Raw genomic sequence first — 437157 nt, 5'->3', positions numbered from 1 at the left:
TTTCGCTACTCATACCGGCATTCTCACTTCTAAGCGCTCCAGCAGTCCTCACGATCTGCCTTCAACGCCCTTAGAACGCTCTCCTACCAATACACCTAAAGGTGTACTCCACAGCTTCGGTAATATGTTTAGCCCCGGTACATTTTCGGCGCAGGGTCACTCGACTAGTGAGCTATTACGCACTCTTTAAATGGTGGCTGCTTCTAAGCCAACATCCTAGTTGTCTGTGCAACCCCACATCCTTTTCCACTTAACATATATTTTGGGACCTTAGCTGGTGGTCTGGGCTGTTTCCCTTTCGACTATGGATCTTATCACTCACAGTCTGACTCCCGGATATGAATGAATGGCATTCGGAGTTTATCTGAATTCGGTAACCCGAGATGGGCCCCTAGTCCAAACAGTGCTCTACCTCCATCATTCTCAATTCCGAGGCTAGCCCTAAAGCTATTTCGGAGAGAACCAGCTATCTCCAAGTTCGTTTGGAATTTCTCCGCTACCCACACCTCATCCCCGCACTTTTCAACGTACGTGGGTTCGGTCCTCCAGTGCGTTTTACCGCACCTTCAACCTGGACATGGGTAGATCACATGGTTTCGGGTCTACGACTACATACTCAAACGCCCTATTCAGACTCGCTTTCGCTGCGGCTCCGTCTCTTCAACTTAACCTCGCATGCAATCGTAACTCGCCGGTTCATTCTACAAAAGGCACGCCATCACCCATTAACGGGCTTTGACTTGTTGTAGGCACACGGTTTCAGGTTCTATTTCACTCCCCTTCCGGGGTGCTTTTCACCTTTCCCTCACGGTACTGGTTCACTATCGGTCACTAGGGAGTATTTAGCCTTGGGAGATGGTCCTCCCGGATTCCGACGGAATTCCTCGTGTTCCGCCGTACTCAGGATCCTCCTAGGTGCCTTCCAAATTTCATCTACGGGGTTTTTACCCTCTTTGACTGACTTTTCCAAGTCATTCGACTATCTGAAAGAACTACCATATTGGAGTCCTACAACCCCAATGAGCAAGCTCATTGGTTTGGGCTTTTCCCGTTTCGCTCGCCGCTACTCAGGGAATCGAATTTTCTTTCTCTTCCTGCAGGTACTTAGATGTTTCAGTTCTCTGCGTCTACCTCGAATGCGCTATGTATTCACGCAAACGTAACATCCTATAAAAGATGCTGGGTTCCCCCATTCGGAAATCTCTGGATCATAGCTTACGTACAGCTCCCCAAAGCATATCGGTGTTAGTCCCGTCCTTCATCGGCTCCTAGTGCCAAGGCATCCACCGTGCGCCCTTATTCACTTAACCTTATCAACCTTGCGGTTGGGTTTTGATCTTTCTTCTAGCGATAGAAGTCCGATCAAGAAAATAAGCAATTGAACTTATTAAAAAACTCATTCAACGCGGTGTTCTCGGTTTGTATTACTAATTTACTTCAAATATCCAGTTTTCAATGAACAAAATGTTTTAACAACTAATGTTGTTAATGGAGCCTAGCGGGATCGAACCGCTGACCTCCTGCGTGCAAAGCAGGCGCTCTCCCAGCTGAGCTAAGGCCCCGATTTATTTTTGAGAGTAGACCTCTCAAAACTGAACAAAGTATAAAACAAACAGTGTAGTCTCCGTAATATTCCTTAGAAAGGAGGTGATCCAGCCGCACCTTCCGATACGGCTACCTTGTTACGACTTCACCCCAATCATCTATCCCACCTTAGGCGGCTGGCTCCAAAAGGTTACCTCACCGACTTCGGGTGTTACAAACTCTCGTGGTGTGACGGGCGGTGTGTACAAGGCCCGGGAACGTATTCACCGCGGCGTGCTGATCCGCGATTACTAGCGATTCCGGCTTCATGTAGGCGAGTTGCAGCCTACAATCCGAACTGAGAGAAGCTTTAAGAGATTAGCTTAGCCTCGCGACTTTGCGACTCGTTGTACTTCCCATTGTAGCACGTGTGTAGCCCAGGTCATAAGGGGCATGATGATTTGACGTCATCCCCACCTTCCTCCGGTTTGTCACCGGCAGTCTTGCTAGAGTGCCCAACTAAATGATGGCAACTAACAATAAGGGTTGCGCTCGTTGCGGGACTTAACCCAACATCTCACGACACGAGCTGACGACAACCATGCACCACCTGTCACTTTGCCCCCGAAGGGGAAACTCTATCTCTAGAGTGGTCAAAGGATGTCAAGACCTGGTAAGGTTCTTCGCGTTGCTTCGAATTAAACCACATGCTCCACCGCTTGTGCGGGCCCCCGTCAATTCCTTTGAGTTTCAACCTTGCGGTCGTACTCCCCAGGCGGAGTGCTTAATGCGTTAGCTGCAGCACTGAAGGGCGGAAACCCTCCAACACTTAGCACTCATCGTTTACGGCGTGGACTACCAGGGTATCTAATCCTGTTTGCTCCCCACGCTTTCGAGCCTCAGCGTCAGTTACAGACCAGAGAGCCGCCTTCGCCACTGGTGTTCCTCCATATATCTACGCATTTCACCGCTACACATGGAATTCCACTCTCCTCTTCTGCACTCAAGTCTCCCAGTTTCCAATGACCCTCCCCGGTTGAGCCGGGGGCTTTCACATCAGACTTAAGAAACCGCCTGCGCTCGCTTTACGCCCAATAAATCCGGACAACGCTTGCCACCTACGTATTACCGCGGCTGCTGGCACGTAGTTAGCCGTGGCTTTCTGGTTAGATACCGTCAAGGGATGAACAGTTACTCTCATCCTTGTTCTTCTCTAACAACAGAGTTTTACGATCCGAAAACCTTCTTCACTCACGCGGCGTTGCTCGGTCAGACTTTCGTCCATTGCCGAAGATTCCCTACTGCTGCCTCCCGTAGGAGTTTGGGCCGTGTCTCAGTCCCAATGTGGCCGATCACCCTCTCAGGTCGGCTATGCATCGTCGCCTTGGTGAGCCGTTACCTCACCAACTAGCTAATGCACCGCGGGTCCATCCATCAGCGACACCCGAAAGCGCCTTTCAAATCAAAACCATGCGGTTTCGATTGTTATACGGTATTAGCACCTGTTTCCAAGTGTTATCCCCTTCTGATGGGCAGGTTACCCACGTGTTACTCACCCGTTCGCCACTCCTCTTTTTCCGGTGGAGCAAGCTCCGGTGGAAAAAGAAGCGTTCGACTTGCATGTATTAGGCACGCCGCCAGCGTTCGTCCTGAGCCAGGATCAAACTCTCATAAAAAGTTCGAACAATCTTACGATTGTTAAGCTCAATTGTTTGCTAGCATATTGCTTGCTTGTTAAAAATGTTTGTTGTCTTGAATCAATCAAGACGCCCTACACATTTGGTTTGTCTTTGCTTTGTTCAGTTTTCAAAGGTCTACATTTTTCTTTCAACAACTCTTATATCTTAACGTTTTCTTAAGGTTTTGTCAACAACTTTTTTCAAGTTTTTTTGACTGAGTTGTTTGCCGTGTTCTTAACGACTTGATTATCATATCATTTAAATTGTTATTTGTCAACAACTTTTTTCATTGATATTTCAATCTTTTCGTCACTTCTTAATCAAGCGACTTCGTTATTATAACATGGTGATTTTTCATCGTCAATATGTTTTTTCAACAAATTTTAAAGTGAAATTCATCACGCTTTATCAGAACAAATAATAATATATCAAGGACTGTCGAAAAATGCAATAGAAAAAAACATATTTTTCACTATAATTTTTAAAAGCGAATATTCCTCTCGATAATTAGTATTTTGACGTTTTTTTATAGTTTTTTCAGCGCGTTTAACACCAATTCAGATACAAAAGTTCGGTTCCGCGTATTTACGTTTTTTATAAATTCGAGCACTTCCCTATATTGTTTGTTTTTTGAATAAAAAAAACAAGTAAAGTTAACCCCCTTTACTTGTTTTCTTCTTTTACAATCGGAATAAAGATCCTAAAAATGGTACCCTGCCCAACGACACTTTCTGCATTGATTCTCCCTTTATAATTTTCAACCAATTGCTTAGCGATGGATAAGCCTAACCCATTACCACCTTTTGTTCGTGCTCTGGCTTTGTCGACACGATAAAAGCGATTGAAAATCTTATTAAGGTCTTCTTGTGGTATGCCTTCTCCAAAGTCTTGAATCGCAATTTCAAATTCGCTCAATGTAGAAGAAATCGAAATATGCACTTCTTTTCGATTGGTTGAATACTTCACTGCATTATCCAAAATAATAATGATTAGCTGTTCAAAGTGGTTACGATAAATTTGCAGAGTCACTTCTTTTGCTAAATCGTCATCTAAAGTAATGACATAATCTGGATATAGTATTTTGAAGTTATTGTAAACCTGGTAAGTGACTTCTTTCGCTAATGTCGTTTCATTCGCATAATGCATATCCACTTGTTCTGCTCTGGAAAGATCAAGCATTTCCTGAACCAAACTCTTCATTCGGCTAATTTCCTGCATGCTTGCAGCTAGTGATTCTTCTAAGATTTCAGGATCATCTTTCCCCCAACGATTCAATAAACTCAAGTGTCCCTCAATGATTGCTACTGGAGTTCTTAATTCATGAGAAACGTCTTCCACAAATTGTTCTTGCTGTTCAATATAAAGACGCATGCGATCAAGCATCTCATTGAAGATTTCAGCAAGATCAGCTAGTTCATCATTCGTATCGATTTCCGGCATATGAATATCTGATTGTGGGTCTTTACGAATCGTATCCATCGTGTCTCGTAAGACCTTTAATGGTTTTAAGAAATAAGAGGATAAGAAAAACCCGAGTATACTACTTAAAATCAAGGAAACAACTTCTAATACGATGAGTGTCAATAATAACTTGTTCCGAATATCATAAAAAGATGAAAGTTCATAAAAACTTTGAGCATAACCAATCTTTTCTCTCGTTTCTTTAGAATAGATCGGCTGGACAGAAAGAAAACCAGTTTTGCCATCTAACGTGACGATCGTTGGCACTTTTCTAGTTGTTTGGATCAATGAACGATCTTTTTCATGCGTTTTAAAAATTAATTTTTCATCTAAGTTATAGACATATAGATCCATTGAAGATTGTCCTAATTGGGAAATGAACGAATCGATTTTCATCAAATTCCCTTCAATGATTGATGTGTCACTGATGCTCGTATTATTTTCTGCATTTGTTAAGTTGCGGTAGGTGTTGACTAATGTCAGCTCTTCATTTGCATTGGCTAATCGTGAAGCGACTTCTGAGATCGTTCGTTCGTCATTGTTTCGCTCTTTTGCCACGATTAGATTGATTGAAGACTTATACGTAATGACCGCAAAAATGGTAAAAACAACGAATATAAAGAAAGAACTTGCAAAGGCCCACTTGATTGTCAAGGAGGGACCTTTAAGTTCTCTTTTTTCAGAATTTTTCGGTTTTATCACGAGCGCATCACATAGCCTGTTCCACGGACAGTTTGGATATAACTTTCTTCTCCTGGAACATCAATTTTATTACGAAGATAACGAATATAGACATCCACAACATTCGTTTCGACTTCTGTTTCGTATCCCCATACTTTGTTTAGTAAAACATCACGGGCTAATACAACATTTACATTTTCCATCAAAGTAAGTAACAATTCATATTCACGTTTTGTTAACTCAATGACTTCACTGCCGCGTCGTACGACACGATTTTCTTTTTCAATCGTTAGGTCACGATAGGTGATCGTTGTTTGTTTCGCTACATTCTTGTCTCCTTCAATGTCGATACGACGTAATAAGGCACGTAAACGAGCTAATAATTCTTCAATCGCAAAAGGTTTAACGATATAGTCATCTGCACCATGATCTAATCCTGAGACACGATCGATTACTGAGTCTCTAGCAGTCATCATAATGATTGGTGTATTTTTAACTTGACGGACACGACGGCATACTTCTAGTCCATTTAATTCTGGTAACATCAAGTCTAATAAAATAGCATCCCATTCATTGTTTAACGCTGCATCTAATCCTGTACGGCCATTGTAATGTACTTCTGCATTGTAGCCTTCATGCTTTAATTCTAACTCGACAAACCGAGCTAAGTTTTTCTCATCTTCAATGATTAGAATATTACTCATCAATTTTTTTCCTTTCTATTCTACGGGCTTTTCAAAACTCTATTATTATACCGATAATCTACTTAAAAATCTATAACCATTTTATCATGGATAACAATTTTTAAAAAGAGCTGAAGTCTTCTCTTTTCAGTTGACTCCAGCTCTCATGTCATCTTTTATTTTTCTTCATCTTCAAGAAGCGAAAAGATTACTCTTCATGATACCATGAATAATGGAAGATTCCTTCTTTATCTACCCGTTCATAGGTGTGCGCACCAAAATAATCACGTTGCGCTTGGATAATATTTGCCGGTAAGCGTTCTGCTCTATAAGAATCGAAATAAGCAATCGCAGAAGAAAAAGTTGGTACTGGAACGCCTGCTTGGACAGCTAGTGCGACTACATCTCTTACTGCTTGTTGGTATTTATTGGTGATGTCGACAAAATAATCATCTAATAAAAGATTTTCGATATCAGAATCCTTGTCATACGCATCAGTGATTTTTTGTAAGAAACGAGCACGAATGATACACCCAGCGCGCCAGATCTTAGCAATTTCACCAAATGGCAGATCCCAACCATATTCTTTAGAAGCAACACGTAATTGAGCAAAACCTTGTGCATAACTCATAATTTTGCTGAAGTACAATGCTTCACGGATTTTTTCGATTAACTCTTTTTTATCTCCAGTAAATGAAAACTCATTCGTGCGGGTTAGCACTTTGCTTGCTCGGACACGTTCATCTTTGTATGCTGAAATGTAGCGGGCAAAAACTGATTCTGTGATCAATGGTAAAGGAACACCTAGGTCTAACGCACTTTGGCTCGTCCATTTCCCTGTTCCTTTGTTACCAGCAGCGTCCATGATGACATCAACGATTGGTTTACCAGTTCCTTCATCATCTTTTCTTGTTAGAATATCTGCAGTGATCTCAATCAAGTAACTATCTAACTCACCTTGATTCCATTCTTTAAAGATGTCAGCCATCTCTTCAACTGATAAGCCTAAAATGTTTTTCATCAAGTCATAAGATTCTGCAATCAATTGCATATCGCCATATTCGATGCCGTTATGAACCATTTTGACATAATGACCAGCACCATTAGGACCGATGTAAGTCACACAAGGGGCCCCGTCTTCTGCTTTAGCAGAGATTTGCTCTAAGATTGGTGCAACCAATTCATAGGCTTCTTTTTGCCCTCCAGGCATGATTGAAGGTCCTTTTAAGGCTCCTTCTTCCCCACCTGATACACCTGTGCCGATAAAGTTGATACCAGAGTTAGCTAGTTCTTCATTCCGACGAATCGTGTCTTTGAAGAAAGTATTTCCTCCATCGATTAAAATATCTCCTTTATCTAAATGCGGAAGTAATTCTTGGATGGTTGCATCCGTTGCCGGACCAGCCTTTACCATTAGAAGGATTCGACGTGGTTTTTCGATCGAATCGACAAATTCTTCGATTGAATAAGTTGCTTTAAATTTTTTGTCTGGGTGTTCTTCCACCACAGCAGTTGTCTTTGATCCAGTACGGTTAAAGAGGGCAACTGAATACCCACGACTTTCAATATTAAGGGCTAAGTTTTTACCCATTACGGCCATACCGACAACGCCGATTTGTTGTTTTGACATATGAACTCCTCCTACATATGGGATGTTCTCCCTAATCTCTATCATTATAGCTTAACATGGCGCTATTGCAAACCAAAGAAGCATATATTTTTATGACGTTGTTTCAATATTAATGGACGAGCTAGGAAAGTTTTAAAGTATCACAAAAAAATAAACCTCAAGGCTCCATGGTTAGCCTTGAGGTTTTTACATTTTCTAATTAAAATGTATTAAGCTTCTTTAGACATTACGTCCTTACCATCGTAGTAACCACAATTTGCACATACGTGATGGCTTTTTTTCATTTCACCACAGTTTGCACATTCGTTTAAACCTTTGATTGTCAATTTGTAGTGTGTACGACGTTTTGCTTTTTTAGCTTTTGATGTTCTTCTAGCTGGTACTGCCATTTTGCTACACCTCCTTGTAAAGTCTTGCACCTTAATTGATGCAATATATTCCAATCTTACGCTTTATCATCTTCATTTGATGGTTCATCAAAAAGTTCCGATAATTTTGCAAGACGAGGATCTACTTTTGTCTTGGCATCTTCTGATTTTCTACGCTCATATTCTTCTTCGGAAACGACTTCCCAATCTGTTCCTTTCGGTAGGTCAGTTGCGAGTTCTTCTTCCTCAGTTAATACGCGCATCGGAATTGCCAATAAAATGTTGTCTTCAATTGATTCTGTCAGGTCAAGTTTTGCATCTTCGATTAACAAAATCTCTTCTGCAGACAATTGGTCATCTCTGAGTTGATATTGTTCTTTTGTCATAAACAATTCGTCAACAGCAAAGTCCATCGGTAATTCAACCGGTTCTAAAGAACGCGTAGATGGAACAGTCAGAGTCGTCTGCACAGTGTAATGAACCAGATAGCCTTTTTTATCAACTGAGACTAACCCTTGGACTGCAACAGGCGCAACATCTAGTATTAAATTGTCTCGCTCCATGAGTTCCGCTTTAAGATCAAGGGTCTCATGAAATGTTAACGGTGTCTCTTGGTATTTTCTCAATTCGAGTAAGGACCATTTCATTTTTCATCACTCCTAAGCAACAAAAGCAATTATACAGGGCAAAAAGGTCCTTGTCAATGAAATTTTCTTGACACCTTACACTTCATTAAAAAACATTTTTTATTTATTCGTTATGTTGTCTTATTTTTATTTACGAACAAATTTCCATGGCAACTCGCAACAAATAGAGAATCCATTTTTTAAACTAAACTTTTTCTCTATTACGTGAAAGACTCTCTGTAAATTTTGACTTTTTCTCCTTATTGTTTCGTAAACTATATGTTTACCCCAAAAATTAACTGATGATTTTTAGAATAACATTCGATCATTCCTACAGAAGAACGATTTTTACTAACCAAGAATGATAACTAACGATATAAAAACAGCAGTTTTGATCGTTTATCCGGCTAAATTCTTCTACAAGTTGTTCTGTGGCGTACATACTTGATGGTTTCTATTTGCTCAAGTATTCAAGATGAACTACAATAAACAATATTTATAAGAAAAAGGAGCAGACGCTTGTTATGAACACACGAGATATCGAATATTATGTTCAAATCGTCAAGCAAAAGAATTTTACCAAGGTAGCCAAGTACTTTCAAGTTAGTCAACCGACGATCACTTATGCACTTAAGCGCCTGGAAAAAGAACTTGACGCAGTTCTTATCACGAGAGATCGTTCACACCACGAATTAGTGATTACCCCTGCTGGCAAACAGTTATTTATCCATGCACAATCTATCTTGCAAGAGATCAAGATGGCAAAAGCAGAGATTACGCAATTACAGAAAAAGAAATTACGATTTGGAATGCCACCAATCATTGGCAATGAATATTTTCCGAAATTATCCAGTTATTTTATTAAATCTCAGCTAATGGACCAAATTGAGATTACAGATGGTGGCTCGAGAGATTTGTATGGCATGATCCACCAAGGAAGAATCGATTTAGCGATCCTAGGCTCCACCCAACCAATTATCGATCAAAAATTAGAGATCGAATTACTTTTAGACAAGCGATTCATGATTGTCGTTGCTCCTACTCATCCTTTCGCTGACCGACAAACGATTTCTTTTAGCGACCTAACAGCTGAACAATTCGTTTTATTGAACGAGCATTATGTTCATCCTGCAGCTTTTAAAAAGTTAGCTAAACAGGCACATATTGAACCTAAAGTTGTTTACCAAAGCAATGACTTAGCCATATTGAAAAGCATGATTCGAGAAAATATCGGGATTGGTTTTTTAACTGAAATTGCTATTCACCCTGAAGATCATCTCGTATCGATCCCACTTTCCGATCAGCTTCAGCCGCACTTTCTGATTTCACTCGCTAAGCGTACTCAGCAAATCCCGACTCCTTTACAAGAAAATGTGGTTGAGGTCATCCAACAATTTATGAAAACTCAAAAGAAGAACAAATCTTAATTGAATGGCTATTAATAGAAATGAATAATAATTAACACTTTTGAATAAACAACAAATAATGGTTGTACGGTAGTCTGCTCGTTCCCCTCTAATTGACACTTTAAGTAACATTAGAAAAAGGTCGTTTTAAAAACGTAGCTTAAACACCCCGACGATCATTCTGTTAAAATGAAGGTTGACGCATGATTCATCTAAAAAACAACGAAAAAAAAGGATAAGACCTAGTCTTATCCTTTTTTGATGATCAGCGGAGTCAATTAGATTGCTGTTGTTTCGCCACGGTATACAATACCACGACGTGAGTCTACAGTTACTAACTCGCCATCAGTGATTGTTGAAGTTGCATCTTGTGCACCAACGATTACAGGAATGTCTTGTGCAATTCCTACAACTGCTGCGTGTGAAGTCAATCCGCCTTCTTCAACGATAACTGCTGCTGCTTTTTCAATTGCAGGCATATATTCTTTATCAGTTGTTGGAACAACTAAAACCATGCCGTCTTTTGCTTTTTTGATTGCTTCTTCAGCTGATGAAGCAACAACTGCATTTGCAACGACTGATTTTTGACCAACGCCTTGAGCTTCTAATAATTTTGAACCAATCATTTGAATTTTCATTACGTTAGTTGTTCCACGTTCACCAACTGGTACACCAGCAGTGATCAAGATCAAATCGCCTTCTGAAGCAAAGCCTAAGTCAACTGCTTTTTGAGCAGCTAATTCAAACATTTCGTCAGTTGTTGTTGGTTTTTCAGCAACTGTTGGGTAAACACCCCAGTTAAGCATCAAACCACGTTTTGTACGTTCGTCAAAAGTAACAGCCAAGATGTCAGCATCTGGACGGTATTTTGAGATCATTTTAGCTGTATAACCAGATTCAGTTGCAGCTACGATTGTTTTAACGCCTAAGTTTTTAGCAGCGCGTGCTACAGATAGACCGATTGTTTCAGTCACATCAGTTTTATCAAATTCGTTTAATTGGAAAGTACCTAATTCTGATAATGCATTTTCAGCTTGTTGGTCAATACGAGCCATTGTTGCAACAGCTTCTACAGGGTAGTCACCGTTTGCTGATTCTCCTGATAACATTGTTGCATCAGTTCCGTCAAATACGGCATTGGCAACGTCAGAAGCTTCTGCACGTGTTGGACGTGGGTTTTCTTGCATTGATTCCAACATTTGTGTTGCTGTGATTACTGGGATACCAGCTGCATTACATTTTTTGATAATACGTTTTTGAACCATTGGAACTAATTCGGCAGGAATTTCAACACCCATGTCACCACGAGCGATCATTACACCATCAGAAACTTTGATGATTTCGTCGATGTTGTCGATTCCTTCTTGTGATTCGATTTTAGGGAAGATTTGAACGTGTGTCATATCTTTTTCTTCTAAAATTTCACGAATATCTAAAACGTCTTGCGCTTTACGTACAAAACTTGCAGCGATAAAGTCGATATCGTTATCTAGACCAAAACGAATATCATCTGCATCTTTAGGAGTAATCCCTGGTAAGCTGATTGAAACGCCTGGTGCATTAACCCCTTTACGAGATCCTAGCATTCCAGCATTTTTCACTTCTACAACTAATTCACGAGTTGCTTCGTCTTTTTCAATGATTTCCATATCGATCAAGCCATCATCGAATAAAATGTGTCCACCTACATGAACGTCTTCAAATAGTCCAGGGTAAGTAACAGCGATTTTTTCTTTTGAACCTACATGTTCAGGATCCATTGAGATACGAGTTTTATCTCCTACTTCAAATTTGATGTATCCTGCACGACCAAAATCAGCTTCAGTTGTGCCTTGAACAGTTGTACGAATTTCAGCACCTTTTGTATCTAAAAGGATACCTACATCTTTACCTGTTTTTTTAACTGCTTCACGGACCATTGTCATACGTGATAATTGTTCTTCATGATCACCATGTGAAAAGTTAAAGCGGAAGACATTTGCCCCAGATTCAATCAATTTAGAAATAGTTTCTACTGAATTACTTGCTGGTCCTAATGTACTAACGATTTTGGTTTTTTTCATTTTACAAAACTCTCCCATTCAATTTTGTTTATTTAAAGCTGGTTAAAGCCTAAATACAAAGATAACAAGCTATACCTATTTTTAACTATAGCTTAAATTTCAAATAACAGGCTTTCAATCTTAGAATGAAAGTGAGTTATTTAAGTCATAAAGTGATAAGTCTGGTTTGTGTTTGTTGCTTTCTAGTGTTTCGATGATATCTGCAGCGACCATTTCATTGTCGCGGATACCCACACATAGACCACCTTTACCTGCACGAAGCAAGTCAACAGCATAAGCACCAAATTTGCTTGCTAACACACGGTCACGTGCGCTAGGTGAGCCACCACGTACTACGTGTCCTAAGATGGATACACGTGTATGGTAATCACCATATTCAGAAAGTTTTTCGGCAAATTCATTTCCGCCCATTACGCCTTCTGCTAAGATGATCAAGCAATGTTTTTTACCACGATCGCGGCCTTCTTGGATTTTTTTAGCCACAGATGCCATATCAAAATCATGTTCAGGAATGATAATTTCATCTGCGCCACCGGCAACACCTGACCATAATGCGATATCGCCAGCGTTACGTCCCATTACTTCAATAACAAACGTACGAACGTGTGAAGTTGCTGTATCACGAATACGGTCGATTGATTCTAAAACTGTGTTGATTGCTGTATCAAAACCGATTGTGAAATCAGTTCCTGGAATATCGTTGTCAATCGTTCCTGGAACACCAACAGCTGGAAATCCACGTCTTGTCAATGCCATTGCTCCATGGTAAGAGCCATCTCCACCGATAACAACTAAACCTTCGATACCGAATTTTTTCAATTGTTCGATCCCTTTTAATTGACCTTCTTCAGTCGCAAATTCAGGGTAACGTGCAGAGTACAAGAATGTCCCACCACGTTGGATTTTATCACCCACATCTGCAACATCTAGACGACGAATATCTCCTGCAACTAATCCAGCAAATCCATAGTTGATTCCATATACTTCGAGCCCTTCATAAATCCCTTTACGAACAACGGCACGAATAGCAGCATTCATTCCAGGTGCGTCTCCGCCACTGGTCAAAATTCCAATGCGTTTCATAATAATCATTCACCTCATTAAAATACTTTATCCTAAGCAATGCTTAGGTTAATAACCTTCTTTGCGTTAACCACGACTAACATTCTAACATTATTTTTAGCAATTGTCTTGATTTACTGATAAAAAAATGAAAAAAATGAAAGCAAATAGTATATTTTACCGTAAGTTATTTGAAAACAACATTTTCTGGTTGGAGCAAGTAAGCTAATTGACTCTTCAAGCTCTTACTTCCATCGACCCAATAAGCTTCTGCCAGCACTACTTTCCGTTGATTCTTTTCATGGTACATCACGACTGGAATGTACCCAGAATGTTTCTGAAAAATAGTTTGCAATTGTTTCATCGTTTGCGGATCGTCAAATTCTTCTTTGATTCGTAAGTAGCAAGTCTGATCTTGATATTGTTCTTCTAATTCTACGGGATCAGCAAAATTTTCGCCAATCAATTGCAACTCTTGGTTGTATTTACTCGTTTCTGTTCGTCCTTGAACAAAGATCACTTTATTCAACTCAAACAATGAACGAAATTGTCGATAGGATTTGGGGAATACAGTGATCGTGATTTCTCCACTGATATCTGTTCCTTCAACAAAAGCCATCAATTCCCCTTTTTTAGTTCTGATTTCACGGATATTTTTAATCATCACTAATACACTGACTGTTTGTTTCGGAATAACTTCAGTAATTAACCGGATTTTTTTAGCTAATTTCAAGCGTTCATAGCCTTCTGTTGGGTGCCCCGAAAGATAAACACCTAAATATTCCTCTTCTAATTGCAGCTTTTCTTCTAAAGAATAGTCAGCCACTTCTTCTTCTTTTAAAGCCATGATCCCTAGGAGATCTAAGCTTCCACCACTATAAATGATGTTTTGTATTTTTCCTTCTAAATCGAGCATCAATTGTTTTCGATTCGGTGCCAATTCATCAAATACGCCCACTGCTACTAATGACTGAATCAACTCTAATTTTAGCCAGCGTTTATCTAAACGAATCAAGAATTGATCCACTGATTGATAAGCGCCATTTTCTTTTCGATCTTTTAAGATATCCTCAATGAAGTCTTTTCGGACACCTTTGATCGCAGTTAGACCAAAACGAATCTCTTCTGGATTAATCAGCTCAAAGCCATAATAGCTCTGATTAATGGAAGGTGCTGCTAGTTTTAATTTTTTCTTTCTTGCCTCAGCGATGTATTCTTTTAATTTGGTCGTATTGTGTCGAACCGAATTTAGTAAACTAACAAAAAATGCGCCTGGATGGTGGGCTTTGAGGTACGCCATTTGGAACCCAACAAATGAGTAAGCAAACGCATGCGAGCGATTGAAACCATAATTGGCAAAACGTTCGATATAGTCATAGACTTCGACCGCTTTTTCTTTCGAATAGCCCTGACTTACTGCCCCACTGACAAAGTGTTCCCGCTCTTTGTCAATCACTTCTTTTTTCTTTTTACTGATTGCTCGACGCAAAATATCCGATTGGCCCAAAGAAAAACCAGCCATCTTTGCAGCGATTTGCATAATCTGTTCCTGATACACGATGACACCATATGTGTTTTTTAAAATAGGCATTAAGGAGTCATCAGGATAATGGATCGTTTCTTTTCCTTTTTTGCGGGAAATAAACGTATCGATATTTTGCATTGGTCCTGGACGATATAACGCATTGACTGCCGCAATATCTTCAATTGTTTCTGGTCCTAATCGGCGTAAAACATTGCGAATACCTGCAGATTCAAATTGGAAAACCCCTGTAGTATCTCCTTGTTGAAAGAGAAAAAGTGTCTTAGGATCATTTAAAGGAATTTGTTTCAATCGAATTTCTTTCTTTTCTACTTTTTTAATAGCTTTCAATGCGTAATCAATGATCGAAAGATTTCGCAATCCTAAAAAATCCATTTTGAGTAGTCCGATCGCTTCCACGTCATTCATCGTATATTGAGTTAAAAATGCTTCATCTGATCCTTTTTGTAATGGAACCAGATCTAATAGATTCTTATCACTGATCACAACACCCGCTGCGTGAGTCGAGACATGTCGAGGCAATCCTTCTAAAATCGAAGCTGTTTTAAATAGTAATTGATTTTTTTCACTTAACTGAACTAACTCCACTAAGGGTTTCGATGTCCGATATGCTTCGGGTAAGGTAATTTTCAACTGATTAGGGATCGCCTTGGACCATCGATTGGCTTCGCTTTGTGATAAACCAAAGACACGAGCCACGTCCCTTAACACCATCTTAGCCGCCATCGTCCCAAACGTTGCAATTTGCGCCATATGGTATTGTCCATATTTTTCTCTGACATAATTCAAGACTTCTTCTCTACGATTATCAGGGATATCCAAATCGATATCTGGCATCGTATAACGTTCTGGGTTTAAGAAACGCTCAAAAAGCAAATCATATTGCAACGGATCGACATCGGTGATCTCCAAGATATATGCAACTAATGAACCAGCCGCTGATCCTCGTCCAGCGCCAGTCACGATTTTTTCTCGATGAGCAAACGCCATGACGTCCCACACGATCAAGAAATAATCATCAAAGCCCATTTGATGGATAATCGACAACTCATATGCTAGACGCTCTTGATATTCAGGAGTAATTTCTTCGACTCGCTCTGCTAATTTTGCGTGGCACAATTCATCAAGGTACTGACCAGCACTTTTCTGATCTGGTACTGGGTAATGAGGTAGCAGCTTTTGATGAAATTGAAATTCAAAGGAAACCGATTGAGCTAAACGTTGCGCACCCTCTAGCGCATCAACCAACTGTGCTTCATTAAACCGTTGGATCATTTCATTTTCAGCAAGTAAAAAACCTGTTTTCGTTTCTATCTTTTGTTGGTTGATTGCTTCCATAGAAAGTTGGCTCCCAGCTCGAAGATGTTTCATCGTCTCAAGCGCAAACAGTTCTTCTTGTCTTAAGCTGGCAATAGGTTGTAATGCACATAAGGAATAATTGTTTTCTGCTAGGAACGTTACCCAACCACTTGGTAGTTCTGAGAAACTTTCAGTGATTCCAACATAAAAATCTTGTCGACCTACTTTTTCTTTGAGTGCTTGCCAATGGGCAGTAAAGGTCTCTGTTTGATTAAATTCAGCCACCACAGAATGTTGGGGAGGAACGACGAAAATCAAATGATCTGATTCCGTAAATTCTGATAATGCGAGACTTTCTTGAATCATTTTTTTACTCGACAGCTTCATCAATTGCTGGTAGCCAACGCCATCTTTCGCATATACCAATAAATCAAAAGTTTGGGACTCATAAGTATAAGTAAGGAGCATACCGACAATTGGCTTTATTCCTTCTTTGATACATGTTTGATAAAACTCGGGTATCCCATACAGTACATCTTGATCAGTTATTCCTAGGACTGTATAACCTAGTGCTTTTGCCTTTTGGACATAATCTTGGATCCTGATCGTGCTTTGCAACAGCGAATAGGAGGTTTTTGTATATAATTGTGGGAAAAACATGGTCATTCCACCTTTTGTATAGTTAGACAATTAATCAATGCGTTCATTTATCTACTATGAATATAGGATAAACGACAACGCATTTGTAATCATTCTCTTTGATTTGCATTTTTATTATTTTATCACATGGACTGGTTAAATCATAAAACTTGTTTTTTTACAACTAGCTTTCTTTACATTCAGCAAAATTCTGGTAAACTAAGCTTAGAAAAGAGGTGTTCTTTATGCGATATATCGTCACATTATTTTGGTCATTTGTCTTAGGTCAAGTCGTAGGTTACATTGGTGGGGCTCTTACAAGCGGTGGCTATGATTTTACTTTAACAACGATTATTTCATTGGTTGCAGGCGTTGTTGTCATTTTACTTGGTGCATTGGCAACTCCTAGAAAAGAAGCCTCATCACATTCATAAAAGCCAAATGAGGGTGGGACGCAGTCTCATCCTTTTTATGTATTTTGATAAAATCATTTCGCTTTCCATTAACTTTTTGGAGTGGAAAAGTTAAGCCTGGGACAAAAGGTCGTCCCGGGCTCTTTATCATGCGCAAAAATGAATAATTTTTGTTCCTTGAAATAAGCCTGAATTTCTCAAAACATGAGCGGTTATTTCAACAAATTCTTCCCTAGTGTCATCGGAGTTGCGAGGTTTTAACGAAAGCGACACACGATCTTTTCATCCTCTGATCAGAAGCGTTGTCGAAGAACTTTTCTGAAGTTAAATAAAGATAATAAGATATTAGATAAAACAAAGAGACTTGTAGCAATGAACACTGCGCGATAGTTAAAGGCATGCGCAACCGTCGAGCCCACCATCGGTCCAAAGACTTGTCCAAAATTACTACACATTTGATTGTAACTATAGATTCGACTCACTCCTTCTGGCGGCGTGATCTTACTGATGAGTGTATTGATGGATGGCATTAACGCTCCCGTTGAAAAACCAAGAATAAACCGTAAGATCCCCAACTGTAAAGGGGTCGCTACAATAGCCATGGGCAAGTAGCAACAAAAAGATAAGGTTAGCCCTGCAAGCAGTACTTTTTGGTTCCCTATTTTATCCCCTAATTTCCCTAGTTTAGGAGAGGAAAAAACTGCAGACACACCTGAAATCGAAACGATTAACCCACTAACAAATAAAATATTTCCTGAATTCCCGCTTAGCTCACGAATATATAGGGTCAAAATAGGACTAATAGTTGTGATACCAATTTGAAGAATCAAAGTGGTCACAAATAATCCGATTAGAATGGATAAATGATCCATTTTGGCAAAAATTTCTTTTGTACTGATCATATCATTTTTTTCTACTGGTTGAAAATCTTCTTTTACCAAGAAAATGGTTAAAAGTGTTGTCACAAGTAATAATACCCCAGTAATCAAGAAAACATTCTCCATACCAAACCACTGCGCCAACGCACCTCCCATTGATGGTCCGATCAAACTGCCGGCAATTGCTCCAGTCGATAAAGTTCCTAATGCCCAACCGCTTTTTTCTTTTGGCGCTTGTGAAGCAATCATCGCAGTCGCGTTAGGAATATAACCTGATAAAATGCCATTTAAAAAACGCATGACCAGTAACCAATACGCATTGGGAACAAAGGCCAACGATCCCATCGTTACCGTCATCCCTGCGGCAGCTCGGATCATCATGAGCTTTCGTCCTTTACGATCTGCCAAATTACCCCATATTGGCGCTACGATAGCTGAAGCAAAGGCAGTAACAGATATCGCTAGACCGGAAAACAACTCAACTTGATCACTTGGTGTACCCAATTGTTCTACATATACAGGAATAAATGGCATAACTAAACTAAAACTAGCCCCTGTAAAAAAGCAGCCGATCCAAGCCACGAATAAATTTTTCTTCCATTGTATCTTCATTGATCATCCTCATTTCTTTATGTTTCTTTGCAAAAAATTTCTTTTTGAAACAGCATAAATTATGTATTGTTACTATATAGACGAAAGGTTTTGTTCCGAGCAGTACTATCTTCTACTTATTTACTATCTTAACAGTGAAAATCTTATGTTACAAAAAAACACTCTTAACAACTATATAAAATCGTTAAGAGTGCAAATACTACTTTTTTCGAATCATTCAAATGGTGATGGCAAAAAGCGTTTTTTCTTATTAAATTTGTGCTACTTTTTATTGTAAACTTACTCATGTTGCTGTTTCCTGACTTTTTAGCTGGTTCTTTAAGAAAATAGTTCAGCTACCAGTTAGGCTGGTTTACATCGTTGCTAAAATAATAAAGTTAAGGATAAACAAGACCACAACGATCCATAATGGGATTGAAATTTCTTTGAATTTCCCTTTGATTACTTTGACGATCGTGTAAAAAATGAAGCCGACAGCAATCCCATAAGAGATGCTATAGCATAATCCCATAAAGATTGAAGCAAAGAATGCTGGTAGTGCTTCTTCCAGGTCAAGCCAATTGATATCTGTGAATGAAGCCATCATCATCACACCAACTAAAATCAATGCAGGTGCAGTTGCTTGAGTTGGAACGATAGAAATCAATGGTGAAAAGAAACTACTTAATGCAAATAAGACTGCAACCACTACTGAGGTCAAACCTGTTCGTCCACCAGCACCGATACCTGCAGCAGATTCTACATAAGTCGTCGTATTTGATGTCCCAAAGATTGCTCCTACAGATGTTGCAATGGCATCGGCAAAGAGCGCTTTATCCATTTTTGTCTTGAAACCTTTGCCATCTTCTAATGCTTCTTCATCTTCTTTTGAGAAGATCCCCGTACGGCGACCTGTTCCAATGAACGTCCCAATCGTATCAAATGTATCCGATAAACTAAACGCAATGATCGTCATGATTACTTGTGGAATCTTTGAAGAATCACTAAATAATGATTGCATCCCCTCAGGTCCAAAAGCAGCACCAAAAGTCGTGCCTAATTCTTTGAATGAACTTCCTAATGAATTGGCTTGCCAATCAATCGTACTTAAATCAACAACCCCCATCATAATCCCTAAGATAGTGGTTGCCACGATCCCGATCAACATCGCACCACGAACATTTTTTACCACCAGGATCGCTGTTAAAATCAAACCGATCACAGCTAATAAAATCGGTGCATTATTGAAGTTGGCTAAAGCTGGAACGATCCCACCATTGATTGTGACATTCGTTGCCTTGCCTCCGTCAACCACCGAACTAGTGATTGCTGCCTGATCAGCTGAAAAAGAGAGAAATCCTGCATTTTTGATCCCAACATAAGCGACAAAGATCCCGATCCCGCCTCCAATCGCATGTTGTAGACTTTCAGGAATGGAATGAATGATCAATTTTCGTATTTTGGTCACAGTAATAAAAATGTTGACCATCCCACAAATAAAGACCATCGCTAAAGCTTGTTGCCAAGAATAACCTAATCCAAAAACTACTGTAAAAGTAAAAAAGGCATTTAATCCCATTCCAGGTGCTTGCGCATACGGTACATTTGCAAACAACCCCATTACCAAAGTACCAATGATCGAAGCGATGATTGTTGCTAAGAACACTGCCTGAAAAGGCATCCCTGATGCTGACAAAATGGTTGGATTTACAAATAAGATATAACTCATTGCAAAGAATGTCGTAACCCCAGCCATGATTTCTGTTGGTACATTTGTCTTATTTTTCTTTAATTGGAAAAACTTTTCCATAAAAAATTTCCACTCCCTGAATTTTTTTGACGTAAAATCAAATAATAAAATAAAATAAGTCAACTATTCCGTATACGTCGAACAATTATTTATTATAATTATAATTCGTTCGCTTTTCAATAAAATCATTAAAAAAAGCAATAAAAAAATGCTTAATGTTCGTGTTTTACCTTATAAATGGTTATTGAACAAAATGTATCCGTTCTCTTTAATTTAAAAAAGACTTCTTTTTCCCTTACATTTGCACCTTGTTAAAAAAAATATATGTGCTAGACTGAAACACATACTAGCATTGAAAGGAATGACATTTTTGAATAGAAAGCTCATTGCCATTGATTTAGACGGAACAACTTTAAATCCGGATTCAATCATTACTTCAAAAACTGAAGAAACATTAAAAAAAGCGATTAACGCTGGTCACCATGTCAGTATTGCTACTGGGCGCCCCTTCCGAATGAGTTATCATTATTATCAGCAATTAGGATTGTCTACACCGATGGTCAACTTTAACGGTGCTTTAGTACATATCCCTAATCAATATTGGGCTCATGAAAAAGAAACCTCGATCGATAAACGCATCGTATTCGAGATTTTAGCTCAAAAACGCCAATTGAATTTAGATTTCATTGCTGCAGAAAATCGTGAAACTTATTTTATTGACAGCTTTGATTTTTTTGATGAAAAAATTTTTGCTGCATCAAATCCTAGCCCTCAAAATTTATTATCGCCTAAAAATCTGACAACTGATCCAACCTCTTTACTGGTTCGAACAGAAAAATGCTATGCTGAACAAGTTTCAGCTGAATTAACCCGTCAATTCGGTAATTTTGTTGATGTTCGTACTTGGGGAGGACCAATGGCTATTTTAGAAATCGTTTCTAAAGGAATTGAAAAAGCCAAAGGCGTTCATCGCATTGCCAATTACCTTGATATCGATCAAAAAGATGTCATTGCTTTTGGTGACGAACATAACGATTTGGAACTATTAGAATATGCTGGCTGGGGAGTTGCAATGAAAAATGGTACCGATCAATTAAAAGGCGTTGCTAACGATGTCACTGAACACACCAACCAAGAAGATGGCTTAGCTACGTATTTAGAAGACTTATTAGCCCTTTAAAATCAAAAAAGACCGTTCCAGAGAAAACAAATTGTATTTCTCTGGAATGGTCTTTTTAGTTGTTGATCTTTTTATTTTGCCATGAACATATCGTAGTAAGTGTCCATGATTTCTTTTGCAATGACTAGATTCATATGATCTTTTTCATCTAATAAGTTCGGTAGAACGACACTAATTGCAATTTGTGGGTTATCACTCGGACCATAGGCCACGATATTACTATTTACTGTGGTAATATCTGGATGACCTTCAGCTACAGTTTCGGCTGTACCAGTCTTAGCAGACAAATCCATTTTTGCACTAGCTAAAGGTTTAGCTGTCGTATACGCATCTGTTCCATGAACAACTTGATGGAATCCTTCACGAAGGATCGACATATCAGCTGGAGAAATATCAACGGTATCTTCGACTTTTGTTTCCAGCTCTTTTTTCACCGGACCAAGGTTCCCATTTTCATCATTTCCATAAATCCCCTTGACTAAACGAGGTTGAATTCTCTTACCGCCATTGGCTACAGTTGAAGCATATTGCGCTAATTGGATCGGTGTATAGGTATCAAACTGACCAAAAGCTAAGTCAGTAAAGTTACCTGGTGTGTACCATTGAGCACCATTATCTGCATTAAATTTCTTCATAAAATCAACAGAACGAGAAATCCCTGGTGATTCATTTGGTAGATCAATCCCAGTTTTTGTTCCTAAACCAAACTGTTTGAACGCTTTACGTAATTCTTCATAGGCTTTTGACTCTTCATTTAGTGAAGGAAGTCCCATATTTGGTGTATATTCCAATCCCAGCATTTTCAACGCAACTTTGATCATATACGTATTCGATGATAGTTCAAGTGCTTTGACTGCATTGATTGCAATACGCCCGCTTCGATTAAAGACCGAACTCTTTTCAGAAGAGCCTTGTAATTTGATTGGCTCATCGACTAACACTTGGTTACCTGAGATCACATTCGTTTGCCAACCAGCAGTTAACGTACCTGCTTTGACTACTGACCCTGGTGTAAAGGCGCTAGTAATATTCCCCAAAGCATTTTCTGTCAACTCTTTGGACCCTTCTTGGTGGCTAAATCCTGTCATAGCCAATATCTCACCGGTTTGTGGATTCATCGCTACTGCATACGCCCCTGGCGAATATGTTGCTTTTCCACTATCCACTAATTTTTGGTAGTTTGTCTTTAAGATATTTTCGACTTTGGCTTGGAAATCAGCGTTAAGAGACAACATGAGGTTGGACCCTTTTTCACCAGCAAAGATTTCTTTTTGATTCGTTACATTCCCATTACTATCGAGGGTTACTTCATATTGGGTTTTTGTTCCTTGTAAAACATCTTCATATTGCTTTTCAAGGTAACTTTGTCCCACACGATCATTACGAGAATAGCCTTTAGCTAAGTATTCATCTACTTCATCAGCTGGTAAACCTTGTTTTTCTGTTGTCACACTACCTAAAATACTTTTGATTGAGTCAGCAGCCGTGTATTGACGTGTCCAGTCGGTTCCTGTGGATACTCCAGGTAGTTCTGAAGCATGTTCGGAAACAACCGCTAATTCTTGATCAGTCACACCTGAATTTTTGATAAATACCGTGTTCAATTCATACGCACTATTCATGCGTTTAAAAATCGTCGCGATTTTTAATTGTTCTTCATTGAAGTCGATTTCACTATCAGTTACTTTGTCAACTAACGCTTTGTATTGATCGCTGGAATCAAGTTGTTTTTCCTTTGCTGTTAAGCGTTCCGTTGCTTCTTTCAAATGCTTAAGATCAGCTAACCAAAAGTCTTTTTTATCTCGTTCAGTTAAATTTTCATCAACTGGCACATTGATTAATTGATTTAGTCTTGTCGCTACTTTAAGCAGATCCTCTGACGTCATTTTTGTTCCTCTGGTGAAAGTAATTGCTTGATTCGCTTGGTTCGTCACCAATGGTTTACCTGTCGAATCGTAAATCATCCCCCTCGGAGAACTGGTTTGGATCGTTAGTGTCGATGATGATTTCACTTTGGCTTCCATTGCTTCGCCATTAACGATTTGTAGATAACCTAATCGTGCAATCAATGCGACGAATAATGTAAATATGATGAAAAAAAGAAAATTCAACCGAAAAGGGACATGGGAACGTCGAAATGTTTTGTTTTTCGGCTCTTGTGCACCTTTTTTCAATTTATCCATCCATGAATTGTTTAATAGTTTTTTCATAAACTCTCTCATCATTCCTATCTTTTTCCTACTTACTGTTATGTTTCATTGTACCTAAATTTCTTGAAATAAAAAAGAAGAAACGAAAATCACTAATAAATTCTTTAACTTATTTCAAGTTGATATTCTTTTTTTGTTTCACAGGATAAAATCGTGTCAAGTTTTCAAACAATTCAAACCTTTAAAAAATAAAGTTTTTTATTTAATTTATCATTTTCTTATCGTGAAACACAACAAATGATATTTTTACTGTGGAAAACTTTTTATAATGTTCTTACCGTTTTGAACCAAAGTATCCTTTAATTACTTGTCTGGTTTCACGAACTTTTTCCTTCAACTGTTCATTCTTTGTCATATATAAATAAAAAATAATATCGATAGTAACAAACTGAGCCAGCAAAGAATTTGTAGCAGCGCTTCGATTGGTAATTTCCTTTGGACGTGAGGTTTGTACAACAACATCCGCCAACTTACTTAAAGGATTATTTCCAAATTGCGTTAAAGCAATTACCTCAATGCCTAAATCTTTTGCGATTTCCCCAACTGCTACGACATCCGCGCTACTACCAGAATTGGAGACTAACCATAATACTTTTTTGGTTTCATTGCTTACTAATTGAGGAAGTAAAACATGGATATCTTTTTCAAAAATAATGGGTTTGCCTACTCTAGACCATTTTTGCAAAATGTCTTCCACCACTAAAGATGAAGCGCCCACGCCATATAGAAAGACTGTTTCAGCACTTTCCAGGGTCTCAACCACTTCTTGAATTTTTTCTTCATTTAAAATGTCCACCGTTTCTTTGATTGCCACTTGCGCATTATTTCCCAAAATGTGTTTGATCGAATAAAATGATTCGTTTGGATGAATATCACTGAAGCCTTCAACGATACCGGTTTGTAACTCTGTCGAAATATTTATTTTGAAGTCAGTCAAACTTTGAAACCCAATTTTTTTAGAAAATCGGACAACTGTGGGCGCACTTAACCCAGCAGCTTCTGCTAACTCGTTCGCAGTCATCGTGGGAATTTTTTCTACATTTTTGATGATATAATCAGCGAGCTTTTTTTCAGTTGAAGAATACTCCTCCATCATGCTCTCAATACGGCTAATAACGCTCATTTGTCTCACTTCCTTTTTCTCTTCCAGTCTAGCTAAGTATACCATATCCCACTAATAAGATCGTGACGTCTGACAAGAAAATTTTGTCATCATCTGTAAATAAATGTTTGAGAAAAAGTATGAGGCTAAAAAATAATTGATTAGGTTCGGCTACAGCAATAGAGCCCAAGGCAAGCCTTGGACTCTTAGATTTTTCAAGAAGAATGGACGATTGCAGCTCCTGGTTATCCTATCATTCATATGATAGTTGCACCCTTTATCATGAAAATTTTGTTGTCTCACGTTGAATACTTTTGATAGAAGTCACGAGTATTTAACTCCAATTTATAAATGATGTCATGATAGAACTTTTAGAGTTGGTGTTCCGCATGTGCTGCTCCTAATTGATTCCTAGAAGTTGAGAAGTTCATAGCATGTTGGATTTTCTCACTTATTTGTGCTAGTCTTTCTTCCTTAGTATTCTCGAATGGTTGTATTGATCGACTGAAAAGTTGTTCTGGCATATTATTTCTATTTGACGATCTTGCTAATATTTGTTCCATTGTTAACAACACTTGTTTTTCTTCATATTTTTCTTGCTGTATTTTTTCTACTACTATTTTGTTTAGGTCTTGATTCCTCATTTTTTGGCTATTGGAATATAACAGTCGGTTGAAAAACTGCTTAAACAAATTTTTTCTGAGACCAAGTTTTGTCTGCTCTTCATTCCTTTGTTTCATTTTGATTTTCGTTATAGGTAAAATATTCTCCATTTCAGTCTTAGCACGAGGAGCTATTTCGATTTGATTCGTAAAATTACTTTTATGAGGAATCAAAGTTGTTTTGAACGCACGAATTTTTGTTGCCATTCTTTTCCGATCGTTTCTTATGTAACTGATCATTTTTATTCTGAAAGAGCGGTCAAATTTTTGGATTTCCTGGTAGGTATTATTTAGTACTTTCTCAAGCATAGAAAAATCTCGCCTAATCAATTCCAACATTCGTTTAGCGGGACCAACGGACTTCGAATTTTTTTGATTCGTGGATTTATGTTGACTCCTTTGTTTAATCGCATGTTCAATTTTTGCGATTAAATTTACTGCTAAGTTCTTTTTTTTACGATTGGCTTGTTTTGACTGCATTTCGTTTGTTTGCTCGCTTAACTCATTTTGAGCTACGTTATTTCCTTTTTTATTTAGCCTTTTATTTGTAAAAAAAGTTCCCATTTCCAGCCCTCCTTTTTCCTTTTCAACCTAATAATAGCATAAGATGAAAGGCTTGCTTATTCATCTTTTCGTAATTTCAGAAAAAAAGATTCTCATTATCGCTTTGTTGTTTCAAATTGCACGATTTAGCTTTAACTCTTAAAAAGATATGGGAGAAGCGTAACAATCCGCTTAGTAAAAAACCGATGGTATCAAAAATCGTTTTCGATTTTCGATACCATCGGTTTGATCTTACATTCTAGGGTAGTCAGGTCACTTTTTCGACTATTGAAATTAACCTTGTCTACTATAATTTTGGACTTCAGCAACCATCGCATCAACGAACATGTTGAGATCTTCTACTGAAGTTTCTTTGCTACCATATCGGCGAATATTGACCGTTGCATCAGCCACTTCTTTATCACCAACGACTAGTTGATATGGTATTTTTTGTGTTTGTGATGCACGAATCTTATAACCCATTTTTTCATTGCGGTCATCTACTTCGACACGTAGACCTTTCATTTGTAGACGTTCCTTGATTTCATAAGCATAGTCACTATGCGCTTCAACTGAAACAGGAATGATCGTTGCTTGGATCGGTGCTAACCAAGTTGGGAAAGCTCCTTTGTAAACTTCAGTTAAATAAGCAACAAAACGTTCCATCGTTGAAACGATCCCACGGTGGATAACTACTGGACGATGTGTATTTTCACCATCTTCACCAACATAAGTTAAATCAAAGCGTTCTGGAAGCAAGAAGTCTAATTGGATCGTTGATAATGTTTCTTCTGTTCCTAAAGCTGTTTTGACCTGAACATCCAATTTTGGACCATAGAAAGCAGCTTCTCCTTCTGCTTCGAAGTAATCCAATTCCAATTCATCCATTGCGGCTTTTAACATCACTTGCGCTTTTTCCCACATAGCATCATCATCAAAATATTTATCCGTGTTATTCGGATCGCGATAGCTCAAACGGAAACGATAGTCTGTAATATTGAAGTCAGCGTAAACTGCGACCATCAATTCCAACGTACGTTTGAACTCATCCTTGATTTGATCAGGACGTACAAAGGTATGCCCATCGTTCAATGTCATTTCACGAACACGCTGTAAACCTGATAGCGCACCTGATTTTTCGTAACGGTGCATCATGCCTAGTTCAGCGATACGGATTGGTAATTCGCGGTAGGAATGGATCGCATTTTTATAGACCATCATATGATGCGGACAGTTCATCGGACGAAGAACTAACATTTCACCATCACCCATATCCATTGGTGGGAACATGTCTTCTTGGTAATGATCCCAGTGACCTGATGTTTTATACAATTCTACATCTCCCATGATTGGTGTGTAGACATGTTGGTAACCTAAGCTGATTTCTTTATCAACGATATAACGTTCAATTGTTCGACGAATCGTTGCACCTTTAGGTAACCAGAATGGTAAGCCTGAACCAACTTGTGGTGATACCATAAATAGATCTAGTTCTTTTCCTAATTTACGGTGGTCTCTTTCTTTTGCTTCTTCACGTAGACGAATAAATTCTTTTAAGTCTTTTTTATCAAAGAATGCTGTCCCATAGACACGTTGCATCATTTGATTGTTTGAATTTCCACGCCAGTAAGCTCCAGCTACAGATAATAGTTTGAAGACTTGGATACGACCGGTTGATGGGACATGTGGTCCACGGCATAAATCAATAAATTCTCCTTGTTGATAAGCAGTGATTACTTCCTCATCTGGTAATTCACTGATCAATTCTACTTTATAAGGATCACTTGCAAAGATTTCCAGAGCTTCTTCTTTAGAAAGAACTTTACGTTCGATCGGTAAGTTTTCTTTCACGATTTTCATCATTTCTGCTTCGATTGCTGGAAGATCTTCGGCACTGATTTGGTTTTCCCCGTTGTCTGTGTCATAGTAAAATCCTGAATCGATTGCTGGTCCGACACCGAAATGGATATTTGGGTACAAGCGTCTCATAGCTTGTGCCATCAAGTGTGCGGTTGAGTGACGTACCAATGCTAATGCATCTTCGTGGTCAGGTGTAACGATCTCGATTGATGCATCTTCTTCGATGCCACGATTCAAGTCAATCAATTGACCGTTCACTTTACCGGCTAATGCTTTTTTAGCTAAACTTTTAGAAATACCTGCAGCAATCTCAGCAGTCGTGATTCCCGCATCAAACTCTTTCACTGCGCCATCTGGAAAAGTAATTTTTATCATTAAAATAGCCTCCTTTGATTTTTTGATTGAATGAGTTGACACCAATAAAAAAGTCCCAGCACCTCATAAAAGAGATACTAGGACGAAAGATTCGTGGTTCCACCTAATTTCGAACGTTTACACGTTCCTTGAGCGTTATAACGGTACGACCGCCTTTGTTTCAACAAAGGTTTCGAAAGTGGTCATCCTTTGGTTTTCTTCTGGAAAAGTTTCAGCCTGGCTTTTCCTCTCTTATCGAAGACTCTCAAATTCAGTTGTCTTTCTCATCAATCAACTATGTGTTTATTTAACCACTAATAAAAAGAAAAATCAAGTGTGGGTGTGACTTATTTTTTCCATTCACCATTTACACCATAAGTGCCTTTTTTCATTTCATTGATAATCACATGGATATGTTCTTTTGGTGCTTGGGTATTTTTATGAACAGCTTCTGTAATATCTTTCATCATATTTTCTAATTGTTCTGGACTACGTCCTTCAACTAGTTCTACGTGTACAAATGGCATTGTCTCGTCTCCTTTTAATGATTGCTATCTTAAATGTAAGTGGTCTTTTCAAACCTTCTTCTATGCTATGATCATACCGCAAAAAAAGCAAAGAGAAAAGGTCTTTTCTGATGTTACGTGTGGGATCGCTCATTTTTAGCCCGCAATGCACTTAAAATCGAAACAGTGTCTACCACTTCTTGGAGAACCGCTCCAAACAAAGCGGGGATTACACCCGTACTAGCAACCAGCATTAAAAAAACACAAATAAAAATACCGATTAAAACAGATTGTTTCGCTACTTTCATCGTATCTCTGGAAATCGTTATAGCAGTAGCAACTTTTGTCAAATCATCTTTTAGTATCACCGCATCAGCACTTTCGCTAGCTGCCGTTGATCCGTGTGCGCCCATGGCTATTCCAACATCTGCGATCGTCAAAGCTGGAGCATCGTTGACCCCATCGCCCACCATCGTTACGGGACGTTCACTTTCGGGAATACTCTCAAGGATATTCAATTTGTCCTGCGGCAAACAACGAGCATGAACAGCCGTGAGCCCAACCTCCTTTGCAATTGATTCAGCGATAGCCGGTCCATCCCCTGTGATCATCATCAAATCCGCTACACCCATTGTTTTCAATTGTTCAATCGTTGCTTGTGCTTCTGGACGCAGCACGTCTGAAAATAAGATCGTACCCGAAAAATGGTCATCAATTGCAACATAGATAGCTGTTTTAGTAGATTGGCTTTCTTTGGCACCGACAAATGAAGCTCTGCCAACTTTAACGAAATGTCCATCTACTCTAGCTTGTATTCCTTGCCCCGTGATCTCTTTTAATTCATTCACTGGCAATAACTTTTCGTTATCGACTTCATGGACTAGTGATCGGGCTAAGATATGACTTGATTCTTGTTCGGCACTTGCCGCATAGGCCAAGAGCGTTTCTGATGTTACACCAGCTTCTGGATGAATACTTGCTACTTCGAGGACCCCTTTAGTGATGGTACCCGTTTTATCAAATGCAACTGTCTTGGTTCGTGCTAATTTTTCCAAGGCAGTTCCTGTTTTGATGACGATTCCGTTTTTACTTGAACGACTCATTCCTGCCACTAAAGCAATCGGTGCAGCTAAAATCAAAGGACAAGGTGAAGCAACAACGAGAACTTCTGCGAAACGAACAGGATTCTTCGTGACCCACCAGGAAATACCTCCAATCAAATAAGCTATCAATGTAAAAGGCACCGCATAACGATCCGCTAAGCGTACAAAATGAGCTGGTTTTTCTTTTGATTCTTCGACCAATTTAATAATTTGTTGGTATTGGCTATCAGCTGCTCTTCTTTCAACGATCATTTGAACGGAACCGTCCCCATTGACTGAGCCAGACATCAGTTCATCGCCTGCTTTTTTTAATACAAGTTTGGCTTCACCCGTTAATGAAGATTCATCAAATTGCGACTCACCTTTCACTACTTTTCCGTCAACAGGCACTAATTCTCCTGGTTTCACCACTAACAAATCATTGATCTCAACAGCTTCTACTGGAATATCTTTCAATTGGTCATTCATCAATTGATGCGCTGTGCGTGGTGTATTGTCCAATAACGTTTGCAATTCTCGACTAGCTTTTTTATTGGCATAGTCTTCCAAACTGTCTCCGCCAGTCAACATGATCAGGATCATCAAACTAGCCCAGTACTCTCCTACCACTAATGTCGCAACAATCGCTGTGATAGCAAGAATGTCCACACCATATTTACCTGAACGTAATGTTTTAATCATCTCAATAAACATAAAGAAAGCCAAAATGCCACCCGTGATCGCGATAATCAGAAATGCAAGTGTGGGGCGTTTAAAAAGAAATTCGCAAATAAGTGCCGTCATTCCTATCAAAACGGTGATTGAAAATTTTTTAAAATGTGTCATATTGTTCACTCCCTACAATTTTAGGATACTGACTTAGAACTAGAATGAAAACTATTTACACTTAACTGAAAACAACTCTCACTCTCATTGATTTCTTCTTTCACTTTCTTTCAAACAAATAGTCAAAGATACCTTTTTCTCACTTTTTGTGCTATACTTTTAATTCGTTATTTACGGCGGAAGGAGTAATATACGCAATGAATGAAAGACAACTAGAACAACAACACGTGGATGAAACCATTCAGTTGATCCAGCTTGAACAAAAGCTATTAAACACTAAACAACAATCTCTTACCCAAGAGATGCAAGATTCTACGAAAGACACCGCCAGCCATAAAATCAGAGGTGGGTCTAATGAATCCTTTTATGAATCAGCTGTCGAATACCGCCAACATGAGCAAGAATTGCTTTTAAAATACCATACGCTTGAATCGCAGCAAAAAAGGCTCCAAACGTTAACAGTTATGGAAGACAACCCTTACTTTGCCCGAATCGATTTTAAAGAAGAAACAGATGCAGAGACACTTTATCTAGGAATCGCTTCTTTAAGAGATCTCTCTGAAGAAACAATCGTAATCGACTGGCGTGCCCCAATTGCTAACCTTTATTACGAAGGGGAAATTGGACCAGCCTTCTATGAAACAGATACTGAAAAAATCAATGTTGAATTACTGCTGAAACGTCAGTTTAAAATCTTAGACGGAAAAATTATTTCGATGGTGGATACTTCTGAAGTGATCAACGATGATTTCTTACTAGAGATCCTAGACGATGCCTCAAGTGCGCATATGAAAAATATCGTCTCTACGATCCAAAAAGCCCAAAATGCCATTATTCGTGATACAACAAGTCAAGTGATGTTGATCGAAGGAATCGCTGGTAGTGGAAAAACATCCGCTTTATTACAACGGATCGCCTTTTTACTTTATCACAATCGAAAATGGTTAGATGCCGAGAACGTTTTACTTTTTTCTCCTAATCATCTTTTCTCTGACTATATTTCGACTGTTTTGCCTTCTTTAGGTGAAAGTGGTGTACCTACGCAAACCTTCAAGTCTTATTTGGAACAGTTATTACCTGAATTTTCATTGTTAGAAGAAGAGCAACAAGAAGTTGGTTTTTTATCTGGAGACAAGGACCCGATCCAAACCTTCAAAAGCGGTCTTCAACTAATCCATCAGATTGATCGTTATATCGATCATATTACTGGTTTTGGTCCCTTGTTTAGAGATATGAAAATTAACGGTCGGACGATTTTAGCAAAAGAATCGATCCGCAAATGGTATCAAGAAACCAATGAACTCTTACCGTTACATCAGCGTCTCTCCTTGTTGCAAACAAAATTATTAAAAAAATTGGGTGGACTCCAAAAAGATGAGATGCGTCAAAAATGGGTCAAAGAATTAGCAGAAGAACAATTGCAAGACTTATATGCGAATGATCCGAACCTTGAATATACGGAGCAAAAAGAACAGTCTTTACGGGAAAAACTAGCGAATCAAATCGTGAAGAAAAGATTCCGTCGAATCTACCGCGGAATCAATCAGTTTCAATTTGTCAATTTGACCAAACAATACCTTCACTTTTTACAAACCGTACCTCAGGCGCTGTTGGCTAAAAATGACATTAGCGCAACGATGTGGAACGATCATTCAGCCTTATTAAAAGAGAAGCTTCGTCAACGAGAACTACGACAAGAAGATGCAGTATTATTCTTCTTGCTGATGCGCCGCATCCATCCAGTGTCTGTGATGCAAAAAGCTCGCTATATCTTTATCGATGAAATGCAAGATTTCGCTCCCGCTCAGGTAGCTCTTTTACAAGCGATCTATCCAAAAGCTAATCTCACTTTTTGTGGCGATCTAAATCAAAATGTTTTCGGCAATGAAACGATTACTGGCTCTTTGGATCAACTATTTAAAGACCAAGAAATCACACACTTCCAGTTAACGACCAGCTATCGTTCAACAAAAGAGATCACGGATTTTGCGAATCATTTTCTTACTGAGGAAAATCAAGTAGAAACGACGGCTCGCAAAGGTACGCTTCCTTCTATCGTGAAAGGTTCCTCCTTAGAAGAACGATTAAATTGGTTAAAAACTACGCTTGAAACGACTCAAGAAAATACCCATTACTGGCGTACCGCAATCATTGGTAAAACACAGACTGAGTGTGAACAACTCTATGAACAGTTGCCCGAATACTTAAAAGATCGTATCCAATTGATCTCTGATGAAACAGATTTTATGAAACGACAAATCGTCCTACTACCAGCATTCTTGGCAAAAGGGCTCGAGTTTGATCGCGTTTTCTTATGGGGCATCGATGACACAAACTTTGCCACTGACCAAGATCAATTAGTTCTTTACACCATGTGTACAAGAGCCATGCACGAACTCGTTTTAGTTACTTCTGAATCTGAAAGTCCTTTGATCGAATCCATGGACCCAGCGTTATATACCACTATCAATATATAAAAATAAAGGGTTGTGACAAAATTTTTGTCACAGCCCTTTATTCTTAATAAACGGTGTTAAAGAAGTAGCTTCAAGAATAAGAAGCTAACCACTTAGTCACAACCTCGCCTTTTAAACAAATGATTCAGTATCTGGATACTTTAATTTAACTAATGAAATAATCATTCGCAATTCTTCTACATTTTCAGGATACTCAGGATCAAAGACTTTACTATGACGCCCAATCCCCCCGTTATCTATCAGCCGATAAATTCGATTCCAATCAATAAACTGTTCGATTGATCGGAAGTTACTGATCGGATAGCCTCCACTATCAAGGATTTCTGATAAACGAAAAGCTAGATAAGCACTGTCGATCACTTTTACTTTTTTAGAATCATATTTTTCATTTTTTTCAATTAAGATTTTTGTTGGTTGATGTTTTAAGCTCCATTCTAACAAACGAAAGAAAGCTTCCATACGATAATTTTCTTCAAATAATCGAAAGGTTGAATCTGAACGTCTAAAAAGTAAAGGGATTAAATAATTTCTTTTGTAAATCAACATGGGGACGCGATCAACCATACATTCCAAATAGCGATTAAGGTAACCAGTACCTACGTAATTTCCTAAACGATAACCTTCTACACCATAATGGGCATATTTTTTTGCTAATTTTGAACAGTCTGTGATATTCACAGCTAACTCTTCGATCTTTTGGTAACCGCTTAAAATACGTTCAAAAGGCTCTAAACTAATTTTTGCTTCCATAAAATTTCCCCGCCTACATCCACATTCCTATGTATCATTTTTCCAATAATACGTCTATATCAATAATAACACAGGACGAAACAGAATAAAAAATAAAACATACGAAAAAAAGATAAAATCATTGATTCGTCATAAACTACTGTTTTTTCAGAACGAATGATCTTCTTTTAAGCGTAAAAAAATAGTCTGAGAGACGAATCGTCCCAGACTATTTAGCAGGTGTAAAAACGAAAAACGGATAAATCGCAAGTCGAAAGCTATCCGATGCTTTCACAACCTTCATTCATTTTTATCGTTTAGTCTTCCAATGCTACATTATGGAAAACATGTTGAACATCTTCCAACTCTTCCAACGCATCAATCATTTTTTCAAATGTTTCTTGGTCTTCTGGTGAAAGTGTCACTTCATTTTGAGGAATCATTTGGATCTCAGCAATTGAAAAATCAGTGATTCCTTTTTCTTTCAATGCTTCTTGGATACTGTGGAAGTCAGCAACTTCACCATAAACGATGATTTGTCCATCTTCTTCCATGACATCACGTACATCAATCTCTTTATCCATCAAATATTCAAGGATCTCATCTGCATCATCGCCGGCAAAACCAAAAATCGCTGTATTGTCGAACATGTAAGAAACAGCTCCAGAAACACCCATATTTCCGCCGTTTTTACCAAAAGCAGCACGTACATCAGCAGCTGTACGGTTCACGTTGTTTGTTAAGGTATCAACGATGACCATTGAGCCATTTGGTCCGAATCCCTCATAACGTAATTCAGAATAAGTTTCATCTCCCGCACCTTTTGCTTTTTCAATTGCACGGTCAATAATATGTTTAGGTACATTATAAGTTTTCGCGCGTTCAATGACGAAACGTAGTTTTTGGTTAGCGTGTGGGTCTGGATCACCTGATTTTGCTGCTGCATAGATTTCAATCCCGAATTTTGCATAAACTCGGCTATTATTTGCATCTTTTGCGGTTTTTTTCGCTACGATGTTTGCCCATTTACGTCCCATATTCTCACTTCGCTTTCTAATTTTGATCGTTCATTTCTGATAGTGGTTAAGCACAAAAACGTCCTGTTCCATTATACTTGTGAATCTGGATTCTGTGAAGTATTTTTTCTAAATCCAGTCATTTTTTAGGGAGGTGTTTCCTTGTATGATCGATTATAGTCGTCTCTTGGAATAGCTACTCAACAAGCTAGACAAAGAATTTTTTACAAAGCGACATATTCAAAATATTGAACTAAACTTTCACTCAGATTAGTCATTTCACTTTGTTCCCACCAACCAGGTTTATTTCGAAACATAAGGTCTTCTTCCAAAATTTTGTTCAGGTATCGCCCCACCGAGTTGATAGATTTGATCACTCCGAACCAAAAGGTATGCCAATTCTGCTTCTTTTTTGCCGATTTTTGAGATCAAGGGTATCTCTTTCTTTTCTTTTAAAAACTGTTGTCCTGCCTTGGTGAATCCTAAAATATTCAAGTAACATTTGGCTTGTTGGTCATGGATTTCCTCATGATGGATGTTCAATAATACGTAACAAGCTAAACGTTGGATTCTAGTCCAAGTATATCTTTTCGTCTTGACTAAAGTGACAAATTCCTCGAAAGAAGTGGCTTTCTTCGCAGCCGATTGCATTCTCACTTCAAGTCCTTCCGTCATCTGATAGATAGTTTTCAAATTGGCTAGCTCCGTAGAAAGCAAACGATAACGTAACAAGGGCCAGTAATTCGCCCATGTTTGTTGCGAACCTGCTTCGATCATCGCTGCGGTGGCAGCAGGTATAAAATTCGTTACGGAGCGTTGTTCACTGAGCGCTTTGCGAATAGCGGTCGCACTTGCGATGGAGGAACTGCTCCATTCTTCATCGTGATAACCAGCACTTTTTCTGGTAATCGGTACTAATTTCATTGGTTGGGCATACTGTGCATTTTCTTTCGCATAGCTTAACCCTAAAATGTGATTAGGAGAAGAAAAATCGAGAGCGATTTCTGGATAAAGTGTGTTGAACACTGCTGTCATCTTCTGCGGATAGCTCATTCCTTGATCAGATAAACGTTGAAATTCACGGTCAATCCTTAATTGATTTTGCTGTACAAATTTCCCAAAAGCTTCGTAATTAAATGTTGACTCTTCTTCTGTCCCAAAACAAAGATGTGTACAGCCGAGCATCTGTAATGATCGAACAGCACCTTTAGCAAAGTAATCAGCCGATTGCACAGACCATTCTACCGGTAGTTCGATAACCAAATCCACTCCATTTTGGAGGGCAGCAGTTGCTCTGGACCATTTGTCAATAATTGCAGGCTCACCACGCTGTAAAAAATTTCCACTCATCACTGCTATCACGATATCTGCGCCCGTTTGTTCACGAGCCATTTCCGCATGGTAGCGATGACCATTATGGAAAGGATTATATTCAACAATAATGCCACAAATTTTCATCGCATTTCCTCCGTTTCTTAATAGGAATAAAACAAACAGTTCATTCTTTCGGTCAATCCCAAAATGATCAATTCGGTTTTTAACTGTAAAAAAATAAACAGGAGAAATCGAAAAATCGTTTCTCCTGCTTTTCAAATGACGCTTCAGCTTATTTTTCATCAAGATATTTCTAAAGTATTTTTTTCGTTTTTTAGCAGAAAAACGTCACTATTTGGCGCAGACTTTGTTGATGATTTACTCGTCTTGGCCATTATTCGTTACTTTTATACTATTATAATACTATCTGAAACAACGCGATGCACGACAGTTTTTTTGCGATTACACCTCGCGATAAGGTAATGTTTCGTATTCAACAAAAGACTTTTTTCGTGTCCTATTCCTTATATGCCACAAAAAAGAGACGTTTTGTATCTTCCTTTGGTTGTTCGTCGGTGAAATCACCAAATGCTTCTACCTTAGAAAAACCACTATTTTCTAACATTCTTAAATAATTATCCAAAGAATAAGTTTGCTCTTGATGCAGTTCGTCTTCTCGAATAAACTTACCTGCTTCTTCGGGATCTTCCACAAAGAAAGTCAAGAAATGTTCAATACTGTGCTTTTCCTTGCCTGGGTAGCTATCCCATAAAAAGGCAAACTGATCATTTTGATAATGGTAACTATATTCAGGAAAAACCGTGTCGATTTGATAGATAGAATGAACATCGAATATAAATCGTCCATTTTCTTCCAGCGCTTGATACACTTCGTCAAATACTTGCTGCACTTCTTGTTCATTCTTCATATAGCACAAAGAATCTGAGAAACATGTGATTGCTTGGTATTGACCAATTTCTGACAGATCAAGCATGTTTCCTTCAACAAATTGGATTGGTGTTTCCTCTTCAAACGCACGTTGGCTAGCAATCATCAACATCTCTTCTGAAAGATCTAACCCTGTGACATGGTACCCAGCTTTAGCAAAGGCAACAGCTAGAGCACCTGTTCCGCAAGCTAATTCTAAAATATTACATGTTTCACTTGGTAAGTGTCGTTTTGAGAAATCTAACCATTGTTGATATAAGGTTTCATCCATTACCTCATCATAAACGAAAGCAAATGTTTCGTAAGCCATATTAATCGATCCATTCATTTAGGTCAACAAGTGGTGCATCTGACCATAATTTTTCTAAATTATAGAAACTTCTTTCTGGCGCATGGAAAACATGGATGATCAGATCTCCTAAGTCGATCAGGATCCATTTTCCGCCTTCTTTTCCTTCGATACGTTTTACTTCGTAATTGTTTTCTTCTTCTTTTTCAATGATTTCTTCTGTAATTGCATTTAGTTGTCGTTCACTGTTTGCCGAACAAATCATGAAGTAATCTGCTAGTAAAGATACTTCTCTCACATCTAAAGCAACGATATCTTCTGCACGTTTTGAATCGGCAGCTTGCACTGCAATTTGTAGTTGTTCTTTGCTATTTATAGTAATTTCCTCCTAATGGGTAGAGATTATTTTTTAGCTACCCAATGATTATATGTTTCAATTGTTTTTGGATAAATCTGTTGTTCTTGTTCAATCAAGTGAGCTAATGTGTGCTTTGTCTCAAAAGCTACCGCTTCGTCTAAATCAAGCAACGCTATTTCACGCGCATCTTGGACTCCAGGAAACGAGCGACCAGGTTCAATATAATCTGCTACATAGATGATTTTATCTAATAAAGACATTTCAGCCGCACCAGTGGTATGAACCCGAATGGCATGAAGGATCTCTTCATCTGTGATACCAAGCTCTCTTTCAACAAAAGAGGCGCCAACTAAACCATGCCAAATCGCATTTCCATAATGAAGAAGCGCTGGGTCATAGCCATCTCGCTTGATAACTAAAATAAATTCATCATCAGGCCGTTCTTTCGCATAATCATGTGTCAAAGCAGCAATACTAGCTTTTTCTAATGAACAGCCGTATTTGCCGGCAAGGGCAATCGCCGTCTCTTCCACCCCAAGAACATGCTTGAAACGTCGTTCACTCATTCGCATTTGGACTTTTTGCATCAACTCTTCTCTTGAGTAAGTTGTGTATTTATTACTATAGTCCATCTTGATATAGCCCTTCTTTCTCGATATACTCAATGACCTTATCAGGTACTAGATAACGAACGGGACAACCTTGCTGGATCTTCTGCCGTATTTTAGTTGAGCTGATATCAATGGTTGGCACATCGACCCAAATCACTGGGTAAGGCGTTTCGGTTGAGTAACCTGCTCGACGAATACCAACAAAATTGACCATTGTCACTAGTTCATCGATTTTATACCATTTTGGTAGATATTCTACCATGTCGCCACCGATAATAAAATAGTAATCGGTATTAGGGTTGTTTTGTGTCAGAGCTTTCATCGTATCATAAGTATAGCTTTTGCCTTTTCGAGATAACTCGATCGGTTCAATAGCTAAAAAAGGATTATCTGCTATCGCAAGTTCAAGCATGTTTAAGCGATGATTGGCAGCGATTGTCGTTTTTTCATCCACATGTGGTGGTTGATAAGAAGGCATTAAATAGACCTTATCCAACCCTAAATTTTTTCCTGCCTGTTCTGCCATAACCAAGTGTGCCAGGTGAACTGGATTAAAAGTACCACCTAAAATCCCCACCTGTTTGCGTTTTTCAAAAATTTGAGGCATCTCTTGAGGAAATACTTGAGATTCGACAAAAGCTTCCGCTTGCGATTTCATATTAACCACTCCTTAAATTGCGTTTACTTCTTTAGAGATACGTTGATATTTTTCCTTTGAAGAGGGTTTATATAATACAAGAACTCGTCCAATGATTTGAACAACTTGACATCTGACTGTTTCTTCTAAAATACCAGCTACCTCTTCAGGAATCTCATCGGTATTTTGTAATAACGTTACTTTGATTAACTCACGTTTTTCCAGCGCTTCTTCAATCTGAACCATCATGGCAGAATTGATTCCACCTTTACCAATTTGAAAAATCGGTTGTAAGTGGTGTGCCTGGCTTCGTAAAAATCTTTTTTGTTTTCCTCTTAAAGTCATATTCTTCCTTCTTCCTTAAATCAAGGCCTTTCGTTTCATCACATTCACACCTTTTGGCGCCCAACCTGCTACGACTGCCGGTTGTGTCACTGTGATCCATCCTAAGCCAGCAAATACGATATCTGTTTTTTCTTTTACCGAAAATTCAAAACGAACCAATTCGGGAAATTCATTTACTTCATCGGGACGAGGTGGTTGTAATAATCCACCGACGTGTTTCACATAAAATTCATCGGCTTTTGCTAATTTCGTTCGATGAATAGTGACATCATTTGAAACATAAGCAATAAATGAACCGCGTTGCCCACTGATAAAATCAAACCTTGCTAAACCGCCGAGAAAGAGTGTCTGTCCTTCATTCAATTGGTATCCTTTAGGCTTGATTTCTTTCGTTGGTGCAATGATCCTTAAATCTTTTTTTCCAAGATAATGCGCCATTTGATGTCGATGGATAATCCCAGGAGTATCAATCAAGAAGTGACCATCATCTAAAGGAATCTCGATCTTATCTAAAGTTGTCCCTGGAAATTGAGAAGTCGTAATCACATCTTTGACACCTGCTGTGTTCTTGATGATTTGATTGATCAATGTCGATTTACCGACATTTGTCACACCAACGATATAGACGTCACGGCCTTCACGATACTCTTCGATCTTTTTGAGTAGATTCTCCATTTCATTCGCTTTTTTTGCGCTTGTCAATAATACTTCAACTGGACGCAATCCAGCTTCATGTGCGCGCTCTTTCATCCATTGGATCATTTTGGGTTTCTTCAGCGACTTAGGTAAAATATCCACTTTATTTCCGACTAAAAGCACCGGATTATTACCTACAAATCGGTGTAGTCCTGGAATCAAAGAACCATTAAAATCAAAGATATCGACAACATTGACGATCAAGGCATCTTCTTGTCCTAGTTCATTCAGCAGGCGCAAAAAATCATCATCTGTCAGTGAAACATCTTGGATCTCATTATAATGTCTTAACCGAAAACAACGTTGGCAATAGACCTCACCTGATTCTAGTCCTTTTTCTAATGCTGCTTTTGGTGTATACCCTAATTCATTAGGATGGTCGGTTTGGATCGTTGCTCCACACCCAATACACTGTAGTTCTTCGTTCATTCAATTCCACCTCGCCAGCCCATATCAGGATTGTGTGCTAATAAATAGGCCATGATTTTGCGTTCCCAAAAACGATTGAATCGTGTTTTCCAACTATCCGTTTCAATAATTGGTTTAACCAAGATACTTCTGATACCCGAACGATTAGCTGCTCGGATATCTGTCATGATTTGGTCACCAATCATCACAATTTCATCATCTGAAAGATTCAACATTTTTTTTGCTCGATTCATTCCTACGGCTAAAGGTTTTAATGCCCGAGCAACATACGTCAATTCAAATTTATCGATCGCTCGTGCTACTCGTTCAGAGCTATTGTTTGAAACAACCACTACTGGAATACCAGCATTTCTCATTTCTAAGATCCAGTCGAGTAATTCCTCTGTTCCATCAGGATTGTTCCAAGCGATCAACGTATTGTCCAAGTCAGTCAAAACTGCTTTAATCCCTAAGTTTTTTAATTGTGCAGGGGTTATCTTGTAGATGGCATCGACCATCCATGTTGGTTTATATTTTGAAAACATTTTGTCTCCTCATCTGCAAAAAATGAAGGAGCACGAAATGTACTCCTCAGCCCTATATTATACTTCATTCTTTCCAAAAAAACTACCTCTACACCTGAATCCTTCTGAATAAACAACTATTAACCTGAAATGATGAACAGACCGAAGTTACCAAACACTTTTAAAAGAGAAGAAATCATCCGTTTGACTACACTGATAAAATAAAAACTCTCCAAACACGAGAAACTGTTTCGAGAGTTTTCATTCGATTTTTTATTCTTTGGATGTTACTGACTTTTATAATATTTTGGATAAAAATGCGACTGTTCGTGGATGACTGGTTTGTTCAAAAATAGCCGTCGGTGTACCTTCTTCAAGAATGGTTCCTCCATCCATAAATAGAACTCGATCACTGACTTCTTTTGCAAAGCCTATTTCGTGAGTCACAATGATCATAGTCATCCCTTCACGAGCTAATTGCAACATGATTTCTAACACTTCTCCGACCATCTCCGGATCAAGAGCTGAAGTCGGCTCATCAAATAGCATGACGTCGGGTTGCATGGCTAAAGCTCTCGCAATGGCGACCCGTTGTTGTTGCCCCCCAGATAAAGACTGAGGATAAGTATCGGCTTTTTCTAGCAGTCCTACTTTCTTTAGCAGATCTCTAGCAATCTTTGTTGCTTCTTCTTTTGATTGCTTTTTGACTTTGATTGGTGACAAAGTGATGTTTTCTAAAACCGTCATATTAGGGAATAGATTAAACTGTTGGAAAACCATTCCCATTTTTTCTCTTGTTTTAAAAATATCATTTTGCTTGTCGGTAATTGTCATTCCTTCAAACTTGATTTCACCAGAAGTTGGTATCTCTAATAAGTTGATGCATCTTAGTAAAGTGCTTTTTCCCGAGCCTGATGGTCCTAAAAGTACCACGACTTCTCCTGGATAAATTTCAGCGGAAACGTCTTTCAGTACTTCCTGTTCACCGAATTTTTTATTTAAATGTGTAATTTTGATCAATGATTTGGCCATTTATTTTCACCCTTCATCCTTGGTATCCTTTACCTAATTTTTTCTCCCAGCGATTTAGTAACCGAGAAGTAGCAAACGTCATGATGAAATAAACGGCTGCTGCTATAAAATAAGGCTCTAATGGAACATACGAATTGGATATGACGATTTGCGCCGCTCCCATCAGTTCATTGATTCCGATCGCAGTCAACAGGGAAGAATCTTTGATCAACGTAATAAATTCATTGCCTAAAGGAGGCAAAATATTTCTTAATGCTTGTGGTAAAATCACGTAACGCATCGTTTGAGCTGGACGCAACCCTAATGAATAGGAGGCTTCTGTTTGACCGTTGTTCACTGCCAGGATCCCCCCACGGATGATCTCTGCCACATAGGCACCGGAATTTAAAGATAACACGATCATTCCTGGAAGCAGGCGGCCAAGATCAACAGTTAAAACACCTACTTCTAGATCTTTTGAAGGAAAAAATCCTTGAAGCAATAAAAAGCCGATCATGATTTGTAGAAGCATCGGTGTTCCTCGTAACACTTCGATATAGACATTAGCTAAAACATTCAACGGTTTCTTTTTGGACAATTTTAGTAACGCCATCAGTAAACCGATACCCGTTCCCAAGATCACTGTGACGATCGAAATCATGATTGTTATTCCTGTACCTGATAAAAAATAAGGGAAATATTTATCTAAAAAAGAAAAATCCACTCTGCCTGACCTCTATTCTGCCGCTGTTTTTTCAGCTAATTCGTTATTTTGTTGAATAAATTCCTCAATTTTTCCTTCATCATTCAACTTTTTGATGATTTGGTTTAATTCTTTTTGTAGTTGATTGCTTTCTTTAGGTAACGCAATAGCAAAGGCTTCATCAGGAGCTGGCTCAAGTGAAATATCAGCGATCATCAGATCAGGATTTTGGGCGATATATGATTCGGCGATCGTTTTTTCAACGACTGTCGCAGCTAATGAGCCTTGGTTAACTTCAACGATCATGTTGGGAACTTTGTCGATTGTCACAAGCTTCGCACCTTTCAGTTGCGTCTTAACTAATTCCTCTTGAATTGATCCCTTTTGAGCACCCACATTTTTATCTTTTAGGTCATTCGCATTGCGATAGATTTCTTTATTTTTTTTGTTGATGATCACAACTTGTGGTGGGTTGTAATAATTGTCTGTGAAGTCAAATTGTTGTTTTCTTTCATCTGTGGCAGAAATCGCAGAGATAGCGAGATCTGCTTTCCCTTCTTTTAAGGAAGCTAAAACGGTATTGAAATTCATATCTGATACTTCAGCTTTTACTCCTAGTTCTTTCGCGATTGCTTTAGCTAAGTCAATATCAGATCCTACGATTTTATCTTTCCCGTCAACCATCGTATGAAACTCAAACGGCGCGTAATCAGCCGACGTAGCTACTTTTAGTACCCCGCTTTTTTTAATCGCTGCTAACTGATCCTTTTCCTGACCTTGAGCAGTCGTATTGCTGCTGCCACATGCACCTAAAGTCGCTAGTGCAAACAGTACCGTTAACATCCCAAAGAATTTTTTCATGTCATTTTCCTCCTACGTTAAAACTTTTGTATTAAGTGAAGTAATTATAGCATGAAACTTTCAAAAAAAAAGCATTTTTTGTATATTTATTTAAAAAAATGTATTTTAAGGCGAATATATTGTATATAAAACAAATAAAAGAATAATTATTTTAGAATAGTTTTCAATAAAATGAAAAAGAGCTAAGAACGAAAAAGTCATCTTAGCTCTTTTACAGGTGTAACCACAGATAAGGTTAGTTAATCTCCCGCAAGAAGATAAAAGTCATCAAACATTCAAGAAGGAAATTTTGGAAATTCTACTTCTTGATGCGAAACACTCTTTATGTGCAAATAATATTTATCAGAGTTCAATTAGATCTGGGAATCAAATTCCATGTCTGATTACTAGTATTTTTCATTGTTCTACTGATAATAGGATTAAAATCAGTTAGATTATTGTCTTCTAGATCCTATCTACACTCACATTAGAATCCTTATTTTGATAACAAAAACAGCGGGAATCTAGTCCGTTTTAACCGCCGTTCACTCTGAGTGTATTCTAGTCTGCAGTTGGATTGTTTGCGCAAAATTCATTCACACTATAGGAATGCTAGTAGAACCTTGCACTTATCCAAAGAAAAGAAACGGAGACAAAAGTAGCATCTTCGGAAAATTAGTCGGAATTACTTGATACTAAACATGTTTGTTTCAACCCCTTCTGTGCTCAACTAAGTTTCCTATTCTAAGTAATTCTCAATCAGCTTGTTTGACCAACTAATTATGCAACTGATTAATTCTAAATAATCTTAGAATCATCGTATGGTCTCTAAACAGATCTTATTTTACTAAATATAAACCTCTGTACACATTCCGGTATTCCTCATTTAGCTCAACCTGTTTGAATTTTGAGCGTATCTTAAATCAAGAAAACTGAGACATTGATCAGATTTTTTCTAATCAATGCCCCAGTTTTTAGACTTACATGAATTTGTTTTTTCCTTAATTAACAGAAACTGTTTGGTTTTCAGCCAATAAGTTGCCACTGCCATCATAGAAATTCATTGTTACTTGATCATCAGCTTTGATTAGGTCTGGCTTCACATAATAACTGATTGCCCCATCCTTAAAGCTCCCACCTTTACTGATCAGTTTACCATTGACAAACAAGTGTCCTTGGTGGACTTGGGTATCAGAACCATAGGCTCCTTTGATCGTTTGTGTGCCAAGTTTATAAGTCAATTCGTTGATTTCAGCTGTTGGTGTTTGAATAGTGACCCCAATCTCTGATCCTGGAATTTGTTGCCCTCGATTGTTGGCACCCATCAAGACTACTTGATCATCTTCTGACACTTTAAGGTTTCCTACATAATAACTGAACTTGCCATCTTTGAAGCTACCGCCTTGACTAACTTTTTCGCCATTGACCAACAAGATTCCTTGGTAAACATCGCCTGTGTAGTTTCCTTCGATCACTGTACTGATTCCCACACGATGGGCTTCTGTTAATTGACCCAGTTGTTCTCCTATAGTCACTGATTGTGGGTCCCCTAGTGGTGTATCAAATTTATCATAGCCTTGAATCGTTGCTTGATCCCCTGCTTTGATGATTTGAGAGTTCACATAATAGCTAAACTTGCCATCTTTATAGGTTCCGCCCCAACTAACGACTTCTCCATTCACTACTAGTTTTCCTTTATGGATATCCCCCGTATAAGTTCCAGTAATGGTTGAATCACCTAGCTTATAAGTGTCCGCCTGATCAATTGATCCTGAAGATTCGGAAATCACTTCAATCTCTTTGGAATCTATCAGTTCCTTCTCTTTGTTGTAGCCATCTAATACGACTTTGTCGCCGACTTTTAATTTGCCAGCACCGACATAATAGCTGAATTGACCATCTTTGAAGCTACCGCCCCAGCTAACAACTTTGCCATTAACGGTTAATCGTCCGAGAGACATATCCCCTGTGTAGGTTCCAGTAATATTGACATCTCCTACATGATATTCTTGTGGTTTCAACTCACTTTTCACTAGTTCTGCCACATAAGTTCCTGCCGTTAAATCACCAGTGCCGTAATTTGTCATAAAGTCAGCAGGTGAATAGCCTTTGGACTGACCATCTTCACGAATCCAATTTCCTGTCAGCTGATCCCCTTCGTTCAGTGCTTTCGGTGCTGATAAACCAGTGTCTCCAACCGCTTTAAAGTGATCGCCTAGTGTTAATTTATTAAGCGGAACTATAAGAAACATATCACTCATATCTGTTACTTTGCTGGTATCAAACCCACTTAAATCTAAACTTGTTACGCTACTCATACCTTCAAACATATAACTCATATCTGTTACTTTGCTGGTGTCAAAGTTGCTTAAATCTAGACTTGTTAAGTTACTCATATCGTAAAACATAGCATACATATCTGTTACATTACTGGTATCAAACCCACTTAAATCTAAACTTGTTACGCTCCTTAGTCCTCCGCCAAACATCCACTTCATATTTGTCACGTTACTGGTATCAAACCCACTTAAATCTAAACTTGTTATGCTGTTCATACCACGAAACATTTCACGCATATCTGTTACGTTACTGGTATCCAGCTGACTAAGCCCATCGATTTCAGTTACATTTTTAAGGTACGAATAAGAAAATAGGTTGCTAGAATCTTCTGGCGCCACTACTTTTCCAGCCAAGACAATTTTCTTGATGGCTTCACTATCTACTTTGTCGCTGTTCCAAGGTGATTCTTCATAGCCACTTAATTCACCTGCTTCGATCGTCAATACCCCTGTATTTTCATCAAACATATACGGACTAGTGCCCCACGTGCCTGTTTCAACGGAAACATACGTGCCAGCAGTCAGATCACCGGTGCCATAGTTTTTCATGAAATCTTCTGCTGTATAAACCTTCCCTGTGCCATCTTCTCGCTTCCAGGCAGAAGTAAGTTTTGCATTTTCGGAGCCTGATTCTACAAATTTAAAGGTATCTCCTAGAATTAATTTCTTAAGTGGAGTATCAACAAACATATCACGCATATCTGTCACTTTGTGGGTGTCAAAGTTGCTTAAATCTAGACTTGTTACGCGACTTAAACCTTGAAACATCGTATATATACCTGTTACATTACTGGTATCAAACCCACTTACATCTAGGCTTGTTATGCTACTCATATTTTTAAACATATAATTCATAGATGTTACGTTACTAGTATCAAACCCACTTACATCTAGATTTATTACGCTACGCATATCGGAAAACATACAACGCATATCTGTTACGTTACTGGTATCTAGTTGACTCAACCCTTCGATTTCAGTTACATTCTTAAGTTGCTTACCAGTGTAAGTTGAACTAAACAAATAGCCAGAATATTTTGGAGCCACTACTTTCCCAGACAAGACAATTTTTTTGATTGCTTCATAATCCACTGTTCCGCTGTTCCATGGTGATTTTTCATAGCCACTTAACTCACCTGCTTCGATCGTCAATGTCCCTGTGTTTTCATCAAAATTATACGGACTGGTACCCCACCATCCTGTAGCAGAAACGTACGTGCCAGCAGTCAAGTCACCGGTGCCATAGTTATTCATGAAATCTGCTGCTGTATAAACCTTCCCTTTACCATCTGCTCGCTTCCAGGCAGAAGTAAGTTTTGCATTTTCGGAGCCTGATTCTACAAATTTAAAGGTATCTCCTAGAATTAATTTCTTAAGTGGAGTATCAGCAAACATAGCACCCATATCTGTCACTTTGCTAGTGTCAAAGTTGCTTAAATCTAGACTAGTTAAACTGCTCATACGGCGAAACATATCACCCATATATGCTACGTTACTGGTATCAAAGCCACTTATATCTAGACTGGTTAAACTTTGCATACCGAAAAACATAGAATCCATAACTGTTACTTTACTGGTATCAAAGCTATTTAAATCTAGACTTGTTAATCTACTCATACTGTCAAACATAAACGCCATTTCTGTTACTTTACTGGTATCGAAGCCACTTACATCTAGACTTGTTACGTTGCTCATACTGTAAAACATAGCATCCATATTTGTTACGTTACTGGTATCAAAACCACTTACATCTAGACTTGTTACGCTGCGCATACCGTGAAACATATACTCCATATTTGTTACGTTACTGGTATCCAGTTGACTCAATCCTTCGATTTCAGTTACATTTGTAAGGTACGAATAAGAAAATAGGCGTCTAGAATCTTCCGGAGCAACTACTTTTCCAGACAAGACAATTTTCTTGATGGATTTAGCATCTACTTTTTTGCTGTTCCATGGTGATTCTTTATAGCCACTTAACTCACCTGCTCCGATCGTCAATACCCCTGTATTTTCATCAAAAGTATACGGACTGGTACCCCACGTACCTGTTATCTCGGAGGCAGCTGCTACGTTCGCTTTTTGCGCTACTTTTGGCGCTTCAGCTGTTGGATTAGTTGCATCCCCTTCACTGTCGGCAGTCGCTGCTGTTGCTTGTTCTTGTTCTGTTGCTTGGTCTTGGGTGTCATCCGTTGTTTCATCCGTTGCTTCATCAGTTGTTGCTAATGAATCACTAGTTGTAGTAGTTGAATCCGTTGGGTTTACTAACGGATCTGTGACGTTTTGTATCGTTTGATCGATGACTTCTTTTGCTTCATTCGCCTGTGTTTGTTCAGTAGCAGTTTCAGCTGTTGGTGTCAAAGTATCCGCTAATGCCATCGTTGGTGCGATCCCGGTATTTCCCATCACACCAGCCACCGCAAACATCGTTAATAGCTGTTTTTTACGTTTTGCTGTTAATTTTTTCTTACTCATATTTACTCCTTTTTTGCTCTTATTTTTGATCATTACTTTCTCGTCAATACCACTTCATCAGCTTTAGGTGTTTCCCCTGTTTTCAATTGATGTCTCTTTCCAATGTCCATTTTGTTACCGAAGCTGACAAAATCGTATGGATCATCTCCCCTGTAGCTTTTATTTTACTTGTTCTAATCAAGAGTAAACGCTCAATATAACTAATTAATATTCTTGAATCTTGATCGTTTACCATAACTGTTTTGTTGTATATATTTTTTTCATTGATTGAGGAAATCAATCAATCTTTCTACTACTTATCATCTGAAAAAATTTTTCATCTACATGTTACGATTTATGTAAAGGTTCATACGTGGCAGAATAACCTGCAACCTTTTAGACAGGAGAAAGATTTAAATACATCAAACAAGGAAGTGGAGACAAAAGTAGTTAGCATCAAGAAATAAGAAGAGATTCCCAAAAATTGACAAGAAACACAAAAACTAGTTTTTTGCTGTTGATTGTTACCTACTTGGTGCTTCTCAAATTTTTGGTAAATTTCGGCAAATTTTCCGAAGACGCCGCTTTTGTCTCATGTTTATTCGTTTTTAGAGATATTAGAAGCGACTGAGACAAGTTCTGTCCCAGTCTCCTTAAAAAATTATAGAGCCTATATTCATGCCAACTAAATGGTAGACACATGATTATATTCAACAGAGCGATTATCGCATTCCCATTTATAAAATCTCTGATGAATGATAGAGGATAATCTCCAATCCTTGTATTCCAATGTTTTTTAAAAAAGCAGACAGGTTAATAAAAAAACTATCACCGTGAAATAACAAAAAAATCTGAGACAGAATGAGATTCATTCTGACCCAGATTTGATTTTACACCATTCATCAGTCCTTATTGACAAAGAGCCGAAAAATTCAAAAAGCAATCGACCTCCAAAGCTACTCCTGTCATCTAACAGGAAACGGTGGGTAGGTCGATTGCTTTATTCATTCAATTTGGTGCATAACTGTTTGTCTTACTCTTTATAACTGTTTAAAATTTACGGAATCTTTGATAACGTCGTTCAAGCAACTCTTCAGTGGAAGTTTGACATAGTTCGGTCAATTTTTCAATCAATGATTTTTGTAACATTCGACTGACTTTTTCTTTACTTAAAGCTTGCCCATTTACTGTTTCCGGTATCACACGATCGATGACATCTAATTCTAATAATTCAGCTGCCGCAACTTTCATTAATTCAGCCGCTTCAGCTGCTCGACTACCATCTTTCCACAAAATCGACGCAAAACCTTCAGGAGATAAGACAGCATAAATCGTCTGTTCAAGCATCCAAACTTCATCAGCTAAGCCAAGAGCCAATGCTCCTCCGCTTCCACCTTCACCAATGATGATTGCAATGATCGGTACTTTTAGATCAGACATCTCTAATAGGTTTCTGGCAATCGCTTCTCCTTCACCACGTTCTTCCGCACCGACACCACAATAGGCACCAGCAGTATTAATCAGTGTGATAATAGGACGATGGAATTTTTCTGCCTGTTTCATCAGACGAAGTGCTTTACGATATCCTTCTGGATGAGGCGAACCAAAATTTCTGCGAATATTTTCTTGAAGGTCTCGTCCTTTTTGGATCCCAATAACTGTGACAGGTTTTCCATCTAATTTGGCAACCCCACCAACGACTGCTTCGTCGTCTCCAAATAAACGATCGCCATGAAATTCTTGAAACCCCTCAAAGATATCTTCAAAAAAATCAAGACTCGTCCAACGATCCTTTTCACGCGCCAGTTGAACGATCTCATGTGCTGTTTTATCCATGATTTATCCAACCTTTCTGCGTATGCATTTCCAACAAATGATGGATCGTTTCTTTTAGTTCTTTTCTAGGAACGATTTGATCAACAAATCCATGGGTAAGTAGAAATTCTGCTTTTTGGAAATCTTCCGGTAATTCTTGTTTGATCGTTTGTTCGATCACTCGTCTACCGGCAAAACCAATCAAGCTTTGGGGTTCAGCCAAGATCACATCGCCTTCCATTGCAAAACTCGCTGTTACGCCGCCTGTAGTTGGATCGGTCAATACTGTGAGATAAAACAAACCGGCATTGCTATGACGTTTGACAGCTGCTGAGATTTTTGCCATCTGCATCAAAGAAAAAATGCCTTCTTGCATTCTAGCTCCTCCAGAAGCAGTGAACAAGACAACGGGTAAGCCAGCTTTTTCAGCCCGTTCAAACAAACGGGTGATTTTCTCACCTACAACGGTTCCCATACTGCCCATGATGAAATTAGAATCCATGACACCAATCGCAAATGGCAGACCGTGAATCGTTGCTTTTCCTGTCAATACCGCTTCATGCAATCCTGTTTTTTCTTGCATAGTTTGGATCTTTTCTTGATAATCAGGGAAGTTCAAGGGATCTTTTGTTACTAAATCCGTGTCCCATTCTTCTAAACTTTTTTCATCGATGATCAATGCTAATCGTTGCCAAGCACCAATACGAAAGTTATAACTACAATGAGGGCAAACCTTCTCATCACCAATATCTTTTGTATAAATAATGTGTTTACAATTAGGGCATTTAGCCCACATATTATCTGGAATAGACGGCGCATTCGTTGGTTGTTCTGCTCGATTAGGATTAATTCGAATGTATTTTTTCTTTTTGAATAAAGCCATCTACTCTTCTCCTATCTCTGTTTCAGGTGTCCAGTTCGGTAAAAAATCTTCTTGTAAAAAGGCGGTACTATAGTCCCCTGCGATGACTGCTGGATGACTGATTAAATCCATTTGGAACTCCGCGTTCGTGATCACTCCATCGGTAACCACTTCGCTTAACGCTCGTTGCATTTTCATCAACGCCTCAAAGCGAGTGTCTGCATGAACGATCACCTTAGCGATCATTGAATCATAATAAGGTGGAATCGTATAGCCGGAATAAACGGCACTATCAACTCGAACGCCCATGCCTCCTGCTGGTAACAAAAGGTTTTTGATTGTTCCAGGTGATGGTGCAAAATGAAAAGCCGGATTTTCTGCATTGAGTCGACACTCAATGGCGTGACCAGAGAATCGCACATCTTCTTGTTTGATTTCCAACGGTTGTCCCGCAGCAATTTCAATTTGTTTTTTTACCAAGTCAATGTTTGTAACCATCTCAGTTACCGGATGTTCGACTTGGATCCGCGTATTCATTTCCATGAAATAAAATTCTCCCGCTTCATCCATTAAAAATTCAATCGTTCCAGCATTTTCATAATTAACCGCTTTGGCTGCACGAACTGCCGCAGCTCCTAATTCATCTCTTTTATTCTGAGAGATGACCACTGAAGGGGATTCTTCTAATACTTTTTGATTATTTCGTTGAAGAGAACAATCTCGTTCGCCTAAATGAAGGACATGCCCATAATGATCACCAAGGATCTGTACTTCAATATGTCTTGCTGGATAAATGATTTTTTCTAAATACATTTCATCATTTCCAAAAGCCGCTGCTGCTTCTTGCTGCGCAGAAGAAAAATGTTGCGGTAATTCTTCTTTTGATAAAACTTTACGAATCCCTTTTCCGCCACCGCCAGCGGCAGCTTTAAGCATGACCGGATAACCAATCTTATCCGCTACTGTTAGTGCTTCTTCAACTGTTGATAATACGCCATCACTTCCTGGAATAACAGGTACATTGGCTTCTTGCATCAAGCGACGTGCATTGATTTTATTCCCCATCGCATCGATCGTTCGACTTTTTGGACCAATAAAAGCAATATTACATTCTTCACACATAGAAGCAAAACGGCTATTTTCAGATAAGAACCCAAAACCTGGGTGAATCGCTTCTGCTTTGGTCACGATGGCTGCACTCAAAACTGCTTGGACATTCAAATAAGAGTCCGTCGCTTTTGCAGGACCAATACAAATTGCTTCATCTGCCAATTGAGTATGCAATGCGTCAGCATCTGCTTGTGAGTAAACAGCAACAGTCTGAATACCAAGCTCACGACAAGCGCGAATAATTCGTACGGCGATTTCGCCACGATTAGCTATCAAAACTTTTGAAAACATAACTCACCTATCCAATCATAAAAGTTAATTCAGCTTCAGCAACTTTTTTGCCATCCACTTTTGCAATTCCTTTACCAATACCAGCAGAAGATTTGATTTTCGTAATTTCTACTTCAAGATACAGTGTATCCCCTGGAGTGACTTTTCGACGGAATTTTGCTTTGTCTAAACCACCAAAATAAGCAGTCTTTCCTTTAAATTGTTCCAAGGATAATAACGCAACTGCTCCTGCTTGTGCCATCGCTTCAACGATCAAAACACCTGGCATCACAGGTTCTTCTGGAAAGTGACCTTGGAAAAATGGTTCGTTGATCGTCACATTTTTCTTTGCAATGATTCGTTCGCCTTCCACCATTTCTTCGACACGATCAATCAGCAATAGCGGATAACGATGTGGTATGATTTCTTTAATTTCTTGAATGTTCATATTGCTCCTCTTTCCTCTTTTGCTTAATTTGGTTGAATTCTAAATAGTGGTTGATCGTATTCAACAACCGCTTCATTTTCAACAAGAATCTCAACGATTTTCCCATCGACTTCGCTTGTGATTTCATTCATCAATTTCATTGCTTCAATGATACAAATCACTTCACCTTTTTTGACACTATCTCCCACTGACTTAAATTGTGGTTTATCAGGGGCAGGTTGTAAGTAGACGATTCCAACAATCGGTGATTTTACCTCGACACCTTCGAAACTTTCTTGTGATGCTTCGACAGATGCTTGAGGTGCTTCACTAACTGGCGTTTGTTGGATTGGTGTTTGAGGTACTACCGTATCTCTAGGCGCTTCTGTAGCTACTGGCATTGGAGCCATCGTTCCCATTCCACGACTAGATTCATTTTTATTCATATATAATTCAAATTGACCTTCTCTTAAATCAAATTCAGTTAAAGTAGATTGATCGAATTGACTGACTAATTCCTTGATCTCATTGATATTCAAGATTATTCCTCCCAGCGTTTCATACACAAGACCGCATTGTGACCACCAAAGCCTAACGAATTGCTCATTGCATAAGTCAATTGCGCTGGTTTGCTTTCATTGATGACAACGTTCAAGTCAATTTCCGGATCTTGTTTTTGGACATTGATGTTTGGTGGAATAAATTGATGTTCCAGCGCCATTAAAGTAGCTAACGCTTCAATCCCTCCAGCTGCACCTAATAAGTGTCCAGTCATGGATTTCGTACTGCTGACATATGTTTCTTTGAATGAATCACCTAATGCCAGTTGGATTGCTTTTGCTTCTGCTTGATCATTAGCGGGTGTACTTGTCCCATGGGCATTGATATAGCCAACATCTTCTGGCTTAATACCCGCTTCATCCATGGCTAATTTCATTGCTTTGGCAGCGCCTGAACCATCTGGTGTAGGAGCAGTCATATGGAACGCATCACAATTAGCGCCGTAACCAACGATTTCTCCATAGATTTTTGCACCACGAGCTTGAGCATGTTCTAAAGATTCGATCACTAAGATACCCGCTCCTTCGCCCATCACAAAACCGTTACGTTCTTCATCAAAAGGAATCGAACCACGAGTAGGGTCTTCAGCATTCGATAGAGCTGTTAGTGCAGCAAAGCCAGCAATTCCCATTTCACAAATTGTTGCTTCTGCCCCACCAGCTAGAATGACATCTGAATAACCATGTTTGATATTGCGGTAAGCTTCACCAATAGCATTCGTTCCACTCGCACAAGCAGTAACGATTGCTGTACAAATCCCTTTAGCACCTACACGTAGTGCAATGTTGCCGGCAGCCATATTTGCAATAGCCATTGGAACAAACATTGGTGAGACACGTTGCGCGCCTTTTTCGTGTAACCGAATCACTTGGTTTTCGATCGTTGGCAGTCCGCCGATACCGGAACCAACAATGACACCAAAACGATCTTGATCGATTTTCTCTTTATCCAGACCGCTCATCCCTAATGCTTCTAGTGCTGCATAGATCCCATAAATCGAGAACATGTCCATTCGTTTACTGTCTTTTTTCACAAAATATTTGTCGTATGGAAAATCTTTGACTTCACCTGCTAGTGTGATTCCAGTTTCTGTGGCGTCAAATTTAGTAATGGGAGCAATCCCATTCGTTCCTTTTTGCAAACTATCTAAAAAGCTTTCAGCATCATTACCGATTGGTGAAGTGACACCATAGCCTGTAATTACTACTCGATTCATTATTGTTTTCCTCCTTTTTATCCGTGCATCACGAGACCGCCATCAACATTGATGACCTGTCCTGTGATATAAGGACTCTCTGCTAAGAAAATCGCAGCATTCGCAACATCTTCCACGCTGCCAAAACGTTGCATTGGAATTTGTTTTACTACTTGCTCTTTGACTTTATCAGATAAAACTTCGGTCATATCCGTAGCGATAAAACCAGGAGCAATGGCATTACATGTAACACCGCGTGCAGCCGCCTCACGAGCAACAGATTTTGTAAAACCAACGACACCTGCTTTGCTTGCTGCGTAATTTGCTTGTCCGACATTACCAATCAAGCCTGAAACACTTGACAAGTTGATAATTGCACCTTCACGTTTTTTCATCATTTTCTTTAAAACGTGTTGTGTCATATTGAATGTTCCTGTTAGGTTGATATCTAAACAAGCTTTAAAATCTTCTGATGACATGCGCATCAATAATTTATCGTTCGTAATCCCTGCATTATTGATTAGAATATCGATTGATCCTAATTGTTTTTCTGCTTCTTCTACCATCAAGCCAGCTTTTTCATAATCTGAGATATCGCCAGAAACACCGATGCAGTTCACACCTTGAGCTTTGATCTCATTGATTTTTTCTTCTGGAATTGCTTTTCGTCCATTTAAAACGATGTTTGCGCCTGCTTTTGCAAAAGCTAGCGCCACAGCGGCACCAATTCCTCTTGTGCTACCTGTTATAAATACATTTTTTCCTGTTAGCTCCATAACATGCCTCCGATACTTGTCATTGTTTCTTCTAAAGTTTGTTGATTTTCTACTCTTAAAACCGGAATCGTTTTATCGATTTTCTTCATAAAGCCACTTAATACTTTACCTGGTCCAACTTCAATCACTCGTTCCACACCAAGTTCTTTTAATTGATGGATGCTTTCATAAAAATGTACCGGCTTCATCACTTGTTGTTCAAGCAGAGTCGGTATCCGATCTTTGTTCATGATTTCAGTTGTCGTATTACTGATGACAGGAATTGCTGGCTCATTAAAAGTGATCGTTTTTAGCTCAACGGCTAATTTTTTTGCTGCTGGCGCTAAGATTGCTGTATGAAACGGACCACTCACATTTAGTGGAATCATTCGTTTGATGCCTTTTTCTTGCATGATTCTTACTGCTTCATCCACTGCTTGTTCTTCACCGCCAATTACGATTTGTTGGGGTGTATTATAATTTGCAGGCGAAACAATTCCTAATCGTTGAGCTTCCAAACAGCTTTCTTCAATCACTTCTACAGGTGCATTCATAACAGCTACCATTTTCCCACTACCAAGTGGTGCAGCCTCAGTCATATAAGCCCCTCGTTTTGCTACTAAAGCGACTGCTTCACTAAATGACAAAGCTCCACTAGCTACTAAAGCGGAATATTCGCCTAAACTTAATCCTAGAGCAGCTTGAGGTGTAATCCCTCTTTCTTTCAACAAACGATAAAAAGCAATGCTGACCGTTAAGATTGCTGGTTGCGTATAAGCGGTTTGATTGAGTCGTTCATTTTCTGAAAAACACAATTCCGCCATATCATAGCCTAGAATATCACTTGCTTCATTAAACGTTTCTTTGACGATAGTTTCTTGATAGAGATCTTGTCCCATGCCTGGATACTGAGCGCCTTGTCCGCTAAATAAAAATGCTGTCTTCATGTATTTTCTCCAATATTTTTAGGATATATGCTCATGTCTTGATTTATTAAAAAGGACCAAGACACTCCTATTTAAGGAAAATGTCCCAGCCCCCAACCTAATCTTAATGATTATGCAGTTTGTTTTTCAACATAAGTTACTAAATCTTGAACTGTTTTGATGCCGTCTTCTGTTTCGATTTTCACGTCAAATTCGTCTTCGATTTCATTAATGATTTGGAATAAATCCAAGCTATCAGCTTCTAAGTCTTCTTGGATGTTTGTTGTTAATTTGATTTCTTCTGTTTCTTTTCCTAACTCTTCTGCAATAATTTCTTGAACTTTTTCGAATACCATAATATATATTCCTCCGATATTGTTTACAATTTTATGTTTTATCAGCTTACAGTTCCATGAGGATACTTCCCCATGTTAAACCTCCACCGTAACCTGTAAATACTACTTTTTGTTTTTTTCCTAAAGTGATTTGCCCACTAGCTACCGCTTCATCTAATAGGATTGGAATACTTGCAGCAGAGGTATTTCCGTATTTATCCATATTGGTTAAGAATTTTTCTTGCGGTATTTTTACCTTGCGTGCAATTTTCTCAATGATTCTAAGATTTGCTTGATGTAAAAGCAGATAATCAACTGACACATTTTGAGTGATGTCTTTAATGTTTTTTGCAACGTCTCTTACAGCAAAATCAAAGATATCTCTTCCTATCATTGATAAATAAAAAGAGCCTTTTGCATCCTTTACATACACCGGTGATCCGTTCGAATGATAGCCAGCTGTGAGTGACGATCCTCGAGTGCCATCTGCTTCCAGATGTTCTGCAATTATTTTCTGCTCTGTACCAGCTTCAAGTAACACACCACCAGCACCATCACCAAACAGGACAGCCGTTGAACGATCAGACCAATCGATTAATTTGGATAATGTCTCGCCACCAATCACTAATCCTTTATTTGAACCGCACCGAATCATTTTCTCTGCCATGCTTAAAGCATAAACAAAGCCTGAACATGCTGCACTAAGATCAAATGCAATTGCATTTGTTGCACCAAGTTTACCTTGAACTTGGACAGCCACAGAGGGTGTCGTAAAATCAGGAGACATGGTTGCTACAAGAATGAAGTCAAGTTCTGTCGGATCGATGTTCTTTTTTTTGATGAGCTTTTCTGCTACTAAATAGCAAAGATCAGAAGTTTCTTTATCTGTGACGCAACGCCTTTGTTTGATACCTGTTCGCGATGAAATCCATTCATCCGAAGTGTCCATCATTTTGGAAAGATCATCATTGGTAATGATTTTTTCGGGAAGGACACTAGCTGTTGCTGTGATCGTTCCAAATTGTTCCATTAAAAATCCTCACTTGTAATCTCGCAAAAAATCATGCAAGTTTTTCAATGCAGCCAGTAAAGCTTGCTGTTCGTCGGTAGCCATGCCATCCAAGATATTTTTGACCATTTCACGATGAAAGTGCTGATGGACACGATATAAAAGTTTGCCTTTTTTTGTCAGTCCTAATTTCACCACTCGTCGATCATCTTCACTTCGAATGCGTTCAACATAGTCTTTCTTTACTAACTTATTGATAGCAGTGGTCAAGGTCCCAACAGTAATCGACAGTTCTTTGGCTACTTCTGAAGTCGTTTTTTTCTTGTACATACCAATTGCCTCGATCGTATGCATCTCTGTAATTGACAAATCTTTGAACTGAGATTTTTTTAATTCAGATTCTTCGATTGTCAAAATATCATTGAAGACACTAACAAGATAATCATTTACTGTTTTCAAATCTGATTCCATGTTCCACCATCCACTAATTAGTTTGATTATCAAATCATTTGATGTTCAAACTATATCTTAACTTTTTTCAAAATGCAACCTAAAAAGCTCATTTTTTTCGATTATGAACTTTTTCTAAGAAAAAATTCATTTTAAAATCCTATTAAATCAACAATCACCCATTTAAACATTAAAAATATTTCTCAAATAAATATTTTGATTATCAAACTATTTCTACTTAAGACTCAGCAAACGAAAAGGTTGTTCCTTTGCCGTAAATTTGATATAGTATTTTTTGATAAAAAAGGAGAAAGAACGTTGAAAGAAAAAGTAAAAAAACTCCCCTTGCTTCCTGGGGTATACTTGATGAAAGATCATACCGGAACTGTGATTTACGTTGGAAAAGCGAAACAATTAAAAAATCGTGTAAGTAGTTATTTTCGTCATAGTAAACAACATTCAAAAAAAGTTCGCCGATTGATTCATCATATCGCTGACTTTGATTTTGTCGTCGTGGATACTGAATTAGATGCACTATTGTTAGAATGTCAATTAATCCAGTACTACCGCCCTTTTTACAACCGTCAAATGAACTATTTTAGTAACTATAATTATTTACATATTACAAATAATGGTTTTTCCCTTTCAGATATGCCACTTGCCCGTACTTACGGTCCCTTTCGACTTTACAAAAAAATGCCGGCTATTTTACGCATCATTGAAGAAACCTATCAGATGCCGTGGCTATCTGAAATCAGCCTTTTAGCTTTAAATACACAATTACCGGAAATGAATCAGTTGTCATTTGAACAAAAGAAAAAAGAGATTCAAAACCTGCTGCAAGGGCGCAATAAAAAACTAATCACCTACTTGAAGAAAAGGCAAAATCATTTTATCGAACAATTGAATTTTGAAAAAGCTGCCCAAATCCAACAAGATATTGAGTTATCGACAGCTTTCATTAAAAGAATACAAGCGCAGAAACTATTTCTAAGGACGCCTAAAATCACTTTCCATTTACCTCTGGCAGCGGACGAAACGAAACAAAAACATTATTTGATTTGTTACGGTCAACTGGCTGAAACGGCCATTACGTCTAATGATGAATCTCCCTATTTTTATTATGAAAATGCAAAAGCTGGTTTGTCCTTGAAGCGACAGTTGCAAAAAGAAGAAATTGACCCCGTCCTTATACTAATGAGTTACCATAAGAAAATTCTCGCCCAAAATGAATTGTAAAATAAAAAGAAACCTTGAACTACCAAACATTGGTCTACAGTTCACGGTTTCTTTTCGTTGTTTTATCCATTTAACCAATTATTCCCCTAATCTCCTCACTAGCCGAAAAAAATCTAAGGAAAAATAGGCGCCACACTTTTTCTTCTGTTCATCGGAGCAATCTCTTGCTGATACGAACGCTTGTGGATAGAACACGCCCATCCTGGTTACTTCAAGAAGACTTCTTACGAACGAAGCCTGATCCATTAAGCCATAAAAAAAGCAGCTCTGAGCAACCAAGAGAAGATTTTTTAGAAAATCTTCTCTTAGTGCTTTAGAGCTGAACGCTTCTTTCATGATCTTTTATTGGATCAAGTCATAAATTTCCATTGCAACGATATCGATATTGTCAAATTCATATTGTTGATGTGAATCTGTTTCAGTTAATTCAAATGTTTCAGTTGCTTTGTCATAAGTAACTGTACATTTTTCAACGCCCTCTTTTTCAAAACGACGGACTTGCAGTTCATTATCTGCTGATTCGACCATTGCCTCCAGTCGTTTAATGATTGCAACTAATTGTGAATGTGCCATCGGAGGTCCTCCTTTTCTTATTTCTGTTATATTGTAACAAAAGCACAGACGACTTGCATTGATTTTCTCCAAAAAAAGCGAGTTTTTTAAGATTTTTTTTCTGGGTTCTTTCCTTCAGGCCACCAAAGCTTAATCAATGCTTGAGTACCGTCATTTTCAAATCCCTGATCTGCTAATTGTTCATATAATTTTAAAGCTTGCGTTGTCGCTGGTAACTTCAATGCCATTTTATCTGCTTCATCTAACGCAATTTTCAAATCTTTAATAAAATGTTTAACAAAAAATCCTGGCGTATAATCCTCTTTTAAAATACGAGGAGCATAATTACTTAATGACCAGTTTGCGGCACTGCCTCCTGAGACTGTTTCAATGACTTTTTCAAAGTCAAGTCCTGCTTTTGAAGCATATGCAAGTAACTCGGTCATACCTGTCATAGTCCCTGCGATCATGATTTGATTTGCCATTTTCGCATGTTGGCCTTTTCCTGCTGTCCCATGTAAAGTAAAAGTGGATCCCATCACTTGAAACAAAGGTAAAACTTTTTCATAGACACTTTTTTCACCACCAACCATGATTGTCAAAGTGGCATTCTTCGCACCCAGATCTCCACCTGAAACTGGTGCATCTAAAGCAGCTGCACCTTTTTCTGTGGCTGTTTTTGCAATTTTTTCTGCAAGCGTTGGGGTACTAGTTGTTAGATCAACCAAAATTCGATCTTGGACATCCGTTGCAAAAATCCCATTTTCGCCATAGTAAATTTCTTCTACATCTTGGGGATAACCAACCATCGAAAAGATGATCTCACTATTTTTAGTGACATCTTTAGGTGTTTCAGCCCAAATGGCTCCCTTTTTGACTAGCTCATCCGTTTTTGCTTTTGTTCGATTATAGACAGTTACTTCATGTCCTGCGTTCATAAGATGCTCAGTGATTGCGCGTCCCATGACTCCTGTCCCGATAAAACCTAATTTCATATTCGTGACCTCCTAAAAATCAAAAAATCTTTGTCTCTATGCTAAGTATACGCCAGAAACAAAGATTTTTTTAGGATAAATACCTAAATTTATCGTTTAAATGAATTTAATTTGATTTTTATTCTTTCGATGGATGCCTCTTCTTCTTTTCGTTGCATTTCTTTTTCATGATAGATAATCATATCTTCATAAAATTCAATCATCGCTTCGCCAAAGTGCGTAGAGGAAATATCATATAATTTTGATTCCAATACTTTTTGGTCACGAGGGACTTCACTTTTTATATAATCAATAAGTGCTGATGCGAAATTCTCATCGGTTTCAAATGTTTTCCCAAGGGAGGGATGATCAAACAAACGATTAAGATAAGCATTTCCCTCAATTACACAAGGTGTCCCTGAAGCCATTGCTTCCGTATAAGTTAAACCTTGTGTTTCTGAAGTTGAAGCACTAACAAAGTAATCAGCTGCTTTATAATACAATGCCACATCTTCGTTATCGACTTCTCCAGTAAATTGGACAAATTCATCCAATGCTAGTTCGTTGATTAGCTCTTGCAACTCTTCTAGGTAAGGCCCTTTGCCAACGATCACCATTCGTGCATTGGGATACGCTTTTAGAACTTGGGGGAACCCCTGGACCAATGCTTGAATATTTTTTTCATAAGAGATACGACTTAAAGATAAGATCATTAACTCATCATCTTTGATATTCAGCGATCCTCTGATTTCTTTGATAGCTTTTTGCGTGATTCCTTCCCTTTTAAATTTCTCAATATCGATCCCTGTAGGAATCACTCGAAGTGGTGCGACAACACCATAACTTCTTAATGTATCAATTACTCGTTCACTGGGACAGACAACTCCTGTTGTATGGTTAACAAATAAGCGGGAGAGATATCTGACATGAGATTGACGTATCACTTTGCCTTTAGCAATATAGTGTAGATAATCTTCATACATCGTATGATACGTATGGATCAATGGTATTTTCAGCTTTTTAGCAACCATTTTACCTAAAATCCCTGCACCAAATTCTGTATGAGTATGAATCAGTTCTAATTCAAGTTCCTTCGCTACTAAATAAGCGTACCACATACCTCGTACCACTATTCGTCGATCTTTAAAGGAAACGAATGGAACACTCGGCATACGAATGACGTCTTTTTCTATTTTATCAGCATTTGGATCGGTTGTCGTAAAAATATAGACTTCATGTCCATGTTTTTCTAGTTCATTTTTTAAGGTTTTGATCGATGTAGCAACTCCGCTTACCTGCGGAAAATAGGTATCGGTAAAAAAGCCAATTTTCATGATTTTTTGCCTCCAAACTACCCTTTATTATTTTGTCTTTCATTTATGGAAGAATCTACTTCTTCTAACACTTGTGTATACACCAGTTTCAGTTGCTCACCAATTTTCTCAATACTTCGTGCTTGGGCAGTCTGATATCCAGCTGCCACTAGACTAGGAACTTCTTCTTCCACGATCTTTTTGATCAATACGGTAAATTCTTCATTAGAGCGACCCATGTAACAATTTTTTTTATCTTCTAACCAGCCATCATAGACTGGAATGTCTCGTACAAGAACATTTTGCTTACTTGCTAGTGCCTCTAATACTACAATTCCTTCTGTTTCTTCATAAGACGGGAAGAAAAAAAGGTCAGCGCCTGAGTATGCACCCTCAATAATTTCTCCCCGAATATATCCTGGAAAGATCACATTATCTGGGTGTTCTTCTTTCACAATCTGTCGGATATTTTTTGGGATCGAATACATAGGTACATGTCCAAACCAAATAAATGTATATTCTGGGAGTTTTTTTGCAATTTCTACAAAATCAATGATCCCTTTACGAGCAAAAAAAAGGCCAACACAGATAATCACTTTCTGATCTGGTGATAATTTGAAATAGTCGCGAAATTTTTGTTCTTTGATTGGATCTGGTTGATATTTTTTTAGATCAATCCCATTTGATATCGATTGGATCGGTAAATCTATGCCGTAACTTTCCAGTAATCTTTTAGAATATGGCGTAGGTGTGATGAGATAATCCGCCTTTTGATATAATCCCACTAAATATTTTTTTACTAATGGCGATAATTGATTAGAGCCAATAAATGAGTTACGAAAATCTTCCTCTGTTGAGTGAGCATGATAAACGATCTTCTTGCCGTCTTTTCTTGCTTTATTGACCATATTGTGACTATTGATACCATATGTATTGATGTGTAAGATATCATAGTCATCTTTACTATCTAGCGTGTAGGGAATCCCCATTTCTTTTAGAGCACGTTTTTGGTGGTCAAGCGCTCGTCCAATACCAGATTTCGCAAGTATTTTTTCACTTTCAAAATATAATAATACCTTCACCTTACGTCCTCCTTCATTTATATAGTATAACATAGCGCTGAACCTGTCACTCAAACTTAAGCCCTATTTTAAAATAACTCTATTTTTCATTCCTTATTTTTACCTATATGTAAAAATCCCATTGTAAAAAGCTGATACAGCTACTATCGCTGTACCAGCTTTTACTCGTAATATTATTTTACGTATTCATTTACAAGTTCAACGACTTCTTCCATCGTGTCACATTCTTTCAAAGCACGATCAGCAAGTTCAGCCATCTTCGTTGTATCTAAACGTTTCATTAAACTACGTGTTTTCAAGATTGATGTTGCACTCATTGAGAATTCATCTAATCCCATACCTACAAGTAGCGGAACTGCGGTTTGATCCCCAGCCATTTCGCCACACATACCAGCCCATTTACCTTCAGCATGCGCTGCATCGATCACGTTTTTAATCAAACGTAAGATTGATGGGTTGTAAGGTTGATACAAGTATGAAACACGTTCGTTCATACGGTCAGCTGCCATAGTGTATTGGATCAAGTCATTCGTTCCTACTGAGAAGAAGTCAACTTCCTTAGCAAACTTGTCAGCTAAGACAGCTGCTGCTGGAATTTCGATCATGATGCCGACTTGGATCGTATCAGATACTTCCACGCCTTCATTCAATAATTTTTGTTTTTCGTCTTCAAAGATTGCTTTTGCAGCACGGAATTCTTTAAGAGTCGCTACCATTGGGAACATGATACGTAAGTTTCCATGAACAGATGCACGTAATAATGCGCGCATTTGCGTACGGAACATTTCGTCACCTTGTTCTGACAAGCTGATTCGTAATGCACGATAGCCTAAGAATGGGTTCATTTCATGAGGCAATTGTAAGTAAGGTAATTCTTTATCGCCACCGATATCCATCGTACGCACGACAACCGGTTTACCTTCCATACCTTCAAGAACTGCTTTATATGCTTCATATTGGTCATCTTCAGTTGGGAAATCAGGAGAATCCATGTACAAGAATTCTGTACGGTAAAGACCAACCGCTTCCCCACCGTTATTATGAACACCAACTAAATCTTTTGGTGTACCAATATTTGCTGCTAATTCAAAATGTTTGCCATCAGCAGTAACAGTTTCAGCATTTTTTAATTTTTCCCATTCTGCTTTTTGAGCAGCGTATTCAGCACCGATTTTTTCAAATTCAGCTTTTTGTTCAGCTGTAGGATCAACGATTACATCGCCTTCAATCCCGTTAACAGCTAACATGTCGCCTTCTTTGACTTTAGCAGTGATTTCTTTTGTACCTACGATCGCTGGGATTTCTAAAGAACGTGCCATGATCGCTGAGTGTGAAGTACGTCCGCCGATGTCAGTTACAAACGCTTTAACAAAATTGCGATCTAATTGAGCAGTATCACTTGGTGTCAAATCATGAGCAACAACAACTACTTCTTCGTTAATCATTGATGGATTTGGTAATGTCACACCTAGTAAATGCGCTAAAATACGTTTCGCAACGTCGCGGATATCAGCCGCACGTTCTTGCATATAAGCGTTGTCTTCCATAGCTTCGAACATACTGATATACATATCAGTTACTTCTTTTAATGCTGATTCAGCGTTTACGCTGTTATCATTAATGTTTTGTTTAATTTGACCAACCATTTCTGGATCAGACAGAACCATCAAGTGTGCGTCAAATACTTGCGCTTCTGCTTCACCTAAGCTTTGCGCTGCTTTTTCACGAATTTGTTGCAATTCTTCAGTAGATTTTGCTAAAGCATCATCTAAACGAGATGCTTCAGCTGCTGTATCTTCTACTGTTGTCTTACTGAATGTTAAATCCGGTTGAACTAGCAGGTAAGCTTTTGCAACGGCAACGCCGTCACTAGCGGCAATCCCTTTTAGCATTTCAACCATTATTCAGATAATCCTTCTTTCTTCATTGTATCAACGATAGCTGCCATTGCGTCTGCTTCGTCAGCACCTTCAGCTGTGATTGTAACGTCAGAACCTTGACCCACACCTAAAGACATAACGCCCATGATAGATTTCAAGTTTACTGATTTACCTTTATACTCTAAGTTTACATCAGAGTTAAATTTGCTTGCTGTTTGTACTAATAATGTAGCTGGACGTGCGTGGATTCCAGTTTCTGCTACTACGTGAAATTCTTTCTTTTCCATATTAATCGGTCTCCTTTAAGTGAGTGTTGTTTTTATGTGAGGGTTTTCTTTTTTAGCAGTTTACTAAGAACACTAATAAGTAGTACCCTTTCATTTGTAAAGATTACCATTTTTTCCCGATAGATACAACAGTTTTCATTTAAATTCAACTAAAAGTGTGGAAAATAATTAGCACTACTTTTAAAAATATGAATACATAGGATAACAACCGTATTCATTCTATCTCACTTCTTTTTTTAGTAGCTTTGATTCTCTTTACTGATCCCTCAGTAAACAAGCAAACAAAAATAGACTCTGCCAAGTGAAATATCTCCTTCTATTTATCATTTTTATCGAAGAACGACTTATTCATTTCTTCGTTTATTTTGAAAAACTAAATACTTGCACGCGCCCTAAAATTTAGTATAATTATAGCCAAAGGTCAATAATGGTCAATAACATTTTTTACCTTTTCAACTTTTGAGTAAATGAGGGTTATTCTTTTACCTTCGTAGTCACGCGTTGTAAAATAGAATGGAAACATGTGAATCATGTGAAAGGACGTGAATCATTTATGCTTTGTCAAAATTGTGGGAAAAATGAAGCAACGATCCACTTATATGCAACAGTAAACGGACAGAGAACGCAACTTGATTACTGTCAAAGTTGCTATCAAAAAATTAAAAATCAACAAAATGGAGGTCTGACTAGTATGGCTCAAAATGATCCTTTTGGTTTTGGCAGCTTGGACGACTTATTCCGCTCCATGTCCCGCCAAATGCAACAGCAAGGAAACTATGAACAAACTCCTCCAACCCAATTCGGTGGTAACAACAACTTTAACGGCGGTCAACCACCGCAACAAGGAAATTCCGAAGGTCTTTTAGGAGAATACGGAATCAACATCACCGAACAAGCTCGTCAAGGTGACATTGATCCTGTGATCGGCCGTGATGATGAAATCAAACGTGTGATCGAGATTTTAAACCGTCGAACAAAAAACAATCCGGTATTAATCGGTGAGCCTGGTGTTGGTAAAACTGCCGTAGTTGAAGGACTTGCACAAAAAATCGTAGATGGCGATGTGCCGCAAAAATTAATGGATAAAGAAGTGATTCGTTTAGATGTGGTTTCTTTGGTTCAAGGAACTGGTATCCGTGGACAATTTGAAGAACGGATGCAAAAATTGATCGAAGAAATTAAGCAGGCTGAAAATGTCATATTATTCATTGATGAAGTCCATGAAATTGTCGGTGCTGGTTCTGCCGGTGATGGGAACATGGATGCGGGAAATATTTTAAAACCAGCTCTAGCTCGTGGCGAACTACAAATGGTTGGTGCCACTACATTAAATGAATACCGCATCATCGAGAAAGATGCAGCTTTAGAAAGACGGATGCAACCGGTTCGGGTCGTTGAACCTTCTGTTGAGGAAACAATCAGTATCTTAAAAGGATTGCAAAAACGCTACGAAGACTACCATCACGTCAAATATACCGATGAAGCAATCGAAGCTGCAGCTATTCTCTCAAATCGTTATGTTCAAGATCGTTTCTTACCAGATAAAGCGATTGACTTGCTTGATGAAACTGGCTCAAAGAAAAACTTAACGATTCAAATCGTTGATCCTAAAACCATTGATAAAAAACTTGAAGAAGCACAGGAACAAAAAATCCAAGCTTCTAAAGAAGAAGACTTTGAGAAAGCCGCTTATTATCGTGACCAAATCAGTAAATTAGAAAAGATGAAAGAACGTCAATTAACGGATGAAGAAACGCCTGTTATCACAGAAAAAGATATGGAAAAAATTGTGGAAGAACGTACGGGCATCCCTGTTGGCGATCTAAAAGAAAAAGAGCAAACACAATTGAAGAATCTTGCGGCTGATCTAAAAGCACATGTGATTGGACAAGATGATGCTGTAGATCGTGTGGCAAAAGCTATTCGTCGTAATCGGGTTGGCTTGAGCAAGAAAAACCGCCCTATCGGATCATTTTTATTCGTAGGTCCAACTGGTGTCGGTAAAACTGAATTAGCCAAGCAACTGGCATTTGAATTATTCGGTTCCGAAGATTCAATGATTCGTTTTGATATGTCTGAATATATGGAAAAACACAGTGTATCTAAATTGATTGGTTCTCCTCCTGGTTATGTGGGCTATGAAGAGGCAGGTCAACTTACTGAAAAAGTACGTCGTAATCCTTATAGCTTGATTTTATTGGATGAAGTGGAAAAAGCACATCCTGATGTGTTACACATGTTCCTCCAAATTTTGGATGATGGCCGTTTGACTGACGCACAAGGTCGGACAGTAAGCTTTAAAGATACGATCATCATTATGACAAGTAATGCTGGTACAGGTAAAGTCGAAGCAAATGTCGGTTTTGGAGCAGCTCGTGAAGGTGTTACTCGTTCTGTTTTAAACCAACTAAACAATTACTTCACACCTGAATTCTTGAACCGTTTCGATGGAATCATCGAATTTAGTGCGCTATCAAAAGAAAACTTAATGACCATCGTTACCTTGATGCTAGATGAAGTCAATGAAATGTTAGCAGCACAACAACTGCATATCGAAGTGCCGACAAATGTCAAAGAAAAACTTGTTGACTTAGGCTATGACCCAGCAATGGGCGCACGCCCTCTTCGTCGAACGATCCAAGAACAAATCGAAGATGGAATTGCTGAATTTTATTTAGACCATCCTTCAATCCATGAACTAAAAGCAAAATTGGATAAAGAAGAAAAAATTGTGATCACTTCTAAACCAGAACGTTTAGTCAAAGAAACGACAAACGAGCCAACAAACTAAACATCTGACAAAAACTTCGCTTTGCGACTGATAAAAAATGAAGCACCCATGAAAAAGCGACAGCTTTTCTCACGGGTGCTTCATTGCTCAAAGCGGATTTTTGATTGTTTTTTGACAAAAAGCAAAATACTGTTCTTTTTATTAGAAAAAAATTATAATGAAATTAAGTTGTATCTAAAATCTACATAAAAGAGGTGAGCGACATGAAATTTGTCAATGTAACGAATAGTCATTCACGTTTGGTTTTAAACCAATTGGAAAATACAGATGCTCATATGGTGAAGGTTTACACTGCAGGCAATACAATGATTGTTTACACTGAAGCACCGGAACATAACGAGATTTTACTGATTAATGAAAAACGAAAAATACAACCCAAAGAAATTGAAGAAGTCAAAACGTACTTCCTCAATAAAATCCATGACGCCCTATATCAAGAAAACGAAATCCAAGTAATTGAATTAGATGACTTAGTTGAAATCTCGATTCCGAAACATCATCCCCACACTGAGGTTGCAATGTGATGATTACAAATAAACAAAAAAAAGAAACCTTTTTTAGAAGGATAGAAGGATAATGTTTGATTTTATCCTTGATCCAGCTCATTTATAGAGCTGGATCTTCTAAGATTGATTGGTTTCTTTTTTTGGTGTTTTTCCTAGTCGAACGATTGCCCTTACTTCGTTAACGATCGATTCATTATGCTCCCAACCTTCAACATCTAACAGCCTGCATAAACGCTGCATTTCTAACTTTTTTCTTGCTTTACGTTGTTTTCGTTGCTCCAGTGTTTCCATCCAACTCCCCCTTTTTTCTTTTTATATGTACACATCTTTATTTTAATTCATTTTATTTCAAAGAATTTACCAATTTTTTCTTTAAAATAAAAAAAACTTTCCACCAAAATTGTTGGAAAGTTTTTTTTGCTTTTTTGGTAACCTGTAATCAATGAAATGAGGCTGCGATAGCCTCTAAGATTCGTTGACTTGCGTAACCATCTCCATAAGGATTTTTGGCTTGTGCCATCTTTTCATAAGCCTTTACATCAGTTAACAATTGTTTTGTCTCGTCATAAACTGTCTCTTCGTCTGTACCAACGAGTTTTAAAGTTCCGGCTTTTACACCTTCCGGTCGTTCAGTGGTATCACGTAAGACAAGAACCGGAACACCTAAAGAAGGCGCCTCTTCTTGAACTCCGCCTGAATCAGTTAATATAAGATAACTTTTGGCTGCACAATTGTGAAAATCAATGACATCTAATGGTTCGATCAGCTGAACATTCTCATATTGTCCTAAAATAGTATCAGCTAATTCTCGTACTTGAGGATTTTTATGCATCGGAAAAATAATGGATACATCAGAAAATTCTTCAGCAATCCTTCCTAATGCTTGAAAAACGTTCGCCATTGGCTCGCCTAGGTTCTCTCGTCGATGCATTGTTACTAATAATTGTTTAGTGGAGCTGCTCGAAAGATGATCGCTTTTTTGATCCGCCACGATCGTGTACCTCATCGCATCGATCGCCGTATTGCCAGTAACGAAGATGTTTGCTTCATCGTGGTGCTCTCTTCTAAGATTATCAGCACTTTCACTGGTTGGCGCAAAGTAGAGATCCGCTAAAACGTCTGTGGCTTGCCGATTGATTTCTTCAGGAAACGGTGACCATTTGTTCCAAGTTCGTAATCCTGCTTCGACATGTCCGACTTTAATTTGTTGATAAAATGCTGCGGTCGCTGCAGCAAATGTTGTGGTCGTATCTCCATGAACTAAGACGATATCAGGCTGTTCTGCTTGTAAGATTGGTTCTAATGATAAAAGAACTTTCGTTGTAATAGCGGTGAGTGTTTGATTGACACTCATCACATCTAGATCGTGATCAGGAGTAATTTCAAACACTTCTAACACTTGGTCTAACATTTCACGGTGCTGGCCTGTAACCGTCACGATTGATTCAAAGCGCTCATCTTTTTCTAGTGCTTTGATCAAGGGTGCCATTTTTATTGCTTCTGGGCGTGTTCCAAAGATCGACATTACTTTAATCATCATTACATTCCTCCGAATTACTTAATTATTCTCTCCACTGTACTTCATAATCTCCCTAAAGCACCATCTTGTTGACGAGTACTTTACATTAAACTTTTTAATTTGACATCTGGATACTTGTCAGCAAACCAGCGTTCAGCAAACTGGTTCTCGAACAAGAATAATGGCTGATCAAAACGATCACGTGCCAAGATATTACGACTAGAACTCATCTTCTCATCTAAATCTTCTGGTTCGATCCAACGGGCAATCTTATGACCCATAGGTGACATGATCACTTCTGCATTGTATTCATTTAGCATCCGGTATTGGAATACTTCAAATTGAAGTTGTCCAACTGCGCCAATGATATATTCTTCCGTCAAATAAGTTTTATAAAGTTGGATCGCACCTTCTTGGACTAACTGATAGATACCTTTATGGAATGATTTTTGTTTCATTACATTTTTAGCAGTAACTTTCATAAATAATTCAGGAGTAAAGGAAGGCAATTCTTCATACGCCACCTTTAATTTCCCTTCATAAAGGGTATCACCAATTTGATAATTTCCCGTATCATAGACCCCGATGATATCCCCTGCCACAGCATTCTCGACATTTTCTCTTGAGTCAGCCATAAACTGAGTCACATTACTTAATTTCAATTTTTTACCTGTTCGTTCTAATTGAACATCCATTCCACGTTCAAAAGTTCCAGAACAGATTCGCACAAAAGCAATCCGATCTCGGTGAGCTGGATTCATATTGGCTTGGATCTTAAAGACAAAACCTGAAAATTCTTCTTCATAAGGACTAACTTCTTGTCCTGATTGTGTTTGATGTCCGTAAGGTGAAGGGGCTAATTCCACGAAGGTTTCTAAAAATGTTTGCACACCAAAATTTGTTAACGCTGAACCAAAGAAGACCGGTGTCTGATCTCCCCGAGCAATTTTTTCTTCATTAAAAGAATCTCCTGCTTCTTTCAACAATTCTACTTCTTCAAGAACTTGTTCATACAATGAATTTTCCGTCAAAGGATGGCCTTCTGGCAACAATCCTTCTTCATCCAAGGCAACAAGGCGCTCATCATTATAGTTTTCTGGACGATAAAACTCAATACGATTATGGTGGATATCATAGAGTCCTTCTAAGCCTTTCCCCATACCAATCGGCCAATTCATTGGATAAGACTCGATATCGAGCAACTCTTCCAATTCTTCTAAAAGTTCTAATGGTTCGCGACCATCTCGATCTAACTTATTGATAAAGGTAAAAATAGGGATTCCTCTTTTTTTAACGACTTGGAATAATTTTTTTGTTTGAGCTTCAATCCCTTTGGCACTATCGATGACCATAACCGCACTATCGACAGCCATCAATGTCCGATACGTATCTTCAGAAAAATCTTCATGCCCTGGGGTATCTAAGATATTGACTCTTTTACCATGATAATCAAACTGCATCACAGAACTGGTAACTGAGATTCCACGTTGCTTCTCAATTTCCATCCAGTCAGATTTTGCAAAGTTACCAGTCTTTTTCCCTTTGACAGTTCCTGCCTGACGTATTGCGCCACCAAATAAAAGCAATTGTTCAGTAATCGTTGTTTTACCAGCATCCGGATGGGAAATAATCGCAAACGTGCGTCGGTTATCTACTTGTTGTTTTAAGTTAGGGTTATTCATGTTTTACTCCATTTCTGTTACATCATTATCATCTTATTCGTCATCCTGTTCGAGGAATGATCGAACTAGCTATCTCAACTTACCAAGTATATCATGGAAACTATCAAAAAATAAACACTTGTTATGAGTCTTCTCTCTTTCTCTGTTGAATATCATATAAACGACTTTTTCAATAGGAGAAAATAAAGCTTTTCCTGCTACTACAACAACTGAAAACAGATTAAACGAAAAAAGTTGAACTTGGAACAGGCTTCTGTTCCAAGTTCAACTGTCTATTACGATAATCAGAGGCAACAACTCGACAATCGTTCATTCTTTTTACAACCTGATTTTTGATCATTTCTGTACTCAAATTAGTAAAAACAATCTTTATCTTCTCGGCTCATTTTCATCAAAATCTTTATAAAATAAACGACGTTCCTCATCTGGTTCCACAATTTCTTCTTTAGGATCATGGAACACCACGCGAATTTTTAAAATTCTAGAACCTTCCATTTCTTCAGAAGTCAAGGTAATGTTGTCTACATCAAACGATAATTTTTCTCCCTCATCAGGGATCATGCCCAAAGCAGTGATTAAATAGCCTGCCATCGTATCGACATCGCTCATGTGCAAGTTACTGTCAAATACTTCGTTGAACTCATCGATCAACATTCGTCCTTGGATCACGTATTCATGTTCAGCAACCTTTTCATATAATTTTTCGACTTCATCTGATTCATCATCAATTTCACCGACGATTTCTTCTAGTAAATCTTCTAAAGTCGCTAAACCAACGACTCCACCATATTCATCCAGTAAAATAGCCATCTGGTTTTGAGTTTTTTTCATTTCGTACAAGAGATCATCAATGAATATTGTCTCTGGTACAAATAAAGGTTCTTGCATGATTTTTTGAATATTTAAATGTTCAAAGCCAAATTTATGAGCAGCTTTCAATAAGTTTTTCGTATGAAGAATCCCAACAACTTTGTCTTTGTCTTCATTATAGACCGGAATCCTTGAATAATTTTCTGATAAAACTTCATTGACATTCTCTTCAACGGAGTCATTGATATCGATCATAAAAGCATCTGTTCGAGGAACCATTACTTCCCTAGCTACTTTGGTATCTAAAGAAAAAACACCTTGCAGCATTTCTAACTCTTCATTATCAAGTACACCTTCAGTTTCCAACATATACCGCATTTCATCTCTCGTCATTTTTGAATCTTCATCATCAAAAGTCATTGGTGTGACACGAGCTAGTAAACTAGTCGATGCAGATAACAACCAGACGAAAGGTTTGGCAACCACACCGATCAGACGGATGATCCCTGAAGTAAAGTTGGCTACTTCTTCTGATTTGTTCAAGGCGATTCGTTTAGGATACAATTCACCAAAAACAATCGATACGTAGGTCAAAATAGCTAAAACAATAATATTGGCAATATTTCTTGCTGCTACACTACCACCTAATAATGGTGCTAATTTTTCTGATAATGTATTGGCTAACGAAGCACCGGATAGGATATTGACTAACGTGATTCCTACCTGGATCGTTGACAGAAAGTTATTTGGGTTCTGCAATATTTTTAAAAGCTTTTGAGATTTAACATCTCCTTCTTCCGCTTTTTGCTCGACTCGATTTTTGTTGATCGAAACAACAGCAATCTCGGAAGCAGCTAAAAAAGCATTGATCAAAGTTAAAATGATCAGTAATAAAATTTGCGCTAACAGCGACTGACTCTCAGGGTCAGCATTCATAATCGCATTCTCTCCTTATATTTTTTAATTTTTTTGTTTACGATAGAAAAAAAGCGTGACTATAAAGATAGCCACGCTAAAATGTTATCACAAAGAATTTTTCTTTGCAATAAAAACAACTATGAAGCAATTAGTCGGAATTGCTGATACGTTATTCCAATGTCGTTGCAATTTTTTTCTTTTTTTCATTTTGCTGGTCTTCTTTAACAATTTTGATGACATAAGAAATAATCGTCTTACAAATGGCATAAAACGGTACACCTAAGAAAATCCCGATTAACCCAGCAATGTTTCCTGCTACTAATAACACAATGATGATCGTTAGCGGATGGATTTTTAATGATTTTCCGATGACATTTGGATAAATCACATTTCCATCCAATTGTTGAACGATCAAGACAACGACACAACAAAGTAATGCTTTAACAGGATCATTGAATACGGTCACTAAAAATGCTGGAGCTAAGCCTAGGTAAGGACCTAGATAAGGAATCAAATTAGTCAAACCAGCGATAACGCCAAATAAAAAGGCATAATTGACCCCTAGAATCAGATACCCCAAAAAAGTAAATGTTCCGACAAAAAGACATTCAATCGCTTGACCACTAATGTAGTTAGCTAATGTTTTGTTCAATTGACCAAGTAATTCAACAATTTGATCTCTTCTCTTTTCAGGAAAGAATTTCTTGACTGTCGGAACCATTTTTTCTCCATCTTTCAACATATAAAACAAAATAAATGGAGCTGTGATGATCACGATTGTAGCTGAAGCGATCGTACCGACAAGCGATCCTAAGCTGTTTGAAATCCCGCTGAGGAACTGTTGGATAATCTTAGCATAAGAAATATCTAATTGATTCAAATAATGATTGATATCTACTTCTTTAAAGATCGGTAGTTGGGCCATATTATTTAACCAAGTCTCTACACGACTAATAAAGTCAGGAATATTCGATGCGATGGATGAAATTTGTTGGATCAAGCTAGGAATCACGCTGAGCAAAATCCAGATGATCGCTGCGACAAGCAAAAGTAATACGATTGCTACCGCCCAAATGCGTTTGATTTTGATTTTCATCAATAGTTTGACAATAGGATTCAACAAATAATACAAAAATCCAGCAATCAAGACTGGTGCGAATAATGTTGAGAAAAACGTTCCAATTGGTTGAAAGATAAAATTGATTTTTGAAGAAACCAAGATCAACGTGGCGATAATGAGTAATTCGCAAGACCAAAACATCAATTTTGATTGTTTCAATTTTTCAAACAATATACTTCCTCCTTTCGTCTTTTTTACTAGTATATATTATTTGTGTGAAAATTTCTTTTATTCTTACTGATATTTGTTTTTTTATCCACTTTTCATTTTATTTTCTTTACAGTATACTAAACGAATGAAAGGTGGGTTTCGGATGAAAGTCGTTCAAACAAAAGATACATTAAGTGATATTTACCTTGATGCCGTTCGTATTAGAAACCAAGTTTTTGTCAAAGAACAAGGCGTTCCTATAACTAGAGAAATTGATCAAAATGAAGCACATTGCATCCACTTTGTTCTTTATTCAGACCAAAATCTACCTTGTGGGACCGTTCGGCTATTACCATTAGAAAATGGAAAAATGAAGTTACAACGAATGGCGATTCTTGCAGATTATCGTCATCAAGGATTAGGTCAAATTTTAGTAGCTGAAGCTGAAGCTTTCGCCAAAAGTCAAGGATATAATACGATTTTGCTAGGCGCCCAAGCAACAGCTGAGAATTTCTATAAAAAATTAGGATTCACTGCTTATGGAGAACCATTTGAAGATGCTGGTATTGCTCATATCGCAATGAAAAAAGGCTTTTAATTATTGACAGGCTATCAAAGAAAGGATCATCCCTTGTCCTTTTTCTTCCATCATCAGTGTCTATGTTGAAGAACCCATAGCAAAAAAGCAGTAAGCGCAAAACTTTTGCGCTTACTGCTTTTTTTTGTTTACTTGCGCGACAATTGCTTGTAACGGTTATACCAAATATCAATATAGCCTTCGGAGAAAGGGCCCTCACCATTATTGATCCAGTCAACCAAGATCTTCACGTTTTCTTTTAGGATGAAGTCGATATCATTCGGATAATTCATCATTTGGCTATGCATCTCATATTCATCGACATCTAGTAATCGTTTCTCTCCATCAGGAAAAACTTTGATATCTAAATCATAATCAATATACTTCAATGCCTCATCGTCCAGCAAAAAAGGTGAAGCTAGATTACAATAATAGGAAACCCCCTTTTCTCGAATCATTGCTATTACATTGAACCAGTATTTTTTGTGAAAATACACAATTGCTGGTTCTCGAGTCACCCAACGACGTCCATCAGACTCTGTAACTAGAGTATGATCATTGACACCGATCATCGAATGCTCACTTGTTTTTAATACCATGGTATCACGCCACGTTCGATGCAATTTGCCGTCATGTTTGTAACTTTGGATCGTTACAAACTCACCTTCTTTTGGGACTCCCATAGCAACCCTTCCTTACGCAGCATCTCATGCTTTGTGTTTGGGTGTTCATTACACCGACATCGTAATTATTATATCAATAAAAAAGAGCTTTGCCTAGAAAGGATTACTATTGTTTCGATTTTTCTCTAATTGTTCGTTTAATTTTACCTGTACTTTTGGAAAAGCCACGTTATCGAAGTCTTCTGGTAATAACCATTGTGTTATTTCAGTTTTAGGAAATTTGTCATTTGATTGAGAAGGTATTCGACCGTAAAATAGTAATACGTGCCATTTCAAATGGCTAAAGATATGCGTTACCTCTCCCAAATGCCGCTTTTGCCAAATCAATTGTTCTTTAAAATGAAAGGGTAGCTCCGTTTCTTCTTCTGCAACTTTGTCTTGATCGAATAAGCTTGGTTCATGAGATTGAGCCCATTCAGCTTGCAACCATTCGTATTTCTCTTTTGTGACTTCGACCATCGGGAACGTCCACATGTTTGCTAATAACCTTTGCGTATGTCGTTCCTCAAAATAATAGGCTCCCGCCTCATTTTGAATCGCTGCACACACATAATAGACATCTTTCGGTTTGGCTTTCTTTGTTTTTACTGGAAACGAGGTTTGCTCATTTTTTTTGTAAGCTAAGCAAAATGATCGGATCGGACATGATTCACAATTAGGTGAAGTAGGTGTACAAATGGCCGATCCTAGGTCCATCATTGCTTGGTTAAACTCACCAGGATGCTTTTCATCAATGATCTTACGCATCGCCTCATCAAAAATTTTCCGACTAGAAGCTTTGGCGATGTCAGCTTCAATACAAAATAAGCGACTCACGACTCTCATGACATTCCCGTCGATTGCTGGTTCTGGCAAACCAAAAGCAATACTTGAAATAGCGCCTGTAGTATAAGGGCCAATCCCTTTCAATGAACTGATTTCTTCTGGTGTTTGCGGCATACGTCCATCAAATTCTGTCATGATCTGTTGGGCCGCAGCTTGGATATTTCGAACGCGAGAATAATACCCTAATCCTTCCCAAGCCTTTAAAAGTTTTTCTTCTGGTGCCGCAGCTAACGCTTCAATCGTCGGAAACCATTCCATAAAGCGATAAAAATAAGCAATTACCGTATCTACACGGGTTTGTTGAAGCATGATTTCAGAAATCCAGATACGATAAGGATCACGATCATAGCGCCAAGGTAGATTGCGTTTTTCTTTTTCGTACCAGCCAACAAATTGCGTTTGAAACTGTGCGATTTCCTCTTCCGTCCATTTTTCCCATTCTTTATTCACTTGCTTCTTCCTTTTCTACGATAAATCGTTGGATCATTTCTAAATCAAATCCTTTTTGATATAAGCTTTGTTTGATTTTTAAATTACGTTTTTTCGGTTCAAATCTCTCGTTTTTACGCCATAACTTGTCCCCTTGTGAAACTAATGCTTCATATTCAGCGTCTTCATCCGTTTCTTGTGGTAAATGGGCGATGGCTTGTTGGATCGCCTCTTGGGTGAATCCCTTGGTCATCAAGTTTTGTTGAATTTTTCTAAAAAGTTCTTTATGACTTTTCCCATGATTTTTATTGAATAATTTTTCTGCCGTCTGCGCTGCTATCGCTATTTGTTCTTCTTCTGGATATTGCAACAGTGCCTGCTCGACAATTTCCGGTTTCAAACCTTTTTGTTGTAATTGCTGAGCTATTTTTTTTGGTCCTTTGTCACTTAGTCTTACATTTGTCCGTACGTAGCTTTCACCATAGACGAGGTCATTGATCAAATCTAATTCCTTTAAACGATCCACGATCTTATTACGGTCAGCTAGTTCAATCTCTTTTTCTTTCAAATAAGTTCTAATTTCTTTTTCTGAACGCAATTGATAGCTTAGGTAATTGAGCGCTTGTTGGAGACCAAAGTCAAACCCACTGCTTTTCTTGATTTCCTCAATTGTTTCTTCTGTTAATTCTTGTCCCTTTAACAAGCGGTAACGCACCAAGATATCTTCTGAAACCTTCAAAGAATCTCCTTCAGATAATTCGACTTGATAAAATGGACCTTTGCCTTTACTGATCCTAGTAACTGTTATCATTGAGTTACCTCCTCGAACGTATATTCTTATCATAACATAGAAAATCCCCATCGCTATTAATAATATGTTAGAATAAAACCACACTATTAGAAAAAAGGAAGATACTTATGACAGAAACCATTGTCAAAAACGGCCAAACCATCCCTTTAAAAATCAAACGACTGGGTATCAACGGTGAAGGGATCGGTTATTTCAAACGTTTGATCATCTTTGTCCCTTATGCACTGCCCAAAGAAGAAGTTCTTGTCAAGATCACGAAAGCAACACCTCGCTATGCGGAAGCTCAGTTAATCAAAGTCAAAAAGCAAAGCAAGGATCGAGTGGTGGCGCCTTGTCCAGTGTATTATGAATGTGGTGGCTGTCAGCTTCAACATTTAGCATATCAGGCGCAACTTGATTTCAAAAAAGATTTGCTTATGCAAGCGCTAGAAAAATTCAAACCGGCCGGCTTTCGTTCTTACGAATTACGTCCAACGATTGGCATGGAAGAACCATGGCATTACCGAAACAAAGCACAATTCCAATTAAGAAAAAATAAGAAAACACAACAAATCGAAGCTGGGCTATATCAAGCAAATTCCCATGAACTTGTGCCATTAATCGATTGCTTAGTTCAAGAACCACAGACACAAAAAGTGATGAATACGGTCGTCGAGTTATTGAATAAGTATGACCTTCCTATCTATGATGAACGGAGCAACAGTGGCATTTTTCGGACGATCATGGTACGTGTTGGAATAAAAACGGGTGAATTACAAGTTGTATTTATTACTCGCAGTCAAAAATTTCCACAAAAAAATGCAATCATCCGTGACATTAACCAACAATTGCCAGAGGTTGTTTCAATCATGCAAAATGTTCAACCTGCTAAAACTTCCCTTGTAATGGGCGATGAAACAATCCACCTTTGGGGAAAAGATGCTATTGAAGAACATCTCAATGAAGTTACTTTTGATCTCTCACCACGAGCTTTTTTCCAGTTGAATCCGCAACAAACAGAAGTCCTTTATAATGAAGGAATCAAAGCACTCGCGATCCAACCAAATGAAACGATCGTAGATGCTTACTGTGGTGTGGGAACGATTGGTTTAAGTGTAGCAAAACAAGCGAAAGAAATCCGTGGAATGGATGTGATTCCTCAGGCTATTGATGATGCACGTAAAAACGCTCAACGTTTAGGGTATACTAATACCCATTATGAAGTTGGAACTGCTGAAGATTTATTACCAAAATGGCTTGAAGAAGGATTTGAACCAGATGGGATCATTGTCGATCCCCCTCGTACAGGGCTTGATTCTCAGTTGATTCAATCGATCCTCAACTATCCGCCAACGAAATTAGTATATATTTCCTGCAACGTCTCAACCTTAGCACGAGATCTGGGACAATTAAGTAAGAAATTCAAAGTGGAATATTTGCAGTCAGTGGATATGTTTCCCCAAACGGCTCGATGTGAAGTCGTTGTAAAATTGACTAGAAGATCAAGTGTTACCAGCAAAAATTAGTTGAACTTTTTTCGGTACTTTTTCTGCTCGTCTGACTTAACCCAACCTAAGTAAATAAAAAACATCCAAAACACAGCTCTGTGTTTTGGATGTTTTTGTTATGCAATAGTTCATGATTGTCCACTTTTTTAATTCTTACTAATTCAATTTATCCACTAAATATTTACTTTTTGATACTTTTTAATGCACGAAACAATGTCTGGGATTGTCCTTTGAATGACATGACTTGTTCAAATATATCTTCCCCATCATTCAGCATCTTTACGGTGGTCCACCCTAGTGATTCGGTGATGGCACTTGCAACAGTGGCATTGATCGCTGCCCCTGTAACAGTTCCAACTGCTGGTACAAATTTGACAATATTTCCGACAGTACTTCTTCCTAAACTGACTACTACAAGTTCTTTAGAAACACTTTTCCCTAAACTTTCTGACCAAGGTTGTCCAAAAAGTTTATGTAGCCGAGCCATCATAGTCAATTGAACTGGAACTAATAAAAACGCATCTGAAAAAGGGATCGGAGAGCAACCGATGATTGCAGCTGTTAACGAAGCCGCGTGAATGATCCTATGACTTTTTTTGCGTGTCGTTTCATCGACTCCTTTTAAAAAATCTTTAAATACATGATCAAATTTTGCTTGATTTTTTGCAAGGATTTTTTCTGCTACGATTTTCGATTGGTCATAAGCATTAAGGATCACTCTAGCTGATTTTTGTGGCATTTTTTTTAACACTTCAGCAAAGAAAGAGTCGAACTCTTGCTGGTCAAGTGTTTCTTTAGCAAGTGGTGCAACATGATTAGTTTCATCGCTTGTATCTTGCGTATTCTTCTTAAAAAATCTCATCATACTTTTCCCCCTACTAAAAACTACCAATACTCCATTTAATGAAGCATTGTTGTAGCTCTATCATACATTAAACCTTTCCTTAACCAAAATCATTCACTCATGAACAAAAGAAGGTTGAAACAACAATGTTTAGCATCAATAATTTAGAACGAATTTCCGAAAACTGCTTCTCAAATTTAAAGATGAAAATCTCGAAACAGCCCCCCATGTTTTGAGATTTTTTGACTTATCGCCGAAGGTCAGCTCTTTGAACGCCGTGAATCAGAGGTCGTGAAAGAAGCGATCAGCTCCGAGCGAATAAGAGAGGATTTTTTAAAATAGCTCCTCATATTTTAGAAAATCATCGCTTATTGTTGAGGAGTTGCTTCTTGAACACCGTGAATCAGAGGTCGTGAAAACATCGGGTAGCTCTGATGACAATAAGAAAGAATTTTTTGAAACAGCTTCTCATGTTTTGAAAAATTCAGGCTTATTTCGAGGAGCTGATGATTGAACACCATTTACACATTTTTAGAAATAAAGAGACTGAAGCAAGTTTTGCCTCAGTCTCCTACACTTGTCTTTGAATAATTGGTATTTCTAGCACAGATTCGCTGAAATTGAACCCAAAAGATTCTTATGCTTTATTATTGAATATTCGCATCAATTACTTGATAAAAGGCATTGGTTGTATCACTAATATTCCATACAGCCAAGATCACGTGATAGCCTTTACGATCTTTTGGAATATTGATTGTTTGTTTGACAGTTTGTGGCGGTCTTGCACCTTTGTCATCAATTTTTGATATCAATTCAAAATCACTGATTTTCAATGGTGCATTAGGATTCCAACCAGTTTTAGTGATATAGTAATCCCAAGTACTTGTACTATGCTGCGCAGTTAAAAACCAAGTAATATTCAATTTGCCAGTATTGATGATATTTTTATGCCATCTAGTTGCTGTTTGCTCATCTAGTGGCTCAAATCCAGTAACCCCAGCACTTGCTATTTTCCCATCGATAAAGGTATTTTTTGGTGCTTCAATACTTTGTGGCTCCCACTCTGCTCGTCCAACATTTTGGTTCAAATTACCAGCTGCTGCAGTTCCGAAATAAGCACGACTTCCAGGTGAGGTAATATAGCCATGAGCATAGCCAGATGCACCAAATCCAAACAAACCTAACATAACAACGCCAACAAACATTAAAATATTAACCTTTTTCATGATGAACCTCCCATTCATTGATAGGTTCATTGTAAGCGCTTTAATAAAAGAATCAAACATTATGCTTTTATAACTTTTAATAAATTCTTACCCATAAAGCTTCTGTAATATCTGGTTCCCATCCCTCAGTAGCTGGATGTGGTTGAATACAACGATAACGATGTCCCTTATAGGTAACGATATCGCCTATTTTATATGATTTTCCGATAACCCAAGTATCACCTTGCGTACTTTCATTTGTGGTTTTCACTGAGATTGCTTGGCTAAAGTCAGATGTCCCTGCAGCGTTAACTGCTTTAACTTTATAGCTGTAGGTTGTATTTGCTTGTAAATTTTGATCTTTAAATGTATTCGTTGCACTTGTAGCGATGCGAATATTGTTTCGATAAACTTCATAATGAGTGACTTTTTCTTTTGAAGCATTATTAGTCCAGTTTAAAGTCACTGAATTTTGCGTAACATTACTACTAGTTAAATTTACCGGAATTGATGGTTTAGTTAGCGTTTCTACTGGGTCATTTTCTCCACCAGTCGTTCCATCAGTGAATTGTTGGGCAACAGTTAAGAACTCATATTGATTTTTGACTTGACCTTGACCACCATCGACCATGGCATCACGGTTCATTGACCAATAAGAAACCATCCCGAGTTTTCTTGATTTTGCATGTTGGACGATTTTATTGAACATATCAGTTGTAAAGTATGGATGTGTGTCTCCTTCAAATCCAACGGAAGGGGTTGTTCCTAATTTAGCATAAGCTTGAGCATCAGTTAACGTTTTGTTCGCATAACGTTTGTAGTAATCTTGTAATTGTTTTTTCGTATTGTCCACTGCATCTAGTGAACCTTGCGCATAATCGGGAACAACGCTACCGTAACACATCGTCATGATATTAACGGTAGTTAGATCAACACCTGCCTCAAGATAGGCTTGCAAGACAGATAAACCTGTAGATACCAATCCAAAGTCCATCACTGGTAATGTAAGGGTCACACTAACACCTGTTTCATCTTGGACTTTTTTAATCGCTTTAGCATTAGCTAAATTATGCGCATAATTCATTGCCCCAGCTTCTACGTCGAAATCAACACGAGTTAATCCATAACCATCAATAATTTCTTTATAAGCATTTGCTAAAATGGTTGAATCTTGTGTTGTTTCCCAAAATGCGCCAGAATTTAGACCACCAAATGATACAGCAACATCGCCACCAACTTCTCTTAATTCGCGAATGGATTTTTTGATTCCTTCATATTGCCATTGATCGCTATCACTTTCGCTTAAGCCTCCAAATCCACCCCAGGCCCAGTCGATCTTACCATTTTTAATACCTCTTGATTGCATGAATCCTAAATTGAAGAATTTTTGTCCAGTGCTTTTTGCCACTGCAGCTAAATTAAGCGCTCCGTTATTTGATAGATTGCTGCCTGAAACATATGCCGTCATATCGACAAATGGTGCTACTACTTGATCCGCCCATTTGATCCCTTGACCAACGCCAAAACCAGCTTGCTTGTTCGTACTTTGTTCTGTCGCAAATGCCTCTTCCATATTCAATAATAATGGCGCAATCATCAGACTACAAAGAGCTGCTCCCGCTAACATTTTTTTGATTCTTTTATTTCCCATATCTTCTTCTCCTCTCGTGATCAGTGCTATTATCATCTATTTTGTAATCGATTACATATATTATCTCATCAGATAAATAACATCAAAAATAACAATAAATTTGACAATTAACGTTATTTAATCTAATTGACTATTTTCTTTAATAATGTTCGGAGTTACAACATTACAACGACAATGCTTTTCTTTATTCAATAAGAGATAGGGGTTAATATTCTAATATAATAACTGATTTAAAATAACTAAGCCAAAAGTATAACCTTCCAAATCAAATTCAAGTATGTTTAAAACGTTCATGGTAAACTAGAATTATAGAAAGGAGTTAAAACAATATGGCTATACTGAAAGATTATCGTTTTTGGGTTTGTACTGTTGGCATAGTGATTTTAGGTTTCTTATCGGGGATACTAAGTGGTAATCCAGGTAGTTATTATTATTCACTTGAGCTACCTCCTTTTGCACCACCTAGTTGGATCTTTGGTCCTATGTGGACAGTGCTATATATTTTAATGGGAATTTCGTTATATTTACTATTGGTAATGAAAAACAAAAGGGTCAAACAAAAATTAATTACATTATTTGTTATTCAATTTGTATGTAATTTTATCTGGTCTGCTTTGTTTTTCAACTTGCAAAACACCTTAATTGCTGCACTAGATATTACTTTATTAGTGATCCTTCTCTCCATACTGCTTTATCAACTATGGAACCACTATCGCTTAGTGATGTGGTTACTGGTACCATATTATCTCTGGGTATTATTTGCTACGCTTCTCAACTATTCTATTTTATTTTTAAACTAGTAAAAAAAAGCATCCGCACAGTCGGTTATGACTGTTGCGAATGCTTTTTTTACTTAATACCCATTTCCATAATTATATCCTTGTTCATTGTTTTCTTGTTGGTAAGTTTGTTCATTGTTTTGGTTGTAATTCTGATTGTAGTTCTGATTGCCGTACTGATCATAATTTTGATCGGCGCTTTGATTGTATTCTTGATTATACTCGTTGTACTGATTTGTTGTTTGCGTATTTCCTGAATAAGTTGAATTATTCTCACTTGTCGCAGTCTCGTTCGAATCTTCAGCGGATTGCGAGTCATTGTAGAACATGATAGAAGCATTGTCATTTTTTAAATTAGGTAATGTCTTACTTGGTTTGATGTTTAATTGTTTTTTCAATTCGTTTTGGATACTTAATAAATCATTTTCACCTAAAATTTGATAGTAAATACTATCAATGGTTGCATCTTTACCTTGCAATTGATCTTGTTTGATCGTTTCAAATGCTGGTGTGTAATTAGTTGCTACATCTAGCATATCATCCCAATCTAGGTCAGTTGTGACATTTTTTTCGACCGCTTTTAAAATTTTCCGATAATTGCTGACACCATCTAAACTCAATACTTTATTAACAATTTTAGTAACGACTTCACGCTGTCGTGCTTGACGTCCGATATCCCCTTTAGGATCTTCGTGACGCATCCGTGAATAAGCAAGGCCTTTCTTACCATCTAATACTTGTTTACCTACAGGAACATGAACACCATCTAATGTAAAATCAATTTTATTATTGACTTCCACACCTCCGACAGCATTGATCAAATCTTCCATTCCATCTAAATTAATGGTTACATAATGGTCAATGGGGATATCGAGTAACTGTTCGATTGAGTCCATGGCCATTTCAACGCCTCCAAAAGCATATGCGTGATTCAACTTATCAACAGTACCATGACCAACGATATTGGTATAAATATCACGGTCTAAGCTGACGATCGTTGATTTTTTTTGTTGGGGATTCACCGTTACCACCATCATTGTATCCGATCTTCCTTGTTCGGTTCTACCTAATCCGCCAGTATCCAGTCCTAACAAAAGGACAGAAAAAGGTTCTTTGTCGTCAATACTCACTTTATCTTTACGCTTTGTTGACTGACGATTCGATCCCTTGGATATTTGATTGACTGTTTGGTTTGCTTCACCCATGAGTTTAATTCCATAAGCTGAGACTCCGCCAATAAAAACAACGAGAATTCCCAGTAAACCTATTACGACTTTTTGCCACCGCTTCATAATGCACCTCTATCTCACATTTTCTTAAAATATTTTCTCATACAACTAATAAATCAGCAAACTACCTATTTAATCATAATAAAACTTTAAAAAAATAGTCGTGAATAAAAAACTAATTAATATGTAATTTTTTGAATTCTTAATTATCATACCATAGCATCATTACAGAGAAAAGCTTGAATCTAAGTATTTCAAAACGCTTTTATTTTGAAGCACTGAAATGCCTCTTACTCGTTCTCTTTCTTAATTACAATGGTCATCTTGGATCTGTCGTTTTATTTGCAAAAAAAGAAACGATGCCATTCAGCAGACATTGTCTCTTTTTTACAAATTGATACCACCTATTTTATACAGCTTTTAACTGTTTTTTATTAGCGATTTTACGGATGTAACGATCTATATCATGAAAATCACTCCCTGTTACAGACCCCTTCGCTAAAATTAGACTGTCTTCGATTAGTAATTCCTCTAGATAATCACTTAACTCTTGTAAAGTAGCGAACCATTTGAATCGTTGATCTTGTATTTGTTCTTCCTCAAAAATCTTTTTAAAATGCTCACCATAACCTAAGATATGATCTGCTCCACAATGTTCCATCGAATCTTTCAGTGATTCATGGATCACTTGTGCAGTACTTCCTAAGTCAGCAATCTGTCCAAGTACCAAAATACTTTTTCCTTGATAAAAGGTTCGAACTTCATCAAAATAATCGATAGCATTTTTCATCGCAGGCAAAGAAGCATTATGGGTGTCGTCAATAAATGTGAAATTCGTTCCATTCAAGGAAGCATAATTCGTTTTATCGAGAATCTTAGACAATGGCTTAAATGTAGTAAATGCTGGCAGATACGATCGAATGTTGCCTTTTATTTTCCAGACTGTCAATAAAGCAGCAAAAGCATTAGAAATCATACCTGCAGAAGCAACTGACAAGTTCATCGAAAATTCTTGTCCTAAAAAAGAAAATAAAATTTCACAATACTCTCTTTCTTGTCTCGTTTCAATTAAGAAGACATCCTTTGTTTGATCATACAAAGAGTACGTGAGAATCTCTGCTGTTCTTTTTTTGGCTGCTGTCATTAGAATCGCTAGTTCTTCCTCACCAATATCTGTATTGATGATTGCAGTGCCATCTTGCTTCAGTCCTTCAAAAATTTTTGCCTTATGTCGTGCCACTCCGATAGTATCTTTTAATGAACTAAGGTGTGCTTCTCCAATTGAGGTTACAATCGCAATCTCTGGTTGCACTAAATTAGACATTGATCCAGTGTCATAAGAGTTCAGCGCATTGACAGAGACTTCTAAGTTCAACATATCTGGCTCACTTACTAGCTTGCTTAGGTATAGAGGAATCGCAAAACGAACATTGTGGTTCCCACGATTTTCTAACACTTTTTCATTTTGGAATAAATGTGAGATCATCATTCGTGTGGATGTTTTTCCTGCCGAACCAGTGATTGCTACAATTGGTTGTACATAATTGCTTCGGATTTTCTCTGAAATTTGTAGTAAAAATTCCCAACTATTTTTAACAATAAATTGAGGCGTTCTAACAGCTGGGTCATCAATGGGGATTTCAGTAATGATTAAACCAAACTCATTTTCCCTTCCTTTGATTTGCACGTTCCCATCTCGCCAAGCCACTGTCTTTCGATTGATGTAACTTCTTCTTTCTGGTGTCAAACAAACAAATGCTGTGGTATTATAATTGGTTCTTTTGTTTAAATGTCCAGAAAAGTACTCAAATTTGTCAATTATTTGATCAAGATGGTCGTACTTTTGTAAATACGCACCATCGATATCAGCCAATAATTCTTGGATCTTCCACATTCTTTTACACCTACTTTGTTCTAGATTCTCTCTACCATTTTCCTCGTCTTGGTCTTGCTTGATTCACATACCTTGTTGCTGTTTTTTCAATTCTCTGTGGCGAGTCATCTTGGTCTTCTTCCCAAGGATACAACCCCTCTTCATTTTTTTGATACTGACTCCAATCATTTTCTAAAGTTTCTGATTGATGGTCTTTTTTCTTTTTCAGCCGAAACCCTAAATAGGAAAGACCAATCAATGCTAAAGCAGCAAATCGAATATAACCAACCATTATTTTCACTCCTCTTCTCTTTTTAAAGGCATAAGTAATTGATCAAACCAGATAGAAAATGCTCTGCATCATCTATTCTCATACGGAAACGATCATGACGCGCAAAAAAACCATATTTGATCACTTGCGGTTGTTTGAAAAACTGTGCAAACTCTGGAAACATGACTCCTGTTGGGATTTCATGTAACACTCTTTTTTTTCATTACCGTATTGATTCGTGCTTTCGTTTCAAAAAATTCTTTTTCTATCGGAAAAAGCTTATCTTTTAAAGGACTTCTTTCTAATTTGCTGATCATTTTTGAGGCTGCTACTAGTAACTCAAGCATGGTTGGATAAGCTGTATCTCGTTGATCGATAAAGTTGATGTTGACCATTGCATTCTTAATACCAAATTCATAGTAAGTATCTTTTTCTTGATATTTAAGCATCTCATTCGTTGCATAACTTAACCAGTGGTCATGGTATTTTTGATAATTATTTGCGACAAATTGTTCCATCAATCCTTCACAAATCTCAAAAATCTCAATTTGTTTTAAAATCGCATGTGCTCTTAAGAGGGAAAACAGAATTTCACCATCATAATAAATAATTCTAAAACGCTCTTTTGTCATTAATTCGGCATTCAACACATGGATCGTCTGATCATCTGGAGTGATAAATTTTTCTGAAACAGTCGTGATTAAACGACTAAGGGAACTATGAAAGATGGTCTCTTTAGTCACTTCTGAATATTTTGCTAAAGCCAAGATTGCTGTCGCCTGGGCTCCTAACTTATACTCTACTTCTTTATTCAAGTAATCTTTAATCAACAGCTGACCATTGACTTCAGAAGTTAGATTTTCCAATCCCCATAGTAATCCTTCTTTGACTCGTTGCATCAATTCCTGGTCGGATAAATATTCTGCCGATTCAGCTAATGCGTACAAAGATGAAAAATGGCGAACCGAATTATAACCTTTTAGTAACTGATCATAGCAAGGATAATAGCCATAAATGAATTTACCAGTAGGAGTCAACTGTTTGGTTAAATAATTCGTTCCTTGTTCAATCACTAGTTCCGTAATATCATCAAGATTTTCTGTAGTCACTTCTCTGACTTGATTGCCATTGCCATAATCTTTCAAAGGGAATACTTCACCATTTTCAAAATAGAAGGAGGCTGTTTCAAAAAAATAACACTTTGAACGCTCTAAGTAGCTTAAATCACTTTCTTTACGTCCATATTTACGCTTAACATAGCCACGGTAATTTTGGGAATCAATGTGTAACTCAGGATGATTTTTTCCAACTATATGTGCTTTACTTGGTTTAATGATTGCATTTGCTACTAATTCTTCTTTTAAAAAACTTCTTTTTCTGATTCCATCTATTCGCAAATTAAAATCGATGTAATTATTCCTTTTTATTTTGTTTAACCGTTCTTTGACTTGTTGAAAATCAACTTGCTCTTCTTTCGTCACTACATCCAACCTCAGATACGTTTCTGTCTCAAAATGATAGGTTCGATAAGCTGTTAGAAAATTATTCCAAATTGTTTTTAGATTGTTTCCGTAAAATTCATAAGTCTTACCACGCTTACTAAAATCTCCTACGGATACGATTAATAATTTTTTCTCCGTATGAATGTCTACTTTTTCAAGTACTTCTTGGATGGTTGCTAAATCATTTTTATCTGTTTGAACTGGCATAGACTCACCCCTATCAAGAATAAAGAGGTTATAACTACATCCATTATGATTTTTAAATCTATTTCTATAGTTATAACCTCTCCGTTAATTATTAGTTATTCTTTTTATTTCTTTTCATTTTCCAAATACCCATTCCCGAAATCAACGATACTAAGCCACCTAACCAAGAAACAGATGAACTTACCGTATCAGAGGTTTTAGGATACATTTTTAGTGTTGAGCCGTCATGGTAATTCAATGGTTTTGTATGACTTGTCCCACCATAGTGCAAAGGTAATTGTGGTGGATTTGAACCTGATCCACCAGAAGTGTTGATCGGCACCATTCCTGGGTCGCCGTTCTGATCCGTATCTGTACCATTTCCTGCACTTCCCATTCCGGCATCCGCATCGGCATCCGCATCGGCGTCAGCATCAGCATCAGCGTCGGCATCTGCATCGGCATCGGCGTCAGCATCAGCATCGGCATCAGCATCGGCATCAGCATCGGCATCGGCATCGGCGTCAGCATCGGCATCGGCATCGGCGTCAGCATCCGCGTCGGCATCGGCATCGGCGTCAGCATCAGCATCGGCATCAGCATCGGCATCGGCATCGGCGTCAGCATCCGCGTCGGCATCGGCATCCGCATCCGCATCCGCATCAGCGTTGGCATCAGCATCGGCGTCAGCATCGGCATCAGCGTCGGCATCAGCGTCAGCATCAGCGTCGGCATCGGCGTCAGCATCGGCGTCAGCATCAGCATCGGCATCCGCATCGGCATCAGCGTCAGCATCGGCATCCGCATCGGCGTCAGCATCAGCATCAGCATCGGCGTCGGCATCGGCGTCAGCATCGGCATCGGCATCGGTGTCAGCATCGGCATCTGCATCAGCGTCGGCATCGGCGTCAGCATCGGCATCGGCATCGGTGTCAGCATCGGCATCTGCATCAGCGTCGGCGTCGGCGTCAGCATCCGCATCGGCGTCGGCTTCTTCATCGTCTGGGATCACAGCAGCAGCTGGTAAACTTGGATTGTCATTTTCATCATACGCGATTAATTGGATGTCTTCTAAAGGTGACACATCTGTGGCTGCAATTGGAATCGTAAAGTTTCCATTTTCATCAGCCTGTCCTTCTGCAATCAAATTATTCTCTTGATCATAAATACGAACTGTTGCATTAGGATCTGCCATCCCAGTTACTTCATAACCATCAGTTGAGTTCCCTGTAACAACAACATTATATGGTGGTGTTACTTCAGCAGCTTGATAAAAAACTGGCGAATAGCCATCAGAGCTAGAGGCGATATCGATAGATAAAACATCTGCTTTTACAATATTTCCAACGAAGCCAGCTTCATAAGGAACAGACATATCTACTCCGGCTGCCGCTAAATCACTATAATTAGGATCCTGAATTAATGTCGGAATCGTAACCGTCGTTTCACCTAATACGCTCGCATCAGCTAATGTTCCAATCAATGATGACCCCACACCAACTAAACCTGTTGCAGTAGCAAAAGTAAGATTAAATGCTGGTTTAATCGTTGCGGACAACGCTGTATTGATCGTACCTGCTGCTATCGTACCAAGAGCACCGCTTCCTGCATTCGGTGTCGCTTGGATTGCTTGGACAGCATCATTGATTCCATCTAAAATTTCAGTCAGCCCTTCTCGAATAACTGTTTCTAATGAGCCATCTAATTCACCATAGATATATTCGTCCCCTTGCATTTGAAGATTCAATGCTACTTCAGCTGACGTCAATGTACTAAGGTTCTCTAATAATGCTAGTTGAGCATACACTTCATCTAAATTGACTGATGCCAACGGGTTAAGGTTAACAATGTTTTCAACAGCAGACACTAGGGTAGTTACCGCCCCATCTACAATCGACAATAGTGGTTGTAGTTCTTCTCCTGGTAACAAAATATCTGTTTGGAAAGTACCCGTCCCATTTGGATTAACTAAACCTTGCATTTCAGTTGGGATTGCTAAAACTGCTCGTCTCGAGCCATTTAGAACACTTAGATCAATCCCATTATTAGCTGAAATAACAAAATCAACATTACGAGTCGTTCCAGCCAATGGAAAAGGTGCACTTGCTGTTGTTCCACTGGTATTAGACGTCGTTAGATTATTGAACAACTGTCCACTAATCAAGTCAGCATATACTTGTTGTGAACCCACAGTAAACAACGGTGTAGCAATTGAAATAGGTGCTGTCCCCAACAGCATCCCTGCAGCAATAGACGTTCCTACTAATAAGTATTTTTTGGATCGACGTTTAGCTCTAGCTTCTTGATCCATACTTTTTTTATAATCCTTTTTCATTTTTTTCCCCCTTAGATGCTTCCATTATTTACTTATGCTTTATCCCCCACTTAATCAATCACTAACAACAATTATTTCCGCTAGGAACTGGCCTTCTTTCTTTTTGTCAAAAAGATATCTTTCTGAAAAAACTTCAGTTAACTTAAGTTACAAAGATTTTAGCAATCGTTAAATTAAAAATCTATTATTAAGTTTTAATCTTCTTAAAATAACTTTATTATTTTAAAAATAAAAAGAAACTGTAGCAATTATGTAAAAATATTGCATAACATTTCGTTTTTGTGCTTGGATAAATTATAATGTCATTAAGGAATTTCTCTATATGTCCATTCATGAAAAAAACTAACAGCCCAAATTAAAATAACGTATTTTTCACTTATTTTTTTGGCTAATTTTTATAAAAAATGATTATAATAAATTTTTTTCTCATTTTTCGTAAAAAAAAATGACAAAATTTAATAATTTGTCATTCGGAAAATTTCGAGTATAAAAATATAGGAGGGAAAAATAAATGAATTTCTCTGTCATGTTAGAAAGGAATATCCAAGTCCAATTAACGATCTTGGACAACTTATATCGCTCACAAGTTACTTGTACGTTAGAGGAATTATCGAAAACAGCTCATTGTGACAAACGTTCTGTGCTTCATCAATGTGACTATCTTAAGGTTTTATCTGACGATCACATCACAAAAGTACAAAAGGCTTCACTTTTTCTGGAACGATCAGTGAGTATCAACTATTACTACTAAAAATCTTGGAACATTCCGCCATCTTTCAATTGTTAAAAGACCTTTGTCTTCAACCTAGAGTTGATCTGGTTTCCTTTGCCACAGAGCAAAAGATTAGTATTCCCTCCTTAAGAAGACATCTTACTCGAATCAATCAGTTGCTTACTACCTATCAATTACAATTAAAGACTTCAAAAGGCTTCGTATATCTCAAAGGTAGTGAACCACAAGTCCGTTATCTTATTTATTTATTTTTGTGGCAATACTATCAAGGGGTCGTTTGGCCCTTTCCAACCGTTGATTTTCATGAAACCTTTGCAGGGATTGAGTATGCTTTTCAGCTGACAAAACAAAAACCAAATAAACTGAAAATGATTGAATGGTGCTTTATTATTGCTATCACTTTCGTCCGATCAGCACAAGGAAATCAGATGAATCAGAGAGAACTTCCTGATTTTACAGAAGAGATTTGGGATAGCTTTGAAGAGATTACCCATTTCCTTAAACGAATGAGCGTGAAAGCCAAGCTCGATCTTTTGGAAGTCCAATTTTTATTTCTTTGGTTACAAGCACGCCCAGCTTTTTATTTAAAAGACGATCACTTAGAACGAGCCATGAAATTCCATCTAAAAAAAGCCACAGCGATCAAACAATTTCAAAATAGTTTCTATAGCTATATTTATGAAATTGGGTTTAAATCTACACAAATCAACGTAAAGAAAAAATTACTAAATAGTACGATCTTTGCCAACGGGATGAGCGGGCTGTTGTTCCACCGATTTTCCACCATTAAATATGACTTATCAGTCTTTGTAGAAGAAAATTACCCAGCATTCAATCGAGAAATCAATCAATTAGCTTCCCAATTCCAAAAACAGCAACAAGAGCTGTATTGGGTACAATCCTGTCATTTGATCGAAGCATTTATGATCATTACTTCTCCAACATACTTTGATAAAGAAATAAAGATAAAGTACGAAAGTGACTTGCCATTAAGTATTGAACTGAGTTATATGAGTATGTTACAAGAACAATTACGAGTTTACTTAAATGTGGTTTTTACAAATGATCTTTTGTTTGAGCCAGACTTAATCATTCGAACAACCGATATGCCGTTAAAGATCCTGACCTATGAAGAAACAATCCCGTGTTTAGTCGCTCCGACTGATATGTCTAGTGAGCAGATTTATCTATTAAGCCAAAAAAACAAGAAACTAGTCAACGAATAACTAACTTGGGTTTTTATAAAATAAAAAAAAGATGGCAGACGCCATCTTCTTTTTATTATTTGAATAGACCGCTAAGCGGGCTTTTCTTCAACAAGTTATTATAATTTAGTCACTTCAGCAGCTTGAGGGCCACGTGCGCCTTCAACAATTGCAAATTCAACTTCTTGACCTTCTTCTAAGCTCTTGAAGCCGTCTCCTTGAATTGCTGAAAAATGTACGAACACATCGTCTCCGCCGTCTACTGTAATAAACCCAAATCCTTTTTCATTGTTGAACCATTTAACTGTTCCATGTTCCATAAATGTATAGCCTCCAAAAAAGTTCTTGCAAGAAACCTTGCATAAATATTATACCGAATTTAGAAAACGCTCGCAAGACTTACTCAATTTATTTTTCATTCTTTTTTTTAGGCTTGAAAATGATTATTTGGCAGTTGATAATCGATTGTTTACTTCTTCCCAGTTCACAAGGTTCCAGAAAGCTTCAATGTAATCAGGTCGTACATTCTTATATTTCAAATAATACGCATGTTCCCAAACATCTAAACCTAAAATAGGTGTTTTGCCTTCCATTAATGGTGAATCTTGATTGGCTGTTGAAGTGATCGCTAATTTACCATTTTCCATCACTAACCAAGCCCAACCTGAACCAAAACGGCCAGCTGCAGCTTTTTTAAATTCTTCCTTAAATGTTGCAAAATCACCAAAGGCTTCATCAATCGCTTCTTTAATTGCACCAGTTGGTTCGCCACCAGCATTTGGTGCCATGATTTTCCAGAAGAAGGAATGGTTTGCATGTCCGCCACCATTATTACGTACAGCAGTCTTGATATCTGTAGGGACAGCATCCATATCAGAAAGTAGTTCTTCGATTGTTTTTTCACCTAGTTCTGGATGTTTTTCAATCGCTGCATTTAAATTTGTTACATAAGTATTATGGTGTTTGTCATGATGCAAATGCATCGTTTCTTCATCGATATAAGGTTCTAACGCATCGAATGCATATGGTAAATCTGGTAATGTGTAAGTCATAAAAAATTCCTCCTCAATGTGTTTGTTCATAGTGTCTACACTACAAAGAGTAACAAAGAGCAAGGAATTCTTCAAAAATTATGCCTACTGTGGATTTTACTTCTCTTTTTCAGGAAGTTCTTCCTCAATAATGGTTGTCCCTTTAAAAATAAACAATTTACTAAAGACATAATTGGCGACTACCACGATGACTTGGGTAATAATCTTAGCCACATAATCATTTGTGTGCATCACCTGAATCAGCAGCAACATGGAACCCATATCCATACCATAAGAAAGAATCCGATAGAACAAAAATTTACTAAATTCAATAACTAAATGAAAAAAATTAGGTGACTTGGAATGAAATACCCATAATTTGTTCGTTACAAAAGCAAATAAAACAGAACAAATCCAAGAAATAGTATTTGCTATCGGCATACTTAGATGGAGCATCTGTAATGCAATTGCAAAAGTAACGATATTCACGACTGTTGCTAAACCACCAAAAAATAGGTAAATAAATATTTCCCAGTAACCTTTTTCTTCTAAAAATTGTCTCACTCGATAATAAAAATTCATCGTTCATCCTACCTTACTAATCAATTCTTATTCATCATACCTTATTTGTCGCTGGTTTTCATCTTTATTCCTTAAATTCATCTTTGTAACTAGTAAATTTTAACATTATCGTTATTTTTTATAAAAGCAGGTTCTCACATGAACCTTAAAGGAAGATTGCCAATTGGTATTTCCCCTTGTATTTCTTCTAAGACTTCGCTAGAATTGCTAATGATGACATTATGTATAGAAGGAGTAACTATGACAACAAAACAATTAATTATCAGCTCATTCACGCAATTTAAAGAGCTCAAAAATGCTAGAAAAACCCCGTTTGCTAAATCGGTTCTTTATCTTTTGGTCCTTAGCATCATCATGGCTTTGCCTATTTCCTATCAAGTGTTTCAAGTGCTAGAAAACATCAAACAAGATGGTCAGAAAATTGCCACCAAGATTCCAGATTTTTCCATAAAAAACGGGAAAATTGATGCAGCAGATCATGAAGGTTTCATCTATCAAACAAATTCTATCATCTTTACTTTTGATCCGGAAGGCAAACGATCTGAAAAAGATATTACTTCTGACTTAGTCGGAAATTTTCTTAGTGTTGGACTACTAAAAAATAAACTCGTCGTAGCTTTGCCTAATACCGGTACTACTTTTCTAAACAATAACTCACTTGAACTTGACTATAAAAATGATGCCTTAAAAAATCTAACAGGAAAACAATTGCGTACAACCTTAAGTGAAGCAACAATTCCATTTTGGATCAAGATTGTGACTTTCTTAATTTCTATTTATCCAAGCTTTTTGAATTTGATCGTTACTTTACTTTTAGCTAATTTTGCAGCTTATATTTATGCGCGCTTACGTTTGACTGGCGCTTCTTTTCTTGATTGTTTAAAAACGATGATCTATTCAATCACCCTACCAACAGTCTTAGCCACGATCTTAATGATTTTCTTACCGGCTTTTGACACAAGTGCTTTTATCGCAATAGCAGGACTTTTTATTTTTGCACAGGCGGTAAAAGGCTGGCCAAAAAGCCAAATGATGTAGTTCACCAATGTCAAACGTAGGAAACGACTTTCTTCGATTAGGCGACAACGCTAGTCAAAGAAAGTCGTTTTTTTTTGTCAACTATTTTTCTAAGTAAGGATCAATATCCTTTTTGTAATGCCACTTCATTTATCTTAAGCTCTTGATTTGTGACATAGCTTTTAAGATTGGCTAGAAAGATTGTCATTAACTTATTTTGAAAATCTGAGGTTAAGCCAGCGATATGCGGCGTAATCAATACTTGATCCATTTCCCACAATGGGCTTTTTTCAGGTAATGGTTCTTCTTCAAAAACATCCAATGCTGCAAAGGCGAGTTGTTCTTCATTTAATGCCTGAACTAAATCAGCTGTTTTTAAAGAAGCCCCACGTCCAACGTTGATGAATAACGCATGGGAAGCGAATTTTTTGAATAATTCATAATTAAAGAAGCCCTTAGTCTGCTCTGTCAGAGGCAAAATATTTACAATGATATCCATATCAGCTACTACTTTTTCCACTTCGTTTAAGGAATACGTTTGACTGAATCCTTCTACTGGATGCCCGGTAGTATTTATCCCATAACTGACCATAGAAAAGCTGTCTGCTTTATCAGCAACCATCTTGCCGATTTGCCCCGTTCCGATGATCAATAATTTTTGTTTTTCTAATGGCTGATAATGGACATGAGTTCCTAACCATTCTTTCTTTGCTTGTGCTTTTTGTGCTTGGAACAGCCCTCGAGAATAGCCTAAAATCACTCCCATGATGTGTTCAGCTATTGATTCACTATGAATACCACTACCATTTGAAAGTAAGATCCCTTTTTCAGAAAATGCCGTTAGTGGTAAAGTGTCTACCCCTGCTGAGATCGAATGTACCCATTTTAACCCTGGAGATGATAATAGCTCTTTTTCGTATTGGCGATTCCACCCTAAACTAATTTCAACATTCATCAAATCTGTAGGTTCAAGCTCAGTTTTTATGACATAATTAGGCGCTAATTCAGTCATTTTATCAATAAATTGTTGTCTAAATCCTCGATCTAAATAAATAATTTTTTCTGCCATCTTAGTTACGCATCCCTTCTATTACTAATTGTAATCAAGTGTTTCGTGACTCAGTCTTATGAAAAAAGAGGTAAATATAAAAAAGGAGTTTTCCAAGCTAATGGTAGCTAAAGAAACGCTCCTTTGTTTTATTGTTCTTTGAAATGATAAGTTGGCTCATTTAAAGATGCATCATAATCAACAACAAGATCATACCCCTTGAAAAACCAGTCATCTGCTTCTTCAATAAAAAACAGCATCCCGTCAATGGTTTCTTCTTTGATTGGTCGTTCAGGCTGTTCGACAGACATTCCGATAGAAAAACCATCATGTACTTCTGTCTTGCCGTAGACTTTCCCAAAAAAACGAATCCCATAATTTTCAGGGATGGTTACTTCCTCTTCGAACCATTTACGTGCATTATCTGTTACTGATAATTTCATTCCTGCATCTCCTTATTGATTCATTTTATCGTCTAATATATCTACATCTTCGGTTTCCCCAATTACTAATAAATTATCATTTTCTCTGACATATTCATCTGCTGAAGGTGAAACAACGACCGAACGATCAAAACGTCGAATTGCTACAACTGTTAGATCATAACGTTGCCTAAAATTCAGCTCCGCTAATGTTTTATTAAAAAATTTGGGATTAGAAACTCGAATTTCTGCAAGAGAAAATTGATCCGATAGTTCTAAGTAATCCAATATATTTTTTGAAACAAGATTATGAGCAATACGAATCCCCATATCTCTTTCCGGGTGAACCACACGATCTGCTCCGATTTTTTCTAACACTCTTGCATGATATTCATTTTGAGCTTTAGCTAAGATGTTGGGAACTCCCATCTCTTTGACCATTAATGTAACGAGGATACTTGCTTGGATATCTTCACCGATTGCAATGATCACATGATCAAAATTTCTGATTCCTAGTGAACGCAACGTCATTTCATCTTGTGCATTTGCTACAACTGCATGAGTAGCGATATTCATATATTCATTGACTCGATCTTCATTGCTATCAATAGCTAATACTTCTTGTCCTGCTTCAACTAAGGTTCGGCAAATACTGCCACCAAATCGTCCAAGCCCGACAATTGCAAAATTTTGTTTCACTTGCTTCCTCCCTTACCTATTTTATTTAAGTATAGCAAAGGCTTTCTAAAAACGAAAGTAAGCTTTCTTTTGTAGAATAAACAATTTTATTTAACTAATCCATGTTTGAAAGCATAAATAGCTGCTTGCGTTCGATCTTCTACTTCTAATTTTGCTAATATATTTGAGACATGGGTTTTGACTGTTTTTAAAGTAATAAATAATTCATCTGCGATCTCTTGATTGCTTTTTCCTTCTGCTATCAGCATCAGAATTTCATTTTCACGTTTTGTCAATTCTTCATGAAGAATTGGCTCGTTTCTCTTACTTATTTTTTCCATCATTTTTGTTGTTACTTCAGGTTCTAGCACTCGTTCCCCTCTTTGAGTTGCTCTGATCGCATCTGCAATTTCATGAGCGGTAGAAGTTTTTAATAGATATCCCGCTGCACCAGCTTCAATGGCTGGATAAACTTTTTCATCATCGATAAAGCTGGTCACAATAATTATTTTTGCTTCAGGCCAGTCTTTTAAAATAGCTTTAGTTGATTCAATCCCATCCATTTCTTCCATAACAAGATCCATCAAAATCACATCAGGTCGTAATTCCATTGCTTTTTCATAGCCTTCTCGACCATTTTCTGCTTCACCGATCACTTGAATGTCTTCTTGAATCGATAAATAAGAGGATACTCCTAAGCGAACCATTTCATGATCATCTACGAGTAATACTTGTATCATTTTCAATTATGCCTCCTTGATCAAAGGAACTTTGATCTCAATACTGGTGCCTTGTCCTTTAAAACTAATAATTTTAACTGTTCCACCAATACCTGCTACTCGTTCCCTAATATTATTTAATCCATAACTACCTGTTTTCGTTTCGTTCATATTAAACCCGGTACCATCATCAATCACTCGTAACAATAAGTTATTATTGATTTTGTGTAAATAAACTTCTAATTCATTTGCTTTAGCGTGACGTAAGGTATTGGATAATAATTCTTGCACGATACGAAAAAGATGATCTTCAATCGAATTGGACAATTTTACGTCTTCGATCTCCCATTTCAATGAAATTTGAATTTTATTTTGTAGTTCTTTTAATAATTGCTCAATTCCTTGTTTCAAACTCTTCTCCTCCAGATTCACTGGGCGAAGATGAAGTAGGAGCGCACGCATTTCAGATTGAGAAGCATTGATGATATCAGCAACCATACGTAATTGTTTGCGAAATATTTCTGAACTATCTGTTTTTTCGGCTTGTTCTGTTAAAGCAGACATCATCATCATCGCTGCAAATAATTGTTGTGAGACAGAATCATGGAGTTCCCGGGCTAAACGATGCCTTTCTAGTTCTAAGATTTCCTCTCTTGTCTGTCCATCCACATACTGGGGTCTGCTAGTGATAATTTGTAGTTCACTAGAAACTTCAATCATTTTTTCTTTTATTTTGGTTATTTCTTTATCAATATCTTGTACATAAATATCATCATTTGCACTGGGAATGGGTTCATTCAAATGACTAGACTCATAATTACCAGAAGATAATGCTCTTAATTTTTCTTCAATTTTACCATACTTTGCTTTTTGGATAAGTGATACTATCAAAAAAACCACTAATCCGACACCTAAGGCAATAGCAAACAAATGAAAAATCAGCGGCACATACAATAGTCTTGCACTTAAAATGGCACGCCACCAATTCGTTTGGTTACTTGCATAAAAATAAGTGAACAACGAAAACAAGATGATTAAAAAAGAAGCCGCTGAGGCATAGATTGCCATCATTAATTTTGATAATCTGCTCATCATACACGTATCACCTCAACGTCACCAAGTAATGTATTCGTGATGATTTTTAACCGTCTTGGGTTTTCATCATAATCGTTACTATAAATTTTGATGGATTCATTTTTTAATGAAAATTGTTCCTCTTCAAATAAAACATTTCCAACAAGTGTCGCATGCTCTAAACTGATGGCAATCCCTAAAGGTACCAAAATTCTCGTTCTACCAATTCCTTTTCGCACAATAACGATATTATCATCCTTTGGTAACAATGTATTGCCAAGATCAATGATCGTATCCCCTGAAATTAAAGCAATATTGATGTCATCCCATTCATAAACATCATTACCAATACGTTGATTTCCAAATAATTGTTGTTTTTTTCGTTCATTATTATGTGTTTTTAATTGATCGGTTTGTACCATGATCATCTGTTTCTTTCGCCAAAAGGTATTTTTTGTTAGATCAATCCCAGAAATTTCCACCCCTTTTAGTCCGATAAACAAGATCGCAAATACTGCCATCAACCATAGTGCAGGGCTATTGACTAAACTAAAGAAAACGATCAAACTCCCTATAATCAATTGAAAATTTCGAAATCCAGATCGTGGATATTTTCTTAATGCTAAATATATGTTCAATGCACCAAACAATACGAGAAGAAGTAATTCTACGTTGTTCACAATTTGCCAAACTGCAAATAGTAATAATAAAGCCTCGACTACGATAAAAAAACGCCAAGAACTATTCATCTTTATTCTCCTTTCATGCACATTCTCATTCTATCATAGCTATTTTTTTAGAAATATACTATAGGACTTGAGATGTAAAGTTTGTCCTAAGTCAAATGGTTCTGGACACTCATTCCTTAGAAAAATAAATAAGCCGAAGAATCCCAAAAATCGGAGAAACGATTTTCTGATTCTTCGGCTTATTGCTCAAAGTTGTAGATGTCACAACTTCATTTTTGTTCAAGTATTTCTTATGCTTGCTCTACTTTAACGATTTTAACTAACATATCGCCACCAGGGGTAGCAATCGTTACTTCATCATTGACTAATTTACCAATCAAAGCTTGAGCAATTGGTGAATCATTAGAAATTTTACCAGAAAATGGATCAGCTTCTGCACTTCCTACGATTGTGTATTCTTCTTCTTCACCATCCGGTAATTCAATAAATGTTACTGTCTTACCAATTGATACTTCATCTGCATCAACACCGTCATTGTCAATGATTTGAGCAAAACGAATCATATTTTCGATTGTTGTGATTCGACCTTCAACAAACGCTTGTTCATCTTTAGCAGATTCATACTCTGAGTTTTCAGATAGATCACCAAATCCACGAGCGATTTTAATGCGTTCAATGATTTCTCCGCGTTTAACTGTTTTTAATTGTTCTAATTCTTCTTCTAGTTTGGCTTTGCCTTCTAGAGTCATCGGGTAAACTTTCTCAACCATGTATAACGTCTCCTTCTTGATCTATGGAATACCGCAAAAAGTAATCTTTTGAGGAATATAATCCAAAAAAGATTACCACGCTTTTCCTAAAATGTAAATGTTTTTCTATTTTAAATAAATAGTCGATGATACAAATACTATTCTACGAATTATTGACATATTTATCAACTAATTCCAAATGTTCTTCGTAAGTTTTTGCAAAATAAACATCGCCTTTTTTGATATCTGCCACAAAATAGTAGTAATCATTTTGAGTCGGCTCTAATACGGCTTCGATAGCTGCTTCACTAGGGTTATCAAATGGTCCAGGACCATAACCTGTGTTCGTATATAGATTATATGGAGAGTCAACAGCCGTATCTTTATAAGATACCGTTTCTTTGTGTTCTCCCAAGGCATATAAAACAGAGATATCTGATTGTAAAGGCATATCTGCCTTAATACGGTTGAAAAATACTTGGGCGATGTTTTTACGATCGTTTTCTTTAATCCCTTCTTTTTCAACTAATGAGGCCAACGTCAGGACTTCTTGAACCGTCATATTTTTTTGTTTGATGGTTGTAAAATAAGGCTGTAACACGCTATTTGTCTTGTTTACCATCTGAACGACTAAATCTTTCAACGACATTTTTTTGTAGTAATCATAAGTAGCCGGGAACAAATAACCTTCTAAGCGATATTTGACATTTTGAGCTTTGCTCGCACTGTCCAATAAATCTGGGAATTTTTTATAAAGCTCATTGAAAAACGTTTCATCTTTCATCAAATCTAAAAATTCTTGTTTATCTTTTCCAGTGACTTTCGCTACTCTAGCAGCGATTTGTTCAATGTCGTATCCTTCCGGTATCACGACTTTGCCATCTGCTACTTTAGTTGGCTCTGAGGTGCCACCTTCTTGCAATTGTTTTCCGATCTCATCCAAAGTCATATTTGGTGCCATTTGATAATATCCAGCTTGAAAGCCAGTCATATTTTTAAATTTAGTATAGTAATTGAACACGATGCCGCTTTTAATCACTTGATCTTGTTCGAGTATCTCACCTATTTGTTTATTTGATGAACCGCTAGGTATTTCGATTTGAACAAGTTGATCATTTTTAGGATCCAATGGTTTCAACCCGCTATCCACATAGCGGTAAATGGTGAATCCAAGGACGCCTCCAATGATTAGCAACGTCAAAACGATCACTAAAATGATTTTACCAACGATTTTTTCTTCTTTTTTTCGCAAATTTTTTCTCTGATTAATGACTGCATTCTTTTCAGCAGATTGGTCTGATCTGTTTTTTTTCTCTTCTGGACGTTGTTTGTTTTCTGACAAAACAACTCCTCCTTACTATCAACTTCGTAACTTCATCTATTATACATGATATTTTGATTGACGTGAATTAATTTATTTAAATATTCTATCAAAATTGTAAGTAGTAAATCAAATGAAAACAGATTAAAATTAATATCAATGAATACAATAGTTATTTTAACTATTAGCGAAAATGAAAGGACCTTATGACACAATGATAAAAAAAGGCAAACATGCAAAAAAAAGAGCATTTCCTTTTTTCTCTATCATTCTAGTATTGCTCAGTATCAGCGTACTTTCCACCGGTATGATTATAGGATGGAGTATTTATACGAAAGAACAAGCTAGAAATGATTCCGATTCACTAAAACCTAAACAGACATTATCGCTTACACCTGAAGAAAAAAAATTATCAGAAAAAATCAACCACCTGTTAATTAAACATGATTACATTGGCTCAATTTATGTAAAGAAAAATAATCATGTGATTTTTGAGCGTGGCTATGGTTATGCGAACAAAGAAAATGATCAGTTAAACCGCCCTTATCTTTACTATCAAATTGGCTCGATTCAAAAAGCGATGACAGCTCTGTTAATTCTCAAACAAGTAGAATTAGGACACCTTTCTTTGAATACGAAATTGGCTAAGTTTTATCCTCAAATTCCGGATAGTCAAAAGATTTCCATTGAAGATCTACTTTATATGAGATCTGGGTTGAAACCTACAGCTAAACCTACTACCCCATTATCAGATACAGAAGTCGTTCAATTTGCGGTTCAACATCTAAAATTAGTTGACTACCATACTTATCGTTATGAACCATTAAACTTTACAATTTTAGCGGGTATTTTAATCAACTTAACTCACCAACCTTATGAAAAATTAGTAGAGAATGAGATTATCAAACCTTTGGATTTGAAACAGACCGCTTTTTATGATCAAGTCAAAAACTCTCCGCATCATGCCCTTTCCTATCAGATGTCTGCTAGTGATGATTACTGGAAGCCATTAACTGAATCGCAAACAGCGATCCATAATGAATTAGGGACTGGAAATATCAGTATGTCGGTGCTTGATTTAAATACGTTTTTCACTAAAGTTTTATCAGGTAAAATAATCCCACAGAAATTACTTTTTACATTATGGAAACCCAGTCCTACTGGCCACCCATATCGTGGTGGTGTCTATTGTGGTAATGATTATGTTTTGGCACAAGGAAACATCAATCGTTTCCATTCAGTCGCTGTTTTCAAACGTGATTTGAAAGATGCGGTTGTCATGGAAAGCAACGACCAATCAGATAAAAAAATAAAATTAACTGCTCTAGACTTGCGAAATCGAATTTATAATTTAATTGAAGGGTCCAAGATATTAGAAGAAAATTAATCCTGAAAACGAAAAAGATTATCGTCCCAAAAATTAAGTACGTCATAGTTCAAAAATTTTTTTATTAAAAAAATCGCCATGTAAAAGTTAGAATGTTATCTGACTTTTGCATGGCGACTGTATTTAGCCGACTATCATAGTTCTATTTCTCAAAGTTTAAGATTTCGTTCCATCCACTTTTCAAGTGTACGAATAAGAACTGTCGACTCTTATTATTCACTATATTTCAGTTTTTAAATAGCTTTTCATACCACTTAATACATCATAATTTGGTAGATAACCAATAGACTGAATCTTAGAAATATCTGCTAATGAATCGTGAATATCTCCTGAACGTTCTGGCTGATATTCTAAAGCTAATTCCGTCTCTAAAATTTGATCAATCGTCTGGATCAATGTTAATAATGTAGTTGCTTTTCCCGTTCCGACATTAAATTGTTCGCCTAAAGCCGCTTCTTTGTTAGCTACCAGAAGTAAAGCTTGGATCACATCATCAATATAGACAAAGTCTCTTGATTGGCTACCGTCTCCATATAAAGTAAATGACGTTTTTTCTCCCGCTAATTGTTTTTTATAACGATCAACTAAGATTGAAATCACACCACTGTAAGGTGAATTTGGGTTTTGGTTTGGTCCGTAAACATTGAAGAAACGAACTGCACTTCCTGGAACATCATATAAATGACAGTAATCCAAAACATATTGTTCAGCTGCAAACTTATCGATTGCATAAGGGGTTAATGGACGAATAATGGATTCCTCTTTTTTTGGTAAAGTTGGTTCATCCCCATAAACTGCTGCTGAAGAACTAAATACGATTCGTTTTAAGTTTGGTTGATATTTCCGGACCAATTCTAACAGCATCAGCACACTTTCAAAATTAACTCGATGTGTTTCTACTGGCCGGGCAACCGAATCTGCCACACTAGCAACTGCCGCTAAATGGAAAATGTAGTCAAATTGATTGGCACGGATGATTTCTTCCATCAATACTGAATCCGCTACATCACCTTCGATGAACGTGATGTTTCTATCCATCTCAAGATTTTCTACTTTTCCCATTGATAAATCATCAACAACAATCACTACATTTTCTTTACCTAAGTGATTGGCTAAGGTAGAACCGATAAAACCAGCCCCACCGGTAATCAATATTTTTTCCACTATTTTCACTCCAATTAGTTGGTTTACAATCTAAGATATAATGATAAAATTACCACTGTCATAGATTGGACAAACAAAAACTATGTTCATTCAGCGTTGTGTCTTATAACATCTTTCTAAACCAACCTTCAAACATATACTTATTCATAATTTTTTCAGGTTGTTTTCTATAGGGAGTTTGCAGGAACATTTCTAATTTTTCTAGATTGTCTTCTCCCCATATAAAATAGTTGTCTTTATTGTAAAAATCTTGTTTCATAATTTCTTTATTATTGCTTATGAGCTTTTTCTCAAGATAAATAGATTCAATAGGACGTAATGAAATCCCTTCTTGACCCTCTTGTACTACATCAAGGATAATATCAGAGTAATATTCATAATTAATGACTTCAGAATATTTTAAAGGGGATTTATACTCAAATGTAGAGGAGGAATTATATCGATCATCATTTACGTAAAATTTAGAATCAACTAGATATAAAAGCGTACTTTTTCCAAATTTTTCTAACTGCTCTGCCATTTCATTTAGCGTATTTAAACGTCCTTTATCTAATCCTATAAAACAAGCATCATTTTTATATTTTTCTTCCAGATCTGTTGAAGCGCTCATTCGTCTCTTATCAATAAATTGAGTATTATATTTTAAAGAATACTTTTGGCAATCATCTTTATCGAATGACCAAATCTCACAATTTAAATCTTCAAAAAAGGTAATTGGTGTATCTGTGGCAACAGGATTATTATACCAAATCAATATACGGATATGTGGATATTTTTTGTTTAAAAACTTCACTATAGATCGAGTATAGTAGTTCGAATATAGTAAAACTAACTCTATATTGTCTAGATCATTACGCCAGTCATTCCAATACCATTTACTAAAAGACGTATCAAATTTTTGATCGACTTTATTCGCTGCCTTTGTAAAAAAATTTCTTTTTGTAAAACAATTTTTTACAGTCATACCTAATTCTATTGCATCCAATGAATATAATTGTGCTGTTTCACCAGGTGCAATAATTAAACACTTTCGATAATCCATTTACCTTTTTCTACTCGAAACAATGTCTTAATTGTTCGCCTATTATTAAATATAGATAAGTGAAAAATAAACAATTATACACTTATAATTGTTTATTATTCAGCATTAATCGTTTTCCTTCAATAAACAAGAATAGGTATACTTCACTGAGAAAACATACCTATTCATTTCTTAAACTTTGAACTTCGCTCCTCATTATTAGCCTTCAAGATCTTTTTTTATTTGTGTAGTTGAGATTTCTGGTGTTCTTGGAAGATAGACAACCTTAGCAGAGGTTTCTTTTTCAATAAAATCAAATTTTCCTGCCCAATCATCTCCCATAACAAATTTATCAACTTTATATTCTTTAATATCACTTACTTTTTGTTTCCATGTTTCTTCTGGGATAACTAAATCAACGTAACGGATAGCTTCAAGAAGCTGTTTTCTCTTTTCAAATTCAAAATAACATTTTTTTTGTTTTTCATTCCAATTAAATTCATCAGTAGAAAGAGCGACGATGAGATAATCTCCTTGTTCTTTTGCTCTTCTTAACAAATTAATATGTCCATAATGTAACAAATCAAAGGTTCCGTATGTGATTACTTTTTTCATTTTTTATCTCCTTTAATAACTTTATTTTTGACTAATAAAAGATCACTTAAAATTCTTGTCTTAAATAGGGCCAAACAGCCTACAAATACGATTAGCAAAATCAGTCCATTTAAACAAATATCTATAAATGCATTTATATTCGTAACAACTAAAAAGTTGCCAACAAATAAAGTAATCATGGTAGCTATTATAAATTTTGTTTGTCCTTTAAAAATAACTTTTAAATCGACCTGTTTCCTAATCAGAAAAATACGTAAAATACAAACAATACTTTCCGTTATAATTAAACTAGCCGTCCCACCATTGGCTTTAAACAATGGAACCAAACTTAGATTCAATACAATATTTAGAACGGCTCCAACAACATAAGGGATAGAATATTCTTTATACATCCCCTTTGCTAAAGTAAACTGGTTGGCGAACACACCGCCAACAGCAATTGGTATAATGATAATACTAACATATTTCATGTTAGGGATCATTGAAGAAAAATTCTCACCAAAGAAAAAAGGAACAAATATATTCGCAATCGAAAATAAGAATGAAGCAAAAAATAAAGAAATAATCAATGTATAATCATAGGATACCTTTAAAATCTGATTTAATCTTTTTTCGCCCTCTTCACTACCATCAATCTTTGCCATCGCAGGCATCAACACTACACTTATTGATGTAACGATTGAAAGAACAATACGTGCAATCTTTTGTGATTGATCATAGTAAGAAAGCTGAGTTGAACCAGCAATCCAACCAACGACTGTTTTATCTAAACTCGTATAAACTTGCACGGCAATTTGTGGCACGAGCAATGTTAATGATTGTAATAATAAAATCTTAGCGTTTTTACTAGGCATTAAAGAGAAGTGTTGTACTTTTTGCTCAGAGCTACTAATATATTTTCTCAAGGAAATCCAAAAAAATAGATTAGCTAATAAGGAACCTACACTATTAATCAGCATATATAAACCTAGATCTTCCCGATTCTTTACTAAAGAAAAAATCAAAATCAACATAGCAATTTTTACTGCTGTATTTCTAGTGATCACTGTCTTGATTTCGCCAATCCCTATAAAAAACCAAGAGATATCTAAAATATACGACAATAAAACTGGTATCTGCAACCAGTAATATAATTTTTCTTCTACAAACAGCAAAGTTCCGATACAAAACAATCCAGTAACTAGTAACCCGGAAATCAATTGTAACTTCCATAAGTTGAAAAAGTTTTCTCTAAGTTCTAAAGTTTCTGATTTAGAAATAATTCTGACGCCCAATTGTCCAAGCCCCATTAAGATTACAACACCTAAAAAGGTATTGATTGAAAGCAAAAATGAATTAATCCCTAATTGTTGTGCACCTAAAATCCTTGATACATACGGAACAGTTAAGATAGGGATAATAATAACAAATATTTGATAGGTAGCATTGTAAAATATATTACTTATAATTTTTTTCATAATTCACTCAACTTCTTTATTGACTTTTCTTATCTTCCTTTATTAATTGCAGATAAGTACATATAGATCTTGCATTTTTTCCCTGTGTATCGCGTTCTTGAAAAATGGTGATTAACTCATCATAATTCAACTCGTGCCTTTTTTCTTCAATAAGGAATTGAACAAAATCCTCTTTTGATTTTATTTGTGAACCAATCATTTTTTGTTCGATTTTCTTGATTACACCTCGTGTTTTTTTGTATTCTTCCACATCTGTTTGTACTAGGCCAATCGGTTTCTTTGTCAACAAGAAATCAAAATACACAGAAGAATAATCCGTAATCAAACCTTCAACCTCAGATAAGATTTTATACAAGTCAAAATGTTGTTTTTCAAATTGATTAGTAGTTAAAATTCTAATTTGTTTAAACGAACCGTCTAACTCCTTCTCTCGGTTTAAAATATCTAATGGATGTAGTTTCACTAGGAGATTTTTTTTCGATTGCATTAGTTGTTGGTCTAATTCTTTTAATTCATCAAAATCAAAAAAAGCTAATTTATTGTTTTCAAATGAACCATCATTATAATCTCCCGATATGTGCTTTCTAAATGTTGGTAGCCATGCTATAACTGGATAGTCATTTTGAAAGAATAATTGACTTATATTGTATGAGTTTTTGATAAAAAGTTTGTCATTTCTAGGAAGTCCGGAATAAATCAATTCGTGATTAGTTATACCGAATGCTTTACTTAACACTTCATCAAAAATAGGGGAAGTAGAAATTGTTTTATCGAAAAAAATAGTATTTTTTTCATGATAATTACCGATTTGCTTTAATGGCATTCCATGCCACAATTCAATTTTTTTGGGAGAAAATACTTTAGGTACATTATTAAATATTCCGTGATCTGAAAAAGAAAATGTAGCGGTAAGATAATGATACATTCCTATAAACGAATTTTTTTGAATAAATTTCACTTTTTTTTCTTTATATTTATCAAAAAAAGGATCCCTTGTCTGTTCACTATCATTGAATAACCAAATGTATTCACCTTCAATTGGATACTCTACCATAAATTCAAACATTGCTCGCGCATTATCTGAAAAATCAGGCACACTACAAAAAACAAATTTCTTTCTCATGCTATCTACTCCTAATCTATTGGCATTTCTACAAAGTCATTAATTTTTTTTATATAATTCAATTGATCTTTTTCAATCTCATCTAATGCTTTTTGTTTATTTTTATTAAACAATTCTTCATCAACAGAAAAATAATAAGCTAATAATTTTTCTTCTAATTGTGGATCTTTCGGATCGATAACTACACCCAATTTTCGTTTTTCTACTTCTTTTTGTTTATAAGAATCGTTTTCAACTAATTGTGGGATTCCATAAATCAATCCATCATAGTATTTATTTGAGATTGCATGTTTCACTTTTTGATGGTTAGCCAATTTATAGGAGTTCAATAAAATGTCTGCGTTTGCTAAAAGTTTGCTTTTATCTTTATTAACGTATTTTCCTGTAAACGTCACATTATCGATATTATTTACCTTTATATATTCTAAGAGGCGATTGTAGTCTTCACCAATCCCATGATAGATCAGATTGATCTTAGAAGAATTTTTTAAATGATTGATAATATCAATTTGTTGTTCATAATACCTTACAGCACCGATCCATACTAAATTTAAAGTTCCATGCTTTTTTTTTCTGAAATTTGATTGGTTTTTTAATTCTTCTAATTGCATGTTGTGTGCCAACACATAAGATCTTTCCGGTAAAAACTCCTTAAAACCTGGAGAGGAAATACAAGTAAAATAGGAACCATCAATGACTTTATTTTCTAGAGATTTAAATAAAGAAAAATTTTCGTAAGTATAATCTCTAATATCATAGATATATTTACCCTTATATAAAGTTAACAATTCTTTGTGTAATAGTAGCCCAGGAACTGTTGTTAAAATTATTAATTTATCATATTTATTCTTTTTAATTGTTTTTTTCAGCCATTTTTGATACTGATAAAAATCAGTGATTTTCAATAGTTTATTTTTGTTCAATCTTGACTGATGTTCAAAAAACAAATAATTTTTTGGAAATGTCTCCTTCTCGTCATTTCTCTTCCAAAAAAGGACATCATAATCTTCAGCATGCTCATCTAAAATATCCGTATATAATTTCATAAATGGGCTAAAAATGACGTCTCCTACAAAGACTATACCCGTTTTCATCGACTTTCACCTCAAATAGATTTTTTCCATTTGTTTCACTGTATTACTTACATCAAACTCAGCTAGTTTGCTCGTTCGTTTATTATCATAAGGCTTTTCTAATATGATTTCTGCCCATTTTGTTACAGGATCATTCAAACTTACAAAATGAGTATTAGGCGTTAGATCAATATCTCTAGAGATCGTATCGGAAAAAACCATTTTTTTTCCACTGACTTGAGCTTCAATCCCTACCATTGGAAGACCTTCATATAAAGAAGGTAATAAAAAGACATCCATGATTGACAGCAGAGCAGGGATATCATCACGTTCCCCTAAATAAAACACATGATCCTTTAATTCTAATTGCTCTATTTTATTTAAAATTTGATCCTTTAGACTGCCATTTCCAATCAAAATAAGTTTTGCATGAAGATCTTTTTGATGGACAGCATTAAATATATCTAACAAAAATAGTTGGTTTTTTTGTTCTTCCATTCGACCGATATTACCGATAATTACATCATCATTGTTCAAACCTAATTCATTTTTCTTATCCGTAATCTCTTCATCCGAAAAATTATATTTTGAAAAATCCACACCATTATTTACAATTATATATTTTTGATTACCAAATAAACTTTCTCCAGCTTCTTTGCTCACTGCTATAAAATCAGTTGCATTTTTTATTAATAAATGATGCAAATATTTACGAAGGAGGCGTAATGCAGAAGAATTTCCTTTCCCATCTTCTGTGGCGTGACTATGGGCGATCCTAGTATTTATTTTATTTCTCTTTGCAAGCCATAGATTGATGCCCCCTCCAAAGTAAACTTCATTGTGAGCAATATCAAACTTTTCTTGCTTCAATAGTTTGTCCACTTCATACATGTACTTTAGTATATTTTTTTTAGGGTTTGTTACAACAAAAATCCTGCCACCAAGTTTCCCTATTTCTTCATGATAATCTTGAACATCTTCATAATCATCATAGATTAAAAAATCAAACTGAACTTTTTCACGATCAATATTTCTATACATATTCATCATGAAAGATTCAGCTCCTCCCTTACCCATTCTACCTTGAAAATGTAATACACGCTTCGTCACGAATATCAACCATCCTTTATATCAAAATTGTGTTAAATAGGGAATATATGAATTATAGGCACCAGAAATAATAAAAATTAATACAAAGATGCAAAAACAAAAGACATAAAATAAACTTACAGATAAGATTTTGTGTTTAAATAGTCTTGAAAATAGGTATGGTACCACCAGAATTTCACTCGTAGCAAAAATCGTACTGATTCTTCCGCCAACTGTTGCTAATGGTCCAAATAAAATGAGCAAACAAGTTGATATCAGGTACCATTGTAAAATAGTATTCATGATTTTTTTGTACTTCTCTTGTTCTTTTTGAAATAAGATAACTGATGCGACTAAAATCATGAATTGCATAATAAAAACTGGATTGAATATCCATTTTCCGTTTACATATGCTCCTACAAAATAACCAGCATAACGTGCAGGAATCAACCATAAAAACAATTGCGGTCTAAAGAAAATCATCCCCACTACTGCTGAAACAGAAACTGTAGCAAGAACCTTTTTTAAATTCAGCTCACCGATCAAAATACTGAATAGATATGCTGGAATTAAAAATAGACCAACGATATGGAACAGACTTGCAAATATGGAAATCATAAAGACTTTAGAGAATTCTCTTTTTTGCATGTAAGGTAGTGCATATAAACAAATAATTGCAACAAATGCAGATCTTATTTGTCCCATGTCTCTTACTAAAAAGAAACGAGAATAATAATACAACAAAACAAAAGATGGAAATTGTGAAAAACGAATGGTAAAGTTTGCCAACAAAAGCATGCTAATTATTGAGAAAAAAAGTATAAATGTCCCAAAGTCAAACCCTAAACTCTTAAAAAGATAATTTAGAAATAAAAAACCTGGCTCTGCTGGAATTGTTTTTGAAAAGATTGAGCCTATCGAAGTCACAGAATCATAGATACGTGAATAGGAGTCAAAATCGTAACCTGTTCTATATCTAAGCCCTGCAAATAAGATCATACAAATGACTGATACCCAAAAAAATAAGGGCTTCTTACGGATAAGCTCAAACAACGAACTAGCAAGTAATAGCAAAAAAAATAACAAATATATCTCCATAGTTTCACAGCCTAACTAAATTAATATAATATCTATATCATCTGAATAAATTTTTGATAGTTCCATCTGTAATTGATACCATTCTTTTGTTGTTTCTCCTTTTTCACAGATCAGTAATATCTTACGAGCTTCAAAAGATGGTAAAAATGCATTCCCTAAGTCATCCGTGATAATAATATTATTATTGTCAGTTCTAAGATTTAAATTTTGCAATTGTGTCAGTATAATTGTTGGAGTGACTATATTCATCAAAGTATTTTCGATACATACTTGTTTATCGATATTGGAAAAATGACTTATGTTTACTACTTGGTCGTTTGTTAAAAAAGAAAAGTCATCATTGATCACAGTATTTTTTCGACTAAAAACTGCTGCTAGAATAGTTCCTAAAATAGCAAATAGAATGCCTCCTCCAACAAGATAAATCACTATTTTTTTGATTGAAAGTGATTGTGTTTCCTGTACTGGTGCAAAAATATCTTTTGTATTTTCACTCAGTTCAACAATCGTTTTATCTTTAAAAAATGGAATCTCTCCTTGTTTCAAATAAGAAAGTAGTTTGTCTTTAACAAATGTATTTTCTTTATCTGTATAGTTATCTACTGTTACAATAAAAAAATTACTAGCATCTCTAGTGACTGTTAGATTTTTATTTAATTCTGCTTTAATTTTTTTGGAGACAGTACGATCATCATTTAATTGTAATAATAAAATTTTTCGTATATCTTCCGAATTTTGATAAGGGTTACCTTCTTTATTCTCTAAAAGAAACGTAATTTCTTCACCAGTAGTGTCTACATTCGTACGACTAATCTTCCAGTTATAGCCAACTAACAAGGCACAGACCAATAGCGCAATAAAACCTGATAAAAAATATACTTTTTTATGATTTTTGATAAATTCTTTAAATGAACCTAATTTGATTTGTGTATACATTATTATTCACACCCAGACTATTTTTCATATTTTTTACGTTTATTCATTCTAATACTTTATTTTTTTCTTTAACTATCTATACTCTATACAATATTTAAGGAAACAATTGTTTCATCCTTCACTTCCATTAACTTTTAATTCTTTCTTTTGGAAATGCAATTTCTGAAAGTGAATCGATATTTTCTTCTTCTAATCCTTGAGAAGACATTTTATCAAAAAGAATTTTTATGGTTTGCAGTAGTATTTTTAAATCCAGCATCAAGGAATATTTCTTGATGTAAAGTAAATCAAACCGTAATTTACTATTATAATCTGAGACATACTTCCCGTAGACTTGGGCATATCCAGTAATACCTGCTCGCACATTATGCCTCAAGTAATAATAAGGATTTTCCGCATTGAATTGATCCACAAAAAATGGTCGTTCCGGTCGGGGACCTACAATTGACATATCCCCTTTTAACACATTGAATAGTTGGGGTAACTCATCAAAACGAATAGCACGGATGAACTTTCCAACAGGAGTGACACGGGCGTCGTTACTTTTAGCCAAAACAGGACCTGATTTAGCTTCTGCTGTAGCGGTCATAGAACGAAATTTATAGATTGAAAACTCTTGTTGATTTTTTGTGATTCGTATTTGCTGGTAAATCACTGGCCCAGGCGAGGTTACTTTCACTAAAATAGCAGTAAGTATCATAAATGGGGCGGCGACGATTAATAATAGCAATGAAATCAGGATATCGAATAAGCGTTTGAACAATTCGTATTCTGCGGGAATCCTAAACCCAGAAGACTCAATGATACTTTCATCTTCAAAATTCATGATATTTGGGTTGATCATGGTCAAATTTTCAAATGTCGTATTCAAAAAGAGTTTCTTTTCTTTTTTAGTAACCAATTGATAGATCTTTACTTTCTCTTTTTCTTCAATATGAGAAGCTAAATAGACGATATCGATCTGGTCGATTATTTTTTCCACATTTTCATAATAATGATCAATCACAACTGCTTCTACTTTGTGTTTATTATTTTTTTTCGAACTGAAATTTTGGATCGCTAGCGCAACATCTTTTTCTAAACCAACAATGATTACTTTTTTGTTTTGGCTGACGTTTAAATACAATTTATAAATCAAGATCCGATAAACACTCAACAAGATTGTTCCTAGAACAAAGGAAAACAAAATAACTGCTCTTGGAAAAGCAAACCATCGTCCCGCAAAGGTAACTACCATGATCCCCAATGTCATCAAGACTTGACCAATAACCGTGACAAAAACGATATCACTAATCGTTCGATTATAAAAAACATACACACCCAATAAAATATTCAAGGTAATAAATATAACAGAAATAAAGGTTGCTGACTGTTGAAACGTTTCAAAATTCCGTGTAGGGATTTCCCCTTGAAACTTTAGTAAGAAACTGCTATATATGACTATATTATAGACAAGAACATCCATTAAAATAATGAAGATGCGCCGTGCAACATTCCATTCCCCATTTTTACTCATATATACACTCCTAATCACAAAATAATGCATCTATTATCTTACCATAGCAGGGTTTAAAAACCTAGTGTATAACTAAATTGTAATGGAATTTAAATAAATGAAAGCTTTATTTCCAAGGATTTGAAGTCTTTATATAGCTATGCTTTTTTAGTTAAATAACTAATTTATCCACAACTAGTTCCCCGTAACTCAATAATATCAATTTTCTTTTTTGCTGTTTAGAAAAACTACTTTTTTTATATAAATATGAGATCATCATTTGTTTTTCTTAGTATCCTCAAAGAAAAACAGATGTTCCAATTATACTGCCATGCTTATCAAGCAAAGAAAAGCAGTATACTGGAACATTCGTTTTATAATTATTTTATTTTTTCTACATACCATTTATTAGCCGTAATGTATCCACCAGCTATTTTTAGTCTAGGAACTCCATTTAAAGTATATTCAATCCCTTCTACTTCAAGGATAGATCCACTTTTAATCGCATTTCCTCTTTGCTTAAAGTCTATGTCTTTATAATAGAAGTCATTCGTAAGAAATTTCACTTTTTGAGGACTAGTTACAAAATAATTATTATTGACATTCCCCGCTGCTGTTATATAACTTTTATTTGCTGTCAAGTAACCATCTTTTGTTTTAAATCTTGGAACACCATCTAATGAATACTCAATATCCATCACATCAACGGACATACCTTTTGTAATAGGCTTTCCAGGATAGAGGAATTCCAAATCTGAATAATATCTATCTTCTACTAACATCGTAATTTTATGAGGATTTTCAATAAAATATTTTTCAATAGCTTTGGTCACTTGAACAACATAATTTTTATTGGCTGTCACATAGCCTTTTGCTGTTTTTAAACGTGGGAAACCATCTTCTGAAAATGTAATACCTAGAACATCAATTATTGTATTTTTAGAAACTTCTTCACTTTTTTGTTTAAAATCGACATCTTTATAAAAATAGTCATTCATTTTCATAGCTATCTTTGATGGATTACTATAGTAATAATTATCAATCAGCGAAGTAACTTGTTGCGTATAAGAACGATTAGCGGTAAGATAGCCTTTTGCTGTTTTTAAGCGAGGAATCCCTTCATTCGTATATTCAACTTTTTCAACATCAACTACTTTGTCTTTAGCCAAAGGTTCATTTCTTTGAGTGAAATTTAAATCCTTATAGTAATAATCATCTGTTTTCAAGATCACTTTCAACGGATTTTTAGTGTAATAATTAGCAATCGACGAGATAGTACCAACGACATAATTTTTATTGGCTGTTACATAACCTTCACTTGTTTTAAGTCTTGGAACACCGTTTGTTGCTTCCTCGATCCCGATGACTTTTAATACCGTCCCAACAGGAATCAATCCAATTGGTATGTTGAATTCAACATCTTTATAAAAGCGATCGTTTACTTTAACAATGACTTGTTTTGGATTTACTGTATAATATTGTTGTGAGTAATCTTGATATTCCTCCACCAAGCTTTTATTAGCAGTCAAATATCCATATTTTGTTCTTAAACGAAAAACCCCAGAATCTGTATAAGCTAAATCTTCCACGTCCACAATAGTTCCTTTTGACACTTTATCTAGACGTTGAGTAAATGCTGTATCAGCGTAGAAATAGTCATCTGACTTCAAACGAACTTTTTTAGGATTGGTTGTAAAATAAGAGTCAATATTGCTTTGGGCCGCTACAACATATGATTTATTTGCTGTTAGATAACCATAATCTGTAAACAAACGGGGAATCCCACTAGCTGTTGTTTGGATACTCTTTACAGTAACTAAAGTATTTTTCTTGATATTCATTCCAGGACTGGTAAAATTCACATCATTGTAAAAACGATCATCATGCTTGAGGATTACTCTTCCGGGATTCGTCGTATAGTAATTACTTAGATCAGGACCAGTTCCTGTATTTGGTGTTCCAAAAAAAGAACTGTAAATCATCGACATGTCAAAGGGACGTGATTGATAATTAGCCAAACCTGGGAAATACATTTTGGACGACCACTGCCAAGCGCCATAATCATTGTTCCACTGCATCGATTGTGTTGGAGTATAAGGATATTGTGCGACCCATATACGTTCTTTATTAAAGGGAGCAGGATTGATGTACCCACTATCTAGCCAACCTCTACTAAGATATAGTGCAGCATTAGAATACCCAAGATTTTTTAATTGTTGATTAAAAGCCAAAGCATTTTTTTGCGTATCGCGTCCGTTGGAAATCAAGTTTGGGTCTTCTGCGTCATCGAACATGATCGCATTTTTAGGCAAACCGAATTTTGACGCTGCTTGTGCAAAATATTTTGCCTCTGCTTGAGCCGTCTGGACAGATGTATACAAGCTATAATGATAAGCGGACACGCTTAGTCCTGCAGCTTTAGCATTGTTGATTTGGCTTTGCGCATACGGATTAGTATAAGATGTTCCTTCAGTGAGCTTGACGGTTACTCCCGTAACCCCGTAACTTTTAATTTTTTGATACTCAGCAACAGAGATTGTTCCATTCCAACTAGCGACATCAATGAAGTCTTTTCTTGGTAAATTAGGATTATCGGCATATACATTGTCAGGTTCCCTCATTCTCGTCATAATCCCATACTGACTTCCAGACGTTTGCATGGCATAAGTACCTTTTTTATGGTTTGTCCCTCTTTTCCCGAGTTCAGCATCTTCTTTTGAATCACCTTGACTAGCATCTGGTTGGACCTCGGTAGAATCACTCGTAGAATTGGCGGTCTCAGAGTCCGCAGTGCTTGAACTTTCTTGAGGGGGAATTGTTGAGCTGCTGGTCATACTGGATTCTGTCGAAGAAGTCTCAGCCGTGGTTGATTCCGTAGTTGTCGAACTATCCGATTGTTTTGTAGCGTTAGTTGTGGTAAGTGTTGCTGAATCAGACGAGTCGTTCGTTTGCTTTTCTTCAGTTTTCACTTCATTCATAGCCTTTTGTTCTTGACTAGATTGAGAAGTTTTAACTATATTTTCAATTGCATAAGTATTAGAAATGGTGCTATTTAATAATAATGTACATAAGAGCACACCAGAAAAAATCCGTTTCATCTCTTTTCTCCTTCATACTGTATCGTTTACTTTGTAAGCTTTTTTAGTATCAACAAGAACAGCTTCATGATGAGGCTGTTGTTCTTCTTCAGGGGGCAATTGCATGTAGTCACCAAAGACCTGTTTCAAATAGCGGTCATACCCAACAGGGATTGGCATTTTTGTCTCTTCAAAGGGAACAACAATCGCTGATTTAAAATCTTCCAAATGGTAAATATTTCCCATATATTTAGGTCCGACACATAATTCTGTGACATAAGGTGTCGATTCGAATGAGTACTTACTCATTTGTTTTTCTGCAAAACGTCAAATCTTATAGCTGATTTTGGGCGAAGAGAACGTACTTAAAAGCACCTTGCTACCTGTTGCCATCATTCCCCCATGTTTTTCGGGCACAACCTGAGAACAAAACAATGCATAAACGAGCGCCCACATTTTTTGGATTTTCCGTTGCGCACTTTTTTCAGGCGCACCGTCCAAAGGAAAAATATCAATCGGTATACCATGAGGAATAGCCATTCCTTCTTGATACGTTTTGACAAATGTGGTATTTGCATCTCGAATGGTCATAAATGAATTGTGATCATTGTAATTCTCAGAAGCAACCAATAGCGGATAGCGTTCAACATCAGCATATTTTGGCCATAGTTCTTTTATTTTTTCATAATCTTGTCTAGGCATAAAAAAATCCAAGTCATCATCCCAAGGAATAAAACCTTGATGACGGATAGAGCCAATACAGCCACCGCCACAAAAATAACAAAGTAGGTCGTGTTTATTACAAAAATCGACAAAATATTGAGCGATTTCTAACACTACCTGCTGGACATTTCTTAATTCAGGATCATTACTATACATACTTACAGCTCCCTCTATTTTTATTTTATCATAACTATTTTTTTATCCGAAATAGAATCTGTCTAAATTTGCAAAAAAAGAGTGTGGGTCAAAAGGAAAACCTAAAGACCCAAACTCGAATAAAAAGTGTGTTAGAAGAAACTTTTATCCTAACACTTTTATAAATGTGAGAATAAAGCCATGACAGCTGTCACTGCTTTTTTATTTCGATTGAAAAGCAAATGATATCACCCTGCTATTCCGGTCGCTTATTTAATACACTCGTTTTAGTGTTGCCATCAATCCTGGCATCTTTATTTCAACAAAACATCCGATGCGTACAGCAGTTAAAAAGAATGAACAAGGCAGGTTATACAATTGCTTCGTTACTTTTTTTACTGTAGAGTCGGTGCAAGCAATTTTTTTCGCCTCAACAATAGTTGGATCCGTTAATATTTGCTTTGCTTCAGCTTTTTTTTCTTTTGCTGTCCGTGTCGAAGTGCCATAGATAGAAAAGATGACCGACGTCGTTCCTTTTAAATGGAGAGCTGCCATTCCTGGCTTATCGACTTCATTCGTCACTTCATTTGCTAATTGGTAGAACTCTTTGAAGGTACTAAATTTATTGGGACGGTACTGATTCGTGATTCCTTTGCCACCTTCAAATTCATAGATATAAGAAATTTTCGGGTTCATCAGGACATTTTGACAATATTTATAATAATGCAAATTAAAAATACGGTCTTCACAGCTATTGTATCCTTTAAAAAGAAGCTGATTCTGTTTTAAAATATCCCTTCGATAACATTTATTCCAAACTACATACATCAACTGATCGTTCATTAATCGATACATGTCTTTTATAAAACTATCATGACTTTGATAATAATGCTCCGTCACTAAATTTTCTTTTTCTGAAATAATCTGTTCTCCGTCCATCGTTCGAAAGATAAACGAACTAACGATCAAATCGGTGTCTGGATGTTTAGCTAAAAGCTTGTCATAATCAGATAAAACTTCTTTTTTCGGCGTATCATCCGCATCAAAAAATAGGATGTAAGTTCCTTGGGCTTGCATAATCCCTTCATTTCTTGCTAAACCAGGCCCTTGATTAGCCGTTGTGATCAGTCGAAATTTAGGGTCGTTCTCAATAAGTCTCGTAATGATTGCTTCCGTTTGATCTGTCGAACCATCATTGATTAACAAAACTTCATAATCAGTAAAATCAAATTCTTTTAAAGATGCGATCGTACGAGCAATCGTGCTTTCAGCATTATAAATGGGTATGACGATACTAAATTTTGGGTTACTCATTTTTCACTACCTCTCAACTAGCGAAAGATTTTCTCTTTTGGAAAAGCAATCTCTGCCAATGAATGAACATTCTCATCTTCTTCCAAGCCTTGAGAAGACATCTTATCAAAAAGAATTTTAATGGTTTGTAATAATATTTTTAAATCGAGCAATAAAGAATATTTCTTGATGTAAAGTAAATCAAACCGTAATTTACTGTTGTAATCTGATACGTATTTCCCATAAACTTGCGCATAACCCGTTATCCCAGCACGTACATTGTGTCTCAAATAGTAATAAGGATTTTCCGCATTGAATTGATCAACAAAGAAAGGACGTTCTGGTCGAGGACCAACGATCGACATGTCTCCCTTTAATACATTAAAGATTTGTGGTAATTCATCAAAACGAACTGCTCGGATAAATTTACCCACTGGAGTGACACGAGCATCGTTGCTCTTAGCCAAAACAGGTCCTGATTTGGCTTCTGCAGTCGCAGTCATCGAGCGAAATTTATAGATTGAAAATTCTTTTTGATTTTTAGTGATCCGAATTTGTTTATAAATAACCGGACCCGGTGAAGTAACTTTTACTAAAATAGCAGTTAATAACATGAAAGGTGAGGCTATGATCAGTAAAATCAACGAAACGATAATATCAAACAACCGCTTGAATAATTCATATTCTGGTGGAATTCTGAATCCTGAAGCTTCAATAATACTTTCATCTTCAAAGTTCATGATGTTTGGATTGATCATCGTTAAGTTTTCAAATGTCGTATTGAGAAATAATTTCTTCTCATTTTTTGTCACTAGTTGATAGATTTTTACTTTTTCTGCTTCTTCAATATGTGAAGCCAGATAGACGATATCCATTTGATCAATCATTTTTTTCACATTTTCATAGTAGTGATCGATGACAACCGCTTCTACTTTATGCTTATTATTTTTTTTAGAACTGAAATTTTGTATGGCCGGTGCCACATCTTTTTCTGATCCAACGATCACGACTTTCTTATCACGACTGACTTTCAAGTACAACTTATAGATTAATATTCTGTAAAGACTCAATAAAATGGTCGCTAGCACAAATGACAGTAAAATTACGCCTCGTGGGAAAGCAAACCAGCGTCCAGCAAAGGTGACGACCATGATCCCCAATGTCATTAAGACTTGACCAATAACCGTGACATACACGATATCGCTGACCGTTCGATTATAAAAAACATATACGCCCAATAAGATATTCAAGGCAATAAATATAACAGAAATAAAGATTGCTGAATGTTGAAAAGTTTCAAAATTCCGCATGGGTATTTCCCCATGAAATTTCAGTAAGAAACTGCTATATATGGCTACATTGTACATCAAAACATCCATTAAAATAATGAATATTCGTCTTGCAGCACTCCATTCCCCATTTTTATTCATATATACACTCCTAATCACAAAATAATGCACCTATTATCTTACCATAGCAGGGTTTAAAAGCCTAGTGAATAAACAAATTGTAACAGAATTACAAAAAACTACTGCTCTACAATTATAACGCTTGCTTTTAATATCTCATTTTACGAAAAAAAAACTACCATGCTTTCTTAACTGATTGCATGATAGTTTCTATTTTCATTTCTTAATTAATCTGGTCTTAATGAAAAATCTCCAATTCCTTCTTTTGTCAGATTATCGTTATAAAAAGGATCATGGTTGATATATCCTGGCCATTTCACTTGCATTTTCTTTATCTCACCTGCAAAACGTTTTTGCTTCTCAGGCGTATCTTCATAGCCTCTTGATTTTGATTCAAAATGATAAAGTTCAGCTTGATGGGCATAAACGTTATATCGACCTAGCTCATAAATTTTCAGGCATAAATCCACATCATTGAAAGCGACTGCTAATGTTTCATCAAAGCCATGGACCGCATGAAAATCACTGGCTTTGACCATCATACAAGCAGCTGTTACCGCTAAGTAATTGACATCGATGACTAACCGACCAAAGTAACCACAGTGTGTTTGGTCATAGTTGTTCAACGCATGACCAGCAACGCCACCAATACCAACTAACACACCAGCATGTTGTGTCGTATCATCTGGGTAGTAAAGTTTGGCACCGACACAGCCAATTCGATCAAATTGCGCATAGGCAACCATATTGGTCATCCACTCAGGCTCAATAACTTCCGTATCATTGTTTAAGAACAATAAATATTTGCCACTTGCTTTTTCTGCCGCTAGATTGTTGATCCTAGAATAATTGAAAGGTATATCGATCAATTCCACTATAAAACGTTCGTTTAGTCGTTGCTGGTATTCCTTAAATAGTTCCTGCATCTTAGGATCGGTACTACCGTTATCAGCAACAATGATCTCATAGTTGGAATAGGTTGTTTTGTCAATAATTGAGTCGATACATAGTTTTAAGTCATCATATCCGTTTTTAGTGGGAATAATGACACTAACTAAGTCTTCTTGCAGCACTTCATAATTGACCTCGTAGAAACCAGAAATTCGTCCAGGACGAACTTTTCCTTTAATTCCTCTACGATCGAGTGCATCAGTCAATGCCTTGACTCCAGAATCATAAATATAGCTCTTCGCTTCACCATTGCTGGCAGTAGATCCCGGAATCGTGCGCCAGTGATACAGTACTTTATCAATGTGATAAATGTGATCTGCTGGGATCTGCTCAGTGATTCGTAGTACCAAGTCATAATCTTGAGAACCTTCATATCCTTTTCTAAATCCACCGATTTCTTTAACTAAGCTGGTACGATAAACCCCTAAATGTGAAATATAATTATTGCCCATTAAAGTATCTGGTGACCAATCCGCTTTAAAATGAGGATCAAAACGCTGACCTTCTGCATCGATCTTATCTTCATCGCTATAAATGACATCAAGTTCAGGACGCTGATTCAAGACGCTTGCGACTTCAAACAACGCATAGGGCGATAGTTCATCATCATTATCTAACAACGCCACGAACTCCCCAGTTGCCATTTCCAAAGCAGAGTTGGTCGCTAGACTGATATGCCCATTTTTTTCTCTAAAAACGACTTTGATTCGTTGATCTTTAGCTTGATACTTTTCTAAACATTTTCTGATTTTAGGATCAGTTGATGCATCATCACTGATACATAGTTCCCAGTGATCATACGTTTGTTTTAAAACAGAATCAATACATTTTTCCAGCCATTTGATTTCGACATTGTAGACTGGCATAAGGACTGAGATTAAGGGACGATATTCAAATCCTTTAGCATCTTGACGTTGCTTTTGGAGATCAAACTGTTCATGACGTTTGATCCATTCGGTGTAATCAACAGAAGCGGGTTTCATTTCAAATTTGACACGTCGGATCGCTTTTTTCACTCCGTGTGTCCGTGCATAATTGAATCCTTTTTGAAGCAATCTTTTTTTCTTTTCCCAGTTTGTTTCAAGGCCATCGTCATACGGATAACGACCATTCAATTTCACCGCAATCCCATTTTGATGGGATTTTGTTTGGAAATCTAAAATCGCTTTACCTTTCATTCTTCCAGATAATCGAATGTTGAAACCACTCGGTGTTTTCACATCCAGATTGTATAAATGATTGATATCCAAACGAACAACATTGGTGACTTCGGCAGATACTTTGTCCTTATCGACTTTAATGATCGGAATTTCTTTCGTCACCTCATCGACCGCCCAGCCAACAATCAATAAATCCCCAGTTGCTCTTTCACGAGTAATTCGGTCTATAAATACAGCAATCTCTTTTTTTTGCACGAGCTTTTGTTCTCCTTTATTAAAAATAAGTTCGTTCTTATATCTCGATAAACCAGGATTCGCCATTTTCAGCAACAGCTTCAATTAAAAAAGATTTTTCTCGTTCACATCTTATTTGCAATTCAAAACCAGCTTTTGTTCCCGCTGGCAATTGTTCCGCCTCATTTACTTCTGGCCGTTCAAACTGCAAGGCTTGAAAAAATGGTGCTTGGTTCACAGATAACTTATAGGATAACGGCTGACGTTGTGCGTTAGAAATTCCCCAACCATTGATTGTCAAAATTTTCGTTTCTGGATCCCAATGCTTGCTATCCACGCATAGAGAAATCGCCTTTGCTTGAATTTTCTTTGCTGTTTCTTTCGATCGAAGCTTGCGGTTTCTTGGTTTAATCGCGAATTCTTCCTCAGTTATCAGTTTACAATAACGGTCAGTCGTCATCTGTAATTCGTTAGCTAATTTTTCATTTGTCAATCGCACTTGTTCATTTTCTTTTTTCAGCGAAGTGATTTGTGCCATTAGACGTTGCTCGATCTGCGCTAAAGGTTTGACTGCCTCAAGTAGTTCTTTCATGGTTTGTGTCAATTCCCCGATAAACCGATAATGACAATGGATCGTCAATTCTTGACCTGCGACATCAAATAGAGTAAATTGTGGCGTTACTTCACCATCAAATAAATAGCAATCATTTTGTGTTTTGATTACTGCATTAGATTGGATGAAAGCAATTTTGTTCCCCGCCAACTCCCCGCTAAATTCGATAAAACTTGGTTGATCAGCAAATTTAAAAATGACCGATTCGACATCCCCGGCAATTGGAAAAGTCAATGTTTGGTTTTCTCCCGTATAATTGTTGAAAGGATATTTTTGGGAGACTTCTTTGTTTGCAGTCTTTTGGATCACTTCCACCATTCGAACATAATTCGAATTTTGTGGTTGTGAGATGTGACTATTCTCAGTGTGTTTTTTCAAAGAAAAGAAGTATTGATAAACTTCTCCGAAAGGTCGCATTTTGAACTCATAGCGAACTGCTTCGGGTAATTCTTCATAAGTTGAATTTAATTCTGTGTCTCCGACAGCTAAGTAAAGGTAATCCTCAATATTAATAGATAAACCAGCTTTTTCAAACACTTTTTTAAAACCTTCGTGTGTGTAAAAAGAATTATGTGTTTCATCTAATAAGCCATAAGAAGCCCATGGCAACTCATTGTTGAATAAATGGATCAGCACAGAATTATGGACTAAATTCGGAAATGTGATTAAAATTTCTCCATCTTCATTGAGAAATTCTCTCACTTTTTTTAATGTTTCAGCTGGGTTCACTAAATGTTCTAAAACATCGGCAAAAAGGATATAATCAAAGGTTTGCCCTGCATAATAGTTTGCCCACTCAAAACTTTCAATATCTCCATAAAAACCATCTTGTGAAAATTCACTGACAAAATCGAATAATTCTTTATCTAATTCGACGATACTTACTTGACAATTTTTGGCTCCGATTAAATGTTTGGTCAATCGGCCGTTTCCCGGTCCAAATTCCAAGACTTTGCTGCCTGGTTTAATTTGGGCAGCAATTTTCCCTACACTACTTTGTTCATCTAAGTCCATTTCAAAATCATACTTCATCGGCTAGATAACCTTCTTCCCATTTATGGTCTAAGACCACGATTCCTTCCCCAATATATGAGCCATTAACAAATAAGTTCATATATTTTGTTTTGTAAACTAAAGGTACGGTGGCATTTTCTTCAAAAATTGCCACATCAAAATAATATTCACCAGCTAGCAGGCCTAGTTTTTCATATTCTAAATAGAAAACATTTTTGCCTTTTTTCCAAGGGATTTTGATGCCGTCCAACAGTGTATTTAAACCACAAACGTAAAAATTATCGACGGTCCGTAAGGCAATCCCTAAAACAGGATTCTTGATCGAATCATCTTTTACTTCATAGGTTACTTTGACATACAGTGTTTCGCCTTGATCAAGCACGTCAACAGGATTTTTTTCTTTATCCAATAATTCCGCACTCAGTACATCAACGATGTCAGGCGCTGCAAAACGTTCCATTTGATTTTTATTTCGATCAACTGTTTTGACTGATTTTTTCTTTAAAAAGTTTTCATAGTTCGTTGTGACATCCATGGTATCCCCATATTCAACCACTTCACCATTTTTTAGCCAATAGGATCGATCACAAAAACGGCGGATCGAACTGATGTCATGGGAAACGAATAAGATCGTTTTACCTGAGTTCTTGATTTCAGTAAATTTCTCCATACATTTCAACTGGAACTCAAGGTCCCCTACAGCTAAAGCCTCATCGACAATCAAGATATCTGGATTGACATTGATAGCTACCGCAAAGGCTAAACGAACAAACATCCCACTGGAATATGTTTTTACTGGTTGGTAAATATGTTCGCCGATATCAGCAAATTCAATGATGTCTCCGACCATTCCATCGATTTCTTCACGAGAAAAACCTAACACCATGCCATTCAAATAAATATTGTCATAGCCAGAATATTCGGGGTTGAACCCAGAACCTAGTTCTAATAGTGCAGATATTTTCCCTTCAATCTCCATTGTTCCAGATGTGGGCGTCAAAACGCCAGTAATGATTTTGAGCATGGTGGATTTTCCTGAACCATTTTCTCCGACAAAACCGATCATTTCCCCTTTTTTAATTTCCACATTGATATTTTTCAACGCATAAAAAACGTCATGGTAAGATTTTTTGAAGGGATTCAAAGCTTCACGAAAACGGTCAGATGGTTTTGCGTACATATTATAAGATTTTGTAATGTTTTTTAATTTAATCGCATATTCAGTCATATTCATACTCCTTACAGCACATCTGAAAAATGTGGTTTCAATCTACGGAACACAGCAGATCCAATAACGAAGATAGCTAGCGTAAATACCCAGAAATAGAGAGTATACATTCCGTGTTCCCAGAACCAAGCTTGTCCTAAGAAAGACTCACGATATCCTTGCACGACATAATAAAGTGGGTTTAGTTTTAAGATTTGAACGATCACTGGATTGAACTGACTCGGACTCCAAAGGATTGGCAATGTCCACATAACCAACTGTAGGACAATCGTGATCAATTGCATGATGTCTGGTAGAAATGGTTGAATTGATGCTGTCAACCATGTTAAGCCGGTTAAAAAAGCACACATACAGAATAAATAATAAATCAGTTGGAGCGTCATCCAAGTTGGATAGATTCCATGTCCAATAACCACCACTAAACCAACGAAAATAAAGAAAAGATGGGCATATAGATTCGATAAAATTTTCGTAGTTGGTAAAATGCGGATATTAAATACAACTTTTTTTACTAAATAAGTGTATTCTCTGAAAACTAACGTCGTTGATGTAAACGCGTCAGAAAAAAAGAACCATGGGATCATTCCCGTAATCAAATAAACAATAAAAGGATATTTTCCATCTGTCATCGCTGCCTTTAATCCAAAACCAAAGACCAGCCAATAAATCAATACGGTAAAGACAGGATTAATGAATGCCCATAAAATTCCCAAAAAAGAGCCCGCATAGCGAGACTTAAAGTCATTCACTGAAAACTGAAGCAAGAGCTTTCTATTCTGGTAGATATCCTTCATAAATAAAAACAGATCTTTAAACATTTGTGTTCCTCCAAGCAAATTCTGTTAATTACAGTCATGTGCCATTTTACCACACTTTTACTCACGGACTGTGATATTCTTAGTTTCTTAATTTTCTATTAAGCAACTTTACGCTAACATTTTTATTTTACATAAGAAATAATTTAATTGCAATGAAGCAAAAAGCTAGCTGACCCAAGAATAACTTGTTTCAACTAGCTCTTATCTAAATATTTAATGTCGGCGTGCCACTCTTGATAGAGAGCCGTCTGTCGTTTCCCTCGTTTGTTGATTTGCTATTTTCCGCTTGTTTGCAACGTTTTTTAAATCATCATAGCGATGACTTGCCATTCCCAATAACAGATAGATGATAGGTACCCACGGAAAAGAAGTTAAAGTGTCTTCCATAAAGGATTGAATCATCACTGCAAAGAATGCCCATAAAAAGGTTACTTGTCCATTCGATAAATCTGCTTTTAAGGTCAATCGACCTACATAGATTAAGACTAGTACCCCTGCGATGATGACACCCAGCAATCCATATAGATTTAAAAATGAATTATAACTATTGTGATTTCCTAAAAATTGATTTCCACGTTGAAAAATGAACGGTTTCATTCCGACCCAGACTTGTTCGCTTTTTTCTGAAATAGTCTCATAGAATTTCAACCAAATTTCTTCACGACCAGTAAAGAGATTTAGATGCTCGGAATGAGCTGCTAAGTAAGAAACTGGCAACGCAAAAATCGTGACAATCATGTAGGCTAAAAATGGCGCTCGTATTATTTTGAACAATTGTTTTGGCCAAATATCCAGTAAAACAAATACGATCATCGCAACTAAAGCACCTTTTGATTGACAGACCCAGATACCAATAATCCCAGCAATCACACTCGGAAATCCAACGAATACCCGAACATACCAGCGCTCAAATGAACTGGCAAACCCACTGATCAGTAAGGAGAGGGTCATTAAAGTACTACCAATCGTATTCGTGTTGATCCAAATATCGGAAACTTTATTATCAGGCAACCAAATACTTTCACCATCAGGAATTTTTATTTCAGTAAAAATGCGGTATAACGTAATGCCAAGAAAGACATAACATACTAAAATAAAAATCGAACGATCTAACTTATCAAACTGAATCCATTTAACCGTCAAACAAAAGACTATGATTAGCGGGATCAAAAGATCTACATTCATAGAACTTGCTCTTACTTCACGGAAATGATCAAACAAAAAATAAATAAGCATTGCCGCTGCTAAAAAAATAAAGTCAGATCTTCGTCCTTTATATACGTTTAAAATAAATAAAATGACAATGCCAAACGTAACAAATTGCGCACTGTTGTCATATAAAAAAAGCGCTTGAGCATTGCCTAGGCCTGCTGTCCATACAAAATAAATAGCAGAAAGAAATAGAATCAGTAATCCAACACTCATTTTATTTATTAATTTTCCAATAACCGTCTGAATAATCTCCATCCTCCTTTCATACTGTTTTATTATACTGTTTTTTAAAAACAAACGGCAATGCTATTTTTAGATTAATTGATAAAAAACTCACTTTTAGTGCTTCATCCAGTCTTTTTAAAAGAAAAAACATGGAACCTAAAAATAGGTACTGAGCAATTTCAGAAGAAGCAGTAAAGAAATTTACTTCCTTACACTCCCATATCAATTACTCAATACCTAATAATTACTTTCTCAACCGCCTGTATACGACCATTCATCTACTTGGTTATCCGTATTATTCACAGCATTATTGGCTGTAGATGGATCGTTTTCAGGATAGGTTACTTCAAAAATCATATAACCATCTTTATCAGGACCGTATAGTTGAGTGAATTGTGCTTGGTACAATTGATTATAATCAGTTAACGGGCGTTTGCTGACCACGTATTTGATTCCAAGCTTTTCAGCATCTTTAAAGTTGAGGGTCACAGAAAACATATCTGGACGATCTAAAACAAATGAAGTTTTTTCTTTAGCAATAAAGGCACGTGTGTGGGCATATCGATTATAATATTTTTCATATTTTTTATCTGGATCAATTTTAGCCCATGCCTTCATGTCTGGATAAAAGCGTACCGAATTAAAAGCTTTTACGCCTAATGTTGGTGTAAAGTTATACAGCTCATCTTCTGTTAACCATACTTGTTGTGGATCTGCCTGATCAATTGCTTTTATCTCTTTTGCCAGAGTCTTTTCAAAGATCGCACCAGTTCCTTCTACAACTGGGTTCACAAAGAAACCTGAAGCTACAATCAAAGCGATAAACGAAAGATAGAACAATCGACAACGTCGGAACAGAATAAATGCCAGGATTAACGTACCAACAATCACGATCATGGTGATCTCTAATTCGGTAAAGTATTTTGTCATTTTGGAATTGACCAAAGCATACGTAAAGATTCCCGCGTTCGCCAACAATAGGAAAAATTTATACCATGTTGGGATCACATCTTCTTGCCAAATATAGGCAATAAACCATATGGTTAAGAGGCAAGCTGCAAAACTAAAGGTTAAGATTGCTCTAAAAGGTGGCACGTAAGATAATAAAGTGAGTTCAGCGAGCCATTTTGGTAATCCTAAAGTAATCCAATAAATTGAAAACAGACAAAAGAGCATTAAAATCCGTCCAAACAGTTTTTGTTCACTATTTTTTTTACCAAATAAAACAAATGGGCTTGCTAAAAAGACAGTCGGGAAGAAATGATAAAACAGAGCAACTTCAGAATTATTAGAAAAATTGATATCTTTAAACGAAATTTTCCAGTTTGTCAGAAAATAAAAGAACTCTCCTAAATGCCATTTTCCTCCTGTACTTACTCGTTTTCCTGGATATAAGGTATTTAAAGAAGCCAGTAACGCATCTTTAGAGGTTAACCAAAAGTGGATCAGTACGCCACCTATAAATAATATTGCCCCAATGATCAGTACTGCATCAAACCAATCCCAAGTGATTCGCTTCCCATAATAGAGCAATAACCCAACAAAATAAAAGACAAGAAAATAAGCAAGCATAACTTGATGGGCTGGATAAATCACCAGGATAAAACCTAGACCAAATATGACGATCAAACTCATCATCATTGCTCGTACCCATTTTTTTTGATGTTGGTAAAAATAATGATAAAAAGCAACCATTAGTCCTAATGTGAAGAAAATCAAATCTCCCACGTGTTGCATGAACCACCACTGGACTGCTGGTGAGAAAGTTAAGGCAAAGGCGCCTACGAGTGATAAAGCTTTTTTTCTTTTTGTCAAAATCATTAAAACTTCATATCCCAATAAAACCATGACCACTAATTTCATTGCCCAATAAAACGAAAGCCCACGATCTCTTCCCAAGAAAAAGAATCCCCAATTGAATGGTTTACCAATAACTGTGATATTTTTAACAGGAGAATTATAAGCAATGATCATATTTTGTCCATTTAAGGAATAATCGGGATTTACTAAATGATAGTCATTTTCAGCTTGTGAAAGATAAAAAGGTGTTTGCACGAGCCATTCATCTGAACGAACTTCCCTATTTTGCCCGAAGATGACATCAGTTTTCTTTCCGTCATCTCGTTGCGATACATATTTATCCCATACACCCAATGAACTACCATTCAAATTAAACGTTACAATAACTACAATGACTAGCAATCCGATGAGGTAACGAAGTTTTAGAAAGACATCAAGAACAGAATGATCTGTGCGCTCAAGCTTCACGGCTGTTCGTTGCGCGCGTCTTGTTTGTTTTTCCATGCGATTCTCCAATTTCTAGTTTGTTCTTTTTTTACGGAAAAACAAGTTTGCTATTTCAAACTTTCAGCTGCTTCCAACATTTTTGCTAATGCTTCTTGCCATGTCGGAATGACAAAGCCTAGATCTTCTGCTTTCTTTAGACTCATCACAGAATATTGTGGGCGAACTGCTTTTTGTGGATACTCTGCTGAAGTGACTGGTGCTACTTCGACATCCGTATCTTTTAAGATTTCTTTGGCAAATTCATACCATGAACAGCTATTATCATTGGATAACTGATATACGCCATAAGGTGCTTGTTTTTCAATCACATATACCATAAATTCAGCAAGTGTTCGAGTCCAAGTTGGGCGACCATATTGATCATTAACAATAGTTAAACGATCATGCGTTTCGGCTAAACGTTGCATTGTAAAGACAAAATTATGTCCATAAACACCAAATACCCATGAAGTACGGATAATATAATAGTCTTCTAAGATTTCTTGAACTGCTTGTTCCCCTAGTAATTTTGTGCGACCATACTCATTCAATGGGTTAGTTGGATCGTCTTCGCGGTATTCTTGGTCTTTCTTTTTGCCATCAAAGACATAATCCGTACTGATATATACTAATTTAGCATTCACTGCTTTTGCAGCCAATGCCACATTTTTAGTTCCATCAACGTTAATCTTCTCATCTAATTCTTTGCCTTCTTCTTCTGCTTTATCAACGGCTGTATACGCTGCACAATGAAAAATAATTTCTGGCTTTAAGTTTGTAATATACTCCATTGTTTTTTCTGCATCAGTAATATCCAGCTCAGCAGCATCAGTTGACACATAAGCCATTCCTTTTTCATCTAATAAATGGCGTAATTCCGTTCCAAGTTGACCATTTCCTCCGGTTAATAAGAACATTCTGATCTCTCCTCTTTTTTGTTTTAAAAAGGGGTCTGCAACATCTGTCACAGCTCCCCTTACAATTGCCAATAAACAATTCCTATTTTTATACTAATTTTTTTCTGCACGTTTTACAACTTCATGCGTGTCTTTTTTACCCGAATTTTTTGAGAGTTCATTAAATCCGGCTTATCATCATTTATTGACCATTTTTGGCGTAGGCTGCTTCCACAGCTTCTTTTTCTTTCTTCCACCAATCTTGGTGTTCTTCATACCATTTGATTGTATCAGCTAAACCATCACGGAAGTTGGTAAATTCAGGTTGCCAACCTAGCTCCTCACGTAACCTTGTCGAATCAATTGCATAACGTAAATCATGTCCTGCACGATCGTTGACATGGTCGTAAGCATCTTTGGGTTGTCCCATAAGTTCCAAAATCAATTCCATGACTGTTTTGTTATCTTCTTCCCCATCGGCACCGATCAAATAAGTTTCACCGATTTTTCCTTTAGTCAAAATCAACCAAACCGCAGATGAATGATCATTCGTATGGATCCAATCGCGAACGTTTTTTCCTTCACCATATAGTTTTGGACGTATACCACTTAAGATATTAGTAACTTGACGAGGAATAAATTTTTCAATATGTTGATACGGTCCATAGTTGTTTGAACAATTTGAGATCGTTGCTTGCAACCCAAATGAACGAACCCAAGCTTTCACTAATAAATCAGAGCCCGCTTTAGTTGAAGAATATGGACTTGATGGATTATAAGGTGTTTCAGCTGTAAATTTTTCCCCTTCGCCTTCTCCATGACCTGGTAAATCTTCACGTAAAGGTAAATCCCCATACACTTCATCGGTGGATACATGATGGTAACGAACATTGTATTTACGACAAGCTTCTAACAGGGTGTACGTACCAATAATATTGGTTTGGACAAAAGGAAATGGATCTTTTAGCGAATTATCGTTATGCGATTCTGCTGCATAGTGGACTACGGCGTCTGCTTCTTTGACTAAACGATCCACTAATTCTGCATCAGCAACATCACCAACGACCAATTCTACACGGTCACTAGGTAGCCCTGCTAAGTTCTCTTTATTCCCAGCATAAGTCAATTTATCTAACACCGTAACATGAACCTCTGGATGATGATTGACCACATAGTGGACGAAATTTGAGCCGATAAATCCGGCACCACCAGTAACAATGATATTTTTCATATAAAAATTCTCCTTGCAATCCTAAATTTCACCATAAACAAATGGATTTTCTGCTTCAAACTCTTTTAAAGTTGGATGATGCTGATCCTTTTCAGACATAATCGCTTTGGAAAGATCGATAGGCCAATCAATCGCTAAGTCTGGATCATCAAAGGCAATCCCACCATCAGCTTGTGCATTGTAGTAATTATCACATTTGTAAAGAAAATTGACATTTGGTGTCAATGTCACAAATCCATGAGCATAACCTTTAGGCACCAAAAGTTGTCGATGGTTGTGTTCAGATAAGATAAAGCCTTCCCATTTACCATAGGTTGGACTTCCTTTACGAATATCGACAATCACATCTAAAACAGCACCAGAAGTTACCCGAATCAATTTCGTTTGTGCTGCTTCTCCTTTTTGGAAATGCAGTCCGCGGATAACACCAGCTTCTGCCGATAATGAATGATTATCTTGAACAAAATCAAAATCTAAACCATGTTCAACAAATTTTGCTTTGGAATAACTTTCGGTAAAAAAGCCACGATGATCACCAAAAACATCCATTTCAATGATCTTCACATCTGTTAAATTAGTATCAGTTACTTTCATTACTTCAGACTCCCTTAATTGTTGGCCAACTGTAAAAGATATTGACCATATTGATTTTTTTTCAACGGTTGAGCTAATGCAAGTAATTGCTCTTTAGTGATATATCCCATTCGGTAGGCGATTTCTTCTAAGCAAGCTACCTTGAGATTTTGACGTTTTTCAATCGTTTCAATAAATGTGGATGCCTCTAGAAGAGATTCATGCGTGCCAGTGTCTAACCAAGCAAAACCTCTACCCATCAATTCAACAGATAGTTTTCCTTTTTCTAGATAGACTTTGTTTACATCAGTGATCTCTAATTCACCACGTTCAGAAGGTTTGATGTTTTTCGCAATCGAAATAACATCATTATCATAAAAATATAACCCTGTTACTGCATAATTTGATTTTGGTAGCGCAGGTTTTTCTTCGATTGACAGAGCCCGCATCTTTTCATCAAATTCTACAACACCAAAACGTTCTGGATCATTAACGTGGTAACCAAACACTGTTGCTCCAGTATCTTTAGAAGCAGCGCGTTGAAGCATTTTAGATAAGCCACCACCGTAATAGATGTTATCTCCTAAAACTAAGCACACACTATCATCACCGATAAATTCTTCACCGATAATAAAAGCCTGTGCTAGCCCATCTGGACTTTCTTGCACTGCATACTCAATTTGTAATCCTAACTCTGCCCCATTACCAAACAGTTCTTTAAATCTTGGTGTATCTTGAGGAGTAGAGATAATCAGGATTTCTTTGATACCCGCTAGCATTAGTGTAGACATTGGATAGTAGATCATTGGTTTATCGTAGACTGGCATCAACTGTTTTGAAGTTGCCTTAGTTAGAGGGTATAAGCGTGTACCACTTCCCCCAGCAAGAATGATTCCCTTCATGAGTATAAATTCTCCTTTTCAATTTAAAATTCACCTTGTTATTATCTCATCAAACTTGTTATTTGTCATGGAATTATTAACGATTTAACTATCTTTTATTAATTCCAAACCATTTTCTCTTCACAAGCGCCTTGATCAGATTCAACCGCCAGGTAATTTTTTGGGTTAGTTTAGTGTTTGTTTTGATTTCACTCACATTAAAATCATGTCTACGATAAAGTGTCAATGTTTCTCTAATAAACCCAACACGAGTTCCACCTAACATTCCAATCCACATATCATGCATTGGTACTTCAGAAGGAATCGGTACTATTTCTTTCTTTAATGAAGATCGAAAAGCCATACCGGCACCGATATAATTACTCCGAATCAAATTATTGAGCCAGCCTGTTCGGGAATGCCGATAGGAAAAATACGACGCGTGTATCTCATTGAGTTGACCATCCACAATCACTAGATCACTCACTACTACTAATTGTTGCGGATTTCCTTCAAAATATGCGGTAATCTTAGCCACCTTATTAGGTAGCCATACATCATCTTGGTCTGCTAAAAAAATGATGTCACCTTTAGATTGTTGAATGGCATGGTTGAAGTTGGCAATGACACCTTTCCTTGGTCCTTCAACAAATTTGATTCGATTGTCTAGTTGCGTGTATTCCTTTATAATTTGACAAGTTTCATCTGTCGATCCATCATCTGAAATAATCAATTCATCCTCAAGTGTCAGTTGGTTTAAAATACTATCCAATTGTTCTCTTAAATATCTGCCACCATTAAAGGTAGCCATACAAACTGATCGCACAAATTCACACCCTTCAGTTTTCAGTAAATGATTGTAATGTCAAACGCCATATTTTACGATTTCTGACTGTTAAAAATTGTTTTACTGTACGTAACAATAATTGTTTTCGATGACGCGGTAACATTTCTTTATCATAATTTTGATAAAAAGTTTTTTCAGCTTTCAGTATCGACTGATACCTTGTAACAGAAACTTTCTGATAATCAAGAACTGAAAGATCATGTTCCATTTTTTCAGGTAAGATAAAAACCGTCTTTTTGAACTGATAGATCGTCCAAAAAAGCCAATGATCCAAGAAATCAAGGGGAAAATCTAAATTAAAACCGCCAATTTCCTTTAAAAATTTGATAGAAAAAACAGCGCCCGAATTAATCGCCATGATTCGTCTTTGACTGAGCTGTGATCGATCAACCTTTTCAACTTGACGATTGATATAGCGATCCGCAAAAACAGGCGATATTTGGTTGCTTCCAGCATAAACCAACGGAACTGCTGCAACCAATTCATCTGTCCAATCAATCGTTAATAGCGTATCAAAATACGTTGCAGTCAATTGACTATCATGATCAAGTGTAACGAAATAGCGAATATTCTGCTGTGCATGATTCAACGCATAATTATAAGCCGTAGCCAGACCAGGATTTGATGGATCATGATAGTAGCTTATATCTTCGTTTTGTTCTAATAATGGCTCCAATTGCATAACGGGACTATTATCATAAACAACCAGTTGGATCTTCTTCTCTTTGACAGCTTTCATGAGCAGATCAAAAGAAGGCGATTGACTAAAACGCTGCTGGTATAATACGATAACGACTACTATTTTGGGTATGGTCAAAAGAAAGTCCACCCCCACTTATTGAAAAATTTCACCATTGACTGTAAAAAGATACGAAAAAGTTTAAAATTGCGATGAGCGCCTTTTCCATATAAATGAACAATCGTATATAACGGCGTATAAAGGAGTTTTTCTCCTGCTTTTTCAAAAGTTAAGCAAAGATCATTATCTTCAAAATACATAAAATAGCGATTGTCAAACCCGTTGACTTTTTTAAATTTATTGACATCAACGACCATAAAACTACCAGAGATCATACGCACGTAGCTATTGGTTGTTTCTGACAAATCATGGCATTCGAATTTTGCTAAACGTTGAGCAAACAACTGCTTGACAAAACGAGCCGGAATAAACCGCAATACATAATCGAACACATCTAATTTTTGGCGAATCAAATGTTGTGTCGTTCCATCTTCATTCAATATTTTAGGTGCTAACATGGCACATTCTGGATGTTCCTGCAAAAGTTTGACCAAGTCAACGACTGTCTGCTGATCCACCAGAATATCTGGGTTAAAGATCACAGCATAAGAAAAGTCACTCGTTAATAAATTATGGTTATGTCCATAACCAAATCCTTTATTTTCCTGATTAAAATAGATTTTGACAAACGGATACTTTAGATATTCTTTCAATCGTTCTTGGTAGTCAATCGACGAAGCATTATCGAAAATCAAGATCTCAACCATGGCTTGGTCATTTATGCTGGCTAGAAGCGTATCTAACGTTTGAAAAATCTTTTGACTATTAGCCGTTACGATGCTAATTAAAATCGGTTGTTTTTGATTTATTTTCATTAGTGTCTAGTCCATTTCCTTTTATATTTCTGTATGACTTGTGTTCGATATTCTTTATTGCCTAAAAAACGTAAAGTTTTAAGAATGTACTGATGCTTCTCGTTGATTAATCCAATCAACTCAAACAATAAAATAGCCGCAAATAGCATCGAAACGATCAAAACAATCGAACCGAGACGCCCAGTATAGTTCATGATCATGGCAGTAAATGAAAACATCAATGCCATAGCATAAATGGTCAAAACTGCTCCTTTATGCGTAAAACCTAGACTCAATAATCGATGATGTAGGTGTTTTTTATCTGCTGTAGAAAAAGAGACACGGTTCGCTTTTCTGCGAATAATCGCAAAAAATGTATCTGTTACTGGAACGCCCATCACAATCAATAATGAGATAGAAGAAACAAATGTTACATTCTTCAGACCTTGTAGAGAAAGAACAGCCATCATAAATCCTAAGAACAATGCCCCAGTGTCTCCTAAGTAAATTTTGGCAGGATAAAAATTATAAGGAAAAAAGCCAATAATGCTTGCCACTAAACAGAATATGACGATTGGTATGTATACTGTAGAAGCATGTAGGAAAAAATATCCGATAATACCAATTGTAATCAACCCGATCAACGAGATTCCGGTTGCCAAGCCGTCTAATCCATCAATCAAATTAATTGCATTAGTGATACCGAAAATCCAAAAAATGGTCACAGGAAAACTCAGCCAACCCAATTCGATATAACCAAAAAAGGGCAATGTTACTGAATCAATGTGAATATCTGCCACAAAATAGACGATCAACGCTGCTAATAAGATCCCGACGGACTTTTGTTTAGGCGTCAACTCGTATTTATCATCCAGTACTCCCGTTAGAATGATCACTAAGGAAGCTAGTAAAATAGGAATGATATAAAATTTGGGAATGATGTCACGAAAAAACAATAAGGTGGATACGACAAATGAAATAAAAATGGGTAGTCCCCCAGCTGAAGGCATAGGTATTTCATTAATACGTCGCGCATTCGGTTTATCCACCATTCCGGTTTGGACAGAAATAATTTTAAATATGGGCGTTAGTACTAAAGATAACAAGATTGTTAAAAAAAATTTGACAACCATACTAAATGAAACAAGCATATTGGCACCTACTTTAATTAAGAGTCTAGAATTATTATAAAACACTCAAGCAATAAAAACTCGCAGTTCTATTTTTTTTTATGAGAAAATTTATTTTTGAAACGAATCCACCATTTATTTGTAGAAACTCGTCTTTTCTTGATTTCGTTACCTGTTATGTATTCTTGCACAACAGCATTGATGATTCCGCCAAATATAATGATTGTAGCAGCAAAATTGAGCCATAGCATCAAGACGATGAAACTCCCGATGATTTGGTATCCACTGACTCTTGTTGCAAAGTATTTTGCGTAGATTCCAAACACCTGAGATAGCAACATCCAGCCGACAGTAGCAAAAATCGTTCCCGGAATCACTGCTTTTAGTTTTAATTGCGCATTCGGTACTATCACATAAATCAAAAACATGATGATAAATAAGACAACTAAGGTAATCGGCCATTTCAAAGTTTGGAACTGGATGATCACATTGCCAGAAAAATTAAAAATCGGTTGGAGCGCTTCAAGTATCATTTGACCCAGTCCTAAAAAAATCGTTACTCCACTAATCGCAATCATGAAAAGCAAAATCACTACTAATGAAAAGAAACGGACGATCAAAAAATTCTTTCTATTTTCTACACCATAAGCCTTATTCATGGCAATTTGTAAAGCGTTGATACTTTGACTGGCAGACCACAAAGCAGCTAAAGCAGATAACGACAACAAGCCACCGGAACTTTGCGTTAACAAATTTCGAATTGCAGGACCGATAAACTGATAGACCGTCTCAGGGATGATTTGCCGCACATAAGTCAATACTGTCTCTTGATCGATTTTTAGAAATGGCAAAATATTACCAAACGCAATAATTAGGGGAAATAAAGACAATAATAAATAATACGCCACAACAACTGACGTGGTACCCATTTCTGAATCAGTGATCCGTTTTTTTGTTGTTGCAATAAAACGCATTAAATTCTCATTTTGCTTTATTTTCCCTAATAATTTCATCAAATTCTCCTTATTGATCTAGCTTCTCAATACGTACCTTCTTCACCTTGAGAAGTTAAGATTCTTGGTCCATCTTTCGTAATTGCCAGTGTATGTTCATATTGGCAAGACAAGCCACCATCTCTTGTATAAGCAGTCCAGCCATTTGGATCCATTTTCATTTTCCAAGTTCCAGTATTAACCATTGGCTCAATGGTAATAACCATCCCTTCTTTTAACCGTAGACCTTTTCCTGCTTCACCATAATGAGGGACAGCAGGTTCTTCATGGATCGTTGGACCCACACCATGACCAATAAAGTCACGGACAACCGCTAAGTTTTCACTTTCAACATAAGTTTGGATAGCATGACCAATGTCGCCAATTCGGTTCCCAACTTGCGCTTGTTCGATTCCCAGATACAAAGCTTTTTTTGTCACTTCCATCAAGCGGTCAATTTCCGGTGTTGACTCTCCCACTACATAAGCCCAACAAGAATCAGAAATGCCGCCTTTTAAATCGATACACATATCCACTTTCACTAAATCGCCATTTTTCAGCGGTTTTTTACGTGGAAATCCATGACAAATTTCGTCATTGATGCTAATACAAGTCGCATACTCATAGCCTTCAAATCCAATTTGAGCCGCAATCCCACCATGGCTTTCAATATAGTTACGAACAAAAACTTCAATATCCCAACTCGTCACGCCTGGTTTGATAAAATCTCGCAGATTTTTATGTACATCCGCTAACAACGCGCCAGACTCAGCCATTGTTTCAATTTCTCGTGCTGATTTCAATGTAATCATATTTTCGTCTCCTTTTTACAAATCTTCCTCATTTTACCATAGTGTCCGGTCGTTCGCCAAATCAGATTCTCTTCACATGACTTGTTTTCTTTTAGTAAAGGTTTTGGTATAATCTGTAAATGTTAGAGGATCATATATCAATAAGTAGGAGGCAACCCATGGCTTTAGCAAAAATCGTTTACGCAAGTATGACTGGCAATACAGAAGAAATTGCTGATATCGTAGCAGAAGCTTTTGAAAATTTAGATATTGATGTTGAAATCAATGAGTGTACTCAAGTGGATGCAGATGAATTTGAGGATGCAGATATTTGTGTCGTCGCAACTTATACATACGATGATGGTGACTTACCAGATGAGATCGTAGACTTATATGAAGATTTACAAGAACTTGACTTGTCTGGAAAAATCTATGGCGTTTGTGGTTCTGGAGACACTTTTTATGATGAATTTTGTAAGTCCGTAGATGACTTCGATGCTGCCTTTGCGAAAACAGGAGCAGTCAAAGGAACAGAAAATGTTAAAGTTGATTTAAACGCTGAAGAAGAAGACATCGAAAAACTCGAAGCATTTGCTAAGGCGCTTGTTTCAAAATTATAGGCCAAAGCAGTCAGCTCACAGCTAAGAACTTTTGGCAAAACTTCAATTATTTGATAAAAAGAACGTGTGATGCTGGAGAGAGTTAGCGTCACACGTTCTTTTTATCATGTTTTTAGAAGCTTTTTTTATTTCAAAAAATCAATGTGTATGTTTGAGAAAGACTTTCGAGAAATACTTCAAGTAGTTTTTTTAATTCACTTGGATCGTTTCTTTCGTATTTAGCGTCGCATTGATGCTATCTTGGATCATTTTTTCAATTTGTTCCTTGGTCGGATGAATGATACTTGAAGACATCAGTGCCGCTAATCCTGTAGCGATGATCCAAATTGTGTTATGCAAAGACTCAATTTGTTCCGCAGATAGATCAGCATACTCTGGATCTTTCTTGACCGTCTCGACAAAATAATTATAAGAGAAGTTTTGCATCTCCCTTCCCCCACCATATTCTTCTAAGTACAGAGAACTGTATAATTTTTTCTCTCGATTGGCAAAATCAATATAGTTTACAGCTAAATCGATAATGGTATTTCCTGTATGTACAACTGGGAACACTTCATGCTTCAAGTACTCGTAAATCTGAGCAAATAAGGCTTGCTTCAGATCATCCATGTTTTTGAACTCAAGATAAATCGGTTGAGTCGAACAATTCATTTTATTTGCAATATTCCTTGCCGTAAATTTTGAAAATCCTTCTGTGGTAGCCACTTCAAAAGCGGCTGCCAAAATCTGATCTTTTGTGATCGTCTTTTTTCTTGCCATAATTTTTTAATCTCCTTGAAATTATTTATAACGCTTCCACCATTGATTAATTTAATTGTAACATGATTATTTTGTTATGCACAACTTGTTTTTTTATTTTTAAAAAATTACTTTAAAAACAATCAATTTTATAAATTCTAGACATCATTTAGAAGAACATCCATTTTTTTATTTTACGATTCTGGCAGATTGTCTCTAAAAGAATTAAATGTTATCATACAAATAGCTATTGGATGAAACATTAGGAGGAAATGGATTATGTTAGAAAATTTTAATGAGAACCTCGAAAAATATGCACGATTAATTGTTGAAACCGGCGTAAACGTCGAAAAAGACCATACAGTTGTTTTACAAATCAACGTCGATCAAGCCCCATTAGCTCGCTTGATCACCAAAGAAGCCTATCGTTTAGGTGCAGCTGAAGTGATCGTACAATGGACGGACGACGTGATCCAAAAAGAATTTCTTTCTTACGCTGCACAAGACCGTCTTGAAACTGTTCCACAATATAAAATTGATCAGACTGATGATTGGATCGCTAAAGGTGCTAGCCGAATCAGTGTTGTATCTGCCGATCCAGATGCTTTTGGTGGCGTAGATGGAAAACGAATCGCTACGTATCAAACTGCCGCTGGCAAAGCAATGATGAATCTAAGAAAAGCGACCCAAGCAAATAAAGTAAGCTGGACTGTAGTCGCTGCGGCTGGTAAACAATGGGCAGCTAAAGTTTTCCCAGATTTACCAGAAGAAGAACAACTGGATGCGTTATGGGATCAAATTTTTAAAACAACTCGTATTTACGAAGAAGATCCTGTACAGGCTTGGAAAGAACATGATGAAAAATTAGCAAAAAAAGCCGATGAATTAAATCAAGAACAGTTTACTGCCCTGCACTATACTGCCCCTGGCACAGATATCGTCATTGGCCTACCAAAAAATCATCTTTGGGAAGGCGCAGGAAGTTACAACTCCCGTGGAGAAAAATTCATGGCAAATATGCCTACTGAAGAAGTGTTTACTGCACCTGATTACCGACGGATCGATGGTTATATCTCTAGTACAAAACCATTGAGCTATGCAGGTACGATCATCTCAGGGATGAAGTTTACTTTTGAAGCTGGAAAAGTCATTGATTTTTCTGCTGAACAAGGTCAAGAAGTATTGGAAACCTTGCTCAACACTGATGAAGGCGCACGCTCATTAGGAGAAGTAGCACTCGTTCCCGATCCTTCGCCAATTTCTCAATCGGGTATTATCTTTTACAATACGTTATTTGACGAAAACGCGTCGAATCACTTAGCTCTAGGATCTGCATATGCCTTTAGTGTCGAAGGTGGTACTGAAATGACCGATGAAGAACTTGTGCAAGCTGGTCTTAACCGTAGTCAAACCCATGTTGATTTTATGGTTGGTTCTGGCCAAATGAATATTGACGGTATCCGTGAAGACGGTTCTACTGTTCCAGTATTTAGAAATGGTGACTGGGCTTAATCTGATAAAACGATACAAAAAAAGAGGAGAAATCTTAAACGACCTCCAAAAGTTAGATTTTTGGTCTAACTTTTTGGGGTACTACAGACTTCTTCTCTTTTTTGTGATGATTATTTCTATTACAGACAACACTTTTCCCTGCTGCTCACTGAAAGATGGTCGAATAAGCGATTTTTTGATCCTGTTGTTCAAGTTTTTTATAAAAATTATTTATACTATTTATCACGAAATTCTATTAATACATTTTCTATTTTTTGATAAGATTGACAAAAACAACATTTATTATTAAAAATTAGAAAAAATGATGGAGAGATAGTATACCTTTTATTGTTTATTTTTTTGTCTTACTATTAACGCTTTATATCCCTCTGCCAACTGCGTTATTGTTTTTTCATCGTTTAGCTAATCAACATGACCTGCTCACAACAATCCACAAATTCATTTTGCTATTTTTGGTTTGTTTAGATTATCGGTTCAGTTTCTACTGTATTTATCAATGTAAAATAAAGAAACAATACTACTTGTACCTTATCTTGATTAATATTATCGAATTAGGCATCCATTTTTATTTACTGGTCAAATACCAAACAGTTTGCTTAACTATCATCACTTTGAGCCAGTTATTATTGCTTATTTGTATGTTTACCTTTCCTTTATCAAAAAAATTTAGAAAAGCTGTCTTTCACTCACCAGAAAAATCGAATGTAGCGTAGAAAACTATCTTGGTCCCACATAAACAAAAAAACCTGAACCACAACGGTTACAGGTTTTTAACGTTCCTGACTGGAATTGAACCAGCGACCTATCGCTTAGGAGGCGATTGCTCTATCCTACTGAGCTACAGGAACAAGTTCTCAATAGTATTATTTTAGCTTGTTTAGGAATCACATGCAAGCTTCTCTTAGAAAAATCATTTTTCTTCCTAAGCAAAACGTTTCCACTAGCTTTTGACGAGTGATAAAATAGAATTATCCAACAAGTGATGAGGGAGGTTTTATTTATGAATGACAAACCAAAAGAAGAAATATACGCTGAACGCTTTGATGCTTCTAAAAAAGAACGAGAACAACTGTCAAAAGAAGCCATAAAACAGCATGAAGATGAAAAACCTCAGAAAAAAGAAAGTCGCAAATTCAAGTTTACTAAAAAAGAAGATTTGCTGTAGAGAAATGAGATAAATCAGTGGCAAAAAAGCAATCTGATTTTCAGAATGATATCGAAAAAATTTCAAAATAGCTTTTTATACGATAACGCCCTCCAAGAATTCGTCGAAAACCTTGGAGGGCGTTATCTGCGTTGAGCAACAAACATTTTACGTTCATTTTAAAAATAATCATTTAGAATAGGTTGCTGACTTGGAAAGCATGGCGCCATTTCTAATAGAGCTTCAGTTGACAATTGGATGTGATTGTAAAAAACAAGTTCTTCCATCTGACGATACCCCATTAATAATTGAGTCATGCGTTGAATGGTTCCACTGATGGTTGGTAATTTTGTTTCTGTTACTTTTTCAATTTTCACCTCTGCATTTGATACAGTGATCTCAAAGATCCCTTCATTCCACTGTGCGTAAGGATCTTCTGTTACTTCTAAAGCAAAAGTGAGCGCTTGTTTTTTGAAAGGATAGTCTTTCAAAAACAACTCAAGATCAACAATTCTGCCCATCATATATGGCGTGATCGTCATTTGTGCAAAAGGATTTTTAAGCAAATAATTTTGATCACTACCTGAATAACCACAAGCATAGTCAAAAGAAGCAAACGCCCCACTATGGGAACTAACAAACCTCACTAATCCTTGAAAGGCTTCATGACTCAAATAGCCCCATTCCACTACTACAAATGTTGGTGCCGTTAACTGGTAAACCACATATCCCGCTGCTTGACCAGATTCATCGTAATACAGCGCATAATGATTATCTGTCTTTTGCTTAAACTTATAAGTATACCACCAGTCTTCTCTACTTAATCCACCACGTTGATTCACTGGCATTTGTTTATAAATCATTTCTATGACTTCTTTTGCTTGTTCAAAAGTCACTCGTTTCAATTTGCCAGCCGTCTTTTTCACGTTCGGTACATCTCGACTATCCAATTGATAATTGATTTTATCAAACAATTGCTCATAACCGTAGCGACGATAAAATGGGTAAGAAAATGGAGCAAGATAAGAAAGACTTACTTTTCTTTCACGGCAATCTTTTAAGATTTTTTCCATGATTTGATTGATCCCGCCTTGTCCCCTAGCTTCAGGATAAGATGCTACATAACCGATTCCTGCCATTAAATACTGCTGCCCATAAAATTCAACAGAAAAAGGCGTCGCCATTACTTGGCTAGTGAGTTGCTCTTCCTCGTCAAAAAAACCATAATTCCATGAATTTTCAACGATCAGTTTGAATCGTTCACGTCTTGCAGGTGTATCCTGCGCATTAAATGCATAGGTTGCTAGTTCAAACATCGCTTCTTGATAAGCAACACCAAGTTCTTTTACTTCATTTGCCATTTTTGTTACCCCTTCCATCAAAAACAATAAAAAATTGTGTCAAGTTCAGTGATCCAACCATAGTCACTTTATCAAAATAAAAATGTTATTTCAATAAATCACTATTTAGCTGAATCAACTGCTTCTTGCCACAATTAGTTTTTTACTAGTAAGTTTCTTCGATCATTACTAACATTTTTTTGAAGCGACGTTTTTTAAAATACATCAACATCGTTCCTAAAATCATATCATTCAATTTTTGTAGCATCCCATATGATTGCATTTGTTCCGTATAACGTACTTCACAGGTTTTATCATCTAACGCTTTGATTTGATAATGGACGACATAATCATTTTTTGTGGTAGATGTTCGAAATTTATACGACTGATTTTCAATAACTTCCTCGATTTTGATGCGAGCGCGGCTATTTTGTGAGAATTGTTTGACGTATTCAAGGTTTTTAAGTTGTTTACGAGTAACCGATTTTCCAGTCGCTTTACGTACATCAAAAAGGACAGAGTCCATCACTTTATCATAGAAAAAGGATGCTGGAATATTTAAAGTTTTAACGATTTCCATTAGCTATTTTTCCCCTTTGCTTCTTCTCTTTTTTTCCCTTTTAAAAAGAAATGTATACCTAAACCTCCCAGAAATAGTCCTGTAGCCATACTATACAAATCATAGTTTTGCGAACTAGGATTTAAACAATACAATACGATCAGTGAACCAATACTACATAAAAATAAGCCGTTTTTCATCATTTTGAACCCTTCCTATCTTACAACCAGTTAAACTGCTGTTGCTTGAAAATATAAAACAGTGCCCCATGGTTGTGCTTTGATTAATGCTTTTGCTTTTTGTGCTGCTGCTTCTTTATCTTGTGCGCTCGTCTCAAAAAACAATTTGATTCCTTGTTTTTCTTTAAATGTATATGAAAAGCCATCTTCATTGTAACCTTCTAATAACTCTTTGATAGCATCTTGTTGCATGGCACTTGCGATTGAAATCATTTTAGTTCCTCCTAGATTATTGTTTAGAGAGCAGAAGCAAAAAATGCTTCTGCTCATTGATTTTTATTGTTCGCCTGCTGCTGGATCCATCTTATTCGCTGAGATAACGAACGGTGCCCAGATCAAGAAAGTAACAACCATACATACTAATGTCACGATTGGCGCACGCCAGTCTGCTCCGGTAGCTAGGAACGAGAGTAAGAATGGTGGAACAACCCATGTGACTTGTTGCGATACTGGGGCGACCAAACCAAAGTAAGTTGCTCCCCAACCTATAGCTGTTGCAACAACAGGTGCTAATAAGAATGGGATGAACATGATAGCGTTCAATACAATCGGCAAACCAAACATAACTGGTTCATTGATGTTGAAAATACCAGGTCCGATCGACAATTTAGCAACTGTTAAATAATCAGCACGTTTAGAAAGGAGTAAAATAGCAATCAATAGAACGATCGTACCACCAGAACCCCCGAACCAAGCGAAGGCATCAAAGGATCCACGAACCCACATATAAGCCTTACCATCTTCAATTGCATCTAAGACTGCAGGTGTTCCTGTTTTTCCATTGTAACCTTTTTGGAAAATATCGATATTGATCAATTGTGCTTGACCCCAAATTCCTTCTAAAACTGGAGCTAATACGTTTGGTCCATGAATACCAAAGAACCAGAAGATCTGAACAAAGACCGTAACGATCAAAACAGCACCGATCCCTTGAGATAATCCCAAGAAAGGTTCAGCGATATATTTTTGAACTAAATCAATGATCAATTGTCCGTCAGCGATACGACTAACGATATAATTAATAATAGCAATGACATATAAAGCGATCGTTGCTGGCAGAATTGCGGCAAAAGCCTTCGATACTGCTGGTGGTACAGAATCTGGCATTTTGATCGTAATGTTGGCTAACATTAATTTACAGAAAATAATGACAGAAATAGCACCCATGATCATGACTGTGAAATAAGAGTTTCCATTTAAATGATCAAGTTTTAGCCAACCCCAAAGACCAACAGATAAATTTCCATCCGCGATCGTTGCCCCTAATTCTGTTCCATTGATGGCATCAACGATATTTTGCGGAACATTCACGTTCAAAGCGGCTGACAATGAAGGACCAAAAGAAATTCCTTGGATCAAAGTTGCCAGACCAACGATCCCTCCGGCTAGGTCATTGACCCCATAAGCTCTCGCAAGATTGTATCCCCAAGAAAAGGCAAAAATCAAGCCGGCAATTGCTAAAGTTCCATTCCATACAAATCCATTAATTCCAATAATAACATTTAATACTGCAAAAATTCCTTTGTCCGCTGCTAAACTATCTGCATACGTACTATTAAATTGCTGTGGTAAATCTCGAATAATTGCATTGATCATTACAGCGACTGATCCCGCCATTGTTGCAGGTAAAGTACCGATAAAAGCGTCACGCAAAGCAACTAAATGTTTCTGCGCGCCAATTTTTGCGGCAACCGGAAGGATGTATTTCTCCATCCAACTTGTTAATCCGTTCATTTTTATATCCTCCTATAAGTTGTTTATATAAAGAATTGCTTCCTCATACCAAATTAAAAAATCCGTTCAAAATTTTTTCTTCTTCCGTTCAAAAAAGAAGGTTCTATTTTCGTTCATCTGTCTTTATTCGACATTGATTCTTTGGTAAAGTTCAATAAGTTCTTCTGCTAAATCAGTAAAAGCAATCGACGTCATTAAATGGTCTTGACTGTGTACGGTCAATAACGTGACCTGAACATGGTTTCCTTGTGCTTCTTGTGTCAACATTTGCGTCTGTGAATGATGGGCTTGGACTAATGATTCCTTTGCATCCATTATTTTTTGATCCGCTAACTCGAAATTACCTTTTTTAGCCGCAGAATCGCTTCCATTGCATCGCTCTTGGCATTACCACCAAACATGATGAGTCCCATGATGGCTTCGAGATTTTGTTGATCTTCCACATTTTTTCCTCCATTTCCTATAGATTTATTGCATCAAATTTTCGGCTTGTTCTAGTACTTTTGCACCATTCATCATGCCGTAATCTTGCATATTGATTACATCTAGCGGAATCCCTTTCGGTGCTAATTTTTGCTCAAATTGAGCTTTCATAAACCGGACTTGAGGTCCTAAAAGTAAGACATCGACATTTTTTGCTTCAAGATTATTATCAGCATCTGAAGCTGAAACAGCAAAAATATCTGCCTCCATTCCCTTTTCTTCTGCAGCTTTTTGCATTTTCGTAACTAGCAAACTTGTACTCATCCCCGCAGAGCATACTAACATAATCGTTTTTTTCGCCATTTTCTCCACTCCTTTTAATTTGTTTTACACATTTTTATAATGCAAGAAGCATGCCAAACAAAAAAAGAACCAAAATAGCGTTTTCATAGCCTTTGGTCCTTCTTTTCTGTGCGCACACTGATAATATCTGTGTAAAAAAATAGATTAGTGTGTTTTATTTTTTAATTTTATTTTCAATAAACATTTGCGTTAAGAAGGCAATCTCATTTTCTGGGATATTCACCTGATATTTCCGTTCCAATCCAATAAGATTCGTTCGAACGATGTCCATTTCTAAACGATAAATTTTTGAGAAAGTAGACAGATTCTCAAATTCTCGGGTCTTCTCATGCTTGATCAGTCCATCCAGTAAAAAGGCTAAATGAATCACGATCCCAATATCTACTCCTGGCTCTACTATAATTGAGAGATCCGTTTGGATTTGCTGGATGTTTTTTTGTAAAGAATGGATCAAAAGCTCTACCGAAGAAATCGAATTTAAAGAATCTTTTAATGAATCAACGATTTTGGCAGTTGGAACTTCATCATCAGCGATCCGCTTGAGCATATTCAATTTCTCATCGTTGAAGACATCATACGCTGAGAAAAACGGAATATTTTGGTAATCCACATCTACCGTGCCCGCAATGGCTTTGATCTCATATTCTTCTAATAATGCATCAATGTGTCGCTTAAATGATTCTCGTTCTAAAAACTGCATTTGGATCACTTCGACCTTTTTCTGGTCGATTACAGGAACAATCCGCTGGTATAATTTAGCTGCTACACCTTCCCCAGTAAAACAAGTAACGATCACCGCTTTTTTACGTTCATAGGTCTCAGTTTGTTCTTCTTTGAATTGGTCCTTGACGATCGTTTCAAAGGAAATCTGGATACTTTGATAGATATCTTCCAAGCTCCGCCCAACATTCGCCATCCGTAATGCCTCAATCACGATCATCGTACTACTCATTGTAATTGCTTTCGTTTTGATTCCAGTCTCTTCAAAGATCAAGTCACCAAAGGTATTTAAAGAACCCATATCCGTCAGTAAGATCAATCCATTCGTCAGACTTGCCTGACGATTTTGAACATAAGCCAGCACTTCTTCATACATTGTTTGGACTTCCATGGCTAACGGCATATTAAATGCTGTACCTAATTTCGTTCCTAATAATTCTTGCGCCATTTCCAACATACTTGAGGCGGTTTGTCTGCCGTGCATCAAAACTAAGACCTCAACTTTATTTTCTTTTACTGGTTCACTTTCGCCAAGATTAATGGAAAGAAACATACTGATAAAACCAATTTCGTCAAACGGAATTTCAATTTGTTGTTCTTCTTCAATGATCGTAGATAAATCAATGGCTACTTGAAATTCCTTTTTAAAATTTTTGCGTACGTTGTTGAGATCAGGATGAACAATCATGTGTCCTTCTTTGACCCGATCCAATGTACTTTGCAAATGAAGGGCAAAGGCAAATCGAGCTTTTTCATTGTAGATTCGATCCAACCTAGCTTCTGCAACATCGTATAACTCGTTGGTTAACCGCCAAATATCATCTGGCAACAGATCTTTTGGAATCGTACTCTTTGTCAACTCTTTGACATAAGTTTGGAAATAAGCATCCACATCTTTCGAGATCAAAGTTTCTAAATCAATACTTTCGACACCCGTTTCTGATAAAGAAAGCATTTTTTCTTCGATATCATTATAGACCTGCATGTTTCGTTCTGGATCTTGTGACCAAACAACATCAGCAAAACCAGGCTCAAAAGTCAGGTATTGACTCTTACTATCCATAAAGCGATCCAAACGTTCAGGTACTTCTTTGATTTTCAACAACCCTTTTTGTACTTGGAGAGACAGTTCTTCTTTACGAATGATCAGTTTTTCTTCATTATGTGTCCGATAATGTAAAAATGACTTCGCACATACTAATTTCAAATCACGCTTGACTTGTCCGATATTTCCTTCTGCATCATAAAGCATAAATGCCAAAATGGCTTCTTTTTCGATATCTATACGTTGATTCAAACGATTGGCTTCTTGTTTGATAAATAAAGAAATGATTTCATAACGTTCATCTAATGAACGAGAAGCCAGATTTGGTAATGTGATTGCCATAGGAATTCGGCGATTAAAGGTTGTCAAAAAACTTTCGGATGACTCGGTGGTTGCTCCAATGATCTGAACAGATGCTTCATGGACGTGGGCGCTTTCTCCCAACGGACGATAGACCCCTTTATCAATAAAAGTAAACAACATTTCTTGTCCTTCTGGTGTTAAACGATGAATTTCATCAAGAAACAAGATCCCACCATTCGCTTTCGCAATCAACCCTTGACTATCTTGCGATGCCCCAGTATAAGCTCCTTTTTTGATTCCAAAAATATGTCCAAACAGTAACTGTGGATTCTGCGCATAATCCGCACAGTTAAATGAAACAAAAGGTGCATCTTCTGAGAGCATTTCAGAATCAATCGCAAAATGATACATACATTCTGCAAACATCGATTTACCCGTTCCTGTCTCACCAAAAATGATTGTATGCAATCCTCGAGGAGGATATAATATGGCTGCCTTAGCTTGCTGGATGCTTACTTTCAAAGAATCATTTTCACCAACTAGTGTATCAAACGTCACTTGGGTCGATGCATCAACGTGAACTTTGTCAGAGGCTGTTTTTTGCGGAGGCAATGAATAGACGACTGGTCTGCCGGAACTTTTGATAATATAGCGGTTTTTATAGAGATCGCTGAGATATCGACTTGCATTACTTCGATCGATTTTTAGATGTTTTGCCACATCACTTGCCGTCAATCCTTGCTGTTTCTCATGCAATAGATCCAATATTTCTTCTTGTCTTTCGTTCATACAATCCCCCACTATCCTCAAATAACGCTGATTGCGTTTTCAATATAATAACACAAAAAGGCGCTTATTTGCGCCTTGCTCCTTTATTTTTCTGCTTTTTTTGTTTGTTTTTAAGCTTTTTCTTTGGCGTACTATTTTTTTCAACTTGTTCTTTTTTCGAAGGACCAAATGGAGCAGTTTTTTTTGTGTTTTTGTCATTGACTTCTTCTTTTTGTGAGAGTTCTTTTTGTGGCAATTCTTTGACTAATTGTCCACCATGAAGAAAAATCTCTTCCATATCAATCGCCATATGACGTGTTAATTTTTTCAACTCTTTAACTGTATGATCTTGCACAAACGTGATCACGGTTCCGTCTTTCCCCATCCGTCCGGTTCGCCCTGAACGATGCAGATAAGCTTCTTCCGTTAAGGGAATTTCGGCATTCACAACATAAGGTAATTGTTCGATATCTAATCCTCTGGCTGCTACGTCAGTCGTGAACAACATCGTGATTTTTTTATTCTTGAATTGATCAAGTGCTGCTTTACGTAACAATTTATTTTGATCGGAAGCTAAGCTGCCAACTGAAACACCACGAAATTGTAATTTTTCTTCCATTGTCCCTAATTCATTGAGTTGGTTGAAAAAGACTAGTCCATGAAAATCTGTGACATAAGCAAGCCGTCTCAAATACTCTTCTTTTTTACGAGGTGGTATCCTTAAATAGTAATGTTGCTGACCTTTTCTAGAGTCATCGTCTTTTGTGACATCAACAACTGGGATGGAAGCCTTTGTGATTTCTTCAATTTTACTGATTGAGCGATCAGCTGTTGCTGAGAAGAATACTAATTGATAGTCCACAGGGGCTTGTCGCAAAATTTGTTCCACTAATGAACGATTCCCTTCATCAAACAATTGATCTGCTTCATCAAAAACAATCGTTTGCAACTGATGAGCTTTTAATTTTTTGGTCTTCATCAATTCCAGCACCCGTCCAGGAGTCCCTACTAAGACTTCTGGTCGTTTTTTCAAACCTTCAATCTGCCTTTTGACGTTAGCTCCGCCCACAAGTGATTGGACTTTTAATGCCAATCCTTTTGACCACTCACGAGCCACTTCTGCGACTTGAATTGCTAATTCTTGTGAAGAAACAAGGATTAGTAAAGTACTTCCCCCCTCTTTAGGGACATTCAGCAGCAAAGGTAAAAGATAAGCTAATGTTTTGCCTGAGCCGGTTGGTGAAATACCAATAATTGATTCTTTTTCTTTAAGCGGTTGAAAAGCAGCCTGTTGGATCAGAGAGGGTGTTTGAAATCCCTTTTCCTGCCATTTTTTTTGCCAAGCTTGTGGAAAGTTTTTTACAAATTCATTCATTTTAAAAATCGTCCTCATTATCGGCATCAAATTTGATGCCCCCATTTATTCTAAGATCGTAAACTACTTGGTTCACATTGCGAGCAAGTTCGATCCATTCTTCATATCGTAATCCCCAAGCTGGATCGTTTGGATGATTGATTACATTGGCAAAATCAGCTGCCTCTTCTGCCATGGGATTTTCGGCTACGGTAATTGCTAATGCATCAATTTCCTGATGTTCTCGATCATGGAACTCTGCTTTTTCAATCGCATTGACCCCGTTCATGACTAATGTTCCTGAATTAAAGTAGATTTCTGAAGGTAAGTAAGAATCACCGATTTTACCAGGTTGAATCGTGACATCAAATGTCTCATAACGCAAGATCCCCCAACCCAGTCCATCAACACCAGTTGAGATTTTCCGTGGAAAATAATGAACTTCTGAAGGCATCCCAAACCATCCTATCGTAGCATAAACGAGATAAACGCCCAGATCCATCAGCGCACCACCAGAAAAACGGGTAGAGAAAATATTTGGTACTTCTCCTGCTAGTACTTGATCGTAACGAGAAGAATATTTCATATAACTAAAGTTGGCACCGAGGATCTCATCTTTCAATGGAAGATAGTCAGCAATTTTTTTGAATCCTGCTTCATGGATGTTTCGTGCAGCTTCAAAAAAATAAACATTTTTCTCATTCGCTAGATGAATGATTTCGTCCATTTCTTTAGGCGTACTAAATGCCGGTTTTTCAACAATGACATTTTTCCCTGCTAAAATGCCTTGTTTTGCTTGTTGAAAATGCAGGCTGTTAGGCGAAGCAATGTATACCGTATCAAGATGTTCCAGACCAAAAAAAGTTTCTAAATCTGTCGCATAGGCAATATCTCCCTCATACTTGGCGCCAAATTCTTGTGCTTTTTCTAAATGTCTCGAATAAACTGCTGTTAATTCATATTGTTTCGTGCTTAATGCTGCTTGCACAAATTGATGGGTGATCCAGTTGGTACCAATAATTCCTAAATTGATCATTTCATTTACCTTCTTTCTATTTATTCGGGTCTTCAAACGATGCCTCTACATCAAATGGTATGGCTTGTTTCAAATTGACACAATCCGCTGTTACCTGACAATTATAGGCTAAAACATTCACGCCGTTTAACTGTCCGTAGCGTATGATATTGGCTAACTCCGGTTGCATTGCTTCGTTGATTGTTGCCAGATGAAGGTGTTCAAACTGTGCGATAAACAACACGTAAGTTTCATAGCCTTCCTGTCGCGCTTCCACTAATTCTTTCACATGTTTTAAACCTCGTAACGTTGGCGCATCAGGAAACGCCCCAATTCCTTTATTTTCTAAAGTCATTCCCTTTACTTCGACGAACACTTTTTGTCCTGAATCTGTTTCTAAATAAATATCAAATATGGACTGTCGATAGCGGACTTCACGCTTGAACTTAACGATTTTTCCGATCAACGATGGCAACTGGATTGTTCCAGATAAAATTCCTTCTAATGCCAAACGGTTGGGAAGTTGACTATCGATATTGAACCAGTTATCCCCTTTTTTCACAGCAATTAAATCATAATCTGTTTTCCGTTTTAAACTAGGTGTATATGCAACCGCTACTTTCGCTCCTGGGAGCAGGACTTCTTTACCTCTTCCAGTGTTTTTCACATGGGCTACAATCACTTCTCCTTGTTGGTTCAAGCAATGAGCGATGAAACGATTCGGTCGTTCAATAAAAAAAGCGATTTCTACTTGCTGGTACTTCAAAAACGGTCACCTTTCTTCCTACTATGTATCCTACCATAATTTCACAAAAAACTCTTGAAAAACCAGTCGAAAGTCCTAGAGAAATCTTTATTTTTTTTAGGTACAATGAAACTGACAGAAAATGATCGTTGGAATTAAAAGAGGTTAGGAGTGACAATCGTATGATACGTAAAAAAACACTTTATGGAATCCTAGCATTTTTTGCTATTTTATTTGGAAAATTCTTTCTGAAAAAGAAACAGCCAACCACCAAAGACTTTGATCCAACGCAATATCATGGAACCTGGACCTTTATAGATAAAAATCAACAAAAACAACAACTACTGGTCACAGAAACGTTTGATTTATCTATCAACGGTCACTCCTTAGTAACGGAATTGGTCGAACTAACTCCACAGCAACTCGTCTTGCGAGATCAATATGGTTTTTATTTGATTCTATCATACAGTGATACGACCTTTTATGATGAATCATCCGATACTTCTTATACGTTGACAAAACAAAATAGTTCCTCAAAAGAGGGTGTGACAAGAGCGGCTAACTCTGAGAAATAAGTCGAAGAATTTCCAAAAATCTCCTCCTGTTTTTGGAATTCTTCGACTTATTTTTGATAGAGCCACTTCTTGAACGACTTTTAGAGCAAGTCCTATATCCCAAACTCTTTTCATTCCCTTCATCATTGATTTACCTTTCTGTATTTCTTCGTTTATTTTACGTTTTTTGTCTAGAAAAATAGTCATTTGATGTTTTTTTTGATAAACTTACTAATGATGGTTTCATACCATGAAAGGATGATTAAACATGACACCAAATCGAGAAGATTACTTGAAAATCATTTTGGAATTAGGCGGAGACACGACAAAAGTAAATAATAAACAAATCGTTTCCAGTCTTGCTGTGTCTCCAGCTTCTGTTAGCGAAATGATTTCCAAACTTGTGAAAGAACAACTCGTTGAGCATTCTCCTTATCAAGGAGTTCAACTTACGGAGACTGGCTTACAAAAGGCAAGTAGTTTGATTCGCAAACATCGTTTATGGGAAGTTTTTTTAGTCGAACATTTAGATTATAGCTGGAACGAAGTCCATGATGATGCTGAAGTGTTGGAACATGTGACTTCAGAACAACTTGCTGACCATTTAGAAGACTATTTGAATCATCCTATGCACTGTCCACATGGTGGAATTATTCCTAAAAAAGAACAAGTGGTTCATGAAGAACGTAGACAAACATTAGAGTCTTATCCAGTTGGTTCTAAAGTTCGCATCGCTCGAGTGTTGGATGAAAAAGAACTATTGGACTATCTTGTGACGATTGACTTAAACATTGATGAAGAATACGAGATTGTAGATGTTGCCGCTTATGAAGGACCGATCACAATCCAAAATCAACAAAAGAAAATCCCTGTCAGCTTTAAAGCAGCCAGTACGATTTTTGTCGACAAATTATAAAGGAGTACACCCATATGGCTAATGAAAAAAATGTCTTATTTACAATCTTTGGTGGTACAGGTGATTTAGCACAACGCAAATTGTATCCTTCCTTGTTCCGCCTTTATAAAAAAGGAAATCTAGGAAAACATTTTGCAGTAATCGGTACTGCTCGTAGACCTTGGAGCGATGAACATTATCGTGAAGTGGTCGCTTCGACGATCCAGTCCTTGAATCCGACTGAAGAAGAAGCAAAAGAATTTGCTAGTCATTTCTACTATCAATCACATGATGTAAATGATTCTACCCACTACAATACTTTAAAAGACCTAGCTGACCGCTTAGATGAAACCTACCAATTAGCTGGCAATCGCATCTATTATTTAGCCATGTCTCCAGAATTTTTCGGTACGATCGTTTCTCATCTTAAATCGCAACATATCGTTACTGAAAATGGTTATAATCGCTTGATCATCGAAAAACCATTTGGTTCAGATTATCAATCTGCATTCGAGCTGAATGAAAAGATCCGTCAAGTCTTTCCTGAACAAGATATCTTTAGGATTGATCATTATTTAGGTAAAGAAATGATCCAAAATATCTCAGCAATTCGTTTTGCTAATAACATTTTTGAATCACAATGGAACAATCGCTATATCGATAATATTCAGATTACATTTGGTGAAGCTTTAGGTGTTGAAGATCGTGGTGGCTACTATGATCACAGTGGTGCTTTAAAAGATATGGTCCAAAACCACATTCTACAAGTACTAGCACTTTTAGCGATGGAACCTCCTGTCGCCTTTTCTGAAAAAGAAATTCGTGCAGAAAAAATCAAGGCACTGAAAGCTGTGCGAATCTATGAAAAATCTGAAGCATTAAAAAACTTTATCCGTGGGCAATATGCACCTGGTGAGTTAGATGGTAATACATTTAAAGGCTATCGTGAAGAAGATAAAGTAGATCCTGAATCTACTACCGAAACTTTTGTAGCTGGGAAGTTTGTCATTGACAATTTCCGCTGGTCAGGTGTTCCCTTTTATGTGCGCACTGGGAAACGTTTGACAGAAAAAGGAACTCGGATCAATATCGTCTTTAAACAAGTCCCAGTCAATGTTTTTAAAACTTCGGTCGAAGATGAACCTTGTGAAGATAGAACATTACCACCAAATGTTTTAACGATTTATATCCAACCAACGGAAGGTTTCTCTTTAACATTAAATGGAAAAGAGGTTGGACAAGGGTTTAACACTGAATTTAGAAGATTAGAGTACCGCAATAGCGCTGAAATGGTTGAAAACAGTCCTGAAGCTTATGAGAAGCTACTTTTAGATGCTTTAAAAGGTGATGGTACAAACTTTTCACATTGGGAAGAAGTTGCTCAATCTTGGCATATCGTCGATGTCATTCGTAAAGCTTGGGATCAAGTGGAACCTGACTTCCCTAATTATAAAGCTGGAACAATGGGACCAGAAGCTGCATTTGAATTGCTGGAAAAAGATGGGTTTGAATGGATCTGGCAACCAGATGGCTGGTACCGTGATCGTGGAAAGCTAGAAGACTAGCTGTGTGTAACGTTTAAAAGTAAAAATTTACTAACATTAAGAGTCTGGGATATTAATCAGTTATGTTCTGATTAATATCCCAGACTTTTTGGCTCCTCTCGGCTCTATATGGATAATGAAATCACTCTATTAAAACAAAAAACATCAAAGCTAGTAACTCTTACTAACTTTGATGTTTTTTAGATAACTTTCCTTTAGTCACCAAACATGACCAAATTTTTATTCAAATCCTTCTGCCACTGCTTCTGGATAGTTTTCTTCAACGATGTGCGCACAGCGTCCACATAAGTGTGGTAATTTTTCATCAACGCCTACGTCTTTGCGGATTTGACGACAACGATCGCATGTTTGTCCGTCAGCTTTTTCTACTAAAATGGCTACGTCATCAAATTTCACCGCAGCTTCTGGTACTTCTGAGTTAGCTGACATCACTTCATAGTAATCTGGTGACACGATCAACAATTGTGGAATATCCGCATCCACAGCTGTCAGCAATCCACGAACTTGTTCATTTGGATAGATCGTCAACTTCGCTTCCAAAGATTTACCGATCAATTTATTGTTTCGTGCTTCTTCTAAAGCTTTTAACACTTTATCACGGAAGTCCATAAATGCTGCCCAAGTATCCATCAATTCTTCTTGATTTGGATACTCTTGGTAACCTGGAAGTTCACTTAATTGAACAAACTCTTCTTCTTCTTTTAAGAAAGACCAAATTTCTTCTGCAGTATGTGGAATAATCGGTGTTAATAATTTTGTTAAAGCTACTGCTGTTTGATAAAACACAGTTTGCATGCAACGGCGTTGGTAATCATTTTCTGATTCGATATAAACAACATCTTTAGCAAAATCCAGATAGAACGCAGATAGATCTACTGTTAAAAAGTTCATTACGGTACGATAGATGTGCATGAAGTTATATTTCTCATATCCTTCTTCACGAATTTCTTTAATCACTTCGTTCAATCGGATAGTCATATATTTATCTACAGAACGTAATTCTTCAAATGAAATCGTATCTTTTTGTGGATCGAAGTCTTCAGTATTTGCAATCAAGAAGCGCATCGTATTTCTGATTTTGCGGTAAACTTCTGCTACTTGACTTAAAATGTCCATGGATACACGTACATCTGCTTCATAATCTACACTTGCTACCCACAAACGTAAGATATCCGCACCAAATTGTTTGATCACTTTGTCTGGTAAGATCGTGTTACCTAGCGACTTACTCATCTTACGCCCTTCACCATCTAAAGTGAACCCTTGAGAAAGGACAGATTTATACGGTGCAACCCCATTGATTGCCACACTTGTGGTAATACTTGAATTGAACCAGCCTCGGTATTGATCAGAACCTTCTAGATACATATCAGCTGGGAAAGATAGTTCTGGACGTTGACGTAAGACTGCTTCGTGAGAAGAACCTGAATCAAACCAAACATCCATGATGTCTGTTTCTTTCGTAAACTCTCCATTCGGTGATCCTGGATGCGTAAAGCCTTCTGGAAGAAGATCTTTCGCTTCTTTCTCAAACCAAATGATTGAGCCATGTTCAGCAAATAGTTGTGCTACGTGTTCAATCGTTTCAGGCGTAATGATTGCTTCTCCATTTTCAGCATAAAAGATTGGTAATGGCACACCCCATGCTCGTTGACGTGAAATAACCCAGTCGCCACGATCACGGATCATATTGTAAAGACGTGTTTTGCCCCAAGGAATGATCCAATCTACTTTCTCTACTTCCTCTAAAATATTTTGTCGGAAATCGTCGATTGAGGCAAACCATTGTGGTGTAGCACGATAAATCACAGGTTTTTTCGTACGCCAGTCATGAGGATAACTATGTGTAAAGAAGTCAAGTTTTAATAAAGCACCTTTTTCTTCTAACAAATCAGTAATCATTGGATTCGCTTTGTCGTAAAAGACCCCTTCAAATCCTGGTGCTTCTTCTGTATAAACCCCTTTTGAATCTACTGGAGAAACTACTGGCAATTTATATCTGTTTCCTGCAATATAGTCATCTTCCCCGTGACCTGGTGCTGTATGAACTAATCCAGTACCAGCGTCTAAAGTTACATGGTCACCTAAGATGACTAATGATTCCCGCTCATAAAACGGATGCCAAGCAGTCATGTATTCCATTTCCTGACCAGCAATCTCTTTCAACACCTGAACATCAGACCAACCGATTTCAGTTTGAACTTTTTCTAATAAATCTTTTGCAACGACAAATTTACGTCCATCTGCTTCGATTAAAACGTACGTATAAGTTGGATTTACTGCAATCCCTTGGTTTGCTGGTAATGTCCATGGCGTAGTTGTCCAAATAACGAAAGCTGTATCTTCATCTAACAACCCTTTGCCATCTTTCACATTGAAAGCCACAAAGATAGAAGGAGACTTCACATCTTTATATTCGATTTCTGCTTCAGCAAGTGAAGATTCACTTGACGGAGACCAATAGATTGGTTTCAATCCTTTATAGATATAGCCTTTTTCAGCCATTTTACCGAAAACACGGATTTGTGCCGCTTCGTAAGAAGGATCCAAAGTGACATATGGATGCTCCCAATCGCCTGCCACTCCTAGTCGTTTGAAATCTTCTCGTTGTTTGTCGACTTGTGAAAGGGCATATTCACGACATTTTTCTAAGTACTCTGACATTGTCATTTCTTTTCGTTTGATCCCTTTATTAGCTAATACTTGTTCAATCGGTAAACCGTGAGTATCCCAACCTGGAACATAAGGTGCACGAAATCCTGACATTGATTTTGAACGGATAATGATATCTTTACTGATTTTATTTAATGAATGTCCTAAATGGATATTTCCATTTGCATAAGGAGGTCCATCATGTAAGATGAAACTTGGCTTTCCTTCATTTAATTCTTGTCTTTTTTGATAAATTTTATTTTCTTCCCATTCTTTTTGCCAATCCGCTTCACGATTAGGCAAATTACCACGCATTGGGAATTTTGTTTTACCTAGTTGTAAGGTTTCTTTCATTTTCATAAACCAGTTACGCTCCTTCTTTCATCATTTTAAAGAACACAAAAAAGCATGTTCATCCAAAGGGACGAACATGCCGTGGTACCACCCAAATTCAGTTACATGATCATGTAACTCTTAAAAACCAATAACGAGGTCAACCGTTGTTTCTTACTCCTATTTCAGAAACAATTTTCGTAGAGGATCTTTCACTTTGCAGGGTCTTGCCGAACTTCCACTATCATCGGCTCGCTGAAAAGAATGACAAAATGCTTTTCTGTTCTACTCTTCGTCATCACCAGGAATGATCGAAATATCGATCGCCTGTGTATCAAATGCAGTCATTGGTGCTTCCATGATGCCTGTGTCTGAGTTTACATCAGTTTGATTTTCATTGTCAAGTTGTTTTGCTAAAACTTCTTTGATCACTTCATGACTATCTGACACATAGCTTGAGAAAGGTTGTAAAATTTCATCCCATTCTGGACTTTTTACTTGTTCTAATTGAGATTCTAACATCAAGCTGATTCGTTGGTGGAAAACTCGTGTTTTTTTCTTTAAGTCTTCTGTTTCAACTGCTAGCTGTTTTGCTTTTTCAGTTGCATCTGTTAGGATTTGTCTTGCTTTTTCTTCCGCATCTGTCGTTAATTGGTGCGCACGTTTTTCAGCCGTAGCCACTAATTCATCCGCTTTGTTTTGAGCAGATGTCACGATTACTTCGGACTCTTTACTTGCACTTGTTTTAACTTTATCCGCTGTGTCTTGAGCAACGATGATTGACTGATTCAATGCATCTTTTAGTTCATTGAAATATTCTAATTTTTCTTCTGAATGTTTCACTGCTTTTTCAAGTTCACGGTTTCGTTGCGTGATTTCTTCATAGTCACGAACAACTAAATCTAAGAAATCATCTACTTCGTCTTGATTGTATCCCCGCATTTTTGTGGGGAATGTTTTGTTTTGGATATCTAATGGAGTTAAAGCCATGTGTAAACCACCTTTTTGTTTTATTTACGTAATACACCAAATAATACCCTGTATTTTTCTTTTTTGGTTTTTCCTTCAAGTTCTTGAATTTGGATTCGACCAAATCCTCTGATCGAAACGATATCTAATAACTCAAGTAAAAAATCAGGGCGTGTATTTTCTGTCCAATTTACTTTTACTTTTCCAGACTCAATCAGCTGCTTCGAACGCTGTCTGGAAATATTATAAATCTCCGAGATCACGCTGTCTAGTCTCAATGAAGTCACTGTACCTCTTTCTTGTGTCCAACCATCTTTTGGCACAAGTAATTCCGTATACTTGATTGGCTCCATCCGAACAGAGACTTTGCCGATTTTTGTTACTTGCGTTGCTACAAACTGTTCAACTTCTCTTGCAATGAACACTTGCCAGCGATCACCATCAGAAATGATATCACCAAAGTAAGCTCGTTTGATACCTGTACCAACCAATGTACCTAATACTTTTCCATGAGTCAAACTAGCAAACTTACTCGGATAATGGATTTCATAAAGTGACACCTCAAAATCTTCGTCAGTAGGCTCATAATAGTCAGGAAAAATCAAACATCGCTTCCGTTCTGCTTGCTCATAACCGCCATAAAATGAAAAGTGTAATTCACTATCTTGACGGATCAGCGTCTCTAGTATATAGGATTGTCTTGGATCAAGAAAGTCAGTAAGATAAGGTGCATATTGCCCTTGTACCTGTTCGATCCAATCACCTACTGAATCGATGAAAGAACGTTCATCTGCACGGAAATGCTGATAAACATTAGCATCCATATTTTCCCCTCCTATCAGCTACTCCTTTGATCGTTTTAATAAATTGCCATGACTATCCATAAAACGATATGTTGAAGACCTTGTACTGCTAAGTTTAAAATCAAGATCGCAGCTAGAATCGTAAAATCAATTCCACCAAATCGAAGTGGAAGCCGATCAAATAACTGGATATACGGTTCACAGATTTTTGCTAAAAAGCGACCAATCCCTGATTGATATCCTCCTGGAAACCAGGATAAAAGTGCATAAACCATTAACAAAAGACTGTAAAAGTAGGCTGCTCGTCCCAGCAGATTAAGTAATATAAAAATAATATAAATTGTCGTTCCTCCTCTTATAGGTCAAATAGGTTCACGTCTGCAAAAGATTGTGCTGTTGAACTATCGATTTCCATTCCAGTTGGCGTGCATAGAAAAATCTCGTCACCTACTCGCTTAATGTCACCATCTAATGCATAAACAGTGCCAGTTAAAAAATCAACGATTCTTCTCGCTTGTTTTTCTTCTACTAAATGGAAATTTACTAATGTTGCTTCACCAGCAATGATTCGTTTGGCAATAGCCATTGCTTCAGAATAAGCTCGTGGTTCCATGACCGTAATTTTTCCAGCTAAATTTGTTTTAGGTGTAAAAGAAGTTTTTGCTGTTTCTTCTTTACGTGTTTTTTTAGCTGGTGTTTGATGTAATTCAATCACTTTTTTTGTTTCATTTGCCGCTACACTTTCACGAGCAACAGGACGTGTTGTTTGTTGCGCACGTGGCTTTGAGACAGCTCTTGGCTGGCTCATTTGAGATTGTGTTGGCTGTATTGGTTTCTTTTTTGTTGTAGGCTGTGCTACAGCCGGCTTAGATGTTTCAGGATACTCCTCGTACTCTTCCTCATCAGCTAATCCGAAAAAATTAGCAATCGCACCTCTATTTAAAAGTGGCATTATTGTTCCTCCTCGTCTTTGAATAGCGCTGTTCCTACACGGATGAATGTGGCACCTTCTTCGATTGCCAGTTGAAAGTCCTGACTCATTCCCATGCTTAATTCCGTACATGGTGCATGCGAAAAACCTTTCGAATGAACAAGATCACGCAATTCTTTCAGCGTTCCAAATACTTTGCGAATTTGTTTAGCAGAAGCCTCTTTAGGTGCCATCGTCATTAAACCAACAACCTTTATTTTAGACAAAGCAACTAAAGATTCGATAAAAGGAACCAGCTCTTCTGGCGAAAAACCATGTTTGGATGCTTCACCAGATACATTCACTTCCACAAAACAATCGAGGGGTTTTGTTGCCCTTTTTTGTATTTCTTCTGCTAATTTCAAACTGTCTAATGCGTGAAAGCAATCAATTTCATTTATAATCAATTTTACCTTTCTACGCTGCAAATTACCAATTAAATGCCACTTTACATCAGGATAATTAACTAAATCTTGTTTTTTTTGTAACAATTTATCTACGCGGTTTTCTGCGCAGTTTTTTACACCCTGTTCAATCAATTTTTCTGCCGTAGCAGAATCCACTGATTTGGTGACAGCGACTAGTGTGACTTCTTTCGGATCACGATGAACAAGAGCACACGAGTCCTGAATCTCTTGCTCGATTTTTAGCAAGTTGTCAGCAATCATGTGCTCTTCCTCCTTTATTTTTTACGACGGAAAAATGGTGGTGTACTTAATTCATCGTCACCTTTTGCTTTTGTTTCTTCACGATTGAATGTATCAAATTCTTTTTTTTCGATAGGTTCAAAATTCGTTTCTTCAACTCTAGGACGGACATTTTGTTCACGTCTGATGTCCCAGTCACCAAAACTGCTATTTTCTTCTTCAGCAGAGATTGGTTTTGCTTGATCCATATCTAAAACTGTTTTTTGAGTAGATGATTGCATTTGTGCTTGTCTAGCCGGACGACTAGACTTGCGTTCCTTTTTTGATTCGTCGATACCCGTTGCAATAACCGTTACACGGATTTCATCGCCCATTTCTTCATTGATTGATGTACCTAGAATGATGTTAACATCGCCTGTAGCAGCATTTGCTACGATATCTGAAGCATCTTGAGCTTCAAATAAAGTCATGTCTAATCCACCAGTGATGTTAAGCAAGACTTGCTCAGCTCCATCGATTGATGTTTCAAGAAGTGGAGAAGAAATAGCTTTCTTCGTTGCTTCGATCACACGTTCTTCACCGCTTGCTACACCGATACCCATTAACGCTGTTCCTTGGTTTTCCATAACAGTTTTCACATCAGCAAAGTCAAGGTTAACGTAACCTGGGGCTGTAATCAAATCTGAGATCCCTTGAACCCCTTGACGTAATACATTATCAGCTTCACGGAAAGCTTCTAACATTGGTGTTTTCTTGTCAACTACTTCAAGAAGACGGTTGTTTGAGATAATCAATAATGTATCGACATTTTCTTTCAAACGTGCGATACCTTCAGCAGCAAATCTGCCACGTTTTGGTCCTTCAAAAGTGAATGGTCGAGTTACGACACCGACAGTTAAAGCACCAAGTTCTTTAGCAATTCCTGCTACGATTGGAGCAGCACCTGTACCAGTTCCGCCTCCCATACCTGCAGTAATGAAAATCATGTCAGCGCCATCTAAGGCTTCGCGTAAAGCTTGTTCACTTTCTTCGGCAGCTTTTTGTCCAACTTCTGGTTGAGAGCCTGCACCTAGTCCGCGTGTATATTTAGGTCCTAATTGGATAACTGTTTCAGCTTTTGAATTTTTCAATGCTTGGACATCTGTGTTGGCAGTGATGAACTCAACACCTTTTACATTTTCTTCAATCATACGGTTAACAGCATTTCCACCGCCGCCACCGACACCGATGACTTTGATTACTGCGCCGTCATTGATATTATTATCAATTGAGAATTCCATATTTTATTCCTCCCAGGATGAATTAATCAAAAATTTTTGAAAAGAAACCTTTAATTTTAGTTGTTACATCTTCGTCTGATTTCTTTTGTTCAGGTTCGTCGTAGACCGTTTCTTCTGGTACATCATAGCTATCATTATCATATGATGTCACTTCTTGTTCTACAGTTGTGTGATGCGCGACCACTGTTTCACCTGTCACAGCAATTTTAGCCAATTGATAGACTTCACTCAAGTTAGCTGAGTAATCCACGATGCTGATTACATTAGTAAAGACTGGATTACGAAGTCCCATTTGGTTAGGTACATATAGCTTAACATTCACACCAAAAATCTCTTGTGCCAGATCAACAACACCTGGAAGGCTTGCAGCACCACCAGTTAGTACGATACCACCAGGTAACTCTAGTGCTTCGATTTGGTCTAACGCTTCTTTGGCTTTATTGAAAATCTGTTCCATACGGGCTGAAATCACTTCTGATAAATAGCGTTCATCCACTTTGACAGGTTCAGATTGACCGATCACATCTACTGGAAACTCTTCATTTGCAGAAGTACGTTCTGGATAAGCATCCCCATAATTGATTTTTAACGCTTCAGCATTATTGAATGACGTATTCAACACAATCGAGATATCTTTTGTGACGAACTCGCCACCTTCTTGATCTAGACTAGTGAACTTCAATTGTTTGTCATGCATAACAGCTGTTGTTGTTTGTCCACCGCCCATATCAATCACGATCGTTCCAAAATCTTTTTCTCCATCTGAAAGGATTGTTTCTGTTAAAGCTAATGGTGTAATGACTAATTCATTGACAACCAATCCTGCATTTTCTACACATTTACGGATATTATGAACAATCGTCTTTGGCCCAGTAAATAACAAGCCATACATTTCTAATCTGACACCGATCATTCCACGAGGATCTTTGATTCCTTCGAATCCATCAACGGTAAAGTCTTGTGGCAAAATTGATACGATTTGACGTTCAGGAGGAATTGAACGAACAAGGGCAGCTGAAGCCACGTTTCTGACATCTTCATCGGTGATTTCTTTCGAATCCCCGTTTACTGCAATCATTCCTTGGCAATTTTCCACTTCAAGCAAGTTTGCTGGTAGACCAACACTAACCCCTTTGATCTGTATCCCTGCTTTTTCTTCTGCTTGTCTTACTGCTCGTTGTATCGCTTGGACCGTTTTATCGATATCAACGATAATGCCGCGGTTAATCCCTTCTGATTTTGCGTTTCCTACTCCAATAATATTCATTTGGCTGTCGATATATTCAGCCACGACAACTTTGACAGATGTCGTTCCAATATCAAGGCCTACATACATTCCTGTTTTTGCCATGAACGGGATTCCCTCCTACTTACTATTCCATATACAAGCGAACAACTAACGTCCGTTTTTAAATATACTTTAATAGATATATTCACTGCCTTCAATTCTACCATAAATTACCGGTTTTTAGAAAGTAGATTATCACTTTTTAAAGCTGTTTTATTAATTTTCGGTTAAATCTGAAGACGATGAACTTGAATTGTCATCGATTTGGCTAGATTCACTTGTATTCTCTGACTGACCTGCTTGATTTGACTCAACTGATTCCGAAGATTGGTCTGACTGATCACTTGATGCTCCCGATTGTCCTGTGAGATTTTCGGTAGAACTTGTCTGCACAGATGGATCTGTTGCTTCGCCATTCTCCTTCTTGCTTTCACTGTAAGGATAAGAGAAAATCCCTACCTCCATATCAATGACGCCCTTTTCTTTCATCTCTTTAGCGACTTGTGGATAATATTTCATTTGACTGGCTAGATTTTGAATATTGACGATCACTTGGTTCCCATCATTCATATTTAGTTGGATCAAATTTTTATTGCTCTCTTTTGGTGTATATTTGATTTCTGAAATTGCTTTTTGTAATTCTGAAGTTAATTGATTATATTCTTTAACCAATTGACTAATTTTGGCGTTATCTGTGAAATTCTCTAGAATTGGTAAATTCTTAGTCGGATTTGCTACTTTTTCCTTTAAGACTTTCCCATTTTCGATTACAGGAAAATATTCGCCGTCCTTCATCACTAAAGCAATCTCTTTGTATTCTTTGATAGCCAACTCAAAAGTATTGATTGACTTAAAATGCAATTGTGCGCTCTCTACTCTTGGTTGTTCTTTTTTCAATGTATCAAGATATTGGTTTTTATGGAAATACTGACTCCAAACATTTCCATCAATTGCCAAATGAGAGTCGGCAATGACTGTTTGACTCGTAATCATTTGGTTCCCTGAAACTGTTATCCCTTGCAGTCGACTATAAGGGGAAACATAATAAATCAAAAAAATCAGTGGGATCGTTAGGATTGAAATAATAAAAGTCAGTCTTCGATAAAGAACTTTATTTCGTTGATTTTTCAGATTCGGTAGCCGATTTAAAAAAGAGCCATTATAAGGACTACCAATTTTTGGTTGTTCAATTTTTTCAAATGGCTCAGAGTCTCCTTTTTTCATTGGATCAGAAGCGGTTGCTTCTTGCTTCTCACCTTCCGCTGAGTCTGCTTCTTTAGTAGCGGAAGTGGATGCTGCCGGCTCATTTGTATTTTCATTTTTTTCTTCTTTTTGCTCTTCTTTTTGTTCTTCCTTTTTTTCGTGTTCTGCCAAATATTTCCGGTTGGCCTTTTGCCAAGGAGTTAGATTTTGTTCACCCTCAGATTCATTTGGCAGCTTGTCTGGCTTTTTTTTCTTACTCACTAAGACCACACCACCTTTATTTTTGAATTAATGATTTTACTAGCTCGTACATTCTTTCTGATGCGTCTGGGATTCCTTGCTGTTTAGAAGCTAAAGACATTTGTTTTTGTAATTGATCATTAGTCATGATCTCTTCAATCGCTTGTTTTAGGGAACGTCCATCTAATTCGTCATCTTTGATCATCTTCGCTGCATTGTTTTTGACTAAGCTCATTGCATTTTTTGTCTGATGGTCATTCGTCACATAAGGACTTGGAATTAGAATAGCTGGCAAACCTAAAGCTGTTAATTCAGCAATCGAAGTCGCACCTGCTCTACCAACCAATAGATCGCTTGATGCCATTACTTCTGCCATTTTATTGATATAAGGCTGTATGCTGACATTGGCACAAGCAGGAACTTTCGTTTGGATATCTTTATAATAGCGTTCGCCTGAGGCATAGAGAACCTGGTATTCCTGATCGAACGACATTAAAAATTCTGTCACTGCCTGATTGATTTTTAAAGCCCCTTGACTACCACCAAAAATCAAGACTGTTTTTTTCTCTGGATCAAGACCATAAGTGGCTATAATTTTCGATTTATCCATATCCGCAACTTCTTGCGCCCGAGGATTACCGATCAAAGACGATTTTTCTGCAGGAAAAAATGGAGCAGCATCTTCAAAAGAAAGTGCGATTCGATCCACATAGCGACTTAAAAATTTATTGGTGATGCCAGGCACACTATTTTGTTCATGGATGATCGTAGGAATCGCTAACTTAGATGCCGCATAGACTACTGCACCCGACACGTAGCCTCCAGTCCCAATCACCACATCTGGTTTAAATTCTTTTAAAATTTTTTTTGCTTCTCGAATACTTTTTAAAAAAAGTTGGATAGTCTTCAGATTATATAGCGAAAGTTTTCGCTGAAATCCTTGTATTTCTAGCGTACGAAAAGGCATTCCGGTCTCAGGAACAATCTTATTTTCTAAGCCTCTTTGCGCTCCAACGTACATAAACTCAGTATTCGGCTCTTTTGTTTTTACATAATTGACGAAGGCTAGTGCTGGATAAATATGCCCGCCAGTTCCGCCACCAGTAACCAAAATTTTCATTCATTCTCGCTCGTTTCTACTTTTGTATAGTTAGTTTATTGACAGCTTCCATAAACCGTTCGCCTCTAATTTCAAAATTAGGGTATTGATCCCAACTTGCATTTGCTGGTGACAATAAGATCGAATCACCCTCTTCACTCAATTCAAGGGCGATCGGTACAGCGGCTTCTGCATTTTCAGCTGCCTTGATCACAGGGATATCTGCTTTCTTACCCGCCTCTGCTAATCTATTTTGAGTTTCCCCAAAAGTGATCAACGCTTTGATGCCTTTTAAAGCTGGTATCAACTCATCAAATGAATTTCCCCGATCCAGACCTCCAGCGATTAATACTAATTGATCTAACTGAAAACCACTTAATGCCATTTTAGTAGCTAAAATATTAGTGGCTTTTGAATCGTTATAAAACTTCCTTCCTTGAAATTCCCCCACATACTGTGTACGATGCGGTACTCCATGGAAATGGTGTAAAGCATTTTTGATCGCTTCATTTGAGATACCATATAATTTAGCAACTGAGATGGCAGCTAGTGCATTCTCAACATTGTGTGAACCAGGAACACCCAATTCTGTAATATCCATGATTTTTTCTTGGTTATAGTAGATACTGCCATCTAAAGAATAGGCACCTTTAGGTAGTTTTTGTTCTGTGGCAAAAGGTAACACCGTTGCTTTAGTCTTTTTACTGAGTTCTCTTAGCTCTTCTTGATTCCAATTCAAGATCAAATAATCTTTCTCTGTCATATTCTGTTGTAAATGCCATTTTGCTTTTACATATTCTTTTCTCGTTTTGTGGTAATCGATATGAGCCTCATAAATATTGGTTACTACTGCTACATGGGGACGAAAATCAGTGATTCCCATCAATTGGAAACTAGATAGTTCCATAACGATTTTATCGTCAGCTGTTGCTTCTTGCGCCACACTACTAGCTGGATAACCGATATTCCCGGCTAGGCGAGCTGTTCCTGGCAAATCACCAGCGTTCAATAACAAGCCTGTCATAGTTGTTGTTGTTGTTTTACCATTTGTTCCTGTAATCCCAATAATCGGACATTCCGCTACCTCGTAAGCTAATTCCACTTCCGTAATTACCGGAATACCCAGTTCTTGTGCTTTTTGAACAAATGGATGACTATACGGAATCCCCGGATTTTTCACCATCAAAGAAAATTCTTCATCCAATAATTCAATCGGATGGCTTCCAGCAATCACTTTGACTCCCAGTGATAGCAACTCTTGTGCTTCTGGATTTTCATCAAACGGCTTTCCGTCATTAACAGTGACAAGTGCGCCCAACTCATGTAACAGTTTGGCCGCACTAAATCCACTTTTCGCTAATCCAAGAACAAGGACTTTTTTGTTTTCATATGTTGAAATTTTTTTCATTTCCTGTCATCTCCTACCAAATGAACCATAGTGTTATTAAAGAAGTTACAATACTTACTAACCAAAAAATGATGTCGATCTTCCATTCCGACCAACCACACATTTCAAAATGATGATGGATAGGAGACATTTTGAAGATACGTTTTCCTGTTAATTTGAAAGAAGTAACTTGAAGCATCACACTTGCTGTCTCCATAACATAAATCAAACCAACTAATAACAATGTCCACTCTTGGTTTAGCATAATAGAAATTGCTGCCAATAATCCACCTAATGCCAGAGAACCAACATCGCCCATGAATATTTTGGCTGGTTTACGATTATAAGCAAAAAAGCCAAGTAACCCACCAAGCACACTTAAACAAATAACTAAGACATCATATTGTTGTTGATGCCAAGCAATGATCCCGTACGTTGCAAAAGAGATCGTTCCTAGTCCAGCAACTAATCCGTCAATCCCATCTGTCAGATTAACCGCGTTTGAAAAACCAACAAGCCAGAAAATAGCAAATACCCCATAGAATAGTCCAAGTGGCAACTCTATTCCAAAGAAATTTAACGTACCAGGATAGCCTTCTGAACGATAGACAAGATAAAAAATGATCCCGCCAATGATCTGCCCTAGCAGTTTTTGTTTAGAGTTTAGCCCCATGTTTCGTTTTTTAAAGATTTTAATGAAATCATCTAAAAATCCGATCACACCATATAAAGCTAAAACAAATAGTAGGATGAAAAGAGTAGGCGTCAACTGATTTTGCCAAGCGCCAACCCAAATTCCGGTTAATATTGCTGCAACTAAAAACACCAATCCACCCATCGTTGGAGTTCCGGCTTTTACATTATGCCATTTTGGTCCTTCTTCACGAATCGCCTGCCCTTGTTTTTTCATTTGAAAATACCCAATAAATAGTGGCATTGCTGCAATAGTCATTGCACAACTACTAACGATAGGAATCAATGCTTGTGTCCACTCCATACTCTTTTTCTCTCCCAATTCTATTCTTATTCTTCTAATGTAAAACTTAATTTTTTATCAGTGATTTTTTCATAGGGTGCTAAACTTTGCTCCTTACAGTAACCATCGCCATGGAAGGTGACTTCAACCCCTAAGATTTTCCCTAACTTCATAATATCTGCTTTGGACCAATCGGTGACATCAGGCATTAGCTTTTCTCCGCCTGTATACAAGATCAGTTTTTCGCCAGAAATCAATTGATCACCATTTGCAGTAGATTGTTTCTTCACTTTTTTCCCATCACCAACAACGATAGGTTGCAATCCACTTTTCTGTGCATCTGCTGCGGCAACGTCAGCACTTAGATTACGGTAATCTGCTACAGTGATTTTTTCTGTTTTTGCTTCTGGTGAATTTTCTTCTTCACTTTCTTGGAAGTCCATCGCACGTTTCATCAATGGATTAGCGATTTTAGCTAAAGCCATTCGATCGTAAGTCTTAGGATGTTTCATCGTAATGTATAAAACATACTCAGGATCTTCAGATGGAACCATTTCGACGATGGAATATAAGTATGCTGTATCGCCAGTTTGGTACCCACCTTTATCAGAAGCAATCTGTGCCGTACCAGTTTTAGCTGAAACATTATAACCCGGCACACTATATACCCCATATGCACTACCATAATTTTCGCTTTCAACTACGTCACGCATATATTCTCGTACTTTTTCGGTCGTTTCTTTTGAAAATGGTTGCCCCAATACTTCCGTTTGCGTTGTACGCTCTTCATTCGTTGCAGGATCTACAACTTTACTGATGTAGCGTGGTTGGATCATCGTTCCATTATTTGCGACGGAAGTGAAAGCTTTCATCATTTGGAAATTTGTAACACCAATCGCTTGCCCATAAGAACTCATTGCGCGGTCAACGATATTTTCTGTTGGCAAAGCACCATTTACTTCATCATCTAGACCTGAATGAGTACTTTGACCAAAGCCTAATTTTTGTAGGTAGTTGTACCAAGTACCGCCCATTCGTTGTTCCAGCATTACCATCCCAACATTACTTGACCAAGATAACGCTTGTCGCATCGTAAGAACTCCTTTTGCTCCAAAATCGTGGTCGTTGATCGTCGCGTCAGCAACTTTTATTTTCCCAGATTGGTACGTTTCATTCTCATTGAATTTCCCTTCTTGGATCGCTGCTGCAGTCGTGAAGACTTTCATAGTTGAACCAGGCTCATAGCTATCTTGCACTAAGAAATTACGCCAAACAGCATCCTTGCCGGTTAAGCCTTCCATCGTTTCAGGATTAAAAGTAGGTCGTTGACCCATTGCTAGAATTTCTCCAGTTTTAGCTTTCATCAACATGGCTGTTAATTCTTCTGGTTGGTATTCTTCATTCACTTGATCCATAAGCGTTTCAAGGTAACTTTGTAAACGACTATCCAACGTCGTATAGATATCTTGTCCGTCAACTGCTTTCACTTCTTCTGCCACTGTTCCTGGTAGAGGATTTTGGTAGTTGTCTTTTTGGTAAACGATCTTCCCATTTTTACCACTTAAAATATCATTATAAGCAGCTTCTAGTCCGAGCTTTCCAACTAAGCCATTTTCATTTTTATCTGGAACAGCATAGCCGATAAAGTGGGAAGCAAATTCACCGTTAGGATACATCCGTGCGGGATGATCTTCAAAATACAGACCGACTACTCCTGCTTTCTTCATATCGTCTTCTATATTCTGTTTGGTCTCTTGACTGATATTTTTTCCATAAGAACCAAATTCAACTTGATATAGATTATTTTTGGCGCCATCTTTTAAGATTTGTAAGGCATCGTTCTTTTCTATAGAGAGATTTTTATTTAGTATCTCGGCGATTTTGTCAAAGTTCTTTTCTTCGGCATACAATTTTTTGTCACCAGAAGTATAAGTTTTTGAAAGGATTGCTTTGATTGAGTAAGAAGTGGCATCTTCTGCCAAAGCGACCCCATTCCGATCATAGATCGTTCCTCGTTTTGCTTTTACGACCTCGCTCCCTTTGTAAAGTTGTTCGGTCTTTTCTGCCAAAGAGGTTCCTGCCACGTGACCACCGATCACGATATAAGAAAAACGAACGGCAAATAAAAAGAACAATCCAATACTCGTAGCAAATAAAATGATACCTACTTTTTTGCGATTGTTCGTCGGATTTAGATTTTTCTTTTCCATAAACCGCCGGAATTTATTTTTAAGACTCATTTACTTCACTTTCCTTAAATTGTCGTCATTGATTGACAACCCTTTTTCTTCTGCGATTTTTTTGATTCGTTCAGTACGTGATAATTCATTTTTTTCCTGTACTAAACTAGTTTTTTCTTGGTTTTTTTGAGTGATCTCTGTTTGAATCGTTGTGATTGCTTTTTCGACACCACTAATATTTGTTCGTAACATGACTGTTAAGACACATAGTGCGATCACTGAAAAAATAATACTTACTACTGCTAATTTTTCTAAAACAGAAATATGTTTTAGGCGTTTAGCCGGTGATTGAGGGCGTATGATTTCTTGATTTGAATCTGGCAATTGTTGTTCTGGTTGATCAACCACTTCTGGTAAATCATATGGATATTCTTGGACTTTTTTTAATTCTGCCATTACGCTACTCCTCTTTCACTCGTATTTTTTCAGCAATCCGTAATTTTGCACTACGTGATCGATTATTTTCACTTAGTTCTTCTTCTGATGGAAGAATCGGTTTTCGATTAACCAACTTCAGCTCTGGCTGAAATTCTTCAGGAACAACCGGTAATCCGGGTGGTAAATCTTGAACGGTACTGTATTCTTTGAACATACTTTTGACAATCCGATCTTCTAATGAATGGAAGGTGATCACACTGATTCTTCCATTGATTTTTAATAGCCGAATCGCCTGTTCTAATGAAGCTTCTTCTGCACCTAATTCATCATTTACTGCAATTCTTATTGCTTGGAAAATTCGTTTAGCTGGGTGTCCACCTTTTCTTCTTGCTGGTGCAGGAATCACATCTTTAATGATTTCTACTAATTCACCAGTTGTTTGGATCGGATGGATTTTTCTTACTCGTTCAATTTCTCGAGCAATTTGTTTAGAAAATTTTTCTTCGCCATAACGAAAGAAGATTTTTACTAATTCATTATAGGAATACTCATTAACAACGTCATACGCTGACAGAGGTGCTGATTGATCCATACGCATATCCAAAGGAGCATCCTGATGATAACTAAAACCTCTTTCAGCTTCATCTAATTGTGGAGAAGATACGCCTAAATCATACAAAATACCATCGACTTGAGGAACATGCTCTTTTATCTTTGCTTCTAATTCACGAAAATTCGCTTTGATAAAAGTAACCATACCTTTTTCAATGTATGGGGCTAACCGTACTTTTGCATGATCAATGGCTTTTTGATCCTGATCGAATGCATAAAGGTGCCCGTTTGTATTTAATTGGCTCAAAAGATATTCACTATGTCCGGCACCGCCTAGTGTACAGTCTACATAAATGCCATCTGGTTTGATGTTCAAGCCATCTACCGTTTCTTTCAACATGACTGTATAGTGTTGAAATGTCTCAGTCATTAGTCAGCCTCTTCCTATTCTTATAGTCCAAAATCAATCATATTTTCAGCAATTTCATCAAAGTTTTCTGCTGCCACTTCAGAAAATTCTTGCCATCGTGCCTCATCCCAAATCTCGATTCGATTGGATACACCAATGACAACACATTCTTTCGTTAAAGCAGCGTAGTTTCTTAATGTACTGGGAATGTTGATCCGTCCTTGTTTATCTAATTCACATTCAGTGGCCGCCGAGTAAAAAAAACGCACAAAAGTTCGAGCATCTTTTTTCGCTAAAGGCATGTCGTTCAGTTTTGTTTCTAAATTCGCCCACTCTTTCATTGGATAGCCAAAAAGACAGCCATCTAATCCACGCGTGAGAACGAATTGTTCACCTAACTCTTCACGAAGTTTTGAAGGTACGATCATACGACCTTTTGTATCAATATTATGCCGAAATTCGCCCATGAACATTGAAACTACCCCCATCTCTCCACTAACTAAAATTAGTCTACCACAATCCCCCACTTTCTACCACCTTTTATGGGAAATCAGAGAATAACTTTTTTATTAGTAAAAAAAATTTTAAGAATCAAGCTGTAAAAAGTCTTTAAAAAGTCTTTTTACAGCTTGATTGGCTTTTTATCAAAGATACGAGAGAAGATTTAAGACGATTAAAACGACATAAAAACCACTTGTTAACAAGAAAGCTAAACGCCAAGTCATTTTAAAATAACGTGAATAGATAATTTCATCATAGTAATACGCCTGGAATACAGCGATACAAATCGCCATCAACAAAAGTGAAATCATAAAGAAAGGCAGGAAGGAAACTGTCGCAGAATTGCGTGACAACGCATGCATCCCTCCCCATAAAAAAGGAACGGCAAGATCAGGCGCTTTGATTTTAAAACGACGATCTAATGAAAAAATTTTCACTAAAAAATTACAGCCAAACAACACGATGGCTGGAAAGATATACCAAAATAAAACAAGTGGCGTAAAAGTGCCCATCTAACAAAACTCCCTTTCATAGTTGGTTCAAGTATACCTGATGTATTTTACACAACTATTTCATTTATTTTAAATTTATAAAGTTTTCTACTATTTTTACTTCTTAGATAAAGATCTAATCCAAATTGTATGAGTCCACTCCTTTAATACTACCTTTTTCCTGTTCCTAGCCAATCCCATTTTCCAAGCTCTTTCACTGTGTTCTATTCTGATATTCGTTATAATAGATGAAAGAGCGTATTAGGAGGTTCAAAAATGATCAAGTATTTTTCTATCGAGGATCGACAATTGGTCAATACTCAAAAAGAAACAGCAGATACGATTTGGTATTGCGTCGAACGTCCAAGTGAAGATGAAATCCAGCAAATCACACACCAATTTCAAATTCCGTCTGATTACATTACTTCTATTTTAGACGATGCTGAAAATTCACGAGAAGAAGAATTTAATCAGACCAAATTAACAAAACCAGCGTTATTATTATTGCAATACCCGTTTCCAAAAACAAGCCCAAGTGGCTATTTTCAAGTAGATACTTACCCTTTTTCTATTATTGTGACACCTAAAAAAAAGCTTATCACAATTACGAATCATGAACCACTCTTTTTGAAAAAAGTATTTAGTCAAGCTTTTGCTGAAAATGATTTACCAGCCAACTTAAATATCTTCATGCAATTATTGTGGCAAATTACTTTTTCTTACAATACTTATCTCAGCACCTTACAATCACAATGCGATGTCTTGGAAAAACAATTGCGTGTCTCAACAGAAAATAGTCAACTGTATCAAATCATGGATATCCAAAAAAGCTTGGTTTATTTCAAAGAAGCAACCACGGCTAACTTGACCACTTTAAAAACCTTAGTAAAAAACAAAACGATTCAAGAAAACCACGCTTTAAAAAATCATCTCCATGATGTGATTATTGAAACCGAACAATCACGCACTACCGCTCGAATTCAATTAAAACTAGTTGAACAAATGAATCAAACCTTTTCAGCGATTGTTTCTAATAATCTAAATAATATTATGAAAATTTTAACTTCTCTAACGATCATCTTAACGATCCCGACCATCATTGGTAGTCTATATGGAATGAATATCAAGCTTCCTATTGCAGGAAGGGACGATGCGTTTTTATGGATTATTCTACTGATGATTTTTATCAGTATCGCTACTGCTTATTATTTAAAAAAGGGAAAGTTTTTGTAACCGTCCCCTTGTGAAGAAAAGTAAAAGGAGTTAAACTAAAGACAACTAAAAAATTTCGAGGTAAAAATTATGCGCGAGAATAAACAAACAAGTACTTTTTCAAAAATCACTAAATTCGTTGTTTGGACCATGTTGATCTTAACGATTGGTTCAGTTGTCTTGACTGCAGTTATGAGTGTCATGTAAGAATGGCTTAAAAACCAATAAGTCCCGCACTTCCTAAAAAGAAGTGCGGGACTTGTTTTTTACCCTGCTAGGAAAGAATGTTCGCTTGCTAATGGTTCGTTTTTTATAAGAAAGCCAAGTGTCGTTTTAGTTGCTGCCATACAAGTAGCATCTCTTAGTCAAATAACTGTTCATTCTAAGATATCCTCTTCTCTTAGACTGCTCAGGCTTCTACCTATTTTTCTATTTACTTGCTAAGCGTAATAATTCTTTGGCATGCTCGACTGTTAGTGGGGTAATTTCACTTCCTGCTAACATTCGGGCAATTTCGGTCTCTCGTTGTGTGGGTTGTAGTTCGGTAACCGATGTTTGGGTACGCCCATCAATGACTTCTTTTTGAATATAGTATTGAAAATCGGCAACTGCAGCGACTTGCGGTAGATGGGTAATACACAAAACTTGTGAGTGACATGAGATCTGTGAGATCTTATCTGCAATCGCTTGGGCAACTCGACCGCTTACTCCTGTATCCACTTCATCAAAAATGATACTAGTCACACCTTGTTCTGAAGAAAAAATAGTTTTTAACGCCAACAACATACGTGATAGTTCCCCACCTGAGGCAACTTTTACTAATGGCTTCAATGGTTCTCCAGGATTTGTGGTTATGTAAAATTCCACTTGGTCCAATCCATTAGCATCTAATTGTCCATTTTTTTCAGATGAAAAACGGACTTCAAACTCAGTGTTTTCCATATATAGACTTTTTAATTCCGTTAAGATTGATTTTTCTAGTTCTTTAGCGATTTTTTTTCTTGTTTTATGCAGTGCTAATGCTTGTTCTTGCAAGAACGTTTCTTTTTTAGTTAATTCCAGTTGCATTTTTTCTAGTTGACCTTCTGAGAAATCAGAAGAATCCAGTTCTTTAGTGATTTCTTCGTAATAATCAAGGATTGCTTCCACTGACTCCCCATATTTGCGTTTCAACTGACGAATCAATTCAAGCCGTTGATTGACTTCTTCTAATCGGTTTTCATCCAATTCCAGCAGATCGATTTGGCGACTCATGTCACCAATGGCATCTTGAAGTAAATAATAAGCACTTTGAACATTCTCAACGATTGCTTCATATTCATTATCTAGATGAGCAATGCTTTGTAGTTCAGAAACAGCTAAACCAACGTTATCCACACTACTGGGTTCTCCCGCACTCAATGCACTATAACCACTAGCAAAACTATCCACGATCTTTTGATAATTGCTTAATTTTTCTCTTTCCTCGCTTAACTGTTCCTCTTCGCCAACTTGTAAATCAGCTGCTGCGATTTCTTCTTGTTGAAAATGAAGCATGTCGATCCGTTGAACAAATGATTTTTCATTTTGTTGGACTTTCCGCATTTTTCGTTCGAGCTCACGATAGATAGCATACTCTTTTTGATATTTTTTCTTTTGTTGTTGAAAAGTACGATCACCAAAACGATCCAATAAATTTAAATGGGCTTCTGGTTGTAATAGCTCCTGGTGTTCATTTTGTCCTTGAATATCAACTAGATAACTTCCGATCCTTCTAAGGTTTGCCAGCGTAACAATATGTCCATTGACTCGGCAGACATTTTTACCCGTTAATGCCATATCACGACGAACAATCAAGTTATCACCATCTGATTCGATGCCAAGTTCTTCCATCAATTCAGTAAATCCTTCTTGACTTGGCCATTCAAACAACCCTTCTAAGATACACTTATCGGCTCCTTGGCGAATATAATCACTGGAGCCTCTACCACCAGCCAGTAATCCAAGGGCATCAATGATAATCGATTTACCTGCCCCGGTCTCGCCAGTTAGAGCTGTCATTCCTTTATGGAAAGACAAATGCAATTCCGGAATAATCGCAAAATTAGTAATACTGATCTCTTGTAACAAGGCAACCACTCCTCAACTCAAAGGTAATGTAAAAAATCCATTTTCAATGCAACTGCATCTTCTTCTGTTCGTGTGATCATCAACACATTATCGTCATCATTAATGATGGAAAACAATTCTTTTTTATATCGTTTATCAATTAAATTAGCCGCAGCAGAAGCGTTGCCTGGTAAAGTTTTTAAAATGACAAATTTTTCCATTTGATCAACAGCCACAAATGCATCTTTCAATAACTTTTCTAATTTCGTACTAACGTCTTCAGTAGTTTCTGCAGGAAGACTATAGCGATAACCTCCATCAGCTGCAGGAACTTTGATGAGTTTGAGTTCTTTGATATCTCTGGAAATCGTTGCCTGCGTCACTGAAATCCCTTTGTTTTTCAGGATCTCCACAAATTCTTCTTGTTTTCTGATATCATTTTCATTTAGTAGCCGGGTAATCAAACGATGCCGATCTTTTTTTCGCATACGTTCTTCGCTCCTTTACGTATTCTTCCTTACTATGATAGCTTATTTCAAACGCTTAATAAAGAAGAATCCGCTGTCTTCTTTATTGCTTGCCCGTCATTATTTGTGGTTAAACTGGTTGTGGGCTTCTTGGACGATCTTTTCAGGTGCCACATCTGGAGATAACGTTCCTTGATCAGAAACTTTTTTCAAATGGGCTAAAAATTCAATGTTCCCCTCTCCACCGGTTATTGGCGAATAACTTAAATCTAATACATCATACCCATGCATCGCAGCAAAGTGTAAAATATCCTCAATCACTTGTACATGCGTTTGAGGGTCACGAACGATCCCATTCTTGCCAACTGCTTCTTTCCCCGCTTCAAATTGTGGTTTGATCAAAGCAATCACTTCGCCACCGTCAACTAAAATTTCGTGTAATGGCACTAACATCAAACGTAAAGAAATGAATGATACATCAATGACGGCAATCTCTGGGGTTCCTTTTTGAAAATCTTCTGGTTTGGCATAACGAAAATTCGCTCTTTCCATTACTACAACTCGTTCATCTTGTCTGATTTTCCAAGCTAATTGATTATACCCAACATCCAGAGCATAACTCATTTTTGCACCATTTTGTAAAGCCGCATCGGTAAAACCACCCGTTGATGCTCCAATATCCAATAATATTTTACCTTCTACAGATAAATCAAAGACCTTTAGCGCCTTTTCTAATTTCAATCCTCCACGAGAAACATAAGGTAATTTTTTGCCTTTGATCTGTAATTCACTACTTACAGGGATTTTTTCCCCTGGCTTATCGAAACGTTCATTTTTTTCGTTATAGATCAAACCAGCCATAACTGAACGTTTGGCTTGCTCTCTCGTTTCAAACAAGCCTTGTTTGACTGCTAAAACGTCTACGCGTTCTTTTTTCATTTTTTTCTCCATTTCTATACACTGAATTGCTGAACTAATTGACGTAAAAGTTGTCCATCGAATGAACATACCGTTTGTTCTAACTGATCAATCATTCGATTCGCCGCATCAATCTCATTTTCAAGTGCGCTTTTTGTTTCTTCGATACCTAATAAACCTGGATAAGTCGTTTTTTCCATTTTAGCATCTTTACCAGCTGTTTTACCTAATACTTCAGTCGTGCTAACCACATCGAGCAGATCATCACGAATTTGAAAAGCAAGGCCTAGATGACTGGCTAATTTTTGTAGGCTAGCTAAAACTTCCTCCGGTTGGTTTGCTAAAACTCCTCCCGCTAATAAAGCGTAGTGCATCAAGCGACCAGTTTTTCTTTCGTGGATAAACATTAATTCCTCTAATGTTAATTGTTTTGTTTCTCCCTCGATATCCGCTGCTTGACCAGCAACCATCCCTTGGGTTCCCGCATTGATTGCTAATTGTTGCAGCAGTAAAAGTTTTGGTGAGTTTGCTAAATGAGCCATACTGATTAGTTGAAAGGCACCTGTCAATAACCCATCTCCTGCTAAAATAGCCAGTGCTTCCCCGTAGACTTTATGGTTTGTTGGTTTCCCGCGGCGTAGATCATCATTGTCCATTGCCGGAAGATCATCGTGAATCAACGAATACGTGTGGATCATTTCCAAAGCAGCTGCTACTTGATAAGTTGTTGTATTGATCGATTCGCCAAACGCAGCTACTGTACTAAGTAAAAGCAAAGGACGAATCCGTTTGCCTCCAGCACGAATGGAATAAAGCATACTTTCTTTCAACTGTTCATCAGAAGTGTAGTCATTTAGAAAAGAAACAATTTCTTCTTCTACAGAAGATAGATGGATCGTTGAAAAATCAGCCAACTTCATTATGCTTCCTCATTTCCTTCAAAAGTAACTTCTTCATTTGCCTCTGACATCATTTTCGTCAAGGTTTTTTCAGCTTTAGTTAAAGTATCTTGGCAATGCTTACTTAATTCCATTCCTCGTTTAAAAGCATCTAAAGCAGATTCTAAAGGTACATCACCTTGTTCTAATTCCATGACAATTTTTTCTAATTCTTGTAATGATTCCTCAAATGTCGGATTTTCCATATTGATCATTCTCCTTCTTCTACTTCTTGTACCGTAGCATTCACTTGTCCGTCTTGGTAATGGATCGTGATCGTATCCTCAGGCTTCATCTCTGTCACACTTTTCACGACACGACCTTCGATTGTTGTGTAATTGTATCCTCGCCCCATGATTTTCAACGGACTAAGCAAATCTAATGATTGAATCGCTTGTTGGAAACGTTGCTGCTGGCTCTGCATATATTGTTCCATTTTTTCAGCTAACCGCTTCTCTAAGTAGTCTGTTTCTTGCTTGGCAGATTTCACTCGATAAGTCGGTGCAACTTGTGCCAACTGATGGTTCAAACGAACCGTTTGTTTTTCTTTCAAATGATAAATTTGTTGTGTCGCTTGGAACAAGCGCTGTTTGAACTGATCAAGCTTAATTGTTTGTCCTTCATACAGACGTTCCGGTTGACGGAAAACATATGATTGTTTTGCTCGTTCAAAACGTTCTTGTTTGCGTTGAATTTGACGCAAAAAGGCCTGTTCAAGCCTTGCTTGCCGTTCTTTCAGCTTCAACAATACTTCAGATAAAACAGGAACAGCTAATTCAGCTGCCGCCGTCGGTGTGGCTGCTCGTACATCTGCTGCTAAATCAGCAATAGTAGTATCCGTCTCATGCCCAACTGAAGAAATCACAGGTGTTCGTGCCTCAAAAATGGCACGTGCTACTCTTTCTTCATTAAATGGCCACAAGTCTTCAATCGATCCGCCGCCACGTCCAATGATCATCGTGTCGAAATCTCCCAGTTCTTCAACACGACGGATATTTTCAACGATATTGTCAGCTGCTTGATTTCCTTGCACCACCGTGGGGAATAGGACGAGTTGAGCGATGGGGTAACGTCTTTTGACAGTTGTGATGATATCTCGGATAACTGCACCGCTTGGACTGGTCAAAACTGCAATTCTTTTTGGAAAACGTGGAAGAGCTTGCTTATGTTCCGGCTTAAAAAGACCTTCTTTTCGCAATTTTTCTTTTCGTTCTTCTAATTCTTGATATAGCGCTCCTACACCATCAGGTTCCATGTGTTCAACGTAAATCTGATAAGAACCAGAAGCTTCATAAAGAGAGATCCGTCCGACAACTAATACTTTCATCCCTTCTTTAGGTTGAAAACGTAATTTTTGAAATGCACCTTTGAACATGATTGCTGAGATTTTCGCATGGTCATCTTTTAAACTAAAATATTGATGTGCATTTGCTCTCAAACGAAAATTCGAGATTTCACCTGTTAAATAGACCCTTTCAAGATAAGGGTCTACATCAAATTTCCTTTTTAAATACTTGGTTAATGTGGTTACTGTTAAATATTCTTGTGTCATCTACTCACCTGCTTCAGCAGCCAGCACGGTTTGATACATCAGCATCGTAATCGTCATAGGTCCTACTCCTTTAGGGACTGGAGTGATATAGCTTGCTAAAGGTTCTACTTCATCAAATTTTACATCACCAATTAATTTCCCATGCTCATCACGATTCATACCAACATCGATCACCACTGCGCCTGGTTTGATAAATTCCTTAGTAACAAAATGGCCTCGCCCAATCGCTACGACTAAAATATCAGCTTCTTTTGCAAGTTCAGCAAGGTTAGCCGTTTTTGAATGAGCAATCGTTACTGTAGCATCTGCCATCAATAATAATTGTGCCATTGGTTTCCCTACAATATTGCTACGTCCGATCACCAGCGCCCGCTTCCCTGCCAAATCGATATCATAAGCTGCGAACATTTTCATGATGCCATATGGCGTACAAGGAATCTTATCCGGGTTACCAGCTAATAATCGTCCTAAATTCATTGGATGAAAACCATCTACATCTTTTTTAGGATCAATTGCTAATAAGACTTTTTCTTCATCAATGTGTTTTGGCAATGGCAACTGAACAAGAATCCCGTGAAAATTTGGGTCTTGATTATATTTTTCGATTTCAGCTAACAACGTTTCTTCAGAGATCGTGCTTGGGTAACGTTCAACTTTTGAATGGATCCCGATTGATTTTGCGGAACGTTCTTTATTACGTACATAAACCTGACTGGCTGGATTTTCTCCTACTAATAAAACGACCAATCCGGGGGAGATCGATTTTGTTTTTAATTCGCTCACTTTTATCGCAATCTCTGCTTGCATTTTTTCAGCTAGTTCTTTTCCATTAATCAATTCTGCCATACGATCACTCCCAGATTTTTTTGTGCTTTCATTCTACCATAGATAAACAAGCTTTTAGAACCCGTTTCCTTGTTTTCATAGAAAAAAGCTGGGACTATGCCCCAGCTTCAATCTCTTTTAAAACATTAGATAATACACCATTGACAAACTTACGTGATTGATCATCACTAAAAGTTTTGGCTAATTCAATGGCTTCATTCAATGCGACTGCGGATGGTACATCTTCAATGTACTTCATTTCAAAGATGGCGATACGCAAGATGATCAAATCCATCTTAGAGATACGATTGATGCGCCAGTTTCCTTTGAGGTGCTTCTCAATGGTTTGGTCTAATTCGCCTTTTTTCGCACACACACCGCCAACCAATGTATCTAAATAAACAGGAACAAACTCTGACTCCTCTTCATTGATCATTTCTTTGTGATCCAACTCAATTGCATGGAAAATTGCGTCTTCTTTGGTCAAATCAGCATTAAAATCTAATGGAAATAATGCTTGTAAAGCCATTTCACGAATTTCGTGTCTTGATAATTCTTTATTCATTTTCTTCCTCTTCGTCTTCAAAAAGTTCTTCAATTGCTGGTTGTTCTAGTTTTTCCGGTACGACTGCTACCACATGAACATTGACTTCTGCTAAAGCAATGTCTGTCATGAAAAGAACTTGCTGATTCACGCGTTCTTGCATTTCCATCGCTACTCTGGGAACAGAAACCCCATATTCTAAATAGCAATAAAGATCTACTTTTAACCCATCTTCATCATTTACTAAATAGACACCTTTACCATGCGCTGCACGCCCTAATAATTCCGTTACGTTGCTGGCAAATGTTCCACGCATCCCATAAACGCCTTCTACTTTTGAAGCAGCGATACCAATAATCACTTCAATGACTTCTGGCGCAATGACAATTTCACCAAGCTCTTGAGTCGCATTCAAAATTAAATTTTTGTCCTCTGCCATTTTATCTATTCCTCCTTTTGCCTCTACACAGATTGTTGCCTACGAATGAACCGTTCTTTCACTTATTCTTCATTCGAAACGTATAAAGGTAAACTGTTCACTTGCCTATTTGAGAGTCTTTTTCTCAAACAAATTACGCTTTGTTTTCAAAGCTTGCTGTCTTCTATAGTGTATCATTAAATCAAGTGATTTTCTATAACAAAGTCTGAGTGAATGATGCTTTAGGCTACGCTCATCATAAAATAATCAACTCTTTTGGTGAATGCGTCAACACGCGATTTCCATCAGAAGTAATCAATAAATCATCTTCGATTCTAACGCCACCGATACCTGGTAAGTAAATGCCTGGTTCGTCGGTAATAATATTTCCTGGAACAAATTGTTTCTCAGCTCGAACTGAAACATTGGGTCCTTCATGGATCTCTAAGCCAATTCCATGTCCTGTTGAGTGTCCAAAAGCTTCGCCATAACCATGTTTCGTAATGTAATCTCTAGCTACAGCATCTAGTTGCTTACCGGTAACTCCTGGTTTAGCTACTTCCAGAACTGCTAGCTGGGCTTCAAGAACGATTTGATAAATTTCTTTTAATTGTTCTCCTGGGTCACCAATCGCAAATGTTCGTGTCATATCAGAAACATAACCTTCATAGTAGCATCCAAAATCTATTGTGATCAAATCGCCTTGTTCAATGATTTTTTTGCTAGCAACTCCATGCGGCATAGCTGAGCGTAAACCACTAGCAACGATTGTTTCAAAAGAAACACTTGACGCTCCAAGTGAACGCATATAAAAATCTAATTGGTTGGCAACTTCGATCTCTGTCATTCCCGGTTGAATCATCTTGAGAATATGGTCATATGCCAAATCTGCAATACTACAAGCTTTTTCAATAATCGCAATTTCTTCTTCGTCTTTGATTTCTCGAAGTTCTTCAATCATGCCCGAAATAGGAATCAGTTGCGCATCAATGATCTCTTCTAATACCGAATATTCTAAGAAGGAAACAGTTGTTTCTTCAAAACCAAGTTCACGTAGTCCTTCTTTTTGAACTAAGTCAGCTACTTCTTCAAAAATCGGTCCTACATTTTTGATGATCTCAAATCCTTGAGCTTGAGCTGCTGCTTGCTCGGTATAACGAAAGTCAGTAATAAAAAAGGCTTTTTCCAATGTGATGACCGCTAAGCCTGTCGTACCAGTAAAATTAGTCAAATAACGAAGATTGTATGGACTAGTGATCAAAAATGAATCTAAATTTTCTTCTTGCATCTTTTTACGCAATTTTTCTACTCGTAGCATCATAAATGAAATTCCTTCTTTCTTTGCTCTCTTTTTTCTATTATAGCAAATTTTCTTTCTGACACAGCAGATAAAACAAATTTTCTTAATAAACTTAGTAAAACAAAAATAGTTAAGACAAATCAGTTTCAGATTTGCCTTAACTATTTACTTCTATCTGCAAAACTATTGGCTAAGCGTTAATCTATTTGATTATGATCGTTTCCCAAAAAAGAATGAAACAACTGCCACTAAAATAACTGCGCCTAAAATTGATGGAATAAGTGCCATACCAGCTGCATGTGGTCCCCAGTTACCAAAAATTGCTTGACCGATACTTGAACCAATCAATCCAGCAATGATATTTGTGATACAACCCATAGAATTTCCTTTACTGGTAATTGCTCCAGCAATGGCTCCGATGACTGCACCAACGATTAAAGTCCATATCCAACCCATACTAATAACCTCCTTCTTTACAGTTTCATTCTAGCATAGGAAAATTATTAGGAGCAAATGATTGAACCAGCGTTGAAGCTGACCTAGATAATGACACCGCACACAAAAGAAAAAGCGAAACACAAAACAAAACACGAATGACATGCTGCGAAGAGCATCCATTCGTGTTTTTCTACTTGCGTTTGAAGATACTTTTGACACCACGTTTCACTACATCAAAAAAGCTCAAGGATTGAACCATACGACTAGGATCTACGTATTTTCTGATAGCGCGAAGTACTTTTTTGGGTTCTTTAGAAGAAAATGTATATGTACCATTTTTCTTTGTTTGAATGGCATAGCGCGGAATCCATTTTCCTTTGAACATAACGGATGCGATGACGTAATCGATCTCTTCCCAAGGGATTTGAACAAATTTCCGAGTGTCTCTTGCATGATAAAATTCGAATCCTCGGTCTCCAATCATGATTTTCCCATAATCAGTCAAACCAGTAAACGCAGTGGCATCAATTACCAAATCAACTTTTGTATTGATTGATTGAACCATTTAATCACTCCTATTATTTTATCTATCTAGTATACTATCGTTTCAATGTTGAAATCTCAAGCAGCATCCACTTTTTGATAAAAAAAGCTCGGGGCTACGCCCGAGCTAGATTCTTATTATAAAAGACCAACAACATGGCCAACTACACCGACAACGAATAGACCTAAGATAATGACAATTGGAGAAACTTTTTTCTTCAATAACCACATGCATAGTAATGTCAATGCTAAAGCAGCTAACCCTGGGATCAATTGATCTAAGTTATCTTGTAAAGTTGTTACTTTTTCAGGACTAAGTGCTAGACCACTGTTTACTTGTTCAAAAGCACTCTTGATTCCTTCGCCACCAGCAGGTAATTTATCCCACTCAACGTAAGCACCTTTATCTAACTTAACAGTTGATACAACTGGCAAGAATTTAATCGATACCCACCGCTGTACTAAGGCGGCTAATACGAACATCCCTAAGATAGATGCACCTTTTGTTACGTCTTGCAATAATCCACCAGATAAATCATCTGTGATTTTAGAACCAGCTTTGTAACCAAATTCTTGTGTATACCACATGAATGACCAACGAATAATGTTCCAACCTAAGAAGAAGATGATTGGTCCAAGAATATTACCACCCATTGCTAGAGAAGCACCAAGAGCTCCTAACATCGGACGAACAGTAAACCAGAATACTGGGTCACCAACACCAGCAAGAGGTCCCATCATACCAACTTTAACCCCTTGGATCGCTACATCGTCAACAGGAGCGCCATTTGCGCGTTCTTCTTCTAATGCTAGCGTAACACCCAAGATAGGTGAAGCAATATATGGATGTGTGTTGAAAAATTCTAAGTGACGTTTAAGAGCTGCTGTGCGCTCTTCTTTCGTTTTGTATAATTTTTTGATTGCTGGGATCATTGAGAAAGCCCAACCACCATTTTGCATACGTTCATAGTTCCATGAACCTTGAATGAAGGTAGAACGCCATGCAACAGCTAAACGGTCTCTTTTAGATAAAGTAATTTTTTCTTCTGCCATTTTTATTTTCCTCCTTCAAGATTAATAGTCATTCAAAATGTCGCCTAGAGGGTCACCTGAGTTGCTTCCTCCGCCACCATTTGAAGAGCCTCCCATTTTAGAAAGGTTCAAGTAGATAAGAGCTAAAGCAACACCTAAAGCACCTAGGGCAATCAATGTTAATTGAGTAATTGCAGCTACAACAAAACCGATAACGAAGAATGGCCATACTTCTTTAGTTGCCATCATGTTGATTACTAATGCGTAACCTACAGCAACAACCATTCCCCCACCAATAGCCATACCGTCTGTTAACCATGCAGGCATCGATTCTAAGAAAGATTGAACAGTTTGAGCTGGGATGAATAATAATGCTCCAGCAGGAATTGCAATACGGATACCTTGTAAACATACTGCAATGATGTGCCACATTTCAACTTTGCGGATGTTACCTTCTTCAGCAGCAGCATCCATCAAGTGAACGATAGGAACAGCGATTGTACGTACGATCATTGTTAAGAACAAACCAGCAACAGCAAGTGGTACTGCGATAGCAATAGCTGATGGAACGCCTCGAACACCTTGACCACCTAATACTAAAATAATTGCAGATGCAACTGATGCCAATGCAGCATCTGGTGCTACAGCAGCTCCGATATTTGCCCAGCCAAGAGCGATCATTTGAAGAGTACCACCTAATACGATACCTGCTTCAAGGTTACCTGTTACTAAACCTATTAATGTACATGCCACTAGAGGTTGATGAAATTGGAATTCATCCAGAATCCCTTCCATCCCTGCTAGAAAGGCAACGAATACGACTAAAATCATTGAAATAATAGACATGATAAGCCTCCTATAAATATTAGTTTTTTGAATTATGCTTTAGATAATTCAGACTTAGCTTTTTTAAGAATTTCGTCCATATTGTCGCGAGAGTCATTTGGTACTTTACGTACATCAAATTTAACTCCTTTGCTTTCTAGTTTTTCAAACGCCTCTACGTCTTCAGGGCCCATTGATAAAACTTTACTTACGACAACTTTCCCAACTGAGTGGGCCATTGAACCTACGTTTAATTCTTGGATGTCAACGCCGCCTTCAACAGCTGTCAACACGTCTTCAGGATTTTCAAACAATAGCAAAGCTTTTGTATTCCCAAATCTTGGATCTTTAGCAACTTCGATCATTTTAGAAATTGGGATAACGTTTGCTTTAACCCCTGGGGGAGCAGCTTGTTCGATCAATTTCTTACGTAAATCATCTTTTGATACAGCATCTGAAACAACGATGATCCGATTTGGTTGAACAGCTTTTGTCCATGCAGTAGCAACTTGACCATGTAATAAACGTGAGTCAACACGTGCTAAAACATATTTAATCTTACCGTCGCCAACTACTGTTCCTTCAGGTAATGCACCTTTAGGTTGTCCATCAGAAACTTCTGCTTTTGGTGCTTCTTGTGGTTCAAGCTCTTCTGGCTTCACTTTCACACCATCTTTTGCTGTTTCAATGATATGTGCTGCAATTTCTTGAGCAGATTCCATTGAAAAACGTGACGCATAAGCTTCGATCAACATAGGCAAGTTCAAACCACTAACAATTGCCCATTTGTCTTTGTGTTCTTCAAACAATGTGTTTGATTGATTGAACGGTGTTCCGCCCCATAAATCAACTAAGAACAATACTTCGTCTTGATTATCAAAAGAAGCAACAGCCTCTTCTAATTTGGCTCTCAAGTCATCTGGACCTTCGCTTGGTTTTAAAATGACTGCTTTGACGTTTTCTTGTTCGCCAAAAATCATTGAACCTGATTGCAAGATACCTTCAGCAAATTGTCCATGACTTGCAAGGATAATCCCTACCATATTTATACCTCCTACTTCTTTTTGTTGTAACAAATCAAATATTAAAATAATTGCTAACCATTACAACAGATGAATTTGACCATTTTCCAACAACAATATTATGCCTTTTTGGCTTTTGCTAGTAATTCCATCAAAAGGATCTTTCTATCTGCGGGTACTTTGCGAATTTCTAATTCTACACCTTGCTGATTCAAGAATTGGAACGATGCAATATCTTTATGGTCGACTGACACAAAATTTGTAATCATCGTCTTCCCCTCAGAAAAACTCATCCCACCGATATTCAATGAATCCAGCTGTACACCACTTAAGACAATTTTCTCAACGTCTTGAGGATTAGTGAATAAAAGCATCACTTTTGTCGTTGCTAGTAAACCGCTTTGATAAACTTGAATCATTTTTTTCACCGTGATCACATTTGCGATGATCCCCGGTGGAGCAGCTTCTTTTAAAAGAAACTTTCTCAATTTATCTTGGGCTACTAGATCACTAATAACAATGATGCGTTCCACGCCGGTCAATTTTGACCAGACCGTTGCAACTTGTCCATGGATCAAACGATCATCTATACGCGCTAACCGAATATCCATCAGCAAATCTCCTTTTGTTAAACTACTTCACAGAAACCCCTCTCATTTTCTGTGTGTATAACCATCTATTGGCACATTTATATAAAAGCAAGAACCGTGCCAACTTTTTATCAATACACTAAAGGGTTTTAAGGCGTTTCGAAGCAATACACAAAAAAGATACACTAATAACAGTGTATCTTTTTGTGTATTTTTCATTTAGTGTATTCATTTTTTGCCAATTCATTACGAATCAGCTTTAATGAATAATAAACTTCAGATGAAGGTGTTTCAAATCTGATGGTCTTTTCCAACGGGGATAACAATTGTTGGATAGACGAAAACAATGGATCTTCCATCGCTTTTTCCAGTTCGTCTGATTCAACATTCAATGGCTCGTTTAATAAAATCCGTTCAATCATCCCCACTGTGTGTAAAACTAAATTGATTTTAAAACTATATCCATGATTCTCAATCGATAGCTTCTCAGACACTTGATCACTAAAATTCCATAAAGGATCAATCAATTTGGTTCCATTGATAAATGTAAAATTTTGTTCAATAAATTTCACACAAGTCTGTTTTGCAGTTTCTTCACTCAATGGCACTTCTTCTGTTTCATCTAATTCTGCCTCAAGTAATAATTGATCTAAAATCAACTCGATATTTTGATCGATAAACCGCTCCAATGGAATAAATGGCGCAGCAATCTGCGGATCTGTAATTCCAGTAGTCGCAATGACTTGGTAATTTTCGATTAATTTAGGCAATTCTTTTTCCAATTCTAAAACAGAGAGTGCCAAAACAGTCAACTCGACATCTTGCCGTTTACTTACAGAACGTTCGATCAATTCTTTGATTCGTTGTGCGGTTCCTTCACCAGATGCACAAATAGCTAAGATGGCTTTTTTTCTGAGTGCGGTCGGTTCAGGTGTTTTTTCCATCGAAATTTCTGCATAACCACGGAAATTTTTCAAGGAATCGTATAACATATCTAAATCCGTACCTAACACAGAAACTTTGCGAACCGTCTCTAATACCAAAGAGGTCGTCACCATGTCAACTGTCCGCACAGGAATTCCTGTATCTCGCTGAATCTGAGAATTAAATGAAGCAAGCGAACCCATATCCACTAATAAGATCGTTCCACTGCCTTCATCCACCTCTTGCACCATTCGTTCGATCCGACTAAGCGCCGTTTTAGGATCCATATCCAATGGCATATCGACCGCTCGTACATTGTCTGCATCTAATAATTGTTGGACCACTTGAACCATGCTGCTTGCTGTACTATTACCATGTGCTGCCACGACTACCCCAATACGACCGCTTGCTTGATTTGCCCTTAGCGACACAAGCAAGACAGTGAGATAGTAATCTTCGCTATCTGGAATCGTTACTTGGAAATACTCCTCAATATACTTTCTAACTTCTTTCGCTACTTCATATTCCACCGGAAAATCAATTGCCATTTCACGTATATTATCATTCGTATGGCGCTCTTCACCGATATTGATTCTTTTTAAAAAAGAACTGATATGCAGACTCATTGCGTAGATAAAATTTTGCTGAAACTCATATGGCAAGGCATTTTTTACCATTATATATATTTGATTGGTGACTTCGATGATTTTAGGATCAACAAACTCAGCTAGTTTATTATCGGCATTGAATGAGAATCCATGATCCTTGTAAAAAGATTTCAAATGGATGTTGATATCCGTTGAAATAAAATGATTGATGGCTTCTTGATCTAATCCGTCAGACTTTAATAGCGCTGCTTTGTCCCCAATAATGTCATAAAGATTATAGGGTAGTTCATAAGAATCAGATTGAATCTTCATGATTGTGTCGTTAGGGTACACCGTAATTTTGGGCTCCAATAGCTTCGATAGTTCGGACATCGCTACTCGATTACTTGCTAATTGGATCAATCCACTTCTAATTCCTTCCGTCAAATCATCGATCGTAATCGAAATTTCAGGAGAATTGATATGATTTAAAAAACCACGAGCGCAAATCAATTGGATATTCGATTTCAACTGACCGATGTTCCCATAGGTTACACTACCGATCAACGCTTTAACAACATCTTCAGTTAGCGAAATTTGCCGCTGGATACGGTTAGCTTCATGGGCGATCATAATTTTAACCAGGTCGATTTTTTCATTTGCAGGGCGTTTTTCAAAAGATGGCAACTTGATATTGATCGGTATTCTTCGAACAAAGGTCTCTAATAGAGAAGAACCAGGATCCTCAGTTGTTGCACCCACGATCCGAACATTTGCTTCATGAGATTTTGTTGTTTCTCCTAATCGACTATAGGTACCATGATCCATGAAGTAAAAGATCATTTCTTGCCCTTCAGGTGGTAACCGGTGAATTTCATCTAGGAACAACATTCCTCCATCTGCTTGGTCAATGATTCCGGTTTTTTCCTCTTCTGCTCCAGTAAAAGCACCTTTGACATATCCAAACAAGTGACTCATCAATAATTCCGGGTTATTAGCGTAGTCGGCACAGTTAAAGACGATCAACTCGTTGTCTTCACTAATGACGTGATTGGCTTTGGCAAAATGAAACATCGCATGTGCAAAGTAGGTTTTCCCCGATCCAGTTGGTCCAGTGATCAAACAATTCAGACCTCTCGGCGGATATAAAATGGCGGCTTTCGCTTGCTCAACCGAGTTTTTCATACTCCCATTTGCGCCAATGATCTTAGCAAAAATATCTTTCGTATCAATCTGAATCCTTGCTTTTTCTACTGGTACTCTTTCTTCTTTATAGCTTATGACATGTTTGGCGGTCGGTTGTTCATAGGCAACATTTTTTTGATATATGTAACGTACAGGTCGCCCATCGGTTTTCAACAATTTTCCTTCACGTACCAACTGATTCAAATCTTTACTACTATTGGTCCGTTGGATTCCTAAAACCTCAGCTATCTCTTTCGTTGTGACCCCTTGATCATATTCAATCGGTTTTAGATGAGCCGTTTTTTCTTTGACATACGTATAAATTCGATCAATGCGCTTCGCCATTTGGTTTCGCCCCTTTTTCATTAACTGGCTTCAAAACATAATACTATAAATTTAATTCCATTTCGTCAACTATTTACAGTAAATATCTCTTATTAAAAGAAGTATTGACTGGCTCATCTACTCTTTGCCTCATTAGAATTATCCAAAAACGTCCCCTTCAACTTAAAGCTTTTCTTTAAAATAATCGGATCGAAGTGCTTGCGCCGATAAACCATTTTATCTATTGTAATGAAACACAGACAAAAAAAGCTCTCCTCTTAATCAACAAGAGAGAACTTTTTTCATTGAGTTTAGTTCATTGTTTATTCAATTTATTCTGTTTATTGAGTGCTCGGATAAACAATCACTTCCAATTCAATATTTTCTAGTGAACTTTTATTAACTCCGATCGTATAACCTAAACACTTGTCTTCTATAATAATACGCTCATCATACCATCTAATTATTCTTCATTTTTACTATCAAGTATGGTCAAAGTACGGTCATAAAAAAAAGCTTTTAAAATACCCATTTCCTTTTACCAAATTATCTGTTTTTTCAGGAACATTAAAATAGAGAATTTTGTTTAACGGCTTATGAACCCACTCCATTCTGCACAAAAAGAAAATACATATAGTTACTATTAGAATCGTAATACTCTGCGGTACACCAAAACTTTTAATAAACAAATCCAAATGAAGTTTATCATTCACTATTCTGACGATAGGTATATGCAACATATATATGATCAAGGATAATTCTCCAAAACTCGTAATAAACAGTCGTTTATTACTTATCAAAGCAACCAAACTACTGATTATAAGGAAGACTGCAATATAGTAAATAAATCGGAAAAAACCACCATAAAGACCTACTAATTCGCTTACATTCGCATAAGCATTTCTACCGGTCAAAAATCCCATCGTCAGTGAGGTGCCATATAACTTAAAATAAACGACAAAAAAACTCCCTGACAAAAGGAACAACGCGCACAACTTGATCTTAAAATTGTTTAGATAACTTGACATTTTTTGATAATCAATTAAGTATCCAGCATAAAAAAATGGAAAGAAAGTTAAGATTCTTGAAGAACATAGAAAATCTCCCAAATTTGCATCATATCCTGCCAAACAACCAATTACAACAGCTATGCCTAGCACCCAGTATTTGTCATATCCATCAATAACCATGCTGATTAATTGAAAAGCAAAAATAGCAAAACAATACCACGGCAGTCCGCTTTCTGTTAAAAAGGAAAAGCTTAAAGAACCTGAAGAGAGAAAAGTGCTAATCAAAAATATAATTTTTAAAATGAAAAACCATTTGAGATATCTAAAACTTTTACGGAAATCCTTGTTAAGAATTGTATTCTTGCTGAATAGACCAGAAAAAAAGATGAATGCTGGCATATGAAACATATATATCCAATAGTTAATTTTCATTAACAAGTCGCTCTTTTGATTCGCCCGATCAATTAAATGACCTACTACAACCAGGAAAATTAATAAAGCCTTTAAATTGTCCCATTTATACAAACGCTTTGAAACGTTATTTAAATTCATATTTTTATTCATCACTCCTTTTTAAATCCCAGTATACAATACAACATTCACAAATAGTAGTGATTTTTTCCACTCATATATTGTTATACTTCAAACGAGAAACTTTTTTTATTTTTTTCAAACCGATCATTTAGAATGACGTTTGTTTTTTTAATATGTAATTTCCATTTTAACTAATGATAAGCACAGGATTTTGAATAAAAAAGTAAAGAATGTTATTGATTTTTATGTTTAAGCACTTTTTTGTCAACCGTTTTCATTAAAAGTCATAAAAAAAGCTCTATCCTTTACGTAATAAGGGATAGAGCAAACTGTTCATTAAGCTTCTTGAGCTACTGGATAAACAGACACTTGTTTTTTGTCGCGGCCTTTACGTTCGAAACGTACTACTCCGTCAACTTTAGCAAATAAAGTGTCGTCTCCACCAATACCCACGTTCACACCTGGATAAATTTTTGTACCGCGTTGACGGTAAAGAATTGATCCACCTGTAACTGTTTGTCCGTCAGCGCGTTTAGCACCTAGACGTTTTGATTCTGAGTCGCGTCCGTTAGATGTAGAACCGCCACCTTTTTTGTGGGCAAAGAATTGTAGATTCATTGATAACAACATGGTCTGCACCTCCTATTTATCATTAATTGTTTTAATTTGGATATATTCTGAATTTTCAGCTTCTATCGATTGTAATCCCAACAAGAGATTTTCTAATAGAATCTCGGCAATATTGTTTTGCTCTTGTGTCAATCCTGAAGTGACTTCGGTATATAAATAACCGCCCTCTTCTTCATTCATTTCGACAATTGGTTCAAAACCAGCTAATGAGGCAATCCCATTGACAGTACTGATCGCTAATGCAGAAACTCCTGCACAAACGATATCACTCCCATAAGGACCAGCATCAGCATGCCCTGTCAAAGTAAATGAAACGATTTGACCAGCGTCATTACGTTTAAATGTTCCTTTGATCATTATTCAGGCCTTCTTTCTCAAGCGCTAATTAAGCGTTGATCGCGTCGATAACCACTTTTGTGTATGGTTGACGGTGACCTTGTTTACGGTGTGAATGTTTTTTAGGTTTGTATTTGAAAGTAACGACTTTCTTTTGTTTGCCGTGTTTTTCAACAGTACCTTCAACAGTTGCACCAGAAATAATTGGAGCGCCTACTTTTGTAGTTTCGCCACCTACTAAGATAACTTCGTCAAAAACAACTTTTTCACCTGCTTCAACGTCAAGTTTTTCAACGTAGATTGCTTGTCCAACTTCAACTTTTACTTGTTTACCACCAGTTTTAATAATTGCGTACATGCTATAAAGCACCTCCTTATAGTAGACTTAGACTCGCCATCCAGAGTGACAGTTACCTGTACTTACAAACTCGTTCTGTGCGGTTGTAGCTGTGGAGTCCACAATTACAACAGTACTAGATTACCAGAAACTAGCGCATTCGTCAACTCTAGATTCTAGAATTTTTCTTAAGTCAATCAATCGCAATTTTCACTTTTGCTCATTATAATGTTAGTGAAGACGAAGGAGGTAAACGAATGATCTATCCTGATGAATTGGTTCAAGAAGCAACGATTCGTATGCAAGGTCGTGCGGTAGAAGGTTTCGTTGCTGGTCAAGGCCCACTCCACCCAAAACTCATGCTGGTAGGTGAAGCTCCTGGCAAAACAGAAATCGATAATCATATTCCTTTTAGCGGACAAGCAGGCAAAGAACTAATGCAAACTCTTGCTCTAGCTGGTTTGACAAGAGAAGATGTTTATATTACTAGTGCAGTCAGAAGTCGACCTTATCGGACAGTCCAACGACTCAATAAACGAACTCAGCAAGCAGAAACTGTTTATCCGAATCGGACACCAACGAAAGCGGAAGTATTCGCTCATGCGCCTATCCTAGATTATGAAATCGAACATGTCGAGCCCCATTTGATTGCTACATTAGGCAATATCGGTTTGCAACGGTTATTAGGTTCTGCTTATACGATCTCTAAAAATCATGGTCAGCTTTATACTGGGCCTATTTTAAAACTGAATCAACAAAAAGATGCTTACGAGTGGAGTGATAAAAGCTACCAGATCCTCCCGCTTTTCCATCCTGCAGCTATTTTTTACAATCGAACATTAGCTGACGTGATCCGCAAAGACTGGCTTACCTTAGCAAACTATCTCGAGAAAGATCCTAGCAATCAATAGCCACAGCTTCCATAGTAAAAAATCCCGAAACAGAAAAAAGCTGTTTCGGGATTTTTGAATTTTTATAGCTTATTTTAATTAAACACTGCAAAAAACACTTTGTTTGCCCTGCTTCTCAAAAACATTTCTCCTGCTCATGACTGATTACGTATATTGTTCATGCAGCGCTGAGAGTGCGTGCGCTACTGTTTGGTGTTGCTCAAAGCCAGCTTTTTGCCATAAATGCTGTAGTTGTTTTTCTACTTCTGGTTGTAGCGAGGTGTAAATAATCGTTTGTTCTCGCATTTCAGCTTTTTCTTGAAACTCATCAAAAACAGCCCGGGCAGTTAAATCAATACTTGGAACACCACGCATAGAAAAAATAATCCCCTCTTTTTGATTTAAATCAGCTAATGTATTTTTTAATTTTTCAGCAGACATAAAAAAGAGTGGTCCGCTAATATAGACAACTGTCCAATTATCTAATTTTTTCGTTTCTGGCAAATCCATTCGTTCCCAATCGATTGTTTCAACCGAGATCGTGATTGCCGCACTTTTGATCACAAAGAAAATACAGCCACCGATAATGCCGATGACGATCGCAATACTTAAGTCAAAAATCACGGTACATCCCATAGTAATCAAAAATAATAAGATGCCAGACCAATATCTCTTAGTGAACAAGACGTTGATCGTTTCCCATTCATTCATGCGCCAAGCAGTAACAATCAACACTCCTGCCAAAGCTGGCATAGGAATGTTTGACATAATTGGTGCAAAAATAATCATAGATAAAAACAAAACCAAAGCATGAATGATACCAGCTAAACGAGTCTGTGCCCCTGATTTAATTGCCACACTTGTTCGGGCAATCGCAGCTGTCGCTGGAATGCCTCCAAAAAATGGTAAAACTAGATTTCCGATTCCTTGCGCAACAAGTTCTTGGTTGCTGTCCAATGGTTTGTTTGCCATTCGTCCCGCAGAAGCACCACAGAGCAAACTTTCCACCATGCCAAGCAAGGCAATGCTAATCGCTGGCACCATCACTTCTTTTAAAGAATCAAGATGAAAGGCTGCAAACGTTAAGCGATCGCTACTGATCAACGTCTGTGGGATTTTTCCCACGGTTGCTATCGGCAAGTGAAACAAGAACATCGCAACCGTTGCAAGAATAATTGCCATCAAAGAACTTGGTATAGTTTGAGCCCATTTTTTGGGATAGATAATCATTCCGATGATCACTAATAATCCCATAATAAAGGAGGAAAAATTTATCGAAAAGCCAAAGGTCTGATAGCTGAGAAACTTCTCAATCACATTTGCACCTTCTGAATGGACACCAAACAAGTTATCCACTTGACCCAAGGCAATGATAATAGCAATTCCCGAAGTAAATCCAGTAATCACTGGAGCTGGAATAAAAGAGGTCAATGTTCCTAATCTAAAAATGCCTGCCACTAGCAATAATAGTCCTGCTAAAAATGTCGCCAGTAACACCCCAGACATCCCTTGAGTAGCTGCAATCGACATCAAGATCGCAGCCATTGCGCCTGTTGGTCCTGAAATTTGATAAAAACCACCTGACAAGCCACCAATAATAAGTCCAGCAATAACCGCTGTAATTAATCCTGCCGCAGCATTTGCACCACTGGACACGCCAAACGCCAACGCTAAAGGTAAAGCTACTGCAGCTACAGTAATACCAGCTAATAAATCTTTTTGGAATTTTTGACGATCATATCTGTCAAATTCTTCATTTAGTAAAAAAATATACTTTTTGAACAACCTAGAGACTCCTTTTTTATAAAAATTTTACGAAACACGCAACTACTAGAATAGCATATTTTTCTAACTCATGTCAGCTTTTTCACAAAGTTATAGGCGTTTTCATGAAAATTTTTATAAAATAAGATTAACTCAAATCAAAAGAGTCAGTAATCCAATGATTGCCAGACCACCTTGTTTCAAAATAATTAGTTTGTCACTAGTGATACTACCGTAAGCTGCGACCAATACAATATAAATCAATAACAAACTTGCCATTTCTTTTGGTGCAGACGAAATATAAGTGGCATACAATAAACCAATACCTAACAATCCATTATAAACACCTTGATTTTTAAATAACGTTTGCACCGACGAATTACTTAATTCTTTTTGACTCATCTTAAATACTCTGCCAGTTGCTTTAGAAGTTGTAGCAAAGGTTTCTAAATACATGATATAAAAAAATTCAATTGCGACTAATGTAATGATAATTTGTGAAATAATCGACATATTTTCTCCCCCCTATTCATTTCTGCCTATCGGCTTAGAATAAGTATAGCCGAACCGTTCAAAAATAAAAAAACAAACACACTTGTAGCGTTTAAAAAAGCCTTGAATCCCCTGATATCAAACATCATCCACCTATAGAGGATGGACTGATTTCTGCTTAAACGAAGTTAAAATACACGAATGTATGAATTTGTAGAGTAAAAATTTTACCTACTCCTTTTACTTAGAAAAACATCCAATATATTCTTTTTTAACACATACCTAGGTCCTACCTGACTAGACTGCGTATCATAAGAATACTTGCTACGTACCCATTTGGTCCAACTACCAGAACAAAGAAAAACCGGTAGAAACTTTCGTTTCTACCGGTTTTGGTTTTTTTTTACGTCACAGGAGGGATTCGAACCCCCGACCGTCCGCTTAGAAGGCGGATGCTCTATCCAGCTGAGCTACTATGACAGCTTTTTCGGAACAAAAATAATTATATAGAATCATTTTGGTTCTGTCAATATGAAATAGTTATTTTATCAATAAAAAAGATTGCTCAATAAAAAGCGTTCCTCTTTTACCTAGTGTCCGACAAAAAGCAAGCTTTTTGTCGTAACAAGGTAAATACTCTTAAGGTAGATGAATTTGCTCTTTTTCTTTAGTTATCAAGATCACACCATCACCTAGCGGCACTAATGTGGAAGTCAAGTCTGGATGGGTCATGACGACCTGTAAAAATTCATTTAATTTACGATGAATGGCACGTTTGCCTCTAGGAATCTCTTCATCAGGCAATAAAATCGTTCCGCCTTGAAAAATATCATCAACCATCAATACGCCACCTTTTTTTAGCAGACGTAAACATTCTGGTAAAAACTCAATATATTTCGATTTGGCACTGTCCATAAAAATAAAATCATAAGGCCCAGTTAGTTCTGGTAAAATATCAGCCGCTTGTCCTTCTAGTAAAGTAACTTTTTCGGTTAAACCAAGTCTTTCATAAGTTGCCTTGGCCTTTTTGATCATAACATCAAAACGATCGATCGTCGTGACGTGACCTTTTTCACTGATTAATTGAGCCATCAAACTAGAAGAAAAACCAATAGCTGCACCAATTTCTAAAACATTCTTTGGTTTTAATTGCCCTAATAAAAACTGCATGAATACGACTGTTTCATGAGGAATGATCGGTACTTCCGCTAAATGGGCTTCTTCTTCAATCAAACCAAGCTCTCCAGACAGTTTTTTCTGTTTTGTCCGCATAAAATCAACTAACTCTTCTTTTACTACCGGACGATGCATCATTTCATTACGCATAATCTGCCTCCTCTTCCAAATTATTATACGAAGAACCTGACAAATCCACAAGTTGCAAACAAATTTACACTCACTTTCCTTTTCGTTGGCTATGAGTAAAAAACCGATTGAAACTTTTCTTTTTTTCAAATTCATCTAACATGTTCCAAGCTGTAATACCTGTCAAACAAAAGGCGATGGTAAAAAATAGCCAGCGTATCCAAGTAAATGCTGACTTTGATAAAAGAATGCCAATATAGGGAATCTGAAAAATGGGCGTTCCAATGATGTATCTTCTCCCCACTACACCGGATTCGGTCTGCGTAGAACTATCTGCTTTAGTATAAAAGTCTTGATGGTCTTTTTCCACTGCGATCACTCGTCGGGTGGTTATTTGCTCTCCTGAGTTTTCATAGTACGTAATCACGTCACCAACCAACAATTCTTCTGGTTTCTTCGGACGTACATAGATCAAACTTCCTTGGCTATAGTAAGGACTCATACCACGATCTTCAATAATATGGGTTGATAGACCAGCTATTTTAGGAAGTAAAATAATGCTCAAAATGATCGCTAAAATAACAATCAGTGTAATTGAACTAATATAGGTTATTTTTTTATAAAATGGCACTAGTTTCCACTCCCTTTACTCATTTCTTATTTCCCATCATATAATAACGATTTAATTTTATCAATTTTAACTCTATTTCTTCTACAACGAATTGAAAGAATTTTAAAAAAAATCTAAAAAATAACTCTGGTTATCTAACTTTGTGCAGGTTTATGATTGACTAGAAAACAAAAAACGTTTACCCTAAAAAAAATGTTACTTTTAGAAAGGACACATTATGAACTTTTTTAATAACATTGAATATTTTAAAAAAGCGAACTCATTAAAGATAAAATGGTTTTTCACTATTCTATTATCAACGTTATTTTTAATGATAACAGTATATTTCTTTTATTATATTTTTACTCCTTCTGATAGTGGAAAGGTCAAAGAAATAAAAAATTCATGGGAATTTTACTTAAAAAATGAACCTGATTTTCGTTTTGATAGTCATTATATTAGTTACCTTCCAACAGTTGAAAGAAATGAAACTTTTGTGATGGAAACTATATTAAAAGAAGAGATGGATGATTCGAACTTAGTGATTCGGGGAAACAACCAATGGATAAAAGTTTATTTAAATGATCAACTTTTATATGATCGAACAAATGAACAAGACCAACTTCATCCTGGTTTATCTTTGGCAGTTATTGATCTGCCTACACATTATGCTGGTGAACACTTAAAAATCGAAGTTACTTCACCATATGAAAACTATTCGGGTATTCCACCAAAAGTTTATGTTGGAAATACGGGACCAATCATCAGCTTTATTTTTTCCCAATCTGTTCCTCAAGTAGTTACCATGATCATTGCCGTCTTTTTAGGAATTGGGATATTGGTGTACGCCATTTTTAAGCTTTACAAAAAAAAGACACTAGATATTTCACTGATCATTCTCAGTTGTTTTGCGTTAGTCTTAGGGTTTGAATCAATCTCTGAAGATATATTAAGCGGCATCCTTTTTGAACCAATCGTCCATTCGATTTTATCTGATACATTTACTATTTTAACTTCAGTATTTCTGGTATTGTATTATTTATCCCGAATGAAACATTATCAAAAAATATATGGTCTCTTTTGTTTTCTGCAAGTCTCCATCCAAATAGGTGTCCTTATTTATTCATTGATGACAGTAGGAGAATTAACTGAACTAATGCCCATTGTTAATGCGGTTAGTGTAATCAGTACATTAGTTACTTCGCTTGTCTGTGTTGGGGAAGCCTATCGGAATAATCGTTTTTTCATTGCTTGTACACCGTGGATTGTGCTGATTGCCATTTTCCATTGTATGCTTTATATCCAACCATCATTAGGTATTTATAATGCAAATATTAATTGGTCTACTATTCTATTTATGATTATTCTGATTATTATCATTTGTTATAATATTATCGAGTACATCATCAGCTTTGATAAGCATCAGCGAACTGTTAATTTCTTGAAAACAAAATCGGATTTACTTGAACAGCATTATGATCAGCTACGTGATCACATTCAAGAAATCAGTACATTAAGAACTGAGTTTATCCAAACTATGGAAAACTTAGAACATTTGGTCAAGGAAGAAGAAACCGATGAAGTACAAAATTATGTGCAAACTATCTTAACTAATGCTCGAAATTTTGAATTTATTTTCTCTTACTCCTCTCACCAACTCACTAATCTTATTTTAGCTCGTTATCAAGAAATTGCATCAAAGCGAAATATCAAAGTGAAGTTTCAAGCCGAACTACCAAAAGTATTGACCGTCAATGATGATGACTTGACCCAAATACTGATTCATGTCTTAGAACATTCTTTTAGAGAAACACATGCCATCGAAGATCCAATGCATCGAAAAATTTATTTATCGATGCAGGAAAAAGAAAATCAACTATTGATTCATTGTGAACATAGCGCAAACTATGAAACAAATCTCTTTTCACAAGGAATTACCGAAAACTTTGCTGAACAAGAACAGTTTGATTTAAAAATAATCCAAGATGTGGCGGAACGTTATGCAGGAACGTTGACTCAGGAAAAAGATAGTCAGGTAGATCGTTTAATCATCCAATTGACTAAAACAAATCCCAAGAAAAGCATATAATGTCTTTGGCAGATTGGAAAATTGATTCATTGAATGAAGGTTTGAGCGGACAAAATAATATTCGTTCTCTTTCTCAAAAAAAGATAAAAAACAGGGAACACCAATCATTGGTGTTCCCTGTTTTTGACTAATGACTAACATTCGATCAATATAAAAGAGCAAGAAAATCTTCAGCTTCGATCGCACCAAAATACTTTTTGATATCAATCGTTTTTACTACATCACTTAAAACTGATTTATCATATCTTTGTCCAATCAGTTTCTCTTCGACGTCCTTTATCTCTCCTAACCCAAAGAAGTCACCAAATATTTTCACATCATCAATCAAACCATGTGCCACATTCAGATGGACTTCGATCGAACCAATCGGATACCGCTTTTGTCTCGAAAAGTTAAAATCAGGTGATTTCCCATAATTCCAATCCCAATTACGATAATAGCGATCAGAGATTTCGTTGATTTTGATCCAGTCTTTGTCTGTTAGCTGATACGTATTAACCTCTGCCAGCGTTGCTACTCCGAATATTTTTAATAGAATTTCATCACGAAATTCTTCTGTTAACATCTCTTGTTTTTCTTTAGGTAAAAATGGTTTGATATTGGTCACACGAGAACGAATCGATTTGATCCCTTTGGACTCGATTTTATCTTTTTTTACTTTTAACGCATTGACCACTTCATTGATGTCAGAATCAAACATGATAGTTCCATGGGCAAACATTCGACCATTCGTTGCATACATTGCATTACCAGAGAATTTCATACCATCAATCACTAAATCATTTCGGCCTTTTAATTCCGCTCCAGATACCCCTAATTCGTGAAGAGCTTGAATAATTGGCTTAGTAACTTTAGCAAAATCACGGAAAGAATCGCCATCATCAGGCATGATAAAACTAAAGTTTAAATTTCCAAAGTCGTGATAGACGGCTCCACCGCCACTTAAACGACGAACGACATGGATGCCCTGTTGTTCAACGTAATCTCGATTGATTTCTTCGATCGTGTTTTGATTACGCCCAATAATGATAGATGGTTCATTGATATAAAACAATAAAATCGGTTCATCAACAGGCATTTCTTGGAGTAAAAATTGTTCAATTGCTAGATTGATACGTGGATCATGCTTGTCATTCGGTACAAAAATCATTGTCTTCCTCCTAGATATCAAATACTTTATCGACTTTTGCTAGTGCTACTTCTACTGTATCACCCGCAGCTTGTTGCGCTTCGTTCTGTAATTGTGTAAGATCCCCAAATTGAGGTAAATGGGTCAATACTAGCTTTTTGACTTTTGCTGCTTTCGCAAGTTCCCCCGCTTCTTTTGACGTAAAGTGCGCTTTGTGTCGTTCATTACCAGCAAACAGATAAGTATCTGCTAGAAATAAGTCTGCATTTTCAGCAAATTCTACAAAACTTTCCAAATAGCCGGAATCACCTGTAAAAACAAAGACTTTGCCAGTCGCTTCTTCGACGATCCGCATGGCATAGCACACCACTGGATGGATGGTTTCCATAAACGTGATTAAAAAAGGACCTACTTTCAATTCTTCTGCCTCAAAATAGCCGCGTCCTTCTGACACGTTCGGCATTGTTAACTCATCAAAATGAAAAGTATCTTTAGTATGACCATAGATTGGCAAGATAGCTCCTGGTTCTTTTTCAGGATGTAGTTGCCAATAATATTGCAATACACCTAGATCAGCGATGTGATCATGATGGTAATGGCTCAAGATAACCGCATCAAGTTCTAACGGTTCAAGATGCTCTTGTAATTTTATCAAGGTGGCGCTACCAGCATCGATCAGTAGGTTAAAGCCAGCTGACTGCAATAAATAGCTAGTCGTTCCTTGATTTTTATATGGATAGGCGCCTAAGCAACCTAATACAGTTAATTTCATGATCGTTCTCCTTTCAGAATCAATGTAATAGAATCCTGTTTTTTCTGTGAAACCTCTCTCATGTTTTATGAAAAATAAGTAGCTGGGGGTTTTTTTTCAAGTCTTGCTTGCTCGTAAAAACCTGCAATGGTCACATTGACATAGGCGATAACCCACAATAAACCAAAGAACAAGGCTAGGGCTCCAACAAGGTACCACCCGATAAATGAAAGTTGTAATAGGATATAAGTACCTAAACGATCTTTTAATAAATACCACGCGTATTGCAAACACTGGATGATTGAAAGTTCTGGGTAATCAAATTTAGTCCAAGCCGCAAATTGAAACAATCCGCCTACAATACTCATCAACAAAAGAGAAACAAAGGTCATGAGCAGGGTGGTCAAAACGTAACTAATGTCCAAAGCATTCCCTGATAACACATCTGTTGAAATTGTGTTTGAATTAAATAGTAATTGTGTATAAGTATTGACACCACCAATCAAAAAACCTGGTAATAAAACAAGGGCATTAATGATCCAATTGATCACAACATTGATCAAATTAATCACTAAAATAGGTCCAAAATATTTTTTTTGAAAGACGGCAAACAATAAATTACTTTTTGCTCTGCCGCCACGAACGACTACCAGCGCAATGTAATATAAGGCATATGAAAAAGCAAATAAAAGGAAATTCTCTAGTAAAAAGCTAACTATTTGTTGTTGCGTGCTATCTACGAAAAAAAATCCCTCAAAAAACATTTGGATCAAACCCGCAACAAACATCGAAAGAAAGACTAGCCAAGCATTGATTCCCCATTGTTGCGCAAGGCTAGCTCGAGCTTTTTTGCGATAATCTGAAAGTGATAACTTTGTTTCCATTAATCATAACTCCTAATCTTTTCAACTGTTTTGTGGTCTAATCGCTTCACTAATTCCGTCACTAATTTCACAGTATTCAAATAATCATCTTCATGGATCACTGAAGTATGTGAATGCAAATACCGTACCGGAACAGTAATCGCCACAGACGGTACCCCATCTCTTGTCAAATGCATCTGTCCTGCGTCTGTCCCACCACCAGTAATGACGGTGTATTGGAATGGTATATCCATTTCTTCCGCCACATCAATCACAAAATTCAACAGTTTTTTATGTGGAATCATTGAAGCATCAAAAATCAAGATTTGTGGACCTTTACCCAAAATCGAATCCGCTTCTTTTGGCGTCATCCCCGGTGTATCTCCAGCTGTTCCTGTATCTAAAGCAAAGGCGATATCTGGATTCACTAAGTGTGTACTTGTGCGTGCCCCTCTAAGGCCAACTTCTTCTTGCACATCGCTCCCTGCGAATAAAACATTGGGATGTCCTTCTTTTGCTAAATTCTCAAGAACTCGTAATGAAACAGCTGTACCGATGCGATTGTCCCAAGCCTTAGCTAGTAAAAATTTACCGCCATTCAACCGTTTATACTCAATATATGGGGTTACCATATCGCCAGGGCGAATACCCCATTCTTTTGCTTCTTTATCGCTTGTCGCTCCAATATCAATAAACATATCCTTGATATCATACGGTTTATTTCTTACTTGTGGGGTTAAAACATGTGGCGGTTTCGAACCAATCACGCCATGGATCACTTTCCCAGCTTGCGTTTTGATTTCCACTTGTTGGGCTAACATCACTTGTCCCCACCAACCACCTAATGTTTGAAATTCCAAAAAACCTTTATCAGTGATCTTAGTCACCATAAATCCCACTTCATCCATATGACCGGAAATAAAAATCTTAGGTCCACCACCAGAACCATGTTTGGCGATAATACTACCTAAACCATCATAAAAAATATCTTCCGCAAAGTCTTTTGCATACTTTTTATAGACTTGTCTCACTTCTTCTTCATTGCCTGGTACTCCTTTGGCTGAAGTCAGATCAATCAATAACTGTTCTTCTTTTTTATCCAAAACGTCTCCCTCATTTCTCGTATTGATAGCTAGATTATACCATTTATTAGGTGTGCTTTTCAGCAGAACGATTTTTTCAGTTAGAAAAAAGCCAGGATTCCTCGAAAGTTTACCGAATAACTTTCAATAATCCTGGCTTTTTTGCATAATGCATACGATAGCAATCGCTATTTTCTCTTAAATGGACTGACAGCAGTAAACGAGCGTTTCTTTTATGCACTTCGTGTTCGAAACTCCATTACTGTTGGTTTTCTTTTAAATCATTTGGTGAATGTTTTTGCCAGTCTTTACTATAAAATGATGGATCCAATTGATAGTGACTTGGTTGTTGTTGGTTTTCTAAAAACGGTCTAATCCGTTGATCTGCTGCTAGCCACCCTTTCCAACCTAAATGAATGGTGTCTTCCATGAAATAAGGTTGATCAGCCATTTTTGTAAAATCTGCGATCCGATCAAAGCCTTGACTCTGCAATTGAAATTTGATTTTCTTTGCAAATCCTTGAAGCATTTCTTGAGATAACCCAGTATAATCACTCCATTTTTGATTCACAGGTGGAATGATGAATAATGCTTCTGCCTGTTCTTGGGCTAATTGCTGTAGGACTAATTGAAAATCTGAAAATTCAGGTGAAAAACGATAATCCCAATTTTTTTGAGAATTTTTCAGCTCTTTTAAGTGGTGACGAATGCGCTCTTTATAAAAATCATTTTTTAACTCAAAAGAATTGTCGCTTGTACTTTTTCTCCCAATGTTTTCCGCTAGGTTTGCCAGAACTTTTTCTTGATAATTAGCAGGCAATGGCTTCATTGCCTGATCAATTTTGTCTTGTTTACTTTTCAGACCAATATTGCTGAACATTTCATCTTCTCTTTTTAAAATATTCCAGTTCAAGCGCAATTGATTTCGTTTTTCGACAGAAGGAAGTTGACCTTTTTTGATCATTTGTAATATTTCCGTCAATTTTTCATCTTTTTTAACGATAGAAAAATGTAAAAGTCTTCTAGCTAAATAACGGTCAGCAGGAGTGATTTTTTTCAATGAGAACAGCCAGTCAAGGGTTTGTAACTGTGAATAATACGTATCAAAATAATCTTTTTTTACGCCATCTTTGACAAACCATTGTGGAGAAATGATAAAAACGATTTTCTTATTTTTCAAATCATCTCCTGCAGAGCGCATCATCATATACTGACTTAATGATTGTGTCCCAGGTGCCCCTAATAAGAAGGGACGATAATCACGATGGTATTTCTCCGCCAAGACGGATGGGTGAAATGGACTGATCCGACTGAGTTCACTTGAACCAAAAAAAGGAACATATTTTTTTTCAGCTAAGGCTTCGTTTTTGATGGTATCTCCTTTTAACACATTTTCGGACATGGATGTAGAAGCTTTTTTTATGATTGTTGGGTCGGTTAGATCCACACGATACGAAGAAGTGAAAAAAACTGCTATCAATCCAAAGGCTAAAAGGATTGGACCGAAAATAGCAAATAATTTCTTTTTCATTCTCATCCCTTCAATTCTTGTACTTGTGCAATGATTTTATTCGGTGTGCCCCACTGTTCACGATCAAATTCAGAAACAGGGACTTGAACATCTAATTGTCCATCTAATTCGACTAATAATTGAACAGAAGCAAGTGAATCCAGCAATCCTTCACCAAACAAATCAAGCTCTCGATTTTCTCTTATTTCATCTGTTCCTGTAATGTCTTCTAAAATAGTTAAAATTTGTTCTTCCATAATATAATCTCTCCTTAAATAATCATAATGTAAAATAAATCATTTTTAAGTCTTAGATAATCATCTGCTTTACTTAAACAAAAGTTGGTCTAAAAAGCCCGAAAATATCAATAAACTAAAACAAACTGCTTGGAAAGTCATAAAGACAGCAAAAGCGTGAGTAAACCAATTGGATGGTAGTTGTTTTTTATGTTTTTTCTTGAATCGTAGCCAAACGTCGGTTAAGCAAATCAAAGTAGCATGATACAACCCATACACGATGTAATACCAAGTTAGACCATGCCAGATTCCCATCAATAGGAATAATGCATAATAACCAATATTCGAGGTTACAATTTTACTTTTGAACCATTTTTTCTTCATCAAGAAAAACATCAAGCGCATATAAACATAATCTCGAAACCAAAATGATAACGTCATGTGCCAACGATTCCAAAATTCTTTGATATTCCAAGACAAGAATGGTTTGTTAAAGTTGATTGGTGTTTGGTATCCCATCAAGTAACTCGTTCCCACCGCAAACAAACTATAGCCTGCAAAGTCAAAAAACAGATATAAACTATACACATAGGTATATCCTACTAATGACCAAGAAAAACCACCATGTTGCAAGGCAGCTTTGGAAACGATTGGTAACAACACTTGGCCCAAATAATAGCCAATAATAAATTTGTATAAAAAACCTAGAAAAATATTTTGGATACCTTTTTCTAATAATGTCAGATATTTCTCAGTTGCAGGCGGCTGACATTGATCCTTTTCAAATCTTCTATAGCGATCGATTGGTCCAGATGAAATCGTTGGAAAAAAGAGTAAAAATTGAATATAACGAAAAGGCTGATAGTTCTTGATCAATCCATCCCTAATTTCCATGATCATCTGAACAGATTTAAAGGTTAGATAGGAGATCCCTAGAAAAGCTAGAAAAGATTCTTTCCCATGGGCAAAAAACGGTGTGACTTTTGTTAAAAATAATGGGAAAATCGCTAGGATCACCGCTAAGTAAAACCAAATACCTTGATTTTTCTTTTGACGGTAAACGAAGTAAGCCCAAACTAATAATGTCTGCCAAACAACATATGCAATCAAGGCTACACCTTGTTGCCAATAGACACCACCAAAACTGATGAATAAGAAAAGCAAGGTGATGAGTGTTTGATAAATTGGCAATCTTTTCCCTCGAATCAACAATGATAGCACGATCGGTACTAAACCGATGATTAACAGCAGAAAATAATAAGGTTCTGCGTACGGGATCATATGTGGAAAGGTCATTGAGGATTCACCTCAGCTATTAATTTTTTCCGATCGATTTTCCCGTTCACCGTTTGTGGTAAAAGATCAATGTAATTGATTTTTTGAGGGACCATGTAATCCATGACCGAATGTGCCAATTTTTCCTTAATTGATTTAGAGAGTTTAAAACTTGGTTCTGGCGAATTTTTTTCTAATACAATAAAAGCAACTAGTTGTTGAACTTTAGTTCCTTGGTATTTTGGAACAACTATCGCTTGTTTAATCCGTTCATCTAACAAAAGCCCGTGTTCGATATCTCCTAATTCGATTCGATACCCATGAAGTTTTATCTGTTGATCCATTCGTCCCTCATAGAACAAAAGACCTTCCTCATTAAGAAACCCAGCATCGCCAGTATGATAACTTTGTTGATCCTGTTTCTTGAAAAAAGCAGCTTTGGTTTTTTCTGGATTATTCAGATACCCCTTGGAGACACTAGGACCCAAGATAATAATTTCACCTGTTTGATTGACCGGTTGCACTTTTTGATCATTCACAATCTGAACCTCGGTATCTTCTTTGATATAACCAATCGGTAAACGTTCATAGCGATCTAAAATACCTTGAGTGATTTGGATACTTGAAATAGCAACCGTGGCTTCCGTTGGTCCATACGTATTATAAATACGGGCTTCAGGGAATCGTTTTAATAATTCTTGCGCTGTTTTTTTGGTTAATTCTTCCCCACAGAACAAGAAAGTGGCTAGATCTGGTACATGTTCCGCATCAAAAGTGGGTTCCATCAAACAGATATCGATAAATGAAGGAGTTGATACCCAGACATCTAATTTCAACTTTGCTAAAGTAGAAAATAATTGTCTAAAGTCTTGAATAACCGCTTTTTCTAAGGGTTTTAACATTCCTCCTGTCACAAGTGCTGGATAAATCGAAAAAACCGATAAGTCAAACGAAAATGGTGCTTGCGCTAAGAAACGTAGACCCTGTTCAAGATGAAATTCCTGGATCGTCCAACGAACAAAGCTCAATAAGTTATCATGACTGATTTGCACACCCTTGGGCTCACCTGTAGTACCAGAGGTAAAAATAATGTAATAATTTTCGTCACCTTTAACTGGATGTGTTATTTCGTATTGACTCTCTTTTTTCGTGATCGTTGCTAATTCTTCCCGAGAAATCACTGGGATACCATCTGTTTCCATCTGCCAGTCACCGACACTAATGATCAAAACTGGTTTTGCTACTCGAAGAATTGATTCAATTCGCTCATTCGGCGTATGTTCTTCAATCGGAAGATAGGCATGGCCAGCTTTGGTGCCACCAAGAAAAGAAACGATCATTTCAAACTCTAGATTTCCAAAAACCACGATTGGTCCCTGTTTCTGTAGATTTCTGTCTAAATAAGCTGCTAAAGCATCGGACTTTCTTTTTAGCTCCCCATAGGTATGCTCTGTGATTTCTGTCTGATAAACGACCCGATCTGGTTCCGTTTGACCAAAAAAATCAATTGATTCAACGATTGTTTGAATATCCATCGTCTTCCTCCTAAAATTCATTATAGATAAAAGATCCGCCTTGGACATTTTTATAATGGTACAAATAAATCAACATAAAAATAATTGCACTATACAATAATGTTCGTACCACAAACGTGCCCCAGTACCTAAATTGAGGATTATTCCACCAATTTTTCAATTTATATTTCCCTCCTAATCGAATCTCAAAATAATTTTACCCATTCTTTTTAAAAAACAACATTTGTTTTCCTAACAGTAATCGCTTTTCTGCTAACAATTTTGTCACAATTTAGATTAACTACAAAAAGACGGTTATTATAATATAAGCATCACCTCAAATAAATAAAGATTTTTTTTTAAAAGCTAAAAAGACTTAAACGATCTATGTGACAAATCGTTTAAGCCTTAATTCAAATTAAAAAAACAGCGTGCTAATCTTTCACTCATTTGTATATTACTTGATTCATTCCTCGATAATCCTGCAATATAAGACGCTTGTGATGTAATAAAACAAGATATAGATCAAGACAAGTGAGCCACAAATCAGATATGCTAACCCATAATTTGCTGTATCGACATATTGAGTAAATACTTCAATGGCAAAAAAGGTATGCATACTCCCCAAAATAATTGGTGGGAAAAACATGATCGCATTTTGCCCAAAGATGACTCGCTTCACTTTTTTTCGAGAAATCCCTAATTTCGTTAATAATTGATAATTCTCTCGTTCTTCTTCTGCTTCTGCTAATTGACGAACCATCAGCATGCTTCCAGTCGTGACAATAACAATTATTCCAATAAAGATCGAAACATACGCCATTAAACCAATTCCTTGTTCAACTGTTCGTTTAAATGGGAAACGTGCAGAAAAATTAAGACGTGAATCTTCATTATTGTATTCATCAGAAGATTGATCTGAAGCTGCTTTTTCTTGGTGCGATTCATTTTTATGAATCGTTCCAGTTATAGACTCTCCTTTGATCTCATAATCATAATAAATGATGTTCTCATAACTTGTAGGAATCTCTTTAGAAATACGTTCAATGATTTTTTCCTGATCTCCCCCTTGCACATTCCAATTGACCACTTGATAGTTTAGTCCAGATGCTTTAGCAAAATAATCATCACTGACAACGAGTGTCGGACCGAAATACCTCAACGAACCATCTCCTAAAAAATTAGGTAAGGTTGCTTGAATATCTAAAGTTTGATCGGGCAAGTAGAATGTTGAATCATACATTGAAAAATTTCTAAAGATATTTTTCATACTATCTAATACCACAGTGCTGTTATCCGATGTTAAATCAATTTTAGGCATTTTAGGATTGAATTGTCGAAAGGCATGATATTCTTTTTCTGGAATCAAATTTACCAATTGAAATACTTTTTCCTCAGAAATCCCGTCTAACTTATCATTATAGTAACTTCCAATTACTTTGTAATTGATCGTCATTTCTTTTGTGATCGTTTGCCCTTCACTTGCAAGAAGCGGTCGCAGCTTGTTGGCTGTTGCCTTATCCATTTGATAAGATACCGGTGAGACCATCTCCAAATTTCGAGACATGATGACAGTCGCACTCATCATTGCGCCAATCATCGTTAAAGCTAGAGCCATGATCAGTGTGATCAACGAATTGATCCGCCAGCTTTTCAGCAGATGGATCTGCGTATTGCCAATCAGCAAGAAGTTGATCCCTCGATACTTAATTCGAGAACGACTCACCAAATCGATTAACACACGTAGGGAAAAACAAAAGAACAGATATGTCCCGATCACACAAAACAGCAGGATCAGAACAAATAATAAGAAAGGAAAGCGAAGATCTTGCGTAAAAATAAAAAGTTTAGCAGCAAATTCCCGATAGTGGACCGCAAAGAAATAACCACTAGAGATCAGCAATAAACCCAGTGTTCCTAAAAAACGATGGCGTGTCCGAACTCTTAACTTGCTACTTTCCAAATGATCGTATTCGCCAAAATTTCGAATCGTCGGATAGCGCCAGATTTTCCATAATGAATACAAAGAAACAACAGATAAAATCAAAAAAAACAACAGAAATGTTTCAAAAATCGATGGCACGGAAATGAAGAAAAGACTCGTGATTTGCAAGTTCATCATGCGAATCAAGATCATAGAAAATAATTTTGAGAAAATGATTCCTAAAATAATCCCTGCTGTACAGGCGAATAATCCAATAGCCATTGTTTCCAATACATAGATCAGTGAGATTTGGGTTTTCTTCACACCAAACAACTGATAGATCCCAATCTCTCTTTGTCTGCGATTAAAGAAAAAACGATTTGCACTAATAACAAAAAAAAGTAATACGATTAAGATAATCCAACTACCAATACCAAAAAAAACATTGAATAAAGAATCTTGCTGTGTCCTTCGGTTCAATAATTGATCATAAGAAATCGTACTAAAAGAATAGTAGATCATCGTTGATAACGTTAGACTAAAAAAGTAAACGAGATACCCTCTTGACTGTCGCAGAAAACTTTTCGCAGCCAACTTATAAAGCATTGAGTTTTCCACCTCCCCCAATGGTCGCCTGCATATCAATCACCCGTTCAAAAAATTCGTTTCTTGAACCTCTGCGAACTACTTCAGAGAAAATCACCCCATCTTTAATAAATAAAATCCGATCACAATAACTGGCTGTATACGGATCATGTGTTACTAATAAGATAGTTGATTTTTCTACTCGGTTCATCGTTGTTAAATAATTTAGTAACTCGGTGGCTGATTTCGAGTCCAGAGACCCGGTTGGCTCATCAGCAAAAATGACTTGTGGTTGAATAACTAATGCTCTAGCAGCCGCAATCCGTTGTCTCTGACCAACTGATAATTCATCTGGATAACGTTTTAAGATTTCTTCGATCCCTAATAATTGAGCAACATGCAACACACTTTTTTCCATCTCTTCTTTCGAGATTCGTTCCACCGCTAATGGTAGTAAGATATTGTCCTTCGCATTCAATGTATCGATCAAATTAAATTCTTGAAAAATAAATCCTAATTTTTTGCGACGGAAGTCACTCAATTCATTATTTTTCATTTTAGTGATCTCATTTCCTTGGATCAACACACTTCCCATCGTTGGTAGATTGATCGTCGAAAGAATATTCATCAAAGTCGTCTTTCCAGCACCACTCGGACCCATGATGCCAACAAATTCTCCTTTTTCTACTGTAAAAGAGATATTATCAAGTACTTTTACCGGCGAAAGCTTATTTCCATAGCTTTTACTTACATGTTTTACCTCGATCATTTTATCCATGGCTTTCCTCCTTGGGTTTTGCTTACTCGCCACACTGACACACTTACCAGCATATTAGCATATTCTTTGGTTTTTTTCTCTGATCTTTACAGCATTTGAGCATTTCTTTTTAGATTTTTATCATTTCACAGACATAACCTTTTTTAAAAAAAATTTTTATTCATCTATTTTATTCATGAAAGCGGTATATTCAAAATAAAAATCCTATAAACTTACGTTTTCACTTTTTTTCACAAAGAAATATATACAACATATAGTGTAGTTGTCCGTTTATACACCCATTTGCATACTATATATAGCTAGTATTTAGTTGCTCCTTCGTGGATTTTGTTTTATGATAGACAAGAAGAATTTAGCAGGAGTTGAATAAAATGAGTGTACAAATTGAAGAAAAAGTAACAGATCCCCTTCATTCAGAAGTATCAAACATAACAATCATTAAACGAGATGGTCGACGTGTCGAATTTGATGAAACAAAAATCAATGAGGCTTTAGTCAAAGCTGAAAAGAAAATTCATGGCTCATTGTCTCCACTTACTTATGAAAAAATTCAAACGATCGTGGATTTAGTCGTTCAAGAAATCAAACGACGCTTTACCGACAACGTTAAAATATATGAGATCCAAAATATCGTTGAACACATTCTTTTAGAAAAAAACGAATATGAATTAGCAGAAGAATATATCAATTACCGCACAAAACGTGATTTTGCCAGAAGCAAAGCGACAGATATCAATTTTTCGATCAAAAAATTGATCAATAAAGACCAAACAGTTGTCAATGAGAATGCGAATAAAGATAGCAATGTCTTCAATACTCAAAGAGATTTAACCGCTGGTATCGTTGGAAAATCCATCGGTTTGAAAATGTTGCCCCCACATATCGCAAATGCGCATCAAAAAGGCGACATCCATTACCATGATTTAGATTATCATCCATACACACCAATGACAAACTGTTGTTTGATCGATTTCAAAGGAATGTTGAACAACGGATTCAAAATTGGAAATGCTGAAGTGGAATCACCAAAATCAATTCAAACTGCTACTGCTCAAATTTCACAGATTATTGCAAATGTAGCTTCCAGTCAATATGGTGGTTGTTCTGCTGACCGAACAGATGAATTACTTGCTCCTTTCGCTGAACTGAATTATCAAAAACATTTAGCGGATGCAGAAGAATGGATCGAAACACCTGAACGTCGAGTAGAGTATGCGAAATCAAAAACCAAAAAAGATATTTTTGATGCGATGCAAAGTCTAGAATATGAAATCAATACTCTTTTTACTTCAAATGGTCAAACACCATTTACTTCTCTTGGCTTTGGTTTAGGAAAAAACTGGTTTGAGCGAGAAATTCAAAAAGCAATCTTACAAAATCGGATCAATGGCTTAGGTAGCGAAAAGCGGACAGCTATCTTCCCTAAATTGATTTTCACATTAAAAGATGGCATAAACTTGAACCCAACTGATCCTAATTATGACATTAAACAATTAGCTTTGGAATGTGCAACTAAGCGGATGTATCCTGATATTTTAAACTACGACAAAATCGTTGAATTAACCGGTAGTTTCAAAGTACCTATGGGTTGTCGTTCATTTTTACAAGGTTGGAAAGATGAAAATGGCCAAGAAGTGAACGTTGGACGAATGAATCTTGGTGTGGTCACACTAAACTTACCTCGTATTGCCATCGAAGCGAAAGGCGATCAGGAAAAATTCTGGCAAATCCTCTCTGAGCGCTTAGCCATCATGAAAGATGCTTTAGTTTATCGTGTCGATCGTTGTAAAGAAGCGATCCCTGCTAACGCACCAATCTTATATATGTATGGTGCATTCGGTAAACGTCTCTCAAAAACAGATGCTGTCGATGAATTATTCAAAAATCGTCGTGCAACGGTTTCTTTAGGCTATATCGGTCTTTACGAAGTGGCTTCTGCTTTTTATGGTGGGGAATGGGAAAACAATCCCGAAGCAAAAGATTTTACCCTTGATATCGTGAAAGAATTAAAAGCTAAAGCAGATGCTTGGGGTGACGAATATGGATATCATTTCAGCGTTTACTCTACACCTAGTGAGAGCTTAACTGATCGTTTCTGCCGTTTAGATACAGAAAAATTTGGCGAAGTCGAAAACATCACTGATAAAGAATATTACACGAATAGTTTCCATTATGACGTTCGTAAAAACCCAACTCCGTTTGAAAAACTAGATTTTGAAAAAGATTATCCGAAGTATTGTTCTGGTGGTTTTATCCATTACTGTGAGTACCCAATGCTTCAACAAAACCCGAAAGCATTAGAAGCCGTTTGGGATTATGCTTACGATAAAGTTGGCTATTTAGGAACGAATACACCAATTGATCATTGCTACAAATGTGGCTTTGAAGGTGACTTCAAACCAACCGAACGTGGCTTTGAATGTCCCGAATGCGGCAATCATGATCCAAAAACTTGTGACGTCGTTAAAAGAACCTGTGGCTATTTAGGTAACCCACAAGCACGTCCAATGGTTCACGGTCGTCACAAGGAGATCTCTTCACGTGTCAAACATATGAAGTAATCTTTCTCTACTATTTCGTTCTAATTCACTCTAAAAAAAAGATAGAGCGATCAGTTATTCCTTAGAAAACAATCCCCTTTCACAGCGTGACTACGATAAATCGAACGGTGTGTGAACCGTGACCGTTCGATTTATTCGCATTTTTTTGAGGCTAGTCCATTATCTTTTCTGAGACTGCTTGCTGTGAAACTGGTTTGAGTTTTAAGTAAATTTTTCATACTTTGATGTTAGAAAGAAGTTTTTTTATGCGAAATCCTAAACCTAAAGAATGGCTGGCACAAGATTACAGCCAAAATTACATTGCTGATTACAAACCATTTAACTTTGTGGATGGCGAAGGCGTAAGAAATAGTCTTTATGTGAGTGGCTGCTTATTTGCTTGTGAAGGATGTTTCAATAAAGCAGCGCAAAACTTCCGCTATGGTAAACCTTTCACACCAGAGCTGGAAGAACAAATCATTACCGATCTCCGCCATGATTACGTTCAAGGACTGACCCTTTTAGGCGGGGAACCTTTTCTAAACACGGACGTCTGTCTCCAAGTCGTTGAGCGTATCCGACAAGAATTTGGTCAGACCAAAGATATCTGGTCGTGGACCGGTTATACTTTTGACGAACTACTTCAAGACTCCGAAGACAAGTTAGCTCTTTTAGCAAAAATCGATATCTTAGTTGATGGACGTTTTGAACTAAGTAAAAAGGATTTAAAACTACAGTTTCGCGGTAGTAGTAATCAACGCATCATCGATGTCAAAAAATCGCTAGCCGAAAATAGAGTAGTGATTTGGGAAAAATGCAGCGATGCTACAGAATCGTATGAACAAATCAAAAAACAGGAGTTCATTTAGGTCCTCCCACTCCTTATTGAATAAAAACAGTAGAAACGTATGTTGATTTCCAACACGTTTTCTACTGTTTTTTCATTCCCACAAAGGTAACACAATATTCTCATAAGTCATGGGATCTAAATTCGTTAACGTGATCCCCAAGAGACGTATGCCTTGTTCAATCCCTAAAATTTCTTCCCAAATCAAACTTGCTTGATAAAAGAGCGCTTCTTTCTTATAGATATACTCAGGTAAAGTGACTCTTTTCGTGACTGTCGTATAATCCGTATATCTCACTTTTAGCACTACGGTTTTTCCATGTTTCTGGACTTTTTTCAACGACTCTTCGACTTTCTCAGCTAATTGTCGTAATTGTGCTAATACCGCTTCTTCCGTTTGTAGTGGCTGACCATAAGTATGCTCTTTTCCTACAGATTTTCTTTCTCTTGTCACATTGACTGGTGCATCATGGACACCTCTTACTTTTCGATAAAGCGAATAGCCCATCTTTCCAAATTGTTGGATCAACATCATCTCTGTACAATTATAAAGATCTTCTCCAGTGAAAATACCAAGTTCATGCATCTTAGGGACGGTTTTTTTTCCTACCCCATGAAATTTATCAATAGGTAGTGCCTTTAGGAACGTCAATGCGTCTTGAGGTGCAACGATAGTAATGCCTTTAGGTTTTTGAAAATCTGAGGCTAATTTCGCTAAAAACTTATTATAGCTCACACCTGCCGAGCAGGTCAGTTTTACCTCTTCCCAAATGTCTCTTTGGATCAAACGAGCAATTTTGATTGCTGATTTACAATTGCGTTTATTGTTCGTCACATCAAGATAGGCTTCATCAATACTGACAGGCTCAACGATATCCGTATATCGGTAAAAAATCTCACGAACAATTTGTGAGATCTCACTATATTTTTGATGATCGCCTGGTTTAAAAATGGCTTGCGGACATAATTCATATGCTTTTTGCGCACTCATCGCTGAATGGATGCCATACTTTCTTGCTTCATAATTCGCTGTAGTAACCACTCCTCGACCACCAGTGTCACTCGGATGTCTGGCAATAACTAAGGGTTTCCCTCTAAATTCTGGATGATCCCGTTCTTCGACAGAGGCAAAAAAAGCATCCATATCGATATGAATGATTTTTCTAGATGTATCATTATGTAAAGGAAACTGTAATTCCATCTCACTCACCCCTATCATGATTATATAGGAACTTTTGTTCGGTGACAAGAAGATGGTTACCCACCGAACGGACCATAAAAAAGAGCCGAAATTTCACAAAAACTGAGACATCAATTTCGGAAATCACGACTTCTAAAATGATCATTCATCACTTGAGACTGTTGAGTAAACCAACCAGGTCACCTGAATCATTCGTTACTCAGTTTCTTCAGTCGCTTGCAAGGATGCATCAGAATGAAGAAAATAAATCAACGTTTGTAATTCATTCGTTAAGTCAACATTTTGAATCAACACGTCTGCTGGCGCATTTAATCGAGCAGAGGTAAAATTCAAGATGCCTTTAATGCCCGCTTCAGTCAACCGATTAACTACTTCTTGTGCTCGCTCAGCTGGTATCGTCAATATTGCTACTTCGATTTGTTGGATCTTGATTTGCTCAAACATATCTTCCATAGGGTAAACGGGAATCCCATCCACGATCCGTCCAACGATTGCTTCGTTGACATCAAATGCACAACTTACACGGATACTGTTACTTTGATGGAATTTATATTTTAAAAGGGCACTTCCCAAATTACCGACACCGATCAACGCCACATTAGTCAATTGATCATCATTCAATGTTTTTGCGAAAAAATGCATGAGGTCTTCAACATCGTAGCCATAGCCTCGTTTTCCTAATTCTCCAAAATATGAAAAATCACGGCGAATCGTTGCACTGTCAACTTGAACAGCCTCACTTAATTCAGTTGATGATACTTTTTTCTTACCAGCATTATTTAAGATTCGTAAATAACGGTAATACAAAGGTAGCCGTTTGGCTGTTGCCTTTGGAATAACATGATCTTTCACTTAATTACCTCCACTTTTACTTTAAGTTTACTTTGATTTATCCATCATATCAGTATATATAGGAAAAAATCAATTTGATTGCTTGGATATTGTGAAATTTTATTCTTTATTCATTTTTTTATCATTTCTTTGAACCTCGCAGTATCAAGGAATTTATGGTAGACTACTAGTTGAAAAAGAGATTTATTCTTAGAGAATTCACAAAGTAGAAAAGAGGATTCCATGATATTATTACAAGCCAATCAAATTGCTCGTCACTTCGGTGCAGAGATCTTATTTGAGAATATCCATTTAGAAATCAGCACAGGGGCTCGGATCGCATTAGTCGGCCGTAACGGAGCAGGAAAATCAACACTTTTGAAGATCCTTGCTGGAATCGAACGCCCCGATGAAGGAACAATTGCTAAAAATAAAGCTGCTACTTTAGGCTATCTGGCACAAGATACTGGGTTAGATTCAGCAGAAACAGTCTGGAATGAAATGCTTAAATCATTCGAAACAATCCGTCAAATGGAAAATCGAATGCGCGAACTTGAAATCTTGATTAGTGAAGGAACACCTGATACACCTTCCTATGAGTCACTTTTGAAAGAATACGATAAATTACAACACGATTTTTCAGATAGAAACGGTTATGGCTACGAAAATGAAATACGCTCTGTTTTGCATGGCTTTAAATTTGATCCGTCTTTTTATGATCAAAAAATCAATGAATTGTCTGGCGGACAACGCACTCGCTTAGCGTTAGCAAGAATGTTGCTCCAACATCCAGATATATTGATTTTAGACGAACCAACCAACCATTTAGATATTGAGACTCTCTCTTGGTTAGAAGGCTACCTGCAAAGTTATACTGGTGCCTTACTGATCGTCTCCCATGACCGATATTTCTTAGATAAAGTCGCAACAGAAGTTTACGAATTAAGTCGAAAAAAAATGCGCCACTATAAAGGGAATTATTCGAAGTATCTTGACATGAAAGCTGAACAATTAGCAACTGAATGGAAAGCTTATGAAAAACAACAAACTGAGATCCATAAATTGGAAGATTTTGTCGCACGCAACTTGGTACGCGCTTCTACGACGAAAAGAGCCCAAAGTCGCAGAAAAGTCCTTGAGAAAATGGATCGGATTGACCGTCCTCAAGGAGACGAAAAACAAGCTCACTTCCTTTTCAATGTAGCAAAGCCATCAGGAAATGTTGTATTACAAATTGAAGATGCTGCGATTGGTTATCATAATGAAGTTTTGTCTGAACCGATCAATCTTGATATTCGGCGTCAAGAAGCCATTGCACTGGTCGGTCCCAATGGTATTGGTAAATCCACGCTTTTAAAATCGATCATCCATCAGTTGCCTTTTATCCGTGGAAAAGAACATTTAGGAACCAATGTGACGATCGGCTATTACGATCAAGGTCAAGCGGACTTACACACCAACAAAACTATTTTAGCTGAATTATGGGATGAACATCCAACGACTCCCGAAAAAGAAATTCGTAGCGTTTTGGGTGCCTTTCTATTTTCTGGTGAAGATGTAGAAAAGACCATCCCCTTGCTAAGCGGTGGTGAAAAAGCCCGAGTCGCCCTTGCAAAACTCGCAATGAATCAAGAAAACTTTTTGATTTTAGACGAACCAACCAACCACCTGGACATTGATAATAAAGAAGTATTAGAAAATGCCTTGATTGATTATGATGGTACTTTGTTGTTTGTCTCTCATGACCGTTATTTCATCAATCGGATTGCCACAAAAGTCATCGAATTATCGGAAAACGGTAGTAAAGTTTATTTAGGTGACTATGATTATTATTTGGAAAAGAAACAAGAAGAAGCGGAGATAGCAGAGCTGTTAGCTGAAAAAACACCAGAAGAAGAGCATATTTCTACGAACAAGAAAACCTATTTCCAAAGTAAAGAGCAACAAAAGCTGATACGTAGTTTACAACGTAAAATCACTCAAATTGAAGAAGAATTAGCTATTTTAGATGAACAGATCGAGTCACTAGAACAGCAAATGGTGTCCCCAGAGAATTTGGATGACCATCTCAAATTAAATGAATTGAATCAAACACTCGAAGCAACTCGCCAATCTCAAGAAACGAAACTTTCTGAATGGGAAGATTTGAGTATTGAGCTTGAAAAATATGAAAATGAATAAAAACAGATAAATGAATATTCATTTCTGCACTAGAAACGCTCTCAAAACAGTACCTGCTGTTTCGAGGGCGTTTCATTTATCACAACGCACACTATCAGAGCAATCTCAAAGTACTTGTTGATTACCTGACCGGATTATCTTGAATTTTTGTCTCACTAGATTGTGCCTTTGTTTCGATTAAACCGGGATCCTTTATTTTATCGGTTATACTTTCCATCGTTTGGCATCCATTCGTTTGAGTTTTTTGGTTTGTGTGACTCTCCATCTGATCCCTCCCCTTATTCAATGAGAAATCAGTGATCTTCTTTGTTACTTGAAAATCAATTACCACTTTGTTTCTTTGACAGCCTTTAGGATTTATTCGCCCGAACATTTCTTGATAAGCTTGTTGATTTAGCCGATAATTAGTAATTTTCCCTCCCAAACACCGCGATAAAATTTCACTTTTTATCTTTATATCCTTCGCTAGTTCTTCTTTGAATTCTTTTAAATTTCCTTCATCGAACCTTGTATCCAACTTATATTCCTGTAATTTTGCTTCATTTATTTGTAGCCAGATATTTAAATAATCTGTTAGATAAATCTTTTCTTGACTATGGACTTGTATTTCTTTATGAAAGGCTTCAGTATGAGATTCATAACTGGTATCACCACTATTTACTTCTTCTGCTTTTTTTTCTAGTGCATACAAGCGGATTATAGCTTCAGCCGGCGAATAACGTTCTTTCGGTTCATGAATTTTTTTATTTAGCTTAAGTAGCATTTCATTGACTTCTTTATCTTGATTATTTGAAAATTTTTTTCTAAGCCATTGAGTCAATCCCATTCTAAACACTCCTATCTATCGCTCTTTTACAAGAATTATATCTGTTATTCTTTTTATTAATAGGTCACTTTATTCCTTTCAACCTAAAAAAAACGACTATTACTAAAAGAGAGACTGAGCAAAAATTTCCTCAGTCTCCTCTATTCATTTCCTACTCATTCATACTAGCTGAACCGAAATTCTGTTTGTTTAAGATACTTGATTGAATTCTTGATTTTTCAGTTCATACACCACATCGCAGCCTTTAGCAACATCCTGTTCGTGGGTGACTAAAATAATACATTTCTTTTGCTCATGTGCAATCTCTTGGAAAAGTTTAACGATCTCGCTGGAAGTTGCTTCATCCAAGTTTCCAGTCGGTTCATCCGCAACGATTAGATCGTGTTCACAGCATAGGGCTCTAGTGATTGCTACTCGTTGCTGCTGACCACCAGATAGCATCGTAACTTTTTTATCTGCTAAATCCTTAGTGATTCCGACTTTTTCCAAGTTCGCTAAGGCGTAGGCTTTTTTATCTGTCTGTTGGCTTTGAGCAATCTCCATCGCTGTTACCACATTGTCTACTGCCGATAAATACGGCAGTAGATTATAGGCTTGGAATACAATTGATACATCTTTACGACGATATTCCCGCAAGCCAATTTTTTTCAACGATTTGTCGTCATAGAGAATTTCTCCGTTTTTTGGTGTATCTAGTCCTGCAATCAGGGATAAAAAAGTCGTTTTCCCTGAACCGCTCGTACCTAAAATTGCATACATTTTGCCTTTTTCAAAAGTTAAATTAACGTTTTCGAATAATCGTCGGTTGTCTTCATACCAGTAGCCTAAATCTTTTGTTGATAGTGTCATTAAAAATTCCTCCTTTAATTAGGAAATCAATATTTTCTTCGGATTCAGTCGTAGAATTCCTGCTGATGAAAGGACAATTGAGAATAAACTAATCCCCAGCCCAATTCCTGCAAGACTTAAAATCTCGGTTGGCTGCATTGAAATATTTAGTTCTTGAATTTCTTTTGATTGTGTAAATGGATTGCTTCCCATTTGACCACCACTAGGACCACCGTTTCCGCCACCAGGTGCTTGTCCTTGGTTACCTTGATTTGGACCGCCGTTTCCTGCAGTATTCGCTTCTTGTCCATCTGCATTTTGCGAAGTTGTTTGCTGACTCAACAACTGGTTGCCGACTGCATTGCCAACAACATTTCCGCTAGCTGCAGCGATCCCTAAAGCGAAGATCATGCAGACAAAAATCTCAACGAAAAATTGTGAAATAACTTTGACCCGTGATTCACCTAATGAAAGTAATACACCGATCTCATATTTACGTTCACGAATCGACAGCATAATAATCAATGTCAAAATAATGACTCCGGCTACGGCTACTAAAATCACGATATTCTTCGCAAAGCTTGATACATTATTCAACGGCTGAAGCATTTGCTGATACATTTGATCATTGGTTTCTAAGCTGAATGTATCCGTATCGATCAATTTATTCGCTGCTTCTACAAAGCTGTCCATGTCTTTGGGATCATCTAAGTTATAAACTGCCGAATCGATCGTTTTTCCTTCCGATCCAGTTAAGGTGTTAACCAGTGTATAAGAAGAAAAAATCGTGTTCGCTGGATTCATAAAGTTGAAGCGAGCACTCATACTGTTGCCAGAATCACTTGTTTTGTAAATACCTTTAATAGTAACTTCAACATCTTTATCATCGGTATCTTTAATCTTAAATTTGTCCCCGACACTTAGATCGTTTGCTTCCGCTAAACTTTGCTCGATCAGTACATTATTCGTCCCTTCATCATCCCAAGTGATTGCCTTGCCTTCAACTAGGCTAGCTGTTCCTGATGAAAAATCACTGTAAGAATTACTTTCGGAAACACCTTTAATTTGGAAATCCCCTTGACTCATCCCACCAGGTGCTTTCTGTCCACCAAATCCAACAGCTTGTTCATCCGAAGATTCCTCTTCACTGTCACTATCACTCGAGATCGGTGTAATCCCTGTGCCTTTATCCGCTGAAGTACTTGCTTCAAATGAATACGATTTAACATTCGCTAATTCTGCGATTTTTTTTGCATCACTCAAGTTGACGGGTGTCTGTTCAAAGCTACCTGGATCTGGACGACTGCTTTCATCATCTGAATCTGAATTTGATTGCTGTTTGAACATTGCCTCTCGGTTCATTGATAAGGTGACGGTCGCCCCGACACTTTTTTTCGCATTCGTGGTCGCCAGTTCAGCGCCGCTGCGGATCGTTAACCCCGCTAATACAAAAATTAATATGGCGGAAAAGACGGTGATCATAATTATGCTGCGTCCTTTTTTGGCCCAAAGGCTTTGAATCGCCCGTTTGATATAATTCATTTTGGTTCCTCCTTCATTTGTCTGTTTATAGAGTAGGCAAGTTGGCTTAACCGAAGCTTAAACGTGACAAAAAAGTTTTTAAGGTTGTTTTAGGAAAGCGTGGTAAACTGAGTAAGTAATAGATGAAAAAGGAGAAAATCAATGATAAACCTTTTAATAGTAGAAGATGAAGCGACACTTTCAGATAATATAAAAGAAATCTTGTCGGATTTAGGTGAGATCACACAGATCTATGATGGGGAAGAAGGCTTATTTGAAGCAGAAACTGGTGTTTATGATCTAATATTGCTAGACCTGATGCTGCCAGGGAAAAACGGCTACGAAATCTTAGCAGAATTACGGAAAAAAAATATCCAAACCCCTGTGCTGATTCTAACTGCCAAAGATGGCCTAGAAGACAAAATCAATGGATTTCAAAAAGGTGCAGACGATTATTTGACGAAACCTTTTTATCGTGAAGAACTGATTATGCGGGTAAAAGCGTTATTGAAGCGTTCGTTAGGATTGTTTTCTGAGAATCAAATCGTCTATAAAAATATTACCTGCAACCTTGCGACGAAAGAAGTAACCATCGACGATGAGATCCTATCAATTCAAGGAAAAGAATTTGATCTCTTGGTTTATTTCATCCAAAATAAGGGCGTGATTTTAACAAAGGAGCAAATCTTCGATCGGATTTGGGGATTTGATTCCGATACGACCATTACAGTTGTAGAAGTATATATGAGTCACTTAAGAAAACATTTGAAGCCGTCAGGTGCAGATCAGCTCTTTAAAACACTGAGAAATGTCGGCTACATCTTACAAAAGGATTAATGCTATGAATACCGAAATATCAAGAAAACAACGATTAAAATTTTTCTTCTTAAATGTAGCCGCTTTTGCAAGTATCTTCCTATTATTAGGATTTATAACTCTACAACTGCTGCAAAGCTCGGCCTACCGCCAAACAGACCTGTCACTAACTCAAATGGCGGAGAATGAACATCTTATTCAGATGGAAATCAACCGGTACCAACAAAGCAATCCCTTTCTGGCACAAATGCCGGGCGAGCAGCTGAGAGAGAATAGACCAGAAGGCAATAATCAGTTCAATACTCAGATCATTTTATGGTCAAAAGAAGGAACGATTCTCAACAAAGACACGATTGGTGGACGGTTCACTGAACTGGAAAATTTAACCTTAGATAAGAAAAATCTCGATTCTGTTCAAGCATTAAGTTTAAAAAATGCAGGCTATTCTAGCCAAAAACTTTCCTTTCATTCGTATACAATCAAAGCAGATAAAGGAGGAGACATCGCCTATATTCAATTTTTAGCCAATACCAATCAAATCGCAGACTCCATGAAAACCTTCAAGACAACACTGATTATCTGTATGGTCGTTTTTTGGCTGATTTCGATTGGAATAAGCTTTTACATTTCAAAAATGAATATGCAACCCATCATGCTCTCATGGCGCAAACAACAGGAATTTGTTGAAAATGCCTCTCACGAATTACGCACGCCACTAGCAATCATTCAAAACAGCCTGCAGCAATTGTTCACCCGACCCAATCACACCATCTTGGAAGAGTCTGAACCAATTGCCCAAGCCCTGAATGAAACACGGCGAATGAAAAGCCTGACTGAAGACCTGCTAACCTTGGCACGCAGTGATTCCAATCAGTTGCTTCTGCAGAAAGAATCAGTTAATCCCAAAGAATTTATTCGTCAATTAGCCCAGCCCTTCCAGGAAATCGCAGAAATAAACGATCAATATTTTGTCTTGGAAAACTTTGCCGATCAACCAGTGATAGTCGACGAAAAACGTATCCACCAAGTTCTAGTTATTCTGCTGGACAATGCGCTAAAATACACAGAAGCTAAAGAAAAAATTGTCCTGCAATCTGAAATCTCCAACGATAATTGGCTGATTGAAGTCAAAAACAACGGGCCATCTATTAGCGATGAAGATAAAAGACGAATTTTTGAACGCTTCTACCGCGAAGACCGCTCTCGTTCTAAAGAAACTGGTGGCTATGGTCTTGGTCTCGCAATTGCCAAACAGATCATCACTCAGCATAAAGGCAAACTGTCCGTAAGAGACTGGGAACCTAGAGGAGTCGTTTTTCAAATACAATTGCCAATGAAATAGATGACAAAACGACTAAATTGTGATCAGATGATAGATTTTTATACCTGTATATAATTCCTTCTCTTTTGTTTCTATACTTTGTGTGACTGAGCCAAAACTTGTCTCAGTCTCTTCTAGTATCTCTAAAAACGAATAAACGGTGAAAAAAAGACACCTTGAATTCCTTTAGAATTAGTTTAACGAACCAATTCATAGGAGGATTCAAGATGTCTGATACTCAGTTTATCAAACATATCCTAAACATTCTAAACCTGATTATCTATTTCGCGGAAAATTGTTTAACCAAATAAAAAGAACAGAAAAAAGTATTTCTTCTTTCTCTTAGATTCTTCGCATTCTTTCAGTAAGATAAAAGGATTCAGCTTTTTAACACTTAGGCAATTTGCAATGTATCAACTTTAAATTGTTCGTCTACGTATTTGGCATAGGTTTTGTGTTTTTGAACAAGCTCAGCGTGTTTTCCTGAACCGGTTACTTTTCCTTTTTCGATAAAGTAGATTTTATCAGCATCCACGATCGTTGATAGACGATGTGCGATCACTAATGTTGTCCGACCTTTCATCAGATTTGCCAAGGCTTGTTGGACTTTTGCTTCTGATTCAGAATCAAGACTTGCTGTTGCTTCATCCAACATCAAGACCTTTGGATCTCTTAAGAACGCTCGAGCGATTGCCAGTCGTTGCCGTTGGCCTCCAGAAATTTTCGTACCACGCTCGCCCACTTCTGTATCTAAACCATTGGGCATCTCTTCCACAAATTGACGTGCATAGGCTAATTCTAACACTTCCCAAAGCTGCTCATCTGTGTAAGTATCCGCTAATCCATAAGTTAAATTATAACGGATCGTTCCTGCCATAATAGCAGAATCTTGGGAAACATAACCAATTTGACTACGATAATTGGACAACTTGATCTTTTGGATCTCTGTTGTGCCAAATTTGATCGTACCTGCTGTTGGCTCATAAAAACGTTCTAATAAACTGAATGTAGTCGATTTCCCTCCACCAGAAGGACCCGCAAAAGCAATGATCTCGTTAGGTTTAGCTTCAAAAGACACATTCGTTAAAATCGGTTCCTCAGGTGCATCACTATAAGCAAAGTCCACGTTAGAAACACACAATGTTTTGTTCGATAAATCCACTTCTTCACCAGATTCAAAATCTTCAGGTACTTCATTCAATAATTCTTGTACACGGCGTGTCGAACCAGCAGCTTTTGCCATTTCAGAAAACAACGTGGCAATCGTTGGCATCGCGCCGATCAGATTGAAGAGATACATGAGAAAACTCATCAATACCCCGATCGTCATCGCACCAATCGCAATACGATGCATTCCATAAGCTAGCAAACCAAAGACCATACTCATAAAAACCATCATCATGAGTGGTTGCATTGCAGCATCAAAGACTGCTTCTTTTTTACCAACGCGAAACAAACGATCGACTTCATTTGCTGCCCGTTCTTGTGCTTGTTGTTCGGCATTCGACGTTTTTACTAAACGAATTTCAGACAACGTTTCTGTTGCGATTCCATTGAAATGACTCATAGCATCTTGACGGATATGACTGATCTTTGAACCAAAGGTCATCACAGGAATCATCAATAGGATAACGACGGGAACAGCAATAACCATGGCTAGCGACATATGCCAGTCCATTCGGATCATCATATAAACAGTCCCAATTACGGTAATGATGCTCGCAATCGTTTGTGGAAACGTCACAGCCAACAGCTGTTTTACCTGGGTCGTATCATTCGTTACTCGGCTGGACATCTCACCCGCCTTCACCGAATCAAAATAGGTGACTTTCAGTATCGTTAATTTATTCCATAAACGTTTTCGCATATTTTGAATGACGTTTTCGCCAAAAATTCCTAGAACCGTCCCACCAATCGCTGAAATTACAGCTGAAAAAACGAACATCCCCACGACTCTTCCTAATAAAGCATAATCGATCCCCTCTTGAAAATGATTAACTAAATTAGCCGCCAATTTAGGAACATAAACTTGCACAGCTGATGAACCTGCTAATAAGATCATGCCCATCGCCAGTAAGGGATAGCGCGGTTTTGTTTGTTTGATTAAACTAAGAAATTCTTTCAAAGAAAATCTTGTGTTCATTTGTTTCATCGAGATACTAACGGGTCTTCCGCCTCCACCTTGTGCCATTATTTTCTACGTCCTTTCTTCCATCCTTCAAAGCCACCGTAATGTCTATCAAATCGTCCATCGAAGGCATCTCGATCAAAGCCACCTCGACCAAAACCACCGAACCCACTGCGATCCATCATCTGTTCACGTGCTCTGCCAAAATGCGCACTCATCTTATTGAATCGTTCCCAGCGTTGATCATCGCCGAAAACTTCAGCTAATTTTTCTTGAAATTCAGGACGATTGATATTTTCATTCATTCGTTCAAGGTAGGTATTCAATTGTGCTAACTCTTCTTCTGCAAAACCTTTAAATAAGACATCTTTTAACGTTGTACTGATTGAACCACGCTCTTGCAGACTTTCTCGACCTTTATCAGTAATCTTGACCAAAGTCACTCGGGAATCCGTTGCTGATTTTTCCCGCATGACCGCCCCAGCCTCTTCTAATTTTTTGATGATTTGTGTCACACTAGACGGTTTAATATCTAGCACTTCAGCTAATCGTCCTGCCGTCACATCGTCCTCAGCCACTAAAATTTTTAATGTTTCAAAAGCATTGTCTGTCTTTTCTTCCACTTGATAGGCAAAAATCAAAAACGGTTGATGCGCAATTTCTAACAGATTTTCTAAGATTTCATGATTATTCATAAGATGACCTCCAAAATATTTACTTAGTTTATATCGATATCAACAAAATAAATGATAAACTATTTATTTTGTTTGTCAATAACTAAACTAATTAAATAGTTAAAAAAATAGTTAGCCAAAAAATCTAAAATTGACTAACACTTGATAAGTGAGTTGGTTTGTTTTTTTCAATACGCATTATCCCTTCTATTTTTTTATTTTCAAACAAAAATAGACTCAGCTCTTTTTGGATTTTCAAGAAAATAACTAAGTCTATATGCTATAATCCTTTATGACAGTAAAGTTTAATGACGGTGGCTTTCCATTCTGAAAGCGAGGTGGTGCTTATGCACATAATCCCACACTTTAGAGAAAGGAGATGCCTTTTTGTCCGCATATGAGACAATTCAAACCATTCTTGGGTTTGGTATGTTTACCATTTCTTTGATTGGCTTGGTTGTATCTATGCTTAAACATGACAAAAAGAAATAGCCGTCACTTTAGCGAGAAGACTGGCTATTTATTTTTGAAATATTTAGTTTAATTGCCACCGTCTTTAGCGGTGCTGTCAAAAGGGAACTGTTGACGCAGTTCCTTTTTTCATGTTTATTATAGCATACCTCTATTCTTCTATTCAATAAAAAACAAAAGAACGGTTATTTTTTTAAAGCAATGATCACTAAGTCTATAGGCTTCGATCCTTTGTGACAATATAGTTTAACAACGGTGGCTTTCCATTCTGAAAGCGAGGTGGTGCTTATGCACATAATCTCACACTTTAGAGAAAGGAGATGCCTTTTTGTCCGCATACGAGACAATTCAAACCATTCTTGGATTTGGTATGTTTACCATTTCTTTGATTGGCTTGGTTGTATCTATGCTTAAACATGACAAAAAGAAATAGCCGTCACTTTAGCGAGCAGACTGGCTATTTATTTTTGAAATACTATTAAATTCGCCACCGTCTTTAGCGGTGCTGTCAAAAGGGAACTGTTGACGCAGTTCCTTTTGCACGATTATTATAGCATGCCTCTATTCTTCTATTCAAAGTTAATTTCTAGCATCTTGATTAAAATTTACTTCTATCAATTCATATAAACACCAAAAATTCTGATATAAAGGCATTTTTGAGTAAATAGCTCACTAACAAATCCTAACTGATCACAGTAGTACGATAGTCAAAGAGGATATTTTTAACTAAATTGATTTATCGTATAGTGTGATAGAGGGAACTAGTTCTACTTACTTATGCAATAAAACATATCTAAAGAGTTTTATTTGAAAAAAATATATTGACATTTTATACTTGAATTATCAAATAAAAAGGACGTGAAGATAAATGTCAAATTTAGAACATCAAGAAGAAAAAACTTTAGACAAAATTATTGCTACGGTTAATAAACTGGATAAAGAATTAGACGAACTTGATACGTTATCTGAAAATCCAGAAAAAAAACATAACCTAAAAAAATGGTTAGTTGAACGAAAAGCGATTCATGAAATTAAAAAAATCCTTCATGAAGCTGGTAAATATGAGAAATATGATGAAAAAGAACTTGATAAAGAATTTAAAGAAATTAATGATTTATTACAATAATTGATTTATACGACTCATTTTGAGTCGTTTTTTATTTATAATAAAGCATTCCTTTCAAGAAGATAAAACAAATGAGAGTCATTGTTTAAGTTTAGTTTGTATATAAAGTCTATAGCTATTTTTAAATTCAATATCTGCTATTTTCATTACTTTTTTCATTGCTTCATCTGAAGAGCCAAAATGGTACCTGTTCTTTTCGAATCCATCTTCAACTATCGTGTATCGTTCTTGGTCATAACAAATAAATACATAGCGATCTTTTTTGAATGTAAGAATTTTTAAAGCGAAATAGTTCTTTGACTTAAATATTTTTTTCAAATATTGTTTTAATTGCTTTTTATAAATCATGTTCATTTTACGGCACTTCTACTTTCTTCATCGACTAGCCATTGATTTTTGTTGAATCGATTAACCAACTTATTTACTTCCTTATCAAATAAATATTTTTTCAACGTTCGACTAATATAAAAAACTTGCACCTTTTTGCCATCTATTCTAAAAGCAATTCGAAAATCTTCCTTTCCTAAATGGATTTTCATTTCATAAATAGAGTATTTTGCAGATGAATGGACAGGTTTGATGCGATAAAAATTATGTGTCAAATACTCATTCACTTTATATACGATTATTTCTTGATATTTTTTTGATTGATTCTCAGAAAATACATCGGAAAATTCCTTGCTGAACTCTACAGAGTACATAACTATACCTTCTTTGTTAGATGATTTATGTAAAGGATAGAATACAAATACAATAGAATGTCTCATACATCACAATATAATTATAGTTGATAAAACAACCTATTTCTATTCACATTCATTATATCAACTATAAACAATAGCCACCAAAAGGCGACTGAAAAATAGGCTTTTATTTGTAAGTTACCTTACAGGCATTAGACTAATCCAACCAATGCCTATCAAAAACATATCATACTTGTTGCATCACTATTTCGTCTATTTACTCTGGTAGAAAATCACTGGTAGAAAAGATAAAATAACACAAAAAAAAGCGCCTAAAAAGACGCTTTTGGTAGAAAATTGGAAAACTGAGTATTAGAAAGTATGTGAAATAGACTATTTTAAGCTTGATTTTCTCCCAATTTCACTAAGTTTTACCAGCTTTTCCGATACATCTTGAACTCTAAGAACAAGTCGTTATAGATTCCTAAAAATTTAGGTCCAAGGTCTTCATAAACTTCTAGATGAGAGATGGTTTCATCAGAGGGATAGAATTGTTCATCTTGGGAAATTTCTTTTGGTAAAAGAGCTTTCGCTTTTTTGTTAGGTGTTGAGTAGCCAATGTATTCAGCATTTTGGGCAGCATTTTCTGGTTTCAACATAAAGTTGATGAAATCATACGCACCTTCTTTGTTCTTGGCTGTTTTCGGCATCACAATATTATCAAACCATAAATTCGAACCTTCTGAAGGGATCACATAATGAAGATGTTCATTTTCAGACATCATATCTGCTGCTTCTCCAGAAAAAGTTACTGCGACGGATGCTTCTTCATTGATCATATACATTTTGATTTCATCAGCTACGATTGCTTTGACATTAGGGGTTAGTTTGTTCAGTTTATCTGCAGCTGCATTCAATTGATCCATCTCTTTGCTGTTCAACGAATAGCCCAAACTGTTCAACGATAGCCCCATCACTTCTCTGGCACCATCGATCAACATCAAACTATCTCTTAATTTCGGTTTCCAAAGATCATTCCAGTGCTGGATTTCCTCTTTATCGAAAACTTTATCATTATATACGATCCCCAAGGTTCCCCAAAAATATGGAATCGAATAGGTATTTTGGGGATCAAAGTCTAAATCCAAAAAGCGCTCATCAATGTTCGCTAATCCTTTGATCTTGGAATGGTCTAAAGGAAGCACTAATTTTTCTTTGATCATCTTTTGGATCATGTATTCACTAGGAATGGCTATATCATAATTTGTGCCACCTTGTTGGATCTTAGTAAACATGGCTTCGTTGGAATCAAACGTTTCATAATTGACCTTATACCCATATTCTTTTTCAAATTTTGTGATCAAGCTAGGATCAACGTAATCGCCCCAATTGTAGATCGTAACGATTTTTGCTCCACTCATTCCGCTTGCTTGTTCTAATTGCCGTACACCAAAGAGCAAGATCAAGATGATCACAACGATACCCACAAACAGTGATTGTAATTTTTTCATCGTAAGCGTGCGACCTCCTCACGTCCTCGGCGATTTTTTCTCAGTTTTTTGGAACGATTTTCTTTACTAATAAAATAATAACCGATCACTAAAACCATCGAAAATAGGAACACTAATGCACTTAACGCATTGATTTCTAAACTGATTCCTTGACGAGCACGAGAATAGATTTCTACTGACAACGTAGTGAATCCATTACCTGTCACGAAAAAGGTCACCGCAAAATCGTCTAATGAATAAGTAAATGCCATAAAGTAGCCTGCAATGATGCCAGGAGATAAGAATGGTAAAATAATATTTTTTACGACTTGAAAATTATTTGCACCTAGATCTCTAGCGGCATCAACCATCGAATCATTCATTTCTTGTAATTTAGGTAATACCATCAATACAACGATTGGGATACTAAAGGCAATATGAGAAAGCAAAACACTTTGGAAACCTAATCCAAAGCCTAAAAAAGTAAAGAAAATCAAGAAACTGGCACCAATAATTACATCTGGTGAAACTAATAAAATATTATTCATACTTAGTAATGTCGTTCTTGCTTGACGTTTTTTAGTATAGTAAATCCCCATTGCCCCAAACGTTCCGATAATCGTTGCGATCAGTGCCGATAAAAAAGCTAACATAAAGGTGTTCAATACAATAATGATCAATCGTGTATCTTCAAAAACTGCCTGATAATGGTCCCAAGTAAAACCGGTAAATTTGTTCATGGTACCACCGTCATTAAAGGAGTAGAAAATCAAATAAAAGATAGGCAAATATAATAGTAGAAAAACAATAAAGAGGTAAAGGTAAGACCACTTAAATTTTTTCATCATGCGCGGCCTCCCTTCTTCTTCTCACCTGTCAGCAACATCACAATAAACATTGCAATAATCAAAATAACTCCGATCGTCGAACCCATCCCCCAATTTTGAGTCACGAGAAAATGTTGTTCAATTGCTGTTCCTAAAGTGATCACACGATTTCCACCAATCAGTCGTGTCAACATGAACAATGACAGTGAAGGAATAAACACTGCTTGAATCCCACTTTTTACACCATTCAATGACAATGGGAATACTACTCGGCGAAATGTTTCAAAATTATTAGCTCCTAGATCACGGCTAGCACTGATCAATGACGGATTCATTTCTTCCAATGCATTGAATATCGGCATAATCATAAATGGAATCTCGATATAAGTTGCCACAAATAAAAAACTAAAATCGGTAAACAAAATTTGTCTTGGAGCAATCCCTAAAAATTCAAAAAATTGATTCACACTTCCATGGATACTAAAAATACCAATAAACGCATAAGCTTTTAGTAATAAATTCACCCATGTTGGTAAGATGATCAGCATCAACCACAACTGTTTATGTTTTAATTTAGTTAAAAAATAAGCAGTGGGATAGCTGATGATTAATGTAAAAAAGGTGATCAAAAAGGCATACCAAACAGAATTTAACGCCATGAAAAGATTCGTTCTAGACGTCAAAAAAGTAGCATAATTATTTAAAGTAAAGTGTCCATTCATATCAAAAAAAGATTGGTAAATGATCATCAAAACTGGTGCGATCACGAATAGACCAAGCCAGAGTACATAAGGAACAGAGTAGATTCTACGCATTGCTTTCATTGACTATTCCTCCTTACTCTTCATAACTATCAAGTCGTGCATCAAATTCTTCTTCTGATTCATTAAAACGCATGACATGGATATCTTCTGGATCAAAGGCTAGACCAACTTTGCTACCCTCTTTTGCTTTTTTCGTTGAATGAACCGTCCATTCATTTTGTTGCTCATCATAACAGACAATTTCATAGTGGACCCCACGAAACAGTTGCGTATCAACAGTCACAACCAGTTTTCCCTTATCAGGGGTAGTAATCGTTAAATCTTCAGGGCGCAAGACGACTTCAACTGATTCATTGGGACGCATTCCACCATCAACACATTCAAATCGTTTGCCAACAAACTCTACAAGATTATCGTCGATCATCACACCATCAACGATATTGCTTTCACCCACAAAATCAGCCACAAAATGATTGATCGGTTCATCGTAGATATCGACAGGTGTTCCACTCTGCACGATTTTTCCCTTATTCATCACAAAGATTTCATCGCTCATTGCTAAAGCTTCTTCTTGGTCATGTGTCACAAAAATAAATGTAATTCCCAAACGTTGTTGCAACTCTCTTAATTCATACTGCATATCCGTTCGCAACTTTAGATCCAGCGCAGATAGAGGTTCGTCTAACAACAATACTTTAGGTTCATTAACGATAGCCCGCGCGATAGCCACACGTTGTCTTTGTCCACCAGACATTTCGCTAATTTCTCGATTTTCGTACCCAGGAAGTTGCACCATACGAAGTGCATCTTTGACTTTTTTCTCAATATCGACTTTATTCATTTTTTTGATTTTCAATCCAAAAGCGACATTGTCGAATACATTCATATGAGGAAATAAGGCATAATCTTGGAAAACCGTATTTACTTGCCGTTTATTAGCTGGCACATCATTTAATCGTTTTCCCTCAAAATACATTTCGCCTTCAGTAGCATCTGTGAAACCAGCAATAATTCGTAAAATCGTTGTTTTTCCACAACCCGAAGGACCTAGTAAGGTATAAAATTTTCCTTGTTCGATCTCAAAACTCACTTTTTTCAAAATCGTTTCATCATCATAGCGTTTGACCACCTGATCAAATGAAATAATTGGTTTTCCCACTTTTTAACCCCCTAAAATTACAAGTACGATTCAGTAGCGACAATCAATGCCCTCGTACGTTTTGATTGATGATTCTTCAATTGGTGGTGCTTTGTTGCTTGGTAATAGATCGATTGACCTGCTTTGGCAATATATCGCTCTTCACCTAAGCTTAACTCTAATTCCCCCTCTAACACAAAAATAAACGTTTCTGATAAAGAAGGTTCAAATAATTTATACTCTCCTGCTTCATTGAATGTCAGTAAAACAGGTTCCATTTCTTTTTCATTCGAATCAGAGACCAACCATTCAAGTTGATAACCATTTTCTTCATCTAAATAAACGGTATGATCTTCTTTAGAATAAACAACTTGTAGATTCACTGTTTCTTGATGGAAAAATTCTTCAGGGGAAACACCTAATACTTCAAGAATCGAAAAAAATGTTTCCATGGATGGCGAACTCAAGTCACGTTCTAATTGAGAGATATAGCCTTTTGATAAATCCGTACGTTCACCTAATTCTTCTTGTGTCAAATTTTTCTGGATACGTAAATTTCTTAACTTCTCACCTATTTCCATCTCATTCCTCCTCCATGAAGTTTTCTAATAGTAAACATCAAGTTTACTCTCACTCGTACTAGTATACAAATTTTGATTAAAAAAACAACCCTTTTTATTTTAAATTTCAAGAAAAACATCTTTTTTATTTGAAAGAATAAGTTTCACTTTTTTTAGTCACTAATCATCAGCGAATCACCATAAAATAGATTGATTTATGGTATGATAAAAGAAAAATTTTGAGAGGAGTTCTGTTTTTACATGAATAAATTTAAAGCGTTTCAAGTAAATAATGTTCCGCATTTTCATACTTCGATCATTGACCAGGAAATGCCTCTTTTATCAGCGAACGAAGTGTTGGTCAAAGTTGCTTATTCTGATGTTAACTATAAAGATGCACTAGCTAGTAGTGAATCTGGTGGTGTCATCCGCTCTTATCCTATGACACCTGGGATTGATCTTTCAGGAACCGTTGTCGAAAGTCGAGATGAACGTTTCAAAACAGATGATTCTGTTCTCCTAACTGGTTATGGCTTGGGCGTCACTCAACCTGGAGGCTATAGCCAGTACCAAAAAGTTTCTGGTGATTGGTTGATCCCACTTCCGAAAACCTTGTCACTTCGTCAGGCAATGGTATTAGGAACTGCTGGCTTTACTGCACTTTTATGCGTGAATGCCCTCATATCAAAAGGGATGAAATCGAGTGACCGTATTGTTGTAACTGGAGCATCTGGCGGAGTAGGCAGTACCGCTGTAGCAATTTTAAAAAAAATGGGTTTTACTTCGATCATCGCTCTTTCACGTAAAAAAGAATCGGTAGAATGGCTGAAAAAATTAGGGGCGAATGAAGTCCTATCCCCAAATGAATTTCTTCCTGAAAAGACAAAACCTTTAGGAAAGCAACAAATTGATTATGTCATTGATACGGTTGGTGGTGACTTATTGACCCAACTCCTTCCTTTGATCGCCTATGATGGTGCTGCGGCATTATGTGGAAATGCTGGAGGAATCCAATTGACCACTACTGTATTACCGTTCATTTTGCGCAATATCCAGTTGATCGGTATCGATTCAGTCAATGTTCCGCATGAAAAACGTTTCTCCTTATGGCAACAATTAGCTGATCTTGCTATTGCTGATGATCTTTTCGTTAAAGAAATCGCCTTGGAGGAATTGCCCGAAGTGATTCAAGGATTGTTAGCTGGGCAACATCAGGGAAGAACACTAGTTAATGTAGGTGAAATGAAATGAAGATATTGATTACGGCTGGTGGCACAAGCGAAAAAATTGATCAAGTCCGTTCAATCACAAATCATTCGACTGGGCAGTTAGGTAAAAAGGTTGCTGAAACATTGGTAGCTGATTCAACAGTAATGATCGACTATGTCACGACAAACAGTGCTGTCAAGCCAACGTCACAGGATAATATTTGCTTTCATCTAATCGAGTCCACTCAAGATTTATTTGAAACTTTGGAAAGATTACTGACAAGTGACTCTTATGATGCCATCATCCATAGTATGGCAGTGAGCGATTTCACTCCTGCTTTTAGCCTATCTGAAGAACAATTGGCACAGAGCATTGACCAAACACCGCTAACGCCAGAACACCTTTCTTCATGGTTCCGAGACCATGAAATAAATCCTAATAAAGCTGAAAAAATCTCTTCTGACACAGAACACTTGTTAATTGCCTTGAAAAAAACGCCTAAGATCATCAGCTATCTAAGAAAATGGCAACCAGAAGCAACCATCATCGGCTTTAAGTTATTAGTCGATGTTTCAAAAACAGAACTTTTAGCAGTCGCCAAAAAAAGCATCATGAAGAATCAGGTAGACTACATCCTTGCGAATGATCTGACACAAATCGACGGAACAAACCATCACGGCTATCTATTAGGGGCAGACGGAACAATCAAAGAAGCTCAGTCCAAGGAAGAAATTGCTAAATTATTAGCATCGGTTATAATAGAACCAGTTTCCTTTAACCAATGAAACGCTGAAAAGAATTCTCTGATTTATTTCTTAAAACACAAAAGTTAAGCTTGATTTTAGCAGGGAATGAAAGGAGTAAACAATTATGAAAAAAATTCTATTGGGGGTTACTGGCAGTATCTCTGCTTATAAAAGTGCGGATATTACCAATCAACTCGTGAAACTTGGCTACCAAGTAGACGTGATCATGACAGAAAGCAGCACTCACTTCATCACGCCACTTACGTTACAATCTTTATCAAAACGTGCCGTCCATACCGATGTCATGCAAGAAAAAGAACCTTCAGTGATTAATCACATCGAACTGGCAAAACAAGCAGACTTGTTCTTGATTGCTCCTGCTACGGCTAATATTATCGGTAAATTAGCAAATGGGCTGGCAGATGATCTACTCTCAACAGTTGCAATGGCACTCCCTGCAGATACTCCGAAGTTGATTGCTCCTGCAATGAATACAAATATGTATCAACATCCACTCAATCAAAGGAATTTAAATACGTTAAAATCAATCGGCTATCAAGAAATCGAGCCAAGAGAGTCGTTGTTGGCTTGTGGTGATTTTGGCAAAGGTGCTTTAGCTGATACCCAAATAATCATTGATCAAACGGTACAACTGATTAATGAAAGAAACGCTTAATATAAAAGGAGTCATTATGAAAAACACACGTACTTTTGCTTTGACTGCTATGTTTTTAGCAATCATGATTTTATTAGCGGTCACACCGCTTGGGTTTATTCCTATTGGTCCAATCAACGCTACGACCATGCACATCCCAGTGATCATTGCATCAATCGTTTTAGGCCCACGTTTAGGTGGCTTTCTAGGAGGGACATTCGGCTTGATTAGTATGATTCGTAGTACGGTCATTCAAACGCCTTTATCATTCGTCTTCTCCCCATTCATCCCAGTGATTGGCACAGACCACGGAAGTTTGAAAGCATTATTGATTGCTTTTATTCCACGGATATTGATTGGTGTTGTTCCCTATTTTGTCTATAAAGGAATACTACGGCTAAGTAAAAACAAGTTTCAAGGTGTTTCTTTGTTTCTAGCAGGCTTAGCTGGTTCTTTCGTGAATACGATCCTAGTGATGAATATGATCTATTTCTTATTCCAACAAGATTATGCTCAAGTGGTCGGAAAAAGTATCCATGCGCTATATACTGCTATTTTAGCTGTTATCTTTACGAGTGGTGTTCCAGAAGGGATCGTCGCTGGAATTGCTACAGTCGCTGTTGGTAGTGTCTTGCTTCGTTTGATGCATGCGACACCCCAACCTAAATAAGACAATTAGCTGATAGCGAACATGATCTTCTTTGAATCAAAACATCCATCCCAATTTTTTTGAAATTGGTAGATGGATGTTTTTTACTTAAAAATCATCAACAGTATGAAAGCTTCTACTCCTTGGAGCAAGCCTGAATTTGTCTCATCTAAGTTCCCAATGCTGTTTATTATCCTATCCACGGCGTTCTCAGAGCTGACCTTCGGCAATAAGCCTGAATTTTTCAAAATATGTGAAGCTATTTTATAAAATTCTTTCTTATTGTCTTCTAAGTCCTCAATGCTGTTCACAACCTTATCCACGGCGTTTTCAGAGCTGACCCTTCGTCAATAAGTCGAAAAATCTCAAAACATGAAAAGCTGTTTCGAGATTTTCCTCCTTATTGCTCAGGTCAGAACGCTCTGTTCACGACCTTCTTCTCGCATTTTTTTTGTTTAGTGTTATGATTGATAGTGATTATTATAAGAAAGGATGATTAAAATGAAAATTTTTGTTGTAGGTGCTAATGGCCAAATTGGTCGGCATTTAATCAAAGACCTTGCAACTACTAGGCATCAAGTGACAGCAGGTGTACGCGAGGTTGCAACACAATCTTTAGTAAAAAAAGATAATGTCACTTATGTTTCTTTCGATCTGACTTGGACAATTGAAGAAATGGCAGATGCTTTTAAAGGTTGTGATCTCGTTATTTTTGTTGCGGGTTCGCAAGGGAAAAACTTATTGCAGATCGACTTAGACGGTGCGATCAAGACAATGATAGCGGCCGAATCAGCACATGTTTCTCGCTACTTTATGATTAGTGCTGTTTTTGCCGAGGATCGCAGCAAATGGCCAGATTCTATGATTGATTACTACATTACGAAACATTATGCTGATGAGTGGCTGAAACAACAAACAACTTTAGATTATGTAATCATCCAGCCAGTGTCATTGACAAATGAAGAAGTTACTACAGTCCAACTGGCAAAACCAACCGAAGCCACTGCTAAAACCGTCTCTCGTCAAACGGTAGCTGCTGTTTTGACAGCTTTAGTGGAACAACCAACTATAACTAAAACAACGCTAGTACTATCTGAAGGAACGCAGGAAATTTCAACTGCGTTGCAGCAAATAGTCGAGGAGGAATAAAAAATGCGAGCCATCACGATCAAACATCCCGGTTCTGCCGAAGTACTACAAGAGATCGATGCACCAAAACCAATAGCGGAAAAAGGACAATTACTCATAAAAGTTCACACAGCGGCAATCAATCGAACGGACATCATGCGTCGAGAAACAACGAATCAACAGACTCCTTACCCGATTCTTGGCGTAGAAGTAGCTGGAGAAGTTGTTGAAAACCGAAGTGATAACCCAGCTTTTGTACCAGGTACAAGAGTATGTGGGTTAGTCAATTTAGGCGGTTATGCCGAGTACGCAGTGATGCCAGCTGACCGTGCAATTCTACTGCCCGATACATTGGATAATATTGCAGCGGCTGGTATTGCAGAAGTTTTTCTAACAGCTTACCAAACACTCCATTGGCTAGGAAATTTACAAGAAGGTGAAACTGTTTTGATCCACGCTGGAGCGAGCGGTGTGGGAACGGCAGCCATCCAACTAGCAAAACAACTTACTAAGGCAACCGTCATCGTCACTGCTGGTTCATCAGAAAAACTAGCTTTTTGTCAAAAACTTGGTGCAGATGAACAGATCAATTACAAAACACAGGATTTTTCAACCGAAGTAGCAAGAATTACCAATGGAAAAGGTGTCGATGTCATCTTAGATTTCATCGGAGCTTCTTATTGGGAGAAAAATTTAGCTTCTATTGCTATTGATGGACGTTGGGTATTGATCGGAATGTTAGGTGGAACAATTGTACCAGAGATTGATTTAGCTACCTTGATCACCAAACGAATCCAACTGATCGGCACTTTGTTGACTCCTCGAAGTGATCAGTACAAAGCTCAATTGACTCAAGAATTTATGCAAGTAGTTGGACCTTATCTAGCTGACCAACGAGTCAAACCAATTATTGATCGTACCTTTACATTGGCGCAAGTCCAAGAAGCACATGAATATATGGAAGCGAATAAGAATATCGGAAAGATTATTTTGACGATAGCAGAATAACCAACTTTTAAATGCAAATAGCAATCAAAAAATAAGCCGTAGAATCTCAAAAATAGGAGCAACTATTTTTGGATTCTACGGCTTTTTTTATTTAGCTAGTTTATTATGACTGCTTTATTTCTTTCTGTTTGATAGATGCGACTAATTGATTTTCCTTTTTTATTCGTAGATAGAGACAGAGACTATAAGGAAGAATAAAAATAATGAGTGTCACATAGGCGTGAAAAAGAAGCACGACTCCAATCAATTCAGGTAAAATATTTAAAAAATAATTGGGGTGCTTGACCCGTTGGAACAACCAATGTTCAATCAATTGATGATCTGGTTCAAAGATCAATTTCACTGACCAATATTTTCCTAATAATTTCATGACCCAAAAGAGCATGATAAACGAAAATAGGATGAGACAAAATCCAATCCAGCTGACCCAATTAATTTGTGTTTTTTGAATGCTTCCCTCAAAGAAAGCAGAAAAATAAAACAGCGTATGTAAGATAGCTAACCATTTCGTAGTTGTTTTTCCATACTCAATCGCTCCTTCATGTAATAATTGGTTCGCATGCTTACTTGAAATTTTTAATACATACAATCGTACGAATGCGATTATCAAAAAGAAATAATATAATTGTTGACTCATTCGTTTCACTCGTTTCTATTTTTATTTATTATCATCTGGAACGACCTGCAAAAGTCACTTATTTTCTATCAAATAATCATTTATTCAAAGTAAAGGAGTAGAACCATGATCGCATGTTCTTCACAGTTTGATAAAAGTATAGGAGAAAACTAACTTTTGACATGCTAGTTTTCTCCTAATTGACCGTCCATTTACTTTATATTTACGTTCTTAATTTTCACTGACGAATTTTGCTGCCTGTTGTCCAGCTTGTCGTCCAAAGATAATAATTTCAGCAACTGAATTTCCACCAATCCGATTATTCCCGTGTAGCCCACCAGTTACTTCACCAGCAGCATACAACCCAGTGATCGGTTGATTTTCTTTATTCAACACTTCTGTCTTCGTATTGATTTTCACGCCACCCATTGTGTAGTGGATACCTGGTGCAATTTTGATCGCATAGTATTTAGGTTCTGTCAGCCCATTATCCATCGCTGTCGTCCGATTAAAAGCGTCATCCTTTTGAGCATCGACTGCTTTATTCCAGGATTCAAGTGTTTGAGCCAAATTGTCTGCAGGCACATTTACTTTTTCAGCTAATTCTGCCAGATCATCTCCTGAAGTCACGTAACCCTTTTGCTCATAGAAATCAATTGCTTTTGCTCGATCTCTTACTCCTTGATCAAAAATCAAATAAGCAGATTTTTCCGGTAAAGCTGTAATAGCTGCGGAAACTTTGTCTCTTGTATCTAATTCATTCACAAATCGTTGTCCTTCTTGGTTGACTAAAATAGCTCCCTCACCTCGAACAGCTTCACCAATCAAGACGCCTTCATCTTGTTGGACTGTTGGATGTATCTGGATTTTATCCATGTCAACCGTTTGACCACCTAATTTTTCAATCATCGTGATTCCATCACCAGTTGAGCCTACTTGGTTAGTAGTGACATAGCCTGCTAAATCAGGACGGTATTTTTCAATCACTTCTTGATTGGCACCATACCCGCCAGTTGTCACTACAATTGCGTTCCCTTTGATTTCCTTTGGCTCTTCGCCTTGGACTTGTACAGTCACCTCATTGACTTTACCACTATTTTCTTTGATATCAGTTACATCTGTATTCACAAAAATAGGAATTTTACGTTCATGTACATTTTTTAACAATCCGTCAACTAAGTAACCACCGATAGCTGAGCCATCTGAAGGTCGGTGGGTTCTTTTTTCACTCATTCCCCCAGTAATTGTTAAATTATCCAATTTGATTCCATTTTGATCCAACCAATCAATCGCAGCGGCTGAATGATCAACGAAGTAGTGGAGTAATTCTTGATCATTGGTGCCACCTCCGCCTTTTAATGTTTCTTCGTAGAACGCTTCATTGGAGTCATTGATTCCGTCAGCTTGTTGGAATTTAGTGGCTGATGCATTCATTCCACTTGAGGATTTTAAGGTATTCCCACCTGCTACTGGCATTTTTTCAAAGATGACTGGGTTCAATCCAGCATCTTTTGCTTCAATCGCTGCTGTCATCCCTGCTCCACCTGCACCAACAATGATAATATCATAAGAATCTTTCATTTCAGCTGGGTTGGTATACGTTTGTTCCGATGCACCTGAAGATACCTCTGTTTTTTCAGATGATTTCGTGCTTGTCGTCGTTTTTTCTTTTGAATCTGCACTACAAGCTCCCATTGTTAAAACTGATGTAAAAACCACCAAACTTTTTAGCACTTTTTTCATTCTTTTCCTCCTAAATTTTAGTACTCCTTTATTTTAAGTGAAAAAATTCACAATTCCAACTATTTTTTTATTCTTTTTATCAATAAACAATGACTTTTTCATCTAGCATCTCTAGATAACTACTTTTGCTATTTTTTGTTGGCTGTTTTCTTATTCATTTAGGCGTTTTGGTACAAATAATTTTGGTTTGCGCTTTTACCCTAGTATAATCTTTACTATAGATAAAGGAGTTATTTTATGAACTATCTGAAAATGTTTTTTATGAATGGTACCAAAACCGCTGGAAGAATTACCCATGCGTTTTATATTCTTCTACGGGTCATCGTTACAGTAATGTTAGTCGATCAAATTTTTCAGCAAAACATGGGAAATACTTTTCTCTTATTGCTAACTCTAGTTTTATTTGAAATTCCTTATCTTCTAGAAAAAATGTTAAAGATTGAAATCCCGAATATGTTAGAAATCATTATTATTTCATTTATTTTTAGTTCAACTGTTTTAGGAGAATTAAGTGACTTCTACGGGTATTTCTCAATGTGGGATACTATCTTACATGCTTTAACTGGTTTTTTAGCTGGTGGGGTTGGTTTTTCACTTGTCTACTTACTGAACAAAAACACGAAAACAATGAATCTAACACCATTATTGTTAGCTATCGTTTCATTTTGTTTTTCAATGACAGTCGGTGTGATGTGGGAATTTGTTGAATTTTCAGCTGATCATATATTTCAACTGGACATGCAAAAAGATAGCCTTGTCCAACAAATCAATAGTGTGGAGTTAAGTAAAGATGGCAATACTGTCCACTCGATCCCTAATATCGAGCAAACCATCGTGGAATATAAAGATTCAGCTGGAAATACAGAAAAATATGTGATTTCTGGTGGTTATCTTGACATAGGGATTATTGACACGATGAAAGACCTATTCGTCAATTTTATTGGAGCCTTGACGTTTAGTATCTTTGGATATCTTTATAGTCAGAATGATTATCGGAAGTTTACTTTTATCCGTAACTTCATTCCCAGAAAAAAGAGAGAATCACGAACTGAAAGAAGAAAAGCACCTTCGAAATAAACAAAATTTTATTATCAATTATTCTTTATGTGATTCTATCGATAACTTTAGAAACTAGTATAAGAAAAATTGTCTACTATTAAAAGCCTGGGGCAAGGACGTCCTAGGCTTTTTTGATGAGTATAAAAACAAATAAAGTGTGTTCAAGAATTGTACTACTTACACTTATTAAAAAGATCAGATAAACCAGCTAGCAGTGGTTCCACGCTTCAGGGGATATTTATTAAAAAAATGGGCCAAAAGTGATGGGTGTCGAAGCTAATCCTCGACCTAATTCTTGTTCAAAGCGTCCCATCGTCGAAATTTTTAAATAAAAAGCTGCGACTGGTGGTGTCAATCGACTCTTGATCGCTAAAGGGCGTAGTTGATATTCCAGATCTTTCATTACTCTTGGAAAATATTCTTGTTTTTCTAGTTTGTTTTTAGCCTCGATTAATGATACTCTTTCCCTTTCTTTGACTTCTTTATTAAGAATCAAGTCGTATAATTCTACTATAATTTGATTGATTTCTTCTGTTTTCTTCATGATATCGCTCCCTTTAATATCATTTGGCACATCTTTCTCAAAGCTTTAATAAATATTAAATGTATTATAGTCTAGATTTACCTCTTCAGGTCATTCATTTCCTAAATAACTGTTTTTCATTCATAATTGTATCCTATAGTTATATATACATTCTTACATTTCAGTCTAAACCTATTTGAAATGAAACCAGTAGGTCGGAAAAAAGAAAGCCGAAATAACCATGGTCACAGAAAATAGCTGATTCTACTTTCCATTATCACGGTTATTCCACAAAAAGAATGTTAGTCTTTTTTAGCTTTTATATTCAATTTTTCCAAAGTGTCCATTGCTAAGGGATACTCGCTATTCGGACGTCCATCAAAATTCTCAGCGATAATCGTAAACCCTAGCTTTTGGTATAGTTGAATGGCAGGATGACTCCAAGTTTGCGTATGCAGATACACTGGTCCATGAGATGCCAGCTTTTGGAAAATACGCAATACTTCGATCGTTAATGCTTTGGCAATCCCTTTTCCTTGATGCCTCGGATCTACTGCCAGCCAATGAAAAAGCGGATAGCTTCCATCCCTCCGTTTTTTGAACCAAGCGGTACAAGTCGCGATTTTTTCACCTGTATCAGTTACAACGAAAAGCATTCGTTGCTGAAGTTCTTCTTGATAAGGTAAAAAAGCTCTCTGAAAGTAAGCAAGTGCTTCTGTTTCTGTTGTGAACTCTCCGACTGATTGTTCGATTCTTGCCCATTCGGTTTCATCGCCTAGACGGTAGTACTCAAAATGATACCCAGTCGCTAAAGATTGCGTAGGGAGACTGTCACTTAATGGACGAGTCATCCAAATCTCGGCATAAGGAACATGTTTATCTAGCATGAGCTAACTTCCTTTCTAAACAGAATAGCTCTTTCTATCTGTTTTATTACAAAAGTTTGAACATCTCACTGTAGTCATTGATGGCTAGTTCATTCAACTAGCAATGGTTACATGCTTGCATCCACTGTTTTTGCTTCGCCAATGATCCGTACTTCTGTTTCCAAAGACACATCAAATTTTTCTTTGATCACTTCTTGGATATGCGCGATCAATTCTGTATAATCCGTAGCGGTCGCATGATCAATATTGACAATAAAGCCAGCATGTTTTTCAGAGATTTGAGCGCCACCCCATTTTAAGCCTTGTAATCCAGCTTCTTGGATCAATTGACCAGTAAAATGCCCCACAGGACGTTTGAATACACTCCCACAAGAAGGATATTCCAATGGTTGTTTCGATTGACGTAATTCAGTCAGCTCGTCCATCCGACCTTTGATTACTTCATGCTCTCCTGCAGTTAATTGGAAACGTGCTTCTAAAACGACTGCATCCATTTCTTGGATTTTACTATGTCGATAAGAAAACGCCATTTCTTCGTTGGTTAGAGTTTTCAACGTACCATCTGCTAATAAAACATCCACTTCTGCTAATACGTCTTTGATTTCACCGCCATAGGCACCTGCATTCATATAAACAGCGCCTCCGATACTTCCAGGAATGCCACAAGCAAACTCAAACCCGGTTAAAGAAGTATCTAACGCCGCATAGGTCGTATCGATCAATTTTGCTCCAGCTTCAGCTGTGACCATCGTCCCAGAAACTCGGATTTGTTTCATCTCAGTCAACATGATCACCATGCCACGAATCCCACCATCTTGAACAATCAAATTACTGGCATTACCTAAAACCATCCAAGGTACATCATGGGTTCGGCAATAATCCACTACTTCTTTTACTTCATTTTGTGTTTTTGGGAAAACGAGAACATCCGCTGGACCGCCCGTTTTGGTAAACGTGTAATTCATCAATGGTTCATCAAACAATAGATTGAGTGCTGGTAAATTTTTAACTAAGTCTTCTTTATTCACTGAGGATTTTCCTTTCTATATCAAACATCCCCATTATTCTATCACGCTTAAAACAAACTTGCCAGTTTCCCTCACATTTGTTGTCTTGTATGTTTACGTAGCATTTCTTCACAAAATGCATGACTTTGCATGATCCCTTGTTGCTTCAATCCTTCCATTGAAGGTTTTTCTTTGCTGATCTCTGCGAAAAATGTTTGAACCATTGGCTCAAAACCGCGTTTGACTAACGTACTTTCCCAATCGCCAAATTTTTCTATTTCGACGCCTGATGCTCGTTGGATCGTCATATCCGTTAATTCCGCCACTTCATAAGTGCCACTTTTACTAGTGATCTGATAGTTCTCGCTATTTGCTCCACTTAAAAGATCCATTGTTAAAATTGCTGTTTGATGGGCTGTTTCCAATTGTAATACGGCAAATTCCAAAAATTCTTTTGTTTCACGGATCTGATATTTCGTACGCAAGATCGGTTCGTCCAAAAGATATACCGCCGTATCAACAAGATGTAAAAACAAATCATAGATCACAAATTCCGTTGTTTCCTGAGCGGCAATTCGATTTTTTTGTAACTGGATTAGCCGCTTCTCGGGGACTTGTTTCAAACGTTCGACCATTGGAGCAAAACGTCGATTGAATCCAACCATTAAGACAACTTGATTTTTATCTGCCAGTTCTTGTAATTCGTTGATTTCATTAAGGTCAACACTGAGTGGTTTATCGATATACACATGCACCTGATTTTCAAGACATTTTTTGGCTAATTCATAATGTACCTTTGTGGCTGCATGAATCATACAAGCCTTGATATCCTGAGACAGTAGTTCATCAATTGATTCATATAGATGGTCAAATCCATACATTTCAAGGATTCGTTTTTTCGTTTCTTTGTTTCTAGTCGCAAAGTAGAAATCAATCTTTCCTTGATTTTTTGCATAAGTAGGTAAATACGCTTTTTCTGCAATATTACCCACACCAATCACACCAATTCGCATGTTCGTTCCTCCAATCCATTCATTACTCTTATCTTACACTATTTTTTAGTAAAATAAGGTACAATAGAACCACAAATGCTAATCTAAGATCCAAAAGAAAGGATGCGTATTTAATTGAAATTTATCTCCTGGAATGTGAATGGCCTACGTGCAATCGTCAATAAAAATTTTTTAGACGTCTTTAATGAATTAGATGCCGACTTTTTCTGTCTTCAAGAAACCAAACTACAAGCCGGTCAAATCGAATTAGACTTACCTGGCTATCATCAATATTGGAATTATGCAGAAAGAAAAGGCTATTCAGGCACAGCGATCTTTGCCAAAGAACCCGCACTAAATGTCTCTTATGGAATGGGCATTGATTTACATGATCAAGAAGGACGTTTGATCACACTTGAATACCCTGAATTCTTTCTAGTTACTTGTTATACACCTAATTCCCAAAATGAATTAAAACGCTTGGACTACCGTTTACAATGGGAAGAAGCCTTTTACCATTACTTAGAAGAACTAAAAAAACAAAAACCAGTCATTGTGTGTGGCGACTTAAACGTTGCCCACCAGGAAATTGATTTGAAAAATTGGAAAACCAATCAAAAAAATGCTGGCTTTACGATGGAAGAACGAACTGCCTTCTCACACTTGTTAGCAAATGGCTTTATTGATACCTTCCGCTATTTCTATCCTGAACAAACTGGTATTTATTCTTGGTGGAGTTATCGTTTCAATGCTAGAAAAAACAACGCAGGTTGGCGTATCGACTATTTCCTAACTAGTGACGAGTTGAAGTCACGCTTGGTGGATGCAAAAATCCATACCTCGATTATGGGAAGCGATCATTGTCCCGTAGAACTAGACTTGAAATAATCTCATTGTTAGCCATCGTCATCCTAGGCAGGGCTGAATATTTTTATTAAAAAGAATGAAGAAAGATCAGCAAAGATGCTTCTTTTTTGAGCGTGGTCTTTCTTCATTTGATTGATTTTTTTTACATATCCATCACTTTCTTTTCTTCACTTTTTATGTTAGTGTTTATTTTTTAAGGAGGTTTTATGCACATGAATTTTGTTGCAATGGACTTTGAAACAGCCAACCATCAATCCCACAGTGCTTGTTCATTAGCATTGGTTATGGTTCAAAATAGCCAAATTGTTGATGAATATTACACACTCATCCAGCCAGAAACACCTTTTTTCTGGAGAAATGTTCAAATTCACGGTATTCATCAAGAAGATGTTCGTACCGCACCCAAATTTCCTGAAGTTTGGCAAACGATTCAACATTATTTCCAAAAAAACCGCTTAGTCGTCGCTCATAACGCAGCTTTTGATACGAAAGTTCTAGCTGGTTGTTTAGATTATTACAATTTGCTCCAACCTCATTATTTATCTTTATGTACGGTAAAAACCAGTCGTCGTTTATTTCCAGAGATGCCAAATCATCGATTGAATACTGTCTGTGAAAATTTAAATATCACTTTAGCGAATCACCATGATGCATTAGAAGACAGTCGTGCCTGTGCAGAGATTTTACTTTATCAAGAAAAACACTTTGGAACAGATCCTTTGAAAAAATTAGTTACCCTAAAATGAGCTACTAAAAAACAGGTAGACAAAAAATCCATGGTTGCTTTTTACAGGTAACAATGGATTTTTTGATCGCCTTTTTTAACCTTTCCAAGAACCTTTATCCCCTTCATTCCAACCATTCACCAATTTTTTCTGATTATTTGAAAAGATGTCCTCGATACAACGGTAAGATATGAGACACTATACTCAATAAAAGTGAAAGGAGTATCATATGCCATACGTTAATGAGTTACACCGTCTCTGTGACATCTGGGCACTTACCTTAGGCTTGAAAGATAATGTTAATTGGATATCAAGTGATGATAAAACCAATTATCCTTTATTACTTTCGATTTATATTGAAACATTGAAACAAGATCACGATAATTTTTTTATTGAAGCAACAAAAAAAGAGAAGTTCATCCATTCCCTTGAACGAAGTAAGCAATTTTACACATTTGGACATGGTGAAGAACTATCAAATGTCCTTCAAACTATGAGGGATGATGACCCTACAGATTTCATGCTTCTCCCAATTCACTATCTTTTAAAAAAACCGAAGATCGATCTCAACATGGGAGTAATAGATGGCTTTCGCGCTTCTGGATTATTGATTTATAAAGCCCCTACTGGTTATAAAGCAGTAATAGTTGATAAAATGAGACCTATTGATGGACTTCCTGTCTCCTACGTCTTGATTCCGCCAGAAAATTTATCCTCTCTTTGCGAAAAACTACTTTTAAACAATCAAGTTAAAAAGTACACAAAAGCAGAATTACCAACTATAAAAAAAAAGAGAAATATTAGAGACAATCATTGATCACTCTATATCTAAAAAACTACTTCCTCTTAATGTATATACTGGCTATCAAAAAGTAGCTAATGATACTACCCTTGCAATAAAAGCACCTATCAAAACAGCATTATTTCACTGTCAATACGATATATTTAAATTGAGGGATCCATACTATGAAAAAATCACTTGGAAAAATGTTAGTTCTAATCCTGAGACTAATTCCAATCCTACGATAACTGCTCGTAAATCTTTATTAGCTACTATAAAAAAATTCAGCGGCGTCTCAAATTGTTTTGATCATTTATTTTCATGGTATTTAACAAAAAAGCAAAGAAAAGTCAACTATGACTATACCGTTGACTTTAACAAAGATCCCTTTATCAACCAAATTTTTACGGGAGAAATCAATGATAAATCATATTTCTATCAAAAAAAGCAACAGTGCATTACAGCTTCAAAGCACATCCAAAAATCTACTGTTTTTCGAAAAATAGAAATAAAAAATGCTAACCCTGTCCGATAAAGTACTAACGGGTCAAATAAACAAATGATTCAGAAAATCTATGTTGCACTCTTTAGATTTAGGAGGAATGAACTGACTATTCCTCCTAAATCTAAGATCAGTCAATCAATAAAGACATCCTATAGACATCCAAAAAGTCCCCATCATCTGTTCGGACGCCTCTTTTCATAAGCGCTTCGATTTCAAAACCCATTTTTTGATACAAGTGAACCGCTCGTTCATTTCGAGTTTGCACATCTAGTTCTAGTCTAAAAAGTACACCATTTTCTTTCACCCAAATCAATACTTCTTCAAGCAACATCGTTCCTAATCCCAAACCCCAATAGTCCTTTAAGATGCTGATTCCAACCTCTCCCACATGAGAGATGCGGTATTGTTCGCCTGCTTTAACAGAAACAACCCCGATGATTTTTTGACCCATACAAGCTAAGAGTAAAAGATTATTGTTGCTGTCTTGTAGATATTCGATGGATAAAGCTAAGGCTTCAGGTGTTAGCTCCATTCCTTGTTCATCCATAACCAAAAAGTCAGTCTCTTCCTCTACTTGTTGCATCATTGCTAATAATTCACTGGCATCATTTGGCTGAGCTTCTCGAATGGTCAATGAGATCTCTTCACTCATTGTTTTGTCTCCATTGTTCCACGATCCGCTGTTTGAAAGCTTCACTTTGCTCTCCATATGCTTGCAATTTCACATATCTATATTCTAAATCTGTATCACTTTTTTCTAAAATCAGTTCCAAATAGTCTTCTGGTAAGGCTTCTTCTAAAAGATTTCCCCATTCAATGACAGATAGACCCTCTCCTTCAAAATACTCATCTAAACCAAGATCCGCACCACTAGCTGCCACACGATAAATATCCATATGATAAAGTGGCAATCTACCTTGATCATATTCCCGAATAATTGTATAAGTGGGGCTCTTGATCATTTGTTCGATTCCTAATCCGCGAGCAATCCCTTTGGTCAGCGTTGTTTTTCCGGCTCCTAAGTCACCAGTTAATACTAAATTATCCCCAGGCAGTGCCACTTCACCGATGATTTTTGCCAATTCTTCTGTCTTATCTAAACCACTTAATTCAATCATTCTAACTTACTCCTTCATCTAGCCTTTTGTGACAGTATATCGTGGATGCAAAATTTTTTAAAGCAAAAAAAGCTTGGGACAAAGGTCGTCCCGAGCTTTTTCATATGTGTCAAAATGAATAAATATTTTTCAATCATCAGCTCCTTGCAATAAGTCTAAATTTTTCAAAACATGAGAACTGTTTCAAAAAATCAGCGCTTATACGCTCGGAGCTGATCGCTTCTTTCACGAACTCTTATTCATTGAGTCTTAGATCTTAGTCTAATAATGTTTGGGCTGCAGTAATGATCGCTAATTTATACACATCTTCTTCGTTTGCTCCACGAGATAAATCAGAAACTGGTTTATTCAATCCTTGTAAGATCGGTCCGATCGCTTCAAAGTTACCAAAACGTTGAGCAATTTTGTAACCAATGTTTCCAGATTGCAATTCTGGGAAAACAAAGACAGTTGCTTGTCCAGCTACATCAGAATCAGGTGCTTTTAGTTGAGCCACTGAAGGAACATAAGAAGCATCAAATTGTAATTCGCCATCAATTACATATTGAGGCGCTAATTTTTTAGCAATTTTAGTTGCTTCGACCACTTTATCCACTTCTGGTGCTTTCGCAGATCCTTTAGTTGAAAAACTCATTAATGCTACTTTAGGATCAATATCGAATAATTCAGCAGTCTTTGCCGATTCTACAGCGATTTCTGCTAATTCTTGGGCATTGGGATTGACATTGATAGCACAATCTGAAAAGACATATTTTTCTTGGTCACGTCCACGTACCATGATCATCGCACCACTTGTTCGGCTGACGCCTGGTTTTGTTTTGATGATTTGTAACGCTGGACGAACAGTATCTCCAGTTGAGTGAATCGCACCAGAAACCATCCCGTCAGCAATTCCCATATATGTCAACATCGTACCAAAGTAATTGACATCTTTTAAGATGCTTTCTGCTTGTTCCTTGGATGCCTTTCCATTACGACGTTCCACAAAAGCTTCAACCATTTCATCCCATTTATCATAACGATTTGGATCAATGATCGTAAAACTTGAAGTTTTAATTCCACGAGCATGAGCAGCAGCTGTGATTTCTTCTTCGCTACCAATCAAAATAGGTTCCACTAATTCTTCCGCTTTCAAACGAGCTGCTGCACCTAAAATTCTTGCATCAGTTGCTTCAGGAAAAACGATTTTAATGCTGCGACGTACAATTTTGAATCTCAAACTATCAAACAATTCCACAAGATGACCTCCAGATATTTTCTATGTATCCATCATACACTATTCCTAAAAAAAAGAACAGTTTATTTTATCTGTATCAGTCAAAAAACCATTAGTAATGAAGTCTTTCACATAACATACAATCTGACATATAACAGGAAAACGCTGTCTTACTACACTGTTTCAGGTAATTGCCAATCGATCGGTGTTTCTCCTAATGCCATCAGTGCATCATTGGTCTTAGAAAAAGGTTTAGAGCCTAGGAATCCTCGATGAGCTGATAATGGACTAGGATGAGCAGATGTTAAAATGATATGCCGACTTTTATCAATCATTTTCATTTTTTCTTGAGCCGGTTTCCCCCATAAAATAAAAACGATTGGTTTTTCTCGTTCGTTTAATTTTTCAATGATTTTATCCGTCAATATTTCCCAACCTTTGCCACGATGTGAGTAAGCTTGACCTTCTCGGACCGTTAGTACCGTATTTAATAGTAAAACGCCTTGCTTAGCCCAAGAAACTAAATTGCCATGTTTGACCGGCGAAATACCTAAATCACTTTGCAATTCTTTATAGATATTGTTTAATGATGGTGGAATTTTAACCCCTGGTTGCACAGAAAAAGATAAGCCATGTGCTTGATTGACACCATGGTAAGGGTCTTGACCTAAAATCACAACCTTTACTTTTTCGTAAGGAGTCAATTCCAACGCTTCATAAATATGATACATATCTGGATGAATTTTCTGAGTCGTATATTCTTTTTTTAAAAAGTTTCTTAACTTTTGGTAGTATTCTTTTTCAAACTCATCTGTTAAAATCGTTTGCCAACTGTTATGAATGATTTCTTTCAATCGTTCCACCTCCAACAATCAGGATAACTCACAAATTCTTTCTTAACAAGGGGCAATCTTCGCACGCAGTGTCATCTGGATATGGTAAACTAAGAAGAAGAGAAAGAAAGGAACGATGAGAGTTATGATCAAATTAATCGCATCAGATATGGACGGTACTTTATTAGATGCCCATATGAGTATATCACCCGAAAATGCCGAAGCGATCCGCTTTGCCAATGATGCAGGGATTGAATTTATGGTTGCGACTGGTCGCAATTATCAAGAAGCACGTGCGGCTTTAGATGAAGTTGGCATTGATTGTGCCATGATTACGCTAAATGGTGCGCAAGTTTTCGACAAAACAGGAAACTCCTTGTTCACTGTTCCAATACCGACTCTAAAAACTGCAACTGTCTTAGATATCCTTGATCAAAATGAGATTTATTATGAAGTATCGACCAATCGAGGGCTTTATTCTGAAAGCCAAGCCAAAAGAATTGAAAGCTTTGCCTCAATGATTGGTAGTCATCTCCCCCATTTAACATATAAAATGGCGATTGCGATGGCTTCAGCCAACCTTGAACTTTTGCATATCAATTATGTTGATAGTATTCGTGACTTGCTCCAAGACGAAACATTAGAGGTATTAAAAGTGATTTGTTTCCATACGGAAGGTCCGCGAGTATTGGGTCCAGTTGGAAAAGAAATCAGTGAACTGGGTGACTTAGCTGTTACTTCGTCTGGTCAAAACAATATCGAGGTCAATCACAAAAATGCCCAAAAAGGAATTGCTGTGGCTCATGTCGCACATGACCGAGGAATCGAATTAGACGATGTCATGGCGATTGGGGATAATTTTAATGACGTTAGTATGTTACAAGTGGCTGGTGTTAGTTTTGCGATGGGAAATGCTGAAATCGAAGTCAAAGATTACGCAAAATTTGTCACTGATACTAACCTGGAGTCTGGGGTCGGCAAGGCAATCTTACGGGCAATTTCCGAAAATCTATAATTTTCGAGAAAAGAGGGAGAAAGATGTCAGAATTTTTCATTCAAGAAAAGCATCTCAGTCGTGTCACGAGGACTGTTGTTAAAAATGAATCTGGTAAATCCATCTTCTTAATGGTTGGTCGTTGGGGAACAAAAGGAGATGCTTTGTCTCTTTATGCAATGAACGGAAATCTTGTGGCACATATTAAACAAACGAGTCTAACTTTCGGAACCCGTTTTGAACTTTATAAGGATTTTAAAAAAGTAGGAACGATGCAAAAAATCTTTAACTGGCCCGGGGATTTTTACTATGTACGTCGTCTTCATTGGACAGTTCAAGGAGATATCTATAACCATCAATATCAAATCCATCATTTTAATCAACGAATCATGAAAATGGATAAAGCAACGCTTTTTTCTGGAGATTATTATGTACTTGATATTCCAATGGAAGAAAATGCGCCTATCTGTATCTGTATCGCAGCTGTATTAGACTACTGGTTATATCGTAAAAACCATGACAAAGATACACCTCTTTCTTACCGATTAGACACAAATTAACTTGCTCCTTCTTATAATCAGAATAACTTCAAGAAAAAATAAGCCATCCTCTAGGAAACAAGACCCGCTAGTCAGAGCAAACGAACTTAGCAGATACGCTTCATGTAGGAAGGCTTATTTTTAGTTGGCTCAGTCAAACACTTGATGAGCCTTTATTTATTCTTCTTATTTATGCTTCTTTCTTCTCATAAATCCCACAATAACAACTAACACAATAATCATTCCACCAACAATTGCTAACCATTTATTGGAAGCACTATTTGTTTTTGGCAAAACTTGCGAATCTTGATCTTGAAAATCCATTGACCGCGATTCATCGGTTACGTTAGTTGTTTCATTTGTAGAACTGTTAAACTCATTTCTATCTAAATCAGTACCCTTCCCTTGTTGTGGGATGGTGCTATTCATTCCATTTGATTGATTAGTTTTATCATTATTATTAGGATACACCTGATTGGTATCCTCTCCGCTCATACTTGGATCAATATGAAATGGAGTTGGCGTGTCAGTATCACTATTACCATTTGTTGGGTTGCTACTGCTGTCACTGCTTGTCGTGTCCGTACTGCTATCGCTTGATCCAGAATTATCTGGATTATCAGCAAGGAAAATTTCGTTAGGGTCCCAACGATTGGTTGCTGCATTTAGCGTAACATTTTTTCCGATGATTGTTCCATCCATATTTTGATTGGCTGTGACATCTGCTCGTGGCGCAATAATGGTACCTTGAAAAGGTGCATTTATCGCCAAGTTCGTTACATTACTTGGAAAATTCCATGAAATATTTGCGTCAGAAAAATCTTCCGTTTCATGATTTGCTCGATTATTGTAATGAATTTGTGACTGGATCGTGAAATCAGTTGGTGCATTGATGACATTCATAACCAAAATTTTATTTTCAGAATTTACAATATTCAGTGGTGTATTCATTGATAACACTGAAGCATCCACATTGATGATTACAACATCTGAACTTCCCATTCCTGTTACATCAATCGTTCGATTATTCATATCAGGAAAATCACTTGAAAGATAGGTTTTAGCAGGAGTAATCAACATCAAACTTTCCGAAGCTCCTTCTAATTTTGCAAATTCCGTGTCAAAATCAATATAAGTATTCCCAGGTCGATCTTGATAAAGTTCTGAAGCAGATAAATGGTCGATCCTTGAGCCATTCACCACTGCCCGATCATTTTCGATCCCTGTACTAATTGAAGAACCTACAACAAATTTATTTACTCGGTTACTATCTCCCGAAGTAAAGGATGAGCCAATCAATGAATCAGTTGCTTGAACATAGTTAATTTCTAGTTGGAGGTCACCTGTGATGATATCTGTCCCAAAATTATTGTTTGCATCTAGCTCTTTTGTTGCAACATTACCATTTGTATGCGCGTTTATCGTCGTTTTTTCTTTTGCGAATATATGGAATTGAGAAGCAATCCCTAATATTCCATAATCACCAGTTAAATCATCATAGATGCTACCAGAATCTTGAGGCGTATAAGTTTCCGCTATTGCAGGTAGAGCAACAAAGAGATTTAAAAATAATAGCATAACACCAAATATATTCCCAATTTTACTTCTTAACATTTCAACGGTCCTTTCCTGTCTCCAAGCCCAGTGACGAGCGATAGAGCATATTTTAATACTTAAAAAAAGACCCGTCATTACAGAATAATTGAAAATAAATGAAAAATATTTTCATAAAAAAGAGATTATAACAACTATCATTTAATATATACAACTGACATTTATGAAAACAAAAGAGAGTGTAAAATATTTTGTGTAAATAGAAAAAAGGAAGTCCCTTCTGTAGAATAGAGTTACCACAACACATTCACAGAAAAGAGGACTTCCATATGAACGATTTTACTACAGAAATTCTAAAGACTCTAGCGAACAAAGGCGATTTGAATGAATTATTCCGTGTCCATTTGGAAAAAGCTGTCAATACGCTTCTCAAAACGGAGTTAACGGCTTTCCTCGATTACGAAAAGTACGATCGCATTGGTTTTAACACGGGTAATTCTCGTAACGGCTCCTATGACCGTACGGTCAAGACCGAGTACGGGGAACTTCATCTCCAGATTCCGCGCGACCGCAACGGCGAGTTCAAGCAACAGACTGTTCCTGCTTATAGACGGACGAATGATACCTTAGAGGAGACCGTCATTCACCTCTTCCGAAAAGGTATTACCATGTCGGAAATCGCAGACTTGATTGAGAAAATGTATGGGCATCACTACACGCCCCAAACCATGTCCAACATGACTAAAGTGCTGACTGAAGAAGTAAATGCATTTAAAGTTAGAACTCTAAATGATAAGTATGTCGCTATTTTCATGGATGCTACTTATATTCCTTTAAAAAGACAAACTGTTTCAAAAGAAGCAGTTTATATTGTAATTGGCATTCGATTAGATGGAACCAAAGAGGTTCTTGGGTTTAGTCTTGCTCCAACTGAATCTGCTTATGTTTGGAAAGAGATTCTTCAAGACCTAAAAGACCGTGGTTTAAAAGAGGTTTTATTAGTCGTAACTGATGGTTTAAGTGGCATTAACGATAGTATTCATAGTGTTTATCCAAATGCTCAATTTCAACAATGTTGTGTCCATATATCTAGAAATATCGCTCATAAGGTTCGTGTTAGTGATCGACAAGAAATCTGTAGCGATTTCAAATTAGTTTATCAAGCAAGTTCAAAAGAAGAAGCAAATAATCAAATAAGGTTTATGATAGATAAATGGAAAAAGCAGTATCCACGAGTGGTTAAATTGCTCATGAATCCTGCTATATTAACCTTTTATAATTTCCCTCCGTCAATCAGAAGAACTATTTATTCAACTAATTTGATTGAAGGTTTTAACAAACAATTAAAGAAATATACCAAAAGAAAAGAGCAATTTCCTAATGAAGAATCTCTGGAGAGATTTCTAGTATCTCAATTCAACAACTATAATCAAAAGTTTCTATGCCGAGTTCATAAAGGTTTTAAAGAAATACATGATACATTAGAATCAATGTTTTAACTTAATCAACAGAATGGGCTTTTCCATTTACACATAATTCTTGACGCAACCAAACAAAACAAAAAAAGAGTGAAAAACCTTGTTTTCACTCAACATTTTATCAAATAATAGTTACAACAATTTAAATGTCTTTATTAAAAAAAAATAAGTTTGGTTTGATTAAGAAACCATTAAATTTCCTTTTGCATGTGATCATAGAGATGATCACTGATTTTCCTTTTGCCTACTACTTTAAATCCGTGACGTTCATACAATCTTTTGGCGTTAGGATTTTGTTCATCTACACTTAAACCAATAACATTTCGCCCAGTTTTTTTAGCTAATTTAGGTAAAGCTTCAAGTAAGTGTGAACCTATTCCTTGTCCTCTAAAAGCTTCCGAAACGGAAATGGAATCCAAATACCATTCTTTAGGAAATGTTTCTTGATCTACAAATAATTGTTCCTTATCTGTAATTCCATGTTTTTCTAAAATTACTTCTAAGGGTTTATCGATAAATGGCTCTTCTTCATCTGTGTAGCCAAATGCTACACCAGCTATCTTGCCATCAATTTCTTCAACAATTCCTCTTGTATAACTGTAACGATAATCGGGATCCATAATGGCTTCTTCTAAGATTTCAATTGTTTTTTCTTTCCCATACTTTTGTAAAAAAGGTAATTCCATATCATTTAAAATAACTAAAATAAGCGGAGCAATCTCTTGAGCATCCTCTTTTTTTGCAAAACGAATCATTTCATTCTCTCCTTTTTTTCATTCTATCACTGAAAAATAAAGATCAAAAGAGTTATTTTAAATAATCCTCGATTTTTTGGGTAACAAAATAACCATGTGAAACGATGCGAGCAGCTTCTGTCCGGCAATAAGGACAAACGATCGGCATTTCTTTATCAACATGTTCAACTACATTGTTGACTTCTTCATAAGTAAACTTTTTCCCGCAATTTGGGCATTTCATCTTTTCCATAGCAATGACTTCCTTTCTTTTTTACACATTTAGCTTACTCTTATATCGTAAAAAAGAAAAATGATAGCTATTGATTTTTAGGCACGAATCAACAAAACAGATTCTTCATTATCCTCTGCTAATTTGATCTCATAGTATAATTTGTCGCTTTTCATTAGCAAAACCCAACTTCTTACTTTAGCATTGCGCTTTCCACTTTGTTTAACAGCTTCTTTCATTGCCTTTTGAGGAGATTTGCTTGAGTAGATCTTTTTGATGTCAAAGAATGGTTGGTTTTCGGCTAATTTACTCGAACGAACAGCTGGCTTTCCGGTTGTAGGATTGACAACAAGCGTTTGTTCAGAATCTACGAAAAGATATTGAAAGGTATTGTTTGTTTGTTGTTGGACATCCTCTTTTGGTACAAACTGAACCATTTGAACTTTTGTTTTATTTGTTTCTTTTTTAAAGATTCCCACTGCTTTTTTCAGTGAGATTTGATATTCTTGTTCACTAATATCATCATAACGAAACGTAGCAGTCAATAATCCTAACGAAGCCGTTAGCCCAATAAGTATGAGAATAGCTGACCTAAATAAAATTTTTTTCATCTTCATCAGTGTCTCCCTTTTCCTTTTTTTACTAGCATACCAAGATTTTTTATTAAAAAAAATCGAATGACAGAAAGAAAAAGTGACAATTTTGTTACTTATTCATGTAATTCTAACGGCAAACCATCTGGATCAAAGAAAAAAGTCATTTTTTTCCCAGTAAATGTATCGATTCGAATTGGCTCAGTTTCGATCCCTTTTAAACGAAGCTCTTCAATGACAGATTCAATCTGTTCCACTTTAAAAGCCAGATGTCTTAATCCACATGCTTCTGGATAACTTGGACGTTTAGGCGCATTAGCTACCCCGAATATTTCTAATTCAGCTGTTCCAAGCTTTAAATCTAATTTATAATCTTCTCTTTCCGCACGATAATTTTCACGGATTACTTCAAAGCCTAACTTATCAACGTAAAATTCCCGTGATTTTTGATAGTCAGATACAATAATTGCGACATGATGGATAGCAGATAAATTCATTTTTTTACTCCTTTAATCTTTTATTCTTTTTCATATTTTAACATTTTCTTTGGTCAAAAGTTTTTTATAAAGAAAAAAATGGAAAGTTCACCTACGTCGGTTGACTTCCCATTCTTTCATCAATTCAATGTAAAGTTTTCATGTTTCCAGAAAACAAAGCAAAAAGTATCATAACACATATTATTTTAAATTGAAAGACTAGAAATATTTTTTGAAAGTAATACAATAGGTTGTGTCAACAAATCGAACACATACTATATTTAGTGTTTAAAGGAGCTTTTATCAATGATAAATTATTTTCGCTTTTTAGCACACCAACTCAAAGGTTGGCCTCAACAAAATTACTATCTTTTCTTTTTTAGTCTTGGGTGTCAGATTATGACCCTTGTGAATAGCCCTATTACTTGGTTAGCGGTGATCACTTTTATCGGTACTACACTTGGTGTCTTGTGTATCTTATCAATCAATGCAGCGAAATCTGTTAATGGTATTTTAGGAATTTTATCAGCTATTTGTTTCATCATCGTTGGTTTTTCTGCTAAAAATTACTTGAGTATCGGCGAACAAATCGCCTATATGATCACCTTAGATATCCCTGTTTTATTAAGTAAAGAATGGAATCATAACATGGCAGCAAAAATCCGTAAGTTCAATGGAAAAACATGGTTAGTCGCAATTTTTGCTACAATCTTGGTTTATGCTATTTCAGGTTTCTTGATTGGGCGCTTAACAGACGATCCACGTCCTTGGATCGATGCTATTGCCTTTTCAATCAGTTTGACAGCTGGTGTGATCAGTTTCTTGCGTTACAATAACCAATATTATTGGTGGTTGGCTTCAGGATTAGCACAGATGGTTCTGTGGTACATCTCATTTAGACATGGTTCAGCTAGTTTAGCTATGTTTGTCAATAGTTCCGTTTACCTATTGAATGATGTCTTGGCTTTCACAGTTTCTCCTTGGTATAACCAAAAAGAACGTGAACGAATGCTAAAAATGGAAAAAGAATATAATCAAGAGCATGAAAAGAGTGTGCTGATTTAAGACCGTGCCATGATCATTTTGATCTGAATATAATCGACAGACTTCTGGTAAAGCATGTTTCGATGTTCCCTTTTTCTTGGTACTTATCTAAATAAGCTAGCTGTCGCCAACAATTGATTGGTGGTAGCTAGCTTATTTTTACCCTATCGACTTTCACAATAGTCTTTTTAATAATTGCTTAGTTTTTGAATTTTCTGTTTGCAAAACTTTTTCTAATTGTTGGAAATATTGTAACGCATGTTCTTGTTCTTTCGATAAGGAATAGTCATTTTCATTTAGTTCTGTTAAAATGGTCATCACTTTTTTCGTTTTCAACTCAACAGCAATTTTATCCCATACTTCCTCGGTGACTACCTTTTTCTGTGACACATTTTCGTTGGCTATCACTGTTTGCTTCATTTCTTTTTCTTTTCGTAAGACCTTCAAGAAACCATTTCTCATGACTCTAGGAATACTATCAAAGAAGCCTTCTGTGAAACCATAACGACAATATTGCTGCCAGATGAAAAGATACACCTCGGATTGGATAAATCGCTGCTTGCGTGCATATTCGGTCATTTTACTCTGTTGTTCTGGAGTTTGTTGGCGTCCAGTTGCTCTTAATTGCTGGATGAATGTTTCAAAGAAGGTCAATGATAGTTGTTCACCCCCGTCAACAGCGATCAACGCCCAATCTTTTTGCAAAAAAGTTCGGTAATTCGTTAAAAAAGTCTCGACATCTTTCACTAATTCTTCTGAAAAATCTTCAAATAGTTCTTTCTTCCCACGAATTTTTTTAGGGGTTCCCTCTAATTGCGTTGCAATACGTGAGATCTCTTGTTTCAGCGCTTGATAATCAGCAAGATAAATTGGCATATCTGCTTCACGAAAATCCACAACCCTGGCAACTAGTTTTTGATCAGGCAAATAGGGATTTTTTAATTTTCGATTTTGGTAGAGCATAAAACAATATTCTTGCCATAAATCTTCTGGAAACGCCACGTTTTGCTGTTTCAGCCACAATAATTCGTCTAGTGCTAAATCGACTTTAGTCATCCCTTGATTGATAGATGTTGCGATTTGCGGGCTTACGTGTAAATGTTCAGCAAAGTGATTGATCCCTAAAGAAAGGCTCTTACCGGTCTTTGGTGAATGAACGATATATTGCACTTTTAATTCACGACCGCATTCGCAATATAATTTTTGTTGTCGCCGTTTGGTACGAAAAAAAGGATTGATTTTAAAATCGGAAAAGACCCAATCAGTCGCTGCTAAATAATTTTCTTCTATAAATTGGGAATTAATCAAGTAGCGTCGATGTTGATCAACTAATTGACGTTGTTTCGTCGTCAACTTTTCATAGATTTCCCAACGCTGATTACTTGTATACTGTTTTGATATCTTAATTGGATAGACTTGATTGATTTCTTTGGGGTACCATTCTTTAAATACCTTTTGCCAGTCGTTCATTACTTATGTTTCCTTTCAAAAAAAGAATCGACTGGTCTGATTCGACCAGTCGACACAATGATTTGTTTTTCACTACATTATTTGTAAAAATTAGTGAGTTGTTCCTGCATTGCCAGCAATGTCATGATCATTTGTTACGGCTGCTTCGACTGCATAAGTCAAAGAAGCGGCAATATCATCTAATGACATTGATGGTGTGCCTACTGGACGATCAATCACTTGATCAGGTGAAAATGGCACATGGATAAATCCGCCACGAATCGTTGGGAATTTTGTCTCAATCAAGTGAAGCAAACGATACATGATGTCGTTGCAAACAAAGGTACCAGCTGTATACGAAATGTAAGCAGGTAATCCATGTTCATGGACATTTTTTGTCATTGCTTTAATCGGTAAAGAAGTGAAATAAGCAGCTGGTCCATCTGGTTCTAACGCTGTATCAAAAGGTTGGTTTCCTTCGTTGTCAGCAATTCTAGCTTCTGCTAAATTGATTGCTACTCGTTCGAATGAAACAGCTGAACGTCCACCAGCTTGTCCAACACAGATGACGATTTCCGGTTGATGTTCTTCGATTGCTTTTTCCACAACTTGGCTGCTTTTAGCAAAAACCGTTGGGACTTCCACTTTGATAATTTGTGCTCCAGCAATTTCATCAGGCATTTTTTTCACTGCTTCATAAGCAGGATTCACTTTATCTCCACCAAATGGATCAAAACCAGTTACTAGTACTTTCATTTTACATTCCTCCATTATTCTCAATATAAACTAACTATTATTATAGAGTTTTTTCTTATTTAAATAAAATCATATAAACGATTTGGAACACTAACATGAAGATCGCTACGAATAATTGGTTCTTGATTACGCCGTATTTGTCTTTCATCTCTAACATTGCCACAGGCACGACATTGAAGTTTGCAGCCATCGGTGTTAACAAGGTTCCACAGAACCCACAGGTCAGAGCAACCATTCCCACTAGTGCTGGATTTGCGCCGTGACTGAATACAAACGGTGCACCGATCCCTACAGTCATTACCGTAATCGCTGCAAAGGCGTTCCCCATAATCACCGTGAAGATAACCATACCCAATGCATAGATTATAATACCGACATTCACATTACCTTCGGGAACGATTTGCCCGACTGCATTAGAAATAACTGTCCCTACTCCTGCACTTGTAAAAACCGCTCCTAATGATGCCAAGAGCATTGGTAACATACTTAAAGGTCCTACTGTTCCTAGCATATCTGCAGCATCATCTAAGAAAGTAGTTGGTCGATTGTCTCGTGAGAAGAACATCATGATCACCATTGCGGCAAAAACACCGACACCAACACCAACTAATGCGCCAAGCTTAGTAAAGAGTGCGAACAAGATTGCAAAGATCCCAATACTCAATGCCGGAATAAAGATTTTCATTCCTAATTTATCAGACATTTTTTCCATGTATTGTTTAGAAGGTAAGCGACTTTCTCCTTTGCTGACTTTCTTTGCAATCGCTGGAACTGTCATGGCAAAAATCAAAAGACCGTTGACGATCGCAGGTAACCATCTTCCACCAGCAATTACGATTCCTAATACTGTCCAGAAAAAAGCAGAACCGTAACGATGAGGATTCGTTTTATCGTTAATATTTCTGATTCCTGTATAAATCAGAACTAACCCCATGATGATATATAATATTTCTAATAATTTATCCCCTAATAAAATTTCAGGATCTGTAAAAAAGCTCATATTATTGCCCCTTTCCTGAATAATATTTTTTCGCTAAGTTCTTTTCTCTTAAGTAGAAATAAATACTTGCAACAATCAGTGCAACGACAGCAACTGGTACTTCAACCAAAGCAAGTTGTCCTAGTGTCACTTCATAACCCAGACCTTTTAAAGTCGATTGAACTAACAACGCACCTGCTCCACCAACGAATAATACTTGACCAAAGAACCAACAAATATTTTCCATCGCAGAAGACATGCCTTTTAATTCTTCCTCATGTTGTGGATCAATTTCCAGGCCTTTTGATTCGACTGTTCCTAAAGCCATTGGCATGATGATTGGGCGAACAAAACCGGCAACTCCACCAAAGCTGACATTGAACGCTGCAAAGATCATACGGAAGACCCCATAGATATCAATGATCATTCCAGCTGATACTTTCTTAAAGCGCTTAATAAGCGAAGCTGCTGATTCTTTCAAACCATTACGTTCCAGTGTACCTGTTGCCAACATAATAATGATAAAAATAGCCATTCCTCGATTATTGACAAAACTTGTTCCTAAAGTTTCTAACATTCCTTCAATTCCTAAACCGCCTGTCAATGCGGTGACGATCAGTGCGACCATTACGATCAAAATTGAATCTAATTTTAGTGCAAAACCGATAATGACGATCAAGACACCTAAAAGACTAAGATAGTTCTCCATTTGACTTCCTCCTTAAAATTACAAGATATTTTTTTATTATAAATCAAAAAGCCATGAAAATATAGATAAAATCCAATTATCTCATTGTATTTTTTAAAAATTCAGTCAATTCAATAAAAAAATTAGAAAAATCACTTACGATTGAAACAACTCGTTTACAGTTCAAATTTATTGAGATCTTATTTTTGTTAACTAACAAATGAACAAAAAACAAACAAAAACGTGCTTCATTATCTAAAATAACACTTTAGCGTAGGTGTTTTCCTCCAAAAAACGACTTCTAAATCGAATGGCCGATTCAAATTGGTTCACGTTTTAGCTTATCACTACCCTTATTTTTTATTCTGTGTTATCCTTTCAATTAACAAAATAATGACACAACTATCGCCGGGTAGTATTAAGAGGATAAGCATTCCATTAGGTCTTTGGAGGAATGCTACTCCTCTTTTTTGTGTAAATGGAGTGATTAATATGGCATGGTTTGAATTAATCTTAGCGGGAATCTTGGAAGTTTTTTGGTCTACGATGATGAAATGGAGTGATGGTTTTTCTAAATTGAATTATTCTTTCTACACAGTCATTGGCATGATCGCCAGCTTTTATCTCTTATCAAAGGCGATCAAACAGTTACCAATGAGTTTATCCTATCCTATTTGGACCGGAATCGGTGCCGTTGGTTCAGTGATCATTGGTGTCGTCTTGTTTCATGATAAACTGACATTAGCCACTTGGTTTTTCGTTGGCTTATTATTGATTAGTCTGGTCGGAATCAAAATAACGAGTGGACATTGATCCTACATTATCAGGAATGGTTGATCAGACCAAAACAATAGTAGGTGCATGAACACATCAAAAAAAGCCAGATAACCGGTTTTGCTAACAATTCTTTTATTAGAATCATGAATTACCGTTTATTTGGCTTTTTTAATGACTTAATTTAACATATTTGTGTATTTAAACATGTAAAACGCCTGTAGCAAATAGAATCATTGCTGTTAGTCCGATCATTGTGACACCGACTAATAAAAATTTATCTAAGTGAAGATGAGGGATTGGCTCATTTTGTTCTTTCCGGGCTCTTAAATAAAAGAAGATCCCAGGTAAGAAGAGTACTAACACTAACATCACTTCATTGAAAGCAACCACGAGCATTGCCCAGACTTGAAATGCACTGGCTAAAAAGCCAATAAAGAATTGCCCCCATTCTTTTCTTTGATAAGATAGTTTCATCTGATAAAGACCTAAGAATAACCAAGTAAAGAATATCGCTGCTGTCCCAAGTGTGTAAGCAAAATTATACGCACTATCCGTGAACAATAAAGAAAGTAAGAAAACATTAGTACAAATCGTCGTTAAGACAATAGCATATGTTGGCGCACCTTTTTTATTGACTTGACCCCAGCGTTTCGGTAATAAGTTAGCATCTGCCATATTCCTCATGGTTTCAATCGGTAAAATCGTCCAAGATAACCAGACACCGACAAGCGAAATGATCAAACCACCGTTGATCAAGATTGCTCCCCATTTTCCTACCATCATTTCAAACACATAGCCCATCGCTGGCTGTGTTTGGATTCCTTGCAATTCTTTCATTGACATTGTCCCATAAGGTAACATCGAAACTAAAACATAAATGATGATTAAACCAAAAATACCAAGGATCGTTGCTTTCCCTACATCTGATTTTTTCTTTGCACGAGAACCAACCACAGAAGCTCCTTCGATCCCAACAAACACCCATAACATCACCATGATACAGCTCAATATCTGACTAGAAAATGGCACGGGCTGGCCATTCGCACTCAATATGATATCACTAGAAAAATTATCGATAAATTGTTGCAGTGAAAAGGTACTGATTGCTACAACAATAAATAAAAATAGTGGGACAAGTTTACAGATCGTTACAATAGCGTTCACATAACTTGCATTTTCGACCCCACGATTGACTAGCCAAGCATATCCCCATAAAAACAAAGTGCTCATAACGATCGAAGCGATATTCTGACCTCCGTCGAATACTGGGAAAAAGTAACCTAAAGCACTCATTAGCAACGTAGCAAAGGCTACGTTCCCCAACCAACAAGTAAGCCAATAACCCCAACCACTGATAAATCCAGCAAAACGTCCGAAACCAGCTTCTGCATAGCTGAAAATACCACCTTCCAGCTCTGGACGTTTTTTATTGATATTATTGATTGATAACGAGAGCATCAACATAGCTGTTCCAACTAGCACCCAACTAAAAATAGCTGGGGCACCAGCCGATCCGGAGATGTCCGTCATAATACCAAATACGCCACCTCCTATCGCTGACCCAATCACTAAGGCCGCTAGTGGAAACAACCCTATTCCTTTGTTCTGTTGCTCTGTATCCATTTTAAGCATCCTCCAAAATAAACCGCTTTTACCAAAAGTATAACAAATCTTCACCTGTTTTACTTTATTCATAAAAATTCTAATAGAAATATAATTGTAACTATTTTTTTCTAATTATACAAGAATATTGCATATTCATTTAGGGAAAACCTTTTCCAAAAATTGATAAAAAAATGCTATACTGGAGACAAGAATTGGAGGAAATGTAATGAACATTCTATATATATCGATCTCTGGAAACACACGAGCTTTCGCTAAAAAACTTGCTGAATATGCTGCGAACCAACATGAGTTAAATCCTCAATTACCAGAAATCACGCTAAAAGAAATTCATGAAAATAGTGACTTTCAACAAGAGAGTGAACCTTTCTTCACTTTTGTACCCACTTACTTAGATGGAGGAAATGGGTTAGATAACGGTGATACAGAAATTTTAACAGAAACCATGCGTGAATATCTGGAATACGAAGACAATCATACGCTTTGTCTGGGTGTCGTAGGGAGTGGAAACAAAAATTTTAATAATCAATATTGCTTAACAGCTAAACAATACGCCAGCCAATTTGGCTTCCCTTTCCTCGCCGACTATGAATTACGGGGAACCCCAGCAGATGTTGAGCGAGTATATCAAAAGTTAGTCGAAACAGCTAACCAATAATTTCTAAAAAATTCGATCAAAACATAGAACAGAGAGGAAACTTAGTTGGTAAGTTTCCTCTCTATTTTTCTTTTTTAGGCTTTATACTCATTCAGTAATCCGCTTATCGGATATCCTTCATCCATCACTTGCGATTATTTTACATTACAATAGAAGTAAACTGTGTCACCTCCAACACTGTGATTTATTGTGTGAACTTGTTACGAAGCTCTGGCTAAGATAAAACACTCGTCATCCACATGATGCCCCATTCATAGACTTCCGTTATAAAAAGTTATCGTATCAGATTCTAATTCTATTTCAATGGATCTCCCCTTCATTTAGATTACTTTTGTCAGAAAAATTTGTTATCAAAAACTTAAACATAGACAGTTTGAAAGAGAATCACTAGTCAAAATGGAAGAAATAAAATTCCCCATACTCTTTTTAAAGCTATTCAGTTCAAATAATCTTAATATAACCAAGCATATTGCAAACGTTAACTTAACAGAACAAAAAGGAAAAGGTATAATAAAAATAGAAATATTTAGATTTTTATATGTTATTTTATTTTTTTGACACTAGATTATAAACAAGGAGGTGAAAAAACATTAAAAAAAAGAAATTTCTTGTTGTGTTATTTTCAATGTTTTATTTATTATTTTTAGGTGCTTGCAAGCAAAAGAATGATCCTGTGGTTTCTTTAGAAGAAGTCGATAAAGCAGTGATTTTTGTTAAAGATGACGAAGGAAAAGAAAAAAGTTGGAAAGCTACAGACCCCAATTTTTTAAAAACATTAATAGGAAACCTTAATGTTCTGTTTAATAAATCGGATCAACATGCTCAACGTTATGATATGAAACTGACATCAAAGCAAAAAAGATGCAACTATCAAATAAAGTTTTATAAAAACAATAATGTTGTACAAGAGATTCAGATTTCAAAAGTAAATAAGGTAACTATAGACAAAGAGGAATTCATGATTGGAAAAGAGAAAGAAAACGAACTAGATAGTTTGAAAAATCATTTATTACTTGTTGCTAAATAGATAGGCGATGTTGGGACAAACATCTACCAAAAATGAAATAAGCCTGATTTTACTTTTAGTACATACCATCAAAATCGGTCTTATTTTACTATTCTAGCCACTTTGTCTTCGTGTATTTCTTCTAATTTCTCCAATTGAACTTTTAGCTTGGTTCACCAGTGATTTATCGTCTTAAATGAATCAAACTGTTTCTCTTACAATTATTTTTCCCTCTTATTAATCATAGAAAAGAGCCTGAGACCGCACTTGGTCCCAGGCTCGAATTTTCTCTATTCTTTATCTGCTTTTACTTCGTTCAATTTTTTGTAGCTTCAACAGTCATGACCTTCGCTTTGGCTTTTGTCTCACCTGTTTTTTCTAAAACGAAATTTTTTACTTTCTCCATATTGGTAATTAAAACCATCATCGAAGTTTCTTTACCGGCAGCTTTGATTGCTGCTAAATCGACTTGAGCAACAAGTGTATCAGGTGTCACCAACTGACCTTCTGTTACCTTCACCTCAAATGGTGCACCACCAAGGTCAACTGTATTGATCCCCATGTGAAGTAACACTTCTAATCCATTAGCGGTTGTGATACCAATCGCATGTTTAGTGGGGAACACTGAGCTGATCGTTCCACTTACTGGTGAATAAATCTGACCATTGATTGGCTCAACAAAGTAACCTTCTCCCATCATTTTTTGAGCAAATACGGGATCACTTGCCTTTTCAAGTGACTCAACTACTCCATCAGCTACAGCAGCTAATGAAATTTCACTTGTGCTGACTGCTCCTGTATTTTCCGTCATTGGTGTCATTTCAGTTGTTGTTTCTTCAGCTAATTCTTCTTTCTCCAATTGCTCTTTAGGAATACCAAAGAAGAATGTTGCTAGGAAACCACCTGCGTAAGCAGCGAGTAACCCTAAGACATACCCTAACCATTTTCCATCTGAAATCAATGGGATCAAAGCAGCACCAGAAGGCCCGATCGCAATAGCACCTACATTTCCAATCATCCCAACAACAGCACCACCAATACCACCACCGATACAAGCGGTAATGAACGGACGTCCTAACGGCAGTGTCACACCGTAGATCAATGGTTCACCGATTCCTAAGATTCCTACGGGTAACGCACCTTTGATCATTTCAGTCAATTCTTTATCTTTTTTACAACGAACCCACAATGCTAATGCTGCTCCGACTTGTCCGGCACCAGCCATCGCCAAAATAGGTAATAATAGTGTTTTTCCTGTTTCATCAATCATTTGGACATGGATCGGTGTTAAGATTTGATGCAATCCGAACATAACCATCGGTAAGAATAGTGTCCCCAAGACAAATCCTGAAAAGGCACCACCTACACCTAATACCCAGTTGATTCCGCCAACCATTCCATCTGAGATGAAACCAGCGAGTGGCATGATGAAGAAAATTTCGACTAAGCCAATAGCAATCAATGATAATGTAGGGGTAACAATAATATCAATGGAATCTGGTACAACTTTATGCAATTTCTTTTCAACGATTGCTAATAACCAGACAGCAAAAATAACTCCTAAAATCCCACCTTGACCTGCAGCTAACGCTTCACCAGTGAATAAGTTTTTAAGTGGCGCTTCTGGATTCATGCCCGTTAATAAGACTACCGCACCGATAACACCACCCAGAGTTGGTGTTGCACCAAAAACTTGAGCTGCATTGATCCCTGTATAAATCACTAAGAAACTGAACATACCATTTTTTAGAATGTTCATGATATCAATGTATTGTTGCCAAGTTGCTGCATCTAATGTACCCGCTGTCACTAAGTTTGCTAGTACCGCAGCAATCCCTGCCACAATCCCAGTACCGACAAATGCTGGAATCATAGGGACGAAAATGTTCGAAATATCTTTCAAGATTGATTTGATTTTTGATGGTTTTTGTTTATTTTTTTGAGCAGCTTTCATCGCTTGCGCTCTCTCATTTACCAAATCTTTTCCTGAGGCTGACGACTTATCAGAAGCTCTCTTTCCTGAAGAAATCTGTTCTCCTAATTTTACACCTGCTTGATCTACCATCGTTTGTGCTACTTTGTTCACTTTACCAGGACCGATGATCACTTGCAGTTGTTCGTCCTCAACAACGCCTAATACACCAGGTATCGCTTTCAATTTTGCAACATCGACAAGCTCATCATTAATGATCTTCATTCGAACACGGGTCATGCAGTGGACAATGCTTTCGACATTGCCCATTCCGCCTACACCAGCATAGATCCGCGTTGCTAGTTCTTCTAAAGTCAATTCATTTTTAGCCATTGGTTCTTCCCCCTCATAAGGTTCCTTTTACAAAGCCGTTTGCTTCAACTAATTTTTCTTCTGCTGTCGCTTTATCACTATTGGTTAAAATCATCACGATCGCTAATTTCACATTTTTATCTGCTTCATTAAAATACTTCTCAGCGGTTTGATAGTCAACCTCTGTTGCTTGCATAATGATTCGTTTTGAACGCTCAATCAATTTTTCGTTGGTCGGTTTCACATCGACCATCAAGTTATTGAATACTTTGCCAATCCCGATCATACTAATTGTTGAGATCATATTCAAAATCAATTTTTGTGCTGTACCAGATTTTAGGCGAGTTGAACCGGTTAGAAACTCAGGTCCTGCATCAACTTCGATCGGATAATCGGCATGTTGACTGATTTCAGCATTTTTATTACAAGAAATTGTAGCAGTAGTCGCACCGATTGTACGAGCATAATCTAAACCGCCAATCACATACGGTGTACGACCACTTGCGGCAATCCCGATGACCATATCATTTTCAGTTAATCCTAAGTTTACTAAATCTTCTTTCCCTAACTCTAAAGAGTCTTCTGCTCCTTCAACCGCAACTGTCATGGCTGCTTCACCACCAGCAATCAAGCCAATGACCATCTCAGGTTCTACACCAAATGTTGGTACACACTCTGCAGCATCTAGCACACCTAAACGACCACTTGTACCGGCACCCATGTAGATCAATCGACCACCTTGTTGGAAAGATTTAATCGTCTGTTGGATCACTGGTTCGATGCTAGCCAATTCTTTTGAAACGGCTTCGGCAACTTTATGATCTTCTTGGTTCATTAGCTGAACTGCTTGGGTAACACTCATTTTATCAAGTCCAAATGTTTGTTGATTTCGTCGCTCTGTTGTTAGATTTTCTAAATTAATTTGCTTCATTTGTTTTTCCTTCTCTTCTAATTATTTTAAAATTTACCCCTGCACGGATTTGCTCAAGTAGCGGTAACTCGGCTTCGCTTATTTGAGCGACCCGATTCACTTTTTCATCTGCTGGTAAATCCTTTTTAGTAATTTGAATCTCCCCCATGTAACGAAGATATCGTTCATTATCTAAAGTAATCGTTCCTTTTGCTCGTTCTTTCGTATCACGAGGAGGAATTTGAGGGATGTTTCTAAACCGTGCATCCGCACTGCGGATAACATCTCTTGCTTCATCTTGCCGATTCATATGGTTTCCTAAAATATACTCGTAAAACTGAGCATCAATTACTTCAGCATGTAGTAAAATTGTTTGTTCTCTTTGATACATGGCAAATTGTTCTTGAACTTCTTCTGAAAGTCCGCCATCACCGATATAAATCAAATCTGTATCGCATGACATCAAATCTAGCGCAGCAGCTAAAGGATGGACATGTCGATGACTTTCTAAAGTAGGTAAACCTTGATATAACGGACCACGTAATGCTTCGTCGCCTGCCACAAAACCTTGGATTGTAAAGCCTTGTTCTTTTAGCCAATGATTTTTTTCTTGATACCATTTCCGATCTAATCCAGTTTCGGGACGCGGATAGTAATTATGCCATGCTTCAAGTTGAGAAAAATCTGCATTAGCGACTTGTAATTCTGTGACATCTTGTGGAGTGATCGTGCTGGCGTTTAAACTGATTTTGATTTGATGGCTCCAATTCGCAATTTGTTCATTTGAAAGATGATAATCCATTCGTAACCCAGTAACGCCAATCTTTTTTAATGGCTCTAAATCTGCCATCGAAAACCCAGCATGTTTTAAAGCATCTCCAGAAATATCTACCATTAGATCCAATTGATTTTCTTTGGCACATTCGCCTAGTTCTGTTAACCGTTTTTTATATAAACTAGCATCATCTTCAGGAATATGCATAGAAGTAAATATCCCATCAAACCCATTCTTTGCCATCTTTTGGATATAAGCTTTTTTTTCTATCGTTAAAGCTTCATTCATAAAGATCGAAAAACCAAACATCTGTCTCCCCCTCACGCGATGTATCCGTATTCATTTCTATGAACAGAGTATACCTCTTGTGAAATAAAATTTCAACATTTTTATAAAAATAAATTAATTTTATTTCTAAAAGCGTTTTCGTTGATTGATAATGATAGGCGATTTCAAAGATTAATGGCTAATTATATAACTAAAGAAAGAACGACACACCGACTAAAAAGTGTTTCATGCGCTGAATGACAGAACAAAAATACGCATCAATCATTGGTTCATTCTGACCTCTATTTGATTTATACAACTCATCAGTCCTTATTGACAAAAAGCCACGTAAATAAACGGAAGAATGACAAAAATAGCAAAAACTATTTTTGGATTCTTCCGCTTATCGGTTTCAGAAATCAACTATTTTTTTGATTCATGATACGAATGTTTGACTCCGCTGCTACCCGCCAAAAATGAGTTAAGACTTTATAGTGTTCAGCTCATGTTTACTGGGAAAAGTAACTAATTCCGTATTTTCAACAAAAAAATCAAAGAATGTCTCATTTGGCATAGGATGGAAATAAGCGTTCATGATACGAATCAACGCATTATGACAAACTAATAGGTAGACGTTCTCTTCATCAGCAAGACATTCTTCGATCAATGGAACAACTCGAGCATAAACATCTAACACTGATTCACCATTTGGAAAGCGCACCGCAAATTCTTGTCGTGCTTCTTGAAAGATTGTTTCATGACTTGGCATCCCGTCGTATTCCCCAAAATCCATTTCGATTAATCGTTCATCTACTTCCATTGGCAAGTGAAGTTTATCGGCAACGGCTTGCGCTGTATCTTTTGCACGTTGTAAAGGGGAATGGATAATCTTCGTGACTGGGATTTGTAATTCTGAAACTTTTTCAGCCAATTTCTCCGCTTGTTTTTGCCCTTTTTCTGTTAACGGGGCATCCGCTCTCCCGCAGACCCGTTCTGCTGCATTCCAAGTTGTCTCGCCATGTCTAGTTACATATAACATTATTCAACGCTCCTTTGTTTGTTCTGGCTCGATTGTAACATAACTAATGAGCAAAACAAGTTTCACTACTTATTGATGACAATGAGTTATTTGAGTGAAATGAGTCGATCAGCTATTTTATTTAAGAAGAGTTGGTCATGATCCACAACCAACATTGCAGGTTTAAACGATAAAATCAGTTGCTCCAACTGGACTTGATTGAAGACATCTAAATAGTTCAACGGTTCATCCCAAATATATAATTCCGCTTCTTGAGAAAGCGACTTGGCTAGTTCAACTTTTTTGCGTTGCCCCATACTCATCTGTTCAATTCGGTTATGAAAGACTTCTCTTTCCATCCCTAACTTGCGGAGATTATTTAAAAATGTTTGATAATCAACTTTTTGCTTTTCTGCAAATTCACTGAGCGTACCGCGATTATCTTCATAATTCTGACGCACGTAACTGATCGTTAGTTGATTAGGCTTATGGATCGTACCTGCAGTTATTCCATCAAAATCGTCTAAAAGATAATGGATGATCGTAGATTTCCCTATACCGTTTGCCCCTGTCAACGCCACACATTCGTTTTGGTCAATCGTAAAATTAACGGGCGAAAAAAGCAGCTGTTGATACCCCAGTTGTAAATTCTCCACAGTCAGCAATCGTTTATGATGTGTTTTTTTGACATTCATTGTCAAAGGCTCTACATATTCGATATCCTTCAATAATTTTTCTTTTTCCCCGATTTGCGTTTCCATCCGATTCACGATTGCTTTCGAGCGTTTCATCGTTCGAGCGGCATCCGCACCAATTGCACCACGATTCACTCTACGATTTTCGGTATCGATAAACCCAACGCTTTTTTTCGTCTTATCTCCCTCACGAGAGCGGGACCACTCTGCTTTTTCTGCTGCAGTTTTCTTCAAGCGCGTGACTTCTTTTTTGATTTTTTCATTTTGGGCAATCTCAAACTCATTTTTTAACTGCTTTTGCTCTTCATATACTGAAAAGTTCCCCTGATACAGTTCTAATTGGCTTTTTTCAATGGCTAATACATGATCGACCACTTCATCGATAAATCCGCGATCATGGCTGATCACGATAAATCCTTGATTTTTTTTCTGCAAGTAATTAGCTACTTGTTTTCTTCCGACTAAATCCAAATGATTCGTCGGCTCATCGATCAAAGGAAAATGCTGATCATCAACAAAAAGCAGTGCTAAGAGTACTTTTGTTTTTTCACCACCAGACAGTGTGTGAAATGGTCGCCACAAAATCTCTGGGTCAGTTTCCATTAATTGTAGTTCTCTTTCGATTTCCCAAAGTTCGACATCAGCTATCTCATTCAACGCATCATAAGTAAATTGTGCTTCTTCTCCAATTTCTTGAGGGAAATAGTTAAATTCTTGCTGATGGATAATCTGTCCTTGATAAGGTAGTTTATCTTGTAAAATGTTCAATAATGTCGTTTTTCCACGTCCATTCCGACCGATCAATCCTAATTTCCAAGTGGTATCAAAATTCAATGTAGCTTGATCAAATAAGGGTAGCACTTGATTGTCATAACCAAAAGTTAAATTTTTAATTTCTATCTTCGACATTTATATCCTCCTATAAAAAAGACCAGTCCTATTTTCAGAACTGGTCGCCAAAGAAGGGATACAAAAAGAGACCCCACCAATGAAAACTCGCCAATTCTGAAAATCTGCCTGCTATTTTTTATTGAGTAAGTGTTTTTCACATTAAATTCTGCATGAGCAAGCTTCAACGGGCAATCGTTAGACCGTTTCTCTTCACTCAAACATCGTGATTAATGTAATTTATGCACTTTTCTCATTAATAAAATAGCCTTAATGCAGCTTTCAATCATTGACTTAGTTTTTCAATGGCAAGATCCCTCACTTCGTTTTATTTGTCATTAGGTTAACATAATTATTTTTAAACTGTCAACTAAGATAAATCATCTTCCACTAATCGGCTGAGATTATGTGTCATAATCGCTACTTTTTCGAGGGTTTCTTGACGATCTAAGGCTTTTTTCAATTCAATCGGTCCTAGCTGGATACTAAAAACACTTGGCAGAAATTCATCTAATCGTCCAAGATTTTTTTCGCGACTGCCACATAACGCAATAACTTTTTTCCCATGTTTCTTTGCCAGTTTAGCTACACCATATGGTACTTTCCCATTGTTCGTCTGCTGATCGATTCGTCCCTCACCTGTGATCACGAGATCTGCTTGTTTGATGGCTTCTTCTAAACCAATCAGTTGAGCAACAAGTGAAAAACCAGAAACCATTTTACCACCGACAAGCAATAACGCTCCACCGATTCCACCAGCAGCCCCACTTCCAGAAACAGCATTTAAATCAATATTAGTCGTTTGTTTTATCTGTTCGGTTAAATTCGTTGCCTGTTTGTCAAGAAATGCTAAAGTTGTTTTTGTACCACCTTTTTGCTTACCATAAATTTGAGCTGCTCCTTGTGGGCCACTGTAAAAACTTGTCACATCAGCAGCAACTAGCAATTGAACCTTTTTGAATTTTTCACGGCTTTTGCCCCACTCGATTCGTTTCGTCGTCAGCAGTGGATTTCCCTCTGTAGCCCCAACTAACTTGGCTCCTAGCGACTGCAACAGACCTAAGCCACCATCTGAACAGCCACTCCCACCTAATGTGACAATCACCTGATCAACCTCTTGTGTCAAAGCATCTTTCAAAAGTTCTCCCAAGCCAAAGCTAGAAGCTGATCGAATCGTTTGATCAGTTGGCTCCTTTAATAAATCAAGACCGATTACTTCAGTTGATTCAATCACTGCCAGGCGTTTTCCCGCATAAACCGTGAGTAAATATCTGCAGCTCACTTTTCGAAAAAGCAGATCTACCCCTTCGATTACCCGCCATTGACCACCTAAAGCATGATAGATCGCCTCTGCTGTTCCTTCTCCTCCATCAGCAATCGGGCGATTGATTTTTTCTCCTTTTTTTGAAAACCAGCCGTTCAAAGCTGCTTGATTTAATTCAAACGATGAGGCACTTCCTTTAAATGAATCAATGGCTGCTAAGATCGTCATTGTCGTTCCTCCTCTGTACTTTACTCTCATTACTAGTAAGACATGTTTCTCTTTTTTTGACAACCAATATAAGTTGAAAATTTGCAAAAAACAATACTCGGATGGAACTTAGAAACCATTGATGTTGTTTTCTAAAAACAGAAAAGTGACGTTCAAGAATTCACTTCCTTCTTGAACGCCCACTTTCGATTATTGCTATTTGATTCTTGCTGTTTATAAGTGCTTTTTATTTGAAACAACCGACCATGTGGTATTAAGATGCTCATATTTTCTGTTCAAAGAAATTGGTATCACCCTCGTGTTTTCAGTGTCAAATCCATATTGATATACAGTATAATCACAATACACGATTCTGTGCGTAAAATACAAGCATTCATCTGGTAATTCTTCTAACGAATGATAAATCATTGGATTCAGTTCAGTATATTCATTCATTTCGGACATGAGTAGTTCACGATAAAAAATTTGCTTTACAACACTAGGAGCCACAATGAAAATTTCAGTAGGTTGTTCTTCTTTTTCGTCTGTAATCAAGGTCATACTTTTAACAAATTTTCTGATCAAGTTGTGATTCCATCTTACTTTTGGATAGTATGTTTCCTTCCAATCATTGAGAATAACTATGATATCCTCATACAGTTTTTTTTCTGCAGTAGTTAATAAATAGATTTGATCAGGGAGAAATACTTGACCATCTGCCCAGATCGTACGAATAAACTGTAAAAATGATTTTTTTAAAATAAAATCATTTTTACAATTTTTGTCAATTCTAGTTACAATTTTTTCGATTAGCTCATGGAGACAAGGCGTGTTTTCAATGAAACTGGTATAAACAACTTCAAAATCTTTTTTCAATAATTCCATATTTTCGTTCGTATAATTTCGTGTGTTAAATAACGAAAAAATATAATACACGTCTTCTTCTTGTATATCTAAATGTTCTTTTTGTTCAGCTAACCCTTGGCTAACAATATGAAATAAAGGCTTTTTTTCAGCTGACTTTTTATCTTCTTCATCAAAATAAAGAGGATATTCTTTACGTCCAATCGCTATTTCAATTCCTCGAACAATCAAAAATCTATCTTCATCAGAATATCTTCGTTTGAAAAAATGTGTTTCGACAAAATCAATCAATTGGTGACAAGCATCTATTACTTGATGATTTTTATTTTCATACCCTTCCCAATTAATGTATCTCACTAAGGAAAGTAAAAGATTTTGCACGTCAAATTCAGGAATGATAATTTGTTTATTTCTTAAATAGGAATTAGCTTTAAAGAAATCTAAGACTGTCTTTTTGATCGTATAAACTTTACTTAAAGAGATAAACTCAAGATCTGATAATTCCGTACTAGTGAATTGCCCTCTAAAATAATAACTTAAAAATTTTAAAAAATACGATTGTCCATATAAAAACTGTGTTAATTCTGATAATTCAATACCATGTTTAAATATGACTCTATAGATATGCTTTTCTCGCTTAATGTCTTCGATACAATATTCTAAACATTCGGTGATACTTTCAAGATCGTGTAACACAGTAGGCATTGTCACACCTAACATTTTGGCAATATATTCGATATCTATTTCTTGAAATTCAAATAATTGCTCACAAAGATAGACTTTTCTCGAAATATTCCGCTCAATGTAATTTTCCAACATGCCTTTTTCGCTCCTCTAATTTATATATATACTTATTTAAACATATTACTTAAAACCCATTTTTTTATCCCCTTAAAAGGAAAACGTTTACAAAAACAAAATAAAAAAGTCTGAGCTGGGAAAAAGCTTCTTCCCAGCCCGAACAAACCAATCATTAACTATAAATAAATGACAGTGAAGCATTTTTTGCATCGAGTAAAAAAGATTCAACTAAGGAGGAATCTGTCTTTCATCATTCTGCTTAATACTTTCTCGCTAATTTTAGTCAAAAATATCAACATCGAGTTTTTCGACAACATCTTTTAAAAGTTGGATTCCAGCTGCGCTATTACCAAAAGCATCTAATGCTGGGCTGAAAACACCCATGCCATAATAATTAGGAACAGCTACCATTAGGCCCCCACCGACACCACTTTTAGCTGGAACACCGACATGAACAGAAAATTCCCCTGATTCATCGTACAATCCTGCAGTTGTCATAATTGATTTGACAATCGTTGCGCTTTCTTCTGTAATGATTTGTTGTCCACTCCAAGGAGCAATACCTTTATTCGCTAAGACAGCGCCTAACTTGGCAATCCCTTTAGCAGTCACATTTACTGAACATTGTTTAAAATACACATCGAGGATTTCTGATACATCTCCGTCGATCATTTGATTACCTTTCATGTAATAAGCCAAGGAGCGATTAATATCCCCAGTTCTTGATTCAGAATGATAAATTTCTTCGTTCAATGTAATTTGAGGATCATCACAAATTTCTTTCATAAAAGCTAAAATACGATTGAATTTGTCCTCTGGATCTTTTCCGGCAATCAAAGAAGTGGTTGCAATCGCACCAGCATTCACAAATGGATTCATTGGATGATGACGATGATTGAGTTCCATATTCAAAATCGAGTTAAAAGCAAAACCTGTTGGTTCTGTATTGATCGTTTGAAAGACTTTATCGATGCCATTATCTTGGATGGCTAATAATAATACGGGTACTTTTGACATGCTTTCAATCGCAAAACGAACTTGCGAATCACCCGCTTCGATTAATTGATTTTTCTTCAAATCATAAATTGCCATTCCTAATTGTTCCGGATTTACTTGTGCAAGCGCTGGGATATAATCTGCTACATGTCCTGTTTGATAGTAGTGGAAATTTTTCCCAATCAATTGTTCTAATTCTTTGACATCCATTTTAATAACCAGCTTTCAATTTTTATTTATTATTTGCATGTTGAAATTTATGACGATATGCATAAATCGTAAAAGGAATAACTGCAACAATGAGATATGAAATGACTAAAATCGTTTCATAGATTCCATGTTGGCCTGCAGCAATACTTGAAGGTGGTACAAAAGAAATACAAAAAGCAAATAGTGAAGTCAATAATCCTAAACAAGCGACAATGGTTTTGACAACTTTTCCACCTGGCACTTGATAAGCCCGTTCTAATGAATCATCTTTGTAAACTAATTTTAAATAGCCAATAAAAAACATAAAATACAGCATCAAATAGATAACTACTGTTAGTGACATAGCTGCAAGGAAGGATAAATTATTTCCGCCACCACTTAATGTAAAGACAGTTGCCCAAATGGATGCAACGATCCCATTAGCAATCATTAAGTTTGCCGGTACACCATAAGCATTTTCTTTCGCAAAATGTGCGGGTAATAAACCTTCTTCGGCAGCCACATGTAAGGCTTTAGATGGTGAAGTGACCCATGATGCAATTTCTCCAATAACCCCTAAGCACACTAAGATAGCAAGAATTTTTGCAATCCAAGCAAGACTAGGATCAATGTGTCGCAATAAAAATTCAAGAGATTGAATAACCCCTGTATTGAGTGATAATCCTTGTTGAGGAACAGTTGTTGCCACTGTCAATCCACCAAATGTATCCAAAATAATCGCTAATATAACTAATACGAACATCGCTAGTGGATAATTCTTTTTAGGATTTTCCATTTCATTTGCATGACTAGCGGAAGTTTCTACCCCCATATACGCTAAAATAAATGAAACAAAAACGACTAATGTTGGTAATTTTGAGAAATCAGGTATCAATGTTTTCATTGATAGTGTCGTTTGTAAGGGTGCGCCAGAAGCCACATAGTGGATACCTAATCCGAATAGAACTAGTGCTGGTAACAAGATCCCTGCAATAAATCCGATCCGAGCAATCAATGAAGTATATTTTGTCCCTCTTAATTGAGACAATAAAATAGCCCAAAAAATAATTAAAAGAATCGCTAATTTCAAAAACTTATTATTTTGAATCGCAGAGATTCCTGTTGCATAAGATAATGCTCCTGTCAGGAAATACAACATCGTTAAGTAACCAACTGTGATTTCAAACCATTGGAAAAAGATGGCAGCAAATCCAAATCTTTTACCTAGCGTGCGACTTACCCAAGTGTAGACACCGCCTTTTTCCCAGCCTTTAACAGTTGCCATTTCAGCCGCGCATAATGCTACCGGAATAAACCATAACAAACCGCCTAACAACAGGAAGAAAACCAAACTAAAGCCCGATGTCGCAAATGTTGGGTACTCATAAAGTGAAACAACCATTGAGATCGTCATGGCTAAAAAGCCAAAAAATGTTAATTTCTTCGCAGGAATTTTCGCTTTGCTTTCTTGCATGAAACTTCCTCTTTTCTACTATATTTAATTTATTTATTTTCAAAAAACGTGAAATCTAATCCTTCTTCTTGTTCTTCTTTCGTCGTCGTGATGATCGTTAGACACATGATGCTCTTTAAGATACCTGCTGTGAGCGCATAAGCGTATAAGGCAACTAGACAAACACCGATGATTTGAACACCTAATAGGAACCAGCTGTGTGAATCAGAGAGCAAATGAGCATTTGTAGCAAAAAGCCCAATTAAGATGGTTCCAGTAAAACCACCCATGCCATGTACACCCCATACATCAAGTGCATCATCCCAATTTTTCTTCTTACGAAATGCAACAGCATACTGACAAACAATTCCGGCAATGATTCCGATGATGATGGCACTTCTTGGATTAATATAGCCTGCACACGGTGTAACTGTTGCAAGTCCAGCGACAGAACCAGTTAAAATGTCGACAAAATCAAAACCATTCCCTCTGATTTTCGCTAAGATCAACCACGTCATCATCGCAAATGCCAACGCAACAAAAGTTGAACCAAAAGCATTGACCGCTTGGTAATCTGCTCGGAGTGCCCCTCCAGCATTAAATCCAAACCAGCCAAACCAAAGAAGACCTGTTCCAATAGCTGCTGCCATCAAACTACTATGTCCTGATCGTTTAGAAGTAGGAATCTTTCTTTGTCCAAGTGTCAAAATACATGCCAACGAGCCGAAACCTGCAGTTGTATGGATGACAGCACCACCAGCAAAATCTCGGAAGCCTAATTGTGCTAAAAATCCGCCTCCCCATATCCAGTGACAAACAGGGAAATAAATCAGAAGATTCCAAAAAATCAAAAGCAAAACATAACCTTTAAGATTCAATCTTCCAGCAAAGGCCCCCGTCATCAATGGAACGGTGATTACGATGAACATCAATTGATATAAAAAGAACATCAAAAAAGGAATCGTTGCTCCATGTAATAAATTAGGTGCGTTAGAGACATGCTTCATTAAAAAAAAGTCAGCTGGATTACCAATTAGTCCACCGATATCTCTACCGAAAGCTAATCCAAAACCACCAAATATCCACATCAAAGTTGTTATTCCTACTGAAAGAAACGACTGTGCCATAATAGTTGTGATGTTATTTTTCCGTGCCAGCCCGCCATAAAAAAATGCCAAGCCAGGAGTCATCAAGCAAACCATTGCGGTACATAAAATCATAAATGCTGTATCACCTGTATTGATAGGTAAATGATTCATTCGTTTTCACCTCTTTTCTATAGCTTGAGTATAAAAAATTTTAACATCTGTTTTTTGTTTATCTTTTTGTGTTTTGTATCGCCAAATCCGAAATAAACTAAAATATTGGTCTAATTACTTCTTAAAAGTCTTACCTTATTTAATATGTATCCGTTTTTTTAATCACTTTATCTAGCTGTCTGATGGATTTCCAGAGAAAATCCGCACAAAAATAATGCTGTTTTTTGTTTTTTTATTTTGTTATCGTTCAACTTTTTGAACAAAAATAAACTTTCTCTTTATTTTTTTCATTAAACTGAATCATTAGTAAACAAAACAAAAAAGAGTCTGGATATCAATCCGACTCTTTCTATGTAATACATATAAATATGATGTTCGATTTGCACAGAATTGCTTCACACGTTTAAACTCTATTCAATTGCTTTAGTGTTAATCCAAAGATTGGTCCAATCGCTAGTACACATAGAAGTGTTCCGATACCAATAGGGGCACCTAATAATACGCCTACAATGACCATTAGTGCATCTAAACCGATCCGAATAAAAGTTAAACTAAATCCCGTAAATTTAAAAAGCAATTGAGTCAGTGCTTCTAATGCAGCAGATCCTTTGTTTGAAGAAACATATAATCCCGCTCCAACCCCAAATAAAATAGGGGCTAAAAGAACTGCCATGATCGAATAACCAGTCATGTTAACTGAAAGTTTATTTAGCCATGGTTCAATCTGTCCAATCAGTAATCCCAATCCAAAACCATTGATTAAACTACCGATCCCTAATTCTTTTCGATTGAAGATAGCAACGATTCCTAACACTACTGCATTAAACAACAAACTAGCTACCCAAAAGGGAATATCGATCAACGTCAACATTCCTAATAAAAAAACACTGATCGTGTCTGCGCCTTTATGTGCAGTGATCAATAATGTGATCGCTAATGCAATCATACTGGTCCCTAAAATCACTTGTATTATTTTTTTTCGTTCTAATCTATTCATTTTTCCTCCATCAAACCAAAAGATCCGCTTGTTGAACGATCAGATATTAAACAAATGACGATACATTTATCATATCTGATACGCCAACTAAACCTATGGAGCCTATTTTACTATTAAATAGGAAGAAATAACTATCAACTATTACGGCTACCACTGAAATAATTAACGTAAAAGGAAGCGATTTATCTGGTATAATGAGAAAAGGTTTACATCGTTAAAAGAACGAATGTTTTTCTAAAAAATTTTTCCAGCTTTTTCACCCATACATTCTTAATCTTCTTTATGATACTCATATTTTTCAAAGTCTACTTTATCTAGCCATAAGAACCTTTGAGCCCAATTATTGACATCAAAAAAGTTTAAAATGTTCGGATCAACTGGCTGAAAAGGTGAATGCAGGAATTCCGGCAATTCCTCCAAATTTCGTTCCTGCAGTAAAAAGATATTTTGAGGATTATAAAAATAGTAGCTTTTAATTGCTTCATTGTCAGTCACTAACTTTTTCTCAAAAAAACTAGATTCAAAAGTTCGTAAAGTGACTCCTTTTTGTCCTGCTCTCATGAGTTCTAAAATTCCTTGTGATTGTGCGGTCAATGCTAAATAATCTGCGTAAGAAAGATAATTCGCCTGCTCATTTCCTCGTGAAGGTAAAATATAATAATTGGTTGTAAGTCCACGCTGTTCAAATTCCTTGCGATAGCTCTCTGCTAGCTCCTTACGACCATTATCAGTGGCACCAAAAAACAAATCAGAAGTGACTTCCACCTGAGGAATCTTCATCTTTTTAGAATAAAATGAACTATTGTGGCGTAATCCAAGTTTTTGCGCCTCTATCCGGTCAAAATGGTATATTTCATCGACGGCCGATTCGTTTTGTGCTTGTTGAAGCATTCTAAAGTGTTCCTCTTCTTTCAAATGATTCCAAAAGTATAAAACGATTTTAGCTGTTGTATAAGGGCGGATCTTCGCAGCTATTTCCGTTTCGAATCCATAATCTAAAAAAACGATCAATTCATATTCTTTCAATTTGGGATGGAAAAAATTAAAATACACTGGATCTAATAAATCTTTTCCCGAAATGACATCTAATGAATCAATCGAGGGTAAAAAATACAACGCTTTATCTTTTGCAACCAATAAGATAGGCAATTTTGACATTCTGGTTTCCTCACTTTCCTATGACCATTATGGTTCATTTGATTAATTCAATAGTAACATGAAAATTAGTGATTTTTTGCTATCATAATTTCTTCCCTTAGGAAAAGACAAACAAAACGCTCTCTTATTAGGGTTTGCTCCTACTATCAAGTTTTACGCTTACATAGGAAATTTATGACAAACATATGATGTTTTCATTAAAGTAGAAATTTTTATTTACAGAATTGTTGAAATTGTCAGATAATTTGCTATGATATAAAAAGTTATTTTTCTACTTAATATAGTTATCAATCATTTGACTGCGATTGTTTCGCCGTCAATAGTTTAGTCTTAGAAAAGGGGTTGCTTATGGAGAAAACTGAAACAAACAAACTAAAAAAACAACTAAGTTCCAGACACATCACGATGCTAGCACTGGGGGGTGCTATTGGTGCGGGACTATTTAAAGGAAGTGGCGAAGCTATTGGGATTGCCGGTCCTGGTGTCTTGATTGCTTTTTTGATTGGTGGGGCTGTTTTATTCATCGTAATGAATGGTCTTGGTAAATTAGTTTTAGATGACGGGGATACCCAGCATGGATTATCGGGGCTTGTTCGACCTTTTTTAGGTGCCCATTCTGCTGACTTTATCGACTGGGTTTACTATTCATTATGGACGATCAATATTATTGCCGAAGCTGTAGCGGCAGCATCCTTCTTACAATTATGGTTTCCAACGATTCCACCTTGGACCTTTGTCTTAATTCTAGCCGTGTTGACAACGTTGATTAATTTATATTCTGTGCGGTTATTTGCTGAAACTGAGTATTGGTTGGCATTTGCTAAAATCAGCGTAATCATATTGTTGATTATCTTCGGGATATACCTGGTAGGTCATCAAATGTTTGACATTGGGGTCTTTCCTACACTAAACAGTATTACGGATCATGGTGGCTTTGCCCCTCATGGTATGAAAGGAATCGTCAACTCGTTACTCGTAGTTATTTATTCTTATGGTGGTTCAGAATTGATTGCGATCACAGTAAGTGAAGCCGACAATCCAAAAAAAGCGATTCCTAAGGCAATTCGTGGAGTAATGGGACGAATCATTTCATTTTATATCATTCCATTGTTCTTGTTATTAATCATTTTCCCTTGGGATACCTTGGCAAACTCATCTGCTAGCCCATTTGTGATGGTATTTGAAAAAATGCATATTCCATTTGCCGCTGATCTTGTAAACTTTGTGATCATCTTAGCGCTCTTTTCTTCCATCAACTCAGGTGTATATGCTTCTTCACGTTTGCTGTATTTCCGTTTAAAAGACAAAAAAGGTGCAGCAAAAAAACTATCTGTTTTGAATAAACACCATGTTCCACAACGTTCCGTATTATTTTGCGCAAGTGTTTTATATTTAGGCGTTGTTCTTTCTTACTTTGTTGGTGACAAACTATTTGGCTATTTGGCTGGTTCTCTTTCCTACACTGTCTTAGTCATCTGGCTTATGATCAGTATTGCAGCCTTTATCCTTGCTTTAAAGAAAGGTTCTCTTTTTGAAAAAGGGGTAAACTTATTAGCAATCGTAGTTTTAGGATTGATCTTTGTGGGAATCTTCTTCACTAATTCAATTGGTGTGACATTATTGACTGCCCTTCTTTACTTGGTGATTTTCTTTAGCTACCGCAAGAAAAATGATATCTTTGCTTAAAAGCCCTATAAATAGCTTGAGTTCCTTAAGCCAAAAACAAGCAACTAAGTTGTACCAAACAATTTAGTTGCTTGTTTTTTTGTAAGCTGAGAAGATAAAAGTTGGGGAAAAAATAAAAGGAGTGTTTTTAAATGAAAAAGTATTGGAAATTTTTATTAATGATTGGGGTATCGACCGTCATCATGTTTGGTATGATGTATTTGAATGTCTACTCGATCGATCATCTTTTCTTTAGTCGTACACGGGTGTTCATGGCATTGATGATGGGCGCTGTAATGGCGATCATCATGCTCTTATTTATGTGGAAAATGTATGAGAATAAAACATTGAACAAAATCATTTTAGGGGTAAGTGTCTTAGTATTTGCCGGTTCTTTGTTTATGGTCCGTAGTCAAACAACAGTCAGTGATGTCGCTTGGATGAAAGCCATGATCCCTCATCATTCGATTGCTATTTTAACCAGTAAACGTGCCAATTTGAAAGATCCTGAAGTCAAGAAATTAGCAAACGACATCATCGAAGCGCAAGAAAAAGAAATCGAACAAATGAAGAAGTTGATTGAAGAACAAAAATAAGTATATCGTAAAAAAAACGCCCGAAACATTGCTGTTTTGAGCGTTTTTTTGATTCAAATATTCCCATGGTTTATTCGTTAGTATCGATACCAAGCGTTCCATTCGGCTTTTCGTCTATTTTTGCGATCCCTAATCCAGTAAAGGCGCTAACCATTGAAAAAACTGGTGAGAGTAAACTGAAAAAGACAAATGGTAAGTATGTGAGGGTTGGAATCCCAAAGGTACTAGCTACAAAGCTACCCGCAATTCCCCAAGGTACAAGGTAATTGATCACTGTGCCACCATCTTCTAACGTTCTACCTAAAACAGTTGGGTCAAACCCAGCTTTCTGGTAAGTTTCTTTGAACGCATTCCCAGGTAAGATAACTGATAAAAATTGTTCTCCAATAAAGAGATTGACACCAATACTTGTCATCAATGTGGTGAAAATCAATTTTGGTGTATTGGTCATTTTCTTAGAAACAACATCCATAACAGTGGAAATCAAACCGAATTCAATGAGTAATCCACCAAGTGATAATGTTAAAATGATCAAAGAAACAGTTGGCATCATACTTTCGATCCCACCACGACTAAGTAATGAATCAATTTGTTGATTGCCAGTAGTTGCAACGAATCCAGATTCAATCACTGTCGCTAAACTACTAAGAGAAGTTTGCGGATTCTGAATAAAGATCATTCCCACCGCCACAGCTATATTTAATAGAATAGTCAAGATAGCTGGTACTTTTTTCCAAGCACATAATAACATTAAGAACAAGGGAATCAACGACCAAAAAGAAATTGTAAAGTTTGCTTCCAGAATATCAGTGACTTCTCGGATAGCCGTTAGACTAGTTTCTCTATTTGTGTGTCCAAGAACCATGAACAAAAAGAAGGAAACGACAAAAGCTGGAACCGTAGACCACATCATATGTTTGATGTGCTTGAATAGATCGGCATCAACGATTGCTGCGGCTAGATTGGTTGACTCTGACAAAGGAGACATTTTATCTCCAAAAACAGCACCTGAAACAATTGATCCCACGACTAACGCTGGATTAATTCCTAATGTCGTACCAATACCGAAAAATGCGATCCCAATCGTTGACATGACAGTAAAAGCACTCCCTACTGCACTACCGATGATAGCACAAACAACAAATACAGAAGGAACAAACCACTTGACACTTATCAATTTAAAACCAATAACCATAAGTGTCGGGATAATTCCTGCTTGGATCCACACCGCAATCAGTGCGCCGACTAATATAAAGATAAAAATCGGAATGATTCCCGGTTTGATTCCATTGATAATTCCTTCATGTAACCACTCTGTTGGGTATCTTTTCACTACAGCGTAAAGCATGATCATTCCAATTGCTGCTAAGATCGTAATGTTTGGTGATAATTTTAATCCGACAACCCCAATTGCTATACTTGCCACAATCACCAATAAGACAAATACAGCTTCTTTAAAACTCGGTTTTCCTTTTTTCTTCATAATCATTCTCCTTTTTTAGTTAATCGAAGTACTAAAAAAGAATAGATATCGAATGACTCCGCCACAATTCATGGGCATTTCCCCCTCTAATCAAACAAAAAGAACTATTTTCAACTAAGGACGAATGACTCCGCGGTACCACCTTAATTAAAAACAGTTCTGTTTTTCACTTTGATTTAACTATTTAGTTTTTATTCCTTTTCATGTAATTCGACATTTCGGCTTGATCGGTTCGCAGCTACCACCGACTTTCTGAACAAAACACCTGAAACGCTACTATGTGAAAAGTTGACTTTCATGAAGTTTACCTTCTGCGAGATTTTTTGTCAATACAAAATGACTATTTTTTTCAAATCATAAATCATTATTTATTTAAAAAGTCGAACCAGTTAACTGACTTTTTTCTAAAAGTTGTTGGTGTTCTTCCTGAATCTTTGTCAATAAAGCTGGTTGTTCGAATAAATCTAAAGCGGTAGTCGCTAATAGTTCTGCTGCAATGGCGATCGATGCCAACCCTTTTTCACTTTTTGCGGCTGCTTTAAACTCTTCCGAATGTCCAGCGATATATTCATCTGAAATCGAAATAGTTGGTTGAATCGTCGGAATCACTTGACTGACATTCCCTACATCAGAGGACCCTAAGCTGGTCTTTTCTGTTACATCGATTTCCGTTTCTGGAACTCCAGCTGCTTTTGCATGTGTAAAAAACAACTCATCGAAAGAAGGTGTCGGAATCATATGATCTACCGCATTTTGAAACAAACCAAATTCATAGCTTGTGCCCGTACTCAACGCAGCCCCTTTCACGATTTGTTCCACTTTTTTAAAGACTATATCTAATGTTTGTCGATTGCCAGCCCGTAAATAAAAACGTCCTGCAGCATATTCAGGGATGACGTTAGCAGCAACTCCGCCGTTAGTGATGATCCCATGGATATTGACATCTTTAGGTAATTGTAAGCGTAGTGCGTTGATACCATTAAAAACTTGGATCAGGGCTTCTAATGCGTTAACTCCCTTTTCGGGTGCAGCAGCAGCGTGAGAAGCAACTCCATAAAATTTGATATCAACTGGATCATTAGCTAGCGATTCGGTTGTTTTTCCGTAACGGTAAGCTGGATGAGCACATAAAGCAGCCGCCACATCGTCAAATAATCCCTCACGAACAAAGCTCCCTTTCGCTGAACCATTCTCTCCTCCTTCTTCCCCTGGTGTTCCATACACTCGGATCTCACCACCAATTTCGTCAATTTGTTTCTTAATGATACTCGCGGCTAATACGGAATACGTTCCAAAAAGATTATGTCCACACGCATGTCGAATTCCAGGAAGTGCATCAAATTCAGCTAAAAATGCAATCGTCGGACCTGGTTTATCTGAGCGATAGCTAGCAGCAAATCCTGTACGGTGTCCAGCGACCTCCTTTTCAACTGTAAAGCCTTCTTTTTCTAACTGGCGAATCAATGCAGCAGATGAATAAAATTCGTAATTGCTCACTTCTGGATGTTGATGGATATCCAAGGCAAGTGCTTGATATTCTGGTAATCTTTCTTGGATCGCTTCTTTCAATAAACTGGATCGATTCGTTGAAATAGTTGATGTAGTCATAAAAAAATTCCTCCTTGTATGCTGGCTTCAGATAAAAATTTCTAGTTAATTTGAGCTGTACTTTCTGATGATGCTCATTTACGACCAAAGGTTTTCCATGCTGGAACACTCGAACCTTTTGACGTTTCTTCAATGACTTTAGCAGTTGCTTCAGTTTGATAAGTATCAACGATTTTTTGATACGTACGGTTTGTTTCATCTTCTTTTCGGGCAACAATGATGTTGACATAAGGGCGGGCACGATCATCCACTGGTTCTAAGAAAATTGCATCTTTCGTTGGTGTGAACCCTGCATCGACTGCTACCCCACTATTGATGACCGAAAGACTCACATCGTTTAGCGCACGTGCTGTTTGCGAAGCATCCAATTCTGTGAGCTTAAGTTTTTTATCGTTTTCTGTCACATCAGAAATCGTCGGAGTCTGTCCCTTCGATGGATCAACTTTAATCAGCCCCGCTGATTGAAGAAGAAGTAAAGCGCGTCCCCCATTGGTTACATCATTAGGGATGGCTACTTTTGCACCTTCTTTTACTTCCTCAATCTTTTTGATCGTATTGGAATAGATTCCTAATGGGGCATTTACGGTGTTTCCGATTGAAACTAGATTTGTGCCATGTTCTTCATTATAGTTATCTAAAAAGAACTGGTGTTGAAAGGCATTCAAATCAATTGAGCCATCAGCTAAGGCCGCATTTGGTTGATTATAATCGGTAAACTTTACATATTCTAATTCAATATTCTCCTTTTTTAGACGTGCTTTTACATCGTCCCAAACATCTGTATCTTCACCAATCACCCCTAATTTGACAGTTGTTTCTTTTGTTTTTGTATCTGCCTTTCCTTGACTACAGCCTGCCAACCAAAATAATGCGACGAATGTCACTACAGCAAATCGAATCACTTTTTTCATTTTTTCTCCTCCATTAATGTGATATTTTTTTAATTAAAAAATTACTGATAAATTGACTTAAAAACACCAATGCCAAAATCAATAATGTCGCAACAACCGTTACGTCTGTTTGAAATCGATTATAGCCCCGAGAAATAGCTAAATTTCCTAAACCACCAGCTCCTACAGCACCTGCCATTGCGGTTAAGCCAATAACATTGATGATCGTTAAAGCTGAGACACGAATGATACTAGGTAGTCCTTCCAGTAAATAAACACGAAAAATGATACCCAATGGACTCGTTCCCATTGCTTGTGCAGCTTCGATAACACCGGGATCAACTTCAAGCAAGGCATTTTCGATTTGTCGAGCAAAAAAAGGTACGATACCGACAATCAAAGGAACTAGTGCTGCCGTTGCTCCAATTGTTGTTCCGACAATAAAACGAGTCGTCAATGCAAGTAAAGAGAGTAAAATGATAAATGGAATGGATCGTACGATATTGATCACCTTATCAAAAAGTTCAAAACATAAGCGGTTTTCAATTAATCCTTTAGGGCGGGTAACGACTAAAACCACCCCTAATATAATGCCCAAGATTCCCCCAATCAAAGCAGACCAGAAAGTCATATATAGTGTTTGCTTTGTCGCTTCAATGAATTCATCTGGGATCAAATAAACATTTGGCAGATAGCTTTTGAGCCATTCGTTCATCTTAAACGCCTCCTTCAACGAGTTTGATTCTTTCTTGTGTTTCATGTTTTTGTAAGAGATTGACTTTGATACCTAATTGGATCAAATAATCTAGAGCTTTTTGTTTTTGAATGCTATCTCCCGCTAAAGTTACCACCAAGCTACCTATCGGTGTTTCTTGCAGCCATTCGATATTGCCATAAAGAATGTTTGCTGTTACTTGGTATTTGCTATACAACTGGGCAATCAATGGTTCATTCGTTTGGCTCCCCACATAACTCAGTTCAACTAGCCATTTATCCGTAAGCTCTTCTGCAAAGCCTTGCTGTCCAGTAATCTTTTCCAATGCTTGATCTAAGTGAGTCGCTGTACGTATAAAATCTTTCGTTAGTTCTTCTTTTGGATGACTAAAAATTTGAACACTACTTCCACTTTCGATAATTCGTCCAGCTTCCATCACCGCCACTTTATTACAAATTTCTTTTACTACTTGCATTTCGTGGGTGATCAAGACGATCGTTAATCCTAATTGGCGATTTAATTTTTTGAGCAACGCTAGAATTTGATGAGTCGTTTTTGGATCAAGGGCACTCGTCGCTTCATCACAAAGCAATATTTTGGGATCATTTGCTAAAGCTCTCGCAATCGCTACTCGTTGTTTCTGTCCACCAGATAATTGGTTGGGATAGGCAGAAGCTTTTTCCTTTAACCCTACTAAATCCAGTAAGTCACTTACTTTCTGACGACGTTCCTGTTTTGATTTCCCAGTATACTTTAAGGAGAAATCAACGTTGTCAAAAATTGTGCGACTTTCCATTAAGTTGAAATGTTGAAAAATCATACCAATCGTTTTCCGTTCTTTTCTTAATTCTTTTGGTGTGAGATCACTTAAATTCGTCTGCTGAATGATTACTTCCCCCTTCGTTGGTTTCTGTAAGAAATTCATCACACGAACTAATGTGCTTTTTCCTGCCCCAGAATAGCCCACAATGCCATAGATATCTCCTTGGGACACCGATAAATTCACTTCATTGACAGCTGGGATGTCTTTACCTTTTTGCTCAAAATGGACACTGATGTTTTTTAACTCAATCATTCGTTCTCCTCCTTGTTGTATAATAAAAAAAGGCATCCTCAAGAAAATGAACTCAATCATTTCCTTGAGGACGCCTTTTTGCGTGTTACCACCTCATATTCAAGCCACATTCACATGTCGCTCCTCTTCAAGTACAAACATACTCTAGCGAGATACCGGTCGCAGCCGTTACCGCCTCACAAAATGCTTGGGGTAAAATGCTCAGTAGCCATTTTCCAATCGTTCCTCTTTGCTTCTTCTCAGCTCCCGAAGCTCTCTGTTAAAAGATTTCCAACTGTACTTACTACATCATTGCAAAAAAATATAAAAAAAAATCCTCTTACCAACAAAAAATGTTAGTAAAAGGACGACGAATCGTGGTACCACCTTTATTCGGAAGTTTCCTTCCCTCTAGCCAACGTCTCACTCCTGAGAGATTGGGGTTCAGTTTAACGGTTGAACGACGACCGAATTTATCTACTTATCGACAAATTATTCTCCAAGGCCATTTTCAACTTTGCGGATTTGACTCTTTTCACCAAACAGAGCCTCTCTAAGAAATCGTTCAAGTTTACTTTCCTTATCAACGAATATACTTATTTAGTTGTTGCGAATAATTTACCGTACTCATAATTAAAAGTCAAGGAAGAAGTTTACAAAAAAAATGATTGAATTATTTTGTTGTTTTTTTATCTAACATTTCAATAACAGTTCGTAAGTCTTTTCCTTCAGCAAGTAAATTTAATTTTTCTTTTTCTTCTGCTGTATAATTTCGTTCAAAACTAGTATCTGGAATTAAAACAACGCCCATCCCAGCTCGGGAAGCAGAAGTAGCTCCAACTAAAGAATCTTCCACTGCAAATGCTTCTGAAGCAACTAATTTTGTTCTTTCTAAAGCGGTTAAGTAAGGAACAGGTGAAGGCTTGTTTTCACTTACTTCATCACCGAATGTCATCGTATCAAAATAATTAGCCAAATCAAATTGGGCTAAGATATCAGTCGCTCTTTTAGTAACTGTCGTTGTCGCTAATCCAAGTCGTAAGTCACGTTTTTTTAATTCAGCTAAAACTTCTTTCGCATAGGGTTTTAATTGTATCCCACCGTTATGAAGCTGTTGATAAAAATATTTTTCACGCTTGGCACGAACTTCTTGAACTTTTTCAGGGCTTCCAGCTGCTTTCACTAAAATGTCAAAACTTTGCTTCCAGTTTTTACCTCCCCAAGCATCTACTACTTCTTTGGGAATCGCTAAATCATACTGTTGGAACCCCCATAACCAACCATCACGATAAGTTTTCTCCGTGTCAACTAATAGTCCATCTAAATCAAATATTGCGCCTTTCATTTTTCACTATTCCTTTCAGAAAACAATATCCATAGTTTAGCATGTTTCATTGTTATTTGCACAGAACGAATCATATTTTCCTTTCATAATAAAATGAAAGGTGTAGAAAAAAATGAGTCCGAGGCACTTTTGAAGTGCCCCGAACTCATGATTAGAGGTGAGAATGGATGGGTAAACGGTGTTCATTCATCAACTCCTTGCAATAAGCCTGAATTTTTCAAAACATGAGAAGCTGTTTCAAAAAATTCTTTCTTATTGTCTTCGGAGCTACCCGATGACTTCACAACCTCTTTTTAAATGGTATTCATCAACCATTACAATAGTTCACCAAATTTTTTAATATAGAATTTTTTGACCATTGTCACTAATGTCAAGTAAGCTAAAATCGTTACGACTAACCAAGTCCAGTAAGTTCCTGGTAACGGCATCAAACCTAGTTCTGCACCAAAGCCTGTAAATGGCAGAATCGAACCTACAACGATTCCTAATGTCGTAATCGTAAACATCGCAAATGTCGCATTGCTTTGAATAAATGGAATCTTTGGTGTCCGTAGTGCGTGTAGGACTAATGTTTGTGACCATAATGATTCAACGAACCAACCTGCATGGAACAACGCAATAAATACGATCTTTTGTTGTGCATCTAATGTATGGAAATCTCCACCTACAACTGCTGGACAAATGATAAAGTACATCAATAAGTAGGTAGTGATATCAAAAATCGAACTCGTAGGTCCAAAATACACCATAAATTTCCCAATGCTTGATGCTTCCCATTTTTTAGGCTCATGTAAGTATTCTTTATCCATTTTATCCCATGGAAGTGAGATACAAGACACATCGTAAATCAAATTCAAAAAGAGAATTTGCAGTGGCAACATTGGTAAGAATGGTAAGAATGTGCTAGCAACTAAGACAGAGAACATATTCCCAAAGTTTGAACTTGCAGTTGCCTTGATGTATTTCATGATGTTCCCAAATGTTTCTCGACCAGATAAAAGACCTCTTTCTAAAATCGTTAAATCTTTTTCTAGTAAGATCACATCGGCTGATTCTTTTGCGATATCTACTGCTGTATCAACCGAAATACCGATATCCGCTACTTTCATTGCCGGTGCATCATTGATACCATCACCTAAAAAGCCCACGGTATGGCCATTTTGACGTAAAGCTGTCGTTAAACGAGCCTTTTGTTGAGGATTCAATTTAACAAATACTTCATGATTTTCAGCAACTTGTGCTAATTCGCGATCATCCATTTCTGAAATCTTTTCGCCAGTGATCAATTCATTAATTTCCAGACCCACTTGACGACAAACCGAACGAGTGACTAATTCATTATCACCAGTTAAGACTTTGACTGCGACACCATGATCTTTCAATGCTTTTAGTGCTTGTTTCGTCGTTTCTTTTGGAGGATCAAGGAAAGCAAGGTATCCAATCAATACCATATCTGATTCATCTTTCACTGAAAATTCGCCAACTACGCTGGGGTTTGTTTTTTGGGCCACTCCGATTACACGTAGACCATCTTCATTTAAATCTCTCACTTTTGCAAGAACTGATTCTCTTTTTTCATTGGTTAATGGACTAACGATCCCATCAATGTCGATGTAATTAGAGATACTCAACATCTCTTCGATAGCACCTTTGGTAATCATTTGTGTTTTACCTGCGGTGTCCTCTACAACGACACTCATCCGACGACGTTCAAAGTCAAATGGAATTTCATCCACTTTGCGGTAATTGATTTTATCGGTTGCTAACGTTTGTTTGGCTTCATCAATAATTGCTACATCCAACAGATTTTTTAATCCTGTTTGATAGTAACTATTTAAATACGCATGGCGTAAAACACGATCATCTTCTTTACCAGAACAATCCATGTGGTATTCTAAAATGATTTTATCTTGAGTCAATGTCCCAGTTTTATCCGTACATAACACGTCGATCGCACCAAAGTTTTGGATTGCATTCAAATTTTTGATGACCGTTCCTTTTTTCGCCATCACGCTAGCACCTTTAACTAAGTTCGTAGTAACAATCATTGGTAACATTTCAGGTGTAAGACCGACTGCTACAGATAAACCGAATAGAAAAGCTTCCAGCCAATCCCCTTTAGTCAACCCATTGATAACGATAACTGTTGGTGCCATTAAAGCCATGAATTTGATCAATAACATGGATGTTTTATGAATACCAATTTCAAAGCTTGATTTGATCGGCTTTTCAGAGAGCGTTTGAGCCACATGTCCAAATAATGTTTCATTACCAACAGATACAATAATACCTTCAGCACTCCCGCTGATAACGTTACTTCCCATAAAAGCCAAATTTTCATAACTAGTTTCACTCAAAGTCTCATCATCGTAAACAATCGCTTGCTTTTCGACAGGGTAACTTTCACCAGTTAAGGCAGCTTGTGAAATAAATAAATCTTTGGCTGACAACAGACGCATATCTGCAGGAATCATATCACCTGCTGATAATCGAACAAGGTCTCCACAAACGATTTCTTCCATTGGAATCTCAGTATAATCACCGTTACGTTTAACTGCTGCGGTTACTTTTACCAATGATTTTAATTTTTCTGCGGCTTGGTTAGAGCGAACAGATTGAACCAACGTCATCGTTCCACTGACGATGACCATCGTAAAGATGATAATTACTCCAAATAAATCTTTATCCCCAGGAGCGGCTAACACGTATTCTGTGATAAATGAAATCACTCCGAGTGCAATCAATACCAAGGTGAATGGTGTAATATAAGCTTTTAAAGCTTCTACAATAAAGGGTGTTTTCTTCCCATAAGAGATTGAATTTTCACCATATTTTTCTCTTGATTCTTCAATTTGTTCGTCTTTCATTCCTTGATCAGTCGAATGAAAGAAGTTCAATAATTCTTGTTTTGTCTTTCCTGCAAATGCAGCATACATTTTTTGTGTATCTCTCTTTTTTTCCATCTCATTTTTCTCCTTAGACCCAGTAAATATAAGCAATACTTATTTAAGCTGGGTTATTTTTAGTTAGTTGAGTAATGGAGAAAATGTTGTATTTAAAGGGGCTGAAAACAGATAGATAATAGCCTCAGCCAGCAATTTCTCTCGCATTATTTTCTTCGCAGGACTGTCATCCATTTGTTCTCATCTCCTTTAACTTGATAGAATTGTTCTTGTTTCTCTTTCGTTTTAAAAGCATCAACTTCCCAACGAAACCACCTCCATTTTTTGTTTGTTAGGATTGTTTCAACACAAAAAGACCTTTCATCAAAAATTCAGCGAAAGGTCGAAAAAGCACATAAAAAAAAGCTTCTTTGATCTCATCGTTGAGTTTTGACACTGTACAACGTAAAAAGCAATTCCTTGCTTTTAGCTACCTTATGAAAAGCCTTGTCTCGACAATTCCTGTTCTACCCATTGGCGTCTCTCGACGTTTTTGGGCAGTAGCCTGTGTTTGTATAGGAGCCTCACCTAACAAATCCTATTTAGTTTTCCTTCGTAAATATAACAACTTATGCACCGATTGTCAAACTTATTTTTTGCTTTTTCCAAACATTTATGGTAAATAAATTGTTTTTGATTGATGGGGTTAGAAAATTCTTATTGAATTTAATAGCCCGCATGTTGATCAGCTTTTTCACTTTGATTGTGGGTTTACTCAGACACCAGTATAATAAAGGTATAACAAAAAAAGGGGTGTATCAGATGGAACGTACATTGGTCATTATCAAACCGGATGGTGTCAGACGTCATTTAATTGGGCGGATCATCCAACGATTTGAAGAAAAAGGATTAGCAATTACTGAAATGAAGTTTGCAACAATGACAAAAGAACTCGCACAAGAGCATTATCATCACTTAAGTGGTCGGAGCTTTTTCGATGAATTGATTGATTATATGACCTCGGGACCAGTAGTCTATCTTGTTTTAGCTGGAGAGGATGTCATCGATATCGTCCGTAAGATGGTCGGTGCAACTAAAGCTGTAGATGCTGTTCCTGGAACGATTCGTGGAGATTATGCCTTACCTGGAACTGAAAATATCATTCATGCATCTGATTCAAGAGATGCTGCAACCAATGAAATCAATCGTTTTTTCCCATTATTCGATACAAAAAAGCAAAAATCTGAGATCGTTCATCCTGAATGACCAAACAGATTTGCTCTTACTGATAGTTGAGTGAAAGAGCAGAAAAGTACCTGACAGTTCGTTTAGTCAATGATTGTTGCAAGGTCTTTTCTACTCTTATTCACTTGTCTTACTTATTCTTGTTCTATCTTGGCAATCTGTTCAAACAGCATCATTTTTTTCTCTTCCTCTTTTATCACTTCCAAGAGTTTCTCTTCAAGACGTTTGCGCTCTTTCTTGCCTAGAGTATATTCGATGACCGTAAAAAAAGTATTCAGCTCTTTTGAAAGTGGCTCACCTAAGGCTTGTGCAATCAGCTTTCTGTAGTATTCTGTCATCAAACTTTCATAAATGATTGTTGATTTTTCTTTGTGTGCCAAACTGCGAGACATATCGAGGTTGATACTACGTGCTTTTTTGAAACGTTTTTTATCGATATAATAAAGCGTGAGATTCATTAAAAATGTAAATAAATAGTCTTCATTCAAAGAATCGGTCATTTGTCGCATTCTTTTTTTGATTTTCAAGTAATGATTGTCTAGAAATGAATCACTGAAAATATAGGGATACTTGGAAAGAATGTCTAACTCAAAATGACCATATTCCATGATTTTCATAAAGTATTCTTCAATCGTACGACACTCATATCCTAGAAATTCTAATTGCAACTCCATTTTTCCATTCGTCTGCCAAAACATCTGTAGATTTAACATTAAATAGTATAAATCAGCTGTTTTTTTTTTATTGCTTTCGGTTGTTGGCGATTTCCTTATAAGGATCAAAGTTCTCTTCTTGGATTTTATTTAATAGATGCCGACTTTTCTTCGTTTTTTTGGGTTCTTCAAGCTGATTACGTAACCATTCATATTCGGCCAAAGAAATATTTAAGCGTTCCAAGAAGGCTTTTAGTGTACAAAAAGAGATCTTCTTTACGGTATGATTTTCGATTCCTACTAGAGATGTTTTAGAACAGATTCCCTTTGCTAACTGTGTTTGTGTCAACTTTCGATTCACTCGAAGTTGCTTGATTAATTCTCCATCATACATAATTGATCGTTACCAAAACCAATAACTGAGTGAGTGCCATGTACGAAACAGTTGATCTTCCATCCTTCTTGTAACACTTCTACAACACGTATCACATGACCGTTTGTATGATAAGAAATGTTTAGCCAAAGTGTTGAAAAATAAATTAGCTGCTTGGATCTGTGCTTCTATATGTACATGTTCGTTCATTGCCAGTTGTTGTTTTGATTAAACGTTTCCCCTCCTTGTTGTTTCTGATTTTTATTCTTCGGTCAACCTATAGCTGACAAGTTTATCCTATTTTCCTTTTCTATTTTTATTTGATTCAACTGAATTCAGCCATCATTTTTTACACCTATCCAAATTTCCTCGGATTTTTCACTTCCAAAAGAATCGCTGTAAAAAATTTGTTTCCTTCACTAATTACATACGCTAAAATAAAAAAGTTTACGAATTATATAAAAAAAACTTCCAAAAAAGTGAAAACAAATCGACTTTTTTGGAAGTTTTGTCAACTATTCATTTAATTATTCTCATCTGTTTCTGCAGGGTAAAGGTTAGTCGTTGTTTTATTTCCATTTTTAGAATAAACACTCGTGGACTTGCTTCCTTTTTGTTTTTCAATGGTTTCATTTTTCTCTGCATCATTTTTATAATCATACTTTTTAGGATCAATCGTTTTAAAGTTATCTGGTACATAGAAACGTAATAGATTCTCTTGATTCAACTTATCAGATAAACTTAAAGCCGTTTTGACTTGATTCTGATCTTTTTCCACTTCTTTTTGGATACCAGCTTTTTTAGGATCAATGATTTCCCCTGTTTGGTTATCATAAGTTTTTCCATCTAAAACGGTATATTTAGGTGTCACAAAATTACCATTTCTAAAGGCAACCAACTGATCATGCTGTGGTGAAAGCAAATCTGTACCAAAATGGATATAGTCTTTATCATTGATTCCTACTAAGTGTAACAGGGTAGGTAACACATCAATTTCGCCACCATATTCATGATTGATCTCACCTTTTTTATAACCTGGAATGTGGAACATCAATGGCACTCGCTGCATTTGAGCATTATCAAAATCATCCCAAGTAGCAGGGTCTTTTCCTAAGGCTTTCGCCAAGTCTTTATTATCCGTATTGGATATTCCAAAATGATCTCCGTAGATGACAAACATCGAATTTTGATAGATACCGGATTTTTTCAAATACGTAAAGAATTGTTCCAACGATTGATCTAAATAATGAGCTGTCCGAACGTAATCATCTACTCTGCTATTGCCAGTCTTCAATGATGGGAAATTAAAATGTTTATCGTCTGTATAGTATGGCGTATGATTGGTTACCGAAAGAAACTTAGTATAGAACGGTTGTTGTAAATGTTCCAAATATTTAGCTGATTCTCTGAATAAGTCCTTATCTAAAATACCATATCCCAATGTTTCATCTGAACTATTGAAATAAGAACGATCAAAGAAGTTGTCATAGCCTAAATTTTTATACACATGATCTCGGTTCCAGAAGCTCCCGACATTTCCATGGAAAACCGCGCTCGTATAGCCTTGCTGTTGCGCCAAGATTGCTGGAGCAGCTTGGAACGTGTTATCTGAACCTAGCTCGGTAAACAAAGAACCTTGTGGTAAACCAAAAGTTCCCGTCTCTAACATATTTTCTGCATCACTTGTTTTTCCTTGCCCAACTTCATGGAAGAAATTGTCAAAGCTGATCGTTGATTGATTCTTATAGATACTATTTAAGAATGGCGTTACTTCTTGACCATCTACCTTCATATTGATTAGAAATTGTTGGAAGCTTTCTAAATGCAGGACAATGATGTTTTTCCCTTTAGCCACGCCAAATGTTGCTGGATTAGGAGCAGCATAATGATTTTCGGTGTATTTTCTCACTTCTTCTACACCATTACTACTTGCATGCGCACGAACACTACTTGTCATCCCTGTTTTGATAGCATCGTAAATAGTATAGGCATCGATTCCCAAATATTTGACGATGTAAGAACGGTCAAACGTCCGTTGCAACAATTGGGGACGATTTGCTTCACTAAGCGCTAAATTTCCTGAAAAAATCAACGCTGACAGACAAGTGACTGCGATCGCCACTGGTTTAGAGACTGCAGGACTTTTTACTGGTATTTTTTTAACAAACATCCAGATGATGAGTCCTACAAATACTAATATATCCAACCAATACAAAATGTCATGAGGTCTCATTAATGCAAAGGAACTTCCTGATAAACCTTGTGAAACTTTAGAAAAGCCTAGAATAGACTTTACGGTCACGAAATCTGTAAATTCTCGATAAAAAATAATATTCAAATAAAGCAAAAGCGTATTTAAAATATCAATGATTAAAAGAACAATCAATGCGGGTTTCAATTTTTTTATATATAATGCTAAACCAAAAAACAACAATGTCGTTGCAATTGGATTAATCCACAGAATAAAGTATTGGATGCTGCCTTCAACGCCCAATGAAAAATCAACGTAATAGGCAAAGATCGTTTTCAGCCAAAAGAAAAAACTAGCTGTCAAAACAATCAGCAAACGATTTTGGCACAATTTTTTCAAATGTGTCACAAGTATCACTTCTCTCTTTTATTTTTTTTTATTCTGCTCCTAAAAAATGAAAATTTCCTAAAAAAAGGGTTATTTTAAGATTTTTTTTAGAAATGAAGGGAGCAATTATGGATATCTATGCCAAAAAAAAGAACCCCTCAGACTAAATATGTCCATCTTGAGGAGTTTTTGTTAGCTGTTTTTGTTTTGGTCAACCTGAACTACAATAGTTCTAGTTATCGAATGAAGCAAGAACAATCAGTCAAAGATTCAGCAAAAAAAGTAACTTAGTAAAAACAAATGAACTTCCATCATTTCAAACGAATGACTATCATGCACCTTTCAGTACTTGAGCTGGAAAAGACGTGTTGCCCCATCTATTTCACAGTTTGCGTACTCTTACTAAAATACTCGTGTTACTTTGCCTTCTGTTGCTGACTTGCTTTGCTGTTTTTTGTGCTATTTTTAGTTGTACGACTCGATTGCGTCTTGGACTTACTTTGGGTCGTACTTTGAATTGTTTCCGAACGTTCAGAAGAACTTTCCTGAGTCGGCTCAACCTGAGTCGTATCAGAATTTTCTTTGACTTCTTTATTCATTCTTATCCAATCTTTCAGACGGGTACTAACAACCTCACGATTCACCTTATCTGAATAGCTGGTTATTACTTTTCCGTTCTTTAATCGAGCTAGTTTTTCTCCGTCATTGGTTAAAAGTAAGACGGTCAAATGTTTATCGTTGAATTGATATTGTCTTAACGAAATAGCACTTAAGACATCATCAATATTGATAAACTGATTACTTTCCTTGTCTTTTGGCAAATAAAGCTCTAATTCTCCCTTATCATAGTTGGCTACTATCTTGTAATCCTTCCACCAATAAGTAGAAAATTCCTTTTTAAATTTATCTACTGATTCTTTACTTGCAATGATTTTTTCTGTTTCTAGTTGAGCGATATCTGCTGTCATTTTTCCTGAAACTGCGGCTGATAAAAAAAGCAGTAAGAAAAAACCAACTAACCAAAAGAGAAGAAAAGGACGTTTTTTTCTCATACCTTTCTCCACTCCCATTCAAATTTGCCTATTCCATTATATACAAAAAATGAAGAGTAAAGACAAAAAAGTAAAAAAAGATATTAAATAACGAAAATTTTTTTATAAATAACCCATACTGATGGATCGTTTTTATAAAAAAGGTTGTAACTAAATTTATAGTAAAGCAAATTTAGAACGTTTCTAAGATCATACTTTCACCAAAAAAACGTTATAAGTACATTGAAAATAACCTGAAACTTACAACACTTGAGACTGTTAATCATTTACAACAATTACCTTTTGGATTAGTTTTGATAAACAATTTTGTTAATTGCATGCTTCGATTTATTTACCTTCGTTTTGGCTTGCTCTTTTCTTGAATAGACTTGAATAGACAGATTTCACTAATTTCTGTCCCCCTTGTTTACTTGATTACCCGAAAGTTATGATTTACTTCAGCATGAATTTGTTGATGTTTTCTTAAATAATCAGCAATCAGTTCAGTCATATCGATTTGGATTTCACGAATGATTTTATCGGCAGAAAACATGTGATAATTCCCACCACCGACCGCTCTGTACTGATTCATGACTACTTCCAGCTCTTCCTCAGGATGGATCGGGTTGCCTGCTCTGGCTAATTTAGTGATCCTTTGCCCTACTGGTTGACGTAAATCGATCTCATAATCAATGCCCTCATACATGTCATAATTATAATACTGTGGTTTAGGTTCAATGAACGCAGGATTAAATACGATCTCGCCTGATTCTATTGCCAAGAAGTTTGCTGTTTGTTCTAAGGCATCTCTTAGATCCTGCCCTGTAATTTTAAGAACTGCTAAAGTATTAGGATAAATATAATTGGTAATAATTTCTCTCATTGTAATAGTTTCATTGAATCCTTGACCTTCATTGTTGAACAGAGCCGTTCCAGAAATCGATACTCCGCTGGCAGCCATTTGCACCCGATTAATAAACTCAATATAAGGATGTTCCACGATTCGTGCTTGCATCGGATCAGTGATTTTCATGTCTCCTTGTACCTCTCCCACTGTTTGATCAAGCCATGTTTGCAATTCATTTTCTGTTTTTTGAACAAGTGAAAGAATGTCTTCATCTGCCTCGTCAGTTACTAAGGAAATCAGTTCTGCTTTTCCGTCCGAAACACGATAACCATTAACCGTTCGTTCCAAGGATAATTCGATTTTACCTAAAAATTCGCCACGATAGCCCGGTTGGATAATCGGCACACCATTTACCTTCGCAGCAATCACTCGATGTTGGTGCCCAGTAATCAACGCATCCATCCCAGCTACTTCTTGAAGTAGTTGGAAGCCTTCATTTTCGCCAGTCAATGCTTCGGTGGGTTCGCCAGTCTCTAAATCTTTCTCGAATCCACCATGATAAGCTACAACCACTACATCTGCTAATTCTCTAAGTTTAGGTACATACTGTTTCGCTGCTTCAACTGCAGATACAAATTGTAGGTCTTTAATTGTTTCAGGTTGTTCCCAATGGGGGATATATTGCGTGGTCAACCCTAAAATCGCCACTTTGATCCCTTGTTTTTCAATCATCACATAGGGCTGTCCAAAATAAGGATCGCCTTTGCTCGTTAAAATATTAGCAGATAAGACAGGATGATGATAACTAGTGATAGCTTGTTCTAAGTAAGATAAGCCATAATTAAATTCATGATTTCCTAATATACTAGCATCCACATCCATTTCATTTAAGACATTCGTTAATTCTGAGACGTGGTGATCTTGTTGTTTTGCTAAGTAGTAACTAAAAGGTGACCCCTGAATGAAGTCACCGTTATCAATGACATAAAGAGGGTCTGGGCTAGTTTCTCTGATTTGTTTGATCCTACTAGCAATTTTTGCATAGCCATAAGGTTGTTCTTGATCCGTCGCATAGTTTGTTGGATAGATATACCCATGGACGTCACTAGTTGCTAACAATGTTATTTTCATACTTGTCTCCCATTTCATGCGACTGAACCAAAACTTGCCTCAGTCTTTTTTAGTCTCTCTAAAAACGAATAAACGGTGTTCAAACATCAGCTCCTTGAAATAAGCCTGAATTTTTCAAAACATGAGAAGCTGTTTCAAAAAATTCTTTCTTATTGTCATCAGAGCTACCCGATGTTTTCACGACCTCTTGCTAAACGGCGTTCAAGAAGCAACTCCTCAACAATAAGAGAGGAGCTAAACGCTTCTCTCACAACCTCTTGTTCACAGCGAGACAAAAGCAGCATCTTCGAAAAATAAGCCGAAATTGACCCAAAATTTGAGAAGAAAATTTCGGAAACTCCTTCTTATTTCTTGATGTTAAACACTTTTGTCTCAACCGCCTAAAGCAAACAAGCTAACGTTCTGAACGTTCTTTCGTTCGATTGTTTATTGATTCCAAGCATCTTCCAATTGAGGAACGGAATCTTTTATCAGTTTCTTCGTATCTTGATTCGTATTCGATAAAATGTTTTCCATGATCGAACGTACCTCATTATAAGCAGGATCTGCGTTTTCAATCACAGGGATCGAGAATAGATCAGAAGTAGCTGCTTCTAAATATTGTGGTACTTTTGTTTCTGTAGAATTCTTGTATTCATCACTTTCAAGAACCGATTCAACGATTGGCATATAACCAGTCATATTTGCCCAATACAGTTGGTTTTCCGGTTGCGCTAAAAATTTCATATATTCAAAAGCAGCTGTGCGTTTTTCAGCACTGGCACTACTGAACATATAGATATCCGTTCCTTGTTGCAAATTGATTTTTTCAGGACGTGGCGCAACGCCATACTCAAATTTTCCTTCAGTATCTTTTTTCACATAACCTTCTCCAGCAATCGAGCCAACAAACATTGCCACTTGTTCATTTGCAAAAGGACCTGACAAGTACTTATCCGATCCAGCAATTCGGAAATAACCATCTTTGACGCCCTCAGCATAGTAATCGATCACTTTTTGTGATTCTTTCCCATCTAAAGCTAAGTCTTTGTCAAAATCAACCCCTTGATTCTTCATACCGATCGCATAGTAGTTATTCAATGAATCAAACCCAGCACCCACCACTTGCCCATCTGATTTTTCATAGATCGTTTTTGAAGCTTCTTTTAATTCTGCTAGTGTCGTCGGCACTTCAACGTTATATTGTTTTAATAGATCTGCATTGTAGAAAAGCATTTCCGTTGATTTGTTAAAAGGGATACCATATTGTTTGTCATCAATTTTAGCACCTTCTAATAATGAATCACGGATTTCTTCCTGATCCTTCCAGCCAATCGTATCATTTTCGATATAAGGGTCTAAATCAACCAACATCTCATCTTGAGCGGCATTCCATAGCCATCCTGGATAAGCTTGAGTGATTGTCGGCAGATCCTTAGGTGAAGGTAATGTCGAATTGATTTTTGCTTGAAGATCCGAATATTGCGATTGATTTTGCAACTCTACCTTGATATTAGGATTTTCTTTCATGAAGTCATCTGTAAGTTTAGTTAATGCTTCTTCTTGCGCACCATTCATCGCATGCCAGAAGTTGATCGTTGTCTTTTCATTGATTTCTGTTACGATATCCTCACTTGAACTATCTACCTTTTCATTCTTTCCACAAGCACTTAACGCAAATACTGCTGCTGCAGCCACAAACACAGAAGCCCATTTTTTCATTTTCATCTTCTTTTTACTCTCCCTTTTCTCTTATAAAATAATTTGTTCGCCACGTTTTGGCAAAATTCTTTCTCCATAAGGATTGACTAATTTCTCGGGTTTTAACGTATGGATCGGCACTAACACTTTTGGTTGTATCTTGTCGATGATTTCAGCTAAATCAGCTGGAAATGCGTGTCCAGACAGCGATAATCGAACAAATTCAACTTGCTTTTCAGCTAAAATCTTTAAAAAGACAGCATATTGTGGATCAAAATCTCCCAATGGTTGGGCATCACTATGAATGTATAAACCTCCTCCTTGCAAGTTTTCTATATTATCAACGACTTGCCAAACAAAAGTTGTTTCATCGTTGCGTAAAACTTCGTAGGGATATTCTAATTCTGACTGAAGAATCGGAATGACTGGACTATCCGTTAAATAGTAATAGGGCACATCCATTCCTAGAACTTCTTTCATTAATGCAGCCATATTCGCTTCTAAAACCATCGTTCGCGGGGATTGTTTCACCAGCATTTCAAAGCGTTTAAGGTTTGCTGGGTACCCATTGAAAGTAATTTGACGATTAGGATATTGATCGACCAGTTCACAAAAGCGCTGAACTAGCTCTTCTTCCGTAGCAATTGGCGTTTGTTCGCTTATTTCTCGGTCAGGAAAACTGATGCTGACACCTTCCATCATCAATAAGTCAGTCTGAAATGATTTTTGACAAAACGTTTCTGTCATTTGCCGGTCATATCCATGAAGACGCAAGTCACCAGTGTAAGTCAAGAATCGGTCAGGCGTTTTGATTAGTAAAGCAGCTGCACCATACGCATCATGATCGACTGGTAGTATCTCCACACTGATTTCTCCGATCTGGACAGTTTCATAAGGAGATAATCCATTCATTTCGCGTACAAACCCTTCTTTTTCAAAAGGAGAAGGAATCAAGAAATCGTTGTTTCGATGAAGGGAATGTAAGATTTGCTTCGTTTCATTTAAAGTGTATAAAGGAATTGCTGGATCAAGATAATTGATCATTTTTGAATGATCCAAATGAGCGTGAGATAAGAAAACGGCTGTATGCTGATACGGCTCTCTTTCTCCTGCTTGTATGTGCTGTACTTGATCAAACAGCCTTGGATCATATAATCCATTCAAGTCAGGAATCAATCGATGTTCAAGCAATGTATTTAAAGATTCATCAGCTAAGTCTAATTCTGGACGGTACTCTGTGCCAAAATCAAAAAAGATGTGTGAATCGCGGTAGGCAACTTCAATGATCGTTCCACCGATCGTTAAGATTCCGCTATGGAAAGTAATCACTGTTTTATCCTTTGATTCCATTTTTCGCCACTCCTCGTATAATTTCTTTTCTAAAAATCAAATAAATAATCAAAATCGGGATAACTGTTAACGTCGCCGCCGCCATTTGTAAATGAACGTCACTCCCACTTTCAGAGGTAAAAGCAGCTAAACCATTATTTAACAGGCGGAATTTTTTCTCGTTCGTCACAAGCAATGGCCATAAAAATGAATTCCAACTTGAAATAAACGTCAAGATACCCACCGTGACTAATGCTGGTTTAGACATCGGCACTAAAATTTTCCAAATATACTCTAGATCACTGGCACCATCGATTTTAGCTGCTTTATAAAAGGTACTGGAAATACTCTTTAAATACCCGTTCAAATAATAAATATAAAAAATACTGGTCAAGAAAGGAATGATCAATGCACTATAGCTGTTTAGTAATCCCATTCGTGAAATCGTATTGTAATTCGTAAAAATAATGGACTCATAAGGAACCATTAGTAATGAGATCATGATCCCGATAATCAATTTTTTAAAACGAAATTCCAGACTTGTTAACACAAAAGCCGCTAAAACAGATGTGATGACTGTAGCGATCGTAGTTACTAACGAAACAAAGACGGTATTGAAGAAATAACGTAAAAATGGTGCTTTTTCAAATACCTCCGTATAATTTCCCCATTGAAATGATGTTGGCAGTATGGTTGGCGGAATACTCGTTGCCTCACTATATGTCATCAACCCAGCTAAAATCATATAAATAAATGGAAAAATCGTTACGATCCCTAAAATTCCGATAAATAGCAATGAGAGTCCTGTAACAACTTTTTTCATCCTCTTCTCCCTACTTTCTTCAACAATTTATTTTGAATAAATGTGATCAGTAAAATGACGAGGAACAAAATGACCGTCGCCGCCATAGCGATCCCTGGTCGACCAGCGATGTGGAATTTATCGTAAATATAAAAGACCGCTGTCGTAGCACTTTTGGCGATCCCTGGCTGCCCACCAAACAAAGCATAGACTTGAGTATAGACTTTAAACGCTCCGATGATATTGACAGTCAACAAGAAGGTGATCGTTGGGATCAATTGAGGAAACGTGATCCGACTAAAAATCTCCCAAGCATCTGCTCCAAACATTCGAGCGATTTTATAATGCTCTTCGTCAATATTTCTTAAACCAGCCAATAAGATAATGATATTGAATGCGAGACTGGTCCAAACCCCAAAGATGATCAACGTTGTCATACTCATCGAAACATTATCTAACCAATTGATTGATTCAAATCCTAAAAAATTCAGCAAATAATTAATGAGCCCATAGGACCCGTTGAAAAAATAGCGAAAGACGATCCCGATAGCAATCGTACTTGTCACATAAGGCATGAAAAAAATCGTTTCAAAAAAAGTCTTATGTTTCACTTTTTCAAAGATCACCCAAGCGATTCCCAGTGAAAGGAGCAATGAAATAGGAACAACTGTAAAAGCAAACAATGCGGTGTTTCTTAATGCTTTGATAAAGACTGGGTCTGACAACACACGCTGATAATTCTCAATTCCTGCAAATTGTTGATTGATTAAGGAGCCTTTTTGAAAGCTCATCGCTAGTGAACGGAACAACGGATAGATACTGAACAAAACAATAATGACCAATGATGGCAGTAAGAAGAACCAAGCTTTCGGTTGATTTTCTGGATCATATGCTTTTTTGAACATTAGTACACCCGCTCCCCTTGGTCATCGAAAAGAAACATTTTATGGTACTGGAAATCAAAAGAGAGTACCGTATCTTCTTCGATGAGCTTTTCAATACTAACGATCGATTTCAGACGTTTCGCAGCGAGCGAAAAATTCAAAATCTGTTCACGTCCGATCAATTCAACTCCAGAAACTTGTACTTCGAACAATCCGTTAGTCGTTGGAAAAACGTCTTCTGGTCGAATCCCTAAGATATATTTTCCATCCACTAATGTTTTTCTTAATTGAGCGGATTCCAGTTTCGTCAGAGGAATTTGAAAATCCGTATGGCTGATTTTCCCTTCACGAACATTGACCTCGACCGGTAACGTATTGATGATCGGGTTACCGATAAAATTGGCAACAAACAGGTTAGCCGGGTCTAAGTATAAATTCTGCGGAATATCATTTTGTTGAATCACACCTTCATTCAGTAAAATGATTTTGTCACTAATCGAAAGTGCTTCTTCTTGATCATGCGTCACAAAAATCGTAGTGATTCCAACTTCTTTTACCAAACGACGGATTTCTTCTCGTATCTTTAATCGCAAGCGTGCATCCAAATTACTTAAGGGCTCGTCTAATAATAAAACTTCTGGTTTCTGGACTAAGGCTCGTGTAATAGCCACACGTTGTTGTTGTCCACCTGATAAAGTCCCTGGTTTTTTATCTTGGAGTTCTTCGATATTCGTTAGTTTCATATATTCCTGTGATATTTTTTTAGCTTCCGCTTTTTTGATTTTATTTTCGCCAACCGTCAATGGAAACATAATATTCTCAACCACAGTCATATGCGGGTATAAAGCATAATTTTGAAATACAAAACCAATATTCCGATCTTTCGGTTCCGTTCGTACCACCGACTCTCCACTAAAACGAATGTCCCCATGACTAGGGCTTAATAACCCCGCAATCAAATTCAAAATCGTTGATTTTCCACAACCACTAGGGCCAAGCAAACAAACCAAATCCCCTTTTTCGATTTGAAAATCAACAGACTTCAGTGCTTCAAACCCATTATCGAATACTTTCTTCAGATTGATAACCTCAATCATTTTTCATAGCCCCTCACGTAATAAAATTTCTTTTTACAGGTGTTAATAATTTCTACCTTATAATCAATGCTAACGCTTCTATGTGTAGATTGATTTAATTCTGTGTAAATATCTTGAAAAGAAAACCATCTGCTCACACTTCCTCCAAAAAAGATAACGTTCGTATTTTAATCATATAGAAACGGTTACAATTGATAAAAACTAAAAAAAACACTTAAAAAGCATACTTACTTTATAAAGATATCAAATAACATTCTTTATTTATATACATTCAAAAGCGTTTTCATTGTATTCTAATTTTTCAAACAAACAAAAATATTCCTCTTGACCGTTTATTAAACGGATCAAGAGGAACGTTGACTTTTTTATATTGTAAATTGGTTGGTATCAGATAGTTTTTTAAACCAGTGACCAGATTTTTTGATCGTCCGTTTACCATCATTCGCTAAATCAACGGAAATAAATCCATAACGATTTTTGTAAGCATTGGTCCACGACCAGTTATCCATACACGTCCACATATGATACCCCAAGCAATTAGCACCTTCTTCGATTGCTTGGTGAACATATTTTAGATGTTCTTGGACAAATTCAATGCGATAATCATCGTGGATCATCCCATCTTCTTCGATAAAACGTGCTTCATTTTCAACACCCATACCGTTTTCAGAAATGAAACAGTCAATATTACCATAATGGTCTCGAACATTGATTAAGATATCATAAATTCCCTTTTCATAAATTTCCCAACCACGATAAGGATTCATTTTACGATTTGGCATTTCATAATTATCAAAATAATCTTCTGGCATTGGTCCATTTTCATGATCAATCGGGGTTTCTTTCGCTTTGACTCTTCTTGGTTGGTAATAATTGATCCCTAATAAGTCAATGGTATTTTCTTTAATGATCGCTAAGTCATCTTCTTGCATCGCTGGTACCATGTCTAATTCTTTCACAATGGCGATCAATTCTGGTGGGAACTCACCTTTAACTGCTGGATCAAGAAACGAACGATTAAAAAAGGCATCAGCTAATTGAGCTGCTTTGACATCTTCTGGGTTGTTTTCATCCCGAGGATAGCTTGGTGTTAGATTCAAAATGATTCCGATTGAGCCATCTAATGCCATGGAATGATACGCTTTGACGGCTAATGCAGAAGCCAGCGCTTCATGATAGCCTACTTGGATCGCCTTTTTCATATCGGACTCTTCCGGGTAATGCCAACGGTAAAGATACCCAGCTTCAACTGGCACGATTGGTTCATTATGGGTAAACCATTTTTTGATTTTCGTCCCAAATAATTCAAAACAAATCTTAGCATACCTTTCATACGCTTCAACCGTTTCCCGATTGAGCCATCCGCCTTTTTCTTGCAAAGGCATCGGCATATCAAAATGATATAAATTCACAAATGGTTCAATGCCATTAGCGATCAATTCATCGAAATACGCATGGTAAAAATCAACAGCTTGTTGATTCACTTCGCCAGTCCCTTCAGGAATCAGGCGACTCCATTGGATCGAAGTACGAAAACTATTGTGTCCAGTTTGTTTCATTAATTGAACGTCTTCTTTATACTTCGTGTACACTTGTGATGTCTTTTCAGGACCTACTTGATCAAAGAACTTTTCTGGTTCTTGGCTAAACCAATAATCAAAAATATTCTCTCCTTTACCATCGCCAGCAACACGACCTTCTGTTTGCGGGCCACTTGCGGCTGATCCCCACCAAAAATTACTTGGAAATTGATAATTTGTCATCCACTCACACCTTCTATTAAAGAGTTCAGTTTATTTGCTAAATAATACTTGTTCCCTACTCAATATAGCAAACGCTTACGCCAGTTACAAGTTAATTTAGCAAACGTTTTATTTAGTTGAAACGACTCGTACACCCCTACTTCATTTGCTGTACTGAGCAAACCAGTCCTTTTGAAGGGGAGTTGACATCTGTAAAGAAATGAGATTGAATAGAAGAGACATAAACACCTTTTTTAAATGGAATAGACAAAAGCTAGTATTCCTAAATCTTATAATAGAAGCTATACTAATTTATTAGTCACAGTAAACGCAACGACAGAAACCCAGCCAACTTGGTTGACTAGCGGATTCACACCGTTTGTAGTTAAAGCTGTATCATACAATGGAGGAAATATTTTGAAGAAATTAGTCATCATGGTTCTTTCGCTTGTCAGCTGTTTTACTTTATCAGGATGCAGCCTATTCGGTGGATCTGGTAACTCAGCAGACCAAACGACAGATTCATCGACTCTACAAGCTGAAAAAGAGGATATCAGTAACAGTAACTATTCATTAAAAGTCCGCAAAGACATGAATTTAGTCAGTGGGCAAATCATTTTTAGCGATCATAAAATGGAATGGACACGTACCTATACAGGAACTGAAAAAGATACCGCAAGTACTTCTCAAGAAAAAACAGTACTCAATGATATCAAGATCAAGACCGAAGCAGACACTTATACCATCTCTGGTAAAGAAGATGGTAAAGAAGTATCCGTTACCTTCAAAAAGATCGGAAACTACCGAATCGAAGATCAGGACGGAAATATTTATAGTTTGTAAAAGACCTAAAAAGACCGACTTGACCTGATCAGTAAAGGAAAAACTTTTAGAACAGCTTTTATTTTTGAAAAAACTTGCAACTGTTCTGGCTGTTTTCTTGTCACTTCGTACAAAAAAACGAGAGCTGACATGGCTCACTCGCTAGGAATTAACCGGAATTAAGAGAATTTGTTAATTTCTCTTAATTTTTTTGTTTCTGCCATTTCTTTCTGGTATATTGGGTAAGCACAATGTGATAAAGGAGAAAAAAATGAGTATATTTGATAGTCATGATTATTGTACTTGTACAACCAGTAAAAATATTCATACCGAATTTAGTGATCAAGGAAGCTTAAGTATTTGCGATCACTGTCATAAAACTGTAAAAGATTCATTTAAGTCATTTGAATCCTATACGAAAGAAAGACATGCGGATGTTTTAACTGTTAAATAAAGTCTCGGCCTTATTTTGTATAAGTATGGCAGGATACCAATAGGTCAAAAGATTTGAAGATGTCAAAAGACACGTTCAAATCTTTTGATCTATTTTTACTATCTTTTTCACTTAGCCAAAAACAGCTTTTTCCTTGATAAATTGATTACTATCGAACTGTGTTCTTTCGAATCATGTCTTTTCAGGAACCGCTCTATCAAAAACAAGCTAGAAAACCTCCAAATCGTTTCGACTATCTTGGAGGTTTTCCAGCTTGTTTCTTAAAATGAACGATGTCATCATCTTTTTAAAATGGAACATTATGACTGTTTACTGACCCAGTCCTTGTCCTTTTGCATGTTGATTCTCAGTAAAGTATTTCCCTGCCTCTACATCGCTTAATTCTGCTAATTTTTGTTGGATTTGTTCAATGACCTCTTTTGCATGTTCTGGCTTTTCAACAAAATCGAAGCGGTCACCATCGATTTGAATCTTCGGACAAACATCAAAATCTTCATACCATTGATCATAACGTTGATTTAAAGAGCGATAATAGTCATAAAGTGTCTCATCACTTTCCAGCTGTTCATAATCACGACCCCGTTTTTTGATGCGATCCAACATTGTATCCAAGGACACTTTGATATGAACCATCAAGTCTGGACGTTTCTTAGGAGCAACATCGTCTAACTCGTTAAGCATCGTATCCAATAAATTATCATATTGTTGCACTTCAATATCGGTCACTCGACCTAGATCTGCATTTAAATGAAATAGCAGGCTATCTTCATAGATCGAACGGTCTAACACGTTATCATCATCCACTAAAGCATTTTTCATCGCTAAAAATCGTTTATTCAAAAAGAAAATTTGCAATAAAAAAGCATACTGTTCTGGATTTGAATAAAAAAGTGGTAACACTTCATTGTCCTCAACACTTTCATAAAATGGTTTTGAGTCGATTTCTTTCGCAAGCATATCTGTCAAACTGCTTTTTCCTGCACCAATCGTTCCTGAAATTAATATCACTGACATGCAATCCTTCCTCTTTCTATTTCTATAAGTACTCGCCTACGTATTTCGTTACTGGTAATGTTTTAAAATCGTAGTCACGTACTTCGTCAACTGTTTTTAAATAAGTATGCAAACTTTGAGTAATCATCAAATTAGTTGGAACAGTCTCTTCTTGGAAAACAATCATTGGTTTTTTCATCATTGTTGCTGCCCCTAATTCATAAGCTGTCCCTGGATCAATGATTTGATGTTCATAATCTAAAATAGCTACTACGTAATCAGCTGCTGTTAGTTCTGCCATATCTTTTTCATAAACTTCTTGTGCCCAACCTGCACTAAACATTTCATAATTACTTTCTTGATGATGTCTTGGTGAATAAAAACCAGTCACCGTTGGATTTTCTTCCAATGCTTTTTCGATACGAGCAACACGCTCGACTTGCTCCTCTGAAAAGAATGGACCTGCTAAATAAATTTGACTCATTAATTTGCCTCCTCTAATAATAGTTGTGTTTCACTTACTTCTGCGCGTAATAAATCGACTAGTTCTAATGGGTTATTTGAAAAAAAGACGTAATCCAGCCATTTGGCATCCATAAATTCTTCTTTGGCAAACGTTTCTAATAACGTCTTTAAACCTTCATAATATCCTCCGATATCTAAAATACCAATCGGTTTCTTCGCTGTTAAATCAATGGCCATCCAAGATAAAAGTTGAGAAAACTCTTCTAAGGTTCCCAATCCTCCAGGAAAGATCAAAACAGCATCTCCTTGTTCAAATAACAATACTTTTCGTTCGTCGATTGTCTCGGTAGGAATAAAAGTTGTTACATTTGTATTCGGTAACTCAGAATCAAAAAGCCCTGTTGGATAGATACCAGTGACTTTCCCATTGTTTTCTAGTAAAGTCTGACTGAAAACTCCCATGATACCCGATTCTGATCCACCATAAACCAGCTCAATCTCTTCTTGAGCCATATATTTTCCTAACGTTTGGGCAATAAATTTATAGCTTTCTTTATTACCAAAACGGGAGCCACAAAAAACTGTTAGTTTCAAAAAAACACATCCCAACTCAAAAGTCTAACTTCATTTTACACTTGTTTTTTTAAAATAAAAGACTAGATTTTGTGATTTTTTAGTGGTATATAAGAAAACAAACACTATATCTAGTGTTTGTTGGCGAAAACTTTTTTAATCTTTTTTATTTTAAAAAAATATTAAATAACATAAATATTTAAATTTGAAACGACTTTCTTAATTAAGAAAGCTTGCTTTCATCGTGTTCTGACAATAACATTCACTCATTTAACGAGAATCTAGCATCATTCTTTTCTCGCAAAAAATTTGATAAAATAATTGTTATGTTTCATTATCTGTAAATGTTTCGCTAAAAATTTTATGTATATGAACTCCCCAATCAAATGCTTTCTTGAATTGTTCTATTTTCTGATATTCATCACATTTTGACAACCAATAAGAAAGACCAACTTTTTATCTAATAGCAAAAAAATAAGCCAATACTTGAAAGAAAATCTACATTCCTTCAATATATCGGTTTTATCTCATGGTACGACGGCTCACTCAATTATTGTTCTGATCTTGAAAAACGATAGAAACAGCCAAATGCTTTTATTCTAAAACATGTGCTTTTTTTATGTTCCTTGAAAAAGCCAAAACCAACATTGACGCACTTTACTCGCCCAAGTAAACTCTCCCCTATTTGTTGCACTTGCTACCTTCATTTTACTCGTTATCCTCAGGTGTATGTTTTTGGATAAAAAAATGGACTGGACACATCGTATCCAATCCATTTATGGCACAGTAAATAAAACACATGTAGTTCATCTATTTTTCTCATCAAAAAAGGTAGATTTCTCCTTTAAGATTCGATACAATAAACGAAGTTGATGGTTTCCATTGACTATGGCAAACTTGATTGGTCAATGTGGTTGACTTTTTCAAGACCTCTGTTTCTGGCTGCCACTAGAAATGGAGGTGCCTTTTTTTATTTGGCTGTTTCTATCTGTTCCTTATAATACTGATCGCTTACGTGGTAGTCAAGATAAAACGAAAACCTACAAAAAACTGTACTGTTTTTCTCCCAGATTTTTGTCAAAAATATTTCTCCTTCTTTTAGACCCTAAAAACAATAGAGAAAGTTAGCGATCTAAAACGACCGCTACAGTTGCAACTCTATTCAATCATTTCTGGATTTTTACCTTCTGCTTGATAAACTCTTGGCTGATCCGCTATCTACTAAAAACTAACTTTTAATATTAAAATGATGTCAAAAAGTCTCGAAACACTGATTCCCGTTTCAAGACTTTCTTAACGCTCCGATGCATTTTATTTCGTCCATTCATCGCAAGACTATTTCTTAGCGAATCAAATCGACATCTGGCGCATCTAGTAATTGTTGAACCTGTTTTCTAGTTGTGAGCGGAACATCTCCTTGGATTGCGTGAGCCAAACGAGCATTTCCTGTTGCAAACTCGACGGTTCTAGTCATTGACCAGTTTTCCGCATATCCTAATAATATCCCAGCCGCAAAAGCATCCCCTGCACCAATTCGGTCTAAAACAAATAACTCGTAAAAAGGTGTTTCAACGTCTTCTGTAACGGTTATCAAATATCCTTTTAATTGTTTTCTTCCTTCATGGCTGGTTCGTTTCGTACCAGCAAACCATTCGATGTCATAATAAGCTAAAAAGGATTGGATATAGGCGATAGGATTTTTCGTTGAATCGCTTGTTCGCCATTCTAATAATTCCGTCAAATCACGGATCGAGCCAAATAAAATCGTACAATAAGGTAAAATTTCCTCATAGCGTTGTTTCAAGATGTTTCTTTGATCTTGTTCCTGGTTCAATGTTGGCCGAAAGTTGAAATCAAAACATACTTTTTTTCCCTGAGCATGAGCTTTCTTGGCAAGAGAAATCGCTGTTTCGGCACACTGATCAGACAAACTCAAACTGATCCCGCAAATATGCACAAGATCTACTGTTTCAATAAACGACTGTAATTCATAGTCATTTTCTTGAGACAATCCAAAAGAACTATGTTTTCGATTTTGGTAAGTAACTTCAGTAGGACGAACACCATACCCCATTTCTGCGAAATAGGTACCGATATGTTGTTCTTGTTGGATTACATACTTCGTTTCAACACCGATACTTTTTAAGTTAGCTAACGCAGCACTGCCTAAGCGATTATCGGGCAGAGCCGTCAATAGATAACTCTCCATATCAAAATGAGCTAGATTACCAACTAGATTCACACCTGTTCCGGTATATGCCAGTCTTAATGTATGGGTTTGTTCTAGCATCAAGTGTTCTGGAGGTGTCAATCGCAACATCACTTCTCCGAATGCCCCAAATTTCATTTTCTCACCTTTTTTCATCTTAGCTGACAACTTTTTTTATAATTTGTAGTAATGTCCGGACATCCTCTGGCTTCGTATTGCCCGTTTCAGGGTCAATAATCGAGCTGTAGACATGAGGAATAATCTTTTTCACCTTGGCATCGACAGCGATTTGAAGGATCTCTTCAAAGTTGGTTAAATCAATTCCTCCTGTTGGTTCTAATGCAAAATCATAAGTGGCACAAGCTTGCGCTACCGCCTCATACTCTTTTTGATGTGCTAACCCTTTCATTGGAAAATACTTGATTGATGTTCCTCCCATATCTTGCAGTAAGCGAATCGCTGTTTCAATCGTGACTACGCCTGCTGTACCTTGAGAACTTAAAGGACCGGTTGCAATATTGACATACCCTTCTTTACCTGTTGGTGAAACTAATCCATTGACCACTGTTTCATTTTGACCTAACACAGCTCGTGAAGCACCCACTCCAGTAAATACTTGGTTCACATGTTGTGGTTGCAAGACTTTTGCCAAACGAGTCACCATTTGACTCTGATTTGGATCACCTGCTCCCAAGCCAACTGATAGCGCATTATTCGTTGCTGCTTGATACTTTTTCATGTCAGCAATCGCTGCTTCGTCTGTTTCATAGTTTTTTGAAAGCACCCCCAGCAAAATATGTCCTTCAGCTGCTTCATAACACTCCACCGCATTTTCAACAGAATTAGCTAAAACATTCAAACAAACTTGATCGTGTAAATAGTTAGGAATTCGTGACATTTTTTTCTCTCCTTTTTCACTCAAGATAATTTTGTTTCATTCATGATTTCTTGCAGGCGAACAATGATTTTTTTCATTTCTTCTTGATTGACCGAACGTATGTCAAATTCAATGATACCATGATTCGCTTGATAATCTCGTGTATAGACTGCTGGATTTTTTTCTTTTAGTGCCTGAATAACTGAATGTGCAGAACGATCACTGATTTTAACACTCGCTCGATAAATCTCTCGACCAGCTGGATCTTGAACAATAGTTACTGACAAATGATCAATGTGATTCAACTCTTCAACAAATGGTTGTAAACGGTGCTTCATTGACTCACCAGATTCACTGCCATGTTTAAGATAATCGGTGACCGCTTGAGTAAACCCTAAAATATTCTCTTTACCGATTTTCATCGAACGACCGATCCCTTTTGACTGTAATCGCACCCATGGTATATAAGGATTCTTTCCAATCACCATTCCTGCACTTGGACCTTCGATCGCCTTTGCACCCGAATAGATCACTAGGTCCGCTCCTAGTTTAGTGTATTTGAATAAATCCTCTTCTGCTGCTGCATCAACAATCAACGGGATTTCATGTTTTTGAGCAACTGCTACTGCTTCTTCTACTGACAACATACTTTTTTGAACCGTATGGTGACTTTTGACATAAAGAATCGCTGCGGTATTTTCAGTGATACAGCTTTCAAGATGTTCAGAGCTACACATATTGGCATAACCTGCCTCGATCACTTGCCCCCCACCTTGTTGAATCATTAATTCAACGGATGTGCCGTAATCAACATTGTGTCCTTTGGGTAAAATAATTTCCTTTTTCTTGATAGTTGTTGAATAAGGATGATAAACATGAGTTAGACTTCCTTTGCCAATAACCGCTGCCACTGCTTGAACAATACCAGCAGAAGCACAAGAAACGATCTGAACATCCTCAACTGCTAAGAGATTCGCCAGATAAGCACCCGTTTTTTCACTCAGGTCTGACATTTCAAAAAAATGTTCGCCGCCAAAGCGTTGCGCTGCCAAAACAGATTCCGATACTTTGGAAACACCTAAAATCGTCATCCGGCCTGAAGCATTGATCACTTCTTTTAAATTGAATTTATCATAACTTACACTCATAACTCTTTCCCCCAATAACTACGCTAACTGGTTTGATTTGTTGATCGATCACTTGCTGTTGTCCATTCGAGTCAGTAATCATCTTTTCTTGGTCAACAAATTCAAATATTGTAAAATCCGCATCAAAATCTACTTCTATCTGACCTTTCGTTCCTAAATGGAAATTTTCAGCCGGCACACAAGTTACCTTTTCTAATATTTCTGACCAGGAATAGCCGATAAAATGCAATTTTTCCATCGTTGTCGCTAAATCGTAAACGGGGCCGTTCTTTCGATTACGAATATAGATATCCGTGCTAATAGAGTCCGCTTTGATTCCTTGGTCATAGGCTGCTTTTGCCACCTCAAAATTAAAACTGTCGGTGCCATGACCAATATCGAAAATCACCCCTTTGGCTAAGGCATCTTTGACAAACGGTTTAATCTGATGAGTTTCTTTCTCCATAATCCCGTTATCTTTCCCATTAAAACAATGGGTCAAGATATCGCCTTTTTCCAGGAGCTGCAAAATTTCTTCTAAATGTGGTGGGGCAGAGCCAATATGCACCATCAAAGGAATTTGATGATTCTCTTTTTGAATTTTTTTCGCCCATTCCAGCGGTGTCAATCCATTATTCCCAACCACGGTTTTGCTCATTCTGGCTTTGATTCCCACGATAAATTCTGGAAATTCAGTCAATTTTTCTTTGACCAAATTCGCTTGTATCTTGGATAAATCAGCTAATTCATCTTGTTCTACGATGCCCCACTTTGAAATATTCAACAAGGCATACACATTGGTTTTAGTTTTTTTTGCTCGTTCATAAAATTGATGGATATTTTCGGCACCTGTTGTTCCTGCATCGATAACCGTTGTTACCCCTTTACTCACACCAATCTGGTCTGGGTAATCATAATATAAAGTCATTTCCTCAAAACAATGGACATGGTCATCGATCCAGCCAGCAGAAAGATAGTGCCCTGCCTGCAACGTTTGTTCTGTTTTTCCTTTTTCTGGGATACTTGTTGCGATTTTTTGGATTTTTCCATCATTGATCCCAATATCCATTGTTTCGCCAGTTAGTGTACGAGCATTTCTGATCACTAAATCGAACATCACAACGCCTACTTTCCTATAAATTTGAACTTCGACCATGGGTGGATAAAATCTAGTAAGAGATGTTCTTCTGGTACAATTGCACCAACTTTATTTTTCCTTGCATCCCCATGTGGTTCTAAAACAATTTGAAGTTCATTTTTGTATTTGCCAAATGTATCATTTCCAATGACTACATCACCAATTTGAAATTCATTTTCATTGTCATGGGCTTCATTTTTTGCATCTTTATATTTTTTTCGAACTTCAGTGGAACGAATAACCTGTTCAGTGATATCTCCTCGACGAACATGTTGTTCTCCTAATACAATTTGTCGTTCTACTTCATGAGCAGCTGTCTGCCACTCGATCGTAAATACTGTTTGATAGCGATCCATTTCCCCTAACATACGCAGCTCTTCTTCAGATGCGTAGGCATTTCCAATAATGACATCATCGATCAACCCAGTAGCAAACAAATGTTTTGCTGCTACATGGACCGGTAAATGACGGTGCATCTCTAACGTAGTCAACCCATCATTGATATCCCACGGTCCGATTGTTCCCACCTGAGAAGAAACAAAAGCAGCCGTTCGTAACCCTTGTTTTTTAAATCGTTGGCTGCAAGACTCAAAAAATCGGTAAGGTAAGCCTGTTCCTTCTTGAGGATAAAAATTATGACACCCATAGAGAAAGGGTTTATTTGCTTGATGAGACAAAATATTATCCAAATAAGCAACATCATTACTCATATTCAACTCAATCGCTAAATGATAAGGGTTATATGACAGCAAAGCTTCTTTTCCGCCGTCAAATCCTAAATCAAGACGGATTCCATCTGCACCAGTTTCGTGGAAAAAACTTAAGTCGTCATACGAAATGTCCAACTGTTCAAAAATGTTGGGAGCAACATCTAAAATCGTTTCAAATCCCAATTCTTTCGCAAAATGAATCAATTTTTGAAACTTTTGTTTTACGATCAGGGGATCTTCCGTTACTTCTAACATACTCATAAAAATACGGGTAAACCCATAACGTTGTGCTAATTGCAAATATTCCTGGTCTTTGATTGGATCACTATGATCTGGGTAAAGTGAAATCCCTAGTGCACGTTTCATAACCCTAACCTCCATTTTTTATTATGCTTGTTCCTCGGTAACGCCCGTCACCATTGGTGCTTCTTCTTGCGCTTGTTCTTCTGCTTCACGAGCCAGTTGTTGTTTTTCGAATACTTTGAAGAACGGATAATAAATAGCCAATGTGATCAGGAAGTTAGCAATAACTAACACGCCAGCTGCTACGCTCCAGTTTGTACTCATCCAAGCCGCGATTGGCGAAGGAATAGCAAATGGTAACCGAGCCGTCATCATTGGTATGAGACCACTAACCGTTAAGACATATGACAAAGTAGTCGTTACTAACGGTGCAAGAATGAACGGAATCCCTAATACTGGATTCATTACAATCGGTGCCCCGAAGATCATTGGTTCATTGATGTTGAATAGTCCTGGTAAAATCGATAATCGACCTAAACTCTTTAAATATTTTGATTTGGAGAACATGAATAAAACCACTAAAGCCAAGGTTGTTCCTGCGCCACCGATCCACACGTACCACTGTAAAAACTGTTCTGTAAAAATATTCGGCATATTATGAGCATTCGCACCAGCGTTGAAAGCATCAATGTTTTCAGCAATCGAAATATCCCAAAATGGGCGAATCACTGGTCCCATAATGGCTGGGCCATGAATCCCAAGAACCCAGAAAAAACAAATCAAGAAGACTGTTAATAAACCATCAAACAAACTATTCCCTGCAAGTATGCCTTTTAGCGGCATCAATAACTCACTTAAGAACCCATTCAGATCAAAACCAAGCATATGTCGGATCACCCAGAAGAAAATCAAAATCACCGCTCCAGGAATCAATGCAACAAAAGAGTTTGTCACTTCTGGTGGCACCCCATCAGGCATCTTGATTGTAATTTTCTTTTCAATGAAGAAACGATAAATCTCGACAGAAATAATTGCTGTAACAATGGCACCAAATAATGAACCTGATCCTAGATTCGCAATATTGATATAACGTCCTGCTGTGATTCCTTCCAAGTCTTCTAATACCTGTGTCGGTGGTGCTGCCACGATCAGAAAAGACATCAATGCTAATATACCAGCCGTCAAGGAATCAACTTTATAACTTTTTGCTAATGATGAAGCAATCCCAAATGTTGCGTATAATGCCAAAATCCCTATCGTATAACGAAAAGGAATATCCAAAATTTGCCGATAGGGTTCGATCACTGCTGCCACAGATTCAATCGGAATGTTCAGTAAAATCGTAAAAAATGAACCGACGATCGTTAGTGGCATCGTTGCAATAATTCCTTTTCTAATTGCCGTCATGTGCCTCTGTGTTCCAATTCGGTTAGCTACTGGCATAATCTTTTGTTCAATCAATCCTACAAACTTATCCATTGCCGCTCTCTACTTTTATAACATTATAATGTTTATCAAAGTGATCGTACCATATTATGCTAACTTTGTAAACGATTTCTATAAATAGTAAAAATTTTTCTACTCTCTAAGTAAGCTTATCATAAAAATACACAATCCTTCCCCCATCACAAGAAACCACCTGCGAATATCTTGACCCATGTATCTGATGGCTTCTGCGGTAATAACGGCGTGCCTTACAAAATATGAAAAGCTATTTTCTGGCAAGCCTTTAACCTGGAGCTTTTACCTCCTGATAGACGGTGTTTGAACGATTGCTTCTGCGGTAATAACGAGCGTACTTACAAAATATGAAAAGCTATTTTATAAGTACGCTCGTTATTACTTGAAGCAGACCACCTTTTAAACAACCTTATGTTTCATAGTCGATATGATAAGGATGCAGATTGGTCTCGTAAATTGCTTCTGAATATTCGATTGTTTTCCCCAAGTGAGTCTTTGATTGTCGCGTTCTTTTAATCGCGATCTCTGAGGTAGTTTTTAAAATTTCCCGTTCATCCTTTGTTAGAAACACAGCAGAAAAATCATCGGCAAAGGAGTCGATGGCATAACCTTTTTGGGTCAATAATCGATATAAAGACTCTTCATCAAATATTTTGCGTTTGATTTCTAACAAATCACTTGGCAGATAATGCGTAAAGTAAATATAAGGACGGTCGTTTAAGTAGTATAATCGCTTAAAACAGACAGCCGTTGAACCAAAAGAGGCAAATAATGGGTGATCTTTTTTTAAAGTGATTTTCTTTAATTCCAACGTTTCTTTGTGAACTGTATGTTGTGAGTTTTCTAGAATCTGTGTAAAACTTGCCGCTTTTGACAAACGATTGTATGGACGATTACTTACTACCGTCGTCCCTCGTCCGCTTTTCTTTTCGACATATTCATCTGTTGCTAATAATTCAATGGCCTTACGAACCGTGATCTTACTTACTTGAAACATTTCTTCTAATTCATTTTCTGTAGGCAACATGGTGCCGACAGGATACTTTCCTGAAAAGATATCTTCTTTGATCTTGTCTGCAACTTCTAGGTATAGTACACGTGTCCTTTTCATAACTTCACCTTTCGATTTTATTACTAGAATCATAGCACATAAAAAATAAAAAAAGAATATAAACGCCATGGATTAGCTATGTTGGTGGATTGAGACAATCGTTCTTCTTTTTTATCTATAAAATTATAAGTAGGAAGAAATTATTTTATCAGTTACAAAAAACACCAAAGTAAGCAAAACGCAAACTTCGATGTTCTTATTAGTCTTCTAACTTATCGATCAACATGCTTATTTTCAATGATGCTTATAGCTTGCATAGTAAAATCCTGATACGAATATTGCACCGCCGACAATATTACCGATATAAACTGGAATAAAATTCAAGAGAAATTCTGTCCAAGTTGCTTGTCCTTCAAAAATTGCGGCTGGGATCACAAAGCAGTTAGCCACACTATGCTGAAAGCCGATGGCAACAAAAATCATTACGGGGAACCAAATAGTCAATACTTTTCCAGCTGCATCTTTTGCTCCATAGGATAGCCATAATGCTAAGCCGACAAACCAGTTACAACCGATTCCCGAACCAAGCGCTTGCCACCAAGAAGCTTCGATCTTATGATCAGCAATATGGATGACTTGGTCCAAATAAACGCCTGAATGAGTCAAGCCGACAAAGTGTCCAAAGAAATATGCAACAAAAATGGCACCCACGATATTAGCTAACGTGATAATTGTCCAATTTTTAACTAATTGTGAAAAAGTTACTTTTTTATCCATAAAAGCAATTGCAACCGCCATCATATTTCCAGTAATTAATTCCCCGCCACCAAGCAGGATCACCAATAGTCCGATAGGAAACACAGCCGCCCCTACTAAACTAGTTAAACTCGCTAGTGATTCTGGAATCGAAGCTGAAACTCTGATGTAGGCTAAATAACCTAACGAGATCATTGCTCCTCCGATAAAACCTAGAATTAATTTCGCAAGAATTGGCTTTTGGATCTTTTTCGTTCCAAGATGGATACTGATATCCATAATTTCTTCTGGTGTATACATAGATGTTCAAACCCACACTTCCCATATTTTTTCAAAAACAATAGTGATTTATTTCACATTTTCATTTTAGATTATATCATCTTCCATTCCTAATCCCTATGATTATTTTAAAATAACCGATATTTTTTTATCATTCTATGACAGGGCACACAAGTGAGACTTTCCCACATCTCGTGATTTTTTTCTTTAGAACAACGAGAGTAAAATGAATCGCTCGATCAAATAGAAAAAAGACCATTTTCGACAGTGATTTGTCAAAAATGACCTTATTTTCTTTATCAGAAATGAACTATTCTTAATTTCTTAGTAAACAACGGTTCTATCATGAATACAAACTTACAGTTCTTCTCCATTGGTGGCGATGACTTTTTGATACCACTCAAAAGATTTTTTCTTTGAACGATTTTTGGTTCCGTTCCCTTCATCATCCAAATCAACATAGATAAATCCATAACGTTTACTCATCTCACCAGTCGAAGCACTTACCAGATCAATACATCCCCATGGCGTATATCCCATGAGTTCCACACCATCAGCTACCGCTTCTCCCATCGCTTCGATATGACGACGTAAATAATCAATACGGTAATCGTCATTGATGCGCCCGTCTTCTTCTACCTTATCAATTGCGCCTAACCCATTTTCAACAATAAACAATGGTTTTTCGTAACGGTTGTACAACTCGTTTAATGCAATCCGTAAACCTTCTGGATCAATCTGCCATCCCCATTCACTGGCTTCTAAGAACGGATTTTTAACTCCACCTAAAAGATTACCGGCTGAGGCCGCTGCATCTGGGTCCGTTTCGTTGACTGCAGTAGACATATAATAGCTGAAACCGATATAGTCGACTGGATATGCTTGCAACAACTCAAAATCTTCAGTCGTTTGTTCTAATTTGGCACTATCTACGCCATATTTTTCATACGTGCGGTTTGTGTATGCCGGGTATTTGCCCCGTACTTGAACATCTGCACAGAAGAAATTAAATTCTTGGTTCTGGATCAATGTAGCTACTTGATTGATTGGATTAGCATCTATGCTATACGTCGTTGCATAGATAATCATACAACCCACTTGGCTATCCTCTCGTAATTCATGAGCGATTTTTACTGCTTTACTACTTGCTACAAATTGGTTATGCCATGCTTGGAAGATATTTTGATAATCAGCCGCACCATTACTTTTTACTAATCCTTGACTCAAAGCTGGAAAATGAAAAGCTGAATTGATCTCATTGAACGTCATCCAATATTTGACTTTATCGCTGAATCGTTCAAGCACCACTTTAGCAAAGCGTTCGTAAAAATCAATCAGTTCTCGGTTTTTCCACCCGCCATATTTTTTTGCTAGATTTAATGGCATCTCGTAATGGGAAATCGTGATCACAGGTTCAATCCCATATTTCAAACATTCATCAATCACTTCTTCATAAAACGTTAAGCCTTTCTCATTCGGTGTTACTTCGTCTCCTTGAGGGAAAATCCGAGTCCAAGCAATGGAGAAACGATAACATTTAAAGCCCATTTCAGCAAAAAGCGCAATGTCTTCTTTAAACCGATAATAATGATCGATCCCTTGATGGTTAGGATAGGTATATTTATCTGGTTGGATCGTCCAATCAAAGTCTTCACTGCCAATAACTGCAAATCGTTGTTTCCCCCCAGGCATCGCATCAGCAACTGAGAGCCCTTTCCCATCTTGATCGTAAGCACCTTCTAATTGATTGGCAGCTGTAGCGCCACCCCATAAAAAATCTTTTGAAAACTTTGTAGTCATCTGCTATTTCCTCCTTATTTGACAATTGCTAGAAAATCTTCACTAGCAATCAGTTCTTCTTGATTTAATTCCAACACATCAGCAAAATGTTCCGTATTTGTAATAACGATTGGCGTGATCACACTGTATCCAGCGGCTTTAATCGCTTCAATATTAAATCGAACCAATAAATCACCAGCTTTTACTTGATCCCCTTGTTTTACAAAAGTCTCAAACCCTTGTCCTTCAAGCTCAACGGTATCCATACCGATATGCATCAAGATTTCAATTCCATCTTTCGTTGTTAAACCAACCGCATGACCTGTTGGGAAAATGGTCGTGATCTCCCCATCTGCTGGCGCAATCAATTCACCTTTTTCCGGATCAATCGCAAGCCCTTTTCCCATCGCTCCAGAAGAGAAAACTTTATCCGGAACATCAGATAATGGCAGGACTTTCCCGCTTAAAGGACTTTTTAGATTATGTCGAGCAGAACTAATCGTGTCACCTGCTGTTGTTTGTTGATTTGTTTCTAGTTTTTCATCTTGGACGGTTTCATCAAATCCAACGATCAGCGTACCTACGAATGCTAAGACAAATGAAAGAGCTGTCGCAAGGATTGCCATGGTCACATTGGATTCAACTGCTTGGTTCGTACTAATAAACGTTGGGATCGTTAACAAGCTTACTAACCCGCTAGAGAAAGCTTTCACACCAGCAAAACCAATCATTGCGCCTCCGATACCGGCTGACAGACAAGCAACGACAAACGGTTTCTTTAACGGTAAAGTTACCCCATAAACAGTTGGTTCCGTAATGCCAAAAAGTGAGGTAATTGTAGATGAAATACCTAATGAACGAAGCTTAGTATCTTTGGTCCGAATCGCCACTGCTAAGGCTGCACCACCTTGAGCTAAAACGGCTGGTAAAAGCATTGGAACCATGACGTCAAACCCATATTGTTCAATATTCAAGAACATGATCGGTACAAATCCCCAGTGCATCCCAAACATTACGAACACTTGCCATAAACTTCCCATAATCAAGCCCGCAACTAATGGACTAAAGCTGTAAATCGAATTAAATAGACTACCTAACCCATTACCGATAACTGTCCCGATTGGACCTAACAGTAAGAAAGTTAATGGCACCATCACCAATAAAACGATCATTGGTACAAAAATCATTTGTAAAAATTGTGGAATCACTTTTTTCACCAGCGGTTCAAATTTGCTTTGGACCCAAACAGCCAAAATGATCGGAATCACTGAAGATGTGTAACCTGATTGAGCTAACACGATTGGTAATCCAAAGAAATCCACTGCCCCTCCAGCTCCAGCTAGTTGCGTGATTGCTGGATAAACTAACGCCATAGCAATTGCCACAGATAAAAATTGGTTCGTTTTGAATTTTTTGGCTGCAGTAAAAGCTAACATCACTGGTAAAAAGGTAAAGACACCATCTGCGGCTGCAAATAGAACTTGGTAAGCCCCAGTATCCGTAGCCAGCCAACCTAACACCGTTGCCAAAGATAAAAATCCTTTTAAGATCCCTGCAGCTGCCATTGCGCCTAAAAATGGCGTGAAAATACTAGAAATAATATCAATCAAGCGATTCAAAGGATTTTTTGACTGATCCTCTGTTCCTGATTGATCTGTCAGACCTTGCTCATCAACGATTGCTTGGTAAACGTCAGCCACATTACTACCGATAACTACTTGGTACTGACCACCACTTTGTACTACTTGAATCACATCTGGATCCTGTTTTAACTTTTGTGTATCTGCGACCGATTCATCTTTTAATTTGAAACGTAAACGTGTCGCACAATGTACTAAACTATTGACATTCTTTTCACCTCCGACTGCCTCCCATACTCTTTTACCAACTGCTTGATTATCCATCTTATTTTCCTTCTTTCTAGTTGATTTAATCAAATAAAAAACCTAGATTGAAAAAACGGTCACGAAAATTCGTGCCCTATTTTTCAATCTAGGTTTTACCTGCTTTACCAGTAACAATCCTTAAGATTGGGTACTTTGTTTTTCACTCACTACACGTTGGATGTGAATCGTTAAATAGATTTGTTCTGCGACTCCCATTGGTTCCTGTTGTGTTTTTAAGAGATAGTCATTGATCCGTTCCGAACAACGGAAGGCTTTTGGATATTTCCCTTGAACGAGCGCATAGAGAAATTCATCCTGCTCATCCGAACTTTCGCCTTTTAAATAGCGTTGTGTAAAAAATTGTAAATGGGTGATGATTCGTTGGTAATTCAACGATTCCTCGTCAAATGTCACACCAAAGAACTTACTAATAATGCTGAGAATATCTCTAACGATCGTCGTTGCAGTCATCGTGACTTGCATATCCCCATTTCCTTGTTGGCTATTCACTAAATGAAAAGCGATAAATCCTGCCTCGTCAATCGGTAGACTGACTCCAACTTTTCTCTGGATCAATTGCAATACTTCTTTGGCCACCAAGTATTCTTTCGGACAAAATTTCTTTGTTTCAAAAAGAAGCGGATTTGGTAACTGGATATTTTCGTTCGCTCGACAAATCGCATAATGAATATGATCGGTCAATGTCAAATAAATATTTGACGACAACGAAACGCCTAATCGTTCTTCCGCCACATCAACGATCTGTTTGACTAATTCTACTTCTTCTAATGGGACATCCGCCATCAGCTGTTGAAATTGATTGGTTGCTAAGGAATCTTTTAAAACAAATTCTTTTTGAACTGCTGTTTTATCAATCCTATCACCAGGTCTTTTTTGAAACGCGAGGCCTTTGCCCATACAGATAATCTCTTCACCTCGTTCGTTTTTTGAAATGACGACGTTATTATTTAAGACTTTTTCAATAACCATTTTCCCTCGCCCTCTCATAAAAAAATAAAAAAACCTAGAATCCCCCTGTACTTTAGGTTGAATTCTGGTTTTGCCTGCCGAACAGTAACAATCCATCGATTATCTGAACCAAGCATAGCACCCTTCTTTTATTTTTGCAAGCCTTTTCAACTTTTTTTTTAGTAATTGTAAAAATGAGAAATTAAAAAACCGACGAAAACTATTAGCTATTCGAGCGAACTAGCAATCGTCGGTTTTTCATTAACTATTTTCGTCTAAAATGTTCGTGTTTCCATATTGAATGCTGCCTTCATTTCTTTCGTCGCTTTTTTCATTGGTGTAACCTTCTCTAACTCGCCTTGAACGACTAATCGAGTCACCGCATTCATATCTCCGCACGTAATCAACGTAACGAGCGATTTTCCTTCTTGGATATTTAACAGCTGGGTCTCCGTCGGTGCCACTTTTTCTTTAAAGGTTGCTTTATACGTATAGACATTTTCCAAATCTACCAAATAGATTTTATCTCCTAATGATAAATTTTCTAGTGGCGTGAATAATAGTTGTGGATTGCTCGAACGATGACTCGCTAAAGCATAATTTCCTTTTCCCATTTGCTGATTAGGATCTAGTGTCCCCGCACCATAAAGCAAGTTCGCATTATCTAAACCTCTAAAAATCGGGATATTGATTGCCACAGAAGGAACAGCAATACTACCAATAACTGGTAAGTCCGTTCGATTCAATTGGGCACGCAACACACTTTCCGTACTCATTGACTCCACTGCATCAAAATCAAAACTTGCCTCTTTTTCGTTGTTTTTCTTGATTTCATCTTTTGTCACATTGGCAATTGCGTATTTATCTCCGGTATTTTTAACAAGATAATCTTTGATCTGTTCATTAAAAATTAACGCTAATCCAACCAATAATAGTAAAAATAAGAAAAAATTGGCGATCCATCTTTTTACTCGACCTTTGCTTGGTTTTTCCTTCATTCACTTGCCTCCCTTATTTAGCTAAAATAAACGCAACCTGTAGTTTCACACTTAAAGTTCTGTATATTTCTTTCGTTGTCCTCGACTTGCTTCTACTGGATATTTCAATTTATTTTTTGCTAATTTTTCTTCAATAATTTCATCAAGATCCAACTGTAAATTGTCAGCCATCATGTAAGAATAGATCAAGACATCTGCCAGTTCTTCTTTGATCCGCTCTAATGAAGTTTCCTTCACTTCTTCTGGTTGCTTCCATTGAAAAAGCTCCAGTAATTCAGAAGCTTCTAAGGAAATAGAAATTGCAAGATCTTTTTCGTTATGAAATTGTCGCCAATTTCTTTCGTCTCTAAATTGATTGACTTTCACCATACTATCCATGAACATTCACCTATTTCTTTATTCGATTACTAATAATCATACCATGTTTTTAATAGAAAATAAGTATATTTACCTAGATAAAATAAAATATACGTATTTATTTAACGATCTTTTTATAAAGCAAAATGATAACGAATGTTACTTATCCACTGATAACTTACACCAATGGATGTTATTCTTGTAAGCTGAATTTTAATTCTTTTACACCAGTAAGTGTCCACAAGACCACTAGACTGACAAGATAAATACTACTTAGAAAAATAATCACAGCAGATAATTGATAATGATCCATCAAAAAGCCAATAATGATCGAAGAAAATCCACCTACAGCTCTACCTAAATTCATAATAAAGTTATTGGCTGTTGCACGGATCTCAGTAGGATACAGGCTACTGATGATTGCACCATAGCCGCCATACATGCCATTGATAAAGTAACCAACAACCACCGCTGCTGCTACTAAACTCCATTGACTACGAGCTAAAACGAGTAAGAAGACCGAGAGCGCTGAACAAATCAAGAATAAAGTAAAGGCTGTTCTGGGACCTAATTTATCCATGATGATCCCAAAAGTCAACATACCTAATGACATCCCCACAATCGTACTCACCATCCATAAAGACGAACCTGAAACGGATAATCCTAGTTGTGCTTGCATGATCGAAGGTAACCAATTCATCAAACCAAAATAACCAGCAATTTGGACAGTCACCATGATACTCAAACCAATCGTCTGCCAAGTAAGTTGTTTCGTTTCAAATAGATTACGTAACTTTGTCGCCTTTTTAGTTGCTTTCGCAGCTTGAAATGCCTCCGGTTCTTTTAAACCATGTCGGATGACTAAAACTAATAATACAGGTAATACACCAATCACATATAACATGCGCCACCCGAGCCATGGAATGACGATTGCCGCCAAAATAGCAGCTAGAGCCGCGCCTACTTGGGCTCCAATACCAGCAATGGACGAAGCTCGTCCAATTTGTTTTTTTGAAAAAGTTTCAGAGATCAAAGACATACAAGCGCCATACTCGCCCCCAGCCCCGATTCCGGCAATAAACCGAAACAAGTAGACTAAATAAATCGTTGAAGAAAAATACATCAATAATGAAGCAATTGAAAATAAGATAACCGTTTGAGAGAACACCTTTACTCGACCATATTTATCCGCCATCAGACCAAAAAAAATACCTCCAACGAGCATCCCCAGATTAGTGATCGTCGCAATCATTCCCGCTTGCGTTCCACTAATATGAAAAGTTGCAATCATTGAAGATAAAGAAAAAGCTAGGAACATGATATCCATATTCTCTAATGCAATCCCTGATGATGTTGCTAATAAAACCTTCCGTTGATACTTCGTCATTTTTGTTACCCCTTTTCTTTCATTTTTACCCTAAATTGTTAAAATCATATATAAAAATCAAGAAAAAAGCAAGAACTTTTGTTTTTTTATGTCAATTCATTCACTCAACTGATCTACGCTGTTTTTGAGAACTATCACTTGCTCAATAATTACGAAATCGCTACACTTATTTTGTAATCAAAAAATAAAGCGTTTTTCTAAACCGCTTATTTGTCTGATCAAGCAATTTATCTTAGATATCCATTATCTAAGTAATCACTTTTTTGCTATCATTCGCATAGCCTTAGCTCTTTGCGAAACGTTTTTGTGAAACTGAGAAAAAACTATAAAGGAGAAAAACAGAATGGACAAACAATTATTCTTAGAAAAAATTGCTGGTGGGCTGATCGTTTCCTGCCAAGCCTTACCTGGAGAACCTTTTTATACAGAAGAAGGTAGTTTGATGCCTTATTTTGCTTTAGCTGCTGAAAAAGCAGGAGCTGTTGGTATCCGTGCGAACTCAGTACGGGATATTATGGCGATCAAAGAAAAAGTGGCCCTGCCGATCATCGGTATCATTAAACGTGATTATCCTCCTGAAGCGCCATTTATCACAGCAACCATGCGTGAAGTTGATGAACTAGTAGCCACAGGGGTTGAAGTTATCGCTTTAGATTGTACTTTACGCAAACGCCACGATGGTCTGACCATCAATGAATTCATTGCTAAAGTCAAAGAAAAATATCCACAGCAATTATTGATGGCTGATATCGCCACTTTTGAAGAAGGAAAGAATGCTTACGAAGCAGGAGTGGATTTTGTGGGGACAACTTTAAGCGGCTATACAGAAGAAAGTGTGAAACAAGCTGGTCCTGATCTCCCACTCATCCAAGAACTGATCCAAGCTGATATATGCGTTATTGCAGAAGGTCGGATCCACACGCCACAACAAGCCAAACAAGTCAAAGATCTAGGCGTAGCTGGCATCGTTGTAGGTGGTGCGATCACACGCCCTCAAGAAATTGCTCAACGCTTTATCGAAGCATTAGATTAAGAGACTCCTTCATTTTTTCAGGAGAAATGCTTTTTCGTCCTTCTAACTAAATCAGCTAAATAGAACTAACCAAAAACAGCCAGAACGAGACTGAGCCAAAACTTGCCTCAACCTCATCCTGGCTGTTTTTCAGTTCATTATTCCAACTTTACTCACAACCTCTTCCTCACCAGATTCTCAGATCCGCTTAGAATCGACATCAGATAACAATGGGACCTACTGTTCAAAACAAAGGCTATGACTCAGATCAACAGCTTAGAAAGATGATCCTCCCTGGTTTCTCAACAATAAATCATCAGATGAGAAGGAAGAACTTTTAGTGTGACAGGCAGATTGACACCTTCATCGCCATCCACATTTGTTGCCAATTCTTGGTCTTCATTCAAAGCAATCTGGATCGTTTCACAGGTTTGATAAGCCAGATGATCGGTAGAAGAATCCACACCTTTTAACAAATCAGGCAATGTTTTTAACGTATCTAACAATGAAGTATCTTTTAAATAAACCAAGTGCAATTTGCCATCGTTTACTTTAGCATTAGGTATCAATGTTTCAAAACCACCAATTGAATTAGTTAATCCTACCAGCAATGTACTACTTTCAATTTGTTTTTCCTGCCCATCAATGACTAACTGGAATTTATAAGATTGGGTTCCAGCCAATTGCTTGATTCCTGAGATAAAGTAAGCAAACTTACCATATTTTGTTTTCTTTTCTGGATCTACATCATTGATTGACTCAGAAATGGTTCCAATCGCCACGACGTTCATAAAATATTGGTCATTGATTTTCCCAATATCTAATGGTTGCAACGCATCCATTGAAAGATGAGCGATAGCTTCTTCGGGTTCTAACGGTATGCCTAAAGCACGGGCTAAGTCGTTGACTGTCCCTAACGGAATAAAACCAAAATTTGGACGATGTGCTTGTTCAGCGATCCCATTGATTCCTTCATTAACAGTACCATCTCCACCCATGACAAACACGCTGTGATACCTATCCACTGCTGCTTCTCGAGTAAAATTCTTGGCATCTCCAGCTTTTTTCGTATGAAGAACAACGACTTCATCAAACATCGTGGTTAACTTTTGATGGGCCAGTTTTTCATATTCTTGTGCTTGTTCTCCTCCAGAACTTGGATTAACGACCAACAATGCTTTTTTCATCCTGTTTCCCCCTTCGTTTCACAACATGACTTTGACTAAACTATAGCACAAAAAAACTCAGAACATCTAGTTTCAGACATTCTGAGCTACACCAGCTGATTGGCTATCTTATTTTACGAAACAAATAATAACCCACCGATCCGACGATCATCGTTCTCAGAAAGACCAGAATGGATGAAGAATGTTCATTTGTTTTTGGTAACTGTTCCGCTTCAGAATCAGTCGAAGATTCAGAAGCAATCTGGAGCATCGTCTCTTTTTTAGTTGTACTTGGTTCAGAGTTTCTTAAGTCGATGGTGCTTGATTCGGTCATACTTGATTCTGTTGTGCTTGGTTCCGTTGTGCTTGGCTCCGTTGTGCTTGGCTCCGTTGTGCTTGGTTCTGTTGTGCTTGGCTCCGTTGTGCTTGGTTCTGTTGTGCTTGGTTCCGTTGTGCTTGGTTCCGTTGTGCTTGGCTCCGTTGTGCTTGGTTCTGTTGTGCTTGGTTCCGTTGTGCTTGGCTCCGTTGTGCTTGGTTCTGTTGTGCTTGGTTCCGTTGTGCTTGGTTCCGTTGTGCTTGGTTCCGTTGTGCTTGGTTCCGTTGTGCTTGGTTCCGTTGTGCTTGGTTCGGTCGTTTTTTTCGTATTCGTGATCACAAAATAATTGCCATTATTGGTTACGGTACTCTCAAATTCATCAGGTACATTCACTTCCGCTACTTGATAAGTAAAGTCTTCTCCTTGATTATTGTATTTTGGTAAGACCGCTTTTTCGTTGCCCACTGGCAGTTCCTTGATCGTTGCTTGATAATTATCTTGTTTTCTTAAAGAAAGCACCGCTGAACTTTGCCAACTCGTAGGATCAACGACCGAACTCCTGCGAATCACATAGTCAATAGTCTCTGGGATCTCGGATGCCGCTACATTTTTCCATTTTTTTGCTACTTGGATTGTGGTTGTCGGTGCCTTGATTGAAGGGATTGGAAAATCAAAGAGGAACGTTCCTTCTTCTTTTGTGCTAAATCAACTTCCAATTTTTTTCTTTCTTGCCAAATGTCATCAAGTTGGCTTATCTGTTCCAACAAAAATGAATAATCAGGATCTTTTGAATAGTCTTTTTGGCTTAACTGATGATCGTCTAAGTTTAGTAATGAAAACAATTTTGTCAACGTTAGCTTTATCTTACCTAACTTGGCTTCCAAATCTATTTTTTTCTTTTTCTGTTGTTTGATTTCATGATCAAGTAATTGTCTTTTCGCTTTAACATCGGAATAACTGTTTAATTCTTTGATTTCTGTTAATTGATTCGTCCGCAACGCTCGTTTATTTTGACACTCACTTAATGTTACTTCTTGCTCTTGATGCTCCTTTTGTAAAGTAATCAATGCTTGTTCACATTTTTTTCGTTGATTGATCCATTCATTGATTTCTCTATTACTGTTTTGTTCAGCCATTTCTAGTGCCTGAAAATCTGCTTCATGATTGATAAGAAAGTTACAACGCTTGAGATGGTTGCTCAAGTCTATTTTTTCGTCAAACAGTGCTTTCTTTTTTTCTTCGATTGTCTCAATTTCTGTCAAATGGGCTAACTTTTCGTTGACATCAGCAACCTGCTTTTCAGACCATTCGATCTGCTGCGGTATTTGTCGATACTCTTGGGTCATTGTGATTAAATTTTCTAGCTGTTGTCGCTCCTCTTCAAACTGGTTCAATTTTATTTGATTATTGCTTTTTAATTTGTTCGATTCGATATACAATTCTTGTAAACCTAATTGATTCTTTAACAATGGATCTTTTTTACTATTCTTTCCGTTTAACTTGGCATAATTTTCTTTCAGCTGGTTGATTGTTTGCCATATTTTTGCATTACTTTCGAGTTTTTCAATCTCTTTTGTTAGCTGATTCATTTTAGTTTCTTGTTGTCCTAATACTTTATTCATTTCGTTGACGAATAAGACTAGATTTTTATAATCCTCAGATACATTTTCTTTGTCCCAAAAATTACTTAAAGCATCATATCTTCCTTCGGCACTCTGTGATCGCAAAAAAGCATCGATTTGATTGTGTGTCAATAAATTTTTTTGTCGTAAAATCTTTAATTCTTTCGCTGTTAAATCAACCGTTTTTTTGGTCTCATTCCCTTCAACGTAATCCGTTGTTTGCTTTCCATTTAACCTTTTCGTCGTTAATGCATAAAAACTGCCATCATCAAATGCTAGTTCCACACTGCCCACTTCGGCTGAGGAATATTTGTTCTTTAAAATATACTTTCGCTCTTGGGATGCGATATCACGGACATTTTTATTTTCATTCAGTCGACTGATTTCGCCAGTCAAGCTCCATTCGATGGCATCAAAAAAAGAGGTTTTTCCGGTTCCATTTGGCGCATACAAAACAATCAAATTTGATATTTCATTAAAAACAGGATTCACACAATCAAAATATTTTTGCCTTTCAAATGCTCGAAACGAATCAATTTTTATCCCTTTCAATTTAAGACTCATCGGTTCCTTCCTTTACGTTAAGATTTGACAGCTCATGTTTTATATACTCTTGTATTCGTGCTTTTTTCTCTTTTTTAGCCATCGTTTTTAATTCTGCTAACAAATGGATGATTTTCTCATCATTTTGCCGCTCATCCTTAGCCAGTTTCTTTAATGGTTTTGTCTGTTCCAGATTCAATAATAATCTTTCTTGAATTTTATTTTTTTGTGCTTCTTTTTGTGCTTCTTTTTGCGCATCATTAGTAGCAAATTCTCGAAAATTATCCACGATCACCTTTCTGGTTGCATACTTGTCTTGTTCAATACTGGCTTTGATTGGCTTCGCTACTTTGGCTTTGACAAAAAGAAAAAAATAAATATTCCATCGTTCAATCTTCCTTTTTAATTGACTTTGAAAACTGTAGGCAATCTGATCGTTGATTTCTTCATAGTTGGCTAATAACTCATCTTGATTATCAAATACATAACAAAAAAAATGGAGTCGATACTTTTCGTTTGCTTGTTGGTACGTGTAACAGGTCAATCCCGTCGTTTTTTCTATTATTTCATACGTAGTGATTTCTTTTAATATCTCTACCATTGTTATCTACCTCCATTAGTTTGCAATTTCTTCAAACAAACGAGTCAATTCCTCTGGAAACCTCTGAGAAAACTCAACGGCTGTTAACCCTTTTGTGTCGTGTAAAATCTGATCAATTTCATTTTCGATATAATCGACATGAACAATAGGAAATAATTTTTTTTCATTGGGATTATCAATCGTTAACCGATCAGAAACTTCTGGATGATCGATGTTCACGACGATTCCCTCAATTTGTTCTCGCTTGGCAATACTCCCACCCCGAAATTTTCTCCTTTGATTAGTTACAAACAAAACATCTTGTTTATCGAGCTTGTCATAAAGTGTACTTCTAAATAAACTCCCAATGAAACGGTCAAGTGTTAGATGATTTGTAAATAATACATGGATACCAGCTCTTTCCTTTTCCTGAGTGAGTAATTTGAAACAATCATCGATCTCAAAAGCAATATTTGTTTGTAATAACTTGTAAAGCAAGATCTCCAGCCAAGCGATCCACAAGAATTTATTGGTATAATCCTCATTTTTCTGAGAAGGAAGAAACAGGTAATCACTTAACCGATTATGGATCAATTTAGGCGTTATGTCGGAAAAACATTCACGATAACATTTTTCAATCAGAAAAATCAGCTTATTTTCTTGTCCACCTACTTCTCGTAATTCATTTATGATAGATGCCAAATATTCACTAAAATCATTCAAGCAACGAGGTACCAGCATGATATCAAACTCTTCTAAAAAGAAAGCAACAATATGTGCGATATGAATCCCTTCAACAATTCCTTGTTGCCCCGCTGACTGAAGTTTCGTAATAATCCCAGTCAAATAACACTTCCCTTCTCTTTCGACGTACACTCCTGATCCTGAGCAACCTCGTATGTTCTCATACTCCGTGTTGTTAGAAGATCCTATTTCATTGTCCAGTACCAATTTAAAAATATCTGGCTTACTGATTTGAGTTGCCTTTCCTCGATAAGGAGTTCCACCGTCTTCTTTCATACACTCTGGATAACCATAAAATACGATTTCTTGCTTATTTTCTGGTTCCATTATAAGCAGTTCAGGATAACCTTTTTTTACCTTCACTTTGATAATCGCTAAATCTAGACTATCTGAGCATCTTGGTGGTTCTAAGATTTCTAGTTCAGATTGGGTATAATCGAATAGTTTGAAGTCTTTAATTGTTTCCCCAACCACACAATGTTTGGCGGTGATCACATAACCCGTTTCACAATCCTGCTGATACAATAAACCTGAACCATAAGTATTGGTTCCTCTAATATTCACTGATAACTCTTCAAAATCATTCATATGTCAATCGTTAGTACCCTCTCATTCATTTTTTTCTTGATCAATTGAATCCCGTATTTTTTTATTTCTTCATTTGTAAATAACCCCTCACTCGCATCAGAATAATTAAAATAAAAATTCGTTGGTCGTTTTTTTGTGTAGTTGTGGTAAACAATCCTTGATAAGGCTTCTTTGTGCGGAAAACCATGACGATTCCCCTTATTTGAACTAATCAAATAATTTTCACATTCAATCTGTTTTAATAAATCGTCACTAGTATTCGCTTTACTCCCATGATGAGCCACTTTTACCAAGTCAAAATGCAGCTCTTTTTCCCCATACAGTTCTTTTAACTTCGCAGTGACAGTACTTGGATGAGCATCTGCTAGCATCAACAGTCGTTTGCCTTCATACTCCAATATAAAACTAATACTGCTCCCATTTGCGACAGCGCGATCTTCTTGGAAAGCTTTTTTGATCAGTTCTTCTACGCTTCCCTGATGATTGACATTTCGACCGCTGATCAGTTGATCCCTGGTTTCTTTTTGAATTGCCTTTTCCCAATCTGTATATAATTTCCTTAGACTTGCTTCATCAGGTGTCAAAATCGTCATTTTTGCCCCATTGAGTAATTTGGGCTGACAAGAATTGTCAATAACTGTCATCTTTTCAATCTTCAAATTCTCCAAATACCGATCGAAAGACTCCCCTTGTTTAAAACTAATCTCTGACTTTTCTTGAACGATCTCCAGTTGATCATCATAAACAACCTTTGTATCAAACTTTTGCGATAACAGCTTTCTAGAATTAAAAAACACTCGTTTAATACATGACTTGTCAAAACTCGACTGAGAAAACAAACTCAAAAATCCCCGAATATGATCGGCATCAATATGTGTCAAAATCAGTAAGTCAATGCACTCGCCTTTCTGGCTAATTGTTGCAATTTCCTCTTTCAACTGCCTAACAACTTGTTGTCCTTGACCTCCATCGACAAACAGATTCGTCCGTTGATCTTCTTCTCCATACTGAACAATCAAACAATCGCCATCATAAGCAGGTAAAGCTTTCACTGTAATCATTTCTCTTTCATTGCAGTCCTGTCCCTGCAATCTCCTCCTTCTTCTGCTTTCTTTTCGCTGATCTTGTTATTCTTTACTAACCAAAATCACACACAATAAACTTCTATTCATTTGTTATTGGCGCTGGAATTTAGCTGACAAGAAGAGCTTTCAGTCCATTAGTTAATTGCGCGAAATACACTCTTTTCTTTCTTATCTTACTCCCCATAACATTGTTATTGTAAATAAATTTTGATTTTTAAACGCCAATCATTCTCATAACCAGAAATAATTGCTTGATTCATAACTCGCCAAATAATTGAGAAGGCGACAAAAAAATATCGCAAGCAAAAAAAAGCCAGCAAGACCATTTTAAGGCTTGCTGACTTCAATTCTTGATTGTTAAAATTTAGCACTATACAGAAAAATGAAGCTCAAATGATCACTCAATTCCCAAAAAATACTGACTCTCACTGGTTCTTGAGTTCAATTACCATTGCTTTAATTCTATCTCTTGTTTTTCTAAAAGCTGATGCTATTTCTGCTTCGGTTCCAACTGCTTGTGCGGGGGCTGTTAAATCCCAATGAATGTGCTGAACACCTACAGGAACCGTTGGACATTTATCTTTTGCATCTCCACAAAGCGTAATAATCAAGTCTGCTTGTGTAAAATAATCCTGATCGATCAAATCAGACGTTTGGTTTGAAATATCAATTCCATCCTCAGCCATAACCTGAACCGCTCGTGGATTCAGTCCATGAGTTTCAATACCTGCGCTTTTAATTTCCACATCCGAGGCAGATAATAATTGACGTGCATATCCTTCCGCCATTTGGCTACGACAAGAATTTCCCGTACATAAAAAATAAATTTTTTTCATTTTTATTTCTCCTCCTGGATATGAGCATTCAATATAGCTCGGTCATTATTTTATTCTCTAACTAAAAGCAAGCATACAGGAATTTTTGTAGGAAAGCATCAAAAAAGAGTGAAATGATTGAAAAGTTACGTCATCAATTATCAGTTTGGTATGTTTTGGCCATCAGTTCTGATCTTCTTTTTACCTGATAAATAATAAATGTCATTATCCATGGATCGTCTAAAATTGAAGAAAATTCATCATATTCGATGTCATGAATCGCTTCCTAAAAGGATTTTTTACTAACGAATGCTAAATGAACGCTTTGTTTTAAACGGCAGTTTGACGAACCTTATTCTATTGAAAGAAGCTAGAATAACCGTAGCTATTAGCATCCCACCCATAATTTCACTACATTTGGTTTTATACTAAAAAAATGAAATAAATTGATTGATTGAACACATTGAAACCTCACCTTGTTCCTTTAAACTTAAATTGTAAGCGAAGATCGTTTACATAAATTATATTAAAGGGAGGAATACCATGAAAAAAAAATTACCATTAGTCAGCCTATTGTTTGGTTTCATTGCTTTAGTGTTTTTCTTACCACTAACCAAAACACATGCTGATGTCACTGTAACAAACGATTGTACAGATCCGTCACATTCATTTACAGCTTCCATTAACGCAGATAATGGAAAAGATGTCTCGTCAGACTACTACAAAGTAACAGTTGGACAAACAGAATCTTGGCGCAGAAATGATCCTAGAGGCCATATTTTAGCCATTGTTTATTTAGAACAACTTAGGACCTACTATACTCCAACTAACGCCGCCTACTCTTTTAAAGATGGAAAACTTTATTCCCAAGGTAGCACAACAGAAATCACTCCGTTAAAAGTTGAAACAAATTCGCTTGTTACGCGAAGTATGAACGTTAACATGATTAATCTTTCCACAAGTCTTACAACAGTATCGTTAAGTAAATGGAAAAGTGGCGGATCGACAGACTACTTTACGCTAAACCACCTTGATAGTGAAACTTGGAGCAGAAATGATGATCCAAGAGGCTTTTTAGTTTCAATCCTATATAATGGCGGATTCTCAAAAGAATACATATATTATTTGCCTAGCATACAATACCTAGGCTACAAAAATTTTCTGACAATCAGAAAAGATGCTATCTATGATTGGGATGAAACACAGAAATTAAAAGTAGTTAATGTGATTGACTACTAAGCATGAAGAACCATTAAAGCGATCAAATAATAACTAATGATGAGCCTAGGGAGAAAAGATGCCCTAGGCTTTTTCATTAAGTACAAAAATAAATAACCAGTGTTTTTGAAGTTGAACTTCACACAATAGAAATACCGTCTTCTAAAGTATAAAAAACGTTTATAAAGACTATCCGCTTATTCACTCATCTTACAGTACTTTTTCCACCCTCTTGCTAGATTTCAGCCAGCTCCTCAACTATTCAAGAACTGATCGATATTCCAAAGAAAAATTCCACTATACTTGACTCTAAAATAAAAAAAATGAATAAAATAGTAAATTAGAATCATTGAAAAATAGTCTGCATCCTTTAGACTTAAATTGTAAGCGAAAACGTTTACGACTATATTATATTAACAGGAGGAATATCATGAAAAAAAAATCATCACTGGTCAGTTTATTAATAGGAATGGTCGCTTTAGCCATCTTTTTAATACCGACCAAAGCAGCACATGCTGACATCACTGTAACAAACGATTGTACGGACTTTTCAAGTATTCAGGTTTCAGTTAGTGCAAATTCTACAGGAAAAGGTAACACCGACTACTTCAATATCACACCTGGTCAATCAGACTCTTGGAGCAGACTTTCTCGTAGTGGATTTATCTTGGCGATTGTCCATAACGGAATGCTTAGAACCTATTATACGCCAACAAGTGCTTCTTACTCTTATAAAGATGGTAGCCTTTATCAACGAAACAGCTCAACTGAAATCACACCACTGAAAAAAGTAGTCTACTCTGATACAAAAGGAACTAAAATTGTAAATATGGTCAATCTCTCTGATGGAACTGTTCAGGTTGCATTAAGCAAATGGAAAACTGGCGGATATGCAGATTACTTTGAACTTGCTCGTCCAGCTGTAGAGAGCTGGAGCAGAAACAATGATCCAAGAGGCTTTTTAGTTTCAATGAAAGCCAAAAGTGAAATGAATGAATACATATATTATTTACCTAGCATTGAAAATATCGGTGGAAATTATTTAACTATTAAAAACCAAGCCATCCTTGATTGGGATGAAAGAACTCCATTAAAACTTGTAAATGTTATTAAATATTAATTTATAAGCAAATAAACCAAAAGAGACTGGGCCAAAAAATTGACGGCTCTATAATTTATGGGACTGAAGAATCAAAATTGATTCTTCAGCCCCATTTTCATTTTTGCTATTAAAAAACATATCGTTCTCTAGTATGATTAAATCACCAAAACCTAACCAACTGAGAGGATAATATGCTCTATGAACGATTCTATCAAAAAGATGGCGAGATTAGTAGATAAAATATAGAGAAAGTAAAATAACAAAAAATGAGACAGAATGAGCTTCACTCTGACCCAAATTGGATTTTACACAACTTATCAGTCCTTATTGACAAAGAGCCCTTAAAAATACAAATAAAAAAACGCTCGAAACGCTTTAATATCAACGTTTCGAGCAATGAAATAGTTATTATCCAACAGACCCTTCCATCTCATAACTGATCAAACGGTTGAGTTCGACTGCGTATTCCATTGGGAGTTCTTTGGTGAATGGTTCGACGAAGCCCATGACGATCATTTCGGTGGCTTCGGATTCGGTTAGGCCTCGGCTCATAAGATAATAGAGTTGTTCTTCTGAGATTTTTGAGACTTTGGCTTCGTGTTCCAAAGAGACTTGGCTGTTGTGGATCTCGTTGAATGGGATCGTATCGGATTTTGAGTATTCGTCCATGATGATCGTGTCGCATTCAATATGAGAGATAGAACCGGCGCTGTTTTTAGCGAAGGTTACTTGTCCTCGATAATTAACTTCGCCACCGTCTTTTGAGATTGATTTGGAGACGATGGAGCTTGAAGTGTTTGGTGCGTTATGGATCATTTTCGCCCCAGTATCTTGGATTTGGTTTGCGCCAGCAAATGCGATGGAAAGCATCGTGCCACGCGCACCTTTGCCGTCTAGGTAAACACTTGGATATTTCATCGTTGTTTTAGCTCCTAGGTTGCCGTCGATCCATTCGACTGTGGCACCTTCGTAAGCTTTGGCTCTTTTGGTCACTAAGTTATAGACATTGTCTGACCAGTTTTGGATCGTGGTATAGCGACAATAGGCGTCTTTTCGGGTGAAGATTTCAACGATCGCTGCATGAAGACTGTTACTTGAATACGTTGGTGCTGTACAGCCTTCGACATAATGGATGCTGGCTCCTTCGTCAACGATGATTAATGTTCGTTCAAATTGTCCGGTATTTTCGGCATTGATCCTAAAGTATGTTTGTAATGGAACGTCGACTTTTACTCCTTTAGGTACATAAATAAATGTTCCTCCTGACCAAACAGCTGAATTTAAAGCAGCAAGTTTGTTGTCAGTGGGTGGTACTAATTTGGAAAAGTATTCTTTGAATAACTCAGGATATTCTTTCAATGCAGAATCAGTATCGGTGAAGACGATCCCTAATTTTTCAAATTCGTCTTTCATGTTGTGGTAAACGACTTCTGATTCATATTGAGCAGAAGCACCTGCGAGGTATGCACGTTCTGCTTCAGGAATCCCGATTTTTTCAAAGGTTTCTTTGATTTTATCAGGTACATCTTCCCAATCTCGGGCAGGTTTATCACTTGGTTTTTGGTAATATTTTATGGCATTGAAGTCGATGTCTGACAGGTCTGGTCCCCATTTTTGCATGGGCATTTTATTGAATGTTTCTAAGGATTTCAAACGAAAATCTAACATCCATTCAGGTTCACCTTTGATTCGAGACATTTCTCGAACGACTTCTTCAGTTAAGCCTTCTCCTGTACTGAAAACTGGTTCCACATCATCGTGAAAACCAAATTTATATTCTTCTAATTCTGGTACACCCATGTTCTCACTCCTCTTCCTGATGCACGTGATGGAAGGTTGCAGTGCCGTTTTCTTCCATTGCTTTTTCTAAGGCTTTCCAGCCTAATGTGGCACATTTGATTCTTGCGGGAAATTTGGCTACGCCACTGAGCATTGCTGCATCGCCTAATTGGTCGATGGCTTTGACTTCTTTTCCTTGGACTAATTGCGAGAAATCAGTGATCAATTGTTTTGCTTCTTCAACAGATTTTCCCATGACAGCATCGGTCATCATGGATGCACTGGCTGTACTGATGGAACAACCGTTACCGTTGAATGCGATATTCTTGATGATTCCTTCTTTGACTTCGACTTGTAATTCGATGACATCGCCACAGGTCGGATTATTCAATTCGATTCGACTGGTTGATTCAGTCAATGTACCTCGATGATGAGGATGCGAAGAATGATCAAGTATGACCTGGCGATAGAGATTATCTAGTTTAGAGAGTGCCATGTTGGAAAAACTCCTTCGTTGCAAGAATTGCTTCGACTAAACGATCTGCATCTTGTTTCGTATTATAAAAATAAAAGCTTGCTCGTGCGGTCGCTGAGACTTCTAAATAGTTCAATAAAGGTTGGGCACAATGATGACCTGCACGAACAGCGACACCTTCCATATCTAAAGCAGTGGCTACATCATGAGGATGCAAGCCATCTAGATTAAAGGCGATGACCCCTGTACGAGTAGCGGGATCTTGTGGTCCATAAATGGTCAACCCATCGATTTGTTGCAGTTTAGGTAAGACATAGGCAATTAATTCTTTTTCATGATCATGGATATTGTCCAACCCAACGTTTTCGAGATAGTCAATCGCTTGACCTAGTGCGATGGCTCCAGCGATATTAGGTGTGCCGGCTTCGAATTTCCATGGAAGTTCTTTCCAAGTACTATCGTACAAGTCGACAAAGTCGATCATTTCGCCACCAAATTCGACTGGTTCCATTTGCTCTAACCATTTCCGTTTGCCATATAAGACTCCGATCCCAGTCGGTCCACACATTTTGTGTCCGCTAAACGCAAAGAAATCACAGTCTAGTTCTTGGACGTTGATTGGCATATGAGGAGCGGATTGTGCGCCATCTACAACTAGTACCCCACCTTGCTCATGGACAAGTTTTCCTAGTTCTTTGACGGGATTGATCACACCTAAGACATTTGAAACATGAGCAATCGATACGATTTTTGTTTTGTTAGTGATCAATTGTTTTGCTTGTGCCATGTCTAAAAATCCGTCGGTAGTCAAGTCAATATATTTTAATGTTGCTCCTGTCTTTTTGGCTAATTGTTGCCAAGGAATGACATTGGAATGGTGTTCCATGTAAGAAATTAAGATTTCATCCCCTGCTTGCAGAAACTGTTCACCAAAGCTGCGAGCGACCCAGTTCAAACTCGTGGTGGTGCCACGAGTAAATAGGACTTCAGCAGTTTCAGCTGCATGGATAAACTTTCTGACCTTTTCCCGAGCGCCTTCATAGGCAAATGTTGCTCGTTCGGCTAAGGTGTGGACTCCGCGATGCACATTGGCATTATCTTGTTCGTAGTATTTTTTTATTGCTTCAATTACTGCTGTTGGCTTTTGCGTAGTGGCTGCATTGTCTAAATAAACGAGCGGTTCATCATTGACTTCTTGAAATAATATTGGAAAATCTTCGCGAATGGTTTCTTTCAGAATCATACATTCAACTTCCCTTCAATAACCTCCACTAACTCTTTTCGGACTGCTTCTACTGGAATTGCTGTTAACACAGAGCCAAGGAAGCCTCGAATAACCAATCGTTCTGCTTCTTCTTTATGAAGACCACGGCTCATCAAATAATACATTTCTTCAGGATCGACCCGACCAACACTGGCAGCATGTCCTGCAGTGACTTCATTTTCATCAATGAGTAAGATCGGATTGGCATCTCCTCTTGCTTTATCTGAAAGCATCAATACTCGACTTTCTTGTTGGGCATCGGCTCCTTTTGCGCCTTTTAAGATATGTCCGATCCCGTTGAAAGTCAACGTCCCTTTTTCTCGGATCACACCATGTTGTAAGATATGTCCGATCGTATGAGGCGCTTTGTTCGTGACACGCGTATCAATTCCTTGGATTTGTTTTCCTGAGCTAATGGCAACGATTTTCACTTCTGCATGGGCGCCTTCGCCAACTAAATCAGAATCAAAATCAGCAATTACATGTCCATCATTCATCACACCGATTGCCCAATCTACAGAAGCATCACGTAAAATATGACCTCGGCGGTTGATATAAGAAGTGATATTTTCTCCTAATTGATCGACAGCTGAATATTTGATTTTTGCTCCAGCTTTAGCGATCACTTCGACAATGATATTACCAGAAGCTTTTTGGATTTTCTCTTTGGTCGTTTGGAATCGTTCCAAGTAAGAAAACTCACTATGTTCCTCAGCGACGATCAAGACATGTTTAAAGAAATGCTGTGCTAACTTGCCATCTTGGATGAATAAGCTCTCAATTGGCTCATTGATCACGACATTTTTAGGAACATATAAAAACACTCCGCTGTTCATGAAAGCAGCATGTAAAGCGGTCAATTGATCTTCATCCATTTTCACTGCTTTTTCCATATAGTATGGTTTGATTAAATCTGGATGCTCTTGGAGCGCTGTGAAGATATCTGTAAAGATCACGCCTTTTTCCATGAGTTCCACTGGTAATTGTTCAAAGATCGTATTTGTTCCTTCCTGCACCAACACAGGGTTATCTTTCATTACGTCAAACCCAGCTACATTTCCTGTCTCACTAAAGTGGTCTGTGAACTCAAGGATATCGAATAATGGCCAGCGATGGAATTTTACACGATCGATCTGAGGAAGTGGTAATTGATTGGCTTTTTCTAACGCTGCTTGACGTAATTGGGTCATCCATTCAGGTTCCCCTTTGCTTAAAGAAAAATTGGTAACTGCGTCAAGTTGGTCGAGCCAGTTCGTTTCTTTCATTTTCCGCTCCTCCTTACGCTTCTTCTTCTTTATAGTCGATTCCTAGTTCTTTGCTGATACCAGCATACCCTTCTGCTTCAAGTCGTTTCGCTAGATCTGCATTCCCAGTCATCACGACACGTCCTTCCATCATGATGTGGACGACATCCGGAGTGATATAATTCAATAATCGTTGGTAGTGGGTGATGATCAATGCGCCAAAGTTTTCGCTACGCATTTCATTGACCCCTTTTGCTACGACTTTCAATGCATCGATATCTAATCCAGAATCAATTTCATCTAAAATGGCAAAAGTTGGTTCTAACATCAATAATTGTAAGATTTCATTTCGTTTCTTTTCGCCACCAGAAAAGCCTTCATTCAAGTAACGTTCGGCCATTTCTTCTGGCATATTTAACAGCGCCATTTTTTCATCTAATTTTTTCAAGAAAGTCAAAACAGACATTTTATCGTCTTCATCACGTTTGGCATTGATCGCTGCACGCATAAATTCTGCATTCGTGATCCCAGGAATTTCGCTTGGGTATTGCATCGCTAAAAATAATCCTAGACGTGCCCGTTCATCGACCTCTAAATCTAAGATATTTTTTCCGTCAAATAAGATCTCGCCTTCAGTGACTTCATAGTTTGGATTCCCCATAATAGCGGCTGACAGCGTCGATTTCCCTGTTCCATTTGGTCCCATAATGGCATGGATCTCGCCTGTTTTCATCGTTAAGTTTACGCCTTTAAGAATTTCTTTCTCTTCAATTGAGACGTGTAAATTTTTTATTTCTAAGACAGACATGCAAATTCCCTCCAGATTCTGTTTCGTTCTCACTTATTTTAGACTAATTGAGAATAGAGCGCAATGTTATAACCCACTAAAATCAAAACTTTTTTCACGAGTTATCATTAAATCAATATTACTAGATAATAATATTTATAAAGAAACTTCTGTTTTTAGCATTCATAGATCACTGGTTATGTTGATTTTTTTTATGTAAAACGATAGGTAAACGTTGGCTTGCAGAATGATGTCAGTACGCATCTCTTGATTACCGCTTACCTGTTCTTAATAAATGCTTCTTGAAAAATGCCATAATAATGAGAGTTCTCTATTGGTTACATAGCTAATTTATTCACTATTCACTCTACAAAAAAACATCAAAGCTAGTAAAATCAACTAACTTTGATGTTTTTGACGACTTGATTATTTTTTAGATGAACATTTGATTTTGTTCAACTCTATTTTTTGAAGTGCTTATTTAGCATCAGCTGCGACAGGTTTGACTGAACCGCCCCATTTGTCTTCGATCCATTTTTGAACGTCTTCACGGTGTAAGACTTCAAGTAATTTTTTGATTTTTTCGCTATTTTCATCACCTTTACGTGTGGCAATGATATTCACATATGGTGAGTTGTCTTCTTCTAATAAGACAGAATCTTTCAATGGATTCAAACCAGCACCATAAGCAAAGTTTGCATTGATTGCTACTAAGTCACCTTCATCATTTTGATAAGTAGAAGCTAACAAAGAAGGATCAATCGAATGATTGAATTTTAAGTTTTTAGGGTTTGCAGCGATGTCATCAAACGTAGCTGTTTCTAGATCTACGCCATCTTTTACCTTAACCAAGCCAGCATTTTGTAAAATAGTGATGATTCGTCCCCAGTCAGATTCTGAATTTGAAGTAATCACTGTTGCGCCGTCTTTTAAATCAGCAATGTCTTTGATTTTCTTTGAGTACAAGCCCATTGGTTCAATATGGACAGCACCCGCATTGACAAAATCATAGCCTTTTTCTTTGATTTCTTTATTTAGATAAGGAATATGTTGAAAATAATTGGCATCGATATCGCCTTCTGCTAAAGATTGATTTGGTAAAATGTAGTCATCGAATTTCACGATCTCTAAATTAATGCCTTCGTCTTTCAATAGCGGTTGGACGTGTTCCAAGATTTCTGCATGAGGTGTTGGTGATGCGCCTACTTTTAAAGTTGTATCGTCACTTTTTGATGAAGCACCTTTACTATCGCTATTATTGCCACAAGCTGCTAACCCTACAGTCAGCAAGACCGCTGCTGCAAATCCAATAATTTTCTTTTTCATATCCTTTATCCTCCTATTTCTTCTTATCTTTTATCTGTTTTCTTTGTTAAAAAGTCCCCGATTCCTTGAACAATAAATACAATGACTAGTATCACTAACGTTGCCACAAATGTCACGGTCAGATTACCACGTTGGTAACCTTCTTGCCAAGCAAGACCTCCCAAACCACCAGCTCCGATCGCACCCGCCATCGCAGTAAAGCCGATCATTGAAATGGTAGTAACTGTCAATCCGGAGATCAGTGCAGGCACGCTTTCTGGTATCAAGACTTTCCAAATGATTTCCCAGTAGCTGGCACCCATCGCATCCGCCGCTTCTAAAACTCCAGGACTAACTTCACGAAAAGCAATTTCAACTAGACGAGCATAAAATGGGGCAGCTGAAAGTACCAAGGCAGGAATAGCAGCTTGCGCACCCAACATGGTTCCGACGATTGCTTTCGTGAAAGGAATGATCAAGACCATCAAGATCATAAATGGTGTAGATCGAAAGATATTACTAATAATCGAAACAATGCCATAAATGATTCGTGCATAAGGTTTATTTTTTCGTCCAATCGAATACAGGATCAAACCTAGGACTAAACCAATGATGGTCACTAATACCATGGACACCAACGTCATATAAAGCGTATCGATGAATGCTTGTTTCATCGTCTCCATGTTGATTTGACTAAAATCTAAATACGTTTCTGCAAAGCTTTTATCCACGGTGGATCACCTCCACTCCAACACCTTGTTCTTTAATAAACCGCTCTGCTTGATCCAATTCGTTCTCTGACCCAGTCATCAGTGTCGTTAAGGAACCAAAAGAACCTTCTGCTGTTTGTTTGATTTTACCGTAAACGACATTGATGTCGACGTTATACTGACGAATGGCTTGAGAGATGACTGGCTCGTTAGCATTTTTTTCGTTGAACACTAATGTCACTAATCGACCTTTTGGATTTTCTTTGATCAATTCAGCCAATAATTCTTTTGAGTCTGCTTCTGGTTCGATATCTTGTTGCACGAAACGTTTTGTTACTTCTTGTTTTGGATTTTTGAAGACTGTCAAAACATCGCCTTCTTCCACAACTTTTCCTCGTTCCATCACAGCTACCTTGTTACAGATTTTACGAATCACGTTCATTTCGTGCGTGATCAATACGATCGTTAAATGTAATTTCTTATTGATAGCTAATAAAAGATCCAATACTTCTTCAGTGGTTTGTGGATCTAGCGCACTGGTTGCTTCGTCACAAAGTAAGATCTCGGGATCGTTTGCTAACGCTCGAGCTATCCCAACTCTTTGTTTTTGTCCTCCTGAAAGTTGAGAAGGATAGGCATTTCCTCTACCCTCTAATCCGACTAATCCAAGCAATTCTTCCGCCCGTTCTTTGCGTTGGGCTTTAGGTACGCCTGCTAATTCTAATGGTAGTTGGATATTTTCTAAAACTGTCCGTGACCATAACAAATTGAAATGTTGGAAAATCATACCGATTTTTTTACGAAATGTTCTCAGTTCTTTATTTTTTAGTTTGGTAATCTCTTGGTCATTCACAACAACCGTTCCGCTAGTAGGTAGCTCTAATCCATTCAATAAACGGACAAGTGTACTTTTACCTGCTCCAGAATAGCCAACGATGCCGTAAATATCACCCTTTTCAACAGTTAATGAAACATCATTTACCGCTTGGATCGTTCCATTTTTACCACCAAATGTTTTCTCAACATTGGTTAATTGGATCAATGACATATCGCTCACATCTTTCTTTTATTTTTTACATGGAGATCAAGTAGGAAACAAAAAAGCTTCCGCCCCCTTGCTTTAGCAAAAGGACGAAAGCTGAAACTTCCGTGTTACCACCTTGATTTGCTGCTATCTCACAATAACAACCTTTACCAGTACTTGGGTCATCGTTCTTTCATCATAATCATGCCCGTATACCGTTGTGCTGTAACGGGCACTCCCGTAGTAAGTTTGCAAGGCTCACCTACTCTGCTCTAAGACCATCTTCCATCTCATTTCCGTTACCCTTTTTCAGCAATCAGGGCTCTCTTTGAACGTCTGTGACATGTACTCTTCTTTTCAAAGCTTTATTTATGATTGTTCTGATTATAGCAGTTGGAAAATAACGTGTCAACATTTTACCGGTTACTTCTTTAAAATTTTCTGAAAATTGCTAACTCTTATAATTTCTCAAATTCTGTTGGATCGACTTCTTTAAAGCTTAAAAGCCAAGCATTCATTTCATCTTGATCATTTAAGACATTGATATCTTCATTGATTTTTTCATTCACGGAAGAAACCGTACCGCTTAACGGGCTAGCAAATTCACTGACCGCTTTTTCAGCTTCCACTTCGATCAAAGGCTCCCCGCTTTGATAAGACTGACCAGCTTTTGGCAAATTGGCAAATGTGATATCACCTAATTCTTTTTGTGCTTCATTAGTTAAACCGACACAATATTCTTTCCCATTAAATAAGATCCAAAGGTTATCTTTTTTCTTCAAGTGTTTCCCAGCCATTTTATATCAATACTCCTTCGTATATTTTTTCATTAAAACCGATTGCGACGAGTTGTTTGCCTTTGACGATCAGGGGACGTTTGATCAACATCCCATCACTTGAAAGAATGCGACTAGCTTCATTGATCGAAAAATCAGCCACTTGGTCTTTTAGCCCCATTTCCCGATACTTCATGCCACTCGTATTGAACAGACGACGTAATGGAATCTCATTATGTTCCAACCAGTCTGTGATCATTTCTTCCGATGGTGGACTAGCAATCATATCAATTACTTGATAATCAACATGATGCGCATCCAACCAAGCTTTCGCTTTTTTGCAAGTGGAACATTTCGGATACCAATAAAAACGATACAACAGTGTTACCTCCTAGAAGTTTTCGCAGGCGCCTCATTTTGATACCTCATGGATAATATCAAACCGATACCGATCATATTTCCAAGGATCGATGACCCACCTTGACTAATGAATGGCAGGGGAATCCCTGTTAATGGTAAGAGTCCAATATTAGCACCAATATTTTCAAATACATGGAACAAGAGCATCATGATCAAGCCGCTGGCGATATAAGCATAAAATTCATTGTTCGTATCAAAGCAGACACGAATCATACGATAAATCAAAATAAAATACAAGAAGATGACGAATGCGCCACCGATAAACCCAAAATTCTCACCAATCACGGTGAAAATCATATCTGATTCACGAACAGGTACATAGATATTACTTACATTAAATCCTTTACCTAATAATCCACCAGTTCCTATTGCAAGCAACCCTTGTGCTGGCTGATAGCTCATCCCAGTCGTGTCATGGAATGGATCAAGCCAAGAATCGATACGAGCAAACTGGTAAGATTTAAACCCGATTTTATATAATAAATCTCTTCCGCCTTCTGTGGTAACTAAAAAGATCGTTCCAGCACCTACAATCACTGCCAAAGCAATTACGGGCACGATAATGCGCCAAGAGATACCAGACATTAAGAAAACTCCACCAAAAATTGCTAAGAATACCAGCATGGTCCCAAAATCATCTTGTGCCATAATCAAGGCTAAAACCGGGAGCGTCACAATCAACATCTTGGCGATCAACCAAAAATCTGATTTGAGCGTTCGTTCCTTCATCTGAGTATTATGTTTTGTCACGATCAGCGCCATCATTAAAATATAAGCAATTTTCATTAACTCTGCTGGCTGAAACGTCAAGGAACCAAAACTAAACCAGTTTTTGGAACCGGTCGACTGGGCGAGGTTGCGGTCATAAAACTTTAACAAGAGTCCCATTACAATTAGACCAAAACCATAGAGATAAGGTGTTAATTTCCAGATCCATTTGGAATTCAAATGCATAATCACGACAATAGCAATTGAGCCCACGATATACCAAATCGCTTGCATCCCAACACCTCTTACTACCGAAGGGTGGTTAGGGTCATGACTCAGCGCGACATATAAAGAAAGCAATCCAATCAAACATAATAAGAAGACTGGTAATATGACGCCATAATCAATGCGATTATCACGATTATTATTAGAAGCTTTTATTTTTTTTTCCATGTTTCATCCCTTTTCTTAAAAACCATACTGTTCTATATTATAGCGGTCTAACGGCATAATTGAAAGCCAAAGCAAATACATTTGGGAAAACTTAAAATTATTCTTATCTAATCATCTGCCTTGCTGCTCTTCAGTTAGACCCATCATCGAGATAACAGATAACGTTCTGACGAATCATTTTTGGTAACGTTCGTTATATCTCAAGATCTCTTTACCAATCGCTTGTAAATTCTCTGAAACTAAATTTGTTCGCTGGATCAAATAAAAATTTCGATGATACGCTAATTTCTCGGTTGGTATTTCTGGTGGCACCGCACGTTTTGATAAAATCGAACGTCCTACTCCTTCCTTTAAAAGAGCGGCAATGACTTCGTTACTTTTTACTAACAACTTTTTCCCATGGATATTTTTTTCTTCAAAATACCGTTGCGTATAATGAAAAACTCCAGAAGTTGTTTCTCGAACTAACCATAACTGACTGTCAGGATCCCCCGCAATCACTAGTTCATCCTCCATCAATGAAAACCTTTGAACACCAGAAGTTTCTAAAGGTTTTTCGATAAAACCAAAGTCAGCCTCGTGTTTTGCTACTTGTTCCAACGCATCATGAGAATTGGCATAGGCAATCACAAAATTAATTTTAGGATATTTCAAAAGCAAATCTTTCAACAATTTTGGTAACAGATAGACGGCAAAAGTGTGAGAAGCAACGATTCGGCAAACTTCTTCTTCATTTTGTTCATCTAGTAATTGTTGTTGTGTTTCTTGCCACTCCTCTAATAAAACTAACGCTCGTTCGTAGAGTAGATCTGCTTGTTTTGTCGGCTTCATTTCTTTCCGACCATTTCGCTCAAAGAGAATCACTCCTAATTCTCTTTCCAGCTGTTTGATTTGATTTGAAACAGCAGGTTGAGATAAGAAAAGTAATTCGGCTGTTCGAGAAAAATTTCTTGTTTCGTATACGACACGAAAAGTTGTTAACAATTTCAGCATGCGATCACTTCCATAATTATTTATTATAGTAACTATATCAACTATTTGATTTAAATATATCATGAAATGACTATAATAGTAAATGTAACGCACAATATATGAGATTGAAAAGCAACGAATGTTTCGATCTCGCTCAGACATAAAAAGATCGTTACTTGTATTCTTAATGATCAGTCAGGGCTACCGATTTGTTTATTTCCCAATAAATAGTCATTCATAATTATTTATGCAACCTACTATCAACCTTTCCACCTGACTGATCATTTTGTTCTGAGCTTTAGACAACACACTCATCTTATGAAAAGGAGAATTCAATTAATGAAGAATTTTTTAAAACTTATTCCTGTCCCGATTTGTGGGCTCATTCTAGGTTTAGCTTCGCTAGGTAATCTGTTTAAAGAATATCATTGGATTCATCTAGGGAATATCATTGGTGGGATTAGTATGATTCTCATGATCCTAATGTTTAGCAAATTGTTCCTATTATTTGAACATACGAGACAAACATTACATGATCCAATCATTGCCTCGGTTTCACCGACTTTTACGATGTCATTAATGGTTATTTGTACTTACTTTGTTCCATTTACGCACCTTTTACCAATCGTTCGGATCATCTGGCTTGGCGCTGTCCTTCTACAAGTGATTTTAGTTGTTTACTTTACTTACCATCATGTAATCAAAGCAGACTTATCACTGGAAGTTATTTATCCAAGTTGGTTCATTATTTATGTTGGTTTCGGGGTAATTACAGTAACTGCTGGAAACTTTTTCCCATTCATTGGCCAACTATTCTTTTGGCTATCTCTAGCTTGTTACGTTTTCTTATTGCCAATCATCATCCATCGGGTATTTTTCGTGAAAAACATGGCACATCCTACACTACCATTGATCACGATCGTTGCAGCTCCGGGCTCTCTTTGTTTAACTGGCTATTTGAAAAATTTTGCGCAACCTTCCTTTTATTTAGTCGTTGCCTTATTTATCCTTTCGCAAACTTTATATTTTATCGTGCTGTCTCTTTTACCACGATTACTTAAACTACATTTTTATCCAAGCTACGCTGCTTTTACCTTTCCACTAGTTATTTCTGCAACTGCTATGTTTTGTGCTGTAAATTACTTTCATTCATTAGGGATCGCTACTGGCTTTTTAACGGTCTTGAAACTGGTTGAATTAGTAATCGCTACTGGAATGGTGCTTTATGTATTAGGTCATTATATCCGCTTCTTGTTCAAAGAACATGGAAACACAAATAAATATGTCCCTAAAGAAATTTAATTAAGATGTTATTCTTCTGTCTTTTTCAAATTTAGAAAAAGGCAGAAGATTTTTTGCGTTTTTAAACTTTGTCAATCAAAACGAATAGTGCTACTATTATCAAGGATATTCTTGAGTTCAGAGTCGTCGTCCTCTAAATACGAGTACCCGTTTTTCAACTCTGAAACATGCGCACAGATAATGAAAGGAATTTTTAGAACATGAATCTACAAGTAACCATTAATCAATTTAAAAATCAAGGCTCACGAAGAATCTTGCCTGGATTACTTCTTGCTTTTTCAGTAGCAGTTATGAGCAAACTTCTCGCATTGTTGCTCCCACAGCTTGGTGCTGCCACGATCGCCATTTTATTAGGGATCTTGTTAGGTAATACTTTTTTCAAACAACCTTCTTTAGCCATTGGAACAAAATTCGCTGAAAGCAAATTATTGGAATGCTCCGTTTTCTTATTGGGAGCAACGGTTACGGCTCAAACGATTGCTCAAATCGGCATCAAAGGGATTGCCTTCGTCTTGTTGCAAATGAGTGTGACGATCGTCGGTGCCTATTGGATCGGCAAAAAATTGTTGTTTAGTGATACAGCTTCCTTGATGATGGCAGGAGGAAATGCTGTTTGCGGTTCTTCGGCTATTGCAGCGATCGCTCCAGTGATCCATGCCGAAGAGGAAGAAAAAGGACAGATCATTACATTAGTGAATTTATTAGGAACGATCATGATGCTTTCTTTACCTTTTCTTGGCTTACACTTATACGGAGATCACTTAATTGAAAAAAGTGCCCTTTTAGGTGGAACACTTCAATCTGTGGGACAAGTAGTCGCTGGCGCCAGTTTACTTGATGCTTCAGTTGTTCAATTTGCCATGCTCTTTAAAATTTTAAGGATCATGATGTTAGTTGCTGTTGTCTATTTATTTGAAAAATTTATCCAAAAAAAGACAGCTTCTGCTGAAACGATTTCGTCTGACAGTCCCAAGAAAAGAAGATTCCCATTGCCATGGTATGTTTTAGGCTTTTTAGTTTTCTGCTTGCTCAACAGCCTATTTACGCTCCCAACTTTTATCGACAAAGGGGCTCACTTTATTAGTAATTGGTTTGAAATCACTGCTTTAGCCGCAATTGGTTTACGTTTAGATTTCGCTAAATTCATGAAAGAAGGACCTCGATTCTTATCTTATGGTCTAGCAGTTGGTTTACTGCAAACTGTTGCTGCGCTGCTATTCATTTGGTTAACAACACTATAACTACCGGATTCCACTGGTATAAGCGGTCTGCCTTTGTTGGCTTCATAAAATCCCCAGACTTAAAACCACCTCTTCGTCCCAAAATAGTCACTTCTATTTCAGGGCGAAGGGGTGGTTTTTAGGTCAATGATTCCAGTTCTTTTTTATTCAGATAGTGCTTTTTCTAATACAAGTAGTTGACGTTTGATCAATAAGCCAGCTTCCGCATTTCCCATATAACCGGTTAATTGACCGTTTTGTCCAATCACTCGATGACATGGAATCACGATTGGTAATGGATTCATGCGATTCGCTTGTCCGATTGCTCGGACCGCTTTGGGATGATCAATGGTTTCTGCTATTTTTTTATATGTGCGTAGTTCTCCATAAGGAATCTCTTGCAATGCTTGCCAAACCTTTTGTTGAAAAATCGTGCCTGTGTTTATTGATAACGGAAGTTGAAAGTCCTGCCGGTTGCCCTCAAAGTACTCAGCCAATTGACGTTCTGTTTCAAGTAGGATTTCTTGTTTCTTTCCTTGATCCTGTGCACCATTTACCGCCATTTCTTCAATCGGATGAAACGAAACCTTCGTCAACCCATTCTGATCTGCATCTAACCATAGTTCTCCAATTGGCGTATTTATTTTCATTTTCATCGTCTAATCCTGAATGAACTAGACTTGCCCTCCTCTACCGTTCTACTATTTTATTTATCTTGTATTATTTTAGCTAAAAATGCAATTTAAAGTTTTATTAAGTGTCAGCTTAATGATAAACTAAAAATGATGATTACTTAAGTAACAGAAAATACAGTTTATTTACTATTCTGTTCGAACAAATAATATTTGCTTGAAAGGATTTATCATATGAAAATATCAATTGTTGTCCCTTGCTATAACGAAGAAAAGACTGTACCGCTTTTTTTCGATGAAGTAGAAAAATTCAAAGACGGACACGAGTTTGAATACTTGTTTATTGATGATGGCTCCTCAGATGGTACGCTACAAGCCATTAAAGCATTAGCGAGAGAATATGAATATGTGAGATTCGTTTCTTTTTCTCGAAATTTCGGAAAAGAAGCTGCCCTCTATGCGGGTTTACAAGCTTCGACTGGGGAGCTAATCACAGTAATGGACGTTGATTTACAAGATCCTCCAGAATTACTACCACTCATGATTGAAAAAATCACGACAACTGACATTGATTGCGTAGGAACAAGACGCTCAACAAGAGAAGGAGAACCAGTGATTCGGAGCTTCTTCGCTAAACGGTTCTATCAGTTGATCAATAAAATCAGTGACACAGAAATGGTAGATGGTGCAAGAGATTTCCGCTTGATGACTCGACAGATGGTTGATGCTGTTTTAGAGTTAACCGAGTACAATCGCTTTTCAAAAGGATTATTTAGTTGGGTCGGTTTCAAAACAGAGTATCTTTCTTTTGAAAACCGTGAACGAGTGGCTGGTGAAACCTCTTGGTCCTTTTGGAAATTATTCAATTATTCGATTGATGGAATCGTTAATTTTTCAGATGCACCACTAACGATTGCCTATTTCACTGGCGCTCTTTCTTGTATTGGTTCGGGAATTGCTATTTTATTTATCATTGCACGAGCCTTATTATTTGGTGACCCGACAGCCGGCTGGCCTTCAATGGTATCGATCTTTTTATTTATCGGCGGTATCCAACTACTATGCCTAGGGATCATTGGCAAATACATTGGTAAAATTTTCCTTGAAACCAAACAACGCCCCGTTTATATCATACGTGAAACAGAACAAACCATCGTTTCTCGTGAAAAAGAATAAGTCGTGAATACTGACAGTCGTGAGAATAGCTATTTCGAGATGTTCTCCCTTCGTGCCAAGGTTTTCTCTATAAAAAAACACCTGAAATGAGCGTTTGATTTCAGGTGTTTTTTTATTTTTCTAGTTAGCAAATACATTACTTCTAAACACAACAATAACATTCCGATAAAGCTATTGAATGAATCTCTGTCACATTATAGGCAGGTAAAGAAAAAAGACTAGCTGGTAGAGGAAACATTGGACGTTTCCTTTTGATTTACGACATTTTTTTCGCTGATGCATTGTTTAATTTGTTTAATTAGTTCTTGCCAATTATGATTGTTGGGCAATCGTTGCCATAAGATATGGGTACATTGAAGGTTTCCTAAATGAAAGTCAGAAATATAGATATCCGTTTTCGAAGAAATAACTTTTTCAATGACTATTTTTCCAGCTAAGGAATATTGGAGATGTTCTGCAATAAACTCTTCATACGCTTTTCCATAAGAAAAATCCAACGTAATATAAACAGCTTCTTCAACTGCTTCTAAGGGAAAATTTTCAATCAATTCCATCATATAGTACATGTATAAATCTGCTTTTTCTTCTTCATTAAGTAAAATAGAACGAGCTGTTTCCATAATGGTTTCATTGACTTTCTGATCAAATAAAGGATATTCTTCTCTTAAAAATTGAAAATTATGGATATTTCCAAAACGATGATGGATATCGGGCATAAATAACAACCGTTCATGTATTGGTTGCACATTGTTCAATAACACTTTAAACAGACGTTGATCAACAAAAGTTGAATCAGCAATACCTTTTAGCATACTTGAATAATTATTGTTAAAAATTGACAGTGTCGGATCTAGTTCAGAAAAATCTAGACAAGACTTCTTATCAATGATCCGATTAACATATAAATAGGCATACAAGACTGAAGCTTCTTTTACTGCTACTGTATCTGATATTTGGTACTCTGTCTTTAATTTTCCTGCAAGTTTTTGAACCAATATTGAGGTCTGATCAACTTTGATCGTCAGATGTGCTTCATCCAAATACGCTTTTCTCTGAATCCGAAGCGCACTGATTGATAGAAATAAAGATAATTTATAACGTAAACTATTACGGATTCTAATTCTAAAAAATTGTTCGATCCAAAATACAAGCCGATCACTTTGGTTTTTTTGTTGCTCAGTAAAAGGGGAATCAATCCCATTCAAATTATGGAGAATGCCATACCCTACCGAGCGAATCTTCCATTCATTCCCTACTATCTTATTTTTCTTAATAATGAGATGATCTTTTTCTAACAATTTATTGATTCGTTTTTTATAAAGATATAAAGAAGAATTTGAAATGTAATGATCGGTCGTAAATTTATTAATCGGTCGGTTTGAAAACAGCAGGAAAATAAGCAGCTGATAAGTTAGTGAACTATTTAAATAGTGCTGACGTAATTTAAGAATGTTCTCATCACAAATAAAAGAATATACTTGAATAACGCCCCGCTTTACGACAAAAAAATCATTTAAGCATAATTTCTGTTCTAGCTCCATTTTCAGCTCATGAATTAATTTACTTAATTTAAATTTAGATATACCTGTTTTCTGCGCTAAAAAAGAGATTTCTACTCTTTCACCAAGTTTTGTCTGAATAAGTTCCAAAAGTTTAATTTTCATTTTTGAGTTTTCATCTAGCAACTGAACGATATCCATTTCGCCATTCCTTTCCCTAATTACTTCCAGTAGATGAATTCAATACACTAGAAGTATGCTAATTATTCAGTTTTGCTCTTTTTCCAAAAGACCTGATAGTCTTCAAGAGCATTGAATCCTATTCCAAACATTTCGAATCAGAGGCTAGAAAGGTTCTTTTCGTTCGTTTTTGACAAACTTCGTTGTTTTATTTGTTGCTGTGTAGTTGTTTTTATTTGTTGTTTTATTTGTTGTTTTATTTGCTGATGAACTTGATAAACGATCTGTTTTACTTCATTTTTATTTATATTTTGAGTTTCAACAAGCTCTTTATTTTGAAGTTGACTAGGAATTTTAGGCGCTTCATTTATCGTTATTTTATGGTAAACATAAGTAACTGGTTGATACTGATCATTCAATGCATCCATACGCTCATCTGAAAACTTGCTCTCATCCAAAAGATTTCTTTCAAATGTCGCTGCGTAAGCAAATGTTGTCCCGTTAGTAAGAACCTGACCAACAACTAACCACATCACCAATATCTGATAAATTTTTTTCTTTTTCATTTTTCCCTCCTAATTTAAAATAAATTCAAATATATAATTAGAATAGAGTGTTTTTTATTGAATAAACACCAAATTTTTCCGTTTTTTTCTATTTTTTTCACTTTTAAAATAAAAAATAATAGTATTATGAAGGTTTGCTGATGTTTGCATATAAATATGAAAAATAAATAACTAATTTCAAGTGAATTTTTTTTGATCGTCAAATTTCTTCAACTTTTAAATCAGAAGTTCATGAAGCAAGATCACACAGACCATCGTTTATTTCAATATAAAAATATAACTACAAAACTAGTTCGCTATCATTAATAACGACAAATAAATAACCAATAAAAAAATCGGTATAACATTTTAAAAAATAGTAATCTATATTTACAGTGAAAAAAAAGGCGACTTAGATAGCAAATAAAGGAATAATGTGCCAAATAATTGACTTGATTTAAGAAAAAAATCATTTCCTATCCGCTTTTTTCCTATCCATAATTTTACATTTATTAGAAACCCCACTTAGTTTTTTATAAAAAAGAACGAAACCTCTAGTTGTGCCAAACTCCTTTATTTTTTCAACAGTTTTATGATTCCATCTGTTTTAGCACTTGCTGGCTGTCATTTGTTCCACAAAAAAACATCAAAACTAGTAGAATCTACTAATTTTGATGTTTAAAAATTGGTTGAAGAACCAGATCTTGATGCTTCTTCTCAGTTATTGAATAGTAAAACAGATCCAGAATCGACATCACCGTGTCCGCTATTTTTAATGATGTTCCTTCCTCTACTTTTCAAATTCCTTACGAAAAAAAGCAACGATCTCAAAATAAAAAATCTTTGAGATCGTTGCTTTTATAAATGATGCCAGCTGCAGGGATCGAACCTGTGACCTACGCGTTACGAGTGCGTTGCTCTACCAACTGAGCTAAGCTGGCGTTTCCATATGAAATTATATACGTATTTTAAAAATTTGTAAAGGCACAAGTGTAAATTTCGTTCTATTTCATGATTTTTTTCATAAAACGTGGTATAATTGATATGAAAGGCAGGTTTTATGAAAATGGCAACGTTTGGAAAATTTGATACAACTATCGTACCGTCAGAATTTGGGGAAAAATTTACGATCGACACTCACGTGACATTTATGATTCATGGAACACCGCAAACTGGAATAATTTCAAAACAACTGAAAAACTCGGCTGTGGTTGAAATTGACAAAACAGATGAAAATGCCAATTTAATGACGCAAAGCAAAGGTGTAATCATCATCAATTACAAAGAATTGAAGAAAATTTAACACTGACCATCTCTGCGTTTTTTGGGATGGTTTTTTTATTTGAAAAATTTCATCAACTATCTAGGATTACTTATTCCATTCATGTCATCATAAACGTGCCTATTGTTCTCTCTAACTTAAAAATAGTTTTTTTTTCACATCAATAAAGACTTATGAGATGTCAAAAACTATCCTCTATTCTTTTGCTGTTCCTCTTGTTCACTTAAGATTCTGCAAGACTCCATCCGTTTTTTCAAATTCCGTATATTCTTTGATCCATCTTCTTGCAGCTATTCTTTGAATAAACTACTTTCTATCAAAACCATGATAAAATTACTAGAATTAATAACAAACAAAAAACCATAATAGAATAAGAAATCCTACTATGGTTTGGTGCCTTAGCGTTTATTATTTTTATTTCGTACCAAATAAACGGTCCCCTGCATCGCCTAGACCTGGAACGATGTAGCCGTGTTCATTCAATTTTTCATCTAATGCAGCTGTGTAGATGTCAATATCTGGATGTGCTTCTTGTAAAGCTTTTACACCCTCTGGAGCAGCTACTAGACAAACAAATTTGATATTTGAAGCGCCACGTTCTTTTAATGCATCGATCGCCATGATCGCTGAGCCACCTGTCGCTAACATTGGGTCAACAACAAATAATTGTCGTGCATCGATATCTTCAGGTAATTTTACGAAATATTCATGAGGTTCAAATGTTTCTTCGTCACGGTATAACCCGATATGTCCGACTTTCGCAGCTGGGATCAATTCTAAAATACCGTCAACCATCCCAATACCTGCTCGTAGAATCGGAATGATCGCTACTTTTTTACCAGATAACGTTTTTTGAGTTGTTTCTGTAATCGGTGTTTCGATTACGATATCTTCTAATGGCATGTCACGTGATACTTCATATGCCATCAACATAGCAATTTCGTCGACAACCTCACGGAAAACTTTTGTTCCACAGTCTTTGTCACGAATAATAGTTAGTTTATGTTGGATCAATGGATGGTCGATTACTTGGAATTTGCCCATTTTTCTGGTCTCCTTTGTTCTGTCGTTTCTTTTTAATTGTAAAACAAAAAGACCCAATTGACTAGTCAAACCAACAACTTTTCAAAAGAAAATAAAATAAATAAAAAAACAGTAATCAAAAATAAAAAAAAGCAGTAAAAAATAACAAAAAAAGCTTTGGACAATGAATTTTTTTGTTATTTTTACTGTCTTTTAGTCAGATTAATATTACATATATCTGGTTATATAAATAGGATCATCGATCCTGCTGTAACCACTGAGTCGCTAAAAGCATCGCTGCTCTGGTAGCATTGGTTTGGTCCAATGAATTGACCATCACAAAATCGTGGATCATCCCTTGAAAACGAACCTGGGTGACTGCCACACCTGCATCACGTAACTTCCGAGCATAAGCTTCTCCTTCGTCTCTTAAAACATCCGCTTCACCAGTTAAAATCAAAGCTGGTGGTAAGTCTGTCAACTCTTCAGAAGTCGCTCGTAATGGTGATGCGGTGATTTCTGACCGCTCTGATTCATCAGTTGTATATTGATCCCAAAACCATTTCATTCCTTCTTTTGTTAAAAAATAGTTTTCGGCAAATTCTTGATAAGAATCAGTAGTGAAATTGGCATCCGTCACCGGATAAAACAAAAGTTGTTTTTGGATCGGCAACCCTTGGCGTTCTTTGGTTAAAATAGTCATTACAGTTGCCATATTACCTCCAACTGAATCGCCCGCTACCGCTAATTCAGATAAATCTAACCCTTTTGATTCCGCTAGTTCACTTAGCTTTTGTAAGACTGCATAGCTTTGTTCGATCGCTGTTGGATATTTTGCTTCCGGCGAACGGCTGTACTCTGGAAAAACGACGACCGAGTTCGTGCGAACGGCTAATTCACGAATCAACTTGTCATGAGTTTGTGCGCTACCAAAAACCCAACCAGCTCCATGAATATAGAAAATTACTGGTAATTTATCAGTATTTCCTTCTGGACGGACAAAACGAACGTTGATGGACCCCCATTGACCAGTATCAACCGTTAAATCTTCAATGTCGACTGGTAGTTTATCAACGGGGGATTCTTGGACTTTTTCTAATAGCGCTCGTCCTTCTTCAGGTGGTAATTCGTAGATTCTTGGGTGGGGAGCATTTGCATCACTAAATTCGATTGCTGCTTTTTCTAATGAGATTCGTTCGGTCATCATGGTTCCTCCCTAGATTATAATAAAAAGCCAAATTACACCTCATATACTAGTGAGCCCCAATGAAAAAGTCAAAAAATCAGTTTGTTTGTTTTCTCTCAAACTCAGTAAGCACAAGCATTCCCCATACTTCCCCCAGTACCTGCGTCTTAGTTTATCCAATCATTAAAACAAAACCTCAACACTTCCATACCTAATCCATCTCAGTCCTATATCTCAGCCTATTTTAAATAGATCTCACCAATGTATTCGTGCTGCATCGATAGAAGAAAACTTTTGCCTAAATAAAACTAAAATACCCCAAAGAAGCGATTCCAACAACTTTTCCTTGAAAAAGTACCCACACCCAATAAGCCATTTCAAAAAATAATCCAAAGAATTCCAAAAACAGGAGAAGCGATTTTGGATTCTTCGGATTATTTTTAATATACAGTAAATTTTAGCAAACTAAGAATTTTGGAACAGTTGCTTTTTTATGTCTGCTGATGGTACTTCTTGCGTTAAGCGACTCGTTTTGTAGTGATTATTCCTTTTATTTATTATATAAAGGATATTTTTCAGTCAATTCACGCACACCAGCTTTGACTTCAGCTAATTCGGCTTCATTCTCTTTGGCTTGTAAAGCTTTGACGATCAATTCCGCCACCTTCGCAGCATCTTCTTCTTTGAAGCCTCTTGTAGTAATTGCTGGAGTACCGATACGGATACCGCTAGTCTTGAACGGGCTAAGTGTTTCAAATGGAATTGAATTTTTGTTAACCGTAATATTCACACTATCTAAAATACTTTCGGCTTCTTTCCCGTTTAACTCTAATCCACGGACATCGATTAAAACTAAATGATTATCCGTTGCGCCAGAGACCACTCTTGTACCGATTGCTTGATTGAAGACTTTTGCCATCGCTTTGGCATTAGCAATAATCTGTTCACTGTATTCTTTAAATTCAGGTGTCAAAGCTTCTTTGAATGCTGCTGCTTTCCCTGCAATGACATGCTCTAGTGGTCCACCTTGGATGCCAGGGAAAACTGCACTATTGATTTTTTTCGCTAATTCTTCATTATTGGTCAAAATCATACCACCACGTGGTCCACGTAATGTTTTATGAGTGGTTGTCGTAGTAATGTCCGCATAAGGGATTGGACTTGGATGGACACCAGCTGCAACTAAGCCAGCGATATGTGCCATATCAACCATTAATTTCGCACCAACTTCATCAGCGATTTCTCTAAATTTTTCAAAATCAATGATTCTACCATAGGCACTTGCTCCGGCAACGATCAATTTTGGTTGATGTTTTCTAGCTAAAATCCGCACAACATTGTAATCAATGACTTCTGTTGTTGGATCAACACCATAGGCTACAAAATGGTACGTTTTTCCACTAAAGTTCACAGGAGAACCATGAGTCAAATGTCCACCTGCTGAAAGATCCATCCCTAAAATCGTGTCACCAGGTTCTACTAAAGCTAGATAAGCTGCCGTGTTCGCTTGTGAACCAGAATGAGGTTGAACATTGACAAATTTTGCACCGAATAATTCTTTTGCACGATCGATCGCTAAACTTTCAACGATATCGACAAATTCACAGCCACCATAATAACGATGCCCAGGGTAACCTTCTGCATATTTATTTGTCAAGATACTTCCTTGAGCCGCCATCACTGCTTCAGAGACAAAATTTTCGGAAGCGATAAGTTCCAAATTATTTTCTTGTCTTTCTTCTTCTTTTGCGATTGCTGCCCATAAATCTGGGTCAAACGTTTTGTAGTCTACCACACACAACAGCTCCTTCTTATTGTTTACTAAGAAATCATGAATCAACTAGCAATCTAGGCACGATCAGCTAAAATCCTTAACTGGTCATTCAGATCGCTGTAAAAAGCTATATCTCACGAATGATTGCTGATTCTTTCTCTTTTGAACATGATCTCTCAGTTTTATTCAAGTTTATTCAAGTAGAGTTTACTTTATTGCATTGTATCATAATAAAGTATGGGTACAAGCTACCTACGTTCTTTTTTCAAAATATTTTTGTCCCGCTGATTTTTTTAAGCGATTCATATAAGCATTTCCCAGACCTTCTTCTGGAAATACTGCAACAAAGATCATATCAAGTCCAAGGTTCTTCTCATCTAACCCACGTAATCCTGCAAATAATCCTTTCGTAGCGGCTTCTACTGAATCATCAAAATACATGTAGACTGCTGCTACATCAAAACGAACAGCTTCAGCAATTTTAGGACCTGCAATTACTCCAACACGCAAATGTTCTTCTTTCGCCCATTTTACAGCGGCTTCCCAATCATTTTCTTGGACCATCATGACTTGCGTATCAGGCGAATAGTGCTTATATTTCATTCCTGGTGATTTAGGTGTTTCAGTACTTTGGACTAAATGACGATCAACGGCTACCTTTCCACCGATCACTTTTTCAAGCTGTTCTTTGGTCACCGCTCCTGGACGTAAAATCATGGGTTCACGATCCGGATCACTGAGATCGATCACGGTTGATTCCACACCAATTCGGGTTGCACCATCATCAATGATCCCATTGATTTTTCCTTTTAAATCATGGTAGACATGTTCCGCAGTCGTTGGACTAGGTTTTCCCGAAGTATTCGCACTAGGACCAACAATTGGTATACCAGCTAATTGGATGACTTCAAGTGTTTTTTTGTTATCTGGCATACGAAAAGCAGCTGTGGATAACCCACCTGTTACAATAGGTGGTAAAGACCCTTTTTTGATCTCAAAAATAAGTGTTAAGGGACCTGGCCAGAAATGATTGACGATTTTTTCCGTTAAAGGATGAAAGTTATCCACAAATTGTTTTACTTGCTCAAACGATGAAACATGGACAATCAAAGGATTATCTTGTGGACGACCTTTGACCGAAAACACTTCGGTTACCGCTTCAGGCAAAAGTGCATTAGCGCCTAGTCCATAGACAGTTTCAGTTGGAAAAGCAACGAGTTCGCCACTTTTTAATGCTTGTGCTGCTTCTGGTAATTGTTCTTCATGATAATAGTTTGTTTCCACAGTCTATCCACACCCTCATTTTTCAATATGCTTGATTTATTCTACTTTATCCTCATGTTATCAACAGAGTGTTGATAACTATTTTGTCAATAGTGGACAAGTATGTTGATAAGTCAATAACTCGTTTTCATCCTTGTAAAATCAATGTTTTTTTATGATAAAAAAACATAAAAAATTTTTTTCATCCACAATCAGCTCATCACAGAAACTATTCGTTCATTTCCAAATAAATCTTTATGAATACTTACTTGTTTATTGGGGAATGCCGTTTGAAAGATTTGTTTCACGATCTCCCCTTGGCTAAATCCTATTTCCAAAAAAAGTTTTCCCTCTGGTTTCAAACATTGTTTTGCTTCTTTTGCTATTTTTTTATAGATGGCTAATCCTTCATCTTCGGCAAATAATGCCATTTTAGGTTCAAATGTCCGAACACTTTCATCCATCAATTCCCATTCATCGAAACGAATATACGGCGGGTTGGAAATAATGACGTCAAAGGTTTGATCACTGACCGGTGCCAGTGTATCTCCATGATAAAAATGGATCGCCAGTCCAGCTTGTTGCGCATTCTCTTTCGCTACTGAGAGAGCTGCTGGAGATAGGTCCACAGCCGAAACGTCCCAGTTCTTTCTTGCAGCTTTTAAACTGATCGCAATTGCCCCTGTTCCTGTTCCAATATCTATGACCTTCAAGTTTTGTTCTGACGTTTCTTGCAAACATCGTTCAACTAATTCTTCTGTTTCCGGTCTAGGGATCAAAGTGTCCTCTGTCACTTTTAGGCGGTGACCATAAAAGTCAACATATCCCAACAAATAATGAGGCGGATAATTGTTCATCAAATGCTCCAGATCTTGTTCGATCATCTGTTGATCTTCGCTAGAAATGGGCTCATTCATCTGCAACAACCAATCAAGTTTTTGCCAGCCTTTACGTTCAAGAAAAAGAAATTGGATACTATGACCTTCTTTTCCATGATCTTCTAAAAAAGAAGAAGCCCGTGATAGGACTTCTAAATACGTGATCTTACCCATTTTGCATTTCTTCCAATTTTGATGTTTGGTCATACATAATCAACGCATCCACGATCTCATCCATTTTTCCAGCAAGGATTTGATCTAATTTTTGGATAGTTAAACCAATACGATGGTCTGTCACACGGTTTTGCGGGAAATTATACGTACGGATCCGCTCAGAGCGATCACCCGTTCCAACGGCTGATTTACGGTTTGCATCGTATTCACTTTGTGCTTCTTGTTGGATTTTATCATAGACACGGGCACGTAAAATCTTCATGGCTTTTTCACGGTTTTTCAGCTGTGAACGTTCATCTTGCATTGCTACCACGATTCCAGTAGGTAAATGAGTTAGACGAACTGCCGATGCTGTTTTATTGACGTGCTGACCGCCAGCCCCTGATGCATGATAGATATCTGTTCTGATATCTTTATCTTCAATATCGATTTCTACTTCTTCTGCTTCTGGCATGACCACAACGGTTGCTGTTGATGTGTGGATTCGTCCTTGTGATTCTGTAGATGGCACTCGTTGTACACGATGCGCACCACTTTCATATTTTAATTTTGAATAGACATTTTCTCCAGAGATCATCATGATGACTTCTTTATAGCCACCGATACCAGTAATACTTGCCTCCATCACTTCCGTTTTCCAACCTTGTGATTCTGCATATTTCTGATACATGTTGAATAAGTCACCAGCAAATAACGCTGCTTCATCTCCACCTGCTGCCCCACGGATTTCCATGATGATGTTTTTATCATCGTTCGGGTCCTTTGGTAGTAATAAGATTTTGATTTTTTCTTCTAATTCTTCTTTTTCTTTTTTCAAATCAGATAATTCTTCTTTGGCCATTTCAGCCATTTCATCATCCAACTTTTCACCTAATAGCTCTTCTGTATCTTTGATCCCTTGTACGACATCTTTGTAACGACGGTAGACATCAACAGTTTCACGAGTGTTTGCTTCTTCTTTTGACAATTGCATAAAACGTTTCGTATCTGAAATTACTTCTGGATCGCTTAGTAGCTCGCCCAGTTCTTCATAACGGTCTTCAATTGCTTGTAATTGATCGTACATCTTTATTCTCCTTCTGTCATAATTGATGGTTCAAAATAGTGTTTCCGACAAACGGGGTAATAGGCTTCATTTCCACCAATTTGTACCTGATCCCCCTCGTAAACTGGTTGACCATCGATATAATGTAAATTCATGATTGCTTTCTTATGGCAGAACCAGCAGATCGTTTTCATCTCTTCGATTTTGTCTGCATAAAGCAATAGATATTTTGATCCTTCAAATAACTCATTTCTAAAATCATTCTTCAAACCAAATGCCATCACCGGAATGTTTAATTCATCAACAATTTTCGTAAACGCAATTACGTGTTTTTTCTTTAAAAATTGCGCCTCGTCGATCAATATACAATATGGCTTATCCTCCATTTGAAAAATGACATCAAAGACATCTGTTTCTTCAAAAATCGGCGTGGCTTCTCTTTTTAACCCAATACGACTAGAGACAACACCAACACCATCTCTGGTATCGATCCCACTTGTCATCAAGACAACTGGTTTATTCTGTTCTTCATAATTATGTGCGACTTTTAAGATCTCAATTGTCTTGCCGCTATTCATTGCGCCATACTTAAAAAATAGTTGTGCCATTTACTTGCTCACCTTCCAGTTTGTTCCTATGGTATTATACTTGATTTTCATTATTTTTTACAGTGAGAATTTTTCATCTGGTAAAAACGTTACTTTAGATTAAAACACTCATACATTTAAAACAATAGCTGCGTGTCTTTCAATTCTTCAAAATCAACTAGTGGTTTGGGAAAACAGATTTTTTTGCTATACTTAATAAAATTCATCTAACTTATGAAGTCAGGAGTGACCTTATGTCAGAAATCTTCAATCAAATCGCAAACCATTATGATACTCCCGAAAGAAAAGCACTAGCAAAAATTATTCAAGACGAACTAATTTCTCAACTACCTTCTTCCACCAAAGAACTGACTTTTATGGATTATGGCGGAGGTACCGGTTTGGTTTCGTTAGCTTTAGCTGACCGATTCAAGCAACTTCTTCTAGTTGATTCCTCTGATGCGATGCTAACAATTGCTGAAGACAAAATTAAGACTAGCGGATTAACAAACGTCTCTTCGGTAACGTTCGATGCCACAACCGAATCCATCGATCAAAAAATCGATCAAAAAGTAGATCTTATTTTGATGTCATTAGTCCTACTGCATATTCCTGACACACGTTTGATCTTAGAAAAACTCTACCACATGCTTACGCCAAACGGTCAACTTTTGATCATTGATTTTGATCACAATGATGCGATCAACCATCCAAAAGTCCATAATGGATTTGACCATGAAGCACTTATGGCTCTACTTGAACAAATTGGGTTTCATTCCACGAATATCTACACTTTTCACTCTGGTAAAAATTTATTCATGAACCAAGATGCTTCTTTGTTTCTTGCTAGCGGAAAAAAATAAAAAATAAGCCACAGAATCCTTAAAATAGGAAAAACTATTTCGGATTCTGTGGCTTATTTTCTGGGCTAGACAACTTGGTCATGACCACTGTTGCCTGCATTTTTGCTCATGCTCTTTCTGATACCTGCTCAGAAAGAGACTTAAAAGATTTTGATTTCGTTCAAAGGCCAGTAACGGAAAACTACTTTTCCTTGAATCATGTCTGCATCCACCAAGCCAAATATTCGGCTATCTTTAGAGATCAAACGATTATCTCCTAAAACTAAATATTTTCCTTTGGGCACGACATATTCAAAATCACTTGTGAAATGCTGCGAATTTTCAGCCTGTGCTTGGAAAGCTTCACTGTAAGAATATTCATTCTGCAATTTATCTTTCGCAAAATCTTTTTTAAACTCATTTAAATAAGACTCATTATATTTTTTACCATTAATCGTCAATTGATCATTTTCCATTTTCACGGTATCGCCCGGCATGCCAATGATTCGTTTAACGATCATTCGTTCTTCATCTCCAGGTTCTTTCGTCGTGATAATATCAAAGCGTTCATACTTTGAGATTTTCGACGAGATCAATCGTTGACCATCACTCAACGTCGGATCCATTGAATGTCCATTAACGGTAACTGGCGTAAATACATAGACCCGAGCTAATAAAATAGCTGCTAGTACTACGATCAAAATACCCCAATTTTTAAAAAATTCTTTCACAACATACCTCCCGCTTTACTTTTGTTTTCTCTTCGTATTATTCAATTGATTTTTTTATTGTTCTTTTTTATTTTACCCTTTTTAGAAAGTAAAGGAAAGAATAAGAATACATCACGTATAACTCTATTTTTTTTTTTATTATTCAAAGGGAGATTCTGTCATTTTTCATCCACAATTTTCCAACCTGTCTTGATCAACGTGATCCATTAACTTCGTGAATGCTTTCTTCGTTGACTTCTACTGTAAACCATTGCTTCATTTTCTGGTTGTTCTTTTTTCACGATAAGTTTTAAACGATAAGGCTCATGATACCTTAAGCCTTCTTTGACGAAGTCACCACCTACAATAAACAACCCAACTGGTTCGAGCTTTTCATCCGCCGAATCCATAAGAATCGTTCCAACAGGGGCTAAATCCGAGTAGCTGCGCCCAATACTCAACTGATATTCTTTTTCTGCTACTTTTTTAACGTAATAATAAGGATAAAGTGTGTTACGATCCACAAGATAGCCATCCATTCTTCCTAGATCATTTGTTTTAATCTCACCATTCCCGATTAAATAACGCATGTTTTCAGCTAATCGCAATTGATAATCTTCATCATAAGAAACACTGACTTCTTTCGTGTTCACTTTGTCGATTGCACCGCTATTCAGCATCGCTTCTTCTGTTTGAATATTGAATGCTTCTTCCGGTAAATATTTGACAAACAATTGTGTCACATCCGCTTTGGTATTCTTATCCAGAAAGTAATAAAATACATTCAAAATGATAAAATACACTAACACTAAAAAGCCGATTCCATACAAGAAAAATTGTAAGTAATTTTGGTTTTGCCAAAGTCCATAAATAATCCGTAAAAGATACATCGTTGGGATTACACTTAAAATCGTATAGCCTCGATTTAAATATTTAGGACTAATATCTAAATAACCTAAAAACTTATGCACGCTATTGATAATATCTAATAAAATTGTCATTGTGAATCACCTGCTTGCTGATTATACACTTGCTTCCCATCTGTATTTTGGGTTGGCGTTACATTTTTCACGGTAGCCTCTCCACTATCTTGTCCTTCAGTACTTGGTGTCGTATTACTTGGTACTGTTGACGAACTTGAGCTTGGTTCTGTATGATTTCCTCCATTGATCGCATTCGTATCACTGGTTTCGGATGAACTGCTTCCTTGCTTGTCAGACTTTTCTTTCGAACTACTTGGTTGCTCTGTAGAATACGTATTTTCATTGGTTGAACTCGTATTTTCTTCCCATGTGCTCGATGAATCATTCGTCTGATCCAGTGTTGTCGACGTTTCATTAGATGTGGTCTCTGGTGTTGATGTTGGTGTTGTTTCTTCCACCGAACTTGAACTAGGGGTACGATAACTTGAACTGTTGACAACACCGGTCGCAGTAGCAACGATTGTTGAAATAGTTAAGACTGCTATTGGTTTCAAAATAGGTGCTACTTTTCGCATCATATCTCTTCCTTTATGTTTTATTTTTCATCACTATTATTTTTTATGCTTGGTCTAAAATTCATTTTTCCACCAAACTGAATATTCGTTTTCAATCGAATCAATCGCTTTTATTTTGACACTTAATTATACTTAACATAAATTTCTTATTTTTTTCTTACGTTTTCTTGAAAATTTTATAATAGAGCTAATTAATTGAAATTTTTGAACTTGCTAAATAATCCTTTGCTTCTTGATTTATTTTCTTTAAATCACAACCTTGCTGTTTAGCTGCAAAGACACAGCCACAGTAACACTGACGAAAAATGTCATACTCTTTACACATCTGGATCGATCGCTCATATCCTTTATTTTTCTTAAAATCACTTGGTAAGTAATGAGTTCCATAAATTTTTTGGATATCCATCCCGATTTGGTTGATCAGAGCAGCATTTTTCTTGGGTGAGATCGTTAATGCACTCCCAAAATAATCATAACCAAGTTCTTGGGCTTTTTGTGCTACCAGGTCTAAACGCATATTAAAACAGGCACTACATCTTGCGCCACCTTCTTTTTCTTCCGTAAGGCCTTGCGTAATGACCTTTTTATTAAACTCGCTGGGGCGGTAATCATCAACGATCAGCTGAACATGATGATTGGTTTGCTCGTTAAACTGATCAACAAATCGCTTTTGTTCATGGAGTCTTCTTAAATATTCATTTTTAGGATGGATATTAGAATTTGAAAAAAATAAAGTAATCTCTGCAAATTGGCACATAAATTCTAACGTATGTGTGCTACAAGGAGCACAACAAGTATGGATTAATATTTTTGGTCGAGTTTCTTCTTGTTGCCATTGTTGGATCATTTTTTGTAGTACTCGATCATAATTTATTTTCTGGTTTTTCATTTTTTCAACAATTACCTTTGCATCAATCATTGGGAGACCTCGCTATTCTTCAATTCTTCCATAATTATATGCTATTTGATAGCAAATCAAAAGAAAACGTACATTTTGTTTAAGATTTCTTTGAGTATTATTTATAACCTCGGTATACTGAAAGAAACAACTTTTAAAAAGGAGGATAGTTTCTTGAAATTAACCCTTTTCATGCGGAAATTAAGACGTCGAAGCGAACGTTACGCTTCTAGTCATTTTTCTTCAATCCAAGTCATTGTTTTTTACTATCTTATTATGACCATTGTCTCTTTAGGATTGTTTTACATTCCTTTTTTTCGTGAACCAGATAGTCATGTACCTTTTATCGATATGCTTTTCATGGCGATCAGTACAATCAGTGTAACGGGATTGTCCACATTTGATATTAATTCGGCTTTTAATGATAACGGGGTAATCTTACTTGAAATACTATTCCAAGTAGGTGGATTAGGGATTATGATGATCTCTACTGCTTTTATTATCTTTTCTAAACGAAGAATCACGTTACGACAGCGACAACTGATCATGACGGATATGAATCAGCCACGATTATCTGGTATTGTTCGTTTGATTCGTATCACCTTTGTAATTTTGTTGTGGTTCCAAGTCCTTTTTGGCGCTTTCTTTTCCATTTATTTCTATTATCGAGGCTACTTTGATCATTGGCGGGATGCTCTTTTCTATGGATTTTACCAATCGATTTCTGCTGTGACCAATTCGGGTTTCGATGTCACAGGAAACTCAATCGAGCCGTTTGCACATGACTATCTGTTCCTATTTGTTATCATGTTTTTGATTTTTATTGGTGGGATAGGATTTCCTGTTTTGATGGAATTTCGTGAATGGATTTTGTATAAACGCTCAAAAGCAAAATTACCGTTTCGCTTTTCCTTATTTACAAAATTAGCGGTTTTAGCCTTTATCATCTTATTTGTTGGTGGGACGCTGTTAATCTTTTTACTTGAAAAAGACCATCTTTTTCAAGATTCTAGTTTAAGTGTCAAGTGGATCAATTCTATGTTTTACTCTATGACTACTCGTAATGCTGGCTTACAAATCCATGATTTGGGTAATTTCCAAATCACTACATTGATCGTTTTTTCTTTATTAATGTTCATTGGATGTAGCCCCAGTTCGGTAGGTGGTGGGATTCGTACAACGACCGTAGCAATTATTGGTCTTTATCTCTACTCTTTCCTTAAAAGCGAAGACAACATCAATATTTTTGGTCGTCGAATCGATAATGATGATGTGCGTAAGTCAGTCGTTGTATTTATGTTATCTCTTGGTATGTGTTTTTTCTGTATCGTCTTTTTATCAGCTACAGAAAATCAGCCTTTAATTGCAATTATCGTTGAAGTAACTTCAGCCTTCGGAACCACTGGCTTATCCCTGGGAATTACTGGGAACTTGTCAGTAATTGGGAAAATCACGATCGCAACTTTAATGTTTATCGGTCGTATCGGTATGTTGTATACTTTGATGTTATTTGTTCCAAAAGAAACACGAGATTTAGGCTACGAATACCCTACTGAAAAAATCATCATTGGGTAAAATTTCAGACAATCGACAAACCTTGAAAGGCTGAATCTGTATTTAGTATACAAAAATGCATCCTGTGTCGCTCTAATAAAAATAACCCAAAGTAGTCAGAAAATAGAAAAGCTATTTTCGGCCACTTCGGGTTATTTATTTGTACTGAAAGCTTTGTTCTTATTTGTCTAAGAGGATAATAAACTTCCTAAAACAAAAGCAATTAAATCAAAAGCATAATGCACTGCCCAACTAGTATTCAATGACTTTGTTTTTAAATAGGCTTGGTTAAACCAAAGTCTAATTCCTCCTTGAACTAAGATGACTTGCACAATCGTGAACAACGCTGAACTTCCTAGATAAGTTTCAAAATGAATCAGTCCAAAAATAATTGCTGTGAGCAATGATGCCACCTTAGTATTGATCCCCATTTTTTTACGTAAAGTATCAAAAATAGTGATCGAAAATAGTTCTTCTCCCAGTAAAGCAATTGGTAAAATAAATACAAAAAACCACCAAGGATTATCTTGCGCACTATTTGCTTTCGTCTGAATATCTAACAACTGTGCCAGTATTCCCATGATCATCGAAGCCAACATACCATAAATTTGTGAACCAACTAAAATCAGCAAGAATGTTTTTATAAATCGTTTAGGTGTACTAAATAATTGCCTCACACCAACAAAACCAAATACCAGTAAATAGCTTACTAAACCACTAATGACAAGAAAACTAAACTGAATATAATAAAAGTCAACCTGAGTCAACCCATAGAACCCTGCCCCTAATACTCCAAAAGCAATCATTATTCTAAGGACTTGATTATTTGGTTCTGTAATTCTTTTTGTCATATTTCTTGTTCCTCTTCCCTTAAATAATTATCATTTGTTCATTGATTAGTCGCTGACGACCCTTCACATGAGTATTGTTTACGTGTCTTTTATACTGCCCCATCTCCTCAAACAAGCCTTCATCATTGACAGATTTCCAATGATTTATCATGAATGTTTTCCTTTAATTTTCCATAGTATAATCATCTACGAATGAAAATTCTTTTATAGTCCTATATTTAATACTTTTGGTACTTTGTATCTAAAAATAACCTGACCATAAACACAATAAATATGCGAATAATTAGTTTTTTTGAACTCCACTTAACCTTCATTCGTACTTATTTGTTATAAGAAACGTGCGGATACCCCCCCTCGTCTAACTTTACTAATTTCTCTTTCAGTCGCTTTTCTGGTCACTTTTCCAAAAGTATCTTTCTTAGAATTTTGACAAATTTTTTGCTACTATTACTTCATTACATAAACACATAAAATAATTTTGATGGAGAGATACTATGGAGTATGGTCAGTTAATACGAAAAATCCGATTAGATAAAGGTTTTTCTCAAAAGGAAATCTATTCAGGAATCGTAACAAAATCTTATTGCATTGAATTTGAAAAAGGAAACCATGACTTGTCTTTCCGACTTTTAGCTCAAGTGTTGGAGCGATTGCTGGTAGATGTGGAAGAATTTATCTTTTTATATGACTATTATCACTCTTCTTCACAAAATTTATGGAAACAATATGAATTGGCTTCTAATACAAAGGACTTAGAAAAGCTCTTTGAAATCTATCAAACGACAACCACTTCAAAAGATAAAAAAAGTCAGCTCCTAAACGCTTTAACTAAAATTGGCCATGATCAATTGAGCGACCATCAAATAGACAATGAGACCTTGGAGTTCCTTGTTGATTATTTAAAATCCATCGAAACATGGACACTACAAGAAATCAAAATTTATACCAACACCTTGAATTACTTTTCAGAAGAACAGCAACAAATTTTCTATAAAAATTCATTAAAAAAAATTCAGATCTATCAAGAATATCCCGCTGGTAAAAAAATTTATTTGACGTTGCTTCTTAATAGTTGCGGTCATTTTATTTCCTATGGGAATTTCTTTTTAGCAAAAGATGCGCTCAGTCATTTAAAGGAATTAACCACCGGAACTGAAGATGCAATCTTTAAATTATATCGTATTTATTTTGAGAACATTCTGATTTACTGTACAGAAGAAAAAAGCACAAGTGAAACAATGATCCACTTTATTATCGAAACCTTAGACAAACTGGATTATTCTTTTTTAAGCGAACAATGTACACTCTTTTTTCAGACAATCAAAAACAACTATTAATCCACTATAGTTATTCCTAAAAAATCAACTGTTATCCGTTGGGGCTATTCTTAGACTAAACGAAACTTCAAATAAACAATCAAGCCTAGTACCAATCGTTGTTAGACAAGAGAATCGCAACCATTTCTTAAAAAAAAGAAAAGCAATTTAACCTTTTTTTGAACATATGGTATGATTAATTGAATTTACTCGTCGTTAAGACGTTTTATGGAGGTTACATAATGGGAGTACGCAGTCAATTTGCGATTGCTGTTGGTAAAACATCACAATGGGCATTAAAAACCTTCTTTAAAGGAGGATCAAGTTTACCAGGTAAACTTGCACTTAAAATCGACCCACACATTTTAGACAGTCTTGCAAAAGATTATCAAGTGGTTGTCGTTACTGGAACAAACGGAAAGACATTGACAACTGCTTTGACAGTTAATATATTACGGCAACAATTTGATGAAGTATTAACCAACCCAACTGGGGCAAATATGGTTCAAGGAATCGTTTCTACTTTTTTGCAAGCCAAACCTAAAAAAGGGCAAAAAAAATTCGCTGTTTTAGAAATCGATGAAGCAAGTTTGAGTAAAGTAACTGAATACATGAAGCCTGAACTATTTTTATTTACAAACATTTTCCGTGATCAAATGGATCGTTACGGAGAAATCTATACCACTTACAAAATGATTGTAGACGGAGCGGTGAAATCACCTGATGCCACAATTATCAGTAATGGAGATTCGCCAATCTTCAACTCTGTGGAAACAATCAATCCTCGCCAATATTATGGGTTTGATCATGAAGAAGACCATGAACAAATGGCTCATTATAATACGGATGGTGTGCTCTGTCCTAAATGTCATCATATTTTACATTACAAGATGATCACGTATGCAAATTTAGGGAAATACTATTGTCCAAACTGTGACTTTAAACGTCCTGAACTTGATTATCGTCTAACGGATATGTTGCGCATGGACAATGTCTCAGCTGATTTTACGATTGATGGTCATAACTATGGAATTGAAGTGGGCGGGATGTACAATGTCTACAACGCGTTAGCTGCCACAGCGGTAGCTGAATATTTTGGGGTAACCCCTGAAAAAATCAAGCAAGGCCTAGGATACGACGAAAAAATATTTGGTCGTCAAGAAATCATTGATATCAATGGTAAAAAATGTACACTCGTACTTGTTAAAAATCCTGTTGGGATCAATCAAGTCATCGATATGATCGGCTTAGCCCCTTATCCATTCTCACTAGTTGCTTTATTAAATGCAAACTATGCAGATGGAATTGACGTTAGTTGGATCTGGGACGGGAATTTTGAACATTTTGCTGATATGGATATTCCTGCAGTGATCGCTGGTGGGGATCGTCATACCGATATGTCGTTACGTCTAAAAGTTGCAGGAATCCCTGAAGATAAGATCATCGAAACAAAGGAACTGAATGAAGTCATTAAAAATATCAAACAATTACCGACCGAACACGTCTACATCCTAGCTACCTATACAGCAGTTCTTCAATTACGAAAAGAATTAGCGAATCAAGGATTTATCAAAGGAGGGATGAATCATGCCTAATTATGAATTGAATATCGCCCATCTCTACGGTAATTTGATGAATACTTATGGAGATAACGGCAATCTATTGATGCTTAAATATGTCGCTAAAAAATTAGGTGTGACCTGTCATACCGAAATTGTCAGTCTGCATGAACCATTTGAAGTAGATAAATATGATTTAGTCTTTTTTGGTGGCGGACAAGATTATGAGCAACTGATCATTTCAAAAGATATCCAAGAAAAAAAAGCAGCACTAACAAACTACATTGAAAATGATGGTGTGATGTTAGCTATCTGTGGCGGGTACCAATTCCTTGGACACTATTATGTGGGTGCCAATGGAGAAAAAATCCAAGGAATTAGTGCATTAGACCATTACACCTTAAGTCAAGAAAATAATCGTTTTATCGGCGATATCGTTATCTATAATGAAGAGTTTAATGAAACCTATTATGGCTTTGAAAACCACAATGGGCGGACATTCTTAGGGGAAGGCGAACGACCTTTAGGAAAAGTCGTTCAAGGTCACGGAAATAATGGTGAAGACCAATCCGAAGGCGTCATTTATAAAAATGTTTTTGGCTCTTATTTCCACGGACCGATTCTTGCCCGAAATGAGAATCTTGCGGAACGATTGATTCGTTTAGCACTTAAACAACGTTATGGAACAGAACTTGATTTACCAGTCGAATCTTTAGCATAAAACATAACTTTTGTTACCATAAATATTTGCTGGATTGTGATTGGAAATGAATCAATAGTAACAAGCGCAACACCACAACAGAAATAGCAAACTTTAATAATTGAGCCAAAGAATACGAAAATCACTGCTCTGATTTCTGATATTCTTTGGCCTATTTTTGATCAAGTAATGATTATTACCTTGGGATACGATTGGAAAAACAAATGACTTCACTGACGATAAGAAAGAATCGTTTGAAAAAGCGAACTAACTTTTCTGCCGTTACCTCTTTTCATTAACACTTCAACACTATTTTTTAACTAATAATTTTAGCTAATTTGCCAATCAGTTTTTCTTTTTTATTATTCTATTCCCCTTAATTAGTTACCCTTCGACAAATAACAACTGAATCCAAGACCACTCATTCCCTATCATTGATGTCTGATTGACCAATCATTTCTAATCGTTGTTCCCACAATAATTGATTTTCCGGATCTTCATTTTGCTGGTATAACTCAATAAAATCAATAATGATGGAAGCTTGTTCGATATAAGTTTGTAATATTTTTTTCACTTCTTCCTCTTGGATCAATTCTAAATGTTTCGTTGTTTCTGCAATCTTCTTCTGTTTTAAAAAAAACAGCCCTTTCTGTAAATAATTTTGGTCTAACTTTTTTGATAGTTCTTCACTTTCTAAATATTTATTTAATATCTCTGCTTCGGCCAATTGTTCTAATTCAATGTAAGCAAATGCAAGCATCACTTTTCTTTTGTCAGATAAATTTTCTGGGGACGTTTCAATAACTACTTCCCAATTTTTTTCAAAAAAAGCCAAATCAAATTGTGCATCTGCGGTGGGGTAATATTCATTGATCTCTTTCAACCATGTAAATTCTTGTTGCTCTGTCAAATAGTCGATCAATTCATGACGCTTTTCTGGATATTCCGTTGCCGCTTGAAGATAGGCTTGCGCTTCGATTAATTTTGCCCACTCCTGCTCCTCTGTCGTGGTAATTTCTTTTTGATCTACTTTCGTAATAAAGTGTGGCCACATTACGCTAATGCCTATGAAAAGACTGAAAACAATCACCACAATAAACCAGACCCTTTTGATCGTGGGAATCAAAGATAGTAATTTTCCTTTGGTTGATCTGCTAGGTTCACCATACTTAATTGCTTTTTTCGTGCGTATCGCTGCTTTACTTTTTGTCGTCTTCTTTTTACTTCGGACTATCTGATATTGCCCACTGATTATTTCTTCTATGGCATCCTTTAACGGAAATTGTAATTCCATTGAATGAAGAAGGTGATTTTTATGATTGTAAATCCGAATACGACAACTACCTATGCTTTTATTAAGGATCGTTTGTTTATTGACCTCTTCTAATAAAATGAGGGCCTCGAAAATCGGTAGACGCTCTTCTTCGATTTCTAGCCTTTTGACATGATCAATCAGTACAGTTTCTCTTGCCATAGATAGACATCCTTTTCATTTACCAAAAGTGATGGACAAAACCGGTATTTTCATTCTGCGTATTCTTTCGATTCCTTTTCAGCTATCTCTATTGGTTGATACCTTTCCACCAAAAAGTGTTTTGTAGCTGAATCAAACACATACCAAATTTGAAACAGCCCTTCATTCTCAAGTGTTTTAGTAGACTTACCTTCTTGATTCAAACTATCAATCGTCCTTGTGACGTTGGCAATCACTTCAATTTGTTGGTCATTCACGTGACGTATAAAATTCTTACTTTTTATAAAACGAGAATGTCCAAAAAATTGTGGAAAAAAATCGCTTTGCTTTCTGCTTTCTTCTTCAGCAATTTTCGCTTGTTTTGCTAAAAATTTCTCATAATTCAAATAATTATCCCCGTACTCTGTGAAAGTAAAATACGAGCGTAAAAAATCATTGACCTGTTGTTCCGAGAAATGAGCAACAGGTATACGGTTATTTGCTTCTTGCTGTGTGTTCTTTTTACCAAAAGTATATCCAATACTTACGGCTATACTGCTACTGATAACCAAACAAGCAATCGTTGTAAATAATTGATGTTTATTTCTGATTTTTACCCGCTCCCTACGATTCGATAAAAGTAAACTGGTGCCAGTTGTGGATCACCATAATACCCTGCAAATGGAGTAATGACGACATCACCATTTTGACTAAATCCTTTTTTCGTAGCGGGTGTACAGTGAATAATCGTTTTTCCACCAGCATCTAAAAAGAATCCTGTATGCCCAAAATCGCCCGACGAATTACCTTTTTCTCCCCAAATAAATAAGTCACCTGCTTGTACTTCGGAATAGTTGATCGGATAGAGAAGTTGTCCTTCCAAACCATAAAGTGTTTCTGTATTTCCCAACGGTACATTTAGTCCCATTTCATTCAACACCCAAATTACGTAAGACGAGCAATCGTGATAAGGAAATACGCCTCTTTGGTTTCCCTGAGAATAATACACACCTTTTTGATGAAGACTTTGTGCTTTAGCTAAAAGAGCCTCATGAAAGTCAGAGAATCGCTCCCACAGCAATCCCATCTCTTGCTTTCCACCCAATTGCACCATTAATTGTTTGATCGCAGGCACCCAATAATGATTGAGACCCATGGGATCATTTGTCGCATCAATCGGGCAATAGACCGCTCCTAATTGTTCGACAGTTACTCGTTGTTGGTCAATAATCAGCTTTTTAAGTGTTCGACCAGTTGCTTCGATTCCTTCGTCTAACGTACGATATGAAATTAAACCTTGATCATTCATTAGACCAGCTGGGTTATTTTTTTCTAAGATTCCTTTACTAGTTCCCCAGGCACTTTCATGAATCATGATCGCCGCTAAGATCACCGGTGAGATGCCGTTTCTTTTTGCTTCTTGTAAAATTTTATCTGCTCGATCGCTAAACGCATGACACTTAAGCAGAATTAATTGCCGAAATGTCCATTCATCAAATGACGTGTTTTGATTACCAGAGTCTAATTGGAATGTTTCCGAATATGCTACTTCTTCAAAATAAAAACTTGGATTTACTGATTGTCCATTTTTGGAATATTCAATGGTTAATTCATTTTCTTTCGCTACAGTTCCAATCAATTCTCCCGAAACGACTTCTTGGTCATGATTGACTAATGGTGAAACATTCTTTAAGACAAGCTGTCGATTATTGAATTGGATCACGATTGACTGATCAGTCACAGTCGTTTTCCCAGCCATCGGAGCATATAATTCTATATTTTTCTCAGCTTGTAATTGGATTCCCTGAAATAGCTTTTTTTCTTGGCCATCGAGAAAGTAACCATATCTTTGATTGACCATTAATCGATGATCTTCCTTAAATGGCGATTGTAGTTCCATCAATTGACGATAACGACCAATCGTTGAACCAGCATTCAATCGTTCTTTCAATTCTTCTGTCCATTCAATGATCTGAGTAAAATATTTTGTTGTTAATGTTGCTTCGTTCCCTTTTGCATGAAGGGACCATAAGTTATCATGGATCTCATGGATTTTCGCTTTGATTACTGGATTTTCGAGTTCCACATTCTCATAACAAATACCCAAATAAGACAATACTTCATCAATATTAGAAACCAAATTCATGTCTTGTGTCATCCCCATCTGTCCGTTGATTTTAATAATGTTATGCTGCTGACGAAGCACTCGATTTTTTTCAACATCCAAATGAGTCATGTACGTCCAAATATTTGTTAATTCAAATTCATTGATATTGGGTACACTCGAATAAATGACACTGGTTATCCCTATCGTCAGTAAGAATAGTAATACACAACTAAGAACCATGAGTGATCTAAAAAAATGCCATTTATTGGGCTGAACAGCTAAGAACTTACGATGCTTTTTTCTGAAGGGAACTAACATTTTATTTGTAACGCTCCGTTTTATCGATTGATTCAAGCTACTTGATAGAAAAATTTTCCGATACTCGTTGTCTCGTTTGTTCCAATTAGATTTATTCATCGGATTGTTCCTGTTTTCTTTTTATCCGTTCCTCGGGATCAGTCGTGATTAATTCATATAATCTTGTGGTTGAATCAACGGTATTAGAAAAAGGCACGATTGCATGACCTGCACGTATCAACCCTGCACCTTTTGGCGGATGCATCAAGTGTTTTTGTTGTTGAGTAGAAAGACGAAAAAGAGTAGAAAGTTCGTCCAGATCACTTTTAGCCTGTTTTAGCATAATGATAAATTCAGTGTTGCTTAGCATCCTCCGTGCTTTATCTGAAAGCAGTAACGTCTCCACATTTTGCGTGATCCCTGTAGGAATTGCTCCCCACTTTCGGATACGACTCCATAATTCAAAAAAATAACTTTCACAGTAAGGATCATTTAGCATCAACTGCATTTCATCAATGTAAATCCACGTAGTGATCCCTCGATCCCGATTACGTACCACCCGATTCCATACTTGCTCTAAAACTACCATCATCCCAAATGTTTTTAACTAACTTCCTAACTCTTTGGTGTTGTAGATGATAAAACGCTTATTTAACTCAATATTTGTCGTATGGGAAAAAATCGCTAAAGAACCTTCAATATATAATTCTAAGTCTAATACTAGTGCCTGCGCTTCTTTTTCCGGCTGTTCTTTGAGCAACGTAAACCATTCCTTCGCTAATGTTGGCATTTGCTTGTCCTGAGAATGAAAATAGTTAAAATAAGTCAAGCGAGTCACACGATCAATGATGGAACGTTGTGCGGAATTCAAACCCGATTGTCCACCGATCAAAGCTTCAAATGCTGTTAACAAAAAGTCGGATTTTAATTTTACTGGATCAACTTCCCCACTTAAATCATCTGTGATATCCAATAGATTGATAAATGTATCGGTGTTTGGTGCAATTTTAACAATTTGCGCATCAAAAGTTTGCCCAATTAATGTATCTTCATCTTCAGGATCAATCGAGATGATTTCGTCTGTTGGATTTTTTAGTAGTGTAGTAATTTCTTCATATTTTTTGGCTACCCCTTTTCCTGAGCCTGAACTACCTAAAATCATTCCACTTGGGGTATTCAACCGTTTCCGATTGATCCGAACTACATTTTTCGTTAGCTCATTCATTCCATAGTATTTACCCTCCTCGTGGTCAAGTTCTTGCGCAGTAAATGGAATAAAGATAGCTGCACTTGCTGTAGTCAATGTTCGGCGGGTTGTTATCCAATTTTTTCCAAATGGAAGGACGGAATTCATCCCTTCTAGTTGTAGATAATCCAAATAATGAAAGCCACAACCATTTTTTCTGGCAATACTCAAAATTCGTTCGGCTATATCAGTCAATTTTTCTTTTGTGTTTGTTCTGAAATAGACAAAAACCGAAACGAAAAATAAGTTCTGTCCTTCTTTTAACAAATCATCTAATAATAAATTAGCTTCATTGATACTATTGGTTAATTCATATGGAATACTTGTATAAGGATCGTAGCCTTTTTGAGTTGCTTTTCTTTGAGCAGCAACTTTGTCTCCTTCCATATAGGCTTTTTTTATTTGAACCAGATGATTGGCTTGCTCAGCCCCGACTGGATCAATGTGGATCGATAACGTGATTTCTTCGGGTATTTCCATCAATTCTGCCATGAGTTTATCTGACAATCTAGCTGGATAGTCTTTTAGGTAAAGAATCTGGGCATATTCCTCATTGATTTCAAAATAGTTTTTCTTTTTAAAATTAAAACTGGAAGGAGCAATCACAGCTTTTGTTGAAAGATGATTAAAGACTAAATCGGAATAGTTAAATTGAAAGTGTTCCGATGATTTCAACAACTGATTGACCAATTTTAGACGCTTTAAACCGTCTAATGGGTCAACCGTTGAGCCAATTTCTTCCAAATTTCCGATTAAATTCTTTTCGATTCGTCCCAATAATTGTTTTGCCTGCTCTAAGTGATTGGCTGGAGTACTGAAAGTCAAATAGTTTTCTTTTGTAAAACGATTCTCCCCTTCATTGATTTTTTGAAGAAGCATCTGATTGACTTCTTCACGATAGCTATCATGTTGATCGCCTTTACTCTCATAAAAAAGCTTATCCGTCATCTCATCAAGCTCAACTCTTTTTTTTAAGATCGTGATTGTTAGATGGATCGTATCATCAAGACTGTTCAATAGTTCGCCATATTTTTGGAAAATCAACAATTGTTCGTCTTGTTGAGCAATTTGATAATTAACATCTGAAAATCGAACACTTTTGGAATAATAATTAGGCACAATTTCACAAATGCCACTTTCAAACATTTTTTCATAACGCAACAAATCTTGGACATTACGCTTTGGCGCTAACTTTTTTTGATATTGCCCTCTTTTTTTCTTTTGTTTTTGCATCAAACGAATAAATTTTTTATTATTAGTTTCCGTACTCAACTTGTTTTCTTTCGGCACGCTTACTCCTTTGACCCACCATGGCATTTGAATACAACTCCTCTACAATAGGATAAGTATAATAATTCGCCAACTGAAAATAATTCCATCGAATCTGCACATACTTTTCTAAAGGTAAGTGATTAGGTGTCAGCCAGCCCACTGACAAGATAGGGGCACTGAGTACCATAAAAACGATCCCGATATCATCAATCGGATACTTCCAACTGACATAATTTAAAATGCCCAGAGGAACAATCAAAAGCAACGTTACAACAGCAGAGATAAATTGTCTTAACGAAACGCCAAAAAACAATTTTTCTTGGTAGGTTAAAATTTCTTTTCGAATTGGTACTTCAATCATCGATTTTATTTCCCTCCAGTTAAAAATGATTCTCTAGGCAGTTGCAAGAATGATTTTTGCCCATTTATTGGTATAAAATAAACTAGCACATAATGTTAGACAATTCCCTGATATCCCACTGATCACTGCAATCATTCCCTGTTTTTCATCGATTGAAAACACAGAATGTACGAGCAGTGGATAAAAACTTAATATAATAAATAAGAGGATCCCTTGCAGGGAGGAAGCACAAACTAATTTCAAAAAATTTTTACCAATCGAACTAACTTCTTCATTAAGAAACGTCACAAGAGGTAATGGAGAAATGCTAAAATACAAATAAATTTCAAAAAAACGCATGAAAATAACCAGTTTTGTTAGCACACTTGTTAGTACGGATAAAATCAACGGGATCAACAAAATAATTAACAACGTAAGTTTTTCAAAAAAGCCCCAATGGTAGATTCCCTCAATCAATGAAAGAACATCAACAGCCTTACTTCCACCTTCTCGAATCCCAATTTGACTGATACCATTACTGATTGTTGTACTAATTTCAACGATCATATGGATAAATATTGTTAAATGGCGCATGATCAACAGGCTTACTCCTAATTTAAGAAAGAGCGGGAGGAACAACTCCATGCCACCAAAACCGGAATAATTTCCATAAATCTTTTGTGCCATTTGTTGAAACTCCAGCAATAGTAAAAAGCCTAGTACAGAATAAGCAATTGGTTTGATCACTCCATTCATAATTAATTCACTGTATTGATAGATATCAGGTAGATAGGTTTCTAGATTTTGTAGTAGCATATTTTTAGGGTCGTTTGAAAAATTTAATTGATCAGCAATTGTTTGTAGTAAAAATTTGATTGCACCGTCCAGCTTAGCCACTTCCTTAGATTGAAATAGTTGCTACCCAAGCGCCAGCTGCAACGATAACAGCCCCACCAACGATCTGAAAAAGAGCATTTTGCATTCCGGGACCATTATGTTCTTTGATAGCCGCACCGAGTTGAATAATCCCCCATACAGTGAGCAGACTGCCAGAAGCAAGTACTCCTTTTGAAAACAACGACATCGCTTGCTCAAAATAGTCCATATTATTCTTTCTCCTTTTCTATCGCTTGTTGATTCATAACTGTTACTTGGTAACTAGCATGTACCCGCTCAAAAGAATCACTGATACTCAAACTGACAGTGTAAGTTCCTGGTTTGTTGACATCGACGTTTTCAGTCACTTCGACATCTGTTAAAGATAATGTTTCTTCTTTGTCGTAAACCTCAATTCCGGCTAGCGGATCAAACGCCTCTCCAATAGTTAGCACCTTATCGGCTATGCCTATAAATCGTGGTGGTTCATTGATGACCGTGATTTTCCCATAACCACTGGTTGTTTTGCCATTTGTATCAGTGACTTTAAGAGGAAGCAAATATTTTCTTAATTTAGATGTATCGATCCGATTCCATGCTGCTTCATCTATTTCAATATTTAATCGTTCTAACGGATCTTCTCGATCTGAAACAACCAGTTGTGCAAAATAATCTTCTTTCTTCAAAGCAGAGAAAACATTGACTTGAAGATCCGCCTGGATGATTTTAGGGGCTTCATTCGTTACTTGTACGAGAAGTCGTCTCTCCTCTGCATATTTTCCATATCGATCTTGCACATTGCCAATCCTAAAGAAATATTTTCCTTCTTTATTGGAATCAAAATTAGTTTCTAAGATATTGGTTTTAGTTAATGAGATATCTCCGTCTTCCCTATCCCAAGCTTTCACATAGTCGAAAATATTCAACTCTTGATTTATCTGATGGTCAATCCATTCGGGTATATGGATTACCGGTGCATCATTTTCAATTTTGACAAACGCTTTCGTTTTCGCTTGAGCCCCATGTCGATCATTGACAGAATAAAGCACCTCATAGCTTCCTTCTTTGTTGATATCAAGATTTGTTTCGACTTCAATCTTTGCGGTTAAATCCCCATCTTCTTGGTCCATTGCGGATACTCCTGCTAACAAATCAACTGGTACACCGATCTGCTGGTACATTGTCGTCTGCTTCAAGTTGATTTTCGGTAAGCTATTAACAAAAAAGTAGATGGTGGCATCTGTAAACATTCCTGCCGAGTCGGTGACACGGATCGTAAATTTTTGCTCGCCTAGCTTCGACGTGTCAATAAAATTATGTTTGACTGTGGGAAAAGCGTCGTTACCCGTAAGAATCTCAAAATAGTCTGTTGGTTCAAATTTACTGTATTGCTCAATGACCATGTAAGTGGATGCTAGTGAAATTTGTGGTCTCTGCCAAGTCGTTTGATCACTCTCACGATTCTTTTCTTTTTCAATAGAAACTGGAGGAGCCTCATAGACTGGGGCTTGTTTACTATCCGCTCTTTCTTTTGAAGTTTCTAAAGTTGTGACTTCTGTTTTCTTTTTTTCTTTGGCAAAGGCAACGACTAATTGCGCCACCTCATGCTCTAGTTGTTGAAGTGGCAATTCCGTTCCCTCAGTTTTAGAACTAAAATAGTCAAATTGTTCCATGACTGCGATTGCCGGATCATGATCCTCTTCAAGAAAATAATGAGTGGGTATTTCTTCTTTTTCTATGTTTTTTGTATCAATGATATTTGCTACTTGTTTTTGTTTACTTGCTACTGTTTTTTCCTGATTGTGACTTAGGTAGATGCTAGTAATTCCTGTGATACTTCCACTGATAAAAAGGAACAAAAGTCCATATTTTATCCTGCCTAGATTCTTTTTCGATAACTGATCTACAACGATTGAACGTTTCACCATTCTTTAGACCATCCTTTCTTTTATCTTCTAAACACTTTGATCATACTTTTAGTAAAAATAAGCGAAATCAATTTTTTCACAACTTTACATGTTTCTGCTTTTTTTGAAGATAGAGATAACTGCTAACGATAATAATCAAGCTCAATCCAAGAAGAACCATCTCTAGCGAACGTCGTTCATTCGTTTTTGGCAATATGCTTTGCTTTAATAATTTTTCTTTTTTTAATGTAATTGTCTGATCTTTGTTCCTTAAATCATCCTCACGTCCTACTTCATTTTTTTGCTCTTCTTCGTAATATAAGACGTGGGTCGCTGTTAATTGATCGCCATCTTTGAGGATATTTGCCTTCAACTCAAGAAATACTTCAAATGTATCTTCTTTGTTCTTTGGAGTGTAAGTTGATGTTGCTTCACTGACCACTTCTCCTGTTTTCGTATTCTTATATTGCGTAAAAACAGTATAAGTGTGTCCGATTTCGATTGCCTCGCCTTTGACCCACACCACATCTTTCAACTGATTGTATACTGTTGGATCAAGTATTTTTTCGCCAGCAATATCGCTAAATAAAGAGGTCAACTCTAATGGTTCCCGTTCATTGTAGGCTTCAAGAACAAGTAGTTCGCCATCTTTTTCAACCGTGACAGAAAAATCCATTGGTTCTTCTAATGGTAAATAGCCTGCCAAAGGTTCCACTTCAACAAATTTATAGTTGCCATAAGGTAGTGCCTCTACATTGATTTTCCCTTCTTTATCAGTCAAATATTTTTCAATTAAGGTTTCAGTCAATTCTCCATTTTCATCCGTTGCTATGTTGTATAAATGAAATGGGACATTGACTAATGGTTGTTCATTCAACCGATCTCGTTTGATCAATTGGATATCTTGTCGAGCTAAGCGATTCGGAATTTCTAAACGAATCAAGGCATCCGCATTCTCTTCTGTGACACTAAAAATGAGTGGTTCTTCTAGTGGTACATATCCTTCTGGTGCTTTGATCTCATGGAGTTCATAGCGATCCACACCCCAAGGCAAACTTTCTGTGGTAATGATTTCGCCTTTGTCATTGGTTTCAAAAATATCGGTCTGTTCCGTGTCATTGGGTCGTACCATCGAAACAAATTCGCCTTCTCCTTCATTTGCCCAAGTATCAAAAATTTTGAACTGAGCGCCTGCGTAAGGTATGTTCTCGCCTGTTTCTTCATCCACTTTGATGATATGCAATCGAGATTCAATCACTTTATCTTCCAATAAAAAGAAATGGGTATAGCCGTCTTCCGTGATCGTCACTTCAAATGGTTCGATCAATAAATAGCCATCCACACCTTTGGTTTCTTCAATGGTATAAGTGTCATAAGGTAGATTCTCAAACTTGAAATACCCGTTCTTACCAGTGACTTGGACATATTCTTGTCCAGTGGTGTGGGAAGTAGCTGTCAGTTCAACGCCTTCTAAAGGTGGCTTTACCCCCTGTTGCTCTTTCGCCAGTCTGGCAATTACTTCAAAAACGGTTTGAGGAATCAAGGGGCGTGAACCAAACTTATAGCCTTCTACATTTCCTTTGATGACTCGATCAGTCACCGTTTTACTGTGAAGCGCTACGGTTTCATTTTGTCCAGCATACGTGAGGTTAACGGTATGTTTTGTAGCATCCAAATTGTAGCCTTCTGGCGGTTCGATTTCCTGTAAGTAATAGGTTCCCAGCTTTAATCCTTTCACCTCTGCTTGTGCTACGCCATCGACATCTTGCATCGTTAGTTTACTAATAGAAGTCCCATTCTTATCGGTTAGCTCGTAAACAGCTCCTACCAATTGAGAAGCCCCTTGTGGTTTACTGCCTGTTTCTTCATCTTCTTTGATCACTTTGAGATTTGCTAGTTGCTCTTTATTATCTAAACTGATTGTGGTGGTCTCATTGGCTTTGATGGTCACTGTCTGAGGTGTGGCATTGAGGACATAGCCATTCGGTGCTTTGATTTCCTGGATCGTTACTTTTGTGTCGACTAACAAATCATTCCAGGTAGCATAGCCATCAGAACCTGTAGTGATTTCTTTGGTTTTTCCATCAGACGTAGTAAAACGAAAAACGGCACCTACCAGTGGTTGCTTGGTCGTTTCATCTACTTTGCGTACACGGGCATTGCCGTTTTTTAAAACATTTATGGTTAAAGAAATTTTTCTATGTTCATTTAATCTGCCAACCATCATATTTTGGGTATATGGGTGTTGATAAATTAGCGGAACACCTTGAAAAGTAGAGGCAATATCATAGTCAAATTCAACTCGACTAGTCGCTTCTGCATTTTTGTTGGCAAGAATCGTTAATTGATTTCCTTTTTTAGAAATACTTAGTCCTTGTGAGACGAAAGATGGTAATGACTGATAATTACTAAAGGCATGGGTCGTGTCAGTTAAGGTGATACTTTCTCCAACTTTTAAGTTTATCGTTTGTTTGTCAAAAGAAGGTGATGTATAGAAATAATTGACATTTTTCATGACAGCAGATTTAAAGGTTTGATAGTCCGTCATCGAAAATACCCCTGAAATACTCAACGGTATAATCCCTTGTTGTTCCCATGCCAAAATTTGAGTCATCAATTCTTTTTTCAACGTGTGGCCCGAAACCATCAGCCCGTAATACTTAATCAAAGAAATTTTTTTCATCTGTTCAGTATTTCGCTCAGCGACTGTATAGCCAGAGTTATTTCCAAGATTAAGTGCAGCACCTGGTTCTATGCACAAGGCAATTTCATTGTTGATCCGTTTACCGTACCAGCCATATTCACGTACACCGTTCGATAAGCGAATATCAATATTGGAGATATGAGCATTGGGGTCAACATAAATCGTTTGATTGTTTCGTTGGTGGGTTTGAGTTTCTCCTAAAGCAGCATGAATCGAGTGAGTGATGTAATTCGAAGGAGTTGTCGTATATAATTTGCCGTCTTCAGTTTGAATCAACTGATTCTCTTGAAGAAAACTTATCTTACGATCGTCTTGATCTGTATTTTCTAAATTTCCTGCTAAAACAACAAGTGGTCGGCAAAACGAAACGGATAATAAATGAATGATCAAAAATATGCGTACAACTAACTGGTATTTTTTCATCGAAATTCTCCTGTTTTTTGATAATAAACCTGCTTATCTACAAAAGTTCTCTCATAAACATAGAATTACTACTGACACTAAAAATCAAAATATTCGCTACTGAATCAAGCGAATCACATATTCATTTTTAGTGCGGTCATACCTTAAAACGCCACTTTTTTGTATCTGATTGATCAATTTTGCTTTGTCTCCATTTGTCCATCCATCTTGATGAACAAGCTGTTCATATTCACGCAAAGTAATCTGTTTTCTTTTACTACTACGCATAAAAGTTAATAATCGCTGGAGTTCTGTCATCAAGTTGTCACTCCTTAAAAATTTTAAGGCCACACCATTTTTAGGATAAATGGAAACCTGACTTTTTTAGGAAAAAGCCAACCCATATCCTCACGGTCCTCGGAAAAAACATTACATAAGAAATTTTTCTTCAAACCATTAATCACAGTTATTGGTTCCGTCCTCCGTAAGAGATTCTAGTCATACTTTTGCTGTTAGCATGCCAACACTAACAGGACTGTCATTTAGTTGAGCATCGATAAAGATTGACAGCAAATCATCGTTATCAGTTAGATTGCTAACCAGTAATGATGCTCACATATAACGTTTTCAACGAACAAATATGTTTTTTTGCAACGACTAAACTTGCCAAGCTTTTACTTTCATTGGTCGTTCCACGTACTGTAAGTTTTGTTTTGTGTTCCTTCGTTTAGCAAAGATAAGACCGCCAGAAGAAACGGCTGTTTTTATTTGTGGATAAATCTTGTAGTCAGGTAATTCTTTTTTTGTCTCTTGATTGATAAACTGTCCATTCCCTAAATTAGCCCACGTAGAACCATCAAATAATCGAATCGTTAGTGCTTTACTTCGAATTGCTTTTTTTGAACAGATTCGTAACACGTAAATCCCTCCTCACTCTATAATTACGATTTATTTGCGATTCTTCCAAAAAAAATAAAGACATTGATCAACTTAAGTCAATCAATGTCTTTCAGTTCAGCTTATTTTGTTTTGGGGAAGAGTTAGATCATTACAGTGATCGTAGCAGCAGCTAAAATCAAGACTAGTCCAATAACTGTAACAGTCATTTCTTTCTTGGTTTTCTTTTGTCCTAGGAACCAAATACCAGTCAGTGTCGCTAATACTACGGATGTTTGAGAAAGAATAAACCCTGTTGCTAACCCATTCATATCTGGTTGAGCTGAAATTAAATAAGTTAAAGCAGCGAAGGCAAAGAAAAATCCTGAAAAAATATGTTTATAAGAGACAACTTCGACAAACGCTGATTTTTCTTTAAAACTTAAAACAGCTGAATAAACAACAGCAACGATTACCATACCAATTGCTTGAGGTAAAAAGGCATGCATTCCATCAATTGAAGTTGCTTGAGGAGCTGCGGAATAAGCCCAGTAGCCGATTTCACCTACTGCTAACAAAAGGACCGCTTTTTTCAATAAGTTACTGCCTTCTGTATTTTTCTTTTCAGTCCAAACAGTCATCCAAGCACCTAAAATAATCAAAACTAAAGCAAAGGCACCCAAGACTTTCGCAGTAGCGCCAGGCCAATTTCCTAAAGCAAACACGCCCCACAATGAAGCTCCTAATAATTGAAAAGCAGTAGTAATAGGCATTGCACGAGAAGAACCAATCAAGGTAAAGGATTGGAATGTAATGATTTGGGCGATTGCCCAACCAACACCAGATAAGATTGAAAAAGTCAGGTCAGATCCTGTTGGTAACTCCATTCCTTTATATAAAGCAAAAACAATTGCAAAAATCAATGTTCCTAATGTTGAACCTAAAATTTGATTGACCGGACGTCCCCCGATCTTAGATGCGATCGTAGGATATAACCCCCAACCAAGTAGTGGGCCTAAGCCAATTAAAAGCGCGGTAGTATTCATGGTAGACTATTCCTCCTTCTTTTTTAAAAAACGACGCCGCTTTCTAAAATAATATTAGCATAAGGTGTCATTTCCCCTGTGCGAATAAACGCATGACACTGATTCAAATCAGCTTTCATTTTACTATGAGGGATAAAAGTAATAGGTGTTTCAGGTAGCCGTTGTTGAATTTCCGATAATACTTTAGGGTTTTCTGACTTGATTTCTTCAGCTAAATAAATACGTTGAACTTCTAACTCTTCAAGCACATTGTTCAAGACTTCCATAAAGCTTGGAATACCATTATCTACAGCCAAATCGATTTTTTCAGTTGTCATCGGCACGGGCATACCTGAATCACCGATACTTAATGTGTCAAAATGTCCCATTTGTGCGATTACACGAGAGATATCTGAATTGATTACTTTTGATTTTTTCATAATAAAAACGTCCTTTCTTAATTCAATTCTTGTTTATATGGAATAGAAGGTTGTGCGCCAAAACGTTGAACAGTCAAAGAAGAAGCTTTATTTCCATAGGTAATTGCTTCCTCTAAATTACTAAAATCAGTTGCTAACATGCTACTCATCGCACCAATGAATGTATCACCTGCAGCTGTCGTATCGACTGCATTCACTTTGAACGCTGGCACGATCCCATTTTTGCTGTTTTTAATCGAGTAAAATGCGCCTTTACTTCCGATCGTGATAATTACAACTTCGATTCCTAATTGATGTAAGTGAGCTGCAGCCTGTTTTAAGCTTTCTTCGTCCGTAATCGAAATCCCTGTTAAAATTTCTGTTTCTGTTTCATTAGGAATAATCATATCTGTTACTTTCAATAACTCTTCAGGCACATTTTCTAATGCTGGGGCAGGATTCAAAATTGTTTTTACTCCAACCTCTTTTGCTAGGTTAAAAGCTTCAATCGTACTTTCTATAGCGCTTTCAAACTGTGCAATGATAAAATCACTTTTTTCGATGATCGCTTTGTTTTGTCTAACTTGTTCTGGTGTAAACGCATTGTTCGCTCCGGCATGGATCATAATACTATTTTCCCCAGCATCATCAACGATGATGTAAGCTTGACCAGTCGCTTGGTTTTCAAGAGTTGCTACACCTTGTAAATTGATTTCTTCTTGTTCTAAAAGCTCAGCCATTGTTTTGCCAGCTTCATCGGTACCAATCGCTCCAATAAAATGAGTAGTAGCTTCTGAACGTCTTGCAGCAACTGCTTGGTTTGCTCCTTTTCCTCCGCCAGCTGAAAATGTTTCTTTCGTGTGGATCGTTTCTCCTGGCTTAGGCATATGTTTGACTCGGATGGTCCGATCTAAATTAATGCTACCGATAACTGTTACAGTGTTCATTCCTTCATCACTCCATATTACATATTAATTGAATCAAACGCCATTCATCAATAATTAAAACGTTTTAACTCTACACCAAAAATATACCACAGATTGAAAGCTATTTCAAGAACCTATTTTTCCTAATTTTTTATTAGCAATCAGCAGCTTCATTTTTACCAGCATTCTAAAACAAAAAAGCTGAACACTTGTGCTGACTTGCTTCAGTTAGATCTTGGTCTAACTTAAGACATTCACAACACAAGGCTCAGTTTTTTTATTTCACAACACTAATCAGAAAAAATAACCATCTGCAAAGTTAACTAATAAATTACTGATTCTTTATTTCGATGCTTTACCTGGTTCAGAGGCAATGATTGATAACTCTCCTTGAACCGTCCATTCTGTCACATCATTTGGTAAAATAAAACTTGCCCCTTTAGTTAATGGGTAAATTTTTTCATTAACAACTAACTCTCCTGCTCCATCGATTACTGTCGCTAATGTATAAGGTGCTTGTTTTTTAAATGATGTAATTCCTTTGATATCCCATTCATAAACATTAAAAAACTCGGTCTCTAAATACGTAACGATCGAAGAATTCCCTTTACGTACTTCTTTCATTTGAATCTGTGGCGTAATAGCTGGAACAGTTGTCACATCAATTGATTGTTGGATATGCAATTCACGCGTATTGCCATTGGCATCTTTACGGTTATAATCATATACACGATAAGTCGTGTCCGAGCTTTGTTGCGTTTCTAAAATCATGATTCCTTTACCAATTGCATGGATCGTTCCACTAGGGACATAGAAAAAGTCGCCTTTTTTAACTGGGACTTTTTTCAATAAGTCATCCCAACGACCCTCTTGGATCATCTCCGCAAGTTCTTCTCTTGTTTTTGCATGATGGCCATAAATGATTTCTGCTCCAGGTTCAGCATCAATGATATACCAACATTCTGTTTTTCCTAACTCACCTTCGTGCTTCATTCCATAAGCATCATCTGGATGGACTTGTACTGATAATTCATCTTCTGCATCTAAGATTTTAATTAATAATGGAAAGACAGGCTCAGTTGGGTTGCCAAACAATTCCTTGTGGTTTTGCCATAACTCGTCTAATTTTTGTCCTTGGTATTCACCGTTTTCAACGACACTTACACCATGTGGATGTGCGCTGATCGCCCAATCTTCACCGATTTTATCATTAGGTATATCAAATCCAAATACTGATCTTAAACGGCTGCCTCCCCAAATCTTTTCTTGAAAAACTGGTTTTAAAAACATAGGTTCTTGCATAGTTCAAACTCCTCTCAATGTTCATAGTTATTATAGCATCATTTTTTTAATAACGCTTTCTCTTTCAAAAATTTTTCAACAATTTCATCACGACAACGAATATAAGCTTCACGATGATCCGTTGGATGGATACGGTTTGATAAGAAAATAAATGCTTCTTGTTCAATAATGTCAATTAGTAAGAACGTGCCCGTATAACCAGTATGAAAAAGAATTGGTTGCTGTTGTTCTAATCCTTTTTTTAAATCCCATCCTAAGGAACGATTGCCTTTTTTCGTTGGCGTATGATCTTGTAAAAGTGAGCGAATCGTTTGTTCTTCTAAAAAACGCCCATTTTCAGCTTTCCCTAAATTCAAATACATTTTTACAAAGGTAATACTGTCCTCTAAATCAAGAAACAACCCAGCATTTCCTGCATGCTCAGCGAGTACTCTCGCTTTAGGATCATGTGTAACGCCCCGCAAAACCTCACTTGAAGCAAGTTGTTGTGTGGGAACAATCCTTTTAGAAGGATAAGGTAAAAACGTACTGTGCATCATCCCTAAAGGCGCTAATACTTGTTCTTCAAATAATTCTGTGGCTGGCTCTTGGAAAATCTCTTCGAGCATCAATCCTAATAAAATCGTGCCTGCATCTGTATATTTCACTAATTTCCCTAACTGATCACCAGGTTGAAGCTTTAAATAGGCTTCGATCAGCTGTTCTTGAGAGAGTTGATCTCGATTAGGAATCCAAGTTTCAATATTTGATGTATGAGTCAGTAAATGTCGTATCGTGATTGTTTCATTTTCAAAAGCCGGTAAATAATGGTGTAACGGTTTGTCTAAGTCGATTTTATCATCTTCCCACAAGCGTAACACTAGGCTGGTGGTAGCGATCACTTTTGTTAAAGAAGCCACATCAAATAATAGATCTGCTGTCATTGGTTGGGTTTCAGGTACGATCTGTGCATGACCTGCTGAAAAAGTTTCAACATGCTTATGCTTAATAAACGCACCAACAACACCAGGATAATAACCTTCTTCAAGTTTATTTAAAATCAACTGTTTCGTTTCTGGGTACATTTTATTCTCCTTCTCTGTCGAAGAAATCAATTTTTGTTCATCATGCTAAGTCAAATCATATAGCTTTCTCTAAGAGGATGCAAGTAGATAAAGGTTGTGAAAAGAGCGTTTTGCCCTGAGTAATAAGGAGGAAAATCTCGAAACAGCTCCTCATGTTTTGAGATTTTTTGACTTATTACCGAAGGGCAGCTCTTTGAACACCGTGGATTAGGTCGTGAAAGAAGCGATTAGCTCCGAGCGAATAAGAGAGGATTTTTTAAAATAGCTTCTCATATTTTAGAAAATCATCGCTTATTGCTGAGGAGTTGCTTCTTGAACGCCGTGGATAAAGGTCGCGAAAACATCGGGTAGCTCCGATGACAATAAGAAAGAATTTTTTAAAACAGCTCCTCATGTTTTGAGATTTTTTGACTTATTACCGAAGGGCAGCTCTTTGAACACCGTGGATTAGGTCGTGAAAGAAGCGTTCAGCTCCGAGCGAATAAGAGAGGATTTTTTAAAGTAGCTTCTCATATTTTAGAAAATCATCGCTTATTGCTGAGGAGTTGCTTCTTGAACGCCGTGGGTAAGGTCGTGAAAACATCGGGTAGCTCCGATGACAATAAGAAAATTTTTTAAATCAACTTTTCTTCCATCATCTTATATCTTAGAGAAACTTCTTTAGTTGAAGAGTTGTTTCTGGTATCTCTTTATATATTGAACAAAAAATCAGCTTTCGATTTCCGTTGCTGCTTGTGATGCGCTTTGCCAACAATGAACAAAAGCAAAAGCCCCTAAACATCAAATCGTTAGGAGCTATTTCTACCTATTCAATTATTTGTCTTCGCTTTATTTTTTGGCTTTTTTTGTATCGATCACAAACCACCATTCGATACCAATCGCATCATAAATTGTTAACACAGTATGTCTTTGATCGATAAAGAAGTCAACTGCAGTTTCATTTAAATGCTGAATCAACTGTTCCATGCTTTCTTGATCAATCACGAATTTCAAGAAATCTAAACCTAATACTTCATGAGTCGGCAATGCTAATGCCTCACTATTTGCTTCTGAGATTCCTACATGGAAGTTCCCTTCATTTAAAACATGTAATCCGTTCTTTTCTTCCCGAACTTTTAGTCCCAGTAAATCACTTAAAAAACGGCGTTCTTCTTCGCTATCAAAAACGTTTAAATGGATTTTTTCAAAGTAAGAATTAGCGGATAATTTTTTGTAACGCTCTTCTGACTTACGTAATAATGACTCTTGATCCATTGCTTCTGGTTGATTTCGTTCTTGAACATTGTCCTCTTCGTGATAAATTTCTAATTCGTTACCTTCTGGATCCTTAAGTAAGATCCCCATGCGCCCTTGATCTTCTAACGCATCTTCAATTGGATAGTTTGTTTTACGGATACGGGAAAGGATATCAGCCATTTCTGCTACCGTTGGAATAATCAATGAAAAACGTTTCAGTTTTTTGATTTCCCCAATGTAATCATGCGCTCTAGGACTTTCTTCCAGCAATAGCATCTCACTATTTTGCTCTTGTGTCCCTAAAATAGCTAATTCATTTTCTTCCCGTTTCAAATCAAAACCGATCGTATTTTTGTAAAAATCAATCATTTTATCTCTATCTTTAACCCGGATTGCTACACTTTTTAGGTAAGTAGTAGACCCCAATTTAAATTCTTTCATTTTTCTTGCTCCCCTCTACGTCCAGCTTTATTTTAACGATGCTTCACATTTCTTTCAAGCAATAAATGGGTTTTTATTAAAAAAAATGTGAGAATTTTCGCATTTTCCACGCAATACTGCAATTATTTTTAAATAACATTCATTATAATAAATAAAACGCATGGAACGCTTCAGATGCTCTTTCCATGCGTTTTACTATTAATGAATTGTTAAGAAACAGCTTCTTCGGAAAACTGGCTATTATATAAATCAGCATAAAATCCATCTTTTTCCATCAATTGATCATGATTTCCTGTTTCAACAATTGAACCATGGTTCATGACAATAATGTTATCAGCATCTCGAATGGTTGACAGACGGTGAGCTACTACAAAGCTTGTTCGATTTTCTAATAAACGATTCATCGCTTTTTGGATCAAAATCTCTGTCCGAGTATCCACACTAGAAGTTGCTTCATCAAGTATCAATACATCCGGATTAGCTAAAAATGCCCGAGCAATCGTGATTAACTGTCGTTGCCCTTGGGAGATGTTGCTGGCATCTTCATTTAATACCGTTTGATAACCTTCAGGCAGTTTGCGAACAAAGTCATCAACATGGGCAGCTTTGGCTGCTTCAATCACTTGTTCGTCAGTTGCATCATCGTTTCCGTATTTGATATTGTCGTAGATGCTGCCTGTAAATAGCCATGTATCTTGCAGAACCATTGAAAATTGAGCACGTAAGTTATCTCGAGATAAATCTCTCGTATCTACCCCGTCATATCGGATACTTCCGCCAGAAACATCATAGAAACGTTCTAACAAGTTGATCAAGGTCGTTTTACCCGCACCAGTTGGACCAACAATGGCCACCATTTCTCCAGGTTTCACATCCAGATTAAAATCTGTCATCAATAGTTGATCTTTGGTATAACCGAATTGAACATTTTCAAAACGAACTTTATATGGTGTGTTCTCTTCAACAGGTAACCCAGATTTTTTATCAGACATTTCCTCTTCATCCAGCACTTCAAAAACCCGTTCCGCAGATGCAACAGTTGACTGGATCGTATTCATTAAACTTGCAAGTTGAGTAATCGGCTGTGAGAATTGTGTCGTATATTGTAAGAACGCTTGAACGTCCCCAAGTGTCATATTCCCATTTGCAACTTTGACCCCACCTAATACAGCAACAAATACATAGCCAAGATTTTTAACGAAGTTCATCAAAGGCATAATGATGGCAGAGATAAACTGCGCTTTCCACCCAGCAGCATATAACTTGTCGTTTTCTTCTTCAAAAACTTCTTGGTCTTTGGCTGTATGATTGAAAGTTTTGACGATCGTATGACCACCATAGGTTTCTTCTACTTGGTTGTTTAAGAGACCTAAACTTTTTTGTTGATCTGCAAAAAAGACTTGGGATTTTGGTGCAATGATCATCACGACGATCAAACTCAATGGAATCATCAGTAAAGCCACTAACGTCAATTGCCAACTAATAGAAAGCATCATAACGATGACACCGATCAAAGTAACTGCACTTGTTACAAACTGTGTTAAGTTTTGTTGAAGGGTACTGGCAATATTATCCATATCATTGATTGCACGAGACATGATGTCTCCATTTGTATGTGTATCATAATAAGAAATCGGTACACGATTCATTTTTGCTTCTAGATCATGACGTAACTCATAAACTGTTCGTTGCGATACTCGTGTCATAATAAATTGTTGCAAGAAATTGAATACTGCAGAAATCAAATACATCACAATAACCGTGGCAATGATTTGAGCAATTTTATCAAAATCAATTGGGAATTTAGAAATTTGTTGCCCCGCTTGCATTTGTTTTGCACCAGCCATCACCCCATTAAAAATCTCAGTAGTTGCTCTCCCTAATACTTTTGGTGTTTGGATCTGGAAAATGACTGCTGCGATCGCTAATACAAATACAGCAATGATCGCAACCGAGCGTTTTGACATATAGCCAAATAAACGTTTCACTGTGCCCCAAAAATTCTTTGGTTTTTCTCCTTTTGCCCCAATGTTTCGACCGGGTCCGTGACCGCCGCCAGGCATTGGTCGTTGAGAAGGTTTGGTCGTTCCTTTACTCATGCTAGATCCTCCTCTCTTAATTGTGAATGAACGATTTCCTGATAGGTTTCATTCGTTTTAAGAAGTTCATCGTGTGTGCCTTTGCCAACTAGTTTTCCTTCATCAAGGACTAAGATCATATCCGCATCCATTACTGTACTTACTCGTTGTGCAACTAAAACCGTAATACTTTCTTTCATATTTTGTTTTAAAGCTTGACGTAATTTTGCATCTGTTTTAAAGTCCAAAGCCGAGAAAGAATCATCAAATACATAAATGTCAGCTGGTTTGACTAATGCTCGAGCAATCGCCAAACGTTGTCTTTGCCCACCAGAAAAATTTCCTCCGCCTTGTTCAACATGACTGTCTAAGCCCTCTTCCATTTCTGAAACGAAGTCTTTGGCTTGGGCGATTTCTAACGCTTTCCAAATCATTTCATCAGTAGCATCTGCTTTACCGTACTGCATGTTTTCTCTGATCGTGCCAGAGAACAACATGGCTTTTTGTGGAACAAAGCCCATCAATTCACGCAAATTATACTGAGTCATATCGGTAATACTTACACCATCAATCTTGATTGTTCCTGATTCGACATCGTATAGTCGTGGGATAAGGTTGACTAAAGTAGATTTACCCGAACCAGTTCCACCAATAATCGCAACAGTTTCGCCTGATTGTGCTGAAAAATCAATATCTTCTAATGCCAGCTTCTCAGCTCCATGGTACCGGTAGTTGACATGTTCAAATGAGATTGTGGCAGCTTTACCTGCAGGAGTCACCTCAGTTGGGTTCTCAGGATCTGAGATACCTACTTTTTCATCTAATACTTCATTGATCCGATCAGCAGAAGCTTGCGCTCGAGGGACCATGATAAAAATAGCTGAAAGCATCATAAAGCTAATTAAAATTTGCATAGCATACGTCATAAATGCAATTAGGTTTCCAACTTCTAACGTCATATCTGCTATGTAGTGTCCACCAAACCAAGTAATTGCTACGTTTGTTCCACTCATAATCAAAGTCATCATCGGCATCATCAATGCAACGATCGTGTTGACTTTAATTGCTGTATTTGTATAATCTTTGTTTGCTAAATCAAAACGATTTTCTTCAAAACGTGTCTTATCAAACGCTCGGATTACCCTTACCCCTGTTAATCCTTCACGAAACACTAGGTTCAAACGGTCTGTCTTCTTTTGCATGCTCTTGAATAGTGGTACCGCAAAAAACATGATTCCGCCGATCACCACTAGCATGATTGGAATAACTACTAAGAAAATTTTGGTTAATTGATGATCTTTTTGATAAGCAAGAAAACTTGCGCCAACCAATGTGATTGGTGCATTGATCATCATTCTTAAAAACATTTGCGTAACCATCTGGATTTGTGTCACGTCATTAGTTGTACGGGTAATCAAGGATGCTGTACCATATTTGTCAAATGCATCTTTTGTTAAACTTTCAGATTTTTTATAAACATCGGTACGTAATTGCTTTCCTAATTTTTGTGACTCACGTGTAGCAAAAAAGGTATTTGCGATTGCTGCGATGATACTAATCAAAGAAAAACCGATCATAACAAAACCTGTTTGCCAAATATAATCAACATCACCTCGTGCTACACCTTTATCAATGATATTTGATGTGAGCGTCGGCAAATAAAGATCTGATAAAACTTGGATAACCATGAACAACGTGGCTGCAATAGCTGAAGTCAGTGAAATCCGTTTGACGATTTTTAGCATGTAATTCCCCTCTTTCTATTGATATACACCGTCTTTCAACCATGATAGTTTTAATTTAAATTCTTTAATGGCATGATCCACGGAGTAATTTTCGTTTTTTGAAAATGATTTATAGGCATGAGCAATCGTAGTAAAGATGATATTCATGATCAATTGGATCAGTAGTTCCAGTTCATGATCATCGTTTACTTTCAGTGTCGTTCGATCAATCAATCCAATTAATTCTTTTGCCTCTTTTTGATGTTTTGCATGTGAATGACGCTGATCATCTTTTGTATGTGGCACGACTTTACGAGAAGCACGATAGTCCAAGTTCATGAAAAGATTACGATAAAAAGAAGCATTTTCCCCGACTAAAATCTCCCGAATGATTTTAGTAAAATAAAGCTCGAATCCTTCGAATAAATCCCCATCGACATCTTTTATCAGTTGGAACATATCTTTTGAACTATCACGTTGAACAGTTTCAAAATAATAATAGTAAAGATCCTCTTTGTCTTCAAAATACTGATAAAAACTACCTCTAGGGATTTCTGCGATCTTCACGATATTTGCGATGGAAGCATCTTTTAATGGTACTCTGGAAAATTCAATCCTAGCTGCTTCTAATAAACGTTTCTGCTTTTCCTCTGGTAGATGAAAAAAAGTTTTCGTAGGCATCTTTTTCCTCCTTCCTAAAATGACATGCTGTCACATGACACTATGTCATTATAACACCAAGAAGATGTTTTGCAATGCTTTTCCATATTTTTTTCATGAAAAGACTAAAAAAATTCATAATTAAAAATCGAACCTTAAAAAAACTTGATAGCCTTTTCGCTTTCAAGTAAACTAGCTATGTTAGTCAGATAACAAGTCAGCTTAAAGGAGAGAATATTATGGCATCAGTTTTAGTAGTAAAAGGGCACCCATTAACTGCACAAGAATCACGTTCAGTTAAAGCATTAACAACTTTTTTAACTAGTTACAAAGAAAATCATCCAGAAGATGAAGTGACTGTTTTAGAGCTTTATCGTGATGATATCCCAGAAATCGATGAAGAATTACTTTCAGGATGGGAAGCACTTCGGGCAGGTGCTGAGTTCTCTACTTTGTCTGAAAGTCAACAACAAAAAATTGCTCGTTTCAATGAATTGACCGACCAATTTCTTGCTGCAGACAAGATCGTTATTGCGAATGCTTTATGGAACTTGAATATCCCAACAAAATTAAAAGCTTGGTTTGACACCGTCAATGTCGCTGGCAAGACATTCCGTTATACTGAAAACGGACCAGAAGGATTAGTTTCTGGTAAAAAAGCTTTGCACATCCAATCCAACGGAGGCATTTATAACGGTCAAGACTTCGCTTCTCAATATGTCAAAGGCATCTTGAACTTTGTCGGTATCGATCAAGTGGATCAATTATTTATTGAAGGTATCGACTATACCCCTGACCGTGCAGAAGAATTGATGCAATCAGCTTTAGATAAAGCTGCAGCATTTGGTCAAACGTTCTAATAAAAGCTACTTGCAAGTTTACTATAAAGTTAGTCCTTACTAACTTTGATTGTTGCATAGCGAGTACCTAAAAATTCATTAAAAAAATTAAAAAAAACGAAGAATCTCGAAAATAGTTAAACTATTTTCGCTTTCTTCGTTTTTTAGTCATGCGTTTTTAGTGCACAGTTGGTTAGTCACTTTGTTTTTCTTCATATAAACTAGAGATAGTTGTATACCATTCAAAAACATGTGAGATGACCACTTTTGCTGCAGCATATACTGGAATACCTAAAATCACACCGACGATTCCAAACAGCTTCCCAGAAGTTAATAAAACTAATAAGATTGTGACCGGATGGATCGCCAATTGATTCCCTAAGACTAATGGAGAAATCAATCGTCCTTCAATCGTTTGTTCTAAAGCAAACACGATCAATACTTTGATCAACATGATCGGTCCCGCCACGATTCCTAAGAATACTGCCGGGATCATTGCTAAAAATGAGCCTAGATAGGGAATCAAATTTAAAAAGCCGGCAATGATCCCTAAGGTGACTGCATAATCGAGTCCAATGATTGCAAATCCAATCATAAACATGATCGCTACTGCAAAAGCCACCGTCAATTGTCCACGGATATAAGAAGAAACTTGATCGTTCATTTCACTTAATACTTTCAAAGTTGGTTTTCGCATACGTGTTGGTAGGAAATTCACAAAATAAGGGGCAAGTTGCTTGCCATCTTTCAATAAGTAGAAAAGGATAAACGGCATAGTTAGCAAAGCAACAATAATCGTAGCAACTGCTCCCACAAAACTTCCTAAACTTTGAACCGTACTTTTTGAAATATCTTGGAGCATATCACCTGCTGAACTCATGAACTTATCGCCAGTAGCTTCCAATTGTTCCCTAAATTGGTTGAATAGAGGATCTCTTAGTATTTCTGTCAATTTATTATCGATCGTATCCACATATTGAGGAAAATGATTGATAAAACTCACGGTTTGCTCTTGGATTTTAGGAATGATTACCACTGTTCCCCAAGCAATCAGTGCCACGACTAATACAAATAACCCGATGATGCTATAGAGCCTTGGAACTTGGCGCTTTTCCAAATAGTCAACAACTGGATTCATCAAATAATACAAAATTGCCGCTAAAATAATGGGTAAGCCAACGATCGCCAGGAATTGCCAGATCGGGGCAAATAGATAGGACACCTTAGTAAATAAAAAAACGATCAATAAGATCAAAAGTACTACTAATAACGCAGTAACGACTTGATTATTTAAAAACCATCGCCAAAACCAAGAGACTGGTTTTGATCGCTTGTTTTTCCCTTCCATAATCTCACCTACTTGTATTTGATTTGTGTACCGACATGAATCTCAGGTAACTGATGTGGTGTTAAGTAAAGACCGTTCACAATACTATTTTCCTCAGAATAATGATCAAAAATCAGCGTAACATGCCCTACTGTGTTTAAATTTTCATTTGCCAATCTTCCCACATGTTCAATCTGATATTCTTGTTGATCAAAAAAAAGTGAATCCCCTTTTTTTAATGAAAATTTTTCGGTAGAAGTAATCTTTTGGATCACTGAATAGTTACGTAGTGTAGTTGTTGCTGTTCGATCAAATAAAATCAAGATCGGTTCTTGTTCACTTACTGCATTTTCTCCGATTTCTTTGATGGTTGCATGAATCATTTTATTCTCTCCTTTGTTACAAATTCTGTCGCTCAACTCTATATTCAGTATAACATATTCTCATTGTTTAACTCTCCTGTTTGAAATGTGCTAAAATAAACAAGGAACCTATTTCATACATTCTAGGAGGGATAAAATGAAAGAAAAAATCATTTTAGGGACGTACACAAGACGTGTGAGTGAAGGAATTTATACCATTGAATTAGATACAGAAAAAGCAGAAGTCTCAGGATTGAAGCTAGCTGTAAAAGAAAATAGTCCAACTTACTTAGCAAAAAGTGAAGCTGGTAATCTTTATAACGTCACAAGTCTGGACGGTTTAGGTGGGATCGGGGCTTACGATCAAGAATTCCATTTTTTGAATGCGGTAACAGAATCAGGCGCTCCTTTATGTTACGTTGCAGTTGATGAATCTCGTCAATTAGTATATGGTGCTAATTATCATAAAGGTGAAGTCAATGTTTATCGTATTCTAGACGATGGAGGTCTCGAAGCAACTGATGCCGTTTTTCATCAAGAAGCAACTGGTCCTCATAAAAATCAAGACCATGCACATGTCCATTATACTGATTTAACTCCAGACAATCGCTTAGTGGTTTGTGACCTAGGAACGGATCGGGTCTATACGTACGATGTATCTGATCAAGGAAAATTAACTATAGTTTCTGAATTTGTGGCAGAACCTGGAACTGGTCCCCGCCACCTTGTCTTCCATCCTGCAAATGAAACCATTGCTTACCTATTTGGTGAACTTGATAGTACTGTTCGTGTGCTTTCGTATAATAAATCCCAAGGCAGCTTTGAAGAAAAACAAAAAATTAGTACACTACCAGATGATTTTCAAGGAGAAAATGGTGGTGCTGCAATTCGTATTTCAGATGATGGTCGATTTGTATATGCTTCCAATCGTGGCCATAACTCAATTGCAGTCTTTGCAGTTTCTGAAAAGGATCAACTGTTGGAATGTATCCAAATTATTTCTACTGAAGGCGATTTCCCTAGAGATTTCGCTTTAGATCCTACGAACGACTATGTCTTATCTGCCAATCAAAATACCGATAATCTTACGCTTTTCGCGCGAAATAAAGAGACTGGTTTACTAGAATTACGCCAAAAAGACATCTATGCACCAGAATGTGTCTGTGTTTATTTTGAAAAGGAGCAGTAACATGAACAAAGATGAAGTATTGGATCGATTACGGGAAGAGTTAGAAATTCCTTTTTTCCAAGGAAAGTTAGAAGAAAAAGAATATAGTGAAGCAGATTATCAAAAATTAAAACAAGATTTACTTCAATATTTTGATGATTATGTCAGAAATGTTGAAAATTAAATAAATGATCGGAAAAGTACTACTTGATTTGATCATGAAGAAAAAACTCGAAACAACTTTTTCACGTTTCGAGTTTTTTGGCTTAGTGTTGAAACTCCGCTGGGTATATTATTTGTTCATCTGAACTACATTGTTTTCGGTGAACGATTTGTTGAGAGCAGCCTCTATAAGTTGAACTTGAATATGGAGGGATTGAGTTGAACTGAGACAAACGATCGGTAAATAGCAAAAACCGTCAAGTTGGTTAGGCTTGACGGTAAAAGTGAATTATTCGATCGAGTAATTCAAAATTGTTGTTGGTATAGGTTACTTTCATATAATAAGTGATTGACTGATTTTTATCATAAAAAACATATGATAATTAAATTAAAACACTCTATTTTTCAATGAAACTTTATACTGTTTTATTTTTTCAACAATAAATTTGTCATTTTTTGGATGGCTGAAGAAATATTTTCTGTCGCTTGATCCTGTTTTTCTTCAGAAGCATCAAATAAGTCATGGTCAACTCCAGACTCTGGTTGGATACTTTGAGTCATTTCTTCACAACCAGCCACGTAGGAAGTATAGGCTTTTTCAAAACTTTTATGAATACCCATTACTTTTGCTGGTGGTCGCAACTGACTGATTTTTTTCAATATCACACGATATTTTTTTGTTCCTTCTTCAAACAAATGAACGATTTCAGCTAACTCTTCTGGAGACAAGTCTTCTGTTTTTTTCTGATCAATCGCTTCTCTGATCACTTGATATTTTGGATGCATCTGTTCACCGATCTCTTCCGTCTCTTTGACCATTCGATCGACTGATTGTACATAATAACCAATATTCGGTAACATTCTTTCTCCTACTTTCGATTTTATTTCTCTTTTATTTTACCTTTTTTTAGCACAATTGAATAGGCTTTCTACCCAGAGTAATAAAGTCATATGTTATTTTTCAAAAAAATTTGTTTGCAAACTGTATTTTTCTCCAGAAACAATATCATATTGAATCATCTCATAAGCTTGATAAAGTTCTGCTTGTTTTTTGTTTAATTGTGCTTCCCGATGCCATTGCTCCTCTTGGTAGTATAGTTCTCGCTCAAATGCTGGTAATTCATTTTGAAGTGCCAACAATAATTGATAAAAACCAGTTGTCTGTTGATTAGTCTGATTCATCAAGTCAGCAGCAAAATAAAAGGGACTTGTAACAGGAGCTTCGGTTTTTTCTAATTCTCCTTGACTATCAAACATCAAAAACTGTGTTTCGTGTAAGGTGTGTTTCTCATTACTATTTTGAATGGTGTCAGAATAGATCCCTGGTAAATGATCTCCCCAGAAAACAACTAGTGTTCTTCTTGATAACTTCTTCAGTTCTTCCGTGAACGCTTTTAAGGATTGGCTACTATACGAAATATCTTGAAGATAATTTTCTAAACTACTTATCCCACTATTATCCTCGGTTTTGGCTGTATATTCGAGCTGCTGATATTTTCCATCATAAGGCATATGGGTTTGCATCGTCACAAGATGGATAAATTGGGGTGTATCGTCCTCTTTTAAAAGATCCATCACTTCTTGATAAGCAGAAGCATCAGAAATGTAGGGATTATCTTCAATGGTGTCTGTATACGTCATCGTATTTTCACTAATAAATTCATCAAAACCTAAAACCTCATAAACATCTTTTCTTTTGTACATCGAGGTGTTATAAGGATGGATCGCAGTCGTATGATAATTTTGATCTTTCAATGTTGAAACGATCGAAGGTAATTGATTCATTTTGGGTACTAACATTGTGTAGGGTGTTGTTAATTGGGCATTGAATAGTCCCATTGAAAAACCAGTTAATGCTTCAAATTCGATATTGGCTGTTCCCCCACCATAATTTTGAGAAAGCATCTGACCACTATAAGTCTGATCAGCCACCGCATAATAATCTGCCAAAGGATCACCGGTAATTTCCACCCCATTCAAACGACTAGGATCTGAAAAACTTTCGCTCATCACATAAATGATATTCGGTTGTTCTTCTGAGGCAGTTTTATTTTTTTCATCTGCCAGCTTTTGATAGTGTGATGTAATTTCCTTGATTTTTTCTTCAGAGTACCCTTTTGGTTTTTCCATTGGATCGATTTTTAAATTGTATAAGAAACCACCAATAAAACCAGTATTATAATAATTCATCTTTTGACTATAAGGAATCCACAAAGCCGTTTTGTTATATGCTTTACGTAATAAATTATTTGGGTTATTGAAATGACTAATATAAATAAGCGCAAAGATCGTAGTAAATAATGTGATCACTCGGATGGCTTGAAATTTCTTGTCTTTCTTAAAACTCCGATAGATAGCCCAGCAACCACCTGCTACCACTAATAGGATCATTCCTGCTAATAGATAAAACGAGGTTGTGCCTGTCATATCTTTTAATAAACCAAACTCTTTGATCATCTTTAGGTCGTCGGGATAAATCGGTTCTTGTCGATAGGTCATTTTTAAATAGTTTGCGTAACCTAATATTCCAATGCCAACAAGATAAAAGAATGTTCCAAAGAGAAAAGAACCTAATACTGCCACTAAAAAAAGGAAGATCATTAATAACACTAAACAAGCTAATAAAAATTTTTCCGTATGCCACGAAAAAGCAAATTTTACAGCTAGATCAAAAGAAAGATCGTTTTGACACCATTGTAAATACAAATTGCTTAGTCCAACGACAAAAACGATACTTATCGCCACTAATGTATATTTTAACCAATTTTTCTGTTTGACAGACAATTGATTGAGACTATCTTTTATATGTCTTTTCAAATGGATACTCCTTTAATTCATTTATTATTCGATACCGCTTTCCTTATTTTAATGATTTCCAGATAACAAGTAAAGAACTGTCTGCAAACCCTTATCTTTTTTTATTCGTTGTCCGATTTGATTGTTCACAAATTGTCGACTGCTCAATATCGTATTGTAAAAGCATAACAATAGTATGCAAGTAGCGACTTATAAAAAAGGCGTTAAAAAATCCTCCATGCGTTTATAATCTTAATTAATAGTACTTCATTGACGTACTACTACAGAATAGAACTGAAACCCAGTGAATAGCTATTTTTAATCTTTTGTCTTAAATCTTGAAAAAGAACATGCGGTTCATATTCTCTTGATAATAGAAATAACCCGCTATATCCAGAAAATGCGAGAAGCTGTTTTCGGATATAGCAGGTTATTTTTCCATCTGAACTTTACTATGACAACCTTATTTTTTACTAAATGACGAGTTCATTAAAAACAAGCAATGTTACTTCATTCATTGGTGTGATCTTCAACAAAGTTTTTAGGCTTATTTCCAAAAATCATCTAACACCGAGATAGGTAAGTGTCGTTTATGCTGAGTTTTGTTCCACCAAGCTTCAATTTTTTGTTTGGCATCTGTTGGAACTTCTTTACCTTCTAAATAATCATCAATCTCAGTGTAAGTAACACCTAAAGCAACCTCATCAGCGATCAACGGCTTGCCATCTTCCAAATCAGCTGTTGGGATTTTGGTATAAAGTTTCTCAGGTGCCCCTAGTTCTTGTAATAATTGTTTTCCTTGACGTTTGTCCAAGCGGAATAATGGTAACAAATCGGCGCCACCGTCGCCATACTTTGTAAAGAAACCAGTAATGTTTTCAGCTGCATGATCCGTTCCCAGGACTGCTCCTGCATGACCACCTGCAATTGCATACTGTGTGATCATCCGTTGACGAGCTTTGATATTTCCTTTATTGAAGTCACTGACTTCGATCCCCGCAGCGACTAATTCAGCAACTTGCGCATCGACAGCAGGTTTGATATTCACTCGTAGGCGAACGTCAGGCTGGATAAATTCAACTGCAGCTTTCGCATCCTCTTCGTCTACTTGTTCGCCATAAGGTAAGCGTACAGCGATAAATTGATAACGATCGTCTTGTGTTTCTTCACGCATTTCTTCCATTGCTAATTGAGCCAAACGTCCCGCTAACGTAGAATCTTGTCCCCCACTGATTCCTAAAACAAAAGTTTTTAAGAAAGGATATTTTTTTAAATAAGCTTTCATGAAATCAATACTAGTTCGAATCTCACCTTGTGGATCAATGGTTGGTTTGACACCTAATTCTTGGATAATCTCTTCTTGTAAGCTCATTCTTTTTCCTCCTTAATATTCATTATACAAAGTAGCTACGTTTTTCTTCATCCGTTCCATCGTAGCCATTTTATGATTCCAACAATCTGTTGATAAATCAACTGGGTATTTTTGTGGATTAAGGTCACGTTTGTACTCTTCCCACAGTGAATCAAGGTTATCACGTGTATATGCTTTGATTTCATCTAAAGTTGGTAATTCATAGACCCGTTCGCCCTTCACGAAAATATCTTGTAAGATAGGTCGAGCGGTAAAATCACGCACCGTTTTATTGATAAAGGTATGCACAGGATGAAACATAAAAATCTCTGCTTCCTCTCTAGGATCTTCATCCCAAAGCGTAACGTAGTCTCCTTCTGATTTGCCATCAAAATTGCGAGTGATTCGCCACACTTGTTTCTTGCCAGGAGTTGTTACTTTTTCTGCATTGCTGGAAAGCTTGATTGTATCGATCATTTTGCCCTCTTTATCTTCAATTGAAACCAATTTGAAGACTGCACCAAGCGCAGGTTGGTCATAGGCTGTAATCAATTTCGTTCCTACACCCCAAACGTCGATTTTAGCTTTTTGCATTTTTAAATTTAAAATCGTTGCTTCATCTAAATCATTTGAAGCATAAATTTTAGCCTCAGTGAAACCAGCAGCATCTAATTGTTCACGAACACGTTTCGAAATATACGCCATGTCGCCACTATCGATACGAACCCCAAGGAAATTGATTTTATTGCCTAATTCTTTTGCTACACGGATCGCACTAGGCACACCAGATTTCAAGGTATCGTAAGTATCAACTAAGAACACGCAGTCTTTATGAGTTTTCGCATAAGCCATAAACGCTTCATAATCATTTCCATAAGATTGAACAAGTGCATGCGCATGCGTTCCACTTGCAGGAATCCCAAAGATTTTCCCAGCTCTGACATTACTAGTAGCATCTGCTCCACCGATGTAAGCAGCTCGAGTTCCCCAAACAGCAGCATCCAATTCTTGCGCTCTTCTAGTACCAAATTCTAACAATGGATCATCGCCGATCACTGATTTGATTCTTGCTGCCTTCGTAGCGATCAACGTTTGAAAGTTCACCATATTCAGTAGGGCTGTTTCAATCAATTGACAATGTGCTAACGGACCTTCCACTTGGATCAACGGTTCATTGGCAAACACTAATTCACCTTCACGCGCCGAGCGGACAGTAGCTTTAAATTTAAATTCTTTTAAGTATGTTAAAAAACCTTCTGGGTAGATGTCCATTTTGCGTAAGTATTCAATGTCTGACTCACTAAACGTCAAATTTTCTAAGTATTCCACAAGACGTTCTAATCCTGCAAACACGGCATACCCATGGTTAAATGGCATATCACGGAAATAGCATTCAAAAACAGCGTGGAGATCCGCACGACCTAATTCCCAGTACGTTTGCATCATGTTGATTTGGTATAAATCAGTATGCAACGTCAAACTGTCATCTGGGTAAATTTTATTCATCTTTATATTACTCCTCTTGGCAAGTTTTCATTTCTTATCCATTATAACAAAAAAACGCTAGAGTAGAAGAAATCTTGATTATTTTCTGAAAAAGGACAAATGAAAATAAATTTATCACCCAGAACAATAATGAACCAACCTCAAAAAATTTAGACTAAAAAGTGACCTTTTTTGGGGTCGACTTTTTTATGGTTACAGACAATTTTGAAGTGAAATTAAAAGTTGTCCAATCTTCCATGATTTTTCCGAAAAAACTGAATTTAATCACCGCTTCTCTCATAAAAGACTACAGACATTAGGCTGTTCGCCCTCCGTACAGTGCAGAGGACAAACAGCCTATGTCAATTTTTTTACTTCCCACTTTTAGGTGTCGTGCCTATAGGAATATTTAAAGAAGTGAAAGGTTATAAATTTTCTATTTTTTATAAATGAACAGATAGTGCTAATAAACTTTCCGCCTTCTTGCATAAATTACTTAAATGAACGATGTCGCATTTTCCTACAGCCTTAAGAATCAGTGTTCTAGCTTCTTTGATCGTTTCAGTTGTTGTGTTTGGAGATAATGTGGTATATGTATTGTCGGTAAATAAATTGTTTACAGCCTCTACAGCATTTTGGACAGCTGAATCTACTGAATTGGTACTTTCTAATAACAATTTTTCCGCCTTCTTGCATAAATTACTTAAATGAACGATGTCACATTTTCCTACGGCCTTAAGAATCAGCGTTCTAGCTTCTTTGATCGTTTCAGTTGTTGTGTTTGGAGATAATGTGGTATATGTATTGTCGGTAAATAAATTGTTTACAGCCTCTACAGCATTTTGGACAGCTGAATCTACTGAATTGGTACTTTCTAATAACAAGCTTTCCGCCTTCTTACATAAATTACTTAAATGAACGATGTCACATTTTCCTGCGGCCTTAAGAATCAGCGTTCTAGCTTCTTTGATCGTTTCAGTTGTTGTGTTTGGGGATAATGTGGTATATGTATTGTCGGTAAATAAGTTGTTTACAGCCTCTACAGCATTTCGGACAGTTGAATCTGAGACAGTTACTTGTTGAGCTGCATTAACTGTCATGGTATTTATTGTCCCAGCACCAATGCACAAAAACGAGGTAAATAATAATAGTTTACTATATTTCATCAAATCAATCCTTTTATATTTTATTTTTTATCATGACATCCTAAAGTCTATATTCTCTAACCATTAATAAATGTCGGTATTGATTTTTCTCCAAGTAATCGGATGATTATGTTTATTCTATACTAGATGTCTGTATGGGTTTAAATTTGATCATCATCTAAATAAAGCATCCTTGGATTCAATAGAGATCTAATAATACATAGTTACATAAACTTAATTTTCTTTTCCTAAATAAAAAAATATTACACTTTGCGCTTTCTTATATATTTAACGACCTCCCTTTATCTATAGTAATAAGATTTATGTAACGTATCTCCCGACACTTAGCATTATATACTGATAAAGAGGTACCATCATAAATTTTTTTTATATTTTAATAAGTATTAGGAAAGATTTATAGTTTGATGTTGGAATTGTTGTAATAAACTAGATAAAAAGTGAAGGAAAATCGAGGATTTCTACTATGCCAAGATATTCAGTTGATAAAGTAAGTAAAATTGTTGCCGTCAACCTAATGATCGAAGAATAATTTTTTGTGAAAGAAGTTAGCCTGTAGCTAAAAAAACAGGCTCACCGCTTGTATCGTTGGATTCAAGAAGTTAAAAAATATAAAGCAAGTGCGTTTCTTAGAAAAGGGAACGCACTTTTTGATGCTCATGATGACATGAAGAAGTTAGAACAAGAAAAGCATTACTTAAGAGAGGAACGAGGCTTATAAAAAAAGTTTCTGGTTTTCTTGAAGTCAAACAAGCGTCCGATTCCAGTTCTAAAAAAACAGAAAGAAGAAAACTTCTTTCTGTTGAAATTATCCTAAGATTTCTCTTTACCAACATCGTTTGACAAAGAGCCTCAATTCAGAGACATCAATCCAAACTCAGATGGAAATATTTAAATGTATTAAAACTTACTACAATACTAAATGGATGTATTTTTCCCTTGACCATCCATTCCTAGAGACCTTGAAAAAATTTTTTCTCTTATTCTCTGAACCAAGTATCTAGTTTTTCTTAACAGCTCCAATTTTTGAGGCCGGTACACAACTTACTCATTTGCAGAAGACTGTTTTATTTTTCCTCCACTGAACGACCTACTTTCTGTTCAACAATCACGATATCTTTATTTGGTCGTTTGAATTGGACACCTGCTCGTTCTAAGTCTTGTTTTACACCAATATGGACCTTGACGTCTTCACGTTCTGCTTTCAAAATACGACGGATTGCAAAATCAATTTCTTGCTTGGTGATTTTTTTCTTCGTATTAATCATCAATAATTGGGATTTTTCATACGTATCAATGTATAAAATCTGTGTTCGATCAAGCGAATAAAGTTTATAGTATTTGATGGCTTTGCTACTAAAGAAAAAATCTACTACTTTAGGATAAAACGTCTTAATATTTAAATTACTTGTAACTGGCGTTTCGATTAATTTCATCTTATTCCTCTTTTCTATTATTATTTATAACAAGCGCCCAACAAAGGAATCGCTTTCAACATGACATATTTAAAGCAGAAAAATTCGTTTTTCTACTTTACTTATTATAACATAAAAATAAACACAAAAAAATATTCAAAATTTCTTGACCTTCTAGTTACGTCAAGGAATAAGATCATTCTATAAGGAGGTTAAGCATGGAATATACTATAAAAAAAATGGCAGAAATTTCTGGTGTTAGTCCTCGTACCCTGCGTTTTTACGATCAGATCCACTTACTGAAACCATCACGGGTGACTGAGTCTGGCTATCGGATCTACACAAGCCAAGAAGTTGACCGACTACAACAGATTTTGTTTTATCGCTCCCTTGATTTTAAGTTAGAACAAATTGCAGAAATTTTAGATAATCCAGCTTTCGATCATCGACAAGCGTTGATCCAACATCAAGAAATGTTACAAGAAAAAAGAAAACAGCTCGACACACTATTAATGACTATTCAACATACATTGGAGAGTTACGAAGGAGGAAAACCGATGAAAGATCATGAGAAATTTGAAGGATTTAAAAAACAAAAAATAATGGAAAATGAAACAAACTATGGACAAGAAATACGAGAAAAATATGGTGACGACACCATTGAAAAAGCAAATAAAAAATGGCAAAATATGGCAGAGGAAAAATTTGAAGAAATGCAGTCTTTAGAAAAACAACTCTTAGCTGATTTGTCAGCTTATTTACAATCAGACTCTGATCAAAAACTAGCATTGAAACTATTTGAAGAACACAAAAAATGGCTTACTTTTAGCTGGCCTTCTTATAGTTCCGAAGCTCATCGTGGCTTAGGCTTATTGTATATCTCTGATGAACGATTCACCGCTTACTATGATGAGCGTTGTGGGAGCGGAGCTGCCCAAGCATTGAATACGATCATTCAAACATACGCGGTTGAATAAGTTGTCTTTGAGTGGACGTTCATTTTAGGAAATAAGTAGCGAAGATCTCACTTTATGATCCATCCTGTCAGAATGCAGACACTACATTCTTTCATAATCCATTGACGTCAAAAAGAAACCGAAGCAATCACAAAAATAGGAGAAACTATTTTTGGCTATTCGGTTTCTTTTTTAGGTTTTTGCGTTACTTCGATCTACTTTTGATTACGCATTAAAACCATTTCGACTATCGCACAATAAATTGATAAGGAATTTTGATTTGATCTTTTTTTTCTTCGATAAAAAGTAGAAAGGCCGTTTCTCCACATTCTCTTAAGCCATGATCAATCGTCGAAAAAGACATTAGCTCACTGATCAACAGATTATCACGACCAACAAGACGTTTTTTACTTTCTAAGATGGAGCTTTGCAATATACCGGCAGCAACTGTATCTGAATTAGTGAAGACACCATCTACCTTTTTTTCTTTAAAATACGTCGCTGCATTCACCCCTTGTTCATAGTCAATACAGTTCCAAAAAACATTTTCCTCTTTGAAATCGGGAAATATTTTTTTACAAAGTTCCAACGTCACTTTTGTATTAAAACTAAGACGACCACTTCTTCCTAAAGTAACGCCAAGATTTTCCACGCCTTGATTTTTTAAATACAATAATGCTTCAGTAATAGATTGTTCACGATCGATAAACACGCAACCAGCTTCTGTTTCTTTTATTTCTTCACAAAAAATGATTGGCCCATACTTTTGATAAGAGAGCAATACATCTAAACTGTTGGCACGAGAAGTAACGATCAAACCATCAAATCGTTTACCTGCAAATTCTTCTAAATACATTCTCTCTCTTTCTGCCTGATAATTTGTTGGTAACAAGGTCACCTGATAATCTTCGTTGAAGGCGACTTCAATGATCCCACTAAGCAATTGATCGAAATAAGGATGATCCGTATAAGGCAGAATAACACCAATATTTTTTGTTTTTCCATAACTGAGCTGTCTGGCACTTGCATTAGGAACATACGATAACTCATTAATGACGGATAGAATCTTAGCACGTTTTGTTTCGTCAACATAAGGATGATTATTGATCACCCGTGAAACGGTAGAGACAGAATAGCCCGTCAGTTTTGCAATATCTCTGATGTTTGTCATGCTTTACTAAAACCACCTATGCAAAAAGATTTTCTTGTAAATAGTCTACCACAGCATGCCCACATTCAAAAAATTGATAGAACGTTCCATCATATTCAAAGCTAATACGTTGCCCACCCAGATACGTATCTTTAGCCAATCCACTAATTTCATCTAAAGGAATTTTTTTCATTACCGTTTTATTTAACCCTTGAGGACTAGACAATTCAAGCATTGTTTCTTTAAATTCAACAAAAGCATAAAAATAGTCATTCGTAGCGCCATTGGTCGTTTTGATATAAGTATTCATCAGTAATTCCTCCTTTTTGATGAATTGAGTATAGCTTATGAAACGCGTCTCATAGCAAGATCTTTGCTTCACCTTCTAAAAAAACGAGCAATACGATACATACTCTTGTCTTTAAATTTTTAAACTTATCTTTGAATCTTTAATTAAAAAGTAGAACTTTATTTTAAATATCTAGAAAAATAAGTTCGGGTTCCTCGTTAAAAATCTGCTACTATGCATTTAAAACAGTAACTGAGAGGAGTTTTTCAATTGTATAAAAAGCAAAAAAAAGCAGGTATACTGAAAAGAATAATGAGACTAATAAAGTATAAAATAAAGGAGAGTGTAAAATATTTTGTGTAAATAGAAAAAAGGAAGTCCCTTCTGTAGAATAGAGTTACCACAACACATTCACAGAAAAGAGGACTTCCATATGAACGATTTTACTACAGAAATTCTAAAGACTCTAGCGAACAAAGGCGATTTGAATGAATTATTCCGTGTCCATTTGGAAAAAGCTGTCAATACGCTTCTCAAAACGGAGTTAACGGCTTTCCTCGATTACGAAAAGTACGATCGCATTGGTTTTAACACGGGTAATTCTCGTAACGGCTCCTATGACCGTACGGTCAAGACCGAGTACGGGGAACTTCATCTCCAGATTCCGCGCGACCGCAACGGCGAGTTCAAGCAACAGACTGTTCCTGCTTATAGACGGACGAATGATACCTTAGAGGAGACCGTCATTCACCTCTTCCGAAAAGGTATTACCATGTCGGAAATCGCAGACTTGATTGAGAAAATGTATGGGCATCACTACACGCCCCAAACCATGTCCAACATGACTAAAGTGCTGACTGAAGAAGTAAATGCATTTAAAGTTAGAACTCTAAATGATAAGTATGTCGCTATTTTCATGGATGCTACTTATATTCCTTTAAAAAGACAAACTGTTTCAAAAGAAGCAGTTTATATTGTAATTGGCATTCGATTAGATGGAACCAAAGAGGTTCTTGGGTTTAGTCTTGCTCCAACTGAATCTGCTTATGTTTGGAAAGAGATTCTTCAAGACCTAAAAGACCGTGGTTTAAAAGAGGTTTTATTAGTCGTAACTGATGGTTTAAGTGGCATTAACGATAGTATTCATAGTGTTTATCCAAATGCTCAATTTCAACAATGTTGTGTCCATATATCTAGAAATATCGCTCATAAGGTTCGTGTTAGTGATCGACAAGAAATCTGTAGCGATTTCAAATTAGTTTATCAAGCAAGTTCAAAAGAAGAAGCAAATAATCAAATAAGGTTTATGATAGATAAATGGAAAAAGCAGTATCCACGAGTGGTTAAATTGCTCATGAATCCTGCTATATTAACCTTTTATAATTTCCCTCCGTCAATCAGAAGAACTATTTATTCAACTAATTTGATTGAAGGTTTTAACAAACAATTAAAGAAATATACCAAAAGAAAAGAGCAATTTCCTAATGAAGAATCTCTGGAGAGATTTCTAGTATCTCAATTCAACAACTATAATCAAAAGTTTCTATGCCGAGTTCATAAAGGTTTTAAAGAAATACATGATACATTAGAATCAATGTTTTAACTTAATCAACAGAATGGGCTTTTCCATTTACACATAATTCTTGACGCAACCAAATAAAGACCATACTACAACGCAGAAGATTAGTAAAAATAATGAGAAGAAAACATCGAATAAACGAACGAATGTCTAACCTAGTAAACATTAAAGAATACTGCCTAGTAGAGAAACCTATGCCATTAAAAAGTACAAAGGAAAATAATCACTCCATGTTGTCTAAGAATGAGAATCTGAAAAATATGAAGAATATAAAGAAGAAAAAAGACAAAAATAGTAGCACATCAAGATCCTCTAACTTCATTTATATTGGTCTTTCTAACAATAGAGATAGTTCTAGAGCCTAAGCAACTATCCACATCGAATGGTTGATTAACTAAAAATCCTTTAATAGTTTTGCCCCTTTTTTGCTCCTTTTATTCAAAACAAGACAAAAAAAGAAGAAAGAATCCTTTAAAAATAAGGATTCTTTCTTAATTACTACATCATACCGCCCATCATTGATGGATCCATTGCTGGCGCTGCAGGTGCTGCTGGTTCTGGTTTGTCAGCAACTACTGCTTCAGTTGTTAATAATAGAGCTGAAACAGATGCAGCATTTTGTAATGCTGAACGAGTAACTTTGGTTGGATCAACAATCCCTGCTTCAACCATATTTACCCATTCGCCTGTTGCAGCATTGAAACCTGTTCCTAATTCAACATTTTTCAATTTATCAACGATGACTGAACCTTCATATCCCGCATTTTCTGCGATTTGACGAATTGGTTCTTCTAAGGCACGAACAACGATTTTCACACCTGTTGCAACGTCCCCTTGAGCTTCAACTGCTGAAACTTTGTTGATGACATTCACTAATGCTGTACCACCACCTGAAACCATACCTTCTTCAACGGCTGCACGAGTTGCATTCAACGCATCTTCAATTCGTAATTTCAATTCTTTTAACTCTGTTTCAGTTGCTGCACCAACTTTGACCACTGCAACCCCACCAGCAAGTTTTGCTAAGCGTTCTTGTAATTTTTCACGGTCAAAATCTGATGTTGTTTCAGCAATTTGGTTTTTGATCAATTGAACACGTGCTTCAATGGCTGTTTTATCGCCAGAGCCTTCAACGATTGTTGTGTTATCTTTGTCTACCACAACTTTTGAAGCATTTCCTAGGTTTTCGATTGTTGCATCTTTCAATTCTAATCCTAAGTCGTCTGTAATCACTGTTCCGCCTGTTAGGATAGCGATATCTTCAAGCATTGCTTTACGACGATCACCGAAACCAGGTGCTTTCACTGCAACAACGTTAAATGTCCCACGGATTTTGTTCAAGACTAATGTTGGTAAAGCTTCTCCATCCACATCGTCAGCGATGATCAATAGCGGACGAGATTGTTGTAAGATTTGTTCTAATAAAGGTAAGATGTCTTGGATATTAGAAATTTTCTTATCTGTGATCAAAATGTATGGATTTTCTAAAACAGCTTCCATTTTGTCATTGTCAGTCACCATGTATTGTGACAAGTAACCACGATCAAATTGCATCCCTTCTACAACATCTAATTCGGTTTCGATTCCTTTTGATTCTTCAATAGTAATAACGCCGTCATTGCCGACTTTTTCCATTGCATCGGCAATCAAATGTCCCACTTTTTCTGAACCAGAAGAAACAGCTGCAACTTGAGCAATTGCTTCTTTAGAATCTACGACTGTTGAAATATTGTGTAATTCTTCAACTGCTGCTTTTGTTGCCAATTCAATTCCACGACGAATACCTAAAGGATTTGCTCCAGCTGTTACGTTTTTTAATCCTTCACGAACAATTGCTTGGGTTAACACAGTAGCGGTTGTTGTTCCGTCACCTGCGATATCATTGGTTTTTGATGCCACTTCAGAAACTAATTTTGCACCCATGTTTTCAAAGTGATCTTCCAATTCGATTTCTTTTGCAATTGTTACGCCATCATTAGTAATCAATGGTGAACCGTATGATTTTTCTAATACAACATTACGACCTTTTGGACCTAATGTTACTTTTACTGTATCAGCTAATTTATCAACTCCACGTAGCATTGCTGCGCGTGCATCTTCTGCAAATTTCAATTCTTTTGCCATGTCTATTCACCTCATCAAATTTTTTTCGTACTTTTTTATTTATTCAACGATCGCCATGATATCTTTTCCTGCAACGATCAAATATTCTTTTCCTTCAAATTTTACTTCTGTACCGGCATATTTTTCAAACATCACTTGGTCGCCCGCTTTTACAGCAGCAGGAACTTTTTCTCCGTTTTCCAATAAACGGCCTTCACCGACTGCAACAACTGTTCCTGTTTGTGGTTTTTCTTTAGCGGATGAAGCTAAAACAATTCCTCCAACAGTTGTTTCTTCTTCTTTTGCGACTTCGATAATGACGCGATCACCTAATGGTTTTAACACGATAAATCCCTCCGATAACTCTTTTTTTGGATTCGTTAGCACTCTTACACATCGAGTGCTAACCTACATTTTTAATAATACTCATACTTTGATTTTTTTGCAAGCTTTTTAAATGAAAGTACACTAATTTTATCCGTAACCGTTAGAAGTCCCTTAGTAATAGCCTCTAAATTGATCTATGTTATAATTAATTTCTATTCTTGCAGTCTACTTCTGCCTATCTTTAAGGAGGTATTTTATGTCATTAAAAAAATATAGTTTCGCTAGTATCTTTTGCTATGGACTCATTTTTCTTTCCCCATTGATCCTTTCCTCTATCGGAATCGTCCATACTGTTACTGACGTGATTACAGCAACGACGATTGCCTATATCCTAGGAGCGATTGTTTTAGCTTTCTTTTATTTCAAGCAAAATGAACCACTACCACTAGAAGCAGCCATTCCTAGTGCTTCGACACCAAAAATCATCTTATATGGGTTTGTTGGGATTTTCATTGCTTTGATCTTACAGGCGCTTGCAGTAACGTTGGAAACTCTTTTATTTGGTAACAGCGCTCCTTCTGAGAATACGCAAAATATTATTCAAATGATTCTTGAAGCTCCAGCCTTTTTAATAGCTACCACAGTTGCTGGTCCAGTCATGGAAGAATTCGTCTTTCGCCGCAGTATCTTAGGTATCGTTGGCAAATATACAAACTTTTGGATCGGGGCAATCGTTAGTTCCTTATTGTTTGCTTTTGCCCATAACGATGGTCACTTACTGATCTACTTTTTCTTAGGTTTTTTCTTTAGTCTCCAATACAAAGCAACGGGAAGAATCTGGACCTCGATGATCACACATGTGGGAATGAATACATTGGTGGTAGTGGTGCAGATCGCCGTACAAAAGGGCTGGATCGCTGCTTCATGAGCTCCACCTAACACCAATCTAAAGCCTGTCCTTATACTATCTACTGACCAGCAAATCTTAGTCGCTGGTCTTTTTTTGTGTTCTTTCCGATCCCGGCTCATTCTCTTAACAAATTTTCCCTTCATAGTCATGAAAAAGATCGATTTATTTAGAGCTATTCATTATGTTTTATCCGCTAGCTACTAGCAGTCTCCATTTATCGTGACACTCGCCATTTCCTCTGTTAACCTTCTCAAAATACTTTGATGGTCTTCTCTAATAGCATCCTTATTTTAAATACGACAGAAAATAGCAGTCATTGCCATTTGGATTATTTTCAGATCCTATTAAAATCATGTTCATCTAAATCTAACTATAAACATTGAATTAGATTGGTTCATAGAAAAAATTTAACCACATCGACATCGTCTTATGGGCGCCCACAAGAGTTATCAACTTTGCACTAAACCAACTCGTTCCCCTTCTCTTCCAACTAAAGTGTCTTTGCTTTCGTTTTACAAAAATACGCAGTATGAGAGAAAAACAGCCTAACAAAAATGCGATTAAAAAACACTTTATTTATAAATAAGATAAATACAAAAGTGATTTTAAAACAATTAATATTGTTTTGTTTTTGTTATTAAATGAGGAACTTGCTAATTCATTACATACTTTAATTAATTTTATCAATCATTACTACTTACGAATGCACCATCACTTAGAAAAATCATTTAAAGAAAGACATCTCCTTTATATCAGACTGACTGCTGTCATTCACGATTTTATAAAGAATAAAACAAAAATAAAATTTTTTGTTAAAAAAACACTGTTTTTATTATATATCTATCAGACTATCATTTATTTAACTTTTACAAAAAGTTATTTTATATGTCACAAAATAACATTTTTAGGAACGTATCTTTCAAAAAATAAAGGTAGTGTGTTGCGAAATGAATATCTGGCAAATGATTGATGACTTATTGAAGAAATATTATCTGACGAATGATAAAGATATCTTAGATTTAATCATTTTAGATTTAGACCCTTATATAAAATCTTGTGCGCATCGTTTTGTATTTAAAGCACAATCTAACGGAGTATTTATTCCTTTTGAAGACTTCTACAGTAACCTTTGTTTAGCAATTTGGGAAGGCATTGAAGATTTCAAGAGTATCTCAGGCTCCACGTTTAAAAATGTTACGTTGCGAAGGATTTATATTGCTGAAAAGAAGACTTGGAAACAATATAAAAAATCCGGAAGTAAGGTCTTCAATAAAGATGGGATTACTTATGACGTGACAAGATGGGAAAACATCGAATCGCTACATCATTCTAAAAATTGCACAGTTAAAAGTGCCGAACGTTCGATCGAGGAAAAACTTCTAATAGAAAATTTTAAAAAACAGGACTTTTTTAGAGGTACCTTCATCGAACTGCTTTATCACGGTTATTCTTGTAAAGAAATTTGTCTCCTTTTAGGAATCAGTAAGACTTACGATGCAAAAACCAGAAAAAAATGTCAACGAATCAAAGAATCATTCTTGAAATATATTGCCTAATCACTACGTTTTTCTTTCCCTATTCATCTACTTTGAAAAATAGCAAAGCATTTCAATGGTATGTCTATCGTCAATGTGGATCACATCTGATTATGTTTCCAACTTTGAGTAGTATCGTTATCTCGCATAGAGAGTGCAAAACAGCGAAACATTTGATATGTTCTAATCATTTTTCTAAAAATTTTAGCTGGTTTCAACTTTTTGATTATGTAAAAGTAAGTGATACACCTATTAGGCGTAATAAAAATTTTCAATCTTTTCACTAATACAATAATAATGGGAAGCTAGTTTCACTTTGTATCTGTCTGTTTTGAGCAATGTCCCTCTTGCCTAGTCTTCTCTATTATATTTTTCATTTACGGTCTAACTATACTTGATCTTTGAATAGCTGTTTTAGCATTTGTCAAAAAATGCCGAATGGACTGGGACAAAACTTGTCTCAATCTCCTTCGGCTAATTTTTTCGGAAAGGATCCTGTTAATCACAACTATTTTTCCTTATTTATTATTGACCATTCAGCACTTGTTTTAAACTAGTTTGGATCAACTGAGTATCTGCTGGATTGTCCAATTCCAATTGGCTAGCTTTGGTGTTTGCGGCAGCAGACGGTGTTTGAACAGATTGTTTCACCTTAGGATCTGTTAACGAGTTGATATCTTCAGATTGTTCTTGCCACGCCTGCTTGATTAAACGATAGTATTCATCTGTTTTCTCGCTTTCATTAGCAATCGTTTCAGTAGTAGTTGAAGAATCCTTTATTTCTTGCACATTTGAATCCTCTGCAGGATTATTTCCCGTCGATTCTACATTACTAATAGGTTGATTCTCTTTTTCCTTGGTAGTACTATTTTGTGAATTTTCTGTAGAAGTCTTGGTGATCTGCGTGGAAGTCTGATCTGTGCTGGAAGAGGTACAATCAACTCCTGAGTTTGAACATCCCGCCAAAAATAACAACCCCAAAATAATAAAATAACTATTTTCCATAAAAAAACTCTATTAAACAAACATTTATATTTAATTAAATATAATAAAAAATCACTATCAATAACCAATGAACAATATATCTTATCTAAAATTTAAACTATTATAGCCTTATTGAAAGTACACCCCGTTGTTAATAAAACGTAACTGAATGAGACAAAAATCCTCTCTGCTTTAAATGAACAAAAAAAACACTCAAAACAAGTTGTTTGAGCGTTTTTTGGGTTATATAGTTGACTACGGCTAAATCGAAAATAACTCCGTTGCTTCTGAGGGATCGGTATCATAAATATCAAATTCATAACCGACACCTAGATCTTTTTCTTTTAGGACATTCTCCATCGTCAAGTGAGCTAGTTCTTTTAGATTGTTTTCTTTACTCAAGTGACCAAGGTAGATACGTTTGGTACGATCACCAATAACATCTGTCATGACTAAGGCGCCATCTTCATTGGATAAGTGCCCCCGATCACCTAAGATCCGTTGCTTTAAATTCCAAGGATAAGGTCCCATCCGCAACATCTCTAAATCATGGTTACTTTCCATCAAATAGCCATCTGCATTTTTGATGATTCCTCGCATATGATCACTGCAATAACCTGTATCAGTTAACATCACAAATGAACGGTTTTCTTTATGGAAACGATAAAATTGCGGAGCTGCAGCATCGTGAGAAACGCCAAAGCTTTCAATATCTAGATCCCCACATGTTTGCACCTTCCCCATTTCAAACAAATGCTTTTGTTCAATAGGAACATTCCCAATTAATGGAGACATTGCTTCCCATGTTTTTTCATTGGCAAACACATCTAAATGATATTTCCTTGCAAGTACCCCTACCCCATGAATATGATCTCGATGTTCGTGAGTGACTAAAATCCCGTCTAATTGGTCAGGTGTCCGATCAATTTGAGCCAACAAAGAAGTAATTTTTTTCCCGCTGAGACCAGCATCTACCAAGAGCCTTTTTTTATCACTTTCGATATAAAGTGAATTTCCAGAGCTTCCACTGGCTAGGATACTGATTTTAAAAGCTGGTTTTTCTTCAGCCATTTGACTACTTCCCTTCTTACTTTGTAAACTTTTTTCATTATACTACTTTTTTAATGATCTTCCACCTTTGGAATCGTATTATTTGTTACAATCGTATTACTAAATGCATTGACCGACTCTACTTGGATCGATTTATCAGGCGTTTCTATCGCCACATACCAGACTGGAACATACACATTCTTTTCTCGCACTTTCAAAATACAAGAGTAAGCAAGCTGCCTCCAAAGGATTTTTGAACCTCGAGAAATCTTATTATTTACATACAATGTTTTGATTGCATCTTCTTCTGTGTGTAATTCTGTTTTTTCCCGTAATTGTTCAATATCGGATAAATGTGTCTGCGTGTACTTCGTGACAGCATAACTTTTATCTTGTTTATTCAGTGAAAACACAATTTTAGCTGTGTCATCATAAAAAGGTAGACCATCATATTTCTGACTCGCTTGTACTTCGGGCGTTGCGCTGTCTAGATCAGAAAAATTCTTCATATAAACATAATCGCTACCAAATAGTACATTGTTTTTTTTGTTTAAAAAGCTATTCACTGAACTTCCCATTTTATCAGGATCAAAAATACTATTTTCTGATTCTGTCTCAGATAAAGTTTTTGTTAAGACATTGTCATTGAAAACAATCCCACTACTCAACAGTCCTTTTTTACTTGTCCCATGACGTTGACTGTCCAGTTCCTTACTAAGGTCCGTTTCCTCCGCACTTAAATAATACCCTTGTCTACTTTCTGAAGAGATTTTACCAGTATAAGAAATGTCATCACTAGAAAGTCGTTGTTGAATGGATTCGGTTTGTCCTGATCGGATCACATTATTTTCTTGGCTGATCGTTTCTTGATAACTTCTAAATAAAAAAACATTTAACCCTAAAAAAGCAACGAAAAAAATCCATTCAATTTTTTTGAAATCCATTTAATTCGCCTCCGTTTCAGGTAATCGTCCAAGCAAATCATTGACAGCATACCATTGACCTTGGTATTTTACATACCACTCAGGTAATAAATCGACGACTCGATTCGTTTCCTTGATATTTTGCCACGTGTAGCCAACAATCAACGACTCGATTTTTTCTTTGTCTGCCCCTTTATCCAAAAGACTCTGGATGACTTTTTCTGTTTGTGGCAATTCAACTTCTTCATCAGATGGAATCGGTACTTGGATCGTATTCAAGCTGGTTTGGATCTTCACTTGTGAATCTACTTGATCCGCTCCAATTTCAATCTCAACTTCTCCTTTACTGTCTGAACCAAATACAGGAAATCCTTCTACAAATATTCGATAATCGATCTGATTGTTCTCTCGATCAAAATAACGCATATTTCCTAATGAATTGCCTAATTTACTAATATATGGAAAACTTTGTGAGAAAATATTCGCTGTGACGTTGTCTTGTCCGATTTCTCCCCGAAAATCAACGATTTGTGTTTCTGAATGAATCCTCATCGTCTCATTTCCATCATAAAAAAGCAGTTCATTGCTCTCATTATTTGTTTTGACCTCATCTGGTTTTTGGAAAAAGGCATTTCTAAACAAAGTATATGGTTGTTGTGACAGGATATAACTATATTTTTTTAATTTGATTTTATCTTTCGTTTCATATTGTGTCTCAACAATCGAAGGCGTTTTTTCCATCTCTGTCCACGTACTATTGGTTGCCTTTAATTCTTTTTCCAACTCTTTCCAATCAACTGAAAGATTCGATTCGTAAATGGAATCCGTCTCAAAATCAAGGAATCGCACTTTGTTCTCATTTTTATCAAACTGGATACGCATAAAGTAAATAGAATCTGTCCGATTAGGAAGCGCTGAAAAATCCAAACTTAGATGAAAGGCTTCTTTATACTCACTAAGTAGCAGCGGCGCATTATAAGTAAGCTCAATGCCTTCTTGAATAGTTTTTAGCTTGTCAAATTTCTCTTTATCGCCATTGACGATTTCTGTTACTCTGCCAAATCGAGCGCCCTCGATGACTGTTTGGAGGCGAGAAACAAGATTTTCACTATTTGTTTCCTTTATTTGTCCTGAATGCAACCAAGTCACATGTAATGGAAGAAAAACTTCAGATGCTTTTCGGTAGTTTTGTGAATCGATCATCTGTGAATTGGATTCGTCAAAATTAACCGAGGTTTTACCTGCTGGACTTAGCCAAATGGCATATGAGAGGTAGATACTTAAAGCAATCATTAGGAGTAATCCTATTCGAATAACTTTTTCAGAAATTTTCATTCCCACCATTCCTCCTCATATGGTTCATATGGCAACGAGATATAGAAGGTCGATCCTTTTCCTTCTTTACTCTCTGCCCAGATTGCGCCACGGTGGGCTTTGACTACTTCTCTAGAGATAGCCAATCCTAACCCCGTTCCACCTTGGGCTCTCGCACGCGCTTTATCCACGCGGTAAAATCGTTCAAATACCCGATTCAAATCTTTTTTAGGAATCCCAAGTCCTTGGTCAGTAATACTTAAAATCACATTATTGTGTGTTTCCAACAAACGACATGTGATCATTCCACCGTCTGGAGAATATTTGATCGCATTATTCATAATATTATCAATCACTTGGATTACTTTATCGGTATCAATCTCTACCCAAAGATCTCTTTGGGTAAATTCCCGTTTAATCGTATAGTTCTTTTCTTGGTTACCCACCATCATATCAAAGCGGTCAAGAACAAAATTGACTAATTCATTAAAATTGACGTACTCTAACTGTAATTGTGTATTTCCTGTATCCATTCGCGAAAGATTCAACAGGTCATTGATCATGCGGATCATTCGATCTGTTTCATCTAACGTTACTTTTAGGAAATTAGGAGCAACTTCTTCATCTTTCCAAGCTCCCTCACTTAAAGCTTCAATATAACTACGCATACTTGTCAACGGTGTGCGAAGTTCATGAGACACGTTCGAGACAAATTCACGACGTTCTCTTTCTGTTTTTTCTTGTTCTGTTACATCATGCAATACGGCTACCAATCCACTAATAAAACCTGATTCTCTGCGGATCATGGAGAAATCTACTCGTAAAATCATTTGGTCGCTTTCCATTAATCCAGTTGAACGATCAAGTACCATTTCATTTGGGTCTTCTAGCAGTTTACGTAATGTATATTCTTCTTCAATATCTAACAAAGTCAAAATCGACTGACCGATTGCATCTTCATTTTTGACATCCAATAAAGAAACAGCCATATCGTTGATCGTAATGACTTTACCTCTTCGATCGGTCGCAATGACACCATCTGTCATATGTGACAGGACGCTATCTAACCGATTCCTTTCCGCTTCCATCGTGTCTTGAGCTTCTTCGATTCTTTCAGCCAGCTGGTTGAATGTATCCGCCAGTTGCCCTAATTCATCTTGTCCATGGACTTTAACTTTACGACTATAATCTCCCCGAGCAATCCTAATCGCTTGCTCTCGCATCTCGCCAATTGGCTGAGTGATCGACCGTGCGACTAAGACTGATACGACCATGGAGATCAGGGCTGCGATTAACGAAGCTGTGAAGAATATAATCGCAGTATTATTGATTTCAGAATATTTTTGCTCAATATTACTTTTGACGTAAAGAGCCCCGATAACGGCATCGCCGGTCGGGGACAGGATCGGTTGAATATTGATATTCACTCGCTTATCGTCACTATCTAATGCGACATACCTTTTTGTTGTGAAATCATTGATATCTACATAATCGTTTTTCTTACCGATTGAGCTTTGATCACTAACATCCGTTGTCCCACGTATAATCCCTTTTTCATCAATAACTCGAATCTCCAAAATGTCACTCGAGGCATTGTTTTCAATGAATCGTTTGATATTGGCATTGACTTCTTCAATGTCTGCGTTGTCTTTACGATTTAATTCGGGACTGATCGTGGTCGCTAAAGATTCAACTGTTTGATTCATATCTTTGATAAATGTATTGATTGTTGAACGCTCTAACCCTCGGATAAAGTAGGCACCAATAATCTCAATCGAAATCAGTAAGATCAAAATAAACGTGATCGCAATTTTGAAATTGACTGATCGAAAAAAGCGCACTTTTCCTTTCATCAATTACTCCTGTTCCTGGTTACGTAAATAGTAACCAACACCTCGCCGTGTCACTAAATAATTAGGATGACTTGGATTATCTTCAATTTTTTCGCGTAGACGTCTCACGGTTACATCTACAGTTCGCACATCACCAAAGTAATCATAGCCCCACACGGTTTGCAGCAAATGCTCTCGTGTCATCACTTGTCCGATGTGTTTTGCTAAGTAAAAAAGCAATTCAAATTCACGATGCGTTAATTCAATTGTTTCGCCTCGTTTCGTTACCATATAAGCATCCGGATGAATCGTCAGGTCACCAATCACGAGTTCAGAAGGGGCAATTTCTTCTACTTCTTTGGTAGCAGTTGCGCCACGACGAAGATTGGCTTTCACTCGAGCCACTAGTTCACGATTAGAAAAAGGCTTTGTCACGTAATCATCAGCACCTAATTCCAGTCCTAATACCTTATCGATTTCAGAATCTTTTGCAGTCACCATAATGATCGGCATGTCGTAGGTTTTCCGTACTTCACGC

General features: G+C 36.9%; 395 protein-coding genes, 4 tRNA genes, 2 rRNA genes, 5 pseudogenes, 1 riboswitch and 5 other annotated features (2 of these 412 cut by a window edge). Of the genes and pseudogenes, 77 read left to right on the top strand and 329 right to left on the bottom strand.

Annotated features, from left to right (window positions below):
- The 8 genes from IGL30_RS04090 to IGL30_RS04055 all read right to left on the bottom strand — a co-directional run.
- Positions 1 to 1310: ribosomal RNA gene (locus IGL30_RS04090) — 23S ribosomal RNA — on the bottom strand (it extends 1604 nt beyond the left edge of the window).
- Between the two features lie 179 nt (positions 1311 to 1489).
- A tRNA-Ala gene (locus IGL30_RS04085) sits at positions 1490 to 1562 on the bottom strand.
- 78 nt (positions 1563 to 1640) lie between these two features.
- Positions 1641 to 3200, bottom strand: a 16S ribosomal RNA gene (locus IGL30_RS04080).
- The 16S and 23S rRNA genes sit together here with 1 tRNA gene alongside, the layout of an rRNA operon.
- Before the next feature lie 666 nt (positions 3201 to 3866).
- Entirely contained in the window at positions 3867 to 5366 is a 1500-nt protein-coding gene (locus IGL30_RS04075) for a HAMP domain-containing sensor histidine kinase (protein ID WP_088745487.1), read from the bottom strand.
- A complete protein-coding gene (locus IGL30_RS04070; protein WP_005875038.1) occupies positions 5363 to 6049 on the bottom strand; it encodes a response regulator transcription factor in 687 nt (228 codons plus the stop codon). The genes IGL30_RS04075 and IGL30_RS04070 overlap by 4 nt, the downstream gene beginning before the upstream one ends.
- Positions 6050 to 6236: 187 nt before the next feature.
- Complete coding sequence (gene gndA / locus IGL30_RS04065) at positions 6237 to 7658, bottom strand: NADP-dependent phosphogluconate dehydrogenase (RefSeq protein WP_010738115.1); 1422 nt, start codon at positions 7656 to 7658, stop codon at positions 6237 to 6239.
- Between the two features lie 209 nt (positions 7659 to 7867).
- On the bottom strand, positions 7868 to 8047 hold the full coding sequence (gene rpmF, locus IGL30_RS04060; RefSeq protein WP_010719637.1) for a 50S ribosomal protein L32: 180 nt from the start codon (positions 8045 to 8047) through the stop codon (positions 7868 to 7870).
- Positions 8048 to 8103: 56 nt separating this feature from the next.
- Positions 8104 to 8673, bottom strand: a complete 570-nt coding sequence (locus IGL30_RS04055) for a YceD family protein (protein WP_010719638.1) — start codon at positions 8671 to 8673, stop codon at positions 8104 to 8106.
- A gap of 503 nt (positions 8674 to 9176) precedes the next feature.
- On the opposite strand from IGL30_RS04055, the gene IGL30_RS04050 reads away from it, so the two are divergent.
- Entirely contained in the window at positions 9177 to 10079 is a 903-nt protein-coding gene (locus IGL30_RS04050) for a LysR family transcriptional regulator (protein ID WP_053765615.1), read from the top strand.
- Between the two features lie 257 nt (positions 10080 to 10336).
- Here the strand turns inward: IGL30_RS04050 and pyk are convergent, their stop codons facing one another.
- The 3 genes from pyk to dnaE form a co-directional block, all read right to left on the bottom strand.
- Positions 10337 to 12121: a pyruvate kinase gene (gene pyk / locus IGL30_RS04045; RefSeq protein WP_010719640.1), complete on the bottom strand. Its 1785-nt coding sequence runs from the start codon at positions 12119 to 12121 to the stop codon at positions 10337 to 10339.
- A 120-nt stretch (positions 12122 to 12241) separates the two neighbouring features.
- A complete protein-coding gene (gene pfkA / locus IGL30_RS04040; protein ID WP_010719641.1) occupies positions 12242 to 13204 on the bottom strand; it encodes a 6-phosphofructokinase in 963 nt (320 codons plus the stop codon).
- Positions 13205 to 13370: 166 nt separating this feature from the next.
- Positions 13371 to 16685, bottom strand: coding sequence for a DNA polymerase III subunit alpha (gene dnaE, locus IGL30_RS04035; protein ID WP_123875179.1), 3315 nt, complete (start codon positions 16683 to 16685; stop codon positions 13371 to 13373).
- 224 nt (positions 16686 to 16909) lie between these two features.
- On the opposite strand from dnaE, the gene IGL30_RS04030 reads away from it, so the two are divergent.
- Positions 16910 to 17098, top strand: a complete 189-nt coding sequence (locus IGL30_RS04030) for a YjzD family protein (protein ID WP_010719643.1) — start codon at positions 16910 to 16912, stop codon at positions 17096 to 17098.
- 272 nt (positions 17099 to 17370) lie between these two features.
- Here the strand turns inward: IGL30_RS04030 and IGL30_RS04025 are convergent, their stop codons facing one another.
- Both IGL30_RS04025 and IGL30_RS04020 read right to left on the bottom strand, forming a co-directional pair.
- The gene (locus IGL30_RS04025) at positions 17371 to 18567 is read right to left on the bottom strand and encodes a multidrug efflux MFS transporter (protein WP_010738119.1); all 1197 of its coding nucleotides are present in this window, start codon (positions 18565 to 18567) and stop codon (positions 17371 to 17373) included.
- A 352-nt stretch (positions 18568 to 18919) separates the two neighbouring features.
- Entirely contained in the window at positions 18920 to 20356 is a 1437-nt protein-coding gene (locus tag IGL30_RS04020) for an NCS2 family permease (RefSeq protein WP_034700533.1), read from the bottom strand.
- A 310-nt stretch (positions 20357 to 20666) separates the two neighbouring features.
- Here IGL30_RS04020 and IGL30_RS04015 point away from each other — a divergent pair, with 310 nt between their 5' ends.
- Positions 20667 to 21476: a Cof-type HAD-IIB family hydrolase gene (locus IGL30_RS04015; protein WP_010738121.1), complete on the top strand. Its 810-nt coding sequence runs from the start codon at positions 20667 to 20669 to the stop codon at positions 21474 to 21476.
- 71 nt (positions 21477 to 21547) lie between these two features.
- On the opposite strand, the gene IGL30_RS04010 is transcribed toward IGL30_RS04015, so the two are convergent.
- From IGL30_RS04010 to IGL30_RS03985, 6 genes are all read right to left on the bottom strand, one after another.
- Entirely contained in the window at positions 21548 to 23701 is a 2154-nt protein-coding gene (locus tag IGL30_RS04010) for a peptidoglycan D,D-transpeptidase FtsI family protein (RefSeq protein ID WP_123875142.1), read from the bottom strand.
- Between the two features lie 259 nt (positions 23702 to 23960).
- Complete coding sequence (locus IGL30_RS04005) at positions 23961 to 24809, bottom strand: MurR/RpiR family transcriptional regulator (RefSeq protein ID WP_010719648.1); 849 nt, start codon at positions 24807 to 24809, stop codon at positions 23961 to 23963.
- A 350-nt stretch (positions 24810 to 25159) separates the two neighbouring features.
- Positions 25160 to 26014 (bottom strand): hypothetical protein, encoded by an 855-nt coding sequence (locus IGL30_RS04000; RefSeq protein WP_123875141.1) that lies wholly within the window; start codon positions 26012 to 26014, stop codon positions 25160 to 25162.
- Positions 26015 to 26287: 273 nt separating this feature from the next.
- Positions 26288 to 28228 (bottom strand): threonine--tRNA ligase, encoded by a 1941-nt coding sequence (gene thrS / locus IGL30_RS03995; protein ID WP_034700539.1) that lies wholly within the window; start codon positions 28226 to 28228, stop codon positions 26288 to 26290.
- A 326-nt stretch (positions 28229 to 28554) separates the two neighbouring features.
- The gene (locus IGL30_RS03990; RefSeq protein WP_002287649.1) at positions 28555 to 28734 is read right to left on the bottom strand and encodes a 2-hydroxymuconate tautomerase; all 180 of its coding nucleotides are present in this window, start codon (positions 28732 to 28734) and stop codon (positions 28555 to 28557) included.
- Positions 28735 to 28847: 113 nt separating this feature from the next.
- Complete coding sequence (locus IGL30_RS03985) at positions 28848 to 30641, bottom strand: heavy metal translocating P-type ATPase (RefSeq protein ID WP_123875140.1); 1794 nt, start codon at positions 30639 to 30641, stop codon at positions 28848 to 28850.
- Positions 30642 to 30838: 197 nt separating this feature from the next.
- Between IGL30_RS03985 and helD the strand changes: the two genes are divergently transcribed.
- Positions 30839 to 33118 (top strand): RNA polymerase recycling motor HelD, encoded by a 2280-nt coding sequence (gene helD, locus IGL30_RS03980; protein WP_123875139.1) that lies wholly within the window; start codon positions 30839 to 30841, stop codon positions 33116 to 33118.
- Positions 33119 to 33229: 111 nt separating this feature from the next.
- On the opposite strand, the gene IGL30_RS03975 is transcribed toward helD, so the two are convergent.
- The 26 genes from IGL30_RS03975 to fabT all read right to left on the bottom strand — a co-directional run bounded on the left by IGL30_RS03975 (position 33230) and on the right by fabT (position 58076).
- On the bottom strand, positions 33230 to 33868 hold the full coding sequence (locus tag IGL30_RS03975; RefSeq protein ID WP_123875138.1) for a hypothetical protein: 639 nt from the start codon (positions 33866 to 33868) through the stop codon (positions 33230 to 33232).
- A gap of 296 nt (positions 33869 to 34164) precedes the next feature.
- A complete protein-coding gene (locus IGL30_RS03970) occupies positions 34165 to 34884 on the bottom strand; it encodes a YebC/PmpR family DNA-binding transcriptional regulator (protein WP_010719654.1) in 720 nt (239 codons plus the stop codon).
- A gap of 282 nt (positions 34885 to 35166) precedes the next feature.
- Positions 35167 to 36321, bottom strand: coding sequence for a nucleotidyltransferase (locus IGL30_RS03965; protein ID WP_123875137.1), 1155 nt, complete (start codon positions 36319 to 36321; stop codon positions 35167 to 35169).
- 373 nt (positions 36322 to 36694) lie between these two features.
- On the bottom strand, positions 36695 to 37435 hold the full coding sequence (locus tag IGL30_RS03960; RefSeq protein WP_010719656.1) for a class I SAM-dependent DNA methyltransferase: 741 nt from the start codon (positions 37433 to 37435) through the stop codon (positions 36695 to 36697).
- Position 37436: 1 nt separating this feature from the next.
- Positions 37437 to 37760 (bottom strand): ribosome silencing factor, encoded by a 324-nt coding sequence (rsfS, locus tag IGL30_RS03955; RefSeq protein ID WP_010719657.1) that lies wholly within the window; start codon positions 37758 to 37760, stop codon positions 37437 to 37439.
- Positions 37761 to 37816: 56 nt separating this feature from the next.
- The gene (gene yqeK, locus IGL30_RS03950) at positions 37817 to 38404 is read right to left on the bottom strand and encodes a bis(5'-nucleosyl)-tetraphosphatase (symmetrical) YqeK (protein ID WP_010719658.1); all 588 of its coding nucleotides are present in this window, start codon (positions 38402 to 38404) and stop codon (positions 37817 to 37819) included.
- A complete protein-coding gene (locus IGL30_RS03945; RefSeq protein ID WP_123875136.1) occupies positions 38394 to 39041 on the bottom strand; it encodes a nicotinate-nucleotide adenylyltransferase in 648 nt (215 codons plus the stop codon). The genes yqeK and IGL30_RS03945 overlap by 11 nt, the downstream gene beginning before the upstream one ends.
- Before the next feature lie 12 nt (positions 39042 to 39053).
- Entirely contained in the window at positions 39054 to 39365 is a 312-nt protein-coding gene (yhbY, locus tag IGL30_RS03940) for a ribosome assembly RNA-binding protein YhbY (protein ID WP_010719660.1), read from the bottom strand.
- Positions 39366 to 39380: 15 nt separating this feature from the next.
- Positions 39381 to 40490, bottom strand: a complete 1110-nt coding sequence (gene yqeH / locus IGL30_RS03935) for a ribosome biogenesis GTPase YqeH (protein WP_010738128.1) — start codon at positions 40488 to 40490, stop codon at positions 39381 to 39383.
- Positions 40487 to 41014 (bottom strand): YqeG family HAD IIIA-type phosphatase, encoded by a 528-nt coding sequence (locus IGL30_RS03930; RefSeq protein ID WP_010719662.1) that lies wholly within the window; start codon positions 41012 to 41014, stop codon positions 40487 to 40489. Before IGL30_RS03930 ends, yqeH begins: the two co-directional genes overlap by 4 nt.
- A gap of 276 nt (positions 41015 to 41290) precedes the next feature.
- Positions 41291 to 42025: an amino acid ABC transporter ATP-binding protein gene (locus tag IGL30_RS03925; RefSeq protein ID WP_010738129.1), complete on the bottom strand. Its 735-nt coding sequence runs from the start codon at positions 42023 to 42025 to the stop codon at positions 41291 to 41293.
- 13 nt (positions 42026 to 42038) lie between these two features.
- The gene (locus tag IGL30_RS03920) at positions 42039 to 42728 is read right to left on the bottom strand and encodes an amino acid ABC transporter permease (RefSeq protein ID WP_010719664.1); all 690 of its coding nucleotides are present in this window, start codon (positions 42726 to 42728) and stop codon (positions 42039 to 42041) included.
- Positions 42729 to 42740: 12 nt separating this feature from the next.
- The gene (locus IGL30_RS03915; protein WP_088745492.1) at positions 42741 to 43568 is read right to left on the bottom strand and encodes a transporter substrate-binding domain-containing protein; all 828 of its coding nucleotides are present in this window, start codon (positions 43566 to 43568) and stop codon (positions 42741 to 42743) included.
- 980 nt (positions 43569 to 44548) lie between these two features.
- Positions 44549 to 48361: a BspA family leucine-rich repeat surface protein gene (locus IGL30_RS03910; protein ID WP_123875135.1), complete on the bottom strand. Its 3813-nt coding sequence runs from the start codon at positions 48359 to 48361 to the stop codon at positions 44549 to 44551.
- An 82-nt stretch (positions 48362 to 48443) separates the two neighbouring features.
- Positions 48444 to 48596 (bottom strand): hypothetical protein, encoded by a 153-nt coding sequence (locus IGL30_RS03905; RefSeq protein ID WP_161299245.1) that lies wholly within the window; start codon positions 48594 to 48596, stop codon positions 48444 to 48446.
- Positions 48597 to 49390: 794 nt separating this feature from the next.
- The gene (locus tag IGL30_RS03900) at positions 49391 to 50176 is read right to left on the bottom strand and encodes an acetyl-CoA carboxylase carboxyl transferase subunit alpha (RefSeq protein WP_010738133.1); all 786 of its coding nucleotides are present in this window, start codon (positions 50174 to 50176) and stop codon (positions 49391 to 49393) included.
- Complete coding sequence (gene accD / locus IGL30_RS03895) at positions 50169 to 51038, bottom strand: acetyl-CoA carboxylase, carboxyltransferase subunit beta (protein ID WP_010719670.1); 870 nt, start codon at positions 51036 to 51038, stop codon at positions 50169 to 50171. Before accD ends, IGL30_RS03900 begins: the two co-directional genes overlap by 8 nt.
- The gene (locus tag IGL30_RS03890) at positions 51039 to 52418 is read right to left on the bottom strand and encodes an acetyl-CoA carboxylase biotin carboxylase subunit (protein ID WP_088745494.1); all 1380 of its coding nucleotides are present in this window, start codon (positions 52416 to 52418) and stop codon (positions 51039 to 51041) included.
- A gap of 7 nt (positions 52419 to 52425) precedes the next feature.
- Positions 52426 to 52845 carry a 3-hydroxyacyl-ACP dehydratase FabZ gene (fabZ, locus tag IGL30_RS03885; protein WP_010719672.1) on the bottom strand — a complete coding sequence of 140 codons (420 nt, stop codon included), beginning with the start codon at positions 52843 to 52845 and terminating at the stop codon, positions 52426 to 52428.
- Between the two features lie 23 nt (positions 52846 to 52868).
- A complete protein-coding gene (accB, locus tag IGL30_RS03880; RefSeq protein ID WP_010738136.1) occupies positions 52869 to 53363 on the bottom strand; it encodes an acetyl-CoA carboxylase biotin carboxyl carrier protein in 495 nt (164 codons plus the stop codon).
- 2 nt (positions 53364 to 53365) lie between these two features.
- Positions 53366 to 54601 (bottom strand): beta-ketoacyl-ACP synthase II, encoded by a 1236-nt coding sequence (gene fabF / locus IGL30_RS03875; protein WP_010719674.1) that lies wholly within the window; start codon positions 54599 to 54601, stop codon positions 53366 to 53368.
- Positions 54602 to 54618: 17 nt separating this feature from the next.
- Positions 54619 to 55356, bottom strand: coding sequence for a 3-oxoacyl-[acyl-carrier-protein] reductase (fabG, locus tag IGL30_RS03870; RefSeq protein ID WP_088745495.1), 738 nt, complete (start codon positions 55354 to 55356; stop codon positions 54619 to 54621).
- Positions 55347 to 56282: an ACP S-malonyltransferase gene (gene fabD, locus IGL30_RS03865; protein ID WP_010719676.1), complete on the bottom strand. Its 936-nt coding sequence runs from the start codon at positions 56280 to 56282 to the stop codon at positions 55347 to 55349. Before fabD ends, fabG begins: the two co-directional genes overlap by 10 nt.
- Positions 56283 to 56392: 110 nt before the next feature.
- Entirely contained in the window at positions 56393 to 56617 is a 225-nt protein-coding gene (locus IGL30_RS03860) for an acyl carrier protein (protein WP_088745496.1), read from the bottom strand.
- Between the two features lie 46 nt (positions 56618 to 56663).
- Positions 56664 to 57626, bottom strand: coding sequence for a beta-ketoacyl-ACP synthase III (locus IGL30_RS03855; RefSeq protein WP_123875133.1), 963 nt, complete (start codon positions 57624 to 57626; stop codon positions 56664 to 56666).
- Positions 57627 to 57635: 9 nt separating this feature from the next.
- Positions 57636 to 58076, bottom strand: coding sequence for a fatty acid biosynthesis transcriptional regulator FabT (gene fabT, locus IGL30_RS03850; protein WP_088745497.1), 441 nt, complete (start codon positions 58074 to 58076; stop codon positions 57636 to 57638).
- Between the two features lie 345 nt (positions 58077 to 58421).
- Between fabT and IGL30_RS03845 the strand changes: the two genes are divergently transcribed.
- A complete protein-coding gene (locus IGL30_RS03845) occupies positions 58422 to 59294 on the top strand; it encodes a GIY-YIG nuclease family protein (protein ID WP_088766128.1) in 873 nt (290 codons plus the stop codon).
- A gap of 342 nt (positions 59295 to 59636) precedes the next feature.
- Here the strand turns inward: IGL30_RS03845 and IGL30_RS03840 are convergent, their stop codons facing one another.
- The 6 genes from IGL30_RS03840 to IGL30_RS03815 form a co-directional block, all read right to left on the bottom strand.
- Entirely contained in the window at positions 59637 to 59867 is a 231-nt protein-coding gene (locus tag IGL30_RS03840) for a YkuJ family protein (protein ID WP_010719680.1), read from the bottom strand.
- An 86-nt stretch (positions 59868 to 59953) separates the two neighbouring features.
- Positions 59954 to 60841 carry an NAD(P)-dependent oxidoreductase gene (locus tag IGL30_RS03835; protein ID WP_010738140.1) on the bottom strand — a complete coding sequence of 296 codons (888 nt, stop codon included), beginning with the start codon at positions 60839 to 60841 and terminating at the stop codon, positions 59954 to 59956.
- Between the two features lie 89 nt (positions 60842 to 60930).
- Entirely contained in the window at positions 60931 to 62154 is a 1224-nt protein-coding gene (locus IGL30_RS03830) for a glycosyltransferase family 4 protein (RefSeq protein WP_088745500.1), read from the bottom strand.
- A 17-nt stretch (positions 62155 to 62171) separates the two neighbouring features.
- A complete protein-coding gene (locus IGL30_RS03825; RefSeq protein ID WP_205216260.1) occupies positions 62172 to 63215 on the bottom strand; it encodes a glycosyltransferase in 1044 nt (347 codons plus the stop codon).
- A gap of 173 nt (positions 63216 to 63388) precedes the next feature.
- Positions 63389 to 65116 carry a phosphoenolpyruvate--protein phosphotransferase gene (ptsP, locus tag IGL30_RS03820; RefSeq protein ID WP_010719684.1) on the bottom strand — a complete coding sequence of 576 codons (1728 nt, stop codon included), beginning with the start codon at positions 65114 to 65116 and terminating at the stop codon, positions 63389 to 63391.
- Positions 65116 to 65382, bottom strand: coding sequence for a phosphocarrier protein HPr (locus IGL30_RS03815; RefSeq protein WP_010719685.1), 267 nt, complete (start codon positions 65380 to 65382; stop codon positions 65116 to 65118). Before IGL30_RS03815 ends, ptsP begins: the two co-directional genes overlap by 1 nt.
- 553 nt (positions 65383 to 65935) lie before the next feature.
- Here IGL30_RS03815 and IGL30_RS03810 point away from each other — a divergent pair.
- Both IGL30_RS03810 and IGL30_RS03805 read left to right on the top strand, forming a co-directional pair.
- Positions 65936 to 68173 carry an ATP-dependent Clp protease ATP-binding subunit gene (locus IGL30_RS03810; RefSeq protein ID WP_088745504.1) on the top strand — a complete coding sequence of 746 codons (2238 nt, stop codon included), beginning with the start codon at positions 65936 to 65938 and terminating at the stop codon, positions 68171 to 68173.
- Positions 68174 to 68376: 203 nt separating this feature from the next.
- Positions 68377 to 68697, top strand: coding sequence for a DUF1827 family protein (locus tag IGL30_RS03805; RefSeq protein ID WP_010719687.1), 321 nt, complete (start codon positions 68377 to 68379; stop codon positions 68695 to 68697).
- Positions 68698 to 68796: 99 nt separating this feature from the next.
- Here the strand turns inward: IGL30_RS03805 and IGL30_RS03800 are convergent, their stop codons facing one another.
- From IGL30_RS03800 to IGL30_RS03780, 5 genes are all read right to left on the bottom strand, one after another.
- Positions 68797 to 68970, bottom strand: coding sequence for a hypothetical protein (locus IGL30_RS03800; protein WP_010719688.1), 174 nt, complete (start codon positions 68968 to 68970; stop codon positions 68797 to 68799).
- Between the two features lie 148 nt (positions 68971 to 69118).
- Positions 69119 to 70219 carry a non-hydrolyzing UDP-N-acetylglucosamine 2-epimerase gene (gene wecB, locus IGL30_RS03795; protein ID WP_088745761.1) on the bottom strand — a complete coding sequence of 367 codons (1101 nt, stop codon included), beginning with the start codon at positions 70217 to 70219 and terminating at the stop codon, positions 69119 to 69121.
- Positions 70220 to 70299: 80 nt separating this feature from the next.
- Positions 70300 to 71880, bottom strand: coding sequence for a peptide chain release factor 3 (locus tag IGL30_RS03790; RefSeq protein WP_123875132.1), 1581 nt, complete (start codon positions 71878 to 71880; stop codon positions 70300 to 70302).
- Between the two features lie 369 nt (positions 71881 to 72249).
- Positions 72250 to 73626: a hemolysin family protein gene (locus IGL30_RS03785; RefSeq protein WP_010719693.1), complete on the bottom strand. Its 1377-nt coding sequence runs from the start codon at positions 73624 to 73626 to the stop codon at positions 72250 to 72252.
- Positions 73627 to 73777: 151 nt separating this feature from the next.
- On the bottom strand, positions 73778 to 74899 hold the full coding sequence (locus IGL30_RS03780; RefSeq protein ID WP_010719694.1) for an AI-2E family transporter: 1122 nt from the start codon (positions 74897 to 74899) through the stop codon (positions 73778 to 73780).
- A gap of 142 nt (positions 74900 to 75041) precedes the next feature.
- On the opposite strand from IGL30_RS03780, the gene IGL30_RS03775 reads away from it, so the two are divergent.
- Positions 75042 to 75476, top strand: a complete 435-nt coding sequence (locus tag IGL30_RS03775) for a GNAT family N-acetyltransferase (RefSeq protein ID WP_088745762.1) — start codon at positions 75042 to 75044, stop codon at positions 75474 to 75476.
- A gap of 128 nt (positions 75477 to 75604) precedes the next feature.
- Here IGL30_RS03775 and ntdP read toward each other — a convergent pair whose 3' ends face one another.
- From ntdP to recX, 3 genes are all read right to left on the bottom strand, one after another.
- A complete protein-coding gene (gene ntdP, locus IGL30_RS03770) occupies positions 75605 to 76138 on the bottom strand; it encodes a nucleoside tri-diphosphate phosphatase (protein ID WP_010719696.1) in 534 nt (177 codons plus the stop codon).
- Between the two features lie 93 nt (positions 76139 to 76231).
- Positions 76232 to 77413: an A/G-specific adenine glycosylase gene (gene mutY, locus IGL30_RS03765; protein WP_088745763.1), complete on the bottom strand. Its 1182-nt coding sequence runs from the start codon at positions 77411 to 77413 to the stop codon at positions 76232 to 76234.
- Complete coding sequence (gene recX, locus IGL30_RS03760) at positions 77406 to 78203, bottom strand: recombination regulator RecX (protein WP_088745764.1); 798 nt, start codon at positions 78201 to 78203, stop codon at positions 77406 to 77408. The genes mutY and recX overlap by 8 nt, the downstream gene beginning before the upstream one ends.
- A gap of 107 nt (positions 78204 to 78310) precedes the next feature.
- Between recX and rlmD the strand changes: the two genes are divergently transcribed.
- Positions 78311 to 79708 (top strand): 23S rRNA (uracil(1939)-C(5))-methyltransferase RlmD, encoded by a 1398-nt coding sequence (gene rlmD / locus IGL30_RS03755; RefSeq protein WP_088745765.1) that lies wholly within the window; start codon positions 78311 to 78313, stop codon positions 79706 to 79708.
- A gap of 163 nt (positions 79709 to 79871) precedes the next feature.
- Here rlmD and IGL30_RS03750 read toward each other — a convergent pair whose 3' ends face one another.
- The 3 genes from IGL30_RS03750 to IGL30_RS03740 form a co-directional block, all read right to left on the bottom strand.
- A complete protein-coding gene (locus IGL30_RS03750; RefSeq protein ID WP_034698910.1) occupies positions 79872 to 80552 on the bottom strand; it encodes a YcjF family protein in 681 nt (226 codons plus the stop codon).
- Positions 80553 to 81181: 629 nt separating this feature from the next.
- Complete coding sequence (locus IGL30_RS03745) at positions 81182 to 81760, bottom strand: lytic polysaccharide monooxygenase (protein ID WP_088745766.1); 579 nt, start codon at positions 81758 to 81760, stop codon at positions 81182 to 81184.
- Between the two features lie 76 nt (positions 81761 to 81836).
- A complete protein-coding gene (locus IGL30_RS03740; protein WP_088745767.1) occupies positions 81837 to 83390 on the bottom strand; it encodes a carbohydrate-binding protein in 1554 nt (517 codons plus the stop codon).
- 329 nt (positions 83391 to 83719) lie between these two features.
- On the opposite strand from IGL30_RS03740, the gene IGL30_RS03735 reads away from it, so the two are divergent.
- Positions 83720 to 84190 (top strand): TspO/MBR family protein, encoded by a 471-nt coding sequence (locus tag IGL30_RS03735; protein ID WP_010719703.1) that lies wholly within the window; start codon positions 83720 to 83722, stop codon positions 84188 to 84190.
- A 53-nt stretch (positions 84191 to 84243) separates the two neighbouring features.
- Here the strand turns inward: IGL30_RS03735 and IGL30_RS03730 are convergent, their stop codons facing one another.
- The 5 genes and pseudogenes from IGL30_RS03730 to IGL30_RS03710 all read right to left on the bottom strand — a co-directional run bounded on the left by IGL30_RS03730 (position 84244) and on the right by IGL30_RS03710 (position 91565).
- A complete protein-coding gene (locus IGL30_RS03730) occupies positions 84244 to 85461 on the bottom strand; it encodes an LCP family protein (protein WP_088745768.1) in 1218 nt (405 codons plus the stop codon).
- A gap of 346 nt (positions 85462 to 85807) precedes the next feature.
- Entirely contained in the window at positions 85808 to 87292 is a 1485-nt protein-coding gene (locus IGL30_RS03725) for a Mur ligase family protein (protein WP_123875131.1), read from the bottom strand.
- Positions 87293 to 87323: 31 nt separating this feature from the next.
- Positions 87324 to 87563, bottom strand: a complete 240-nt coding sequence (locus tag IGL30_RS03720) for a hypothetical protein (protein ID WP_034698894.1) — start codon at positions 87561 to 87563, stop codon at positions 87324 to 87326.
- A 22-nt stretch (positions 87564 to 87585) separates the two neighbouring features.
- Positions 87586 to 89251: pseudogene (locus IGL30_RS03715) on the bottom strand (hypothetical protein).
- Between the two features lie 91 nt (positions 89252 to 89342).
- A complete protein-coding gene (locus IGL30_RS03710; RefSeq protein ID WP_375371619.1) occupies positions 89343 to 91565 on the bottom strand; it encodes an adhesive domain-containing protein in 2223 nt (740 codons plus the stop codon).
- 511 nt (positions 91566 to 92076) lie between these two features.
- Here IGL30_RS03710 and IGL30_RS03705 point away from each other — a divergent pair.
- A complete protein-coding gene (locus IGL30_RS03705; protein WP_231477061.1) occupies positions 92077 to 92316 on the top strand; it encodes a hypothetical protein in 240 nt (79 codons plus the stop codon).
- 29 nt (positions 92317 to 92345) lie between these two features.
- Positions 92346 to 93524, top strand: a complete 1179-nt coding sequence (locus tag IGL30_RS03700; protein ID WP_240210804.1) for a helix-turn-helix domain-containing protein — start codon at positions 92346 to 92348, stop codon at positions 93522 to 93524.
- Positions 93525 to 93622: 98 nt separating this feature from the next.
- Here the strand turns inward: IGL30_RS03700 and IGL30_RS03695 are convergent, their stop codons facing one another.
- The 3 genes from IGL30_RS03695 to IGL30_RS03685 form a co-directional block, all read right to left on the bottom strand.
- Positions 93623 to 93823: a cold-shock protein gene (locus IGL30_RS03695; RefSeq protein WP_010719711.1), complete on the bottom strand. Its 201-nt coding sequence runs from the start codon at positions 93821 to 93823 to the stop codon at positions 93623 to 93625.
- A 123-nt stretch (positions 93824 to 93946) separates the two neighbouring features.
- Entirely contained in the window at positions 93947 to 94555 is a 609-nt protein-coding gene (locus IGL30_RS03690; RefSeq protein WP_088745096.1) for a superoxide dismutase, read from the bottom strand.
- Between the two features lie 96 nt (positions 94556 to 94651).
- Positions 94652 to 95116, bottom strand: coding sequence for a GtrA family protein (locus IGL30_RS03685; protein WP_010719713.1), 465 nt, complete (start codon positions 95114 to 95116; stop codon positions 94652 to 94654).
- Positions 95117 to 95356: 240 nt separating this feature from the next.
- On the opposite strand from IGL30_RS03685, the gene IGL30_RS03680 reads away from it, so the two are divergent.
- Positions 95357 to 96154 (top strand): DUF1189 domain-containing protein, encoded by a 798-nt coding sequence (locus tag IGL30_RS03680; protein ID WP_025480226.1) that lies wholly within the window; start codon positions 95357 to 95359, stop codon positions 96152 to 96154.
- Positions 96155 to 96254: 100 nt separating this feature from the next.
- Here IGL30_RS03680 and IGL30_RS03675 read toward each other — a convergent pair whose 3' ends face one another.
- From IGL30_RS03675 to mltG, 8 genes are all read right to left on the bottom strand, one after another.
- On the bottom strand, positions 96255 to 97202 hold the full coding sequence (locus tag IGL30_RS03675) for a phosphoglycerate dehydrogenase (RefSeq protein ID WP_088745097.1): 948 nt from the start codon (positions 97200 to 97202) through the stop codon (positions 96255 to 96257).
- A gap of 128 nt (positions 97203 to 97330) precedes the next feature.
- Entirely contained in the window at positions 97331 to 97624 is a 294-nt protein-coding gene (locus IGL30_RS03670) for a HesB/YadR/YfhF family protein (RefSeq protein WP_010719716.1), read from the bottom strand.
- Between the two features lie 12 nt (positions 97625 to 97636).
- A complete protein-coding gene (locus tag IGL30_RS03665; protein WP_010719717.1) occupies positions 97637 to 98302 on the bottom strand; it encodes a potassium channel family protein in 666 nt (221 codons plus the stop codon).
- 86 nt (positions 98303 to 98388) lie between these two features.
- Positions 98389 to 99021 carry a response regulator transcription factor gene (locus IGL30_RS03660; protein WP_010719718.1) on the bottom strand — a complete coding sequence of 211 codons (633 nt, stop codon included), beginning with the start codon at positions 99019 to 99021 and terminating at the stop codon, positions 98389 to 98391.
- Between the two features lie 6 nt (positions 99022 to 99027).
- Complete coding sequence (gene liaS, locus IGL30_RS03655) at positions 99028 to 100095, bottom strand: two-component system sensor histidine kinase LiaS (RefSeq protein ID WP_010719719.1); 1068 nt, start codon at positions 100093 to 100095, stop codon at positions 99028 to 99030.
- Positions 100092 to 100823: a cell wall-active antibiotics response protein LiaF gene (liaF, locus tag IGL30_RS03650; RefSeq protein WP_010719720.1), complete on the bottom strand. Its 732-nt coding sequence runs from the start codon at positions 100821 to 100823 to the stop codon at positions 100092 to 100094. Before liaF ends, liaS begins: the two co-directional genes overlap by 4 nt.
- A gap of 230 nt (positions 100824 to 101053) precedes the next feature.
- Positions 101054 to 101533 carry a transcription elongation factor GreA gene (gene greA, locus IGL30_RS03645; RefSeq protein ID WP_010719721.1) on the bottom strand — a complete coding sequence of 160 codons (480 nt, stop codon included), beginning with the start codon at positions 101531 to 101533 and terminating at the stop codon, positions 101054 to 101056.
- Positions 101534 to 101675: 142 nt separating this feature from the next.
- Positions 101676 to 102854 carry an endolytic transglycosylase MltG gene (gene mltG, locus IGL30_RS03640; RefSeq protein WP_010738164.1) on the bottom strand — a complete coding sequence of 393 codons (1179 nt, stop codon included), beginning with the start codon at positions 102852 to 102854 and terminating at the stop codon, positions 101676 to 101678.
- Positions 102855 to 103050: 196 nt separating this feature from the next.
- On the opposite strand from mltG, the gene IGL30_RS03635 reads away from it, so the two are divergent.
- Positions 103051 to 104220 (top strand): serine hydrolase domain-containing protein, encoded by a 1170-nt coding sequence (locus tag IGL30_RS03635; protein ID WP_231477150.1) that lies wholly within the window; start codon positions 103051 to 103053, stop codon positions 104218 to 104220.
- Positions 104221 to 104439: 219 nt separating this feature from the next.
- Here the strand turns inward: IGL30_RS03635 and IGL30_RS03630 are convergent, their stop codons facing one another.
- The 30 genes and pseudogenes from IGL30_RS03630 to map form a co-directional block, all read right to left on the bottom strand.
- Positions 104440 to 105384 carry an NAD-dependent epimerase/dehydratase family protein gene (locus tag IGL30_RS03630; protein WP_088745099.1) on the bottom strand — a complete coding sequence of 315 codons (945 nt, stop codon included), beginning with the start codon at positions 105382 to 105384 and terminating at the stop codon, positions 104440 to 104442.
- A 103-nt stretch (positions 105385 to 105487) separates the two neighbouring features.
- Positions 105488 to 106426: a lipopolysaccharide biosynthesis protein gene (locus tag IGL30_RS03625; protein ID WP_088775034.1), complete on the bottom strand. Its 939-nt coding sequence runs from the start codon at positions 106424 to 106426 to the stop codon at positions 105488 to 105490.
- Positions 106427 to 106624: 198 nt separating this feature from the next.
- A complete protein-coding gene (gene tagD, locus IGL30_RS03620; protein ID WP_123875032.1) occupies positions 106625 to 107020 on the bottom strand; it encodes a glycerol-3-phosphate cytidylyltransferase in 396 nt (131 codons plus the stop codon).
- Entirely contained in the window at positions 107017 to 108477 is a 1461-nt protein-coding gene (locus tag IGL30_RS03615; RefSeq protein WP_088745100.1) for an oligosaccharide flippase family protein, read from the bottom strand. Before IGL30_RS03615 ends, tagD begins: the two co-directional genes overlap by 4 nt.
- A 16-nt stretch (positions 108478 to 108493) precedes the next feature.
- The gene (locus IGL30_RS03610; RefSeq protein WP_123875031.1) at positions 108494 to 109600 is read right to left on the bottom strand and encodes a CDP-glycerol glycerophosphotransferase family protein; all 1107 of its coding nucleotides are present in this window, start codon (positions 109598 to 109600) and stop codon (positions 108494 to 108496) included.
- Between the two features lie 11 nt (positions 109601 to 109611).
- Positions 109612 to 110694: a hypothetical protein gene (locus IGL30_RS03605; RefSeq protein ID WP_185068167.1), complete on the bottom strand. Its 1083-nt coding sequence runs from the start codon at positions 110692 to 110694 to the stop codon at positions 109612 to 109614.
- 6 nt (positions 110695 to 110700) lie between these two features.
- Positions 110701 to 111783: a glycosyltransferase family 1 protein gene (locus tag IGL30_RS03600; protein ID WP_260221668.1), complete on the bottom strand. Its 1083-nt coding sequence runs from the start codon at positions 111781 to 111783 to the stop codon at positions 110701 to 110703.
- Between the two features lie 21 nt (positions 111784 to 111804).
- Positions 111805 to 112860 carry an EpsG family protein gene (locus IGL30_RS03595; RefSeq protein WP_088775036.1) on the bottom strand — a complete coding sequence of 352 codons (1056 nt, stop codon included), beginning with the start codon at positions 112858 to 112860 and terminating at the stop codon, positions 111805 to 111807.
- Positions 112861 to 112875: 15 nt separating this feature from the next.
- A complete protein-coding gene (locus IGL30_RS03590) occupies positions 112876 to 113796 on the bottom strand; it encodes a hypothetical protein (protein ID WP_088745103.1) in 921 nt (306 codons plus the stop codon).
- A 127-nt stretch (positions 113797 to 113923) separates the two neighbouring features.
- Positions 113924 to 115312, bottom strand: coding sequence for a sugar transferase (locus IGL30_RS03585; RefSeq protein ID WP_088745104.1), 1389 nt, complete (start codon positions 115310 to 115312; stop codon positions 113924 to 113926).
- Positions 115313 to 115671: 359 nt separating this feature from the next.
- Entirely contained in the window at positions 115672 to 118389 is a 2718-nt protein-coding gene (locus tag IGL30_RS03580) for a DUF5776 domain-containing protein (protein WP_088745105.1), read from the bottom strand.
- 12 nt (positions 118390 to 118401) lie between these two features.
- Positions 118402 to 119247, bottom strand: a pseudogene (locus IGL30_RS03575) (LicD family protein).
- Positions 119248 to 119499: 252 nt separating this feature from the next.
- Positions 119500 to 120540 (bottom strand): glycosyltransferase family 2 protein, encoded by a 1041-nt coding sequence (locus IGL30_RS03570; protein ID WP_123875030.1) that lies wholly within the window; start codon positions 120538 to 120540, stop codon positions 119500 to 119502.
- A gap of 17 nt (positions 120541 to 120557) precedes the next feature.
- The gene (locus tag IGL30_RS03565; RefSeq protein ID WP_088745106.1) at positions 120558 to 121949 is read right to left on the bottom strand and encodes a sugar transferase; all 1392 of its coding nucleotides are present in this window, start codon (positions 121947 to 121949) and stop codon (positions 120558 to 120560) included.
- Positions 121950 to 122155: 206 nt separating this feature from the next.
- The gene (locus IGL30_RS03560; RefSeq protein ID WP_088745107.1) at positions 122156 to 124294 is read right to left on the bottom strand and encodes a glycosyltransferase family 2 protein; all 2139 of its coding nucleotides are present in this window, start codon (positions 124292 to 124294) and stop codon (positions 122156 to 122158) included.
- A 37-nt stretch (positions 124295 to 124331) separates the two neighbouring features.
- Positions 124332 to 125918, bottom strand: a complete 1587-nt coding sequence (locus tag IGL30_RS03555) for a class I SAM-dependent methyltransferase (protein WP_088745108.1) — start codon at positions 125916 to 125918, stop codon at positions 124332 to 124334.
- The gene (locus IGL30_RS03550; RefSeq protein ID WP_010719738.1) at positions 125908 to 127128 is read right to left on the bottom strand and encodes an ABC transporter ATP-binding protein; all 1221 of its coding nucleotides are present in this window, start codon (positions 127126 to 127128) and stop codon (positions 125908 to 125910) included. The genes IGL30_RS03555 and IGL30_RS03550 overlap by 11 nt, the downstream gene beginning before the upstream one ends.
- An 11-nt stretch (positions 127129 to 127139) precedes the next feature.
- On the bottom strand, positions 127140 to 127946 hold the full coding sequence (locus tag IGL30_RS03545) for an ABC transporter permease (RefSeq protein ID WP_010719739.1): 807 nt from the start codon (positions 127944 to 127946) through the stop codon (positions 127140 to 127142).
- A gap of 213 nt (positions 127947 to 128159) precedes the next feature.
- Entirely contained in the window at positions 128160 to 129413 is a 1254-nt protein-coding gene (locus IGL30_RS03540; protein ID WP_088775038.1) for an EpaQ family protein, read from the bottom strand.
- Positions 129414 to 129635: 222 nt separating this feature from the next.
- A complete protein-coding gene (locus IGL30_RS03535; RefSeq protein ID WP_430618540.1) occupies positions 129636 to 131687 on the bottom strand; it encodes a DUF7657 domain-containing protein in 2052 nt (683 codons plus the stop codon).
- Between the two features lie 50 nt (positions 131688 to 131737).
- Complete coding sequence (gene rfbD / locus IGL30_RS03530) at positions 131738 to 132586, bottom strand: dTDP-4-dehydrorhamnose reductase (RefSeq protein ID WP_053766096.1); 849 nt, start codon at positions 132584 to 132586, stop codon at positions 131738 to 131740.
- A gap of 181 nt (positions 132587 to 132767) precedes the next feature.
- Entirely contained in the window at positions 132768 to 133796 is a 1029-nt protein-coding gene (gene rfbB, locus IGL30_RS03525; protein ID WP_010719743.1) for a dTDP-glucose 4,6-dehydratase, read from the bottom strand.
- Positions 133797 to 133817: 21 nt separating this feature from the next.
- Positions 133818 to 134390 carry a dTDP-4-dehydrorhamnose 3,5-epimerase gene (rfbC, locus tag IGL30_RS03520; protein WP_010719744.1) on the bottom strand — a complete coding sequence of 191 codons (573 nt, stop codon included), beginning with the start codon at positions 134388 to 134390 and terminating at the stop codon, positions 133818 to 133820.
- A gap of 14 nt (positions 134391 to 134404) precedes the next feature.
- A complete protein-coding gene (gene rfbA, locus IGL30_RS03515; protein WP_053766099.1) occupies positions 134405 to 135271 on the bottom strand; it encodes a glucose-1-phosphate thymidylyltransferase RfbA in 867 nt (288 codons plus the stop codon).
- Positions 135272 to 135359: 88 nt separating this feature from the next.
- The gene (locus IGL30_RS03510) at positions 135360 to 136076 is read right to left on the bottom strand and encodes a glycosyltransferase family 2 protein (protein ID WP_088745111.1); all 717 of its coding nucleotides are present in this window, start codon (positions 136074 to 136076) and stop codon (positions 135360 to 135362) included.
- Positions 136077 to 136089: 13 nt separating this feature from the next.
- The gene (locus tag IGL30_RS03505; RefSeq protein WP_088745112.1) at positions 136090 to 136914 is read right to left on the bottom strand and encodes a glycosyltransferase; all 825 of its coding nucleotides are present in this window, start codon (positions 136912 to 136914) and stop codon (positions 136090 to 136092) included.
- On the bottom strand, positions 136911 to 137711 hold the full coding sequence (locus tag IGL30_RS03500) for a glycosyltransferase (protein WP_010719748.1): 801 nt from the start codon (positions 137709 to 137711) through the stop codon (positions 136911 to 136913). The genes IGL30_RS03505 and IGL30_RS03500 overlap by 4 nt, the downstream gene beginning before the upstream one ends.
- Entirely contained in the window at positions 137711 to 138841 is a 1131-nt protein-coding gene (locus IGL30_RS03495; protein WP_010719749.1) for a glycosyltransferase family 4 protein, read from the bottom strand. The genes IGL30_RS03500 and IGL30_RS03495 overlap by 1 nt, the downstream gene beginning before the upstream one ends.
- Before the next feature lie 68 nt (positions 138842 to 138909).
- Entirely contained in the window at positions 138910 to 139833 is a 924-nt protein-coding gene (locus IGL30_RS03490; protein ID WP_010719750.1) for a YihY/virulence factor BrkB family protein, read from the bottom strand.
- Between the two features lie 26 nt (positions 139834 to 139859).
- Positions 139860 to 140624, bottom strand: coding sequence for a type I methionyl aminopeptidase (gene map, locus IGL30_RS03485; protein WP_010719751.1), 765 nt, complete (start codon positions 140622 to 140624; stop codon positions 139860 to 139862).
- Positions 140625 to 140782: 158 nt separating this feature from the next.
- On the opposite strand from map, the gene IGL30_RS03480 reads away from it, so the two are divergent.
- Positions 140783 to 141223, top strand: coding sequence for a flavodoxin (locus IGL30_RS03480; protein WP_010719752.1), 441 nt, complete (start codon positions 140783 to 140785; stop codon positions 141221 to 141223).
- A gap of 189 nt (positions 141224 to 141412) precedes the next feature.
- Here the strand turns inward: IGL30_RS03480 and IGL30_RS03475 are convergent, their stop codons facing one another.
- Positions 141413 to 141982: a TetR/AcrR family transcriptional regulator gene (locus IGL30_RS03475; protein WP_010738183.1), complete on the bottom strand. Its 570-nt coding sequence runs from the start codon at positions 141980 to 141982 to the stop codon at positions 141413 to 141415.
- A 258-nt stretch (positions 141983 to 142240) separates the two neighbouring features.
- On the opposite strand from IGL30_RS03475, the gene IGL30_RS03470 reads away from it, so the two are divergent.
- Both IGL30_RS03470 and IGL30_RS03465 read left to right on the top strand, forming a co-directional pair.
- Positions 142241 to 143473 (top strand): aminopeptidase, encoded by a 1233-nt coding sequence (locus IGL30_RS03470; RefSeq protein WP_088745113.1) that lies wholly within the window; start codon positions 142241 to 142243, stop codon positions 143471 to 143473.
- A gap of 317 nt (positions 143474 to 143790) precedes the next feature.
- Positions 143791 to 144186, top strand: a complete 396-nt coding sequence (locus tag IGL30_RS03465) for a hypothetical protein (protein ID WP_034867835.1) — start codon at positions 143791 to 143793, stop codon at positions 144184 to 144186.
- 61 nt (positions 144187 to 144247) lie between these two features.
- Here the strand turns inward: IGL30_RS03465 and IGL30_RS03460 are convergent.
- Positions 144248 to 144321, bottom strand: a tRNA-Arg gene (locus tag IGL30_RS03460).
- A 152-nt stretch (positions 144322 to 144473) separates the two neighbouring features.
- On the opposite strand from IGL30_RS03460, the gene IGL30_RS03455 reads away from it, so the two are divergent.
- Complete coding sequence (locus IGL30_RS03455; RefSeq protein ID WP_010738186.1) at positions 144474 to 144638, top strand: hypothetical protein; 165 nt, start codon at positions 144474 to 144476, stop codon at positions 144636 to 144638.
- A gap of 158 nt (positions 144639 to 144796) precedes the next feature.
- On the opposite strand, the gene IGL30_RS03450 is transcribed toward IGL30_RS03455, so the two are convergent.
- The 11 genes and pseudogenes from IGL30_RS03450 to sfsA all read right to left on the bottom strand — a co-directional run bounded on the left by IGL30_RS03450 (position 144797) and on the right by sfsA (position 155246).
- Entirely contained in the window at positions 144797 to 145978 is a 1182-nt protein-coding gene (locus IGL30_RS03450; RefSeq protein WP_123875028.1) for a GNAT family N-acetyltransferase, read from the bottom strand.
- Positions 145979 to 146123: 145 nt separating this feature from the next.
- Positions 146124 to 146537: a DUF3284 domain-containing protein gene (locus tag IGL30_RS03445; protein ID WP_010719758.1), complete on the bottom strand. Its 414-nt coding sequence runs from the start codon at positions 146535 to 146537 to the stop codon at positions 146124 to 146126.
- A complete protein-coding gene (locus IGL30_RS03440; protein WP_088745115.1) occupies positions 146537 to 146719 on the bottom strand; it encodes a DUF3188 domain-containing protein in 183 nt (60 codons plus the stop codon). Before IGL30_RS03440 ends, IGL30_RS03445 begins: the two co-directional genes overlap by 1 nt.
- Positions 146720 to 146746: 27 nt before the next feature.
- Positions 146747 to 146968 (bottom strand): hypothetical protein, encoded by a 222-nt coding sequence (locus IGL30_RS03435; protein ID WP_010719760.1) that lies wholly within the window; start codon positions 146966 to 146968, stop codon positions 146747 to 146749.
- Positions 146969 to 147031: 63 nt separating this feature from the next.
- Complete coding sequence (locus tag IGL30_RS03430) at positions 147032 to 148489, bottom strand: PTS sugar transporter subunit IIC (RefSeq protein WP_088745116.1); 1458 nt, start codon at positions 148487 to 148489, stop codon at positions 147032 to 147034.
- A gap of 123 nt (positions 148490 to 148612) precedes the next feature.
- Positions 148613 to 148932 (bottom strand): annotated as a pseudogene (locus IGL30_RS03425) (PTS lactose/cellobiose transporter subunit IIA).
- Between the two features lie 25 nt (positions 148933 to 148957).
- The gene (locus IGL30_RS03420; protein ID WP_010719763.1) at positions 148958 to 149275 is read right to left on the bottom strand and encodes a PTS sugar transporter subunit IIB; all 318 of its coding nucleotides are present in this window, start codon (positions 149273 to 149275) and stop codon (positions 148958 to 148960) included.
- Positions 149276 to 149429: 154 nt separating this feature from the next.
- The gene (locus tag IGL30_RS03415) at positions 149430 to 152132 is read right to left on the bottom strand and encodes a sigma 54-interacting transcriptional regulator (RefSeq protein WP_123875027.1); all 2703 of its coding nucleotides are present in this window, start codon (positions 152130 to 152132) and stop codon (positions 149430 to 149432) included.
- 64 nt (positions 152133 to 152196) lie between these two features.
- Positions 152197 to 153486, bottom strand: a complete 1290-nt coding sequence (locus IGL30_RS03410; protein ID WP_088745118.1) for a DEAD/DEAH box helicase — start codon at positions 153484 to 153486, stop codon at positions 152197 to 152199.
- Position 153487: 1 nt separating this feature from the next.
- Complete coding sequence (locus tag IGL30_RS03405) at positions 153488 to 154501, bottom strand: Gfo/Idh/MocA family protein (protein ID WP_088745119.1); 1014 nt, start codon at positions 154499 to 154501, stop codon at positions 153488 to 153490.
- A 16-nt stretch (positions 154502 to 154517) separates the two neighbouring features.
- On the bottom strand, positions 154518 to 155246 hold the full coding sequence (sfsA, locus tag IGL30_RS03400; protein ID WP_010719767.1) for a DNA/RNA nuclease SfsA: 729 nt from the start codon (positions 155244 to 155246) through the stop codon (positions 154518 to 154520).
- Positions 155247 to 155407: 161 nt separating this feature from the next.
- Here sfsA and IGL30_RS03395 point away from each other — a divergent pair, with 161 nt between their 5' ends.
- From IGL30_RS03395 to zwf, 3 genes are all read left to right on the top strand, one after another.
- On the top strand, positions 155408 to 155800 hold the full coding sequence (locus IGL30_RS03395) for a DUF4828 domain-containing protein (RefSeq protein WP_010738194.1): 393 nt from the start codon (positions 155408 to 155410) through the stop codon (positions 155798 to 155800).
- Positions 155801 to 156047: 247 nt separating this feature from the next.
- Positions 156048 to 156695: a metal-dependent transcriptional regulator gene (locus IGL30_RS03390; protein WP_010719768.1), complete on the top strand. Its 648-nt coding sequence runs from the start codon at positions 156048 to 156050 to the stop codon at positions 156693 to 156695.
- A gap of 14 nt (positions 156696 to 156709) precedes the next feature.
- Entirely contained in the window at positions 156710 to 158239 is a 1530-nt protein-coding gene (zwf, locus tag IGL30_RS03385; protein ID WP_010719769.1) for a glucose-6-phosphate dehydrogenase, read from the top strand.
- A gap of 219 nt (positions 158240 to 158458) precedes the next feature.
- On the opposite strand, the gene ileS is transcribed toward zwf, so the two are convergent.
- From ileS to IGL30_RS03300, 17 genes are all read right to left on the bottom strand, one after another.
- A complete protein-coding gene (gene ileS, locus IGL30_RS03380; RefSeq protein ID WP_088745121.1) occupies positions 158459 to 161251 on the bottom strand; it encodes an isoleucine--tRNA ligase in 2793 nt (930 codons plus the stop codon).
- A 57-nt stretch (positions 161252 to 161308) separates the two neighbouring features.
- Positions 161309 to 161526: a binding site (T-box leader), on the bottom strand.
- Positions 161510 to 162214 carry a DivIVA domain-containing protein gene (locus tag IGL30_RS03375; protein WP_010719771.1) on the bottom strand — a complete coding sequence of 235 codons (705 nt, stop codon included), beginning with the start codon at positions 162212 to 162214 and terminating at the stop codon, positions 161510 to 161512. (Overlaps the previous feature by 17 nt.)
- Positions 162215 to 162234: 20 nt before the next feature.
- A complete protein-coding gene (locus IGL30_RS03370) occupies positions 162235 to 163017 on the bottom strand; it encodes an RNA-binding protein (RefSeq protein WP_010738197.1) in 783 nt (260 codons plus the stop codon).
- A 35-nt stretch (positions 163018 to 163052) separates the two neighbouring features.
- Positions 163053 to 163322, bottom strand: a complete 270-nt coding sequence (locus IGL30_RS03365; RefSeq protein ID WP_034686156.1) for a YggT family protein — start codon at positions 163320 to 163322, stop codon at positions 163053 to 163055.
- 29 nt (positions 163323 to 163351) lie between these two features.
- Positions 163352 to 163948, bottom strand: a complete 597-nt coding sequence (locus tag IGL30_RS03360) for a cell division protein SepF (RefSeq protein ID WP_010719773.1) — start codon at positions 163946 to 163948, stop codon at positions 163352 to 163354.
- The gene (locus IGL30_RS03355) at positions 163948 to 164634 is read right to left on the bottom strand and encodes a YggS family pyridoxal phosphate-dependent enzyme (protein WP_010719774.1); all 687 of its coding nucleotides are present in this window, start codon (positions 164632 to 164634) and stop codon (positions 163948 to 163950) included. Before IGL30_RS03355 ends, IGL30_RS03360 begins: the two co-directional genes overlap by 1 nt.
- A gap of 14 nt (positions 164635 to 164648) precedes the next feature.
- The gene (gene ftsZ / locus IGL30_RS03350; protein ID WP_088745122.1) at positions 164649 to 165893 is read right to left on the bottom strand and encodes a cell division protein FtsZ; all 1245 of its coding nucleotides are present in this window, start codon (positions 165891 to 165893) and stop codon (positions 164649 to 164651) included.
- 22 nt (positions 165894 to 165915) lie between these two features.
- Positions 165916 to 167244 carry a cell division protein FtsA gene (ftsA, locus tag IGL30_RS03345; protein WP_010719776.1) on the bottom strand — a complete coding sequence of 443 codons (1329 nt, stop codon included), beginning with the start codon at positions 167242 to 167244 and terminating at the stop codon, positions 165916 to 165918.
- A 153-nt stretch (positions 167245 to 167397) separates the two neighbouring features.
- Positions 167398 to 168645, bottom strand: a complete 1248-nt coding sequence (locus tag IGL30_RS03340; protein ID WP_123875026.1) for a cell division protein FtsQ/DivIB — start codon at positions 168643 to 168645, stop codon at positions 167398 to 167400.
- Positions 168646 to 168661: 16 nt separating this feature from the next.
- A complete protein-coding gene (gene murG / locus IGL30_RS03335; protein ID WP_010719778.1) occupies positions 168662 to 169744 on the bottom strand; it encodes an undecaprenyldiphospho-muramoylpentapeptide beta-N-acetylglucosaminyltransferase in 1083 nt (360 codons plus the stop codon).
- Positions 169745 to 169760: 16 nt separating this feature from the next.
- Positions 169761 to 171131, bottom strand: a complete 1371-nt coding sequence (murD, locus tag IGL30_RS03330; protein ID WP_123875025.1) for a UDP-N-acetylmuramoyl-L-alanine--D-glutamate ligase — start codon at positions 171129 to 171131, stop codon at positions 169761 to 169763.
- A 13-nt stretch (positions 171132 to 171144) separates the two neighbouring features.
- Positions 171145 to 172107, bottom strand: a complete 963-nt coding sequence (gene mraY, locus IGL30_RS03325; RefSeq protein ID WP_010719780.1) for a phospho-N-acetylmuramoyl-pentapeptide-transferase — start codon at positions 172105 to 172107, stop codon at positions 171145 to 171147.
- 26 nt (positions 172108 to 172133) lie between these two features.
- Positions 172134 to 174326, bottom strand: coding sequence for a penicillin-binding transpeptidase domain-containing protein (locus tag IGL30_RS03320; protein ID WP_010719781.1), 2193 nt, complete (start codon positions 174324 to 174326; stop codon positions 172134 to 172136).
- The gene (ftsL, locus tag IGL30_RS03315; protein ID WP_123875024.1) at positions 174327 to 174722 is read right to left on the bottom strand and encodes a cell division protein FtsL; all 396 of its coding nucleotides are present in this window, start codon (positions 174720 to 174722) and stop codon (positions 174327 to 174329) included.
- A 4-nt stretch (positions 174723 to 174726) separates the two neighbouring features.
- Positions 174727 to 175686 (bottom strand): 16S rRNA (cytosine(1402)-N(4))-methyltransferase RsmH, encoded by a 960-nt coding sequence (rsmH, locus tag IGL30_RS03310; protein ID WP_034698806.1) that lies wholly within the window; start codon positions 175684 to 175686, stop codon positions 174727 to 174729.
- 20 nt (positions 175687 to 175706) lie between these two features.
- Positions 175707 to 176138: a division/cell wall cluster transcriptional repressor MraZ gene (gene mraZ, locus IGL30_RS03305; RefSeq protein ID WP_014834189.1), complete on the bottom strand. Its 432-nt coding sequence runs from the start codon at positions 176136 to 176138 to the stop codon at positions 175707 to 175709.
- A gap of 171 nt (positions 176139 to 176309) precedes the next feature.
- Positions 176310 to 176678 (bottom strand): DUF3397 domain-containing protein, encoded by a 369-nt coding sequence (locus IGL30_RS03300; RefSeq protein WP_123875023.1) that lies wholly within the window; start codon positions 176676 to 176678, stop codon positions 176310 to 176312.
- Between the two features lie 255 nt (positions 176679 to 176933).
- Between IGL30_RS03300 and IGL30_RS03295 the strand changes: the two genes are divergently transcribed.
- Positions 176934 to 177890, top strand: a complete 957-nt coding sequence (locus tag IGL30_RS03295; protein ID WP_010738203.1) for a magnesium transporter CorA family protein — start codon at positions 176934 to 176936, stop codon at positions 177888 to 177890.
- 69 nt (positions 177891 to 177959) lie between these two features.
- Positions 177960 to 178076 (top strand): DUF4044 domain-containing protein, encoded by a 117-nt coding sequence (locus IGL30_RS03290; RefSeq protein ID WP_010719787.1) that lies wholly within the window; start codon positions 177960 to 177962, stop codon positions 178074 to 178076.
- Between the two features lie 222 nt (positions 178077 to 178298).
- On the opposite strand, the gene recN is transcribed toward IGL30_RS03290, so the two are convergent.
- From recN to rplU, 21 genes are all read right to left on the bottom strand, one after another.
- Complete coding sequence (gene recN / locus IGL30_RS03285; protein WP_010719788.1) at positions 178299 to 179978, bottom strand: DNA repair protein RecN; 1680 nt, start codon at positions 179976 to 179978, stop codon at positions 178299 to 178301.
- 17 nt (positions 179979 to 179995) lie between these two features.
- Positions 179996 to 180445: an arginine repressor gene (gene argR / locus IGL30_RS03280; protein ID WP_010719789.1), complete on the bottom strand. Its 450-nt coding sequence runs from the start codon at positions 180443 to 180445 to the stop codon at positions 179996 to 179998.
- A gap of 99 nt (positions 180446 to 180544) precedes the next feature.
- On the bottom strand, positions 180545 to 181363 hold the full coding sequence (locus IGL30_RS03275) for a TlyA family RNA methyltransferase (RefSeq protein WP_088745126.1): 819 nt from the start codon (positions 181361 to 181363) through the stop codon (positions 180545 to 180547).
- 14 nt (positions 181364 to 181377) lie between these two features.
- Entirely contained in the window at positions 181378 to 182262 is an 885-nt protein-coding gene (locus IGL30_RS03270; RefSeq protein ID WP_088745127.1) for a polyprenyl synthetase family protein, read from the bottom strand.
- Complete coding sequence (locus tag IGL30_RS03265) at positions 182262 to 182486, bottom strand: exodeoxyribonuclease VII small subunit (RefSeq protein WP_010719792.1); 225 nt, start codon at positions 182484 to 182486, stop codon at positions 182262 to 182264. Before IGL30_RS03265 ends, IGL30_RS03270 begins: the two co-directional genes overlap by 1 nt.
- Positions 182487 to 182491: 5 nt before the next feature.
- The gene (gene xseA / locus IGL30_RS03260; protein WP_034698802.1) at positions 182492 to 183832 is read right to left on the bottom strand and encodes an exodeoxyribonuclease VII large subunit; all 1341 of its coding nucleotides are present in this window, start codon (positions 183830 to 183832) and stop codon (positions 182492 to 182494) included.
- Complete coding sequence (locus IGL30_RS03255) at positions 183833 to 184678, bottom strand: bifunctional methylenetetrahydrofolate dehydrogenase/methenyltetrahydrofolate cyclohydrolase (protein ID WP_063626747.1); 846 nt, start codon at positions 184676 to 184678, stop codon at positions 183833 to 183835.
- Positions 184679 to 184772: 94 nt separating this feature from the next.
- Positions 184773 to 185222 (bottom strand): transcription antitermination factor NusB, encoded by a 450-nt coding sequence (nusB, locus tag IGL30_RS03250; RefSeq protein ID WP_010719795.1) that lies wholly within the window; start codon positions 185220 to 185222, stop codon positions 184773 to 184775.
- The gene (locus IGL30_RS03245; protein WP_063626745.1) at positions 185215 to 185640 is read right to left on the bottom strand and encodes an Asp23/Gls24 family envelope stress response protein; all 426 of its coding nucleotides are present in this window, start codon (positions 185638 to 185640) and stop codon (positions 185215 to 185217) included. Before IGL30_RS03245 ends, nusB begins: the two co-directional genes overlap by 8 nt.
- A gap of 235 nt (positions 185641 to 185875) precedes the next feature.
- The gene (locus IGL30_RS03240; RefSeq protein ID WP_123875022.1) at positions 185876 to 186940 is read right to left on the bottom strand and encodes a M24 family metallopeptidase; all 1065 of its coding nucleotides are present in this window, start codon (positions 186938 to 186940) and stop codon (positions 185876 to 185878) included.
- 189 nt (positions 186941 to 187129) lie between these two features.
- Entirely contained in the window at positions 187130 to 187375 is a 246-nt protein-coding gene (locus tag IGL30_RS03235) for a GlsB/YeaQ/YmgE family stress response membrane protein (protein WP_010719798.1), read from the bottom strand.
- Between the two features lie 172 nt (positions 187376 to 187547).
- Positions 187548 to 187922 carry a DUF956 family protein gene (locus IGL30_RS03230; protein ID WP_010719799.1) on the bottom strand — a complete coding sequence of 125 codons (375 nt, stop codon included), beginning with the start codon at positions 187920 to 187922 and terminating at the stop codon, positions 187548 to 187550.
- Between the two features lie 116 nt (positions 187923 to 188038).
- Positions 188039 to 188953: a PTS system mannose/fructose/sorbose family transporter subunit IID gene (locus IGL30_RS03225; RefSeq protein ID WP_010719800.1), complete on the bottom strand. Its 915-nt coding sequence runs from the start codon at positions 188951 to 188953 to the stop codon at positions 188039 to 188041.
- Between the two features lie 21 nt (positions 188954 to 188974).
- Positions 188975 to 189778 (bottom strand): PTS mannose/fructose/sorbose transporter subunit IIC, encoded by an 804-nt coding sequence (locus tag IGL30_RS03220; RefSeq protein ID WP_010719801.1) that lies wholly within the window; start codon positions 189776 to 189778, stop codon positions 188975 to 188977.
- A gap of 32 nt (positions 189779 to 189810) precedes the next feature.
- Positions 189811 to 190800, bottom strand: a complete 990-nt coding sequence (locus tag IGL30_RS03215; RefSeq protein ID WP_010719802.1) for a mannose/fructose/sorbose PTS transporter subunit IIA — start codon at positions 190798 to 190800, stop codon at positions 189811 to 189813.
- Positions 190801 to 190898: 98 nt separating this feature from the next.
- Entirely contained in the window at positions 190899 to 191390 is a 492-nt protein-coding gene (locus IGL30_RS03210) for a mannose/fructose/sorbose PTS transporter subunit IIB (protein WP_010719803.1), read from the bottom strand.
- A 194-nt stretch (positions 191391 to 191584) separates the two neighbouring features.
- A complete protein-coding gene (locus IGL30_RS03205; protein WP_010719804.1) occupies positions 191585 to 194410 on the bottom strand; it encodes a sigma 54-interacting transcriptional regulator in 2826 nt (941 codons plus the stop codon).
- Positions 194411 to 194892: 482 nt separating this feature from the next.
- Positions 194893 to 195963 (bottom strand): acyltransferase family protein, encoded by a 1071-nt coding sequence (locus IGL30_RS03200; protein WP_249509667.1) that lies wholly within the window; start codon positions 195961 to 195963, stop codon positions 194893 to 194895.
- 306 nt (positions 195964 to 196269) lie between these two features.
- Positions 196270 to 196563, bottom strand: coding sequence for a 50S ribosomal protein L27 (gene rpmA / locus IGL30_RS03195; RefSeq protein ID WP_010719806.1), 294 nt, complete (start codon positions 196561 to 196563; stop codon positions 196270 to 196272).
- Positions 196564 to 196575: 12 nt separating this feature from the next.
- A complete protein-coding gene (locus IGL30_RS03190; RefSeq protein WP_010719807.1) occupies positions 196576 to 196920 on the bottom strand; it encodes a ribosomal-processing cysteine protease Prp in 345 nt (114 codons plus the stop codon).
- A 28-nt stretch (positions 196921 to 196948) separates the two neighbouring features.
- Positions 196949 to 197257 carry a 50S ribosomal protein L21 gene (gene rplU / locus IGL30_RS03185; protein ID WP_010719808.1) on the bottom strand — a complete coding sequence of 103 codons (309 nt, stop codon included), beginning with the start codon at positions 197255 to 197257 and terminating at the stop codon, positions 196949 to 196951.
- A gap of 19 nt (positions 197258 to 197276) precedes the next feature.
- Positions 197277 to 197352 (bottom strand) — a sequence feature (ribosomal protein L21 leader region).
- Positions 197353 to 197493: 141 nt separating this feature from the next.
- Between rplU and IGL30_RS03180 the strand changes: the two genes are divergently transcribed.
- A complete protein-coding gene (locus tag IGL30_RS03180; protein WP_010719809.1) occupies positions 197494 to 198147 on the top strand; it encodes a uracil-DNA glycosylase in 654 nt (217 codons plus the stop codon).
- Positions 198148 to 198291: 144 nt separating this feature from the next.
- Here IGL30_RS03180 and IGL30_RS03175 read toward each other — a convergent pair whose 3' ends face one another.
- The 5 genes from IGL30_RS03175 to IGL30_RS03155 all read right to left on the bottom strand — a co-directional run bounded on the left by IGL30_RS03175 (position 198292) and on the right by IGL30_RS03155 (position 202318).
- Positions 198292 to 199911, bottom strand: a complete 1620-nt coding sequence (locus IGL30_RS03175) for a SulP family inorganic anion transporter (protein WP_088745130.1) — start codon at positions 199909 to 199911, stop codon at positions 198292 to 198294.
- 132 nt (positions 199912 to 200043) lie between these two features.
- Positions 200044 to 200403: a DUF1304 domain-containing protein gene (locus tag IGL30_RS03170; protein ID WP_063626739.1), complete on the bottom strand. Its 360-nt coding sequence runs from the start codon at positions 200401 to 200403 to the stop codon at positions 200044 to 200046.
- Between the two features lie 385 nt (positions 200404 to 200788).
- Positions 200789 to 200862 (bottom strand) — tRNA-Arg (locus IGL30_RS03165).
- Between the two features lie 159 nt (positions 200863 to 201021).
- Positions 201022 to 201708: an O-methyltransferase gene (locus tag IGL30_RS03160; RefSeq protein ID WP_034698785.1), complete on the bottom strand. Its 687-nt coding sequence runs from the start codon at positions 201706 to 201708 to the stop codon at positions 201022 to 201024.
- Between the two features lie 70 nt (positions 201709 to 201778).
- Positions 201779 to 202318 carry a signal peptidase I gene (locus IGL30_RS03155; protein ID WP_088745131.1) on the bottom strand — a complete coding sequence of 180 codons (540 nt, stop codon included), beginning with the start codon at positions 202316 to 202318 and terminating at the stop codon, positions 201779 to 201781.
- Positions 202319 to 202535: 217 nt separating this feature from the next.
- On the opposite strand from IGL30_RS03155, the gene IGL30_RS03150 reads away from it, so the two are divergent.
- Complete coding sequence (locus IGL30_RS03150) at positions 202536 to 204386, top strand: GHKL domain-containing protein (RefSeq protein ID WP_123875021.1); 1851 nt, start codon at positions 202536 to 202538, stop codon at positions 204384 to 204386.
- Positions 204387 to 204531: 145 nt separating this feature from the next.
- Here IGL30_RS03150 and IGL30_RS03145 read toward each other — a convergent pair whose 3' ends face one another.
- The 11 genes from IGL30_RS03145 to IGL30_RS03095 form a co-directional block, all read right to left on the bottom strand.
- Positions 204532 to 205536: a lipoate--protein ligase gene (locus tag IGL30_RS03145; RefSeq protein WP_088745132.1), complete on the bottom strand. Its 1005-nt coding sequence runs from the start codon at positions 205534 to 205536 to the stop codon at positions 204532 to 204534.
- 10 nt (positions 205537 to 205546) lie between these two features.
- Entirely contained in the window at positions 205547 to 206287 is a 741-nt protein-coding gene (locus IGL30_RS03140; RefSeq protein WP_010719816.1) for an MBL fold metallo-hydrolase, read from the bottom strand.
- Between the two features lie 65 nt (positions 206288 to 206352).
- Entirely contained in the window at positions 206353 to 207150 is a 798-nt protein-coding gene (locus IGL30_RS03135) for a DUF975 family protein (RefSeq protein WP_088745133.1), read from the bottom strand.
- Complete coding sequence (locus tag IGL30_RS03130; protein ID WP_010719818.1) at positions 207150 to 208232, bottom strand: M42 family metallopeptidase; 1083 nt, start codon at positions 208230 to 208232, stop codon at positions 207150 to 207152. The genes IGL30_RS03135 and IGL30_RS03130 overlap by 1 nt, the downstream gene beginning before the upstream one ends.
- A gap of 238 nt (positions 208233 to 208470) precedes the next feature.
- Positions 208471 to 209742 carry a D-alanyl-lipoteichoic acid biosynthesis protein DltD gene (gene dltD, locus IGL30_RS03125; protein ID WP_088745134.1) on the bottom strand — a complete coding sequence of 424 codons (1272 nt, stop codon included), beginning with the start codon at positions 209740 to 209742 and terminating at the stop codon, positions 208471 to 208473.
- Between the two features lie 2 nt (positions 209743 to 209744).
- Positions 209745 to 209978: a D-alanine--poly(phosphoribitol) ligase subunit DltC gene (gene dltC / locus IGL30_RS03120; protein WP_010719820.1), complete on the bottom strand. Its 234-nt coding sequence runs from the start codon at positions 209976 to 209978 to the stop codon at positions 209745 to 209747.
- A 69-nt stretch (positions 209979 to 210047) separates the two neighbouring features.
- Complete coding sequence (gene dltB / locus IGL30_RS03115; protein WP_010719821.1) at positions 210048 to 211253, bottom strand: D-alanyl-lipoteichoic acid biosynthesis protein DltB; 1206 nt, start codon at positions 211251 to 211253, stop codon at positions 210048 to 210050.
- Complete coding sequence (gene dltA / locus IGL30_RS03110; protein ID WP_088745135.1) at positions 211250 to 212767, bottom strand: D-alanine--poly(phosphoribitol) ligase subunit DltA; 1518 nt, start codon at positions 212765 to 212767, stop codon at positions 211250 to 211252. Before dltA ends, dltB begins: the two co-directional genes overlap by 4 nt.
- A 10-nt stretch (positions 212768 to 212777) precedes the next feature.
- Complete coding sequence (locus IGL30_RS03105; RefSeq protein ID WP_014834217.1) at positions 212778 to 212927, bottom strand: teichoic acid D-Ala incorporation-associated protein DltX; 150 nt, start codon at positions 212925 to 212927, stop codon at positions 212778 to 212780.
- Positions 212928 to 213212: 285 nt separating this feature from the next.
- Positions 213213 to 215276: an ABC transporter permease gene (locus IGL30_RS03100; protein ID WP_240210781.1), complete on the bottom strand. Its 2064-nt coding sequence runs from the start codon at positions 215274 to 215276 to the stop codon at positions 213213 to 213215.
- A complete protein-coding gene (locus IGL30_RS03095) occupies positions 215266 to 216033 on the bottom strand; it encodes an ABC transporter ATP-binding protein (RefSeq protein ID WP_034698771.1) in 768 nt (255 codons plus the stop codon). The genes IGL30_RS03100 and IGL30_RS03095 overlap by 11 nt, the downstream gene beginning before the upstream one ends.
- Before the next feature lie 371 nt (positions 216034 to 216404).
- Between IGL30_RS03095 and nrdD the strand changes: the two genes are divergently transcribed.
- Positions 216405 to 218594 carry an anaerobic ribonucleoside-triphosphate reductase gene (nrdD, locus tag IGL30_RS03090; RefSeq protein ID WP_010719825.1) on the top strand — a complete coding sequence of 730 codons (2190 nt, stop codon included), beginning with the start codon at positions 216405 to 216407 and terminating at the stop codon, positions 218592 to 218594.
- Positions 218595 to 218839: 245 nt separating this feature from the next.
- Entirely contained in the window at positions 218840 to 219442 is a 603-nt protein-coding gene (gene nrdG / locus IGL30_RS03085) for an anaerobic ribonucleoside-triphosphate reductase activating protein (RefSeq protein ID WP_010719826.1), read from the top strand.
- A gap of 72 nt (positions 219443 to 219514) precedes the next feature.
- On the opposite strand, the gene dinB is transcribed toward nrdG, so the two are convergent.
- Entirely contained in the window at positions 219515 to 220621 is a 1107-nt protein-coding gene (gene dinB, locus IGL30_RS03080; protein ID WP_088745136.1) for a DNA polymerase IV, read from the bottom strand.
- 195 nt (positions 220622 to 220816) lie between these two features.
- Positions 220817 to 221473 carry a redox-sensing transcriptional repressor Rex gene (locus IGL30_RS03075; RefSeq protein ID WP_010719828.1) on the bottom strand — a complete coding sequence of 219 codons (657 nt, stop codon included), beginning with the start codon at positions 221471 to 221473 and terminating at the stop codon, positions 220817 to 220819.
- Between the two features lie 222 nt (positions 221474 to 221695).
- On the opposite strand from IGL30_RS03075, the gene IGL30_RS03070 reads away from it, so the two are divergent.
- On the top strand, positions 221696 to 223633 hold the full coding sequence (locus IGL30_RS03070) for an ABC-F family ATP-binding cassette domain-containing protein (protein WP_088745137.1): 1938 nt from the start codon (positions 221696 to 221698) through the stop codon (positions 223631 to 223633).
- 121 nt (positions 223634 to 223754) lie between these two features.
- On the opposite strand, the gene IGL30_RS03065 is transcribed toward IGL30_RS03070, so the two are convergent.
- From IGL30_RS03065 to IGL30_RS03055, 3 genes are all read right to left on the bottom strand, one after another.
- The gene (locus IGL30_RS03065) at positions 223755 to 224459 is read right to left on the bottom strand and encodes a hypothetical protein (protein ID WP_123875018.1); all 705 of its coding nucleotides are present in this window, start codon (positions 224457 to 224459) and stop codon (positions 223755 to 223757) included.
- A 189-nt stretch (positions 224460 to 224648) separates the two neighbouring features.
- Entirely contained in the window at positions 224649 to 225308 is a 660-nt protein-coding gene (locus tag IGL30_RS03060) for an ABC transporter ATP-binding protein (protein WP_010719831.1), read from the bottom strand.
- An 18-nt stretch (positions 225309 to 225326) separates the two neighbouring features.
- Complete coding sequence (locus IGL30_RS03055) at positions 225327 to 226829, bottom strand: ABC transporter permease (protein WP_123875017.1); 1503 nt, start codon at positions 226827 to 226829, stop codon at positions 225327 to 225329.
- A gap of 141 nt (positions 226830 to 226970) precedes the next feature.
- Between IGL30_RS03055 and IGL30_RS03050 the strand changes: the two genes are divergently transcribed.
- Together IGL30_RS03050 and IGL30_RS03045 are read left to right on the top strand one after the other, a co-directional pair.
- Positions 226971 to 227645, top strand: coding sequence for a response regulator transcription factor (locus IGL30_RS03050; RefSeq protein WP_096709316.1), 675 nt, complete (start codon positions 226971 to 226973; stop codon positions 227643 to 227645).
- Between the two features lie 4 nt (positions 227646 to 227649).
- Entirely contained in the window at positions 227650 to 228966 is a 1317-nt protein-coding gene (locus IGL30_RS03045) for a sensor histidine kinase (protein WP_096709317.1), read from the top strand.
- 373 nt (positions 228967 to 229339) lie between these two features.
- Here the strand turns inward: IGL30_RS03045 and IGL30_RS03040 are convergent, their stop codons facing one another.
- Together IGL30_RS03040 and IGL30_RS03035 are read right to left on the bottom strand one after the other, a co-directional pair.
- Complete coding sequence (locus IGL30_RS03040; RefSeq protein ID WP_123875016.1) at positions 229340 to 231136, bottom strand: ABC transporter ATP-binding protein; 1797 nt, start codon at positions 231134 to 231136, stop codon at positions 229340 to 229342.
- Positions 231136 to 231768 carry a MarR family winged helix-turn-helix transcriptional regulator gene (locus IGL30_RS03035; protein WP_088745141.1) on the bottom strand — a complete coding sequence of 211 codons (633 nt, stop codon included), beginning with the start codon at positions 231766 to 231768 and terminating at the stop codon, positions 231136 to 231138. The genes IGL30_RS03040 and IGL30_RS03035 overlap by 1 nt, the downstream gene beginning before the upstream one ends.
- 366 nt (positions 231769 to 232134) lie before the next feature.
- On the opposite strand from IGL30_RS03035, the gene IGL30_RS03030 reads away from it, so the two are divergent.
- From IGL30_RS03030 to IGL30_RS03020, 3 genes are all read left to right on the top strand, one after another.
- Positions 232135 to 232239 (top strand): putative holin-like toxin, encoded by a 105-nt coding sequence (locus IGL30_RS03030; RefSeq protein ID WP_014834224.1) that lies wholly within the window; start codon positions 232135 to 232137, stop codon positions 232237 to 232239.
- 307 nt (positions 232240 to 232546) lie between these two features.
- The gene (locus IGL30_RS03025) at positions 232547 to 232651 is read left to right on the top strand and encodes a putative holin-like toxin (protein ID WP_014834224.1); all 105 of its coding nucleotides are present in this window, start codon (positions 232547 to 232549) and stop codon (positions 232649 to 232651) included.
- A 435-nt stretch (positions 232652 to 233086) separates the two neighbouring features.
- Positions 233087 to 233344, top strand: a complete 258-nt coding sequence (locus IGL30_RS03020) for a hypothetical protein (protein WP_123875015.1) — start codon at positions 233087 to 233089, stop codon at positions 233342 to 233344.
- Between the two features lie 78 nt (positions 233345 to 233422).
- On the opposite strand, the gene IGL30_RS03015 is transcribed toward IGL30_RS03020, so the two are convergent.
- The 7 genes from IGL30_RS03015 to IGL30_RS02985 all read right to left on the bottom strand — a co-directional run bounded on the left by IGL30_RS03015 (position 233423) and on the right by IGL30_RS02985 (position 238827).
- A complete protein-coding gene (locus IGL30_RS03015) occupies positions 233423 to 233698 on the bottom strand; it encodes a hypothetical protein (protein WP_088744951.1) in 276 nt (91 codons plus the stop codon).
- Entirely contained in the window at positions 233695 to 234045 is a 351-nt protein-coding gene (locus IGL30_RS03010; RefSeq protein WP_123875014.1) for a type II toxin-antitoxin system RelE family toxin, read from the bottom strand. The genes IGL30_RS03015 and IGL30_RS03010 overlap by 4 nt, the downstream gene beginning before the upstream one ends.
- A 413-nt stretch (positions 234046 to 234458) precedes the next feature.
- Complete coding sequence (locus IGL30_RS03005) at positions 234459 to 235538, bottom strand: ABC transporter substrate-binding protein (protein ID WP_088744952.1); 1080 nt, start codon at positions 235536 to 235538, stop codon at positions 234459 to 234461.
- Complete coding sequence (locus IGL30_RS03000) at positions 235535 to 236362, bottom strand: ABC transporter permease (protein ID WP_034699851.1); 828 nt, start codon at positions 236360 to 236362, stop codon at positions 235535 to 235537. Before IGL30_RS03000 ends, IGL30_RS03005 begins: the two co-directional genes overlap by 4 nt.
- Positions 236362 to 237168, bottom strand: coding sequence for an ABC transporter permease (locus IGL30_RS02995; RefSeq protein ID WP_010719842.1), 807 nt, complete (start codon positions 237166 to 237168; stop codon positions 236362 to 236364). The genes IGL30_RS03000 and IGL30_RS02995 overlap by 1 nt, the downstream gene beginning before the upstream one ends.
- A 13-nt stretch (positions 237169 to 237181) precedes the next feature.
- Complete coding sequence (locus IGL30_RS02990; RefSeq protein ID WP_088744954.1) at positions 237182 to 238267, bottom strand: ABC transporter ATP-binding protein; 1086 nt, start codon at positions 238265 to 238267, stop codon at positions 237182 to 237184.
- 17 nt (positions 238268 to 238284) lie between these two features.
- The gene (locus tag IGL30_RS02985) at positions 238285 to 238827 is read right to left on the bottom strand and encodes a helix-turn-helix domain-containing protein (RefSeq protein WP_010719844.1); all 543 of its coding nucleotides are present in this window, start codon (positions 238825 to 238827) and stop codon (positions 238285 to 238287) included.
- A gap of 240 nt (positions 238828 to 239067) precedes the next feature.
- On the opposite strand from IGL30_RS02985, the gene IGL30_RS02980 reads away from it, so the two are divergent.
- The 6 genes from IGL30_RS02980 to IGL30_RS02955 all read left to right on the top strand — a co-directional run bounded on the left by IGL30_RS02980 (position 239068) and on the right by IGL30_RS02955 (position 244201).
- Positions 239068 to 240057, top strand: a complete 990-nt coding sequence (locus IGL30_RS02980; RefSeq protein WP_123875013.1) for an acryloyl-CoA reductase — start codon at positions 239068 to 239070, stop codon at positions 240055 to 240057.
- Positions 240054 to 240800 (top strand): phosphopantothenate--cysteine ligase, encoded by a 747-nt coding sequence (locus IGL30_RS02975; protein ID WP_088744956.1) that lies wholly within the window; start codon positions 240054 to 240056, stop codon positions 240798 to 240800. The genes IGL30_RS02980 and IGL30_RS02975 overlap by 4 nt, the downstream gene beginning before the upstream one ends.
- An 85-nt stretch (positions 240801 to 240885) precedes the next feature.
- Positions 240886 to 241437 carry a phosphopantothenoylcysteine decarboxylase gene (coaC, locus tag IGL30_RS02970; protein ID WP_010719847.1) on the top strand — a complete coding sequence of 184 codons (552 nt, stop codon included), beginning with the start codon at positions 240886 to 240888 and terminating at the stop codon, positions 241435 to 241437.
- Positions 241438 to 241453: 16 nt separating this feature from the next.
- Positions 241454 to 242086, top strand: a complete 633-nt coding sequence (locus IGL30_RS02965; protein WP_088744957.1) for an ECF transporter S component — start codon at positions 241454 to 241456, stop codon at positions 242084 to 242086.
- Between the two features lie 480 nt (positions 242087 to 242566).
- The gene (locus tag IGL30_RS02960) at positions 242567 to 243214 is read left to right on the top strand and encodes an SDR family oxidoreductase (RefSeq protein ID WP_010719849.1); all 648 of its coding nucleotides are present in this window, start codon (positions 242567 to 242569) and stop codon (positions 243212 to 243214) included.
- A gap of 3 nt (positions 243215 to 243217) precedes the next feature.
- Entirely contained in the window at positions 243218 to 244201 is a 984-nt protein-coding gene (locus IGL30_RS02955; RefSeq protein ID WP_088744959.1) for an NAD(P)H-quinone oxidoreductase, read from the top strand.
- Positions 244202 to 244304: 103 nt separating this feature from the next.
- Here the strand turns inward: IGL30_RS02955 and IGL30_RS02950 are convergent, their stop codons facing one another.
- Both IGL30_RS02950 and IGL30_RS02945 read right to left on the bottom strand, forming a co-directional pair.
- Positions 244305 to 244838, bottom strand: a complete 534-nt coding sequence (locus IGL30_RS02950) for an isoprenylcysteine carboxyl methyltransferase family protein (RefSeq protein WP_034699792.1) — start codon at positions 244836 to 244838, stop codon at positions 244305 to 244307.
- 210 nt (positions 244839 to 245048) lie between these two features.
- Complete coding sequence (locus tag IGL30_RS02945; protein WP_010719853.1) at positions 245049 to 246560, bottom strand: flavocytochrome c; 1512 nt, start codon at positions 246558 to 246560, stop codon at positions 245049 to 245051.
- Between the two features lie 237 nt (positions 246561 to 246797).
- Between IGL30_RS02945 and IGL30_RS02940 the strand changes: the two genes are divergently transcribed.
- A complete protein-coding gene (locus tag IGL30_RS02940; protein ID WP_010719854.1) occupies positions 246798 to 247637 on the top strand; it encodes a hypothetical protein in 840 nt (279 codons plus the stop codon).
- A 223-nt stretch (positions 247638 to 247860) separates the two neighbouring features.
- On the opposite strand, the gene IGL30_RS02935 is transcribed toward IGL30_RS02940, so the two are convergent.
- From IGL30_RS02935 to IGL30_RS02920, 4 genes are all read right to left on the bottom strand, one after another.
- Positions 247861 to 248163 (bottom strand): bacteriocin immunity protein, encoded by a 303-nt coding sequence (locus IGL30_RS02935; protein ID WP_088744960.1) that lies wholly within the window; start codon positions 248161 to 248163, stop codon positions 247861 to 247863.
- A 281-nt stretch (positions 248164 to 248444) separates the two neighbouring features.
- Positions 248445 to 249029: a GNAT family N-acetyltransferase gene (locus tag IGL30_RS02930; protein WP_088744961.1), complete on the bottom strand. Its 585-nt coding sequence runs from the start codon at positions 249027 to 249029 to the stop codon at positions 248445 to 248447.
- A gap of 107 nt (positions 249030 to 249136) precedes the next feature.
- The gene (murB, locus tag IGL30_RS02925) at positions 249137 to 250057 is read right to left on the bottom strand and encodes a UDP-N-acetylmuramate dehydrogenase (protein ID WP_010719857.1); all 921 of its coding nucleotides are present in this window, start codon (positions 250055 to 250057) and stop codon (positions 249137 to 249139) included.
- Positions 250058 to 250128: 71 nt separating this feature from the next.
- The gene (locus tag IGL30_RS02920) at positions 250129 to 251049 is read right to left on the bottom strand and encodes a Gfo/Idh/MocA family protein (protein ID WP_088744962.1); all 921 of its coding nucleotides are present in this window, start codon (positions 251047 to 251049) and stop codon (positions 250129 to 250131) included.
- Between the two features lie 114 nt (positions 251050 to 251163).
- On the opposite strand from IGL30_RS02920, the gene IGL30_RS02915 reads away from it, so the two are divergent.
- From IGL30_RS02915 to IGL30_RS02900, 4 genes are all read left to right on the top strand, one after another.
- Positions 251164 to 251916: an exodeoxyribonuclease III gene (locus IGL30_RS02915; RefSeq protein ID WP_088744963.1), complete on the top strand. Its 753-nt coding sequence runs from the start codon at positions 251164 to 251166 to the stop codon at positions 251914 to 251916.
- A 191-nt stretch (positions 251917 to 252107) separates the two neighbouring features.
- A complete protein-coding gene (locus tag IGL30_RS02910; RefSeq protein WP_010719861.1) occupies positions 252108 to 252641 on the top strand; it encodes a 3'-5' exonuclease in 534 nt (177 codons plus the stop codon).
- Between the two features lie 208 nt (positions 252642 to 252849).
- Positions 252850 to 253437, top strand: a complete 588-nt coding sequence (locus IGL30_RS02905; protein ID WP_349701594.1) for a hypothetical protein — start codon at positions 252850 to 252852, stop codon at positions 253435 to 253437.
- 133 nt (positions 253438 to 253570) lie between these two features.
- Complete coding sequence (locus IGL30_RS02900; RefSeq protein WP_260222165.1) at positions 253571 to 253936, top strand: hypothetical protein; 366 nt, start codon at positions 253571 to 253573, stop codon at positions 253934 to 253936.
- A gap of 97 nt (positions 253937 to 254033) precedes the next feature.
- Here the strand turns inward: IGL30_RS02900 and IGL30_RS02895 are convergent, their stop codons facing one another.
- The 4 genes from IGL30_RS02895 to IGL30_RS02880 form a co-directional block, all read right to left on the bottom strand.
- On the bottom strand, positions 254034 to 254558 hold the full coding sequence (locus IGL30_RS02895; protein WP_088744965.1) for a GNAT family N-acetyltransferase: 525 nt from the start codon (positions 254556 to 254558) through the stop codon (positions 254034 to 254036).
- On the bottom strand, positions 254551 to 255024 hold the full coding sequence (tsaE, locus tag IGL30_RS02890; protein WP_088744966.1) for a tRNA (adenosine(37)-N6)-threonylcarbamoyltransferase complex ATPase subunit type 1 TsaE: 474 nt from the start codon (positions 255022 to 255024) through the stop codon (positions 254551 to 254553). The genes IGL30_RS02895 and tsaE overlap by 8 nt, the downstream gene beginning before the upstream one ends.
- Positions 255025 to 255280: 256 nt before the next feature.
- Positions 255281 to 256261 carry a phosphate acetyltransferase gene (gene pta, locus IGL30_RS02885; RefSeq protein ID WP_010719866.1) on the bottom strand — a complete coding sequence of 327 codons (981 nt, stop codon included), beginning with the start codon at positions 256259 to 256261 and terminating at the stop codon, positions 255281 to 255283.
- Positions 256262 to 256413: 152 nt separating this feature from the next.
- Positions 256414 to 257094 (bottom strand): uracil-DNA glycosylase, encoded by a 681-nt coding sequence (locus IGL30_RS02880; RefSeq protein WP_010719867.1) that lies wholly within the window; start codon positions 257092 to 257094, stop codon positions 256414 to 256416.
- 124 nt (positions 257095 to 257218) lie between these two features.
- Between IGL30_RS02880 and IGL30_RS02875 the strand changes: the two genes are divergently transcribed.
- Together IGL30_RS02875 and IGL30_RS02870 are read left to right on the top strand one after the other, a co-directional pair.
- Entirely contained in the window at positions 257219 to 258088 is an 870-nt protein-coding gene (locus IGL30_RS02875; protein ID WP_010719868.1) for a Cof-type HAD-IIB family hydrolase, read from the top strand.
- Positions 258089 to 258111: 23 nt separating this feature from the next.
- On the top strand, positions 258112 to 258627 hold the full coding sequence (locus tag IGL30_RS02870; protein WP_010719869.1) for an LURP-one-related/scramblase family protein: 516 nt from the start codon (positions 258112 to 258114) through the stop codon (positions 258625 to 258627).
- A gap of 165 nt (positions 258628 to 258792) precedes the next feature.
- Here IGL30_RS02870 and IGL30_RS02865 read toward each other — a convergent pair whose 3' ends face one another.
- Positions 258793 to 260220, bottom strand: a complete 1428-nt coding sequence (locus IGL30_RS02865; RefSeq protein WP_430618533.1) for a choice-of-anchor A family protein — start codon at positions 260218 to 260220, stop codon at positions 258793 to 258795.
- Positions 260221 to 260489: 269 nt separating this feature from the next.
- On the opposite strand from IGL30_RS02865, the gene IGL30_RS02860 reads away from it, so the two are divergent.
- Positions 260490 to 261659, top strand: coding sequence for an IS256 family transposase (locus IGL30_RS02860; protein ID WP_010721693.1), 1170 nt, complete (start codon positions 260490 to 260492; stop codon positions 261657 to 261659).
- A gap of 170 nt (positions 261660 to 261829) precedes the next feature.
- Here the strand turns inward: IGL30_RS02860 and IGL30_RS02855 are convergent, their stop codons facing one another.
- The 4 genes from IGL30_RS02855 to gloA2 all read right to left on the bottom strand — a co-directional run bounded on the left by IGL30_RS02855 (position 261830) and on the right by gloA2 (position 263694).
- Positions 261830 to 262393, bottom strand: coding sequence for a GNAT family N-acetyltransferase (locus IGL30_RS02855; protein ID WP_010719873.1), 564 nt, complete (start codon positions 262391 to 262393; stop codon positions 261830 to 261832).
- Between the two features lie 52 nt (positions 262394 to 262445).
- A complete protein-coding gene (locus IGL30_RS02850) occupies positions 262446 to 262625 on the bottom strand; it encodes a hypothetical protein (RefSeq protein WP_010738307.1) in 180 nt (59 codons plus the stop codon).
- 77 nt (positions 262626 to 262702) lie between these two features.
- Positions 262703 to 263215: a hypothetical protein gene (locus tag IGL30_RS02845; protein WP_240210768.1), complete on the bottom strand. Its 513-nt coding sequence runs from the start codon at positions 263213 to 263215 to the stop codon at positions 262703 to 262705.
- Positions 263216 to 263313: 98 nt separating this feature from the next.
- Positions 263314 to 263694, bottom strand: coding sequence for an SMU1112c/YaeR family gloxylase I-like metalloprotein (gloA2, locus tag IGL30_RS02840; RefSeq protein ID WP_010719876.1), 381 nt, complete (start codon positions 263692 to 263694; stop codon positions 263314 to 263316).
- A 285-nt stretch (positions 263695 to 263979) separates the two neighbouring features.
- Between gloA2 and pnuC the strand changes: the two genes are divergently transcribed.
- Entirely contained in the window at positions 263980 to 264738 is a 759-nt protein-coding gene (gene pnuC / locus IGL30_RS02835; RefSeq protein WP_088744969.1) for a nicotinamide riboside transporter PnuC, read from the top strand.
- 153 nt (positions 264739 to 264891) lie between these two features.
- On the opposite strand, the gene IGL30_RS02830 is transcribed toward pnuC, so the two are convergent.
- The 4 genes from IGL30_RS02830 to IGL30_RS02815 form a co-directional block, all read right to left on the bottom strand.
- Entirely contained in the window at positions 264892 to 266187 is a 1296-nt protein-coding gene (locus IGL30_RS02830; protein WP_081127850.1) for a hypothetical protein, read from the bottom strand.
- A 90-nt stretch (positions 266188 to 266277) separates the two neighbouring features.
- Positions 266278 to 266922, bottom strand: coding sequence for a pyroglutamyl-peptidase I (gene pcp / locus IGL30_RS02825; protein ID WP_010738311.1), 645 nt, complete (start codon positions 266920 to 266922; stop codon positions 266278 to 266280).
- A 55-nt stretch (positions 266923 to 266977) separates the two neighbouring features.
- A complete protein-coding gene (locus IGL30_RS02820; RefSeq protein WP_010719880.1) occupies positions 266978 to 267922 on the bottom strand; it encodes a DUF979 domain-containing protein in 945 nt (314 codons plus the stop codon).
- Between the two features lies 1 nt (position 267923).
- On the bottom strand, positions 267924 to 268610 hold the full coding sequence (locus tag IGL30_RS02815) for a DUF969 domain-containing protein (RefSeq protein WP_088744970.1): 687 nt from the start codon (positions 268608 to 268610) through the stop codon (positions 267924 to 267926).
- Positions 268611 to 269081: 471 nt separating this feature from the next.
- Here IGL30_RS02815 and IGL30_RS02810 point away from each other — a divergent pair, with 471 nt between their 5' ends.
- The gene (locus IGL30_RS02810; RefSeq protein WP_010719882.1) at positions 269082 to 269402 is read left to right on the top strand and encodes a DMT family transporter; all 321 of its coding nucleotides are present in this window, start codon (positions 269082 to 269084) and stop codon (positions 269400 to 269402) included.
- A gap of 162 nt (positions 269403 to 269564) precedes the next feature.
- Here IGL30_RS02810 and IGL30_RS02805 read toward each other — a convergent pair whose 3' ends face one another.
- Entirely contained in the window at positions 269565 to 270989 is a 1425-nt protein-coding gene (locus IGL30_RS02805; protein ID WP_010738312.1) for a basic amino acid/polyamine antiporter, read from the bottom strand.
- A 208-nt stretch (positions 270990 to 271197) separates the two neighbouring features.
- Between IGL30_RS02805 and nrdI the strand changes: the two genes are divergently transcribed.
- Both nrdI and IGL30_RS02795 read left to right on the top strand, forming a co-directional pair.
- On the top strand, positions 271198 to 271647 hold the full coding sequence (nrdI, locus tag IGL30_RS02800) for a class Ib ribonucleoside-diphosphate reductase assembly flavoprotein NrdI (protein WP_010719884.1): 450 nt from the start codon (positions 271198 to 271200) through the stop codon (positions 271645 to 271647).
- A 625-nt stretch (positions 271648 to 272272) separates the two neighbouring features.
- Complete coding sequence (locus IGL30_RS02795; protein ID WP_210767398.1) at positions 272273 to 272674, top strand: hypothetical protein; 402 nt, start codon at positions 272273 to 272275, stop codon at positions 272672 to 272674.
- Between the two features lie 295 nt (positions 272675 to 272969).
- On the opposite strand, the gene IGL30_RS02790 is transcribed toward IGL30_RS02795, so the two are convergent.
- The 12 genes from IGL30_RS02790 to IGL30_RS02735 form a co-directional block, all read right to left on the bottom strand.
- Positions 272970 to 274958, bottom strand: a complete 1989-nt coding sequence (locus IGL30_RS02790) for a glucose PTS transporter subunit IIA (protein ID WP_088744971.1) — start codon at positions 274956 to 274958, stop codon at positions 272970 to 272972.
- Between the two features lie 13 nt (positions 274959 to 274971).
- Positions 274972 to 275868 (bottom strand): N-acetylmuramic acid 6-phosphate etherase, encoded by an 897-nt coding sequence (gene murQ / locus IGL30_RS02785; protein ID WP_123875038.1) that lies wholly within the window; start codon positions 275866 to 275868, stop codon positions 274972 to 274974.
- A complete protein-coding gene (locus IGL30_RS02780) occupies positions 275855 to 276931 on the bottom strand; it encodes a DUF871 domain-containing protein (RefSeq protein WP_010719888.1) in 1077 nt (358 codons plus the stop codon). Before IGL30_RS02780 ends, murQ begins: the two co-directional genes overlap by 14 nt.
- 439 nt (positions 276932 to 277370) lie before the next feature.
- On the bottom strand, positions 277371 to 277928 hold the full coding sequence (locus IGL30_RS02775) for a histidine phosphatase family protein (RefSeq protein WP_010738316.1): 558 nt from the start codon (positions 277926 to 277928) through the stop codon (positions 277371 to 277373).
- 86 nt (positions 277929 to 278014) lie between these two features.
- Entirely contained in the window at positions 278015 to 279511 is a 1497-nt protein-coding gene (locus IGL30_RS02770; RefSeq protein WP_088744972.1) for an Lsa family ABC-F type ribosomal protection protein, read from the bottom strand.
- A gap of 349 nt (positions 279512 to 279860) precedes the next feature.
- On the bottom strand, positions 279861 to 280982 hold the full coding sequence (locus IGL30_RS02765; protein ID WP_088744973.1) for a glycerate kinase family protein: 1122 nt from the start codon (positions 280980 to 280982) through the stop codon (positions 279861 to 279863).
- A gap of 213 nt (positions 280983 to 281195) precedes the next feature.
- Complete coding sequence (locus IGL30_RS02760; RefSeq protein ID WP_430618531.1) at positions 281196 to 282644, bottom strand: hypothetical protein; 1449 nt, start codon at positions 282642 to 282644, stop codon at positions 281196 to 281198.
- A 261-nt stretch (positions 282645 to 282905) separates the two neighbouring features.
- The gene (gene glsA, locus IGL30_RS02755; protein WP_010738321.1) at positions 282906 to 283832 is read right to left on the bottom strand and encodes a glutaminase A; all 927 of its coding nucleotides are present in this window, start codon (positions 283830 to 283832) and stop codon (positions 282906 to 282908) included.
- Between the two features lie 22 nt (positions 283833 to 283854).
- A complete protein-coding gene (locus tag IGL30_RS02750) occupies positions 283855 to 285285 on the bottom strand; it encodes an amino acid permease (RefSeq protein WP_010719895.1) in 1431 nt (476 codons plus the stop codon).
- Positions 285286 to 285314: 29 nt separating this feature from the next.
- The gene (locus IGL30_RS02745) at positions 285315 to 286523 is read right to left on the bottom strand and encodes an ammonium transporter (RefSeq protein WP_088744975.1); all 1209 of its coding nucleotides are present in this window, start codon (positions 286521 to 286523) and stop codon (positions 285315 to 285317) included.
- A gap of 403 nt (positions 286524 to 286926) precedes the next feature.
- Entirely contained in the window at positions 286927 to 287520 is a 594-nt protein-coding gene (locus tag IGL30_RS02740; protein WP_010738324.1) for a YczE/YyaS/YitT family protein, read from the bottom strand.
- Positions 287521 to 287790: 270 nt separating this feature from the next.
- Positions 287791 to 288678, bottom strand: a complete 888-nt coding sequence (locus tag IGL30_RS02735) for an oligosaccharide biosynthesis protein Alg14 (RefSeq protein WP_430618530.1) — start codon at positions 288676 to 288678, stop codon at positions 287791 to 287793.
- 348 nt (positions 288679 to 289026) lie between these two features.
- Between IGL30_RS02735 and IGL30_RS02730 the strand changes: the two genes are divergently transcribed.
- Both IGL30_RS02730 and IGL30_RS02725 read left to right on the top strand, forming a co-directional pair.
- Positions 289027 to 290364 (top strand): amino acid permease, encoded by a 1338-nt coding sequence (locus IGL30_RS02730; protein WP_010719900.1) that lies wholly within the window; start codon positions 289027 to 289029, stop codon positions 290362 to 290364.
- Between the two features lie 131 nt (positions 290365 to 290495).
- Entirely contained in the window at positions 290496 to 290939 is a 444-nt protein-coding gene (locus IGL30_RS02725; RefSeq protein ID WP_034699754.1) for a DUF305 domain-containing protein, read from the top strand.
- 70 nt (positions 290940 to 291009) lie between these two features.
- Here the strand turns inward: IGL30_RS02725 and nhaC are convergent, their stop codons facing one another.
- From nhaC to mgtA, 7 genes are all read right to left on the bottom strand, one after another.
- Positions 291010 to 292422 carry a Na+/H+ antiporter NhaC gene (gene nhaC / locus IGL30_RS02720; protein WP_088744977.1) on the bottom strand — a complete coding sequence of 471 codons (1413 nt, stop codon included), beginning with the start codon at positions 292420 to 292422 and terminating at the stop codon, positions 291010 to 291012.
- Between the two features lie 372 nt (positions 292423 to 292794).
- Positions 292795 to 294030: a M20 family metallopeptidase gene (locus IGL30_RS02715; protein WP_088744978.1), complete on the bottom strand. Its 1236-nt coding sequence runs from the start codon at positions 294028 to 294030 to the stop codon at positions 292795 to 292797.
- A gap of 74 nt (positions 294031 to 294104) precedes the next feature.
- Positions 294105 to 294941: a MetQ/NlpA family ABC transporter substrate-binding protein gene (locus IGL30_RS02710; protein ID WP_010738329.1), complete on the bottom strand. Its 837-nt coding sequence runs from the start codon at positions 294939 to 294941 to the stop codon at positions 294105 to 294107.
- Between the two features lie 13 nt (positions 294942 to 294954).
- On the bottom strand, positions 294955 to 295635 hold the full coding sequence (locus IGL30_RS02705; protein WP_010719905.1) for a methionine ABC transporter permease: 681 nt from the start codon (positions 295633 to 295635) through the stop codon (positions 294955 to 294957).
- Between the two features lies 1 nt (position 295636).
- Positions 295637 to 296710, bottom strand: a complete 1074-nt coding sequence (locus tag IGL30_RS02700) for a methionine ABC transporter ATP-binding protein (protein WP_088744979.1) — start codon at positions 296708 to 296710, stop codon at positions 295637 to 295639.
- A gap of 63 nt (positions 296711 to 296773) precedes the next feature.
- Positions 296774 to 297011 (bottom strand) — a binding site (T-box leader).
- Between the two features lie 38 nt (positions 297012 to 297049).
- Positions 297050 to 297285 (bottom strand) — a binding site (T-box leader).
- A 77-nt stretch (positions 297286 to 297362) separates the two neighbouring features.
- Positions 297363 to 298034: an HAD family hydrolase gene (locus IGL30_RS02695; RefSeq protein WP_123875039.1), complete on the bottom strand. Its 672-nt coding sequence runs from the start codon at positions 298032 to 298034 to the stop codon at positions 297363 to 297365.
- A gap of 314 nt (positions 298035 to 298348) precedes the next feature.
- Complete coding sequence (gene mgtA / locus IGL30_RS02690; protein WP_010738332.1) at positions 298349 to 300997, bottom strand: magnesium-translocating P-type ATPase; 2649 nt, start codon at positions 300995 to 300997, stop codon at positions 298349 to 298351.
- Between the two features lie 347 nt (positions 300998 to 301344).
- Positions 301345 to 301519: riboswitch (M-box (ykoK) riboswitch) on the bottom strand.
- A gap of 219 nt (positions 301520 to 301738) precedes the next feature.
- On the opposite strand from mgtA, the gene ndk reads away from it, so the two are divergent.
- A complete protein-coding gene (gene ndk, locus IGL30_RS02685) occupies positions 301739 to 302182 on the top strand; it encodes a nucleoside-diphosphate kinase (protein WP_010719910.1) in 444 nt (147 codons plus the stop codon).
- A gap of 113 nt (positions 302183 to 302295) precedes the next feature.
- Here the strand turns inward: ndk and IGL30_RS02680 are convergent.
- Positions 302296 to 303208, bottom strand: a pseudogene (locus IGL30_RS02680) (helix-turn-helix domain-containing protein).
- A 502-nt stretch (positions 303209 to 303710) separates the two neighbouring features.
- Entirely contained in the window at positions 303711 to 305786 is a 2076-nt protein-coding gene (locus tag IGL30_RS02675) for an LTA synthase family protein (RefSeq protein ID WP_088744981.1), read from the bottom strand.
- Between the two features lie 117 nt (positions 305787 to 305903).
- Between IGL30_RS02675 and IGL30_RS02670 the strand changes: the two genes are divergently transcribed.
- Positions 305904 to 306056 carry a hypothetical protein gene (locus tag IGL30_RS02670; RefSeq protein ID WP_260222031.1) on the top strand — a complete coding sequence of 51 codons (153 nt, stop codon included), beginning with the start codon at positions 305904 to 305906 and terminating at the stop codon, positions 306054 to 306056.
- Positions 306057 to 306181: 125 nt separating this feature from the next.
- On the opposite strand, the gene IGL30_RS02665 is transcribed toward IGL30_RS02670, so the two are convergent.
- The 8 genes from IGL30_RS02665 to IGL30_RS02630 form a co-directional block, all read right to left on the bottom strand.
- Positions 306182 to 306817: a hypothetical protein gene (locus tag IGL30_RS02665; protein ID WP_123875041.1), complete on the bottom strand. Its 636-nt coding sequence runs from the start codon at positions 306815 to 306817 to the stop codon at positions 306182 to 306184.
- Between the two features lie 406 nt (positions 306818 to 307223).
- Complete coding sequence (locus IGL30_RS02660) at positions 307224 to 308774, bottom strand: bifunctional metallophosphatase/5'-nucleotidase (RefSeq protein ID WP_123875042.1); 1551 nt, start codon at positions 308772 to 308774, stop codon at positions 307224 to 307226.
- Between the two features lie 426 nt (positions 308775 to 309200).
- The gene (locus IGL30_RS02655) at positions 309201 to 310481 is read right to left on the bottom strand and encodes an extracellular solute-binding protein (RefSeq protein WP_010719917.1); all 1281 of its coding nucleotides are present in this window, start codon (positions 310479 to 310481) and stop codon (positions 309201 to 309203) included.
- Between the two features lie 24 nt (positions 310482 to 310505).
- A complete protein-coding gene (locus tag IGL30_RS02650) occupies positions 310506 to 311804 on the bottom strand; it encodes an MBL fold metallo-hydrolase (RefSeq protein ID WP_081127816.1) in 1299 nt (432 codons plus the stop codon).
- Complete coding sequence (locus IGL30_RS02645; RefSeq protein ID WP_088744983.1) at positions 311788 to 312606, bottom strand: carbohydrate ABC transporter permease; 819 nt, start codon at positions 312604 to 312606, stop codon at positions 311788 to 311790. Before IGL30_RS02645 ends, IGL30_RS02650 begins: the two co-directional genes overlap by 17 nt.
- The gene (locus tag IGL30_RS02640; RefSeq protein ID WP_010719920.1) at positions 312603 to 313490 is read right to left on the bottom strand and encodes a carbohydrate ABC transporter permease; all 888 of its coding nucleotides are present in this window, start codon (positions 313488 to 313490) and stop codon (positions 312603 to 312605) included. Before IGL30_RS02640 ends, IGL30_RS02645 begins: the two co-directional genes overlap by 4 nt.
- On the bottom strand, positions 313490 to 314566 hold the full coding sequence (locus tag IGL30_RS02635; RefSeq protein WP_088744984.1) for an ABC transporter ATP-binding protein: 1077 nt from the start codon (positions 314564 to 314566) through the stop codon (positions 313490 to 313492). Before IGL30_RS02635 ends, IGL30_RS02640 begins: the two co-directional genes overlap by 1 nt.
- 365 nt (positions 314567 to 314931) lie before the next feature.
- Complete coding sequence (locus IGL30_RS02630) at positions 314932 to 316329, bottom strand: glycoside hydrolase family 1 protein (RefSeq protein ID WP_088744985.1); 1398 nt, start codon at positions 316327 to 316329, stop codon at positions 314932 to 314934.
- Positions 316330 to 316725: 396 nt separating this feature from the next.
- On the opposite strand from IGL30_RS02630, the gene IGL30_RS02625 reads away from it, so the two are divergent.
- Together IGL30_RS02625 and IGL30_RS02620 are read left to right on the top strand one after the other, a co-directional pair.
- Positions 316726 to 317151 (top strand): hypothetical protein, encoded by a 426-nt coding sequence (locus IGL30_RS02625; protein WP_010719923.1) that lies wholly within the window; start codon positions 316726 to 316728, stop codon positions 317149 to 317151.
- A 250-nt stretch (positions 317152 to 317401) separates the two neighbouring features.
- Complete coding sequence (locus tag IGL30_RS02620; protein WP_010719924.1) at positions 317402 to 317584, top strand: hypothetical protein; 183 nt, start codon at positions 317402 to 317404, stop codon at positions 317582 to 317584.
- 309 nt (positions 317585 to 317893) lie between these two features.
- Here IGL30_RS02620 and IGL30_RS02615 read toward each other — a convergent pair whose 3' ends face one another.
- The 17 genes from IGL30_RS02615 to IGL30_RS02535 form a co-directional block, all read right to left on the bottom strand.
- Complete coding sequence (locus tag IGL30_RS02615; protein ID WP_010719925.1) at positions 317894 to 318598, bottom strand: deoxynucleoside kinase; 705 nt, start codon at positions 318596 to 318598, stop codon at positions 317894 to 317896.
- 22 nt (positions 318599 to 318620) lie between these two features.
- On the bottom strand, positions 318621 to 319061 hold the full coding sequence (locus IGL30_RS02610; protein WP_010719926.1) for a nucleoside 2-deoxyribosyltransferase: 441 nt from the start codon (positions 319059 to 319061) through the stop codon (positions 318621 to 318623).
- On the bottom strand, positions 319061 to 319636 hold the full coding sequence (locus tag IGL30_RS02605; protein WP_010719927.1) for a TIGR00730 family Rossman fold protein: 576 nt from the start codon (positions 319634 to 319636) through the stop codon (positions 319061 to 319063). Before IGL30_RS02605 ends, IGL30_RS02610 begins: the two co-directional genes overlap by 1 nt.
- Positions 319637 to 320957: 1321 nt before the next feature.
- Positions 320958 to 321962, bottom strand: a complete 1005-nt coding sequence (locus IGL30_RS02600; protein WP_088745033.1) for a sugar kinase — start codon at positions 321960 to 321962, stop codon at positions 320958 to 320960.
- 19 nt (positions 321963 to 321981) lie between these two features.
- Positions 321982 to 322722: a 2-dehydro-3-deoxy-phosphogluconate aldolase gene (gene dagF / locus IGL30_RS02595; RefSeq protein ID WP_088744986.1), complete on the bottom strand. Its 741-nt coding sequence runs from the start codon at positions 322720 to 322722 to the stop codon at positions 321982 to 321984.
- 20 nt (positions 322723 to 322742) lie between these two features.
- A complete protein-coding gene (locus tag IGL30_RS02590; RefSeq protein ID WP_088744987.1) occupies positions 322743 to 323849 on the bottom strand; it encodes a DgaE family pyridoxal phosphate-dependent ammonia lyase in 1107 nt (368 codons plus the stop codon).
- Complete coding sequence (locus tag IGL30_RS02585; RefSeq protein ID WP_123875043.1) at positions 323833 to 324945, bottom strand: amidohydrolase/deacetylase family metallohydrolase; 1113 nt, start codon at positions 324943 to 324945, stop codon at positions 323833 to 323835. The genes IGL30_RS02590 and IGL30_RS02585 overlap by 17 nt, the downstream gene beginning before the upstream one ends.
- 8 nt (positions 324946 to 324953) lie before the next feature.
- The gene (locus IGL30_RS02580) at positions 324954 to 326042 is read right to left on the bottom strand and encodes a DUF871 domain-containing protein (RefSeq protein ID WP_123875044.1); all 1089 of its coding nucleotides are present in this window, start codon (positions 326040 to 326042) and stop codon (positions 324954 to 324956) included.
- Between the two features lie 21 nt (positions 326043 to 326063).
- Complete coding sequence (locus IGL30_RS02575; protein ID WP_088744988.1) at positions 326064 to 327398, bottom strand: PTS sugar transporter subunit IIC; 1335 nt, start codon at positions 327396 to 327398, stop codon at positions 326064 to 326066.
- Between the two features lie 391 nt (positions 327399 to 327789).
- Entirely contained in the window at positions 327790 to 328491 is a 702-nt protein-coding gene (locus tag IGL30_RS02570) for a GntR family transcriptional regulator (protein ID WP_088744989.1), read from the bottom strand.
- 234 nt (positions 328492 to 328725) lie between these two features.
- Complete coding sequence (locus IGL30_RS02565; protein ID WP_010719935.1) at positions 328726 to 329487, bottom strand: formate/nitrite transporter family protein; 762 nt, start codon at positions 329485 to 329487, stop codon at positions 328726 to 328728.
- 336 nt (positions 329488 to 329823) lie between these two features.
- Positions 329824 to 331266, bottom strand: a complete 1443-nt coding sequence (locus IGL30_RS02560; RefSeq protein ID WP_034699721.1) for a glycoside hydrolase family 1 protein — start codon at positions 331264 to 331266, stop codon at positions 329824 to 329826.
- A gap of 14 nt (positions 331267 to 331280) precedes the next feature.
- Positions 331281 to 333149 carry a beta-glucoside-specific PTS transporter subunit IIABC gene (locus IGL30_RS02555; RefSeq protein ID WP_088744991.1) on the bottom strand — a complete coding sequence of 623 codons (1869 nt, stop codon included), beginning with the start codon at positions 333147 to 333149 and terminating at the stop codon, positions 331281 to 331283.
- A 120-nt stretch (positions 333150 to 333269) separates the two neighbouring features.
- Positions 333270 to 334121, bottom strand: a complete 852-nt coding sequence (gene licT / locus IGL30_RS02550; protein ID WP_088745034.1) for a BglG family transcription antiterminator LicT — start codon at positions 334119 to 334121, stop codon at positions 333270 to 333272.
- Between the two features lie 254 nt (positions 334122 to 334375).
- Positions 334376 to 335098 (bottom strand): class A sortase, encoded by a 723-nt coding sequence (locus IGL30_RS02545; RefSeq protein WP_088744992.1) that lies wholly within the window; start codon positions 335096 to 335098, stop codon positions 334376 to 334378.
- Positions 335099 to 335149: 51 nt separating this feature from the next.
- Entirely contained in the window at positions 335150 to 335476 is a 327-nt protein-coding gene (locus tag IGL30_RS02540) for a nucleotide pyrophosphohydrolase (protein WP_088744993.1), read from the bottom strand.
- A gap of 172 nt (positions 335477 to 335648) precedes the next feature.
- On the bottom strand, positions 335649 to 336842 hold the full coding sequence (locus IGL30_RS02535) for an MFS transporter (RefSeq protein WP_010719941.1): 1194 nt from the start codon (positions 336840 to 336842) through the stop codon (positions 335649 to 335651).
- Positions 336843 to 337185: 343 nt separating this feature from the next.
- On the opposite strand from IGL30_RS02535, the gene IGL30_RS02530 reads away from it, so the two are divergent.
- The gene (locus tag IGL30_RS02530; RefSeq protein ID WP_081127794.1) at positions 337186 to 337875 is read left to right on the top strand and encodes an N-acetylmannosamine-6-phosphate 2-epimerase; all 690 of its coding nucleotides are present in this window, start codon (positions 337186 to 337188) and stop codon (positions 337873 to 337875) included.
- A 281-nt stretch (positions 337876 to 338156) separates the two neighbouring features.
- Here the strand turns inward: IGL30_RS02530 and IGL30_RS02525 are convergent, their stop codons facing one another.
- The 7 genes and pseudogenes from IGL30_RS02525 to arsC all read right to left on the bottom strand — a co-directional run bounded on the left by IGL30_RS02525 (position 338157) and on the right by arsC (position 345334).
- Positions 338157 to 339041 carry a diacylglycerol/lipid kinase family protein gene (locus tag IGL30_RS02525; protein ID WP_123875045.1) on the bottom strand — a complete coding sequence of 295 codons (885 nt, stop codon included), beginning with the start codon at positions 339039 to 339041 and terminating at the stop codon, positions 338157 to 338159.
- A 103-nt stretch (positions 339042 to 339144) separates the two neighbouring features.
- Positions 339145 to 340014: pseudogene (locus tag IGL30_RS02520) on the bottom strand (Cna B-type domain-containing protein); the annotation flags it as partial.
- Positions 339960 to 341522, bottom strand: a complete 1563-nt coding sequence (locus tag IGL30_RS02515; protein WP_123875046.1) for an AAA family ATPase — start codon at positions 341520 to 341522, stop codon at positions 339960 to 339962. The gene IGL30_RS02515 and the pseudogene IGL30_RS02520, both read right to left, overlap by 55 nt.
- Positions 341512 to 342102: an ABC-three component system middle component 1 gene (locus tag IGL30_RS02510; protein ID WP_123875047.1), complete on the bottom strand. Its 591-nt coding sequence runs from the start codon at positions 342100 to 342102 to the stop codon at positions 341512 to 341514. The genes IGL30_RS02515 and IGL30_RS02510 overlap by 11 nt, the downstream gene beginning before the upstream one ends.
- 15 nt (positions 342103 to 342117) lie before the next feature.
- A complete protein-coding gene (locus IGL30_RS02505; RefSeq protein WP_249509661.1) occupies positions 342118 to 343413 on the bottom strand; it encodes an ABC-three component system protein in 1296 nt (431 codons plus the stop codon).
- Positions 343410 to 344474 carry a ComEC/Rec2 family competence protein gene (locus IGL30_RS02500; RefSeq protein WP_123875048.1) on the bottom strand — a complete coding sequence of 355 codons (1065 nt, stop codon included), beginning with the start codon at positions 344472 to 344474 and terminating at the stop codon, positions 343410 to 343412. Before IGL30_RS02500 ends, IGL30_RS02505 begins: the two co-directional genes overlap by 4 nt.
- Positions 344475 to 344923: 449 nt before the next feature.
- Entirely contained in the window at positions 344924 to 345334 is a 411-nt protein-coding gene (gene arsC / locus IGL30_RS02495) for an arsenate reductase (thioredoxin) (RefSeq protein ID WP_088745000.1), read from the bottom strand.
- 522 nt (positions 345335 to 345856) lie between these two features.
- On the opposite strand from arsC, the gene IGL30_RS02490 reads away from it, so the two are divergent.
- The gene (locus IGL30_RS02490; RefSeq protein ID WP_088745001.1) at positions 345857 to 346552 is read left to right on the top strand and encodes a hypothetical protein; all 696 of its coding nucleotides are present in this window, start codon (positions 345857 to 345859) and stop codon (positions 346550 to 346552) included.
- A 409-nt stretch (positions 346553 to 346961) separates the two neighbouring features.
- Positions 346962 to 347651: a hypothetical protein gene (locus tag IGL30_RS02485; protein ID WP_240187697.1), complete on the top strand. Its 690-nt coding sequence runs from the start codon at positions 346962 to 346964 to the stop codon at positions 347649 to 347651.
- A gap of 390 nt (positions 347652 to 348041) precedes the next feature.
- On the opposite strand, the gene sufB is transcribed toward IGL30_RS02485, so the two are convergent.
- From sufB to IGL30_RS02425, 12 genes are all read right to left on the bottom strand, one after another.
- Positions 348042 to 349433, bottom strand: a complete 1392-nt coding sequence (gene sufB, locus IGL30_RS02480; RefSeq protein WP_010738383.1) for a Fe-S cluster assembly protein SufB — start codon at positions 349431 to 349433, stop codon at positions 348042 to 348044.
- A 4-nt stretch (positions 349434 to 349437) separates the two neighbouring features.
- On the bottom strand, positions 349438 to 349908 hold the full coding sequence (gene sufU, locus IGL30_RS02475) for a Fe-S cluster assembly sulfur transfer protein SufU (RefSeq protein WP_010719975.1): 471 nt from the start codon (positions 349906 to 349908) through the stop codon (positions 349438 to 349440).
- Positions 349895 to 351130, bottom strand: coding sequence for a cysteine desulfurase (locus tag IGL30_RS02470; protein WP_088745003.1), 1236 nt, complete (start codon positions 351128 to 351130; stop codon positions 349895 to 349897). The genes sufU and IGL30_RS02470 overlap by 14 nt, the downstream gene beginning before the upstream one ends.
- Positions 351127 to 352416, bottom strand: coding sequence for a Fe-S cluster assembly protein SufD (gene sufD, locus IGL30_RS02465; RefSeq protein ID WP_088745004.1), 1290 nt, complete (start codon positions 352414 to 352416; stop codon positions 351127 to 351129). The genes IGL30_RS02470 and sufD overlap by 4 nt, the downstream gene beginning before the upstream one ends.
- Positions 352417 to 352429: 13 nt before the next feature.
- Complete coding sequence (gene sufC / locus IGL30_RS02460) at positions 352430 to 353203, bottom strand: Fe-S cluster assembly ATPase SufC (protein WP_010738387.1); 774 nt, start codon at positions 353201 to 353203, stop codon at positions 352430 to 352432.
- Positions 353204 to 353659: 456 nt separating this feature from the next.
- On the bottom strand, positions 353660 to 354508 hold the full coding sequence (locus IGL30_RS02455) for a MetQ/NlpA family ABC transporter substrate-binding protein (RefSeq protein ID WP_088745005.1): 849 nt from the start codon (positions 354506 to 354508) through the stop codon (positions 353660 to 353662).
- Positions 354509 to 354531: 23 nt separating this feature from the next.
- Positions 354532 to 355218 (bottom strand): methionine ABC transporter permease, encoded by a 687-nt coding sequence (locus IGL30_RS02450; RefSeq protein ID WP_010719980.1) that lies wholly within the window; start codon positions 355216 to 355218, stop codon positions 354532 to 354534.
- Entirely contained in the window at positions 355211 to 356245 is a 1035-nt protein-coding gene (locus IGL30_RS02445) for a methionine ABC transporter ATP-binding protein (RefSeq protein ID WP_010719981.1), read from the bottom strand. The genes IGL30_RS02450 and IGL30_RS02445 overlap by 8 nt, the downstream gene beginning before the upstream one ends.
- Positions 356246 to 356321: 76 nt before the next feature.
- Positions 356322 to 356591: a binding site (T-box leader), on the bottom strand.
- 88 nt (positions 356592 to 356679) lie between these two features.
- A complete protein-coding gene (locus IGL30_RS02440) occupies positions 356680 to 357018 on the bottom strand; it encodes a glycine cleavage system protein H (protein WP_034699629.1) in 339 nt (112 codons plus the stop codon).
- A 1-nt stretch (position 357019) separates the two neighbouring features.
- Positions 357020 to 357376, bottom strand: coding sequence for an arsenate reductase family protein (locus IGL30_RS02435; RefSeq protein WP_010719983.1), 357 nt, complete (start codon positions 357374 to 357376; stop codon positions 357020 to 357022).
- A 5-nt stretch (positions 357377 to 357381) separates the two neighbouring features.
- Positions 357382 to 358578, bottom strand: a complete 1197-nt coding sequence (locus tag IGL30_RS02430) for an FtsW/RodA/SpoVE family cell cycle protein (protein WP_010719984.1) — start codon at positions 358576 to 358578, stop codon at positions 357382 to 357384.
- 174 nt (positions 358579 to 358752) lie between these two features.
- On the bottom strand, positions 358753 to 359571 hold the full coding sequence (locus IGL30_RS02425; RefSeq protein WP_010719985.1) for a LysR family transcriptional regulator: 819 nt from the start codon (positions 359569 to 359571) through the stop codon (positions 358753 to 358755).
- A gap of 318 nt (positions 359572 to 359889) precedes the next feature.
- Here IGL30_RS02425 and IGL30_RS02420 point away from each other — a divergent pair, with 318 nt between their 5' ends.
- Both IGL30_RS02420 and IGL30_RS02415 read left to right on the top strand, forming a co-directional pair.
- Entirely contained in the window at positions 359890 to 360852 is a 963-nt protein-coding gene (locus tag IGL30_RS02420; RefSeq protein WP_034699625.1) for a TDT family transporter, read from the top strand.
- 200 nt (positions 360853 to 361052) lie between these two features.
- Complete coding sequence (locus tag IGL30_RS02415; protein ID WP_034866233.1) at positions 361053 to 362093, top strand: YeiH family protein; 1041 nt, start codon at positions 361053 to 361055, stop codon at positions 362091 to 362093.
- Positions 362094 to 362236: 143 nt separating this feature from the next.
- Here the strand turns inward: IGL30_RS02415 and IGL30_RS02410 are convergent, their stop codons facing one another.
- Entirely contained in the window at positions 362237 to 362722 is a 486-nt protein-coding gene (locus tag IGL30_RS02410) for a methylated-DNA--[protein]-cysteine S-methyltransferase (protein ID WP_025480241.1), read from the bottom strand.
- A gap of 216 nt (positions 362723 to 362938) precedes the next feature.
- Between IGL30_RS02410 and IGL30_RS02405 the strand changes: the two genes are divergently transcribed.
- Positions 362939 to 363880, top strand: a complete 942-nt coding sequence (locus IGL30_RS02405) for a glycosyltransferase family 2 protein (RefSeq protein WP_123875050.1) — start codon at positions 362939 to 362941, stop codon at positions 363878 to 363880.
- Positions 363881 to 364098: 218 nt separating this feature from the next.
- Here the strand turns inward: IGL30_RS02405 and IGL30_RS02400 are convergent, their stop codons facing one another.
- The 3 genes from IGL30_RS02400 to IGL30_RS02390 all read right to left on the bottom strand — a co-directional run bounded on the left by IGL30_RS02400 (position 364099) and on the right by IGL30_RS02390 (position 367045).
- Entirely contained in the window at positions 364099 to 365580 is a 1482-nt protein-coding gene (locus IGL30_RS02400; RefSeq protein WP_123875051.1) for a helix-turn-helix domain-containing protein, read from the bottom strand.
- A gap of 137 nt (positions 365581 to 365717) precedes the next feature.
- Positions 365718 to 366125, bottom strand: a complete 408-nt coding sequence (locus tag IGL30_RS02395) for a hypothetical protein (protein WP_430618514.1) — start codon at positions 366123 to 366125, stop codon at positions 365718 to 365720.
- 847 nt (positions 366126 to 366972) lie between these two features.
- A tRNA-Thr gene (locus IGL30_RS02390) sits at positions 366973 to 367045 on the bottom strand.
- Positions 367046 to 367164: 119 nt separating this feature from the next.
- Here IGL30_RS02390 and IGL30_RS02385 point away from each other — a divergent pair.
- Positions 367165 to 367407: a hypothetical protein gene (locus IGL30_RS02385; protein ID WP_088745007.1), complete on the top strand. Its 243-nt coding sequence runs from the start codon at positions 367165 to 367167 to the stop codon at positions 367405 to 367407.
- A 393-nt stretch (positions 367408 to 367800) separates the two neighbouring features.
- Here IGL30_RS02385 and upp read toward each other — a convergent pair whose 3' ends face one another.
- From upp to IGL30_RS02350, 7 genes are all read right to left on the bottom strand, one after another.
- Positions 367801 to 368430: a uracil phosphoribosyltransferase gene (gene upp / locus IGL30_RS02380; protein ID WP_010719993.1), complete on the bottom strand. Its 630-nt coding sequence runs from the start codon at positions 368428 to 368430 to the stop codon at positions 367801 to 367803.
- Between the two features lie 235 nt (positions 368431 to 368665).
- Entirely contained in the window at positions 368666 to 369613 is a 948-nt protein-coding gene (locus IGL30_RS02375; RefSeq protein ID WP_088745008.1) for an alpha/beta hydrolase, read from the bottom strand.
- A gap of 532 nt (positions 369614 to 370145) precedes the next feature.
- Positions 370146 to 371390: a serine hydroxymethyltransferase gene (glyA, locus tag IGL30_RS02370; RefSeq protein ID WP_034699610.1), complete on the bottom strand. Its 1245-nt coding sequence runs from the start codon at positions 371388 to 371390 to the stop codon at positions 370146 to 370148.
- Positions 371391 to 371621: 231 nt separating this feature from the next.
- Entirely contained in the window at positions 371622 to 372653 is a 1032-nt protein-coding gene (locus IGL30_RS02365) for an L-threonylcarbamoyladenylate synthase (protein WP_088745009.1), read from the bottom strand.
- 191 nt (positions 372654 to 372844) lie between these two features.
- A complete protein-coding gene (gene prmC, locus IGL30_RS02360) occupies positions 372845 to 373684 on the bottom strand; it encodes a peptide chain release factor N(5)-glutamine methyltransferase (RefSeq protein ID WP_088745010.1) in 840 nt (279 codons plus the stop codon).
- Positions 373677 to 374750, bottom strand: a complete 1074-nt coding sequence (gene prfA, locus IGL30_RS02355) for a peptide chain release factor 1 (RefSeq protein ID WP_010719998.1) — start codon at positions 374748 to 374750, stop codon at positions 373677 to 373679. Before prfA ends, prmC begins: the two co-directional genes overlap by 8 nt.
- A 2-nt stretch (positions 374751 to 374752) precedes the next feature.
- Positions 374753 to 375337 (bottom strand): thymidine kinase, encoded by a 585-nt coding sequence (locus IGL30_RS02350; protein ID WP_010719999.1) that lies wholly within the window; start codon positions 375335 to 375337, stop codon positions 374753 to 374755.
- A gap of 233 nt (positions 375338 to 375570) precedes the next feature.
- Here IGL30_RS02350 and IGL30_RS02345 point away from each other — a divergent pair, with 233 nt between their 5' ends.
- On the top strand, positions 375571 to 376179 hold the full coding sequence (locus IGL30_RS02345) for a class I SAM-dependent methyltransferase (RefSeq protein ID WP_088745011.1): 609 nt from the start codon (positions 375571 to 375573) through the stop codon (positions 376177 to 376179).
- 140 nt (positions 376180 to 376319) lie between these two features.
- Here the strand turns inward: IGL30_RS02345 and lepB are convergent, their stop codons facing one another.
- The 4 genes from lepB to IGL30_RS02325 all read right to left on the bottom strand — a co-directional run bounded on the left by lepB (position 376320) and on the right by IGL30_RS02325 (position 379285).
- On the bottom strand, positions 376320 to 376889 hold the full coding sequence (lepB, locus tag IGL30_RS02340) for a signal peptidase I (RefSeq protein WP_010720001.1): 570 nt from the start codon (positions 376887 to 376889) through the stop codon (positions 376320 to 376322).
- A gap of 206 nt (positions 376890 to 377095) precedes the next feature.
- On the bottom strand, positions 377096 to 377869 hold the full coding sequence (locus IGL30_RS02335; RefSeq protein WP_010720002.1) for a DUF6681 family protein: 774 nt from the start codon (positions 377867 to 377869) through the stop codon (positions 377096 to 377098).
- Positions 377866 to 378366 carry a hypothetical protein gene (locus tag IGL30_RS02330; RefSeq protein WP_025480242.1) on the bottom strand — a complete coding sequence of 167 codons (501 nt, stop codon included), beginning with the start codon at positions 378364 to 378366 and terminating at the stop codon, positions 377866 to 377868. Before IGL30_RS02330 ends, IGL30_RS02335 begins: the two co-directional genes overlap by 4 nt.
- Before the next feature lie 187 nt (positions 378367 to 378553).
- The gene (locus tag IGL30_RS02325) at positions 378554 to 379285 is read right to left on the bottom strand and encodes an epoxyqueuosine reductase QueH (protein WP_430618513.1); all 732 of its coding nucleotides are present in this window, start codon (positions 379283 to 379285) and stop codon (positions 378554 to 378556) included.
- Positions 379286 to 379456: 171 nt separating this feature from the next.
- Between IGL30_RS02325 and IGL30_RS02320 the strand changes: the two genes are divergently transcribed.
- Positions 379457 to 380839 (top strand): TrkH family potassium uptake protein, encoded by a 1383-nt coding sequence (locus IGL30_RS02320; protein WP_375371708.1) that lies wholly within the window; start codon positions 379457 to 379459, stop codon positions 380837 to 380839.
- A gap of 167 nt (positions 380840 to 381006) precedes the next feature.
- On the opposite strand, the gene IGL30_RS02315 is transcribed toward IGL30_RS02320, so the two are convergent.
- Positions 381007 to 381669 (bottom strand): CPBP family intramembrane glutamic endopeptidase, encoded by a 663-nt coding sequence (locus tag IGL30_RS02315; protein ID WP_010720006.1) that lies wholly within the window; start codon positions 381667 to 381669, stop codon positions 381007 to 381009.
- Between the two features lie 494 nt (positions 381670 to 382163).
- Between IGL30_RS02315 and IGL30_RS02310 the strand changes: the two genes are divergently transcribed.
- From IGL30_RS02310 to IGL30_RS02300, 3 genes are all read left to right on the top strand, one after another.
- On the top strand, positions 382164 to 383006 hold the full coding sequence (locus IGL30_RS02310; protein WP_053765912.1) for a helix-turn-helix domain-containing protein: 843 nt from the start codon (positions 382164 to 382166) through the stop codon (positions 383004 to 383006).
- A gap of 221 nt (positions 383007 to 383227) precedes the next feature.
- On the top strand, positions 383228 to 384580 hold the full coding sequence (locus IGL30_RS02305) for a Mur ligase family protein (protein ID WP_088745014.1): 1353 nt from the start codon (positions 383228 to 383230) through the stop codon (positions 384578 to 384580).
- On the top strand, positions 384573 to 385265 hold the full coding sequence (locus IGL30_RS02300) for a type 1 glutamine amidotransferase (RefSeq protein WP_123875052.1): 693 nt from the start codon (positions 384573 to 384575) through the stop codon (positions 385263 to 385265). The genes IGL30_RS02305 and IGL30_RS02300 overlap by 8 nt, the downstream gene beginning before the upstream one ends.
- Before the next feature lie 400 nt (positions 385266 to 385665).
- Here IGL30_RS02300 and IGL30_RS02295 read toward each other — a convergent pair whose 3' ends face one another.
- From IGL30_RS02295 to IGL30_RS02195, 21 genes are all read right to left on the bottom strand, one after another.
- The gene (locus tag IGL30_RS02295) at positions 385666 to 386718 is read right to left on the bottom strand and encodes a hypothetical protein (protein ID WP_123875053.1); all 1053 of its coding nucleotides are present in this window, start codon (positions 386716 to 386718) and stop codon (positions 385666 to 385668) included.
- A 50-nt stretch (positions 386719 to 386768) separates the two neighbouring features.
- The gene (locus IGL30_RS02290) at positions 386769 to 387269 is read right to left on the bottom strand and encodes a hypothetical protein (protein ID WP_225428991.1); all 501 of its coding nucleotides are present in this window, start codon (positions 387267 to 387269) and stop codon (positions 386769 to 386771) included.
- A gap of 41 nt (positions 387270 to 387310) precedes the next feature.
- Entirely contained in the window at positions 387311 to 389221 is a 1911-nt protein-coding gene (locus IGL30_RS02285; RefSeq protein WP_123875054.1) for a peptidoglycan amidohydrolase family protein, read from the bottom strand.
- On the bottom strand, positions 389214 to 389693 hold the full coding sequence (locus IGL30_RS02280) for a hypothetical protein (protein WP_240210910.1): 480 nt from the start codon (positions 389691 to 389693) through the stop codon (positions 389214 to 389216). Before IGL30_RS02280 ends, IGL30_RS02285 begins: the two co-directional genes overlap by 8 nt.
- 15 nt (positions 389694 to 389708) lie before the next feature.
- A complete protein-coding gene (locus IGL30_RS02275) occupies positions 389709 to 391664 on the bottom strand; it encodes a VirB4-like conjugal transfer ATPase, CD1110 family (protein WP_249509658.1) in 1956 nt (651 codons plus the stop codon).
- Positions 391603 to 391980, bottom strand: a complete 378-nt coding sequence (locus tag IGL30_RS02270; protein WP_010720014.1) for a PrgI family protein — start codon at positions 391978 to 391980, stop codon at positions 391603 to 391605. The genes IGL30_RS02275 and IGL30_RS02270 overlap by 62 nt, the downstream gene beginning before the upstream one ends.
- A gap of 33 nt (positions 391981 to 392013) precedes the next feature.
- Positions 392014 to 392856 (bottom strand): hypothetical protein, encoded by an 843-nt coding sequence (locus IGL30_RS02265; RefSeq protein WP_010720015.1) that lies wholly within the window; start codon positions 392854 to 392856, stop codon positions 392014 to 392016.
- Between the two features lie 4 nt (positions 392857 to 392860).
- On the bottom strand, positions 392861 to 393064 hold the full coding sequence (locus IGL30_RS02260; RefSeq protein ID WP_010720016.1) for a hypothetical protein: 204 nt from the start codon (positions 393062 to 393064) through the stop codon (positions 392861 to 392863).
- A gap of 1 nt (position 393065) precedes the next feature.
- Positions 393066 to 394763: an immunoglobulin-like domain-containing protein gene (locus IGL30_RS02255; protein ID WP_123875055.1), complete on the bottom strand. Its 1698-nt coding sequence runs from the start codon at positions 394761 to 394763 to the stop codon at positions 393066 to 393068.
- A gap of 76 nt (positions 394764 to 394839) precedes the next feature.
- Positions 394840 to 397869 (bottom strand): SpaA isopeptide-forming pilin-related protein, encoded by a 3030-nt coding sequence (locus tag IGL30_RS02250; RefSeq protein WP_088745018.1) that lies wholly within the window; start codon positions 397867 to 397869, stop codon positions 394840 to 394842.
- Between the two features lie 96 nt (positions 397870 to 397965).
- On the bottom strand, positions 397966 to 398166 hold the full coding sequence (locus IGL30_RS02245; RefSeq protein ID WP_010720019.1) for a hypothetical protein: 201 nt from the start codon (positions 398164 to 398166) through the stop codon (positions 397966 to 397968).
- A 339-nt stretch (positions 398167 to 398505) separates the two neighbouring features.
- Entirely contained in the window at positions 398506 to 398766 is a 261-nt protein-coding gene (locus IGL30_RS02240) for a hypothetical protein (RefSeq protein WP_010738415.1), read from the bottom strand.
- A 122-nt stretch (positions 398767 to 398888) separates the two neighbouring features.
- Positions 398889 to 399770 (bottom strand): ribose/proton symporter RbsU, encoded by an 882-nt coding sequence (gene rbsU / locus IGL30_RS02235; RefSeq protein WP_010720021.1) that lies wholly within the window; start codon positions 399768 to 399770, stop codon positions 398889 to 398891.
- Positions 399771 to 399793: 23 nt separating this feature from the next.
- The gene (rbsD, locus tag IGL30_RS02230; protein WP_088745020.1) at positions 399794 to 400189 is read right to left on the bottom strand and encodes a D-ribose pyranase; all 396 of its coding nucleotides are present in this window, start codon (positions 400187 to 400189) and stop codon (positions 399794 to 399796) included.
- 17 nt (positions 400190 to 400206) lie between these two features.
- Positions 400207 to 401115: a ribokinase gene (rbsK, locus tag IGL30_RS02225; protein WP_010720023.1), complete on the bottom strand. Its 909-nt coding sequence runs from the start codon at positions 401113 to 401115 to the stop codon at positions 400207 to 400209.
- A 321-nt stretch (positions 401116 to 401436) separates the two neighbouring features.
- Positions 401437 to 402396, bottom strand: a complete 960-nt coding sequence (gene manA / locus IGL30_RS02220; RefSeq protein WP_088745022.1) for a mannose-6-phosphate isomerase, class I — start codon at positions 402394 to 402396, stop codon at positions 401437 to 401439.
- A gap of 38 nt (positions 402397 to 402434) precedes the next feature.
- Complete coding sequence (locus IGL30_RS02215; RefSeq protein ID WP_088745023.1) at positions 402435 to 403460, bottom strand: serine hydrolase domain-containing protein; 1026 nt, start codon at positions 403458 to 403460, stop codon at positions 402435 to 402437.
- An 828-nt stretch (positions 403461 to 404288) separates the two neighbouring features.
- Positions 404289 to 405137 (bottom strand): VOC family protein, encoded by an 849-nt coding sequence (locus IGL30_RS02210; RefSeq protein WP_010738419.1) that lies wholly within the window; start codon positions 405135 to 405137, stop codon positions 404289 to 404291.
- A 209-nt stretch (positions 405138 to 405346) separates the two neighbouring features.
- A complete protein-coding gene (locus IGL30_RS02205; protein WP_010738420.1) occupies positions 405347 to 407236 on the bottom strand; it encodes an ABC transporter ATP-binding protein in 1890 nt (629 codons plus the stop codon).
- A complete protein-coding gene (locus IGL30_RS02200) occupies positions 407233 to 408960 on the bottom strand; it encodes an ABC transporter ATP-binding protein (RefSeq protein ID WP_010720028.1) in 1728 nt (575 codons plus the stop codon). The genes IGL30_RS02205 and IGL30_RS02200 overlap by 4 nt, the downstream gene beginning before the upstream one ends.
- A gap of 15 nt (positions 408961 to 408975) precedes the next feature.
- Positions 408976 to 409620, bottom strand: coding sequence for a TetR/AcrR family transcriptional regulator (locus IGL30_RS02195; RefSeq protein ID WP_088745025.1), 645 nt, complete (start codon positions 409618 to 409620; stop codon positions 408976 to 408978).
- 218 nt (positions 409621 to 409838) lie between these two features.
- Here IGL30_RS02195 and IGL30_RS02190 point away from each other — a divergent pair, with 218 nt between their 5' ends.
- Positions 409839 to 410459: an NAD(P)H-dependent oxidoreductase gene (locus tag IGL30_RS02190; RefSeq protein ID WP_010720030.1), complete on the top strand. Its 621-nt coding sequence runs from the start codon at positions 409839 to 409841 to the stop codon at positions 410457 to 410459.
- A 172-nt stretch (positions 410460 to 410631) separates the two neighbouring features.
- Here the strand turns inward: IGL30_RS02190 and IGL30_RS02185 are convergent, their stop codons facing one another.
- Both IGL30_RS02185 and IGL30_RS02180 read right to left on the bottom strand, forming a co-directional pair.
- On the bottom strand, positions 410632 to 411786 hold the full coding sequence (locus tag IGL30_RS02185; RefSeq protein ID WP_010720031.1) for an AI-2E family transporter: 1155 nt from the start codon (positions 411784 to 411786) through the stop codon (positions 410632 to 410634).
- 8 nt (positions 411787 to 411794) lie between these two features.
- Positions 411795 to 412148: a PTS glucitol/sorbitol transporter subunit IIA gene (locus IGL30_RS02180; protein ID WP_034699568.1), complete on the bottom strand. Its 354-nt coding sequence runs from the start codon at positions 412146 to 412148 to the stop codon at positions 411795 to 411797.
- Positions 412149 to 412284: 136 nt separating this feature from the next.
- Between IGL30_RS02180 and IGL30_RS02175 the strand changes: the two genes are divergently transcribed.
- Both IGL30_RS02175 and IGL30_RS02170 read left to right on the top strand, forming a co-directional pair.
- Positions 412285 to 413316 carry a lactonase family protein gene (locus tag IGL30_RS02175; RefSeq protein WP_010738424.1) on the top strand — a complete coding sequence of 344 codons (1032 nt, stop codon included), beginning with the start codon at positions 412285 to 412287 and terminating at the stop codon, positions 413314 to 413316.
- Position 413317: 1 nt separating this feature from the next.
- A complete protein-coding gene (locus IGL30_RS02170) occupies positions 413318 to 413479 on the top strand; it encodes a hypothetical protein (protein ID WP_010720034.1) in 162 nt (53 codons plus the stop codon).
- Between the two features lie 404 nt (positions 413480 to 413883).
- On the opposite strand, the gene IGL30_RS02165 is transcribed toward IGL30_RS02170, so the two are convergent.
- From IGL30_RS02165 to IGL30_RS02145, 5 genes are all read right to left on the bottom strand, one after another.
- A complete protein-coding gene (locus IGL30_RS02165) occupies positions 413884 to 414318 on the bottom strand; it encodes a hypothetical protein (protein ID WP_010738426.1) in 435 nt (144 codons plus the stop codon).
- Between the two features lie 93 nt (positions 414319 to 414411).
- The gene (locus tag IGL30_RS02160; RefSeq protein ID WP_185068169.1) at positions 414412 to 416262 is read right to left on the bottom strand and encodes an LTA synthase family protein; all 1851 of its coding nucleotides are present in this window, start codon (positions 416260 to 416262) and stop codon (positions 414412 to 414414) included.
- Positions 416263 to 416800: 538 nt separating this feature from the next.
- On the bottom strand, positions 416801 to 417625 hold the full coding sequence (nadE, locus tag IGL30_RS02155; RefSeq protein WP_010720037.1) for an ammonia-dependent NAD(+) synthetase: 825 nt from the start codon (positions 417623 to 417625) through the stop codon (positions 416801 to 416803).
- A 12-nt stretch (positions 417626 to 417637) separates the two neighbouring features.
- Entirely contained in the window at positions 417638 to 419110 is a 1473-nt protein-coding gene (locus tag IGL30_RS02150) for a nicotinate phosphoribosyltransferase (RefSeq protein ID WP_010738428.1), read from the bottom strand.
- Between the two features lie 422 nt (positions 419111 to 419532).
- Positions 419533 to 420255 (bottom strand): hypothetical protein, encoded by a 723-nt coding sequence (locus tag IGL30_RS02145; RefSeq protein WP_123875057.1) that lies wholly within the window; start codon positions 420253 to 420255, stop codon positions 419533 to 419535.
- A gap of 577 nt (positions 420256 to 420832) precedes the next feature.
- Here IGL30_RS02145 and IGL30_RS02140 point away from each other — a divergent pair.
- Positions 420833 to 420973, top strand: coding sequence for a hypothetical protein (locus IGL30_RS02140; protein ID WP_014834271.1), 141 nt, complete (start codon positions 420833 to 420835; stop codon positions 420971 to 420973).
- A gap of 346 nt (positions 420974 to 421319) precedes the next feature.
- Here the strand turns inward: IGL30_RS02140 and IGL30_RS02135 are convergent, their stop codons facing one another.
- Entirely contained in the window at positions 421320 to 421688 is a 369-nt protein-coding gene (locus IGL30_RS02135) for a DUF1827 family protein (protein WP_034699551.1), read from the bottom strand.
- Positions 421689 to 421885: 197 nt separating this feature from the next.
- Between IGL30_RS02135 and IGL30_RS02130 the strand changes: the two genes are divergently transcribed.
- Positions 421886 to 422644, top strand: a complete 759-nt coding sequence (locus IGL30_RS02130; protein WP_088745027.1) for a MerR family transcriptional regulator — start codon at positions 421886 to 421888, stop codon at positions 422642 to 422644.
- 226 nt (positions 422645 to 422870) lie between these two features.
- On the opposite strand, the gene IGL30_RS02125 is transcribed toward IGL30_RS02130, so the two are convergent.
- Together IGL30_RS02125 and IGL30_RS02120 are read right to left on the bottom strand one after the other, a co-directional pair.
- Positions 422871 to 423794 carry a LacI family DNA-binding transcriptional regulator gene (locus IGL30_RS02125; protein WP_123875059.1) on the bottom strand — a complete coding sequence of 308 codons (924 nt, stop codon included), beginning with the start codon at positions 423792 to 423794 and terminating at the stop codon, positions 422871 to 422873.
- Positions 423795 to 423810: 16 nt separating this feature from the next.
- On the bottom strand, positions 423811 to 424083 hold the full coding sequence (locus IGL30_RS02120) for a hypothetical protein (protein WP_088745028.1): 273 nt from the start codon (positions 424081 to 424083) through the stop codon (positions 423811 to 423813).
- A gap of 412 nt (positions 424084 to 424495) precedes the next feature.
- On the opposite strand from IGL30_RS02120, the gene IGL30_RS02115 reads away from it, so the two are divergent.
- Entirely contained in the window at positions 424496 to 425665 is a 1170-nt protein-coding gene (locus IGL30_RS02115; RefSeq protein WP_010721693.1) for an IS256 family transposase, read from the top strand.
- Positions 425666 to 426139: 474 nt separating this feature from the next.
- On the opposite strand, the gene groL is transcribed toward IGL30_RS02115, so the two are convergent.
- Both groL and groES read right to left on the bottom strand, forming a co-directional pair.
- Complete coding sequence (gene groL / locus IGL30_RS02110) at positions 426140 to 427765, bottom strand: chaperonin GroEL (protein WP_010738435.1); 1626 nt, start codon at positions 427763 to 427765, stop codon at positions 426140 to 426142.
- A 39-nt stretch (positions 427766 to 427804) separates the two neighbouring features.
- A complete protein-coding gene (gene groES / locus IGL30_RS02105; protein WP_010738436.1) occupies positions 427805 to 428089 on the bottom strand; it encodes a co-chaperone GroES in 285 nt (94 codons plus the stop codon).
- A 238-nt stretch (positions 428090 to 428327) separates the two neighbouring features.
- On the opposite strand from groES, the gene IGL30_RS02100 reads away from it, so the two are divergent.
- Both IGL30_RS02100 and bacL2 read left to right on the top strand, forming a co-directional pair.
- The gene (locus IGL30_RS02100) at positions 428328 to 428999 is read left to right on the top strand and encodes a CPBP family intramembrane glutamic endopeptidase (protein ID WP_010738437.1); all 672 of its coding nucleotides are present in this window, start codon (positions 428328 to 428330) and stop codon (positions 428997 to 428999) included.
- A 929-nt stretch (positions 429000 to 429928) separates the two neighbouring features.
- Complete coding sequence (gene bacL2 / locus IGL30_RS02095; protein ID WP_034699527.1) at positions 429929 to 430537, top strand: BacL2 family protein; 609 nt, start codon at positions 429929 to 429931, stop codon at positions 430535 to 430537.
- A gap of 504 nt (positions 430538 to 431041) precedes the next feature.
- Here the strand turns inward: bacL2 and IGL30_RS02090 are convergent.
- The 6 genes from IGL30_RS02090 to yycF all read right to left on the bottom strand — a co-directional run.
- Positions 431042 to 431521: a hypothetical protein gene (locus IGL30_RS02090; protein ID WP_123875060.1), complete on the bottom strand. Its 480-nt coding sequence runs from the start codon at positions 431519 to 431521 to the stop codon at positions 431042 to 431044.
- Between the two features lie 240 nt (positions 431522 to 431761).
- Positions 431762 to 432571 carry an MBL fold metallo-hydrolase gene (locus IGL30_RS02085; RefSeq protein WP_123875061.1) on the bottom strand — a complete coding sequence of 270 codons (810 nt, stop codon included), beginning with the start codon at positions 432569 to 432571 and terminating at the stop codon, positions 431762 to 431764.
- Between the two features lie 50 nt (positions 432572 to 432621).
- Positions 432622 to 433494: a two-component system regulatory protein YycI gene (locus IGL30_RS02080; RefSeq protein ID WP_010720050.1), complete on the bottom strand. Its 873-nt coding sequence runs from the start codon at positions 433492 to 433494 to the stop codon at positions 432622 to 432624.
- Positions 433495 to 434808 (bottom strand): YycH family regulatory protein, encoded by a 1314-nt coding sequence (locus IGL30_RS02075; RefSeq protein ID WP_088745030.1) that lies wholly within the window; start codon positions 434806 to 434808, stop codon positions 433495 to 433497. It lies immediately after the preceding gene.
- Positions 434805 to 436640, bottom strand: a complete 1836-nt coding sequence (gene walK, locus IGL30_RS02070; RefSeq protein WP_010738440.1) for a cell wall metabolism sensor histidine kinase WalK — start codon at positions 436638 to 436640, stop codon at positions 434805 to 434807. Before walK ends, IGL30_RS02075 begins: the two co-directional genes overlap by 4 nt.
- Before the next feature lie 3 nt (positions 436641 to 436643).
- Positions 436644 to 437157, bottom strand: the 3' portion of a protein-coding gene (yycF, locus tag IGL30_RS02065; protein WP_010720053.1) for a response regulator YycF. Its footprint extends 191 nt past the window's final position; only the last 514 of its 705 coding nucleotides appear in the window; the start codon falls outside the window, past its right edge; the stop codon is at positions 436644 to 436646.

The sequence above is a fragment of the Enterococcus sp. DIV1089c genome (genome assembly GCF_050530965.1).
Lineage (GTDB): Bacteria > Bacillota > Bacilli > Lactobacillales > Enterococcaceae > Enterococcus_B > Enterococcus_B hirae.
This window is presented reverse-complemented; position numbering and strand designations above follow the sequence as displayed.

What these genes read in the sequence shown, in the direction of transcription:
- IGL30_RS03495 (WP_010719749.1), bottom strand. Translation starts at nt 138,841, where the DNA reads ATGCTTGTTTCATTTAGTATGGTTGTCAAATTTTTTTTAACAATCTTG.
- IGL30_RS04020 (WP_034700533.1), bottom strand. Translation starts at nt 20,356, where the DNA reads ATGGAAAAGTTTTTCCAATTAAAGAAAAATAAGACAAATGTACCAACA.
- IGL30_RS02945 (WP_010719853.1), bottom strand. Translation starts at nt 246,560, where the DNA reads ATGAAAAAAGTGCTAAAAAGTTTGGTGGTTTTTACATCAGTTTTAACA.
- IGL30_RS03855 (WP_123875133.1), bottom strand. Translation starts at nt 57,626, where the DNA reads ATGGAACAATTTGGAACGATCACAGCAACAGCTAGTGTCCTTCCCGAA.
- licT (WP_088745034.1), bottom strand. Translation starts at nt 334,121, where the DNA reads ATGGTTATTGAAAAAGTCTTAAATAATAACGTCGTCATTTCAAAAAAC.
- IGL30_RS03890 (WP_088745494.1), bottom strand. Translation starts at nt 52,418, where the DNA reads ATGTTTTCAAAAGTTTTGATAGCTAATCGTGGCGAAATCGCCGTACGA.
- IGL30_RS02525 (WP_123875045.1), bottom strand. Translation starts at nt 339,041, where the DNA reads ATGAAAAAAGCATTGTTGGTCGTTAATCCAAGTTCTGGAGGAGAACAA.
- IGL30_RS02660 (WP_123875042.1), bottom strand. Translation starts at nt 308,774, where the DNA reads ATGAAAATAACATTGTTAGCAACTAGTGACGTCCATGGGTATATCTAT.
- gloA2 (WP_010719876.1), bottom strand. Translation starts at nt 263,694, where the DNA reads ATGAATTTATCTGCTATCCATCATGTCGCAATTATTGTATCTGACTAT.
- IGL30_RS02200 (WP_010720028.1), bottom strand. Translation starts at nt 408,960, where the DNA reads ATGCTAAAAATCGTCAAACGGATTTCACTGACTTCAGCTATTGCAGCC.
- IGL30_RS02255 (WP_123875055.1), bottom strand. Translation starts at nt 394,763, where the DNA reads ATGGTGAAACGTTCAATCGTTGTAGATCAGTTATCGAAAAAGAATCTA.
- IGL30_RS03355 (WP_010719774.1), bottom strand. Translation starts at nt 164,634, where the DNA reads ATGATTGCTGACAACTTGCTAAAAATCGAGCAAGAGATTCAGGACTCG.
- IGL30_RS03190 (WP_010719807.1), bottom strand. Translation starts at nt 196,920, where the DNA reads ATGATCAAAGGAACATTTAAACGTAATGACGCTGGTCAAATCGTTTCA.
- IGL30_RS02705 (WP_010719905.1), bottom strand. Translation starts at nt 295,635, where the DNA reads ATGAACGAATGGCTCAAAAGCTATCTGCCAAATGTTTATTTGATCCCA.
- accD (WP_010719670.1), bottom strand. Translation starts at nt 51,038, where the DNA reads ATGGCTTTATTCAAAAAGAAAAAATACATTCGAATTAATCCTAATCGA.
- IGL30_RS03100 (WP_240210781.1), bottom strand. Translation starts at nt 215,276, where the DNA reads ATGCTTTATAAGTTGGCTGCGAAAAGTTTTCTGCGACAGTCAAGAGGG.
- rbsK (WP_010720023.1), bottom strand. Translation starts at nt 401,115, where the DNA reads ATGAACACTGTAACAGTTATCGGTAGCATTAATTTAGATCGGACCATC.
- IGL30_RS03290 (WP_010719787.1), top strand. Translation starts at nt 177,960, where the DNA reads ATGCGCGAGAATAAACAAACAAGTACTTTTTCAAAAATCACTAAATTC.
- IGL30_RS03580 (WP_088745105.1), bottom strand. Translation starts at nt 118,389, where the DNA reads ATGAAACGGATTTTTTCTGGTGTGCTCTTATGTACATTATTATTAAAT.
- IGL30_RS02635 (WP_088744984.1), bottom strand. Translation starts at nt 314,566, where the DNA reads ATGATTGAGGTTATCAATCTGAAGAAAGTATTCGATAATGGGTTTGAA.
- IGL30_RS02375 (WP_088745008.1), bottom strand. Translation starts at nt 369,613, where the DNA reads ATGACCGAACGAATCTCATTAGAAAAAGCAGCAATCGAATTTAGTGAT.
- IGL30_RS02150 (WP_010738428.1), bottom strand. Translation starts at nt 419,110, where the DNA reads ATGAATAAAATTTACCCAGATGACAGTTTGACGTTGCATACTGATTTA.
- IGL30_RS02185 (WP_010720031.1), bottom strand. Translation starts at nt 411,786, where the DNA reads ATGGAAGGGAAAAACAAGCGATCAAAACCAGTCTCTTGGTTTTGGCGA.
- nadE (WP_010720037.1), bottom strand. Translation starts at nt 417,625, where the DNA reads ATGAGCTTACAAGAAGAGATTATCCAAGAATTAGGTGTCAAACCAACC.
- IGL30_RS02430 (WP_010719984.1), bottom strand. Translation starts at nt 358,578, where the DNA reads ATGGAAAAAAAAATAAAAGCTTCTAATAATAATCGTGATAATCGCATT.
- IGL30_RS02875 (WP_010719868.1), top strand. Translation starts at nt 257,219, where the DNA reads ATGATCAAATTAATCGCATCAGATATGGACGGTACTTTATTAGATGCC.
- upp (WP_010719993.1), bottom strand. Translation starts at nt 368,430, where the DNA reads ATGGGCAAATTCCAAGTAATCGACCATCCATTGATCCAACATAAACTA.
- IGL30_RS02115 (WP_010721693.1), top strand. Translation starts at nt 424,496, where the DNA reads ATGAACGATTTTACTACAGAAATTCTAAAGACTCTAGCGAACAAAGGC.
- IGL30_RS03455 (WP_010738186.1), top strand. Translation starts at nt 144,474, where the DNA reads ATGAATGACAAACCAAAAGAAGAAATATACGCTGAACGCTTTGATGCT.
- IGL30_RS02855 (WP_010719873.1), bottom strand. Translation starts at nt 262,393, where the DNA reads ATGATTCGTTTTGCAAAAAAAGAGGATGCTCAAGAGATTGCTCCGCTT.
- IGL30_RS03960 (WP_010719656.1), bottom strand. Translation starts at nt 37,435, where the DNA reads ATGGCTTACGAAACATTTGCTTTCGTTTATGATGAGGTAATGGATGAA.
- ftsA (WP_010719776.1), bottom strand. Translation starts at nt 167,244, where the DNA reads ATGGCAAAAACAGGAATGTATGTAGGCCTTGATATTGGAACGACATCT.
- IGL30_RS04030 (WP_010719643.1), top strand. Translation starts at nt 16,910, where the DNA reads ATGCGATATATCGTCACATTATTTTGGTCATTTGTCTTAGGTCAAGTC.
- IGL30_RS03975 (WP_123875138.1), bottom strand. Translation starts at nt 33,868, where the DNA reads ATGGAAGCAAAAATTAGTTTAGAGCCTTTTGAACGTATTTTAAGCGGT.
- ftsZ (WP_088745122.1), bottom strand. Translation starts at nt 165,893, where the DNA reads ATGGAATTCTCAATTGATAATAATATCAATGACGGCGCAGTAATCAAA.
- IGL30_RS04055 (WP_010719638.1), bottom strand. Translation starts at nt 8,673, where the DNA reads ATGAAATGGTCCTTACTCGAATTGAGAAAATACCAAGAGACACCGTTA.
- IGL30_RS03020 (WP_123875015.1), top strand. Translation starts at nt 233,087, where the DNA reads ATGTCAAATTTAGAACATCAAGAAGAAAAAACTTTAGACAAAATTATT.
- IGL30_RS03790 (WP_123875132.1), bottom strand. Translation starts at nt 71,880, where the DNA reads ATGAATAACCCTAACTTAAAACAACAAGTAGATAACCGACGCACGTTT.
- yqeK (WP_010719658.1), bottom strand. Translation starts at nt 38,404, where the DNA reads ATGGACTATAGTAATAAATACACAACTTACTCAAGAGAAGAGTTGATG.
- IGL30_RS02165 (WP_010738426.1), bottom strand. Translation starts at nt 414,318, where the DNA reads ATGTTACCGAATATTGGTTATTATGTACAATCAGTCGATCGAATGGTC.
- tagD (WP_123875032.1), bottom strand. Translation starts at nt 107,020, where the DNA reads ATGAAAAAAGTAATCACATACGGAACCTTTGATTTGTTACATTATGGA.
- IGL30_RS02535 (WP_010719941.1), bottom strand. Translation starts at nt 336,842, where the DNA reads ATGACGAAGTATCAACGGAAGGTTTTATTAGCAACATCATCAGGGATT.
- mraY (WP_010719780.1), bottom strand. Translation starts at nt 172,107, where the DNA reads ATGGAGTGGACACAAGCATTGATTCCTATCGTTAGTAGTTGTGCAATG.
- IGL30_RS02090 (WP_123875060.1), bottom strand. Translation starts at nt 431,521, where the DNA reads ATGGAAAATAGTTATTTTATTATTTTGGGGTTGTTATTTTTGGCGGGA.
- IGL30_RS02570 (WP_088744989.1), bottom strand. Translation starts at nt 328,491, where the DNA reads ATGAAAAGGACACGTGTACTATACCTAGAAGTTGCAGACAAGATCAAA.
- IGL30_RS02655 (WP_010719917.1), bottom strand. Translation starts at nt 310,481, where the DNA reads ATGAAAATGAAAAAATGGGCTTCTGTGTTTGTGGCTGCAGCAGCAGTA.
- IGL30_RS03605 (WP_185068167.1), bottom strand. Translation starts at nt 110,694, where the DNA reads ATGAAAACGGGTATAGTCTTTGTAGGAGACGTCATTTTTAGCCCATTT.
- IGL30_RS02335 (WP_010720002.1), bottom strand. Translation starts at nt 377,869, where the DNA reads ATGACAATTTTATTAGATATTATCAATAGCGTGCATAAGTTTTTAGGT.
- IGL30_RS03005 (WP_088744952.1), bottom strand. Translation starts at nt 235,538, where the DNA reads ATGAAAAAATTACAATCACTGTTTGTGGGTATCGTTGTGATCATCTTG.
- IGL30_RS02995 (WP_010719842.1), bottom strand. Translation starts at nt 237,168, where the DNA reads ATGAAAGCAATGCGTAGAATCTACTCTGTTCCTTATGTACTCTGGCTT.
- dltC (WP_010719820.1), bottom strand. Translation starts at nt 209,978, where the DNA reads ATGGAAGAACAAATTTTAACTATTTTAGAAGACATTACAGGAACAGAT.
- mraZ (WP_014834189.1), bottom strand. Translation starts at nt 176,138, where the DNA reads ATGTTCATGGGCGAATTTCGGCATAATATTGATACAAAAGGTCGTATG.
- sufC (WP_010738387.1), bottom strand. Translation starts at nt 353,203, where the DNA reads ATGTCTGTCTTAGAAATAAAAAATTTACACGTCTCAATTGAAGAGAAA.
- IGL30_RS03615 (WP_088745100.1), bottom strand. Translation starts at nt 108,477, where the DNA reads ATGAAAAAAATTATAAGTAATATATTTTACAATGCTACCTATCAAATA.
- IGL30_RS02590 (WP_088744987.1), bottom strand. Translation starts at nt 323,849, where the DNA reads ATGAGTGTAAGTTATGATAAATTCAATTTAAAAGAAGTGATCAATGCT.
- IGL30_RS03585 (WP_088745104.1), bottom strand. Translation starts at nt 115,312, where the DNA reads ATGAGTAAAAATGGGGAATGGAATGTTGCACGGCGCATCTTCATTATT.
- IGL30_RS04070 (WP_005875038.1), bottom strand. Translation starts at nt 6,049, where the DNA reads ATGAGTAATATTCTAATCATTGAAGATGAGAAAAACTTAGCTCGGTTT.
- IGL30_RS02530 (WP_081127794.1), top strand. Translation starts at nt 337,186, where the DNA reads ATGGACAAACAATTATTCTTAGAAAAAATTGCTGGTGGGCTGATCGTT.
- IGL30_RS02745 (WP_088744975.1), bottom strand. Translation starts at nt 286,523, where the DNA reads ATGAATCATTTACCTATCAATACAGGTGATACAGCATTTATGATTTTA.
- IGL30_RS03230 (WP_010719799.1), bottom strand. Translation starts at nt 187,922, where the DNA reads ATGGTTCAATCAATCAATACAAAAGTTGATTTGGTAATTGATGCCACT.
- IGL30_RS02175 (WP_010738424.1), top strand. Translation starts at nt 412,285, where the DNA reads ATGAAAGAAAAAATCATTTTAGGGACGTACACAAGACGTGTGAGTGAA.
- IGL30_RS02805 (WP_010738312.1), bottom strand. Translation starts at nt 270,989, where the DNA reads ATGGATACAGAGCAACAGAACAAAGGAATAGGGTTGTTTCCACTAGCG.
- pnuC (WP_088744969.1), top strand. Translation starts at nt 263,980, where the DNA reads ATGATAAATTATTTTCGCTTTTTAGCACACCAACTCAAAGGTTGGCCT.
- sufD (WP_088745004.1), bottom strand. Translation starts at nt 352,416, where the DNA reads ATGAAAGAAACGAACTGGCTCGACCAACTTGACGCAGTTACCAATTTT.
- yqeH (WP_010738128.1), bottom strand. Translation starts at nt 40,490, where the DNA reads ATGAACGAAGAACTACAGTGTATTGGGTGTGGAGCAACGATCCAAACC.
- IGL30_RS02420 (WP_034699625.1), top strand. Translation starts at nt 359,890, where the DNA reads ATGAAGAATTTTTTAAAACTTATTCCTGTCCCGATTTGTGGGCTCATT.
- IGL30_RS02425 (WP_010719985.1), bottom strand. Translation starts at nt 359,571, where the DNA reads ATGCTGAAATTGTTAACAACTTTTCGTGTCGTATACGAAACAAGAAAT.
- IGL30_RS03990 (WP_002287649.1), bottom strand. Translation starts at nt 28,734, where the DNA reads ATGCCATTTGTACACGTAGAACTAGTTGAAGGACGTAGTCCAGAACAA.
- IGL30_RS03450 (WP_123875028.1), bottom strand. Translation starts at nt 145,978, where the DNA reads ATGGCAAATGAAGTAAAAGAACTTGGTGTTGCTTATCAAGAAGCGATG.
- dnaE (WP_123875179.1), bottom strand. Translation starts at nt 16,685, where the DNA reads ATGTTTTTCCCACAATTATATACAAAAACCTCCTATTCGCTGTTGCAA.
- dinB (WP_088745136.1), bottom strand. Translation starts at nt 220,621, where the DNA reads ATGGAATTACAGTTTCCTTTACATAATGATACATCTAGAAAAATCATT.
- IGL30_RS02870 (WP_010719869.1), top strand. Translation starts at nt 258,112, where the DNA reads ATGTCAGAATTTTTCATTCAAGAAAAGCATCTCAGTCGTGTCACGAGG.
- IGL30_RS03720 (WP_034698894.1), bottom strand. Translation starts at nt 87,563, where the DNA reads ATGGTTGGTTATATTCGATTTGCTGCTTTAGCATTGATTGGTCTTTCC.
- IGL30_RS02405 (WP_123875050.1), top strand. Translation starts at nt 362,939, where the DNA reads ATGAAAATATCAATTGTTGTCCCTTGCTATAACGAAGAAAAGACTGTA.
- IGL30_RS03945 (WP_123875136.1), bottom strand. Translation starts at nt 39,041, where the DNA reads ATGAAATCGCAAGCGGAAGCTTTTGTCGAATCTCAAGTATTTCCTCAA.
- IGL30_RS02770 (WP_088744972.1), bottom strand. Translation starts at nt 279,511, where the DNA reads ATGTCGAAGATAGAAATTAAAAATTTAACTTTTGGTTATGACAATCAA.
- IGL30_RS02295 (WP_123875053.1), bottom strand. Translation starts at nt 386,718, where the DNA reads ATGGCAAGAGAAACTGTACTGATTGATCATGTCAAAAGGCTAGAAATC.
- IGL30_RS03680 (WP_025480226.1), top strand. Translation starts at nt 95,357, where the DNA reads ATGACAACAAAACAATTAATTATCAGCTCATTCACGCAATTTAAAGAG.
- IGL30_RS03205 (WP_010719804.1), bottom strand. Translation starts at nt 194,410, where the DNA reads ATGGCGAAGCGCATTGATCGAATTTATACGTATGTCAAAGAAAAAACG.
- IGL30_RS02400 (WP_123875051.1), bottom strand. Translation starts at nt 365,580, where the DNA reads ATGGATATCGTTCAGTTGCTAGATGAAAACTCAAAAATGAAAATTAAA.
- IGL30_RS02275 (WP_249509658.1), bottom strand. Translation starts at nt 391,664, where the DNA reads ATGCCATGGTGGGTCAAAGGAGTAAGCGTGCCGAAAGAAAACAAGTTG.
- IGL30_RS02180 (WP_034699568.1), bottom strand. Translation starts at nt 412,148, where the DNA reads ATGATTCATGCAACCATCAAAGAAATCGGAGAAAATGCAGTAAGTGAA.
- IGL30_RS03240 (WP_123875022.1), bottom strand. Translation starts at nt 186,940, where the DNA reads ATGATGCTACGAGTAGAAAAATTGCGTAAAAAGATGCAAGAAGAAAAT.
- IGL30_RS02960 (WP_010719849.1), top strand. Translation starts at nt 242,567, where the DNA reads ATGAAAATTTTTGTTGTAGGTGCTAATGGCCAAATTGGTCGGCATTTA.
- IGL30_RS03220 (WP_010719801.1), bottom strand. Translation starts at nt 189,778, where the DNA reads ATGTCTATTATTTCAATGATTTTAGTCGTATTCGTTGCCTTTCTAGCA.
- IGL30_RS02975 (WP_088744956.1), top strand. Translation starts at nt 240,054, where the DNA reads ATGAAGATATTGATTACGGCTGGTGGCACAAGCGAAAAAATTGATCAA.
- IGL30_RS03930 (WP_010719662.1), bottom strand. Translation starts at nt 41,014, where the DNA reads ATGTTTTCAAAATATAAACCAACATGGATGGTCGATGCCATCTACAAG.
- IGL30_RS03800 (WP_010719688.1), bottom strand. Translation starts at nt 68,970, where the DNA reads ATGGAAACACTGGAGCAACGAAAACAACGTAAAGCAAGAAAAAAGTTA.
- ntdP (WP_010719696.1), bottom strand. Translation starts at nt 76,138, where the DNA reads ATGGGAGTCCCAAAAGAAGGTGAGTTTGTAACGATCCAAAGTTACAAA.
- IGL30_RS03405 (WP_088745119.1), bottom strand. Translation starts at nt 154,501, where the DNA reads ATGATCAATTTAGGAATTATTGGTACCAACTGGATCACCCATCAATTT.
- dltA (WP_088745135.1), bottom strand. Translation starts at nt 212,767, where the DNA reads ATGGATATTCAAACAATCGTTGAATCAATTGATTTTTTTGGTCAAACG.
- IGL30_RS02920 (WP_088744962.1), bottom strand. Translation starts at nt 251,049, where the DNA reads ATGCGAATTGGTGTGATTGGTGTGGGTAATATTGCAGAAAAAGCGTAT.
- fabZ (WP_010719672.1), bottom strand. Translation starts at nt 52,845, where the DNA reads ATGAACATTCAAGAAATTAAAGAAATCATACCACATCGTTATCCGCTA.
- IGL30_RS02350 (WP_010719999.1), bottom strand. Translation starts at nt 375,337, where the DNA reads ATGGCACAACTATTTTTTAAGTATGGCGCAATGAATAGCGGCAAGACA.
- liaS (WP_010719719.1), bottom strand. Translation starts at nt 100,095, where the DNA reads ATGATGAGCAGATTATCAAAATTAATGATGGCAATCTATGCCTCAGCG.
- IGL30_RS03370 (WP_010738197.1), bottom strand. Translation starts at nt 163,017, where the DNA reads ATGGATGCTAATGTTTATCAGCATTTCCGTGCAGATGAACGTTCTTTC.
- IGL30_RS02860 (WP_010721693.1), top strand. Translation starts at nt 260,490, where the DNA reads ATGAACGATTTTACTACAGAAATTCTAAAGACTCTAGCGAACAAAGGC.
- IGL30_RS02490 (WP_088745001.1), top strand. Translation starts at nt 345,857, where the DNA reads ATGAAAAAAAAATTACCATTAGTCAGCCTATTGTTTGGTTTCATTGCT.
- IGL30_RS02385 (WP_088745007.1), top strand. Translation starts at nt 367,165, where the DNA reads ATGAAAATGGCAACGTTTGGAAAATTTGATACAACTATCGTACCGTCA.
- IGL30_RS02195 (WP_088745025.1), bottom strand. Translation starts at nt 409,620, where the DNA reads ATGCCTACGAAAACTTTTTTTCATCTACCAGAGGAAAAGCAGAAACGT.
- IGL30_RS03595 (WP_088775036.1), bottom strand. Translation starts at nt 112,860, where the DNA reads ATGGAGATATATTTGTTATTTTTTTTGCTATTACTTGCTAGTTCGTTG.
- IGL30_RS03470 (WP_088745113.1), top strand. Translation starts at nt 142,241, where the DNA reads ATGTTAGAAAATTTTAATGAGAACCTCGAAAAATATGCACGATTAATT.
- IGL30_RS02930 (WP_088744961.1), bottom strand. Translation starts at nt 249,029, where the DNA reads ATGCTAGATAAACATGTTCCTTATGCCGAGATTTGGATGACTCGTCCA.
- IGL30_RS03320 (WP_010719781.1), bottom strand. Translation starts at nt 174,326, where the DNA reads ATGAGTCTTAAAAATAAATTCCGGCGGTTTATGGAAAAGAAAAATCTA.
- greA (WP_010719721.1), bottom strand. Translation starts at nt 101,533, where the DNA reads ATGGTTGAGAAAGTTTACCCGATGACTCTAGAAGGCAAAGCCAAACTA.
- IGL30_RS03550 (WP_010719738.1), bottom strand. Translation starts at nt 127,128, where the DNA reads ATGACTGAATATGCGATTAAATTAAAAAACATTACAAAATCTTATAAT.
- IGL30_RS03480 (WP_010719752.1), top strand. Translation starts at nt 140,783, where the DNA reads ATGGCTTTAGCAAAAATCGTTTACGCAAGTATGACTGGCAATACAGAA.
- IGL30_RS02895 (WP_088744965.1), bottom strand. Translation starts at nt 254,558, where the DNA reads ATGAGTGAAGAGATCTCATTGACCATTCGAGAAGCTCAGCCAAATGAT.
- IGL30_RS02735 (WP_430618530.1), bottom strand. Translation starts at nt 288,678, where the DNA reads ATGTCAAAATTGCCTATCTTATTGGTTGCAAAAGATAAAGCGTTGTAT.
- IGL30_RS03540 (WP_088775038.1), bottom strand. Translation starts at nt 129,413, where the DNA reads ATGGAGATTATTCAGACGGTTATTGGAAAATTAATAAATAAAATGAGT.
- IGL30_RS03785 (WP_010719693.1), bottom strand. Translation starts at nt 73,626, where the DNA reads ATGAATGCTGACCCTGAGAGTCAGTCGCTGTTAGCGCAAATTTTATTA.
- IGL30_RS04005 (WP_010719648.1), bottom strand. Translation starts at nt 24,809, where the DNA reads ATGAGCGTTATTAGCCGTATTGAGAGCATGATGGAGGAGTATTCTTCA.
- IGL30_RS02080 (WP_010720050.1), bottom strand. Translation starts at nt 433,494, where the DNA reads ATGGATTTCAAAAAAATTGAATGGATTTTTTTCGTTGCTTTTTTAGGG.
- rpmA (WP_010719806.1), bottom strand. Translation starts at nt 196,563, where the DNA reads ATGTTGTTATCAATGAATCTACAATTCTTTGCCCACAAAAAAGGTGGC.
- IGL30_RS02485 (WP_240187697.1), top strand. Translation starts at nt 346,962, where the DNA reads ATGAAAAAAAAATCATCACTGGTCAGTTTATTAATAGGAATGGTCGCT.
- IGL30_RS03015 (WP_088744951.1), bottom strand. Translation starts at nt 233,698, where the DNA reads ATGAACATGATTTATAAAAAGCAATTAAAACAATATTTGAAAAAAATA.
- IGL30_RS03145 (WP_088745132.1), bottom strand. Translation starts at nt 205,536, where the DNA reads ATGATTTTTGTACCGAATGACAAGCATGATCCACGTATCAATCTAGCA.
- IGL30_RS03750 (WP_034698910.1), bottom strand. Translation starts at nt 80,552, where the DNA reads ATGAGATTTTTTAAGAAGAATACGCAAGATACAAGCGATGAAACTAAT.
- IGL30_RS02085 (WP_123875061.1), bottom strand. Translation starts at nt 432,571, where the DNA reads ATGGCTGAAGAAAAACCAGCTTTTAAAATCAGTATCCTAGCCAGTGGA.
- IGL30_RS02320 (WP_375371708.1), top strand. Translation starts at nt 379,457, where the DNA reads ATGCGGAAATTAAGACGTCGAAGCGAACGTTACGCTTCTAGTCATTTT.
- IGL30_RS02845 (WP_240210768.1), bottom strand. Translation starts at nt 263,215, where the DNA reads ATGAAAAAAATTTTATTTAGGTCAGCTATTCTCATACTTATTGGGCTA.
- prmC (WP_088745010.1), bottom strand. Translation starts at nt 373,684, where the DNA reads ATGGGTAAGATCACGTATTTAGAAGTCCTATCACGGGCTTCTTCTTTT.
- IGL30_RS03000 (WP_034699851.1), bottom strand. Translation starts at nt 236,362, where the DNA reads ATGAAAAAATTTAAGTGGTCTTACCTTTACCTCTTTATTGTTTTTCTA.
- IGL30_RS03705 (WP_231477061.1), top strand. Translation starts at nt 92,077, where the DNA reads ATGAATTTCTCTGTCATGTTAGAAAGGAATATCCAAGTCCAATTAACG.
- IGL30_RS02540 (WP_088744993.1), bottom strand. Translation starts at nt 335,476, where the DNA reads ATGGATAGTATGGTGAAAGTCAATCAATTTAGAGACGAAAGAAATTGG.
- IGL30_RS02310 (WP_053765912.1), top strand. Translation starts at nt 382,164, where the DNA reads ATGGAGTATGGTCAGTTAATACGAAAAATCCGATTAGATAAAGGTTTT.
- glsA (WP_010738321.1), bottom strand. Translation starts at nt 283,832, where the DNA reads ATGGATGTCAAAGAATTAGAACAATTGATTGGGAAAAATTTCCACTAC.
- IGL30_RS02935 (WP_088744960.1), bottom strand. Translation starts at nt 248,163, where the DNA reads ATGAAGAAAACAGAAGAAATCAATCAAATTATAGTAGAATTATACGAC.
- IGL30_RS03490 (WP_010719750.1), bottom strand. Translation starts at nt 139,833, where the DNA reads ATGAAATTATTAGGGAAAATAAAGCAAAATGAGAATTTAATGCGTTTT.
- rplU (WP_010719808.1), bottom strand. Translation starts at nt 197,257, where the DNA reads ATGTACGCAATTATTAAAACTGGTGGTAAACAAGTAAAAGTTGAAGTT.
- IGL30_RS03060 (WP_010719831.1), bottom strand. Translation starts at nt 225,308, where the DNA reads ATGACACTATCAACAAAAGATTTAGGCTACTGGTATGAAGACAACCGA.
- IGL30_RS03610 (WP_123875031.1), bottom strand. Translation starts at nt 109,600, where the DNA reads ATGAGAAAGAAATTTGTTTTTTGTAGTGTGCCTGATTTTTCAGATAAT.
- IGL30_RS02985 (WP_010719844.1), bottom strand. Translation starts at nt 238,827, where the DNA reads ATGGAAATAGGTGAGAAGTTAAGAAATTTACGTATCCAGAAAAATTTG.
- IGL30_RS02815 (WP_088744970.1), bottom strand. Translation starts at nt 268,610, where the DNA reads ATGGAGAACTATCTTAGTCTTTTAGGTGTCTTGATCGTCATTATCGGT.
- IGL30_RS02955 (WP_088744959.1), top strand. Translation starts at nt 243,218, where the DNA reads ATGCGAGCCATCACGATCAAACATCCCGGTTCTGCCGAAGTACTACAA.
- pfkA (WP_010719641.1), bottom strand. Translation starts at nt 13,204, where the DNA reads ATGAAACGCATTGGAATTTTGACCAGTGGCGGAGACGCACCTGGAATG.
- IGL30_RS03210 (WP_010719803.1), bottom strand. Translation starts at nt 191,390, where the DNA reads ATGGATATTCGGTTAGCGCGTATAGATGATCGTTTGATCCATGGACAA.
- IGL30_RS03815 (WP_010719685.1), bottom strand. Translation starts at nt 65,382, where the DNA reads ATGGAAAAGAAAGAATTTCACGTAGTAGCAGAAACTGGAATCCACGCA.
- IGL30_RS02905 (WP_349701594.1), top strand. Translation starts at nt 252,850, where the DNA reads ATGCCATACGTTAATGAGTTACACCGTCTCTGTGACATCTGGGCACTT.
- IGL30_RS02610 (WP_010719926.1), bottom strand. Translation starts at nt 319,061, where the DNA reads ATGAGTCAAATTTATTTAGCAGGTCCATTCTTTTCAGAGGAGCAAGTC.
- IGL30_RS03300 (WP_123875023.1), bottom strand. Translation starts at nt 176,678, where the DNA reads ATGGGCACTTTTACGCCACTTGTTTTATTTTGGTATATCTTTCCAGCC.
- murQ (WP_123875038.1), bottom strand. Translation starts at nt 275,868, where the DNA reads ATGAAGCAAATTAATTTAGAAAATCTAACAACAGAGCGACGAAATCAA.
- IGL30_RS02545 (WP_088744992.1), bottom strand. Translation starts at nt 335,098, where the DNA reads ATGAAGGAAAAACCAAGCAAAGGTCGAGTAAAAAGATGGATCGCCAAT.
- rbsU (WP_010720021.1), bottom strand. Translation starts at nt 399,770, where the DNA reads ATGAATACTACCGCGCTTTTAATTGGCTTAGGCCCACTACTTGGTTGG.
- IGL30_RS03410 (WP_088745118.1), bottom strand. Translation starts at nt 153,486, where the DNA reads ATGAATGAATTTGTAAAAAACTTTCCACAAGCTTGGCAAAAAAAATGG.
- nhaC (WP_088744977.1), bottom strand. Translation starts at nt 292,422, where the DNA reads ATGAAGAAAAAAGGAAAACCGAGTTTTAAAGAAGCTGTATTTGTCTTA.
- IGL30_RS03710 (WP_375371619.1), bottom strand. Translation starts at nt 91,565, where the DNA reads ATGAAAAAGGATTATAAAAAAAGTATGGATCAAGAAGCTAGAGCTAAA.
- IGL30_RS03160 (WP_034698785.1), bottom strand. Translation starts at nt 201,708, where the DNA reads ATGCGTAATGAAATGATGCATCGTCCGGTAGTAAAAGAAGAGTTAGTT.
- IGL30_RS03270 (WP_088745127.1), bottom strand. Translation starts at nt 182,262, where the DNA reads ATGAAGTTGGCTGATTTTTCAACGATCCATCTATCTTCTGTAGAAGAA.
- IGL30_RS02665 (WP_123875041.1), bottom strand. Translation starts at nt 306,817, where the DNA reads ATGAGAAAAAAACGTCCTTTTCTTCTCTTTTGGTTAGTTGGTTTTTTC.
- IGL30_RS02455 (WP_088745005.1), bottom strand. Translation starts at nt 354,508, where the DNA reads ATGAAAAAGAAAATTATTGGATTTGCAGCAGCGGTCTTGCTGACTGTA.
- IGL30_RS02565 (WP_010719935.1), bottom strand. Translation starts at nt 329,487, where the DNA reads ATGTATACACCAGAAGAAATTATGGATATCAGTATCCATCTTGGAACG.
- IGL30_RS02715 (WP_088744978.1), bottom strand. Translation starts at nt 294,030, where the DNA reads ATGACTACATCAACTATTTCAACGAATCGATCCAGTTTATTGAAAGAA.
- IGL30_RS03775 (WP_088745762.1), top strand. Translation starts at nt 75,042, where the DNA reads ATGAAAGTCGTTCAAACAAAAGATACATTAAGTGATATTTACCTTGAT.
- IGL30_RS02285 (WP_123875054.1), bottom strand. Translation starts at nt 389,221, where the DNA reads ATGAATAAATCTAATTGGAACAAACGAGACAACGAGTATCGGAAAATT.
- IGL30_RS02120 (WP_088745028.1), bottom strand. Translation starts at nt 424,083, where the DNA reads ATGAATACTTATATCAAAACGACCAATGGCGCTACGAATGACTATTTT.
- IGL30_RS03625 (WP_088775034.1), bottom strand. Translation starts at nt 106,426, where the DNA reads ATGGATTATCGAAAGTGTTTAATTATTGCACCTGGTGAAACAGCACAA.
- IGL30_RS03390 (WP_010719768.1), top strand. Translation starts at nt 156,048, where the DNA reads ATGACACCAAATCGAGAAGATTACTTGAAAATCATTTTGGAATTAGGC.
- IGL30_RS02500 (WP_123875048.1), bottom strand. Translation starts at nt 344,474, where the DNA reads ATGATTACAGTGAAAGCTTTACCTGCTTATGATGGCGATTGTTTGATT.
- IGL30_RS02345 (WP_088745011.1), top strand. Translation starts at nt 375,571, where the DNA reads ATGTCAGAAATCTTCAATCAAATCGCAAACCATTATGATACTCCCGAA.
- prfA (WP_010719998.1), bottom strand. Translation starts at nt 374,750, where the DNA reads ATGTACGATCAATTACAAGCAATTGAAGACCGTTATGAAGAACTGGGC.
- IGL30_RS02205 (WP_010738420.1), bottom strand. Translation starts at nt 407,236, where the DNA reads ATGAGTAAAGGAACGACCAAACCTTCTCAACGACCAATGCCTGGCGGC.
- IGL30_RS03215 (WP_010719802.1), bottom strand. Translation starts at nt 190,800, where the DNA reads ATGGTAGGGATTATCCTTGCAAGTCATGGACAATTTGCTGAAGGTATC.
- IGL30_RS03275 (WP_088745126.1), bottom strand. Translation starts at nt 181,363, where the DNA reads ATGAAAAAAGAACGCGTAGACGTTTTAGCAGTCAAACAAGGCTTGTTT.
- IGL30_RS02100 (WP_010738437.1), top strand. Translation starts at nt 428,328, where the DNA reads ATGTCATTAAAAAAATATAGTTTCGCTAGTATCTTTTGCTATGGACTC.
- IGL30_RS02615 (WP_010719925.1), bottom strand. Translation starts at nt 318,598, where the DNA reads ATGTCAGTGATATTAATTTCAGGAACGATTGGTGCAGGAAAAAGCAGT.
- IGL30_RS03730 (WP_088745768.1), bottom strand. Translation starts at nt 85,461, where the DNA reads ATGAAGCGGTGGCAAAAAGTCGTAATAGGTTTACTGGGAATTCTCGTT.
- IGL30_RS03695 (WP_010719711.1), bottom strand. Translation starts at nt 93,823, where the DNA reads ATGGAACATGGAACAGTTAAATGGTTCAACAATGAAAAAGGATTTGGG.
- IGL30_RS02865 (WP_430618533.1), bottom strand. Translation starts at nt 260,220, where the DNA reads ATGTTAAGAAGTAAAATTGGGAATATATTTGGTGTTATGCTATTATTT.
- IGL30_RS02135 (WP_034699551.1), bottom strand. Translation starts at nt 421,688, where the DNA reads ATGAAATTAATCGAAACGCCAGTTACAAGTAATTTAAATATTAAGACG.
- IGL30_RS02305 (WP_088745014.1), top strand. Translation starts at nt 383,228, where the DNA reads ATGGGAGTACGCAGTCAATTTGCGATTGCTGTTGGTAAAACATCACAA.
- IGL30_RS03565 (WP_088745106.1), bottom strand. Translation starts at nt 121,949, where the DNA reads ATGAATAAAAATGGGGAATGGAGTGCTGCAAGACGAATATTCATTATT.
- nrdG (WP_010719826.1), top strand. Translation starts at nt 218,840, where the DNA reads ATGCGAAATCCTAAACCTAAAGAATGGCTGGCACAAGATTACAGCCAA.
- IGL30_RS03500 (WP_010719748.1), bottom strand. Translation starts at nt 137,711, where the DNA reads ATGAAAATAAATCAAAAACAACCGATTTTAATTAGCATCGTAACGGCT.
- IGL30_RS02210 (WP_010738419.1), bottom strand. Translation starts at nt 405,137, where the DNA reads ATGAAAGAATTTAAATTGGGGTCTACTACTTACCTAAAAAGTGTAGCA.
- IGL30_RS03065 (WP_123875018.1), bottom strand. Translation starts at nt 224,459, where the DNA reads ATGGGATTGACTCAATGGCTTAGAAAAAAATTTTCAAATAATCAAGAT.
- IGL30_RS03805 (WP_010719687.1), top strand. Translation starts at nt 68,377, where the DNA reads ATGAAATTTGTCAATGTAACGAATAGTCATTCACGTTTGGTTTTAAAC.
- IGL30_RS02575 (WP_088744988.1), bottom strand. Translation starts at nt 327,398, where the DNA reads ATGGATAAGTTTGTAGGATTGATTGAACAAAAGATTATGCCAGTAGCT.
- rfbA (WP_053766099.1), bottom strand. Translation starts at nt 135,271, where the DNA reads ATGAAGGGAATCATTCTTGCTGGGGGAAGTGGTACACGCTTATACCCT.
- walK (WP_010738440.1), bottom strand. Translation starts at nt 436,640, where the DNA reads ATGAAAGGAAAAGTGCGCTTTTTTCGATCAGTCAATTTCAAAATTGCG.
- IGL30_RS03010 (WP_123875014.1), bottom strand. Translation starts at nt 234,045, where the DNA reads ATGTACTCTGTAGAGTTCAGCAAGGAATTTTCCGATGTATTTTCTGAG.
- IGL30_RS03055 (WP_123875017.1), bottom strand. Translation starts at nt 226,829, where the DNA reads ATGAATTATATCAAACGGGCGATTCAAAGCCTTTGGGCCAAAAAAGGA.
- IGL30_RS02415 (WP_034866233.1), top strand. Translation starts at nt 361,053, where the DNA reads ATGAATCTACAAGTAACCATTAATCAATTTAAAAATCAAGGCTCACGA.
- IGL30_RS03070 (WP_088745137.1), top strand. Translation starts at nt 221,696, where the DNA reads ATGATATTATTACAAGCCAATCAAATTGCTCGTCACTTCGGTGCAGAG.
- IGL30_RS03910 (WP_123875135.1), bottom strand. Translation starts at nt 48,361, where the DNA reads ATGAGTAAGAAAAAATTAACAGCAAAACGTAAAAAACAGCTATTAACG.
- recX (WP_088745764.1), bottom strand. Translation starts at nt 78,203, where the DNA reads ATGATAACAGTTACTAGGATCAGTAAAGGCAAAGGTCCATTTTATCAA.
- IGL30_RS02780 (WP_010719888.1), bottom strand. Translation starts at nt 276,931, where the DNA reads ATGTTTGGTTTTTCGATCTTTATGAATGAAGCTTTAACGATAGAAAAA.
- IGL30_RS02765 (WP_088744973.1), bottom strand. Translation starts at nt 280,982, where the DNA reads ATGACGATCTTAGCAGCCATTGATTCATTTAAAGGAAGTGCCTCATCG.
- tsaE (WP_088744966.1), bottom strand. Translation starts at nt 255,024, where the DNA reads ATGATTGAATTAAGTGGTTTAGATAAGACAGAAGAATTGGCAAAAATC.
- IGL30_RS02445 (WP_010719981.1), bottom strand. Translation starts at nt 356,245, where the DNA reads ATGTCATTGATCCAATTAACCAATGTTGAGAAAACATTTGGTGGTAAA.
- IGL30_RS02850 (WP_010738307.1), bottom strand. Translation starts at nt 262,625, where the DNA reads ATGGAAAAGATGAAATGCCCAAATTGCGGGAAAAAGTTTACTTATGAA.
- IGL30_RS02820 (WP_010719880.1), bottom strand. Translation starts at nt 267,922, where the DNA reads ATGAGCTTTTTTACAGATCCTGAAATTTTATTAGGGGATAAATTATTA.
- IGL30_RS03670 (WP_010719716.1), bottom strand. Translation starts at nt 97,624, where the DNA reads ATGAAATTATCAGTAACAGATAATGCACGTAAATGGTTCGAAGAGGAA.
- IGL30_RS02620 (WP_010719924.1), top strand. Translation starts at nt 317,402, where the DNA reads ATGAGTATATTTGATAGTCATGATTATTGTACTTGTACAACCAGTAAA.
- IGL30_RS02145 (WP_123875057.1), bottom strand. Translation starts at nt 420,255, where the DNA reads ATGAAATATAGTAAACTATTATTATTTACCTCGTTTTTGTGCATTGGT.
- mgtA (WP_010738332.1), bottom strand. Translation starts at nt 300,997, where the DNA reads ATGGAAAAAAAGAGAGATACACAAAAAATGTATGCTGCATTTGCAGGA.
- IGL30_RS02315 (WP_010720006.1), bottom strand. Translation starts at nt 381,669, where the DNA reads ATGACAAAAAGAATTACAGAACCAAATAATCAAGTCCTTAGAATAATG.
- IGL30_RS03200 (WP_249509667.1), bottom strand. Translation starts at nt 195,963, where the DNA reads ATGAATAAAAATATGAATTTAAATAACGTTTCAAAGCGTTTGTATAAA.
- IGL30_RS03810 (WP_088745504.1), top strand. Translation starts at nt 65,936, where the DNA reads ATGCTTTGTCAAAATTGTGGGAAAAATGAAGCAACGATCCACTTATAT.
- IGL30_RS03840 (WP_010719680.1), bottom strand. Translation starts at nt 59,867, where the DNA reads ATGGCACATTCACAATTAGTTGCAATCATTAAACGACTGGAGGCAATG.
- IGL30_RS02260 (WP_010720016.1), bottom strand. Translation starts at nt 393,064, where the DNA reads ATGGACTATTTTGAGCAAGCGATGTCGTTGTTTTCAAAAGGAGTACTT.
- IGL30_RS02600 (WP_088745033.1), bottom strand. Translation starts at nt 321,962, where the DNA reads ATGAAATTTGGGGCATTCGGAGAAGTGATGTTGCGATTGACACCTCCA.
- IGL30_RS02910 (WP_010719861.1), top strand. Translation starts at nt 252,108, where the DNA reads ATGAATTTTGTTGCAATGGACTTTGAAACAGCCAACCATCAATCCCAC.
- IGL30_RS03925 (WP_010738129.1), bottom strand. Translation starts at nt 42,025, where the DNA reads ATGGCCAAATCATTGATCAAAATTACACATTTAAATAAAAAATTCGGT.
- IGL30_RS03040 (WP_123875016.1), bottom strand. Translation starts at nt 231,136, where the DNA reads ATGGCACAAGGTGGAGGCGGAAGACCCGTTAGTATCTCGATGAAACAA.
- IGL30_RS03900 (WP_010738133.1), bottom strand. Translation starts at nt 50,176, where the DNA reads ATGGATAAAACAGCACATGAGATCGTTCAACTGGCGCGTGAAAAGGAT.
- gndA (WP_010738115.1), bottom strand. Translation starts at nt 7,658, where the DNA reads ATGTCAAAACAACAAATCGGCGTTGTCGGTATGGCCGTAATGGGTAAA.
- rbsD (WP_088745020.1), bottom strand. Translation starts at nt 400,189, where the DNA reads ATGAAAAAATCAAAAGTAATCAATTCAGATATCTCTCGTGTAATCGCA.
- IGL30_RS04050 (WP_053765615.1), top strand. Translation starts at nt 9,177, where the DNA reads ATGAACACACGAGATATCGAATATTATGTTCAAATCGTCAAGCAAAAG.
- murD (WP_123875025.1), bottom strand. Translation starts at nt 171,131, where the DNA reads ATGAAAAAAATTTCAACATATGAAAACAAAAAAGTCCTTGTTCTTGGA.
- IGL30_RS02410 (WP_025480241.1), bottom strand. Translation starts at nt 362,722, where the DNA reads ATGAAAATAAATACGCCAATTGGAGAACTATGGTTAGATGCAGATCAG.
- IGL30_RS03675 (WP_088745097.1), bottom strand. Translation starts at nt 97,202, where the DNA reads ATGGCAGAAAAAATTATTTATTTAGATCGAGGATTTAGACAACAATTT.
- IGL30_RS02760 (WP_430618531.1), bottom strand. Translation starts at nt 282,644, where the DNA reads ATGTTGGAAAATTACATTGAGCGGAATATTTCGAGAAAAGTCTATCTT.
- IGL30_RS02245 (WP_010720019.1), bottom strand. Translation starts at nt 398,166, where the DNA reads ATGACAGAACTCCAGCGATTATTAACTTTTATGCGTAGTAGTAAAAGA.
- IGL30_RS02645 (WP_088744983.1), bottom strand. Translation starts at nt 312,606, where the DNA reads ATGAAAAAAGTTGTTACAGGACTCTCATTGCTATTTATCGGAATTTTA.
- IGL30_RS02710 (WP_010738329.1), bottom strand. Translation starts at nt 294,941, where the DNA reads ATGAAAAAAGTGATTCGATTTGCTGTAGTGACATTCGTCGCATTATTT.
- IGL30_RS03845 (WP_088766128.1), top strand. Translation starts at nt 58,422, where the DNA reads ATGAAAGATCATACCGGAACTGTGATTTACGTTGGAAAAGCGAAACAA.
- IGL30_RS02670 (WP_260222031.1), top strand. Translation starts at nt 305,904, where the DNA reads ATGCCAAAAAAAAGAACCCCTCAGACTAAATATGTCCATCTTGAGGAG.
- IGL30_RS03985 (WP_123875140.1), bottom strand. Translation starts at nt 30,641, where the DNA reads ATGACACATTTTAAAAAATTTTCAATCACCGTTTTGATAGGAATGACG.
- pyk (WP_010719640.1), bottom strand. Translation starts at nt 12,121, where the DNA reads ATGAAAAAAACCAAAATCGTTAGTACATTAGGACCAGCAAGTAATTCA.
- IGL30_RS03835 (WP_010738140.1), bottom strand. Translation starts at nt 60,841, where the DNA reads ATGAAATTAGGTTTTATCGGGACAGGAGTCATGGGACGCGCAATCACT.
- IGL30_RS02280 (WP_240210910.1), bottom strand. Translation starts at nt 389,693, where the DNA reads ATGATGGTAGTTTTAGAGCAAGTATGGAATCGGGTGGTACGTAATCGG.
- IGL30_RS03255 (WP_063626747.1), bottom strand. Translation starts at nt 184,678, where the DNA reads ATGGCAGAATTGATTAATGGAAAAGAACTAGCTGAAAAAATGCAAGCA.
- IGL30_RS02695 (WP_123875039.1), bottom strand. Translation starts at nt 298,034, where the DNA reads ATGAAAGGCGCAATATTTGATTTAGATGGACTATTAGTTGACACGGAG.
- IGL30_RS03590 (WP_088745103.1), bottom strand. Translation starts at nt 113,796, where the DNA reads ATGTATACACAAATCAAATTAGGTTCATTTAAAGAATTTATCAAAAAT.
- IGL30_RS02515 (WP_123875046.1), bottom strand. Translation starts at nt 341,522, where the DNA reads ATGAGTCTTAAATTGAAAGGGATAAAAATTGATTCGTTTCGAGCATTT.
- IGL30_RS03660 (WP_010719718.1), bottom strand. Translation starts at nt 99,021, where the DNA reads ATGATACAAGTATTACTCGTAGATGATCATGAAATGGTTCGCTTAGGA.
- rlmD (WP_088745765.1), top strand. Translation starts at nt 78,311, where the DNA reads ATGACAGAAACCATTGTCAAAAACGGCCAAACCATCCCTTTAAAAATC.
- bacL2 (WP_034699527.1), top strand. Translation starts at nt 429,929, where the DNA reads ATGAATATCTGGCAAATGATTGATGACTTATTGAAGAAATATTATCTG.
- IGL30_RS03360 (WP_010719773.1), bottom strand. Translation starts at nt 163,948, where the DNA reads ATGCCACTTTTAAATAGAGGTGCGATTGCTAATTTTTTCGGATTAGCT.
- IGL30_RS02560 (WP_034699721.1), bottom strand. Translation starts at nt 331,266, where the DNA reads ATGACTACAAAGTTTTCAAAAGATTTTTTATGGGGTGGCGCTACAGCT.
- groL (WP_010738435.1), bottom strand. Translation starts at nt 427,765, where the DNA reads ATGGCAAAAGAATTGAAATTTGCAGAAGATGCACGCGCAGCAATGCTA.
- IGL30_RS03570 (WP_123875030.1), bottom strand. Translation starts at nt 120,540, where the DNA reads ATGAGTAACCCAAAATTTAGTATCGTCATACCCATTTATAATGCTGAA.
- IGL30_RS03545 (WP_010719739.1), bottom strand. Translation starts at nt 127,946, where the DNA reads ATGTTTAAAGATCTGTTTTTATTTATGAAGGATATCTACCAGAATAGA.
- IGL30_RS03970 (WP_010719654.1), bottom strand. Translation starts at nt 34,884, where the DNA reads ATGGGACGTAAATGGGCAAACATCGTAGCGAAAAAAACCGCAAAAGAT.
- IGL30_RS03905 (WP_161299245.1), bottom strand. Translation starts at nt 48,596, where the DNA reads ATGGTAAACGATCAAGATTCAAGAATATTAATTAGTTATATTGAGCGT.
- IGL30_RS03445 (WP_010719758.1), bottom strand. Translation starts at nt 146,537, where the DNA reads ATGGAAATCGTTAAAACTTTAAATATTCCAGCATCCTTTTTCTATGAT.
- IGL30_RS03035 (WP_088745141.1), bottom strand. Translation starts at nt 231,768, where the DNA reads ATGAATAATCATGAAATCTTAGAAAATCTGTTAGAAATTGCGCATCAA.
- rsmH (WP_034698806.1), bottom strand. Translation starts at nt 175,686, where the DNA reads ATGACTGAGACATTTCAACACTATACAGTCATGTTGAAAGAAACGGTA.
- IGL30_RS03225 (WP_010719800.1), bottom strand. Translation starts at nt 188,953, where the DNA reads ATGGCAGAAGAAAAAATTACTTTATCTAAAAGAGACCGTTTAGCTGTT.
- IGL30_RS03475 (WP_010738183.1), bottom strand. Translation starts at nt 141,982, where the DNA reads ATGGCAAGAAAAAAGACGATCACAAAAGATCAGATTTTGGCAGCCGCT.
- fabG (WP_088745495.1), bottom strand. Translation starts at nt 55,356, where the DNA reads ATGGAGCTAACAGGAAAAAATGTATTTATAACAGGTAGCACAAGAGGA.
- IGL30_RS02250 (WP_088745018.1), bottom strand. Translation starts at nt 397,869, where the DNA reads ATGAAAAAATACCAGTTAGTTGTACGCATATTTTTGATCATTCATTTA.
- IGL30_RS02740 (WP_010738324.1), bottom strand. Translation starts at nt 287,520, where the DNA reads ATGAATAGATTAGAACGAAAAAAAATAATACAAGTGATTTTAGGGACC.
- IGL30_RS03415 (WP_123875027.1), bottom strand. Translation starts at nt 152,132, where the DNA reads ATGAACGAAAGACAAGAAGAAATATTGGATCTATTGCATGAGAAACAG.
- IGL30_RS02505 (WP_249509661.1), bottom strand. Translation starts at nt 343,413, where the DNA reads ATGAATGATTTTGAAGAGTTATCAGTGAATATTAGAGGAACCAATACT.
- IGL30_RS03830 (WP_088745500.1), bottom strand. Translation starts at nt 62,154, where the DNA reads ATGAAAATTGGCTTTTTTACCGATACCTATTTTCCGCAGGTAAGCGGA.
- IGL30_RS02125 (WP_123875059.1), bottom strand. Translation starts at nt 423,794, where the DNA reads ATGACAAACATCAGAGATATTGCAAAACTGACGGGCTATTCTGTCTCT.
- IGL30_RS04000 (WP_123875141.1), bottom strand. Translation starts at nt 26,014, where the DNA reads ATGGGAACTTTTTTTACAAATAAAAGGCTAAATAAAAAAGGAAATAAC.
- rpmF (WP_010719637.1), bottom strand. Translation starts at nt 8,047, where the DNA reads ATGGCAGTACCAGCTAGAAGAACATCAAAAGCTAAAAAAGCAAAACGT.
- IGL30_RS02730 (WP_010719900.1), top strand. Translation starts at nt 289,027, where the DNA reads ATGGAGAAAACTGAAACAAACAAACTAAAAAAACAACTAAGTTCCAGA.
- IGL30_RS03095 (WP_034698771.1), bottom strand. Translation starts at nt 216,033, where the DNA reads ATGGATAAAATGATCGAGGTAAAACATGTAAGTAAAAGCTATGGAAAT.
- IGL30_RS02830 (WP_081127850.1), bottom strand. Translation starts at nt 266,187, where the DNA reads ATGAACGACTGGCAAAAGGTATTTAAAGAATGGTACCCCAAAGAAATC.
- rfbC (WP_010719744.1), bottom strand. Translation starts at nt 134,390, where the DNA reads ATGAAAGTAACTGATACTAATTTAACAGATGTGAAGATCATTGAAATG.
- IGL30_RS03915 (WP_088745492.1), bottom strand. Translation starts at nt 43,568, where the DNA reads ATGAAAAAATTCTTTGGGATGTTAACGGTACTGTTTGCACTAGCGACT.
- IGL30_RS02725 (WP_034699754.1), top strand. Translation starts at nt 290,496, where the DNA reads ATGAAAAAGTATTGGAAATTTTTATTAATGATTGGGGTATCGACCGTC.
- IGL30_RS02965 (WP_088744957.1), top strand. Translation starts at nt 241,454, where the DNA reads ATGAAAAACACACGTACTTTTGCTTTGACTGCTATGTTTTTAGCAATC.
- IGL30_RS03555 (WP_088745108.1), bottom strand. Translation starts at nt 125,918, where the DNA reads ATGAAGTATGATTTTGAAATGGACTTAGATGAACAAAGTAGTGTAGGG.
- IGL30_RS02750 (WP_010719895.1), bottom strand. Translation starts at nt 285,285, where the DNA reads ATGCAAGAAAGCAAAGCGAAAATTCCTGCGAAGAAATTAACATTTTTT.
- sufB (WP_010738383.1), bottom strand. Translation starts at nt 349,433, where the DNA reads ATGGGTGTACCAGAATTAGAAGAATATAAATTTGGTTTTCACGATGAT.
- nrdI (WP_010719884.1), top strand. Translation starts at nt 271,198, where the DNA reads ATGAACATTCTATATATATCGATCTCTGGAAACACACGAGCTTTCGCT.
- coaC (WP_010719847.1), top strand. Translation starts at nt 240,886, where the DNA reads ATGAAAAAAATTCTATTGGGGGTTACTGGCAGTATCTCTGCTTATAAA.
- IGL30_RS03235 (WP_010719798.1), bottom strand. Translation starts at nt 187,375, where the DNA reads ATGGGTTGGATATGGACTTTAATCGTTGGTGCAGTCATCGGAGCCATT.
- IGL30_RS03685 (WP_010719713.1), bottom strand. Translation starts at nt 95,116, where the DNA reads ATGAATTTTTATTATCGAGTGAGACAATTTTTAGAAGAAAAAGGTTAC.
- dagF (WP_088744986.1), bottom strand. Translation starts at nt 322,722, where the DNA reads ATGTCACGAATTCCTAACTATTTACACGATCAAGTTTGTTTGAATGTT.
- IGL30_RS03690 (WP_088745096.1), bottom strand. Translation starts at nt 94,555, where the DNA reads ATGACTTACACATTACCAGATTTACCATATGCATTCGATGCGTTAGAA.
- IGL30_RS02170 (WP_010720034.1), top strand. Translation starts at nt 413,318, where the DNA reads ATGAACAAAGATGAAGTATTGGATCGATTACGGGAAGAGTTAGAAATT.
- manA (WP_088745022.1), bottom strand. Translation starts at nt 402,396, where the DNA reads ATGCAAGAACCTATGTTTTTAAAACCAGTTTTTCAAGAAAAGATTTGG.
- IGL30_RS03050 (WP_096709316.1), top strand. Translation starts at nt 226,971, where the DNA reads ATGATAAACCTTTTAATAGTAGAAGATGAAGCGACACTTTCAGATAAT.
- IGL30_RS02190 (WP_010720030.1), top strand. Translation starts at nt 409,839, where the DNA reads ATGGCATCAGTTTTAGTAGTAAAAGGGCACCCATTAACTGCACAAGAA.
- IGL30_RS02810 (WP_010719882.1), top strand. Translation starts at nt 269,082, where the DNA reads ATGGCATGGTTTGAATTAATCTTAGCGGGAATCTTGGAAGTTTTTTGG.
- IGL30_RS02700 (WP_088744979.1), bottom strand. Translation starts at nt 296,710, where the DNA reads ATGATTGAGTTAAAAAACATCAGTGTCCATTTTGAGCAAAAAGGTAAA.
- IGL30_RS02130 (WP_088745027.1), top strand. Translation starts at nt 421,886, where the DNA reads ATGGAATATACTATAAAAAAAATGGCAGAAATTTCTGGTGTTAGTCCT.
- IGL30_RS03435 (WP_010719760.1), bottom strand. Translation starts at nt 146,968, where the DNA reads ATGATTTCAATCGCAAGTGCCATGCAACAAGATGCTATCAAAGAGTTA.
- murG (WP_010719778.1), bottom strand. Translation starts at nt 169,744, where the DNA reads ATGAAAATTTTGGTTACTGGTGGCGGAACTGGCGGGCATATTTATCCA.
- IGL30_RS03535 (WP_430618540.1), bottom strand. Translation starts at nt 131,687, where the DNA reads ATGGAAAAACAAACAAGACGCGCGCAACGAACAGCCGTGAAGCTTGAG.
- IGL30_RS02325 (WP_430618513.1), bottom strand. Translation starts at nt 379,285, where the DNA reads ATGATTGATGCAAAGGTAATTGTTGAAAAAATGAAAAACCAGAAAATA.
- IGL30_RS03135 (WP_088745133.1), bottom strand. Translation starts at nt 207,150, where the DNA reads ATGGAAACAAAGTTATCACTTTCAGATTATCGCAAAAAAGCTCGAGCT.
- IGL30_RS03740 (WP_088745767.1), bottom strand. Translation starts at nt 83,390, where the DNA reads ATGGGAAATAAAAGAATCAAAAAAATGTTAGCGGGAGCAGCTCTTTGT.
- IGL30_RS03725 (WP_123875131.1), bottom strand. Translation starts at nt 87,292, where the DNA reads ATGTGGAAGATCCAAGAATTATTGGCTGATATCGATGGTGCGTATTTA.
- IGL30_RS03295 (WP_010738203.1), top strand. Translation starts at nt 176,934, where the DNA reads ATGATCAAGTATTTTTCTATCGAGGATCGACAATTGGTCAATACTCAA.
- yhbY (WP_010719660.1), bottom strand. Translation starts at nt 39,365, where the DNA reads ATGACTTTAAGAGGAAAACAAAAAAGATTTTTACGAAGCCAGGCACAC.
- helD (WP_123875139.1), top strand. Translation starts at nt 30,839, where the DNA reads ATGAATGAAAGACAACTAGAACAACAACACGTGGATGAAACCATTCAG.
- nrdD (WP_010719825.1), top strand. Translation starts at nt 216,405, where the DNA reads ATGAGTGTACAAATTGAAGAAAAAGTAACAGATCCCCTTCATTCAGAA.
- IGL30_RS02795 (WP_210767398.1), top strand. Translation starts at nt 272,273, where the DNA reads ATGTTTTATTTATTATTTTTAGGTGCTTGCAAGCAAAAGAATGATCCT.
- rfbB (WP_010719743.1), bottom strand. Translation starts at nt 133,796, where the DNA reads ATGAAAAATATCATTGTTACTGGTGGTGCCGGATTTATCGGCTCAAAT.
- IGL30_RS02075 (WP_088745030.1), bottom strand. Translation starts at nt 434,808, where the DNA reads ATGAAAATTTCTGAAAAAGTTATTCGAATAGGATTACTCCTAATGATT.
- map (WP_010719751.1), bottom strand. Translation starts at nt 140,624, where the DNA reads ATGATTACATTGAAATCAGCACGAGAAATTGAAACAATGGCTGAGTCT.
- fabF (WP_010719674.1), bottom strand. Translation starts at nt 54,601, where the DNA reads ATGAATCGAGTAGTAATTACAGGCTATGGTGTCACTTCACCAATCGGT.
- ftsL (WP_123875024.1), bottom strand. Translation starts at nt 174,722, where the DNA reads ATGGCAGAATTAAAAAAAGTCCAAGAATATCCATATGATTTACCAGAA.
- IGL30_RS02510 (WP_123875047.1), bottom strand. Translation starts at nt 342,102, where the DNA reads ATGGTAGAGATATTAAAAGAAATCACTACGTATGAAATAATAGAAAAA.
- dltD (WP_088745134.1), bottom strand. Translation starts at nt 209,742, where the DNA reads ATGAAAAAGAAATTATTTGCTATTTTCGGTCCAATCCTTTTAGCCTTT.
- IGL30_RS03430 (WP_088745116.1), bottom strand. Translation starts at nt 148,489, where the DNA reads ATGAACGGATTAACAAGTTGGATGGAGAAATACATCCTTCCGGTTGCC.
- IGL30_RS04010 (WP_123875142.1), bottom strand. Translation starts at nt 23,701, where the DNA reads ATGATGAGAGAGTTTATGAAAAAACTATTAAACAATTCATGGATGGAT.
- IGL30_RS03735 (WP_010719703.1), top strand. Translation starts at nt 83,720, where the DNA reads ATGGCTATACTGAAAGATTATCGTTTTTGGGTTTGTACTGTTGGCATA.
- IGL30_RS03140 (WP_010719816.1), bottom strand. Translation starts at nt 206,287, where the DNA reads ATGAAATTAACTGTATTAGGTTGCTTAGGCGCCTATCCATATAAAAAT.
- IGL30_RS03965 (WP_123875137.1), bottom strand. Translation starts at nt 36,321, where the DNA reads ATGAAAATTTGTGGCATTATTGTTGAATATAATCCTTTCCATAATGGT.
- wecB (WP_088745761.1), bottom strand. Translation starts at nt 70,219, where the DNA reads ATGATGATTAAAGTAATGTCGATCTTTGGAACACGCCCAGAAGCAATA.
- IGL30_RS03170 (WP_063626739.1), bottom strand. Translation starts at nt 200,403, where the DNA reads ATGTCGATTATTTCACAAATTATCATTACATTAGTCGCAATTGAATTT.
- IGL30_RS03395 (WP_010738194.1), top strand. Translation starts at nt 155,408, where the DNA reads ATGATACGTAAAAAAACACTTTATGGAATCCTAGCATTTTTTGCTATT.
- IGL30_RS03180 (WP_010719809.1), top strand. Translation starts at nt 197,494, where the DNA reads ATGATCTATCCTGATGAATTGGTTCAAGAAGCAACGATTCGTATGCAA.
- IGL30_RS02555 (WP_088744991.1), bottom strand. Translation starts at nt 333,149, where the DNA reads ATGGATAATCAAGCAGTTGGTAAAAGAGTATGGGAGGCAGTCGGAGGT.
- IGL30_RS02270 (WP_010720014.1), bottom strand. Translation starts at nt 391,980, where the DNA reads ATGATTGAAGTACCAATTCGAAAAGAAATTTTAACCTACCAAGAAAAA.
- ileS (WP_088745121.1), bottom strand. Translation starts at nt 161,251, where the DNA reads ATGAAAATGAAAGAAACCTTACAACTAGGTAAAACAAAATTCCCAATG.
- IGL30_RS02790 (WP_088744971.1), bottom strand. Translation starts at nt 274,958, where the DNA reads ATGGCTAAAAATGAATTGACTTTAGAAGAACTAGCAACGCGGATCTAT.
- IGL30_RS02775 (WP_010738316.1), bottom strand. Translation starts at nt 277,928, where the DNA reads ATGTTATATGTAACTAGACATGGCGAGACAACTTGGAATGCAGCAGAA.
- IGL30_RS03440 (WP_088745115.1), bottom strand. Translation starts at nt 146,719, where the DNA reads ATGATGAAAAACGGCTTATTTTTATGTAGTATTGGTTCACTGATCGTA.
- ptsP (WP_010719684.1), bottom strand. Translation starts at nt 65,116, where the DNA reads ATGGTTGAAATGCTAAAAGGGATTGCCGCTAGTGACGGCGTTGCCGTT.
- fabD (WP_010719676.1), bottom strand. Translation starts at nt 56,282, where the DNA reads ATGAAGACAGCATTTTTATTTAGCGGACAAGGCGCTCAGTATCCAGGC.
- pcp (WP_010738311.1), bottom strand. Translation starts at nt 266,922, where the DNA reads ATGAAAGTACTAGTAACTGGTTTTGATCCATTTGGTGGAGATAAAGTG.
- ndk (WP_010719910.1), top strand. Translation starts at nt 301,739, where the DNA reads ATGGAACGTACATTGGTCATTATCAAACCGGATGGTGTCAGACGTCAT.
- IGL30_RS04025 (WP_010738119.1), bottom strand. Translation starts at nt 18,567, where the DNA reads ATGAAGATACAATGGAAGAAAAATTTATTCGTGGCTTGGATCGGCTGC.
- xseA (WP_034698802.1), bottom strand. Translation starts at nt 183,832, where the DNA reads ATGACACAAGAATATTTAACAGTAACCACATTAACCAAGTATTTAAAA.
- IGL30_RS02980 (WP_123875013.1), top strand. Translation starts at nt 239,068, where the DNA reads ATGAATAAATTTAAAGCGTTTCAAGTAAATAATGTTCCGCATTTTCAT.
- IGL30_RS02950 (WP_034699792.1), bottom strand. Translation starts at nt 244,838, where the DNA reads ATGAGTCAACAATTATATTATTTCTTTTTGATAATCGCATTCGTACGA.
- IGL30_RS02640 (WP_010719920.1), bottom strand. Translation starts at nt 313,490, where the DNA reads ATGTTCAAAAAAGCATATGATCCAGAAAATCAACCGAAAGCTTGGTTC.
- nusB (WP_010719795.1), bottom strand. Translation starts at nt 185,222, where the DNA reads ATGAATAAAGAATTATCAAGACACGAAATTCGTGAAATGGCTTTACAA.
- IGL30_RS03420 (WP_010719763.1), bottom strand. Translation starts at nt 149,275, where the DNA reads ATGGCGAAAAAAACGATTATGTTAGTATGCTCTGCGGGGATGAGTACA.
- IGL30_RS02630 (WP_088744985.1), bottom strand. Translation starts at nt 316,329, where the DNA reads ATGACAAATTATCAATTTCCAAGTAATTTTTGGTGGGGATCAGCCGCA.
- IGL30_RS02215 (WP_088745023.1), bottom strand. Translation starts at nt 403,460, where the DNA reads ATGTACCCAGAAACGAAACAGTTGATTTTAAATAAACTTGAAGAAGGT.
- IGL30_RS02470 (WP_088745003.1), bottom strand. Translation starts at nt 351,130, where the DNA reads ATGATTCTGAAAGAAACCATTCGCGAAGATTTTCCAATATTATTTCAA.
- liaF (WP_010719720.1), bottom strand. Translation starts at nt 100,823, where the DNA reads ATGAATAGTTCTTGGCGTTTTTTTATCGTAGTCGAGGCTTTATTATTA.
- zwf (WP_010719769.1), top strand. Translation starts at nt 156,710, where the DNA reads ATGGCTAATGAAAAAAATGTCTTATTTACAATCTTTGGTGGTACAGGT.
- arsC (WP_088745000.1), bottom strand. Translation starts at nt 345,334, where the DNA reads ATGAAAAAAATTTATTTTTTATGTACGGGAAATTCTTGTCGTAGCCAA.
- IGL30_RS02585 (WP_123875043.1), bottom strand. Translation starts at nt 324,945, where the DNA reads ATGTTCGATTTAGTGATCAGAAATGCTCGTACACTAACTGGCGAAACA.
- IGL30_RS03265 (WP_010719792.1), bottom strand. Translation starts at nt 182,486, where the DNA reads ATGGAAAATCCGACATTTGAGGAATCATTACAAGAATTAGAAAAAATT.
- sufU (WP_010719975.1), bottom strand. Translation starts at nt 349,908, where the DNA reads ATGGCACTCTCTAAACTAGATAATCTCTATCGCCAGGTCATACTTGAT.
- argR (WP_010719789.1), bottom strand. Translation starts at nt 180,445, where the DNA reads ATGCGAAAAAAAGATCGGCATCGTTTGATTACCCGGCTACTAAATGAA.
- IGL30_RS03045 (WP_096709317.1), top strand. Translation starts at nt 227,650, where the DNA reads ATGAATACCGAAATATCAAGAAAACAACGATTAAAATTTTTCTTCTTA.
- fabT (WP_088745497.1), bottom strand. Translation starts at nt 58,076, where the DNA reads ATGGAATCAGATTTGAAAACAGTAAATGATTATCTTGTTAGTGTCTTC.
- IGL30_RS02300 (WP_123875052.1), top strand. Translation starts at nt 384,573, where the DNA reads ATGCCTAATTATGAATTGAATATCGCCCATCTCTACGGTAATTTGATG.
- IGL30_RS02940 (WP_010719854.1), top strand. Translation starts at nt 246,798, where the DNA reads ATGAACTATCTGAAAATGTTTTTTATGAATGGTACCAAAACCGCTGGA.
- IGL30_RS02395 (WP_430618514.1), bottom strand. Translation starts at nt 366,125, where the DNA reads ATGAAAAAGAAAAAAATTTATCAGATATTGGTGATGTGGTTAGTTGTT.
- IGL30_RS03375 (WP_010719771.1), bottom strand. Translation starts at nt 162,214, where the DNA reads ATGGCTTTAACTCCATTAGATATCCAAAACAAAACATTCCCCACAAAA.
- IGL30_RS02440 (WP_034699629.1), bottom strand. Translation starts at nt 357,018, where the DNA reads ATGGCTGGGAAACACTTGAAGAAAAAAGATAACCTTTGGATCTTATTT.
- IGL30_RS03150 (WP_123875021.1), top strand. Translation starts at nt 202,536, where the DNA reads ATGAACTTTTTTAATAACATTGAATATTTTAAAAAAGCGAACTCATTA.
- IGL30_RS02650 (WP_081127816.1), bottom strand. Translation starts at nt 311,804, where the DNA reads ATGGAATCAAAGGATAAAACAGTGATTACTTTCCATAGCGGAATCTTA.
- IGL30_RS03745 (WP_088745766.1), bottom strand. Translation starts at nt 81,760, where the DNA reads ATGAAAAAGGTTAATATTTTAATGTTTGTTGGCGTTGTTATGTTAGGT.
- IGL30_RS03245 (WP_063626745.1), bottom strand. Translation starts at nt 185,640, where the DNA reads ATGGCAGAGGACAAAAATTTAATTTTGAATGCGACTCAAGAGCTTGGT.
- dltB (WP_010719821.1), bottom strand. Translation starts at nt 211,253, where the DNA reads ATGACCTTTCCACATATGATCCCGTACGCAGAACCTTATTATTTTCTG.
- IGL30_RS02330 (WP_025480242.1), bottom strand. Translation starts at nt 378,366, where the DNA reads ATGCGAAAAGTAGCACCTATTTTGAAACCAATAGCAGTCTTAACTATT.
- thrS (WP_034700539.1), bottom strand. Translation starts at nt 28,228, where the DNA reads ATGATAAAAATTACTTTTCCAGATGGCGCAGTGAAAGAGTTTGATGCG.
- IGL30_RS03860 (WP_088745496.1), bottom strand. Translation starts at nt 56,617, where the DNA reads ATGGTATTCGAAAAAGTTCAAGAAATTATTGCAGAAGAGTTAGGAAAA.
- rfbD (WP_053766096.1), bottom strand. Translation starts at nt 132,586, where the DNA reads ATGTTCTTATTAACCGGAGGAAATGGTCAACTTGGAACGGAATTACGC.
- IGL30_RS02580 (WP_123875044.1), bottom strand. Translation starts at nt 326,042, where the DNA reads ATGAAACGTGCACTAGGGATTTCACTTTACCCAGATCATAGTGATCCA.